Consider the following 461,373-nt stretch of genomic DNA (forward strand, 5'->3'; position numbering starts at 1 on the left):
GCATTTCAAACGATTCTTTACTTAATTGCGATAATTTTAACGTCCATTTCTCCACCTGGAGTTTGAACTTTTACTTCTTCGCCAACTTTTCTACCGAGCAAGCTTTTTGCTATTGGTGAGTCATTTGAAATTTTCCCTTCAAATGGATCGGCTTCTGCACTTCCTACAATTGTATATGTTTCTTCATCACCATCTGGAAGTTCAATAAATGTAACTGAGCTACCTAATGAAACAGTATCTCCGCTCAATTCAGCATCAGAAATAATCTTTGCATTGCGAACCATGTTTTCAATCGTTGTTATTCTTCCCTCAACGAAAGCTTGCTCCTCTTTGGCTGAATCATATTCAGAGTTTTCTGATAGGTCTCCAAAGCTACGTGCAATTTTAATGCGCTCTACTACTTCTTTACGCTTAACTGATTTTAAATATTCTAATTCTTGTTCAAGCTTCTCTTTTCCAGCTTGTGTCATCGGGAAAACCTTTTCAATTGCCAAAACCTTCACTCCTTCAAATTTCACAATTCTATACAAAACGAATAGGTTATCCTATTTCCCCTTATACTTAATTGTGTTCTGTCTGTTTTTTATGTACTTCAATTTTTTCATAAATGCATAGGAGCGCGTCCTTTGATAAAAAGGGCGCGCATAGATTTGTCCAATCTTGGACTTTTATATATTATATTTTCTATGCTATTGTGTCACAAAAAAGACTTTTGTTCAAGAATAGTTTGAATCTTTGTGACCATTAAATCGATTGCTACATGATTATGTCCGCCTTCAGGAATAATTATATCTGCATATCGCTTCGTTGGTTCGATAAACTGATTATGCATCGGGCGAACAACATTCACATATTGATCAATGACGGAATCTATTGAACGTCCACGCTCTTTAATATCTCTAATTAAACGACGAATAATGCGTAAATCTGCATCTGTATCAACAAAAAGTTTAATATCCATTAAGTCGCGCAGACGTTTATCCTCAAGAATAAGAATTCCTTCTAAAATAATGACATCCTTTGGCTCAACATGAATTACTTCACTCGAACGAGTATGAAGTGCATAATCATATACTGGCTTCCTAATTGTTTCATATTTTAGCAAGGCCTCAATGTGCTCAATTAATAAATCTGTGTCAAATGCTAATGGGTGATCATAGTTTGTTTTTAATCGTTCTTCAAAAGGTAAATTTGATTGATCTTTGTAGTAATAGTCCTGTTCAAGCATCAAAATGGAGTGACCTTTAAAACAATTACAAATTGATTTTGTCACACTTGTTTTTCCTGAACCAGAGCCACCTGCTACTCCTATAACAACAGGTTTGCGATTCATTTCACTTAAATCTCCTTTCGCATCATGTTGTTTGGAAATACAGGTCTATCCATTTTAAATTGAACGATTTGCATTGGGTGACGAGCAGCATCAAGCTCATTTCCCTTTTCATCCCAAATTTGTTCAATCCGGAAAGTGAAATTCTCAATTTCTGGTCCAAAAAATTCAACCTCTTGACCTGGTTTAAAATGATTACGCTGCTGCAATGTGACCATTTTCGTATCAGCATTATAATCTAATACTAATCCAACAAAATCGAAATTTGTCTTTTTGCTATGATTTCCAAACATCTGCTCTTTAACACCTGGAACTCCTTCAAAAAATGCAGGAGCTGTTTCACGATTGGCACATTTCGCTAATTCATCAATCCATTCCTGTTTAATTTTGAAGTTTTCCGGCTCTGCACAATAAGCGTCAATCACTTTGCGATATACACTTACAACAGTAGCCACATAATGAATTGATTTCATTCGGCCTTCAATTTTCAAACTGTCAATGCCAAGCTCAATCATTTTCGGGATGGATTGGATTAAATTTAAATCCTTTGGGCTCATGGCAAAAGGAGAGTCGCCTTCTGTAAAATATGGTGTTTCATTATCTCCTTCTAATTTATATAAATCATAATCCCAACGGCATGATTGGCAGCAACCACCACGGTTTGAATCACGAGCAGTCATATGGTTACTTAAAGTGCAGCGTCCCGAATAAGCAATACACATCGCCCCATGAATAAAGGTTTCAATTTCAATATCAACCTTCTCTTTCATTTCACGAATTTCTTCTGCACTTGTTTCCCGAGCAAGTACAACCCTTTCCATGCCTTCTTCTTTCCAGAACTGAACTGCTTTCCAGTTAGATAATGATTGCTGTGTACTTAAGTGAACTTCAATCTCGGGAGCTACACGGCGACATGTTTCAATAATTAGGGGGTCTGCGACAATAATACCAGCAATCCCTGCTTCCTTAAGTCCAAGAAGGTATTCTTCCAATCCTACGATATTTTCATTATGAGCGTAAATATTTGTTGTTACATAAATTTTCGCGTTGAATTTTTTAGCAAATGCTACGCCTTCTTTCATTTCTTCGAATGAAAAATTATCAGCATTTGAACGCAAACCATATTCTTGGCCACCAATAAATACTGCATCAGCACCATATTGCACAGCAATTTTTAGCTTTTCTAAATTTCCTGCTGGCGCAAGTAATTCAGGTTTTTTAACGATTACTCGCTTACCATCCACGATTTTGGAAATGTTGTCTTTCACCGTTGTCATATTGTATCCCTCCCTTAGAAGTTAATAAACTGTTTCTTTAAAGAAAAATCCTGTATCTAACGGACGATTAGTTGGCTGAATTTCTTCAATTTGACTTAATAGCTCGTCCTTTTCATCCTCATATTGATCTGGATCTTTTATACATAAGTCGATTGCCTTTCGATAAAGCTTTGTGACAGTAAGAATATATTCAGATGTTTTTAATATCCCATCAATTTTGAAAGAATCAACACCTGCTTCAATCATGTCTTGAAGCTCATCAATAATACAAATATCATTTGGACTCATTATATGTGTCCCGTTTTCATCCTCGAAAATAGGATATTTATTCTCACGTTCCTGATCATGTAAAAACATATTGTCTGTTTGCAATCGATTTTGGACTTCCATAACCTTCCCTTGGTATTCATAGTAATTACCAAGAAGAGAACGCTTTGACTGAAACATTGCTGTCATACCATGAACTTGGACTTCAATTTCTACTTCGGCATTTTCTTTCATTTCAATAATGGATTCCATGCTTATTTCACGAGCAAGAACTGCACGTTTAGCCCCTTTGCGACCCCAATAATTACATGTATACCAGTTTGTTGCTGTCGTCTCTGTGTTCCAATGCAGCTTCATCGCAGGTGCTACTTCTCTAGCAGCCATCAATACAGCTGGATCCCCAAAAATAATCGCATCTGCATTCGCCTCATTCATAAATTGAATATAGCTTGGCAAATCCTCAATTTTCTCATTATGAAAAATAGCATTCATTGCAACGTATACTTTTTTTCCTTTTGAATGTGCAAGCTCAATCGCTTTTTTTACATCTTCTTTAGAAAATTCACCTGCTAGTCTTAAGCCATATTTCTGTTCTCCAACAACAAATGCATCTGCTCCAGCTTCTGCTAGAGGCAAAATATCTTCAATATTTCTTGGTGTGACTAATAGTTCTGGTTTTGCCATCATTTTCACCTCTTTTTACTTATTGCTACCCCGTCACCTACTGGTAAAATGACGGTATGATAATCGGGATGGTTCATCAGCCATTGGTTAAAATCATGAATCTTCTTTGCAAGATTCCGTGTCCGTTTATTTTCAATCTCTTTTTCATAAACAAGACCTTTAAACAGAACATTATCAGTGATAATGATCCCATCTTCAGCTAAATAGCGTGAATAAAGTTCAAAAAAACGTTTATACTGTCCTTTAGCCGCATCTATAAAGATCGCATCGAATGGAGCAAAATTCATGATGAATGCTTCACTCTCAAGTGCGTCACCTTCAATAATCGTAATTTGCGCATCCTTTTTTGCTTTTTGAATATTTTGTTTTGCCTGCTCATATCTTGTTGCGTCCCTTTCGATCGTTATAATCCTACATTCAGGGAGGCTGTAAGCCATACGAAGTGCTGAATATCCAATTGCTGCTCCAATTTCCAATATGGTGTGAGGCTTGTGAATGCGCAAGAGCTGTATCATTACTTCAATTCCGGCAATTTCCATTATCGGAACGCTATTTTCCTTCGCATATTGCTCTATTTCATCTAAAAGTTCATGTCTTTTAGGAATCAATTCCTCTAAATATGCATTTAGTTTATCGCTTTGCATACTTTTATCACCTCAAATGGACAAGAAAAAATAGCGTTCACAGAAAAGGATATTAAAATGCTGGTACGTAAATACCGATATCCTTTTTAACTGTTGTACACGCTACATAAATATTATATAAGTCTTTTAAAACACTTGAATTATTTTAACATAAATAGATTAGGAATGCTAATTTTTCTACTTTCCAATATGTTGAGCCTTCTTTATATTATGCTCCTCTAATGTTTTAGAAAAAAGAACTTCACCAGTTGGCGTTGCTAGGAAATATAAATAATCTGTTTCCTCAGGAAATAATGCAGCTTCAATCGACGTAACACCAGCATTAGCAATCGGACCCGGTGTCAATCCTGGATGCTTATACGTATTATATGGTGAATCAATTTCTAAATCTTTATATACGACTCTCGATTTATGCTCACCTTGAGCATATAGAACAGTCGGATCTGTTTGTAGAGGCATACCAATCTTCATGCGATTGTAAAATACACTCGAAATTTGATCACGATCGACTTTTTGTGTTGCCTCTTCTTCAATTAAAGATGCCATCGTTAATAATTGATGGACTGTCATCTCACGTTCCTCTATTTCAGCATGATAGCCACGTACAACACTTACCGTCTTATCCAGCATTGCAGATACAATCTCTTCAATGGTCGGATCTTCTTTATAAAACGGATATGTTGCAGGAAATAGATAGCCTTCTAACGGATATTTAATATTTTTATTAAATATCTCATCTGTCAGAATATCAGGATATTTTGCCATTAAAGATTCAATAAATGCTTTTTCATTTAGCTTCTTGAATACGTCATCAGCATTTTTATTCGTTTTTTCAGCAATAATACTCGCAATTTGCTCAAGCTGCTTTCCTTCTGGTATCGTCATTTTAAATACGAGCTCTTCTTGAATTTTCCCAGTTTTTAAGTTTGAGATAATTTCGGGAATTGTCATCGAAGGCTTTAACGTATAATTACCAGCCATGAAGCCTGTTTCATTCCTTAATTTAACGTAATATTTAAAAACCCGAGCATCTTTAATAATTCCGTTTTCTTCTAAAATTTTCCCGATGCTAGAAGCAGACGAACCAATCGGGATATCTATTTGTTTTTCTTTTTTGCTATCTGGATTCACTGGTTCTAAAGCAGATTTAAGATAAAAATACCCCCCACCTGCAACAACACCTACTGTAATAATTAAAATAATTGCGATGATTAAAACGATTTTCCTCACGATCTTCGCTTCGCTTTGACGCTCAATCATTTTCTTGCGAATTAGTTCTTTCTTTCCTTTTTTGTCATCCACTGACATTGTATCCCCACCATTTCAAAAAAGCTAATCTATCGGAAAAACTTGTGCATTCGAGTATTTGCTGCTTGCTACCTTTCCACTCCGGCTTATTATACTATATTTCTTTTCAAGAAGAAAAGCGGAAGCGTAATCGGTTCAATTACAAATCATGCTATAACAATTCAACTAATCATCTCATTATGAACTTAAATTTTCCTACGAGCTAAAAAAAGCTGACCATAATGGCCAGCTTTTAAATAGTTAAATCATGTTTAAATTTGATGAATAGCTAACCCTACGAATAGAACTTAGGGTTATTTTATTCTTCCTCTTCTTCAAGGAAAGTGTTAAGCATTTCCTCAATTAAATCCCATTCTTCATCTGTTTCAATCGGCATTAATTCGCCATCCTTATTATCTTCGCTCGGAATAAAGGCAGACGCATGAATTTCAATGTCCTCGTCATCGTCCTCATCTGCTCCTGCAGGATAATATAATACATATGACTTGCCGAATTCCTCAGAATCAAATGTGAAAAGAACTTCACATAACTGCTCATTGCCTTCTTCGTCTACTACTGTAATATTGTTTTCTCCATGATCCATTATATTCACCTCATTAATTTTGACTATCTAAATAGCCTTGTAAAATCATAACTGCTGCCATTTTATCAATGACTTTTTTTCTTTTTTTTCGGCTTACATCTGCCTCAATGAGCACTCTTTCTGCAGCCATCGTTGTTAAACGCTCATCCCAAAGAACAACTGGTAAGCCAAATAGTCTTTCTAGCTCTGAAGCAAAAAACTGACTTGCCTCGCCTCTAGGTCCAACCGTCCCATTCATATTTTTTGGCAAACCAACGATAATTTTATTTACTTCATGATCTTTTATTATTTGACCAATCTTCGTAAATCCAAATTCTTGCTTTTCTTCATTAATTTTTATAGTTTCTAAGCCTTGTGCAGTCCAACCAAGTGCATCGCTTATTGCAACGCCAACGGTTTTTGAACCGACATCTAAGCCCATCGTCCGCATACTTTAATCCTTTCGGTGCTGTTTTAAATAAGACTTAACTAACTCTTCAATAATTTCGTCCCGTTCAAGCTTGCGGATGATATTACGGGCATCCTTATGGCGGGGAATGTAAGCAGGATCCCCTGAGAGTAGATAGCCAACTATTTGATTGATTGGGTTATACCCTTTATCTTGCAGAGCTTCATATACTTGAAAAAGCACTTGATTGACGTCGTGTTCAATAGGCTCTTCAGGAAAATTGAATCTCATTGTTTTATCAAATGAGCTCATTTCTTACACCTCGCTTTATTGATAATAGGGACGAAAGCTTTTGTCTTTCCTTCATTTTACACTACTTTGTTCGGATATCAAACGGATTTTACCCATTCTTCTACAAATTTCAATGCACTTTCGAGCTTCTCTGGGTCTTTTCCACCAGCTTGTGCCATGTCTGGACGGCCACCACCGCCTCCACCGCAAATGGACGCAACTTCTTTAATAACCTTTCCTGCTTGATACCCTTTTTCAATTAAATCTTTTGTTACACCAGCAATTAAATTTACTTTTCCTTCATGAACACTGCCAAGAACAACGATTGCGGATCCAAGCTTATTCTTTAAATCATCTGCCATATTACGCAAATTATTCATATCTGTTGCAGCAACTTTTGCTGATAAAACTGTAACGCCGTTAATTTCCTTTGCTTGCGAAACTAGACTCCCAGCTTCAATATTCCCTAATTTTGCTGTCAATGACTCATTTTCACGTTGCAGCTGCTTTACTTCACTAAGTAAGCTGTCAATTCTTGAAGCTAAATCTTTTGGATTTGCTTTTAACTTACTAGCTGCTTCCTTTAGAATCGCAATTTGGTCATTCAATAGCTGATAAGCAGCTTCACCTGTCACTGCCTCAATACGACGTGTGCCTGCTCCAATGCCACTTTCTGATTGGATTTTAAATAATCCAATTACAGAAGTATTCGGAACGTGACATCCTCCGCATAACTCTAAACTATAATGTTCAACTTGAACAACGCGAACGATTTTCCCATACTTTTCACCAAAAAGTGCCATAGCACCCATCGCTTTAGCCTCATCAATATCCTTATAGTCGATTTGAACATTTAAGCTGCGCCAAATTTGTTCATTCACTATAGATTCAATTTTCTCCAGCTCTTCGTCTGTAATTTGGCCAAAATGAGAGAAATCAAATCGTAAACGATCAGGTCCAACTAAGGATCCTGCTTGATTTACATGAGTTCCTAATACATCTTTCAATGCTTGATGAAGCAAATGTGTTGCCGTATGATTTTTTATAATCTTTGCACGAGTAAATTCATTAACAGAAGCAATAACAGACGCATCCATTTTTAATGTACCAGCTTCAATAATGGCTTTGTGGAGATTCTGCCCATTTGGAGCCTTTTGCACATCCTTAATAGACACTTTTACTTGTTCAGCCTCTAATAATCCATTATCTGCAATTTGCCCGCCGCTTTCAGCATAAAATGGTGTCACATCTAACATGATCTGAACTTCATCACCAATTGTTGCCTCTTCAACTGATTGACCATCTTTTATAATAGCTACAATCTTTGCTTCTGTTTTCAATGTGTCATACCCAACGAATTTACTTTCTACTTTAATATCGCCAAGAACTCCACCTTGAACTTGCATAGAGTCAACATCCTGTCTTGCAGCCCGCGCACGTTCACGCTGATGGTTCATTTCGATTTCAAAACCATCATGATCAACCTTCATGCCTTCTTCTTCAGCATATTCTTCCGTTAATTCAACTGGGAAGCCATATGTGTCGTAAAGACGAAATACATCTTCACCTTGAATTACGATCTTTCCTTTTTCCTTTTCCTTTTTTATCACCTCTGATAAAATAGCCAATCCTTCGTGAAGTGTTTCATGGAAGCGTTCTTCTTCGTTTTTAATTACTTTTTGAATAAAAGCTGATTTTTCTTTTACTTGTGGATAGAAATCATGCATGATCTCACCAACTACAGGAACCAACTCATACATAAATGGCTGATTAATATTGATTTGCTTTGCATAACGAACTGCTCTTCTCAATAATCGGCGTAAAACATAGCCTCTACCTTCATTTGATGGAAGAGCTCCATCGCCTACAGCAAATGCAACTGTTCTGATGTGGTCTGCAATGACTTTAAATGCAGTATCCTTTTCTTTATTTTGTCCATAATTCTCACCAGAAATCTTTTCTGTTCCACGAATGATCGGCATGAAAAGATCTGTATCATAGTTTGTTGGTACATTTTGGACAACTGAAGCCATGCGCTCAAGGCCCATACCAGTATCAATATTTTTCTTCGGTAGCGGCGTATACGTTCCGTCTGGATTATGATTGAATTCTGAGAAGACAAGATTCCAAACTTCTAAATATCTTTCATTTTCACCGCCAGGATAAAGTTCTGGATCATTTTCATCATCCCCATATTCTGGACCTCGATCATAGAAAATTTCAGTGTTTGGACCACTTGGGCCTTCACCGATATCCCAGAAGTTCCCTTCTAACCGAATAATTCTTTCCTCTGGAATCCCGATTTGTTTCCGCCAAATCTCGAAAGCCTCTTCATCTTCGGGATGTATCGTTACAGATAGTTTTTCTTGTTCAAACCCAATCCATTTTTCATCCGTTAAAAACTCCCATGCCCACTCGATTGCTTCCTCTTTAAAATAGTCACCAATCGAAAAGTTTCCGAGCATCTCAAAAAACGTATGGTGACGCGCAGTCTTTCCAACATTTTCAATATCATTTGTCCGAATTGATTTTTGTGCGTTCGTAATACGTGGATTTTCAGGAATAACGCGTCCATCAAAATATTTCTTTAATGTTGCGACACCACTATTAATCCACAAAAGAGATGGATCATCATGGGGAACAAGTGACGCACTCGGTTCAATTGCATGCCCTTTTTCTTCAAAGAATTGTAAAAACATTTGGCGAATTTCTGCACCTGATAACTGTTTCATCCTGTTTACCTCCCATTTTTAACACTGAAGCTAAATAAAGAACACAAAAAGCCCTCATCCCTAGACAGGGACGAGAGCATGCTCGTGGTACCACCCTGATTAGAAAGTACACATATAACTTGCTGGAGTTATTTTGAGTCTCCAAGTACTTTCATCTCATTGTTCCTTAACGCGGATAAACGGCAGGGATTAGCTGCACTCTGGAATAGCCTTCTGTTATCCTTCATCTAGGAATTCTCTCAGCCATGGAATTCCATCTCTTTAGATGGCCTATAACATACTCGTTCCTTCTTCATGATTCCATATCAATAATGTTATAGTCGCATTATAGCGATATAAAAACAAGTTTGTCAATCTTTCCTTTGCGAACGTGCAAATTTCATGTTGTTTCTCTTAAAAAAATGGGCACTCGCATGCACGAAGCTAACTTTCAATACTGCTAATAACGGAACAGCAATAATTAATCCAAGCACTCCAGCAGCTTCTCCTCCAGCCAATAATGCAAATATAATAACAAGTGGATGCATATCAAGACTTTTCCCAACAATATATGGTGATAATATATTCCCTTCTAAAAACTGAAGAACGAGAACAATTACAGCTGATATAATAACCATTTTTATTGACATGGTAGCTGCGATTACAATGGCTGGAACCGCTCCAAAAAGGGGCCCAAAATAAGGAATAACATTTGTTAAGCCAATGAAAAAGCCTAATAATAGTGGATATTTCATCCCAAAAATCCAAAAAAGCAAAGCGGAAATAGCACCAATGGCAGCACAAACTAATAACTGTCCCCGAATATAGCTGCCAAGCGATTTATCTACATCTTTTAGAAATAATATTCCTTCCTGCCTCCACTTTCTTGGTGTTAAATACCATGTCGTCCTTTTTAATAAATCAATATCTTTCAGCATGTAAAAAGAAATAAATGGGATGAGTGCAATAATTAACGAATAATTTAAAACATTAATTAAGATATTTACACTTTTCGAAAGCAAACGATCTAAAGATGCCTCCAATGTTAAAATACTTTCATCAACTCTCATTTGCAATCCTTCTGGCCATTTAGCTGTTTTTTGCTGGATAAGATCAATCCAACTTCGATATTGATTAGCAAATTGAGGGGCATTTTCTGTTAAATCTTCAAGCTGATTAATAAAGGCTGGAATTCCTTTATAAAGTGCATAGCCTGCTCCACCAAAAAAAAGCAAGTAGATAATAAAGACAGCTACCCCTTTATGAATTCCTCCTTCATAAAGCTTCTGTACGAAAGGATGCAGCAAATAAGTAATAAATGCTGAAACAATAAATGGTATAAAGACAGCACTGATGACTTTTAATATTGGAAACCAAAGATCTTGAAGTTTTAAAAAAACAAATAAAACGATAAAAAGGAGAAGTAGAAAACCTAGCCGATAAAACCATTTTAATTGAACATCCACATTCCACCCTCCTTTACATTTAACTCTAAATAGACAAAAGGGCCGACACCAGCTTCGGGTCAGCCCTGTTTATTTATCACTACGAGAGATAACGTCGTTCTTCATCCCCAAAAAGATCATCAAGAGAACTTAACGTTCCATCTTCTTCAACTTGATGGGTGAAAATTTCGCCGTTTAATAAAGTTAGTTCGATAAAACAGCCCCAGCAATAATATTGATTAATGCCAATTTTACCAATATCTTTGCTTTGGCAGTTCGGACATTTCAGCATAGAAAAGACACCTCACATTTTTACATTTACAATGATGGTGTCCTTTCCGATAGCAGGCGGCATATCTGTTTTTATGACTCGTTTGCCTTCGAGTATGTCTGAAAAGAAACCATCAGATAATTCATACCCTATGATTGTCCCCACTTCTTCTTGAAAATATACATCTTCAAGCAGCCCTAGCTTCTCCCCTTCTCTTGTCATCATAACCTTACCAACTAAACTATTTTCACTTTCAAACGTATAATCATCTGCGTTTTTTTCCGATTTCAAAAATGATTGTTCCTCAATCATGACGCCATCCCAACCAAACGAGGATACATCATCAATATCAATTAAAAAAGTTTTTTTCAAAAGTGCTCCTTTTTTGACTAATAGGCCTTTTACTAGGCCATCAGCGGTAATCCGTAAATCAGAAACTTCACCAAGCTTTGCTCCGCTTTTGATTTCAATAACAGGCAACCCTTTCAGTAATGAAAATGTCCGCAAAATGTGCCCCCTTCCCGGAACATTTTTAGTTTACGGCCTCCTCCATAAAATCATACGGAGTGATATTTTCCATCCCAATAAGCGGATCAATCTGCATAAATAGTTCTTCATAAGTAAGAGCTTCTTCCTCAGTCTCGGCCTTTGACATTTGTATATGTTCACTAGGAATTGCTTCTTTAAGTTTTTCTGTTAGTGTAGTTAATCGGGCTTGCTCATCTGCTCGTTCAACACCAAGCTTTAAAGCCTCTTCCTCCCCACATAAAATCAGAAATTGCTTACTGCGAGTGATAGCTGTATAGAGAAGATTTCTCCGCAGCATACGGTAATAGCTTTTCACAACTGGAAGAATGACGATAGGAAATTCACTTCCTTGCGATTTATGCACAGAGCAGCAATAGGCATGGGTAATTTGATTTAAATCTTGTCGAGTATATGTGACTTCAACACCTTCGAATGAAACGATAACCATATCTTGCTTCTCGGTATTTTCCTTCGCAAAAAAAATCGAAACAATCTCACCCATATCTCCATTAAAAACATGGTTTTCCGGCTGATTTACTAGCTGTAGCACTTTATCCCCGATTCTGTACTTTACATCTCCATACAATAGCTCTTTTCGTTTGCCATCGTGATTAGGATTATAAATCTCTTGTACAATTTCATTTAGCTTATCAATACCAGCAGGACCTCGATACATCGGCGCTAGCACTTGAACATCCATCGCCGAATACCCTTTCTTTTTTGCATTAGTAATGACTTTTTCGACAACCATTGCTATTTGGCTCGTGTTGCATTTGAAAAACGACCGATCAGCCTGCTGATCTGTTATATTGGCTGGAAGCTTCCCTTTTTTCATTTCATGAGCTAATTCAATAATAGATGAACCCTCTGCCTGGCGATAAATATTTGTTAAACGAACGATCGGAATCCTGTCTGAGCGGAGCAGGTCTTTAAGAACTTGTCCTGGTCCAACAGAAGGAAGCTGATCCTCATCACCTACTAGAATAACCTGAATTGTATCAGGAAGTGCTTTAAATAATTGATTTGCCAGCCAAATATCAACCATGGACGTTTCATCTATAATTAAAATTTTCCCCTCAAGTGGGTTCTCTTCATGATGATCAAAACCTTCTGCTCCATTCCAGCCGAGTAGTCTGTGAATGGTAACAGCTGGCAGGCCTGTTGACTCTGCCATTCTCTTTGCAGCCCTTCCAGTAGGTGCAGCTAGTAGAAATGGAAAAGGTTCATCTTTTTTATAATCTTTCGGATTTAAAGAACAGCCGTGCAATTCGGCAAATAACTCAACTATCCCTTTTATAACAGTCGTCTTTCCAGTTCCCGGTCCACCAGTTAAAATAAGCATGGGGGACATTAATGCGGTTTGAATGGCTTCCTTTTGTGATGGTGCATATTGTACCTTTATGCGTTCTTCCAAGTTTCCAAGTGCTAATAAAAATTCTGATTCAGGAAATTGTTGTTCATATTCAGTCTGTTTTAAGATTCGCTTTATATTCGTAACAAAACCTTTTTCTGAAAAATAAAGAGAAGGCAAATACACGTTTTGTTCTTCGACAAAGATTTTGCCTTCTTCACCTAGCTTAATAATTTCATTCGAGATATCATGAAAATCAATTTCATCACGTTTATTTTCTTCAAGCAGTCTTTTCGTTTGTTGCAGCAACATTTTGGCTTCCATAAAGACATGTCCTGCCTGCATTGACTCTGTCTCTAGAATGTATAAGCATGCAGCCCTTATTCGATCTGGGTGGCTTCCTGAAATTCCGAGCTGAAAGCCTAGCTCGTCTGCTCTACCGAAACCGATGCCTTCAATATCTTCAACAAGCTTATATGGATTTGTCTGAATAATAGTTAATGTTAATTCTTTATATGTTTGATAAATTCTCATGGATAGCTGCGGTCCAAAGCCATATTGATTTAACGCGATTAACACTTGCTCAAGCCCTTGATGCTCCATAAGTGTATCGTATAAATCTTTTGCTTTATCAGGAGGGAGCTTAGGAATTTGGTCAAGCAAAGATGGTTCATTTAAAATGCGAGAAATAGCATTTTCCCCCAAAGTGGCTACAATGCTTTCTGCTGTCTTAATCCCAATCCCTTTAAAAAGTTCACCTGATAAATAATTGATAACACCTTGCTTTGTTTGAGGAATATCTTTACGGAAGTGTTCAGCATGAAATTGAACACCAAATCGCGGATGCTCCTTTAGCTCCCCATAAAAAATATACGTTTCTTGCTCATGAATTTTCGGTAAATAGCCAGTAATAACTGCTTCTTTATCTTCATATTGCTCATTCGTCTCTTCAACGCGAATCCGTAATACTGTATATAAATTTTGCTCATTATGAAAAATAGTGACGAGATGCCTTCCCTTTATGTATTTCTTTTCTTGCTCCGGAAACAGATTGAAAGAAGCTTGAGAATTCTCAATATCCATATGTATTTCCCTCCTCTCTCTACTTATTTATTCAGGATTTAATGCAATTCTGAATTTCCTTTTACGATCATCTTTTTTCCATAACCAGCCAACATATGGTCTGATTGAATTTCAAGTGCTTTTTCAAAATGTTCAAGGGCTTTATCTCCATCTTCCTTGAAGCCGAAAGCAACACCTAAATTATAGTGGGCATCTGCATGGTCTGGATCAATATCCAAACATCTTTCAAATTGTTTAATTGCTTCATCAATTAGCTCAAGCTTAGCTAGACATAAGCCATAGTGAAAAAATGCCTCTGCATCAAATTGATTTAACTCAGTACTGCGCTGTAAATATGGTAATGCCAATTTAACTTGTTCTAATGCCACTAATGATAGACCAAGCATGAAATAATTATCGCCAGATTCTATTCCTTTTCTCATCGCAGTTTCGAACATATTTTTCGCTTGTTCATATTGTTCAAGCTGGTAATATAAATTTCCTGCACTATAATAAGCAGAAGCAGCATTATGATCTAATTCAATTGCTTTTTCAAAAAACTTTAATGCCCGTTCATGATCACCAAGTACAGTTAAGACATTTCCAAAGTTAATATATGAAATCGGGTCATTTGGGTTTTCTTCAATCGCTTCAACGAAAACCTTCGCTGCTTCCTCCCACTTTCCTTCTTGCATATATTGAATTCCTACCTTATTTCTATCCATAATTCTCAACTCCAATCAAATTCATATTATAAAAGCGGAAGCGCCTTGCTTAGCGACGTATAAACTGGATTAACCCCGACTCTATGATAGAATCGGGGTGTATTTTTAGCCAACAAAATCTAATCGCTGTCCGTCCTTATAAACCTCATCGATTGTTCCACCGCCAAGGCATTCTTCTCCATCATAGAAAACAACAGCTTGACCTGGAGTAACCGCTCGGATTGGCTCATGAAAAATAACTCTTGCTTTATTATCTTCCATTAGTTCAACAGTCACTTTATTATCTGGCTGACGATATCTGAATTTTGCTGTACACTCGAATGTTGATTGTTTTTCTTTGTTTGAAACCCAACTAATATTAACTGCAACGATTGAATGAGAGTAAAGTTTATCATTGTGAAAGCCTTGGCCAACATAAAGTACATTACGTTTCAAGTCTTTTCCAATAGCAAACCACGGTTCTCCCGCTCCTCCAATTCCTAACCCGTGCCGCTGTCCAATCGTGTAATACATAAGTCCATCATGCTTGCCGACAATTTTCCCATCAAATGTTTCCATATTTCCTGGTTGTGCAGGTAAATAGCTGCTGAGAAATTGTTTGAAATTCTTCTCACCAATAAAGCAAATTCCTGTACTATCTTTTTTAGTTGCTGTCGCAAGCTCAGCTTCTCTCGCTAATTCACGCACTTTTGATTTCTCAATATTTCCAATTGGAAACAACACTTTTTCCAGTTGATCTTGACTAAGCTGATTGAGGAAATATGTTTGGTCTTTATTATCATCCATTCCACGGAGCATCTTATATTCTCCATCACGGGATTCTACTCGTGCATAATGGCCAGTCGCCAAATAATCAGCACCAAGATTCATCGCATGTTCTAAAAAGGCTTTAAACTTGATCTCTTTGTTACACATGACATCAGGATTTGGTGTTCTTCCCGCTTTATATTCATCTAAGAAATAAGTAAATACCTTATCCCAATATTGCTTTTCAAAATTGACTGCATAATAAGGAATGCCAATTTGATTACAAACGCGAATGACATCATTGTAGTCCTCTGTGGCAGTACAAACCCCAAATTCATCTGTATCATCCCAGTTTTTCATAAAAATACCGATTACATCATACCCTTGTTCCTTCAATAAAAGGGCAGCAACGGAGGAATCGACTCCTCCTGACATCCCGATAACAACTCGGGTATCTTTCGGTGCTTTTTTCATTTATGTTCACCTTGCTTCTTATTAAAATTATATATTGAGAAAGACGATTGTCTAGCAATTGTGACTAATAGAATGCCAATTTTCTAATTCGTCAGGCGTTTAATAATTTTTACTGTTTCTTTAGCTGCTGTCACAATTTCTTCTTCCGTATTGTGAAGGCCAAAGCTAAAGCGGATGGAATTTTGCAAGCGTTCCGATCCTTTTCCAAACATAGCAACAAGAACATGTGACGGGTCAATCGTACCTGCAGTGCAAGCTGAGCCACTTGAAGCAGCAATCCCAGCTAAGTCTAAATTGACTAAAGTGGCTTCAAGATTTGTTCCAGGAAAGCTTAAGTTTAAAACATGAGGAAGAGAATGATCAAGTGATCCGTTTTGCAAAAATTCTATTTCATTATCTTGAAGAATTTGAAGAAAAATACATTTAAACTCTTGGTAAGTCTCTCTCTTCTTCTCCCGCTCTTGTTGAACAATCCGAACAGCTTCCCCAAATCCAGCAATATATGGAACATTTTCTGTCCCAGCACGCCTTTTTCTTTCCTGATCCCCACCGATGACTCTTGATGATAATTTTAAATCCTTTTGAGCATATAAAAAACCGATTCCCTTCGGACCGTTAATTTTATGTGCAGCAACTGAAAGAAGATCAATTCTCATTTCTTTTACATCAATTTTTTCAAGTCCGAATGCCTGAACTGCATCTGTATGAAATTTAGCTTGATGTTCATGAAGTAAAGCGCCGATTTCTTTAATAGGCTGGATCGTGCCGACCTCATTGTTCCCGAACATAATTGTGACTAAAATGGTGTCATCTCTTAACGCTTTCTTCACATCATTAACATGAATTAGCCCTGTCTCATCAACAGGTAAATAGGTTACTTCATACCCTTGCTTTTCAAGATGCTGACATGCATGAAGAACAGCATGGTGTTCAATTTGAGTCGTAATAATATGTTTGCCTAACTGTTTATAAGTTTCAGCTATTCCGAAAATAGCAAGATTATCTGCTTCAGTACCGCTTCCTGTAAAGATAATTTCATTTGCATCGGCATGAATACTTTCTGCGATTTTTTCTCTTACTCCATCAATAACTTGTCTAGCTTGTCGACCAAAATAATGAGTACTTGATGGATTTCCATACGTATTATTCATAACATCCATCATTTTTTCAATTACTTTCGGATGAATTGGCGATGATGCAGCATGATCCACGTATATTCTAGTCATTTTTTCACCTTCTTGAATGTAGATGTCTATTTCTCTTATTATTTAGAGTATTTTACCATGTTAAACAAGGCTATTGATTTCCGTTCCAGGTTGCTCGCTTTCCGCGGGCGGTCCGGGAGCTTCCTCGGTTCTGTCGCACCTGCGGGGTCTCCCTTGTCCCTTCCTCCCGCAGGACATTGAATAAACATCCTTGAAATAACACCGTACGAAGAAAATGCGTATGCATTTTCGAGGAGTCTCGCACCTTCCACTACAATCAACAGGTGCATAAATCAACATTATTTTTTAACACGGCCTAAATATAAAACATATATGCTTCAGTTTCACCGTCATCTGTATAGTTTGCCAAATCTTCAAGTGTTGTATTATCTAATACTTCTTTAACGGCATCACGTATTTGCATCCAAAGATGTTTTTTCGCAGGTTCTTCATCTTCAAGTGCTTCAACAGGACTAATCGGCCCTTCCAAAACTCGAATAATATCCCCTGCAGTTATTTTTACTGGATCATTTCCTAAAATATATCCTCCATAAGCTCCGCGAATACTTTTCACGAGACCAGCATTTCTTAATGGGGCAATAAGCTGCTCAAGATAATGCTCTGAAAGATCGTTCGCAAGAGCAATCGTCTTTAAAGAAATCGGTCCCTCCCCGTGCTTCTTTGCTAATTCCATCATAATTGTTAAACCATAACGGCCCTTAGTTGATATTTTCATATGCTTGCACCTCTATCCTTTTCTCTACTTGTTGTGACAACTTTTGCTAAAGTCTGCTTCATTCGTTTTTCTAAAAATTTGTTCGTTAAAAACTGGCATTGTGGCAATGCAAAGCCAGCGATGGGACCAATTGTTAAACCAATAGCTATGGTTCCCCAGAAGATAGGCCCACCAAGCTGCCAGCCGATTAATAGCACAATGATCTCCATACAAGCTCTTACATGACCTATTTTCCAGCCTGTTTTTGAAGTTAACGCAATCATTAAACTATCTCTAGGTCCTGCTCCAAGTTGAGCTGATATATAAATCCCCATCCCATAGCAATAAATAAACATTCCAAAAACAAACATGATAATTTTACCACTTAATGAAATAGGGGTCTGCATAAACGGCAATAACAAATACAAATCGATAAAAACTCCAACTAGAACCATATTTAAAAAAGCCCCCATTTTCGGAAACTCTTTAGAAATGATGGCTGCAACTGCTAATATGACTACCCCAACGATAATTGACCAAGATCCGATTGTGAGGCCTAACTGGTAATATAAGCCGACATGAAGTACATCCCAAGGACTCGCTCCTAAATCAGCGACAATTAACAAAACGATCCCGAGACTCATTACTAATAATCCTAGTAAATAAACAAAAAATCTCGACCCGATTTGACCCCTTTTTTTCCCATTCATTCGCCATATTCTCCTCGCTCTGAGAAAAAACGTTAATCTTAGTAATTAGATAGACTTTTGTTATTATAGCATATTTAAACGTGTTGATCATTTTGCCAAACATAATATTATGGTATGTTTAATTTATTATAAAATTTGTCTTGCGGAATCAAGTAAGTGCTGTTCATGTTTTGAGGTGACAATGATGAGTATTAAACCATTAGCTTATAAAATGAGGCCAAGAACCATCGAAGAAATTATCGGTCAGGAGCATCTTGTAGCAGAGGGGAAGATTATTAATCGAATGGTAAAAGCAAAACAGCTTTCTTCGATGATTCTATATGGACCTCCTGGAATTGGAAAAACGTCGATTGCTAGTGCCATTGCTGGAAGTACACGTTATGCTTTTCGAAATTTAAATGCTGTGACAAATAATAAAAAAGATATGGAGATCGTCGCTTCTGAAGCAAAAATGTCGGGTAAAGTCATCTTGCTTCTAGATGAAGTCCATAGACTTGATAAAGGAAAACAAGACTTTCTTCTTCCTTACTTAGAAAATGGCATGATTACATTAATTGGGGCAACGACAAGTAATCCATACCACGCAATTAATCCTGCCATTCGAAGCCGCTGCCAAATATTCGAATTAAAGCCATTATCAATAGAAAATATTAAAGAAGCTTTATTACGAGCAATTAAGGATACGGATCGAGGATTAGGCGATAAAAATATTCAGATAAGTGAAGAAGCGCTTATCCATTTTGCCACAGCTTCGAATGGAGATGTCAGAAGTTCATTAAACGCTTTAGAATTAGCCGTTCTATCCACACCGCCAGATGAAACAAATATTATTCAGATCGATTTGCAAACGGCAGAAGAATGTATGCAAAGAAAAAGCTTAGCACATGACAAAGATGGAGATGCTCATTATGATGTTCTTTCCGGTTTCCAAAAATCAATCCGGGGGAGTGATGTAAATGCAGCCCTCCACTATTTAGGCAGATTAATTGAAGCAGGGGATCTTCCGAGCATTAGCAGAAGGCTGCTTGTCATTGCCTACGAAGATATTGGACTTGCTTCACCACAAGCTGGGGCAAGAACGTTAGCAGCGATTGAAACGGCAGAGCGAATTGGCTTTCCCGAGGCAAGAATTCCGCTCTCAAATGCCGTTATTGAGCTATGCTTATCACCGAAATCGAATTCAGCTATTGTTGCAATTGACAATGCCCTTGCAGATATTAGGGCGGGAATAAGCGGTGAAGTTCCTGACCACTTAAAGGACGCTCATTATAAAGGGGCAGAAGAGCTCGGTCGAGGAATCGATTATCAATATCCCCATAATTTTGAATCAGGCTGGGTCAAACAACAATACTTACCTGATAAACTAAAAAATAAAATTTATTATCATCCAAAAAAGACTGGTAAGTTTGAACAGGCATTGTCTGTTATCTATCAAAATCTTCAAAAATAAAAATATGGTGCCTATGTTGGGCACCATATTTTTTAGTAAAATGCTTAAGCTGCGACATCTCGCTTTTTAAATACGTAGAAGGCTACTACTTGAAACAATACAAAATAAACAAGCAACATGATAATCGAGAATGAAATGGTCATTCCATCAACGATTGGAGAACCTTCAAAATACTGTAGCAGATTCGTATTAGCAAACAAAATGTATTTTGCCCATTCATACTTCACGGCAATTAACTGTGTTACTTGTCCTCCCATAAAGTAAAGGAATAATGACAAACCAATAGCTAATGAACTATTGCGGAATGCTGCAGAAATCATGAACGCCATCGTTGCAAGCATTAACATATTAATTGATTTTAAACCGTAATAACTAATCAGATGAACAAACATGCTTTGTTCGGTAACCTTCCCATTATAATAGTTTAAATACGGAACAGCGTTTTCTGGCAATCCGAAAAGTGCCGCCCCTAAACCTGAAGAAAAAGCAAATAAGAGTGTTAGCATGAATAAACCGAACAACAAAACAGTCAAATATTTTGATAGCAAAATTCTCCATCTTTTTATTGGCCGGATCAAGAGCAATTTGATCGTTCCCCAATTGAATTCACTTGCTACTATTCCTGCAGCGATAATGATCGTAAACAATCCTACAAAATCAACCATTTGAGAAATATCATTAACAAATCCCCAAACTGAGTACTCCTCATTAGGTGAAATATTGTGTTCAATTCGATATTCATTTAAGGCCAATTGTCTTTCCGCATATTGTGTCACGTTTATTGGTGCGGAATCCCCCATCTCATCAAGTTCCTTTTTGAGACTTTCATTTTGAACCTGTAATCCTTGTTTCCAATTATCATTATCCGGAATTGTTCCTTTAGAATCTTGGTATTTAATGAAGCCTCCAACCAAGATTGTGAACAATAATAAAATCCCAATCATTACGTATGTGCCTGGCCGCTTAAATATTTTCATCCATTCGTTTTGAATAAGATTAAGCATTTATCTTTTCCTCCTTATGAGAAGTCACTTCGAGGAATCTATCTTCAAGTGTTTTCGTTACTTCCTTAATTCCATAAATTTGAATATCATGATGAACTAGCTGTTTTATCATCGAAGGAATACTTTCTTTCTTTAGTTGCAATGCAATTCCATTATTCGTTTGCTGTATTTCAATAGATGGTTGTATTTCCTTAAGCAGATTGAAAGCTTTCATTGGTTCTGCTACTTCAAACTCATATATATTTTCTTCTCCATTTACAAAATCATGAATTTGCTGAACATCAACTAGCTTACCACTTTGGATAATCCCAATTCGATCACACATCATTTCCATTTCTGAAAGCATATGGCTCGAGACAATGACAGCCATGTTCTTCTCTCTCGTTAACATTTTAAGGTGATCTCTAATTTCACGAATTCCCGCAGGGTCTAGTCCATTTGTCGGTTCATCTAGTATTAATATTTTGGGATCATGGAGAAGACATTGAGCCAACCCTAATCTTTGCCTCATCCCAAGTGAATATGTTTTCACCTTGTCATGAATTCGATCAGTGAGCCCAACTAACTCAACTGTTTCATCAATTTTCTTTTTCGATATTCCATTCGACATTCTCGAAAAATGTTGCAGATTTTGATAGCCACTCATAAACTTGTACATTTCTGGGTTTTCAACAATTGCTCCTATATGGGAAATGGCTTGCTCAAAGTCTGTTTTAATACTATGACCCATAATTTTTATATCACCAGAAGTCATTCCAATTAATCCGACGATCATTCGAATTGTCGTTGTTTTTCCTGCACCATTCGGTCCGAGGAAGCCAAACACTTCACCTTGATTCACATTGAAACTAAGTGAATCAATAATCGTTCTTCCTTTAATGACCTTTGTTACATTTTGGATTTCCATTAAGGGTTTCATCTACTTTTCTCTCCCTGTAATAAAAGTTAAAATTCTTCCTTCGCAATAATCTTTATCCCATTGACTAAATTCCAAATGACGACAACGAAATTTATAATGAAGAATACGGAAATACTGACAATAAAAAACGGTGATAGCGTATCCGTAGCTGCTCCTTCAAAAATGCCGTAAATCACAAATGGCATAGGAATAAAGACAGTAAGATGGGAAAACAATGCTCTTTTTGCATGAGTTTTCACTTTTTTATCCTCACTAACAAAATAGACGATAATCGGAAGGATAAACCCTGCAAAAAAGACACTAAAATAATTTAGTGATGATAGTAGCTTATTTGTATTCATTTTCTCCTCCTTTTTGTGAAAATGTTTGCTTCATCCATCCAATGACAGACATGCCTTTCGACGCTCTTAGCTCCTCCACATTTTGACGGTCGATGATTTTCCCATTTTGTAATGCTAATACTTCATCAAGAAGAGGCTCAATTTCATCAATTTCATGTGTGGCAATGACAACGGTCTGGTTTTCAAAATCTAAATAAGAGAGCAAGCCCTTCACAATCGATTCTCTTACCATCGGATCAAGCCCAGAAAATGGCTCATCCAATAATAAAACTTTAGCCTCCCTAGCTAGTGAAAGCACGAGCTTCAATCGGCCACGATTTCCTTTAGATAATTGTTTGATTTTTTTTGTCTCTTCTAGATTCATAAATTGTAACAATTCATTTGCACGATCACGGCGAAAATCAGGAAATTGAGAGTCATAAAATTCAATCATATCTTTCACTTTAAATGGGTCATAAAACATATCAAGTTCAGTTAAATAGGCAACATCTCGAGCAATTTTTCGATCTGCTATCTTTCCATCGACAATAACTTTACCTGATGATGGATGCGCCAAGCCTGCAATCAGCTTTAATGTCGTTGACTTCCCGCTTCCATTTGGACCCAGCAAACCATAGATCTTTCCTTTTTCAAGTGTGAAGGAAACATCATTTAGGCCAAATTCACCACCATATTTTTTTGTTACTTGCTGAAACTCAATCATGCCAATCCCCCCGTTTTCCTTTAATGAACTCGTGTAAGCCGGAGAGCATTTCCTCTTCTGTAAAACCAAGCTCTTTCATATTGATAACAAATGCTTCAATAATATCCATTTGCAATCGAATTTTTAATTCCTTAATCAAATTTATATTCTCGGTAACGAATGTTCCTTGCCCACGCCTTGTTTCCACGATTTCCATCCTCTCCAATTCACTGTAAGTTCGCTGAATCGTATTTGGATTGACACCCATTTGCACGGCCATTTCACGTACTGACGGAAGTTTATTTCCTGGTGAAATTTTGCCGCGAATAATTTGTTGATTAATTTTATCAATAATTTGCATATAAATCGGCTTCGAATTTTCAAATTCTTCACCCATAGCTTACACCTCGACTTTCCGCTCTAAAAGCCAAACTGCACAAATAAAAACGATGACAATAATGACTAGATAAATAATACAGTTCATAATGGATAAACCAGCTGCATCATGAACCCCAGCTGTGAAGGAATGTGCTCCCGTTTCAAAACGAATAAAAGGAATTGAATCAATCTTAATCGTACCAATCCTTATCATCTTTTGGTATATCGGGAGATTTGTTACATAGTTTTCAACAAATGATAGGAGAAGCCAAATACCAATCATAATTGGCCAACGTAAGTTCCTAATAATTGGGATGTTTTTTAATGCATGATAGAAGGTCCAAAAAAATAAAACCCAAATTCCTAAAAAGACCGACATAAAAAAGATGATAAATCCAGAGAACAATAAATTTGACATCGGCTGTGCGAGCGGTGAATCAGTAGCCAGGACCTCAGGTAAAATGGCTTGATTAATTCCCCATACTGCTAATATTAATGCGATAACAATTGAAAATAAAAAATAGAATGCACATGATGACAATTTAGCCAAAAACAGCTTTGAACCGCTGTTGGGATTATGCATCCACAATTGTGTCTGAGCTTCTGTTTTTAGGGAATTGAATAAGAAAGCCGGCATGAAAAATACATGCATAAAAAAGATCGTTAATGTTATAACAGCGAAAATTTGAGGTTCATGAAAATACCTTTGTAAACCTACTGCGAGTAAAACAATTATGAACATCGCCAATAGACTAAGTAAAAATAAGTTTTTCGAAAGCTTTAGTTCTTTTATAAATAAACCAGTAAAGGCCCTCATGGAATCTCCTCCTGTATTAGCATTTCAGTGTTCTAGTTAGATAGTACACTGTTACATTAAGTAAAGTCAACTCTTTTCACAAAAAAAGACCTAGCCCTTTTTAAGAGCTAGATCTTTGTAAAACTCTAGTTATCGTTCTTTACACGATTAATTTTTACATCACCCAATAATTGTCTTACAACATAGCTAGCCATAACAAGCCCAGCAACGGAAGGCACAAATGCATTAGATGAAGGAGGCATTTTAGCTTTGCGGATGTCTGCGTCATCCTTTCCAACCACTTTCCGAACATCTTCCCGAATGACAATAGGACTTTCATCTGAGAATACAACAGGAACTCCCTTCTTAATTCCCTCTTTTCGTAAACGTGTTCGAATCACCTTTGCAATTGGATCAGTATGAGTTTTCGAAATATCAGCAATTTGAAAACGAGTCGGGTCCATTTTATTAGCTGCACCCATACTTGAAATCATCGGGATATTTCTTTTTAAGCATTCTTTAATCAAATGAATTTTATACGAAATTGTGTCAGAGGCATCGACGACGAAGTCTAATCCCTGCTCAAAAAACTGCTCATATGTTTCTTCAGTATAGAACATCTTCAATGCAATGACTTCACAGTCAGGATTAATATCTTTAATTCTTTCCTTCATTAAATCAACCTTTGGTTGCCCAACTGTTGAAAGCAAAGCAATGATTTGTCTGTTTACATTTGTAATATCAACATCATCTTTATCAACAAGCACGAGCCGTCCAACACCCGATCTTGCTAAAGCTTCAGCAGCAAATGTTCCGACACCGCCAACACCTAGAACAGCAACCGTGCTGTTCTTCATCTTTTCAAGCCCTTCCTTCCCTATAGCAAGCTCATTTCTCGAAAACTGATGTAACATGTATCTCAACTCCATACAACTTAAATATTGTCTATTTTGGTTTACCCGTTTAAGAATATAACATACTTTCCAATAAAAATAAGTACTTCAATAGGAGTTTACGCCTTAACAAATTTAAGTTATTCATATTAATTGTCACAAAATTGTCACCAGTAAATTATAGCAACTATTATTACCTGATGACAAGTGTCACTATTTTTTTCTAAAACAGGATGATACGATTAAGCAATTAATAAATGAAATGGGGGTATTTATATTGAATTTACCACAATTAAAAATTGGCCACATGACTCCAAAGTTTCCGATTCTCCAAGGTGGGATGGGCGTTGGGATCTCACTGAGCAGTCTCGCTTCGGCTGTTGCGAACGCAGGAGGAATCGGCATTATTTCTGGTACTGGAATTTCAACTGAAGAATTACGAGCCCATATTCAAAAAGCTAAAAAGCTAACAAATGGAAAAGGCTATATTGGAGTGAATGTATTATTCGCAATGAATGATTTTGCTGAGAAAATGAAAGCAGCGATGGAGGAAAAAGTTGATTTTATTATTTCAGGAGCTGGAATTTCTCGGGATATGTATGCTTGGGGCAGAGAGTATGGGATTCCTGTCATTTCTATCGTTTCCTCTGCAAAGCTAGCAAAAATTTCTGAAAGACTCGGTGCTGCAGCAATAGTGGTTGAGGGCTGTGAAGCAGGTGGGCATCTCGGAACAGATCAACCTTTATTTGAAATCCTTCCTGAAGTAGTAGAGGCTGTTAGCATTCCAGTTATTGCGGCAGGTGGAATTATGACAGGAGAAGATTTGGCGAAGGCCGTTCAGTTAGGAGCTTCTGGTGTACAAATGGGAACGAGATTCGTAGCGAGTGAGGAATGTGATGCACCCCTTTCTTTTAAAGAAAAGTATGTGAACGCAAGAAAAGAGGATACAATCCTTGTAAAAACAACTGTCGGCTTACAAGGCCGTGCCATCAAAAATAAATTTACCGATTTAATTAGTGGAGCTGCAAAAGTAAAAATCACGAAATGTCATGATTGCTTAAAAAATTGTTCTTACCGTTTTTGCACATTAGATTCTCTGTTAAAATCCGTCGGCGGGGATGTTGAGAACGGCCTTGTATTTGCTGGGGCAAGAGTAGCTGAAATAAAGAGCATATTACCTGTACAGAAAATCATTCAAAATATTGCTGCTGAATATACATTAGCGACTTCATAAATGACTTTTATAAGAAAAGCGAAGCTAAGTGCTTTCGCTTTTTTATTTTAATTGAAAAAGAGTTCGATAATACTATATATTTCTTAATTTTAAACAGCTATAACCATAGATAACCGCCTTTTTTTCAAGGATAACAGCAACTTTCTCATGATATCGGTCTTTTTCCAAGTATATCGGTCTCTTTCCGATTTTATCGGTCTTTTTCCAAGTATATCGGGCTCTTTCCGATTATATCGGCCTTTTTCCGATTATATCGGTCTCTTTCCAAGTATATCGGCCTTTTTCCGAGTATATCGGTCTTTTTCCGATTTTATCGGGCTCTTTCCGATTATATCGGTTTTTTTCCGAGTATATCGGCCTTTTTCCGTTTATATCGGCCTTTTTCCGTTTATATCGGCCTTTTTCCGTTTATATCGGCCTTTTCCGAGTATATCGGCCTTTTTCCGAGTATATCGGTCTTTTTCCGATTTTATCAGCGACTTTCCAATCAATGAAAAAAAGCCATGCTATATGAATAGCATGGCTTTTCAATTCAGTATGTAAAAGAGCCCCAATCGTGCCGTCGCTTGAGTGCCTTCATTTTGAACCCGCATATAGCAGGTGGGTGTCCTGCTTTCAGTATTCTGTAAGTCCTCTTGTTAGAGGCATTTACGCAACTGAAAAACTCCAGACTCCCGAAGGAAAGATGTTCGGTCAAAATTTAGGTTGTACAACGAACACATCAGGACTCTTTTTTGATTACCTGTATTTTATCATATCCACTATCCTCTTTCAAGCAAGCTTACGGAAAACTGCTAAAGAGGAGGAATGACCTATTCCTTCTCTGTCTTTTGAATATTTAATGCTAAATGCAAATCATCTAATTGAGCTATATCTACTTCACTAGGTGCTTCAGTCATTAAACAGCTTGCACTTGCTGTTTTCGGGAATGCGATTGTGTCACGAAGATTCGTTCTTCCGGAAAGAAGCATAACAAGTCGATCAAGGCCGAGTGCAATTCCACCATGTGGCGGAGTTCCATAATTGAATGCTTCCAATAAAAATCCAAACTGAGCGTATGCTTCCTCCTTTGTAAAACCAAGGACATGAAACATTTTTTCTTGGATCTCTCGTTCAAAAATACGGAGAGAGCCTCCGCCAAGCTCATAGCCATTTAAGACAAGGTCATATGCTTGCGCCCTTACTTGACTTGGATCTTTATCAAGAAGATCTAAATCTTCTCTAAATGGCATTGTGAATGGATGATGGGCAGCATAATATCTGCCTTCCACTTCTTCATATTCAAGCAACGGCCAATCTGTAACCCACAGGAAGTTAAACTTGCTTTCGTCAATAAGTCCGAGGTCTTTACCAAGCTTTGAACGTAAAGCACCAAGCGCGTCTGCTACGACATTTTTCTTATCTGCAACAAATAGGAGAAGGTCACCATTCTCAACAGACAATGAAGCTTTTATGGCAGCTTGCTCTTCATCTATTACAAACTTCGAGATTGGCCCTTTCAAGCTATCCTCTTCTGCCTTTAGCCAAGCAAGCCCTTTCGCACCATAACGTGAAACAAATTCTGTTAAAGCATCAATATCTTTTCTGGAATATTGTGTTGCTCCACCCTTCACATTAATTGCTTTTACTTGCCCACCTGAACTTATTGCACTCGCAAAAACTTTAAAGCCTGACTCCTTCAGAATTTCGGATAAATCGACTAATTCCATTGCAAAGCGTGTATCCGGCTTATCAGAGCCGTAACGATCCATCGCTTCTTGATAAATCATGCGAGGAAATGGAGTTTGGATATCAAGGCCTTTTACTTCCTTCATGATTTGTTTCATCATGTTCTCCATTAAATCCATAATATCATTCTGGCTCATAAAGCTCATTTCAATATCAAGCTGCGTAAATTCTGGCTGACGGTCAGCACGTAAATCTTCATCACGGAAACAGCGGGCAATTTGATAATAACGTTCAAATCCACCTACCATTAACAATTGCTTAAAAATTTGTGGAGATTGTGGCAATGCATAAAATTCTCCTGGATGAACCCGGCTTGGTACTAAATAATCACGTGCACCTTCAGGGGTGCTCTTCGTTAAAATCGGGGTTTCCACATCAAGGAATCCCGCTTCATCAAGGAAAGTTCTCATTACTTTTGTTACTTGATGGCGCATTTTAAAGGTTTCAAACATAACAGGTCTTCTTAAGTCAAGATAGCGATATTTAAGACGTATATCTTCGGACACTTCGGTCTTACTATCGACAGAAAAAGGAGGTGTTTTCGATTCATTTAAAATCGTTATTTTCTCAGCTTTTATTTCAATTTGTCCTGTTTTTAAATTCTCGTTTACTGTACCTTCTTGTCGAGGGATAACCGTCCCTTCAATATCAAGAACAAACTCGTTTCTTACCTTTTCTGCGATAGAAAGAGCTTCTTCAGAAACCTCAGGATTAAACACAACCTGAACAAGACCTGTACGGTCACGCAAGTCAATAAAAATCAAACCACCGAGGTCGCGGCGCTTCTGTACCCATCCTTTTAATATAACCTTTTCTCCAATTGCGGCTTCAGTTACTTCTCCGCAGTAAAATGTTCTCCCAAACATGATTATTCCTCCTATAATTCAAGCTTTAGCCATTCCTTAATGAAGTGCCATAAATTTTTCGATAAATAAATCAAGCTCGATTTCAGTCTGTTCACCAGTCTCCATCGACTTTAAATTTATTTTGTTCGCTTTTAGTTCATCTTCACCTAAAATTGCCACATACTTTGCATTGATTCGGTCTGCTGCTTTAAATTGAGCTTTTATTTTTCGATCTAAGTAATCCCTTTCAGCAGAAAAGCCTGCTTGACGCAGCTTGTAAAGTAAACCTACTGTATAATCTTTTGCTTCCTCACCAAGTGCTACAAGGTAACAATCAATCCCTTCGCGAGTTGGCAGAGTAATTTTCTCAGCAGCCAAGGCGGCGATACAACGTTCAATACTCATTGCAAAGCCAATTCCCGGTGCTTCTGGTCCCCCAATTTCTTCCGTTAACCCGTTATATCGTCCGCCTCCACAAAGAGTTGTAATTGCGCCGAAGCCTTCAGCCTCACTCATCACTTCAAAAGCGGTATGATTATAATAATCGAGCCCTCTTACAAGATTTGGGTCAACCTCAAATGGAATATTTAAAGCTGTTAAATATTGCTGTACTTTTCCAAAATAGCTTTTTGATTCATCATTCAAGTAATCAATAATCGATGGTGCTGTCTTCATTAATTCATGATCACGGTCTTGCTTACAATCCAAAATTCGCATTGGGTTTTTCTCTAGTCTGCTTTGACAGTCAGAGCAAAACTCATCAATCCTAGGGCTAAAATGATTGATTAAAGCCTCTCTATGCGCAGCTCTGCTTGATTTATCTCCTAAACTGTTAATGACAAGCTTCAGCTTCTTTAAGCCTAATGATTGATAGAGAGTCATCGCTAGAGCAATAATTTCAACGTCTATTGCTGGGTCAGCACTTCCGATGGCTTCAGCGCCAAACTGAACAAATTGGCGATAACGCCCGGCTTGCGGCCGTTCATAACGGAACATTTGTCCCATATAGTAGAGCTTAATCGGCTGACTCGCATCCCCATACATTTTATTTTCCACATATGAGCGTACAACTGGAGCGGTGCCTTCAGGTCTTAGTGTAACACTTCGATCTCCACGATCTTTAAATGTATACATCTCCTTTTGAACGATATCTGTTGTATCTCCAACACTGCGTAAAAATAATTCTGTATGTTCAAATATAGGAGTTCGAATTTCTTGATATTGAAATTTTTCACAAAGTTCTCTTGCTTTTTTTTCAATAAGCTGCCATTTCTCTACTTCTCCAGGGAGAATATCTTGTGTCCCCCTTGGTATGTTTATAGACATTCCTTCATTCCTCCAATAAATCAATTTATGTACACATGAAAAAGCTCTCGTCCCTTGTATATAATACAAGGGACGAGAGCTTTAATATTCCCGTGGTGCCACCCTAATTGAAGCTCTTATAAACTTAAGCTTCCACTTTTACAGTTAACGCCTGCCTACGTTCATCTCCTACTAAAGCTAAATGCTCTTTCAGAGAGAAGCCTACGAAGTGTTCATTCGTTAAATCATCATGTAGAAATGCTTTCAGCCTATGACATTTCTTCTCTTTTCATGTGGGGTTTAACTACTATTCTCCATCAACGGTCTACTCATAATGTTTATATAATAATACGGATGATAAAGAGCATTGTCAATAGTGATCCTTTAAGAACGCTCTAAATATTTTTTTAATTTCTTTACATCTTTAACTGATAATCCAAATTCAGAAGCTAATTCAACCATATTCGAACCTTGCTCCTTCTGGATAAAATCATGGAAATCCACGCCAAAAAGCTGATTTTCTCCTAATTGTGCTGACATTCCTTTATCACCAAATCTCATTTTGATCCCCCTCTGTTTTTTCACTCCCTTCTATTCTTCCCAAAAAAGAGAAATTGCTTCCAAATGATTTATTATTTCATTTTGATATTTTTGCAGGAAAATGATTTGCCAAAAGAGAAATATTACCTAGGCATGAAGTTAGAAAGTATGAAGGAGGCTAAATATGCAAAATAAGAAAAAGTTCATCAAGATATTGTGCCTAATTCTAATTGTCAGTTTTGGGTTGGTTCCATCTGTCCCAACAATTAGTGCAGCAGGTCAATCTGTAAAAGTTGGAACCGATAGCATTAATATTCGAAAGGGTCCAGGACTTAGTTATCCAATCGTAGCGAAAGCAAAAAGAGGTGAACAATACTCCTTACTTGCTGAGAAAGGGGATTGGATTGAAATTCAATTGCCAAGTGGGGAAAAGGGATGGGTTGCAAATTGGCTGGTCTCGAAAGGGAGCGGTCAACAAACGCCAACTACACCTGCTGTAAATAATTCTAATAAAAAAGCTATTGTAACAGCTGATGGTTTAAGAGTTAGAAAAGGCCCTGATACGAGCAATCAAGTTATTGGCACCATACATAAGGGGAGTTCATACAACGTCATTTCAACTAGAGGAGATTGGATACAGTTAAATACACCTTATGGAAATGGCTGGGTTTCTAAAGATTTTATTAATCTACAAGACAGTTCAACTAATAACGAACAGACGGCAAGCTTAAGTGGAAGGATAACCGTTAACATCTTAAATGTCCGAAGTGCTCCATCCATTAATAGTACGATTATCGGAAAATTAGGTGAGGGAGATTCCGTCAAAATTATCTCTCAACAAGGAGACTGGACTGAAATCTCTTATTCTGGGACAAATGCTTGGATTAGTAGCGAATTTGTGCAAATTGGAAATGATTCCGCTACTAATTCGAGTAATGATAAGAAGCAAGATCCCGTTTCTTCGTCAGCGATCGGGAAAATTGGAACGGTTACAGCTACATCATTAACCGTTAGAAAAACGGGCTCCTTAGATGGAAAACCCATCTCTACTGTTTCTAAAGGACAAAGCTTTAACATAATTGAGGAAGTAAATAACTGGGCAAAAATTGAATACAAAAAAGGGGCTTACGGATGGATTGCTAGCTGGTACTTAGATAAGGCTGGGAAAAATGATTCTCCATCAACAGGAGAAAAAGTGAAAAATAGTACTGTCACGATCATGCACGATGGATCAAACATTAGAAAAAATGCTAGTACTCAATCTGAAGTAATCAAAAGAGCGAATCAGGGAGACACTTTTACAATTAAAAGCATTCAAAAAGATTGGTATGAGCTTAAACTTTCTGATGGAAGCAGCGGTTTTATTGCTGGATGGATTGTTTCTGTAAATGGTTCAGCACCGCAAGTTGAAAAATTAGGCTCTGATAAGTATTTACAAAATAAAAAAATTATTATCGATCCTGGACATGGTGGAAGAGATAATGGTACTACTGGAACAAGCGGTACCATTGAAAAAACTTTAACATTAAAAACAGCCCAGCTTTTATATAGCAAACTTAAAGCAGCTGGAGCAAATGTCGTACTTACTCGCAATAGTGATACATATATTCCCTTAGCTTCTAGAGTTTATTCTGCACATTATAATAACGCCGATGCTTTTATTAGTATCCACTATGATAGTGCAGATGATCGCAGTGTCAGAGGAATGACGACTTACTATTACTATTCCTATCAAAAAAAGCTAGCCGCAAATATTCATGAGTCCGTTGTGCCTATCGCAAATATTAAGGATCGCAATTATCGATATGGAGATTATTATGTTCTCAGAGAAAACAAACGAAGTGCTATCCTCATGGAACTTGGGTATTTAAGCAATCCTGCAGAAGAAATGCTTGTCACATCTAGTCAATTTCAAGAAGCAGTCGCATCAGGAATCACCCAAGGGTTAGCAAAATACTTTAAAAATTAATCATTTATCAATAAGAAAAGCTAAGACATTCTCCTTTAACGATTGTCTTAGCTTTCTTTTATGCAAAACTATTAGCTGTAAAATTTTTTAGATTCCTATTTACTTTCCAAAATTAGCGTAACAGGTCCATCATTCGTAAGCTGTACATCCATCATCGCACCAAATTCACCTGTTTCAACTTTCAAGCCTTTTTCACGAAGATAATGATTAAATCGCTCATACATTTTCAATGCATACTCAGGCTTGGCCGCATCCATAAAATTCGGTCTCCGCCCTTTTCGGCAATCACCATATAGAGTGAACTGGGAGACGGATAATATTTCTCCACCTTTATCAAGAACGGAATAATTCATTTTTCCTTCTTCATCTTCAAACACACGAAGATTCGCAATTTTCTCCGCTAAAAATGCTGCATCTTCTTCTTTATCTTCATGTGTAACACCAACGAGTAGGACAAAACCTTTCGTAATGCTTCCAACGACCTTGTCATTAACCGTTACACTTGCTTCCTTACTTCGCTGTACTACAACTCGCATCAAAAATACCCCTTAATTCATAATCCTTCGAACAGCATATACATCAGGAATTTGCTTTATCCGATCAACAACTTTTTGTAAATGGCTGACATTATTAATGGCGATCGTCATATTAATCGTAGCTGCTTTATTCCGATCAGACCGTCCCGTAACAGCAGATATATTCGTTTTCGTCTCATTTACTGCTTGTAATACTTCATTTAATAATCCTCGTCTGTCATAGCCAGTAATTTCAATTTCAACGTTGTATTCCTTACGATCATTGAATCCTGTTTCCCATTCGACTTGGATTAATCTTGTTTTTACATCATCCGTTACAATATTCGTACAATCAGCTCGATGTACTGAAACACCTCTACCTTTCGTAATAAATCCTACTATTTCATCCCCAGGTATTGGATTACAGCATCTTGAGAGACGAATGAGCAAATTATCAATTCCAGAAACTCGAACACCTGAACCGTGCTTTTTAGAGGATGGGAAAGTTCGTAATTCAGAAACAGCATTTTTAATATCTGAACTCTGTTCTAAATCGCGCTTTTTCCGCCATTTTTCTGTTAAACGATTCGCAACTTGCAGGCCTGTTACGCCATTATAGCCAACAGCAGCATACATGTCCTCAATATTAGAGAAATTAAACTTCTCAGCCACTTTTTTCAGGTTTTCATTTGTTAAAATTTCTTTCAAATCGAAATCCATATTACGAATTTCTTTTTCAATCTGCTCTTTTCCCTTAATAATATTTTCATCTCTTCTTTGTTTCTTAAAGAATTGTCTAATCTTATTTTTCGCTTGCGATGTTTGGGCAAGCTTCAGCCAATCTTGGCTTGGACCATATGAATGCTTAGATGTTAATATTTCAATAATATCGCCAGTTTTTAACTTATAATCAAGTGTAACCATCTTTCCATTTACTTTTGCACCTATCGTTTTATTGCCTATTTCCGAATGAATCCGGTAGGCAAAATCTATTGGCACCGACCCAGAAGCAAGTTCAATCACTGCTCCTTTCGGAGTAAAGACATATACCATGTCTGAGAATAAGTCTATTTTGAGTGATTCCATAAATTCTTCGGCATTGACTGTATTATCCTGGAACTCCAAAATTTCGCGGAACCATGATAATTTATTCTCGATTGAAGAGCTTTCATCTACTTTTTTGCCTTCCTTGTATGCCCAGTGGGCCGCAATCCCGAATTCTGCAATACGGTGCATTTCAAACGTCCGAATTTGTACTTCTAGTGGGTCACCTTTCGGTCCAATAACAGTTGTGTGAAGAGATTGATACATATTTTGTTTAGGCATAGCAATATAATCTTTAAATCGTCCAGGCATCGGTTTCCAGCAAGTATGAATGATCCCCAACACAGCATAGCAATCTTTAATGCTATTGACGACGATTCTAACAGCAAGGAGGTCATATATTTCACTAAACTGTTTATTTTGCAAAACCATTTTTCGATAAATGCTATAAATATGCTTCGGTCGCCCGGAAATCTCTGATTTAATCGAAACATCATTCATCCGCTCACGCATAATCGCAATGACATCATCTAAATATTGCTCCCGTTCAGCGCGCTTCTTTTTCATTAAATTAACGATGCGATAATATTGCTGAGGGTTTAAATATCTTAAAGCTGTGTCTTCTAGCTCCCATTTGATTTTGGAAATTCCTAATCTGTGTGCAAGAGGGGCAAATATTTCCAGTGTTTCATTCGCGATTCGACGCTGTTTTTCAACTGGTAAATGCTTTAATGTGCGCATATTATGCAGTCTATCTGCCAGCTTTATAAGAATAACTCTTATATCCTGTGCCATTGCAACAAACATTTTTCGATGATTTTCCGCCTGCTGCTCCTCTTGTGATTTATATTTAATTTTTCCTAGCTTAGTCACGCCATCAACTAGCATTGCAACTTCCTCGTTGAAGGCTTCCTTAATATCTAACAATGTAACAGTTGTGTCTTCAACTACATCATGAAGAAAACCTGCTGCAACAGTAGATGGGTCCATTTCTAAATCGGCTAAAATACCTGCCACCTGAATAGGGTGGATGATATAAGGCTCACCCGATTTTCGATATTGTTCACGATGTGCATGTTTTGCAAACTCATAAGCTTTTTGTACAAGTGCCGCATGCTCATCATTTAAATATTCTTTTGTCCTGTCGATGACTTGTTCAGCGGTCAGAACATGATCGTTCGCCATGGGATCACCTTATCTAATAATTTTTTCATCTATTAACATTTTCCGTTTAAAATCCCTTTAACAAATTCGCTTCTAAGCATTTTCTTTCACCCAAAAATATATCGAGATTTGCTCATTATATTTCTCCTAAGCATCGTCAAAGGCATTTTAACTTTATTCAACAAGGAGTTAGCTAAAAAGTTAAAATTATATGCTTATATACTTCTCAATACATAAGAATAAAAACACATTGCTGAATGAAGTTAAAATTTAAATGATTGCTACTATTATCGAAAAAAAAAACGAAGATGTAAAGGGATTGAAGCGATTTTTGCGAAAAATTAAAAAGAATGTCGAAAAAAAGAGCGCTTTAGCGCCCCTTTCATAAATTAAAACTCCATTAATGTAAGAATATCATATTTTCCAAGCTTTTTGCGACCTTCTAAATATGATAGTTCAATTAAGAACGCAATTCCTGCAACAACTCCACCAAGTTCCTCCACTAATTTAATGGTCGCCTCGATGGTTCCTCCGGTTGCTAATAGATCATCCGTTATAAGAACTCGCTGTCCAGGCTTGATAGCGTCTTTGTGAATCGTAAGGACATCCTTCCCATACTCAAGTCCATAACTCACTTTAATTGTCTCACGTGGAAGCTTGCCTTCTTTGCGCACTGGTGCGAAGCCTACTCCAAGCGAATAAGCAACAGGACACCCAATTATAAAGCCGCGTGCTTCAGGCCCTACAATAAGCTCAATCTGCTTTTCACGCGCATATTCGACGATTTGGTCAGTAGCATATTTATATGCATCACCATTATCCATTAATGTTGTAATATCTTTAAATTGAATACCAGGCTTAGGCCAGTCATTCACAATCGTAATATATTGTTTTAAATCCATTATTTCATTGCCTCCTCATATTTCCCCAAACCTTGCATGACCTCATCAAACCAATGCTTTAATTCATGATAGGAAGAATAAAGCAAATCACTTTCTACAATATTTTGTGCGTTCCTTTCCATATATGTGAGTGAATCTGTTAAATCACGTTTTATTACCCCATTATTAACAGAAATGAATCCATTGTTTATTTTAACAAAATCTAATTCAAAAAACACCTGTGACATAAAGTCAATTGATTCCCTGCTCCATCCCTTATACTTTGCAATATCATCTCTGTATTGTCTTAAATCGAGAGGCCCTTTTTTTACAATTAATGCATAAAACCATTTAAAATGCTCTCGAGTCGGGAGCGTGCTGAAATAGGCACTATCTTTTTGATAAAAATAGGCATAGATTCTTGCCGGACTTTTCTTTGCAAACAATTTTTCGAGCAAGTCTTTTGATGGGGGCAGATCTAATAAAATCACATTATTATTTTCAATATCAACCGTTTCTGCTTCTTCAAACGAGCTAACGATCGTTAAGTCCCCGCCCAAATATTCTTGAAATATTTTCGCATTTTCTTCATGAAAGATAATCCATTTTTGACGATCTTTCGGAATTACCCCTACAATATTTTCAAAACGTTTTACCCCTCGAATATCGAAAAGCTGCCATGAATCGATAGCTAAATCCTGTAGGAATATTTGTGGCTTGCGAATATTATTCCACTCATTTATTGATAATTCACCAATTACGGATATTTTTGAACTAGGAGAAATTTGTTCATAAAGATCCCCTATTCCAAAACCAACTCCATCTAAAGAGAAACCATTATCCTCAATCGTCATTTTTAAATGATTTTGATTTGCACCAATCTTTCGCATACTAGCAATTTTTGCTGCTTTAATTAATATTTTCGGTTTTGGATTGTCCATCCCAAAAGGGGCGAGTCTTTGTATTTCCTCTATTGCGGACAGACTTATTTCTTGTAAAATAAACTCTCCATCAACAGGTGAAACAGGAATAAAATCGGCTTCTGTTAATTGTTGCTTTGCTGCCAAATTTAATCTCTTTCGAAGATCATCAACATCTTCTATTTTCAAAGTCATTCCGGCTGCCATCGGATGGCCGCCAAAATGAGGCAATATATCCCTGCAATTGGACAGATTTTGAAATAAGTCAAAGCCTGCTATACTACGAGCAGAGCCTTTCGCTAAGCCAGTCTCTTTATCATAGCTAAGAACGATTGTAGGACGATAATATTTTTCAACGAGCCTAGACGCAACAATTCCAATAACGCCTGCATTCCAGCCTTCCTGACAAATGACAAGGACTGCATGATCACTGCTAGAGTATTTTTCTTCCACTTCTTTCATAGCCTGTGCCGTAATTTCACTAACAATGGTTTGCCTTTCTTTATTTAACAGTTCAATTTCTTCGGCAATTGATTCTGCTTCAGCAAGATCATTTGTAAGAAGTAAATGTACAGCTGGATCAGCACTATCGAGTCTGCCAACAGCATTAAGCCGTGGTGCAATAAAAAAACCTATCGATTCCTCGTCAATAGCGCTTCGTTCTATACCAGCACGTTTAAACAACGATTGCAACCCGATATTTTTCGTATTCTTTAGATTTTTGAGGCCACGTTTGACAATTAAACGATTCTCCCCTTTTAAAGATACTAAATCAGCAATTGTGCCAATCGCAGCAATTTCAAGTAAATGGTTGGGCATTTCTCCATAAAGGGCATGTGCTAGTTTTAACGCAACCCCTACACCAGCCAATTCCTTAAAAGGATATGGACTATTATGTAGCTTCGGATGAATAATCGCCAATGCTGTAGGCAGTTCAGGTCCTGGCTCGTGATGATCGGTGATGATTAAATCTAGTCCAAGCTCATTGGCTGCTTTTGCTTCATTAATGGCCGCAATTCCTGTATCGACTGTAATGATTAGCTTCATGCCAATATCTTTCGCATACTGAAATGCAGGTATATTTGGTCCATATCCTTCTGTAAATCGGTTAGGAATATAGAATTGAACGTTTGCCCCTAAATCACGGAGAGTCATCATCATGACTGATGTACTTGTCACACCATCTGCATCATAATCACCAAATATTAAGATTGGCTCTTGCTTATCGATCGCGAGTTTGATCCTTGAAACCGCTATATCCATACTCGTTAATAAAAATGGATCATGGAAATCCAGCTCATCATCAAATAAAAAAGACCGTGCTAATTCAACAGTATCCATTCCACGATTTACTAGTAATGAAGCGACAAGAGGAGCAATCTTTAATTCCTTAACAAGTAAAGCTTCCTTTTCTTTATTCGAATCACGAACAATCCATCGTGTTTTTGACTGTAACATCTATTCACCCCTCAACCTATTAATTATACTAGAGGGTTTTATTCGTTTCAATGATTGAAGTTAAACATCTTGTTCTCCTTCATTGTATGGATTTATATGAACAAATACATTATGGACATTATTCATAGTTAACAATTTATTCTTCACCTTTTTTCCAACTCGATGCCCTTCTTCAACTGTCATATTCGGATCAACAGAAACTTTTATATCGATGATGACGTAACTTCCATGTTCTCTTGCATGCAATTCATCGATATTTTTTATTTCTTCAATCGTCTCAACCGCTTTTCTTAATTCAACTGTATCCTCTTCATGTAGAACGTGATCAAGTGTATTGTGGATCGATTCCTTCCCTAATGACCATGCCATTTTCAATACCATAAGTGATACGATGATACCTGCAACTGGATCTGCATATTCTAACCAGTCATAACCAAGTTTTCCGCCAATAATAGCACTCCCAATCCCTATTAATGCAGCGATGGAAGAGTATACATCCGATCGATGCTCATACGCATTCACAATTAGCGCCTCACTGTTTAACTCACGTCCTAATTTGTATTTATAGCGAAATAGGATTTCCTTCACAATGATTGAAATAATCACAGCGATAACAGCTATTGCTTTTGGTGCCTCTATGGGCTTAAAAAAGGCGATGAATGATGATTTTCCAATTTCAAAGCCTACTAGTAGTAATAGTACGGATACGATAATGGCAGCGATCGATTCAGCCTTCCCATGACCATATGGATGATCCTCATCAGGCGGTTGTTTGGCAGCTTTTAGCCCTAAATAAACAGCTAAAGACCCAGCAATGTCTGATGCTGAGTGGACAGCATCAGCAATTAATGCTCGACTTCCTGCATATATACCGATTGCCCATTTAAGAATTGCAAGGATAATGTTTATGACAATGCCAAGCATTGCCGCAAATTCTGCTTTTTTAAAACGGTCATGTTGTTCCAAAACTACACGCCCTTCCTAAGAGTCACTGTTTCTAGTTTAAATGTTTTTAATCTATATATACTTCAGAGCATAGCTGAATTTTCATGTGTAACCATAAAAAAACCTCAAGCATAGCTTGAGGCTTCATTTCTATAAAATTAAACTTGAGGTTCATCACTTGACTTACGCACAACTTTTTCTGTTTTAATAACGCCTTTTTCTTTTAGTTCTTTTCCTTTCCAGTCAACCCATATTTGTGCAGCTAAGAAAATAGAAGAGTATACACCGATTAATGTACCGACAAGTAAGGCGATAGAGAAATTACGGATCGATTCACTTCCAAAAATCAGAATACCTAATATGGCAATAATCACTGTTAAAACCGTGTTGATCGAACGAACCATTACTTGACGTAAGGCAGAATTGACAACATCAGCAATATCATCGAAAGATTTCAGGCGTTTTTTCTTTTGCATATTTTCCCGCATTCGGTCAAACGTAACAATCGTATCATTTAAAGAGTACCCAATGACCGTTAAGATAGCGGCAATGAATGTTACATCTACTTCCAATCTTGTAATACTAAAGAATACAATAATCAGGAAGGCATCATGTAACAATGCTAAAACAGCTGGAACGGCCATCTTCATTTCAAAACGAATGGAAACGTAGATAATAATTCCAATTGAAGCAATCCCTACTGCTTTCAGGGCATTAATCGCTAACTCTTTTCCTACAGTTGGTGAAACAGTACTAACAGTTGGGTCAAAGCCAAACTTCTTATGGAAATGAGCTTTAAGATTTGCAATTTCTTCCTTATTCAAGACATCTTTAAACCTTGCTACTCCGATTTCTTGATTATTGCCAGAAATAACGATATCGTCTGTTTCAATATTAAGTGTAGCAAGTTCAGATTTCATTTCTTCCTTCGTCAAAGCGTCGTTTGTGTGTATTTCAACACGCGTACCACTTGAAAAATCAATTCCTAAATTCAAGCCAAACACTGATACAATGATAATTCCTGCTGCCATTAATATCCCAGAGATATAATAATAAATTTTACGTGTCTTAACAAAGTCAAACCGATCGAATTTTGATGCTAATTCATGTGTATCAATATTTTCGGCAATATCGTGAATATCGCTTTTCTTAACACCAAACCAGCTCGGTCTCTTATTAAATAAATTACTATTCACCCATAGTCCGAGCAATAATCTCGAACCGTAAACAGCAGTCAAAAAGCTGACTAAAATACTGATAATCAGCATTGTCGCGAAACCCTTTACAGAGCTTGTACCGTAAAAGAATAAAACACCAGCAACCAAAATTGTCGTAATATTAGCATCGAAAATGGAAGTAAATGAATTACGACTTCCAGCTTGAAATGCAGATTTAATCGTTCTACCCACTCTTATTTCTTCTTTAATTCGTTCATAGGTGATGATGTTAGCATCTACCGCCATTCCGACCCCGAGAATTAAGGCAGCAATACCTGGTAAGGTCAGGACACCATTCATCCAGTCAAAAATGAGGAGAATTAAGAATATATAAATAGATAATGTCACAGTTGCAATAAATCCAGGGAAACGGTAATACACAATCATAAATAAGAAAATGATTGCAATTCCAACAATTCCACCAAGAATGGTTTTATTTAGTGCTTGTTCACCGAATTGAGCACCAACAGATGTCGAATATACTTCTGTTAATTTTACAGGTAACGAACCAGCATTTAGTAAATCAGATAATCTCTGTGCTTCCTCAACCGTGAAGCTACCTTCAATGGAAACAGTATCTTGGTTAAAAACTTGACTTACTCGTGGTGCTGAAATCAAATGTTCATTTTCGACACCGTTTAAAGCCTTGAATGAGTCCTTCCCTTCTTCAAAGTCAAGCCAAATAGCAAGAATATTGTTTGGCTCTCCCATCTTAACGATACGCTGTGTGACTTCTTTAAATTTATTAGCGTCTTTTAATTTGAGGGAAACACTTGGTCTTCCATTTTGGTCAAAGCTCGGCTTTGCCCCTTTTGGAGCAAGATCGGCCCCACCCATTAATTGCACGTCATTAACATCACGGAAAGACAAAGTAGCTTCTGTAGACAATAGTTCCCGCGCTTCATTTTGATCGGTTACTCCAGCAAGTTGTACACGAATTCGATTTTCGCCTTCAATTTGAATATTAGGCTCACTTACACCTAAAACATTAATCCGCTCATTTAAAGCACTTACAGTACTTTTTAATGCCTCATTATCAATCTTCTGCCCATTTTTTTCAATTGGTTCTACATCATAAAGAACTTCAAAGCCACCTTGAAGATCCAATCCAAGCTTAATATCATTTAATATGCCTTTTGTTGTTGTCCCCGCTAAACTTCCAAATAAAATTAAAATGAGAAAAAAGGCAACAATACGACTGCGCTTTACCATTACGAAAAAATCCTCCTTAATTACGAGCCTACTTACGACCTACGAACATAACCGGCATGCTAATTTCCAAACGAGCACAGCAATAAGAAATCATGTTGCGACCGGAATTTCCATTATTCATTATGAAACAGTTTAGAAAAGCTGTCAATTTTTCTATGTATCATACAAAAAATTCGTTATTTTAAAAGTTCTTGAAGCTCTTCCTCATTATCGAAAGCAAATTCAGCTTCTTTAATAGCTTCAACGGTCGCAAAGTTGAAAAATTCACCAACTTTTACAGATAAAATATCTTCAACAATTTCATGAATTAATTTTGGTTCACTTAATTTTCTCCACTTTTTTCTAATCAAAAAGTTCCAAATCTCTTGTTCAGACACTTGCCCATATCCTAACAGTGAAAATTCCTCTAGCTTACTTTGTAAAACGACCTGAACATCTTTTCGAAGAGAATCATTTAAATGGCTAGTATTCATTACAAAAGCCTCCCTGTAGTGGAAATTAAGTAAACGCAAATAATAATCAAATGCTTGTCATTCTTTGTCCACCTATTTGCATATAGTTAATTGTATATGATCACACCTATTTTGAGAAGGCAGGGAGCCAAATGTCTAAGTTTTTAAAAGGAACAATGATCTTATTAGCTGCCGGGCTTGTCACACGGGTCCTTGGTTTTATAAATCGGATTGTCATTGCAAGGTTTATTGGAGAAGAAGGTGTCGGACTTTATATGATGGCCTATCCAACATTAATTCTTGTTGTTACCATTACACAGCTAGGATTACCAGTAGCGATATCGAAAAATGTAGCTGAAGCTGAAGCGAAAGGTGATATGGCAAAAATAAAAAAAATATTAGTTGTGTCTCTTACAATCACAATATCACTTTCAGTCATCTTTACTCCAGCATTGCTTATTCTTGCTCCTTATTTATCAGAGACATTATTCACTGATTCACGTACACACTTGCCTTTGCTTGCCATTGCCCCAATTGTGCCTATTATTGCGATATCTTCAGTTATTCGGGGTTATTTCCAAGGACGGCAAAATATGAAACCTTCCGCTTATTCTCAAGTGATCGAGCAAGTCGTGAGAATATCATTAATCGCTGTAATGACAAAAGCATTTCTTCCATTCGGGATTGAATATGCCGCTGCAGGAGCGATGCTTGCATCTGTTATTGGAGAACTTGCTTCTTTATTATTTTTACTAACAACTTTTAAGCTAAAAAAGAAATTCAAAGTTCGAAAACAATTTTTCCATTATGTAAAGTCTGGTAAGTCAACGTTTAATGAACTAATGAGCATTGCTATTCCGACAACTGGAAGTCGAATGATCGGGTCATTGGCATGGTTTTTTGAACCGATCGTTGTTTCACATGCTTTAGCAATTGCTGGTTTCGCTGCCATTACAGCTACAAAGCAGTATGGGGCCCTTACTGGCTTCGCCTTGCCTCTATTAATGCTGCCATCCTTTATTACCTACTCTTTGGCAACATCATTAGTACCAGCCATAAGTGAAGCTAATTCAAGAAATCATAAGCGGTTAATTGAATATAGGTTACAGCAGGCACTCCGCTTTACATTAATTACTGGTGGACTAGCAGTGATCATTCTATATGTGTTATCAGATGAATTAATGGCATTTATGTATGGCTCGACTAGCGGTGCTCCGTTTATTAAATTAATGGCTCCCTTTTTTATCTTTTATTACTATCAAGTTCCTTTACAGGCGGTTCTTCAAGCAATGAACTTAGCAAGAGCAGCGATGATTAATAGTTTGATTGGGGCAATCGTCAAAACGGCAGTCATCTTCATCCTAGCTAGTAATCCTACTTTCGGCATAAACGGGGTAGCGATGGGGATGCTTGTCGGGTTTGTCCTCGTGACATTGCTTCATTTTGCAACTGTTCTCAAAACGATTTCTTTCACTTTCCATGTTCGAGAATATATAAAAATTTTTTTAGTCATGGGGATAGCTGGTATTAGCGGTTACTCTCTTCTGCAAAAAATGCATGATGGTATCCACATAATCGTTCAAATATTAATCATCTCTTGTATAATTACACTCATATATTCTAGTCTTATTATTATTTTGGGTTTAGTAACAAAAGATGAATTAAAGCGAATTCCGATCATAGGTAGACCATTATCAAAATTTGCTTTTCGTTAGAAAAGCGCAGGTGCCAGGCGCTGGAGCTAGACGCTCATCTAACTTCAAAGATATAAACTCTGATATTATTGAAAACGAAGGCATTCGCATCTTCTTTATGCAAATGCCTTAGAAAATAGTAGTTCTCACAAAGACACTTCTACTTTTTTTCATCAATTAAATCGATAAAAAATTGACCATTTTCAAAGCTGCAAAATGAAATTTTTTGAATGTCATGGTATCCTCTTTTTCTCAATTGTTGCCTTAGCCAAAAATTCGTTTGATTTATTTTAATAAGATTAGGTTCCTGGATTATACCATCGAGAATAAGGGGTATTGTCATATGACCTTTTTTCTTTTTCTCTTTTTTCAATACAGATAATTCCCCAGTCGTTTCTAGAATGGCAAACTCCACATCCGTTATATTCCGAATGTCTTTCCCTCTTAATTGCATGAGTAAGTCATCTAAATTATAACGGTGCCTCCTCATCGCTTCCTCATCAATCTTTCCTTTATTAATAATGATTGTTGGTTTTCCATCGACTAAATCACGAAATTTTTTGCTTTTTAATGCAGCAAAAGCTAAAATAATTTGAATGATCATCAACAACAGCATTGGAAGAACATTAGAAAGTATTGGTGAATTTGGCTTTTCAATCGATAATACAGCTAGTTCCGCCATCATAATGGAAACTACGAAATCAATTACACTAAGCTGTCCAAGTTCCTTTTTTCCCATGATTCTTAAAATAAGTAAAATCAAAATATATAAAAAAACTGTTCGAAAAACGATCGTTCCATAATGCTCCATATACTCTTCCCCATTTAAATAATATTTGCCTCTTATTATGCGCGTTGAAATTAAAATCATGTATTCTAAACATTTATTCTCAGAATCCCTGACAAAATTTATATTCTATTTTTCCAATTCATGAATATGCTTGTACTAAGGAATAGCCGGTCTAAAAAGACTGGTTAGATAACCGTAGATAAGTGAAAGGAGTGGAGTAAAATCGAAGAATCAAGAAATGTCAGCGGCGTCCTATACGGAATTATTACCGTATTTGTGCTTGCCATTGTGAGCAGTTTAATTTTTTCACTATTACTTAAGTTCACATCTCTCCAGGAATCATCGTTACGTCATATCATCACCGCAATTTCCTTTATATCACTCTTTATTGGGGGCTTTATTTCCGGAGGAAAAGGAAAACAAAAGGGCTGGCTCCTTGGAGGATTAACCGGGGTTATTTATTCTGTCATTATATTTTTGTTTCAGTATTTAGGATTTGATCGATTATTCGATATAGAACAAATCATTTATCATACTTGTTACATACTCATCGCCATGATGGGTGGGATTCTAGGCGTGAATATGTCTAACAACAAATCAAGAACTGCATAAAAAAAGAAGCGGAATCCTCTGATCCCGCTTCTTTCTCAATTTAATCCTTGATTTTTTAGACTTACTTTGAAAGCATATCGCCTGCTGTAGCTTCTGTTACTTCGCGAATGGCACCACGATCGTATGTAAGACGGCTTCCATCTCCACATTTAATGACAACTTTACCTTCGTCAATCGCATCAATAAAGCCGTGAAGACCTCCAATTGTAACCACTTTATCTCCCTTTTTTAAATCGCTCTGCATTTGCTGAACCGCCTTCTGACGCTTCTGCTGAGGACGAATAAGCAAGAAGTAAAATAACACAAACATTAATAAAAGTGGTCCTAATGTTCCAAGCATTTCCATACTTTCCCCTCCTTTCATATTTTTTTATTTTGTTGAAAAACGAGTGATTGTTTTTGTAGTTGAACAATCATGAATCATAGTCCCTTGGCGTATTTAGCCTAAAGGCTTTAAAAGTTCTTCGCATCTGGTTTATTAAAACCATATTGTTCGAAAAACTCTTCTCTAAAGTCACCTAAACGATCTTCTCTAATCGCTTGTCTGACCTCTTCCATTAATTTTAGCAGAAAATAAAGATTATGGTAAGTTGTAAGTCGAATTCCGAAAGTTTCGTCACAGCGAATTAAGTGACGGATGTAGGCACGACTGTAATTTCTACATGTATAGCAATCACAATTCTTATCAATCGGACCAAAATCTCTTGCATATTTCGCATTTTTGACAACTAATCGACCTTCGCTCGTCATCAAAGTACCATTTCTTGCAATTCTTGATGGAAGAACACAATCAAACATATCGACTCCGCGAATGGCACCATCGATTAATGAATCAGGTGAGCCTACTCCCATTAAATATCTAGGTTTGTTTGAAGGTAATAATGGCGTAGTAAAATCAAGCACACGGTTCATCACGTCCTTCGGTTCTCCTACAGATAAGCCACCAATCGCATAGCCTGGGAAATCAAGTGAAACTAAGTCTTTTGCACTTAGCCTGCGAAGTTCTTCAAACTCTCCACCTTGGACGATTCCGAATAAACCTTGATCATTTGGACGTTTATGGGCTGTTAAACAGCGCTCCGCCCAACGTGATGTTCTTTCAACTGACTTCTTCATATATTCAAATGTAGCAGGATATGGTGGACATTCATCAAAAGCCATCATAATATCTGAACCGAGAGAATTTTGAATTTCCATCGCTTTTTCCGGTGATAAAAATAGTTTATCCCCATTCAAATGATTTCGAAAATGTACGCCTTCTTCTTCAATTTTGCGAAATTCACTTAAACTAAATACTTGGAAACCACCAGAATCTGTTAAAATGGCGCGATCCCAGTTCATAAATTTATGGAGGCCACCTGCTTCTTCGATAATATCGTGGCCAGGACGTAACCAAAGATGGTATGTATTACTTAATATTATTCCTGCTCCCATTTCTTTTAAATCTTCCGGTGACATCGTTTTCACTGTTGCTAATGTTCCGACTGGCATAAAGACAGGTGTTTCAAAAGAGCCATGTGGAGTATGTACACGGCCAAGACGAGCGCCAGTTTGCTTACATGTTTTAATTAGTTCATAACGAATAGCTGTCAATTTGACTGTTCTCCTTCCAATGAGACAGGGGGATATACCCCTTTATCCCTTATATGATTAGCATCGCGTCGCCAAAGCTAAAGAAACGATAATGTTCCTTAACGGCCTCGTTGTATGCATTTAGGACGTTTTCTCTACCTGCTAATGCACTGACAAGCATAATGAGTGTTGATTTCGGTAAATGAAAATTCGTTACCATCCCATTAATCGCCTTAAACTCATAGCCTGGATAAATAAAGATGTCTGTCCATCCACTTGCCTCAATAAATTTTCCATTATTTGAAGTCGCAATCGTCTCTAATGTTCTCGTTGATGTCGTCCCAACAGAAATAATTCTGCCTCCATTTGCTTTCACATCATTTAATAATTTGGCTGTTTGTGCTGTCATATGATAATATTCAGCATGCATTTCATGCTCATGAATATCGTCAACACTAACAGGACGGAACGTACCTAAACCAACATGAAGTGTGATAAAGGCAATATGAACACCTAATGCACGAATTTCATCTAACAATTTTTCAGTAAAATGAAGTCCTGCAGTCGGTGCTGCAGCAGAGCCAATTTCACGAGCAAAAACAGTTTGATAACGATCCTTATCATCTAACTGTTCTTTTATATAGGGAGGTAAAGGCATTTCGCCTAACATATTAAGAACTTCATAAAAAATCCCATCATATTGAAACTCAAGAACTCTTCCACCATGTTCAGCAGTTTCTAAACAAATGGCCGTTAATTTTCCATCGCCAAAAATAATTTTCGTTCCCTCTTGCACTCTTTTTGCTAGCTTAACTAATGTTTCCCACTTATCGCCTTCAAGCTGTTTTAAAAGAAGAACTTCTATTTTCGCTCCGGTATTTTCTTTTTCTCCAAATAGCCTAGCTGGCATCACTTTCGTATCGTTTAATACGAGACAATCCCCTGGCTGCAAATAATCCGTAATATGAATAAATGTTTCATTTTTAATCGAACCAGTGGATTTATTTAATACCATTAATCTACTGCTTGTCCGATCAGGCAGGGGCGTTTGGGCAATTAATTCCTCTGGTAAATGAAAATCAAATATATCTACTTTCATAATGGCACCAACTTTAATAAATATGTCTTGCTAAAAACGAATGATCATCACTATTCAAATGGAACTTCCAATTGAAAATGACGATACACCATTTCGGTTACTACTCTTCCTCTAGGTGTTCTTTGTAAAAATCCTATTTGTAATAAATATGGTTCGTAAACATCTTCAATTGTATGTGCTTCTTCTCCAATGGTTGCCGCTATTGTTTCCAAACCAACTGGACCGCCTCTGAACTTCTCAATGATCCCTCTTAATAATTTATGGTCAATATGATCCAACCCTAAACGGTCTACTTGAAGAAGCTCTAATGCTTCATTAGCTTGAATACAATTAATGACCCCATCACCTTTAACTTGAGCAAAATCCCTTACTCTTCTCAATAGACGATTGGCAATCCTAGGGGTTCCTCTCGACCTTTTCGCAATTTCATTAGCGGCAGGACGGTCAATTTCGGTTTCTAGTACATCTGCTGTTCTCTCGACAATTTCTTGCAATTGAGCTTCATTATAATATTCAAGTCTGCTAACAACTCCGAAACGATCCCTTAATGGTGCAGAAAGTGCACCAGCTCTTGTCGTAGCTCCAACTAATGTAAAAGGAGGAAGATCAAGTCGAACCGATCTTGCACTTGGACCTTTTCCAATAATAATATCAAGACAGAAGTCCTCCATAGCTGGATAAAGCACCTCTTCGATTGTTCGAGGTAATCGATGGATTTCATCAATAAACAGCACATCACCCGGTTCTAATGCAGTTAAGATCGCAGCTAAGTCACCAGGTCTCTCAATAGCAGGACCAGCAGTTGTACGAAGATTGACGCCCATTTCATTCGCAATAATGGCTGCAAGCGTTGTTTTTCCTAACCCAGGCGGACCGTAAAGCAAGACGTGATCAAGTGTTTCCTGTCTTAACTTCGCTGCTTTAATAAATATTTCGAGATTTTCCTTCACTTTATTTTGTCCAATATATTGTTTTAATGTTTGCGGGCGCAGACTAGTCTCAAAAGATATTTCTTGAATATCTGCCTCACTTCTAATAATCCGCTCTTCCATTCACGATCACCACGCAACTAGCTATTATTTTAAAAGCATATGTAAGGCTTTTTTTATGTATTGGTCAGTTGTAAGCTTTTCTTTACGTAAAACTGGAGATATCTTTTTAATTTCTTTTTCTGAGTAGCCAAGTGCTTGTAAGGCGAGAACCGCTTCATCAAATTCAATTTCTCGATTATGATCATTCGACTGTAATTTATCGGGTGAAAACAAATCGGGAAAATAGTCGGGAACAAAGTTTTGTAGTTTTCCTTTTAAATCCAGAATCATCTGTCTAGCTGTTTTCTTTCCTACCCCAGGAAATTTAACAAGAAAAGCCTCATCCTCATTTTCAATTGCCTGAACAACATGTTCTGGCTCTCCAAAAGCTAAAATGGCTAAGGCGCCTTTCGGTCCGATTCCGGTAACATCTAATAGTTTCATAAACAATGTTTTCTCTTCACGCGATTGAAACCCATATAATGCTAAAATATCCTGTCTTACATGCTGATAAGTAAATACTTTTACTACTTCTCCGAATTCCTTCTGAAAGCTAAATGGATTTGGTGTGAACATTTGATAGCCAATTCCATTATTTTCAATAACGACATATTCAGGTCCAATATAATCGATGCGACCTTTAATAAATTCAAACAATGCCTTCCGCTCCTCTAATTTGCTGTACTCCATTGTATCATAAAATGTTTATTCCATCATTGGAAGTTTTGAGTGTTACACAAGTACAAGGATAGATGCTCGAAAAATAAAAGTCTTCTTTTCCGTCATAATTGACAAAAAGAAAAAGCTTGCAAAATTGACAATCACGATTATAATATATAATGTTTTGAAACAACATAGGAGGTTTTCAACTTGAAAAAATTATTAGCATTCTTAACTATTTTCTCTCTAGTTTTTGCAGTTGCAGGCTGCTCTACTTCTGCTGAGAAAAAAGAGGTAGAAAATAAGTCTGAAGAAAAAACAGCGACAGAATTGACAGATTCTATTAAAACAAAAATGTATAATTCCGTTCGAATTGCTGAATTGAAGGTAAATGAAGTTTTTCATAAAGAAACTGCTGCTGACGGTGAAACACCGATCATGAATCAAAACTTCGCAGAGAATGATAAGGCTGTACAATTTCTCTCCAACTATTACAGTGAAGATGTTGCCAAGTCTATTTACGAACATTATGCCACAGAAAATAAAACAGCTGAAGGTCAAATGATAACGAATGTAGAGCCTTATTTCGCACCTTCCTTCCTTGATACAACTATTGAAAACGTAGAATTTGAAGGAAACGATGATAAAGCAACCATCAAAACAGCTGAAAATACAACATACCATTTACAATTAAAAGATAATCAATATATGATTACACAAATCGAAAAATAAACTTACAAATAAAAAAACATCGATTGCCGTGAATCGATGTTTTTTTATTCATTGATTAACTTCCATCTTCCTTTATTTTCGAATAAACTTTAAACGTCTCAATTACCTCAACATATTGCTCTTTTGTTTTAATGGGTATTCCTTTTTTCAGTTCCTCCCATTTTTTACTTTCAAGTTTTCCTAAATCAATTTGAAAAAATGATTGGATAATATTTGTTTGCCTCGGCCTCCCATTGAAGATAGTAAACACGCCTTCATTTGTAATCCCAAAGTAGCCATTTGCTTTTAATAATGGGGAAATATCATCGATATTTTTGCGAAATACGAGCTGAGCTTTCTTCATTTCAATAAGCTGCCAGTCATCATATTTTGCCCAAAAATCTTCTAATGACCAAATTTTTTCGACAACGGATTCTTGACTTAATTCCCCATCCACATACATTCTTTCTAATATGACGGTCAATTCAATTGGTTCCTCATCACTTTTTGTTGCCTTTACAATATTGTTTTTATCATTTCCTATCCAAGGATAAAAAATAGTAATTGGAATTATCATCAAAATTGTCAATATGAAAGTAGCAATGCGCTTTTTCATATTTATTCACCTCTTTTATTGAGTACACACATATAATGAGTCCTTACCTTATGTAGTGTAACCATTTTTGTAAACCTTATCCTGCTATTTTCTGAATTTACTCCATTATTGAATCGATGGCTAAATGAAAGTAAAAAATTGTTTGTTATCATCTTTGATGTAAGACTATAATTATCATCATATAAGATTACTTACTATTTTTTTATCTAAACGGGTTTGTGTATTGGAGGGGGTACCTTTGAAGAAAACGATTAAAATTAAAAATATTGTCATTGGTGAGGGCGCACCAAAAATCTGTGTGCCAATGGTCGGTAGAACATTAGCTGAACTTTTAGAAGAAGCAGCTTATTTACAAACAATTGACTTAGATATGGTTGAATGGCGAGTGGATTTTTTTGAACATGTTGAAGATATTGAAAAGGTAAAGGTGACATTAAAGGAAATTCGTAAACGGTTAAGAGATGTGCCACTGATCTTCACATTGCGGAGTGCAAAAGAAGGTGGAGAAATAAATGTAAGCTCACAATATTATGTGGCATTAAACAAAGCCATTGCCGAAACTGGCGAGGTGGATGTGATAGATGTTGAGTTGTTTAATGATGAACAAGATATTAAAGTATTAGTAGAAATAGCTCATATTCATAATCTGTTTGTTATTATTTCCAATCATGACTTTGAAAAGACTCCTGCTAAAGAAGAAATCATTTCTCGCTTAAGAAAAGCTCAGGAATTAGGGAGTGATCTCCCTAAAATGGCTGTTATGCCTACAACTACCACTGATCTATTAACATTGCTGGATGCGACTGCTACCATGGCGGAGAAATTTGCTGATAGACCAATTATTACAATGTCAATGGCAAGTAAAGGCATCGTCAGCCGGATTGCCGGAGAAGTGTTTGGCTCAAGCATCACTTTCGGAGCTGCAAAAAAAGCCTCAGCACCAGGACAAGTAGATGTACAAGAGTTGAGGGAGATCTTAAATATTTTGCATAAGCATCTTTAATCTCAGCAAATGGACAAAAATCCGTCCTAGTTTTTAAAGATAGGAACGGATTTTTGTTGTTATTTTGAAGCCTATCTAAATATAAACCTAAAAATCCTTTTCTTTATAAATCTTTATTGATAACAGCCAAGAACTTGCAAAAAATAGGAGCGTTAAAATAATTCCAAACATTATTAGTTGTTCACTTGAATATTGGCTAAGAATCTGGAGAATATTTTCAACATATTGACTCACTAAGTGCCAAACCATATTTCCAAGAATAACCGTCCCAAATACCGCTATCATCATAAGGATCCTTGCATATTTCTCACCAAATTTATAATAAATCGGATAATAAACGGATGCGACTATTAAAACAATTAAAAATCCAATAATAAGTTGATTTGCCTCTGGAAAAGGCTGTTCATACATATTAAGAACAGAATAGAGCAACCCTTGTAAAACGGTTACTAGTCCTTTAATAAATAACCCAAAAATAATAATGCTAACATATTTCGCCGAAACAATTTTAGCGCGGCTAATCGGCAAGCTGTTCCACATTAAATTTGAATGGCTCCTGTCATCAAAGCTTCCGGAATTCGAAATATAGATAAAACCCGCTATAGCAACAGCAAATGCCGGAGGATTCTCAAGTATAAAAAAGAAAACAATAAATCCTAAAATTAATAATAAGATTTTTTTTAATAGGAGAACATCTTTTAAGATTAATTGATACATTTAATACTCCCCCTTATTCGTAAAATACATAATATCTTCAAGAGTTGGTTTTTCTATTAACACATCATGACCAAAAACAGCTTTCGTTTGCATAATATTGCTTGTCAGAGCTTCAAAGCCTACATTTGTTCTACGAATGCTAACAAACTCCTTTTCTGTATCTCTATCTAATAAATCGTTTCGCCCCTTCACCATTCCGTACTCAGAGAGCAGGTCATCCCTTTCTTTTGAAAACAAGATTTTTCCTTGATGTATATAGGTGATATAATCTGCAATTCGGTCTAAATCAGTAGTGATATGGGTCGAAAAAAAGATTGTCTTTTGCTCATCTAACATGATGTCATGCAAAAGTTCTAAAATTTCTCTACGAAAAACGGGATCAAGCCCTGAAGTTGGTTCATCCATAATAATAAATTCTGGATCATGACTAATGGCAAATGCGATGGCCATCTTCATTTTCATTCCTTTAGAAAAGCTTTTAATTAGTTGCTTCTCTGGTAGTTGAAACTGATCTAAATATTTCTTAAATTGTTTGTCATTCCATTTCTTATACATCGGTGCAATGATTTTTCTCATTTCTCGAATCGTTAAAGTGTCGTAAAAGCAATTTTCATCATAAACAAAGCCTATTCTTTCCTTTATTGCTTCATTGTGCTTATCTTGTTCTAAACCAAAAACTGAAATATCTCCGCTATCTTTTTTTATTAAATTCATTAATAATTTTATCGTTGTACTTTTCCCAGCTCCATTCGCCCCGATAAACCCTGTCACATACCCTTTTTTAATTGAAAAGGAAACGTTTTTTATTGAGAAATTTTTAAATGCTTTTGTGACATTTCTGAATTCAACTACATTTGTCATTTATCATCATCTCCATAAAGAATTAACAACAATTCTAATAATTCATCTTTAGAAAGATTGATTAGCTTACTTTCTTCAATAACCTCTGCTAATTTATCTTCAATAATTTTCAATCGTCTTTCTTTTAACAGCTCTTGATTTTGACTAGCAATAAATGAACCTTTTCCAACAATGGAAACGACAAATCCATCATTCTCCAATTCTTCATAAGCACGTTTCGTTGTAATCACACTTATTTGCAAATCTTTTGCAAGTTGTCTGATTGAAGGAAGAGAGTCTCCTTCTTGCAGTTCCCCTTTTAAAACTAACTCTTTTATCTGCTTAATAATTTGTTGATAAATCGGATCCTTCGATGTATTCGAAATAATAATATTCATTTATTCACCCACAGCTTATATAGTGTATATATATAATATATACACTATATACAAAACAGTCAACTAATTTTTGTTACATAAGAGAGAAAAATAAAAAAAGAGACTGACTCAAAAGGTCCTGTCCGTTGATTTCCGTTCCAGACGCTTCGCTTTCCGCGGGGCAAACGGTAAGCCTCCTCGCCGCTCACGCTCCTGCGGGGTCTCACCTGTCCGCTTTTCCCGCAGGAGTCTTCGCGTCTTCCACTCCAATCAACTCAGCGCAAAAATCAGGATGAACTTTGATAAAAAATCGTTATTAACGTTTAATAAGAACAAAAAAAAGAGAGTGCACCTAAAAGTAATACTTTTGGGACACCCTCCGCTGGTAAAAGAATTTACCTATTATTATTCGTTCGAAATAAATTGTTTAAGTCTAAATAAATTTGATCCTTCGGTCCCCAATCACGTAAGCCATTGTCAATATTTCTTAGACGGCTAAACGTGCTTGCATCGGTAACAATCCTACTTGTCTTTCCTTGCAAAAGGGGCCGAATTGCTCGCCTAATCTCAGCTTTTGTTTCATTTACATGATTTGTGCTTGCAAGATTGACAGCAATGATCGCATTGTTCCCATGAATAACTGTTTGAACATCCTGTACATTATTAATTTTAGCTACTGTATCGTTAATTTTTTCTACTAAATGCCCTTCGTAAGCCTCATAGTAGTAGGAGCTTTCAACTTTCCTTATGTTATCGCCTAAATGCCCATGGTAGTTCATGTCTTCACGACTAAAAAGTTGAGCTGAATTTCTTGCATTATTTCTAACTGGACGGTTTCTCTGATTATTACGATAATTTTCTCCTTTAAGACCGAAGGAATAATCCATCAATTCGGTTGCTGGCCCATCATTATCGGTGCCATCCAGTATTCGAGCATTCCCTCCACGGTTCTGAGCATGATTTTCGTTCGAATAATAGCCTACAGGCTGAGTCATATTCCGATCGCGATTTTGAAGAGCCGATTTATCGTTCATTCCACATCCAACTATTCCGAAGGACAATGCAGCTATTATGGGAAATTGTATGAGCTTTTTATTCAAACTTTAAACCTCCTTGCCAAAGTACGAACGAGAGCAAAAACTTATTGCTCCTTTATATAGTGGCAAGAATCAGAAGCTTTCATTCATTGGCATATACTAATTGCTTGAAAAACTCCTGTCTTTCTGCAAATTGACCTTCAGTCATTTCTAATAATTGTTCCAGCTTTTCATGCTGTAAATAAGTACCTTCTTTTATCGCCCGATTCCATTCTCGAAAAATATCTGTCGGAAATGCAAGTGCATAAATAAATCCTTTTTCATTAAGAAATGGTTTAAGCTTTTCATAATGGAATAACTTCTCAAAAGACCAATTGAGATGTGGCAAAATACGGTTAGCGTACTGTAAATAATCGATATGAGGAATTCCAATACTAATTAAATCAAAATCGATTAAGAATAATTTATTATTTTTTGCTCTGAGAAAATTATGATGTGCAACATCACCATGTAAAATAACTTTTTCGTCATTCATGAATAAATGCGACTCACTTATCATTCCTTTTAGTGACCAATCTGCCCAAACAATAATTTCAGCTAACATCTTCTCTTGAATGAAATATTTTACAATCGGCAGATTATTGAAAAATATTGCAAATCTTTCTTGCCATTTTTCAATCTGCCAAAAGGTAGGTATAAGCATCTGAAATATATTCGTTAACCATTTTGTAGACAAATGAAATTGATTTAACAGATGGGTTCCATCTAATCGATCTTTATTTAGTTTATAACTAAATTCTTTTTCTGAAGGCTCTATATATTGCAAGCAACCATAATAAGTATGTTCAAAAAATAATGGAAATTTCGTTAGAGGATAAAAAGAATACGTGTTTTCAAATCCACTTTGACTTAAAGCGGTTGTGAAATTTTCTTGAAGCCTTAAACGATCATAACTGGAAAACCCTTTCAAAATAAAGTTTAAATGGTCTGACTCAACTAGGTAAACCTTATTTTTAATTGGTTTAATCTTATCGATAGAAAAAGGAAGCTGCTTCTGTAAATAAGAGAAGAGACGATCATGGAACAAATCGTCTCCTCTATGGTCATACGTCAAATCCACTGCTCTCTTCAGAACTGCGAGGCATTCCAAATGCAGTCCCTCCCATTGGTCCATAACCATACGGATTCATATATGGAGAAGGTGGGAAGCCCATCTGTTGACCGTATGGAACGTTATACATTGGATCTCCTCCCATTCCAAAGGCTGGAGAACCATAGTGCGGCATTCCTCCATCACACCCACAACCCGCCTCTACACCTTTAACTCCGTGTGTTGGCATTAAGTGCTGTTGACTTTCCATCGGCATAAGAGGCATTTGAGCTTGCGTTGGGCTTATTGGCATTTGCGCCATTTGTGGATACTCCTCCATTACACCTTGTACTTGTGGCATAACGCCCATCTCCGGAAACCCATAAGTCACTGGTGTCGGACCACAGAAACCTGAACCAGGCATAACTGGAGAGATCGGCACTAATTGATATGGTTGACAAGGTACTTCTGGATAACCATATATTGGCTGTTGCATAGCTGGTGCTGTATATGAGGGCTGAAGTGGAAACTGTGACTCTTCAATACCCATTACTGGTGCAGGCATTTGCGCTTGAGTTGGTTGTGTGAATGCTGGGTTTATATGCGGCATTTGATGATGCATTGGCATGTGTTGATGCATTGGCATGTGTTGATGCATTGGCATGTGATGATGCATTGGCATGTGATGATGCATTGGCACGTGCATGGAAGAAGACTCGACATAACCATGACTTTCAACACCTGCCATCCCATGATGTGGCATTTGATGCATTGGCATTGTAGCACTTGGATACATTGGCACACTCGCTACACCTTGTACGTGAGGATATGGCATTTGTTGCGGATATCCTCCTTGAAAACCAGAGCCTGGCATTACTGGAGAAATAGGAAAAAGGCAATTCGGTTGATATGGATACATTGGTTGAGTATACCCTCCTTTATGTGTATGAGAGTATGATTCACTCTCATATATCTCTGGACTATATTCAGAAATGGGCTTCACTTGCGGAAGAACATTTACTGGCTTTGGTGGAAGCTGTGGAAGCGGATGTTCAACTGGTTTCATGATTGGTTGTTGAATCTGTTTATGCTCAATTGGCTTCATGATTGGCTTTTGAATCGGTTTATGCTCGATTGGTTTCATGATTGGCTTTTGAATCGGTTTATGCTCAATTGGTTTCATGATTGGTTGTTGAATCGGTTTTGGCGGTAGTTGAGCAGGTTGTTGTGGAGCTATATTGGCCATATTCATCATATAGTAATTATTTATATCAATTTCCGGCATAACGGGCTTAGGCATCTTCGGAACAAAGGGTTTTTTCGGGAGTTCTACTTGTTTTAATGGTAATTGTTGTTGTGGTTTTTCAACAACGGGCATCTCTTTTTTTGGCACTTCCTTAGGTGCTTCAACAATAGGCTTGGTGATTGGCTTTTCTTTCTTAACAGGGTGTTCGATTGGCATTTCTTTTTTCGTACCCATCTTAATATTTGTGCCTGGTTTGCTTCCAACAGGAGTCTCTTTTTTTATCGTTCCTCCAGCTCCTGGAACTTTTATTTTCATACCAGGCATAATCATATCAGGGTTACTGAGCTGTGTATTCATTTTCTTTAGCTCTTCAAAGTTCACGCCGTACTTTTTGGCGATCTTCCAAAGAGTATCCCCTTTTTGTACGATATGGATCTTCACTCTGATTTCCCTCCTAGTCTTAAAAAGCTAAAGCACCTTCGAAATAATGAATCCATCATTATTTCTGTAGTAAAATCGCAGGAGACTCATAGGCCTATTGCAATATTGAACGGATTCTCTATGAGTTTTAAGACTCTGCATGGCTAGCGCATCCTTGGGCATCGAGGCTAGGTGCTGAAGCTAAGTAAATCTTTCTTTTTTGGTTGTATTTGCAAGCCTTTACGTGCTGTGACCTCTCACTATCTCGATTTCTATATAGTGTGGGGTTCCAACTCGATCATCTGTGATAAGTCCATATAGTGTATGACAAAATGGGCAAATTGCTATTAATCTTCACAAAAACTTATGCATTTATTTTTGAAAATATGATAAGAATGCTTTAGTTTCAAGCAATAATGATTTTACTTATGATAAAATTAATTAATATTAGCGCGTAAGGGAGAATAATCTTATGAAGGATCAGAAAAAAATATTCGGTGATGAGAGACGAGATTTCTTGCTTCAGCTATTAAAAGATTCATCTGAACCGATTACAGGAAGTGAACTTGCTGCAAAAGCCAATGTGAGTAGACAAGTTATTGTAGGTGATATTACTTTGCTTAAGGCGAAAGGTGACCCTATTATCGCGACAAGCCAAGGCTATATATATTTAAAACAGGCTTCCCTTACTCCTTCTTTTGAACGAGTAATTGCCTGCTACCATCCTCCAGAAAACACAGAAGAGGAATTAAATATTCTTGTTGATTGTGGTGTAACCGTCAAAGATGTGAAAATCGAGCATCCTGTCTATGGGGATTTAACTGCTTCCGTCATGGTTTCGAATAGAAAAGAAACGAAACAATTTATGGAAAAAATAAAATCGACAAATGCTTCCTATTTATCGGAACTAACGGAAGGGTTTCATCTTCATACGCTTTCAGCACCCTCCGAGAAAAACTTAGACGATGCAGAGCAAGCATTAAGAAAAGCAAAGTTTCTAGTTGAATAGATTTCACTGAAAAATAAAGAGTGAGACATGCAAAACAAGATGTTTTGCATGTCTCACTCCTATTTTTAAAGCTTGACATTGCCTAGGTTAGACTGAGCATTTTTTCATTCCGAGCTGATAATAAGGATAACTGCCAAGAATTTTTACTTTACAATCAAGTGCCTCTAATTCAGCAACGACACCTGGAATTAATACATCATCTTTTTTCATATCAACATCTATTATAAAGAAATAATTACCTAAGCCTGTCTTCATCGGTCTAGACTCAATTTTTGATAGGTTTAGTTTTCTCCATGCAAAAGCTGACAACACTTGATGGAGTGCCCCAGCACGATCAGATGGCAACATAATCATGATAGTTGTTTTATAACCACCAAACATTCCAACTTCTTCACTTAATGGCACTTGTCTTTTTGAAAGGATGATAAATCGAGTGTGATTATAACTAACATCGTGAATATCCTCACGAACAATCGCAAGCCCATACACCTCAGCAGCTAATTCATTTGCAATAGCTCCCCCTTTTATTCGGGGATTTTCCTTTAGAAATTGAGCTGCCGCAGCTGTAGATGTAGTATTTTCACATGGAATGCCCATCAATTCTTTATGAAGAAATTTATGACATTGTGCAATTGCATGTGAATGGCTATAAACCATTTCCGTTTCAAGCCATTTTTCTCGATTGTTTGGATGAACCATAAAATGCTGCCGAATTGGAGCAGTAATCTCACCTATTATTGGCATATCCACTTCATGAACTAAATAATCAAGAGTAATGTTTACAGAACCTTCGAGTGCATTCTCAAGAGGAACGACCGCGATTTCGATTTTATCCTCTGATAAGGCATCAAAACAAGCTGGAATTGTTAAATAAGGAACAGCCTGATTTCCAGGAAACATCGCCCGAACTGCAATATCCGTAAATGTTGCAATCGGACCTAAGTAGCCGATTTTCACGGTGTTTTCCCCCCTCTTGTCTTAAGCTTGTCGCCTCTGGGCAAGCAGCCTCAGCTTTTCATATTAGCTTTGTTAAACAAAGTGGTTGATTTCCGCTCCAGGTTGCTCGCTTTCCGCGGGCGGTCCGAGAGCCTCCTCGGCGCTATCGCACCTGCGGGGTCTCTCTTGTCCCTTCCTCCCGCAGGAGTCTCGCACCTTCCGCTCCAATCAACAGATGAATAAATCAAAATTTCCCATTAACACAGAGAATTCTATTAAGCGCCTGAACCGAGTACCTCTACTTTTTCAACGAACTCTAATCTTCTAAGCATCGTTAGTAATTCATCAATTTCTATTTCTATCTCAGTAGTGTTTAAAGATAAAGTAACATTGGCTCTTCCCATCAATGGAATGGTTTGGTGTATCGTCATCACATTACAGCCTGAACCCGCAACAACACTTAATAAATGTGATAGCGTCCCTGAGCGATCCTCTAAATAGAAAAATAATGTGATTAAACGCTCCTTTACAACAGTATGAAAAGGAAAAACGGTATCACGATATTTATAAAATGCACTTCTACTTAAATCAACCTTTTGAGCAGCGTCCCATACAGATTCAGCTTTTCCACGTTCCATTAATTCTTTTGCTTCTAACGTTTTCTTCATCGCTTCAGGCAAAACATCTTCACGAACTAAATAAAATTTTTTGTCTAGTTTGTCCTGTTTCATATATTCACCCCGTCAACAAATGAGGTTAATCAATAAACTCGAATTCATAATCGAGCAGCTTAACCGTATCTCCGTCTTTTGCACCTTTTTCTCTCAATGCAGCATCAACACCCATTCCTCGAAGCTGTCTAGCAAACCTACGAACAGACTCGTCTCTTGAAAAGTCAGTCATCTTAAAGAGCTTGTCAATCGCATCACCAGAAACGATAAAGGTACCAGCTGAATCCCTTGTAACCATAAATTCTGTTTGCTCTGCTTCATGTTTATAGACAACACGATGAATTCCAGTTTCTTGTTCCTCTTGAATAAGCGGGAACTCAGGTGTTTCATCTATTTTGTCAGCAATTGCAAACAATAAATCCCTTAAACCTTGACGCGTAATGGCTGATATAGGGAAGATAGGATAATCTTCTTGCAATTGTTCTTTAAATGTTTGAAGATTCTCCTCTGCCCCAGGCATTTCCATTTTGTTTGCGACAATGATTTGTGGTCTTTCTGTTAGACGTAAATTATATTCCTTTAATTCATTATTGATCGTTATATAATCCTCGAAAGGATCTCTTCCTTCTGTCGCTGCCATGTCAATAACATGAACGATGACACGGGTCCGTTCAATATGTCGTAAAAACTGATGTCCAAGTCCAACTCCTGAATGAGCTCCTTCGATTAATCCTGGAAGATCGGCTAGCACAAAGCTTCTGTTATCCTCCGTTTCAACCATCCCTAAATTCGGGGCAATCGTCGTAAAATGATATTCAGCAATTTTCGGCTTTGCCGAAGAAATTACCGATAATAGCGTTGATTTTCCGACACTAGGAAATCCGACTAATCCTGCATCAGCCAATAGCTTTAATTCAAGAATTACTTCTCTTTCAATTCCAGGCTCCCCATGCTCAGACAGTTCAGGTGCAGGATTTGAAGGTGTGGCAAATCGTGTATTTCCTCTGCCTCCACGTCCACCTCTAGCAATGACAGCTCTTTGTCCATGCTCCGTTAAATCAGCAATTACCTCACCAGTTTCCACGTCAGTAACGACTGTTCCTGGTGGAACCTTCACAACCATGTCCTTTGCATTTTTACCATGCTGATTTTTTGACATCCCATGTTCTCCACGCAAAGCTTTAAAATGACGCTGATAGCGAAAATCCATTAACGTACGCAAACCTTCATTAACTTCAAAAACAACGTCTGCACCATTACCGCCATCTCCACCAGCAGGTCCACCTTTTGGAACATATTTTTCGCGACGGAAAGCAACCATCCCATTGCCCCCGTCACCACCTTTTACATAAATTTTAACTTGATCGACAAACATTTAATTCCTCCAGTCTAAGCTGTTCATAACATCTTTTCGAGATAGAAAATCTTCGGCAGTGATGGGTTCCACTGACGGTTAAATCAAATTATCCACTTTACTTGCTATATTGAAAAAATAGCTCCAGTGAAAGCTCTTGTTCAGTGAATATTAGAACATTTAATGTTGGAACAGTCGTTTCTTTATTTAATAATTGTTCGAGTGGCTCTTTTTCAGTTATTATTCCTCTAAAATCAAAAAAGAATCGGACACCCTCTTTTTGCGGTGCAATTGTCACAGATAGATGGTTTTCATTAAACTTCTTAACAGTTGCATTTAGACAGCTAAAAAAAGAACAAGTCCATTTTACAAGCAATTCATCATCTAAATAATCGCATATCGTATAATCTAAAACATCATATTCCACTTGAAAAGGGTGATTTTCCCAATTATATGTAAGAAGCAGTGAGGCGAACTGGGGAATTTTCATGTTTGAAAGTTTAGCTTCCTGCTGGGTCTCTACGATGATTTCGTCAATAATCTCCTTTACTCGATCCACTTTATTTAATGAGAGATTTCCTTTAATAAGTTGAATTTTGTTTAACCAATCATGGCGCGCATGACGCAGCACCTCAATCGTATTCCAGTTCTTATTCATATATCCACTCCTACACATTCATAAGTGCTAGAGACTGCTTGTAAGTTAGTATATCAAAAAAAAGTGCAAAACAGTAAGCAACTTTAAGGAAATAACGAAGTTTTCAAAACAGTTTATTTTTTAGCAACGCATCCATTTTAAAAACAATCTTAGCGCCCAATCTTTCTTTTTCGAACTACTCATTCCCGATTTCTTATATGGTTCTTATATAGGGAGACAAAAAGTTGATTCATCAGCAAAAAGAAAACTCTAACCTCTTAAGGTTAGAGTTTTCATCTCAATTGCTTATGCTTCTTGAGCTACAGGATATACGCTCACTTGCTTACGGTCACGGCCTAAACGTTCGAACTTAACAACGCCATCAACTGTTGCGAAAAGTGTATCGTCTTTTCCTTTACCAACGTTTACACCAGGGTAAATCTTTGTTCCGCGTTGACGGTAAAGAATAGAGCCGCCAGTTACGAATTGACCATCTGCACGCTTAGCACCAAGACGCTTAGCGATAGAGTCACGACCGTTCTTAGTAGAACCTACTCCTTTTTTAGATGCAAATAACTGAAGATCTAATTTTAGTAACATGTATTCCACCTCCTATTTTTTGAAGGTAATTTTTATATGCTGTCCGTATTCTTCTTCAATCGTCTGCAAAGAGACAACCATTCCTTCTAAAAGAAGTTGAATCTTTCCATTCGTTTCATCCGATAAATGATCGGGAACTACACAATGGAGAAATCCATCAGCGTTCTGTTCAATCTCTGGAGTGATGCCAGTTAAAGCATATACTGCATTAATTGTCCCAACTGAAACAGCTGATACACCTGCACAGACAATATCATTTCCCTTTTCAGCGAAAAAAGCGTGGCCGCTAATTGAAAATGATTGAATCATACCGGAATTTTTACGATTAATCGTAACTTCAATCATCGAGCTTCACCTTAAGCGTTGATTTTTTCAATCACAACTTTAGTGTATGGCTGACGATGACCTTGCTTCTTGTGATAGTTTTTCTTTGCTTTATACTTGAAAACAATGATTTTCTTCGCACGGCCTTGCTTTTCAACTTTAGCCGTAACAGTAGCACCTTCAACAACAGGGCTTCCTACTTTTACACTATCTCCGCCAACGAAAAGAACTTTATCAAAAGTAACTGTTTCGCCTGCTTCAACGTTAAGCTTTTCGATGTAGATAGCTTGACCTTCTTCTACACGTACTTGCTTTCCACCAGTTTCAATAATCGCGTACATGAACTGCACCTCCTCTTTAACTAAGACTCGCCATCCTCAGGTGTATTGCACAATAAAAAAATAAAAAGTACCTCTGGTTTATCATAGAACCAATGGCACATCAATCTATGTGCAATAGCTTAAACCTGCTCTGAGCGGTTGTAGCACAGGTGCGCTACAAACATAACATAAAAATATTATCATATGTTTGCTTGAAGTGTCAATTGTATTTATTTATTCATTAATTCTGCTTCTTTACCGAATTGACGAATTTCATAAAAAGGTTTATGAGCATTGACCATCACAAAAATAATTTTCAAGCCAATTAATTTTTCAAAATTGTGTTTGAATATATTTTGTTCACCAGCGAAAATGGCTTGAACATCAGCTGTCAATTCAATTAATACCGCCTCATAATCGCTGTTTCGATACTCGAACAGCTCTCGTTCTAGCTTGAATGCCATTGTTCCTGCACTAGCGATTCTTCCCATGCCCTCACATGTCGGACATTTAACCGTGAGCACTTCAGAAATAGCTGGTTTCGTTTTTTTTCGAGTCAATTGGAGTATACCAAGTGGTGTAAAACCAATTAAATTGGTTCTTCTTTCATCCTTTTTTAATTCACCCTGAAATATATGGAGTATATGCTTCCTTTCCTTATCATCTTTCATATCAATAAAGTCGATTAAGATCATCCCGCCAATATCACGCAGGCGAATTTGTCTTGCGACTTCCTTAGCTGCCCATTCATTTGTTTTCATCACCGTATCACGTAAATCTGTTTTTCCAGAGAATTTACCAGTATTCACATCTATAATCGTTAATGCCTCTGCTTCATCAAAAATCAAATAGGCGCCGTTCTCAAGCCAAACAATTTTCTTTAACGCTTTTTCAACCTCTTGCTCTAGATGATAAGCTGCAAAGATGTTTTCTTTTCCATTATAAAGTTGAACAGGGAGCTCACTATTTTTTTGTAATTCAGCTTTAACCGTTACATCATCTACTATCACTTCCCCTATTTCGATCTTCTTCATTTCTTCTTGCAGCTCTTCTATAAATGAATTCCGCTCATATAATTTTCCAGGTTTCTTTAATATCTCTGCCTTATGAAACACTTCCGAATACTCTTTCCGCAGCCGTTCCAATTCCTCTTGTAGAGCTGTCTTAGAATGCTCCACACTTGATGTACGAAAGATGACTCCTTCATCCTTGTCTTTTATTTGATAGCCAAATTGCCGTAAATTCTCTCTTTGCTGATGATCTTCAATTTTTTTGGAGATTGCCACATAGCGGCCTTTGGGCATGTAAACTAAATGATCGCCTTGAAATTCGAGCACACCAGTGAGACGCGGTCCTTTTGTTCCCATTGCATCCTTTTCAACCTGAACTAGGAGCTTTTCTCCTTGATGTACGAAAGATGAAATGCCCCTCGATTGTTTAACGGAAATATCTTCATCTGCCAAAATAAATGCAGCAAGCTTATCACGATGTAAATAGCCATTTTTTCCTTCGCCAATTTGGATGAATGCTGCGTTCATACCAGGCAGAACTTTTTCTACGACTCCTAAATAAATATTGCCTACAGACGATTGGTTTCTAGGTTGGATAATCTCAATCTTATCAACGGTGTTCTCTTTTATGACAGCATATCGCTTTTCTCTAGCCGCATAATTAATAATCATTTTATTCAAGCTTTATTCCTCACTTATTTTGAACGTAATAGGTCTATGTATTATTTTCGCAATTTAGTACGTATAGAGCAAGTCCCCGATTCGAGTTGTAGCAATTTTCTCAGAAAAAAAAGCATGCAAAAGCTCATTTTCATCCATTGATCCAGTCTCTAATCCGTCTTTTTCTATGATAATAGGATGCTTATATCCTCTTTGAAACTTTTCAAGAACATGAATGACAAGTTCATCATCTTTCACAGTAATCGGCTTTAATGTACGAAAATCACTATTTTTTCCGTAATATCTTTCTAGAAGAAAGCGAATAAAAACATATCTTTCTTGCTTCCACTCATAATAGAGAGAAAATAGTAAAAATGCGATTACGACCCAAATGTTTAAATTTATCGGTGAGGTAAATAAAATATAGATGCAAAATATGATCGTACAACAAATTGAAATGAATAAGGCTTTTTGATGAGCTTTCGGGAATGCAAAGAAATGTGACATTAAAAGAAATACTAATTTTCCACCATCAAGGGGCCATATTGGCAGAAAGTTAAAAAGTAAAATCATTAAGTTATACTGGATGAATAAATAATAGAGCCCTTCTGAAACAACCGAAAACTGAAAAAGGATAAAGGCAAGTCCCATCATCCAGAGATGCTGCAATGGCCCCGACAGTATCACAATTACTTCTTCTTTAATCGGCCGATTCCCATGCTCATCCATTTCAGCAACTCCACCAAAAGGCAAAAGAGCTATCCTTTTTATGCGCCATGAAAAAAACGTTGCTGCAGCTGCATGACCCATTTCATGGACAAAGATAATCAACAAAAAAAGAGATAATTCAATGAAATGTGCGGTCATAATTGCTAGCCCCATCACAATCCATAATAACGGGTGAATATGAATATATTTAAATAAGCCTAGCCATTTATTCAAATGGGATCACCTGGCTCGGATCGACAAAATCATCACCTTTTTTGATAGCAAAATAGAATGAGCCCTTCAAGCCATCTTCCAATACAGTTGAAGTCCCGATCTTTGTACCAGTTTCTATATATTCCATAAGATTCACATTAATTTCAGCTAAATTGCCGTACCATGATTCACTATTATCCGCATGTTTAATAATAACGGTTTTTCCAAAATCCTCTTTTTTTCCAGCAAAACGAACGAGACCTTCTCCCATTGCCTCCACAGCTTCATCTTTATCTGTTTCGATCGTAATTCTCTTCCCATTTTCTTGAAAATCTTCAAGAATTCTTGCTGAAGCTGGTAAAGCATATTCTAGTTTTGGAGTTGTATTATTTTTCTCATCCTTCTTTTCATCCGTTAACGGCGGCAATAATGCTAGCGGCTTGCCAAATTTCTCTTCATACCAATTCGATACCACGATAAATTGAAAATCCTTCTCCATTGTGGTTTTTACAAAATTCCGTGCAGATTCGAAACTAGCCGTTTCATTTTTGAACAAAATGGCTATTGCTAGAAATAAACAGGCAGATGCTAAAACTTTAAATAATATCCAGTCTTTGTTAAATAATGGGTGACTCCCTTCCTCTGCTCCACCTTCATAAGAAGAGATTTTTTCGAATCCGTATCTTTCCTCATCCTCCACCCAAAAAACATCCTCTTCATTCGTTTTCTTTATCCGATTGCTTACTTTTTTTCGTTGATTAATTCTCTTTCGAATCTCGTCTGCTCTATTTTTCATGCTCTCCCCACCAATCCATTAACCCGTTTGTACAAGTTTATGAGTTGTCCAAATGGAGTATGACTAAGAAAATGTATTGGATTGTTTAAGTGGTCGGGAGCGCTTATACACTCCTTATTAAGAAATATTTTTGGATTTCATTTCACTAGGGAAAGTAGTTTCTTTTGGGCTATTGGACGGGTTCTGCGGTTTTTATATCAAGATTTGTCATTAGGAACGAACTATCGGACTGTTCTCGCGATTTTTACATTAAGTTTTGTCATTAGAACAGGGCTATCGGGATGTTCCTACGATTTTCACATTAAGCTTTGTCATTAGAATCGAGCTAATGACAAATTTCTAACAGTCACCATTAAATTTGGTCAAAAGTGGTAATGAATTTTGTTTTATATACTAAAAAAAGCCAAGGATTTTTTCCTCGACTTTGCTTAAGCTTGAATCTTATTTCACACCAAAGAATTTCTTTAGTTTTGAAAAGACACCTTGATTTTCTTCCTCTAAAGGTTGTAGAGGAATTGATTCACCTAATATTCGACGGGCAATATTTCGATAGGATACAGCCGCCTTACTGTTCGGATTCATCGCAATTGGTTCACCATGATTAGAAGCTCGAATAACCTCATCATCATCTGCAACTATTCCAATTAGATCAATGGAAAGATGGGCAGCAATTTCATCTACGTCCAACATATCTCCATTTTTCATCATTTGATTACGAATACGATTGATTACAAGCTTTGGTGGCTCCATATTTTCTTCTTTTTCAAGTAAACCAATGATCCGATCTGCGTCTCTAACGGCTGAAACTTCTGGTGTTGTCACGACAATCGCTTTATCCGCACCTGCAACAGCATTCCGATAACCATGTTCAATTCCAGCAGGACAGTCTATAATGACGTAATCATACTCTTGCTTCAATTCATTCACGAGCTCTTTCATTTGTTCAGGGGTCACGGCTGTTTTATCACTTGTCTGTGCAGCAGGCAATAAATAAAGCAAGTCCTCAAATCGCTTATCTTTAACAAGTGCCTGGTGGGTTTTACAACGACCTTCCAACACATCCACAAGATCATAAATAATTCGATTTTCAAGACCCATCACAACATCTAAATTTCGGAGGCCAATGTCTGTATCAACGAGACATACCCTTTTACCTTGAAGAGCTAAAGCAGTTCCTACATTCGCGGAAGTCGTCGTTTTCCCGACACCGCCTTTACCTGATGTAATCACTATTGCTTCTCCCATATTATAGTCCCCCTTCCAATCTTGTAATATTCGGCCTTACATGCATTAAAACTTGTAATCTATCAACCGTAATTTGATGGTCCTCATTTATGTACGCACATTCCATTTCTCTTGTTTCATCATCTTGATAATGGTCAGGTGCTCTTGTAATACAATCACTTATCCGTAATTGTGATGGCTTCATCACAGAGGCGGCCACAATAGCCTTATGGTCGCCATAAAAACCTGCATGGGCAATTCCTTTTAAAGTGCCCAGAATATAAATATTTCCGCCTGCAATCACGGTCCCACCAGGATTTACATCCCCGATGAGAAGTAAGTCACCTGTCGTCTGCAGAACCTGTCCAGAGCGAATGATTTTAGCAACAGAGGTAATTTCAGTTTCTTTTCTTAATTGTTCTGCCTCATCTTTCAAAATAACATTGGAACTAATGGTGTCTACCACAAGATTTTTCTTTTGACGAATTAATCCTTTTAGCTCCTCTTCTTGCTCTTCTGTTAAATACCTATTTCCAATTTGGACTTTTACCGTAATTAGCCGATCTTCCCGGGATCTAGAACTTTCAGCCAGCTTGAAATCAAGTTCTTTCTTAAGTTCATCATAGGAACATGTATCATCTAAATGTAGAATGAGCCCATCCTTCGTCCCTTTAATTGTTACATTTTGAAATTTCTTCATATCAAGATGTTCACCTCTCGTAAGAACAGTGCAAGCGCTTAAAGCACTGGGGCTAGACAATAGAAAAGCTTTCTTCTAAATGAAAAGAATTCGACAAAAATAATGCAAAATCCTTTTTTACGAGAAACTTCTCCTTAACGTGCAATCATTCACGTACTTTTATCGATTTATCCTCAATTAATTATACTAAAATTAAACTTCTAAACTTTCTACAATCTTTTCAAAATACTTTTTGAAGGGATAAGCAACTATTGCGATGAAAATGAAATTTAACATTAATGTTGGCAAAAGTCTTATTGATAGGAAACTTGAGAAGTCCATATCTGTCCTATGGATTAGAAAATTAAATTCATAAGAACCAAGTTCTACTAGCAGGACACCTAATAATGTTGCTAGTGAAACAATAACAATATTCGTCTGCAAAATTTTCATTAGCTTAGCAATTAAATAAGCAATGACAGGAAACAGAAACAAATAGATACCGATAATTTCAGTATAAACGACATCAAACAAAAGTCCGAATATAAAAGCATAATAAAGCCAATATTTTTTCGGTCCGTACACTGTTAAAAACAAGATAGCGACAATTAAAAAACGTGGAACAATGATGTAGTTACCGCCAAAAACCTTTGCAGGGAGCAGCTCAACAAAGGTGCTCTCAGCAATAAATAGGAAGATGATTAACAAAGGAAGAAGGACTCTTTTCACAGTTCCTCCCCCTTATCATCCATCATATCTTCTAATTCCGGTTTTAGGGCGCTTCTTTTCACTACCATTACATGTTCAATATCATAGAAATTAGCCCCAGGCTTAATATATGCCGTTTGAGTTAATCCATACTCAGCGGGAGCCACTTCGACTACCTTGCCAATTGGAAGATTTTTTGGAAAGACGCCGCCTTTTCCAGAGCTAATGACGTTTTGTCCTTTTTCCACTTTTGCTTCAGCAGGGATTCTCTTTAGCATGAGAAGCCCTTTATCTTTGTCATAACCTTCTATTAGTCCGAAATAGCTCTCTTCCTTGCCTTGAATTTCTGCCGAAATTCTGTTAGTAGGATCCATCGAACTTAATAGTTGGACAGTGGATGTAAAAGGCTGAGCACTTTTTACCTTCCCAATTAATCCATTCGCAGTAATGACGGCCATATCTGACACAATTCCATCTTTTGTTCCTTTATTAATCGTAAGCAATTCATTCCATCTATCAGGATTTCTCCCGATAACAGTTGCCTGCTTCGGTTCGAACTCACTTAATGAATCCTTTTTACCAAGGATTTCTTTTAATTCTTTATTGTCTTTCTTTAGCATCTGTACTTCAGATTCGAGTCTCGCAAGCTCATCAAGTCTTTTCTTTAATTCTTTATTCTCAGTATATGTATTTTGCAAATCTTGTAGATTTTCAAAAAAACCTGCAACATAATGAGTTGGACGAGATACGGCTGATTGTACCCAGCCAGTTGTATCTTTAATAAATTGTTCTGGCCAGCTTAACTGATCGCGCTCCTTTAAAGAAAACCCAATCAATGCCACGAGAATAATAATACTGACAAGCAATATTATCAGGCGCTTATTCATAAAAAACTGTGGCATACGAAAACACCTCTTCCTCAAAAACAACCTAATTTATATACATAGAGCGTGAGTAAAGCCTAAATCCAACGAAGTTGAAAATAGGCTTCATCTATTTCTAAATCCTAAAACATTAGCGGGAGTCTTTCGATTTATTTTTAAATAAGTCGATATGATCAAGTGCCTTACCAGTTCCAATAGCAACGCAATCAAGTGGATCTTCGGCAATCAATACAGGCATTTTTGTTTCTTCGCTTATTACTTTATCTAAATTTCGAAGCAATGCACCACCACCAGTTAAAACAATACCTCGATCCATAATATCGGCAGCAAGTTCTGGAGGCGTTTTCTCTAATGTCACCTTTACCGCATCAACAATCGCATATACAGTATCATGCAACGCTTTCGCGATTTCCCCAGCTGTAATTTCAATTGTTTTCGGAAGTCCTGTCAAAAGATCACGACCTCGAATTTCCATATTTTCAATTCCTTCCGGATCACCAGCTGAACCTACTTCAACTTTAATGATTTCCGCTGTCCGTTCCCCAATCAAAAGATTATAGTTTTTGCGGATGTAATTAATAATCGAATCATCCATTTCATTTCCAGCAACACGAACAGATTGACTCGTTACGATCCCACCTAAAGAAATAATGGCTACTTCTGTTGTTCCTCCGCCAATATCCACAACCATACTTCCTGTTGGTTCCCAAACTGGCAAATTCGCACCGATTGCCGCTGCAAATGGCTCCTCAATTGGAAAAGCATCACTAGCACCAGCTTGACGAGTCGCGTCAATAACAGCACGTTGTTCAACAGCTGTAATTCCTGACGGAACACAAACCATCACATGCGGCTTACCTGAAAATAGACCTTTATTTTTATTTGCTTGTTTAATATAGTATTTCATCATGACAGCGGTCGTTTCATAGTCAGCGATGACACCGTCTTTCATCGGGCGAAGTGCAACAATATTTCCTGGTGTACGACCGATCATATTTTTGGCATCATTTCCAACCGCAACGATGCTCTTCGTGTCAGTTTGTAAAGCAACAACTGAAGGCTCTCTTACAACAATGCCTTTTCCCTTCACATAAACGAGCGTATTTGCTGTTCCTAAATCAATTCCTAAGTCCTTTGTTCCAAACATAGCTGTATCTCCCTTTCTGATACGAAATGCAAATAAGGTTATATTTAAAAATTTTAATTTTTCGGTCAAAATAACAATTTTTATTTATTATCGCGAAAAAAACATAACTAATATTATAGCCTATCTTCCATTAAAAACAAAGTGCTATAAATATCCTTTTTCCTTTAGACTTACAAATTTATTCTCCCCAATTATTAGATGATCGAGCACTTCAATCCCAATAATCTTTCCACATTCAGAAAGGCGTTTTGTAACCTCAATATCTTCCCTGCTAGGAGTGGGGTCTCCAGATGGATGATTATGAGCACAAATGATTGAAGCGGCAGATCTTCTAAATGCTTCTTTAAACACTTCACGCGGGTGAACAATCGAAGCATTTAGGCTCCCGATAAAAATCGTTTGTTTGTGGAGCACTTGGTTTTTAGTATTAAGGTAGAGGCATACGAAATGTTCTTGTGAGAGAAATTTCATATCATTCATTACATATTTCGCACCATCTTCTGGCGAACGTATGGTATACCGATCATCAAAAGATAAGTTAGAAATCCGTCTGCCTATTTCAACGGCAGCGAGCAATTGAATGGCCTTTGCCTTTCCAATCCCCTTGATGGAAGTAATCTCATCTAGTGAAGCATCTTTTAACAGCTTCAAGCCTTCAAAATGAGAAAGAAGTCTGTTCGATAATTGCAGTACAGATTCATCCTTCGTCCCGGTACGAAGCAAAATGGCGATTAATTCATGGGTGGACAAACTTTGAGGGCCATTCAGGATAAATCGTTCACGCGGCCTCTCATCCTGTGGATAATCCTTAATGAGCAAGGATTCCATTTCCATACAATCATTCCTCCCTTTTCATATGGCGCAAGGGAGTGTAAAGATGAAAAAGATTAAGAAATACGATAGCCTGCATTCCTTAATTCTCGAATCGTTCTCGAAACAGGTAGACCAACGACAGCAAAATAATCACCATAGATTTCTTTAACAAACATACTTCCATAGCCTTGAATGCCATAAGCCCCTGCTTTATCAAACGGTTCACCGGTGTCAATGTAAGCTTTAATTTCATCATCTGAAAGCTCCCAAAACACCACATCTGTTTGAACATAAAATTGAGTTTCTGTATCCGGAGCAATAATGGTAACTCCTGTGTAAACAGAATGGGTTTTTCCTGACAATGTTTGAAGCATCGAAAAAGCTTCTTGCGAATTTTTCGGTTTTCCTAATACAGCACCTTCTAATACAACAACTGTATCCGCACCGATAATAAAAGAATCAGGATTTTGCTCACGAACTGCTTTTGCCTTTCTACTGCCAAGCTCCATCACAATTTCACTAGGAGTTAATGCAGGATCGAAGCTTTCATCAACATTACAGCTAAAAACTTCGAATGTTAAATGAAGATTTTCAAGAAGTTCTTTTCGTCGTGGAGAAGAAGAGGCTAAAATGAGGTTTTGCATAGTATGAAATCACCTAACCTTTTTATTCAAATCAAAATTGGGAGATACAACATAATCGTACCAAAATTCATCATGACAAACAAATAATAATCGACAAATATCGAAATAATTAATTTAGGTATTAACATGAGGAATAGAGCCTGTTAATTTCTAACAGGCTTTATTTTTAATTATTTCCTAGAAAATAATCAGATATTGTCGAAGAAATTTAGTCAAGCTGCTCATAAGCTGCCAAAAAGGCAAGCAAATGCTGCTGAATTTTATTCAATGCCTCTGGAGTTGCTGTTTGCTTATAACTATTTAATTGCTCCATTGCTTTCTCCAGTTCATCCTTCATGACGATTATGCCCTCATTTTTTAGTTGACTCGCTTCGATCCCCTTAACTGTAGAAAATTGTTTCTCAGCACTCTCAATTAATGATTCCGGAATCTTCGCTGTAATCGCTCCTTCCGAGACACTCGTTGCTAAAATCTCATAGAAGGTATGAACACCTTCAAGTAATTTTTTCTCTTCCGGTTGTAGTTCCTCAAATGATTTTTCATTAATAATGAGCGATTTAGCAAAAACTTCAACTCCTTTATTTGATAATTGAGTCCCGATTTCTTTCGCATGCTCGAGACTATCAGCAACACTTAGAAAAAGAAACGCTTGTCCATCCTTTTTAACTATTTGTGATGGAACTCCTTTCTTTGTATTTTCTGTCTGCAACTGTTTTGCTGCTTCTATATTTGAAAATACACCACCTTGGATGACAAATGTAGATAGTGGTTCCAATTGTAGTTTTTCAACTATTGCTTGCTTACCATCGCTATTCTTCGGTTGGGCGTTTACTGGCTCTGCCGCCGTTTCAACTATCTTTTCCGTCGTGACGAGCTTTAAAAAAATTAATCCAAAACTAGTTCCCACAATAATAGCAAACAAGACGACAATGACGAGTGGACTCAAAAGGAGATTACGTTTATTTTTGATAAGTACATCACTAATTAATGTCGAATTCGACTTTTTCCTTTTTTTAGGTTGTTCAACAATTTTATATTCCGATATGATGTCCGTATCCGCAGTTTCCTCATGTAAAAACCAATCGAAGCTATCATCTTCTTCTGATTCCTTCGTAGCAGCAGCTTCAAGTTCGGAGCTATAATCGACCTGTTTTATTTTTATAGGCTTTTCTTTGCTTATTTCATCTATTTGAACTTTTTCTTCATTCTGAGCCTTTGTTTCTAAATATGAACGATTTTCCCCATTTATTTTTATCGTAATCGTTTTCTCTTTTTTGGGCTTGTCCACAAAATGTCCTCCCTCCACGTACAATGCTAAGTTTGTTTCATCCTATCACAACAACAAAAAAAAATAACAAGACTTTTGTCGTCTTGTTATCGAAGAATTTCGGCATATATTTGTTAAAAACTAGAATTTTTGACAAGCTTCGTTTCTATTATTGATTGAGTGAAATAACTTCATAAAAATTTGATATAAATTATTGCCATGTTAAACGATATACGTTGAAATGCTTTGTCCAGAATTTGTTATATCACTATTCGAAGACATATTATTCTCTTCTGGCTATTCATCTTCATTGAGCTCTGTATCGCTTTCTTGTTGTATGGTGATGTTTCCAGAACTAATAAAAGGATTTTTCTTATTGCTAGGCTTTGGCACTTCCATTTTAGGAAGCTGTCCAATAAGATCGGTTAAATTAGGCATATAAAAGGCTGAGACGATTATTTTATATTCAATAAGCTGTTTTTCTTGAGCCGTCGAAACAAGCTCATCCTGACCAGTAATATCTAATTCTTCAACAATAATAATTCTATCTTGAGATTCGAGAGATTGAATGAATTTTTCCATTTCAAAATAGGTAGGTGATTGAGCAGTTATTGTGACCGTCACTTTTTTCATTCCATTAGGAAGCGAAAAGGATGCTTTTTGTTCACCAGCCTCTTCAGGCTGAGTTCCATCATTATTCGAGTCGCTTTGTTCACCTGTCGTGTATTCTGTTATTTCTTCATCAGAAAACTTCATATCGGAAACAAAGCTTCCCGATAGGACCTCTGCTTTCTCAATATTAAGCAGCAATTGTTCAACTAACGGCTTTACAGGAATTTGTTGTTGTAATACTTCCGTACTCTCAAACATACTTGTTTGACTACCATCTAATCGATTTTCAATAACTACTAGTAGCTTCTTTTTAGAATCTAATTCCTGTTGCTTTTGAGCTGCACTTGTTTTTAATGGCTGAAGGTAGAAAAAATAGAGACTAACAAATAACAACAATATAAAGGCAATTATGGCTATGACAATGAATTTCTCTTTTTTTGAAAATCGAAGGGTCATGAATCCTTCCCTCCTTGCGCTTCAGCCTGAATAGCTTCTTTTATTAGCGATTTATTTAAAGTCACTTCAAATTCTGCGAGGTAACGCGGAATGAAATGAGAATTTTTAAGTTCAACTTGACGATCTTCGTCAGATTCTTCCTTTTCCAATTCATTTGCAACAACTGAATGTAATTGCACATCTTTAACCCAATCTGAATCAAGCATTGATTTTAAGTAGTAAGATGCTTCTCGACTCGTATCAAACTGGACAATTAACTGAATTGTTCCCGCCTCATTATAAATAAATGACTGAATAAACCCTCTTTCTGGAAGCAAAGCAGTGAATTTTCTTAAAACAGGCACAGTCTTAATTGGATACTCGTCAGCCCATTTAATTGCTTTCTCAAGCTCAACTAATGAGTTAGTCGCTTCAGAAAGATTACTTTTCTCTTGGATAGCTGAAATTAATTGTTCCGTTGCAACTAATTGCTGGTTAACTCTTTCTGCTTGCCCCTTGTACAGCTGTCCAATCCAAATCGTCATTCCAATGCCAACTAAAAAAATGAAGAGTAAAATGCCAAGTAAGATAAAGAGAGCTTTATTCCCCGACTCCTTTTTTGGTAATAGGTTTATCTCGACAAGCATCTCTTACACCTCTTTTAACGCAAGCCCCAATGCAAGATAATGCGTCATAGGAAGCCTATCTTCGGTTGCTTGAGCAATTGAATTTACATTTAAGGTTTGCACAGGAATTTGAAAGCGGCGTTCCATTTCTTTCGTTATGTGATCAAGTAATGGATGATCCCCATTAAGTAAAATTTTGGTTATTTTCTGTTTGCCATGATTAATTGAATAACGGTAGAAATCCATGAATTTATTTATTTCCTTATAAATATCCTCTATTTGGTAAATCAACTCATCTCTTTCCCCAATATACACCAATTCTTTATGTCCAGATTTATTCATGTTCGCACTCCATTTTTCCTCCTCAAAATCTAGCATAGAATGGTGAAGAAAGAAGGGGAGGTGCTCTTCAAAAATACAAACATTTACCATATTAATATCAAATTGGACCATTAACAGACGCTCATTTTCTTGTGGCATCTGTAAATGATGATATAGCCGATATAGTGAGAGAGGCGCAATATCTGCCGCTTCAGGACGTAGCTTTGTCTCTGAAAATAATCCAGCGTATTCCATAACAGTTTCTTGCTGAGCAGCAAAAATCAAAACTTCACGACTATCCTTTCCTTTTGACAACGGGTATGTCGTGAAAACAGGCTCATCAAATGGCAGATGGATGCTAGAGCCGAGCTCCAAATATAAATAGCCCTCGACCTCATCATCCTTTATATCCCCTGGAATCGCAACTTTACGAATGATGACATAAGAATCTGGAACAATAAAGCGAATCGGACGTTTTTGAATTTTCCAATCCATCACACATTCTTCTAGTATCGTTGCTAATGTGTCATGATCAATTATTTTTCCATCTCGGACAATCCCAAATGGAATAAACCGCTCACCAAAGCGTTGGATGGTAGGCGGATTCATTTGCTTCAACTCGATAAAACGAATCGAATAATCATTGATGATGATATTAATTATACGGGTTTTTCGTGAAAAGAGAGAAAGAGCCATTTCGTAAACTCCTCACTTATAATCTTAGAAGTTAAAAAAATGATAAATACGCTTCAATAATAGAATCACCGTAAAAATAAGCAGTGAGCGTACCGGCAGCTATAAATGGGCCAAATGGAATTGGATTCTTCCGTTTTAGCTTCCCGATTAACATGCCGATCACACCGAAGAGCGCACCAAATAAGGCTGACAGAAAGAAGGATAATAACACCATTTTCATCCCTACAGCAAGTCCGATAAGAGCAAACAGTTTAATATCGCCGCCGCCCATGCCTCCTCTACTAACTACGGCAATTAATAAGAGTAAAGTAAACCCGACAACTGCACCTAATAAAGGATCCCACCATAGATTCAAAGGAATGAAAATTCGTTCTAACAAAAAAATCCCCGTAAACACGAGCAGTACTTTATCAGGGATCAGCATATATGTAAGATCGGTAACAAAAATAATCATAAATAATGAGATTAAGGTCCAAGCAACAAAAAGCTCGCTCGTCCAACCGACAATGAATGGTGCTGCAAGAAATAACAACCCTGTCATAAGCTCCACGATTGGATAAAGGGGGGAAACCGGAGCTTTGCAGCTCCGGCACTTTCCACCTTGAATGAGATAGGATAAAACCGGAATCAGCTCGAATGCAGAGAGCTGATGTCCACATTTCGGACAAGCCGAACGCGGGGAAACAATTGATTGCTTTTGCGGAACTCGCAAACCGACGACATTATAGAAAGAGCCAAGGATAAGTCCGTAAATGAAAACCAAAAAATAAAGAGCCTCCATTATTCTACCTTTTTAACGCTCTCTCTTTTCAAGTCTTCTTCTGGTGTCAAATCTATACCTCTTTTACTATTTAAAAGTTTAACTTTATAAATTAAATTATTATTAGTTGACCCTGTAATTTCTACATGTGACTCAGTGCTATCAGTTTTGGAGTCACCAGGTTTATACTCATCTTTGTCAGGATCTTTCAATTTTTCAATATATCCTTGTTCTTGTAAATATTGAAGTGAGAGAATAACCGGTGTAGCCCCATCAGGCACAAGTGAACTATCCCCCGAAATCGCAATCTTCGCTGAATTGATCATTTGCTGAGCGTTCCCAACATGTGCATCCTTTTTAGCATTATCAATAAGTCCACCAATACTCGGAATCGCAATCGCTGAAATAATTCCTAGAATAACAACTACTGCTAATAATTCTACAAGTGTCAACCCACGTTGATCTTTTAATCTTTTACCCATTTTCTTTAACATATGAATCTTCCTTTCTTTTCTTTTTTTCTCAAAACAGTGACATAAGTCCTAGTTATATTATACTGGATTACCGTTATAATGAAAGGTAAACTTGTTAATTTTTTGTAAACAATTACCCTATTTGGTTAAAAATCTCAAACATTGGAACCATAATGGATATAACGATTGTTCCTACTATCACTGCCAACATAACAATCATCAACGGTTCAATCAGTGATTTAATTCGATCGGTACTATACTCGACCTCTTTTTCATAGAAATCTGCCACTTTTCCTAGCATTGAATCTAGTGAGCCTGTTTCCTCACCGATTGTAATCATTTGTGTCACCATTGGTGGAAAAGCCCAATGACTTTTCATCGGACCTGTTAACGATTGTCCCTTTTCCAAAGCATTTCTAGAGTCACGAATCACTGTTGCAATCACTTCATTTTCGACTACCTTTTCGACAATGGACATTGCTTGTAAAATAGGCACAGAGCTTGAAAATAGCGAGCTCAATGTTCTTGTCATTCTTGCTAATACTGCTTTTTGCAGCATTTTCCCAAAAATCGGGATTCGGAGAATAAATAAATCCAAATAATATTTTGTTCGGATGTTTTTCCTTAATAGAATAATAGTGATGACGAAAGCAATAAATAATAGTATGATTAACCACCAATATATTTGCATAAATTCACTAGAATTCATCACAAATTTCGTAATTGCCGGCAATTCTCCGCCAAAATCCTCAAACATCGTAACAAATGTTGGAACGACCGATACTAGTAAGAAAATGACAACCCCGATGGCAATGAGACCAACAACGACTGGGTAAGCAAGTGCAGATATAATCTTCTGTTTTGTATTATGCTGTTTTTCATAATGTTCTGCAAGCCTGTCTAATGTCTCATCCATATTACCGCCTGCTTCACCTGCACGAACCATATTAATAAACATCGGTGAGAAGACTTTCTTATGCTTTGCGGCAGCTTCTGACAACGGATTTCCCTCGCGAAGGTCTTGTTCAATATCGAGCAGTACTTTAGTAAGATGTTTGCTTTCTGTTTGTGAGGCTAATATTTTTGTAGAATCTACTACAGAGACACCTGCTTTTAAAAGCGTCGAAAACTGTCTTAAGTAAACAACAAAATGTTGAAGCTTAACGGGATTGCCAATTGAAATGTCCTTTGTTAATAAGGTTTCAGGCACTTCAGCAATTTCTAATACTCGTATACCTTCTTCCCTCAGCTTAAGCATGGCTTCGCGCTTTGAAGTTGACGTTATAACTCCTTCTTTTTTCCCTTTTCGGTCTCTACCGGAATATTTGAATTTTGCCATTTTACATCAGCTGCTCCTGTAGAAATGGCTCTGCTGCTTCTTTCGAAATGATGCCAGCTTGTACAAGTTCCTTTATGCTCGTTTCAAGCGTATGCATGCCTTGAGCGCGCGATGTCTGCATAATACTGACAATTTGATGGACCTTTTCGTTGCGAATTAAATTCGCTACGGCAGAATTATTAATTAATATTTCGGTTGCCGCTTTCCTTCCTTGTAAATCCTTCCGTCTAAAAAGCCGCTGAGAAATGACTGAAACTAGGACAGAAGCGAGCTGAATTCTAATTTGCGGCTGCTGCTCAGGGGAGAAAACATCGATAATACGGTTAATGGTTGCCGGAGCACTTGATGTATGCAAAGTCCCTAGCACAAGATGGCCTGTTTCCGCAGCAGTAATCGCCGTCTGAATCGTTTCTAAATCTCGCATTTCTCCTACAAGAATTACATCTGGATCTTGCCGCAATGCTGCTCTTAAGCCATTCGCAAAATTCCTCGTATCAAACCCAACCTCACGCTGATCAATGATAGAATGACCATGCTTATGAAGGTATTCAATCGGATCCTCAAGTGTAATAATATGCTTCCTCATCGTTTCATTCATGTATTGAATCATCGCAGCTAAAGTAGTTGATTTACCACTTCCTGTCGGTCCTGTAACTAGGACAAGGCCTTGTGGCTTTTCACAAATCTTTTTTAATGAGTCAGGCAAATCAAGTTCTTCGATGGTAGGGATTTTCGTTGGAACAACTCGAATAGCCATCGAAATACAAGAACGCTGATGATATGTGTTCACACGAAACCTGGATACCCCTGGAATTCCGTAGGAAAAATCAAGCTCGCCTTTTTCCTTAAAGGATTCCCACATATGTTCTGGAATTAAAGCTCTTGCCATTCCCTCTGTATCATCTGGCTTTAATATATCTTTTCCGTATTTTTTCAAGTCGCCATTTATCCGCAGGATCGGTTGGACACCGACTGTTAAATGAAGATCTGACGCTTTTAATTCAAATGCGGCGCGCAATAAATAATCTATTCTCTCTTTCAATTTCCGCACCCCTATTCAAGTATTGCTACTCTTAATACTTCTTCTGTCGAAGTCAAACCTTGCTTCACCTTTAATAAACCATCATCAATTAGAAAAATCGTCTTATTTCTAATCGCCATTTCTCTTAATTTTGCGATTGATTCTCCATTCATAATCGCTCGTCTTATATCATCATTAATAACGAGCACTTCATGAATCGCAATTCGCCCTTTGTATCCAGTCATATTACAAGAAGAACACCCGCGACCTTTCATGACCTTTTCGATGCTCATTCCTCTTTTAGCAAAAATCTCCATTTCCCGTTTGGAAGGTTCATGTTCAGTTTTACAATCACGACAAACCCGTCTTACTAGACGCTGAGCAACAACTCCACTTAATGAGGAAGCAACAAGAAAAGGTTCAACCCCCATATCCATAAGTCTTGTTATCGTTCCAATGGAGTCATTTGTATGTAATGTACTTAATACAAGATGTCCTGTTAAAGAAGCACGAATGGCGACTTCCACTGTTTCTTTATCTCGAATTTCTCCAACCATAATTATATTAGGATCTTGCCTGAGGATAGAACGAAGTCCTGCCGCAAAAGTCATCCCTACATTCGAATTAACTTGAATTTGATTAATCCCTTCAAGCTGGTACTCAACCGGGTCTTCAATTGTAATAACATTTACTTCTTCACTATTCAACCTATTTAATGCTGCGTATAGGGTAGAGGATTTCCCTGAGCCCGTAGGACCCGTTAATAAAACAATCCCAGTTGGTTTTTCAATCATTTCGATAAATCGTTCTAAATTTAACTTATTGAATCCTAGCTTGTCTATATCATTTAATGAACTGCCTAAATCAAGAATCCGCATAACGATTTTCTCACCATAGACAGTTGGCAATGTAGAGACACGCAAATCTACTGGGTGAAATTCAAGATTTACTTTAATTCTTCCATCTTGAGGAATGCGATGCTCGGTTATATCTAAATTAGCCATAATTTTTATCCGCGCAATTAACACACCTTGCATATGCTTCGGAAGGATTCGTTCTACACGCAGAACACCATCAATGCGATAGCGAATGATCACTTTCGTTTCTTGCGGATCAAGATGAATATCACTCGCTTTCATTGCTACTGCATTCGATAAAATTTGATTCACTAACCGTACGACTGGTGAGTCTTGATCCGTAATCGTTTCTTCCTGAACTCGTTCTGTTTGTTGATTATCCCCAATTAATTCTTCGAAGCCTTCGTCAATATTATAGTACTTGTTAATCGCTCTTAAAATATCATCCTTTGTTGCAATGGCTGTCTCAATTTGAAATCCTGTCGATAGGCGCAAATCGTCGATCGCGAAAAAATCCATCGGATCTGCCATCGCTACAAACAGCTTGTCTCCTTCTTTTTTCAAAGGAATTAATAACTGACGTTTAGCCGTTTCTTTCGGAATGATCGTAAGTATTTTCGTATCAAATGGATAGCGGTATAAGCTTATATGTGGAATTCCGAGCTGAAATTCAAGCACTTCGATAAGCTGCTGCTCCGTTATATACCCTCGTTGAAGCAAGGCATCGCCAAGCTTTTGTCCGTCACTTTTTTCATCTAATGTCGTTAATAGCTGTTTCTCTGAAATTAGTCCAGATTCGACTAATAGATCCCCAAGCCGCTTACGAATTTGCTTCATTTCTCATCCCTACTTTATTCGGTGATTATTTCATTTGTTCTTTTTGTTTTCCCCATAGAGCGTTTTTTGAATCGATCACACCGTCATTTTCTTCCTCTACTAGTGTACTTTCATCTCGATCACTACTTGCATCTGAATTTTCCGTATCATCTTGTTGATTGTTCGGTTCAGATTGAGAATCGGATTTTCTTTCCGCTTCTTTGTTTATTAACCCATGAACTTCAATTTGTGGAATGGGTGGGTAAAAGTCTTCAGACATTATCTCTTTTTTTAATAAAGCTCCTTTTTCATCATAAATCTCGCGAACAATTTTAATAAGCATGCCATCTTTTCCTGTTTTTTCAACCGTCTTTTCTCCCGATTTCAGGAGCGGATTAAATTGTTTAATTGTTTTTGGTGTAAAGGATTGTTCATCCTTCGTCGAAATAACATATTTATTCGAAAAAGCTGGTCCGATTAACTTAAAATGCAAATTATCTTCATTTTGCTGTAGTTCAATCATATAGCTTGTCTCATTTGGATTTGTAAAGACAAAGTCGAGCTTATGATCGAAATCTATTTTTGCCTCATAGCCTAATTGAACATTTTCTGGTTTTTCATGGCTAATATGCCTTTCGATAATTGAAAAATTCGTCGGTAATATGAGCTCATATATCCCATTTGCAATCCCATTCAGGATAAATGAAGATTCATTTTTCAAACCGTTTTCTTCTATAGATGTTAGCAGAGAAAATGAAGAGCCTGAAGGAATTTCAATTTGATTCACTTTGCTAATAATCCCTGTCATTGAAGGATCTGCATGATCTAACTGAATCGTTGCTTCACTTATAACTTCTTTCGTAAAATTGGCTGTAGACAAATAATTTTCTAGCTTTATATCAACCTTACTAGAATCAAGCATTTTGGCATTTTCACTTAAATCTTTGTTGAGCTTTTTGAAATCAATGCTATTAAGATGTAGGGAAGGGAATTGTAACTGAAGGATGTCATTAAATGATGCTTGATCAATATGTACGAGCAGCTTATTCTTCTGATTATTAATAGCTGCTTCTACGGATTCGCCAATTTCAAAGCGAAACATAGAATTGTCTAGTAATATCGTATTCTCTTTATAATGCAAATACGTTTCCGTATAATTCAACCATTCTGTAAGTTGCTCATCAGCTGTTTCCATCGCTTCATATTCAGTTTTCCCAGAAAGATCAATATGTCCAAGCATGGTTCCTTCTGAAAAAACAGGCTCATTTTTTATCATCGAATCGAAGGCAGAGGCACCAAAATGCGAGAAACTAAAAATAAAAAAGGTACAAAGAAAAAGAATGATAAATAATTGAATTCCTCGTTTATTTCTCAAAGCTTCCGACTCTCCTTCAAAATTACGTGCATATTATTTATGAAAAACAAGTTCTTCAATTTCAACCTCATTTTCGGTTTGAGTATATCCTGTTTCGCTCTCATTTTTTATACCAGTTTCTTCTAATATTTTTTCGATTTCAGACATATAACTAACGGCATAGGCAGTTTCACTATTTTCCTCCAATAAATCCGTTTCAATCGAGTCCTCACGATTGAAAGCTTCTTCCCGATTCATTAAGAATGACACATCTTCATCTATTTCAGAAAGAGGCTCTCCCTTGATAGATTCAATGACAGGAACATCATCCTCGGTTTCTTCCATTTCGACTTGAGTTTCTTCGATGTCCTCAAAGTTTTCACTATTGCTATAGTTATCATGTATTTCAACGTCTAGAAAATCATCTTTAAAGTCAACTAGCTCATCTTCATCATGAATATTTTCAATTGACTCATTTATATTTTCCAATGCCTGATTTTCTTTAGCAAGAATGATTGTTTCGTTTTGGATAGGAGAAACAAGTTCTGCATTATTATTTATTTGGATATCTTCATTCATTTCTGAAAACGCAGCTACATGATTTTCTATCTTAGAATCTGTTTCGCTATGCGTTTTAGGTAGTAATACTGCTCCAAACCTTCTTTCTAGGATAAATGAACATAAGATTATTAGTAAAAGTAGAATAAGGTAAGATTGCCATAGGCCCAATATCCCCCTAGACAGAAGACCTACATTAGCAATTAAGAATGCAATTCCAATTAGACTTAGCTTCCCTTTAATTGATATTCTAATAGGTAAAAAAGAAACGACTGGAACAAGAATAAGCAAAGAAACGACTGCAAATGTGATATAATCCACACTATCACCCCTATTAGATTATAAACTCTTCTTACTATGATTATTGTAGGTAATTTGTTACAAATTTTCAAATACTGTGAATAAAGTCCTATAAAGACTCTATAATTACAGCTAAATAATATATAATGATAGGTGAGTTCATGGTTTAGTATCATTATATGTTACTCTGAAATATCTATAATAATTGTCTTATCTCCTCTTACTGAGTTTTTTTCTGAAAAATTGTCATAATTCACTGATGGGAAAATTGTATAATAAACTGTTAATTTATTATTTTCTAACGCTATTGAATCTATTTGTTTTTTAAATTGAAACTTCTCATCACTCATTTTAGTAGTTACCATCCGACTTGGAATATATTCTTCGAGTTTTTCATTAGAAAATATCTGATAATACTTTTCTACTATTTCGGATTGTGTAGGAGCTTTAATTTTTGGATCCAATTCCATTTTCTCTTTTATTTTATTTAACCAATCTAATACTTCTTGATATGCATTTTCACTTGCTTTATCAATGGCACTTTCAACATAGATTATACCCATATCTGATAACTTTCTTAACTGCAACTGTTCTTCTGTTTTCTTAAACTGTTGTGTATTGTTTATTAATTTACTAAAGATCATTGGTGTGAATATCCCTATAATTGTAATGGTAAGTAATACAAGAATTAAAGCGTAGCCTTTTTGTTCATTGATCTTTTTCATCACTACTTACCTCCTGTTTCAATATATCCATAAATTTCAGAGTCTGGCTTAGAATTTGAATTGTTACTTGAAAAAACTTGCACATGGACTCTCTTTATACCTAGTTCAGTTTCTTTACCTTGTTGAGTGATATTTACATTAGAATAATAAGTTTTTCCATTTACATTGTCTTCATAACGATGTTCACCTAGAGGAATACTATTCTCTTCATTTGTTCTACGCAACGTATTAAGTACTTTCTCAGCGACATTTGTTGAAGTTAGTTTTTCTTCTGTTTTTTGAGATAGTGATAATGAATTTGAAAAGATATTAAAAAAAATGATGATGACAATGCTAAGTAGAGTTATAGAAGCAAGCAATTCAATTAACGTAAAACCGTTACTGCTTAAATAATTCTTATATTTATTCATTAATCGTTCCTCCCTTTATAAAAGTAATTCAAGAAAAATAATTGTAAAGTGCGGTGAATAACATGGAAGAAAAGAAACTATTTAAGGAATCTGGATTTACTCTAATAGAGTTATTGGCAACACTAGCTATTTCAATGCTTGTTCTAGGTGTAATCTATAGCGCATTAACTTCTTCTGACAACTTTAATAAAAAAACACAATCACATATAAATCTTAGACAAGAGGCTAACATCATTATTACCCAATTAAGACAACAACATCGAGGAGAGACCTATGATATATGTTACGACCAATTAGTTCCATTCGACAAGGTTATTTTTGAAAAGTTAAATTTAAATCGCTCAATTGTAAGTAAAGGAGATTGTATATCCATTGATCCAACAAAAGATTTGGAGGTTAAATTTACATTAGCAGATTTAAAAAATAATACATTTGACATTGATACAATAATAGAGTCGAAGAAAGGGAACGCCCCAGTTGAAATTGTCATTGAAAATCCAAAAGATCAAGATTCGGACTTTTATAACTACTTAAAAAACAACAATATTTTTGTATTTAGTTCAAATTTATCTGCTTTTGGTTCAACATTAATTAATGGACCAGGAAATATGCAATCCACTTTAGTCGTAAATAATAGCGGAAATTCATCCATACAATTCCCTGGGAACAATACGATAAATGTAAAAGATATATATATTGATAAAAAAGGAGGAACCATTAAGTTTAGTTCGAGTACAAAATTAGGAGTTATTGACAAAACGAATACGGTGTTCTTGCGTGGTGAAGTTGACTTAAATAATGGTGGAGCTGAGATTAATGGTGACACTATAATCATAGATGGAAAAGTGAATTTTAGTAATAGTGGGAAAATAAAAGGGAAAAAAGTGTATATCAATGGCGATGTAACATTTCGAAATTGGAGTGCCCAAATTGAAGCAGATGAAATATATATTAGCGGGGAAATAAATTATATTACATCTAAAAATTTATTAGGCACATTAAAAACATTTACGAATGAAATGATTTCTACTATCAAAGAATCTACTACTCACGCTCGAGAAATACCTTCCTTTAGGGATAATGATTGGTACGAAAAAAATGGGTATATTATAGATAGAAATGCTGAACTAGCAAATAACGTAAAAGTTTTTTCGGAAACTAACTATCAAAAATCAGATATATCAAAAGATTTACAGAATATTATTATTGTTAGTAAGGGTGACATTATTCTTCACAACCAATGGAAATCAATAAGCGGAGTATTAATTGCACCAAATGGACTAGTAAAGTTCGAGGGTAACTCCTTTAAAGGTATAATAATTTCCAAAAATGGCTTTGAGGTTGTAAACGGTGGCAGTAAAGTGGAGTTCAGTAATGTAAATAACTTTATTCCTAGTGCAGACTTATTTCCTTTAAAATAAATGTTTCTCGAAAAATACTATCTTAAAATGACTGGTTGTAAAAAAGATTTGGTTGTAGTAAGTTTTCTTAACACTTATTATTCTTAAACTTATTGCTACATTGTTATATAAAAAAAGTTCTTCATTACTGAGATGAAGGACATTTTTCTGCGCCGTTTCTAGAATTTTGTCCTTCATCATCACTATGATGGACATTTTAATGTTATTCCCCTTGGGAATTGTCCTTCATCACCATGATGGACATTTTAACACTATTCCCCTTGGGAATTGTCCTTCATAACCATCATGATGGACATTTTAACGCTATTCCCCCTGGGAATTGTCCTTCATAACCACCATGATGGACATTTTAACGCTATTCCCCTTGGGAATTGTCCTTCATAACCACCATGATGGACATTTTAACGCTATTCCTCTGGGAATTGTCCTTCACTTTCTACATGAAGAATATTTCACATCAATTCCTCTAGGATCCGGAGTTGTCTAATGAGTCTCTTCTTGAATTGGTAGTAGAAGTAAGTTCTTCGATGGTATAATTTTCTTCAGTATTCATTTGTTCGCTCATAAAAAATCGTCTTTCTTAAAAACGTTGTGTGGTAACTTCATTTTATAATAAAGGACGATTTTTTTATTTATTTTGGAAATGAGAAAGGCTGTCCTCAAAAGTCAGATTCCAATGACTTTTGGGACAGCCTCTTTGTTTCTTTTTTGCTATTTCACATACTCCCCTACCCGATTTCGTCCAGCTCTCTTCGCACCGACATAAAGTGCTCGGTCTGCATGACGAATAAGAGAAAGCGGATCATCAGCATCTTGAGGGGCAGTCGCAACGCCGATTGAAGCAGTGATGTTTATATTAATAGTGCCACTTTCATTATCCAAATGCTGTTTAAGTGTGAATGGGTGGTTTGCAATAAAAGCTCTAATTTGTTCTGCCATTTTCAATGCAGTCGCTTTTTCAACATCTGAAAGGAGAATGACAAATTCCTCTCCACCATAACGGGCAACAATTCCTAAACCAGCTATTAGCTTTTTTAATTCATAAGCAAGTTCACAGAGGATTTCATTGCCGCTTTGGTGGCCATATGTATCGTTTACTTGTTTAAAATGATCGATATCAAGGATAATCAATGATATTCTCGATATTTCTTGCTTTTGTAATTTCATAAATTCATTGCTTAATATATTTTCGAAATACTGATGGTTATACAGCTTTGTTAATGCGCAGTGCTCACTTTTTGCCTTAGCTTCTTCATAATGTTTTGCATTCTCTACTGCGATGGCAAAATAGGAGCAAAGAATTTCAACGATCATGAGCTGAGATTTCTCATAGGCTCCTTTTTGGGTTGAACCTAATGTAAGGATTGCAACTACATCATTATTTCGAATCATCGGGATGCTTAAAACACTTTCAGCATGTTCAGGCATATAGCCTTTCGCAATATGGTGCCACTCCTTACGAGAGTTGTATAAGGCAGGCTTTTCTGTTCCCCAAACAGTTCCACTAATTCCTTCATTTTTTTTGAGCGGCCATATTTCATTCGATTCAACAATTCCATTTTCTACACGCCGAATTAATTGCAATTCTTTATGATCGACAACATCAAGAATAAAAGCAAAATCGACCGTCAGCATCTCAGTGATTTTATTAATAAATAGATCAATAACATTATTCACATTTAATCTCTCTGCAAGCTGATGACCGATCTCGGTAGCTTTTTGTAAGTTCTTATTTATTTTACTGCTCGTATAATAGAGATTTAAGATGATTGATAAGCTGGCAAATGGAATACTGACGAATAATATCGCTAACAACCCAACTTCCCGGTACAAAATATAAAGAACAAATCCAATGGGGAACGTTATTAAAGTTGTCACTGTCTCCCAAACAAAATCTTTTCCAAAATGCTGCTTTTTATTTTCATAGATTACAATATTAAAAATGATAAGGATTAAATGATTAAAAAAATAATATAAAACAGGATAGATTGCAATGATCCAAAAGGATAGCTGACTAGGACTTAAGTTAACCCCTGTTTCTCCACCTAACTGATAATAAATGAGGCCACTGCACAAGGAAACGAAAAAAAACATCAACGAATTAAGTGGTATTCGGAAAAACTGCTCTTTTGGTAATTTCACACTTATAAATAGAACAAGCAGTGCTAACTGGGCCATGACCATTTCCGCAAACAACCCAAATATTAAAAACACAGCCCAAGACACCCATTGAATCAAAAAAATGGGAGTCCCATTTATCACCATAGGTACTGCAGCAACAAGTGACATGAGCATAAAAAAGATAAAAATATCAATTTCAAGTCCGTTAATATGAGGTGGATGCATTTCATAGGTGAACCATAAACTTACCGGAACGACAGCAAGCCAAATAATCCAGATTCCTATCTTTTTCTTCGAACTTACCATCATTCCACCCCTCCTCACATTAACTTATCGTTAAAAAATGCGATAAATTTCTAAAAAATAGTACTATAGTCACGTGATTATCTTACCAAATTTTCTAATAATTGTCACACATCATTTTCCAAAGTTTTCAATAAATAAGGTTTAACTGCAGATAAAAAGTAAAGAGAACCTGTTACGATTAAAACCTCCTCTTCCTTTAATAAAGAAATTTCTTCCTTTATTGTGCATTTCCAGTCTTTATTAACATGCTTGTTTACATTTTGGCTCAGCTTAAATAAATCCTCTGCATTTGCTGCCCTAGGATAATCAAAATCAACAAATGTAATTTTGCTTGCTACGCGATCTAAACTCATAATCATCGAGTCAAGTTTTTTATCTGCTAAAGCTGCAAAAATAATATTAATTTTCTTATGTTGAAATCTTGTTTCCAGCTCACTTACTAAAGCGGTAACCCCTTCCTCATTATGCGCTCCATCAATGACCACTACAGGATCATTCGAAAGCATTTCAAAACGCCCTGGCCAATACGCTTTCGTAAGACCTTTCTGAATGTGCTCTTCATCAATTAAAAATGAAAAATACCATTTTAATAGTTGAGCTCCCATTACTGCTAATGAAGCATTTTCTGTCTGATGTTTACCCGCCATCGAAATTTCAAGATTTACTAGTTCACTAAATGGCGTTTTTTGTGTGAAAACTTCACCTGTTGCTGTTGATCTATGGTTGCTAATCGAGAAATGATTGCCTAATAAATAAAGGGGAGCTTTCACCTCCAATGCTCTATTCGTAATTACTTCGATCGCTTCCGTTTGCTTCACAGCAGATACGATTGCTGTGCCTGCTTTAATAATGCCTGCTTTTTCAGTAGCAATTTTTTCATATGTATCACCTAGGATTGCTGTATGGTCTAATCCAATATTTGTAATAATCGATAAGATCGGATGGATAATGTTGGTCGAATCAAATCGTCCACCAAGGCCGACTTCAAAAAGAACAATGTCGGCTGGATGAACATGTCCAAAATATTGCATGGCCATTGCTGTAATGATTTCAAATTCAGTTGGACCACCAAGCTCGCTATTTTCCAATTCAAGCGCCAATGGAAAAATATCATTCGCCAGTTGAACAATTTCTTCATCCTTAATTGGAACACCGTTAAGGGAAATTCTTTCATTAAATTGTTCAAAATAAGGGGATGTAAACGTTCCAACTAAATAACCTGCTTCTTGGAGAATGGACCTCAGATAAGTAACAGTTGAGCCCTTCCCATTTGTTCCTCCGATATGGACTGACTTAATTCTTCTTTCTGGATGGTCAAGCTTGTCCATCATCCATTCCATTCTTTTAAGTCCAGGCTTTATGCCCAGTCTTAATCGAGAATGTATCCAGGAAATAGCCTCTTCATATGTAGTAAACATGCCAATACCTCCTATGATTTCTACTTATTGCATTCAAACAAACGATTTAAAGAAGGCGAACCCATGAGGTGGATCCGCCTTCAACTGTTATTGTAATAAGAAAAGCGCAAGCGCCTTGGTCAGCGACGTACGAACTGGACTGACCCCGACGAGATAAAGGAAACACGACGAGTGAAACGAGTCGATGTTGACTTATCGTAGAGAGGGGAAAGGAAGTTCGCTAGGCGCTAGCGCTGGAGTTAGACAGTGATCTTCCTTCAAAATTTCCCCACTTTCTTATCATTTTCGAATTCACAAGCGCTAGATAGTCATCTAACTCAGGAATATAAACTTGTTGTTATTCACCTTTTAATTCTTTAATACGTGCTTCAACTACAGCTCTTTTCTCACTGTAATCTCGTTCTTTTGCCTTTTCTTCCTCAATAACTTTTTCTGGAGCTTTCTTAACAAATCCTTCATTGCTCAGTTTCTTCTGAACACGTTCGACTTCTTTGTTTAATTTATCGAGTTCTTTTTCAAGTCGAGCAATTTCTTCATCAATATTAATTAAACCCGCTAATGGAAGAATAATTTCTGCTCCTGTTACAACTGCACTCATAGCTTTTTCTGGGATATCCACTTCAGTTCCAATTGTTAATTCTTCTGGATTACAGAAGCGCTCGAGATATCCGCGGTTTTTCTCTAAAGTTTTTAGGATAGCACCATCTTTAGCTTTTAAAATCATTTTGATTTTTTTGCTCATTGGTGTATTTACTTCTGCACGGCTATTGCGAACAGAACGAATGATTTCAACTAACAGCTTCATTTCATTAGCTGCTTCGTGATCTGTGTATTCTGCGACCGGAATTGGCCATTTTGCAATCGTAATCGATTCGCCATTGTGAGGGAGATTTTGCCAAATTTCCTCAGTAATAAATGGCATGAACGGATGCAACAGACGCATTGTATGATCAAGAACGTAAGCTAGTATCGATCTTGTTGTTTTCTTCGCTGCTTCATCTTCACTATAAAGTGGCAGCTTCGCCATTTCAATATACCAATCACAGAAATCATCCCAAATAAAGTTATAAAGCACACGGCCAACTTCACCGAACTCGTACTTATCTGATAATCTTGTAACGGTTTCAATTGTTTCATTTAGGCGTGTTAATATCCATTTATCTGCTACCGATTTCTCACCTGATAAATCAATTTCAGCAAAGGTTAATCCATTCATATTCATTAATGCGAAACGGGAAGCATTCCAAATTTTATTCGCAAAATTCCATGTTGCCTCAACCTTTTCCATGCTGAAACGTAAATCCTGACCAGGAGAGCTGCCAGTAGAAAGGAAATAGCGTAGTGAATCTGCACCGTATTGATCAATAACATCCATTGGATCAACACCATTTCCGAGCGATTTACTCATCTTTCTTCCTTGCTCATCACGAACTAACCCATGAATTAATACATTTTTAAATGGACGATTATCAGTAAACTCAAGTCCTTGGAAAATCATTCTCGATACCCAGAAGAAAATGATATCATAACCTGTTACTAGAGCATCTGTTGGATAATACCGTTTAAAATCAGCTGCCTCTACATTTGGCCAGCCCATCGTTGAAAATGGCCATAATGCTGAACTAAACCACGTATCTAAAACATCTTTGTCCTGCTCCCAGTTTTCAATATCTGCTGGTGGTTCATGTTCAACATATACTTTTCCTGTTTCTTTATGATACCAAGCAGGAATACGATGACCCCACCATAGCTGACGGGAAATACACCAATCGCGAATATTCTCCATCCAGCGTAGATATGTTCCTTCGAAGCGATTTGGAACGAAATGAACCTTTTCCTCCTTCTGTTGAAGTGTGATTGCTTCATTAGCTAAAGGCTGCATTTTTACAAACCATTGTGTGGATAGATATGGCTCAACGACAGCACCGCTCCGCTCAGAATGACCCACTGAATGTAAATGCTCTTCAATTTTGAATAATACACCTAGCTCTTTGAGGTCTTTTACAATTTGCTTACGGCATTCAAAACGATCCATATCTTTGTATTTGCCAGCTTTTTCATTCATCGTTCCGTCTTCATTCATCACAAGCACACGTTCAAGATTGTGGCGGTTGCCAATTTCAAAGTCATTCGGGTCATGGGCAGGAGTAATTTTTACTGCTCCTGAACCAAATTCCATATCAACATAATCATCAGCAACAATTGGTATTTCACGGCCAACAATCGGAAGCTTAACTGTTTTCCCAATAAGGTGCTGATAGCGCTCATCCTCTGGGTGAACGGCAACTGCTGTATCACCAAGCATTGTTTCTGGACGGGTTGTCGCAATTTCAATATGACCTGAACCATCTGATAACGGATATTTCATATGATAGAAGGCGCCTTGAACATCTTTATGGATAACCTCAATATCTGAAAGAGCTGTTTTTGTTGACGGATCCCAGTTAATAATGTATTCGCCACGATAAATGAGTCCTTTTTTATAAAGAGAAACGAATACTTCACGAACTGCTTGAGAAAGGCCTTCATCTAGTGTAAAACGCTCACGGCTGTAGTCTAAGCCTAACCCTAGCTTTGACCATTGTTCGCGTATATGACTTGCATATTCCTCTTTCCATTTCCATGTTTCTTCAACAAATTTATCTCTGCCTAAATCATAACGAGATTTTCCTTCATTGCGAAGTTTTTCTTCAACCTTTGCTTGTGTAGCAATTCCGGCATGATCCATACCAGGCAGCCAAAGAACATCATAACCCTGCATTCTTTTCATGCGTGTTAGAATATCTTGAAGAGTTGTATCCCATGCATGACCAAGATGAAGCCTCCCAGTTACATTTGGAGGTGGAATAACGATCGTATACGGCTTTTTATTCTCATCATCCTTCGCCTCAAAAAACTTACCTTCTAGCCACCAATTGTAACGCCCCTTTTCAATCGATTGAGGGTTATATTTTGTTGGCATCGTAATTTCTTTTGTTTCCATCCGATTTCATCCTTTCTTAAATCAAATTCGCCTTGGCGAAATTGCACCCAGTTTTTATCGAGCGAGCTCGATAAATTCCCATTAAAAACAAAAAACTCCATTCGCCATAAAAGGACGAATGGAGTATGCTTCGCGGTACCACCTTTTTTTTAATCAAAAGCCAAAAAAATGCGAAGGGGGCTTAATTAGGATCGAAAACATAAGACAAGTTGAATTATCTTATAACCTCGAGTCCCAAAACACCGAAGCCAGACAGGATCTTGCTTATCCTTGCGTTCTAGTTTTGATTAACTCTTAAACAGATAACGGATTTCCCGTCTTTTGCTACTTCGGCTTGTTGCCTTTCACAAAAGAAGCTCAAGGGCGACCTTCCAACGGTTTTGCTTAGAAAACCTTTCAGCTACTGGTTTTCCTCTCTTAAAGCAAATTGCCATCGTACTCTTCCCTATCCTCGCTGATAATATATATGATTATATTACTAATAGTAAGGTTTTACGTCAATCATTATGACCGATTTAATTGTATTATATGCATTTTAGCGTAATTTGAAACATACTGTAAATTAATAGGCACATAAAAGGATGTTTACACATAGTATAGTGAATGAAAGGAAATTCGGAAAGGAGCGTAATGAATGAGAAGAAGATATAATCCCAATACACTTCCACCTTGGTTACGGACAATAAGAGGAGCATGCTCACAATTTATCATTCCATTTTGCTGTTTTCAAGGGATACGAGTCATTATTTTTCCTACGACGTTTGATGTTCTATTTCTTGCCGCTTTAATCTTAATTGCTGTAGCTTTGCATTTACAACTGCTTTAAAGGAGCCCAAAATTTAAGATTGACTTTGGGCTCCTTTTTGTGTTTGTGTTTGTGCTTCTGCTTCTTTTGCTTGCTTTTTTTGCTGCTCAATTTCCTCTATTCTCATGACAACATACTCTGTATTTTTGAACAGCCAGTATTGTCTATGAAGATGGTAAGTAGCTTTTCGTTCACTTAAACGTTTTGGACTTTTGTAATATTTTTCCGCTGAGCGAATGATAGAACCAGGATGGGCAAAATAACTTAAAAAAAGCAAAAACTCATCTTCTTTAAAAGGAAAATGATTCAAATACGTATAAATCCATTCAATACATTCCTCTGAGCGTTTAGGATGTGTTTTTAATGTCCGTGATAAAAAAGGCAATAAATCATGAAGAGGTGATCCTTGTTTAGCATTTTCAAAGTTAATAAAATATCCGTAGCCCCTATCATCATACAGGAAGTGTTCGGTCGAGACTTTTCCATGAACAATTACAGTACGAGCTTTATCATTATCCTTCGTTTTTTCATACCATTCCTTTAATTTATTACTTGAATATCTCAATGCTTGATTGACTTCATTATAATAAAGGGCAAATGATAATTCGAATGGGGACATGTATACCCTCTGTTCACACGCCTCAATAAAACCTTCGAGAAATTCTGTTTCTTTTTCCCACTCCTGTATAGTATTTTCATAATGTTCCTTTCTCTCATCCTTCTCTATTTTCACTTCACGAACAGATAATGTATGCAGCCTTGCTAATTCTCGAAATAACTGCTGATGACGAGCAAAACGATTTTCCTTCTCTTCATTTGCTAACCAAGGCATTAAATAATAAAGTTCATTATTATGGAGAACTGCATACCTACCATCAACAGTTGGGAAAATTGGCACAATCCGATTATATCCATTTTGAAATAAGGTTTGGACATGACGAATAAAGTCGGCGCCTTGTTTTGGGTTAATTTTTTTTAAAGCAAATATACCTTTATTCGTATAGATTCGTTGAACATTGCCTATTTCCTCCACAAAATGAGGCTCAAGGGCATAATGCTTTACGATCGGCATAACTTTCATTAATCGATTCTTTTCATACATAAGAATCACTCACCTTTATAGAAAAACGAAAATGATTGTAAAACAAAAGAAAACAGTCAAGCAGGTTTTTTCAACCTGCTTAGCCTGTTTTTGTCATCGAGTTAACGAGCTACAGCAGCGGGAATATAGAGAACTTGCCCTTCCTGGATATCATGATTTATCTCCAAATGATTCACTTTTAGTAACTGTAGAACAGGTATATCATATCTTTCCGCAATCATATCAACTGTATCTCCGCTTTGGACGATGCACACTTTTAATTTTGCAACTTCAGCTTCTTCCTTTCTAGCAAAAAACTCGGTTAAAGACATGCTTTTCTTTTTTGATTTCGTTTTCTTTTTTTCTACCTGCTTAATGATTTCCTCTTCTGACTCAAAAACTTCTTCAACCTTTACACTGCTGCTAGAGCTTTCTTCTTTATGTTTCATATCTGAACTCTCAGCTTCTTGCATGGAACTGGATTCTGTCTTTGGCATTTTGAAAATATCAATTGGTGAAGAGGCTTCTTCCCGCATTACTAATACCGGAATCTCTACAGCTTCAGCTTGATTTTCCTCTTTAGCCTGCTTTACTTCCTTTGGTTCTACCCTTTCATCAGGTTTAAGAGACTCTTTTTTTGCTTCCGCTTGATTTGGTTCTACTCTTTCATTAGGTTTAGGAGGCTCCTTTTTTGCTTCCGCTTGAAATGGAAGATAAATTTCCTCTTTTTCCTCATTTTCCTCTTCAGTCGCTTTCAATTCAACTCTAACCTCATGATAATCTTCTTCAACTACTCTTTCTTCCTCTACTTCTATTTCTTCTACTTCCTCTTCTACCTCTACCTCTTCCTCTTCATATTCATATTCATAGGTTTGTGGACGCTGCTGCTCCCCATATAAACCAGTAATCATTAAATTAGCTGTCAGCTTCATGCAGCTTCTTTCAGGAAAAATATAATCAAATGATTCAACTTTTACATCGATATTTTCAATTTGGTCAATTCGATTCGTAGGAATTGAAATATCTACAGGGAAAAAATGGTGGAATTCACAAATTCCTTCTTCTCGTTCTTCAACAACTTGTATAAACTTAGGAGCAGAGAATGTATCCTCTTCATCTTCTTTTTCTATCTCATTCCGCTTATATTCACCTGATAGTTCTAATGCCCCTTGAATGGTTACATACTGCTCATTCTCCTGAATGAGGATATCAGGATCAAGGGAAATCGAAATTAATTCCAATACTTCCTGTCCTCTTTGAAACCAGACAGATTCCTCTAAAGAAAATCGTAAACACGATGAATTCTCTTGGGACAAAGCGACTCCTCCTTTCATTACTTTCCCGTAAATCACTATGTCAATTAAAATCTATGATTTAGAAGGTTTTTTTATGATAAAAAACCTAGTGTAATGAAATATATTTATGAATTGAAAAAGAGACTGACCATAAAGGGCGTTTAAAACGATTTTTTGCCAAATCCATACTAATTTTTGCGCAGAGTTGATTGGAGTGGAAGACGCGAAGACTCCTCGAAAATGCACGCATTTTCTCGTGCAGAGTTAATTCGGAGATGATTACTCAACATCCTGCGGGAAAAGCGGACAGGTGAGACCCCGCAGGAGCGCTCTTCGACGAGGAGGCTTACCGCTTGCTCCAAGGAAAGCGAAGCGTCTGGAACGGAAATCAACGGACAAATTAATTTGTTCATACAAAAAAGAGAGTCCCCTAAATGTAATACTTTTGGGACACCCTCTCAAATTATTATCCTTTAAGTTTTGAAAATGCAATTTCCACTGCTTGAATAGTTTTTTCGATATCTTCATCACTATGTGCAGTTGATAAAAATAAACCTTCGAATTGGGATGGTGGTAAGAATACTCCTTGGTTAGCCATTTCACGATAATATGCTGCGAAATAATCTAAGTTTGAAGCTTTGGCAACATCATAATTAATTACATGTTCATTTGTAAAGAAGAAACCAATCATTGAACCAGCCCGATTAAATGTATTCGGGATATCATATTTTTTTGCTGCCGCTTTTATTCCAGCCTCTAATCTATCACCTTGGCGCTCAAATTTCTTGTAGCTCTCTGGTGTTAACTGACTTAATGTTTCGTAACCTGCTGTCATCGCTAATGGATTGCCGGATAAAGTTCCCGCTTGATAAATTGGACCGCTCGGGGCGATCTGCTCCATAATATCTGCTCTGCCACCGTAAGCTCCTACTGGAAGCCCGCCGCCAATAACTTTTCCTAAGCATGTTATATCTGGAGTTACATTGAAATAGCTTTGAGCACAATTGTAGGCAACGCGGAAGCCAGTCATTACCTCATCAAAAACTAATAATGCTCCATATTGAGTTGTGACCTCTCTTAAACCTTCTAAAAACCCTGGAAGCGGAGGAACAACACCCATATTTCCAGCCACTGGCTCTACAATGATACAGGCAATATCTTCGCCAAATTGTTCAAATGCATATTTCACGCTATCAAGATCATTGTAAGGAACTGTAATGGTATTTTTGGCTACTCCTTCAGGCACTCCTGGACTATCAGGTAAACCTAAAGTCGCAACACCTGAACCTGCTTTTATAAGCAAGGAATCACCATGCCCATGATAACAGCCTTCAAATTTCAAAATTTTATTGCGTTTCGTATATCCACGTGCAAGACGTAAGGCACTCATCGTTGCTTCAGTACCAGAAGAGACCATACGGATTACCTCTATTGATGGTACTCTTTCAATGACCAACTTAGCTAATTCATTTTCTGTTACTGTTGGGGCACCGAAGCTTGTCCCATATTCTGCAACTTTCTTAAGTGCTTCAACTACACGATCATTCGTATGACCTAAAATTAATGGCCCCCATGATAGTACATAGTCAATATACTCATTGCCATCAATATCATATATTTTGGATCCTTTTCCTCTCTCCATGAAAATCGGGTCCATCTTAACTGATTTAAAGGCACGGACAGGAGAGTTTACTCCTCCAGGCATTAATGTTTTTGCTTCTTGAAAAGCAGCAATTGATTTTTCGTACGAACGCATTTCATCCCTCTTCTCTAATTATTGTTCTTTAACCATTTAGCCGCATCTTTGGCATGGTAAGTAATAATTAAATCACAGCCTGCTCGCTTCATTCCCGTAAGCATTTCCATGACAATTCTCTCTTCATCAATCCAACCGTTTTGTGCCGCAGCCTTTACCATTGAATATTCACCGCTAACATTATAAATAACGAGTGGAAGATTAATATTATTTTTTACATCACGAACAATATCAAGATATGGCATACCAGGTTTGACAATTAAAAAGTCTGCACCTTCCATTAAATCAGATTCTGCTTCCCGAATTGCTTCCATCCGATTAGCTGGATCCATTTGATAAGCTTTCCGATCACCGAATTGTGGTGTGCTGTCTGCTGCGTCACGGAATGGTCCGTAAAACGCAGATGCATATTTTACAGCATAGGACATAATCGGTGTATTTTCAAAACCAGCTTCATCTAATCCAGTACGAATTGCCGCAACAAATCCGTCCATCATATTAGAAGGGGCAATAATATCTGCTCCTGCTTTAGCCTGGCTAACAGCTGTCTGAACGAGTAATTCAAGGGACGGATCATTTAATACTTGATCACCTTCTATTACACCACAATGGCCATGGCTTGTATATTCACAAAGGCAGGTATCTGCGATGACAATGATTTCAGGATATTTCGATTTAATGAATCGGGTTGCTTCTTGAACGATTCCATGGTCATGATACGCTTGCTGACCACATTCATCCTTTTCTAAAGGAATTCCAAATAATAAGACAGATTTAATTCCTAAAGAAATAACTTCATTCATTTCTTCTTCAAGATGGTCTAAAGATAAATTGTATATCCCAGGCATTGAAGTAATTTCTCTCTTAATATCATTTCCTTCTGCCACAAAGATCGGATAGATGAGATCATCAATCCTCAAGTGATTCTCCCGAACTAAAGCTCTCATGTTTGCACTTTGGCGAAGCCTTCTATGACGAGTAAATTGTATATTCATTGTTGGTTTCCTCCTATTTTTGTTATTTTACAAAGTCCTCTAAATAAACAATAATGCTTTGCAACATATGATGAACCGTGTATACGTCTGGGGAGCTATGTACTGTAAGTTTGTAATGTTTCGCTCTTTCTGTTGTGATCGGTCCAATGCAGCCGATTAAACAATCGGCTACTTCATTGTAAAGATTATATTCCTTGACGACATCCATTAAATGGTCAACTGTTGATGGACTTGTGAAAGTAAGAATATCAAGTTTTTTGGCAATCAAATTTTCCACTAACAGCTGTTTACTTTCTATTGGAAAATAGGTGCTGTATATGACGACTTCATCGACAAGAGCTCCTTTTGCCGTTAAAGCGGAGCAAATATAATCACGTGCTAAGTTTCCTTTTGGAATCAACACTTTAGAACCGGGTTCAATAAGTGGCAAAAACTCTTCAACAAAACCTTCCGCAACATATTCTTGGGGTGTAAAATCGACTTGAATTCCTTTGCTGAGTAAGCAGTTTTCTGTTCTTTTACCAATAGAAGCAACTTTCGGAAGTTCCTTTTTCTTTAGACCATTAAAAATCGCAACAAATGTTTCCACTGTCACATTGCTTGTAAAAATAATCCAGTCATACGTATATAAACGACTCATAATCGTTCGTAATTCATCTGTCACTTCAACAGGCTTAAAAGCGATAAGAGGAATTTCAACTGCTTTTCCTCCGTAGCTTCTGATAAGATCGGAAAAGGGTTGCGCCTGATCTTTTCCTCTTGGAACTAGAATAGATTTTCCGTTTAAAGGAAGAGAGGGGGCGGTCATTCCGCGTCCAGCTCCTCTTTAACCTTATCAATTAATTCCTTTGCACCTTGCTCTATTAAACTATTGGCTGCTTCAATCCCAACTTCTTCGGGATTTTTCCCTTTTGTTTGCTCTGTATAAATAATTTTTCCATCAGGAGAGCCTACAAGAGTTGTTAAAACAATTTCCCCATCATTATTTAGTTGAGCATAGCCTGCGATTGGCACTTGGCAGCCACCTTCCATTTTATGAAGAAATGATCGCTCTGCTCTAACAGCCAAATCGGTTTGTTCACTTGAGAATTTTTTCAACAAACTAAGAAGTTTCTCATCATCCCCACGGCATTCAATAGATAGTGCCCCTTGCCCGATTGCAGGTAAACAAATATCTGGATCTAAATGCTCTGTAATGACATCCTCTGCCCAGCCTAATCTTTTTAAACCAGCAGCAGCTAGAAGGATCGCATCGTATTCTTCCGTTTCAAGTTTTGCTAGTCGCGTATCAATATTTCCTCGAATCCATTTTATTTCAATATCAGGACGACGTGCTAAAAGCTGTGCAGCTCTTCGTAAGCTAGATGTTCCGACAATAGCCCCTGGTTTTAGTTCATCGAATTTAATATGTCCTTTAGAAATAAGGACATCTCGATGATCCTCTCGCTCTGGGATACAACCGATTACAAGTCCTTCAGGTAGAATAGCTGGCATATCCTTCATACTATGTACAGCCATATCAATTTCTTTATCTAGCATCGCCTGCTCAATTTCCTTAACGAACAAGCCCTTCCCGCCTACTTTAGAAAGAGTTACATCTAAAATTCGATCTCCTTTTGTCACGATTTCCTTTACTTCAAAATCAATCGAAGGATCAATGGCCTTTAATTGATTAATCACCCAATTCGTTTGTGTTAAAGCAAGCTTACTTCTACGTGAACCAACGATAATTTTTCTCATGAAATTGCCCTCCTATGAATACCAAAAATGAAAATTGGATAGTTTCCCAAATAAAAAGAAGTTAATTAATACAAATAAAAATGAGGCAATATTCCAAAGTGCTAAGTTTTTACCAGTCATTCCTTTGCCTACTTTTAAATATAAATAAATGCTATAAATAGCAAGAACAATAAATGAACCAATTACTTTTGAATCATACCAAATCATTTCAGGGACAGTTAATATAGCTTTCTGAGTCCCTAAAATTAAGCTTATCATTAGCATCGGTACACCTATTATATTTAAAACATATGACATTTTTTCGAGGCTTGACAAATCCGCGAGTCGGATTAACGTTTTCCCCCACTTCTTCCTTTTCAATAAGTCATACTGTATTAAATAAAGAAGCGAAAACACGAATGATAATGAAAAGGCACCATAGGATAGAATCCCTATTGTAATGTGAATAAGCACTAATTCTGAAATAAGCTGCTGTACCATTACTTCTGATTCGAAATGAATGGGGGCGAATGTATGAATAGCGATAATACTAAACCCTAGTACATTTGTAAAAAAGATAATAAAATCCATCTTAAGAAAACGGTTAATCACCAAAGATAAGGTAACAAGAACCCATGCATAAAAATATAGTCCTTCAAAAATGGTCAGGACAGGGAATCTACCAGTTTTCAGCATAAATAATAAAAAAAATATTGTTTGCAAAATCCATACAAATGCAAGTAACCAGAAGGCAGTGCGGTTTGCCTTCCGGTTAGACGTCAAAAAATCTACAAAATATAATAAAATACAAAAGGCATACAAGACGACTGTTACTTCATGTAGCCTTGTCATGTATATATCAAACATAAAACAGTACTCCTTCTATGATTGAAAGGAAGCCTGTGGCGAATACGCGTTAGAGTGCCCTCGCTCGGCTGCTGGCACTTCCTGCCGCTCAGAAATATATTCTTCAATATTAAAGATTTTCACAAATAAATCTAAAGACTTGTCAGCATCTTTACTTCCAGCCAATTCTTTAGCCTGTAATATAGGATCCTTCAATAATTGATTGATAATACTTTTTGTATGCTTGTTTAAGACCTTTTTTTCTCTTTCACTCAAATTCGGCATTTTTCTTTCGATACTAATCATCGTTTCAGCTTGAATAGCTTGTGCCTTTTCACGTAATGCAGAAATGACTGGCACTACACCAAGCATATTTACCCATTGTTTAAACTCAACGATATCCTTCTCAATCATAATCTGAATTAAGCTTGCTGCTTTCTTACGTTCTTGAAGATTAGCTTCAACAATTCCTTCTAGATCATCAATATCATATAAGAAAACGCTATCTAATTCAGCAAGGGCAGGATCTAAATCACGAGGAACAGCTATATCTACCATAAATAATGGTTTTCCTTTCCGCATTTTCTGCACATACACCATCATTTCCTTCGTTACAACATATTCCTTTGCACCTGTTGAACTAATTAATATATCAGCATCAATAAGCGCACATTGTAGTTCCTTTAAAGTTTTGGCATTGCCTTCATACCGGCTCGCTAAATCTTGAGCCTTTTCAAAAGTCCGGTTAATCACCGTTACTTTACTTGCACCGTTCGCATGAAGATTTTGAATGGCTAGCTCTCCCATTTTACCGGCACCAAGAATGAGAACATGCTTGTTTTCTAATGAACCAAAGATTTTTTTCGCTAATTCAACAGCTGCATAGCTAACTGAAACGGCGTTAGCTCCAATATCTGTTTCTGAATGAGCCCTCTTTGCAAGCGTGATTGCTTGTTTAAACAGCTGATTAAAAATCGTTCCTGTTGTATTTCCTTCCTGTGCCTGTAGGAAGCTTGAACGGACTTGTCCTAAAATTTGAGTTTCTCCAAGTATCATCGAATTCAATCCACAAGCAACATTAAATAAATGCTCAGTTGCTCCGTCTTGTTCATAAATAAATAAGTACGGGGAGAACTCTTCTTTCTCTATATTAAACCACTCGGATAAAAATTCTTTAATATAATATCGGCCCGTATGAATCTGATCGACAACCGCAAAAATTTCAGTTCGATTACAAGTAGACAAAATTACATTCTCAAGAATGCTTTTTTTCTCTTTCAATGCTTTCATCGCTTCTGGCAACTGAGAAGGATTAAATGTCACCTGCTCACGAATTTCAACAGGGGCTGTTTTATAATTAAGACCGACAACTAATATATGCATTTTAAATTGACACCCCCAACTAAATTGCACACTAAACTAATATAATTGTAGCACTTCTATACATTTCATAAAATGCGGAAATGTGAACAGATGGTGAATTAATGTGGCAAACAACACAAGATTCTGCTTTAATAAAATTGAAACTTGTTAATCTTTTATGTTCACTTCACATGCATTATACAAAATGCTCCCTTTAGTACAGTAACAAAAAATAACATTAGATTCAAGTAAACCTTATTGGAAGCGGTGTATATATGAAAAACCAACGTATTTTCCCAGGAATCATTCTTATCGGCTTTGGTGCATATTTCTTTTTGCAACAAGCAAACATTACTTGGCTCCAGCCTTATTTCATATGGCCAACTTTATTCATCATTATTGGTGTTGCATTTTTATTGCAAGGTTACGTTGCTAAGGATTATCATGCAATCCTCCCAGGAGTCATTCTAACGGGTTTCGGTCTTCATTTCCATGTTGTGAATCGCCTCGAAATTTGGCCTGATCATATCGGTATTTTTATTTTAATCATTGCGCTCGGATTTATACTTCAACATCAAAAAACGGGTACTGGCTTCATTCAAGGAATGCTTTTTTTAATCTTAGCGATTCTGCTCTTATTTTATGACCGAATAAATGGATGGTTAGGGTTGTTAGAAAATGGCGTTTCGTCTATTTGGAAGTATTGGCCAGCTCTATTGATAGCTGTTGGCGCCTATTTTCTTATTATTAAAAAGAAATAGAAGAAGAGAGTGTCCCAAAAGTATAATATTTAGGAGCACTCTCTTTCTTGTATGATCTTATTAACCTGTCCGTTGATTTGTCTTTATTTATTCAAGTCACTTTAATCATGAACTTTTATAACACCGAATCTAAAAAATTTTTTGTGCGTTCTTCCTTCGGATTGGAAAATAACTGTTTTGGATGTCCAACTTCAACAATTCTCCCTTCATGAAGATAAACCGCCCAATCGGCCACCTCTCTTGCAAATCCCATTTCATGGGTTACCACGATCATCGTCATTCCTTCATCAGCTAATTCCTTCATCGTAGTTAGCACTTCTCCTACTAATTCAGGATCAAGTGCCGAAGTTGGCTCATCAAACAGCATAATGTCCGGCTTCATTGCAAGTGCTCTTGCGATGGCAACGCGCTGCTTTTGTCCTCCCGAAAGCTTTGATGGATATACATTTTCTTTATCTGATAAACCTACTTTTTTTAGAAGCTCTTTCGCCTCTTTTCTCACTTGCTCCTTCGGAAGTTTTTTCACATATAATGGTGCTTCCATCACATTTTCTAAAACGGTTTTGTGAGGAAATAAATTAAAATGCTGAAACACCATTCCAACTCTCCCTCTCACTTCATTGAGATTATGTGTTTCTTTTTCAATCTGCTCCCCTGCAATTTTGATGATTCCGCTATTTTTGAATTCCAAAAAATTCAAACAGCGTAAAAGAGTACTTTTTCCTGAACCACTCGCCCCTATTAGACAAACAACTTCACTTTGTTTCACAGTCATATCAATATCTTTTAGCACATGTAAGTTACCAAATGATTTGTTTAATTTCTCTACTTCTATCATTACGTCACTCATTATTTATCACCTCTTAATCACTCGTTGCCATTCTTTTTTCGATAAAGCTTACAATTGTTGAAAATACAAGAACTAGAATTAAATAATATACGGCAACAATGAGCAAGTAGCTCATGTAATCATATTTAATGGATCCTTGTGTTGTCGCTACATTAAAGAGCTCATACATACCGATAAATGAAGCAAGTGAGGAGTCTTTTAAAGCAATAATGAATTGATTTCCTAGTGGAGGAAGTGCCCTTTTGACAGCTTGCGGAAGAATAATTCTTCTCATCGCTAAGTTCCTTGTCATTCCGAGCGAGCGACCAGCTTCCATTTGCCCTCGATCGATTGATTGAATCGCTCCCCTAAATATTTCAGCAATATATGCTCCATTATGAAATGCTAACCCTAATACGACAGACCAAAAATCTGAAATATTCAAGGCAGTTAAGCCAAAAAAGAAAATAAAAATTTGTACGACTAAAGGTGTCCCACGAACGATAAAAATATAAAAGTTCGCAATCATTTCTAATATTTTTATATTTGAGATCTTTAAAAAGGCAAAAAACAAACCAATCACTATGGCTATTAAAATAGATACGATTGTTAGTTGAAAGGTTAGCAGCATTCCTTTTAAAAAAATTGGGTACGTATCTATAAATTTAGTCAATAAATCCACGTGCACCATCCCTTACCATTTTTTAGTAAAAAAGGGCGAATGCTCTTATCTACATTCACCCCTTGTTTATTCCTTCTCAGGATCAATCGTTATATCTTCACCGATGTATTTTTGGCTTATTTCTGTTAGCGTACCATTCTCATGTAGTGTTTCCAGCGCTTTATTTACTTGTTTAAGCAACTCATCATTGCCTTTTGCAATGGCTATCGCCTGTTCACTTCGACCGAGCAGCTCTTTTCCTTCAATTTGCATACCTGCTCCAATCGCTTCTTTCCCAGTAACAAAATCTGTAATAACGGCATCATGCTTTCCTTTGCTTAATGCCTCTAATGCGACAACATCACTATCATAAAATTTAATATTCGCTGTAACTGGCTCTGCCATTTCTGAATATGTTGTGCCTTTCGCAACAGCTACTTCTAAATCTTTTAAATTTTCGAGTGTTTGGATTGTACTATCGGGACGCACATAGATTTGGGGACCTGAATAATAATAGGGGATTGAAAAATTAACAGCTTCTAAACGTTCATCTGTAATCGTATGACTTGCAACCGCTGCATCAAATCGACCAGACTTTACTCCTTCAACAATTCCTCCAAATTTGAATTTATGCTGGACTGGTTCTAGACCAAGTTCCTTTGCTACTGCTTCTGCCACATCAATATCAAAGCCACTCATTGCGCCGTCATCATTCGTAACACTAAATGGATTGAATTCACCTGAAGCAGCAAATGTAAATTTTCCTTCATCAACAAGCTTCATGCCTTCTTTGGCTGATTCTTTTGATCCACATGCTGCTAAAAGCAATACTACAAATATGATAAAAAATTGTTTTCTTATATGTCGCAAAAATCTTTTTCCCCTTTCTTTCTCTCTTATTTTTTATCTTTAACTACCTTAACATATGTTTTTATTTTTCCCAAAATTCATATTATGTGATAATTAGTGATATTATAGGAAATTTTTAGCTGCCATTCACTGAAGTATCTGATGCCCTTAATTGTTCAATTATTCTAGCAAATCCTCGCAATTCCTTATCTTTTGACAAAAAACGAAATGAACTAGGAATTTTACTAGATGAAATGAGTAACAGAGCTAATCAAAAAAATGAACCTAGCTGCCTTTCGCAACTAGGTTCATTCCAATTTCTATATATAGCTTTGAAGAACAGACCATGCCTCATCTTTTCCATGACCTGTTTCAGATGAAAAAAGTATGAGATGATCGTTTTTGTTCAGGTTCAATGTTTCTTTCGTAATTTTAATATGCTTCTGCCATTTGGATTTAGAGATTTTATCAGCTTTAGTCGCAATAATGACACAAGGAATCTCGTAATGCTTTAAAAAGTCATACATCATTATGTCATCATTTGTTGGGGGATGACGCAAATCTACAATTAGAACGACAGCTTTGAGCTGCTCTCTATTCGTTAAATATGTTTCAATCATTTTCCCCCATACTTCACGTTCCTTTTTCGAAACTTTCGCATAGCCATATCCAGGGACATCAACAAAATATAAAATTTCATTTATTAAGAAAAAGTTTAACGTTTGAGTCTTACCAGGTTTTGATGACGTTCTTGCTAAGCTTTTCCGATTTAACATTTTATTAATAAAAGAAGATTTTCCAACATTTGATCTACCAGCCAAGGCAAACTCTGGCAATCCCCCTTCTGGGTATTGATCAGGCTTTACCGCACTTATTACAATGTCTGCAGTATTTACTTTCAATTGTCGGCACCGCCTGTCAATGCATGTTCGAGCACTTCATCAACATGAGACACAAGCACAAACTTCAAATCTTCACGAACACTTTCAGGAATATCATCTATATCTTTTTCATTGTCTTTCGGAAGAATGATTTTAGTCAATCCTGCACGATGGGCGCTTAATGACTTTTCTTTCAATCCGCCAATCGGAAGCACACGTCCCCTCAATGTAATCTCACCTGTCATTCCAATTTCCTTACGAATTGGTTTACCCGTAAGTGCTGAAACAAGTGCCGTTGCAATGGTTATCCCGGCTGATGGTCCATCCTTCGGAACGGCTCCTTCTGGGACGTGAATATGAATATCATATTTCTCATAGAAGTCTTCTTCAATCCCTAATTCATTTGCTTTAGAACGAACATAGCTGAAAGCAGCTTGAGCTGATTCCTTCATCACATCTCCAAGCTTTCCAGTAAGGACAAGCTTTCCTTTTCCCGGGGAAAGAGAAACTTCTATCTGTAATGTGTCCCCTCCAACTGTCGTGTAAGCAAGACCTGTAGCAACTCCGATTTGATCTTCAAGCTCTGCTTGACCATAGCGGAATATCGGTTTTCCTAGAAACTCTTCTACATTTTTTTCAGTAATGATAACTCTTTTCTTCTCACCAGAAACAATGATCTTTGCCGTTTTGCGGCAAACGGATGCTAACTGACGCTCTAATCCTCGAACACCAGCTTCTCTCGTGTAGTAACGAACGATTTTTTGAATGCCTTCTTCACGAATTTGCAGCTGTGATTTTGTCAAACCATGCTCTTTCACTTGCTTCGGTAATAGATGATCAATCGCTATATGAATTTTCTCAAGCTCTGTGTACCCTGCAATGGTGATGATTTCCATCCGATCCCTTAATGGTCCAGGAATCGTCGCCAAATCATTTGCTGTTGCAATAAACATCACTTTCGAAAGATCATAAGTTTCTTCAATATAATGGTCGCTGAAACTATTATTTTGTTCTGGATCTAAAACTTCGAGCATTGCTGAAGAAGGATCACCTCGGAAATCATTTGACATTTTGTCAATTTCATCTAGAAGAAAGACAGGATTAATCGTGCCAGCCTTCTTCATTCCTTGAATAATTCTTCCAGGCATGGCTCCAACATATGTTCTCCGATGACCGCGAATTTCTGATTCATCACGGACACCACCTAAAGATATACGCACAAAATTTCGATTAAGAGACGTAGCGATCGAGCGTGCTAAACTTGTTTTTCCAACTCCAGGAGGGCCAGCAAGACAAAGGATTGGGCCTTTAAGTGAATTTGTTAGCTTTTGAACAGCTAAATATTCAAGCACCCGTTCCTTTACCTTTTCAAGTCCATAATGATCATCATTTAAAATTTTTTCGGCTTTATTGATATTAATGTCATCTTCAGTCGCCTTATTCCATGGCAATGAAATAAGCCATTCAATATAATTGCGGATAACTCCACTTTCTGCTGAGCTCGAAGGCACCTTTTCATACCGTTCTAATTCTTTCATTGCAGTCGAATAAACATGCTCAGGCATGCCAGCCTCTTCTATTTTTTCAGTCAGATCAGCAATTTCACCTGTTTTTCCTTCTTTGTCTCCAAGCTCTTTTTGGATTGCTTTCATTTGCTCACGCAAATAAAATTCCTTCTGAGTACGCTCCATAGACTTTTTGACACGTTGACCAATTTTCTTTTCTAAATTCAATACTTCTTTTTCATTATGAATGATATCGATGACCCGATTCATCCGCTCTTTGACATCTAATATTTCTAAAATATCCTGCTTTTCCTTAAGCTTTAAAGGCAAGTGAGAGGATATGATGTCAGCCATCCGGCCTGGCTCTTCAATATCGGCTACTGCTGAGTATGTTTCAGCAGATATTTTTTTCGAAATTTTTATGTATTGTTCAAAGTATTCAAGCATAGTCCTCATTAATGCTTGAGCTTCTACATCCTTCGTTGTTGATTCATCAAATGCAACAACACTAACAGAATAATAGGAAGTTTCATCCTTGAATTCAACAATATCGGCTCTCTGCAATCCTTCTACTAATACACGAATCGTACCGTTAGGAAGTTTAAGCATTTGTTTAACACGTGTTAATGTTCCTCTTTTGTACAAATCTTCTTCCATTGGATCATCTATTGATACTTCTTTTTGCGAAGTTAGGAAAATTAAATGTTCATCAACCATTGCTCTTTCAAGAGCCTGTACCGATTTCTCACGCCCAACATCTAAATGAAGGACCATTGTCGGAAAAACAAGCAAACCCCGAAGAGGCAGGAGGGGGACGATGATTTCTTTCTTTTTCGCCAAACTAACGCACCTCCAATTTCATCTTTTATTACTAATATTTTCTTTGTACAATTCTATCGTATTTAACCATCAGTGTCTAATTAGAAATGCTAAAGTAACAAGCTAACTAAAGAAAAGGAAGCTTGAGGATGGTTATCCCCCTATTTGAAGGAAGGGCCTATGACCATCAAATCGGAAAAATTCGGCATTCGTCTATTTCTCTCGACGAATGCCCTGGCTTTTTCTTACATGATATAGTTGGCGACACCCAATCAAAATTTTATACTTACTTATTACCTTAATAAAACTTCAGCCTGTCCTATCATTCAAGCCGAAGTTTTATCCATTTATATGCTTTCTTTTTTTGCTAATTCAATAGAAGCAGGAATGATTTGCTCCCGATAAAATTTTTTTAATAATGCAAGTTCAAAAACTTCATTTAAATGGTTTACAGGAACAATTCGAATGCCTTGTATGTCATTAAGGATGGATTGCATGTTTTCTTGGGGGATTATAACCGTTTTTGCCCCAGCCTTTTTTGCAGCTTTTACTTTTGGATAGACACCGCCAATTGGCTTCACAAATCCATGAATACTTATCTCCCCTGTCATCGCAACTGTATGATCAATTGGTAAATTGTATATAGCGGAATATATTCCCGTTGCCATTGCTATGCCTGCTGAAGGTCCATCGATAGGGATGCCTCCAGGAAAATTAACGTGAATATCAAAATCATTCGCTGGAACTCCCATTGAACGAAGGACCGTTATCACATTTTCAATCGAGCCTTTAGCCATGCTCTTTCTACGAATTGATTTCCCCTGACCCCCAATACTTTCTTCCTCTACGATTCCGGTAATGTTTATACTTCCTTTTTCATCATTAGCAGAAATCGCTGTTACTTCTATTTCAAGAAGAGCACCTGAATTCGGGCCATAGACAGCAAGACCATTTACAACTCCAACCGCTGAATCTGTGCTAATTTTCCGTTCCATTCTTGGAGAAAGCTGGCTCGATTGAATGACCCATTCAATATCTTCATCTTTAATCCATGCTCTCTCTTCCGTTATTGCAAGTCCTGCGGCAATTTGAATCATATTCACCGCTTCTCGTCCATTTCTAGCATATGTAGCCAAAATAGTTAGTGCATTTTCACTTATGGAAAGCTTAACCTTTTCAGCAGCCTTTCTCGCAACTTCAATAATTTCTTCCTCTGCCAGCTCTCTGAAAAAAACCTCCATACATCTCGAGCGAATGGCCGGTGGAATTTCGTTTGGTGTTCTTGTTGTGGCACCAATTAATCTAAAATCTGCTGGCAATCCATTTTTGAAAATATCATGAATATGATTAGGGATTTGCGTGTTTTCTTCATTATAGTAAGCACTTTCTAGAAACACTTTCCTATCTTCTAATACTTTCAATAGTTTATTCATTTGGATTGGATGCAGCTCACCGATCTCATCAATAAAAAGGACACCACCGTGAGCATTTGTGACCGCCCCTTGTTTCGGCTGAGGAATTCCTGCCTGCCCCATCGCTCCAGCACCTTGGTATATCGGATCATGAACAGAGCCAATGAGTGGATCGGCAATACCACGCTCATCAAAACGAGCTGTTGTTGCATCTAATTCGATAAATACTGAAGATGGTTTAAAAGGTGACTTTGATGTTTTCTTTGCTTCTTCGAGCACAAGTCTAGCGGCTGCGGTTTTTCCTACACCAGGTGGACCATAAATAATTACATGCTGGGGATTTGGGCTGCATAATGCTGCTTTCAACGATTTAATTCCATCCTCTTGCCCAACTATGTCAGAGAAGCTCGCTGGTCTAACTTTTTCAGCTAAAGGCTCTGTTAAAGAGATAGCTCTCATTTTTTTCAATTGATCCATTTCTTTTTTTGATTCGCGGTCAATTGAAACTTTTTGAGTTCGCTGGTTTTTGAGCAAATTCCAAAAATAGAGCCCAATAACGATTCCAAAAAACAATTGTATAAATAGGGCAATCCCCGTCCAACTCATACTTTTCCCTCCTGCACTTTGTCTAGCTCTAGCACTCAATTAGAGTGCTTCTGCTTTTCTTAGTCTCGCTGATATATGCTAGTATCTCCCTCACCTGATTGGAATAAACAAGATTTATCTTGTAAAAAGCTGGACAAAAAAAAGCTAAACCTATTAAGGTTTAGCTTTTTTACTTCATTCACACTTCTAGTATTATGCTGATGTTTTACGCTCTTCATCAATAATTGTTCCATCTTCTAATAAAAGCTTAGGTAATGTATTATCAATGACCGTTTCTTTCGTTATAATACATTTCTTTATATCATCACGGGAAGGCAGTTCAAACATGACATCAAGCATGATCCCTTCAATAATAGAACGGAGACCACGAGCACCTGTTTTTCGTTCGATAGCCCTTTTGGCAATTTCTACTAAAGCTTCTGCTTCAAAGTCAAGCTCTACATTATCAAGCTCAAGCATTTTTTGATATTGTTTGACAAGGGCATTTTTTGGTTTCGTAAGAATTTCAATTAAGGCATCTTCATCAAGTGGCAATAGGCTCGCAATAACTGGAAGACGACCAATAAATTCTGGAATGAGACCGAATTTCAATAAATCCTCTGGAAGAATTTTTGATAAAAGATTCTTATGTTCAACTTCATCCTGCTTCACATCAGGACCAAATCCAATTACTTTTTGACCTAAGCGACGTTTAATAATTTGTTCAATCCCGTCAAATGCTCCGCCACAAATAAACAAAATATTTGTTGTATCAATTTGGATAAATTCTTGATGTGGATGCTTTCGTCCACCTTGAGGAGGAACACTTGCAACTGTGCCTTCTAATATTTTCAACAAGGCTTGTTGAACACCTTCACCTGAAACATCCCTTGTAATAGATGGATTTTCAGACTTACGTGCCACTTTATCGATTTCATCAATATAGATAATTCCTTTTTCCGCTTTTTCAACATCATAATCAGCAGATTGAATCAGCTTTAAAAGAATATTTTCAACATCTTCTCCCACATACCCTGCTTCCGTTAATGATGTTGCATCTGCGATTGCAAATGGAACATTCAATATACGAGCTAACGTTTGAGCGAGTAGTGTTTTTCCGCTCCCTGTCGGTCCGATCATGACGATATTACTTTTCGATAGTTCTACATCATCAATTTTGCTATTGGAATTTATGCGTTTGTAATGATTATAAACAGCTACAGATAAAGACTTTTTTGCTTGTTCCTGTCCAATAACATACTCATCAAGAATATCGCGGATTTCAGCTGGCTTCGGAACATCCTTGAATTCAACTTCCTCTTCAGTACCCAGCTCTTCTTCTACAATCTCTGTACAAAGCTCGATACATTCGTCACATATATATACACCTGGTCCGGCAACAAGTTTGCGCACTTGATCCTGTGTTTTGCCACAAAAAGAACATTTCAGCTGCCCTTTTTCATCATTAAATTTAAACAAAATATTCACCCCTTAAAAAACTTCATATCAGATTAAGCATGCAAAACGTATGCAAAATATCCTGATTTTTAACTATCACCATTTTAGTCATGTACTGCATTGTACCATATATCTATTATGGACAGGAAATAATAACTCTTGCAAAGCCAGTTCTCTTATGTATTGTTACATATTTACCCATTTTCTCTATGTTTAATCAAAAAGTTATTCTCAATAAGCTTAACCATTTTTGGTTAAGTTAAGTCGATTGTTTTTAACCAATTAATTCATATGTATTTACTGGAAATTATCTTTATTCTAAAAAAACATTTTCTATTTTATAAAACAAGGCACGATAAAATCGCGCCTTGTTTATTATGTTATTTTTATTAAATAGTTTTGCTATTTTCTACAAGGAAGTCAACTGCTTTTTTGAATTGAAGATCTGATTTTATTCCATCAAGGCTTCCTAAAGCTTTTTGAATATTTTCTGCAGTCATATTATACATCTCAGCCATTTTGCTTAGCTCAGCTGTAACTTCTTCATCAGTAACTTCAATATTCTCAGTTTTTACAATTGCTTCAAGAGTTAAATTTACACGAACGCGCTTCTCAGCTTCTTCTTTCATTTGTTCGCGTAATGCACTTTCATCTTGACCAGAGAATTGGAAGTAAAGTTCAAGATTCATTCCTTGCATTTGCAGACGCTGTTCAAATTCTTTTACCATACGGTCTAATTCAGTGTCAACCATAACCTCTGGCAGATCGATTTCTGCATTTTCAGTAGCCTTTTCAACTACTGTATCTTGTACAAAATGCTCTGCCTCATGTTTTTTGCTATCTTCTAAACGAGTTTTTACTTTTTCTTTAAGAGCAGCTAATGTCTCAACCTCTTCATCAATATCTTTAGCAAACTCATCATCTAATTCAGGAAGCTCTTTCCCTTTAATTTCATGAACAGTAACTTTGAATACAGCAGGCTTGCCAGCTAATTCAGCAGCATGATACTCTTCTGGGAAAGTTACTTCAACATCTTTTGACTCTCCTGAAGCAACACCTACTAACTTCTCCTCAAATCCAGGGATAAATTGACCAGATCCAAGCTCAAGAGAGAAATTGTCCGCTTTTCCACCTTCGAATGCTTCTCCATCTACAAAACCTTCAAAATCAATGACGACAGTGTCGCCATTTTCAGCTTTGCCTTCTTCTTTAACAACAAGCTCAGCTTGTTTCTCCTGCATGCTCTTTAATTCATTATTTACATCTTCTTCTGTTACTTCTGTATCGAACTTTTCAACTTCAAGGCCTTTATATTCGCCAAGTTTTACTTCAGGCTTTACCGTAACTTTAGCTGTAAAAATAAAACTTTTGCCCTTTTCAATTTGCTCAACATCAATTTCTGGGCGGTCAACTGGCTCAATACCAGTTTCCTCGATCGCATTTGCATAAGCCTCTGGTAGAAGAAAATCTACAGCATCTTGATATAGAGATTCAACTCCGAAACGTTTTTCGAACATGCCACGAGGCATTTTGCCTTTACGGAAACCTGGAACATTGATTTGTTTAACGACTTTTTTGAATGCAGCCTCTAAACCTTCAGTTACTTTTTCTGCATCTACTTCAACTGTAAGAACTCCATGGTTCCCTTCTAATTTTTCAAATTTTGCAGACATACGATTATTTCCCTCCAACGATCTATTGTCATTTCATTCATAACGAATGGATATGGATATAGCTTTCTTACACTGTAAAAAATCCCATTTACATATACAACCATTATATTATAACATACGCACCCATTCTTTCAACAATGAAGCTAAAAAATGGTGGATGAAATTTCTTCTATTTTCTTTAATACTAGTTCAGCTTCTACTATATCCTCTTTTTTCACATCATATCTCTCAGCTAATTCCTCTGCTTCATTTGAAATCCCCTGATAAGCTGCCGCTAATAAATGGTAGGCTGCTGCCCAAACTTCATCCTTGTATTGCTCGAGCTCGAAAGGATAGAGGATAAAGAAATGACGTCTAATTAAACTGTTAAGATTATTTAAGAGAACAGGATTAACATGTTCTAATTGCTCATTCAAGATATGGAGCAGCCTATTTTGTTGTGGCTGTATTTTGTTATTTTGTAAATTAGCAGGATTTACAGCTAGTTGTTTGTCCAACTTCTCGATCATAATTTCTTGATCATATTCTTGATTTATTAATACATTTAACAAGATCGTTTTAAAGAAAAGATCCCCTTCTTTTGCCTGAAGATAAAATTTTATTTGTTGTATATAAGGCGTAATGTTTCTCTCTGCTAATTGAGCACCTAGTTGTATTTGCGCTTCTTGATTTTTATAAGAGAAAAGATCGAGCTTTCGACCGATGAGTTCATCCGTAATATCACTTTCTTTTTCCTGTAAAGGTTTTGCATCTGCCATTTTTCTACTAAAATGCAGCATACTTGTAAAGTGCTCGAATTTCTCTTTCGGAATTTCTCTTTCTTCTAATAGGATTTCAATCGTTGCAACGATTTCATCATATTGATGAAGCTGCACAAGAATCATAATGTATAGTTCAATAATATGAATATAATCACCGATCCCCATTTGCAGCATCCGATTTGCAAATTCCTTAGCTTTCAGTAATAAACCTAATTCCAAATTAGCAAGGACAAGGCCAAAGAGAATATCATGATTATCTGGATCAAGCGCCAGCGCTTCTTCAAGATAATCAATAGCATCACGAAAATTCTTTTGTTGTAGGCTTTCCAACCCTTTCTCAAGGAGTCTTTTTTCGAGGTCGGGAAATAGGATAACTTTATCATTTAGTTTTTTCCTAGCTCGCTTTTTCATTGTTGTACGCCTCAAATCTTATTATTTTGAATTAGTTTAGCATCCAATTCATAATTAGAAAAGGAGAGACGGCTAAATTCATATTATAAAAAAATAGATAGATCCACAGCAACTACTGTGAATCTATCTATTTTTAGTTAAGATACATTTGATCGTTCGTATTCACTAATTTTATTTTCAAGCTGAAGGGTAATTTCAATTTCATCCCAACCATTCATAAGCATTTTTTTCCAATACCCATTAATTTCAAACTTCATTATAAAACTATTATTATCAGAAATTGTTTCATTTTCTAGATCAATTTTTAAGTTATAAGGCTGATTTTTTGCTTCTTCCAATAAATATTTCACATGTTCAGAAGATAATTGAATAGGAAGCATCCCATTTTTCAAACAGTTCTGATGGAATATATCTGCAAATGACGGAGCAATTATTACTTTAAATCCATAATCAGCTAAAGCCCATGGGGCATGCTCTCTAGAAGATCCGCAGCCGAAATTTTCATTCGCAATCAAAATTTCCGCGCCTTGATTTTCTGGAAGATTTAATTCAAATTCTGGATTTACCTCACCGTTCTTCAAATACCGCCAATCATAAAATAAATATTTCCCAAAGCCTGTTTTTTCGATTCTTTTTAAAAATTGCTTTGGAATAATTTGATCTGTATCTACATTCGCTCGGTCTAAAGCAATTGCTTTTCCATGTAAAACTTTAAATTCAGTCAATTTCGGTTCCTCCTCTATGAGATTCGAGTTGTTTTATATACTTTTATCGACATTAAATCAATTCACTCACATTAACGAAACGGCCATTAATGGCTGCTGCTGCTGCCATAAGAGGACTGACTAAATGTGTTCTCGCACCAGAGCCTTGGCGACCTTCAAAATTTCGATTAGAGGTAGAAGCACAATGTTCTCCACTTGGAACGATATCATTATTCATGCTCAAACACATACTGCAGCCTGAATCACGCCATTCAAAACCTGCTTGCTTAAAGATGGTATCCAGCCCCTCAGTCTCAGCTTGTTTCTTTACTTGCTGAGAACCAGGGACAACAAGTGCCCTCACATTAGGGTGTACATTTCTCCCCCTAGCAATATGTGCCGCTTGACGTAGATCCTCAATTCTCGAATTTGTGCAGGATCCGATAAACACATGCTGAATCTTAATTTCTTCGATTTTCTGTCCTTCTTGTAACCCCATATATTCAAGTGCTCTTTCAAGAGACCTTTTCTCAATCTCTGTTTTACATTTTTTAAATGTAGGAATTCGATCATTGATTTTGGCTGTCATTGCAGGATTTGTTCCCCAACTAACCATCGGCGCAATATCATTTGCATCTATTGAAATAACCTTATCGTAAACGGCATCATAATCTGAAGCTAGCTGCTTCCACTCTTCTATAGCACTTAAGAAATTTTCACCTTCTGGAATATGTTTTCTTCCCTTCATATAAGTAAAAGTCGTTTCATCTGGACTAACTAGTCCAGCCCTTGCTCCACCCTCAATTGACATATTGCAAATGGTCATTCTTTCTTCCATCGTCATCTTTCTAATCGTTTCACCACAATATTCAATTACATGACCTGTTCCGAAATCAATCCCATAAGATGCGATAATATACAAAATGACGTCTTTGGCCGTAACGCCCTTTCTTAATTCTCCGTTAATTTCAAGCTTTAACGTTTTTGGTTTTTCTCTCCATATCGTTTGTGTTGCCATTACATGTTCAACTTCACTCGTCCCAATTCCAAATGCGATGGAGCCGAAAGCCCCATGTGTTGAAGTATGACTATCCCCACAAACAATTGTCATTCCTGGCTGTGTTAAACCTAGCTCAGGTCCAATAACATGAACAATCCCTTGGTTTGGGCTATCTATTCCAGCTAATTCAATACCAAACTCTACACAATTCTTTTCTAATGTAGTCATTTGATTTAAGGCAACTGCATCTTTAATATCATAGCGATTGTCTGTCGGAATATTATGGTCAACAGTAGCAAAAGTTTTATCTGGCCTTCTTACTTTTCTATTTTTCATCCTTAATCCTGAAAATGCCTGGGGGGAAGTAACCTCATGAACGAGGTGTAAGTCTATATACATTAAGTCAGGCTTTCCTTCTTCTTTGTGAACGATATGCTTTTCCCATATTTTATCAATAATCGATTTACCCATTTTTTTCAAACTCCTTATCAAATTCGCTTTACATTCAAGATTTAGAAACTTAAAAGAAAAACGACCACTTGGAGGTCGTATAAGAAATATATTGCTTTAAATAGTCGCCTTTCTTTGGCAAGCCGCCTCCGCTTTTCTTTGGCTAGCTGCGGCTCCTAGCCCCTCGAGGTCATAAGCCAATCCAGCATGAAGGTCAAAAGCTACCTCCACGCTGGCTCGTCTTATGCTTGTCGGGGCTAATCAGTCGCCTTCGCTTTTCTATGCATATGCGCCCATGATGTTCATGATGGCTTCGTTGTCTAGGAAGGTGGCTTTAATTTCTTCTACCATTTCAGTCGTTGATGCTGGCTTTTTGCCAAATGCCATAATATCTTTCGTTCTATAGCCCATATCGAGTACTTGATTGACAGCATTTTCAATCGCTTTCGCTTCCTCTTTCAATCCAAATGATAATCGAAGCATCATAGCAGCAGAAAGAATAGTTGCAATCGGGTTCGCAATATTTTTCCCTTCAATATCAGGTGCGGAACCATGGATTGGTTCATATAAATAAGGGCCGTTTTCAGAAAGACTTGCTGAAGGCAGCATTCCTAAAGATCCTGTTAAAACTGAGGCTTCATCACTTAAAATATCACCAAATAAATTTTCTGTTACGACGACATCAAATTGTTTTGGCTTTTTAATTAATTGCATTGCTGCATTATCAACAAGCATATGTTCCAATGTGACATGAGGATAATCCTTTGCTACCTCTTCTGCAACCTCCCTCCACATTCGACTCGATTCCAACACATTTGCTTTATCTACTGAAGTGACCTTCCCACGTCGTTCAGCTGCAAGCTGGAAAGCGAGTTTCATGACGCGCAGCATTTCATCTTTTTGATAAAATAACGTATCCACGACAGCCTCTTCACCATTTTTCTGCGTCCGCTCGCTAGGTTTTCCAAAATACAAACCACCTGTTAATTCACGAACCATGAGCATATCGACGTCCTCGATGACCTCTTGCCGAAGAGGGGATGAATCAACAAGGCTTGAATAATAAGAAGTCGGTCTTAAATTTGCATATAAGTTTAATTCTTTCCGTATTTTTAGCAAACCACGTTCAGGACGAAGGTGAACTGGTTGGCTTTCCCATTTCGGTCCACCAACTGCTCCAAGTAAAACCGCATCGCTTTGTTTGCACAACTCAATTGTTTCATCAGGCAGTGGGTTTCCAACCGTATCAATGGCCTCGCCACCAATCTTTCCATAGCGGAATTCAAATTGATGACCGAAGCGCTCCCCAACAACCTGCAAAATTTCAATTGCACCTTTGACCACTTCTTTACCGATTCCATCACCAGGAAGAACAGCGATACGTTTTTTCATTTTTACCCCTCCGTCATTTTTTAATAAATCCATTATGTTATTCCGCTATTCATCTATTAGTTCACTACATTAAGTACTGGTACTTTATTTTTCATATAAATGACACGATTAATAGCATTTAAATACGCTTTCGCTGAAGCTTCTAATACGTCTTGAGCAAGTCCTCGTCCACTTGTTTCCGTATCCATATATTTCAAGCTCACATAAACTTGTGCTAGTGCATCCCTACCGGCGCCAACGGATTGAATACGATAATCCAGCAAATGAATTTCTCCGTCCACACATTTTTCAAGTGTATTATAAAGTGCTTCGATACTGCCTGCGCCTGTACCCGCTTCCTGAATTATTTCTTTATCAAGTCCAGTTAATGTCACTGTAGCAGTTGGGACTTGATTCGTACCGTATTGCACTTGAATCTGAATTAATTCGTAAAAACGTTCTTCAGCAGATAGTCGATCTCCAAGTACGAGTGCAACAATATCTTCATCTGTTATTTCTTTTTTACGATCTGCTAAATCTTTAAAAGCAGTAAATAATGTTTTAATTTCCTCCTCTGGAACAGAAAGACCTAGTTCATTTAAGCGATTTTTAAATGCATGTCTTCCAGAATGCTTTCCGAGAACTAATGAATTCGTTTGGACGCCTACTAATTCAGGTGATATGATTTCATATGTTGTTTTTTCCTTTAATACACCATCTTGATGAATTCCTGATTCATGAGCAAAAGCATTTCGCCCAACAACTGCCTTATTCGCAGGAACGATCATACCAGTAAGTTTACTGACGAGACTGCTCGTACGGCTAATCTCTTGTAAATGAAGTCTTGTTGCAGCTTTGTAATAATCATTGCGAATATGCAAGGCGAGCGCGATTTCTTCGAGAGCAGCATTCCCCGCCCTTTCTCCAATTCCATTTATCGTTCCTTCAACTTGTGTTGCCCCATTTTCAATGGCCGCAAGCGAGTTGGCAATCGCCATTCCTAGATCATCATGACAGTGAGTAGATAAAGATACTTTATTAATAGAAGGAACACGCTCTTTTAAGTATTTAAAAATCTGTCCATATTCTTGAGGAGTCCCATACCCAACAGTATCTGGGATATTAATAACATGGGCTCCTGCTTGAATAACCTTTTCAACAATCTCAGCTAAAAACGGAAGCTCTGTTCTTGAAGCATCTTCGGCTGACCATTGAATAATTGGAAATTTCTTCGCTGCGTATCTTACTGTATTTACAGCTGTTTCAATGACTTCTTCCTTCGACATCTTTAATTTGTACTGACGATGTATTGGTGATGTGGCAAGAAATGTATGAAGACGTGGCTCTGCCCCATCCTTAAGTGCTTCCCAAGCAGCATCAATATCTGAAATCACTCCACGAGCAAGTCCTGTAACTGAACAATTTTTTATCGTTTGGGCAATTTTTTGGACAGATGTAAAATCTCCTTTTGAAGCGGCAGGGAAGCCAGCTTCAATTATATCGACATTCAATTTTTCAAGTTGCTTAGCGATTTCTAATTTTTCAGAAAGATTCAAATTGACACCGGCTGACTGTTCACCATCACGTAGTGTTGTATCGAATATTTTAACCTTTTGCACTTACAACAACTTCTTTCTTTTTCCCACTATTGACAAATGGCATCATTTTTCGAAGCTCTCTACCAACTTGCTCAATTAAGTGTTCATTTTCTTTATTATTAACTGCATTAAAGACTGGGCGGTTTGCTTGATTTTCTAAAATCCATCCTTTGGCAAATTCCCCATCTTGAATGTCTTTTAAGATTGCTTTCATTTCTTCCTTCACTCTTTCATCAACAACACGTGGACCACTTACAAAGTCTCCCCATTGTGCTGTATCAGAAATCGAATATCTCATTCCAGCAAGACCGCCTTCATACATTAAGTCAACAATTAGTTTCAGCTCATGCAAACATTCAAAGTATGCTAATTCAGGCTGGTATCCTGCCTCAACTAATGTTTCAAATCCAGCTTTCACAAGGGATGTTAATCCTCCGCAAAGGACCGCTTGTTCTCCGAATAAATCCGTCTCAGTCTCCTCTTTAAATGTTGTTTCTAATGCTCCTGCTCGTAAAGAACCGATCGCTTTAGCATAAGCTAATGCAAGTTCTTTCGCTTCACCTGTCACATTCTGATAGATTGCGAATAGTGCTGGAACTCCCGCATCCTGTTCATATGTTCTACGTACAAGATGTCCCGGTCCTTTCGGAGCAACAAGTAAAACATCACACTCTTTCGGTGGTACAATTTGGCTAAAGTGAATATTAAATCCGTGCGCAAACATAAGGGCTTGATTCGTTAAATTTGGTGCAATTTCATCATGATATACTTTCGGTTGCAGTTCATCTGGTAAAAGAATCATGACGACATCCGCTTGTGCAGTCGCTTCTCCAACTGAATAAACTTGGAAGCCATCTTCTGCTGCTTTATCCCAAGACTTCCCTTTACGAAGTCCAATAACAACTTCTACACCGCTGTCTCTCATATTTTGTGCATGTGCATGACCTTGCGATCCATAGCCAATTACCGCTACTTTTTTCCCATTTAAATATGCTGAATTTGCATCACCGTTATAATACATTTTTGCCATTTTTATTTCTTCCTCTCTATTTAAAAATATGATAGTTTACGTATTACTTACACAATTGAAAAAGGTTTGTGTTGGTAAGCTGTTCGTTGCGTTCCTCTTGGAAAGGCAGTCGTTCCTGTTCTTGCTAATTCTTTAATACCGTAAGGCTTAATCAATTCGATAAACGCCTCTATTTTCTCCGACTCCCCTGTTATTTGAATAACTAAACTGTCTTTACTTACATCTATAACAGTTGCTCGAAACGGTTCAATTAGCGAGTAGATTTCACTTCTCGTCTGAGGGGTCGAGAGAACTTTAATTAACGCTAGTTCTCTGGCAACGATCGCTTGATCACTAATATCTACTACTTTTAGAACGTCTATTTGTTTATTTAACTGTTTCGTAATTTGCTCGCTATCCTGCTCACTTTTAACATGTGCGATACAAGTAATTCTTGAAACTCCTTCTTGATCCGTTAAACCAACTGAAATACTTTCAATGTTATAATTGCGCTTTGAAAATAGATTCGTAATTCTATTTAAAACGCCAGGACTATTTATAACTGTCATACAGATGATTCTTTTCAAGGCTTAGCACCTACCATTTCGTGTAATCCTTTACCAGGCGCAATCATTGGATAGACATTTTCATCTGGATCAATTCTAAAATCTAATAATACAGGTTCACGGCTATTCATTACTTCAGTTAAAATCGTCTCAGCTTCCTCTTCATTTTGAATGATATATCCTTTGATGCCATATGCCTCAGCGAGTTTCACAAAAGATGGTTGAACGGATATTTTGCTGTGAGAGAATCGAGACTCGTAAAAAATCTCCTGCCACTGCCGAACCATTCCAAGTGATTGATTATTAAAAATCGCAATTTTAATTGGAAGATTATATTCTTGAATGATTGATAACTCTTGCGTTGACATTTGAAAACCAGCATCTCCCAAAATAGCTATCACACATGCGTCACGGTCAGCAAACTGAGCACCAATACTTGCTGGAAGGCCAAAGCCCATTGTTCCTAAGCCCCCAGAGGTCACCCATTTATCAGCTTTTTTAAATTGATAGTATTGTGCAGCCCACATTTGGTGCTGACCTACATCAGTGACAACAATTGCTTCGCCGTTAGACTTTTTATAAAGTAGCTCCATCACTTTCTGAGGTTTTAACATGGAAGATTCACCATAGTAATATGGAAATTCTTCCTGCCATTGCTGAATAGTCTCTAGCCATTCCCTATTAGCTGGCGGCAAGGCATTTTGATGTAAAAGTTCTTTCAAAGCCTCTTTTGCATCAGCGACAATCGGAATTTCAGTTGGAACGTTTTTACCAATCTCAGCAGGATCAATATCAATATGGGCGACAGTTGCGTGAGGAGCAAAATGCTGTAAATTTCCAGTTAAGCGATCATCAAATCTTGCCCCAATATTAATTAGTAAGTCACATTCACTTAATCCCATATTTGCTGCGTAGCAGCCATGCATCCCTGCAAGACCAACGAAAAGTTTATGATTTGCAGGAAAACCTCCTAATCCAAGAAGTGTATGAATGACAGGAAGCTGCTGCTGTTCCGCATATGCCTTGAGTTCTTCCGCTGCTTTAGCATGGAGTACACCTGCTCCTGCTAGAATTACTGGCTTTTTCGCTCTGCTCACAGCCTCTGTTAATTTTCGTATTTGCAAATAATTTGGCTGTAAAGTAGGTTGGTAGCCTGGTAAATTGATTTCTTGCTCCTTCGGAATTTCAGTTACAGTGGCTGCAGCAATATCCTTTGGAACATCAATTAACACTGGACCAGGCCGTCCGCTCGTCGCAATATAAAATGCCTCTTTTACAATTCTGGGAATATCCTCAATATTGCGAATTTGATAGTTATATTTTGTAATTGGCGTTGTAATTCCGAGAATATCAGCTTCTTGAAAAGCATCCGTTCCAATTACTCCTGTTGCAACTTGGCCAGTGAATACAACGAGTGGTAGAGAATCCATCATTGCGTCTGTGAGACCTGTCACAATGTTCGTCGCACCTGGGCCAGATGTAGCGATAACAACTCCAGGCTTTCCTGAGATTCTTGCATAACCTTCAGCAGCGTGAATTCCACCTTGCTCATGTCTTGGCAAAACGTGAAGAATTTTTGAATCATATAATTTGTCATAAATCGGTAGAACAGCACCACCTGGATACCCAAAAATCACTTCAACATTTTCCCTCTTCAAGGCTTCTAATAACAGATCAGCACCAGTGAGCATATCTGGCACAGCCTTCGATTCTGTTACGGCAGCTTCCTGCAACATTTGTAATAAACCTCCTCTTTTTTCCTTTTTTGCAAAATAAAAAGCCCTTTCATCCCTTATAAACCTATTACTAGGCTAAAGGGATGAAAAGGCCAAATCACCTGTTCCACGGTACCACCCTAAATTCACGCAATATTGCATGCACTTATGAACAGTATCAATACTGTTCGTTTTGATAACGAGTGTATGTACACCCGACCAGCTCTATTCGATGATATTCTTTCAAGCTGGCACTCTGAGGTGAGTTCATTTTATGTGGAATTGCCGGTTCCCAGCCCCACCGGCTCTCTGAAAATTCCTAACCATAAAACTACTTATCCTCTTCTTCGTTTTTAAGTTATTTTTTATTGTACTTTTAGACTTTAAACCAATAAACTTTTAGAATAAAAAAATAAGTTCCATTATTAAGTTGAATATTGATAATAGGAAAATTATTTATTACAGAATTATTAACTTCTTATATTGAGGACTATCTTACGCTCATTTTTCGTAATCGTCAACACCCTTTTGTAAATTATTTGATTATTTAAAGTAATCTGATTTAATGTATCCGCTTACATTGTTGGTCTATTCATATTTAGGAATGATAAATTTTTTTCTCTTTTAGATGAACGAAAGTGCTCTTTTTAACAACAAAAAAACTCACCAACAAAATGGTGAGTTTCAAAATTAACGTCCCAGGAGAGATTCGAACTCCCGACCGTACGCTTAGAAGGCGTATGCTCTATCCGGCTGAGCTACTGGGACATGTTAATATTTTCAACGACAAGTTTTATTATATTAGGCTAATGATGAAATGTCAACATAAAAATATAACCTATTTTTTGAGGGAAGCAACTTACTTCCCTCCATAGTTTATTCTGTTCACATCATTTTGTGAAGAATAAGTTTTGTTTTAAATGTTCTAGCTCTCCTTGATGTAAATCAAACACATGCAGCGTTATTTCTTTTTCCTCAACATCTATTATCACATATGTTTTTTCTTGCCTTCCTCTTGGTAGCCGAATACTGCCTGGATTAATGTATAATATATCATCGATCATTTCAGCACCAAGAATATGTGAATGGCCAAAACAGACAATATTTGCCTTCAGCTCTTTCGCACGATAGGCTAGATTTAATAATGTTGATTTAACCGAATAACGATGACCATGTGCAATAAATAATCGTAATCCATTTGCATTCTCTACTAGCTCCTCAGGAAAATTCTTTTCAAAATCACAATTTCCACGGACAACTAAGTAACGAGAAAGACTTTTTTCAATTGCCGAAAGCTCTGAATCTCCACAATGAATGAACAGGTCTATTTCATCACTATGCTTCTCCTTTATTTCCGTTAATTCAGTTGTAAGTCCATGACTATCACTGACTATTAATATTTTCATTATTTCGCCGCTCCTGATAGGATAACAGGGAGCTGGTTTGCCAATTTTTTAAGTGCATGTCCACGGTGGCTTATTAGCGATTTTTCCTCCGGAAGCAATTCTGCCATTGCTTTATTTTTTTCTAGCACAAAAAATATTGGATCATAGCCAAATCCAAAAGACCCTTTTTTATCTTGTAAAATTTTGCCCTCACATGTCCCTGAAACTGTAAAGGTTTTCTGATTTGGGGCAGCAACAGCTATTGCACAGTAAAAACGGGCTTGCCTTTCATTGTCTGGTACGTCTTGTAGCTCATCAAGCACTTTTAAAAGGTTAGCTTCATCATTTTTTTCTTCTCCAGCGTAGCGTGCTGAATAAATGCCTGGTCGACCATTTAATGCATCAACAACTAATCCAGAATCGTCTGCAAGAACGATTCGATTTAAGGCTTTTGAAAGTGATTCAGCTTTAATGATCGCATTTTCTTCAAAGGTAGATCCTGTTTCTTCTGCCTCCTCTATGTCAGGAAAATCTAATAAAGTCTTTACTTGAAATCCATACTTTTTAAAAAGCTCCACGAATTCATTTGCTTTTCCACGATTTTTCGTAGCAATAATCACTTCCTGCATATTTAAACATTCCCCTTTAATTATTTACTTTATTAATTTTATTTGTAATTGTTTCACCAAGAGCTTCTTTTTGCAGTTCAAAAATATCTGCTAGCCCATCTTGCGCAGATTTTAGTAGTTTTTGAAGCTCTGAATATGAAAATGTTGCCTCTTCACCAGTTCCTTGTAATTCAACAAATTCTCCAGACCCTGTCATAACAATATTCATATCAACAAGCGCTTTTGAGTCCTCAACATAATTTAAATCGACCACAACTTCTTTGTTTTCTAAAATTCCTACACTCGTAGCGGCTAAAAAATCGATAAGAGGATATTTGGGCAGCTTTTTCGTTCCAGTTAATTTTTCTATCGCAAGAGCCATCGCAACGAAAGCTCCAGTAATAGAAGCAGTACGTGTCCCACCATCAGCTTGAATCACATCACAATCAATCCAGATCGTTCTTTCTCCAAGTGCTTCTAGATCAACAACCGCTCTAAGAGCACGTCCAATTAAACGCTGAATTTCCATCGTTCTTCCTGAAACTTTTCCTTTTGAGGATTCACGGATCGTTCTTTGTTCAGTTGCCCTTGGTAACATGGAATATTCTGCTGTAATCCAGCCCTTTCCTTCTCCCCGCATAAAAGGAGGCACACGTTCTTCAATGCTTGCTGTACAAATCACTCTCGTATCACCGACACTTATTAGCACGGAACCTTCTGGATGTTTTAAAAAATTCGTTTCGATATGTATTGGCCTTATTTGTTGTTCGTTACGTCCATCTGCACGCATAAGCTGATTCCTCCTCTAGAAAAGCACAAGCCTCCTGCTGAAGCCAGTCACTCATCTAATTAAAGTTTTAAACTTCCTTGTATTTCAAATAAATAAGAGGGGCAAGTATTTGCCTCCTCTTTCACTGTCATTATATAGTATATCAAAAACAAAGCTTTTAAAAACTACCTGTATTTACTTTTTGCGGACGAGTTACAGGCTCCGTTACTTTCTCACCGTTCTCGTTAACAAGTTCGGTCTCACCGTTAACTGTTATCGCTACACTTTCAATTCCTGTTTGCTCTGTTAGGGAAAGTACGAGAGCATTCAACATATATTGAGAAACGATTTTCTCGTCAGTATTGCTAAAAACAGCCTCATTAAAATTCAAGGTGACTTTTCCGTTCTCAACTTCCGGTTTATTAAGCAATTCAACATTAGCTAAGAAATCACTTTCTAAATTTGCGGAATAACTTGGTCCCTTCACAAGCTCCTCCACAACCGCAGCAATAGTATCTGTAAGTTTATCAGAAACTCGCTTCGTAACAGGAACATAGTAGTAAGAGCCTTTTTCTCCACCTAAATAATATACGGTAACAGGCTTCGTATTGTTCATATCCATAACATCTGTCGTATCAATATTTATCCCATTTGAGCGGCTGAAAGTCTCACCAATTGGTGTGCCACCAACAGGCATTTTCGTTAAAGCATGGCCATTCAACTGAAGCTTCACTTTTTCAACTGAATCAAATTGTGTTAAAGTCCATGTGATTGCTTCCAAAATTTTCATTTCTTCACTTGCTTCATATTCTTTAAATTCCTTCGAAAAATTAACAGTCGCTACCTTATCTTTAATATTAACGGATATTTTCGTATCTGCAGGTAGAATAGCCCGAAAACCATTTGGAAGCAGATCGGTTACTGGACCATCCTTTACTAAATATTCAAGCGCCTGTGTCGCAACTGACTCTGTTGCAGGCAACGCTATCGTTTGTGGGACGACAAAGCCATCTTTATTTACTAAATAGAGTTCCGTTTGAATCGTACGAACAGTAGCGTCATCTCCGGTCGTTTCGACATCAGCACCTTCTGCTCCTTCAGTAGCAGTTGTTTCCTCATCTGTGTAGGTTACAGATTTCGGTGGATCTATTTTTTCCTTCCCGTCTGTACCAAATAATCCACAGCCAGATAATAATACAGATGACAATAGGACAGCAGAAATAATCGTTGTTTTTTTATTTATGGTCATATAATCCCTCCAAAGACAGTTTGTACTACATGTATACGAGCCTAATTGTAATTTAGACCGTCTGAAGGGAAAAAAATTTTAACTTATGCTAAATGTAGAGGCGATTGATCAATTCACAATTTCATCCTTCATTAACACAGCTTTTATCATAAAATAATCTATTTCTGGAGGAAGCTCCTCTTTTATTGGCTTTAGCTTGTTTTTTCCAACCTTTTTTACTGCCTCTAAAACAAAGGCTTCTATATGTTCATCAAATATTTTCGTCCAATCTAGTTCGAAACCTTCTTTTGCTGCACGTAAAATATGATCTTGGATTGTAACGGGAGAAAATTTCCGTTTTTGAGCAATTTCATTCACTGTAAGACCATCAAGATAATATTGATAAGACATTAAATAACTTGGAGTCTCATTAACAGCGTTTTGATCTTCAGCTTCTAACTGTAAAGCGGAATTTTCCACTTGAATATTTTGTTCACTAACAAAGCTCTTAATCTCTTCCATAAAAGCCTCACCATATTTTTCGTATTTCACTTGTCCAACACCTTTTATTCTTAGCATTGACGTCTCATCCAGTGGATAATATTGGCTCATTTCCCTTAACGTTGTATCAGGAAAAACAACATATGGTGGCACTTTTTCATCTTCAGCAATTTTTTTCCGTAAAGTGCGAAGAGCATTGAAAAGATCACTATTTTCTTCAGCTTCTATAGATGGAGCTTGAATCGTTGTTTTCATAAAAAGCATTTCCTGTTGTTTTAAAACAGGTAAAGCTCTTTCAGCAAGTTTGACAATCGGATACTTGCTATCGGTTAAAGATAAATATCCTTCTGCAAGCAAATAATTAATAATATCTACAATTCCCTTTTCCTTATAAGCCTTTAGCAAACCATATGTTGATAGCTTATCAAAATTAAACTCACGAATTCGCTTATTTTGCGAACCCTTTAACACCTGTGCCGTTAACGTAACACCGAAGCGCTCTCCCATTCTTTTAATACAAGAGAATATCATTAGCGACTCCTTCGTAATATCAACTTGCTCTCGCTCATCTAAGCAATTGCTGCATTTCCCGCAGTTATCAAGCTGACTAGTTGGAGCAAAATACTCAATGATATACGTTTGCAAACATTTTTCCGTATGGCAATAACTGACCATTTGCTTTAATTTATTGTATTCTTGCTCTCTTTTTTGAGAATCAAGATTCGATTCTTCAATCAAAAATTTCTGCAGCTGTACATCCTGTGGAGAAAATAATAAGATACATTCACTGTTATCTCCATCTCGCCCCGCACGCCCTGCTTCTTGATAATAAGCCTCGATATTCCGAGGGAGATTATAGTGGATAACAAATCTAACATTTGATTTATCGATACCCATCCCAAATGCATTCGTCGCAATCATAATGTCAGCTTTATCATAAACAAAATCATTTTGAGCATTTATCCGCTCCTTCTCATTCATTCCAGCATGATATTTGGCGACTGAATAATTTTGTGTTTTTAAATGATTAAATAGCTGATCAGCTTCCTTGCGGCTTGATGTATAGATAATGCCAGATTCATCTCGATGCTTTTTTATATATTGATTAATAAACTCTCTTTTATTAATACCTTTTTTAATATGAAAAGCGAGGTTTTCTCGAGCAAAACCCGTAATAAAACTATCCGATTCATGAATATGTAGTAAATCTCTAATATCATCTGCAACATCTTTTGTTGCAGTTGCCGTTAAAGCAGCTATTATTGGCCTTTCATGTAAACTGCCTAAATTTGTAACAATCGAGCGATAGCTTGGTCTGAAATCATGCCCCCATTGAGAGATGCAATGTGCTTCATCGAATACAATCATGGATACTTGAATACGATTTAGCAAATTTACAAAGCTATCAGATTCAAAGCGTTCAGGTGCTGCATAGACGAGTTTAAATTCTCCATTTCTTATCCCAGCCATTCTTTCGTTGTATTCCTGCTGGGTGAGCGAGCTATTAATAAACGTAGCGGGTATGTCAGCAGTTGTCAGAGCGTCTACCTGATCTTTCATGAGAGAAATTAATGGGGAGATAACAATTGCAGTACCTGGGAGCATAAGAGCGGGAATTTGGAAGCAAAGTGATTTTCCGCCTCCGGTCGGAAGAATTCCAAGGGTATTATGGCTTTCTAATAAATTTTGGATAATCTCTTTCTGTCCTGACCGAAAGGAGGTGTAGCCAAAATATTGCCTTAAATATTGTTCAGCCTGTGCTAACAAATATATCACCTCATTTTATGTATTTTGTTCTATTTTATCATGGATAATCTATAAAGCGGAAGTGCCATACCCATATATTCCCTTTTGTGTTCTTATTAACCTGTCCGCTTTTCCCACAGGACGTTGAGTAATCATCTCAGAATTAACCCCGCACGAGAAAAATGCGTATGCATTTTCGAGGAGTCTTCTCGTCTTCCTCTCCAATCAACTCAGTGCAAAAATTAGGATGAACATTGATTAGAATAACTCGGCATTCGCCAAGTCTTTCGGCGAATGCCCTAGCTTTTGAGTCATCTTCTTAAAGGTGAATTTTATTCACATTTTCAATCGGAATTTTTAGCCAGTCTGAGGCAATTTTCTTAAAAATAATTTCTGAACCCGTTGTATAAAACTGATGTTGTGGTTGTTCATGAGAATTGTTTAACATTTTTTGGTGATAAAGAATCGTGCTTGCTTCCCTTGCTGTTTCCTCACCAGAACTAATAACACTTACTTGCCAACCCATTTCATATTTAATTAATGACTCAAGTAGTGGGTAATGTGTACAACCTAAAATGAGTGTATCCATCTCTACGTCTTTTAGCGGTGCTAGCGTTTCAGCAATGATTTTCTCAGCTAACGGTCCAGTATATTCGCCGCTTTCAACGAGCGGAACAAATTTAGGACAGGCAAGGCTATGTACATTCACACGTCTGTTTAATTGCTTCAATGCTCTTTCATATGCTCCGCTTTTTATCGTACCCTCCGTACCGATAACACCAATAATCTGATTCCCTGTCTTTTTAAGTGCCGTTCTAGCTCCAGGTGAAATAACGCCAATGACGGGAATATGAAGCTCGTTTTGAATCTCATCTAATGAGACAGCAGTTGCTGTATTACATGCAATGATAAGCATCTTAATATCTTGTGTTAATAAATACTTTGTCAATTCCCATGTAAATGCTTTTACTTCCTCTCCAGGTCTTGGTCCATATGGACAGCGTGCAGTATCACCTAAGTAAACAATATTTTCATGTGGAAGCTGACGCATAATTTCCTTTGCTACAGTCAGACCACCAACACCTGAATCTATGATGCCTATTGGTTGTTTCAAAGTAACCGCCTCATTCTACTCGCATATCTTGATGTAATCTAATTAAATTTTTTTCAAGTCTTTGTATTTCTTCACTTGAGTATTCATTTAAAACTTCTTTTAAATATAATTGTCGTTTTTGAATGCATTCATCAATGATTCTTTCACCCTCATCTAATAGGTGAATCCGAACAACTCGTCTATCATTCGGGTCTTTAACTCGTTTCACTAGACTGTTTTTTTCCATCCGATCAACAAGATCAGTGGTTGTACTAAAAGCAAGATACATTTTATTAGAAAGTTCCCCAATCGTCATATCACCCTCCTCAAAAAGCCATTGAAGAGCAACAAATTGTGGTGGAGTAATCTTATAATTACTTAATATTTCTCGACCTTTTTGCTTAATAATTGCGGATATGTAGCGTAATTCCTTTTCAATAACAGCAAAAACATCCCTTTCCCTCACTTCTTCCAAATCCAATGAATCCAACTCCCATTTTTTATTTACGCTTATTCAGCTCCCCGAAAGGAAAAGTACGTATACATACATCCTTTTTCCATTCATTTTCACCTTTTTCCGCGCAAATTTCAAGGTTGAAATGTAGTTTAATAAAAAAAGTGATTAAAATAGTTTAAACCGGCATCCCCAAGAAGGATTGCCGGTCTTAGTTAAAGTTCTAGCTCTCCCATTCGAAGGAGCTCTACAACAGCTTGTGATCGCCCCTTTACACCAAGCTTTTGCATGGCATTTGAAATGTGGTTCCGAACTGTTTTTTCGCTTATAAACAATTCACCAGCGATTTCTCTTGTTGTTTTGTCTTGTACTAACAGTTCAAATACTTCTCTTTCTCGTTTGGTGAGTAACGGCTTATGAGTAAATTCGTTCTCCTTCAAGTATTATAACCCTCCTTGCCTTTCGCCAGCTATGAACCGCGGGGTGGGTATATATTTAGTCACCATATCATATGTCAAGTTAATATCCGAAGTGACAGCATTTCCTTTATGGAGAAAGAAATAGTTGCGATATCCATTATGATCATTAAACTCTTTTTGGCCTTTCATCTTCTGTTTGGAAAAAAATGTATCAAATCTACATTCTCCTCTATCCTGTTGTCATAAATTTCCTTGATTTTTTTGCTAATATTCAATCAAAGGGGATCCTTTGTCCACCGATATTATAAATGAAACATCTTACAAACAAAAATATTACATCAGGGATGGAGAGAGTGCTTAATGAGGATATCAATTTCCAAGAAGCTTTCATTTTTTGTTACGTTATTACTTATCTTTATGATTGTCGTAGGTTTTTTGGGTATAAATGGAATGCAGAAAATTAATAAAGAAAATAAACAATTAGGGGATAAATGGATTCCTGCCATTCAGGAAATCGCAGGTATTAATTTTTACATACAGAGGATAAATTCATTACAGGCTCACTATTTACTTGCGCAAAATAGTAAAGATAAAGATTCCTTTAAAACAGAAATTACCAATATAGAGAGTGGGCTTAATGAGCAACTAAAACTTTATGAAAATAACATTTCGAATGAAAAACAAAAAGCAGTATTTATTGAAATGAAAAATGCATTATCATCTTATTTGGACATGCATACAGACTTTATGAAAGCTGCTTCGCTAAACGATCAAGAGCAAGCTCTAGTCCTATTAGAAAAAAGCAGAGAATTGTATAAGAACTTAGATGGAAAACTATACAATGTTGTTTTAGAAAATAATAAAAATGCTGATGATTCAATTGAACAGAGTTTGTTTATCTTTTCTCAAGGTAGGACCATATCACTTGTCGTGATGGCATTTTCAGTCCTTATTAGTGCACTTTGTGTCTTTTACTTGTTTAGACTAATTGCACAGCCGCTAAAAAAATTAAGCAATGTTGCCAAAGAGGTCGCTGAGGGAAATTTAGTACAAACGATTACAGTTAAATCTAATGATGAAATTGGAGAACTAGCCTCTTCCTTACAAACGATGTGTAATAATTTACGCTCTTTAATTACAAATATTAATAAAGAATCTGAGGAAATTGTTTCCTTCGCAAATCATTTTACAATAACGGCAGAGGAGTCGAGTGATGGTCAAAAACAAGTTGCGATCACAATGAATGAATTAGCAAAAGGGGCAGAGGAGCAAGCACACAGCACCACCTCCCTTTCTGAAATGATCAGGGACTTTACTCATGCCATTACGATTTCAAATAAAAATGGTGAAGTATTAAGCGATGAGGCTAAAGGAATTCGTAAATTAACGGAAAGCGGCTTTAATCAAATGATGGAAACAACTGTCCAAATGGACACGATCTATTCCGTCGTCCAAAAATCAGTCGAAAGAGTAGAAAGCTTAAATGAAAGCTATCAAGAAGTATCCAAATTAGTTCTCTCCATTCAATCGATATCAGAGCAAACAAATTTACTTGCTCTAAATGCTGCAATCGAAGCTGCAAGAGCTGGTGAACATGGCAAAGGTTTTTCAGTTGTTGCTAGTGAAGTACGGAAGCTTTCTGAGCAAGTTGCCCAATCAGTTTTAGAGATCAATGAGATAACACAGGAAATTCAGTCAAGCTCATTAGAAGTAACGAAATTACTCGAGAATAGCTACAATAAAGTAGAAAATGGCAATGAAAAGATTAAAGAAACGAGTAATACATTCCAACATATTAATCAATCGATTGCGAATATTCAAGAGAAAATTAATGAAAGTGCAGGAGAGTTATCACTTATTTCTCAATCAGCAGCACAAATTAATACGTCAATTGAAAGCATCGCAGCCATATCAGAGGAATCCTCCGCTGGAATTGAAGAAACTGCAGCCATTACAGAGCAATCATCAACAGCGATGGGACGCATTAACAATGATTCACGTAATCTAGTCGCTTTAGCAGAGCGATTAATGACAACCATCTCGAAATTTAGATTATAATACAGAAAAGCGCAAGCGCCTTGGTCAGCGACGTACGAACTAGAGACAGTTCCCTAACAATAAAGGCCTATTCTGATAAATTATAAGAACGAATGGATGAAGTTTGTTAGTTCCCACTTCATCCATTCGTTTTTTATTCAGTCTTTAATGATGACTACGCATTTATGATTTCCCCATTTTGAAGCAATGCTCTCATTTCTTCCGTCCATGGCACCCCTTTTCCAGTCTTTTTGGACATTTGTACAATCGTTCCTCTTCCTGTAAAACAAACGGTCCCATCCTTTTTCTTACCTAAATAATGAAGATCAACTGATGTTGTTCCAATTGAATTTGCCTTAACATAAATATCAATTTTTTCATCAAAAAAAGCTTGTTGCATAAAATCACATTGGAGATCTGCAACAACTGGGATGGTCTCACTTTCCTTTTCTAACCATGTTTGAATGAATCCCTTATGTTTAAAAAATTCAATTCTGGCAAGCTCAAAATAAGTAAACGGAACCGTATTATTTAAATGCCCAAACATATCTGTTTCAGAAAAACGCACGGTAATGCTATAACAAAATTGAAACTCATTCTCCCAAGCTGAAAAATTATCTATATAATTTATTTTCGCCATGTTTTTTCCTCCTTACTTTAAAATGAATGATTATTCATTCAAGTTTAAATTATAAATTATTTCAGAATAAATGAAAAGCCTATATACATAAGATTGCTTCTGCACGTTTTTCTCGCCTCCTAAATATAAAAAAACCCTTCTCCAATTTTTGAAGTGACCCCTAAAAGTTAGACACGGTTATTTCATCAGGCAGCTTGAGTAAAATGAGTTCGGTATTGCACCGGACTCATTTTTAATTTTGCCTTTATTCGTTTCGTATTATAGTAATTGATATATTTTTCTAATTCTAATTTAAAATGTTCTACACTTTCAAATTCCTTTAAGTAGAGGAATTCCGACTTCATAATACCAAAGAAATTCTCTATTACCGAGTTGTCGTAACAGTTGCCTTTACGAGACATGCTTTGCACAATGCCCCTGGACTTAAGCGCATGCCGGTATTGATTCATTTGATAATGCCAGCCTTGATCTGAATGCATTAGTAGCTGATGATCCTCTGGTAAGCGCTCTAAAGCTTTCACCAACATATCTGATACAAGTGAATACGTTGGTCTAGAGCCAATTGTATAAGTAATAATTTCTCTATTAAATAAGTCTAAAATAGGAGATAAATAGAGTTTCTCGCCGAATAATTTAAATTCCGTAATGTCTGTTACCCACTTTTCATTTGGGACATTTGCGGTAAAATTACGGTCTAAAATATTAGGCGCAATTTTACCAACTGTACCTTTGTATGATTTATATTTTTTCATACGCACTAAACACTTTAAACCTAACTCTTTCATGATACGTTGAACCTTCTTATGATTTACTTTTTGTCCACGATTCGCTAGCTCATCACGAATACGACGGTACCCATAACGACCTTCATGTTCTTCATAAATCGCTTTGATTTCCACTTTCAAATCGGCATCTGGGTCTGGTTGATTCATTCGCTTCACTAAATCATAATACGTGCTACGTGGAATGCCAGCGAGTTTTACAAGTGCTTTCACCGAATATTTATGCCTTAATTCATAGACTACTTGTGCTTTGTCTTGTTTGGTGATTTTCCCTTGTTTTGAACTAAGGCATTCAACTTTTTTAAATACTCATTTTCCATTTCTAGCTGTTTAATACGTGCTTCAAGTGCTTCGGTAGACCCTTTGACCGGTGCTGGTTTAGGTTGTTGATTGGATTCCTTTTTCATGGATGGACGCCCCTTTTTCTTTGATTGAAGGGCATCTAATCCTTGTGTTTCAAATAGATTTCTCCAAACAACAATGGTTGAAGGGGCAGGGATCTTAAAAATCGCTGCTGTTTCATTTAAGGACGTACCATGTTCAATCATGTAATTTAGTACGTCTAGTTTATACTGTTGTGTGTAATTTGTACAAGGTTTAATAAAGGCTTCAACACCATTGTATTCGTATTGTTTGACCCATTTAAGGATAGCTTTATGATCAGTCCCGAACGATTTCGCTAGTTCATTTGAACTCTCATTTCCATTTAAATATCGCTCAACTGCTTGTAATTTATCTTCTGCAGTAAATTTAGCCATAGAAAAACTGCACCTCCAATTGTTAGATGGTGTCTAACAATTGGGGTGCAGTTCATTTTTGAAAAAAGGGTTTTTACTATTAATTACACATTGTCGCTTCCAAAAAAGTTTTTGAAAGATTGCAGTGTTGCAGCACGGTTAACTGCAGCAATGGATGTGGTAATCGGAATTCCTTTCGGACATGATTGCACACAGTTTTGTGAGTTCCCACAGCCTGTTAAGCCACCATCTTCCATAAATGCATTTAATCGCTCAGCTTTATTCATTTCACCTGTTGGATGAGCATTGAATAGGCGAACCTGGTTAAAGACAGCAGGTCCCATAAAGTTTGTTTTACTATTAACGTTTGGACATGCTTCTAAACATACACCACATGTCATACATTTTGATAATTCGTAAGCCCATTGGCGCTTAGGCTCAGGCATGCGTGGACCTGGTCCAAGGTCATATGTTCCATCAATCGGAATCCATGCTTTTACCTTTTTCAAGGAATCAAACATTCTGCTTCGATCAATCTGAAGGTCACGAATTACTGGAAATGTAGTCATTGGTGCTAAACGAATTGGCTGCTCTAATTGATCAACAAGTGCTGAACATGATTGACGTGGTTTTCCATTAATAACCATCGAACATGCTCCACATACTTCCTCTAGACAGTTCATATCCCACGCAACTGGAGTCGTTTTCTCACCTTTAACATTAACTGGATTACGGCGAATTTCCATTAACGCTGAAATAACGTTAAGGTTCGGACGATACTCTACATCGAACTCTTCATGATAGGGCGCAGAATCTGGATTGTCTTGACGAGTTATAATAAAGCGAATTGATTTTTTGTCACTCATCACTTACTCTCCCCTTCTCTTAATGTTTTTTTGTATAGTCACGTTCACGTGGTTTTAATAAAGAAATATCTACATCTTCATAATGGAATGCAGGAGCAGTATCTTCCCCAGTGAATTTTGCCATTGTTGTTTTTAAGAACTCTTCATCATTACGCTTAGGAAAATCTGGCTTGTAATGAGCACCGCGGCTTTCATTACGGTTGTAAGCACCAATCGTAATAACACGTGCTAAATGAAGCATGTTTTTCAATTGACGTGTAAAGGCAGCACCTTGATTGCTCCATTTCGCCGTATCGTTAATATTAATGTTTTTAAAGCGTTCCATTAATTCAACAATTTTTTCATCTGTTTTTAATAATCTATCATTGTAACGAACGACCGTTACGTTATCTGTCATCCATTCACCAAGCTCTTTATGAAGAACATACGCATTTTCTGTTCCATCTAAAGACATAATTTCATTCCATTTTCCTTCTTGCTCTTGAATAGCACGCTCAAATACAGAGGAAGAAATCGCATCAGAGCTCTTTTCTAATCCATCGATATAATTAACTGCATTTGGTCCAGCAACCATACCACCATAAATGGCGGATAATAATGAGTTAGCACCTAAACGGTTTGCCCCGTGCTGTGAATAATCACATTCTCCAGCTGCGAACAATCCTGGAATGCTAGTTTGTTGATTAAAGTCAACCCAAAGCCCACCCATTGAATAGTGAACAGCTGGGAAAATTTTCATCGGAACTTTATGAGGATCCTCACCCATAAATTTCTCATAAATTTCAATAATTCCACCAAGTTTAACATCAAGTTCATGTGGATCTTTATGGGATAGATCCAAGTAGACCATGTTCTCACCGTTAATGCCTAGCTTCATATCTACACAAACATTAAAAATCTCACGTGTAGCAATATCACGTGGCACTAAGTTTCCATATGCAGGGTATCTTTCCTCAAGGAAGTACCATGGTTTACCATCTTTATAAGTCCAAACACGACCACCTTCACCGCGAGCTGATTCACTCATTAGACGAAGCTTGTCATCACCAGGAATCGCTGTTGGGTGAATTTGAATAAACTCACCATTTGCATAATGTGCACCTTGCTGATACACGATGGAAGCAGCTGAACCAGTATTAATAACAGAGTTTGTTGATTTCCCGAAAATAATTCCAGGTCCACCTGTTGCCATAATAACAGCATCTGCAGCAAATGATTGAATTTCCATTGATGTTAAGTTCTGGGCAACAATCCCTCGGCAAATCCCATCATCATCTGTAATAACGCCTAAGAATTCCCAGCCTTCATATTTCGTTACTAATCCTGCCACTTCATGTCTGCGAACTTGCTCGTCCAACGCATAAAGAAGCTGCTGACCAGTAGTAGCACCAGCAAACGCAGTACGGTGATGTTGTGTGCCACCGAAGCGACGGAAATCAAGTAAGCCTTCTGGTGTACGGTTAAACATGACACCCATACGGTCAAACAAATGAATAATTCCTGGTGCAGCTTCACACATCGCTTTAACTGGAGGTTGGTTCGCTAAAAAGTCTCCTCCATAAATCGTATCATCAAAATGGATCCAAGGAGAATCTCCTTCACCCTTTGTATTTACAGCTCCGTTAATACCACCTTGGGCACAAACAGAGTGAGAACGCTTAACAGGTACTAATGAAAACAGCTCTACCGGAACGTTAGCTTCAGCCGCTTTAATGGTTGCCATTAGGCCCGCAAGACCGCCGCCGACAACGATAATTTTACCTTTACTCAATGTGACTCACTCCCTTTAATCCTAAGTACAACATTCATAATAAACACGTCGATAATGATCTAGAGCTTATATTAATAACGACTTATACAAAAGCAAAAATGGCACGAAGACCAACGATTGAAAGTAGAACAAAGATTCCCATCGTTACATACGTTGAAATAACTTGTGAACGAGGAGATAATGTAATTCCCCAAGTTACACAGAAAGACCATAAACCATTCGAAAAATGGAATATTGTTGAGATTACACCGACAATATAAAATACAAGCATAAATGGACTTGAAAGAATATCACTCATCATTTGATAACTTACATCTGCTCCCATTGCTGCCTGAATTCGAGTTTGCCAAACATGCCATGAAACAAAAATAAGCGTAATTACGCCAGTAAAACGTTGAAGAAAAAACATCCAGTTGCGGTAAAAACTGAACTTACTTACATTGTTTTTTGCTGTGAAAGCAATGTACAGACCATAAATAGCATGAAATAATAAAGGCAAAAAAATGATAAATATTTCTAAGATAATTTTGAATGGAAGATTTTCCATAAAGCCTACCGCTTTATTAAATGACTCTTCTCCCCCTGTTGCAAAATGATTGATTACAAGGTGTTGAATTAAAAAAATCCCTACCGGAATAACACCAAGCAATGAATGCAATTTGCGATTGAAAAACTCTCGATTACCCGCCATGATTTACCCCCCTATTTTTTGAAAAAGGCATTAAGGATTAGCTGTCCATTAATGAAGAACAAATATGTATGCGAACAGTCAACCTTAACTTAGCAAAAAAGTTGATCACTTTCTTACAATTATGTGACATGTTCATTTTACCCCCAACATGTTGGAGCGTCAAGGAAACGATTACATTAAATAATCTTCATAAAAAATTTTTTCATAGTATATTACTATTACATTTTTTCGAAGCAAAGTAATAACAACACGAAATTATTCTAAAGCAATGAATATATTAAAATAACATTTTTTTCATGTTACGAAAACACTTCTTTTTCATTATCACATAACTAATTCTTCTCAAAATTGTATATAATAGAAGAACAATAGAAAGAGGGGAATAAAGGTTGAGCGAAACGACAGCAGAAATCATTTTAACAGATAACAAGGACGAAACCATTTCAACTTTCGGCTATGAACTAATTCGTGAAGTTTTATTACTTGAATTACTTGGAGATGATGCACCTGAGATTTTATATTGGGCTGGAAAAAAACTTGCCCGTAAATTTCCTCAAGATACGATAGAAATGACAATTGATTTTTTTCAGCAAGCATCTTGGGGAAGTCTTACCTTAAATAAACAAACAAAAAATGAAATGGAATTAGAGTTATTTAGCCCTTTAATAAAGGAGCGTTGTGAACAAAATAAAAATTGCACCTTTCAGCTAGAAGCAGGCTTTATTGCACAACAAATCGAAAATCAAAAAGGTGTGATTTGTGAAGCCTTTGAGCATCCGAAAAAGAAAAAAGGAAAAGTGCAGTTCACTGTAAAATGGGATAATAAAGATACGATAACGTCTGAGTAATGTTCTATTATCCGAATAAAAAGCTTTCAAAATTCTTCTTTTGAAAGCTTTTCTTCATTTCTATATAAGGAAGCGATAAAGTGTCACGCTTCCACTTGTAGCTTTGCTAGTTCAAAAGCATCATGTAGCGATTTAACTGCCTGAATCATTTTTTCTTGTTCAATTACAGTAGAAACTTTAATTTCGGAAGTACTTACCATCTTTACGGAAATATGATGGGCAGCTAATACGGCGAACATTTCAGCTGCAACCCCTGGATTCGAAACCATTCCCGAACCAACAATCGAAACTTTCGCAAGCTTTGATTCAGTTTCAATTTGTTCATAGTTTAATTTATGCTTGCTGTTTTCCAATACTTTCACTGTTGCATCAAGATCTTCATTTTTGATTGAAAAAGAAAGATTCGTTGTTTGTTCGGCTGTAGTACTTTGAATGATAATGTCTACATTAATTTGATTTTTCGCAAGCTCTGAAAAGATAACCGAAAGGCCTGTTAATGAATCAGGCAGGCCTAGAACAGTCACTCTCGTTATATCGCTTTCGAAAGCTACTCCACGCACAACTAAATTTTGTTCCACCTTTACTTCCTCCTCAATTATCGTTCCAGACTCTTTTTCTATACTGGAACGAACCTCTAACTGGATATGATAGTTTTTAGCAAACTCAACAGCTCTCGGATGAAGAACTCCTGCACCTAAATGAGCAAGCTCAAGCATTTCATCATATGAAACTGCCAAAAGTTTTCTAGCATCCTTTACATATCGTGGGTCAGTCGTGTATACGCCAGTAACATCTGTATAAATTTCACATTTCTCAGCTTTTAAGGCTGCTGCTAAAGCAACGGCTGTTGTATCAGAGCCGCCGCGTCCTAATGTGGAGATGGAACCGTCCTCAGTAATTCCTTGAAAACCGGCAACAACAACAATTTTTCCATCATTCAATTCTCTTGTTACTCTGTTTGTATCAACAGCAATAATTCTTGCGTTACCGTGGACTGGTTCTGTCTTGATTCCTGCCTGCCAGCCAGTTAGAGAAACAGCCGGATAGCCTTTTTCAGTTAACGCCATCGCTAATAAGGAAATGGTTATTTGTTCACCTGTAGTTAATAGCATGTCCATTTCACGTTTGCTCGGATTTGCAGAAATTCCTTTTGCTAAATCAACAAGTTGATCTGTCGATTTTCCCATTGCTGAGACAACAACAATTACATCATTTCCTTTATCTTTCTCCTCCATAATTCGCTTTGCAACATTTTGAATTTTTTCTGCATTTCCTACAGAGGTTCCCCCATATTTCTGAACAATTAATGCCACAGTTTCCCTTCTTTCTAAATGATTTATCAATGAGGAAAGATTCCTGTACAACAAAAAAACAGCAATGAGGCTATCTCATTGCTGTGCTTAAAAACGTATTAAAAATACGCACACAGTGAGATAGCTCTCCAAGACAGTGTTTTGTCTTGACAATCCTACATTTATTAAATGCAAGACCAGCAAAGAAAGTGATGAGACTTTCCCCACTTCGGCAAACTTTCCCTTTCAAAGCTTTTCATTGAAGCTCATTCTTCTCCAAGCTTTTACTATTGAAGTTTGCACCTCTACCTTCACTTTTAGATCGGAAGTCCAAAATAGGATGGACAACACTTTATTTCTCTAAAGTGTATTTAATTTTCAGCAATTATAGCATATTGTTATTTTTCCAACAATACTATTCTTGCAATTTTTTAATTAATGCATCCGCAACTCTTTCAGGCAGTCCAATATCCCTAAACTCCTGAAGCGTGGCCTCTTTCATTTTCTTGACGGAGCCAAAAGTTTTTAGCAATTGTTTTTTCCGCTTTTCACCAATCCCAGAGATATCATCAAGAACAGACTGAAAAGCATTTTTTCCACGCAGCTCACGGTGGAAAGTAATGGCAAAGCGGTGAACCTCATCTTGAATTCTTTGTAGTAGATAGAACTCTTGGCTATTCCGGGCAAGCTGAATGATTTCTAAAGGGTTTCCATATAATAGCTGTGATGTGCGGTGCTTTTCATCCTTAACGAGTCCAGAAATGGGGATATCGAGATTTAATTCATTTTCAAGCACATCTCGGACCGCCTCTACATGTCCCTTTCCGCCATCAATAATAATGAGATCAGCAAGTGGCAAATCTTCTTTAAGAACACGTGTATATCTTCTTCGCACAACTTCCCTCATTGAATCATAATCATCAGGACCTTGAACAGACTTAATTTTATACTTCCGGTACTCTTTTCTTTCGGCCTTTCCATCAATAAAGACAACCATTGCTGATACTGGATCTGTTCCTTGTATATTAGAATTATCGAAAGCTTCAATCCGGTGAGGGGTATAAATTCCCATCTGTTTCCCTAAATTTTCAACTGCCTTAATCGTTCGCTCCTCATCTCGTTCAATAAGAGAAAACTTCTCTTGCAAAGCAATTTTCGCATTTTTCGTTGCAAGCTGAACGAGATCCTTTTTCTGACCACGCTGAGGCTTTAACACTTTTACTTTTAAAAGCTCCTCTGCCATTTCAGCACTTATTGAATTTGGCACGAGGATTTCGCGTGGCTTAAAATGGTTTGTTTTCGTATAGAATTGACCTAAGAACGTTAGCATTTCCTCATCCGGTTCATTATAGATTGGAAAAATAGATACATCCCGTTCAATTAGTTTACCTTGCCTAATAAAGAAAACTTGAACACACATCCATCCTTTATCAAACGCAAACCCGAACACATCTCGATCTGTAAAGTCGGTTGTCGTAATTTTTTGTTTTTCCATTGTCGTTTCTATATGGGCTATTTTATCGCGGTATTCTTTTGCTCTTTCAAAATCAAGTTCCTCAGCTGCTGCTGTCATTTTTTCTACTAGTTCTTTTTTTATATCTTTATATCCACCATTAAGAAAGTGAATGATCTCATCGATATTTTTTTTATATACATCTTCACTTACATCTTGAATACAAGGTCCAAGACATTGACCTAAATGATAATATAGACATGCTCGACTTGGTAAATTTGTACATTTCCTTAATGGGTACATACGGTCTAGTAGTTTTTTTGTTTCATTTGCTGCTTGTACATTTGGATACGGACCGAAATATTTTCCTTTATCTTTCTTTACTTTTCTTGTTGTAATAAGACGCGGATGTCTTTCAGCTGTTATTTTAATAAACGGGTAACTTTTATCATCCTTCAGCATGACATTATATTTCGGATCGTGCTTTTTAATTAAATTCATTTCAAGAATCAATGCTTCCATATTGGAGGAAGTGACAATATATTCAAAGTCTTCAATTTCATTTACTAGCCTTAATGTTTTTCCATCATGTGAGCCGGTAAAATAAGACCTAACCCTATTTTTTAAAATTTTTGCCTTCCCAACATAAATAATGGTTCCTTGTCGATCCTTCATTAAATAACAGCCAGGTTGGTCCGGCAAAAGAAGAAGTTTATTTTTAATTATATCGTTCATTAATCGTTCACCTCCGTGCCTCAGCCTTTTGTTGTCTAGTTAAGCCCGAGCTTAAAATCTTACTATATTCCATCTTTAAAGGAAAGCACAACCAGCTCGCCTTATGCTTGAGGCCCACAAGATGTGGGTCATGCAGACGTTGCCACAGGACGTGGTGATTTTAGTCTGCGTTCCTTTCTGAGCGAGCCGCCTCAGCATTTATTTATCCAGCTGCAGCGCCTAGGGGCTCGAGGTCTTAAGTCAATCTGTCAAGAAGGCTAAAGTACAGCCTTCTCGCCAGCTCGCCTTAAGCTTGTCGCCCCTGAGCGAGCCGCCTCAGCATTTAATATGATCATACAAAAATCCTCGGCCTAAATAAAGCCGAGGATTTAATAAATGAAAAAAAATTATTTATACATGTTTTGATAGCAATTCCATAAGGGCTTCTTTAGGTTGGAAGCCAACAGTTTTGTCAACAACCTCACCATCTTTAAGTACGAGTAAAGTAGGAATGCTCATAACTCCAAATTTGCCTGCTGATTCTTGGTTTTCATCGACATCAACTTTAACGATTTTCACTTTCTCTCCAAGTTCAACATCTAAATCCTCTAGTACGGGAGCGATCATTTTACAAGGACCACACCATGGAGCCCAAAAATCTACAAGAACAACCCCTGAATCAGTTTCAGTTGCAAATGTTTGATCTGTAGCGTGTGTTATAGCCATAATATATGCCTCCTAATAGTTCACTAAAATATATAACGACAGTATAGCATCGTTTATTTATTGTTGCTATTATTTTGCTTCATTTGTAATTTCCCCCGTAAACCCTACAACTATTCTTTTGCAACCTTATAAAATGAGCGGCTATACTCAGCCGCTCACATGTTATTATGCATTTACTTTCAATTTTTTAAATTCTTCTATTAGTAAAGGTACTACTTCAAATAAGTCGCCAACAATTCCGTAATCAGCCACATTGAAAATATTAGCTTCTGGATCTTTATTAATTGCCACAATTACTTTAGAATTCGACATTCCGGCAAGATGCTGAATTGCACCTGAAATGCCACATGCAATATAAAGATCTGGTGTAACGACCTTACCAGTTTGACCAATCTGCAATGAATAATCGCAATAATCTGCGTCACAAGCACCACGCGAAGCACCTACTGCTCCATTTAATACTTTCGCAAGCTCTTTCAACGGTTCAAAGCCTTCTTCACTCTTTACTCCACGACCACCTGCAATGACAACCTTCGCTTCAGAAAGGTCTACCCCTTCACTTGCCTTGCGAACAACTTCTTTAATAATTGTTCGCAAATCTTTAATCTCCACAGATAAAGCGGAGACTTCTCCCGTTCTTGACTCATCTTTTTCTAATGGGCTAATATTATTCGGACGAATAGTCGCAAAGATTAAGCCGTCTGTCACAATTTTCTTTTCAAAGGCTTTGCCAGAATAAATGGGTCTAGTAAAAACTAAATTTCCCCCAGCTTCTTCTATGCTAGTAACATCAGAAATTAAACCAGAATTTAATTTCGCAGCTATTTTTGGAGCTAAATCCTTGCCTAAAGCTGTATGTCCAATAATAAGACCATCTGGACTTTCAGTATTAATGACTGCCATCAGTGCCTGTGTATAGCCGTCAGTTGTATACTGGTTTAGTGTGTCATGTTCTACAGTAATGACACGATCCGCTCCATAATGGATTAATTCATTACTTAAGGCATTTACAGAATCACCTACTAAAACACCTACAACTTCTCCACCTTCAGCAGCTGTCTTTGCAGCTGAAATTGCTTCAAAGGAAACATTACGTAATAATCCGTCACGAATTTCTCCTAGCACTACAATTTTTTTAGCCATTTTCGGTACCCCCCGCATTATTTAAACTCTTCATTAAGATTATGCACTTAGACAACTTTTGCTTCTGTGTGAAGAAGATGAACTAATTCTTTTACTTGTGCTGCTATATCGCCTTCAAGTACTTTTCCAGCTTCTTTTTTAGGAGGAAGATATATTTCAATTGTTTTCGTTTTCGCTTCAACATCGTCCTCATCAAGGTCTAAATCATCAAGTTCTAATTCATCTAGCGGTTTCTTCTTCGCCTTCATAATCCCTGGCAATGAAGGATAACGCGGCTCATTTAATCCTTGTTGCGCTGTTACTAGCAAAGGTAATGTTGTTTCAATTACTTCGGAATCCCCTTCTACGTCACGAACAACCGTCACATTGCTTCCATCAATATCAAGCTTTGTTATCGTCGTGACGTAAGGAATATTTAAAAGCTCGGCAACACGCGGCCCAACTTGACCAGAGCCACCGTCAATCGCTACATTTCCGCCAATAATTAAATCTGCATCTTTGTCTTTTAAAAATTCAGCAAGAATTTTTGCCGTTGTAAATTGATCACCATAATCTAAATCATCTTCAGTATTAATAAGGACTGCTTTATCTGCACCCATCGCAAGTGCTGTACGTAGCTGTTTTTCTGTTTCTTCATTTCCAACAGAAACAACCGTAATTTCCCCATCATGCGCATCACGTACTTGAATGGCTTCTTCAATCGCATATTCATCATAAGGGTTTATAATAAATTCAGCACCGTCTTCACTAATTTTTCCGCCTGAAATCGAAATTTTTTCTTCCGTATCAAAGGTTCTTTTCATCAAAACAAAAATGTTCATGATTTCCCTCCTAATTTAAAAGCGATTTCGTCTTGCCAAGCCCCGACAAGCATAAGACGAGCTGACTAGAAGGTTGCTTTTTACCTTCTTGACAGATTGGCTTATGACCTCGAGGGGCTAGACGCAATCGCTGGATAATAAAAGCGATTATGTCCTATTTAGTTTCCTGTAAATTTTGGTTCTCTTTTTTCGATAAATGCTGAGATGCCTTCTTTGCCATCTTTAGAAACAAATACTTCTCCAAACAACTTAGCTTCTTTTTTCACACCGTCATAATATTTTTCTGTTTTCGCATAGTTTAATAGTTCAATAGTTGCTTTAATTGAAACAGGGCTTTTCTTTGCAATTTTTTTGGCGATTTTATAGGCATTCTCTAAAAGCTCAGTCTCGAGGTATGCGTGATTTGCTAGTCCAAATTGAACAGCTTCTAATCCTGTAATCGGTTCACTCGTAAAGAGCATTTCGGCTGCTCGTGCTGTTCCAACTAAACGCGGAAGGCGCTGTGTACCAGCAAATCCTGGAATTAATCCTAATTGCAATTCAGGTAACCCTAGTTTCGCATTTTCAGCTACTAATCTAAAATGACAAGCCATTGCAAGCTCTAATCCTCCGCCTAAAGCAGCACCGTGAATGGCAGCAATAATTGGTTTCGGAAATAACTCCATTCTTTCGAATAGATTTTGCCCATATGTTGAAAGATTCGTAAATTCACTCCCCGTATCAATGGTCGTAAATTCTTTAATATCAGCTCCAGCTGAAAAGAAGCGGCCTTCGCCATGAATTAAGATGACTCTGATTTCGTCATTTGCTTCAATTTCATTGAGCACTATCGTTAGCTCTTTCAACAGTCCTGAAGAAAGAGCATTTGCTGGAGGTCTGTCAATTGTTATTGTGGCAACCATTTCATTATATGACCATTTTAAATATTCCAAATTCCATCCCCCTTTTGCTTTTGCCTACTTTTGAGACGAACACCCTTTTAGAAGCAATTGATGAACGGGACTAGCTAATGCAGTTAAATCATACTTTTGATCATTCATTACCCACGATGTAACCGTTTCATCCATCGTGCCGAAAATCATTTGTCTTGCTAATCGAATATCAAGGGTCGGTGAAAACTCACCATTTTCTTTCCCTTCTAATAATATTTTATCAACAACAGAAAGATAGCCTTTAAGAATATCGTTAATTTTATGACGAAGTTCCTTATTCGATTGTCTAAGTTCTAACTGCGTAACAATTGCTAAGTACCGATCTTCTGACAGCATAGTAAAGTGTGTTTCTACCATCATTAATAGTTTCTCTGCGGCTGTTTCTTTTCCTGCAATCTTTTCTTCAATTTTCTCAACAAAATAACCCATTTTTTCTTGAAAGAGGGAGATGAGAATATCTTCTTTGTTTTTGAAGTATAAATAAATGGTGCCATCTGCAACTCCAGCTTGCTTTGCAATCTTTGATACTTGCGCTTGATGATAGCCATTCTCAGCAATAGCTATTACTGCAGCATCAATGATTTGACGATATTTTGGTCTGTTTCTTTTCAATCTGTTCCCTCCTTTCAAGAGCATACCTTTACTAATATAAGAAACAAAAATGAAAATGAACATGTAAATTCATTTTCATTTTCAAGCAATGAATGAATCATCATTCATATTTTTATAATAGTATCACAACTCTTTTCTGTCAAGAAAGGCTATGCAATATTTTTTGAATTTAACAACATTATGCCATTTGCCACTATATTGAGACAAGCTTTCTTTTTCAAAAATAAAGAACCCAATGAAATAGGTCTTTAAAATTAAGCCTGTTTTTCTTTTTCATCATCATTTATTTTTTTTTTGTCTTCATCAATGAGGACTCTGCGCAAAATTTTTCCGACTGCTGTTTTTGGAAGTTCATCTCTTACTTCATATACTCTTGGCACTTTAAATGCAGCCAAATGTTTTCTAGCAAATTCATTTAATTCTTGCTCTGTTACAGTCATTCCTTCTTTAAAGACGATATAGGCTTTAACTGTTTCTCCACGATAAGGATCAGGTATTCCAGCAGCAACGACTTCTTGAACGGCAGGATGCTCATACAATACTTCTTCAATTTCTCGAGGATAAATATTAAATCCACCAGCAATGATCATATCCTTTTTTCGGTCTACTACATAAAAATAACCATCTTCATCCATATAACCGAGATCCCCTGTTAATAGCCATCCATCCTTAAGTGTTTCGGACGTATCCTCAGGGCGATTCCAATATCCTTTCATTACTTGTGGACCTTTCACACCTATTTCACCAATCTCACCTGGTGGCAAAGGGTTTCCCGTTTCCATTGAGAAGATAGCTGCGTCTGTATCTGGCCATGGAACACCTATACTTCCTTTTACAGGAGGAAGATGCCAAAGAAAATTAGCATGTGTTACAGGCGATGTTTCCGTTAATCCATAACCCTCAACTAACTTTCCACCTGTTACGTTCTCAAATTTTTGTTGAACCTCAACAGGTAGAGCAGCAGATCCACTAATACATGAATCAATTGAGGATAAGTCATATTTTTTCAAATCAGGATGATTCAACAACCCAATATAAATGGATGGAGCCCCTGGAAATAAGGTTGGCCTCTGCTTTTGGATTGTTTTTAACGTTGTTTCCACATCAAATTTCGGAAGCAACACCATTTTATTTCCCTGCATAACAGATAGAATAAGTACAGTTGTCATCCCATAAACATGGAAGAATGGCAGAATTCCTAATACAACCTCTTCGCCTGGTTTCGCCTTATAAAGCCATGCGCCACACATGGTCGCGTTTGCGATAAGATTTCGATGGGTCAGCATGACTCCTTTTGGAAACCCAGTCGTACCACCCGTATATTGAAGCAATGCAAGATCCTCTTCAAAATCAAACTCAAACTCTTTTAGGTTTCTCATCGGCTGTTTCAAAATTTCAGTTAATAAATGATTATTTCCTTCATGTTTTACATTTACAACAATCCCATATTGCTTCTTCTGAATAAATGGATATACTAGGTTTTTCGGAAATGGAAGAAAATCCTTGATAGCGGTTACAATAATATGTTGCAATTCAGTCTGAGGCATCACTTTTGTTACCCGCGGAAAAAGAATATCCATCACAATAATGGCTTTTGCTCCAGAATCCTTCATCTGGAATTCAAGTTCCCTTTCCATATAAAGTGGATTCGTCTGTACGACAATCCCTCCAGCATATAAAATCCCATAGTAACTAATGACCGACTGTGGTGTGTTAGGAAGCATAATTGCAACCCTATCACCTTTTTGAATGCCTATTTCTTGTAAGTACCCCGCAAGCTTTTTGGCTGAATCATACACTTCTTTATAAGTGAATTCCTTTCCCATAAAATGAATAGCAATTTTATTAGGGTTTTCTTTTGCTACTTTTGTTAAATAATTCTGAACTGGTTGATTTTCATAATTCAAAGTTGAGGGGATTTCTTCTGGATATTTTTCGAGCCATGGCTTATTTTCTAACAATGGTTTCCCTCCTTCTTGTAAATAATATTCAGAACATTATAATTGTTCATTTTTATTATAATATAGTGACCATTTTATGACAATTAGAATAGTACTTTTCAATCAGAAAAGCGCAAGCGCCTTGGTCAGCACTCAATCAACTTCAATGATAATAATTCTGATTTCAAAAAAAATCGCCATAAAAATGGCGATTTTCTTGAAATATTTTATGTGAAAAACAGTAAATAAATTGCACCGATTAGAATAAATACCCCACAAAGAGTAAACAATACTTTCGCTAGTTTTTCCAATTCGAAAAATCACTCCTTAAGATAACCCAGCTCCAATAATAAAAGATAAGCCAATCGAAATTATCATTGAAATTAAGCCAACAGCCTTATTATTTTTTTCGATTTCCTCATCAACTTTAAATTTTGGCGTAAGAAATTCGAATATAAAATAAGCAACAAGCAATAAAATAAAGCCATATACTCCCCAGCTTATCATCGTTAACAATGTATCATTATGCATGATAGAGTGTCTAAAAATATTGGCAATTCCAAAGATCTTCCCACCAGTAGCCATTGCTACTGCCAAATTCCCCTTTTTTATTTCTTCCCAATTTTTATATTTTGTTACCAACTCAAAAACAGCGAGGAATACAACCATACAAAGAATAACAACACTAAAATAACCCGCTGTTTTCACAAATTCATTCTCCCAAAATACATTCATTTATTGCCCACCACCTATATCCCAAAATTACCCAAGAACAAATTACTACATAAAATTAAAACTCGACAATGGTCACACCTGTACCACCTTCACCTGCATCCCCATAACGAATTTTCTTTACTGAACGATGATTACGTAAATATTCCTGTACACCTTGCCTTAATGCCCCTGTACCTTTCCCATGAATAATTGAAACACGTGGATAAGCCGCAAGAAGTGCATCATCAATATATTTTTCGACCCGAAGTAATGCATTTTCATAACGCTCTCCTCGAAGGTCTAATTCAAGATTAACATGGAAGTCTTTCCCTTTAACAGTGGCAATCGGCCTTGTTTCCTTAGGTTTTGGACTCTTTATAAATTCTAAATCCTTTTCAGCGACTTTCATTTTCATGATACCTATTTGAACATGCCATTCGTGTTCAGAAGCTTTTTCAATGAGATGCCCTTTCTGATCAAAGGTAATAACTTTCACTTCATCCCCTTTTTTGAAAACATGCTTTGCTTTCATAAGGTTTGCCTTTTTCGATTTTTTCACTTTTGGTGTCGCATCTTCTAAACGTCTCTTAGCCTCAATAATTTCATGCTCTTTAATCTCGGCTGCCTTTTCAACTTGCATTTTTCTTAAATCACGGATAATTTCTTCTGCTTCCGCCTTCGCTTTTTCGATAATAACCTTAGCCTTCTCAGCTGCTTTTTCTTCTAAAGTCTCTTTTTTCTCATAATATTCGATCATTTGCTTTTGTAAATCTTTATGAAGCCTTTCAGCATTTTTTAAAAAATCATTTGCTTCCTCAAGTTCGGCTTCAGCTAATCGTTTACTTTCTTCTAACGATGCAATCATATTTTCAACCTGATTGTTATCCGCACTTATATAAGTACGGGCTGTAGAAATAACATTTTCATTCAATCCGAGTCGTTTTGATATTTCAAAAGCATTACTTCTTCCTGGAACACCTATTAAAAGCTTATAAGTTGGACTCAATGTTTCAATATTAAATTCGACACTCGCATTTACGACTCCTTCTCGATTATATCCATAGGCCTTTAATTCAGGGTAGTGGGTTGTAGCAATAACTCGTGCACCACGTTTATTAACCTCATCAAGGATTGAGATCGCTAAAGCTGCACCTTCTTGTGGATCTGTCCCAGCACCGAGCTCATCAAAAAGTACAAGACTATTAAAATCAACCTTATTAAGAATTTCTACAATATTAACCATATGTGAAGAAAATGTACTTAAGCTCTGCTCAATCGATTGTTCATCCCCGATATCTGCATATACGGCATCAAAAACGGCCACTTCAGAACCATCAAGTGCAGGAATTTGTAAACCAGCCTGTGCCATTAACGTACATAAACCAACTGTTTTTAATGTAACCGTTTTTCCACCTGTATTTGGGCCAGTAATGACTATCGTTCGAAAATCCTTGCCTAATGCAACATCATTCGCGACAACTTCATGAGCTGGAATAAGAGGATGTCTTGCTTTGAATAAAGCGATTCTTCCCTCGTTATTTACTTTCGGTTTTGAGGCTTTTATTCGCTTACTGTAGCGTGCCTTCGCAAACATGAAATCAATTTCCGCCAAAATGGCGACAATGATTTCGAGTACTTCACTCTCTTCAGCAACTCGCTCCGTTAACGCAATTAAAATTCTTTCAACTTCCTGCTGCTCTTTCACACGAATATCTTGAAGTTCATTATTTAATTGGACAATCGACTGTGGTTCAATAAATAATGTTTGACCTGATGAACTCTGATCATGGATAATTCCTCCGTAATGTCCTTTATATTCTTGTTTAACAGGAATGACAAAACGTTCATTACGAATTGTTATAATGGCATCAGAAAGCATTTTTTGTGCATTTGATGAACGAATCATACTTTCTAGTCGTTCTCTTACACGTGATTCCTTTGTCCTTAACTGATTGCGCAAAGACCGAAGTGTATCACTTGCACTATCAAGTATTTCACCATTATCATCAACAGCATTTTTTATTACTGTTTCTAAATCTGCCAATACGACAATTCGTCCCGCATAATCTACTAAAATGGGAAGATGGCTCTCTTCAACATTAAACTCTTCAATGAATCTTTTTATTTGTCTGCTTACATGGATTGTGCTTGAGATTTCATTTAGCTCATGTGGACTTAACATTCCACCTATCGTTGCCCTTTTTACATTAGGACGAATATCAAAAATTCCCCCTAATGGTACATTACCTTTTATCCGCAGTACTTTCGCTGCTTCATCTGTTTCCTCCTGCAATCGCTCAACTTCTGCAAAGTCGACAGATGGCAAAAGCGCTTCTGCTTTTCTTTTTCCTAATGAGGAAGAAACATGCTCAAGTAATTGTTCCTTCACTTTATTGAATTCAAGAACTTTAAAAATTCGTTCCTGCATGAGGATAGACCTCCTTTTCAAAATACATAAAGCCTCATAACGAAGTATTTGAAGCTTATTTTTTATGTTGTAAAAAATCGAATAATTCTTCTGTATTCAGTGCATTTATAACAGTGTCTTTCTTAATCCATCCTTTTTTAGCAACTGAAACACCAATGGACATATGATGAAGTGTCGATCTTTTATGAGCATCTGTATTAATAACGATCTTTACACCTGCCTCTTGTGCTTGGCGAATATGTTGGGCGCTTAAGTCAAGACGATTGGGATTTGCATTTAACTCCAATGCTGTATTTGTTTCCTTTGCTAGCTCAATTAACATATTGATATCCACTTCATACCCATCTCGAATGCCAATTTTTCTTCCAGTTGGATGGGCTATAATATCTACATGAGGGTTCTGTAACGCTGTTTTCAATCTTGACATTATTTTTTCTTTTGGTTGTGAAAAAGCAGAGTGAATGGAGGCAATGACGATATCCATTTCAGCAAGTAATTCATCCTCATAATCTAAAGTCCCATCAGGTAAAATATCCATTTCGACACCTGATAATATCGTAATATCATCATATCGCTCATTCAAACGTCTAATTTCTTCTTTTTGTTGCCTTAGTCTCTCTGGAGTCAGCCCATTCGCAACAGTTAAATATTGGGAGTGATCTGTTATCGCCATATACTTATATCCTTTTTCTCTACAGGCTTCAACCATGTCCTCAATTGAAGATGCACCATCACTCCATGTTGTATGCATGTGTAAGTCTCCTTGAATATCTTCAAGCGAGATTAAATCCATTTCAGGAGTGAATTCCTCCACTTCTTTCCCGTCTTCCCTCATTTCAGGAGGAATCAATGGAAGACCAAAATGAGCATAAAATGGCGCTTCAGATTCAAAGGTTATAACTTTGCCTGTTTCGATGTTTTCTACACCGTATTCACTAATTTTTTCTCCACGTTCTTTTGCTAACTGTCGCATTTTTACATTATGCTCTTTAGAACCTGTGAAATGGTGAAGTGTTGTAGCAAACTCCTGAGGCCTCACAAGGCGAAAATCTACAGATATATCATAGTTATGTTCAAGGACGATAGAAACCTTTGTTTCACCGGCAGCGATAACTTCTTTAATCCTAGGTAATTTTAGAAGCTTTTCTTTTACATGAGCAGGATTCTTTGTTGCGATAATAAAGTCAAGATCCTTTATCGTCTCACGCATTCTTCTTAAGCTCCCTGCACGGGAAAACTTCTCAATTTCCGCAATTTTTGCAAGTGCTGATTCAATCTCTTTAGCTATTGGAAGCATAAAGCTGAGTGGAAGGCGCTCTGGTCGCATTCTCGCATTTTCAAGTGCACCAAGAATTTTCTCTTCACTCTTTTTGCCAAACCCAGCAAGAGCTTGTACATTCCCCTTCAAACAAGCCTCTTTCAAATCCTTAGCATTTTCAATGCCGAGCTCTTTATACAGCTTGGCAATTTTTTTGCCACCCAGTCCTGGTAATTGAAGGAGGGGAATTAATCCTTTCGGTACTTCAACTTTCAGTTCATTCAGAACATCAGAGCTTCCTTCTTTCATAAATTCCTCAATAACTGCTGCAGTACCCTTCCCGATTCCTTGTAGCTTTGTTAAATCGGAGAGCTCAACTAATTGATCTTCAGTCGCTTCTAATGCGGCTGCTGCTTTGCGATATGCCGCTATTTTAAAAGGATTTTCTCCTTTTAACTCCATATAAATTGCGATTGTTTCCAAATGTCGAACGATATCCTTTTTACTCATATCTATCGGTAACACCGCCTAATTTTTTACTTTTGTCCATTAAATCATACCTTTTGTTAAAAAGAAAACTTCTCCATAATAGAGAAGTTATGAAGCTACATATGCGAACCACATCTCTTTTATTTTCTCAGAAAGAATTGGCGTATTATTTATTATCCCTTTTGCCATAAATGAATCATTCATTAATGATTGGAGCGAATCTATTGGTACTAGAGCAGCTATATATAATAGAATAAAAATGATAAGATAGATTTCGATAAATCCTAAAATACCACCAGCCCAAATATTTAGCTGCTTTAAAATCGGCAGGTTTGCGACAAAGTCAAGCATACTACCAATAATTTGGAGAACAATTTTTACAGCAAAAAAAATCACGACAAAGGCGATGGCGCGATAGTAGGCATCTTCAAGATTTGCATGATCAAAAATCATTTGAATAGTTGAATCATTCCCGAAATTTGGATACGGAATCCATAATGTAAGCTTTGGAGCGAGCTTTTGATAATACATATTTGCAATAATAAACGAAATAATAAATCCAGTTAAATGGATTAATTGGAGAATGAAACCTCTTTTTAAACCTACAAAAAAACCTAAAACTAAAATAAATAGTATTGCAAGATCCAGCATGACTTGTTCAGTCCTTTACTCTTTTTAATTCGTTTTCAAGCCGTTCAACTTCATCTAAAGCCTTAAGATAATCATTAACGACATTAACTGCTGTTAATACAGCTAATTTACCACTATCGAGATATGGATTCTTTGAGCTAATCTCACGCATTTTTTCATCAACCATTGAGGCTACTAGGCGAATTTGGCTTTGGCTTTCAGTGCCAATTATGATATATTGCTGTCCATAAATATCAACAGTTGTTCGTTTTTTTTGTGTATTTGCCAACATCTGTGCCCCCATTCTTCTAGAATCCTAATCAATATCATAACACGAACATTCTCGTGCGTCTAAACTTAATAAAAATAAAATCGAAGAAATAAAAGAGGAGTAGGATATAAATGAGCAATGTAGTACTTGTGAAATCACAAACTGAAATCGAAGAAATGAAAATGTATTATCATCCTTATCTTTCTGAAAAGATTCCTCCCGGGGGAGTTTTTACGGCAAAAACACCAACATGCCAAATCACGGCCTATAAATCTGGAAAAGTTCTATTCCAAGGGAGCGATTGTTCGGGTGAAGCAAGTAAATGGGGAGATACTAAAGAGCATTCTAATAAAATAATTCAAAAACAGACAAACGCATCCTTGCCAGAAAATATTAGCTCGCTTTCCATCATCGGGTCTGATGAAGTTGGAACTGGAGATTATTTCGGCCCGATTACTGTTGTTGCTGCTTATGTTAAAAGCAATCAAATTCCATTATTAAAAGAGCTTGGCGTTCAAGATTCAAAAAATTTAAAAGATGACAAAATTACAAAAATTGCCAAACAAATTAAAAACATAATTCCTTATAGTCTATTAACTTTACATAATGATAAATACAATATGCTTCAAAAAAAGGGAATGTCACAAGGAAAAATGAAGGCATTATTACACAATCAAGCAATCGGTCATGTTCTAAACAAAATTGCCCCGGAAATACCTGAAGGCATATTAATTGATGAATTTACTAAGAAGGAGACATACTTCCAGCATTTAAAAAATGAAGCTGTCGTACAGCAAAACAATGTTTTTTTCAGTACGAAGGCTGAAAGCATCCACTTAGCCGTAGCAGCAGCTTCAATCCTAGCGCGTTATGCATTTATCCAACATTTTGAGCATTTAAACAAGGAAGCAGGGTTTACGATAACGAAAGGTGCTGGCCCTAAAGTCGATGAAAATGCGGCTCGCCTTATCCATGAAAAAGGACTGGAAGTTCTTCCTTCCTTTGTAAAACTGCATTTTGCTAATACTGAAAAAGCTAAGCAACTGTATAAAAAGAAATACATGAATAATAAATAAAAATGAAAATGAAAAAATGCGCAATCAAACCGCATTTTTTCATTTTTAATTCAAGAAAAATCTTTGCCGCTTTTTTGCAGGATAAAAGACGATCGAAGGCTCTGTTAAACGAATATCTGGAAAACCTGCAATCGTATCAACTGCTTCCTTATTAAAAAAGTCATTTAAGTTTTCCAGTTCTAACGCCTCAGTTGAACAAGCTTCAACACAAGCAGGAAGCAACCCCTTATCTTGACGCGGATAACACATTTGGCATTTGCTAACCTTGTGTAGTTCAGGATCGAACTGTGGCACATCAAATGGACAAGCCGTTATACATAAACCACAGCCTGTACAAAGGTCAGAATTGATTTGTACAATCCCATCTCCCCTTTTTGTAAAAGCATTTTCTGGACACACTCGAAAGCACTCTGGACTGCTGCAATGATTACATGAAATGGAAAGAAATGTTTCATCCGTTAAATGTGAAACCCTGCGCCATCTAACCGCTGTTTGATTTTCATTTCGACAAGCTATTTCACATGCTTTACAGCCAATACAAAGATCGATATTGAAAACAAATCCCATCTGTTTAACCATTTCAGTCACCCCCATTTCCGGATATTCACACTACTATCATAAAAATTTGTACTTGATTTTCCTTTCATTGTTTTCTCATTATGAACGATTACTTGATTAATTGGATTTTTACCAACTTGATTAACTATAATGACCTTTTTCGGGAGATGGAAATTTATTTTCGCTTTAGCAGCTATCTCACCATTTTGATTATAAATTTGTACTCTTTCCCCTTCAGAAATTGCATACTTTGAAGCTGCATATTCTGACATCTCTACGATTACCTCATCCTTATCTGAGGAAAGCCAAGATACAGCCTCATATTGTGAATGAATTCTTAGTAAAGACTGGGGGGTTATTAGCTTAAAAGGATAGGCACTTTCTTCTTCTATCTCATGATTAGCATGATCAAAACTTAATGACATATTTTTAGGAAAAGCATGCTTGAATTTCACTGATTCGATATCGCACTCATCCTTTTCTTTATTCCGCAAATGAGGTCCATCACGGAGCTGCCTATAACCCTCTATAGAATAAAGTTCTTTAACAGATGGAGTTAGTTCTTTTTCAATCCAATCAATTGGTTCTAATTCATATGGGAAATTCGAAAAATCAGGCGAACGTTCATTTAGCTTTTTCGTTAACTCCCTAGCAATTTGCAAATCACTTTTCGCCTCATAATAGGGAGAAATCGCTTTTTCGTTTAATGACAGCCAGTGATGCCAGTAGCTAATATTTATATCTGTTTCTTCAAATTGAGTCGTTGCTGGCAAAACAATATCTGATAACTCCGCTGTTTTCGTCATAAACAGATCGACCGTTACGATTAACTCAAGCTTTTGCAATAGTAATTCCCATGCCTTCATGTCATGGTCTTGTGATAATGGATTTCTTGAAGCAATCCATAACAACTTAAGTGGAGGTTTAGAAAGATTAATGGCATTTTCAGCAAATTTATTTATATCAATTTCTCTTATAGAATGTATATTAGGGTGAGAAGGACCTTGGTGATTCAATAAATTTATAGGAAAATCTTCTAGACCATTATGCGCATAATACACTCCGCCGTTTCCGTTTTGAAGTGTTCCTGCCAATGCTGCTAGTGAATTGATGGCACTAATATTTTTTCCACCATTTTTATTTCGTTGAATTCCAAAACCAATCCATGTTGCACAAGGTTTCGTGTTGGAATATAAATGTGCAAGCTCATTTATGACATCAAGGGAAACCCCTATTTCATGGCAAACATCTTCCAAAACAACTTGGGTTTTTACATATTGATAGAATTCATGCCAGTTTGTCGTATGATTTTCGATAAATTCATGATCATATAAAGATGAATCAATAAGAATCTTTGCTACAGCAAGTGCAAGCAATCCATCTGTACCAGGATTCATTTGAATATAATAATCTGCTTTCGCTGCTGTTTGAGTAAAAATAGGATCGATAACTACAACTTTTGCTCCTCTTTTCCTCGCTTGAAAAATAAACTTCATTTGATGGACATTTGTTACGGCGGGATTTGCTCCCCAGATAACAATTAATTTAGCGTCAGCCATTTTTTCAGGCATCAAACTAACAGCTTGTCCAAACGAGCTTTTTATTGCGAGCTTTCCAGACATTAAACAAGGATTTCCCACCGGTCTTGTATGAGGACCAAAACTATTAAACATTCCCTCGACCGCATAATGAAGGAGTCCGAGATTTCCAGAAAATTTATTATAGCCACAGGCAAGATTAGATCCATATCTTTCATTCAATTCCAAGATTTTATCAATAATAATTGAATATGCCTCATCCCATGTAATCCTTTTCCAATTACCAGATCCTCTAGGAGATTGTTTGATAGGATGCTTTAAGCGATATGGATTATACACATATTGGGTAAATGCATAGCCTTTTGCACATAAACGCCCCTGATTAAATCCGTGCTTCGGATCGCCAGAAACTTTAATGATCTTACCTTTATCCACGTATGACAGCATACTACATGAGGCGAAACAATTTCTAGGACAAGCATTACGATAAATTTCCATTTCCAACACCTACATTTTGTATTATCACACAATAATGACTAAAATTTCCTTAACTGTTTTATTTTTAATGCAGCCGCAATATCTAATTTCACATTCATATCATCGAGCTTTTTATCCAAAATTTCTTCGATTTTCTTAAAACGATACCGCAATGTATTCCGATGTAAAAACATCGCATCAGCTGTTTTTGAAAGATCATATTGATTAACTGAAAAGGCTTCCAGCGTGTTCATAAGCTCCCCACCATGAACGCGATCAAACTCTTCAATTTCCCCTAATATATGAAAATAATATTCTTTTAAATCTTGAAGATCATGTTTATACAAAATTCGTTCAATCCCCAAATCATTAAAATACGGAGTTGAAATATTTAATAATAGACCGAGCTCAAAAGCAACCTTTGATTCTTGATAGCTTCGAAAAAGCATTTCTGGATTTGTACATTCCCTCCCCACTCCGGTAACAATCCTTACAGATAAATTCGTTTTTTCAACCTGATTGATGATGTGTGATACAAACGAATTCACTTCTTCGCGTTTCTTGATTCTTACACTTTCTTGCAATGGGTAAATGACAATGATCTCACCACGTTTTTTCATTGCAATTGGCTTCAAATTCTTTTCAACTAGTGATTTCTCAATTGTATAGAATAAAAGTTCTAATAAATGCTGGTCTTCAGAATAATATTCAAAATCCTTCAAAGAAAAAACAATCACAGTATGTGGATGATTAAAATCCCATCCCCAAACTTGTCCATAAGAAATGATCTCTTCTTTTTGCTTAATATTTCCATAAAGCAAATCATATATAAATGCTTCTTTTAAATGCTGTCTTTCCTGCTTAATTAGGATTTTTTTTTGAAACTCGAACGAACATAATGTAGTAGCATAAGTAATAATTGAATTCAATTGTCCCAACTTTTCATCTGAAATTTCTCCGCAGGCAATAATGATATAACCTCTTAATCTTCCATCTGAAATGATGGCTGAACAAATGCCTGATAGCGGGTTTTGGTTACATGCTAATTGACATTTGTATATATTCGATTGATCGACTACTAATTCACTTCCTACATGATCTATATATTCAACCACCATACTATTTTCGAGTGGGGTGGAAGCTAACTGATTATACAATGGATCAATCACAATAATGGGAAAAGCTAATAGATTCGATAGCTGATCACAAATACCCTGCAAACCATTTTCCAGCCCGGTTAGCAAATGCTGCAAATAATCTGGGACGAAAAAATTCCTTTTCACTAGCCTCAAATCCTTTCTCCACATGTAAAAACTACTCTCTTCCATACTATAATATGCGTTTACTAGGTTCAATGGATGTCACAAGTCCGTAATAACTCGTTGTTACACCGTACAAAAATTGATGTTCAATTTTGTGCATCCGTTATATATCTTCTCTAAATTGGTTTTTCTATAATAAAGATAGATACAATACGTGAATCATTTCACAAACTTTATTATAAAGCAAATAAAAAATCATTTTTTTCATCTCTTTAGAGTCCAGTATCGCAGATTTTTATAAAGGAAGTGAGGAAATGTTAAAGAAAATTACAAAGGACAGCCTCTACATCATTAGAAATCAATCACTTTTACGATATGCTCAGCTATTTACAAATATTGAGAGTGACACACGAATCAATATTAAAGCATTTGGGCTGCCTCTAGAACAAGCACAAATCAACAATGAAAAAACGAAATTACGAGCAATATTAAATGAGAATGGTGCCCATTTTCGTAATAACAATAAAAGCATCTATATAAATAGTATTTCAAGTGCTTGTGAAGCATGTCAAACAGGTTCAGAAAGCTACACAACCTTTCTTTCTATGAAATGCCATCGAAATTGTTATTTTTGCTTTAATGAAAATGAAGATAGCTATACGCACTATTTAAATAATCAGAGAAAGGCTACGGAAGAATTAGCATCATTAATTGAAAATGGCTACCAACTTAAACATATTGCCTTAACTGGAGGTGAACCCCTTCTGTTTCCTGAAGAAGCAATTCAATTCTTTCGATTTGCTAAAGAAAAAACACCCGAATCATACACTCGCATGTATACAGCTGGCGACCTTTTAACAGAAGACATCCTTCGGCAGTTAATGGCAGCTTCCTTAAAGGAGATCCGATTTAGTATTAAAATGGAGGATTCACCTCAGAAAATTAAACATATTCTAGGGAAAATAAAATTGGCGAAAGACTATATTCCAAATGTTTTAGTAGAAATGCCTGTCATCCCTGGAACATTAGAAGACATGAAAAAGCTCCTTCTAGAGCTCGATGAAATTGATATTTTTGGGATAAATTTATTGGAATTTTGTTTTCCACTAAAAAACCCTAAACCGTTTATTGATCGTGGGTTTGAATTAAAAAATCCTCCATATGAAATGTATTACAACTATTGGTATGCTGGTGGATTAGCTATAGCAAAAAGTGAAGAGCATTGCCTTGAGTTATTAAATTTCGCTAAGGAACAAAATTTGAAAATGGGTGTTCATTATTGCTCGTTAGAAAATAAATTCACTGGTCAAGTCTATCAACAAAACTATGATCAAAAGCTAGATCCACAATATACCTTTTCAAATCAAGATTATTTCTTTAAGACAGCAAAGGTTTTTGGCAAGGACAGAAGAAAGGCTGTTAGCATTCTCGAAAAAAATCAAATTCCTTACAAAGTGAATCAACAATATGATTACATCCAATTTTCTGTAGAAGCCATTCAATATTTGCATGATGTTAAAGTCGAAGTTGCGATTGTTTCATGTATTGTCGAATTTGAAAACAAGGAAAAATTAATTAAGGAAGTAAGTGTTGATTGGACTACACCTGCATTATTTCAGCTTGAGGATGTTAGCTAAGAAAAGCTGAGGCGACTGTTCAGCGACGTATGGACTGGACTTACCCTGTATGAGATATAGGAAACACGAAAAGCGATAGCGATTCGATGTTGACTTATCGTAAGGAGGGGGAGGGCAGACTAAGTGCGCCACGTCCTGTGGCAACGTCTGCATAAGTGTTTTCTTTGGGCTTCAGCCCTTAGAAAACACAATCAGGCTATGCGTGACTAGCATGTCCTATGCGTCGGAAGTCCACTAGTCGCTAGGAGCCAAAGCTAGACATGAGGAGGGAAAGAAAGAATGACTTTATCAAATGTAAGTAACGTATTTTATGCAAGACAATATGCTTACGATATTTTGCGAAGATTTTTTGTTGAAGAGCCGAGAAAGGAATATATTACGCAATTCGTTCAGAAAAATATGATCGACTTTTTCCCTTTTAGGGAAGACTCTCCTGAGTTGCAAGAAGGAATTAACGATATTAAAGATTACTTGGCTGCACATGATGTGATTCATATTGAGCGTCATTTTGATGAATTACATTGGGATTATACAAGAATGTTTATTGGTCCTTTTACATTACCGGCACCACCATGGGAATCATCTTATGTTAGAAAAGACAAGCTTCTATTTCAAGGGACAACGATGAATGTACGAAAATATTACGAAAAATACGGAATGGTCGTTACTGATTTTAATATTGAAGCAGATGATCATATCGGTTTAGAGCTCGATTTTATCTTCAATCTTAATGAACTTTGTATCCAAGAAATAGAATCGGACTCACAAATGAGTGTGTCACACTTAAAGTACTTAATTAAAGAACAACAAGTATTTTTAAAAGAGCATTTGCTCAAGTTTTCACAAGATTTCAGCAAAGCCGTTGTGAGTGAAGCAAATACACAATTCTATCAAGGCTTAGCAAAGCTGCTTCATCACTATTTACTTATTGATTCAATGGTTCTTAAAGAACTAATGAATATAGAATTCTCTATGAGGGGGCAAGAAGAATGTTTGATTTAGTTAAGAAAATAAATGACTTTAAAATGTCACGTAGATCATTTATTGGATGGACATCTGCCATTGCAGCGACAACTGCGATACCAGTTGGACGCGGACTAATTGCTAAAGCCGAAACCAATATTGGAACAGAAGCTGCAGGTGATGAAGGTATATGGAAAACAGCTGCATGCTGGCATAACTGTGGAAGCCGTTGTCTAAATAAAGTGCTTGTCAAAGATGGTGTTGTTATTCGCCAAAAAACAGATGACACACATGAAGACAGCCCAGACTTTCCTCAGCAGCGTGGTTGCTTACGAGGACGTTCCCAACGTCATCAAGTTTTTAATGCGGACCGTTTGAAATATCCAATGAAACGAAAGCATTGGGAGCCAGGTGGAGGAAACAAAGAGCTACGCGGGAAAGATGAATGGGTTCGAATTTCATGGGATGAGGCACTCGAGCATATTGCCTCAGAAACAAAGAGAATTAAGAACAAATACGGAAATGAATCCATCTATGTATCTGGTGGTGCTGACATTGGCAAGGTCATGGCAACACAAGGCGGTTACACTGCAAGTACTGGAACGATTTCTTGGGGTGCATGGCTTTACACATATGACATGCTTGGCGTTGGTGAGGGCTTATATGTCAACGGTATTAATGACCGTCTTGATTTAAGAAACTCACAATTAATCGTTCTCTGGGGAGCGAATCCTGCTTGGAGCACAATGGGTAGTGTCACTTACAACTATTTACAAGCGAAAAAAGCTGGAGCGCGTTTTATTACAATCGACCCTCTTTATACAGATTCTGCAAACGTATTTGGGGCTGATTGGGTGCCGATTCGACCTGGTACTGACGATGCGCTCGCTTTAGGAATCATGTATACACTACTAGATGAAGACGACCCAATGACAAACCCATTAGTAAAATGGGATTTCTTAAATAAATATACAATTGGCTTTGATAAAGATCATATGCCTGAAGGTGCAGATCCAAAGGATAACTTTAAGGATTACTTATTAGGTACATATGATGGACAGCCGAAAACACCAGAATGGGCGGCAGAAATTTGCGGAGTTGAGCCAAGCAGAATCCGCTCCCTTGCTAGGGAAATTGGGGGAACAGATAGAGTTGCATTATTAACTGGTTGGGCGCCTGCACGAATTAATCATGGTGAAGGCTGGGTACAAGCGTTTTCCACACTCGGAATGATGACAGGCCATATGGGTAGCTCGGGAAATATGACAGGTGTTAGTTGCTGGGAATATGCAGGTAACATGGGACCAATGCTGTTAAAAGGCGGCGGTGGTGGACTCCCATCAATAGATAATCCGGTGACAAATATGATTAATGAAAATGAAGTATGGGATGCCATTTTAAACGGAAAATTCCTGCAAAAAGGTGAAGGAGAAAGAAAGGTAAATATTCAATTCATTTACCATAACTATAATGCTCACCTTCAAACAAGAAGTAGTATTCCAAGAGGAATTGAAGCCCACCGTAAAGTAGAATTTGTCGTTACAAATGCTTACGCATTAACAACAAATGCGAAATACTCCGATATCGTCCTTCCTGTTGCCACTCAATGGGAAACAGAAGGAGCAGTAAAAGGTGGAAACAGAGAAATATTAATTAACTGGTCAAAAATTGTTGAACCACTCTATGAATCTAAATCAGATCAGCAAATTGCGAAGGAACTTTTGAAAAAGCTTGGAGAGGACCCAGCGAAGGTTTTCCCAATCTCCGAAAAACAACAATATTTTAATCAATTAGCTGGCAGCACAGTCGTGATGGATAACGGTGTTGACTATGAGCCTTTATGTACAATTACAGCAGCTGATATTAAAGAATGGGGTGTAGAAGGAACTCCGCAGCAAGGACGAATTCCACTTAAAGAATTTGTTGACAAAGGCATTTATCAAGTACCGAGAAAGAAAGGCGATAATTTCAGCTTTATCGCTTATAAAGACTTTATTGATGATCCAGTGGCAAACCCTGTTTCAAGTGAAAGTGGCAAATTCGAAATTTATTGTAAGGCACTAAATGAGGCTTCCAAAACAGCCTTTACCGAAATACCGCCTATTCCGAAATATATTCCAAAGGCAGAGGGCTATGAATCTACTTTCGAAGACTGGAACACTAAGAAAAAAGGAAAATATCCATTCCAAGTCTTTAATCCACATTATTTAAGACGTTCACACAGTACGTTTGATAATGTGCCACAATTGCGTGAAGCATGGCCTAACCCTGTATTTATTAGTGGCAAAGATGCTAAGAAACTTAATATTAAAGATGGGGACACTGTTTTAATGTCTAATGAACATGGAAAAACATTACGTCCTGCGAAAATTGTTGAAACGATTATGCCTGGAACAATTGGCCTTCCTCACGGTTCATGGGTGGATATTGATGAAAAGACTGGGGTCGACAAAGCAGGAGCTGATAATATGCTTGTTGGTTATGTCCCAACTGGTCTCGGTACCTCTGGCTATAATACTGCACGATGTAATGTAGAGAAATGGGACGGAGAGCCACTTGAAGAAGATGTAAATTGGGAACAACGAATTATTAAATTTAAATAAAGGAGGGCGTAGATTATGGTCCAAATGGGTTTTTATATAGATGTTGCCAAATGTGTTGGCTGTAAAACATGTACCATTGCTTGCAAAGATAAAAATGATTTAGAAGTAGGAAGGAATTTTCGAAGGGTCTATGATTTTGAAGAAGGAAGTTTTCCTAAACCATCTATTTACCATCTATCAATCTCTTGTAACCATTGTGAAGACCCGAAATGTGTGAAAAATTGTCCGACAACCGCCATTCATAAACGATCAGAAGATGGTGTTGTTGTTATTGACCATAATAAATGTGTTGGATGCCGCTATTGCGAATGGAACTGCCCTTACGGTGCACCACAATTTAGTGAAGAGATTGGCAAGATGACGAAATGCGATACTTGCCTTGATTTACGAGCAAATGGAGAAGATCCAGTCTGTGTAAGCTCTTGTATTATGAGAGCCATTGAATTTGGTCCTATCGATGAACTCCGAGCTAAGTATGGATCTGTAAATGAAGTAAAAGGAATGCCAAGCGCTTCCATTACAAAGCCAAACATTGTCATTCAAATGTAATGAAATTCCTATGTGGGGGATCCTCCCCCACTACAAAACAATATCTAGCTTTAGCTTTTAATTAAGGAGGGAAATCCCATGGATGAGTGGGCATTATTAATTTTTTCAATATGTGTACAAACCGCGATTGGCGGAATGTTCATGCTATGGTTGTTTCAACGTAATATGAGCAAAAATGGTGAAGAGACTACATTTTCCGTTTTAAAATTACCTCTTATCATTATTGCTGCACTATCCATAGTCGGTCTTGGAGCTTCTTTTGCACATTTAGGTGCACCAAGTAATGCATTTAACGCAATAAGAAATATCGGTTCTTCTTGGATGAGCCGTGAAATTGTCGTAACAAGTGCCTTTATTGGTGCTGCTTGTATAACAGCTGGACTTGCAATTGTCCAGAAAAAAATAAATCATCTGTTTATACTCATTACAGCCATTATCGGGTTTATCGATATTTATTGTATGGCAGCAATTTACGCTAACTCTTTAATAAGCGGCTGGAATTCAATCAACACATTTACATCTTTTTATGGAACGGCCTTTATTTTAGGAGCAGTACTTATTGCTAGCTTTACAATCCCAGCACTACGTGCGAAAAATATGGATGAGACAGCTAAAAATCTTTTGAAACTATCATTTTACACTGCTTTATTCGGAATTGCCATTCAGCTTGTAGGTGTTGCTTTGTTCCCTGCTGATATGACAGACGTTAATATGATGGCGGCTACTGCTGCTACTACTTCTCTAGATGCCTATCAAGGGATGATTGCTATTAGGTGGGTAATCGAAGTAATTGGATTAGCATTATTAGGTTATCTCGCCCTATCCCCTACGAAGAGAGCACCAATTGCTATTGCGTTTGTCGCCTTAATCATAATTGGCTTTGCCGAAGGTTTAAGCAGATATGTGTTCTATGTTCTAGGTTCATAATGAATTAGACATTTGCTAGACAAAAGACAATTATTATTTTATAAAAGGAGTGGCTTTGATGGGATTACTAAATGCATGGATGGAAAGTTTAGATTATGATTTTACAGTATTGGATTTATGTACTCACCACCAGAGCCCCCACTCCTCTTATATGAAATGTTTGGATGTCTGTACATATGAGGCGATTACCTTTGTTGATGAAAAACCGTATATTTCTAATGAAAAATGCAAAGAATGTGGATATTGTATAACTGAATGAGAAATGTGTAATGTGTAAAAAGCGAGAAGAATTCGGTCAATTTTTATCTTAAGGAGGAATTGAACTTCATGCTATCAAATATAGGAATCCCTGGTTTAATCTTAATTCTAGTTCTTGCATTGATTATTTTTGGCCCGAAAAAACTACCTGAAATTGGTCGGGCGATGGGACAATCTTTAAAGGAATTCAAAAATTCAACTAAAGGAATAATGGATGACGTAGACGAAGCAGAAGTAAAAAATAAAATTGAAGAGAAAAAAGGAATTTAATTAGAATAACTTGGTGTTCGCCAAAAAGACTGTCTCTTAGTCAAAAATGACTTTGAGACAGTCTTTTTGTTTACCCTCTTAATACAGCCCCAGCTTTTTCCTTCACTGCAAGCAATACTTTATCATGAGCTTTTACAACTTCTTCGTCTGTTAAAGTGCGTTCTGGATCGAAATATTTAAGCGAGAATGCAATTGATTTTTTCCCTGCCTCCATACGCTCTCCTTCGTAAAGGTCAAATACATGAACCTCTTTCAATAAAGTTCCACCTGCACCTTTAATAATCATTTCAAGTTCTCCTGCCGCCTTTTCTGTATCAACTACAAGCGCAATATCTCTCGTAATCGATGGATAGCGTGGGATCGTACGATAATGCAGTGGTTCTACTTCAAAATCTAATACTGCCTTCAAGGATAGTTCAAATACATATGTTTCTTTTAAATCATATTCCTTTTCAACTGATGGATGTGTTTGACCGACAAAACCAATCGATTTATCAGATAAATAAATTTCCGCTGTCCTTCCTGGGTGTAGACCGTCTTTTTCTGCCTGACGATACTCTACTGCATCTGAAAGTCCGAGACTTGCAAAAATGGCATCAAGAATTCCTTTTACAACAAAGAAATCAACTGGCTTCTTCTCCCCTTGCCATAAATGACTTTGCCATAAACCAGTGACGGCGCCAGCGAGATGTTCCCTTTCTTCTGGTAACTTATCAGAATCATTCGCAAGGAACACGTCTCCAATCTCATAGATCGCTAAACTATCGTGCTGTCGTGCTGCATTATATTTTAAGACACTTAGCAATTGGGGAACGAGGCTTAATCTAAGTGTACTATGGTCTTCACTCATCGGCATCGCTAAGCGAATTGGCTCACGTTCTTCCAAAGCAAATTGTGTTGCCTTTTCACCACTCGTTAGTGAATACGTAATGGCTTGGTATAAGCCCGCTCCTTCAAGTACCTTTCGCACAATTCTACGCTTGCTTTGATATGTTGTAAGATGTCCTGGCGTAGCTGAGCCAATTGGAAGTGTTGATCCTAAATTATCATATCCATAAAGTCTTGCAACTTCTTCGATCAAATCCTCTGGAATGGTAATATCGCCACGTCGTGTAGGAACCGTCACGATAATCGTATCGCCCTCAACATTTGTATCGAACTGAAGTCGATCAAAAATTTGTTCAACTTCCTTCATGATTAAGTTTGTTCCAAGAACTTGGTTTATCTTATTCAATGTTACAGATACAACTGCTTGCTCAACTTGAAGAGTATTGGCTTCAACGGTGCCTTCAAGTACTTCTCCACCCGCATATTTAGCAAGTAAATATGCTGCTCGTTCTGCAGCAGCCCGGACTCTATTCGGATCGACTCCTTTTTCAAAGCGAGCACTTGCTTCACTTCGCAAACCGTGCTCTTTTGAGGCTTTTCTTACAGTTGCCCCTTTAAAATAAGCAGATTCAAGCAGGACTGTCTTTGTATCTGACTGAACTTCTGAATTTAGCCCTCCCATCACTCCAGCTAGTGCAACTGGCTCTTCACCATTTGTAATAAGTAAATGTTCTGACGTTAATTCACGTTTAGCTTCATCAAGTGTTTGAATAACTTCTCTTTCTTTCGCACGGCGAACAAGAATTTGCTTTGATCCTAAACGATCATAATCAAAAGCATGGAGAGGCTGGCCATATTCAAGCAATACATAATTTGTAATATCGACTACATTATTATGTGGGCGAATCCCTGCAGCCATTAATCTTCCTTGCATCCATAATGGAGAAGGCTTAATTTCGACGTTTTTAATGACTTTCGCAACATAGAGCGGGTTATCTTCTTTTGCTTCGACATCGACTCGAATATAGTCAGAAGCCTTTTCACCCGATTCTATATGTCCCGTTTCCGGAAGCAATACCTCTCTCTCTAAAACGGCGGCAACTTCATATGCGACACCAAGCATACTAAGGCAATCCGAACGATTAGGTGTTAAACCTAGCTCTAAAACAATATCATCTCGATGTAGAAGAGCAATCGCATCTGTTCCTACTTCCGCCTCATTGTGGAAAACATAAATGCCTTCTGAGAATTCCTTTGCAATCAGCTTGCTTTCAATGCCAAGCTCTTGCAAAGAACAAATCATCCCATTCGATTCTTCACCGCGTAGCTTTGCCTTTTTGATTTTGAAATTCCCTGGTAGAACTGCACCGACAGTCGCTACAGCAACTTTTTGTCCTTTATCAACATTAGCAGCGCCGCAAATAATTTGTACAGGTTCAGCTTCGCCAATATCGACTAAGCATTTATTTAATTTATCAGCATTTGGGTGCTGTTCTCTTTCTAATACATGCCCAACAACAACACCTTGAATCCCTTCATTTAATACTTCAACACCCTCTACTTCTATCCCACTCTTCGTAATTCTTTCAGCAAGATCAGCAGGCTCAATGCCTGATAAATCAACATAATCCTGCAGCCATTTATATGAAACAAACATATTTTATCCTCCTATTTCAGCTTTTCTATTGAATTGAAAATTGTTTTAAGAAGCGGACATCATTTGTATAGAAGTGGCGGATGTCATCAATGCCGTATTTTAACATTGCAATCCGTTCAACTCCCATTCCGAACGCAAAACCAGTATATTTTTTTGAATCAAAGCCTGACATCTCAAGCACATTTGGATGAACCATTCCTGCACCTAAAATTTCAATCCAGCCTGTTTTTTTACATATATTACAACCCTTGCCTCCACATTTAAAACAAGAAACATCGACTTCTACAGAAGGTTCAGTGAAAGGGAAAAAACTTGGGCGTAAACGGATTTCACGGTCTTCACCAAAAAGTTTTTTCGCAAAAACTTCCAACGTACCTTTTAGATCACTCATACGAATATTTTCATCAACTACAAGACCTTCAATTTGCATAAATTGATGTGAATGAGTTGCATCATCATTGTCACGACGGAAAACTTTCCCAGGGCAAATGATTTTTACTGGACCCTTTCCCTTATGCTTTTCCATCGTACGCGCTTGTACTGGTGATGTTTGTGTGCGAAGTAAAATTTCCTCTGTTATATAGAAAGAATCTTGCATATCACGTGCTGGGTGATCTTTCGGTAAGTTTAATGCTTCAAAATTGTAATAGTCCTTCTCTACTTCTGGTCCTTCCGCAACAGTGTAACCCATCCCAATAAACAAATCTTCAATTTCTTCAACAATACTAGTTAATGGATGATGGTTGCCCATTTTAACCGGACGACCAGGTAAAGTAACATCAATTTTCTCAGATGCTAGTTTTTCTTGAACAAGCGCTTCTTCTAACTGGTGCTGTTTCTCCTCAATACGTACTGCAATGGCATCTCTTACTTCGTTAGCTAGTGCACCCATTATCGGACGCTCATCCGCTGATAATTTTCCCATTCCTTTTAATACTTCTGTAATAGGTCCTTTTTTTCCTAAGTAGGAGACGCGGATATCGTTAAGTTCTTTTAAATTAGACGATTGACTAATTTTTTCTAATGCTTCTGTTTGTAATTCCTTTAAACGCTCTTGCATCTTATAAATTCCTCCTTTAAATACTGTTTTTTTCCAAAATAAAAAACCTCAATCCCAATAAAGGGACGAGGTTTTGGATTCGCGGTACCACCCTTTTTAACACAAAAAGCCAAAATAAGCTCTATGTATTCGCTTCATTCGGATAACGGCAATAAGCCGGTCCATCTTTACAATGAAATGAATAAAATTTTGTTCAAAGAACATCGAAGTTAACATATCCTCTACTAAGCAGATACACCAAACTTCTCATTTCATTGGTCCCGACGACAACTCAGGAGGTGAAATTTTCGTTTGTAATCCCTTGAAAATGCTCTCAATCTAAGGCAATTTCTCCCTGGAAAGTTCTCACAAATTACTTTTCTCCGTCATTGTTTTATTTCATATAATTTTGATGTTAATTATAGTATATTCTTTACATAGTTTCAAATCGTTTTCTCAAATGGAGCGCCCATTTTCATTTCTTAAGTAATAAAGCAAGATTCCGGTTGCAATGCCAACATTCAATGATTCGCTTCTCCCATAAATTGGAATGTATAAATTTTCGGTCGTTTCCTCTAAAATAGATTTTTGAACACCGCTTCCTTCATTGCCAACAATTAAAGCAAATTTGCCAGTTGTTTCAATTTCTCCATATTCCTTCGCATTTTCCAAAGCAGTACCGTAGATAGGGATATTTGCTTGTTTAAGCTTACCAATCCAATCAATTAATTTTCCTCTTACGATTGAAAGATGAAAATGGCTCCCTTGAGCCGAGCGAAGAACTTTCGGATTATATACATCGACACTTCCTTCTCCTACAATAACCGTATCAACACCCGCTGCTTCTGCAGTTCTAATCATCGTTCCTAAATTGCCTGGATCTTGCACGGCATCAATAAGTAAGTACTTTGTTCCACCTACTTTTTCTAAAGCAACATGTTTTTGAGAACAGACTGCCATGATTCCTTGCGGTGTTTCCGTATCTGACAAACTTTTGATAATCTCATGGGTTACTAATGTTACAGGAATATCACCATAATTCCATGAAGGGGGAAGTCCTGTTTTTTCACTAACAATGATTTCTAAAATATGCTCACTTACTAATGCTTCTTCGACTAGATGAAAGCCTTCAACTAAATATGTCCCTGTCTTATCTCGTTCTTTTTTGGTCAAAAGCTTTTTCCATTGCTTTACTTGTTGATTATTGGCAGAGTGAATATACTTCACACTCTCACTCCTCTTTTATTTTTCTTTCTTATTCTTATATCAATTTCCTAATTATAACGTAAATAAAATACATAATAAATCCAAAATTAGAAAACATATTATTAGAAGAATAATACTTAAGGAGTGCTGAGCATGGATTTAAACCTTCGCAATGCAGTGATACACAATGTTTCTGGAAATACCCAAGATGAGCTGAAAGATACGATCGTCGACGCAATCCAAAATGGAGAGGAGAAAATGCTGCCTGGACTTGGCGTTTTATTTGAAGTCATCTGGAATCATTCCTCTGAGCAAGAAAAACAGGAAATGCTTCAAACATTGGAAAGCGGATTAAAATAATGAAAGAGGGCGGCTATAACCGCCCTCTTTCATTATTATGAGTAAAATCATCCAATTGAGAGATGCTCGACAGGCGCCTATTCCTTAACCCGAGCAATGAGCTCTTCTTCAGTTAAGATGGTTTCTGAAAATCCAAGCTGTCTGCCAAGCTGTGTAATGTGGGGTTGTTCCAATTTCGCAGCTTTTACGATCTCTTGATTTGAAAAAACCTCTCTCGTCGGCCCATCCATTAATACTTTTCCTTGATTAAAAATGATGGTTCTCTCAAACACGTCTGCCACAAAATCCATATCATGTAATATACATATAACTAGTTTTTCTTCGCGTCTTAGATCGCGGATAATCGTTTTTAAAATTTCCCTGCCTTCATAATCCTGTCCCATCGTCGGTTCATCAAAAATAATAATATCCGTCTTCATCGCTAATACAGAAGCAACGGTAATCATCTTCCGCTGAGAAAGACTTAAATCATAAGGGTTTCGTTCAACTGTATGTGTTAGTCGGACAGTCTCTAATGCCTGCAACGCATTTAGCCTTGCCTCTTGTTCTGTTTGCCCAATATTAAGAGGACCAAACATCACTTCATCGATTACTTTATTTTTAAAAATTTGCTCATTCGGATTTTGAAAAATTAGACCGATATACTTTGCTAATTTTGCCGGTGTCATTTCCCGTGTAAGCATATTATGAATAAAAATTCTCCCTGAACTCGGCTTTAATAAACCTTTTAATAATTTTACAAATGTTGTTTTTCCAGCACCATTTTGTCCGATGATTGCTGTTGATTGCTTCGTAAATTCTAGATTAATATCGTGCAAGATCGTTATATCCTCTTGATATGAAAAGTTCAGATGTTCAACTTTAAGATGAGTCATTTGAAACCACTCCTTTACCATTTACGAATGATTCTATTTAAATTGCCCAATCTTTGGACTTCACTAAGTGTTACAGGATATAAACCTGTCTTCTCATCTTTCATCTGTAATGCTTTACATATCTTTGTAAATGCTGGTGGAGCAACCCCGTATTGTAATAGATCCTCGCGAGAGAATACTTTTTGAGGAGTGTCAAAATCAACTAATTTACCACTATGTAGAAGCATAATTTTATCTGCATATTGAGCTAGCTTCTCAACTTTATGCTCCACCATAATGATCGTTATGCCTTCCTTTGCTAGATTCTCAACCACCTTAAACACTTCCTCAGACCCTTCTGGATCAAGCTGAGACGTTGGCTCATCAAGAATCAGCACATCTGGTCGCATCGCAATCACACTAGCAATCGCTACACGCTGCATTTGCCCCCCAGACAAATTAAACGGATTCATATCTTTAATATGTTCAATTTGTAATAGCCGAAGACTTTCTTCAATTCGAGCAAGCATCTCTCTGCGTTCAACTCCCATATTTTCAAGACCAAAGGCGATTTCTTCAAATACGGTATATTTTGAACCTGTCATTTGTGAGAAAGGGTTTTCAAAAACAAGTCCAACTTTCATCGTAATCTCGCTTATTTCCTTCTCCATAATTTCTAAATCATCAATAAATACATATCCTCCATATGCTCCTTTAAAAAAATGAGGAACTAAACCTGTTAATGCGAAACATAATGTTGATTTCCCTGCTGTATTTTTTCCTACAATCCCAATAAATTCACCTTGATTAATTTCAAATGAAAGTTCGTCCAATGCTAATTTATCAGCGTTTGGATATTTATATTTCAATCCTTCTACCTTTATTTTACTCATAGCCATATCCTCCAAACGATTGCGGCAATAAACAGACTACTTAAGAATAGTTTTATTAACTGTGGGGATGGGTATTTTTTATCCTCATTTAAAAATGTTTTCTTTTTTCTAGCATTAAAGCCTCTAACTTCAAGTGCAATGGCTCGTTCTCTCGTGTCATTCAAAGAGTTTAGTACAACTGGACCAATTAGAGGGATAAATGCTTTCATTCGAATCCATAAGCTCCCTTCCGTTTCCATTCCTCGCGACCGCTGAGCATCGGCAATTTTCCCCATTGTCGCTTTCATTTGAGGAATGATTTGAAGTACAGATAAGAAAACATAGCCTATTTTTGGAGACATTCCTTTTTTTATTAAAGACTCGATTAACTCATCTGGTTTTGTTGTCAAAATTAATACGCCAAACACAGAAATCATATTAATCACTCTCATAGCTAAAATGAATGCATATGCTAAACCTTCTTGATAAAAGACTATCATTCCAATTTCAAATAATGGGGTTTTGCTTTCTGGATGAAATAGTCCTTGAACAATAATAATAGAAATAATTAATAAAAAACTTATTCCGATAATCGGTATAATTTCGCGAAAAACCTTACCGATCATGAGTATTAAAATACTCAATAAGGATACTGCTGTCACGACTTCATAGTTAGGAAATATATATGTGATGGTTATTGAAATAAAAATAAACAATAGTTTAGAAAGTGGATCAATTTTATGAATAACTGAATTTTTTTCCACATATAAGGTCATTGACTTCATATTCAATCTCCCTCTGACATCATTTATTGAATGGGAAAATAAAAATGAGGGTGTCCCAAAAGTATAACTTTTAGGGCCACTCTCTTTTTTTTATGTTCTTATTAACTTGTCCGTTGATTTCTGTTCCAGACGCTTCCTTATTTTCTTAGCTCCTAATTATTACTTATAATCTTTCAATTTTATTTTCGCTATTATACATATTCGTTAGATTATTAGGAAGTCCTCTGTATAGGAAAAAGCTAATCATAACAGTTGCAATTTTATCTGGAACATCTACAACAATACTGTCACAAAAAGATGCTAGCCATTGTGGGAATTGGTTTGCAATTAGCGTAGCATATAAAGCATCCCCCCACACATTTCCTGTCTGTCCTCCCCAAAATATAATATTTAATGGAGTTGAGACTGTAGCAGCTACTAAACCGACAACAAGCCCAATCACAAATGCCTTCTTTACATTCGCAATCCAGCCCTTATATGCCATAACCCCGACAACAAGACCTATGACACCGCTCGTAATGGCATAAACAAATGAAATAGGGTCCATCGTAAATCCGTAAATAACATTATTAATAATTCCTGAAATTGCTCCAATTATTGGACCTGCCAGCATGCTCGCTAATACTGTTCCTATGGAATCTATCCATAGAGGTAACTTCAGTAATCCTGCAAAAAGCTTTCCCAAATAGTTAATCCCTATCGCAGCTGGTATAAGCACTAAAGCAGCTGTAGAAAAACGAAAAGACCAAATACTTTTTTGACTCATGTGACACCTTCCATTTCAAATAAATTTTTCCATTTGTCGTTCACGATACTAACTTGATAGAATACTAGAATGATCAATACTTTACACCTATCTTTTCACCTGTCTACTATTGTAAGCTTAGGAAACAAACTTTTCAATTTATTTATTGAATTCTATGCAGTTCTTATAAAAAAAAGAGCTCATTCCTTTTATGGAATAAGCTCGCTTTTCTCAAATATCATTATTCAAATGTAATTCGGTCAATTGTTTCTCTATCTAAACGTTTAATCACTTCAGTAATTAGCTTTACAGCATTTTCATAATCATCGCGATGAAGCATTGCTGCATGAGAATGGATGTAACGAGTTGCAATCGTAATAGACAGAGCAGGAACTCCATTGTGAGTTAAATGAATCGAGCCTGAATCAGTTCCACCACCTGGAACGGCATCGAATTGGTATGGAATCTTTAATTCATCTGCTGTATCTGTTACAAGGTCGCGCAAACCTTTATGAGAAACCATGGAAGCATCATAAAGAATGATTTGTGGTCCTTTCCCCATTTTACTAAGGGCTTCTTTTTCCGTTATTCCAGGAGTATCACCCGCAATCCCTACGTCAACACCGAAAGCGATATCTGGCTCGATTTTTTGTGCTGATGTTTTCGCCCCGCGAAGACCTACTTCCTCCTGTACTGTACCAACTCCATAAACGATGTTAGGATGATCCGTATTTTTTAATTCTTTTAACACATCAATAGCAATCGCACAGCCAATGCGGTTGTCCCAAGCTTTTGCAAGAAGCATTTTTTCATTGTTCATGACAGTGAATTCGAAATATGGAACGACCATATCACCTGGTTTCACGCCCCATTCCTTCGCTTCTTCTCGACTTGAAGCACCAATATCAATAAACATATCTTTAATCTCTACCGGCTTTTTGCGTGCTTCAGCAGGAAGAATATGAGGAGGCTTAGAGCCGATGATGCCCGTTACATCTCCTTTGCTCGTCACAATCGTTACACGTTGCGCTAACATAACTTGTGACCACCAGCCACCTACAGTTTGAAAGCGAAGGAAGCCTTTTTCATCCATACTCGTAATCATGAAGCCGACTTCATCTAAGTGACCAGCAACCATGATTTTCGGTCCATCTTCCTTGCCAACCTTTTTAGCAATTAAGCTGCCTAAACCGTCTGTCGTCACTTCATCAGTATATGGAGCAATATATTTTTTCATTACTTCTCGAACTTCACGTTCATTGCCCGGAATTCCTTTCGCATCTGTTAAATCCTTCAGCATCGTTAATGTCTCATCTAATTTCGGCATTATTTCGACTCCCTTAATATGTATTCATCATTATTATACAAAAGACTTTGCACATTATAAAGTGAAACTCAAATTGTAGTTTTCTTCTATAAATCTTAATCCTTTAACTTATTAATGATTGTGATGAATTTATGATAATTAGTTGAAAGTTCTTTATCCCATTTTCGGGTACAAATATGAACTGGTCTGCTTATTTCTACTCCATTTACCTTTACTCTGCCTATTTTCTTTCGTTCTATATCCTTTTTGACTGCTATGGATGGAGCTAGCATTATTCCATAGCCAGCAATTACTGACCGAAGTGATTCATTTAGTCCATGAAATTGCAATCCCACTTTCGGTTGTGGCGTCTGATGAATTTTACATAAGGCTAGTAATAATTCTCTAGTGGAGCTACCTTCTTCTCTTAATAAAAATGGCTCCGCAAATAATTCCTTTAATGTAACCTCCTTCCCATCAAACTTATGGCCATGCGGTACGATAAACCAATAGTCAATATTCATTAAATGGTGAGATTCAATATCCGGTTCAGACAAATCTTCTTTTACGACAAAAGCGATATCTGCCTCGAAATGAAGCAGTTTTTCCAATACTTGATCAGAATTTCCAATATGAAGATTTACGTTTATCGACGGATATTCATTCTTAAACTTTGCTAACCAATTAGGTAATAAAAAATTAGCTGGAACATTTGTAGAGGCAATTTTCAATTCATCTAGTTCTCCATTTTTTAATTGCAGCAATTTATTTTCAATATCCTTTTCCATATCAAAAAAGCGTACAGCTCGACCATATAAATATTCCCCCTCCACTGTAAGCCTTATCCCTCTTCCTTTCGTTTCTACGAGCTTTAATCCTATTTCTTTTTCTAGATTCCTTAATTGAATCGTTACAGCGGGCTGACTTATCGCCAGTGCCTCTGATGCCTTTGTTACACTTTTCATTGAAGCAACTTTCGAAAAAATACGTAAAGCATGTAAATTCATATGAGATCCCATCCATAAATTTTTTTTATAGATAATAAAAAAACATATATTAGTTTTATTAATAAACATTATATATTCTTTAAGTAATAAGAGATAGCCATTCTCATGTTACTTAAAGGGGTTTTTTACTTGAATAAGCGTAAATACATTTTATTATTTGTCCTGATTATTTTATCGCTATGGATGTGGGAGGTCTTCACTACAACTATTCATATCAACAAAAATTTTATACTAATTGCTTCAATCGGGGTCGTTTCTTCTTTTATTGGCACTTTAGCTGGGGGAGGCGGCCTTATAACATTGCCAGCCATGATGCTGGCTGGGATTCCCATTCAAACAAGTATTGCCACAAATAAATTTGCTACTGGGGTAGCCACACTATCAAGTATCTTCTATCTCGTGTACCATAAACAGTTGAAATTAAGGACGATCATCCTTCATTTATCCATAGCCGTAAGCGGAGGAATCGTTGGAGCACTTATAACAGCTCATGTTTCTGAAAAAGCCATGACTGTGGCAGCAATTATTTTGCTGTTATTTTCATTAATTATTACGTTAAAAAATAATAGCTTGTTTCAAGCTATTCAAATAAGTGAGGCTAGTTCTCAGCATAAAATTAGCCGACATATTATTCCATTTTGTATTGCCGTTTACGATGGTGGGTTCGGTCCAGCTTCTTCAACATTTAGCATTGTCTATTATATGAAACAGCAGTTTGCTTATGTAAAGGCAGTGCAATTAACACGGGTATTAATTTTTGGAAGCTGTTTAGGTGCTTTTACTGTATTTTATCAAACTGGCTTTTTTCAATGGCCTATCGCTATCTCAATGGCAGCTGGTTCCATTATTGGAGCCCAGATTGGGATGATTGTTTTACCGAAAATTCCGATAAAAACAGCTAGAATATTACTCATTTCAGTTATTTTCTTATTAATCACACAAATGTTTTATCAAGTTTTTCATTGAAAAATGGCAGGTACAAATAGAATTTCACAAAGTTTGTTATCACACGACCAAAAGCTTCGACCTTCAACCGTGTGATAACCACTTTAATTAATAACCTTGCTTTTGTCTCTCATAATTAACTTCATTTTTATCCACATATGCCTTTTCCGTTTCCCTTTCATTGAAGCCTAATAGCTTTCCTAGATGGATATACGCCTGAAATAACTGGTTGTAATCAGCTATAGATTTGCTAGCTCTGAATTTTCTAATCAGTTCAAAAACGACTAAAAACTGCTCATTAAGAGATTCTTTATTTTTTACAACTATGGATTCATTTAATTCCTGTTCAAATCCACACTCAATCCCTAGAGATAAAATAAAATGAATACCATCTACATATTCTTCTAGTACTACTTGCTGTGGTGAAGATGGCTTTAAACTCCAAAATTTGAAGCATCTCGTTTCATTTGCTAATTCCCCCAATTCAACAAGCAGTGCCAGCACTTTACGTTCGAATAAGTCTTCCTCCAGTAATCTATGTTTTGTTTCAATATGCTCATCCAAACCTTTTTGCATGGCAAATAATTTTTGAACATTCATTTTCATTCTCCTCACATATTCCCTACCGTTTTTTAAAAAAAGTTATAAAAAAATTATATCAAAATGAAAAAAAGTTGAAACTTTTTTATTTTTCATCCGTATGTTAAGGAAAATACATTGGAGGGCTTTTTTATGATGTGGTTAATACGCTTTCTGCTATTTGCACTCATTATCTTTCTCATATACAGTGTTATTAAATACTTATTGAATCCAAAGCGCAAGCTTGAGCTTGCCCATGAGCAGAAGCGATACTTTTTTTTAGATGACCAAAATAATGTCCGCAAAAATTTTATGATCACCTATAAAGGGGTTTTATTCGAAGGGGAAAAATATTTAGGAACAACCCAAAATGCCTTTGAGGTTATCTCCATCTTTGTTTGGCCTCACGACATTGCTTCATTAAAGGGAATGGTACGAGAAGATTTACAGTTTATCGAAAGAAAAATACAAGAAAGCTATCCAAATGCAAAAATTGATTGGAAAAGTCCAATTAAGGAGTTTATGGAAAAAAGCAATAAACCAGAAACTCCGTTTAGTGAAGGGGACTTCAAAAAATAAAGGCTTGCTCTCCCCCTATTTAAATGAAATGTCGCTCAACAGATTCGAACTGTTGAGCGACTATTTTTTATACTTCCTTAAAGAATTCTCTCCATTTTATAACAATTACTTTTTCTCTTAGTATGAAAGCAAGAATTGAAAATGAAAATAATATGAGGATTATCATAGATGGTGTGAATCTACTAATATATTCCCCAAATACTGTATAAAAAATAGCCAATGGTAAATTGGTTAACCATGAATTTTTAACATATTGTTGGAAATTTTCATTCCGCTCCATTAAACAAAAATTCAATAAATGATAATGAATAAAGGGAATTAATCGAAGTACAGCCACTTGCCCTACACTAAAGTTCCGATACTCTCCAAATAAACGCTTTCTTAAATTCGAAAGCTTTATATGCGTTTTGGGCATTCTTTTAATGAGAAAATAAAAAAGAATACTGCTGAGCATTAATCCAATAATCGAAAAAAGACTCCCAAAGAAACTGCCAAAAAGAATTCCTCCTGTAAAACAAACGAGTGAAACCGGAATAAACATAAATTGTCTTAAAATATGAAAGAAAATAAAGGCTATTGGGGCTAAAATTCCAGCTGTTTCAACCATCACAAACAATAATGATAATTCGTCTTTCATGGCCCACCTCTCTAGCTGAATTTCCTTGTTGTCTTTTACAGCTTATTGGCATATGTGAAAGGTTATGACAAAAGATTTATAGCATAAAGCAAAAGACCAACTTCAAGTAGCGAAAGAAATGGAAGACCGATTTTGAATTGAAGATGTTTTGTTTTGTGCCTAAACACTTTCATCCCAAATGTCATTCCAACTGCACCAAATAATACTGCTACAAGCCAAAGAGTACCTTCACTTATACGATATTGGTGCTTAACCGCTTTCTTCTTATCCACTTTCATGATATAAAATCCTACAAGGTTCATCACAATGAACAAAGTCATAAGCGCTGTGAGCATATTTGTATCCTTTCGTGATCTTTATTTTTAATTTGTTCGTTAAGATATATTAATAATCTACTAGTATTTAATTTAAAAGTACTAAATAGTAAAAAACAAATCAATTATTTCAAAAAAAAGCGCTGTTAAACATGTTTGTTGATTTCCGCTCCAGGCTGCTCGCTTTCCGCGGGCGGTCCGGGAGCCTCCTCGGCGCTATCGCACCTGCGGGGTTTCCCTTGTCCCTTCCTCCCGCAGGAGTCTCGCACCTTCCGCTCCAATCAACATATGCAAGAATCAATATTTTTCTTTAACAGAGCCAAAATAACAGAAAGCCATCCTCAAAAATGAGAATGGCTTCAGCTTTTCTTATTACTTGCTTAAGTTTTGTTTTGCAACTGATGCTAATTCTGCGAATGCTTTTTCGTCAGCAATAGCTAATTCAGAAAGCATTTTGCGGTTTACTTCGATACCAGCAAGCTTTAATCCGTGCATTAAACGGCTGTAAGAAAGACCGTTCATACGAGCTGCTGCGTTAATACGAGTAACCCAAAGTTTGCGGAAGTCGCGTTTTTTCTGGCGACGGTCGCGGTAAGCATACATTAATGATTTCATTACTTGTTGGTTAGCAACTTTATATAATGTATGTTTTGAACCGAAATAACCTTTAGCTAATTTAAGAACTTTTTTACGACGTTTGCGAGTAACTGTACCGCCTTTTACACGTGGCATATGATTTCCCTCCTAATATCGGATATTACTTAACATTTACTAATAAGAAACGGATACGTTTGTAATCGCCTGAAGAAACAAGAGTTCCTTTGCGAAGTTTACGCTTTTGCTTTTGAGTTTTATTTGCGAACATATGACTTCTATATGCGTGTGAACGCTTAAGTTTTCCAGAACCTGTTCTTTTGAAACGCTTAGCAGCGCCGCGGTGAGTTTTCATTTTTGGCATTTGGAAATCCTCCTCTTACTTTTCATTTTTTGGTGCTAGCACCATAAACATGCTTCGACCATCCATTTTTGGATAAGATTCTACAGTCGCTACTTCATTACAAGCCTCGGCAAAACGAACTAAAACACGTTGACCGATTTCTTTATGAGTAATGGCACGTCCTTTGAATCGGATGGATGCTTTTACTTTATCCCCTTTTTCAAGGAATTTAAGAGCATTGCGAAGTTTTGTATTAAAATCATGCTCATCAATTGTTGGACTAAGACGAACTTCTTTAATACTAATAATCTTCTGGTTTTTACGAGCTTCTTTTTCTTTTTTCTGCTGCTCAAACTTAAACTTTCCATAATCCATTATCCGGGCTACAGGCGGTTTTGCATTTGGTGCGACTAGAACAACATCAAGATTTACTCGTGAAGCAATTTCCAATGCTTCATTTTTGGATTTAATTCCTAATTGCTCGCCATTTTGGTCAATAAGACGAAGTTCTCGAGCGCGGATACCCTCGTTTAACAACATATCTTTGCTAATAGTTAGACACCTCCAAGGTTTAAAATGCGAACACAATATTTGGTTGCACCAGATTAAAAGCTGTTCGCAAGTATACATAACATTTCTGCACAACTAGACAAGATGTGAGCAGACATTTTAACCATATAAAAAAGTGTGGATGATAAACACCCACACTTTACGGACAAAATTAAACAGAAAATGTTCACGTAAAACCTGCCAACTGCTTATGCGTCAATCAGGTGAGAAGCGGGTGCTTCTTCTTTCCTCAATTTGTATTCAATTACCTTAGCTACTATACCACAAAAGATGTTTTCATGTCAAACGAACTTTTTTTATTCAACGAAAAAAATTGTAACAAAAGAATCGGAATTATGCAAGTAATTTTCGCCAAAGCTTGTCTCTCTTTAAAATTTCACTTCATCCTTCAATGACTCAATAAATTGGTCAAAAGATACAGTTTCTGATTTTTGTTCACCATATTTACGAACGTTGACTGCTTTTTCTGCTACTTCATTATCCCCGACTACAAGCATATAAGGGATTTTTTGCATTTGAGCTTCTCGAATTTTGTAGCCGATTTTTTCATTGCGGGAATCAAGCTCCACTCGAAAACCTGCTGCTTTTAGCATATCTTGCACTTGTTCTGCATAATCATAATGCACATCTGGTGAAACTGGAATGACTTGAACTTGAACAGGTGCAAGCCAAGTTGGGAACGCCCCCTTATATTCTTCAACTAAGAAAGCAACGAAGCGTTCCATTGTTGAAACAACGCCACGGTGAATAACAACAGGACGATGTGGCTTGCCATCTTCACCAACATAGGATAAATCAAAGCGCTCAGGCAATAAGAAGTCGAGCTGAACAGTTGATAATGTCTCATCTTTTCCTAAAGCTGTTTTTACTTGTACATCTAACTTTGGACCGTAGAATGCTGCTTCCCCTTCTGCTTCGAAATAGTCAAGACCAAGTTCATCCATTGCTTCTTTTAACATGGATTGAGCCTTTTCCCACATTACATCATCATCATAATATTTCTCCGTATCAGCGGGATCACGATAAGAAAGACGGAAAGTATAATCATTAAGATCAAAATCTTTGTATACAGCAAGAACTAAATTAACGACACGTTTAAATTCTTCTTTAATTTGATCTGGGCGAACAAATATATGTGCGTCATTCAAAGTCATCCCCCGAACACGCTGTAATCCTGATAGCGCACCTGACATTTCATATCTATGCATCGTTCCAAGCTCAGCAATACGAATTGGCAGCTCTCGATAGCTATGCATACTGCTTTTATACACCATCATATGGTGAGGACAGTTCATTGGACGTAAGACAAGCTGTTCGTTATCCATATCCATTACTGGGAACATATCCTCTTGGTAGTGCGCCCAGTGTCCTGAAGTTTTATAAAGGTCAACACTCCCCATAACAGGAGTATATACATGATCATAGCCTAAGCTTACTTCTTTATCGATAATGTAACGCTCAATAATTCGACGGATTGTCGCACCTTTTGGAAGCCATAAAGGCAAGCCTTGTCCAACTAATTGAGAGCTTGTGAATAGGCTTAACTCTTTCCCAATTTTACGATGATCACGCTCTTTTGCTTCCTCTAATAACCGAAGATGCTCTTCTAAATCTTCTTTCTTGAAGAAGGCGGTACCATAAATACGTTGAAGCATTTTATTGTCGCTATTGCCACGCCAGTATGCACCAGCAATGCTTAATAGCTTAAATTCTTTCAGCTTACCTGTTGATGGAACATGAACGCCACGGCAAAGATCAACAAAATCCCCTTGCTCATATAGAGTGACTGTCTCATCTGCTGGAATTGCTTCAATTAGCTCAAGCTTGTATTCATCGTCTATTTTCTTAAAAAGCTGAACAGCTTCTTCTCGGCTGACTTCCTTACGAACAATCTCAATGTTTTCATTTATTATTTTCTTCATTTCTTTTTCAATAAGCGGTAAATCCTCTGGAGTTAAGGACTCTTCTAGATCGATGTCATAGTAAAATCCACCTTCAATGACAGGTCCGACGCCAAGCTTAACATTTTTATATAAGCGTTTAATCGCTTGAGCCATTAAATGTGCACTGCTATGACGTAATATTTCTAATGCTTCAGCACTATCCTGTGTGATAATTTCAATCGCACCATCTTCTTCAATTGGACGGCGCAGATCATACATTTGACCATTTAATTTACCTGCAATTGCCTTTTTCTTTAATCCAGGACTGATCGACCCTGCAACTTCCTCTGTTGTCGTTCCTTTAGGAAACTCCTTAACAGCACCATCTGGAAACGAAACTTTAATTAATTCTGACATGCTCTTTCCTCCTTAATTTATAAAGACAAATAAAAAAACCCGTCCCTAAAAAAGGGACGAGTTATCATTAACACGTGGTTCCACCCTACTTCTCATTTTTCTTCATATGAAAAATGACTTGTAGCATTTTAACGGCTTGTAACCGTCAACTCATACTCTTTGACGAATGATAAGCGGCGAATCTCTTCGTCTGCTCTCTCGGATTATCGGCGAATCTCATTCACATCATTCATGTTCAAATTTTAGAGTTGAAGTTCAGAGGTGGTAAGCATTCAATCGTGTTAGGAAGTTTCCAGCCTTGCCTTCCCTCTCTATAAACCGTTTTAGAATACTGTTATCCTCATCATAACTTTTTACTAGTGATCGCAAAATAATATTATGTACTGTATTATAGTTCGTTATTTTCGGAATTGCAAGAGCCCCTTTATATTTTCTCATCGGCTGGGAATGAAACTAATTGTTTATTGCCATAGAAGCAAGAAATAGGGACCATCATCAGCCTCTCTTCAAAAATATTGCGAATCGTTCTGACAAGCGGCTGTTCCATATCATCTGTATAAAGATGAATAACTTTTGGTGCAATAGAAAGCAAGGGAGCGATTGTAACGGAATCTATATACACTGGGTGATTAAACAAAAGCTTCCGATCAATCATACGTAATAATTCAGGTCGCTTTATTTCGTAAAATAACTCATCAAAAAAATGAATGCCTTCATCAATCAGTAAATGAATCACATTTAATTTTGCAGATCGTCCCTTTAAAAACTCTCGTAATGTTTGAATAAATATTTGATATTCCTGTTCCATCTTATACTCATCGATAGAAATCTCCACATATTTTGCCATCTGCTCAAAAAGCGGTCGCATCCGAAATTTCACAAAGGAATCGAAGGAAAAGGCAATGTTTTCTTGAAAAATTTGACTGATGGCATTTTTCATATTTTTTTCAAATTCAAGATCACTTACAAATGAAGCTAGTTCAACCCGACTTCCCTCTAAAATCGAGTGGATGATTTCTAAAATTTGCTGCTGCTCTTCTTCATCGTGATAATAATACTCAGCCATAATCCTCCGAAACCAATCATCTTGTTTATGCTTGACAATAAATTGAAAAAAGACTTTTTTTACTTGCTCAAACAAATTTTTCATCTTCGGCTCGATCATGATTTTCACTATATGATGATCTTCAATTTGAAGAATTTTTTGATTGGATACTACGGAAGAAGCTAAATAAAATTGAAGATGGCGATACAAATCTTGAGCATCTTCACTTTTTCGGAAAATGATTTCGATCAACCAAATCCCCCCTTTTAAAAGATCTTTACTTTTAATATATATGGGGAATTTGGACAAAGTAGACTAAGAAAAGCAGAAGCACCTGCTTAGCGACGTATGGACTGGACTGACCTCGACTGAGATAAAGGAAACACGACGAGTATGCGAGTCGATGTTGACTTATCGTAGGGAGAGGGAGGGAAGTCCACTAGGCGCTAGGTGCTGGAGCTAGACATTCATCTAAATTCAAAGATGTAAACTCAATTATTATTAGAAAAGCAGAAGCACCTGCATAGCAATTCTTGGACTAAACGATCGTTAATTTCTGCGATTAGGCCCTTCCACAAGTACTGGCTCTGCTAAATATTTTATTCTTTCCATAATCCTGCGTGCCTTTACTTTTTCTTCTTCGCCACGCTGACTATAGGATAAATGATGTTCTAATTCTTTAAAATCAAAATTGGAAGTAAAAAACGTCGGAAGACTTTCAAGCATTCGGAATTGAAGAATTGGACCTAATACCTCATCTCTCGTCCAACTAGACATCGTTTCCGCTCCGATATCATCAAACATTAAGACAGGAACTTTTTTTATCTTCTCAATTTTTTCATTTAAAGTTGAATCAGCTATTGAGCTCTTTAATTCTCTTAATAGTTCTGGGACATAAACAATCATTGATGAAACTTGTTTACTAGCTAATTCATTCGCAATTGCTCCTAAAAAATACGATTTACCAACGCCAAATTTTCCATGAAAATAAATGCCCTTCTGCCTTGAACCTTGTTCATAGTTCATAATAAAGGAAGCAGCCTTTTTCGTTGCATCTATTCGTTCGCCATCTGTGTAAATTGAGTTAAAGGATGCCTCAAGAATGTCCCTTGGGACATACATGCTTTGAATAAGCTTTTCATTTTTTCTTTTTTCATCGTATATGATCTTCCGCGGGCATTTATCATAATGAATATTAATCGTACCACGCTGAATCACCAACTCAGGATGATATCCTTTCATAAAATTAACACAGCCTTCTAAGCTCGAACATTTATTACATTCTTTACTTTGATTAGAAAACTCATATAGCTTCATCAAACCTTTATCGATCATATCTTGTGTTAATTCATCCTCGTGGCTTTTTAAGAATGTCAATACATCTGGATGACTCAATGTTTCTCTTTTCTGTTCTTCATATCTTTTTCGGAAGCTTTCATTTCCTGAAAGTCGTTTTAATGTTTCATTAATTTTTTCCATCTGTCAGTCACCCCCCTGAACGCATTTTCTTCAAAATTTCCTCTAGCTCACGTTGTTTTAATTCTTGTTCTTCTTTACTTTCATTTTGCTTTTGTAAATGGCTTTCGTCATCTGTTTTATCAAACCAATCTGGAAGCATTTCCGTACGGATGACTTTCTTTTTGCCAGAATTAGCAGTCGTTTTTTTCTTCCCATCAGCCCATTCCGTATATTGCCTATGCTCACTTTTCGCTAATTCAAATGCTTCCTTAGCTGTTTTTATTTTTTTTCTTGCCCAATGGCTTGCAATCTTTTCTACATAGCTTTTCGTCAGCTTCATATCAGATTTAAGCATAACATATTGCAAAAGAACATTTATAACGCCAGGTAGTAGCTTTTGCTGGAACATGACATCCTCAACAATTTGTAAATCTGCTTTCGAAGGTTCTGCCCCCCCAGATATATCTTTAAGAAATTGACGAGGGGATGTCGTTTCAACATATCGAAGTAGTTCTTCCTCTTTGGTCTTTGGTTCATCCTTTTGTGTCTGATGAATCATTGGTTGTGTGTGGTCAACAAGTGATGGCAGCTTGTCATTGTATTGAAACTGATACCAATCCCTTGCCGACTTTCTTAAATCTTCAACGTTAATTTCACTTTCTTCCGTAATGGCGCTTATGACAATGTTTTTCATTTGAATAACGTCAATTCCATATAAAAACGCTAAATTACTAATGGCATTTTTCACTTTTTTCGTTAATGCCTTTTTCGGAACGAGTGATTCATTCAAGCCCGCTTCCAAAAGGTCAAAATTAAAATGCTCATTCGTAATTTGAATGCTCTCAGGTTCTTGCCTTCCAATAAATACTTGCTCATCATCTAATTGCAGCATTTCGCTCGTTTCAGCGTTATATGTAAGTGACTCTAAATGACTTGACGAAAATACATCTTGGAATTGTTTTGTCACTTCTTGATAGTCTTCCTTACACTCAACTTTTTCTTCACTGAAAAACCGTTTTAATCGTAAATATTGATTTTTGCCGATTTTTCGATATAAGTAAATATTAAGCATACCGTCTAAAAAAAACTGCTCTGGTGTTAAAGGTGGAATTAATTCATATATAAAGGTCCGGGAATGTTCTGTTTTTTTTTCGTAAACTTTTAATAATCCTATCCCTTCCAACTTCATCCGCGCATCATAAACTTTATTTAATCCCATCTCCATAAAGTTCATTAAACTATGATGGGAGTTAGCTGTTGACCATAAGCGATTCTCCTCTAATTCAGCCCATAATGTCATATACAAACTGAAACAAGCAGAGCCAATTAAAGGCTGATATAAAAAAGTTAACACCTTCCGATCATAATCATGCAGAAGCCCACTGGCGTTCACAACATATTGATCAATTGGTAGTATCTCTTGCCAATGCTGGGCCATTTAACCAAGCCTCCTGTTTTTTAGTTAGAAAAACTTGGCGTTCGCCATGTCTTTTCGGCGAATGCCTTAGCTTTTCTTATGCGGTATTATAAAGTGAAACTAATCGGGCAATTACGGGCTGTTGATCCCCCACTTAAAATTTTGGGATTTGCTCAACTTCTTGATATGGGGGTCTTACAGCCCGTTAATGCGGGACAAACGCTAATATTATTTGAACTTTATCACACTTTAATCTTAAACTTTCCTACTAGCTAAAAAAAGAGCTAAAGAAATTCTTCAGCTCAAATATCATGCATTCAACACGACTGGTCATTGTTTATTTACTTTCGTACTAGCTATCTTTCTTAATTAATTCTTTTAATTCATCAATGAATACATTAATATCTTTAAATTGTCGATAAACGGAAGCAAATCTCACATATGCAACATCATCGATTTTGGCCAATCTTTCCATGACCATTTCACCGACAGATTCACTTTTTATTTCTGATACTCCATTACTGCGAAGTTCCTTTTCGATACTTGCTGTAATTTCCTCAAGTTCTTTTAGTGGAACAGGCCGCTTTTCACAAGCTCTTAATAGTCCACGGAGAATCTTTTCTCGGCTAAATTCTTCTCTTGTGCCCTCTTTTTTTACAACAATAAGCGGAATTTCCTCAACCTTCTCGAATGTTGTGAAGCGATAACTACATTCCTCACATTCTCTACGTCGACGAATTGAACGATAATCATCTACAGGACGGGAATCAAGAACACGCGTATTATTATTTTGACATGAAGGACATTTCATTCAATCAGCTCCGATTCCTTTTCACTCAAAGTATAGATACTTATATTGTACTATTTTTTTATGAAAAACCCTAACAATTTCATATAAAAAGAGGTGTATAATAAATATACACCTCTGAATCTCGAACATTATCGTACATTTGCTTGTTGATTAATTTGAACTGGTCCCATTCCACGTGGAATCTCGATATTCTCACTTGTTTTGGCTCCTAATGCAGCAGCGATATAATTTGCAGCGATGCTAGGATCAAGATCACCACAAGTATACACATCAATGCTTGCATAGCCATGCTCTGGAAAGCTGTGAATTGTTAAATGCGATTCAGAAATAATAACGACACCACTTACACCTTGAGGTGCAAATTTGTGAAATGCGACTTCTCGCACTTCAGCTCCAGATTTTAATGCTGCATCTACAAATGTTCTCTCAATAAAATCTAAATCATTAATTTTTTCAAAATCGCATCCCCATAATTCAGAGATGACATGACGACCCATTGTTTCCATATTCAAATTTCCCCCTTTAACAATAATAATGAAGTTCCATACTTACAATGGTCTATAACTACCACGGGGGAAAGTTAGTCCAAAGAGGTCCTAACCCTTTAAGTAGCTAATAATTAACCAAAATTCAAGAAGTTCACGAGGACTAGTATACTTTGTTTGATTTCTTTTTGCAACATATGTTTATAAAAAATTGTTAAAGGATCGCAGGTTCCATCTTTTATACCATTGCCAAAACGGAGTTACCTATTCAGAATAATGGAAAATTGCACTATAATAATAAAGCAAAAAAGATCTGCCGCTTTTTGGCAGATCTTTATAAATTCCAATTACCCGATATTTACTGTTGACGTTTTGTAAAGCTCTTGAGCAACATATTTTGTCAAGTCTACTACACGGCAGGAATAGCCCCATTCGTTATCATACCACGCTAAGACTTTCACTTTATTTTCACCAATCACCATCGTGGATAATCCATCAATGATAGCAGAAAATTCATTTGTGTTATAATCCACCGATACTAATGGCTCATCAGAAACATCTAAAATTCCTTGTAATGATGTTTTTGATGCTGCCACAAATGCATCATTAATTTGTTCAATTGTAACAGCTGATTTAAGATCAACAACTAAATCAACAAGTGATACGTTTGAAGTCGGCACACGTAAAGACATCCCGTGTAATTTCCCTTTTAATTGTGGAAGTACTAAAGATAGCGCTTTTGCTGCACCTGTTGATGTTGGGATAATCGATTGGGCACAAGCACGAGCACGACGCAAATCCTTATGTGGATTGTCGATGTTTTTTTGATCATTTGTATAAGCGTGGACTGTCGTCATTAAGCCATTTTCAATGCCAAATTGTTCATCAAGAACTTTGGCAACTGGAGCAAGACAGTTTGTTGTACAAGATGCATTAGAAATAACATCATGCTCATTAATATTTAATACATTCTCGTTTACACCCATTACGATTGTGACATCTTCATTCTTTCCAGGCGCTGATAAAATCACTTTTTTCGCTCCAGCTTCAAGGTGCATTGCTGCTTTATCGCGCTCATTAAATTTTCCTGTAGCTTCTATAACGATATCTATATTTAAGTCTTTCCATGGAAGCTCAAGTGGGTTGCGATTGCTAAGTAATTGTACACGTTTGCCATTCACAATAATAGCATCATCAGCAGGAACTACTTCCCCCTCAAATTTCCCGTGATTCGTGTCATACTTAATTAAGTGGGCCAAAGTTTCAGCAGGATAGCTTGCATTTACAGCGACCACATCAAGTTTATCTTCAAGAATGGCTTTTCTAAATACCATTCTTCCAATTCTCCCAAAACCATTAATCGCAATTCTCGCCTTCATTTTCCGGCTCCTTCCACAATATGTTATACTTTTTGAACCTTATTATGATAATTAGTATAACATAATCCAACCTATTTGTGATGAGTTAAAATTCAAAAAACAAATATCTAATTATTCAGAAATGAATCCAATTTTGACTGTATGTATTTAGTATTTAGCAACAACATTAAAATATAAGCTAACATTCGTCTAACTTCAGAGAAATAAATTCATTAAAAAAGAGCATATCCCAAAAGTATAACTTTTAGGTGCACTCTCTTTGTTAATGTTCTTATTAACTTGTCTGTTGATTCTTCGCGTCTTCCACTCCATTCAACTCAGTTTTGGGTCAGCCTCTTGATTTTCTATTTTCCATATATTAAATATCTCGTTTAATTGGGCTTCTGTTGCTTCAATCGTCCCGTTATTATTAATAATGGCATCCGCCAATTTCATTTTTTCCTTTAAAGCCATTTGCGAATGAATTCTTGCGAGAGCTTCCTCTTTTGAAAGCTGATTTCGCTCCATTAACCGTTGAATTTGAATCTCTTCGTCTACATAAATTAATAATGTTTTATCAACCATATATGTTAAGTTGCTTTCAAACAATAATGGTATGTCTAAAATGATGATGGTTTCACCATTTTTGATCGCTTCTTCTTTTTTAGCTATCATTCTTTTTCTGACAGCCGGATGAACAATGCTATTTAACTTTAGACGTTCAGCTTCATCATGAAAAATAATTGAACCTAACTTCCCTCTGTCGATTGAATGGTCCTCTAAAAGAATCTCTCTCCCGAAGTGTGCAACAATTTCATCATAAGCTTCCTCGCCTTTTTCAACAGCTAAACGAGCTTCTACATCTGCATCAATGACTGTGACATCTTTTTTCATTAGCATGGAAGAGACAGTGCTTTTTCCACTGGCAATTCCACCTGTTAAGCCGATAACTAAAGACATGTACATGTTCCTTTCAAATTTTCCATAATCCAATTAAAATTAACAGTACTCCAGGAATAAAAGAGAATCGATGTGCCCAGCTACTCTTGGAGAAAATCGCTCCAACCTTTAATCCCATATATATAAATAGGGAGCTCATCACAGCAACAGCAATCGCTAAATAATATGGTGAATAGCCAAGCAGCGCTGCTCCAATTCCTGCTCCAAAAGCGTCAAGCGATAGGGCAATTCCAAGCATAAGTGCTTCAATGCCATTGATCGTTCCTGATTTATCAAAATCCGCCGTCATCGGCTTATGCAAAATATTAATGACAATCCCCAATGACTTAATTTCAAAATTAATAATCGTTTTTTCTTGTGGAAGAGCTTCTTTCGCTTTTTCAGGACGGAAAAATTGATAAAGTATCCATATCCCAAGAATTATAAGGATGATCCCTCCAACACTTTCTGCTATTCTAGCTGATAAAAACTTAATAGTGAGGTGCCCGATTGCCATTGCAATGATCAAAGTAAATGCTGAACAACTTGCAATTACTGCAATCGATTTTACGGGGATGCGCATTTTCCTTAAACCGTAAGTTAATCCAACGCTAAAACTGTCAAGACTGACAGCAAGTGCCAGTATGAGAAGTGAGATTACTTGCATCATTTGGATAGTACTCCTCCCTATCAATCGCTAAGATAGTATATGGAAGAAGCCTATCCGTTGTTATTATTTGAACAAAGTTAATTTTTTTGACAGGATGGACAAAAAACAGTTCCCCGTCCACCAGAAATAATTCGTTCTAAAGGACCTCCACAAACTTTACAATCTTCCCCTTTTCTGCCGTATACAAAAAGCTCGAGCTGAAACATACCGATTTGTCCCTGAGAATTAACATACGAACGAATCGTACTGCCGCCTTTTTGTACCGCTTCAGATAGTGTAGCCACTATTTCTTTATGAAGTCTCATTAATTCTGATTTTGTAAGACTATCTGTTGAACGTTCCGGATGAATGGAAGACCGAAATAATGCTTCATCAACATAAATATTTCCGAGGCCAACGACAACTTTTTGATCAAGTAAAGCTGCTTTAATATTTCGCTTTGTCTTTGCAAGCCTTTCAGTTAACAACTCGCTTGTAAACTCAATGCTTAAAGGCTCAGGGCCTAATTGGGAAAGAGGAAGCACTTTAAATTCCTGTCCCTTTAAATAAAGGTGCATCGTTCCAAATTTTCGAACATCCTTATAACGGAGCTCTGTACCATCAGTGAAGTGAAAAATAACATGTGTATGCTTTTCAACAGGCTCTTTTTCTTGAAAAAGTCCGTATTTACCTTCCATACGTAAATGAGAAATGAGAGAAAAATCCTCTGTATAAAAAATAAGAAATTTCCCGCGTCTGCCAACATCATAAATAGTTTGACCGACTAAAGCGTCTGTAAATTGAGTAACATCGTCAGGATGTTTAATCATTTTCGGCCAATTGACAGAAACACGTGCAATTTTTTTATTCAAAACCAATTCTTGCAATGTCCTGCGGATTGTTTCTACCTCTGGCAATTCTGGCATAAGCTCCCCCTCATTTCATCCTTATTTTGCATCGAACCATGTTGGTCCAAAGGAAAAATCGACTTTCAGTGGAACTTTTAGCTCAATCGCATTTTCCATTACTTCTGGAACAATCTTTTTCAATATTTCAATTTCATCCTTTGGTGCTTCAAAGATCAATTCATCATGTACTTGAAGCAAAAGTCGTGTTTTTAGCTTTTCCTTTTGCAGGCGTGAAGCCATATCAATCATTGCTTTTTTAATAATATCTGCAGCACTTCCTTGAATAGGCGTATTCATGGCTGTTCTCTCTGCAAAGCTGCGAAGATTAAAGTTTCGACTTGTTATTTCAGGAAGATATCTTCTACGGTGAAGTAAAGTTGAAACATATCCTGTTTGTTTTGCCTCCATTACGATATCATCCATATATTGTTTAACACCTGGATAGCTTTCTAAATACCGCTCAATAAATTTAGCAGCTTCCTTTCTTGTGATCCCTAAACTTTGTGAAAGCCCATAATCACTAATTCCGTAAACAATCCCAAAGTTTACTGCCTTAGCTTGGCGGCGCATATTAGAGGTAACGTCATCTGCTGCAACATGAAATACTTCCATAGCTGTTTTTGTATGAATATCCATATCTTCCTTAAATGCCGTAATGAGCTTTTCATCAGACGCAATATGGGCAAGTACTCTTAATTCGATTTGTGAGTAGTCCGCAGCAAAAATAACCCAATCTTTCTCAGACGGAATGAATGCTTGTCTAATCTTTCTCCCTTCCTCTAGACGGATCGGGATGTTTTGCAAGTTCGGATCAGTCGAGCTTAAACGCCCAGTTTGTGTTAATGCCTGATTATAAATGGTATGGACCTTCTCTGTCTCTTTATTCACAATTTTAAGTAAGCCTTCAATATAAGTGGACTGAAGCTTGCCAAGCTGGCGATAATTAAGAATTTCGCGAATGATTTCATGATCATGCTCAAGCTTTTCAAGGACATCAGCTGAAGTCGAGTAACCTGTCTTTGTTTTCTTAATTGCTGGAAGTCCTAATTTATCAAATAAAATAACACCTAGCTGTTTCGGTGAATTAATATTAAACTTTTCTCCAGCTAATTCATATATACGGATTTCAATAGCTGCTAATTTAGTTTGAATTTCTTCTCCCATCGTTTTTAAACGAGTGAGATCCATTTTTACACCAGTTGATTCCATGTCAGCCAAAATAAGAGATAATGGCAATTCCAAATCGTAAAATAATTCAGCTTGCTGATTTTCTGTTAGCTCACGATCAAGCTTAACTTGCAATGAATTGAGGGCATTCGCTTTCCTTGCCAAATGCTCAGCAAGCACATTCTCTTCTGGTACTTTTCTTTTTGCCCCTTTTCCATAAAAAACTTCATCCATTTGGATTGAAGAATATCCATGACTTTTGGCAACTGAAGTCAGATCCTCAATTTTTTCTGATGGATTAATTAAATAAGAAGCTAGCAGCATATCAAAGGTAATCCCTGCTAAATGAATGCCATGGTGCCGAAGGGATACCTCTGATCTTTTTGCATCGTAAACGATCTTGCTTTTACTTTCGTCCTCTGCCCATTGTTTAAAAGCTTCAGAAGCTAGTGCCTTTTCGGTAGAAAGGAAGAATGTCCCCTTTTCATTCGCAACAGAAAAGCCAATAATATCCGCATAATGGTAATTATCGTCTAATACTTCAACATAGAAAGCATTTTCATCTGTAAAAATTTCATCCGTTATATGGTCTACAATCTTATACTCGATTTCAGCTAAACCTTCTTGTTCTACTTCATCGTTATCGTTGCTTAGTTTATCAAGCAATGAATTAAAGCCAAGTTCCTTATAGAGCCTAATAACTTTATCTGTCTCGAACCCTTCATACTTAATTTCACTCAAGGAGATTTCGATTGGAGCTTCTCTCATAATCGTAGCAAGCTCCTTGCTCATCAAAGCTTGCTCCTTAAATTCGATTAGCTTTTCCTGAAGTTTTTTCCCGCTTACTTTGTCTGCTGATTCAAGAACTGACTCGATTGTTCCAAACTCCTTCAGCAATTTGAGCGCAGTTTTCTCGCCAACCCCTGGGACACCCGGAATATTGTCTGAGCTGTCACCCATTAAACCCTTCATATCAATAATTCGATCTGCTGTAATGCCGTACTTTTCTTGAATATAGGATGGAGTATATTCCTCAATTTCAGAGATTCCTTTTCGTGTAATCGCCACAGTCGTTTTTTCAGAGCTTAATTGTGTTAAATCTTTATCACCAGAAATAATCTTCACTTCGTAGCCGTTATTTTCTGCTTGAAGAGATATTGTTCCGATAATATCATCAGCCTCATAATTTTCAAGCTCATAGCGGGAGATTCCATACGCATCTAGCAATTCTCGAATGAAAGGAAATTGTTCCGATAATTCAGGTGGCGTCTTTTGTCTTCCACCTTTATATTCGCTAAACGTATTGTGGCGGAATGTTGTTTTTCCAGCATCAAATGCAACAAGTAGATGTGTAGGCTTCTCCTCCTGAAGAATTCTCGTTAACATCGTCGTAAATCCAAATACAGCATTCGTATAGATCCCTTTATCATTATTTAGCAGCGGCAAGGCAAAGAAAGCCCTGTAAGCAACACTATTGCCATCAATTAAAACAAGTTTCTTTTCCAAAAAAATACCTCCTAAAATGAATTGCTGAAGGCGCCTTCTTATCAACGACAAGCAGAAGACAAGCCTTACCGAAAGGCTTTCTTTGCCTTTCTGGAAGGAATGGATGTGAAGCTAGACAATAAAACATATAAAAAAACGTTATTTTCTTTCTTCATTTTACCATGAGAAAATGAAGAAAGGAAAATAACGATTCTAAATCAAATACGCCTAGGTTATTCTTTATAGCCCATTAACAATCTGGCATATGGTGAATTGGAAGGAAGGACAATAACGGTTTCGTCATTAATCGTCTTTTTATACGATTCTAATGTACGGAAAAGAGAATAAAAGTTCGGATCCTTTGAAAAGGAATCATTGTATATTTTCGCTGCTCCAGCTTCTCCTTCTGCACGAATTTCTTCTGCATCAGCTTGAGCCTTTGCGAGAATTTCCCTTACTTGTTTATCCGTATCTGCTATGATTCTATTTTTTTCAGCATCGCCTTGTGACAAATATTCTTGGGCTTTTGATTGACGCTCAGAAATCATTCTTGTGAACACAGATTGTTCGTTTTCTGGAGGCAAATCCGTCCGTTTAATGCGGACATCTGTCACAACAATTCCATAATTATCATTTTTTAATAATTCATTTACCTTCTCAGTAATCTGATCATTTAGTGATCCTCTTGATGATTTCTCATCATTAATAATATCGTTATAAATTACCCGACCAAGTTCTGCACGCGTAACGGAATAAATGAATTCTTCCATCCTTGCTTCAGCACTTTCTAATGTTCTCGCATTCGCAATCATCTTCTTCGGATCTTCGATTCGCCAAACAGCATAATTATCAATAATCATTCGTTTCTTATCTTTTGTGTTTATTTCAGCCTCTGAAACATCAGATGTTAATTGATACTTCGGTAATGTTGTCACACTTTGAACAAATGGGATTTTATAGTTCAACCCTGGTTCGTCAATGATTTTTACAACTTCACCGAACTGGCGAATCACTTTATACTCCCCTTCTTTTACGATAAAAAGATTACTCAAAAGAAGACCAAGCAAGACAAGAAGGATGACAATAAAAAATCCGCCTTTTATATATTTTTGCCATTGTAAATTTCCTCTCGTATGCTCATTCATGTTTACTACGTTTTGATCACTCATTTTTTTGTGTCACTTCCTTCCTCTTTTTCATTTGGAAGCTCTTTGTCAAGAGGACGGATCGGGAAATATTTTAACGTATTACCGTCATCATTCATAATATAAATTTCAGCACCTGGGAGAACTTGTTCAAGTGTTTCGATGACAAGTCGTTCCCTTGTTATGTCAGGATTTTTGCTATATTCCTCGTATAGCTTATTGAAAACTGCCACATCTCCACGAGCTTTTTCTGTACGTGCTGCCTTTTCACCTTCTGCTTTTGATTTAATCGCAGCTTCTTCCCCTTTTACTTCATTCATGCGCTGATTAACATATTTCTTTGCTTCATTCTTTTTCGTATCTGCTGTTTCACGAGCATCTGTTACATCTGTAAATGCTTTGCGAACTTCCTCGTTTGGTAACTCGACATCTTGAAGCTTTACGGCAAGTATTGAAATTCCAACATCATATTTCTCAATTAAGGATGACAATAAGTCTCTCACATCTGCTTCAATTTCTGCTTTTCCAGATGTTAAGGCATCATCAATTAATGAGCTTCCGATAATACTTCTTAATGAAGCTGAGGTAGCATCATATAGAATTTCTTTCGGGTTTTGCGCATTATATAAGTACTTTTCAGGGTTTGTAATTTTCCATTGAACAACTAGATCAGCAAGGACAATAAATTCATCCCCGGTAATCATTTTCGTTTCTTCAGGAAAATCCTTCATATTACCTTCTTTATCTTCACTACCGAATTGAAGACTAAATGTTTCCTTCGATAATTTTTCGACTTCCTGAATTGGCCATGGCATTTTGAAGTGAAGACCAGGTTCAGTAACAGCCTCATCTACCTTTCCAAACGTTAGAATAACTGCCTGATCTGATTCATCTACAGTATACCATGTCGTTAATGCTGTAATACCTAACACAATAATTAGCAGCACAAGGCCAGTAACCGTATATATTCTCTTTAAACTGACCATCTTCTCTCCCCTTTCTGTAAAGTGAAACTTCACGATAACTTTTCACACCTATAAATACGGATAAATGGTTTAAAGGTTTCATAATTTCCCATATCATCCAATAAAAAATGAACTCTAGTAGTGAACATCGTGAGCAAAATCTACAAGTACAGGCGAACAACGATGTGCAAAACATTACAGTTAGTTTCTAGGAAAGGATTTATTCAGTTCGATAATAAACATCGTTCCACATCCTACTTCACTCTCAACACTAATAGTTCCTTTATGTGCTTCAACAATATGCTTTACAATGGCTAGACCTAAGCCTGTACCGCCAGAGTTTCGACTGCGAGCTTTATCCACCCGATAAAAACGCTCAAAAATTCGTGGAATTTCTTCCTTCTCAATACCAATTCCAGTATCTTTTATTTTAATAACTACTTTCGAAGCTTTCTCATATAGAGAAAGTGAAATATCTCCACCTTTAGGCGTATATGTAATCGCATTTGTAATTAAATTTAAAAAAACTTGTTTCAAACGGTCCGCATCTGCCTCGATCATTATAGGAGCGCCCTCATTCTTGAATACAAGCTTAATTTCTTTTTCTGAAACTTTTCCTTGAACAATCGCCAGTACCTCTTCGATCGTAGCTGTAAGATTATATTGCTGAATAGATAAATGAAAGCCTTGCTGCTCAATTTTTGATAAATCCAATAAATCTTGAATAAGTGATTGCAGTCTATCACTCTCTTGTAAAATAATTTTTAAAAAGGCTTCAAGCGCTTTCCTATCATCCATCGCCCCATCAAGCAAGGTTTCTGAAAAACCTTTAATCGAGGTTACAGGTGTTTTTAATTCATGTGAAACATTTGCTACAAAATCCTTCCGCATTTGTTCTAACTTCTTCATATCAGTAATATCATGGAAAACTAACAAAATCCCTTTCCAAACCGCATTCGAACCGATAATTGGAACACCATACACTTCAAAATGGCGTCTTTCAATCCCTAAAGGGATAAGCATCTGTTTGCGAATTTTTTGCTCCGTCATAAAAATCTCTTCGATTAATCCATTAATATCTGGATGTTTAATGACCTCGTAATAAATATTATTTAGATAGTTAGACGTATTAATATTAAAAATCTCTTTATATGTTCGGTTTATTAAACTGATGTATCCTCTACTATCAATTAATAAAATACCGCTCCCCATATTTTCTATCAGAACTGCAAGCCGATCACGATGCATTTCCTGAGATTTTACCATTTCCTGCAGATTTCTTGCCAAAATATTAATAGAGGCGCTTAACTTACCGGTTTCATCAATATGATCCTCATATGTTCGAGCACGATAATTTCCTTTTGCAAGCTCAATAGCCGTTTTCGTTGCAGCTTCAATTGGCTTCGTATAGCGTGTCGTTATCCTCGTACCTAAAATAAGGATGACGATAAAGGAAAAGCTTAAACTAATAATTAAAATCCACCAGATTTGTCGATAGGCTTTATTGATTTCATTCATTTTCGTACTAATAAATATAAAGCCTTCGAGTTTACCTGAGTTATTAATTGGTTTCCAGTAATAATGCAAATCGAAGCCTTCACTTACTTCGATAAGATTCTGTCCATCTGTTTTTTGATTAATCATTTGCTTTACTAGTTTTTGATGCTTTTCTTTATAGGTATCTCCGAATTGTCCGCTATCATAAATTATTAGTCCAGTCTGATCAACTATCGTTATTCGTGCTTCAAGCATTTTACTAAAATTATTAATCGTTTCATTTTGTAAAGACTGAATACCTCCCTCCTCGATAATATAGCTCGAAATTAATTCACTTTCTTTTTTTAATCGTTCATCAAATGCATTTATATAGTAATTTTTGAATAGCTGGCCGAGTAATAATCCTAACCCAATTAACACAGCTAGTATAAGTGTAATTAACCCAAAAAGAAGCCGAAATTGGAATTTAATCATCCTTCTTTCGGCCCCTCAAGCTTATAGCCTAAGCCGCGTATCGTTTTAATATAGGCTGGCTTTTTCGTATTTTCTTCGATCTTCTCTCTTAAATGGCTAATATGTACGTCAACGATTCGTGTATCCCCTACAAAATCATAGTTCCATACTGCACTTAGGAGTTGATCCCTTGTTAATACACGTCCTTTATGTTTCGTTAAATATAGTAAAAGTTCAAATTCTTTTGGTGTTAATTCTAAAAGGCGATCTTCAAAATAAGCTTCATATAATTCAGGATAAATTTTCAAACCACCAATGTGCAGATAATCTGATTCTTCTTCAATATTACTTGTTTCCTCAAGCAAAAGTTGTGTTCTTCTGAAAATAGCTTTAATCCTAGCCACAACTTCACGTGGACTAAAAGGCTTAGTCATATAATCATCTGCACCTAGCTCTAGCCCAAGTACTTTATCGAATTCATCATCTTTTGCCGTTAACATTAAGATTGGTGTCAAAACTCTTTGTTGTCGAAGCTGTTTACATACCTCAATCCCATCAAGTCTCGGTAACATTAAATCAAGTACAATTAAATCTGGTTTTTCCGAGATGGCTAAATGCATTCCTTCTTCACCATCCATCGCTGTCATTACTTTAAATCCAGCTTGTTCCAAATTATACTTTAGTAACGTTAATATTGATTGTTCATCATCGACAACTAGAATTCTCTTCTCCATATGAGCCTCCATCATATATATTCGCTTAACAACAATTTTACCTACCCTATTTATTATAGTATATATTTATCCCAACTGAATACAAGTGAGCCAGTTCTAGATAAAGCTAATCCATTTAGGAGAATATTCAATTGTGTCTAAAGCAAGAGAAAATCATTCCTATTCATTATTGATCTCGTTCCTTATTTATTCCAATATGATCGGTTTCCTCATATGCAATTTCGTGTTTAGTATCTTGAAAAGGCATATCATGTTTTATGTTCATTATCCTTCCTTCACTAATATGATCAATTGGCGTGTACTTATTTGATGGAACTGTTCCCCATTTAAACAGGCGATAAATGATAATTCCAATAATCGAAATAATGGATAATAGATACACAAAAGCCATTTTAGCATATCTCCTTCCATACAAAATAAGAATAAGATAATTTAAGTAAATATTGGGTGAATAACGAGAATACATGATATGAAGCACCAAATGAGGGTAACAAAGAGACAATACTGACACCTACTAGAGGTTTAATATTGATGGCCTATTCCATGGAAGAAAAAAAGGGGCATAAAGTGAAACTTCATTCAGTGGGGGTTTCTTCACCCTCACTGAATGCCAGCATTTTAGAAATTTTCGAGTGCTTCGCCTTCCATTGTATGTATTTTATGTGGTGGGCAAACAAGTAACGTACCAATAATAACCGCTTCATTTTCTTCGTTTGTGCCTGTCACTTGAATCTGAATAGTATGATTACTGTTACTTACTTCTGTTACTTCAAAAAGAAACTGTATAGTAGCATAATGATAAACCGGTTTTACATATTCGATTTCCTGTTTCAAAACATGGCTTCCAGGTCCAGGCAAATATTTTGAAACAGCAGAGTTTATAATGCCATTTATCATAATACTAGGAACAATTGGTTTTTTATACGGCGTTTGTGAAGCGTAATCATGCTGAATATACAGTGGACTCGCATCATTTGTAAGTCCAAGATATAAAAGTAAGTCTTTATCTTCGATTTTTTCGGTTAATGTTAATTTTTCTCCGACAGAAATTTCTTCAATTTTTCTTCCTAATTTTCGCTTTCTGCCAAGCAGCATTTTCTGCACCTCCAAAAATAATGAAGCAAATATAAAGATTCACAAGTAGTAAAACAATTCAGTTTTATTAAGATATTATAACATTTATTTGCGCTAAAAACGAATAAGTACAATTATCAACTAAACGAATAAATAAAAAAATTCGGGATACCCCGAATTTTTTATAAGAAAACTAGGCTAAAACAGCCATTACACCGCGAACAGCTTCTGCAGATTTATCCAATGCTGCTTTTTCATCAGCCGTTAATTCAAGCTCAATTACTTTTTCAATTCCGTTCGCACCTAAAATTGTTGGTACACCTAAGTAAATTCCTTCATAACCATATTCGCCCTCAAGATAAGCGATAGATGGAAGAACACGGCGTTGGTCTTTCAAAATTGCTTCACACATTTCTACTAAAGATGCGGCAGGAGCATAATATGCACTACCGTTGCCAAGTAGATTGACAATTTCTCCGCCGCCTTTACGTGTACGTTCAACAATCGCATCAAGACGATCCTTTGAAATTAATGTTTCTAGTGGAATGCCACCTGCGTAAGAGTAACGAACTAGAGGCACCATGTCATCTCCGTGCCCACCAAGAACAAAACCAGTAATATCTTTAACAGATAGATTTAATTCTTGAGCAATAAATGTACGGAAACGTGCGGTGTCTAGTACACCAGATTGACCGATAACACGATTTTTTGGGAAGCCAGATTCTTTAAAGATTGTATATGTCATGGCATCAACTGGGTTTGTCAATACAACGATAAAGCAGTTAGGAGAGTTTTTAGCAATTTCTTGTGCAACACTTTTCATAATCTTTTGGTTTGTTTGGACTAAGTCATCACGGCTCATACCAGGCTTACGAGCGATTCCAGCTGTAACGACAACGATATCAGAATCCTTCGTATCTTCATAATTTGAAGTTCCGATGATATTTGCATCGAAGCCTTGAACAGGACTAGCTTCAAGCATGTCTAACGCTTTACCCTTTGTTGGATTTTCCATTTGAGGAATATCAACTAATACAACATCCCCTAGCTCCTTTTGAGCAAGTAAAAAAGCAGTCGTTGCTCCAGTAAAACCGCTACCAATTACAGAAATCTTTTTTCGTTTTAATGACATAGTTCTTCTCCCCTTTATTTAGAAAAATGTTGAAACTTTTTATTCCAAAAGCTCTGTTAAACTTGGCTATAGATTTTCGCTCCAGGTTGCTCGCTTTCCGCCGGGCGGTCCGGAAGCCTCCTCAGCGCTATCGCACCTGCGGGGTCTTCCCTGTCCCTTACTCCCGCAGGAGTCTCGCACCTTCCGCTCTAATCAACAGGTGCATAAATTAGCAATTCCCTTTAACAGAGCAATTCCAAAAAATATGTAAGGAGAGCTGCAGTCATGCAGCTCCTCTCAAAGTATATCGTAATTAATCCATATTTTTAATTAATTCATCAGCAAATTCGGAGCATTTCACTTCTGTTGCACCGTCCATAAGTCGTGCGAAGTCATATGTGACTACTTTAGAAGCAATTGATTTTTCCATAGATTTTACAATTAGGTTAGCAGCTTCATTCCAGCCTAAATGTTCAAGCATTAATACGCCAGATAGGATGACAGATGAAGGGTTAACTTTATCTAAACCAGCATATTTTGGAGCAGTACCGTGAGTAGCTTCAAAGATAGCATGCCCTGTAACATAGTTAATATTTGCTCCAGGAGCAATTCCAATTCCACCAACTTGAGCTGCTAGTGCATCAGAAATATAGTCTCCATTTAAGTTCATTGTTGCGACAACATCAAATTCTTTTGGACGTGTTAAAATTTGTTGCAAGAAAATATCAGCAATCGCATCTTTCACGATAATCTTACCAGCTGCTTCCGCATCTGCCTGAGCCTTGTTTGCTGCATCAGTACCTTGTTCATCTTTGATGCGGTCATATTGTGCCCAAGTGAATACTTTATCACCATATTCTTGTTCAGCAAGCTCATAACCCCAGTTTTTAAATGCGCCTTCTGTGAACTTCATAATATTTCCTTTGTGTACAATCGTTACAGATTTACGTCCTTCTTTAATTGCATAGTCAATAGCTGCGCGAACTAATCGCTTCGTTCCTTCCTCTGAAACAGGCTTAATGCCAATTCCAGATGTTTCTGGGAAGCGAATTTTGTTTACTCCAAGTTCATTTTGAAGAAAAGAAATGACTTTTTTCACTTCGTCAGAGCCTTTCGCATACTCAATCCCAGCATAAATATCTTCAGTATTTTCACGGAAGATTACCATGTCAGTATCTTGAGGGCGTTTAACTGGTGAAGGTACACCTTCAAACCAGCGAACTGGACGCAAGCATACATAAAGATCCAACTCTTGGCGCAGGGCCACATTTAATGAGCGAATTCCACCGCCGATTGGCGTTGTTAATGGACCTTTAATCGCAATTAAATATTCGTTAATGACATCTAAAGTTTCAGATGGAAGCCATTCACCCGTTTGATTAAACGCCTTTTCTCCTGCTAAAACTTCTTTCCAAACAATTTTGCGCTCACCATTGTACGCTTTTTCAACAGAAGCGTCTAAAACTTTTGAAGCAGCTGCCCAAATATCAGGACCTGTTCCATCTCCTTCAATGAATGGAACGACTGGATTGTTTGGAACGTTTAATACCCCATTACTTACCGTGATTTTTTCACCTTGCATATTATTTCCCTCCATTTTTATAATGCATAAACAACTAGCCCATCCCTTTTTATGTATGACAAAAGGCAATTGTTTTTCTATCAGAATCAAAGGTTAGAAGGCAACGCCCCTAACCTTTATCTGCTCTCTCTATATTACAGCAATTTAATAATAAAAAGTAAACTACTGAGCTTAATGATTAGCGCTCTTGAATTGGAATGTATTTTTGCATTCCTGGTCCAGAATACTCTGCACGAGGGCGAATTAAACGATTATTCTCATATTGTTCAAGAATATGTGCTAGCCAACCTGATACGCGGCTCACAGCAAAGATCGGTGTAAATAAATCATGATCAATTCCTAAACTATGATAAACAGACGCTGAATAGAAGTCTACATTTGGTGGTAAATTCTTCTCTCCTGTAACAATGCTTTCAATTTTCTCTGACATTTGATACCAATGAGATTCGCCAGTTAAATCAGTCAACTTTTTTGACATTTCTCTTAAATGCTTTGCACGTGGATCACCTTTGCGATAGACGCGATGACCAAAACCCATAATCTTTTCCTTTTTCTCTAACTTTTCACGTACGTAAGGCTCCACATTTTCAACAGTGCCGATTTCTGATAACATTTTCATTACCGCTTCATTGGCACCACCATGTAATGGGCCTTTTAAAGCGCCGATAGCGGCTGTTATTCCAGAATAAACGTCTGACAATGTTGCTACACATACACGGGCAGTAAAAGTTGATGCATTTAATTCGTGATCTGCATGAAGAACAAGAGCTTTATCAAATGCTTCAATCGCAATTGGCTCTGGTTCTTTTCCTGTTAACATATATAAGAAATTAGCCGCAAACCCAAGATCTTTTCTTGGTCCAATCGGCTCTAAGCCTTTCCGTACTCTTGCAAATGCTGTCACAAGTGCTGGCATCTTCGCTTGTAAACGCATCGCTTTTTTATAGTTGGATTCAGTATCCATTAAGTCGGCTTCTTCATCATATAATCCTAAAAGAGAAACAGCTGTTCTAAGAGCAGCCATTGGGTGAACTTTATCAATCGGATACATCTTAAAATGTTCTATTACTTCCTTCGGTAATTCAGCATTATCAGCTAATTGATTTTTTAACTCCTCCAACTGAGATAAAGTAGGAAGCTCTCTGTGCCATAGAAGATAAATTACTTCTTCAAAGCTTGCATTTACAGCTAAATCATCAATATCGTAGCCTACATACGTTAAAGTGTCGTCAATGATAGAGCTGATAGACGAAGTAGTCGCGACTACCCCTTCAAGACCGCGTGTTACTGTCATCCTGAATCTCTCCTTTTCATAATCAAATTCGCCAAGGCGAATTTGCGCCCAGATTTTTATCGAGCTTGCTCGATAAACTTCATCTAAAAAATCTGAGGCATCCGCCGGAGGCTTTAACTTTAAAAATTTCCCCATACCCTTTTGTCTGTTTCATTTTTTAAAGTTGAATCCCATTTATTCAACTATTGAAAAAACCCATTTGTTATATAGGCTTAAATTGCCTTTAAAGCCGACTAATAAAGTCAAGCTACAGGGACCGAAAATAATTTAAAAAATCGAAAACAAATCGAGCGATTGCTCGACAGTATTTCAAAAAAGAAAATGCTTACATTTCTGTTTTTTCAAAAAAGTGACTCTTGTTAATTTTCATTTATTTTATATAAAGCTTGAACTTTCAAGTCCTATTATAAACAAAAATCTGACATTTGGGAATGAAAAGTGACGAAAATGTGAAAAATTTATTATTTTATTAGAAAAGCTTAGAATTTGTTTTGAATTTAGTTCATAGGACTTTTTTGAAACATAAATTAATGAAAGAATATTTTGCATAGTATAGTCATTTAAGAAACTCAAATAGCTTCATTACTAAGTAAGCAATACCAGCACCGATAAGTGGACCGACCGCAACCCCTCTAAAAAATGAAACTGCAATAATCGTACCGACAACTAGAGCTGTCGTAATATGTGGTTCTTCAGCAAGCAAGCCTACCCCACCTTTAGCAAGAAGTGCAACTGCGATGCCGGACACGAGAGCAATCCACGCATTTGGTGATTTAAAGGCGTCTATCAATTCCTTGAAACCAATATCACCACTAGCAATAGGAGCAAGGACTGCGATAGTAATGATTGTAATGCCCCAATTAATTCCTTTCGACTGTAAAAACCCAAAACCCTTTGAATCTAAACCAATTAACTTAAGCGCAATAAGTATAATAGCTGCAATCATTAAAGATTGGTTTTTTGCGATGAAACTAATGACTAGCAAAAGCAATAAAAATACGAGCGGTTGGTTAAACAAGTTTTTCACCCTTCCAATCCTTGTTATTATTCTAACATAGTTTTATTTTATTAATAATTTTTCTGCTCTGAAGATGAATCTTTTTCTTTTTCAGATGCGTAGTAAAATAGTGTATGATATTAGTAAGGGAGGTTATTTGTTGAATTACCAATACATATTTCGAACGTTAAGATTCCTATTAGTTATCGGTTGTATCTTTCTCTTTTTTATTAGCTTTTTCTTTTTAGCAAAAGTAGCTTACCCTTTTCTAATTGGATTTGCCATTGCTTTTCTAATCAATCCACTTGTCAATTTCCTAGAGAAAAAAGGGCGAATGCCTAGGGCGCTTTCTGTTCTCATTAGTATCGTTTTACTTATTGGGTTGTTTGCGGGATTAATTACCCTATTGATTGTAGAGATTGTTTCTGGTGCAGATTATTTAGCCAAAGTCGTTCCAGAACATTTAGATACATTAATTAATTATATTGAACAGTTTTTTGCTGCTCAAATTATCCCGTTATATAATCAGTTGACAAGCTTATTAAGCAATTTAGATACTGGGCAGCAAGATGCCATTTTAGCTAATATCGAAAGTGTGGGTAAGAAAATTGGAACAACTTTAGGTTCGTTTATCCAAAATCTTTTCGGTAAAATCCCAAATATTATTTCTTGGTTCCCTAATGCAGCCACTGTTCTCATTTTCTCACTATTAGGAACATTTTTTATAAGCAAGGACTGGTATCGCCTTTCAGCTTTAGGCGGCAAATTGATTCCGAATAAAGCTAAATCGAGCAGTAAAACAGTATTTGCTGATTTAAAGAAGGCGCTTTTTGGTTTTATTAAAGCGCAAGCTACATTAATATCAATTTCAACTGTCATTATCTTGATTGGACTTCTTATTATGCGAGTTGATTATGCCATTACTATCGCATTAATCGCTGGTATCGTTGACATCATTCCTTATTTAGGCACAGGTTTAATCTTTGTTCCTTGGGTAATATATGCAGCCATTACTGGTGATATGGGAATGGCAATCGGAATTGGGGTTTTGTATACCATTGTTCTCGTTCAGCGGCAAATAATGGAACCGAAAATTCTTTCTTCAAACATCGGACTCGATCCTTTAGCAACATTAGTTGCCTTGTTTGTCGGCTTTAAATTAATTGGATTCCTTGGATTAATTGTTGGACCTGTAACGCTAGTTATCATAACAACTCTTCATCGAGCAAATGTCTTTCGTGATTTATGGGCATATATTAAAGGAAACGGAAATGGTAGTAAGGCGTAAAGTGAAACTTCAATCAGTTGGGGTCTTACAGCCCGTTAATCTGTGATAAAGAAAAGGTCACTCTTGCGATAAGAGTGACCTTTAGCTTTTTGATTATCTTATTATCGTAATCGTATTTCGATCTATCCATTTACGGAAACCTTTCAAAATCAACCTTTTAAAAATAGGTTTTGTTGGAGGCATAAGCATCAATAAACCGATTATATCCGAAATAAACCCAGGAGTTAGCAGCAAAATCCCACCAAATAGAATACATATCCCGTCTAAAATAGCCTCTCTCGGCATTTGACCATATCGCATTTGCTCCTGTGCCTTTCTGAGTGTTTCCAGCCCCTGCTTCTTCGCTAAATAAGCACCGATAATTCCGGTAAGAAGAATGATGGCAATCGTTGGCCATACCCCAATAATATTTCCCGATAAAAGAAAAACACTTATTTCCGCAACTGGAATGATGATGATTAATAAAAGAATATAGCGCACGATGCCACCTCAATATATAAAGTTTAATTTAGCATCATTCTTGCAGAATGCTTGAATTACATCAGAATGATAGAACTATTTATTAAAGAACACTTGCATGTCCGTTATAAATTACACCCCGATTGGAATCAACCGTAATTTCTTGACCATCTTTTAATTCCTTTGTTGCATTTTCTGCACCAACGATAACTGGAATTCCAATATTAAGCCCTACAACGGCAGCATGACTTGTTAGGCCACCCTCTTCTGTAATTAATGCGCTACATTTCTCAATAGCAGGCATCATCTCACGGTCGGAACCGAGGGTTACTAAAATGGAACCCATTGTTACTTTAGCTATTGCCTCTTCTGCATTTCTAGCGATAACCACTTTTCCGAAAGCTGATTTTCGACCAATTCCTTGAGCTTTTATAAGAATATCACCGATTACATGTATTTTCATTAAATTCGTTGTCCCAGCTTCTCCAACCGGAACACCAGCTGTAATCACAACTAAATCACCAGATGAAACTATCCCGCTATTTAAACTTTCCTCTACGGCTGTATCTAGCATATCATCTGTTGTTGCCGCTTTTTTCCCCATTTGTGGGTAAACCCCCCATGCTAATGCTAATCGTCGAGATACATGGTCATTCGAAGTTACCGCAACAATTGGAGCTTTTGGCCGAAACTTTGAAATCATTCTTGCTGTATGTCCACTCTCAGTTGGAGTGATAATCGCAGCTACATCTAAATTTAGAGCCGTATGGGCAACAGATTGGCCGATGGCATCTGTAATATTATGCTTATTATCTTTGCTACGTGATGAGAGAATTTCCTTATGTGCTAAGGCGGTCTCAGCACGTGAGGCTATATTGTGCATCGTTTGAACAGCTTCTATCGGATAAGAGCCTGCAGCAGTCTCACCAGACAGCATAATCGCATCTGTTCCATCGAAAATAGCATTCGCAACATCACTCGCTTCCGCTCTAGTCGGACGAGGATTGCGCTGCATTGAATCCAGCATTTGAGTTGCCGTAATAACAGGCTTTCCTTGAGCATTACATTTTTTTATTAACTGTTTCTGCACTAATGGTACTTCTTCAGCAGGGATTTCAACGCCAAGATCTCCCCTTGCAACCATCAAACCGTCAGAAACCTCAAGAATTTCATCGATTTTATCGACTCCTTCTTGATTTTCGATTTTAGGGATAATATTAATATATGTCGCTTGATTTTCTTCTAAAAGCTGTCGAATTTCAAGAACATCTGATGCTCTTCGAACAAAAGAAGCTGCAATGAAATCAACTCCTTGTTCAATCCCAAATAAAATATCATTCGCATCTTTTTCCGTAATTCCCGGAAGATTGACGGAAACACCGGGTACATTAACACCTTTTTTATTTTTTAAAGTTCCGCTATTTAAGATTTTTGTGCGAATTTCATTTGCTGAATGATCAATATGTACGACTTCAAGACCAATTAAACCATCATCTAACAAAATCTTTGAACCCATTTCAATATCATCGATAAGTCCAGAATATGTAACGGAGAATTTTTCATTTGTTCCTTCTATTTCATTCATTGAGATTATGATTTCATTACCTGCGGATAATTCAATGGAACCATTTTCCATATTATGTGTCCGAATTTCAGGACCCTTTGTATCTAATAATATCGCAATCGTTTTCCCCGTTCTCTTTGCAGCTTCACGGATATTCCGAATTCTTTCCCCATGCTCTTCATAATTTCCATGTGAAAAGTTTAAGCGAGCTACATTCATTCCAGCATTAATAAGTTGAATTAATTTTTCCAAGCTTTCACTAGCAGGGCCGATCGTACAAACGATTTTCGTTTTACGCATCTTCATTTCCTCCAATTAACAATTATTAAAAACACTTTTTAATTTAGCTACGTTCAGCAAAGCATTACCTAGATAGAAAGTTCCTTTGATAAGTTATATAAACTAAGATCTACTGTATGCTTCTTACTAAGAACCTCATTAATATCGTGGTCAACAATTTGATTGTTCACTATCCCGACCGCACGTCCTCCCTTTCCTTCAAGAAGGAGTTCTACTGCTCTTGAAGCAAGTCTGCTTGCAAGGACCCGATCAAATGCAGTCGGTGAACCACCACGCTGCATATGGCCCAGCACTGAGACGCGTGTATCAAAACTTGTTGTCTCTTTCACCTGCTTAGCAAATTCAATACCACTAATAACACCTTCAGCAACAATGATAATACTATGCTTTTTACCGCGTTCATGGCCTTTAACTAGGCGAGCAGCTATTTCATCCATATTATAGCCTTCTTCAGGAATAATAATGGTCTCTGCCCCACCTGCAAGTCCTGCCCATAGGGCAATGTCACCTGCATTTCTTCCCATTACTTCAATAATAAATGTTCTTTCATGGCTCGTTGCTGTATCACGAATTTTATCAATTGCATCAATAACTGTATTTAATGCAGTGTCAAACCCAATCGTAAACTGTGTACCAGCAATATCATTATCAATTGTTCCTGGAACACCGATACAAGGAAACCCATATTCAAACAAAGCTTTCCCACCATGATATGAGCCGTCGCCACCAATGACGACAAGCCCTTCAATTTCGTGTTTTTTTAGTTGTTCAATTCCTTTTTGTTGACCTTCTTTTGTTTTAAATTCTTCGCATCTTGCAGAATATAAAATCGTTCCACCTCGATGAATAATATCCCCTACAGAACCAAGCTCAAGTTTCTTAATATTTCCGCTGATTAATCCAGAATATCCCCCATAAATGCCAAAAACCTCAACATTATGATAAATGGCTTTACGTACGACGGCTCGAACTGCCGCATTCATACCTGGTGAATCTCCTCCGCTCGTAAGCACTCCGATTCGCTTCAAAGTAATCTCCCTCCACCTGGAAAATAATATCTTTAGAAAAGTGCACTTTCATAGTGGTTTCATTAATAAAATAACATGAAGGGACATCTATCACAACTCAATCACGGTAGATGTAATAAAAAAAACGTGCTTGTTGCACGTTTTAATTTACTCCAATAACTTCATTTACATTTGAAACCTTGCCGATTGCTTTATATTTTTCATAGCGATGATTGATGAGCTGAGCTTCACTAAGGGCTTTAAGCTCCTTTAAAGATTTATATAAAATGATTTCAATCTCTTCGGCTTGCCTTTTCATATCTTTATGAGCTCCGCCTTTTACTTCAGGAATAATCTCATCAATAATTCCTAATTCCTTTAAGTCAGGTGCTGTGATTCTCATGCTTTCAGCAGCTTTTTTCGCTAAAGAGGCATCTCTCCATAAAATGGAAGCAGCACCTTCAGGTGAAATAACGGAGTATGTAGAGTTTTCTAACATATGAATATGATTTCCAACCCCTAACGCTAAAGCACCACCACTGCCACCTTCACCGATGACTATACAAATAACAGGTACTTTTAAACTAGCCATTTCAAATAGATTTCGGGCAATCGCTTCACTTTGCCCACGTTCTTCAGCTGCTTTTCCCGGATATGCCCCTTTTGTATCAATGAAACAAATAATCGGGCGTCTAAACTTTTCTGCCTGCTTCATCAATCTTAGTGCTTTGCGATATCCTTCAGGATGCGGCATGCCAAAGTTCCTGCGAATATTTTCCTTCGTATCTTTTCCACGCTGATGGCCGATTACCGTCACTGGAAGTCCTTTAAACTTCGCAATCCCGCCAACAATCGCCTCATCATCACCAAATACTCGATCTCCATGACATTCGAAAAAGTCTTCAAATAGAAATTGAATATAATCCAAAGTTGTCGGACGCCCCGGATGGCGTGCAACTTGAACACGATCCCATGGCTTCATATTATCATAAATATCTTTTTCTAGTTTCTCTAGTCTCGCTTCCAGTTTGTCAATTTCAGAAGATAAATCTACATCTGCACTTTTCGTAAATTCCTTTAGCTCAGCAATTTTTTTTCTAAGCTCAATAACTGGACGTTCAAATTCTAATTCTCCTACCATTCGAGGTCACCTCCTTGTTCATGCATCGATACAATACTTGAAATTTTATCTTTAAGTTCTAATCTTGAAATGACAGCATCAAGTTGTCCATGTTTTAAAAGAAATTCAGCTGTCTGAAAATCCTCAGGCAACTCTTCGCGAATGGTTTGTTCGATAATTCTTCTGCCGGCAAAACCAATTAAAGCTCCAGGCTCTGCAAAATTAAAATCTCCGAGTGAAGCAAAGCTTGCTGAAACACCGCCAGTTGTTGGGTGTGTCATAATAGAGATAATTAATCCGCCATTATCACTGAATCTTTTAAGTGCAACACTTGTTTTTGCCATTTGCATTAAACTAAGAACACCTTCTTGCATACGTGCACCACCAGAAGCAGTGAAAATAAGAAATGGAACGGATAACTCATCAGCCTTTTCGATGGCAAGCGTGATTTTTTCCCCAACGACAGACCCCATGCTGCCCATTCGAAATGTTGAATCCATAACAGCAATAACGATTGATTGCCCATCAATTTTACCGATGCCAGTAACTACTGCTTCATTTATATTCGTCTTTTTTCTATCCTTTTCTATCTTTTCTAGATAATCCGGAAAATTCAAAGGATTTTCTGAAATCATACCAGCATTCAATTCCTCAAAACTATTAGGATCTAAAAAGCTCTCAAGACGTTCTTTTGAATTCATTGAATGATGGTATTGGCAATGAAGGCATACTTTTAAATTTTTCATGATTTCTTTCGTATACATAATTTTTTTGCAGTTCGGACATTTTGTCATTATTCCTTCAGGTACGTCTTGTTTTGCTGCCTCTGAAGGGATTGTTGCATATTTCTTTTTCTTTGGTTTTGTAAAAATATTTAACAAGATGAAACCTCCTCATGTCTAGCTTTAGCTCCTATTAGCAATTGGACTTTCGAATGGCAATCTTGTCCAGATTCGCTAAACAGTCGACTTTCGCTTTCCTCTATACAATTTAGGCTATTTTCGAATTTTTTGACGAGCAACATTTTGTAAATCATCATAAATATTGCAGATGACCTCGAAGTGGTCAGACCACTTGCCCCTAAAAAATAAAATAGGCAAACAAACATTGTCCGTTATCCTATTTACTATAGAGTAATAATATTACAAAATGTGTAAAAAGCTGTCATAAACCTTTCGACAATTTTCTTAAATCTTGATAGGCCTGTCTTAATACAGCTTCTTGCCTCAATAATAGTGCATTCGTCAATTGCACATAATCTTGTTTCGGTGGCTCCTCTTTGTCAAGCTTTAAAGCATTGTAATAATCTTTTAATATTGTCCATATTCTCATGAATAAATGATTATCAGCGAATTGGACAACTTGTAAGAAAAATTCATCATCTGTAAAATGAGAAGATTTTGTCCACTCATTTAAAGAAAGTATTTGTTCATCTGTTGCTTTATATAAAACTAACCATAAACAATCCATTTCAATCAAATATTTTGTTTCAATAATATCTCTTTTTGCTTTTCCATCCTGCAAAATAAAAGTGGCAAGCAACTGAACAAACTGATGTCCTTCAAAATCACGGATAAAAGTTCCTTCTCCTCTTCTTGTTTCAATGAGGCCAAGAAGCTCTAAAGCTCTTAATGCTTCACGAACGGAAGAGCGCCCGACATTCAGGCGCTCACATAACTCACGTTCAGAAGGTATTTTATCACCCGCTTTTAGACCATCCTTTTCGATCATGGTTCGAAGCCGATTAACAATTGAAATATATATCTTTGTCCCTTTTTCAGGCTGATTCACGTCAAGAACTCACTCACTTTTCCCGATAATGGCAAGTCGTCTTGTTTTTTCCTTTATTTCCTCTAAGTCAACCTTAATCCGCGCAACTCCTGTTTCCATTGCTGCTTTTGCCACACCTGCCGCTACTTCAGGGGCAACTCTTGGATCAAAAGGACCAGGGATAACATAATCCGCATTTAATTCATCTTCTTTAATTAAACTGGCAATTGCTTCAACAGCGGCTATTTTCATTTTTTCATTAATATGAGTAGCCCTTACATCTAAAGCTCCACGGAAAATCCCTGGAAAAGCGAGAACATTATTAACTTGGTTCGGGAAATCTGATCTTCCTGTCCCTATGACAGCAGCTCCAGCAGCTTTTGCTTCTTCAGGCATGATTTCAGGAGTTGGATTTGCCATAGCAAAGATGATTGGATCTTGATTCATAGAGCTAACCATTTCTGATGTTAACGATCCAGCAGCTGAAACTCCGATAAAAACGTCTGCTCCTTTAATTACATCTGCTAAACTACCGCTTAATTTATCACGATTTGTATATTTCGCCACAGCGCTTTTGATATCATTCATTCCTTGTGGACGGCCTTCATATATCGCGCCTTTCGTATCACACATAATAATATCCCTAACTCCATATGTGTAAAGAAGCTTAATGATTGCAATTCCTGCTGCTCCAGCACCATTTGCAACAACACGAATTTCATTTAATTTTTTATTCGTAAGCTTTAATGCATTCACAAGACCTGCAACTGTAACGATTGCTGTCCCATGTTGATCATCATGAAACACAGGAATATTTGCTTCTTTCTTTAAGCGCTCTTCGACAGCAAAACAATGTGGGGCTGCAATATCTTCTAAATTTACCCCACCAAATGTCGGTTCAAGCAATTTAACAGTTTCTACTATTTTATCAACATCTGTCGTATTTAAACAAATTGGAAAAGCATCAACGCCAGCAAAGCTTTTAAATAGAACAGCTTTCCCTTCCATAACAGGTAAGGCAGCTTCAGGGCCGATGTTGCCTAATCCAAGAACGGCGGTTCCATCAGAAACAACGGCAACCATATTGCCTTTCATTGTGTATTCATAAACGGTTTCGGGTTTATCATAAATTTCTTTGCAAGGCTCAGCAACCCCAGGAGAATAGGCTAAGCTCAAATCTCGAGCATTTTTCACTGGAACTTTAGATTTGGATTCTAATTTTCCTTTATTTACTCTATGCATATGTAAAGCTTCTTCGCGTAAAGTCAAGCAACATCACTCCTATAAAATAATTCTAATCTTATTTGTTTTGACGTAATCTTGTCCAATTTCATATCAAGCTTGCTCTAAATCAAAAGCACGATGGAGGCTTAAACTTTATACAACTAGTAACACATTTATTTCTCCCAATCAAACTGCTAAACTTAACTGTTATAATAGGTGGTCAGACCAGTTACCTCTTTAGAATATAACATATTTATTGTTGATGTAAAGTGTCATCGTTTTAGGATTACGTTGTTTTCACCAAGAATTTCTTTTAGTTCATCCATTACATTTTTCGATGAATTTATCCGATCTTCATCACCTAAACGCTTTCTTTTTTGAGTACTTTCATAGTAAATAACAACTTGGATATTCCCACTATTCCGTTTAAAAATATTTTTTAAAGCATAAAGCAGATCAGCATTTTCTTTTTCTTTCATTATTTTCAAATATAAAATTGGTTCTTTATCTTCTACTTTTTCAATAGCAGAATTTACATGTTCTATTTCCTGAATAATGAGCTGCCGTTTCCCTTCTCTTTCTTCCATTTTTCCTTCAATCACAAGTATGGCACCTTGTATTAAAAAAGCAGAAAAACGGCTGTAAACTGTCGGAAAAACAACTGCTTCCATATCATCTGACTCATCACTTAATGATAGAAACGCCATCGGTACGCCTTTTTTTGTACGAATTTTTTTCACTTCTGCTATATATGCAATTGTTTTTACCTTTTTTGCAGATGGTTTTAAATCTATGAGTGGCAAGGCGCCTAATCGCGGTACATATTGTTCAAAAACTGATACAGGATGATTTGATAAATATAAGCCAAGAACCTCTTTTTCCCGAGCAAGCTTATCTTCGGCTAACATTGATTCAACTTCTGTATATATCGGTTTTGGAAAAAACTGATCATCGCTAAAAAATTCATACTGTTCATCATCTGTTTTTAATAAAAGAGCATGGTCAAGCGCTGCATCTAACGTCGCAAGTAAAACTGCACGATCTTTCCCAAACTCATCGAAGCTGCCAGAATGTATTAACGCTTCCAACACTTTACGATTTACGGCTTTTTGTGACACTCTAATACAAAAATCAAATAAATCTGTAAAGCGATTATTTTTCCGTGCATGAAAAATTTCCTTCAATGCCGCTAGCCCAACCCCTTTAATGGCTGCCAAGCTGAATCTTATTGATTCTTTTTCAACGATGAAGGAATAGCCGCTATGATTGATAGATGGTGGAAGAATCGACAAATTCATTTGCTTCAATTCTCTAATATACTGTGCAACCTTCTCATCATTTCCCTTTACTGACGTAAGCAATGCCGCCATAAAATGTAATGGATAATGCGCCTTTAAATATGCGAGCTGATAAGAAATAAAGCTATAGGCAACTGCATGGCTGCGATTAAAACCATAATTTGCGAAACGGACGATCAAATCATAAATCTCCTCAGCTTTCTTTTCATCATAGCCATTTTTTAATGAGCCTTGAACAAAACGTCCGCGCTCTCTATCAAGTGCTTCCCGTTGTTTTTTACTTACCGCTCGCCTCAATAAATCGGCTTCCCCGAGTGAAAAGCCAGCCATTTTTGCAGCAATTTGCATAATCTGCTCCTGATAAACGATAACACCGTACGTGCTTTCAAGAATTGGAATTAAATCAGGGTGAGGGTATTCAATCTCTTGCTTTCCATGTTTTCTATCGATAAAAAGCGGAATATTCTCCATCGGACCTGGTCTGTTTAAAGCATTCACTGCAACAATATCCTCAAAACTAGTTGGCTGCAGCTTTTTCAGCACTCTTTGGACATATTCTGCTTCAAGCTGGAATATGCCTGACGTATTTCCACTTCCTAATAATGCAAAGGTTGCCTGATCATTTAGTGGAATCTCTTTTATTTGCAATGCTTTTCCTGTTTTTCTTTGAATGGAAGTTAAAACATTTTCAATTAAGGATAAATTCCTTAATCCTAAAAAATCCATTTTAAGCAAACCAACAGCTTCTAGATGTTCCATCGAATATTGTGTTAAATATACATCATCATGGCCAGTTTGAATCGGAATGACCTCCACTAGTGGGGTTTCGCTAATCACAACCCCAGCTGCATGGGTAGATGTATGTCTCGGCAATCCTTCGAGTTTAAGTGCTGTTTCAAACAGCTTATGATTCGAGGAAGACTCATGAATAAACATTCTTAATGAGTTCGATTCTTTATATGCAGCCTTTAAAGTTATTCCTAGCTTCGACGGGATTTTACGTGAAAGAATGTCCAGTTCTTGTGGAGTCAACCCAAACGCCCTGCCGACATCTCGAAGTGCAGATTTGGCTGCAAGTGTTCCAAATGTAATAATTTGTGCTACATGAAGTTCTCCATATTTTTGTGAAACATATTTAATGACTTCATCACGTCTATTATCAGGAAAATCAATATCGATATCTGGCATAGATATTCTTTCTGGATTCAAAAACCGCTCAAATAAAAGATGGTGCTCGATCGGATCAACATCGATTATATATAAAACATATGCAACCATTGAACCAGCCGCTGAACCTCTTCCAGGTCCAGTCAAAATCCCGTTTTCTTTAGAAAAACGCATGAAATCCCACACGATTAAGAAATAATCACTGAATTTCATTTTCTGAATAATATGAAGCTCATATTGAAGACGTTTTATATGCTCCTCCGAAGGGTTTTTATACCTTTCATGAAATCCTTTCCAACAAACTTCCTCAAGTAGGGCAGCAGCAGAGCGATTATTTTCGACAGGATACTTCGGTAAATTTTGCTGATGAAGCTCCAGCATAACATTACATTGCTCAGAAATTTCAATCGTATTTTGCAATGCTTCTGGGTGTGTAGAAAATAACTGAATCATCTCATCAGCTGTTTTTAAATAATATTCCTCACTATCAAGTCGAACGAATCCTTCATCAGCTAATTTCACACCTTCTTTAATCGCTAATAAGCATTCATGTGCAAAAGAATCCTCTTTTTCTAAATAATAAACTTGATTAGAAATGGTTAATGGGATACCAGTTTCTGAACTGATTTTCTTAATACCGGCTTGAACCTTTGCTTCCCGCTCTGTTTGATGATTTTGAAGGGTAAGATAAAACTGTCCCTTTTCGAAAATATGTTGATATTGCTCGGCGACACTTTTCGCCTGCTCATATTCATCGCCTTCCAATTCATGCTCGATTTCCCCATCTAACCCTGGACTAATGGCAATTAATCCTTTTGAATAAGCTCTCAGCCACTTTACAGGAATTCCATCTGGAGATTTTGTTTGAACGACACTTGTAATTTTTAAGAGATTTTGAAAACCAGTATTGTTTTTGGCTAAAAGGACGAGAGGGTAAGACTCTGAAGCCGTCTTGGCACTTAAGACATCAACCGTTAAGCCGAGAATTGGTTTGATTTTATGTTTTAAACACTCCTTATAAAAAGCGATCGCCCCATACATCACATTGCGATCGGTTAACGCAAGAGCTGAAAACCCTTTTTGTTTTGCGTTCGCAACTAATTGTTCAACCGTAGCTGTGCTAGAAAGTAAACTATATGCACTATATACATGAAGGTGAATAAATGACACACTCGTTCACACCCTTACTCTTCTATATATATCTATTATAGGACGGTCATTTGAAAAAAGAAAATATGTTCTCGTTTTAATGACAAATAATGTTTTTAGTAAATATCATAATTTTAAAGGATTGTCCATATGATTTATAAAGCAAGCTTCCCGCAATTGAGCCTTTAGAAAATTCGTATAGTTAGGAAGGATGAGTATGAAAATCCAACCTTTTTTTGCTTCTTTACTTGATAGTTACTTTATTGCTTTCGGTGTCCTCATAGGTGGATCGATTATTGGCAGTCTAGCAGCTTTTTTAACTGGAAAGCCACCTTTAACTGAAGCCTATCGCATTTCTAATATCATTCGAATTTGGGCCATTATTGCAGCGATTGGCGGAACATTTGATACGGTATACAGCTTTGAAAGAGGCGTTCTAGATGGTCAAACGAAGGATATTTTCAAGCAATTTTTATTAATTTTAGCTGCGCTAGGTGGGGCTCAAACTGGTGCAATGCTCATAAACTGGCTAACAGGCGAGCATGTTTCATGAGAATCCCTCCCTATTATCGCCAATCATCTTGGCAGCGTTTCTTAGCAGGTGCAGCGATTGGCGGGATCATTAGCTGGTTTATTTTTTTATTTATATTTGGGGAGTGGCATGAAAAATATAGTATGCTTATAAAAAAACAAAGAGAGGAGATCGATAAGCTTAAAGATGATATAAAAATATGGCAAGAGGACTTTAAAGAATTAAATAAAATAAATCGTGAACAGCTAACCATTCAAGAAATAAAAATCAAAATAAAAAATAGTGAAAAATATAAGATGGATTCGTACAGTGTCTTTGAAATTGAAGAGCAACTAAAAGAAGATATTAATATGATGTTAGCTAAGGATATTGATACCGTCTATAAAAGTAGAGAGTTAATTAGAAAGATTATCGAGAATAAAGTTTTTAAAGTGAATGAAAAACGTTATCGTGTTGAAGTAAAAGAGATCGTTATTTATACAACCTTATCCATCCAATTAGATATAAGATTGGATTGACCATTAAATCGCCCGGCATTACGCCGGGCTTTTCATTAGTTTTTACACACTTCTTCTAAATCTTTGATGACAGCATACATATCATCCCAGGAATAAATGGAAGCACCTGCTGCGAGAGGATGCCCACCGCCATTATAGTTTCTTGCTATGCCATTAATGATCGGACCTTTTGAACGCAAGCGAACACGAATTTGATCCTCTTCCTCAATAAAGAACACCCATGCCTTAATACCGGCAATATTTCCAAGGGTGCCAACAAGCAGTGAAGCTTCTGAAGGTTTAACATGAAATTCCTTTAATAATTCCTTCTTTAAAATCATGACACAGACACCATTTTGTTTTAGCTCAAAATTTTGGAGCACATAGCCGTTTAATTTTACAACATTCGGTGATAGTTCATACATTTTGTCAAATAGCTCATGTCTAGAAAAGTTGTAATGAATTAATTCACCCGCATAAGCGAATGTTTTCTTTGAAGTACTTGGAAAAAGAAATCTCCCAGTATCGCCAACAATTCCTGCAAACAATAATCTTGCAGCTTCATCAGACATTTTTAAGCCCTTATCTTTTCCAGCTAAATAAAACTCATAAATCATCTCACTGACAGAACTAGCATCCGTATCCACCCACATCAAATCCCCATAGGGGTCTTCATTCGGATGATGATCGATTTTTATAAGTTTATCTCCTAAATCATATCGATGGTCACAAATTCTTTCAGCATTTGCTGTATCACATACGATGACCAATGCACCTTCATAAGTACTATTTGGAATTTGATCAAGTCTGCGGAGATAGTGGAGTGTTTCCTCCTCTTTTCCTACTGTATAAATATTTTTATCAGGGAATGATGCCTTCAAAATCTCGGCTAGCCCACCCTGTGAACCGTACGCATCTGGATCAGGACGAACATGTCGATGAATGATAATTGTTTCATATTGTTTAATCAAATCCAATATTTTATTTTTCATTTGAATCTCCTTTTAAAAAATAGTAATGAAACACAACTTATAGCATTTTTTTCGGTTTCCCGTTAAAATGGAAGCAGATTGATGAAACTCGGAGGTTATGAAATGCCTATTTTAGTCATTTTAATTACAATTTCCCTTTCATTTTATATATTTTATAAAGTGAAGTATGTAAGAAGCAAGCGGCCTGTAGAAAGAAAATGGATTTCGTCAAAGTCATCTGTTGCTCTTGGTTTGTTTGTCACTCTTTTTGGAGTAAACCAACTGTTTTTAAACGGGAACACTGTTACCTATATTATTGCCGTCATCTTCATCCTCTTAGGTGGCTATAATATATTTGGGGGTGTGAAAGCCTATCAATATTATTTTCCCCTCGCTGTCGAGGAAGCCAAAAATAATTAATTTGGGAAAGCCGTTCCATAATAGGAACGGCTTGTTTTATCTCTCAATTAGTTGGCACATCATCATTGCTTTACCGACAAGTACCCCTTCATTGAAAACTTCTACATCAACTTTTCCGAATTTCCGCCCAACTTCTAATACTTTCGGATAAATTTCAAGCGTGCTTTCAATTTGCACAGGCTTTAAAAAGTAAATGGTCATGTTTTCGACGACAAGATCCCCTTTTTTATAATTTCTTAGCACTCTGTTCGCTGCTTCAGAAACAATCGTTGTAAACACTCCATAAGAGATTGTCCCAAGATGATTCGTCATTTGCGGAGTTACTTCACACCTGTATGTATCTTCACCTTTTGGTTTTTCCCTTGTTAAAACAAGTTGATTTGTGACTATATCATCAATTGTCTCCCCAACTTGCGGCTGTCGTTGTATCATTTGTAAGGCCTTTAACACATCTTGTCTACTAATAATTCCAGCAAGCTTATTAGAATCATCAACAACGGGAAGAACTTCTATCCCTTCCCAAACCATCATATGAGACGATGAAGCTACACTTGTCTTGCCTCTTACGGTCATAGGGTTTTTCGTCATGATTTTTTCAACTGGGGTATCAGGTTCATGTCCCATAATATCTTTAGATGTTACCATCCCCTGCACCTTCATGTTTTGATCAACAACAGGAAAACGGCCGTGTCTAGTTTCGCGATTATAATGTAGCCAATCTGCAACGGTATCCGTCGTTTTTATATATACCGTCTCCTTGAGCGGTGTTAAAATATCTTCGACAAGCACGATTTCCTTCTTAATTAATTGGTCATAAATCGCTCGGTTAATCATCGTCGCAACAGTAAAAGTGTCATAGCTACTAGAAATAATCGGGAGTTGCAACTCATCTGCTAGCTTTTTTACATGTTCTTCTGTATCAAATCCTCCCGTGACAAGCACAGCTGCACCAGCCTTTAAGGCCAATTCATGTGCACGCGTTCGATTCCCGACAATGAGTAAGCTTCCTGCATCTGTATAACGCATCATCGCATCAAGCTGCATTGCACCAATTAGAAACTTATTCAGTGTTTTATGCAGGCCGTCTCTTCCTCCCAATACTTGCCCATCAACAATATTGACTACTTCAGCAAAAGTAAGTTTTTCAATATTTTCCTTCTTCTTTCGTTCAATTCGGATTGTGCCCACACGTTCTATCGTACTGACATACCCTTTGTTTTCTGCATCTTTTATCGCTCTGTATGCAGTTCCCTCACTCACTGTTAGAGCCTTGGCAATCTGTCTGACAGATATTTTTTCTCCAACTGGTAATTCATCAATATAACGTAATATTTGTTCATGCTTCGTAGCCAAGACGTTCACCCTTTATCATTTCAAATTCGCCAAGGCGAATTTGCGCACAGACTCTTTTATCGAACTAGTTCGATAATCCCCCCTAAAAATCTAATGCATCCGCCAAAGGCTCTAACTTTATTCAGCTAATATTTAGATCATTTCTGATAAATGTTATAAAATCAACTCATTATTTTTGGGATTAACAAATTGCCCTGAATAAAGTTAAATTTCCTATAATTTCATTATACGGTTAATAACGTCTTGATTTCAATTCGGTATGGATTAAGTTAACTCATTTCAATTGTTATCGATAAAAGGAACGTGCTCTTTTTCTATCATTTAGCACTTGAATTTCTCTCTTGCTAACTTTCTTTGGAACGTATAGCAAAGCTGTTAAATTGCCAGCTATAACGATAAGTGCAAAAGCTAGCCACGAAATAGCAAAAATCCCTTGCAACCCTTCACTAAAAATATTTAGCCTAGGAACTGCAATATAAAGAAGTGCTCCACATACTAGCAAACAAAGTAAATAACGGTTTTTCATGTATTTCCCTCCCTGAAAAAGCATTCTTCTATATATTTATGCAGACAGGCTAGAAAAATGTATTTATCCTTTCACACCGCTATTTTCCGCTCTATGAAAGTTTTCAAAGAAAGAGTGCTTTCGAGAGTGCAATTTTTGCAAAATGATTTTCACAACAATCGGACTTCTGTTTAAAACGATGAGTAGTATAATTGAAATAGAGGGAATTTTCTTATATTTATAATTGATTTTTTCAGCTTGGAAGGAAGGAGCGCTCCAAGTGATATTAGACCAACGCTGCATTGCCGTACTAACCAAGATTGCTTACGCACCATCATTTGTTTCCCCCCTTGAACTAATGGAAGAGTTGAATGTTTCCAAACGTACAGTCTACTATGATGTCGGAAAAATTAATGATTGGTTAAAGGATAATCATTTAGAAAAACTTATTTATATTAGAACAGCTGGATTTTATCTTGATGATAAATCTAAGAAAAAGATTAGAACGAAGCTTTCACAATTTAATCAAGAAAAGGATTATGAGTTTTCTCCTGAAGAACGAGTGGCATGGGCTGCCATCTTCATTTTGACAAGGGAATCTAATCTTTTTCTGCAAGAACTTATCGATCGATTGAAAGTAAGTCGAAGTACATTACTAGCTGACATTCGAGAGCTCAAATTGCTTCTAAAGCACTTTCAAGTTGATTTAAAATTTCATAAAACTTCTGGATATTATGTAGAAGGTGAAGAATTACAAAAACGAAAAGTAATCATTTATTTTTTATCACAAGTGATGACATATAAAAGTGGATTTGACTTATTATCAGAAATTCAATCGACTATTCAGCATGAGAAGCAAACGAACCATGATTTTTTAAATCATTTTTATTTAGATACAATTTATCAAATTTTAACGAAATCTGAGCCCATATCAGGGGTTTTTTATACTGATGAAGTCATCCAAACATTATGTGTTCATTTATTTTTACTTATTAAACGCTTTAGTCAAGGAAAACATATCTATATGGATCCAGTTGAAAAGAACGTAATTAAAAATACGTGTGAGCATAAGGCTGCCCAATATATTTGTAGAGAAATTGAAAACGCCTTCAAGATAATTGTTCCGGAGGATGAAACATATTACATTACTACCCATCTATTAGGAGCAAAAATTAGTAATTATCATCCGACAAAAGTGGATAACCAAAATTCTGCGAGCTTGAAACAAATCATTTCCAATATGGTAGATGATTTTCAAAAGTATTCTTGTGTTTTTTTCGAAAACCGGACGGAACTGGAACGCAATTTATTCTTTCATTTAAAACCCGCTTATTTCCGAATTAAATATGGGGTGAAATTAGATAATTCGTTAGCAAAATCGCTGCAAGATTCATATCATGATCTTTTTATACTAACAAAGAAAGTCGTCCACCATTTTGAATATGTTTTAGATAAAACCATTTCAAATGATGAAGTTGCTTATATTGCTATGCATTTTGGAGGTTGGATTGATAAAGAAGGTGTACAAGTAGAAAAGAGACAAAAAGCTGTTATCGTTTGTGCAAGTGGAATTGGTACATCGCGAATTCTTCAGAAGCAAATTGAAGAATTAATGCCAACAGTAGATGTTGTTCATATTATGACCGTTCGTGAGTACGAAAAAAGAGAACTACACGGAATTCATTTTATTATTTCTACTATTCCAATTACAGAAAAACAGCTGCCAGTATATATTGTCAATCCCATTTTAACGAATACAGAAAAGGAATTATTATTAAAGCAGCTTCAGCCTGAACAAACCGTTTCTCAACTTGCAAATATTGATGCACTAATGAATATTATCCGCAGCCATGCAAGCATTACAGACGAAGAAAAGCTATACAATGAATTAAAAAAATATTACAAGCACAAGATGGAATTCAACATGGAGGTGCTATATAAACCGATGTTAAATGAATTGCTTACCGAAGATAAAATTCAATTTATAGATAAAGCAGAGAACTGGGAGAGTGCCTTACAATATGCCGCACAGCCGTTGCTAAATGATCATTCGATTACACAAGGCTACATTGATACGATGATTCATAATGTTCATTCCATGGGCCCTTATATCGTTATTGCTCCAGAAATTGCCCTTCCACATGCTCGGCCAGAAGCTGGTGTAAACAAGCTTAGTATGAGTTTCCTACAACTAAAGCAAAGCTGCTCTTTCTCAGATAAGCCAGAGCATCAAGTTCGCCTAATATTTGTATTAGCGGCAATTGATAATGAATCACATTTAAAGGCGCTGTCTCAATTATCTAGTATGTTATCAGATCAAAGCAATTTAGAAAAATTGCTTTTAGCGAAAACAGCTGATGATGTGGTGAAAATAATAAATCGATATTCGCATGAATAAGGAGGAATTTTCAATGAAAAAAATTTTAGTTGTTTGCGGTAATGGTTTAGGGAGTAGCTTTATCGTTGAAATGAATGCCAAAAACGTCTTAACTGAGCTAGGTATAGAAGCTGAAGTTTCTCATACTGACTTAACAACTGCCAAAACAGAAAAAGCAGATATATACCTTGGTCCAAAAGATATTATCACGACATTAGATGATGGAACAAGAACGATTGTGGGACTGACAAACATATTAGATCAAAATGAATTAAAAACTGCCCTTCAAGCACATTTAAGCTAATTTACTTTCTTGACTCATAAAAAAAAATTAGAGGGAGGGGAAATAAGTGTTTGATTTTATTATGAATGATATTTTAGGGACTCCTGCCATTTTAGTTGGTTTATTTGCACTTTTAGGTCTTACTCTTCAGAAAAAAGGGATAACAGATATTATTTCCGGGACACTGAAAACCATTATGGGTTTCTTAATTCTTGGCGGTGGAGCTTCAATATTAATCGGCTCACTTGATATCTTTGGAAAAATGTTTGAGGAAGCCTTTCATATTAAAGGTGTAATTCCTAATAATGAGGCGATTGTAGCCATTGCTCAACAAACATTTGGGAAAGAAACAGCCATGATTATGTTGTTTGGGATGCTTATGAATATTATTATCGCTCGAATAACACCGTTTAAATATATTTTCCTGACAGGGCATCATACATTATTTATGGCCTGCTTAATTTCAGCCGTTTTTGCTACGGGTGGAGTAACGGGGTTGCCATTAATTATAATCGGTTCGATTCTTCTGGGCTTATTAATGGTCTTTATGCCTGCATTGCTTCAGCCTTATGTTCGCCAAATAACGGGGAATGATACGATTGCTGTTGGGCATTTTGGATCATTAGGCTATTTCACAGCTGGCTTTATTGGCAAGCTTGTTGGTGATAAGTCAAAATCGACAGAAGATATTAATGTACCGAAGTCACTAGGCTTTTTACGCGACACATCAGTTGCAATGTCATTAGCTATGGCGATTTTATTCTTAATCATTGCACCTATCGCAGGAAAAACCTATGTCGAAACAGAATTAAGTGGTGGAGTCAATTTCCTTGTGTTCTCCCTTATACAAGCCATCACATTTGCAGCTGGAGTATATGTTGTGCTTGCAGGTGTCCGTATGCTAATTGCTGAAATTGTCCCAGCATTTAAAGGAATTGCTGATAAAATTGTCAAAGACGCAAAGCCAGCCCTTGATTGTCCAGCTGTATTCCCATTTGCGCCAAATGCTGTCATTATCGGTTTTATCTTTAGCTTTATGGCTGGATTAATCTCTATGTTCTTACTGCCTATCATTGGATTAAAAGTGATTGTTCCTGGACTTATCCCTCATTTCTTTACAGGTGCAGCGGCAGGAGTATTCGGCAATGCTACAGGTGGTAGACGCGGAGCCATGATTGGTGCTTTTGCTAATGGTCTATTAATCTCTTTCCTTCCAGCATTTTTACTGCCAGTTTTAGGATCATTAGGATTTGAAGGAACAACTTTCGGGGATTCTGACTTTGGACTTGTTGGAATTTTATTAAGCTTTTTAATCAAATTATTTTCTTAATTAAAAAACAGGATAATCATACTGAGTCAGAGCATAAAAACAGAGAGTCCAATCGACTCTCTGTTTTTATTTGTACGTAAGATGTATATGTTTGAATCGTTTTATAATTCGATCGCTTCTCCAGCTTCAAGAACTACCCCAATACCTTCATCTAGCATTTCAATAAAGTTATAAGGATCCTGCTTAATAGGCGGGAATGTGTTATAGTGCACAGGTACAACTTGCTTCGCTTCGAGTAGTTTGGCGGCATAGGCTGCATCTTCCGGACCCATTGTGAAGTTGTCGCCTATCGGCAAGAAAGCAAGGTCAATTGGATGCCGCTCACCAATTAATTTCATATCAGAGAAGAGCGCAGTATCACCAGCATGGAAAATGGTTTTTCCTTCCACTGTTATGAGAACACCAGCAGGCATACCTAAATAAATAATTTCTTTATTTTCCGTCACAAGTCCTGTTCCATGAAATGCCGGTGTCAGCTTTACTTTACCGAACTCGAACTGGTATGCACCACCAATACTCATACCATGTGTCTTTAAGCCTTGCCAGCTTAAATAGGTAGCTAATTCAAAATTCGCAATAACGAGTGAATTATGTTTTTTCGCCAGTTCTACTGTATCGCCAAGATGATCGCCATGTCCATGAGTAACGATAATAACATCAGGCTTTACATCGCTCACTTTTACATCTGTTAAATCATTCCCTGTAATGAACGGGTCAATTACGATTGTCTTGCCTTGTGACTCAATCTTCACAAATGAATGTCCATGAAATGATACCTTCATCCTTATTCCCCTTTCAATTCTTAGAATTATGTAGACTATTTCAACGAAAATTCAATTTATCCTGCTTTCTTCGTGTAATGATAAGTTTATCTTACTTCATATTTCAAAAAAAGCTGAACGATGTTTATTAAAGGTATTTTGTTATTTCAGCGATTAAAGTTTGGACACGCTTTAGATAATGCTCCCTTTTCTTTACATCATCAATGAACGAAGTGAACAGAATAGACAACATGAATACCGTATCTAAACGATAAATTAATTGAATGGGTCTATCCGTTTTTTCAAGAATGGTATGATTATTATAACCTAGTAAAAAGGCTTCCTCCTGCAATTCCTGTGTTTCTGATATTCTCATCAGCTCCATAATTGGATTGCCAATAAAGGAATTATCCCAATCGATAATAGCCTTAATACTGCCTTTTTCACCTATTAAGTTGGGGCGTCTAACATCAAGATGCAATAGACAGTCATCTGTTCGCGCTGTATTTAGAACCGCTTCCAGCTCTTCACTAGATGGTAAGATCATGTTGAAGTTTGTTCGTTCACTTAGTGTTTGTGCACGGTTTATGATTCTATTCGCGATGACGTTACTTAATGATTGCTGATTTTGATCAATAATGGATAAACCATCTAAAGGGATTTTATGTATATGAGCAACAAGCTGACCGATATCAAAGGAAGAAAGAGGACTATCATCTCCTGCAACGAAATCAGAAACGAGAAAATTGATTTCCTTGCTTAAATAAAGCTTCTGTACTTTAGGAACTGGGAGTTTGTATTTATCACAATGCTCGGCTATCATAGCTTCCTTTTTTAATGAAATAACTCCACTTGAATGCTTATCCATCATATTCTCTTCTGGTCGCCAAGGCGTTCTGACTGCAAGTAATCCTAAGTTCTTTTCTTTTATTTGAAAAACAGCATTTATGACCCCACTGCCAATTAGTTTTATATCTTCTATCTGCCATCTTAAATTATGAGTGCATACATTTGAAATGCTAGACTTTAATTGTTCAATCGTTTTGTTTGTCAAATCCATTTATTCTTTTCCTTTCTGTTTTCTTCCTATTATCATAACATCTCGTAACAAACCTTTCATGTTCATCATTTTTTAGAAAGGATTTTCGATTACTCTCATTTTCACCTCGGGGATAGAAATCTCCTCCTGAAAAAGATCGATAGGAAACAGTTGTTCCACATGATATACTCCTTTTGAATAGGTAGAATGATAAATTTCCTCTGCTACTTTGGCAGCAATTTGAGCGGTAATCGTTGATTCATGTTTACTATGAAAGAAACATTCAGCTAAGACTTGTTTTCCGTTCGCTTCGCCCCATACATCTACTTTTACTGTACATATTTCTTTTCCCCATTTGATTTTACTTAGTAATGAAACAATTCCGTTTTGTATTATTAGATATTTTAATAGTTTAAAGAATTGTAGTTTTTTTAAAATCGCAATAAACTCTGTGATCATTTTTGAATCAAAGCATAATCTCGTTGAAACCGTTGGAACAGATAATGTATTAGGGAGAACATGCTGATCAGAGAAGTTAAATCTAAATCCCCTTCTCTTACCTAAATGTCCAAATGTCGTTGTTTTTCCATCATTAAAGCTATCAACGATCATTATCCCCCCACCACTTATTTTCTTCAGTTTTCCATCACACCGAATGTAATAATCGTAACCCCGTTTCAGAATAATGCTTTCTAGATTATGTACACACCAAAAATAATACGCTTTGACTTTACTTCTTCTCTCTAGAGTCTTACAACCCGCAAATCAATAAATTGTTTAGTAACTAAACTAATTAATTAAAAAATAGACTGCTGCACGATGGAAAATGTGATACAGTCCATTATCCTTTATTCAATAGTGTTAGCCATTAATTCTTCCGTAAATAGCTTCAGTCCTTTTTCAAAAACAGCGATTTCATGAGCTTCTAATTGTTGACTTAGTTTTCGATAAAATTGCTGGTGCATAGCTTGGTGCTCTTGAAAAGCAATTTCTCCTTTCTTCGTTAATGTTAAAAGAATAGCCCGTGAATCTGTCGGATGAGCTTTTCTTAATACAAGTTCTTTTTTTTCTAACTTGCTAACTAGCTGTGTCACAGCCCCTTTCGTAATACTCAGTTTATTGGCTAATTGGCTCATCAACACATCACCATTTAACCCGATAGCATCAATTGTATGAATTTCACTTGGGGTTAACATTCCGGCTTCTCCAAATGTTCTTGGACTTCGCTCTAAACGTTGTAACTGCATAATTAATCTACCAATTCGTTCACTCTGGTCTGTCAAAGTAATATTATTATTATTCATATAATTAGTATAGCAACTAAACTTTTTAGAAGCAACTTACAATAACAAAAAAACATTTTATTCTTTTCTTCTTGTTGAAAAGTTTACTTTTGCTCAATTAGTTGCTACTCTTTTTATATTACATACTTAGGAGGTCATTTCATGAATACAAGGTTACAAAAATTATCCGAATGGATGAAGGAAAATAATATTCAAGTTAGCTTTATAACAGCACCAGATAACGTCTTTTATTTTAGCGGCTTTTTAAGCAACCCTCATGAACGCCTTCTAGCGTTAGCCGTTTTTCAAGATGAGGAGCCTTTCCTCGTTTGCCCTGCTTTAGATAAAGCGGATGCAAAAAATGCAGGTTGGAGCAATGAAATCATTAGCTATTCAGATATTGAAAACCCATGGGAATTAATCAATAAGTCGATCAATCATCGTCTCAAGAAGGTAGAAAAGGTTGCCATCGAAAAAGAGAATTTGAATGTTGAGCGCTATGAGGTACTTACCCAAATTTTCAATGGTGCACAATTTGTTTCTGCAGAAGAAAAACTAAGAAAGCTTCGTATGGTTAAAGATGAAAAGGAGCTTAAAATTATTCGTGAAGCATGTGCCCTTGCTGATTATGCTATTGAGGTAGGCTGTGACGAAATTAAAGAAGGCAAAACTGAACTTGATGTTCTAGCAGCTGTCGAATTTGCACTTAAGAAAAAAGGCGTAAGAGAAATGTCTTTTTCCACAATGGTGTTAACTGGAGCTAATGGTGCATCTCCTCATGGAAACCCAGGATTAACCAAAATTAAAAAAGGCGATTTTGTCCTTTTTGACTTAGGTGTTATTGTTGATGGCTATTGCTCAGACATCACGAGAACAGTTGCATATGGTGATATAAATGAGAAGCAAAGCGAAATTTACGAAACCGTCTTGAAGGCTCAGCTCGCAGCAGTTGAGGCAAGCAAACCTGGGGTATCTTGTGCTCGTGTTGATTTAACAGCGAGAAATATCATTGCTGCAGCAGGCTATGGCGACTACTTCCCACACCGTCTCGGTCATGGATTAGGAATTAGTGTACATGAATACCCTTCCTTAACGGAAACAAACGAACTTTTACTTGAAGAAGGAATGGTGTTCACAATCGAACCAGGCATTTACGTACCAGGGGTGGCAGGAGTTCGAATTGAAGATGATCTAGCAGTCACAAAAAATGGAGTTGAAATATTAACGAAGTTCCCGAAACAGTTGCAAATCATTAAATAAAGCGAAAAACCAGGCCAAAATGGTCTGGTTTTGGTACATTTTAAAGCTTTTAATCAATCTTATTGCAAATTCCTGATAGAATTCAGCAAATCCCATTTTTCCGATATATCGGTCATTTTCCGGATTTATCGGCCTCTTTCGAGATATTTCGGCCATTTTCCGGATATTTCGGTCACTTTCCGGATATTTCGGCTATTTTCCGGATTTATCGGCCCTTTTCCGGATTTATCGGTCACTTTCCGGATATTTCGGCCACTTTCCAGATATATCGGCCATTTTCCGGATATTTCGGCCACTTTCAAGATATATCGGCCACTTTCCGGATATATCGGCCACTTTCGAGATATATCGGACATTTTCCGGATATATCGGACATTTTCGAGATATATCAGCTTCTTTCACTTTTTATGGTTTATATCATTTAAAATCTCATCTTTATTTAACTCTTCATTATTATCTTCAGATTGTACAACTACCCCACTATTATAAACAGCCATAATTTGCTCGCTCACTTCGTTTGTTCCCTCTTCATTGAACCCGTTTGTCTCATATCTCTCCTTCATTTTTATCCTTCCTTTTTATAAAAATAATCTGGTAATAAGTATTATTTGATTAATTGTCACTGTTATTCACGACTTGGTATTGTATAATTAAGGTAAAGGAGGAGATAAATATGGGGTTGAAATATACTAATATTTTAGTTGCAGTTGATGGTTCAACAGAGGCTGAGTGGGCTTTTAAAAAAGCGATTGAAATTGCAAAACGAAACGATGCACAAATTACTTTAGCACATGTTATTGATACTCGTACATTCGCTACAGTGGAAGCGTATGATCGAACAATTTCGGAAAGAGCCGATATGTTTGCCAGAGAATTAATGGAAAAATATAAAAGCCAAGCAATTAAGGCAGGGGTTCCCCAAGTTGAATATATCATTGACTATGGATCTCCAAAAATTATTATTCCAAAAGAGATCGCTAAGAAAAATAAAGTTGATTTAATCATCTGCGGTGCAACTGGATTGAATGCTGTTGAACGCTTCTTAATCGGCAGTGTATCTGAAAATATTACCCGCTATGCTCCTTGTGATGTTTTAGTCATCCGAACAAATAAAGAAGAGTAAATTTTTCACTCATATTTGTTAAGTAAAAAATTGTTAAACCAATCTTTATATAAAAATGTAGTGAGAGCGTCACATTTGTTGAATATCCAACTTATGTGACGCTCTTTGTAGTATAGAATATTATTAGCCTTTATTAGTGTATCAGTTAAGTAAATTTACTCTTCTCATAAGAAAGCCTGCAGTTCATCGTAAATAGTTGATAGACATTATAAAAGTGATAAGCTTATTATGATGATGTATATGAAAATTGGAAAAATCGGAGGATAACAGCATGTCTCGCGCATTTATTTTTGATATGGATGGTACTTTATTTCAAACCGATAAAGTTCTAGCCTTATCTTTAGAAGAAACATTTAACGATTTAAGCGCACAACATTTATGGGAAAAAGAAACACCACTTGATCAATTCCGCGAAATTATGGGAGCGACTTTACCGGTCGTCTGGAAAACATTATTGCCAAACCATTCTAATGATATTAGAGAAAAAGCGAATGAATATTTCCATAAAAAATTAATTGAACAAATTAACAATGGGAAAGGTTCTTTATATCCGAATGTTGAAGAGCTCTTTACTTATCTCAAAAATAATCATTATGCAATATTCATCGCAAGTAATGGCCAAATCGAATACTTAAGCACCATTGTAAAATATTATGGGCTCCACAATTGGGTGACAGAAGTTTTTAGCATCCAACAAATTGATTCTCAAAATAAAGCTGATCTCGTTCAGACCATTATGGAGAAATATAAAATAGTTAAAGGTGCGGTTGTTGGAGATAGATTATCCGATATAAAAGCCGCCAAAAGCAATGGGCTTGCCGCAATCGGCTGTCGCTTTGACTTTGCACAAGAAGATGAGCTATTACACGCTGATCTTATTATTGATGATTTACTTGAGGTAAAAAATCATATGAGTCTTTTTTAAGTTTTTAGTTTTATTGCCATAAAAAATGTGTGCCAGAACTCTGACACACATTTTTTTAAGCTTATGTTTAATTATTTATATATTTTATTACAGCCATTTCCTTCCCAAATCTATCACCATTATCAATAAATCCTAAGCTTGCATATAAATAATGGGCACCTACATTCTCAGGTCGATAACCGACAATCACCTTTTTAGCCTTTGGTAACTTGGCAATTTCTGAAATCATCAGACTAGTAGCTTCTTTGCCAATCCCTTTACCTTGATAATTCTTATCGATCATGATTCGATAGATCCAATACCCATTAAGTTCTTCTAGAACAGTATTGTACATTAAAAAACCAACTACTTTTTCTTTAAAATAAATTGCATATGGCCTTAATGTAGGCTCGTATTTTGATTGGACAATGGATATGGCATTTGATTCAATAAATTCTTTTTGATTTTCTGAAACCTCTAACACGCAGCAATCATACCAATTTTCAGCATTCAATTCTACTAATTTAACATCTTCAATACTCATATTACTTCCCCTTTCTAAATTTCGGGGAAATGCTGAAGCAATTCGTTAACTAGGCATTATCCCCTTAAAAATATGAACAAAAACAAATTTGCTGTTTAACATAATGAACGCCCCCTTAACTAAATTGATCAGAAATCAAATCTTCATTTCTGAATTACTTTATTATACCAAATAATATGAATGGTTCTCCTCGTTTTTTAATATTTGTATAGTCGTAGAGTTTTTCGTACCGGGCAAAGGACAGCCTATTTAGTTGTCAAACTCTCAATAATAAAATCTAGCTGCTTGTCTAATGATACCGGGTCATTAAAAAATGCGGCATTTGTATCTAATTCAAATACTTTGCCCTCTTTAACTGCAGGGAGTTCCTTCCACAAGGAACTTCCATAAAAATCTTCGGGGTCTCCATTATTTTCTTGCCAAGGACATGTAAAAATATAGTCTCCCGCAAACTCAGGTAGCGTTTCCAGAGAAAACTCAGTCCATCCTTTGCCACTATCAATTGCGTCCTTTTGGACTAATTCTGGAGCCTTTAATTCAAATTCGCCATAGATAATTTCGCCACCTCTAGCATAGTTATGACCATACGCATAGATTCCCTTCGAAAACGGTGACAAAATGGATATTGTTTTATCGCCAACGACTTCTTGTACTTTTGCTTTGCTTTCATTTATTTTACGATTCCAATTAGTTAGCCAAGCATCTGCTTCCTTTTCTTTTCCGATTATTTTACCAAATTCCTTTAACTGTTCCTTATAATCCTTCTCTCCATAATTAACCGCTATTGTTGGCGCTATTTTCTCGAGCTTTTCATTCAGTTCAGCCCCATTGAATGTAATAATCAAATCAGGGTTCATCTCTAATATTTTCTCGACAGAAGGGTTTGACGCGTCACCTATACTTTCTATGCCATCAAGCTCACCTTCAAAATATTTGTTCCCCATAGCATAATCCGAAATTCCAACTGGTTTTACACCTAAAGCGATAAAATGTCCGACATAGCTATCTGCAACAACAACAATTTTTTCTGGATTTTTAGCATACTCAATTTCACCATTTGCCGCTTGATAAGTAACTGTTTCGTTCTTTTGACTAGATTCATCGACATTTTGGTTCGCTTCAATACTCTTTTTATCGGTAGTTTCTCCACAAGCAGCCAATACTCCAATAAATAATATTACTAAAACCATTTTTGAAAATTGTTTAATATTCCACATTATATGTATCATCCTTTTCTTTATTATATGATATTGATAATCATTATCATTTAATATTATATGATAACGTGGAAATAAAGTCTATCCTTTCCAAAACCTTTAGGTAAATAAAAAAGATGCTTGGATAAATTCCAACGCATCTTTTTTGAGTCAAAATAGGATCCTTACTCATTACTAAACATATATTTCTTTGATCTTATATTCACACTTATCACTAAGCCTAAAGCAATCATATTCGTTAAAAGCGAGCTCCCCCCATAACTAATAAATGGGAGAGGAATCCCTGTAATCGGCATCAGCCCGATTGTCATCGCGATATTTTGAAAAGCTTGAAAGGAGATTAATCCGATTGTTCCTGCACATAAATAACTCCCAAAAACATTATTGGCATTCAGGGCAATGATGACGATTCTAAAGATCAAAATAAAATACAAACCTATCAATATCGATGCACCAATAAACCCAAATTCCTCTCCCACTACAGAAAAAATAAAATCCGTATGTACTTCAGGAATTCTTCCACTTTGCACTTGTGTACCAAGGTTAAAGCCGCTGCCCCTCAATTGGCCAGCACCGATCCCACGAATGGCTTGTGTTAATTGATATCCATAGGAGGAGGCAAATTCATTCGGGCTAAGCCAGCCATAGATTCTTTCTAGCTGATGGGGTTTAATCACTTTTATAAAAATATCGAAAAAGTGATTGTGCAAATAAACAAGGAGTGCCAGTAAAGCTGCAAATCCAGCAGTTAATAAACCAATCATTTTAAATGAAATACCTGAAACGATAATAATTGTTACCGTAATCGCCATAATGACTAGTGCTGAACCTAAATCAGGCTGAACTAAAATTAAATAAAATGGAACTAATGTTGCGATAACGATCCTGATAGTAATGGGAATACTATCTTTAAAGGATAAAGTTTGCCGACCATATTTATTCATTAAAACTGCTACGTAAATAATAATAAAGATTTTCATAAATTCTGAAGGCTGTAATTCAAAGAAACCAAGATTAATCCATCTTTGCGAACCATTTTTAAAGGTTCCGTAAAAATGAACAAGGATTAATAATCCAATTCCAGCAAAATACAAGGGAAGGGCTATCCTATCAAGTAGCTCATAATCAAAATACGCCACCCCAGTCATAACACCAATTCCAATAACATACCAAATCATTTGCCTTTTTACAAAATAATAGGGATCATAAGAAACATATTGTCCTGAACCACTATAGACCATTATTAAACTAAATATTAAAAAACATAATATCGTAAGAATTAATATTGTATCAACTCGAGATTCCCTTTTATTCAATACATCATCGCCTCTTATCTTCTCTATTTACTAAGGCTCTACTCAAAAAGAAAAACACCTTAACATAATTGAAGGTGTTTAAGAACCTAAAATATGCGAGTAAAAAAGACTTTTACTTATTTCCTATTCCGTTTATTTATTCGCAATATGTGTAACCTTGAAGGTTGTGATCGTTCAGAATAAATCAAATTTGTTTAATACTTTTAGATTTAAGAACAAGCTGCACCGCAATCGCATCATCTAAATAACCAATCGGAAATAGATAATCAGGAAGCACATCAACAGGCAAAATGAAATAGATTAATGCTCCACCGATAATTGCAAGTTGAGCACAAGTGCCCCTTTTAGCGCAAAAATCTTCGTACATTTGTTTTAAATGACGAATAAATGGACCAATACTGCCAACTTTCTTAAGCTTTTCATCAAACTGTTGAAGAATCATTTCTTTTCCTTCTTCGGTTTGTGTGTATTGTTCATACTTCGCTAATTGTAGCTCAACACTTTCTAAAGTGAATTTTTTATCATACATATTAGAAGCAGCAAGGAAATTTTGAATGCTTTCGACAGAGGCATGCAAATCTGTATCTTCTTGTTTTTTTTCATATGCATAGCCTGCAGAAACTAACAATTCTGAAAGAGGAACTTCCAAACAACTAGCAAATTTTTGTAAATGATGTATATTAGCTTTACGCTTCCCACTCATAATTCGCGAAATCGTTGCTTTATCAATTTCAGTTAGTTCACTTAGTTTTCGCATAGACAATGAACGTTCATCTAATCTCTTTTTTAGTAATGAACCGAGATTATTATTATATAAGTCTTTAATCATCAGCTATTTTCCTTTCGAGCTAATTCTAAGGAGTTGGTTACTGTTTATTCAAAAAGAATGCTCATATCGCATAAAATTTTCATAGGTAATTCGACAAAAACAGTTTGGTATTACCATAAAACATCGTTGACATTTTGTCAACGCTAAACAGCTATTTAGACAACGCTGTTTTTGATAGTGTGATATATATTTATTTTTTTTGGAAAGATGACTGGAAATATTTAGATATTTGAAATAAAATCATTATATAAAAAGTATTAAGAATGCTTCAAAAATCTGATGCAGCTGCTATTACAAACATTGTAATAATTTGCATTTGAAGAAAAGCATACCATAAAGTACTGGCTCGTTACTTTAAATCGAAACTAGCTTCTGGTAAAGTTTTGCAAAAATTAGGAATGGAACAGGAGGGAATATTAATTGATCATGTGGGGTAATAAAATCGCTACGAAGATTTGATCTATTATGGAATGATTAACTCACAAGATTGATAATCGTAGATTATGGACAATTTATTTACAATAGACTGTGGAGAAATATTACTAAGAGAGTTTAGAATTGAAGATGTAGACGCTATTTATAACCTTACTTCGCAACCAGAGGTTTATGAATTTTTGCCAGACTGGCATTCAACAAGAGAACAACGATTAAACTGGGTTACAAATTATGAGATACCATCCAATAAAGAGTTTTTGTCAGCAGTGCCTAATATCGCTGGGCATAACTATTTGAAGCTAGGTATAATCTTAAAAGAAACAGATGAATTTATTGGTTTCTGCAATACAGGAATTAAAGAAGAACTAAATGAACCAAATCGAGAAATTGCTTTTGCTATTTCAAAACATTACAGAAATCGAGGCTATACAACAATAGCAGTAAAAGCATTGATGAAATATTTGTTTGAGAAAACAGATGTTGAACTTCTAAATACGATTGTTCTTCCACACAATGTAAGCTCAAATAGAGTCATTCAAAAATGTGGATTTCGTTATAATGGAGATATTAAAATAGAGGACCAACAGTTTTATCATTACACTCTTACGAAAGAAGAGTGGGAAAGTAAAATATTGTTATAAAAAAATTAATTAAAGACTTTAAGTTAGTGAGAAAGGGAGCTACGGCCAAAACGGAGCTCCCTCTTCTATTTATCCATAATTTTAACAAGACTCTTTGTTGTCGTCGCCTATAAGTTCATCTTTATCATTTCTATAACACTTTTATAATATGAGGAATCGTGAGGGACAAAATCGCTTTTGTTTACTTTTTTATTAATGATAGATTTGCTTCCAGAATGATTAATTTCAAAACCTTCAACATGAATTTCATCTATTTCACCAAACCAAAGCTGAGTAAAATCATTGAATTTTGCTTTTACAATTCCCGATACTTCTTCTTTTTGTAAAATAAAGTCATGGAAGTCATTTTTACTTTTATATAAAAAAACACTCGCAAATTCTTTATCAATAAAATTATTTAGTAAGACGCAATATTTAATCTGTCCCAATGGCACTAAATCACGAATGGTCACTTCAATGCCTAATTCTTCTTTTATTTCCCTTACCCCATCATCAATGGTTTCATTAGCTAACAAATGCCCAGCCGCCGTAATATCGTATAAATTGGGATAATCTTTTTTGTTTTCACTTCTAATTTGCAAATAAACATAATCAGTCCTATTTTCTATACTTACAAACCAGCAATGAAAGGCTTCATGCCAATGTCCAAGTCTATGTACTTCTTCTCGTGTTGCGATCCCTATTTGATTTTTGTGTTCATCAAATATTTTTAGTAATTCACTTTCCATCAAAAACGCCTCAACTTTATCTTGATTAGATGCTCTTTAATAGTCGTTTTATTTTAGCAGTTTCTCCATTATATTCTTCCAATCATTTTCTCGCAAACTCAATTAACTTCTCGTATGGATCTCCTTCTAAACCTAATGCTATACAAAATGCTGGCTCCGTTTTATACCCTTGTTGCTTTAATCCTATTACCTTTTCCCTTAATTGAGGGATTTCCTTCATAAGATGATATTCAATTAACATATGAATATATGCGTATTGCTTAAAAACTGGTTGGGGCTGAGCAAATAACTCAAACTCAAAATCGCCAAACATAAAGTTAGCCTTCAAAACTGGCAAATTTCTAATCTTTGTCTCCTTTATCCTAAAGTCCTGTTTATCGTGGTAGAGTGATTCAACTTTTGCTCTAAACGGTGGAAAATCATTCACTTCGAAGATAATATCTAAATCTGAGCCTTCAACATCAATCCCGATCGGAATGGTTCCACATAGTACAGGTTGAAAATCTGCTAAATCCTTCATGACCCCTAAAGTTTTTATAACTGAGTAGGCTTTCTGCTGCCTTTCATTTCCGCCATTTAAATATTCAATCGTTTGAAACATCATAACTCCTTATCTGTTTATAATGGATGATTTACCCAATAATCTTTGCAATCTGTACTTCTTTCAAGCAGCTTGTAATCAACTAAATATCTTCGTAATATAGCAAAATCAGGATAGAATGCTTTAATGATTTCATTCACTTCCTTCTCGCTATACACTGTTCCTTTCGAGAATTTATTCATTAGCTCTAATAAAATAATGACCTTTCGCTTTTCTTTACTTGGCAATTCTTTAAGGACCCCATCTTTAATAAAGGCCGCTATTGTTTTCTCCCGCTCTTCTTCTGTAAAATGAAACTTATCAATATACATTCTGCAACATCCTTTTCCAAGAAAAATGGTTCTGCATATTTAACTATTTCTAATAAGCAAGTTCCCTATTTCTAGTTGTTTAGAGGTGTATTCACTATGATGACAATCAAGCGATACTTCAACTTTATATGTATTGGATTCAATAAATGAAATCGTTTGCGTTCCAAGTTCTACTGTAATGGTTCCTTCGGTTTCATAATAATTTGCGAATAATGCTGAAATTATGCTCTTATCGTTTTCTGTTAAAGCCCCATATATTTTTACTTGAGAAATCCCTTGGATATTATTTTCTCTGCTGTTAGGTACCATATACTGCTGCATGAACTCCTTACTTTTTTCATCATTGAGCTGTTGTAGGAAGAATTGAAATGGAACTCCTTCAAATTTCGGCAAATATGAGTTTTTCCATGGCATAGTCCTTGTGAATAGATTAAAAAACCATCGAAATCTCAATGGTTCAGGCTGGGAAACTTCCGTTATTCTCCCTTTAAGTTCCTTGTAAGTCGCTTCAATATCATCTACTTCTAAAGCAAAACCCATTAGACCTCTATGCCCCTGATGATACTGCTCTGTCCAACTTTCAACCCAGCCTCCGCCATCTTTGCTTTTAATGCGAACAAACTCAAAATATTCGTTTCCAATCCATAAATTAGAAACTTTAAATCCTTTTGTTCCTTTCCCCCATTTTGGTTTATATGGCAAACCCATAGAATGAACCATATTAATAAATTCTTTATCTTCCTGTACATAACTATCAATATTTACGACTAAATGATCAATTTTCATTTTTTAACTTCCCCTTGTTTATAAACATACAAATTTTAGTAATATTTTACACTATATTTCTTTTAAAAAGGGAGATATACAATTAATTACACAAATATTCTTAAATAAGCCAGGCTTTTGCTAGCAATTGGATCCCACTATGTATTTCTAATTCAGACAACCCGCCAAACCCCAATAAAATTTTCGGTTTTCGATTATCTATTGAATTAGCAAAATAGATCGATAATGGATATACCTTTACACCAATTGCCATTGCCGAACTTGTTAATTCTGCCTCAGTCATGCCATTATTTACTTCTAAAACTAGATGAAGTCCTGATTTTTCCCCGATTATGTTTACATGCTCTCCTAAATGGACTTTAATAGCCTCAATGAATGTATGCTGTTTTTTACGATAAAGGGTTCTCATTTTGTTTAAATGATTATACCAATGGCCTTCATTCATAAAGCGAAATAATGTTTCTTGATGAAGTCGAGAGGCTGTTTGCTTATAGATGGAGAAATGTTCTTCATATTTCTGGCTTAGTTCTGGTGGTAACACGAGATAACTAATACGAATGGAAGGAATAAGTGACTTTGAAAATGTACCTAAATAAATGACATTTCCATTTGAATCTAGTCCTTGCAAGGAAGGGATCGGCTTTCCTTTATAACGAAATTCGCTATCATAATCATCTTCAATAATATAGCCACCAACTTCAGTAGCCCATTTCAGCAGCTCGATTCTTCGTGATATTGGCATAACCATTCCGAGTGGGAACTGGTGGGAAGGGGTCACATAAGCAACGGTTGCTTCACTATTTTTTAGTTGATTTATTTCCATCCCATCCTCATCTAAGGAAATTGAGTGCAACATGACCCCTAAATCTTGAAAAGCAGCTCTCGTTCTATGAAAGCCCGGTTCCTCCATTGCGTATACATGTTCTTTCCCAATTAATAGACATAATAAATGTATTAATATTTGAGTGCCTGCTCCAATCACAATTTGGTCAGCAGAACATTTCACACCTCTAGAGAAAAATAAGTATTTAGCTATTTCTTCGCGAAGGGACAACTCCCCTTTTGAATCACCAATATTAAAGTACTCGCTTTGATCCTCATAAAGCGACTGAATCGTCAATTTTCTCCAAATCACATACGGAAAATGCTCCAAATCAACCTTTCCAGAATTGAAATCAATGTTAATATTTATCCATTTTTGTTCCTTTTTTGTTGGTGCTGTTTGAGGTGATAATTGGTTCGGAAGTACCTCTTCTTCTAGTCTCACTACAAATATACCTTTACGCAGCTTACTTTCCACATATCCTTCTGCACGAAGCTGATCATATGCAGCTTGAATTGTATTTAAGCTCAACTCAAGATATTTAGCGAGCTTACGTTTTGACGGTAATTTTTCATTTGGCTGTATTCTTCCTGCTCCAATTTCCTGCTTAATATAATTTGAAAGCTGGATATATAAGGGGATACTACTTTTATTATCTAAAATTGGCGTTATTTCAACCATGAACCACTGCTCCCTCACCTTTATCTGGTACCAATAAATTCATTAAATCTGATACTTTTGATTATACCAGTTTGTGGTTTAATAATGGATAAATCCGTTTAAGGAGGAAAAAGCGTGATGAACAATCCGGCAATGATTATAAAAGAATTAAAAACCGAGAATGAATGGCGAGACGCATTTCCAATTATGCAGCAATTGCGAACACATTTAGATAAAGCCAGTTTTCTTAAATTAGTGAAAGAAGCAAAAGAGATGGAAAATTATCAATTAGTTTCATTATATGATGATGGAAAAATGGTAGCCGTTGTTGGATTTATGCCGATGTTAACTTTATATCATGGGAAATTTGTATGGGTGTGTGATTTAGTAACAGATTCTACTGTGCGTTCAAAAGGATATGGAAAAATTCTGCTTTCTTATGTCCATGATTGGGCGAAAGAACATGACTTTAGGATTGTTTCGCTCTCATCCAATTTACAACGAGTTGATGCTCATCGTTTTTATGAGCATAAGATGGAGTATGACAAAGTGAGTTATGTATTTTTAAAGAGGGTTTAATTTTAAGACTAGAATATTTCACAGTTTTAGCGCAAAAAAAGGGTGTGTATGCCAAAAGGATAACTTTTAGGGGCACCTTCTTTTTGTATGATCTTATTAACTTGTCCGTTGATTTCCGTTTCAGACGCTTCGCTTTCCACGGGACAAACGGTGAGTCTCCTCATCGCTCAATCTCCTGCGGAGTCTCACCTGTTCGCTTTCCCGCAGGAGATTATGTATGTATTTTTGAAAAATCATTCTTCTTTAATGAGCACCTAAAAACTCTGGTTGAAGCTCTATCTCTTTTACTCCATTATCAAAATATACTTTATATGCTTTACTATTTGGTCTTGAACTTACGATTTTACTAATATCTTGATTAATATAATGAATAGCCACTCCATCATCTGCTGCAACTCCAGCTTGAATCTTTTTTGTTTCAATTAATTTTTGATAGACCGGTCTTCTCTCCACTTCTCCATCATAATGTGGACAATTACTTCCTTTTAAAAAGCCCAAACATGTGATTGGCTCAAGTCCATCTCCATATGAATCAGTTACCCCTTCATCGAACCAGCATATCGATCCAGCACTAATTCCTGCCAATACGATCCCTTTATCCCACGCTTTTCTAAGTATTAAATGTAACCCCCATTCTTTCCATAGGGCTATTAAGTTTTTTGTATTCCCTCCACCTACATAAAGAATATCTTTTTCCAATAAAAATCCTTCGATATCTCTCGTTATTGGTTTAAATAAAGATAAATGTGAAGGAATGCAATTTTGTTTTTCAAAGAAATTGTAAAACCTTGAAATATAATGTTCTGAATCTCCACTTGCAGTCGGGATAAAACATATTTTCGGAATTTTCCCAGAAACCTGGTTCAATATATATAAATCTAACAAAGGATTTTCAGGCTCCATTGAAAATCCCCCGCCACCTAAAGCAATGATTTGTTTCATGCTCTTATTTCCTTTCTTTTAACGAAATCTATATAATTTCAATTATCTATATTTCTAGCATATTTTCACTTTTTATAACCATCATAGATCGCCTCCCAATTAAAAGGTCTAGCCATTCTCTTTTCAATGTTATCTAATGGCTTAAAACCATATTGTGCATATAGAGAATGAGCATCCCTAGTAGCAAGATGAAAATTAGTTCCTTTTAAATTGGGATGTTCGGTAATGACAGCCATTAACCATTTACTTAGTCCTTTCCCTCTATATTCAGGAAGAATAAAAACATCACCAAGCCAAGAAAATCGAACGAGATCAGATACAACTCGGGCAAAACCAACTTGATTTGGAGAACCGCTCATTGGGTTCCCTTTATAAATACCGTAGCAAAGAATTGAATTTTCAATTGAAGCAATAACTAATTCTTTTGAAATACCCTTTAACCAATAAGATTCCTCACTTAAATATTTATATATAACTTCTACATCTAAAAGATTTTTGTCCGTACTTATATAAAAGCCATGATTACTTATCAATTCTGTATTCTGCTTATTCATCAGCCTGTTACCCCCGTGAAATGTTTCGAATCTTTGTCAGTTTTTTATAGCTCAAGAGATTTATAGATTTCACCAATTAGCCCATTCATTTGATGGGTTCCTAGATCAGTATTCGTCATCATAACAGCACCAGAACCTAAATATGGATAAGCGACCATCATACATTGAAATCCTTTGCCCCAGCCAAGTGATGATATTTCAAGACTCTGCCCCGAACCTTCTAAAAAAACGCCAAGCCCAGCCCATTGTTTACACCCTTGTGAAGTTATTAGATCCTTTGCTCTATTTTTTGAAAGGCCAATAGTACTGTTTCCGTTTAAAGAGCTTATTAATTCAAGCACTAATTTAGCAAAGTCAGTCGGTGTTGTCCAAAGTCCTGCGGCAGCTAAATAAGGATAGATGGGATATTTCGCTTCAGCTATACTTCCATTTTTATTATGGCCACATGAAAAATCTTTGTCCTTAATATCAGATAAACTTCGAACGAGAAAACTATTATCCATATTTAACGGCTTGAATATATATTCCTGCATTATACTCTTGAAAGGCTTGCCAATACTATCTTCAACTACTTGCTGAATAACACAATAACCTGCATCTGAGTATCGAAAATCACTTTCAGGCTCATAAGAAATTTTAATCGCCTCTTTACAATATGGTGTTTTTCCTTCTAGTAAGTCTGCAATCGTAAATAGACGATAAGATGAATCGAGTTCACCAAAACTTCCCTCTGGATCAATAATCCCTGATTGATGGCTGAGCAAAGAACGTAATGTTACTTTACTCGAAATAGTAAAGTCACTCTCATGAATCTTCCATGATACAAGTTTCTTATTAACGTCTTCATCTAAATCAAGAATACCTTGATCTACTAACGTCATAACTAGCATAGAAGTAAGAAATTTACTCATTGAACAAGCATTAAAAATAGTCTGTTCGCTTACTCCTCTTAAAGTGCCTTCTTCAAGAATTCCAAAGCCTTCCGCCATCTTCATTTGGCCTTGATTAATCAATGCCATACTTAAACCAGTTACATGATAGTGGTTCATCCGTTCTTGTAAATTAATATTCATTATCTTCAACTTAAACACCTTCTGCCTATTATTTGCATCACTAAAATTGGATATCTATTTCCTTTACAAATACGGCAGTGCCTGTTATCTCAATATCATAATTATTTTCACTTTTTGCAACAGTAACGATTACCCTTCCATCTTTTTCAATTTCATGACCTTGCTCAACAATCAGTGTAATGGATTTTTCAAAGTTAGGTTTTATATATTTGGCATAATAGGCTCCCATTACTCCTGAGGCAGTACCAGTCACTGCATCCTCAATTGTGCCCGAAAAAGGTGATGAGAAATGTCTTGCATGCATTTGAGTATTCGGATCATAAGTTTCCAAACAAAATGGATGAATGGATGCTTTCGGCATTTCTTTTAGAATAGATGGAAATATTTCGTTTTTCGGCTCCATTTCTTTAAATGCAGCTACATTTTTTATGGGCACTAATAAAGTCCAAATCCCTGTGCTTCCATATAAAATCGGGAAGTCTTCATGAAGGTCGCCTATTTGTAATCCGATCGAGTTAGCTAATGCCTCCTTGGAACCATTAAACTCTACGAACTGTGGTTGAGCTTGTTTCATTGTTATTTGCATTTCATTATTTGAAGACATACTCATATTTATAGGTAAATTCCCAGCCCTTGTTTCAATGATGATTGAATTCTTTTCATTTAATAATCCCTTTGTTTTTAGGGCGTAAATCATTGCCATTGTTCCATGACCACATAAATTCATCTCGTGTCCTGGAGTGAAATAGCGAATTCGTAAATCAGCCACTTCAGACTTTACGGCAAAAGCAGTCTCATTAAAACCTACTTTATACGCTATTTCTTGCATTTCCTCGTCAGTTAAATCATCTCCGTTCAACACAACACCTGCTGGATTTCCCTTATCAGGTTTATCGCTGAAGGCATCATAATGTAAAACCGTTATTTTTTTCATCTAATTTACCACTCCAATAATTTTATTTTTCATTTCAGCAATTTCATGTTTGACGTATATATCTGTTAGTTTGGTGAAGTTAATATATTTATAGAAAGAAAAAAGCAAAAACCTAATCGTATAAGTTATCCTTTATTCTAAATGATTACTTACAATTTTTCCTAATTCTAATTATTATACAAAATTCTGCATTTTACTAGTTAAGTATCTTTTTTTCTTTTTATATGTAAAAGATATTTGACAGGTACATTCTGGTGTAAAAGGTTATCCTTAATACCTTTATGACAGAAAATTGACTTATGACCTCGAGTTCCTTGCAGCTGAAGCTAGACAAAAGGTGGATAAGGAATGAGTATTCGTAAAATAGGAGGTATCATTTGTGGAATTGCAACATTAATCGTCATTGGTTTTACAATTTATATTAATTGCAGGCGAAAATGTTGGTTTCAATGAAATTATCTCCATTAGTCTATTACTTATGATGTATTTTTCTGCAATCACATGGGGGACGAAGGAAAGTAAAGACGGCATCATGCAGGAAGAGGAATTAGGAAGACGAATTAATGAAAAAAGTTCGCTTATTAGCTATTACGTTCTTCCTGTGCTCATTCTTCTCGCAATGGTAGTCGATCAATGGATGAATGGCACAGTAAATATTTTTCTCACTGCTATTTTAGGTATCGGGGTCATTACACAGCCATTTGTAGCGTATCTAATTGCTAGGAAATATCAATGAAAAGATAAGTAATTCTTTTTCTAAAACTATACTAGTCTGTCTGATTAAAAATTCACTATCAGACAGACTAACACTTTTGCAATTATACTAAACTTAAAAATTCTTCTTACTGTCAGTTATCTAGTTCGTTTATTTCTTTCTTTTTTTCTGGATATCTATTAAGGTATTGTTTCAGAGGGTTTGAAGCAAGATGTGTTATTTCATTTAAAATAGTGGGGTTTATATATAGGAATAGGTCATTATCATTATTTAGAATATGATTCTGAAAAAGTTCTGTAATAGTTGTATGATAAGCATTATATTTATTGTAATATCCAAGTATTATACTTGTATCAAGCAAAATATCTTCTTCTTTCTGAAACCCTGAAAAAGAAGGAGTATTAAAATCAATTATTTTCATATTTCCACCATTCACGAACCTTATTTAAATCAATGCTTTGTGATGCACTACCCATATGCTTTTTTAATAAATCTTTTTTCATTTTAGATAATCCGTTTACTTTAGTTTTATCAATTCGTTTGACTACCGTCGCACCCAATTCTTTTTCCTCCTCTTTGCACATACCATCACCCCCTAAATAATAATTTTAGTATTTAGTAGACATTTTTGTTCGGTATAAAATGCCAATTATAATAAGCACGCTGACTCCTGCAAATATAAAAAAGAAAGTACTAGTAAATATATTCATTATGTGAAAAGGAGCTTTATGAATAAATTCAGCCTTTACATACACATTTTCATCTTTCACTGCAATCGCCGAAGAAATCGATAAACCCACTATTTCATAATACTCCGTTCCTTTTGGAAAATAATTTGAAGCATTCCCATAGTATCTTCCAGTCATATCGTTAGGCTTCGTTCTAACTTCTCCGATTCTCTTACCAATTTCACTATCAGCAATCATTACTTCTTGTTTAACTTCGTATACCTTTCCTTTCCAAACAACAAATGGGTATGCCCAGGATAGAGCATGAATTGAGGAAGCAAATATAAATATAAAAAATATGAATAACATCGATAATTTTTTCATACATTCCACCGTCCTTTTGCTCTCATAATCATTTACTCATCATAAGCAATCCTTATTTTCTTCCAATATACAAGAAATACTGGCTTGTTCTCATGTCAGAACTACTGAGATACTATCTTAATTCTTTTTCACTTTAAAAACGATAAAATCAGCACATCTGAAATCTTCTTCAAAGGAAGGATACTTTTCCAACATTTCCTTTGATGGCTTAGGTTCTTCAACGCTAACGATAGAAAAGCCTGTTTTAATTAACGTATTTATATAGGTAGAAAGGGTTCTATGATAAAATAGAATTTTTTCTTTATCGCTAAGCCTTTGTTCATATTCCCCTTCATAAAAATATTTATCTACGTTCCAATGGAGCTTTTCTCCATTCGTTGTTCTCTCCCAGCCACTTTCGGGAGTAATGAAACATGGATGTAAAATTGAAAAAACATAAGAGCCACCATTTACTAATAATCGATACATTTCTTGAAAAGCTTTATTATAATTTGGAAGATCTTGTATGACCATATTAGACACGATCAAATCGAAGCTTTTATCGTCAAAAGAACTTAAATTTTCACAATTGCCATGCCTATAATCTATTTGTAAATCATTTGACGTTCTCGCTTTTGCAATTTCTATCATTCTTAATGAATAATCTACTGCCGTTACGACAGCTCCAGACTTAGCTAATAATCTACTTAAATAGCCTTCCCCACAACCAGCATCTAAAATTTGTTTGTTTTTTACATTGCCCATTAAAGAAAATAAGACTGGATTCAAAAGGACCTCTTTATGAATATCTCCTTGCTCACCATGATTTGCGGAATATTCATCAGCAAAATTGTCCCATCTTTTAATTGCTTCATCTGCTTCAGAACGATGTTTCACAATATCAACTCCTTAAAAATAGCCAAATGACTTATTCTCCTACACCAATTTCTTCTCATAACAATAGCAGTCATGTACTCTCTTATATTTTTCTTTTATGATTTCTTTTCCATCACCGACATAGTGTGCAAATGCTTGAACTGGAGGGATTTTCATAGTTTTCTTTTTCCTTCAGTACGTTTTCAAAATAGGCTGTATCCAAAAATCTATTCGTGAAGTGTTTAAACATTCTCTTTTCATATAAAAGTCTTTTGTCACTGATTAAAAACAGGAATTAGGAAAAATATATTAAAAATACACATTAATTACACTTTAACATATTATCCATTTTTTAATTACCTATCTTTAAAATGGAAAATCATCTTTAATGGATGTAACCTTCTCCTCTTCCCAATCTTTTCGTACTATCGCATATCCGATAGAGTCATATACATTTGAACCTTGAGGCCAAGCACTTCGATGATAGGCTTCTTTCACATATCCACTTTTGTGTAATGTTTTACGCATGGCAAAATTATCGTTTCTTGTGTGAGCTTCTATGCGAATAATATGAGGATAGGTAGTAAATATGTAATTGGTTAACCATCGTACACATGACAAACCTAATCCTCTTCCACGTTCTTTTTCCTTCAAACGAAGATCGAATAAGCAAGTAGGATCTTCTAAATCAAAAATTCTTATGAGCCCTAATTTTTTATGCTCATTCATAATCCAAAATGTTTTATTCCCATTCTCTGTATAAAATCCTTTATTTAACGCTTTTTTTATGGAGTCTGCCGAAGGTTTTTCCTGACCATGGAAAGGCCAAGTTTCAGATGTTAACAATTCAACTAATTGCTCATCCATTTCTCGGGAAAATTCTTTAAATTGAGGAATTTTTGCAATCTTGTTGTCTACAATTAAAGGATTTTCTACTTTATTGGCTCGATTAAGCATTTCTTGCAAGTATTGTTCTGATTCCCCTTTAGGAATACTTAGACATTCCCATTCTTTGTTTTTTAGCATTTTTCCAACATACATAATTTGCCCGATATGTGAGGCATAATGAGCAACCTGTCTCTCAATTGCTTCTATAACAGAATGACTTTCACCCCGAATGAATACAGTCTTTAATAAATCGGTTTCCTCTAAATCATTCAATGTCTTAAAGAGCACACTCCATCCTTCATCCCAAGTTTCCAATAATTCTTTTATAGAAGAAATATCGTCGATAAATTCCTTGTCTCGATTTCTATTAGGCTTCTCACCATCTGAATTCAAAAAATCAGTCCATCTTGATACCATATTTCCACTTACATGCTTTACTATGATTGCGATACTATTTGATTCTTCATTATATGTCCAATGAATATCTGCTTCAGATAGTTGTTTTAATGTTTGATCACCTTGACTTTTCATACTCTTAAACCGCTCTTTTACAATTTTTAAATACGCTGTTTCAATCATCATATTGATTCTCCTTTCTAGATTGATTGTAAATAGAACAACGATGGAATTAAGACTATAATAAAGAATGACGTTAGCGAATAACCACCAACGTCAAAATTGCAGCTACCACAACTTAATTTTTTTGATAATAATCTTGAGCATGATAGGCTTTAAATCCACAAGACTCATAAAGCTTTAAAGCATGTGCATTTTTGGCTTCTACTTCAAGAAAGATCGAGTAACCATTCTCATGTTCTTTTTTGATCACATTTGTTAACGCCTTACGTCCGATTCCTTTTCCTTGAAACTGTGGGAAAACAGCAAATCCGTATATCCATGCTTCTCCATCTGAATGGTCAACCCGCATTTTTCCTACTGGCATCCCCTCTGACTCAATGATGAAAAATTGTTCTCTGTTTTCCTGTTTGATTCTGGCATTATAATCATGAGCATCTTGCTCCTCAAATCCAAAACATTGCACATCTAATTGAATTTCAGTTGCCAAATCTTGCGGTGTTGCCAGCCTTAATGTAACATCATGATTTTCAGTTAAACTCTTTTCTGCCCATTTCATCTGGTATTCTGTGAATAAATAAGTGGAAGAGATTGTTTGTATAAATGCCTTCCCTGATTCAGAATTTGATGGCGCATTTAAAAGAATTTGCTTAACCTTACGTTCTTGCAATCCTTTTTCAGCGTTATGGAACAGCTGGGTGAATATCCCTTTTCTCCGATAATTCGGAGAAACCATCCCACAAACCTCAACCTTATTTCCGAAGCCGTATAGACCTAGAAATCCAACAAGCTTCCCATCCTCATAATGGAGAAAATCATCGCATTCGTCTTCCTTGCGTGTTTGCAGCATATCCCAATTTAACTTTAACTGGAAGTTTCCCCCTTCCTCACACTTACATTGCAATTCTTTAATATCAGCTAATTGTTTAGTAGATAACAAATATATTCCTCCAAATGAATTCGTTTAAATAAACCATTCGATATTTCTTTTTCAATTCCTGCTTTGAAAAAATCTTCTATATTCTATTCCATAGTCTTGCGACATTTATTAATTCTCTATCCTCAAACGTTAATTTATAAATATCTGGCATATGGAGGTCTTTCCAAAATTCAAAATCATATTTTTGATGGAAATAATTCATAATTAAAACCATTATATTTCCATGCGTGCCAATAACAATATTCTTCCCCTTATATTTTTCTACTATTTGCAAGGTTGCCTTGACTCCCCGTTGCTGAGCGACCACATTTGATTCTCCACCCCCCCAAGCAAAATGAGGTTCCTCCCAAACCTTCGTGATGGCTGTTGGAAAATCTTCAACAGATGTGGAAGATAAAATGCGTTCTTTAAACTCATCCACGATTTCTATCTCTTTTTCAATAAAATTTGCAATCCCTTGAACTGTTTGAACTGCTCTCTTATATGGACTTGAAATAACGAGATTAATTTTTTCTGATTTTAATATTTCCGTAACCAGTTCTGCATCAATGAAGCCTTCGTTCGATAAAGGCCTGCCTAATTCATCAGGGGTGTATATAGAATGGGCGTGCCTTACGAAATACAAATTAGTCAACGATAAACTCCCCCATTTTCAAAAATTCAACTGTCTTTTCCAATAAATATGGCTGAATTTCTGCATGTGTCAGATTCTCTGGAAGGGCATCGAATAAGCTTAATTCACCTATTTCTGAATGAGGCAATGGCCCAAGCTCACTTACCTTCGCCAAAAACAATCTTCCAAATTGTTTATTTACGAGGTTATCTACCGAATAATCACATATTGGAGTAAGCTTATATTTAGTCGCGCCAGTTTCTTCAAATAGCTCACGTTCTGCCGTAGCCACGATACTTTCCCCTTGCTCTCTATGTCCTCCTGGAATTTCCCAACTATTTCGTTCCTTATGTCTTACATAAATCCATTTGCCTTGATAAATGGCACAAATAACAGCAAATGTAAGTTCATCCTCTTTTATAGTACCGATCGGATAGAATTCAATTTGCATACACTATTCACCTGCTTCCGGATTCGCAATCTCGCCAATAAATAATATTGCGCCAGTTGTGTCATCTGAAATCATCAAGAAAAATGGACGGTTTACTTCCATATGGAATGGCTGATCGAGAGGTGCAGATTCTGTTTTCATTTCTACCGATGTTGCTGCTGCAGCCTCTGTTCCTTCTTCATTCACATCAATAAATGTTTTTTGTTTCACGATATTAATCCAAATCGGATCATTCTCTTCAATCATTTTTGCGAAATTTGCACCTTTGTCAAAGGCAGTTGTCATTCCAAGCTTCTTTAATGCATCATTCAACAAAACTTCATATTCCATTTGAAATTTTGGCAAGAGAAGGGTTCCTTCTTTTTGTTGGAATTGTGAGCTCCATTCCTTCCAATTGTCATTTGTAAGCTTATTTTTGAATGTTTCTACACTTGCATTTTCTTTTGGAAGAAATACTTTCATACTCATTTCTCCATCACCATATGGGAGAGAAACCGCTTGGAAGCTTTCGTTTTCCATGTGAGACATTTTTTTATGAAGACGCATGAGTGGTGTTTCTTTCGTAGCTCCATTCCCTAAATAAAAGGTTCGTTTTTCAGTCTCTTTTTTCTTAAATTCATCCTGCCAGCTACCCTTAAAATAAATCGCATTTATTAAAATAGCGACTAAATCGGGATCCAATGGGGCATCAACAATTTCTTCAATTTTATGATTCGTTGATTTCTTTACCCAATCATTGATTAGTTGAGGAGATTGGCTATCAAGAATATCAATTTCCTGTATGTTTGCATGAAAGTAGTCTTTATTATTTTGGGCAAAATCAGTTTGAAAATGGAATTTTTGATTTAACCAAATAGAGTTTGCAACATTTAATTGAATTTGTTTTGAATCGTGATAGAGCATGGACAATAAGGAAGCATTGGCCTTGTTCAAATCAAGTACGTCCATACCGTCAGCATGCAAAACTTTTGCGATTTCTTCCTTCGTCACCCCATCAGCTCCGTTATAAACCATTGATAATGCCATTAATAAGCTTGTTGGGGAAATAAAGATATTCCCATCTTCATTTCCCTTAACCTGTGACAAAAGCTCAAATCCTAATTGATTATTACTAGAAATCATTTTCTTATAGTCATTTTTGCCAAAATCTATGTTGCTACTGAATTGTAGGCTTCCTTGCTGATTTCCTAGACCACACCCTGTAACGTAAACAAGCAAACTAGCTAGTAGAATGAGCAAGATTGTTTTCTTCATCCGAGTCACCGTCCTTTACCAAATTAGACTATATTTATTGGAAAAGGTTACTCTAATTCGCTGCCTGATTACATACTCCGCTCTTTCATTTGATGAATAACCGTCTTTTTAAAATCTTCAAATAAAACACTTTCTGTATTTATACTACCATATTTCCTTATATTTACCTTTTTCTCTTCAATTTCATTATCTCCGATAACAAGCATGTATGGAATCTTCTTCATTTGTGTCTCTCTAATTTTGTAGCCTAGCTTTTCATTACTATTATCCATTTTGACCCTCACGCCTGCCTGCTTGAGCTCCGACTGAATTTGCAAACAGTAATCAACATGTACTTGTGAAACTGGAATGATTTGTACCTGTGTCGGCGCAAGCCAAACAGGAAAGGCACCAGCAAAATGCTCGATTAATATACCGAAGAAGCGATCAATCGATCCAAAAATAGCTCGATGGATAACTACAGGACGAACCTTTTCATTATGTTGATTAATATAAGTTAAATCAAATTTCTCCGGCATTTGAAAATCAAGCTGGATTGTTCCACATTGATGGCTGCGTTTTAATGCATCTTTAATGTGAAAGTCAATTTTCGGTCCATAAAATGCTCCATCCCCCTCATTTAACCGGTAGTTAACATGCAAATCCTCTAGGACATTTTTTAATGCCTCTTCAGAGATTGCCCAAAGAGCATCATCACCTAATGCTTTTTCTGGCCGAGTGGAAAGCTCTACTGAATATTCAAAACCAAAAGTTTGATATACTTTGTCAATTAAATTGAATGCCCGTTTAATTTCATCACCAATTTGATCCCGGCGAGCAAAAATATGGGCGTCATCCTGACAAAATGTGCGAACCCGAAGCATCCCATTTAAAGCACCGCTATATTCATGACGATGAACTTGACCAAACTCTGCGAGTCGAATGGGCAAATCTCGATAAGAGTATAAATTGTTTTTATACATCAACATATGGCCAGGACAATTCATTGGCTTCAAGGCAAAACTAACTTGATCAACTTCGGAAAAATACATATTTTCATGATAATGATCCCAATGTCCTGATCTTTCCCATAATTGTTGATTCATCATTAATGGAGTGCGTACCTCATCATACTCTGCTTTTTTTTGCAGCTCACGTGAGAATTGTTCTAGCTCATTTCTAATTGTTTGTCCATTTGGCAAGTAAAACGGCATTCCCGGCGCTTCCTCAGAAAACATGAATAACTCAAGCTGTTTTCCTAGCTTACGGTGATCGCGTTTAGCTGCTTCTTCCAAAAATATTTCATATTCCATTAAATCTTGTTTGTTTTTATAAGCTACTCCATAAACACGTTGAAGCACCTCGTTTTGACTATCCCCTCTCCAGTAAGCACCAGACACACGTGTTAGTTTAAATGCTTTTACATAGCCTGTTGAGGGAAGATGTGGACCACGACAAAGATCCATAAATTCTCCTTGCTGATATAGCGTTATTTTTTCACCTTTTGGAATGTCCTTTAATATTTCAAGCTTAAACGGCTCAGCTTTTTCCTCTAGCAGCTTTTTCGCCTCTTCATATGAAACCTCTTCACGTTTAATCATTAAATTCTCGCTAATGATGTTGTTCATTTCTTTTTCGATCATACGTAAATCTTCAATAGTCAAACTATGCTCTAATTTAAAATCATAGTAAAATCCTTCGTCAATAATCGGCCCAATTCCTAATTTCACATGGCCATACAATCTTTTTACAGCTTGTGCCAATATATGTGCTGCTGAATGTCTGGCAATTTGCACCCCTTCTTCATCATCTAATGTTAAAATAGTAAGCTTCACATCCCTATTTAGCCTAAAGCTTATATCAACAAGCTCGTCATTTATTTTCGCTGCCACCGCTTTTTTTCTGAGACTTGGGCTAATTGTTTCTGCGACCTCTGCCACTGTCATTCCTTTTGAAAACTCTTTGATTTTTCCGTCTTGAAATTCGATGTTCATACATTTTTTGTTCATAACCATACACACTCCTTTTCAAAATAAAAAAAACGCACCCATCCCTATGTAAGGGACGAGTGCGTAATCTCGTGGTTCCACCCAAATTCCCATAAACAAAAATACGATTTGCTTACGGCTTTGGTGCTGTAACGTAGCATGGACGATATCAAATACTTATAGTTCTTTGATATAGCTCAAAGGTGGTAAATTATTTTCCTAAGCTAGGAAGTTCGCAGCTTTTCTTCCCTCTCTGTTAACCGTAAAAATAATTATTGTCCTTATCAGTGCTTATTCTCATTTAATTTTTAAAAATAAAAAAACGTACTCATCCCTAAAGTAAGGGACGAGTGCGTTATTCTCGTGGTTCCACCCAATTTCCCATAAGCAAAAATACGATTTGCTTACGGCTTTGGTGCTGTAACGTAGCATGGACGATATCAAATACTTATAGTTCCTTGATATAGCTCAAAGGTGGTAAATTATTTTCCTAAGCTAGGAAGTTCGCAGCTTTTCTTCCCTCTCTGTTAACCGTAAAAATAATTATTGTCCTTATCAGTGCTTTGTATGAAGTAATTTTTTTACATATTACAATATATAAACAAAAATAGCAACAGCTTTTTTCAAAGCAAAATTGTCGTCGGATTTATTGAACAAGCCTCGACGTGCACGGAGTAGTCGCCAAGCGCAGTGAGATGAAGCTGACAACATTTTAAAATAATTTGCTTATGCAGCATATACTCATTGGCAACGTCCCTTATAGGCCATTTCATCATTTTAAAAGGCTTTATTTTATTCACTCCATATGCGCTCTAGATGTATTTCATCATTTAGACAGCTTAATAGAAAAACATCGGGATTGCTAAGATTCTTCCAGCCCTCAAAACCAAAGTCATGATTATATTTTTTTAGTAATAAGGACATCACATTCCCATGCGTTACAATTAATGTATGAGGAGCCCCATCATTAAAAGCTTCTTCCACAACCTCTACGATTCGATTCATGGCTTCCTGACTTGATTCTCCACCCTCATATTTCAGTTCTAAATCTGTAAAGGTTGCTTTTAATTTTTCAAACCAGTCCGGAAGGTTGGCTTTACTCAATACTCGTTCTGAAAGACGGTCATCTATTTCTATATTCAAAGCAAACTTTTTACTTAGTGGCTCGACAGATTGCTTCGCCCGTAGAAAAGGGCTTGAAATAATCCGATCCAATTTTTTATCTGAGAAAAATTCTGCTAATGCATTCGCTTGAACACATCCTTGATCGGTTAAAGGAGATTCAGGCGGCTGACCACTTGCTTCACAATGTCTCACAATATAAATTTTTTTCATGACAGGATTCCTCTCCTTCACTCATAGATTCTTCTCAAACATAATCATATCGATTGCCTGAATCCCATCCTCGTATATGGGATTAGGGTATTTATTAAAAAAATTCTTCCTTATCCCAACGATACGAAAACCTGCTTTTTGATAAAAGGCTAAATTAGCTATACTAGAATTAGCAGTTCCAACGATCATTTTTTGAAAAGATTTTCTTCTATATTGTTCAAATGCCAGATTCATAATGTCTTTACCGAAACCTCTTCCTCTATATTCAGGCAATAAAGCAATATTTTTTAATTCCACAATAGAAGGGGATTCCTGTATAAATAATGCCACCCCAATCACTAAATTCTCTAACAAAATAGAAAACATATCTCCTTCATGGATATATTCATTGATAATCTCTTCACTTTCATCAGCTAGCAATAAATACTCCATAAAGTTCTTTCTTTCATCTAAACGAATTTCTTCTAATTTTAGAACATCTTTCATCAAACTAAACTCCTTTAATCTATTATCATTATTGAAATTCATAAAAAGTCGTTCCCATTGGAGAGACACTTTTGATAAATGCAATTTCCTTATGTGTGACAGCTGGTACAAAAAATTCTGTGCCCCAATGTCCTGAATGAAACATTAACGTTAATTCATTTAATAAATTTACTGTAAACCATTTGAACTCACCTTTTTTATTCAAATGATGAAATAGAATATAATCAGTGAGAGCAGGTGTTTTCATTCCTTTAAAAATGGAGAGGTCTCCATCAAAACGAATCGTTAAGGCATCACTAAGTAGAGAGCTAAGTTCTTCAATTGTATTCACTTCTTCATTCCAGCAATGAATTTCAATAGAATCAGCTTTTTCTAAAAAAAAGGTTAACAACGGAAGCCAATAATCATAGTTTCCTGAAATGGGCTTTGGTAATACTGAATTAGCGACCGTATAAATTGGGATCTCGAATGATAAATTATTTTTCACCAATCCATCCCTTCCTCTCTATTTCTTACATCAACTATACTTCAACCTTGCTAATCCGCAAATTTTTTTTGTATAAGCGACTATCCATTTAGAAATATGCGGAAGTTTTAATGGGACATTCTATGTTTTTCTAACCATTACTTTTCCTTCTGAATTTGTTTCATTATCCCATTCAACATGAATTTCGAAAGTGCCCTCTTCAAAAAACAGCGGGAATCTACGTCGAATTGATTTTTGCATCGGTAAGTTTTTTACATCTTCAATATTTACCCAAACAGCTTTTCCTTCAGGCGATTCCTGGAGTAACTCCCCAGTGAAACTAGTAGTGATATAATTAAAAATGATGTATCGATCATTTTTTTCCTGATTGACATATTCATACAGTCCTTTATAAATGAGATTACTAACCTCTAGTCCTGTTTCTTCCTTCACTTCTCTAATTGCAGCCTCTATAAAACTTTCAGGAAATTCTACCTTCCCACCAGGAGGAATGAACCCTTTAAAATCATCATGTTGTCTATCTAGTAAAAGTACCTTATTTTGATTTTGAATCATACATACCGTCCAAAACTGATAATTAATCTTATTGCTCATTATATCCTCCTGCTTTTTTCCGATCACTTATTTTCTTCTTTTCTCCAAATAATCTTTTGCCATAAAATAAGCACTCACAGTAAATAATTGTGTTTTTATTTCATTCGTCCAAATTAAATTTGCCATTTCCTCAAAGTCTATCAATCTAACATTTATCTGTTCAGTATCATCTAATTGTTGTTCATATTTTCTAAATGCATTTACAATTAAATATGTTTTAACTCTATTATTTTGAGTAGCAGGATTAACCATAAATTCTCCTAATAGGATCGGATTTGTTAAGGAAATATAGCCTGTTTCCTCTCTAACCTCTCTAATTAATCCTTCCTCATGTGATTCATTTCCTTCTCTTTTTCCAGCAGGAATTTCTAAATAAAAATCGTTACCTGCGTAACGATATTGTTCAACAAGGACGATTTGATTTTCCTTCGTAATGACTATAGCATTGACCCAATCTGCATATTCATTCACATAATATTCGTCTATGACCAATCCATTTGGCAATTTACATTTATCTTTTCTAATATTCCCAAATGGACTATTATGCAAATATTCCGACTTCAGAGTGTTCCATTTTTGCATTTTTAAACTCCATTTCATGATAATTAATCTTCTTTCTTTTTACAAAGCGAATTTTTCTTTAATAAGTTTCGCAACTTCTTCCGCACATAAATTGGTATTATTAATTTTGATATAGTTTTCCTTTTTTATTTCACCCTCTACCGAATTTAACCGATACTTTACCATTGTATTTTTTAAATCAGCTTCGGACTTGTCTATATTTCGCTTGCTTGGTTTATGTTCAAGCCTATTAACACTTCTGTTTCGTTCAAGTCTTTCTTCAAGTTCAGCCTCCAATTCAACAAAATAAACTTCTCCCCCGTTCGATTCGAATAGAGTACTAACTTTTTCTACATAATCCCAATCTGCTTGAAGATCAAATGCCCAAACATAAGTAAAAATTAAACCATACATGTTACTTTTCGCAACTTCGGCAAATATTTCTTGGCGAATTAAATTTACTAACCTATTTCCTTCTTTTGTTCCGTACTCAAAAAATGGATTAATTAATTCGATCGTCATATGGTTATGAAACAGCTTTAATTCAGTGATTTTTTCTAGTTCCTGCCCTACCGTCATTTTACCAACAGCTTGGGGACCAACTATTATAATGAGTTTCATTTAGGTCTCCTTTCAAAGTTTACACTGATTTATTTAGCCCTCTTTATATATTTCTCCATACGTAATCTTCATACTTGGCGCATACATGAGAGAAGTATTTATATTAAAAATTTCCGAAAAGTGTAACTCAGCTTCAAACTGTTTAATTGCCTCCACTTCTGTCAGTCCCCGAGCTATTAAACGTTCAATAAATTCTTTTTTCTTAATAGGTTCGTTCCCTATCCCTTCCTCTTTAAAAGAATGATATAAATGCTGCTTATCTTTTTGATTCATATTAGGATGAAGAAAATTCACTTTATCACTAACTCTACACTCAATATTTTTCACATTTAATTCTGTTAAATATATTGGTATTTTAATTCCGATATTGCCATCTATCCGATTTTGTTTCGCATCGTTTTCAAATAATTTTTGCAGAATACCGAGCTGAATAATATGTGATTGTTCCTGTTCATTTATGTAATAGGACGACATATTCGAAATCCAATTAGGTTCAAAGCAGATAATTTTACCTTCATGAACAACAGAATCGACCATTTTTTCCAGCATGCTTTTCGGGTCAGCCATATGCAATAAAAATGCATGGCAAACTGCGACATCATACTTACTTTCTAATTCCAGTTCAGTCATATCGGCAATCATGAATTCCGTTTCATATGGGAGATCCCGAAAAAGCTCCCTTGCCTCTTTAATTAATTTTCCCCCTTTATCGATTCCCGTATATGTTGAGCCTTTTGGCAATAGAGGCAATAGTTTCAGTCCTAAATAGCCATACCCACACCCGAAATCAATCAGATTCACAGGTTTAGTCAGCTTCCAAACAAAATTAACTAAAAACGCCAAATAGTCATCATTATAGTATAAATCCCTCGTATTCTTTAAATATTCCAGCTTGTTATCCCAATAATAATCCTCCATCTTCACACCTACCACTACAAACATCTCCTTATTAAATATACGAATTAATCAGAAAATAGTTTCAAAAACAAAGCGTAGTTACTTTATCTACTAATTGCAAATCTATCATGTCCTAAACCAAAAAACGTCCCTTATTGAGAGACGCCCTACCATTATAATAATTTTGCCATATAATACTCATCATAATATTCATTATCGATCGATAGCGAATTTCGTTTCGTTCCTTCAATTTCAAATCCGCTTTTTTTATAAAGAGCAACTGCGATTTCATTTTTAGTGACAACCGTTAACTCTAAACGTGAAATATGATGAGTTTTTGCCCATTCGTCTAATCGTTGAAACAGTTTGGAACCAATTCCTTGACCACGGTATTCTTTTAAAATGCCAATGACAAGATAACCTCTATGTAAAATTCGCTTTCCACTCCCACCAACTACTATTAAATAACCTACTAAGTTTCCATCTTGTTCAGCAAGGAGAACTGTCGAATTTGGTTCATTTTTCATCTGTTCAATTCTTTTTCGCTGGACGTCTGCAGACAGCATTCGTTCCCCAGGCTCCATCATCATAAACTGCGCTTCTTCCTCTACTTGCTTTACTAAATTTACAAATTTCTCAGCATCTTCAAGTTGAATTTCTCTAATTAACATAATAATCCCTCTTTACTCGATTTCATTCAAATGAAAAATAATAACCTTTATAGTTCAAAGCATTGGTCAAGCCAATATTTTCTGCAATTGCAATGGAAGGTTTATTTTCTTCCATACAGTCCCAATAGGGAATTAATTCATTTTTTAAACACCCTTGTACAAAACAATGGGCTAACTTCTGGGCTAATTTTTTCATGCGATGTTCCTTTAAAGTTTCTATATTTACACTTTGTGTATGGTCGACAGCGAACCCCGAAAAACAAATACTCACTATTTTATTTTGATGAACGATACAATAACCAAGCCCATTATTGAAAAAACTTTCAGGTGAGGACCAACATTCTTCTATTTTTGCAAGTAAAAATTCGGTATTATCGATGGTACTTTCAAATAATTCCTTATTTATTTTTAAAACTCGATAGTCTTCTTCAATTATTGGTTCGGAGTTTTCCTGATATTGACCTTTTTCGAGCTTATAAACTTTTTGATTCCAGCTTTCCAACTGACGATGGTTAAATAATTTTTCAATCGTTTCGTTCCATTTTGGATGATTTCCAATGGCTTCGAAGCAATTTAAATGTACTTTTTTTGCTTCAGGTATAATAAAGTGATCAATAAAATCGTTGATTTCATCATTAAATTTCTCATTCTTTTCATTGCCAATAAAGAAAAAGCCATCATTGTTCCCGAGCCAGATGAGTCCAGAATTAGGTGAATCCGCATCATCTACAAAAATACGGCCAGGATTTACACCGTCGACAATTGCTTTCACTTCTAATTGGCCATCCCTATTTATTAAATCATTGCATTTATAAAAGTTTCGGCATTCTAATTCAATAATCAAAATGGTTCTTCCTTTCGTTTTATCATCCACTTACAGTTAAATAGACTTGCAGATTTAAATAGTGATATTAATAAGTTAATTTGCACATTTTGAAAACAGGAAAAATCCAATTATAATGGCGACAATCAACAATAGATTGGTCAGACAGCCATTCCCCTTTAAGGCCGTTGGATCCCCTACCATAGCTCGATTTATGGAATCAGCCAAATGAATATCGGATTACGTTCCTGTTTTTGCTTTTTATCTAGCTCATCCTTCTTCATTTACATGCCTCTCAGCTATTATTAATTTCATCTACTAGTGTTTGTAATGCATTTCCTTTAAAAGACGCTCTCATCTTGTTTCGAAATTCTTCTTTATTTTTATGAATAGTCTCAACGTATTCTAATAATGTATGACTATTTAGCTTATCTTCTTCCAATGTAAGTGAATATCCTTTATTTTCAAATGCCTTTGCATTCAAAATTTGGTCTCCTCTACTTTGATGCAAGCTTAAAGGAATAATAATCATTGGAATCGTAAGAGCCAAAAACTCAAAGATGGCGTTAGAACCTCCACGAGTAATAACGATACTTGTAGCTGCTAAAATATCTGGTAGATCTTCATGAACGTATTCAAACTGCCGATAACTTGAAGCTGAAGATAAATGATGATCAAGATTATTTTTTCCACAAATATGGACAATTTGATAATTAGCTGTTAGCTGTTTTAAGGATTCTCTCACTGTCTCATTAATTGTTTTCGCCCCTAAGCTCCCACCCATAATTGTGATAATGGGCCTTGTATGATCAAAACCGAGAAGCTTTCTTCCTTTACTCATTGAGCCTTGGAGAATTTCTTTTCTAATCGGTGACCCTATCACTTTTGTTTTATGCTCTGGGAAATATGTTTTCGTTTCATCAAACGAAGTAAATATTTTTGTGGCAAAACGATAAGAAATTTTATTGGCCAAGCCCGGTGTAATATCACTTTCATGAATATAAATCGGAATCTTTAATGATTTCGCAGCTAAAATTACAGGGACAGTCACAAATCCACCTTTTGAAAAAATTAAATCCGGTTTTATTTTTTTCAAAAGGCTCCTTGCCTCCATACATCCTTTCAATACGCGAAAAATATCTTTCACATTTTCAAAGTCTATATATCTTCTCAATTTCCCAGAGCTTATTCCAAAATAAGGGGTATTTATTTTTTCAATTAATTCCTTTTCAATCCCTGTTTTTGACCCAATATAATGGATATTCCACTCATTTCTTATTTCATGAATGACAGCAATATTTGGAGTCACATGACCAGCAGAACCGCCACCAGTAAAAACAATCGTCTTTTTAGACATACATCCTCCTAGTTGCTTCGTTACGATTTTGTATCATTATATGTAGAGCAAGCACCTAATTGCTTTTTAAATAAAGCGAGTGGATAATGCTCTTCCTTTAACACAGCTTCCGTCATTTGCTTTAGTACACCCGCATCACGCAGTTCTTCATGATTCATTTTCACAAGGTCATGTAAAGCAATCCACTGACTATCAATAATTTCCGCTCCATCAATTGCTAATGAACCACCAATAATTTCTCCGATAAAGTGGAATAAAATAACATGATGATTCGTATTACTTATAAAATTGTATACTCCAGTTGCTTTTGAAAGCTTCACATCATATCCTGTCTCTTCCTTTACCTCCCTACAAGCGGCCACACATATATCCTCACCATCTTCAATACGCCCAGAAGGAAAATTCCATTTATTTCGAGCAGAAGCTTTATTTTCTTTTATGAGCAAAACTTCATTATTTTTCATCAACGATACACTTACAACTAAAACAATCCCATTTTGAGTCATGTTGATTCTCCTGAAATTTTATTTTGTTAATTGTGCCAGAGCTACTTCTTTAGATTACTTCTACAAAGCTTTGTTGATTACCTTCTTGGTCATTTTAAGGAACACCTTATTATTTTCTTAAAAGAGATTTTCCAAGATTATATAGAGATTGTTTGTTGAAATAATGAGGGTAGGTTTTCGATGCATTTATGTTTAGGAAAGGACTAGTGAAAATAAAGAGGGGGAGGTTGAAAATAGTAATGTGTTGAGGGTGGAGGCAATAAAAAATTATTGATTATAAATCTTCCACTTATTTCAAATGTTAAATTATACGTTTAATTGCTTAAATGAAGGGGAAAAAACACCTATCCATCAAGGATAGCACTATCAAACGGAACTAGATTAACTCTAATAAATGAACGAAGGAATATTTAAAATTTAACTCGATAAGAAAATTATACAGATGAAGAATTTTTAAGGATTAGATAAGATAGTTTTCTTTATAGGCTGAAGTGAACTTTTTAATATTTAGATCCTTAAAATTAAACAACTTAATTCAACACTGAAAGTATAAAATTCCCCACCTATATTCATTACTTATAGGTGGGAAATAATCTTCTATTATCTTCAATCGCACTTTACTAGATTATGTCGCATTATATTCCTATAGTGACATTACGCAACAGTTAAAGTGTCTGTTAACTCTGTATACTCATCTTGGTTGATACGATTTCCCACAAGAAAAATATCAAGTTTCTGCTGCATATCTTCTTTGCTAATATAAGACTTTCTTTCAATTTGGGATTTACAAGCACGGTAAGTTAGGTTGTTCATTTTACATTCCTCCAATTATTTAATTTAGTCCAAGTTCAATCATTGTTACTCGATAATCCACGTCCACCACATAATCATTTAATAGCTCAACTTCTGAAGGTTCTTTTGGCGGTTCTTCAATTACTTTTTCATCACCAAAAACAATCTGTCCATTTACTATCGTAAATTCATGTGTCGATGTTTTCGCAACTTCTTCTACTGTTAATTCGATTGATGCATAATCGTCTATTTTCCCACCGAAGTTACGAATTGCATCTTTTTCTATAACCTCTTCAATGGTTTCGTTACTGGCAACAGTACTCACTATTTTTAGCTTGGCTTTATTATAAATGATGATCATGTAAACACCTCCAAGAATACTTCGATCCCTAATGTGTTAATTCCGCCGCTATTCGTTATGTGAAACTCTATCCAACCTTGAGTTATGTCTACTTTTACATATGTGATAAAGAGATGTCCATTAGCACTAAAACCAGCGCCAAAAGGGTTTCCCATTGTAGGATAAGCCGTTGAATTATTAATAGTGACCTCTTTTTGTCCAGGAAAAACATTTGCGTTTCCCGAAACCACGATATAAGCGTTATTGCTGTTTTTTGTTAAAAGTTCTTTATTAAACTTGAACATCATATTATTTGCTGTTGGGCTATATAGCCTTGTTGCACCAACAACATATAGATTAGCGTTTTTTGGCATGGTGATACGTTTGATATACGTTGCTCCTGGCGCTATTTCTGTAACCGAATCCCGCCAAACGATATATTCAACGTTTTCACTTGACCCATCTGCGTTTAACACCTTACCATTTGCATCTAGCTTTGCTACACCATTCGGCTGCCCTTTTTCACTCGCTGGGATTTGCTTCACATTATCCACGTTTCCTAATCCAACTTGGCTCGGTGTGTGTGTGTGTGATCCTGCCGCTTTACTGTTCCAGTTTGTGCGTTCAGCAGCCGTAATATGTTTTACCTCATCAGCCAAATGCGATACAAGCTCTTGCTGTAAATCAGAGATATCCTTACCTGTTAATTGCAAATAATCCCAATTGCCACTTTCATTTTTTCTTTTTAAAGTTGCCATAAACTTTCACCTCATCTGACAAAAAAATACACCTCAAAAGGTGTTTATTTTTTGTCGTATTATATTCCTGTCGTTTACTAGGCTGCGTATGTGTCACCCGTAATTTGACGGTATTCATCTTCTGTAATGTAGCCTTTTGCCACAGCATTTTTTAATGTGTCTTTTGTGGTAACAGGGCTTGTGCCAATTGCGTAAGCTGTTTTAAAATAAAAGAATAATGGACTATTCATCTGTTATACCCCCAAGATCATATTAATGGCTGATTGTTGTGCAATTACTTGCTGTTTAAGCTGAGCTAATTCTTCTTCTGGTGACACTGGCGTTTCTTCCTCGATTTGGAGTTTTACAGTCTCATAAGCTTCGGGTGTTACTGTTTCAACATCTCCACCTATGTTAACTTCCCCTTGGTATTCAAAATAAGCGGCGTTTTCGTTTAATGGATAAAGCTGTGAGCCTCCTACAATTTTTTTAGTATCCAAACCCTTGTAATCTGCGTATCCGTCTTTTTGTATTAAGTTATTAACCTTTATTAACATATCGTTTCCCTCCTATATGTCTGTTACGTTTAACGACCACGACATGTATCCAATTCCACTGTACGTGGTTATATCATTGCTTGGAGATATAATATGGTATTCAGTCGTAGCCCCTAATGCTGCACCAGTTCCATTTACCGCCACGAAGGAATCCTTTTTATTTAAAAATCTGCTTTTTACGCTTGTAAAACCTGATTTCGATAAAACAAGAATATCATTCATATCATAAAGATCGATGATATAGCTAGTACCACTGCCATTTAATCTGCTGGTTAATAGATTTCCGTTTCCTTTCTGTCGATATGATGCTCCTACTTTCCTAAAAGTAGTTGAAGCGGTCAATGTTCCACCAAAATTATATATTCTTAGACCGCTAGTGCTATTGTGTACATAGCCATCTTTAGTTATTGTTTTATCTGTACTTGAATCACTCCACAAAAGAGTACCATCAGGAGCATACTTCCTGATCTGATTGCTTTGCGTACCATACAGATTATCATCACTGTCAATACTAGTAGCACTGAAATCATTGAAGCTTCTAGCGATTATTTTAGTTGGACCAGATAAATCGTTTATACCATTAGCTAATTCTTGGAAGGTAGGATACCCATCACCATCTGAGTCCGCTACCGTACCACCTTTGCCAGTAATCGCGTCTCGGACTACGACTTTCCCGTTACTGGCTGATGTAAAAGCCGCATCTGCTCGATCATATGCCACCTTAACAGCTTTTGGCGTTGCGGCTGTGGTTTCATCATTGCTATTTGTTGCACTATTTAACTGCACATGCCCATCTTTTGTCAAAGAAGCTTTTTCAGCCAAATGCGAATCAATTCCATTCTTTATTTCTTCAAATACAGTACCTTGATATGTGTTGTCGCTCGTGTCCAACCATAAGTCACCTACATTTGCGTTAGCCGGTGGAGTATCTTGCTGGATAATGCCATCTCCTTGTTTGCTAATTTCTTCTAATGCTTTATCGATTTTATCCATATTTTTATTTTGGACGGCGACATTATAAAATTCGTCTGGAGCTGGCTTTTGCAAGTTATAATTTGGTGTATTGGTAGCCATTAAATCACCTCATTCCTTAGTTGTTCATGGGTAAATGCTGCTAAATGAGCATGTGTATAGTTTGCTAATTTTGAATGTTGATTGTATCGGATTTCAACTGTCAGGACCATGTTTTGTGGTGCTATTCTTTCTAGCATGATAACTACCGCATCAAATTGGCCTTTAACAGTGAGTTCAATTTTGACAGTTAATGTTTTATTCACTACATCCCGAGTCATTTCGTACTGCCCTTCACCAAGTAAATTATCGAGCAGCTGCTTTAAAACTCGATTTGTGTATGGTGGTTGTTCTTGGTAGCGTGTAAGAATGCGAAATTTGCGGGTTTCTAGCACATCTGTACCGGGAACATTGAGTTTTAGCATTTGTTCATAGCGGGCAGCACCCTGTTCATTGGCCGTTAGGATGAATTGATTATTAAGTGTATTTTCGATTTCCTGCCATACGTTTTCTAGGATTGGATTTTCCATATTTGCAATTTCAATTAATTCTTTTATTTCCTGTAAAACTGGCGGTAAGTAGTTTAAGATATTAACTTCTCTAGCCATTTACAACACCTCGCTTTGGTATTGCTTCTTTCGTAAGCGCAATATTCATCTCAGCACCATTTAATAGTGTGTTCGCAATATCTAGCACACCTGGTATCCCAAGTAGACGTGTTTCAATCTGGGAAATCCTTACGACCACACCAGCTTGATCATCATCGGATTCAGCCCATTCTTTCGCTAATTCTTTAAAATACTCGTCAATTACCAAGTGCACCTTTGCTTCTATGTCAGCCCAGCTCCAACTGTTTTGATAGGTGATAGTAAGATTTACGTCTATCATTTTTTCGTCTACTGGAAATACCGACACAATATGGTCGATTGGTGCTATTCCTAATCCATCCCCTTGTCCATCCAACGGGTCAACAGCTTCTTGGATATCATCTACCAATGCTGAAGAAGGTTTTTCATATTGTGAATTAATAATGACGAGCTTGACTGTACCGCCGCCATTCCAAGCCCGGTACACTCGAACACCGCCAACACCTTGCAAGGAGCTCACTTTATCTTTGTAATCTTTTCGATTCCCACCGAATAAAGTTGATTCAAAGCTATTAAAATAGCGTGTTCGGAAGGCTTCTGTTTCTTCTTCATTTTCTCCAGGTACAAGCACTTCCGTTAATTCTGCAGAAGTTAATCCATCAATATAATCAATCGGAATTAATGCCCCGAGGAATAGGTTTCCAGCCTCTCCATATGTTTCACACTCCATTACATACTCATTGCCTTTTAACTTGTCTATGACTATATAATTCAACTCATCTAATGAGAAACGAGCACCGATAGGAACGTTTTTGTTGAAAACGCCTTTAAGCCTTGCCTTCGTCGCTTCAAAAGGCTTCAAGCCACGCTCCACTGCACGTCTAATTAAATATTCGCGAGGCGCTGTATCAGCAAAAACTAAATCAACTGTATTTTTTAAAGCAATAAGCATCTGAATCGTTTCAGCACTATTAGCAGCAACTGCGTTATAAATCATTGATGTTCCTTCGCGTGTATCGAGTGATGGATCAACTTTAGCAAGCTTTTGTGCTAATAAATCCTCATACGTTACATCTATATCCATTGCCATTTAGTAAATCACCTCCTTTTCGCCTTCGATTTCTCCATAAATGCTATGAACCGTAAATGTGACTTGAATTTTCGCCTTTTTTACGTCAAAGGAAAACTGATCAACTCCAGTAATGCGCTCGTCTTGAGTCAGGCATTCGCTAATTCGCCGTTTAATTTCAGGTAAAACATATGCGAGAGGCTTGCCAAACAAATCCTTCAGCTCTATCCCAAAATTCCATGAATAGATGAAGTGATCATATCGCTCAATTTGAAGCATTAAAAAAATCGCCTGTTTCAATGCTTCTACTTCATCAGTGAAGCCAACACAGCGATTTCTTTCTGGATAGAGTTTATAGTTTTTTGTTGGCAGTGGGGAAGCCTCTTCAAAGTCCGCTACTAAACCATCATTCACTTGGGGAATCATCTACTCACCTCTTTATCCCACACAATATATTTTTGCCCACCTTGGATTTTTAGCAACATTACGTGATCACCGACTTTCAAAGCATTATGCACGAGAAATTTTTTCCGTCCCTTATAGTCATGAGTATGGGCATCGGTGACTTCTGTTACATGCTCGACTGTCATTTCTGTCTCATAATCTTTCACATTTCTCGTTAAAATTAATTGAGCAATCGTTAATTCCTTCTTTTGCTCAACGACTATTTTTAATGGAGAAGTGCTAGTTACTTTACCGAATTGAATGGCAGTTGGATCAGCTGCTTCTATCGCTTCTTTGGCAGCTTTCTTAATAGCGATAACAATATCATTCATATCAATCATGCTACAAACTCACCACCAATTAAACGAAGATCCATAAAGTGTTCACTTTCCTTAAAGGTATGTTTTACGCTGTCCACGATCATATAGTTCATTACTTTAACGTCGTCTAAATTAAGCTTCACAACTAACATGCTGCCGCCACGCACATAAATGTTGCCGAACACATTTTTCATGCTTAAATTTCGAGTTTTCCGATTATAGAGAGACAATAGAGCGTCTGCTTTAGCTTTGCCATTCGTAGATTCCTGTATGGTTTCAAAATACTGTAGCAAGCCCCAATTTTTAATATTGTTGCTGTCATGAACAATATAGATTTCACGTTTGCTTGTTTTATCATTGTCATATGAGAGCTTAACTTGGTTATACGTGTTTGAATCGATGGATGAAGTATATTCAAAATTTTCTCCCGTTTCTTCATCCAGTAGTATATTCAGCTTCATCGATTCAATATTTTTTAGCGTCAATTTGCCAAAGTTATCATAAAAGACATACATTTTCTTTTTATTTTCTAAGGTTAAATCTAACGCATTCTGAAACATATCGAATAATGTTTTATTATCTTCAGTTCTACTAGCGATTTTATAGCCAGTGTCTTCGATAGTTCCGGTATTTAAACGAAAGTCCGCGGCAACCATCTTTATAAATTCAGAAGCTGTTTTATTCTCATAAACATACGTATCTTTATTCTTTAAATAGCGTAATTGATCATAAGCAGTGACATTAATAAGGCCCTCTTTAGAACGCTTCTTGATAAATACATAACCACAGAAAACATTCTGACCACCAACTTTCAAACGAACTTCATTTCCTTCTTGAAAATCTAATATTTCATCTTTAATAACAGTAAAGGTTAATTTGCCTGGTACTCCCCTTCTAGCCGTTTCCCAAACAATCCCTTCTTCCACAACAGGTATCATTATGTTTGAAGCATTTTGAATAGTAAGTTCAATATTGCTCAAAATTTGATCACCTTACTTTCTACAACTATCACTCAAAACTTTATAATTTGTCCAGGATAGATAAGATTTGGATTTTTTATATTGTTTTTCTTTGCGATTTCCGGATATTTAGTCGGATCTCCTAAATACTTTTTGCATATAGCCCACAACGTATCACCCTTCACTACCTTGTGAGACTTAGGTGCAGATGGAGCATTTACAGTTGACCTAGTCTTGGAAGTTTTAGCAACAGCTTTTGTATCATTCTTAGGCTTTACAAATTCAACTACTTTCGTGCCATACTCACGATATTGCTTTAACTGGACTTGTACGACCATATCAAAGCCATATGCATGGTCATCCTTTATTTCATATTCTTCTAACGATACTATCATTTCTGTATCGGAAAATAAGTTACCGTCGGGCTTCATACGGGTCATTAAAAATTGAAAGGGCTTTTTATCCACTTTAAGACTTTTTAGTTTTTTTAGATAGTATGTTGCTGGTTTAAAACCATCTGGATAAACAGCGAATGGATACTTTATATTGGGTAGCAGCAGTTCAAATGAAAGCTCAGTTAATCCCGCTTGTTTAAGCAAGTTAACCTCACCTTCATTGATGAGTGTAATCGTCGTATTCTGATTCTTTATTTTTGTACTAAACTTTGAAGGAGCAACAGGAAATTGTACTTTGTCAATGAAAAAACTATAAGCCATCATTACACCCCTTCCGCAACAGAATCCAATGTTTCCACTAGCTTTTCTCCGAAACGGTCAATAATGCCATCGATATCCAAATTAGTATTAACATTATTGTTATTCGTCATATCAACCTTAACCTCGGCTGTAGTAAATCGATTAATCACATCACGCTCTGCCACATCACGAAGATATTTTAAATCTTCTTCAGTCGCTACCATCGAATTTGCCATTTTTTCTGTGTTTGCTGCTGTTTTGTTTCCAGTCTCATTAAGTGGTTCAAAGGCTCCTTGTGTTTGTTTTAAAATATCTTCAAATTTATCTTCTTTTTTCCTGTCGTCTTTTGCAAATAAATTAGAGCCCCAGCTGTAGCCAGTATCCCAAGCATCCCCTAGTGATTTCATATTCATTTTAGGCGCTTCCCAGTAATTAGCCGGTGTCTCACCGATCAGTTTATTTAACCCTGTTTTCAAATTCTCAAGATCACTAGTGATAGAAGTTCTATAGGTGAATTCTGTTCCTTTGCCAACTCCAAGTAAATCTGTAACACTATCTGGTAGTAAATCAACAAACCAATTCCATGCTCTTATTGCCCCATTAACTGCAGAAATAATTGCGTTGACAAAGCTTGTTGCAAAACCATCCCAGCCCTTCGTTAATGCGATCGCCATATCAAGACCAACATTTGCAACATTAACAAATGCTCTTTTTACGTTATATTCGAGATCTACATTAAATAGATTTACAATAAATTCGATAAATGAAGCAAAAATATTCCACCAAAAGGCCACAATATTATAAATAAAGGCGCCTAATGTAGAGAAAACACCTGCTATTATCCCTGTTGCTGAATATGAAGTCCCGGCAAATTTATTTATAGCAGCAACGACTAAGTAAATGACTGAAATTAATAAAATAACCCCCAAAACAACTAACATGATCGGATTAGCCATTAATGCAGCATTTAATCCCCATTGGGCTGCAGTTGCAGATATCGTCGCCTGTACGCCTCCCCATGTTGTAGCTGTTAACAAGCCAGTCGCTAAAGTTCGAATGCCTAGCCATACAGCTTCAGCTACTTCAGCCATTTTTTTTATTTCTAATGCGGCAGTATATGCAAGGATTGCTGCGGTAATACCGAAAATCACAGGGGCAATTAATGACCAGTTATCTAAAATAAATGTTGCGACATGACTTGCTATGTTAAATAGGCCGCTTATTAATTCAATGACAATGCTTACCGCATGCGCAAAATTCAGCATTAAAACTTCAACTTGGGGCATATTCGAATTTAATATATTTAAAAATTGAAGCACTGCAGGATATAAGGCATTGCCAACATTTTGCTTAATCTCCTCAAAGTTATTTTTCAATTGCGCAATTTGTCCTTGTGGCGTATTTGCCATTGCTTCGGCCATCCCGTCCCATGATTGACCGATAATATCTGAAATAACAGCCACTTTTTCCATCTCTGTTCCATTTTCGATGATTTTCTTTTGGGCTTCAGATACTTGAAAGCCATTTCTTTGCAGATCGAGATATTGTCCATTTAGTGCATTCCCTAGCTGTCCCGCAAAATCTACCATTTGTCCATCATCGACATTGATACCTCCCATCCCGGCAGCATAGTCAGCCAATGTATCCATCATCGTCTCTATCGCTTCACCTGACTGCAAATACGTACCAAGCTCTCCTGCACCTGCTAATAATGCTGTATTTCCAAATGTACTTTTGCTTCCAACTTCACTAGCCTTTGCATGAAGAGATTCATATTCCGCTCGGGTGGCACCTATATTGCTCATGACATTTGCAAGTCTTGTTTCAACTGTATTTAAGGCATCTGCAGAACCTAGAAAATCACTTACAAAACCAACACCTTTTTTTAGCCCTTCAATGCTTAAATATTTCCCAATTACATTCTTGACCTTGTTTGCTAGGCCATCTGCAGCAGTTTGACCATTTATAAGATTATTATTTAGTTGGCTTTGGGCATTATTTGCTTGGTTAATTTCATTTTCAATTGCATTAAAAGCACTTTCAGCACGAGAAAGTTCATGAAGTGCAGCCTGAATACTAGATGTATCTATAGCATTGCTTGAGGCCCTTTGCATGACTTCAAAGCTATTTAGAACAATGGTCATTGCTCTATTCATACTGTTTAATGCTGAATTCATCCCTCCTAATAGTTGAATAGATGAACTAATCGTAGCCAATTGCTTCACCTCTTTTCAAAACAAAAAGCACCCGATAAAATGAGTGCTTTTAAAATGTTTATCATTCAATTTGAAAAAGTAAATTTTTATAAAAAGGATTTTTCATCTACATTATCTTCTTTTCCTCTTTGAACTTATCTTTTTCTCTTCACGCTTTTCCTGTTCCAATTTTATTTGGATGGCTGCAATGACGAAAGCTTTTTCATACTTTGATAAGGCTTCATATTCATGAGGCCATTTATGAAATTTATGAAGGCAATAATAAGCGATGTTTGCTTCATAATCGCCTTCATTTATTAGTTTTTTGCTTCGTCAACTGCATCCTCTAAAGATACTTCAAAACCGTTAACCTCTTGAACCTTCGATAAATAATCAGCGTATTCCCCCGGTGTGAGCATAACCTTTAGAAGAGAATCAGCTCCCATTACACCGTAGCTATTTTGTAGTTCAGCATCATCTAAATTAGGATAAACCGTACATCTCGCACCAAGTTTTCCTAAATAGGCGTTGTAATTTGTTTCTGGGACAAACTGGTTTCTTTTTCCTGGAATCGGAACTCTGGTCGTACATTTTTTTCTTAGCACTTCATCCTCCTCAGGTGTAATCGAGCAAATTTCCCATTCAATTGGTCGTCCATCTTCAACAAAACGTTTAGAAGCGACATATTTTACGTTCTCTACTTTAATTGCGTTTTGTGCTAAAAACGCTGATAAATGACTCATCTTTAAACCTCCAATTAATTAATAAAATGAAAAAACTATCTATATTCAAACGTCATCAATGTAAGGGTCATGGTATAATATTCCTTATACAATAATATCGGCTCACTCAAGGGTGGTCTGGCTCACTCCCATTTTGAAAGGGGGTGATGCGAATGACAGTTTATGAAGCCTTATCTCTTATGATAGCTTTTGGCGCTTTAATCGTCCTACTGTCGCAAGACAAAAAGAAATAGACCTCCCTTGAGCCTCGAAAACTTGTAGGGATTGGTCTATTCATTTGACTAAGTCGAGCCGGCCGCTCTTAGAGAGGCGACTATTGTATGTGACAGTCGGTGTTACCAGCACCTTCTGTCTTTTTTTATTATATACAATATGCAATCATGCTATTATTGTCTTCATTATAACTCACAATGAGAGTAAAATAAACATTCAATCAATTCATCCCTGGTAAAAGATTGAATTTTTCCGGAATCTCAAAATCATCAAAGGTAAATTCCAAGTCCTCTTCTAAATATTCTGCATCTGCATCGAACTTCGTAAGTATTCCGCCATCCATATTACAATCTTTCAAAATGACGGTTTGACGGCCGACACCAGATGTCGGATCTTCGTTCGTTACTTGAATATCGAAATAAATATCCTCACCCGTTTCCTTAAAGCGATAAAGCAGTTCACGAAAAATTGATGTATTATAGTGAAATGTCGCGGAACCACTTCCCGACCATCCTGTTGATTTATTGCCTTTCCCTGTCTTACCTAGAATCGGGACCTCACTTTTTGTCTTTTCGATCGAGGCTTCTAAATTGATCGCCTGCATAAAATTATAACGATTTCCCTCGATTGTGACGAAACACTCCGCAAGCGAAGCACTTAACGCATCTTTTGCATTCATTGTTTGAGCCAAGATTCATCTCTCCTTCCTTAAGCTACTGTTACTGTCATATACAATTGACTCATTGCATTCACAACGGTTATGGAATCACTGACAACAACAGATTTTTTTCCCGTTCCTTTTTCGACAACAACATCCTCAGGCGTGAAATTCTCAATCGCCTGCAATGTCTCAAGTTCTTGATGATGTTTAACAATATCGTTCCATAATGAAATTCTTCCCGACTCATTGTTCGGAATATTACCGAGATATTTGTTATTAAATAGCACGGCAATGTCGTTAGCGATTTGGTCAAGAACTCTAATCGTCTGGTTGCTGTTAAAATCATCGTTCTTTTCTTCTGTGAAGCTAACTAATGTATTGATATCCTCTAACACTCGAACTTCATCACCGACTTTATGGAAAATGAATTTTCCAGCCTTCAAGGCATCCTCTAATGCTGTTTGAGTATAATCAACATCAACAGTAAACTCGCCATCATACCGTTTATTTGTATTAGATTTGTTCACTGCACAGCCTGCCGAAGCTCCAGTTACCCAATATACTAGTGACTGTGGATCAGCATTGACGACTTTATTTTCTACAGAAATCACACCTTCATAATTGGCTGCAGATCGATAGACAACTGTTTGAAATTTTGCTCCAACTTTTTCACGCATACGTTTAGTAAAAGCGACAAACAGGGCAGAAATAACAGGATCGATGGCTAAACAACCAAGCGTATTAAAATGATACGATTCAATCTTATCTAAGAACTCTTGATACTCTAGACCTGTAGGCTGCTCACCATTCGTACCACCAGTTAAAGGCGTTCCTGCAGTTGGTGCTAAAATCGCATCCGCTTTCCAAGTGACGAAAACATTCGCTTTCAATTCACCCATTTCCGTAACTGTTTGGGAATCAATCACTTCAGTGCCTAGCAATGTCATGACATCAAACTTCTTAGTGTCATCGACATTTGTGGCAATCACAATTTTTAAATCATTTCCTCTTGCACCACTATACAAAGCGGTCGCAAAAGTATTTGAAGCCTTTACTCCTTTATTCAGCTTGTATAAGTAAGCAGTATGGATATTTTTGAATAAATCCCTTAATCCTGTTAATTTTTCATGATCAAAAGAATAGCCAAATAGTTTAAGAGAGTGCTTTTCGAAATCCTCTACCTTAACGGTAAAGACCTCCCCTTCAATCCCCCAATCAAGTTCTAACGCCAATGCTGCTGTGCCTCTTTCTGAAAGCGCAGATGACGCACGCTTCGCACTGATAAAATTAATATAGGCACCTGGTAATACTTTGTTCTGTGATGTAAATGTTCCGCCTCCTAATGCCATTTTACTTCACCTTCCTTTTCATAAAGTCTGCTACTAGTTGACTAACTTCTTTTAAGCTGTAGTCCTTATCTTCTTTTAATAATGCGTTGAGCAAATCTCTCTGATTACGGTAATTTTCCGAGGAAAGAATTTGCTGTTTAGAAAAAGCTTCATCAGTGCTTTTCTTTTTATTTGCCATTTTATTCACCTCTACTAGCGCCATTAATTGATAAATCTACCATTTCATCTACTGGCTCTGTTTCTTTCATCAAAAACATAGTGTAGTTAACATTGAAATGAAGCATCCCGTCCTTGATTTCGTGCTTCATTTTTGTCCCCCTGAACAAATCTTCTTGTATACTCACAAATTCCAGTAAGCTATACAATTGTTCAGCCATCTTATGCATATCATCATGAGGAATTTCAGAATCAGAATAATAGTGAATCATGAACGAATGATTCCGCCTATACCGATTACCCATGATTTGGTCTTGCTCAACAGAAAATAATTTTACAAAAAGACTAGGTTTTAGAAAGTCTTGTGCCAATTCATCGCCATAAATGGGCAGCGACGGAAAATGAGCTTTAAGCTTTGTTATAACAGCTTCCCTAATCGTATTAATGCTTACAACTGCCACAACGTATCATCTCCCTCCATTTTTCTACTGGAGAAATCTTCTTTCTAGTAAATAATAAACGGTCGTGAAATAACAACTTTAATGAGGAGGTGCCTTTCCTCCTTCGATCACATTCTTCGTGCCGCTATGAAATCCAACTGCTGCGGCTGCGAGCAATATGCCCACTAAAACCCCCTCTAGAGACTGCCCAATAAATACAAGACCAGCTAATATCCCCAAACATAAAGCGATAAGAGGAAATAGCTTTTTTGGAACGCCAGTTTGAGCAATCACCCATAAAATAAACATGATTGCTGGGATAATAGAAGTCTCATAGATGGTTAAATCAACATTCATTGTTATCACCTCCTTTAAGGCACAAAAAAAGACCTTCTTTCATGAAAGGTCTCTTTTTATTTTTTGTTGCCTACAGAAGTACATCATCATCTTGTATGCTGCCCTCGATAAGTTTAATACCTGCTTTGGTAATATAGAGCCTATCGTCATCCAAAAGCTCCTTCATAAAACTATCTTCTCGTCGAACATAAGGAGGATTCTTTTTATCAGAATCGTCAGCTAAATAATGAATATGTTTATCAATGTCAGCCGTATGAAGCAATCCATATTCCTGAAGTGCCAGCTTTAATTGCTTAACCGTAACAGGGCTAGGATAAAACATCGCCACTATTCGCATAATTTGACCACGATATTGTCGATTCTTCAATACTTCTTTTTGTTCCATCACGATTTATCCCCCATACTTATTTTGTTAAGCTTCATAAGTTCATCATAAATTTTATCAAGTTTTCGGTCTGTTACGGCTGTAGCACGGATAAAATCATCCTTTTGGACAAAACGTTCAGTAGCTTCTAGCTTATATTTACCTAAATCTGCTTTTACAGCTTCAACTTGAATTTGCAGCTGCTCATCGTTTTTATCTAGCTGTGTTTTAAAGGATTTTAAGAAGAATGAAATAATCCCTATCATTGCTCCTAGCACTAGCTGAACAATCCATTCCGCCACAAATTTACCTCCTTTATCTCCTAAAATTAACGCGTGCGGGTGAAAAGTGTGCGTACAAAATATGAAGAATACTATTTATCTATTTCGAAAGAAAAGCAAACATTCGCCGTATCCATCGTCGCCAACTAGTGCGTAAGCTCCAAACCTATCACCTACGCCCGCTAATCACTTCGTAGATACTAATAGATTCTTCATCACCCGTTTGATGTATACCACTGTGCTTGATATGGGAAGCTCCCCGAAAAACAAAAAACCAGTGTGGCTCATTTGCCTTCACTAGTAATTGTAAAATGGATCAGGTGGAGTTTCTTTTCAAGTAGTTTAGGAATCTAGTTCTGCGAAATAGAATCATATCGGAAACCTATATATCCTCCGAGCTCAAACTCGGAATAAAATGGAAAAAAGTCAGCTATATTTCTCTGTGCCGACTTTGTTCATCTGATTTTATTTCGATTCTTATGGCTTATTGGAAAAAATCAACTTTGTTTCTGCTTTAGGATCGATTCTTGCCGCTCGCATAAGAGAATCGACTTCATTCATCTGCTTTGAGGTCGATTCTTGGCGCTCACATGAGAGAATCGACTTCATTCATCTGCTTTGAGGTCGATTCTTGGCACTCACACGGGAGAATCGACTTCATTCATCTGCTTTGGGGTCGATTCTTGACGCTCGCACGGGAGAATCGACTTCATTCATCTGCTTTGAGGTCGATTCTTAGGGCTCGCATGAGAAAATCGACTTCGTTCATTCTCTTTGAGGTCGATTCTTGACGCCCGCACGGGAGAATCAACTTCATTCATCTACTTTAAGTCGATTCTTATGGATCTTACAGATAGATCAAGGAACTACTTTGTTACGCTACACTTTATTCAACGACTCCAACTACTTTTACAGAAAATGAGTTGTTATTTCCAAAATCAATTAAGAAATTCCTCCGATAATTTTACGTACATAGCTCTCACTGAGCTTGTATTTAACACTGAGCTCTTTATAATTGCCTCCATTAAACTCCTGTTTTATTTTTATATCACGAAAATGCCTCATTACGCGATCACGTTTCGGGATATAAAGGTTTGTTCCACCATAATAATGACAAAGCTTTAAAAATGAATCGATACCAATTATTTCCGCAGCGTCTTGATATTCCTCTGGAAGCATAGATAGTTCAATACTGGTATTAGTCAACTTGAACACCCCTTTCAAAATTATTGCCTATCGTATTTAATTTTTTGCTGATATATTTGATATAATTAAAGGTGAGGTGATAGCAGATAGTTTTTGTTTGAGGAAAACATCTTTTTCGCAACTCGCGTCAGTTATAAAAACTCTACTAAAAATCACCTTTTCAATTTCTCACACCTCCGATTTGATAGTTATTGGCTGTCAATCTCTTCGTTAGTTGTTATAATTTGCGTTTTAATGTCATATTGTTTACGCTATTATTACTTAAATTCTAAAGATTATTTTCAGCGAAGTCAATATAAATACAGATTATTTTCTGTAATCCTGGATTTTTACTGCCATATTTTTAACAATGAGGTGTTTTTTATGGATACGATAGGTTCTCGCATTAAAGGATTAAGGGAAAAAATAGGCTATTCAATGGGGAAACTAGAAGAAGCGATAGACGCCTCAAGAGGCAGTGTGAACCAATGGGAAAAGGATAGAAGCATACCTGGGGGAAAAGCGGTTATTGCTTTAGCGGAATTCTTTCATGTTTCGACTGATTATATTTTATTAGGTGCAGAAATAAATCATCAAAAATCAACGAGCTTTTTCACTGAAAATGGAGAATTAAATCTGCATTTACTTAACTTAGCGGAAGAAGAAAAACTAGAATTGCACAGTTTTATTCATTATTTAATGTACAAAAGAATCAGAACGGATAAATTCAAAAGCGTTTCGAATATCCGAGAAAAAGAGGATACTTATCTACCGAGCGATAAATTTATTAAATTACCTATTTTAGGGAACGTCGCAGCAGGGAATCCGATCCTTGCGATAGAGAATTTAGATGGCTACCTTGAAGTTCCATATTCAATCGGCAAGGGTGGAGATTTTATCCTTCGTGTAAAAGGGGACTCCATGGTTGATCTCAATATTAATGATGGTGATTACGTAATCGTAAAAAAACAATCATATGCTGAAAGTGGCCAAATTGTCGTAGCTGCTATTGAACATGAAGCAACAGTCAAAACTTTAAAATTCGATAATGACAGCTATGTATTGGAGCCAGCTAATTCAAGTTATTCGCCAATCAAAGCAGCTAATGCGATTATTTATGGAGTAGTGGTTGGCGTTTATCACAGCAGTTGATCACTCTATGTTGCTCAAGAAAAACTTGGTATTTGTCGGCCAAAGCCCAAGCTTTTCATATGTAACAATATATCAGCATCTCATTTTTACTTTAGTACGTGAGTTAACTTCCCTACTAGCTAAAAAAAATCGTCCACGTTTTGTGCCATACATAAAGCGGATGATTTTTTTTATTTTCGTCTCTAACTTGCTAAATAGTCATTCCAAAACCATTGTCATAAATTCGACTTGCCCGCTATTAAATTCGATCTGCTTTTCAAACCCGAGCTTTTCATAAAGATGAATGGCTCTTTTATTAAAGGTCGCCACCGTTAAACGAATACACTTCTGTGGAAAGCTCGTTTGAATATGCTGAAGAATAAAAGAAAAGAAGTTAGAGCCATTTCCTTTGCCTGTTAAATGAGGATTCATTCCAATGCCAATATCAATGAAATCTTCTTCATAAGCACCGAATTGTGAACCGCTCGGTACTTGTGCAGATGTTCCATAACAATAAAACCCGACTAATTCGCCCTTTTGATCGGCGACAATATGATAGGGGGTGTCCAGCATTTCTTTTATTGCTTCTGCATTTACTTCATTATTATAAAAGTCATATGGTGGTTCGTATTTCCATGTTAAAATGTCTATTGCAAGTTTTTCGTTTATTTCTTTAATATGTAACTTCATTGTGCTGCTCCTTCAATTAATTTACCTATTCTTTTTTTGCCAATCTACATATCTTTCATCAATAATTACTTTAAGTTTTCGATAATTCTCCCAATTATCGATCACATGATACAACGTTTCTACGTCAGGGAATGTATCCTGATAATCATCTAAGTAGTGGCCTGTATCAAAATCAAAATAAGCTTGAGCAAACTGATTTCCTTCATCATTTAACATATCACTAGCTAAGACACCGTCCCAATTCATATATATTTGGGTCCCTGTCAGCTCTCTTCGATAAAACTTTTGTATTTCTGTTTGTGCTTCCTCTTCAAAATCTTGACTAAATAACTGATGGTCAATGATCCAGCCAAGGAACATACCAGTATGTACAAATGCTTGCTCTATTTTGATATCTTCTGGAAAATCACCATCATAATGGTATTTTGCTTTATCATATACGCTTACCAATAGACTCAGCTCCTTAAGATTTTTGAAGGTATTGAATTAGGAATTCCTCATCCTCTGGAAATGATAAATTTAAACTACTTATTTCCTCGATAGATTTCCATGCAATTTCGTATATTAAATGATCCGGATCTTGAATTTCTGCTTTGCCACCAATAATAGCAATTTCAAAATATTGTACTTCTATGTATTCTGTCTCTTTCTTAAAAAGTGGACGACTAATTTTAATATCATAGCCTGTTTCTTCTTTAAGCTCTCTAATACAGCACGCTTCAAAGCTTTCTCCTTCTAATAAACCACCAGAGGGTACAGACCATCTCTTTGGCTCATCTATTTTTCCTTGTAATACCATTAAAAGCCTTTGTTCCTTCACACATATTCCTGCTGAACCTGACCACTTTTTCATATAAGCTCCTTTTTCCATTTCATCATCATAATAAAGAGAGTTCGATTTTCTAGTTAAACCTACCTTACCTCCAAACCTGATCCAGTTGATCCTTATAGAAATGAATCGCCTTCTTATAGCTTAAAATTTCCTTATCATTTGTTGTCTCAATTAAGCAATTAAGCAACAAAGCCATAGCGCTTTTATGATCATTTAAATTATATAGTGTCATCGAATAAAATACTTGCAAGGCCCGATTGTTCGGAAACAACTTAATTCCTTTTATAAAAACATTTTTTGATTTTTCATATTCTCCTAGTGTTCGATAGGTGCTTCCAAGTCCAAGGATCGCTCCTTCCAAATCCTTTCCGGATAGTCCTAACGAAATAGCAGCTTCATAATATGATACCGCTTTAGATTCTAAACCTAATACATCATAGCTCCATCCACATTGATAATGGATGAATGCATCATCTGGATGTTCAGCTACTAATTTTAAGAGAAGCTCGTTTGATTCCTTTAGTTTACCTTCACTTCGTAAATTAATCGCTTTCTTTACTTCTTTCTTCATCATAATTCACACCCAGCATTCATTTTTTTGAAAAATTTTCTTACAACAGGAATTTGATTTTGCTCTAGTGAAAGACTTTATTCATTCAACAGCGGCATCATCTTAATAATCGGTTCCTCATAAGGATGAATCTTTTTAATAATCGTCCTTACTTCAGCCATTTTTTCGTACAAGCACTTAAATTCTAATTTACATTCAGCACCAAAACAGCTTTCACCTGCAGTACCTTTGAAAAAAGTGAGCACCAACCTATGTTATTTACTTTTGATTTTCTCTACTACAATTATAAAAAAATTATGAAACTTTTTAAAGCGAAAGAAAAAGTCATTACTTAAAGTGAAGAACATTCATAAGTGCCAGCTAGAAAAATAAGACCTTACCTTTTTTTGAGTACAAAGTAAGGTCTATTTTTTTTACCGTACAATATGATCACAGTTACGAAAAAATTGTCGCAAAGAATTAATCCTGTCATCTTAATCTATATATATTGTAAAATACTACTAAAATAGGGTAAAAATTTAATATTAACCATTAATAGTAATAATATTCTATTAAAAATAGGTCATGTGTAATATAATTAAGAAAAATGAACGATGAAGGGGGTCTGTCCAAATGAGTTTGAAATATTTGAATCTAGGAGAAGTTCTTAATTCATTAAGAGTTTACAAGAAATTAACCATCGATGAGATAGCAAACGATATTTGTTCAGTAGAAGATTTTACCCTTTATGAGAAAGGAGAGAAATACCCAACACTAGAGGAACTTGAAGAAATATCTAATAAGTTGAATGTGCATTTAAGTTACTTCTTTGATTTTTCTAATTCTGGTCGATTTAATTATGTCATTTGTATTATGAAGCTCATTGAAAAATACAAAAGAAAAAGAGATTACAAAACTATCTATCAAATTATTCAAAAGGAATGGAAAAATCCCGATTTTGCCTTAAAAACTAATAAACAATATTTATTATGGCATGAAGGAATTTGTGTGTATTACCTATTTAAAGATAAAAAAAGAGCAGTTACTTTATTAAATAAAGCAATTGAGCTTACTAATCCTTCAAAAAACAACCTATCTGAAAGAGAACTTGAAATATTAACAAGCATTGCTATTATTGAAAAGGACGACAAAAATTACCATAATGCTCTAAAAATATTTTTAGAAGCTTATCATTTCTTGGAAAATTTACCTCACCTTAAAGATTCGAAAGTAAAGTTAAGAGTCCTGTATGCTTTAGCTCAGTTATTAACAAAATTGGGGAAATACGATAATTCACTTAAATACAGCATTGAGGGAATAAAGTTTTGTATTAGTAATGAAAGTCTTTATCTATTCGGAGAATTATACTATCAAACAGGAGAAAATTATATAAGAATTGGAGAATATGAAAAAGGGAATGAGTATCTGAAAAAATCAATATCTGTTTTTGAATTACAAGGGAATTCAAAGTTTGTTCAATTAGTAAAAATAGAAATTGAAAAATTAGTAGCTCGTTGTTGTTAACTATAAATATACCATTAGGAGGATATTAAATGAAAAAGATGTTTGCTATTGCAGTATTAAGTCTTGGTTTATCGGTCATAATAGGACCAAGTAACGAGGAAACAAAGCTTGCTGATCTACCTTCACAACACAGCATTGAAAAGCCTGTTCAACTTGCTGATTTACCTTCACAGCACAGCATTCAAAAACCTGTTCAACTTGCCGATTTACCTTCACAGCACAGCATTAAAAAGCCTGTTCAACTTGCTGATCTGCCTTCACAGCACAGCATTCAAAAACCTGTTCAACTTGCCGATTTACCTTCACAGCACAGCATTAAAAAGCCTGTTCAACTTGCTGATCTGCCTTCACAGCACAGCATTCAAAAACCTGTTCAACTTGCTGATCTACCTTCACAGCACAGCATTAAACTGCCATCAGAAATAGTTTGATCGTTAAATATAAAAAAAGAGAAAAGCTGATTTCATTAACTGAAAATTCAGCTTTCTCTTTTTTGTAAATATTGCTGGATATTATTCTACTAAAATTCCTAAATTATTTTTCCATCACTATTCAGAACCCTATATATCCAACCTCTTCTATAAATTCTTCTGGTATTAAAACTTCAAACTTAACATGTGTAAAAACCACTGAATTTCCCTCGCTTTTCTTTCTAGCCACTTAGATCGTTTTTCCTAAAAATATAAGTAATCGCATTCGTTTTTAGCCTTATCGATTGTTCGTTTCGTGTAATGCTATATTCCAATGGCTTGATCGTTTTCTTTAATACTTTCCAACCATAATAATGATTCTCCATTTTGCTTAACATTTCTTCTGTAGAAAGGTTTACTTCCATAAAGGTTTCTAGCTTCTCACCAGTTTGCATATCTATTTCTTCGATTTCTGTATTTATGATTATACAATTAATTCCATTATATTTCGTTCCCTTTATCATTCGTCTAACAACCGCTTCTAACATTGATTCTGATTGAACATGTTCTAAGCTTGATACAGCAACAATGAAATCATATTCTTCAGACTCTATTTGAAAGCTACCAATATCAGATTTTACTGGCGAAATTACATCTTCAACTCCATGCTCTTTGCTATACTGTGCTAATTTATTCAATGCCGAATCGAGTAAATCAACACATACAACCTCACCACCATCACTCTTTATAGCTTTTGCTATTGGGATACTATTTCTTCCAACTCCACAGCCTAAATCAAGGACCTTTACACTTTCTTGATAATGAAAAAAAGGCAATAACTCGATTACACTTTGCACAGGTTTATGCAGCCACGACCCCTTTTCAAATAGTTTATACTTTTTATAACATTCATCATGATACTTCTTTTCTTCTCTGCGAATATGTTCAAGCCTATTCAATATTCTCCCTCATTTGCGAAGTCCATCTTTAATCCTCCATTTTCCCTAACGAAAAACCAGCAAATAACCGCCCCCCGTATGGAAGTAAGATATTATCTACTAATTGAATAATTTCGCTCTTCTCATCTGTTTTATAAAAAGTGTCAAAAGCTGTTACAAATCGTTCAGCAAAATCATGATCATAATGTCTTAATGAACGAAACAGCCACTTTGATGTACCAATCCACTGTCGGTTTGTTCTTAAGACAAATTCACTTACTAGTTCTGCTAACGAATTAGCAATAAAAATCGCTTCTTCTCTTTTTGTACAGCCGATGAAATCGTCCAAAGCGTCCGTAATAAAATATCGCTTAACTTCTATCGTTTCTCTCGACCATTTCTCTGGACCTTTCCTCATTATCTCACTAGCTTCTTTTTTAATTGCTTTCAATATCCCTTCATCTTTTAAGATCAATCCCTCTACAACCATTCTTGGCATGGATGGCCTGGCTTGTTCATAGTCTTCCTGAAAAAACTCATGATAGGATGCTAAATTATGTACAAATACCTCAATATTCCAGCCTAAATAAACAAGTGATTCTCTGTAAGAAGCACGAATGCTATTATCGAATATGACAATATCAAGATCAGATGTTTCTGTTGCTTCACCCCTCACGACACTTCCAGCTAAAAGGGCTCCTTGGCAATTTGAAAATTGCTCCTGAATCAATTGCTTTGCAGCTTCCAACGGCTGTACTTTAACGTTCTCGCTCATTGTTACACCTCCCAAAGATATTTTAATGAAGTAATGATTTTACATGCATAATCCCTTTTTCTACAGAAGTTTCTACATAACCAATTATTTGCTCAAATGTGAATACGTCTAAAGGTTGGGCAAGACTATTCTGTTCGAAACTCACATCATCTAAGACAAAAGAAATAAATTTGTTAATTTGTTCGAATGTGACTTCTTGCAGTTCAATAATCTCACCATTTTTTTGCAATTCTTGTTGCAGCTCTGTTTTAAGCCCGTAATAGTTTAGTAGCTTCCCATTCAATAAACGAAAATCATTATGGTATAGATTAAAAATATTTTTGTCCGTTTCCAGCCTATTTTTTAACCATGGCAAATAAAAGCCTTTTAACCATATATCATCAGCAATTAAATGTGTGTAATAACCTAAAATAAATGGCGTATTGCTTTCTTTTCGATATTTATGTAGGAACTTTTCAAAATCGATGCTTCTTGAATAATTACTTACATCTCCTACAAAAAAATGAGAGCGATCTTTCGGTGTAACGGCATCTGGTGCTATTCCACCTAATAGAAATGAAGCTTTATCTATAATTGAAAAATGATTAGCAATTTGATTGGCAATAATAATATGCATGATTCTTGAGCCCAAAAGCTTCACCCTTCCTTCATAAACTTCTCCCATTTTTCTAGGCTTATTCTTTAATCTTCAATCCAAGCATCGCTGCAAATCCAATCGCTTGTTCTGAAGAAACGATACAGCCATTTACATCTTCCAATGCAACAATGATTCTTTGAAATGTTGAACTGCTAATATCTATGTCTTTTAGTGGTGTTCGGGAAAAATTCACTTCATTTAGATCACACTGATAAAAATGAACTTTATTAAGCGCACACTCGAACAAGTCTGCATTTCGCAGTGAACAGTTATCAAATATCACCTGCTTTATACTTCCATATCCGAAGGCACTTAAATTTAGATTACAATTTTCGAATACAACATTCCCTACCGTAGCCTCCGCAAGATTGACACCTAGTAATTTTGAATCTTTGAATTCAATTCTATGAAGAACCCCTTCCATGAAATCAGCATTTGATAAATCACAATGTTCAAAAACAACATCGGTTAGTTCAACATTTCGAAACGTGACATGACTAAAAGTGACATTGCGAAAAATCACTTGAGATAATTCCAGTTTATCTATCTTTTCCCTATCTATTGAACAATTAGCAATTATACATTTGTGAAGATATGGCTCTTCTTTATAATAGATTTCTTGGAAATTAGCTTGCGGTAAATTCTGTTGGATTTTTGGTTTTACAATTTTTATTTTTTGCGGCATATTACATTCACCCTTATTAACCCTCTCACTCATTCAATGATTTAGCCAAAATAGCATCAAGAACTACTTGGTTTCTATGTCCAACTTCAATAGTTGGTAAATCTCTGTCAACTTTATTATAGACAATATATTCATACAATTTTTCTAATAATGGATAAAATGCTGAATAATAGCTAATTGCTACCGCAGACAAATTTGGAGGGATTTTTCTTTCATTTTGAATGGTTATATCTATTAATTGTTCATCCATTTTTCCTAAACAAAGTTGTTGATCGTTTGTTAAAGTAATGGTACCTTCTTTACCAAATATTCTTAAACTCGAGCCAAACCCATGATGAATTCCTGAAATAAGTTGAATGGAGAATGTACAATTGTTCTTCATTTTCCCGTGAATAAAAAATGCATCATCTGCATCTCTTTGTTCCCCTGCACCAATGGGAATATGAGTATGTACTAATCCATTAATCATTTCAATTTCATCATTAACAAGCCAGTTCAAACAGTCGATCATATGTGTACCTAATGCACCAAGCATTCCCCCAAATTTTTGTTTCTCCCCCATCCAACCCCTTTTGTTAAAAATAAGGTTATTGTATTGGACACTAGAAGTATGATATTCAAAATGGAGGATGTCACCAATAGTATGATTCATGATTAGTTCTTTTACTTTCTGACGAGCTGGCAAGTATCTCCATTCAAAATCTATTAAAACATTCGCTTTATACTGTTTGGAAAGCTTTAATAATTCTTTAGATTCATTGCTATTCATCGTGAATGGTTTTTCACATACTATATTCTTTATTCCTTTTTCCAAGGCGTATTTAACTATTTTAAAATGATAGAAAGGTATGGAGCTGACAAATACTAAATCAAGTTCCTCTCTGTTCACCATATCAGTCCAGTCTTTATAATGAGCAGGAGTGTTTTTTTCGCCTTTCAATTCCCCTGGTAATTGATGTCGTTTCATTGTGCTTATAGCTGTTACTTTCATCTTTGGATGCGTATTAATAATTGGAGCTTGAACAGTTAATCCAAATCCTCCTCCGATTATACCGACCTTCATATTGAAAAAACCTCCCTGATTTATTTACTATCATTAAATACAGGCGATGTTAAAATGAACCGAATTTTTTATAATGTGATATTATTATCTAATAATTCTAACATATGTACGAATAAAATGATTCCAAGACTCTCCTGTCATTATTATTTTAAGAATTCCTGCATAAATTAGTACCATCTAGCCCTTCGTTGCATTACTTCCATAAAACAAATCATATGAAAATGAACATTTTTATAGTATTATGAAAAAATTATAGTTAGGAGGAATAATGATTGCGTAAAGGGTTAAAAATTTTACTTGGCATTGTGTTTACTATTGCTGTTTTATTAGGTGCTTTTTTAATCTACATAAGCTTAACCGATTATAAACCAGCAGACATGATTACTTTAAAAACAGAGCGAAATCAAGATTTATCGTTACCAGTTGATAAGGTGTTTTCCATTACAACCTTTAATCTTGGCTATGGCGGCCTAGATAACAATGAACATTTCTTTATGGATGGTGGTAGCAATTCACGTGCAAGCAGCAAAGAAAAAGTAGAAGAGAATATGCAAGCAATTGCAGACTTTTTAAAGGAAACATCATCTGATTTTTATTTTTTACAGGAAGTCGATCGTGATTCCACGAGAAGCTTTCACATGAATGAGGAAGCTTATTTAATGGAAAAGCTGCCTCATTACAGTTCAACATTTGCACAAAATTATCTTGTTAAATGGGTGCCTGTTCCTGTTAAAAAGCCTCATGGCTCAGTAAGCAGCGGGCTTGTGACTCTAGCAAAATATCAAATCGGTGAGAGTAAGCGCTTCGCTTTAAAAGGACAGGAAAGTTGGCCGCGTCAATTATTTGAATTAGATCGCTGTATGCTTGAGCAACGAATTCCGCTTTCAAATGGGAAGGAGCTTTTCATCATCAATGTACATTTATCTGCCTATGATAAAGGTGGCAAAGTTCGAAAACAGCAGCTTGAATTTATCAGCAATTATGTAACAAAGGAATACGAAAAAGGAAACTATATTATTTTGGGTGGTGATTGGAATCATTCCATTCCCACTACAGACCCTAGCATCTTTCCGACTACGGAGGCTTGGCCAGATTGGCTGCAAATGATTCCCGAGGAATTTCTGTCTGAAGGATTTCAATGGGTAGCTGATAAAACAATCCCTACATCAAGAACGATTGCAAAACCGTATGTTGAAGGTGAAAATTTCTTATCTAATATTGATGGCTTCTTAATCTCTGAAAATATTGAATTGATTTCTGTTAAAGGACATTCATTAAATTTTAAACATAGTGATCATAATCCTGTGACAGCAGAATTCAAGTTAAAATAAGAGAACATATTTTGAAATTACTGTGAATAATGAGCAGAAGAATTGTATTCATCACTATTTTCTCGATATGCTAGATTTGTAATATTAATTAACTAGCGAAGGAGTCCTTTAAATGCCAAAGCAAACTGTTTTTGTAAACGAATTCACGAACGGTATTTTAGACCCAAAAGAAGAAATGCTAGGTCCCGTTAAAGACGGAGGTTTTATAATTGCAAATACAACTCCAGGATGTTGGGGACCCATGATTACACCTTGCTTAAAGGGTGGGCATGAAGTAACAAAGCCGGTATTCGTAGAAGGAGCAGAAGTGGGTGACGCCATTGCGATTAAAATTCACTCAATTAAGGTTACTTCCCTTGTCACGTCATCAGGGAATGATGCACCAGTAGAAGGTCGTTTTAATGGTGATCCTTTTGTCGCTGGAAAATGTCCTGAATGTGGAGAATTAAATCCTGAAACAAAGATTGTTGGTATTGGACAAGAAGCAATCCGTTGTGCTAATTGTGGTGCAGATGTGACACCATTCGTTTTTACAAATGGCTATACAATCGCATTCGACCATGATAATAAGATTGGTGTAACCCTTCATAAGGAAGCAGCCGAAAAAGTTGCAAAAGATGGGAAAGCATATATGGCAACACCTGAAAATTCGATTCAAAATCCGATCGTCACATTTGCTCCAAATGATTTAGTTGGCACAATCGCAAGAGTTAGACCATTCCTTGGACAACTTGGCACTACACCAACTCGTCCATTCCCTGACTCTCATAATGCTGGCGACTTCGGACAATTTCTTATTGATGCTCCACATGACTATGGCTTAACAACTGAACAGCTTGAAGAAAGAACAGATGGTCATATGGATATTAATCGTGTCCGTGAAGGAGCGGTATTAATTTGTCCTGTTAAGGTTGAAGGCGGCGGTGTTTATTTAGGCGATATGCATGCCATGCAAGGGAATGGAGAAATTGCTGGACATACAGCAGATGTCGCTGGACTCGTCACATTACAAGTACAAGTAATAAAAAATGCTCATCTTGAAGGACCTATGCTTTTACCAGTCGTGGAGGACTTGCCTTACTTGGCTAAACCAATTACTAGTGCTGAAAAGACAGCTGCAGAGGGGCTAGCTAAAAAATGGGGAGTACAAGAACTTGAGGATTCTTTGCCTGTATCCTTTATTGGAACTGGGGCTAATTTAAATGAAGCAACAGATAATGGTTTACAAAGAGCTGCCAATGCTTTCAGCATTACCGTTCCAGAAGTATTAAACCGTGCAACCATTACAGGTTCAATCGACATTGGCCGCCACCCTGGCGTCGTCACGGTCACATTTCTAGCACCGACGAAATATCTTGAAAAAATAAATATTGTTGAACTTGTTCAGAAACAATATCAATCATAATAAATAATCCGGCTCCCTTTTGTTTTTGGGGCCGGATACTTAGTTTTCTCCTAAAATAATTCTCTCCTAAGCTTTTCGGGAATCGGTTGACTGAACTAATTCCCGTTCGCTGGCTTCTTCCTGCTTTTCGGGAATCGGTTGACCGAACTAATTCCCGTTTGCTACCTTCTTCTTACTTTTCGGGAATCGGTCGACTGAACTATTTCCCGTTTGCCGGCTTCTTCCTGATTTTCGGGAATCGGTTGGAGGAACTAATTCCCGTTTGCTGGCTTCTTCTTACTTTTCGGGAATCGGTTGTCTGAACTAATTCCCGTTTGCCGGCTTCTACCTGCTTTTCGGGAATCGGTTGACCGAACTAATTACCGTTCACTACATTCTTCCTGCTTTTCGGGAAACGGTCGACCGAACTATTTCCCGTTTGCTGGCTTCTTCTTACTTTTCGGGAATCGGTCGACTGAACTAATTCCCGTTTGCTACCTTCTTCTTACTTTTCGGGAATCGGTTGACCGAACTAATTCCCGTTCACTACATTCTTCTTGCTTTTCGGGGATCGGTCGACCGAACTAATTCCCGTTCGCTGACTTCTTCTTGCTTTTCGGGAAACGGTCGACCGAACTAATTCCCGTTTGCTACCTTCTTCTTACTTTTCGGGAATCGGTTGACCGAACTATTTCCCGTTTGCCGGCTTCTTCTTGCTTTTCGGGAATCGGTCGACCGAACTAATTCCCGTTTGCTACCTTCTGCTTACTTTTCGGGAAACGGTCGACTAAACTAATTCCCGTTCGCTGTATTCTTCCTATTATTCGGGAATCGGTCGACTGTATGTACTTATTCCCATTTGCCAGTTTAATAGATATGCATGATGCATGTAATAGAATAATAGAATATAAATTTAATTTTCAGCTATTTGTTTTTCTTTCAAATTGCTTCTTGACCATAGTACAACAGGTATTAGTAACAATGACAGAAATCCACCGACAAATGATAAGGTCGTATAACCAAATTGAGCTACGATAAAACCTGAGATTATTCCACCTGTTGCACCAGCTAAAGCAATAAAGACATCTACAGAGCCTTGTACTTTTGCACGATTAGACAGAGAAGTACCGTCTACAATAAGAGCGGTGCCACTAATTAAGCCAAAGTTCCAGCCTAAGCCGAGCAGTGTTAGAGCTAAAACTAGTAATACCATTGAATCAGACGGTGCTAAAGCTGCTATGATTCCTGCAAGAAGTAAAGTAACACCTGTAGCAATAACCATCGCAGTTCGTCCAATTTTATCAACAAGAATCCCCGTGACAAGTGACGGTAAATACATGGCAGCTACATGAATCCCTATTACAAGCCCGACAGCATGTAATCCATGCCCATGATGTCCCATATGCACTGGTGTCATTGTCATAATGGCGACCATGACAATTTGGGAAACAATCATAACCGTTGCTCCTACTATAACTCCTTGTTTATTAACAGAAAGATCGCTTGGCTTCTTCACTGCACCATTAGCTTCTGCTACTTTCCCTTTGTTTACAATGACTTTGGCAACGATAAGGGGATCAGGACGCAGGAAAATCAAAAATACTAAACCAGCTAAGATATAAGCAACAGCTGCTAATATAAACGGACCTGCGAGTGAGGGAACACCAATGGAAACTGCAAATCTGCCCATCACTTCAACTAGGTTAGGTCCCGCCACTGCCCCAAATGTAGTCGACACCATGGCAATGCTTACTGCCGTTGCACGCTGAGTTGTATTAGCTAAGTCTGTACCTGCATAACGCGCCTGTAAGTTTGTCGCAGTTCCAGCACCATATACGAGAAGGGAAGCAAAGAGGAAGGGGACATTGTTCATGACAGCTGCCAGCACCACTCCAATTGCACCGATCCCCCCAAAAATAAATCCAGTACTTAGTCCAAATCGGCGTCCGGATCGTTGGGAGAGATTCCCTACAAGTAATGCTGCAATGGCAGAACCAAGTGTAAACAGCGCTGTTGGAACTCCAGCCAAACTTTCAGTTCCTAGCATGTCTTGAGCAAGAAGTGCACCTACTGTAATTCCTGCTGCAAGTCCCGCTCCACCAAAAATTTGCGACAACACAACGATAACTAACGTCCGTTTATATAAACGCTGTTGTTGTTCAGGATTGTCAATATAATTTTGGATCCAAGCAGGCTCACTTTCTAAAGTGTGTGAAACATCTCGTTTTTGTGACATCGGTTGAACCACCTATTCTTAAAAAAGTTTTATGATTCCTGCCTAAACTTCTGCCAATCATGAACACTATTTTCTAAACGGAAAGCGTTAAAACCTTTCGCTGTTAACAATTCGACTGCCTTCACAGACATAACGCAATAAGGACCTCGACAATAAGCTACTACGTCATAATGACTAGGAAATGCAGACAAATTTTCTTCTAACTCTTGCAACGGTATTGAAATGGCTCCTGGAATATGTGCCACCTCATACTCTTCCTTAGGTCTGACATCAATTAATAATATTTCGCCAATTTCCATTCTTTTATTAAGTTCAGCTAGAGAGATTCCCTCGATTCCATCTTGATGATTTAAAAACTCCTCTTTTATTTGTTGAACTTTAACTAGTTGTTTTTCAGACAAACTTCGCAAGCAATTCATGAAATCCACAACAGCTTCATCAGCTAACTCATATATGACGTAATTTCCCTTTTTCTTAAACGTTACAAGCTTTGCATGATAAAGAGTTTGTAAATGCTTCGACACGTTTGCAACAGTCATTTCCGTATCATTCGCTAAAGTTTCCACCGATTTAGGACTTTGAGATAACAAGTCTAGAATTTCTAATCGTTTCGGACTTGAAAGACTTTTCCCAATCCTAGCGAATTCTCCATATAGTACATCCTTTAAAACACTATTATCTAACATATTTCCCACCTCACCTATTCAACTAATTGGTTGAATAGGTGTAGTATAGATGGATGCACTAGTTATAGTCAACCAAATTGCTTCTTGCTAATTGTTTTATAAAAATTAAATAACTCCTTCTAAAAACATTCTATTAGAAGTAAGTATTGCTTATTAATATTTCAGATAAAGAAATATATGTTAAATTACAATTAACATGCATGAGGATAAATATTTGCTAATTAGTTAAGGGGGATTTTTAATGGTAGTCATTATTTCATTCACCTCATTATTCTCTCTATTTCTCATTTATTATTAAGAAAATTTTGGATTGGAACCGAAAAGAAAGAGATATCAGAGGATGGAAAAAAGATTAATTTGTGGGGGAAAGCTATCCTCGCATTCATCGCAATAATTACGAACTTTGTAATCCTGACCTATTACTCAGAAAGCAGTGTGATGAAATGTTTTTTTATCATTCTGATTATCGTTGCATTAGGATTTCAGTCATGGATTGATTGGAAATATGTGAAGGATTCGAAGCAGTATAAAGTTTCAATTATGGTACTTATTCTTGGGGTAATTTTAGTTCTTTTTCTTATGTAGCTTGTTTTTCTCTTAATAAAAATATGACGGTCCTGATGGAGCAGTTATCAACTAGATATTGAATCATCACTAATGATGAGGAAGCATAAAATGTTTAATATAAAAAGTTAAAGCTTCATTTATCCATATTGTACCATATTAAAAATAAACTAGTTTTCTATTCAGCATGTTTACATCTATCTCACTTTCCTGATGTAAAAAAACAGCCATATTAATTTTTGCATTGTCAAGTTTCCCATTTTCATCTAAAACTTGAAAGGATAATGCAACACGAGATGAATCTGCCATTATCTCTCCAATTTTAAAAATAATTCCTTTATTCTCTACTTCATAGTCAACCTTGTTAATTAAACCTGCATCCGCTGCTAGTCTCAAACCATCATCTACTTGTCCTGTTCCAAATAACCCTCCTATCCACTCAGCAAAGCTTTGGTTCATTGTTGCTGTCAAACCGAAAGCTAATATAAGACCTGCTGCTGTAAGCAAGATTCTCTTTCTACGAGAAGTCCATTTTTTATGCGACGACTTTTGCTCAAAAGGCTGGATCTTTTCTAAAACAGTCGCTGCAAAATGATCAGGCAATGTCGGTGTTTGTAATGTTTCTTCTATAAATTGTTGTTATTGCCAGCTAATACATCTTGGATCCATTGCAGCTCCTCTTCCATTTTGACCTCCTACTTTAACGAACATGCGCATGTCACGTTTTTAACTTTCACTTATAATAACGTGTCTATCGAGCAATTCATTTCATTTTTTATCATTAATTTTTACGAAATTAATATTTTGGGATATTTCATAAAAGATTTGCTTTACAACCACAACCCATATTATCCCTTAACTTACAAAATCAGCAATCTATGATACACTTATGAATATGAAGAAAATTCAGTTATATTAAAATAAGAAGGCAGGTAATTGAATGGACGTAATCACCCATGCAAAAACAGACATTAAAAAAGTAATTTTTTGTGAAGATGAAGTACTAGATTTATTGTTTATTGCTTTACTTGCACAAGGGCATCTCTTACTTGAAAGCGTCCCAGGTACGGGAAAAACAAAAATAGCAAAAAGCTTTGCTAAAGTATTGAACGGAGAATTTAGTAGAATTCAATTCACTCCAGATGTTTTACCAAGTGATATAACTGGAATTCGTTTTTTTAATCCGAAAACACAGGATTTCGAGTTGCGTGTTGGTCCAATTAAAACAAATGTCTTGCTTGCAGATGAAATCAATCGGGCAACACCGAAAACACAATCAAGTCTTTTAGAAGTAATGGAAGAATTTCAAGCAACAATTGATGGAGAAACAATGAAAATTGACAGACCATTTATTGTAATTGCCACCCAAAATCCTGTGGAAAATAATTACGGCACATTTCCACTGCCAGAAGCCCAGCTAGATCGATTCCTTTTTAAAATAGATTTAGGTTACCCATCTAAAGAAGAGGATAAGTTGATTTTGCAATCATATTGTCAAAAGGATCCTTTTGACAAATTATCTCCATCCCTTACATTAGACACAATTCAATCATTACAAGACAAAATACAGCAAGTAACGATTTCAGACATTGTGTTCGAATATATTATTGATCTCATTCATAGTTCAAGGGAACATGAAGATGTTGAACTTGGCATTAGCCCACGGGGAATGCTTGCATTAATGCGTGCTGCCCAAGCTCGAGCATACATAAAAAGCCGCGAATATGTCACACCAGAAGATGTCAAAGCATTAGTACCATATGTTTTTGAACATCGACTAATCTTAACGATGGAAGGCTCAATGAAAAAAACACCACAACAAATTATCAATGAGATCATGAGGGAAGCGATCGTGCCTGTTGAGTACGGGGTTAATCAAACATGATTTGGAAAAAAATGTATGGGATAAATCATGCAAAAAATGTTGATTTTATCATCATTGTCATGCTAGTTCTCTCCTTATTAGGAGCTATCGCACGGAGTCCACTTTTTTTTCTTCTAACTGGTATTTTTGCTACTCATTTATTTATAAGCAAATATTATGTAAAGAAGATTGAAAAGCAATTAATTTTAGAAAACCCAAAAGTAAAAATAAAGTTGTTTCCAGGTGAAGTATCAACCGTAGCATTCCATTTTCAAAATCAATCATTGTTTCCGCTGCTTAACGGGGAACTTCAGTTTAGAACTGGTCCAGCTATTAAAACGATTGAACAACATAATTATCATAAAAATTATTGGAAAGTGATTAAAATATTCGCTTCATTATATAGTCATCGAAAAATGTCGATTGACATCCCCATTATGGCTGAACAACGGGGGACAACTAGATTACATGAGATTATGTATTCCTTTCCACATTTGTTTATGTTTGATACAGTCTCATTGTTATATTCAAAAAACTTTCAAACGGAAATAATTGTTTTTCCAAAGCCATTGCCAGTACATGGGATGGAAACAGTCTTTTATCAAAATTCTGGAGAACAAAGAGTAAAGTTTTCTCCAATAGAAGATATCCAAAGTCCGTTAGGAACAAGGGATTATCAATTTAGTGACCCATTTCATCGCATTAATTGGAAAGCATCTGCTAAAACACAAAAATTACAAACAAATGTTTATGAAAAAACAGCTGATATGAGCTTTGTTTTTATCGTGAATCTAACCGTTGAAAATAAATTAAATTTAAGCCATTTTAATGAAAATTTAGAGACTCTATTATCTTACACATCATTTTTATGTCAATATGCGCTTGAAAATGGCTTTCCATACGAGGTATATATCAATGCCCGTAAATCAGGGAAAGTCCCCTATTTCCATATACCAGAAGGAGAAGGAAAAGGACATTATTTACAATCACAAGAAATGTTAGCTAGAATTGAGCGGCAAACAGCGATTGTTTCATTTAATGAAATGCTCCATCGAGTTGGACAGCAATTATCAAAGCCAAAGACGCTTGTAATAATCGGAGAAACCCCTGCTGAATTTAGTGAAACAATCCGTCATTGGAAGCGAAGACAAGGGGCCATTTTCCATCTGAAAAATACCGGTGACGGGGCAACAATTAGGCCTTGGATTGAGGGAGTGAAGCAGCTTGCACAATAAGCACCCAATCCTCACATTAGCTTATCATTATTATAGTGAGGCTATTATCATTTTTATCATTTCCTTTCCTTACTTCTATTTTTATTTATTTACCATTCCATTTTGGAGTTATTTAAGCATCGCTTTTTGTTTAAGTATCGTTTTTTCCTTTTATTCAAAATTTACATTAGGTTATAAATGGTACTTCTTAATCGCACCGTTTCTTTTAGCCCTTTTCCACATTTTAAATTATCCTGGCTTAATTAATATGTTCTTTACATTTATCTTAATTTGGCGCTATCTCATGCTGAAACAGAAAAAACTAGTGAATCGTGAACGAAGTTATCTTGTCATTACAACGATATTAGCCAGCATATTTTTCATTTTATCTCATGATTATCGTTTATTCGTCTGTTTACTATTGCAATTTTTTATTTTAATAGTAGGAAATATATTTAGTCATTTCACTATTCTTACGCATGAAAAAAATAAGCTATCACAGCTTAAACTATTGTTCTATTATTTTAGCTTCCTCGTTTTAGGTGGAATCATCACCTACTTTATTTGGTTCATTTTGAAAAAGGCTTGGGAAATGCTATTATTAATGCTTTCATTTGATCCGAGCCTATTAAAATTTTTAGATTTTGAATTTAAATTTAAGGAACCAGAAGTTGAACCAGATTTTTCAGATGAGAACATACTGGCTGAATCAGAACTTGGAAATTCGATCTTTGGCTTTATTAATGAATCAGTAGCAAATGTTATTGGGATTACTTTTTTAATCATACTAGGCTTAACCATATTCGTGTTTGTTTTTATTAAACTAAAAAACCAGCTTAAGCCTATCCTTAGTGAAGATTCTATTGAAATTTCATCAAATGCGAGAATTAACGAGAAAATTAGTCCTAAAATGAATTTAAGACGACTATTCAAAAGAAATACGTCTAAGCTCGATCACCCAGTCCGTAAGCTGATGTATCATTTCGAGAAAGAAGCAGTTAAAAAGAAAATGGGAAGAAAGCATTTTGAGACATTGGAAGATTGGTTTACACGAATGGGCATAAAAATGAATGTACAAACTTATCAGGAAGTAAGATATGGTCAAGCTAATGTTACGGATGATGAAGTAAATGAATTAAAGGAACAATTGAATAAAATCAAAGCTCAACTGAAAAGATAAAAAGCTCAGTGAAAACGATTCACCGAGCTTTTCGTCTGTAATCATTTCATATAAAACATCTGAATCCTTTTCAGATAGTTTCGTTTATTTATTTTGACCTTGGATAAACACTTCAAGCATATCTTTTTGAGGAGTAAGCCAAATTAAGTATTTATTGTTAATCCTAAAATCAGGTGGGAAAGCCATCTTAATTTTAGCATTTTCCCAATCCACTTTTTTAAGTATATTTAATGCTTTTTCTACCTTTTCCTTGTCTGTTATTTCTTTCAATTTTTCATATTGATTTTCTGTGCCAACACGTTTTTCAATGAACAACTTTTCTTCTTCAATATTATATTTGTTTCATTTATTTGATTATTTATCTGGCTTTAAATTACATCCAACTAATGAAATGGCTGCAATTGACATAATAATTAAAATAACAAATTTTCTCATTAGACACCTACTCAAATTTTCTTTACATATAGATGAGTAATTCGCCAAAGAAATTTCATTTCCTTGCATGATAACAATAAAAATTTCTTATCATTTTACTCATTTGATTCCCTCTTTCTAGATGTTTCCTGTTTTTCGGGAATCGGTTGACTGTTTTGATTCCCGTTTAATGGCTCTATCTTGATTTTCGGGAAAAGGTCGGCTGCTTTGATTCCCGTTTAATGGCTCTATCTTGATTTTCGGGAAAAGGTCGACTGTTTTGATTCCCGTTTGCTGGCTCCATCTTGATTTTCGGGAATCGGTTGACTACTTTGATTCCCGTTTGCTGGCTCCATCTTGATTTTCAGGAATCGGTCGACTGTTTTGATTCCCGTTTGCTGGCTCCATCTTGATTTTCGGGAATCGGTTGACTGCTTTGATTCCCGTTTAATGGCTCTATCTTCATTTTCGGGAAAAGGTCGGCTGCTTTGATTCCCGTTTGCTGGCTCCATCTTGATTTTCAGGAATCGGTCGACTGCTTTGATTCCCGTTTGCTGGCTCCATCTTGATTTTCGGGAATCAGTTGACTACTTTGATTCCCGTTTGCTGACTTCTTCTTGATTTTCAGGAATCGGTTGACTGCTTTGATTCCCGTCCATCTTGATTTTCGGGAATCGGTCGACTACTTTGATTCCCGTTTGCTGACTTCTTCTTGATTTTCGGGAATCGGTCGACTGCTTTGATTCCCGTTTGCTGGCTCCATCTTGATTTTCGGGAATCGGTTGACTGCTTTGATTCCCGTTTGCTGACTCCATCTTGATTTTCGGGAATCAGTTGACTGCTTTGATTCCTGTTTACTGGCTCTATCTTCATTTTCGGGAATTGGTTGGCTGCTTCGATTCCCGTTTACTGGCTCTATCTTCATTTTCGGGAATCGGTCAACTGTTTTGATTCCCGTTTGCCTGCTTATCACTACATCGCTTCGGACTGGAAAGACTTTTCCCGATCCTTGCGAATTCTCCATATAATAAATCCTTTAAAACATTGTTATCCAAACCTATCACCCCATCTATTCAACTATTCAGTTGAATAGATACATTATAAATGGATGAACTAATAAATTTTCAACTAATTTGTTTTTACTTTTCGAAGAATACCTAGAATTATTTCACATTAATTATTAATCACTTGATAAAAACAAAAACGACTGCTCTGAATGGGCAATCGCTAAAAAAATCATCTTCTTTCCATTTCAAGAAGATGTGCTATTTGATTGTAATCCTTTATCTTCCATCCTTCTTGGATAAAATGAATATTGCTTATACAAGTATTTAATAATATTGTTTTTCCCGAACCTATCTCACCATTTGATAGAATAGCCAAAATTGCATTAATAACTGCTCCATGTGCCACAAGCAATACTTTCTTTCCTTTAAAACTTTCATTTATTTTTTCAATTCCTGACATTACGCGTCTATGAAAATCTTCTGTTTCCTCTTGATTTGGATAGATTTTATTGGGAAACTTTTGAATGCATTCCTGTTTTGTCATACCTTCTGCATCACCAAAACCCCGTTCCACGAATTCATCCATTTCCAAGAGTAGTATTTTTATATTTTCATTGATAAGTTCAGCTGTTTGTTTTGCTCTTTTAAGTGGGCTTGTAACAATAATATCCCATTCAGAGGCCTGCAAATACTCACCACATTTATGTGATTGCCATATGCCATTCTTATTTAGTGGAATATCTGTTTTTCCTTGAAGCCTCTTCGCTACATTCCAATCTGTTTCTCCATGTCTTACTAAGCAAATTGAGGTAATGTTGATCACTCCTTGTAAAAAAATACCTACCCTAAAGATTGATAATTTTATTAAGTTTTTCAAATGAAACAAGTATTTCTTTCCAGTTCAGATATTTATCCACTTCTTCTTTTTTACACCATTTAAACATTGAATGCTCTTCTGATAAGATAACGAGTTCAATCTTATCTAATTCTACACCATAACAAATATCTTTCATTCTCATCTTAACATTGTTCTTCATACACTCATAATCATAAGATAAATCCAGGTCTATATTTTAATAATATCTTATATTCCTGTTTCTTCAAAAATTTCTCTTTTAACAGATTGAATTGGTGGTTCAAATTTTTCTACGCCTCCACTTACTGGCTGCCAAAAACCCCCTCTCTTTTGACTTCTTTTTAATAGTAAGAAATATAGTTCAGGATTTAATGTATATAAAAATGCAACAATATTTATTCGAATCACTATTTTCACCTACCCTGAGTATTTTAAATTAATCATGCAAATTTCTATTTTGTTCTACCTCATCCTTACTAGCTTAATTTTGATTATTCTCGAATTTGCGTACATTATGATAATATTCTCCAGTAATGCTCAGAAACTCTATAAAACAAAATTCTAGCACAAGAAGAAGCAATGTTTTCTATCCACTAGTTTTTTGTAGTCGTCCTTAATAGCTACACTTTATCTACCAATAGATTCCAAGTAGAAAAAAAGCCACCTCAAAAGCATTAGCCTTCAAAATGACTGTTTTCATTAATATAGTGGTACCTTCCATTTATTTTTAAGCTCTGTATAGCGAGTTACAGAGACAAGATGCAATGTTAATTCTTCTGGAACCTCATCCATTTCTTCAACTCTTATCTCTATTGTCGTTTTATAACGACCATGTTTATCCTTTTCATCTAGGATAGACCCTCCACCACCAGTGTGATAAATTTCACCGTTATTATCCACAAGAATCCACGTTCCTAGCTCAGTTGCTGTGGCCTCTCTACCGCCTTCCATTTCAATGGTAAATGCTGTTTCTTGTTCAACTTTGGGACCTTGTGATTTTCCCAGCGAATATTCTTTAGTCATTTCCGCTTTATTAATCGTGAAATAATTGCCTTCAAATTCAAATGAAATGGTCTTCTTCTTTAATTCCTTTGGTTTAATTGTAATGGAAAAATCGGATGGGACTGTTTTGAAAACCCCGTTTAATACAAATGAAAGCTTCTGTTCAGTTTTACTAGGAATGTAGGAGTCAGTATACGTATAGCGACCAAGTTGGTCCATAATCTGACCAAAACCTCCCAAACCTCCGCCTTCACTAGTTGGGTGTCCTTTCCCTTCAATAAATATATTTTGCTGAGCAAGCGGTTTTCCGTTTACTTGCTCAATTGAATAACCGATGCTCGTTCCATAATGCATGAACCTGTCTATTTTCTCGTGACCAAATCTCTTAGTAAGCTCCTTCATTTCATTTTCAATTTTCTCTAGTTCTTCTTTTGTAAAACCTGATTCATACACAATTTCATTCGTCGATGGATTAAACCTCGCTTCCTTCATTATTAGTTCTACACCATTCACACTCGTCTGCTTATCCTTTAATGAAAGAACAGTTGTTAATTTATTACTTTCATTTAAATCAATAGGAATTTCCATACTCCAATTCCCTTGAATCCCATCTAACTCTGATAGCATTAATTGTATCGTTACCTTTTCCTGTACTAGGTGTTCTCTCATGGATAATTCAATAGAGCCATAGCCATCATCACCTGATCCTGTCCAGCCCATACTGGCAATCTCAAGCGTATTTCCATATTGATCAATCACAGTTACTTCATTGTTCGGATCTCCAAAATAGACTTGAATATCCTCTAATTTTCCTGTACTATTAAAAACTTGATAAGATAGTGCTATTCGAGAGGAATCTGCCACAACATCTTCCACTTTAAATGTTAATCCTTTATCGGTTGCTTCTTTATCCACACGTTGAGCAAGACCCGCATCCGCTGCCATTCTTAAACCTTCGTCGACTTGATCGGTTCCAAATAATCCACTAATCCAGTTTGCGAAGCTAGCATTGAAAGTCGCTGTTAGGCCAAAAGCTAATACAATGCCTGCAGCTGCAACCATAATACGTTTCCAAGTCTTCCGTTTTCGACTGACAGATCTTTGTTCGTAAGGCTCAAGCTTATCAAGAACAAGCGAGGCAAAATCATCAGGCAGCGTTGGTGTTTGTAATGTTTCCTTTAGAAATTGCTGTTCGGTCTTAAATGTCTCTACTAATTGTTTACAATCAATACAGCTTGAAATATGTTCTTCTATTTCAATATGCTCCATCTCTACTAAAAGGTCATCAACATATTGCGATAGTTTATCTGTCGTTGGACACTTCATAAAAATAGCCTCCTTCTCGTTTTACCGTTTCTCTCATTTTCTTCTTCGCTCGATGAAGCTTATTGCGAACAGTCGAAACGGGAACTTCTACAAGCTCACTAATTTCGTCATAGCAAAGCTCATTAACATAGCGTAAGAGAATAATCATCCGCTCATCATCTGGTAATGTTGAAATGAGCCGTTCTAATTGGCGGCTTTTCTCTTTTTTTAGAAAAATAACCTCTGGATGCTTCGAATCCTCCATTAACTCCTCATTGATTTCTACTCGCCTCATTTGATAGCTTTTCTTACGGAACTCATCCATGCAATGATTAAACGCCACTCGATATAGCCAACTAGAAAACGAGCCTTTGCCATCGTACTTTCCTAATTGTTCATATATTTTAATAAAAGCTTCCTGTACTAAATCTTGGGCATCTTGTGGATTTTTTGTCATCCTCAAAATGGTTGCATATAGTTGATTTTTATATTTGTTAATGATGTAAGCATAGCCTTGTTTATTGCCAGCTAACACTTCTTGGATCCATTGCTGTTCCTCTTCCATTTTGACCTCCTACCCTAACGAGCATGCGCATGTCGCGTTTTTTTACTTTCATTAATTATAACGAGTTTTGTAGATGGAAAATTTCACTCTTTTTTAAAATGTTTTTTATACCCTCGGTAAATATCCAACACTTTATCTTAAATATCGGTCTAAATTCTTTCATATCGCTTACTTTTTCAAACATATCCGTCTGTTCGTGTAACATCAGCTTTTATCAAAAAATGATTAGATATTATTATCTTTTAGAAAAGAAAACGAGGGAAGAAAACAAAATTGTTCTCTTCCCTCGTATCTATTTTATGAAAATTTTTCAAAGCCCTTTTCAAACAGCAACTTGCTTTATAAGCGAAATTTATTTATTCCCAAGCTTTTCCTTCGCCTTTTCAATCGCAATAATAATTTGCTCAAAGCCAGTCCCACCTGCACTATTACGTCTCTTAACTGCTGTAACAGGATCTAGTACTTCATAAATATCCTCTTCAAACAGCGGATGTGCTTCGACAAATTCTTCTAACGGCAAATCTGCTAAGAAGCAGCTTTTATTCACACATGTTAAGACAAGCTTTCCGACAATTTCATGAGCTTCTCTAAATGGGATTCCTTTATTCGATAAATAATCTGCGAGCTCTGTCGCATTAGAAAAGTCTGTTTTTGTTGCCTTTTCCATATAAGATGTATTCACGGTCATTGTCCGAATCATGCCAGCAAAGATTTTTAGGGAGCCTGTTACTGTTTTAACTGTATCAAACATGCCTTCTTTATCTTCCTGCATATCTTTATTATAGGCGAGCGGCAATCCTTTCAAAACAGTGAGGAGTCCCATTAAGTTCCCATACACTCGACCTGTTTTCCCTCGAATCAACTCTGCCATATCTGGATTTTTCTTTTGCGGCATGATACTGCTTCCTGTTGCAAAACTATCATCCAGTTCAATGAAACGGAATTCTTGGCTAGACCAAAGAATAAATTCTTCGCTTAATCGAGATAGGTGCATCATTAATAGCGAACTATTTGATAAGAATTCAATAATAAAGTCCCGATCACTAACAGCATCAAGACTGTTTTCATAAATCCCTTCAAACCCAAGTAATTCTGCGCTAAAATATCGATCAATTGGAAATGTTGTACCTGCTAATGCACCAGCACCTAACGGGGAAAGATTAATTCTTTTTATACTTTCAGAATAACGCTCTTTATCCCGCTCAAGCATCCAGAAGTAAGCCATTAAATGATGAGCAAATGAGATCGGCTGAGCCCGCTGAAGATGAGTATAGCCTGGCATAACCGTTTCAATATTTGCTTCCGCCTGCTCGATAAGTGCGTCTTGCATTTCTTCAATTAAATGGATAATGACTTGGACTTGCTTACGCAAAAATAAGTGCATATCAGTCGCAACTTGATCATTTCTACTTCTGGCTGTGTGAAGCTTACCACCAACAGGTCCAACAATGTCGGTCAAAAGGCTTTCTAAGTTTAAATGAATATCTTCTAATTTTACAGAGAAGGATAATTCCTCATTTTCAGCTTTTTCTTTCAGCTGTTCAAGCCCTTGTTTAATGTTATGTCCTTCCTCTTCGGTAATAATTCCACACTTCGCAAGCATCGTCACATGAGCGATGCTTCCTTCAATATCCTCCATCACTAATTCTTGATCAAAAGAAATGGAGGCGCCGAATTCATCTACCCATTCTTCTGCTGATTTCGTAAATCTGCCGCCCCATAGCTTTTTCAATTTGTCACCTTCTTGCCTTTTTGGACAATGCTTTGTACCTTTGTAGGTAAGCCCCACAGTTTAATAAAACCAACGGCTGCATTGTGATCAAACTCATCATCTGAAGTATAGGTTGCTAGTTTTTCGTCATATAAAGAATACGGAGATTTTCTACCTTCAATAATGGCATGTCCTTTGAAAAGCTTAACTCTTACTGTTCCTGTGACAAAAGTTTGTGTTTCTTGAAGGAATGCTGCTAATGCTTTTTGCAAAGGAGAGAACCAAAGTCCCTCATAGATCAGCTCAGCCATTTTCTTCTCAATAACCGGTTTAAAATGAGCAACTTCTTTCACTAAAGTTAAATCCTCAAGCTCTTTATGGGCTTTAATTAATGTCATTGCCCCTGGACATTCATATACTTCACGAGATTTAATTCCTACTAATCGGTTTTCAACATGATCAATACGGCCAACTCCATGCTTTCCAGCAAGTGCATTTAATTCTAAAATAAGCTCAGATAATGGATATTTCTTTCCATCAAGGCTCACTGGTACCCCTTTTTCAAAGTCAATTTCAACAATATCAGGTGTATTTGGTGCTTCTTCAAGACTAGCAGTCAACTCATAAGCCTCAGCAGGTGGCGCTGCCCAAGGATCTTCAAGAATTCCACATTCATTGCTTCTTCCCCATAAATTTTGATCAATGGAAAATGGTGAATCTAAATTAATTGGAATCGGAATATTCTTTTCCTTTGCATATTCGATTTCTTCTTCACGAGACCATTTCCATTCACGAACTGGAGCTAATACTTCAAGTTCCGGATTTAATGCTTGAATCGCGACTTCAAAGCGAACTTGGTCATTTCCCTTTCCTGTGCAACCATGAGCAACAGCAACTGCCCCTTCTTTTTCGGCAACTTCAACAAGTTTTTTGGCAATTAAAGGACGTGAAAGTGCCGAAACAAGTGGATAGACGCCTTCATATAATGTGTGAGCTTGTAAGGCAACTAATGCATAATCATTAGCAAACTCGTTCTTAGCATCTATGACATATGATTGAACTGCGCCAACAGACAAAGCTTTTTCCTGGATAAAATTCAAATCTTTTCCTTCTCCAACATCTAAACAGCAAGCTACTACTGCATAGCCTTGCTCCTCTAACCATTTAATAGCAACTGATGTATCTAAACCACCTGAATAGGCGAGAACTACTTTTGGTTTTGACATTTTAATATTTCCTCCTTAATTTACGAATAATTATTCATTAATGTTTGTTTTTATTCAATGATATTGTATAAGAATATCATATTTTTTATAGAAATCAATACTTTATTAGAAAAATGTAAAAAGAAAAAACGATTTATTCATGGAAGGAAGAGTCATATTCATGTAGAATAGAAGTAACATTTGCTATGGGGGATTTCATAAATGGTAGAACATTTTTCACATAATGATCGTCTCGGCATTTCCCTCCCAGCCTTTGATAAGGACTGGGATGATTATCCACAAAATATTCAACAAACCATTTTATTTCATTGGGAAAAAATTAGAGGTAGAATTCCTGATCGTATTGAGGAATTAGAAAATATGATTAATATGAAACAAGCACTGCTCAATAATGAAGCGAACTTTATTAAATCTTGTGAGCTAAACAGTGAAATTTCAGAGCTTGCTTCAATCATTAATGATCTATGGCTTTGGTATCGTACACATCAGGATGTTACGGAGAAAGTTCATTTATAATAAGAAAAGCGTAAGCGCCTTGGTCAGCGACGTATAAACTGGACTGACCTCGACTGAGATAAGGAAACACGACAAGTGAAACGAGTCGATGTTGACTTATCGTAGGGAGAGGGAGGGCAGGCTAAATCCGCCACGTCCTGTGGCAACGCCTGCACTAGCACGTCCTATGCGTTGGAAGTTTACTAGTCGCTAGGCGCTGGAGCTAGACACTCATCCAACTTCAAAGATTTTAATTCTGATATTATAAGAAAGACCGTTCCTCTCCTTTTTTTCGGAGAAACGGTCTTTTAAGCTACATAATTTATAAATCTTTCTTTAACTCTCCTACGATATGACCAAGCTCAGGTAGGATTAATTTATTCATCGCTAATTTGACTGCACCAGAAGAGCCCGGTGTAGAAAACACAGCTTTATTCTTAACAACTCCAGCAATCGCACGTGATAGAATGGCAGATGAGCCGATATCCTCTTGATAACTAAGCATGCGGAATAATTCTCCGAATCCACTAATTTCTTTGTCAAATAAATCTTTTACTGTTTCAATCGTAATATCGCGTAATGCAATTCCTGTTCCGCCATTTGTTAGTACGGCATCAATATTCGGATCATGGCATCCTTTTAATACTTCTAAACGAAGTGCCTCAGCTTCATCTTTGACAATTGTATAATCAACAATTAAGTGCCCTGCTGCTTCTAAAAGCTCAATCACAAGCTTTCCACTTTTATCCGTTTCTTTATCTCTCGTATCACTTACAGTAATAACCTTGCATGCTACTTGTCTAGGTGCCTGCTGTTTATGCTCCTTTACACTCACCCATAAAAGCCTCCTTTCTTATGCAAATATCTCATTTGATAATAGTGATGGGCAAACTCTGTTACTTTTCTTGTTAGCTGATAATTTGCCCCTGCACCGATCGCCATGCTAATGAAGGGAATGCCTTGAATTGATTTTTTTCGAAAAATAAAAATCGCCATCGCTTTAAATAGCTGTTTAATTGGTTGTTCCATCCAAGTAACATCCGCTAATTCTTCATTTCCTTCATAAAAATAATGCTCATTCACATCTTGAAGCTCATCCAACAAATCACTCCAAGCTTTGCCTTGCAAGCGAGGTGGGAGTGTTGCTGCATGAAATACTTTAAGTGAGCTCATCATCTCATAAGGTGTGTTAACCTCAATTCCATATGTCATGGCGATTAGCTGGACAGCTCTTAAATTAATCACTGCCATTGCTGGAAGATCAGCTCCGAGCATAAGTGTATGGCCAGTACCTGCCATTCCACCTTGAGCAAACGAGTATAATCGATGACGAGCAATTTGTTGCTGGGCTATGTATTGTAGCTGATCAATTGATAAGTTATGTAAATCCTCAATGCTGTCAATTTGAGTGGAAAATACTCGCCCTGCTGTTAAAATCCGTTCTTTCGCATCAAGCTGCAATTGGGAGCCTTGAATTAAGGCATGAAGATGGAATAACCAACTATCGAACGCTGCAAAGAATTGCTGTTGAATACGTTCAGGCAAAAGTGAAAATGAGTGTTCTAAATATTTTTCACATGTTAACTCAAGATCATTTGGCTCGTAACCGAATAGCTTACTTTCCCATTCCTGTATCTCGGCTAAAACTCTTTTTTCCCGTTCGGTCAATGCCATCCAATACTCCTCCATTCAATAACTGTTTATATTTTTAGGATGATTTAGTGTCCAGAAGACAATCGTACTACATCTCGTGCAATCATAACTTCCTCATTCGTTGGAATGATCATGATTTTCACAGGTGAGTGAGGGTAGTTAATAAAAATCTCTTTTCCGCTAATCTTATTGAGATCATGGTCAAAGTATACCCCCATGAACTGAAGACCTTTTAGGATGCGTTCACGCACGACCCTGCTGTTCTCTCCAATTCCGGCAGTAAATATAATTGCATCTACCCCATGCATTCTTGCTGCATAGGAGCCAATATATTTATGAATTTTGTTCGCAAACACTTCAAGCGCTAATTCTGCCCGCTCATTCCCTCTAGCAGCCTCCGTTTTTATATCACGCAGGTCACTTGAAAAGCCGGAGATCGCAAGCAGTCCGCTCTTTTTATTCAGAACATCCAATACTTCCTCAGCTGTTTTATTCGTTTTTTCCATGATGAATGGAATTAAGGCTGGGTCAATATTTCCCGAACGAGTCCCCATTGTAACACCTGCTAAAGGAGTAAATCCCATTGACGTATCAATCGATTTCCCACCTTTTATTGCCGCAATACTTGCTCCATTTCCAAGATGACATGTAATAAGCCTTAATTGCTCAATGGGACGACCAAGCATCTCAGCAGCGCGTTGTGAAACATATTTATGAGATGTACCGTGGAATCCATATTTACGAATCCCGTATTTTTTATAATATTCATACGGTAAACTGTACAAAAATGAGCTTTCTGGCATTGTCTGATGGAATGCAGTATCAAAAACAGCTACAGCAGGAACATTAGGCAATACTCGTTGGAAAGCCTTAATCCCTGTCATATTCGGTGGATTATGAAGTGGCGCCAATTCTGATAGCTCATCAATTTTTTTCAAAACATCATCTGTAATTAACACAGATTCATAAAAATATTCTCCTCCATGAACAACACGGTGGCCAGTCCCTTCTATTTCACGTAATGATTGAATAATTTCTAGTGATATAAGCTTTTCTAATAAAAGCGTAACGGCAATATCATGATTCGGGATATCAATGATTTCCTTAATTCTTTCACCATTTGCTTCTATATTGAATACCCCATCATTTAAACCTATACGTTCAATTAAACCTTTTGAAATAACTCTCTCACTTGGCATATCAAATAATTGAAATTTTAAAGAAGAACTGCCAGCATTAATTGCAATGATTTTTGCCATACACTGCTACCGCTCCTTTCCCTATCAATTTCAATTAAAACATTGTCTACAAAACTGTTCAAGAGGAGTTTCAATAGAAATATTGACATTACTGCAAATGTTGAAAAAGTAGACATTCCAAATGAGCACCGACAACTAACTGACAGACAAGCTAAGCTTTATTTTCACTTATTTTCTTTATACCATTCATCAATTTTTCGAAGAATCTTTTCTACTTCTGTCGTTTTTGATAGGCTCGGCATATTAACAAGCAGCACTTGCTTCGGCTGTTTTACACCTTCACCTTTCTTCTGAAGAATAAAAATACTTTTTGCTGCTTGTTCATTTTTGAATAAAGATAGTGGAAGCTGTAATACACCTTGGATATTCGCATATTTCATAATAAATTCATGAAGCTTCGAAGCTTGTTCACTTTCAAACAATCGATTCGGAATAATAAAAAACAAATAACCACCTGATTTTATATGTCTTATACTCTGCTCAATAAAAAGATGATGGGCATAAGTATGTTCCTTTTCAGCCTTAACCTCATAATCGGCTGCACGAACATCATTTGGATAATAGCCGACAGGCAAGTCTCCAATGACAACATCTACCTCATTGATAAACAACTGTTCAAGACTATCTTGATTGAAAAGTTGAATCGGATGCTGTTGTAAGTTGGCATTGACATAGCTAAGTTTTATTAAAATATCATCAATATCTATCCCAATTGCCTCAACAATTTTATTTTTTTGCTGATTAATCACAGTTGTTAAAAGATTTCCAGTTCCAACTGCTGGGTCAAGCAATCGAATGGTTTTCTCCTGAACAAATTTATCAACTAAATAACCAACAAGCATTCCTACTGCGTCTGGAGTCATTTGGTGGTTTGGCTGAACGATCTCTTTCATCCCTTTAAGGATGGAAAGCTGAAAGGATTTTCGGATATCTTCCTTTGAATAGTTGCCAATATGGATGGATTCATAGCTTTTTTTTATTCTTTTGACCGTTAATTCACTTAGCTCTTCTTGAAGAATTGTTTCCTGAAAAATATTCTCTCCCGTTTCAGCTAACGCTTCTAAGTATGTGCATAATAATTCTTCTTGAATAATAAGTGCCGTTTCATTAAAAACAGTAAATAACTCCTCGACTGGAGTAGTTTTCATTCACAATACTCCCCTTTCATTTCTATTGTCTCATTTTAACACTTTGATAAACTTTCTGTTAGCCAAGAAAAACCCCAGACAATCATCTGGGGTAAGTATCGTATAATTTTCTGTTCAGTCTTTTTCCGCTTCAGCTTTTTTTTGCCCAGCTTCAGCATTACTTTGTCCAGCTTCAGCATTACTTTTTACTTTGCTTGTTTTGCTGCTTCTACTGCTGCTTCGTAGTTTGGATGGTCTGTAGCTTCACTTACATATTCTACATATGTAACTGTATCGTTTGAATCAACAACAAAAACTGCACGTGCCAGTAAACGAAGTTCTTTAATCGCAACACCAAATGCTTCACCGAATGAAAGATCACGATGGTCTGAAACAGTTTGTACATTTTCAATGCCAGCTGCTGCACACCAGCGCTTCTGAGCAAAAGGAAGATCCACACTCACTGTAAGAATTTTTACATTATCTAATTTAGATGCTTCTTCATTAAAACGACGAGTTTGAGCATCACAAACACCTGTATCAATTGAAGGAACAACACTAATTAAGCGTACTTGACCTTTAGAATCAGCTAGCGTAACTTCTGATAAATCATTCGCTAAAACTTTAAAGTCAGGAGCTTTATCCCCAACCTTTACTTCATTTCCTAATAATGTCACTGCATTCCCTTTAAAAGTAATTTCCGCCATTTTTTCTTCCTCCTTAAACAATATATGTATAATGTAAATCATATCTTTTTAGCATTCTATTTGCAATTAATTACACTTCAGATTCTCATCCTAATTCATTCGTTCTAAACGTAAACTACCAACCAAGAAAAAAGTTAACCTCTCCTAATTAGGAAAAGTTAACTACTTTTAATCAAATATTTAAATCTGATTTTGGTCCATTATACTCGCCTTTGTTTTGATTTTGCTCATGATTCTTTTTATTAAACATATGCTGAATTTTGTCAACAGCTTGTGGTGCAAGATCCAGAATACGTTCATATAAATGGGTGCTTTCGTCAAGATGAATCATTTTAACTTCCTTAGAATTCACAATTAAAAATGCAAGAGGGGTAATCGAAACACCACCTCCACTTCCTCCACCAAACGGAAGACTGTTTGATTGTTGACTATTGCCTCCACCACCTCCGCCTCCACTTGATTGGCTATCAAGGTTGAATTCACTACCACCTGCAGCAAACCCGAAGCCGACTTTGGAAACTGTTAATATGACACTGCCATCTGGAGTTTCTACCGGATCTCCAATAATTGTGTTTACATCAATCATTTCTTTCAAATTTTCCATGGCTGTTGTCATTAGCCCTTGAATTGGATGATCTGACATTGGTTAAAGCCTCCACTTCTTATACTGATTTAGTTTTACTATTAGATAAGGTAGAAAGCGGTTTATTCCTAAACTTAGGCTTACCACCCTTCCAATATTTAATTATTTTTATTCCTGCTAACATAGCATGTCCGATTCGAAATTGAATCATACATGAAATGAACGTTTGTGAAATAGCTAACTGAAATTGAGGGGTAATCGTTATATTCGGAACGGTTTGCAATTTAAGAAAATGACTAATCATCCCTATAATTCCTCCCTTTATCGCCCAAAATGCTCCTGCAATCATTCCAGTATAAGCAGCATCATTCACCCCTACCGTCGTATGCCATTCTATTTTTTTTATGGCTACTTTTTTGAGAAACTTACGAACGATCAAATTAAAGGATATGATATGCACCAAAAGCTCCCCCATATCCCTAAAGCTATTAAGCAAGTCATCATAAGAAAATTGCTTCGTTTCTTTATTCATTGAACTTTCTTGATCTCTATCTGATTTTTTTTGTTTAACAACAATCGTAGGTGAATCATCATCAATTTTAATCAAGGGGAGTTCTATTTTGTATTTAATTAAGCCAAACCAAATTTTAAACTGTATTTTCAAATGATCGTCATCGTTATGATGTTGATATTGCAAATAGACTTTTACTTTCGTTATCAACAGAAGTAGAAAAAGCGCGAAAATGACTATGATAACAATGAACAACCATTTCAATTTCAGTCACAACCTTTCAGCCACAGTATTTCCCCGTAAAAAAAAAATAAACGTGTCAGACAATGAATTGCCTAACACGTTTTGTAAATTATTTCTCATGCACAACGGTTGTATCTGTAAACAGATCGTGTAATCCTTGTTTCTTCGGTAAAAATGCAACAACTATATATCCAACCCAAATAAATTTTGAAATAAATCGACCGATCCATTCTCTAAAAATTACAGTACCCCAAGATAGTGGCTTTCCTTCCAAATCGACAACCTTTAACCCAAATACCATCTTTCCTATTGTTTGTTTAAAAAATTTAGTCATCAAAATAAAATAAGCATAAAATGTGATGGCTGTTACAATTGAAATTGGAGCAAACATATGAGCTTCTATTAACGGAATTTTCAATAGCCGGAAAATCGGATTGATAATTAACCGATCCATACTTCCAATCACAATTAAATCGAGCAAATATGCCCAAAAGCGCATCCAAAAACCCGCGAATCTAACGGGAATATGATAACCGATCATTTCCTTTTCATTTGCTTCATTTATAGTCATTATCGCCCCTCCTATTCAGCATATAAATACATTAGACGTGGAGAATTAGGCTGTGATAATAACTTCATTAAACCAGCCATTTCAACATCAGGACTCAGCACCTTTTGAGCGCTCAACTTGAACATTGAGCCAAAGCCAAGGCTTTCAGTATACTTGACAACTTTAGCCCCTTCTAGCTTTTGGTCTTTTTTCAATGCTTTAATGACATCTTCCGTATAACCAAATCCATCAATTAAATTTAATTCCTTCGCTTGACGACCATCATACACCCTTCCGTCCGCAATTTCCTTTACTTTCGCTGCAGGAATTTTGCGTCCCTCTGATATGATTTTGACAAATCCTTCATAAGAATTATCAATCATCGATTGAAGAATTTTTCTTTCATCTTCTGTCATTTCACGAGTTGGACTCATAATATCTTTATAAGGTCCACTTTTAATTGTCACGAAATCCACGCCATATTTCTCAGCAAGACCAGCATAATTCATACTTTGCATGATGACACCAAGTGAACCTGTTAAAGTTTCCGGGCTGGCATAAATTTTGTCAGCAGGTGCGGAAATATAATAACCGCCTGAAGCAGCCATTGACCCCATTGAAATATAAACAGGCTTTTTCGTTTCTGATTGAATTTGTTTAATTTTGTCATGAATTTGAGCACTTTCTACAACCCCTCCACCTGGAGAGTTGACTTTAATAATTAATGCTTTTACAGTACTATCCTCTTTTACTTGTTCAAGCATTTGCATGAATTTTTGGTGATTATAGCCATCAGAGGAAAAGAGCGAGGTCGTTCCTCCAGTATCTTGAATGACTCCGTTGACATCAAGAACAGCGATTTTCTTCATTTCACTACCTGCTTCAATCACTTCTTCAGTAAAGCCCGAACTGCTTGCAAAAATATCTGTGAATGATGATTCTACATTTTTGAAAGCAAATGATGAAAGTAAATTCGTAATAACTGAAAAACCAAATAAAAATACCGCAATCGCTAATGCAGCCCAGCGTTTTCCGTTCATTGTGTTTCATCCTCCAAACAATCGTTTTTGACATAATTAAGTCATTTCTACTTAATCCCTCATTTTCTTTACGAGTTCATCTTTAAAAATGTTTCAAATACAAGTAAACTAAATTTGATAACATTATCATATCATACCAAATTATCAACTTTATGGAGATAGAATTTATTTCTTACTATCAAATGGGGGAATGTAAATGCCTGCTCGACGCAATATTTATTTTTATCATAAAAATGATGAGGAAATGATCGAAAAGGTTAAGCATCTTTATGAATTAGCAAGGCTTCATCAATTCACCATTGTTTCAGATTATAAAATGGCGAATGTGATTGTTAGTATTGGCGGAGATGGTACTTTTTTGCAAGCTGTTCGCAAGACAGGCTTCCGAGAGGATTGTCTATATGCAGGAATTTCAACAACGGGAAGTCTAAATCTTTACTGTGATTTTCATTTAGACGAAACAGATAAAATGGTTACCGCAATGACAAATGAACAAATTGAAGTAAGAAGATATCCAACGATCGAAGTGACGATTGATGATCAATCCTCCTTCCATTGTTTAAATGAATTCAGCATTCGCTCTGCCATTATCAAAACATTTTTACTTGATGTGTATATTGATGATCTCCACTTTGAAACATTCCGAGGAGATGGAATGGTTGTTGCAACACCAACTGGAAGTACAGCATATAATAAATCATTAAAAGGATCGATAGTTGACCCGCTTCTTCCTTGCTTACAAGTAAGTGAGATGGCTTCTTTAAATAATAATCGCTACCGTACACTAGGTTCTTCCTTTATTTTGAGCGGTGATAGAAAGCTAACTTTAGGTGTTGTTCAAGACGGAAATGATCACCCAACAATGGGAATGGATAATGAAGCTTTAAGCATTCAGCACGTAGAGAAAATTGATATTAAATTAAGTGAACGAAAAATCAAGACAGTTAAGCTTAAGGATAATTCCTTCTGGGAAAAAGTAAAAAGAACATTTTTATAACGAATCATTTTTACTGGAACATTTATGAAATGAAATTCGAGGGGCTGTCATCTTGGACAGCCCCTTTGCTCTTCCTCTATACGCCAATCCCCTTCTCTTTCTTCCGCTTCATCTCTAGACGATTAAACAGTTTTGTTTTCGAAATAGAATAAAGTGTAATTGCTGTCCAAATAAATAAAAAAGATAGTAAGTGAATGTTAGAGAAATGCTCATGATAAAGAAATACACCAAGAATTAATGTTAAAGTAGGCGCAATAAATTGCAAAAATCCAAGTGTTGCCATCGGTATTTTTTGTGCTCCTTTAGCAAAAAACAGAAGCGGAAGAGCAGTTGCCGCTCCAGAGCCAATTAAAAGTAAATCTGTTCCGATAGATAAGGATAAAAAGGCCAGGGTTCCTTTAGAAGCTAAAAATATCATATAAGCGAATGCTATTGGAGTTACAACAAGTGTTTCTAAAGTTAATCCAATAGTCGAATCAACCTTTACGAGTTTTTTCATTAATCCATACAATCCAAAAGAAAAAGCTAGTAAAAAAGCTATCCAAGGAAATTTCCCATATGAAACCGTAATAATCAATACACCGATTATTGCTAAAGCAAAGGAATAATATTGTGCAAGTGATAGTTTTTCCCGAAAGACAATCATGCCAAGTAAAACACTCACAAGTGGATTTATATAGTATCCTAAACTTGCTTCAATCAAATGGTTTGAATTAACAGCCCAAATATATAGAAACCAATTACCGCTAATTAATAGGGAAGCAATCAAGAGAGCAAATAGCTGTTTTTTATTCGTTCGAAAGCCTCTTAATGTTTGAGCAAACTCTCTCCATTTCCTAGAAAGAAGTAAGAGCATGATCATGAAAACAAAAGACCAAACAATCCTATTTGCTAATATTTCATCAGAACTTACATTTTGAAGCAACTTCCAATATATTGGCAATATCCCCCATATTAAATACGAAAAAGCCGCATAAAAAATCCCCATTTGATTTTCATTTTTTATCATGGTTAGCCTCGATTCTTTCTAGTCTAATGATTATTCGACCTGAAAGATTATCATACCATTTATTTTACGAAATATAATCATTGTTTGCCTGATAAAGTGAAACTTCAATCAGTGGGGGTTTTCCGACGCACATGACATGCCAGTGCAAACGTTGCAACAGGACGTTGCGTTCTTAGTCTGCCTTCATCCCCACTGATTGTTAATTGAACCAATCGGACCTTTACTGGCAGTTGCTCTCCCACTTATGCTGCTTTGTTCATCGAACCTTGAAGTGGGAGTCTTACTGCCAGTTAAGAGTGGGATAAACCATTTTTCCACCAATGACGGTTTTTGCGACCGTTATATTCGGAATCTCTTTTGGATGTACTTTAAAAATATCTGTTTGCAAAATTGTAAAATCCGCCAAATATCCTTCTTTTATAACCCCTCTATTCATTTCATGACAAGCAGCAAAGGCACTTCCCTTTGTAAATAAGCTAACTGCTTCATAAACCGTTAAGCATTCCTGTGCATTATATACTGTATGATTCGGATCATCTATATTCGTTCTCGTAACAGCAGCATGAATGCCGAGTAAAGGGTTTAATGGCTCAATCGGTGCATCAGAGCCTCCAGCACATGGCAATCCGTTCTGTAATAACGTTTTCCATGCGTAATAATGTCCATTACGTTCAGCACCGATTCGATCGATAACCCACGGGAAATCAGAAGCAAGAAATCTTGGCTGGATATCAACAATGAGTGGTAATGTTTTGGCTCGTTCAATTAAATCCTCACGAAGAATTTGCGCATGAATGAGTCTGTCTCTTCCTTTCCCTTGTAATGGGTACTTTTCAATCGCACATAATACCATCTCAAATGCTAAATCCCCAATAGCGTGGACAGCAACTGGCAACTCATATTCTCTCGCTTTTTTCACAAGATTATTTAATTGACTTTGTGTGAAAATGGCGACTCCTGACGTTGAAGGATCGTCTGCATAAGGGTGACTAAGCAGTGCTGTTCGTCCCCCTAAAGCTCCATCAGCAAAAATCTTCATCGCTCCAAATTCAATCCATTCACTGCCACTATGAAAATGCTCCCCTGCATTTATCATTTCATCAACAACCTCATGATGAACGAGAAGATGAGCTCGAAAAGAAAGACCTTCCTCCTCAATAACCCGCTTAAAAGTTTCATACGTCCGAGTATAACCGCCATAATAATTTAAATCCTCCGTATGTGCACCAGTTAAGCCTAAGCGATATGCGTCTTTAATCGCTTCAGTAAGAGCCTTTTGCAAATATGCCTCAGAAACGGTTGGAATAACATTAAATAGCTGTTCATATGCTTTGTCTTTTAATATCCCATTGGGCTTTCCATGCTCATCTTTCTCAATTACCCCACCTGGAGGATTTTCTGTATGCTCATCAATTGAAGCCGCCTTTAAAGCCCGTGTATTAGCTACAAGTGCATGACGACAAACTCTTTTCAGAAGTACAGGATGATTCGGAACTATCTCATCTAATTCATGTGCGTAGATGAACTCGTTCGTTTCCCAAAGATTTTCATTCCATCCTTCCCCAATAATCCACTCACCTTCAGATGTTGATTTTGCATACTCTTTAACAGCTGCTAGCACTTCTTCTTTCGATTTATACGAAGAAAGGTCAAGTCTTATCAACTTTTCTCCATGACCAATTAAATGCATATGACTATCAACAAAGCCAGGTAGCATAGTATCGCCATTCATATTTATCCTGTCATTGATTTCAGCATGATATTTCTCTTCTAAATCTGCAAGCTTTCCGAGTGCCATAATCTTATTTCCATTTGTCAAAACAGCCTCAACTTGATGATTTTCATCTTGCAGCGTGTAAATATTGCCACCATACCAAAGTGTACTCATTCTTCAATACTCCTTTGCAACAAAAATGCAGGCAGTTCATGCCTGCATTCGTCAATAATATTTTAATCGCAAACGCCCTGTTCGAGACGCCTCAGCTTTTCGATCTGTCTAGCTTCGACGTCTAGGGGCTCGAGGTCATAACCCAATCCAGCATGAAGGTAAAGTACAACCTTCCTGCTGGCTTGTCTTATGCTTGTCGCCCCTGTTCGAGACGCCTCAGCTTTTCATCTCGCTTCCATTTCTTGTTTTCTTAGTTCCACTCTTCTTATTTTACCAGATGTTGTTTTCGGAAGTTCGTGTAAAAACTCTATTTTTCGCGGATATTTATATGGTGCAGTCAACTCTTTCACATGCTCTTGTAGGTTTTTCACAAGATTACCATCTGAACTGTCAACACCATCTTGTAAGACGACAAATGCCTTTACAATATGCCCACGAATTTCATCAGGGCTTGCGACAACTGCACATTCTTTAACAAATGGATGTTTGACTAATGCATCTTCAACTTCAAACGGTCCAATCGTATAACCAGAGCTGATAATGATGTCATCTCCTCGGCCTTCAAACCAAAAATAGCCATCCTCATCCTTTTTCGCTTTATCCCCTGTTACATAATAATTGCCACGATATTGCATAGCCGTTCTTTCTGGATCTTTGTAATAGGTTTTAAATAAGGCAGGCGTTTCAATATGAACAGCAATATCCCCAACTTCATTGACTGCACATACTTCACCACGCTCATTAATAATGTCTACTCTATTACCTGGTGTAGGCTTGCCCATTGAGCCTTCCCTTAATTCCATCCCTTTCGTTATCCCGACTAATAATGTATTCTCCGTTTGTCCATATCCATCTCTAACATCAATATTAAAATACTTGCGAAATGTATGAATAACCTCCCGATTTAACGGCTCCCCAGCGGAAACGGCACTGCGAAGATTCGGAAGCTTATATTCTTGAATCTTGTCTGCTTTGGCCATAATTCGATATTCAGTTGGTGTACAACAAAGAACATTTACCTCATAGTTTTGTAAAAGCTGCAAATATTTTGTTGGTTCAAATTTTCCATTGTAAACAAAACCCGTTGCACCCGAACCAAGTACAGATAAAAACGGGCTCCAAATCCACTTTTGCCATCCTGGTCCTGCTGTTGCCCAAACAACATCACCTTCTTCAATACATAGCCAATTTGGGGCTGCCGTTCGCAAATGTGCAAATGCCCAGCCATGCGAATGCACGACACCTTTAGGGTTGCCAGTTGTTCCTGATGTGTAGGAAAGAAAAGCCATATCTTCGCGAGAAGTATCTGCCATTTGAAAATCATCTGAAGAAGATTTCATCTCTTCATCTAAATAAATCCATTCATCAGCTGCAGCACCTACAACAAATTTAGGCAAGGCTTTAGCTTCATTAATATGTGAAAATTGCTCTACATAAGGGAAATAACTTACAATTCCTTTTACATCACCATGATTAAGTCTGTACTGGAGATCTTTAGAACGGAGCATTTCAGAACTAGGAATCACAACTAAACCAGCCTTTAATGCTGCAAGATATACTTGATATGCGTCAATGAGTCGAGGAATCATAATAAGCAATGTATCGCCCTTTTTTAATCCATTTTTATAGAAGACATTGCCTATTTTGTTTGCATTTAATAGCAATTGATCATATGTAATTTCTTTTTTCTCTCCGTGTTCATCCTCCCAAATAATGGCTAATCTATCTTTATCTTTTGCAAAACGCTCCATTTCTGAAACTAGATTATATGTTTCCGGTGCCAATAAATCTTCTCGTCTCATTCAATCTCCCCCTACACTAAACTAAATGCATTTTAATTAGACTCTGTTAAATTTGGTTGTTGATTTCCGCTTCAATCAATAATAGGTTACCAATAACAGAGTTTTTCAATTAAAGACATTATACTAAATTATCCTAAAATTTAAAATTATTTATTTTAGGAATAAATTTACACTGTTAGGAGAGCATGAATAAGGAGCAGGATTCAATCCTGCTCCTTGTAGCCATATTATTTATTTAATTATATTATCTTCCGTAGCCACCCAATTGTTGTTGAGCTGTTTGCACTAAACGTTTTGTAATTTCTCCACCCACTGAACCGTTAGCACGAGAAGTTGTATCTGGGCCAAGATTTACACCGAATTCAGTAGCAATTTCCATTTTCATTTGGTCTAATGCTTGTTGTGCACCAGGAACTAAGAGTTGATTTGAATTTGAATTTGAATTAGCCATGTGATATCACCTCCTTGTGAGTATAGAATGTGTAAAATCACATAGCCATATTCAATTAATTACTGGTAATTCATAGAAATATGAAGGTAGCTTGTTTAAAATAAATCTCCAAATTCTTCAGTCTTCGAAGCATTTGGTTTAATCTGGATCGTTTCTATATTTTCGACCGCTTTACCTATGAGAGGTTCGAAATCAATATAACTTTCATAATGTAGAACTTTCTCTTTTTTTGGTTTTGTTTTTGGTGATGAAGGAACAAATACAGTACAGCAATCCTCATATGGTCGTTTTGAAATATCAAAAGTATCTATTTTCATCGAGATTTCAATAATTTCTGTTTTATCCATCGTAATTAACGGTCTTATGATTGGTGTATTTGTCACATCATTAATCGCATACATACTTTCAAGTGTTTGACTCGCTACTTGTCCAAGGCTGTCTCCTGTTACAATAGCTAATCCATCATTTCGTTTTCTGATTTCATCTGTAATTCGGAGCATGATTCTTCTTGTTGTCGTCATTGAATAATTTGCGGGTATTTGCTTCCCGATCAGTTGTTGAATTTCTGTAAAAGGAACGATGTGCAGCTTTATTACACCACTAATAGTTGCAAGTTTTTCGGACAAATCAATGACCTTTTGCTTCGAACGTTCACTTGTAAAGGGTGGACTGTAAAAATGAACAGCCTCAACGCCAAGACCTCTTTTCATAGCTAAAAAACCGGCAACTGGACTATCTATTCCTCCTGAAAGCATGAGCATTGCCTTCCCACTTGTTCCTACTGGAAGCCCGCCTGCGCCTTTGATAATTTGACAAGATAAATAAGCTGCATCCTCGCGAATTTCAACTAAAACATTAATATCCGGCTTTTTTACATTTACTTTTAAGCCTGGGACATTGATTAATAAATGTCCTCCAAGTGCATGATTTATTTCATTTGTATCGAGTGGGAAATTTTTATCTGCTCTTTTTGTTGTAATTTTGAAGGTGTTTCCTTCTTTATACTCATTGTGAAAAAGTTCTAACGCGTCCTTTTTGATTACATCCATTTCTTTAACTGTTTTGATCGCAGGGCTAAATGTTTGAATCCCAAAGACACCTTTTAACAGTTCAATGATTTTAGCACCATCTTCGCCATTTAAAAGAACATACATTCTTTCACGTTTTAACTCTATTTTTATATTCGGAAAATCCCGAAGAACCATTTTTATATTTCTTCTAAGCTTATCAATAAATCCTTTGCGGTTTTTCCCTTTTGTTGAAAGTTCACCGTATCGGATAAGAATGCGATCATAATTCATATTATTTCATAACCTTTCTAAGCTTTATTATCGTATTGTGAACAACCCCAATAAATTGCTTAGCCTCATCAATTGTATTTTCATAAGAAAGACTAATCCTTATTGCGCTCATCGCTTCTTCATCAGGAATACCCATCGCTAATAAAGTATTACTTGCTTGTTGTTTTTTAGATGAACAGGCACTCGTCGTTGATACATAAATACCATGCTCTTCAAGAGCATGAACAAATACTTCAGCTTTAAACCCTTTAATAGAGAAATTTAGGATATGGGGGGCCGATTCATGAATCGGTGTATGAATTGTAATTCCCTCTATTTTCTCCAACTGTTCTCTTAAATAATGCTTAATAGCTGTCATCGTCTCTTTATGTTTTACTTGTTTAATAAGAGTTATCCGCAAAGCCTTTGCCATCGCGACGATTCCTGCTACATTTTCCGTTCCACTTCTTTTCTTTCCTTCTTGTCCCCCACCTGAAAGCAAGGGTGATATCCCAACCCCATTGCGAATAAATAGCACACCTGTCCCTTTTAGTCCATGAAACTTATGGCCAGATATTGAGAGAAGGTCAACATGGCAATCATTGATCGAAAGAGGGACTTTGCCAATTCCTTGGATATGATCGACATGAAAAAGGATTTTTGAGTATTTCTTTAAAAGTTGACCTATTTCTTTTATAGGCTGTATAGATCCAATTTCATTATTAACGTGCATAACTGAAACGAGAATTGTCTCATCTGTAATCGCTTTTTGCATTTCTTCCATTTTAACGACTCCATTGCTATCAACAGGAAGATAAGTTACACGAAAACCGGACTCTTTTAACTGAGAAAAAGCTTCTTTTACAGAAGGATGTTCGATTTCAGTCGTAATAAGATGGTTACCTCTATTTTTATATTTAAGAGCTGCACCTTTAATTGCTAAGTTATTACTTTCTGTGCCCCCTGATGTAAAAAAGATCTCATTTGTTTGTACATTTAGAAGCTGAGCTATTTGATCTCTAGCTTGTAAAAGAAGTTTCTCTGATTGACCTCCCATTCGATGAAGTGAAGAAGGATTACCAAAATATTCAACCGATACTTTCGTAAATGAATCTAACACTTCCTGAAATGGCTTTGTCGTTGAACTATTATCAAAATAAATCATCGTACCATCCTTCCACATCCGAAAACCTATTAGCAACTTTAAATCATACCATATTTTATTGTCTTTTAAAATGGCTGTTTCAATCATTATCATAATATAATAAAAAATTAAGCCTATAGTTATTATATTAAATCTCACTATAGATATAAACAAAACGAAGTCTTCAACGAAAATAAAGAATTAAATTTAAATTATTTAAATTCAAGTATATAAGATAATTATCTTAACATACTTAAAATTCTGACTTTAATATTATTTCACAATTATACTTATTCATATGATACTATGTTAGTGTTCTTAATATTTTATATTAAATTTTCAAAACATTCCGTCTAGGTATATTGATTTAAAGTGTTAAAAATGTAACATGAAAGGAGAAAACATGAACGCTAAATTTACTTCAAAACAAATCATTCCCGTCGGACTAATGCTGTTCGCCCTCTTTTTTGGAGCAGGGAATATGATTTTCCCACCATTTCTTGCTCAACAAGCGGGCAGTAATATATGGCCAGCTGTTATCGGCTTTTTAGTTACAGGAGTTGGGCTTCCGTTATTAGGGGTTATCGCTATTTCAAGAGTTGGCGATCTCCAAATATTGGCTAGTAGAGTTCATCCTATTTTTGCAGTCGTATTTACTGTCGTCTTATATTTAGTCATTGGTCCACTTTTTGCCATACCTCGTACAGGAACAGTTTCTTTTGAAATTGGAGTTGTTCCTTTTTTACCTGATGGATCAGCAAAATTGGGATTAGCCTTATTAATCTTTACCATTCTTTATTTTGTTCTTACATTATGGCTATCATTAAATCCTTCTAAATTAGTAGACAGAATTGGAAAGATATTAACTCCTGCTCTTTTAATCGTTTTAGCTATTTTCGCCATTAAAAGCTTTATTACACCTTTAGGTAACTTTAGCACCCCTAATGAAGCTTATGCGAACGGACCTTTTTTCAAAGGATTTCTTGAAGGTTATTTAACGATGGATGCCATTGCTTCACTCGTATTTGGAAGTATTGTTGTTGCGTCGATTCGAGAATTTGGTGTAACCGATAAAAATACAGTTACAAAACTTTGCATAAGTGCAGGTGTGATTGCAGCCGCTGCCCTTGCTCTCGTTTATGTTTCACTTGCATGGATAGGTGCTACAAGTACCGATACGATTGGCGCACAAGAAAATGGAGCAGCTATTCTTGCAGCAGCTGCACACCATCTATTTGGTGAATTCGGTGCAATTATTTTGGCATTGGCTATTTTATTTGCTTGTTTAACAACTGCTATCGGTTTGATCTCATCTTGTGCCCAATATTTTTCTAAATTAATCCCTAGTATTTCATATAAGAAATTTGCTGTTATTTTCTCAGTGTTTAGCGCCGTTATAGCAAATGTTGGTTTATCACAGCTTATTAGTTTCTCAGTACCAGTTTTAGTCTTTATTTACCCAATTGCTATTATGTTAATTTTCTTATCATTTGCTCATAACCTTTTTAGAGGCTATACTTCCGTATATATATTTTCCATGATTCCAACAGGATTAATTGGAATTGTGGATGGCTTAAATGCTGCCGGATTGAAAATTCCTGGTATTACAGAAGCACTACATGTTTTACCACTATTTGACAATGGAATTGGTTGGCTTATACCTGCCATTATTGGAGCATTAATTGGATATGTATTGGCTATCCTCTTTGGAGCTACTAAGAGAATTGTAACAACAAACTAAATTTTGCTTTAAAAGTGATTTTACTGAGGTCGGCAATAAGCAATAAGCCGACCTCTTTTTTAATTTAAAGGTTCTGTTAAACAAAGCTGTTGATTTCCGCTCCAATCAACAGGTGCAAAAATCAACATTTTCCTTTAACAGCACCAATTTAACAAATCATTCACAGGTAGCGAATCTTTAATTTCCTAATAACAAAAAAGGAGAGCCACATGAATGGCTTACTCCTCTGATTGATTTATTAAATTTTCTATTTTCTTCATAGCACCCGGTTCAATTTCCTCAATTGATGTTGCGGCATGCTCTAATGCTGCTTTATAGTCAAACCCCCGGAATGATGCTTCAGCTTCTAATAAACCAACTTCAACAGAAGGATATCTGCTGCGATAACGATTGCCATATTGAATTACTTTCTCAACGAGCATAATCGTCTCAATCATTTCCTTCGCATTATTCACAACTTTGTCCACTGTAAGCTCAGCTACTTCTAAATATTGCTGCACAGTTTGAATATTCAATGGTTTCTCACCAAGCTTAATGAGCACATTATCAATACTTTCTTTCGCATCCTCCATTATATAGAGGTAATCTTGAGGGAGCCCAGGAACATTGCTTTTTGAAACTAGCCTAATTGTGTCTGCGATATTCTTCTTTAGTTCTGTAATCCGTTCACGAGCAGCAATTTCATCTTTTCTTAAAGCTTGTAGCTTCTCTGAAAAAGCTTTATGTGCCTCAACAATTTCTTCTAATTGTTGTTTAATTGACTCTAGCTCTTCCTTTAGAAGTGAATGAGCTGTTGCTTTATCAGCAATCTTATGGTCGAGTACTTCAAATTGCTTACTTAATTGAGTCAACTTCTTATCAAGCTGAGCTTGTATATTGATATCTTGCTCAGATAGATGGTAGCTTTCTCGAACAAGCTCTAATTCGTTTCTTAGCTGATTATTTACTTCTCTATTAGAAAATAACAGATTTTTCGTTGCTTCATCATGATTTGTGACAAAATGCTTCGAATGAACTTCATTTTCAAGTAAGTCATATAATACATCAATGCTTTCATGTATCTCATCAATCCCGGATTTAACATCACTAATCTCTGCCTGATCAATTTTCTTTATAAATGCAGAAATCTCCTTTTCAATCTTTGCTGTTTCCTTTTCCAGCTGGACGTGATCAAGAATAAACCCTTGCTCGACCATTTCTTTATATCCCTCTTTTAATTCCTTAATTTGGGCAGGGATTTTAGAATGGCATTCAACGAGTAAAGTCGGGATCGCTTCCATCTTTGATTGGATTTCCTCTAATCTCGATTGAATCGTAAAGACCACTTCTCTAGCTTCTAAATAATTGCCATTTCCTGTACTTTCATCAAAATCGTCAAACTTTGAAAATGTTTCATCTAGTTGCTGTTCAAGTTGTGCTGCAGAAGCTCCGTATGTATGATGATGAGCCAATAATGTTTTCTTACTTTCGCGATACACATCCTTTAGCTCTTCAATTTCTTTTCTATTTTTCTCTTCACTTCCGACAAGCTCATTCAATTCCTCTAACATTACTTTAATATTATCTTCAATCTCAGATAAATACTTTTCTATTTCCTGCTGAACACCCTTTGCTTTCTTGAAACGATATTTATCTATGTATTCCTCTGCATCAAATAAATATTCCTCGACATTCGGTAAGCGTACTGCTACAATTTCATCCCAGTCATTTCTCCAACGCTCAAATAATTGTTCGGTTTGTCCTGTCATATTTAATTGTTTTACTTTCGACATTTCGTCAAGAACAGGGCGATTCGTAATATCCATCTTCCATGTTTCTAACCTGTCAACTTCTCGATAATACTTTTTCTTTAAAAAATAGCCTGTTAAAAATAACCCTATCAAAATGACGAGACCGCCAATAACAAATTTCATTTTTATTAAAGCCCCCTGTTCTGTTCCTCGAGCCAATATATGGATTTACAAAAATTAAATTCATGTTAAGTTCAATGTTTTTATGATACCATGTAAACGACAATTTTTGACTATTTATTTCACTTTTTTATCTAAATTATTGTGAAAAAGTATCAATTTTATAATTGTTTTCATATTTTTCCATCTTTTCTTATAATTTTAAAAGGAAGGAGATGTTTCAAATGAAAAAAGACGGACATATTCATACCCCATTTTGTCCACATGGCACAATGGATGCGTTAACGGGATATGTGGAAAAGGCCATTTTATTAGGTTATGAAGAAATAACCTTTACAGAGCATGCTCCATTGCCAAAGGGATTCATCGATCCTACTCCAAAAAAAGACAGTGCGATGAAGCTGGAGGATTTAGACATATACATGGAGGAAATTGAAAGGGTAAAAGCAATTTATCGTCATGACATCATAATAAACACTGGATTGGAAATTGATTATATCGAAGGCTATGAGCGAGAGACAACATACTTTCTCAATCAATATGGTCCGTTTTTAGATGATGCCATTTTATCCGTACATTTTTTGAAAAATGGTGATGAATATGATTGTTTGGACTACAGCCCTGAAAACTTCGCTAATATGGTGATGAAATATGGATCTATCGAACATCTTTATCGAGTCTATTACCAAACCGTCCTACGCTCAGTTCAAGAAGATTTAGGTGCATATAAACCGAAACGAATTGGGCATATGACTTTAGTGAAAAAATTCAAAAAAAAATTTCCAATTGCCAATGAAAATAAAGAGGACATATTAACTATTTTGTCTGCTATTCAATTACAAGGCTATGAACTTGATTACAATAGTGCCGGCTTTCAAAAACCGCTTTGCAGGGAATCCTACCCGCCGAATTGGGTCGTGAAAGAAGCCTTAGAAATGGGCATACCGCTAATTTATGGTTCAGATGCACACCGAATTAAAGACCTCGGTCAAAACAGAGAGCAAATGCTTATTTAAAATAGGTGAATGAAGAAATCGTGCGAATGAGCCGATTTCTATTTTAAGCTAGTAGGAAAATGTAAATAATATTAGCGCTAATATTATCGCATAAGAAAAGCTAAGCCATTTGCAAAACGCTCTTTAGCGAATGTCAAGTTTTTCTAATTTACAGCTAACAACGCATTTTCACTTTTATGGTCGCAAAGGACTCCTTCGATCCAGTAATATAGTTCTTCGATATATTTATCAGCAAAATATTTTTCATTTGGAAGGACATGAAGAACTTCAGTCATATATTGCGTATTTAAAAAGGGCATGCTCAAAAGACCTTTTAGCTGAAGAATGATATACTCAGATGTAAATGGACGAAATTCCTTCGCCATCATCCCTCTTTCAAACACTTTATTAAAATAATACCTTTCTTTCATTAAATAAGTAGTCATTATTTCCCGAATAACTTGTGAATCAATCGAAACTTCTCTCAAAATTAATCTAGTCAAATGAATGTTTTTATATTGATAGTTCATAATATTTTTCGCAATATTCTTTAGGCAAAAGGCAGCACCTTGCTCTAGAAGAGAAAATCCCCTTTCTACCTCTTTTATATAACCTTCAAAAAAATCAGTAAGGCAATACTCAAGCAATCCATGCTTACTTTCAAAATAATAGGAGATGTTAGAGGAGTTCACCTTAGCTTTTTCTCCGATGTCCCGTATGGAAGTACCGCTGAACCCTTTTGCATTAAACAACATAATTGCAGCTGAAACGATTTTCTCTTTCGAATTTTTTCTCAATTTTCTTCACCCCTTATTAGAAAAGCGGAAGCGCCTTGTTTAGCGACGTACGAACTGGACTCACCCCGACGAGATAAAGGAAACACGACGAGTGAAACGAGTCGATGTTGACTTATCGTAGGGAGGGGAAAGGAAGTTCGATAGGCGCTAGGCACTGGAGCTAGACAGTTCTCTATCTTCAAAAACTTTATACTTTCTTAGCCTTCTAGCTTAGAAAAGCGGAAGCGCCTTGTCGACGATAATTTACACGAATTCCTTGTTATACATAAACATTCTTGTTAAAATCACCATATCCTTTATAAACATCTCGACAAAATTTCGGTTGTTTCTTCTAATTTTGCAAAAAGGAAAATAATTGCTAAAGAAAGCAAGGTGAATGATTGTGTTCCATGTCGAATCTTACCGCGGAGCCCGCGAAGAAAATTATCTTTTAGTTAAGAAGCAGCTAGCCGCATTGCTAGATGGCGAGCCAAACCGCATTGCAAATTTAAGCAATGCTTCTGCACTATTAAATCAGTTTCTTGATCGAATTAATTGGGTCGGCTTTTATTTACTTGAGGATGACGAACTTGTACTGGGCCCATTTCAAGGCCTACCTGCCTGTGTGAGAATTCCACTTGGAAGAGGAGTATGTGGTACAGCAGCAAGGCAAATGAAAACGATTCGTGTAGAAGATGTCCATAAGTTTCCAGGTCATATTGCTTGTGACGCAGCTTCACAATCTGAAATTGTCATTCCACTAATAAAGGACGGCAGCCTTATTGGTGTATTAGATATTGATTCACCAGAAAAAAATCGCTTTGATCAATTGGATGAAAAGGAATTAGAGGATTTTGCCAACATACTCATTTCTTCTCTTTCATAAAGGATCTTCTTCGCATATATTGATGTTTTGCCTTCTAATTTTGCCCGTTGATTTCCGCTGCGGGCACGCAGCGATCGCGGGGAGGGACGTGAGCCTCCTCGGCGCTAGCGCCTGTGGGGTCTCACGCTTCCTCCATTCCCGCAGGAGTCAAGTACCCTCCGCTCCAATCAACTCTGTTAACTAAATAAAAATTGCACTAAAAAAAGACAAACTTTACGAAAACAGTATTCATATAAAAGTAAATGGGACTGTCTAGTAGTCTATAGACTAAACTAACAGTCCCTATGATTAAAAATGATATTAAACGTTTTCCAATGCCTGTGCTAAATCATCACGGAGATCTTCCCATGATTCTAGCCCAACTGATAGTCGAAGCAGTGTATCTTCTATCCCCATTTTTTCGCGTGATACCTTTGGCACTACTGCATGAGTCATTGTTGCTGGATGTTGAATGAGTGTCTCAGCATCGCCTAGACTAACGGCAATTTTTATGAGTTTAAGCTCATTCATTAACTTTTGGGCTGTTTCTTTATCCCCTGTAATTGAAAAAGAAATAAGTCCACCTGGTTTTCTCATTTGCTTATTGGCGATTTCATAATCTGGGTTCCGCTTATCTCCTGGAAAGTAAACATGCTCAACTTTCGGATGATTTAATAAGAAATCTGCTAGCTTTTCAGCATTATCACAATGACGATCCATCCTGACTGCTAGTGTTTTTAGGCCGCGTAATAGTAACCATGCATCAAACGGCGAGATGATGCCTCCAATATCCTTTTGTGTCGTCATAGCGACTTCCCTCATAAATTCATGACTGCCGATCGCAATTCCCGCAATTACATCTCCATGGCCACAAATATACTTTGTTGCACTATGAATGACGACATCGCAGCCAAGTGAAAGTGGGTTTTGTAAATAAGGCGAGCTAAAAGTATTATCCACAACAACCGGTATCCCTTTTTCTTTTCCTACTTCGGCAACCATTTGCAAGTCAACAAGCTTCATTGTCGGATTGATTGGTGTTTCAATATAAATACAAGTTGTTTCAGGACGAATTTCATTTAACAGCTGCTCTTTCGTTGCCATCGTCGAAAAATCATGATGTACTTGATACTTTTCTTCCATCATTTCCAATAAACCAAACGTGCAACCATAAATCCCTTGAGAGCATAAAACATGATCCCCTGTTTTCGTTAAAGCTAAAAGAATAGCAGAAACTGCAGCCATTCCTGAACTGAAAGCAAGAGCTGCTTCTCCTTTTTCAAGGGCAGCCATCCTATCTTCCAACATTTTTACTGTCGGATTGCCTAACCGCGTATAAATAAATCCATCCTCCTTACCAGCAAACCGCCTTTCCCCCTGTTGGGCGGTTTCGAAGGTAAAAGTCGATGTCTGAAAAATAGGTGGTGTAAGACTACCCTGATATTGTTCTGGATCATATCCCTCATGGATAATTTTTGTTTCAAACCTAGTAGATTCTTTTTCTGCCATAATTAATCTCCCCTTTATCATTGCAAACGCTTTCATTATGTTTTGATAAAAACTCGACGTTCACCAAGTCTTTACGGAGAGTGCCCTAGCTTTTCTTATGCGATGTTCTAAGCAGTATTATTATTTGAATTTCTTATCTAGCTAAAAAAAGACCTCTCTTTTAGCATAAATTAAAGCGCGCTTTTTTGAAAGTACTTTATGATCTGAAAAACAAAAAGGACCAATCACAAATATTAGCGACTTAGTCCTTCGTTATTAATAATCTCGTTTTCTTGTATGACAACCTTATTTTTTCCCGTGTGTTTAGCCACATAGAGGGCTTTATCTGCACGTTTAAATAATGTAGCATAAGATTCTTTTTGTCCACGGTTCCAATGTGAAACACCGCATGACACTGTTACTTGTGGTTCTGTATTAGTGTATACTTTTTTAACGAGTCGTTCTGCAATGACAACTCCTGCGGAAAGCGATACACCTGGCAAATAAATCGCAAGCTCTTCTCCGCCCCATCTTGCACCGATATCTGTACCCCTAATATTAGCATTTATCAAATCTGCCACTTGAATAATGACATCGTCTCCAACCTGATGACCAAATGTGTCATTTATCGATTTAAAATTATCAATATCAACCATAATAAAGGTTCCTTCATGATCTTCATTCATCGATTGATGGATTTTTTCATCAAGATAACTGCGTGAAAATAACTTTGTTAAATGATCGGTTACAACCATTTTTTCAAGTTCTTCTCTTAGCATTGCATTCGTAAATGCAAGTGTGGAATGATGCACAAGTGATTGGAGTAATTTAAATGCTTCAAAAGAAAAATGGTATGGCATATGATGCATAACTAGTGCAAACCCTTTCTGAATGCCAGATTGGGTCATTGGGACAGCCATAATGGACCTATACTCGATGCCATCTAAGCTCATTGATTGATTTAAGTCACCAATGAAAAGAGCATCATCTTCAGCCTCTAATCTATCTTTAATATGCTCTATATAGATAGTAGCGTCCTTTTTATGAAAAAATTCAGTGCTGCCATTTAATACTTTTGTTTCCCCATCTGTAAACAAAATGAATCCGACGACTTCCGCATCAAAGGAGTTGATAATCTTCTCAGTTATAAAGGTTATCGTTTCGGTCAATCGTAAATTCGAATTCAAACGATGTGACGTTTCATTAATTAACTTAAGATCTGTAATTAACTGTTTTGATTGCTGATAAAGCTGTGCGTTTTCCAATGCGCTCCCTGCAGTATTAGCAAGAAGTGAAATAAATTCTACTTCATTTATTGGAAACATTAATGTGTTTGGGGCAATAACTTGTAAAACACCATATACCCCTTGCTTTCCTTTCAATGGAGCATACATAATGGATCTTTTCTCCTGCAAAGAATCTTCAAATTGAAAAGTTCCAGTGACATATGCCTGCATAGCCGCAATATTTTCACTATCATACTCTAAATCCTTTATCGGCAAATCCTCTAATTGATTATTATCATGTGAAAGTAAAAGATAATACGTAAATGCAGGGTAAACCTCCTGAAGCGTATAAATAATTTCTCCTAGTACATCATCTGTATGCATAGTGGAATGAAATTTCTCTGTCACACGAAAAAGCTGTTTATATTTATTTTCTTCTGAAAGTATTTTTAAAAAGCTTTGCGACTTATATAAAAACTGAGCTGTTTCCATACTGATCATATCCATCCACTCATCAGGAAGCTCGTCTAAATAGGCATTTTTTCCCATAATTCCAATAAATCCAAGATGTTGATTATGTAAATGAAGATTGAGTAATACATCATATGCTTCAAAGCCGGGGAGCTTATGACGAATCGTCCGTGCTGTTTTTATTCTGTTATTCATTTCATCCAAAGTAAGTTTCAACGAAGATGAATGATGTATTTGTTCCTCTGTAGAAGCTTCAATCGTTGCTTTATGCCCAAATTCATTATAGCTAAACAGAGTCACTTCAAGTGCATTTGTCAATTCTTTAATGGTTAGAAGCATCTTTCTAAATATTTCATCATAATTCAGGGGATCATTCCCTGTACCGAAAATATCATAAAAAGAGCTTTTTAATCTATAAATAATTTGCTGTCCGAGCAGGATCATTTCTATCATCACCTATTACTATTACTGATTTAAAAACAATGGACATATAATGTTTTCACTCATTAGCATAATAAAGTTTGCACTACAATCAGTATAAAACATACAAGTGTGAATAATCATTCATTTTTTTATTAATTACGGAATTATTGTCGCAATTTTTACATTCTTCTCGGTGACAATAAGCCAAAGCTGCTGGTCATTTGATAAAGCATGAAGCTCAACAGGAGTTTCTTCCTTACTTAAAGAAATGGACTGCTTTTCGTTCAAAGCAATCGTCGCTTCATCTTTCCGAAAGATAAACGGAGTTATGTATGGATTATTCTTATTGAGTGTATTTATGTTTCTCTTCTCTTCTTGTAAGCTTGGATTGAAATATAGCCACTTTTCATGACTCTTAGCCCAGAAACCGTCCGTACTTATATCTAATGATAATTGTTCTATTGGAAAACTAAGTTTAACGGCATGCTTTGTAGTAAACTTATAATGATCGTCTTTATTAATTTCATAGATGCCCAAAGTATGCTGATCGTTTTTATGCTCATAAAGAACGATGACAGGATTGTCTTTCTCGTATATACTTGCATGCAGAACAATAGCTTGAGGTGGATGAGTTGACTCGCTAATCGGTAGCTGCTCTTGCCGATAGGAAAAGCCAAATAGGACGAGCATAATAAAAAAAACAATTAACAAATAGCGGATCATCTTCTCTTTTTTTGTTTCGTTCACTTTCATCACTCTTATTGGCAATGTCATCTTTATTGCATAATTATATCATATCTAATGACAAAATTAGTATAAAATACTTATTTTTCTAGTATCTTAAGTGAAAAAGTCCCTTGACTTTATTGATTAAAAAATAATATAATATTCTTTGTGTAAAATATTGCAGCCTATGTGAACTCATTTATGCACGCATTTTGTTCCTCAATAGATTTTTGGTGCGGCTTTCTGCAGACACCAACAGCTTTTTCAAGGAGACAGCCTCCGCTTTTATCTATTGATTGGGTATCGCGTAACTCCCTGCTGCTGGGGCGAAGGTACAAAGAAAACAAAATGGTCATAATTGTTGTACACATCTGTTTTTATTTTACCTAAATAAAAACATTAAAGGAGGAGTCTTAAATGGCTCGTTATACTGGTCCAAGCTGGAAACTATCTCGCCGTCTAGGAATTTCCCTAAGCGGTACAGGTAAAGAATTAGATAAGCGTCCTTACGCTCCTGGACAACATGGTCCAAACCAACGCAAAAAATTATCTGAATACGGATTGCAATTACAAGAAAAGCAAAAGCTTCGTCATATGTACGGAGTAAATGAGCGTCAATTCCGCAACCTATTCGATAAAGCTGGTAAAATGACTGGTAAACACGGTGAAAACTTCATGATTCTTTTAGAATCACGTCTTGACAACGTTGTTTATCGTTTAGGCTTAGCTCGTACTCGTCGTCAAGCACGTCAAATTGTTAACCATGGTCATATCCTTGTTGATGGTAAGCGCGTTGATATTCCATCATACCGCGTTACTGCTGGTCAAACAATTAGCATTCGCGAAAAATCTCGCAACCTTGACATCATTAAAGAAGCAATCGAAGTTAACAATTTCGTTCCTGATTTCGTAACTTTCGATGCAGACAAATTAGAAGGAACTTTCACTCGCTTACCTGAGCGTTCTGAACTTCCAGCTGAAATTAACGAATCTCTAATCGTTGAGTTCTACTCTCGTTAAGCTGAGTAGTCTGCAAAGTGTAGTATTAAAAGCCTTAGAAACCCGTTACATTGCGGTTTCTAGGCTTTTTCTATTTTATGGATAATGCAGGAAAATGCACTAAAATGTATGTATTTGGGGCTAATTTTGGGGCTAAATGTGGCCAAAAAAAAAGCATGAATGGCGGCGTATGTAGAGGAATAAGTATTTGTAAATTGGAGCTATTCACTCACCCGAAAATTCGGGTCAATAGAAATAACCTTGATATTTCCATCAGTTTTGTAGCTACTATCAATGAAAAAATCCTGAGAACGCAAAGTTGCGTTTTCTAAAATTTGTTTACATCCTTGTTATTTCGTAAATACCGTCCTCGATAAATATTTGTGTTTTATATTCTTTTCCGTCAGGTGGTTGCAAATTGCAAGTAGCTGAAAATTCTCCTTTTTTGATATATTTGTATACCTAACTATATTTTCCTTTCGACTAGCGCAAAACCATATTTTTCATTTACATATTCTATAAATAATTCACAAAGGAGATTTTCAGCGTTTATTCTAAATGCTTCTTCATCAAATTCAATTATTGTATCTTCGGTAATAATGCTTTTCCGATCTTTCATACTGCATCCCCTTCGAAAATGCATTATGAGAAGAATGTGCTTATCAACGAACTTTGGGAACAGAGAGGAAACAGCTGCTTCACCTTCCTGAGGCAGATTATCCTGCCTGTTTCTTACCTCCAGTCAATAGTTTTTTTATAAAATTCTTTGTTCGAAGAGATTATTTTTTGTAGAGGATGGGGTACCCCTATCCTCTACAAAAAATTGCACATGTCAAAAAGACCTAACGAGTTTTCTTTTTTTCGCAAGGTCAGTGTGCTATAGTAAGATTAAATGATTACGATTTTTGAGCTGGTAGTGCGGACTCATAATCGTACAATATGCCGTGTGTAATAAGGTGAAATGCGACTTTCAAGAACTTATTCATACACGCCACGATCGCAACCTTATGGGGCTTACCTTGAGGTTGCGTTTTTAATTTGTAGTAATAGTCGACGAAATGATTTTGAACGCCTTTTCTCATAAGCATGGTTCGAATCATAAAGAATAGAATTTTTCGTAGTTTATTATTTCCACGCTTATTGATTTTGTCTTTATAAAACGTATTTCCCGACTGATACCTCATGATATCGATCCCTACATACGCATTCAATTGTTTATGATTTTTAAAGCGCCTTATATCACCTACTTCACCAATAATTCGAACAGCTGTTGCTTCACCTATACCAGGAAATGAAAGTAGTATTTGATACTCGGAACAATCTTTTGACAAGTCAATCATTTGTTTCACTACCAGTTCTTTTTTCTCTTTTAAATCAGTGATTCGACTTGCATAATCCTTTGCTTGTACACATCGTATGTCATCTTTTGAAACGGCTGGATAAGAGATTTTTGCAGCTTCAAGGAGAGCGATTCCTTTCTCTTCTGCTCGTTTCAATGACAAATTCTTTCGTGTATTCGCTTTTAATCGATTGCGAATGACCGTTTTCGAATGGCCTAATACTTCATCTGGGTGTGAATACAATTGCACGATATTCAAAAAAAGAGCAGAACGTTTCGTAAATAGCTGTTCTAATTCTGGAAAACTTAATTGTAGAATGGCATGTAAACGGCTATATAAATGCGTCATTTCACTATCTAGCTCATCATAATAACGTGTCAACCCACGCATCTGCTGGTAGTAATCTTCTTCTTTATACGTCTGTTCACGTTCTACTCGAAAATGTGATTTCGCTAACTCATGTGCATCGCCTTTATCCGTTTTTTGGCGTCGCATCGAAGCCATTTGTAAGTTTGCTTCAAGTGGATTAATTCGACAATATGTATATTGATAGTCTTGAAAAAAGCACTCCAATGGTTTGGAATAGACACCAGTGGCTTCAAAAACAACTTCAGGAGCTTGTCCATCTTGAGAAGTGAGTGCTTGAAGTGTTTCGTGTAACTGTTCAAAAGAAGGGCGATTATGCTCAACGTCTTTTTCTACTTCGCATTGACGGTATTGGTTGTAAATAACCATCGTACTTTTTCCTATACTGACATCAAATGCTACAACATGTTTCATGATTTCATTTTCTCCTTTTTGACCAATCATAGAAGTCTTCACATTACCTTATCGATTCCATTTTCTTATACATGATCTCGAGGATCCAACATACTAAACTGATTCACATAAGGGCGTGAAGTTAGTCGGTTTTTAATACGGACTCATACTTGGTCCCAGAGGCTGTTCGACTTTTCTTCACTTCTACTATAAAAAAATAGTAGCACAAACCATGGCCTTGGTCTGTGCTACTAATGTTAGTATGTTTTTGATTACTTAAAATATGTTCACATGTAGTTAAGTTTTTCATCTTTTATACTATAACCAATCACTTAGCATTTCCCTAGTAACTTCTCCCTCGTGAACTTTTTCAATAATTCCATTCGAATTTATTAAAAAAGTAGTGGGAAGATTAATAACTTTATATGAACTTTGAATTGAAGTATCCTTATCACCTAATATCGGGAAACTTAAGTTATATTTCTTAGTGAATTGATTTACTACAAAATCTGAATCACCGACATTAACTGCAATAATATTGAAGTTTTTGTCCTTATTATTAGAATATGCCTCCTCAAATGCGGGCATTTCTCGTCTGCATGGTTGACACCAGGATGCCCAAAAGTTCACTATTATTTTTTTATCAGCTAATTTATTTAATTCTATTTCTTCATTGTTTATGGTTTTTGATTTGAAATTAATTGCAGGTTTTCCTTGTAGAGAATATACAGTATCTTTTTTATTATCTTTATTATACAAAGTAAAAATGACAATAAAAGCCAATATACATAAAATGGCTATCCGATATATTAATCTTTTTCTTTTTATAAACATAATATTCTCCTTTAAAAATATTATTATAAGTACCTTGACATTTTACAGCTTTAATTTTAGAGAACTAAAAACTAATATTCATGTTCATTTCCAATATATTTCATTTCCAAAGTTTTTACAACAAATAAGATATAATAATCATTGATGTATGTAATATATGGTAGCATTACCATAAGGAGTGATAATTTTGGAAAATGTAACATTATTATTAGCTTTTGCTGGAGGTTTTTTGGCTTTTATTTCTCCATGTTGTTTACCGTTGTATCCATCATTTATTTCTTATATAACTGGGGTTTCTGTAAAGGAATTAAAAGAGAATAAAAATGTCTCTTTTAAAAAGAAAGTTTTAGTTCATTCAATATTTTTTTCACTTGGGTTTTCAATTGTTTATTATATTTTAGGGTTTTCTTTCAGTAAAATAGGAGACCTCTTTGCTTCAAGTAAAGAGTTATTAAACACTTTTGGCGGTATTTTTTTAGTAGCTATAGGATTATTTTTATTAGGGATTATCAAACCACAATTTCTTTTTAAAGAAATAAGGTTTAATTATAAAAAGAAATCTTCTACATATTTAAGTTCATTTTTAGTTGGTTTTGTTTTTTCTGCTGGTTGGACTCCTTGTATAGGGCCAATTTTTGGTGCGATAGTTTATGCTAGTGTAATAAATCCTGCTGAAACATTTGCGAATGTTACTGCTTATTCGTTAGGATTTTGTATACCATTTATAATAATGGCTTTTTTCATAGGGAAAATAAAATTTATTTCTAAATATTCCTCAATTTTAATGAAAATAGGAGGAGTTATTATTATTATTCTTGGAATAATGATTTTCTTTAATAAGATGACTTATTTAAATATGTGGACATCAACCCTTACATATTACATTGAATCTTTATTTGAAAAATAAATATTGTCTGATAGGGGAGAAGTCAGGAAAATGTTGGCGGTACCCAAAAGGATTGTAGGTGTGTTCAGCACCTGCCAGTCTTTTTTAGTAAATTCAGTGGGGGTGTACCAGCGAATCTATTACCACCCGTAATAAGAAAATGACGAGATTACAATAATACTACAAACACGTATACCCCCAGCCTGTTAAAAAATGGGGTGAATAATTCTGAAATTGCAATTTTTAATGGAGTATTAATACTCGTTGTAAAAATTAATGAAGAAAGTAATTATGTACTCAAGCTTAATTATATTTCATTTATTTTAGCTTGTTTAAATAGAAGTAACCTAAAACTCCCGACTTATCAATCGCTATCTGAGCCGGGAAAAGTCGTTAAAACCATTTTCTTGTGATTATTTAGGCTCGGAAGAAATTAGAAAAAAATGGCTGGATATGATGAAACGAATTCTAATAGTGGAAAGGGTATCGGAGATAGAGAATTCTTTGCGTTTCTAATTCTATTCCTTATTGTGGGTAGAAACAGCTTCGCTGTTACTACTCGTATATTAATTTCATTTTTTATAATATCCTATGCTTAAAGTATCTGTGTGGCTATACTCACCTTTACACGGTAAAATCCCTCTGGTGTGTCATTACATAGCAACTAGAGGGATTCATTTAAAACGGTTATACAAATAATGCTCCATTAATTCATGTACCTTGTTACGTATCCTCGGATTAAAGTAATTATGTTGCTCTTCAAATCCTTTATATAAAAATGAATACATCGTAAATGCTTCGTCATGACCTATTTGCTGAACCTTCATATTCCCCTGCCGCATCTTATCTTTAACAACTTTTAAATCCTTTTGTACAGCTCTTATTGTTTCCTCCACAAATTTAGATAAGGCTCCTTTAATTTAAATGGTGCTTTATCTATAATAATTCGATCTTTTTCCAACACGGTAAGAACCATAGGCAAATACATAGCTTGCTCGATTATATCATAAGCCCCCTATCAAACAACGCATATAAACACGCAGCACCTCCTGGTACTAGAATGTATCAATTTAAGGGAGGTGCTTTTCAAAATGCCGCAACAAAAACTTACAATTGTCCCCGTTACATTACATTCCGAAAACAAAGTTTCATATACATCCTCTTCATTAACAGCCTCTGCTAATAACGCTTGCACGCTCAAAACGGCAAACGTAGAAATCTCTTTCTCAAACGGCGTAGATGAGCACATCATCCAAACGGTTATGAGGGAGTTGAAACATCTGTGAAATACGACTATACAAGCGTAAAAAATATTTACATCATTTGTGGAAGGACCGATATGCGAAAAGGCATCGATGGTCTGGCAACACTGATTCAAGATTCTTTCGAACTTGATCCATATGGTGATTCCATTTTCTTATTTGCAGGATGGAGTAAAGATCGCTATAAATGTTTATATTTCGATGGTGATGGCTTCGCCATGCTTTATAAACGTTTGGATAACGGAAAACTCCAATGGCCAAAAGATGAAAATGAAGTACGCAATCTTTCACAAAAGTAGCTTCGCTGGTTGCTCGAAGGGTTATCGATCCAGCAGCCAAAGGCGATTCGGCCATCATCAAAAGGTGTCTTCTAAATTCATTAAAGCCCTTCATTTTATCTTTATTCCACTGTGCGAACTCGTTATAATAAGAGGAGTGAATCCGAACGAAGAGTGGTGAATGATGTGAAAAACGTTTCTTCTATGAGTGAAAATCAATTCGAGAGATTAATTCGATTGCTTGAAGAGCAATTGGCTCATTCGAATCAACAAAACCAAGAACTATCAAAAAAATTGGATCAATCGTTGAAACAGAACGAAGCGTTAACGCAACAACTTCGCCATTTAACCAAGCTTTTATATGGATCAAAAACAGAGAAATCGAAATATAACGTACCAGACGGGCAAGGATCATTATTTGATGAGGACCCGTCTTTTAGCGAGTCTGAGCACACAGAAGAACAAAGCCAACAGACCATTTCTTATACTGTTGTTCGAACTATTCAAAAGAAAAAACGAAATGATTCATTACGTGATGATATCGAAGTAGAAGCAGTTCATTATCATCCAGAAAATACGCAATGTGACTGTTGCCAAGGACAAATGATTGAAATTGGCAGTACAATCGTACGCGAAGAAGCAGAATTTATTCCGGCAAAAATGATAAAAATTCAACACATTGAACACGCGTATGAATGTAAAAATTGCAAAGGCGATGCATTTCAAAAGGCGCAAATTAAACGTGGTAAAGCACCACAGCCTCCTATTCAACGTAGCATCGCAAGTCCCAGTGTACTAGCCAAAGTAATATATGATAAATTTTCACAATACTTACCCCTTTACCGTCAGGTAAAGGAATGGGATCGTTATGGCCTGAATACCAATATAAGAACCTTTCAAATTGGGTCATTCGTGTATCGCAAGATTGGCTATTGCCCATTTACGAACGAATGAAGCAACTGATGATCGCTAAATCGCTTTTACATGTCGATGAAACATATGGACAAATTATCAATCGATCCGATGGGAAATCTTGCCTATAATTGGGTGTATCGAAGTGTGCCAAGCCAAGGGCCAATAATGACTCTGTTTCAAAGCTCATTATCACGGGCTCGATCTGTCCTTGAAAGTTTCATAGGAGGATTTTCAGGAACGATTGTTTGTGACGGTTATTCTGCCTATGATAAGATTGTAGAAAAATTTCTTGATTGGGTTGAATCGTCACCATTCTACGGGAAAAATGCCCTTGCGAAAGCAGCTGAATACACTTTGAATAGGGCAAATGGACTCAAATCATTCTTGAATGATGGCCGCATTGAAATTGATAATAATCCTGCCGAAAATGCCATCCGTCCTAACGTTTTGGGTAGGAAAAACTGGCTTTTTTCGGTCAGCGAAGCCGGTGCAAAAGCGAATGCCATTTGTTTGAGTATCGCAGAAACAGCCAAAAGTAACGGCGTTGATTTCTACGAATACATAAAGAAACTTTTCAAGGAACTTCCGAATCTCGGCACCCATCAAAACCTTGAAATTTTAGATCAATACATGCCCTGGTCAAAAATGATCTAGGAAGAATGTAGCAAATAAATTAAATCAGCCGTATATTCGATTGAAAAAAATCGTGGTAAACGGCTTTTTGTGATGCGTGCCGGTAAAGTGCACTTATTTTTTATAATTCGGGCTTACAATACTGCAGCACAGTTTGGACAATTTAAAGCTTTAACCATGCTTCATCGCTCCTAATATTTACTATTATTAGTATACTTTTAATTACCAAATATACCAGTAATACAAAAGAAAAAAGACCATACTCACATGAGCGCATGGTCTTTTTAATTCTAATTAAGTTCATTCTTAATCTGTAATGCAAAATCTTCAATCGTTTTTCTATCCTTATAAATTGTGATTCCAATTCCAGAACGAGTAGATCTACTTGAAATATATTCACCAGCATCTATCCAAAATTGAAATTGGTAAATTTGTTCTTCAATCAACTCACTTTTGTTTGCTAAAATAGAAAATGAAAATGAAGGATCAGTAGAATCCCATACTTCTGCTTCTAATAATTCATCCCAATTTCTTAGAATTAACGTATGTAACATCATAATGTCACTTCGCAAAACTAAAAATTTAAAATCCAAATGATTGTTACCACAATTAAAATTAATACAAATAGTGCTAGAAACAGAATCTGTTTCCAATATATTCAATTTCAAACTTGTTTTTGATGCACTAAATGATCTATCTTTTATTATTGCCACCCATTACCACTTCCAATTACTATTAACGAATTTTGAAGCAATCTCTCCAGCATCAGGTTTGTAGATAGTTGCTACTTCTTTTGAATTTCCTACAAAAACGACATTTATATTTTGTCTTTTATCATATACTGCCCTTGCACGTGTATACTTGTCGAAGAGCTCTTAAAAAGTTAAGGTAAAATAATAATTAAGGAATAATCAAATTAATTGTATTATAATCATCTTCTTTGCCTTCTTCAACACTTACTCTTTCAAGAAACATCAAATCCTGAAGTCGATTTTCGAAATTGGTAGAATCTACAGAATCTCCATTTATGAAATGTTTATATTGTACCCCAGGCATCTCATAATAAATTTCTTTAAAAGTGTTATCATCTTTATTAATAATAAAGTATTTATAAAAACCGCTATTAAATTTTCCAAAAAACGAACCTTCTGTGACCTCAACAGTTGGCGGTGTTGGATTATCATCCGTCGGTGGTGTTGAATTATCATCCGTTGGCGGTGTTGAATTATCATCCGTTGGTGGTGTTGAATTATCATCTGTCGGCGGTGTTGAATTATCATCTGTCGGCGGTGTTGAATTATCATCTGTCGGCGGTGTTGAATTATCATCTGTCGGCGGTGTTGAATTATCATCCGTTGGTGGTGTTGGATCATTGCTTTCTCTGCCATAAATACCTTCTTCATCAAATCTATGACTAGAGTGTTCATAGTTGGTAATAATATCTGTCCTTTTCACACCTACTGGAATGACTAACTTCGAAATCTTTGAACCTTCTTTTACTACTAATCTAGCATCCTTATTAGTAATTTCAAGTTTGTGAATGTCCCCAGTAGTATTTACAACCACTTCTGTACCTGTGGAGATAATAAGATCTGTAATATTACCATTGCCAATTAGTTCCACTTTATTCTGAGCTGTAACTTCAAGAATTTGAACATTAGCATTAATTTCAACAATCGTTGCACCATTAGTTATGATCAATTTTGGAATTAATACTCCTTCTTCAGCATTTATGATTGAATCCTCAGAAATTATTAATTCCTCAATATCATCATCTTTTTCGATAGGAACTACTAATAAATCTTTAGCTGATGCAAACGAAGATTGAAAAACAAGCAGAAAAATCGTAAAGCTAACTAGACCTAGTACTTTAGTAATATATTTCGCCATATGTCACCCCTATTTTTTTACTATTATGAAAGGAAGTTTAACACCATTTTTACCTTTTGTATACAGTTTATTGTTAAATATTAATCAATAAACGACATAAAAAAGCCAACAAACTAATGTTGACTTCAATAATTCTTATAAAACAACCGTACCAGGTACTTGAATAATTCATTTATAATTTCTTTTCAAAAAAGGTTAAAGATAAAGTCTCATTTACTGTGACTTCTCTAATTTTTTTAAAGCCATTCTTTTCATAAAAACGAACTGCTGGCATATTTTTAGAACCTGTCGCAACGATTATTTTTTCAGACTCGAAATTACTTGAAACATAATTTAATAGTTTTTGAGCAACACCTTTTCTAAAATGAGTTGGATGTACAATTAACCTGTGTATATCAACAACATTATCTTCTATTTTTAATGATATGGCTCCACATAGTTCTTTATCTTCATAATAACCAAAGAAAGTTTCTTTACATACTTGCAATGTTTCAACTGTATCTTTCAATGGAGGTATTTCATCCGTACCGATTATTTCTGCCTCTACTTTATAGGATGGTATTTGAATATTTAATACATCCCTGGCGATATCTTTTAAACTAATATCAATTATTTTAATCAATGTAACCCCTCATCTTTTTTAATAAACTTACTCCGTCGTATCATCCATATCAATAATACCATAATTACCCATTTGGTATATAACAATAAAACTACCTACAAAGTGTTGTTACTACGTGTTAAAAAAAGAATCGATATAACGTGCAAAGTCTGCCCCGACTTCGTGAAGACCTCCGTCTTTTACAATATAGGCTTTATTCTTCACGGTATTGTAGTAAAGTACACAGCTATATCCGCCAATGTCATTAGACAATTTTATCGTATATTGATTTGTATAATTGTTGTCCAAGTCCTCCTCTTTCGCAGGTGTCAGATTCGTTCGTAGTGTTGAATCAATAAATGCAACTACTTTGAAATCAGTTGTCTCAAATTCGTTTACTGACTTAAAGCCACTCATATCGGAGAGAACCTCGATTTCTACTCTGTTATACTCAGTATGATATACTGCTTCCGGTTTACTTGGAGGATTTTCCACCATCGTATCTTCTAGTTGATTTGTATCCCCCTGCTTAGGATTTGTAACTAGTGCAATTCCTACAATCATTACAGTTATCATGGATACAGCAATCACCCAAATAGAAGATTTTCTGTAATTCAACACATTTTTAATCCGCACTTTTACATTGCCCTCACCAAATGCAAGCGGGCTTCCATTGAAAATATGCTTGCTGGTGGCAAGTGACAATAACGAATTAGCGTAAGGCTTTTTAATATTTTCATTCATATCTTTAAATACCCGTTCATCACAGGAAAGCTCCATATCCAAACTCATTAACATAAACGCAATCCACACAAGAGGATTAAACCAATGTATGGATAATATGAAGAAGGCTAATATTTTTATAATATGATCTTTTCGATGAATATGGGTCTGTTCATGTAGCAAAATATAGCCTCTTTCTTCAACATTAAGATCAGTCGGTAAATATATCTTTGGTCTTATTAAGCCAAGCACAAATGCTGTTTTCAAATTCTTCGCTTCGAAGATATTCTTCTCTATTAATTGTGCACTTTTAAGCTGTCTTTTTAAGTTCAAAACAGATACAAGGCTATACACAAGCAATGCTATTATTCCTAAGACCCAGATGTATGCCCCTATTTCAGTATAAATCTGCAATGGATTTACACTAGCTCCAATACTCGGTGCAGGAAGTAATTCGTTTACAAAAGAATCAACTACTTCTATCCCGCTATTAATCTGTGGAATTTCCTGATAGATAATATTATGGGGGATAGGAACAGTATTCGTATTCCAAGGCATTAGACTAAACATACCTTCAAAAGAGAATGGAATGATAAGACGAAATGCCACTACACTCCATAGTGCATACGAGATGAATGTTGGAGCTTTTTTGAGTGGAATCCTAATAAGCAGCACAAAAAGGATAACATAGCTTGCAGTAAGGCTCATATTTAAAGTAGTTAGAAATAGCTCACTCATTGCTAGGCCTCCTCATGCTCGTCAATCAATTTTTTCAACTCTTCCACTTGATGCTTACTTAATTTTTTTGCTCCAATAAAAGTAGTGAGGAATTTAGGCAAGGATCCACCAAATGTATCCTCAACAAAACGTATACTTTGCTTAGCGTAATATCCATCCTCTGTAATTAGAGACGAAACGACAGCATTTTCATTCTGAAAAATGCCCTTTTCACATAACTTTTTCAATACTGTATAGGTTGTAGACTTTTTCCAATTCATTTCTTTTTCACATAGCTTTACTAGATCACCAGAGCCAATCGGTTCATTCTGCCAAATTAAATATGCAAACTTTGCTTCACTTTCTGTTAGTTTATAATCTTTCATCCTAAACCTCCTTGGTCTATACAATATAGACTTATTCTTAGTCTATACTGTATAGACTGTGATGTCATTAATTTATAAAATTAATTTTCTGGTTGAAATTAAAGTTCTACTATCTGATGCCGTTCATTTTTTTATTATTCGTGCAAAATAAAAAAGGACTGTAGTTGTTCACAGTCCCTTCCATCTATTTATATAATTCCTTATACGCAATGACCTTTAAAGCCATGATTTCCTCTTCTGTTAATTTCCCTTGTATTTCTTGAAGAACCTCCTCTTTAGAAATCGTTCCCTCTTGTACTTGTACACGTATATCATTAAGCTCTGAAATACCAACTTTTTGGATTAATACTCTTGTTGCCTCTTCTTTTGTACTGAACGGTAATTTGCTGCTATCTGCTGTTTTGGCTTCTTCAATAAATGATTTTAATTCAGGATCACTTTCAATCGTTTTCTTAATTTCATCCATTTCCCCACTATTTTCTAACTCAGTAGAAATCGCTTCTACTAACTTATTAGAGGCAAACTTAGTACCATAGTGATAAACGCCAAAACCAATGGCACCTAACAAAATAACCGTAATAATTAAAAATTTTATAAACTTCATCTCTCACACTCCTTATGACTCATGTTAAATGATACTACAAATTAAATAAAAAGAAGAGGTTATAATTTCATATTCTCCTTGTAAAAATGAGCCAATTTTAACCAGCAATATTTTTTAACCAGTTGGCTTTTTGCACGGGGTCATTCAACTCGTATTACTGTCATCGCATACCTCTTAACAAATGGAAGGTTGTTGGATGTATGATTGCTCTCCACAAAGCGAGGAAATTTCTTAATATTGAATTAATGGGTAATTTGGTTTATATTGGGAGTGATTGACTATTAGAAAGGAAGAACATAATTATGAAAAAACTTACTAGTTTATTATTATCATTCACACTATTACTAGGTTTTTCCATAACTTCAGATGTTAATGCAAAAACAGAAGTGAAAAAATATAAAAACTGTAAAGATTTAAACGCAGACTATAAAGGTGGAGTTGCACGTTCTGCTTCAGCAAAGAATAAAGGCGGTAAAACAAAGTACAAACCTTTTGTCTCTAAAGAATTATATGAGGCAAATGCAGGGCTTGACAGAGATAAAGATGATATTGCCTGTGAGAGATAATGAAATTTTAATTACAGATATCCTCAGCTAAAATCGTTTTTTTAGTAGGTGATTTTTCGAATGAACAAAAGAGCAGAATTTTTAATCGTCATTGTTAGTGTAGGTTTATTTGCTTTGTTATTTCAATATTTAAAAGATACTTCAACCACTTTATCTGTCATAACATTGTCTCTCATATACATAGTCGGAATAGTTTATATTTTTTTGAGGAAAGCTAAGAGACACACTTTATTTAGTCTTGTCATTACCTTTTTATTTGTAGGTGCTTTATTCAATCTTTTATAGTATCTCTTGTATAAAAATAGGTTGCCATAAGGGCAACCTATTTTTATGTGAATAATATTTAAATCGCACTTAATTGATTTCTCAATTTCTTTAGTTCATTTTCTAGTTCATTGAGCTGTTTCTCCAAAGGAGATGTATTGCCATTAACAGATTCGAGCTTTTCTAAATCATTTTGCAATCGAATGTAATCAAGCTTTAGTTCCAGAATATTATTCTCAATTTGTGCTTTGTTCATTTCTATCCCTGCTTTTTAAATCCTTATTTGTAATTGATTAAGAAATACTTCTTTTTCCCACGGCGAATGATCGTAAATTGATTTTCAATTTTATCTTTTTCTGTTAGAACATAATCTGTCTCAGCTACACGGTCGCCATTTAATGAGACTGCACCGTTTGCCACATCTTCACGAGCTTGACGCTTTGATGGAGAAATCTTTGCAGCCACAAGTAGATCAACTAATCCGATTTCTTCTTCAGTTTTGTGGTCATATGATGGAACATCCTTAAAACCTTGCTTAATTTCTGCTGCTGTCAGGTTTTTAACATCGCCACTAAAAAGAGCTGCCGTAATTTTTAGTGCTTGATTTAATGCATCTTCGCCATGAATAAGTCGCGTCATTTCTTCAGCAAGTGCCTTTTGAGCTTTACGGAGATGTGCTTCAGTTTCAATAGATTGCTCAAGTGCTTCAATTTCTTCACGAGATAGGAATGTAAAGAATTTCAAGTATTTCACAACGTCTGCATCAGCTGTATTTATCCAGAATTGGTAAAACTCATATGGAGATGTTTTTTCTGGATCAAGCCAAACCGCTCCACTTTCAGTTTTGCCAAACTTCGTTCCATCTGCCTTCGTTACAAGAGGGATTGTTAAGCCATATGCTTTGGCTCCTTCTCCTGTCATTTTGCGAATCAGCTCTAACCCAGTAGTGATATTCCCCCATTGATCACTTCCACCAATTTGCAATTTACATTGATGATTCTCATATAAATGCTTAAAGTCCATTCCTTGCAAAATCGTATAAGTGAACTCTGTAAAGGATATCCCCGTTTCTAAACGTGACGCAATTGTATCCTTTGCAAGCATGTAATTAATGCCGATATGCTTTCCAAAATCTCTTAAAAAGGTAATGATATTTAATGGTGCTGTCCAATCATAGTTATTGACCATCGTTGCACCATTCTCACCATCAAATGAAAAAATTCTCTTTAACTGTCCTGTTAAACATTCAACATTATGCTGAACCGTTTCAATTGTTTGAAGTGTTCTTTCTTCAGTTGCTTTTGGGTCTCCAATTAATCCAGTTGCTCCCCCAACAAGAACAATAGGACGGTGTCCATGGTTTTGAAATCGTCTAAGTGTTAAAAATGGCAGTAAATGACCAATATGCATACTGTCACCAGTAGGATCCATTCCACAATATAAAGAAATCTTCTCTTTATTTAACGTATCTTTTAAACCTTCTTCATCTGTTTGCTGGTAGATAATCCCTCTCCACTGTAAATCCTCTAACAAATTCATTCCATTTTCCTCCTTTTAAAAATAAAAAAGCGCCCCTGCAAAATTGCAGGGACGCATAATTGAATTGCGCGGTACCACCCAAATTGAGGACAAAAAGCTCCTCCACTCAAACACGATAACGGATAATCCGTTCACTGCTATAACTAAAATTTTAGGTTGACAGCGAAAGCTCAAGGAGGTAATTCATCTTTCTACATGTACCGACTCACAGCAACCGCCGGCTTTCTGAAACAGAGATAAAAAGACTACTCATTCCCATCAAGGCTTATATAAATTTTTTAAGTTAAAGTATTTTTAACATAACAAACTAAAATTGTCAAACTAGCTTTTAAATATTCTTTGATCTTTTTAAGATCTATTGCTCAGTTAGGTTCCTATTTGAGCGGCGGGCTATCGGTTCGGGAATCGGTTAGCTCTCTTGATTCCCGTTTTAAGTAACACGCTTACTTTTCGGGAATCGGTCGGCTCTTTTGATTCCCGTTTTTAGCAAAGCGCTACATTTTCGGGAATCGGTTGACTCTCTTGATTCCCGTTTTTAGCAAAGCGCTGCATTTTCGGGAATCGGTTGACTCTCTTGATTCCCGGTTTGAGCAACTCGCTTACTTTTCGGGAATCGGTTAGCTCTCTTGATTCCCGTTTTAAGTAACACGCTTACTTTTCGGGAATCGGTCGGCTCTTTTGATTCCCGGTTTCAATGACACGCTTGCTTTTGGGAATCGGTTTGCCCTCTTGATTCCCGTTTTAAGTAACACGCTTACTTTTCGGGAATCAGTTGGCTCTTTTGATTCCCGGTTTTAGCAACGCGCTGCCTTTTCGGGAACCGGTTGGCTCTTTTGATTCCCGGTTTCAATGACGCGCTTGCTTTTCGGGAATCGGTTGGCGCTCTTGATTCCCGGTTTAAGTAACACGCTTACTTTTCGGGAATCAGTTGGCTCTTTTGATTCCCGGTTTTAGCAACGCGCTGCATTTTCGGGAATCGGTTGGCCCTCTTGATTCCCGTTTTAAGTAACACGCTTGCTTTTCGGGAATCGGTTGACCCTCTTGATTCTCGGTTTCAGCGACGTGCTACCTTTTGAGGAATTGGTTGGCTCTTTTGATTCCCGGTTTCAATGACACGCTTGCTTTTCGGGAATCGGTTGGCCCTCTTGATTCCCGGTTTAAGTAACACGCTTACTTTTCGGGAATCGGTTGACCCTCTTGATTCCCGGTTTCAGCGACGTGCTACCTTTTCGGGAATTGGTTGGCGCTCTTGATTCCCGGTTTTAGAAACTCGCTTACTTTTCAGGAATTAGTTCACTCACTTGATTCCCGGTTTGAGCAACTCGCTTACTTTTCGGGAATCGGTTGACTCTCTTGATTTCCGTTTTTAGCAAAGCGCTGCATTTTCGGGAATCGGTTGACTCTCTTGATTCCCATTTTGAGCAACGCACTAACTTTTCGGGAATCGGTCAACTCATTTAATTCCCGTTTTAAACAACACTTTACCTTTTCAGGAATCAGTCCACTCACTTGGTTCACAATGTACATTTTAATCAAAAATGAAAAAGAGCCTTTTAGACTATATGAATTTTACGAATACTTGAATCGTATTCTTATAAATAGACGTCTAAGTTAAAGAGAGAAATTTCAGAAAAAACTTTGTTGTTTTTATCGAAACTCAAACTGATAGAAATTTCATTTTATGCTATAATGTATCTGTTTTAGGGGGAATGATACGGATGAAAGAAAACCAAAATTTTATCGATAAATTGAAATCATTTTTTATGAATAAAAAAGCAGCAAAAGGGGCTAGAATCACTTATCAAGTCGCATGGAATTTAGTCCTGTTGTTTATTATCCTAGTTGTTCTAGGAGGTTCTTTCGCAGGTGGTGTAGGAGCAGGTTATTTTGCTGCACTTGTGAAAGATGAGCAAATACGTCCTTATGAAAATATGAAAAAAGATATTTATAATTATGAGGAAACATCTGAATTGTATTTTGCCGATAATGTTTATCTTGGCAAGCTAAGGACTGATTTAGAACGTGAAGAAATCAAGCTTGAAGATGTGTCTCAACATTTAATTGACGCTGTTGTCTCAACAGAGGATGAATATTTTTATGAGCATGATGGAGTCGTTCCGAAAGCGATTATGCGCGCTGTCTTCCAGGAAGTAACAAATTCATCTGTCCAATCAGGAGGAAGTACGCTTACACAACAATTAATTAAAAACCAGCTACTTACGAATGAAGTAAGCTTTGAGCGTAAAGCAAAAGAAATATTGCTTGCTCTCCGTTTAGAAAAGTTTTTTGATAAGAAGGAAATACTTGAAGCCTATTTAAATGTATCTACCTTAGGAAGAAATTCTTCAGGACGGAATATTGCGGGTGTACAATCAGCAGCAAAAGGGATTTTTGGTGTGAATGCAAAAGAACTTAATCTACCGCAAGCTGCATTTATTGCGGGACTTCCACAAAGTCCGTTCGGATACACCCCTTATACACAAAAGGGAGAGTTGAAAAAGCCGGAAGGAATTGAGCCTGGCTTAACTCGAATGAAAACCGTGCTAAAGAGAATGTATGAAGGCGGAAAAATCGATAAAAAACAATATGAAGACGCTTTAGGCTATGACATTACAAAAGATTTTATCCCCCGCTCTGAGAGCACAATTGAAACATATCCATACTTAACGATTGAAATAGAAAAACGTGCAGTTGAAATTTTGACAAAGATTTTAGCCGAAAAAGATGGCTATGACGAGCAGGATTTAAAAGAAAATGACGAGCTCCGAAATGAATACAAAATTCTTGCTGATCGTAATTTAAGACAAAATGGCTATGAAATTCACACGACGGTTCGCAAAGATATGTATGATGCTATGCAAGTGGCAAAGGATAATTTCACTTACTATGGAAGCGATAAAATTGAAGTTGTCAAAGATCCTGAGACTGGAGAGCGCACAGAAGTTGTTGAGCCTGTTCAAGTTGGAGCTATTTTAATTGAAAATAGTACAGGAAAAATACTTTCTTTTGTCGGTGGTCGTGATTATCAAATTGAAGCAACGAACCATGCAACAAGTTCTCAGCGTTCTAACGGTTCTACTATGAAGCCACTAGCCGTTTATGCACCTGCCTTAGAGCTAGGTAAAGTTGCACCTGGAACAGTAATTCCTGACATAGAGGTTTATCTCGATCCGAGTCGTCCAGGTGTTCCGTATCCAACAAACTATGACAAAACATATAGTGGCTTAGTGTCTGCACGTTATGCATTGGCAATGTCATATAACGTTCCAGCGATGTTAACATATAGAACGATTTTAAAGGACCGACCTGCTCAGTACCTAGAAAAAATGGGAATTACGACAGTAACTGAAAATGATTACACGACTAATTCATTAGCACTTGGCGGAATTACAAAAGGTGTTACGGTAGAAGAAAACGTAAATGCATATGGCACATTTGCCAATGGTGGAAACTTCGTTGATGCTTATATGATCGAAAAAATTCTTGATAAATCCGGCAAGGTTGTCTACGAGCATGAAGTAAAACCTGTTGAAGTGTTTAGCCCACAAACTGCCTTTTTAACGATCGACATGATGAGAGACGTTATTAAATATGGTACAGCTAACTCAATGAAAAATTATTTAAAATTCAACTCAGATTGGGCAGGAAAAACCGGAACTAGCCAAAATTTACAGGATTCATGGTTTGTTGCAGTTAATCCGAACATAAGCTTTGGTGTTTGGAATGGCTATGATACACCGAAACCATTAGAACTGCGCTATAAAGGCCTACACCACGGTCCACGAGGCGTCTATTTATGGTCAACATTATTAAATGCTGCTTACGATATTGATCCTGAATTAATCGGTGCGCCTAATAAACAATTCCAAATGCCTGGTGGAATCGTGAAAAGATCATATTGTGCAGCCTCTGGTCTACTTTCAACAGAAGCATGCGCAAAAGCAGGTCTAGTTGAATCAGATTGGTTTAATGCAAAGTTTCTCCCTAAAAATGCTGGTGACAGCTTTACTGATGGCAAATACGTCCATATCGGGGATAAGCGCTATCTAGCATTAGAAAGCACACCTGAGGAATTCACTACGAGTGGTGTGATGATAAGTCCGAAATACTTTGAAGATTTCTACGGGATTAAGATCAAAAATGCAGCACAGCTCATTCCAACTCGTGATCGATGGGCAAGCATATTTGCAGCTGACGCAACATTAGAGGAAAACGGAAAAGTACCGAGTGCGCCGAGTATTAGCGAAGCAAATTCTACCATTACTTGGGGAAAACATCCGGAAGGTGACGTAATCGGTTATCGAATATATCATAAAACCGCGAATGGAAATGTAAAAGTTGATAGTATTTTAGCAGGTGATGTCTTATCTTATAAGGCAGCAAATGGAGAATACTATATTACAGCTGTTGATATAGCCGGAAAAGAGTCAGCTCCTTCCAATATTATTAAAATTGGAGAGACAGAAGAGACTCCACCAGCAAAAGAGGATCCTGTTAAACCGCCTCAACAAGAAAAACCGACCAATCCTCCTGGGGAAGATAATACAAATCCTGGTAGTGGTAATGGTAACGGAAATGGAAGTGGAAGTGGTAACGGAAATGGCAATGGAAGTGGAAATGGAAGTGGAACGGGCGGCGGAGATGGAGAAGATGATGGCGGGGGAGATGGAGCACCTCCAGCCAATGGAGAATAATTGCCGATAAACTGAAACTTCAATCAATGGGGCTTACTACCCGTTAAAAACTAAAAGCCTGAGAAGTTAAGAATAAACACTCTTAATTTCTCAGGCTTTTTTTAATCTTCCATTGTTGAAAGGTCACCAGTTGGTAAGTCTAGCTCCCACGCTTTTAAGACGCGGCGCATAATTTTACCACTTCTTGTTTTCGGCAATTTATCCCTAAATTCAATTTCACGTGGGGCTGCATGGGCGGCAAGTCCCTTTTTCACAAATTGACGAATATCCTCTATTAACTCTTCAGACGGTTCATATCCATCTAATAAAGCAATAAACGCCTTAATGATTTCCCCGCGCACAGGGTCTGGCTTCCCTATTACGCCCGCTTCTGCTACTGCAGGATGCTCTAATAGTTTGCTTTCAACCTCGAACGGGCCGACACGCTCACCTGAAGTCATAATGACATCATCGACACGGCCTTGGAACCAGAAGTAGCCATCTTCATCCATGTAAGCAGAATCGCCTGAAACATACCAGTCCCCAGGCATAAAATAAGACTCATACTTCTGCCTATTATTCCAAATTGTGTGCATCATTGCTGGCCATCCTTTTTTAATCGCTAAATTGCCCATGCGATTAGGCGGGAGCTCTCTTCCTTGGTCATCAACAATTGCACCAATCACACCTGGAATTGGCTTGCCCATTGACCCTGGTCTTATTTCTAAGCAAGGATAATTACAGATTAATAGTGCACCTGTTTCCGTCATCCACCATGTATCATGAATCCGCAATTGAAAGACTTTCATGCCCCATTTTACGACCTCTGGATTTAATGGCTCACCCACACTAATAATGTGACGAAGACTGCTAAGATCAAATTTCTTGACGACTTCATCTCCTGCCCCCATCAGCATTCTAAATGCTGTTGGCGCACTATACCAAACGGTGACACCATACTCTTCAATCATCTTATACCATGACTCAGGATTAAATCTTCCACCGACAATTAAATTAGAAGTTCCCGTTAACCAAGGACCAAAAATTCCATATGACGTCCCTGTCACCCAACCTGGGTCGGCTGTACACCAATAAACATCCTCTTCTTTAAGATCAAGAACCCACTTTGCTGTTTGATATTGTTGAATCATGGCATTGTGAACATGTAGAACCCCTTTAGGTTTTCCTGTGGAGCCAGAAGTATAGTGCAGAATTAAGCCATCTGTCCTTTCCACCCATTCGATCGACAGTTTATTGCTAGCTTCTGTCATTCTCTTATTAAAATCATAATACACACCTTCCTCAACAACATCTTCACCAACTAAAAATATTGTTTTCAATGCAGGAAGGTCTTCGACTGGAACACGGTTTAATAGTTCTGGTGTTGTTATAAGCGTAGTTGCCTCACTATCAGCTAGTCGATCAAAAACGGCCCCCTCCATAAATGCTTCAAATAGCGGACCGACGATAGCTCCAAGTTTAATAGCACCTAAGGCAGCAAAATATAACTCAGGCGATCTTGGCATGAAAATGAACACCCTGTCGCCTTTTTCAACATTCCCATATGCTTTCAGAACATTCCCAGCTTTATTTGAAAGTTCTTTCATTTCCTTAAAAGTATATTTTTCGTTACGCAATCCTTCACGAAAATAAAGCGCAACTTTATTTTTCCTAAATGAATCTGCATGACGATCAATTGCTTCATAAGCCATGTTTACCCGTCCTGTTGCATGCCAAGAAAATTCCTTTTCCGTCTCTGACCATTCAAATGTACGATACGTTTCATCATAGTTTTTTAAGTTATAATCTCCTTGAATGGCTGATAATGCTTCAACTTTCATGTATCAATATCCCCCTTTTTAAAATGAACCTTATTTGCTTCTTCTAAAATCTCTGCCCCATCTATTTTTCAGAGTCTATTAGCTTCAGCCGTTAGTAAGTTTCCTAATATTATATTATAAGTTCAATTATTTCTCAATTTTAAAAATATTTCAATTTTACATTTGTCACAGAATGTTTTGGAATATACAGAAAATTAACAGAAAATTGCTCTTCATTAGTAGATTTTATGTATAATATAGTTACATTGAATATTGTGTTTAAGGCGGTGAACGAATGGAACATCGTAAAACGTATAATGCAAAAGAAATAAACACCCCGAATGGTTCCTTATTTATTGAAGGGCCTATTTCACCTGAAAAATTAGCTGAGTTAGAGTTCCATAAGGATTTAGTGGCGTTCCGTCCACCAGAACAACAAAAGAATGCATTAATTGAAATTGCGGGGCTGCCAGAAGGTAGAATCATTATTGCTAGAAATCGGGAAACTATTGTTGGATATGTAACATATGTCTACCCTGACCCACTTGAAAGATGGTCAGAAGGAAAGATGGATAATTTAATTGAGCTTGGCGCAATTGAAGTCATCCCTGAATTTAGAGGATGTGGAACAGGAAAAAATTTATTAAAAGTTTCGATGATGGATGATGCAATGGAAGATTATATTATCATTACAACCGAATATTATTGGCATTGGGACTTAAAAGGCACTGGCTTAAACGTATGGGAATATCGAAAGGTAATGGAAAAAATGATGAATGCTGGTGGCCTTGAATGGTATGCAACCGATGATCCGGAAATCAGCTCACATCCAGCTAACTGTTTAATGGCCAAAATTGGGAAAAGAATTGACATGGATTCTATTGAACGATTTGATCGCCTCCGATTTAAAAATCGCTTTATGTATTAAATGAAAATGTCTGACTAAGGGGGAAGTTTAGTGATTGTTGAAGAAATTATGCGGACGAATGTTGCGACATTAACAGAAGAGAACACCATTGCAGAAGCAGTTAAACTAATGGGTGAAAAGAAAATCCGACATCTTCCTATTATAAATAGTAAGCGACAATTAGTGGGACTTGTTACGGACAGAGATATTCGCGATGCTTCACCATCGATTTTCGATACTGAAAAATTTAAAGAAGAGCTGCAGAATCCTCTCAAAGTCATTATGAAAACAGATGTTATTACTGGACATCCGCTTGATTTTGTAGAAGAAACCTCAGCTATTTTATATGAGCACCGTATCGGCTGCCTGCCAATCTTAAAGGATGACAAATTAGTTGGAATCGTAACAGAAACCGATCTTCTCCGAACTTTAGTTGAATTGACAGGTGCACACCAGCCTGGTTCGCAAATTGAAGTAAAGGTTGAAAATAAAGCAGGGATGTTATGTGATATTGCCACGGTTATTAGAAATCGCAATGCCAATATACAAAGTGTATTAGTTTATCCGGACAAAATGGATGAAAAATATAAAATTCTTGTCATTCGAGTTCAAACGATGAACCCTCTTCTCTTAATAGATGAGTTAGAAAAGGCAGGACATCAAGTTCTTTGGCCAAATCACCCGGGGAAATCATCATGAGCTATGATTCAGTATTTATTTATTCTGATGACCTGCTTAATTATAAATTTAATTCCGATCATCCTTTTAATCAAATAAGGGTAAAGCTTACACTTGATTTACTTCGGCACTTGTCAGCTATCAATGATCATCAACTCGTACCTCCGCGTACTGCTACAGATGAAGAGCTTGAACTAATACATGACCCGAATTATGTGAACGCTGTCAAGCTAGCAGGAAGTGGTCAGCTTTCAGCAAGTATAGGAGAAAATTATGGACTTGGCACAGAAGACGTCCCGATGTTTCAAAATATGCATGAGGCAAGCTCTTTATTAGTTGGTGGAACATTAACGGCTGTTGATTATGTTATGACTGGCCAAGCGAAACATGCTCTTCATCTTGGAGGGGGCTTGCATCACGGATTTAGAGGAAAAGCTTCAGGTTTTTGCATTTATAACGATAGCTCAGTCGCAATTAAATATCTTCAAGAAAAATACAAAGTACGGGTATTGTATGTAGACACTGATGCACATCATGGGGATGGGGTGCAATGGTCTTTTTATGATGATCCAAATGTTTGCACACTCTCAATTCATGAAACAGGACGTTATCTTTTTCCTGGTACAGGAAATGTTAATGAACGTGGACAAGGAAAAGGTTATGGCTTTTCTTTTAATATTCCTGTCGACGCATTCACCGAGGATGATTCTTGGCTTGAAATGTATAGAACATCTATAAAAGAAGTTGCTGAATTTTTCAAACCGGATGTTATTTTGACACAAAATGGTGCAGACTCCCATTATTTAGATCCTCTCACACATTTATCTTCAACGATAAAAATATATCGGGAAATTCCAAAGCTTGCTCATGAAATTGCCCATCAATATTGTGATGGAAAGTGGATTGCTGTCGGAGGAGGCGGATATGATATTTGGCGTGTCGTGCCACGGGCATGGGCATTAATCTGGTTAGCTATGACTGAAAACTCAAATTGTTTCGGAAGTTTACCACATGAGTGGGTAAAGACTTGGGAAAATCACTCCCCGGTTCCATTGCCTACTCAATGGGATGATCCTATCGATTTGTACAAGCCCATTCCAAGAAAAGCTGAAATTACTGAAAAAAATATCCAAACATTAGAAAAAGCATTGTACCCGATTCGCAATAACAAAAAAACTGAGTCCTTATAAGATATTATATTCCGATTCATGAAGAAGCTGGCTCAAAAGGTCGTTAATAACGATTATTTTGGCTAGTAGGTGAGAAAAGCGAAGCGTCTGGAACGGAAATCAACGGACGGAATAATAGAAACATAAACAAAGAGTGTGCCCCTAAAAGTTATACTTTGAACTGCACCCCAAAAGTCAGATTTTACTCTAACTTTTGGGGTGCAGTTCAATTTTGGGACACACTCTGGAAATATGTGAATCTAATTTGTAATATCATCTTGTTTATATTTTGGATCAGAAATGATTATTTCTACTCGGCGATTTTTTTTCCTGTTTTCAGCGTCACTATTTGAAACAATAGGTCTTGTGTCTGCATAACCAACTGCAATGAATCTACTACTATCAATCTTATGATTTTCAATAAAATATTTTATTACACTGCTTGCACGTGCAGCAGACAGCTCCCAATTGGATGGATAGCGGTATGAATTCATCGGAACATCATCTGTATGACCTTCGACCTTTACCATATTAGGAAGATTTGTAAGTAGTTCTCCTACTTTATTTAAAAATTCATGTGAGCCTCCAATCAAATTTGCTTCCCCTGGATCAAATAAAACCTGTTCTTGTAAAACAAGAACGACACCACGCTCTGTACGATTTGCAATAATAACATCCTCTAATCCGTTTTTATCTAAAAAGCTCTGAACCTCAACTAATAGATTCTTCAATGAATCTTCTGAAGCTTTATCTTTGTCAGGCTGTTCTGTATCAACCCCAGCTGGGTTTTCTAACGGGATAATGGATGGATAAAAATCTAAAAAATGTTCACGGTACGATTGTGTAATTGCTTTAAACTTAATAATGTCTATTTGCGACATTGAGAATAATAAAATAAAAAAAACTAAGATTAATGTAACTAAATCAGAGTATGTAACCATCCAGCCAGGAGCACCATTTTTAGCTTCTTGTGTTCTCCTCCTAAGCTTCATCTTTCAAGGCCTCCCCTGAAGTTATCATTTTAGCAGCTTTTCGTTCACTTGCGGATAAAAATGCGCTTAGTTTTTCTTCGAGCAGCTTCGGATTCTGACCTGATTGGACTCCAATTACCCCTTCTATGACAATTTGCTTTAAAAAAACCTCTTCCTCTGTTTTCAAAGCTAGCTTAGAAGCAAGAGGTAAAAACACTAGATTCGCTAACAATACGCCATAAAACGTAGTAATTAAAGCGATTGCCATATTTGGTCCAAGACCAGAAGGATCATCTAAATTATAGAGCATGAGGACAAGCCCAATTAATGTTCCGATCATCCCCCATGCTGGCGCGTATTCTCCCGCCTTTTCAAGCAGACTTCGTCCTTTGCGATGTCTCTCTTCCATCGCTGTGATTTCCGCATTCATAATATCATTAATGACATCTGGCTCAATACCATCTACAGCTAGTAAAATCCCTTTACGAATGAAAGGATCTTCTACTTTTTCGATATCAACTTCTAATGATAGAAGTCCCTCTCGACGAGCTCGTTCTGAAAGTGTTACAAATGTCCTAATTAGCTCGCTTAGATTTTGTTCGTTATGTGAAAAACCTTGGCGAATGACTGTGAATAAATGTTTCATTTCCTTCAATGGAAAACTTACAAGTAAGGCTGCTACTAAACCACCGAAAACAACTAGCATGGAGGAAGGATCAATAAAGCGAAAGAAGCCATTTATTCCTCCATTGGTTATGATTCCAAAAATAAGCATAGCAAATCCAAAAAGTAATCCAATTGGTGTTAATACATCAAACCTTCTCATATTACCTCTCCCGATTCTACAGAAATAATAATTGTTCCACTTTCTATATTATCGGCATTTCCATTATTTTGTTGAATTTCGCTGTTCAATCCTGTGTGGGAGAACAACAATATGATCATGTACCTCTTCTTTGTTCATCAGTTTTGTCAACAGTCTCATTGAAACTGCGCCAACATCATATAGTGGATGAACAATTGTAGTCAGTCTTGGACGCACCATTACAGATAAACGAGTATTATCAGAGCTAATTACTTCGAAATCATCTGGGACATTATAGCCTTTGTCTTCGACTCCATGAATAATCCCTAGTGCCATTTCATCTGAACCGGATAAAATAGCAGTTGGTCTTGTCTCGGCTTCAAGCAGCTTTTCAAATGCCTCAAGTCCTGAATCGTACGAATAATCCCCTTCAACGATCAATTCCTCTTTATAAGGTAGACCAGCATCTGATAGTGCACGTTTATAGCCATTCAATTTCTTTTCGCTATTTATTGGCTCGATTAGCGGACCAATAATATAGGCAATATGTTTATGTCCTTTTTCGATAAATGCGTTTACCGCATCATAGGTAGCTTGTTCATAATCAATATTTACAGATGGTATTTTTTCTGACTCTTCAATAGTTCCTGCTAATACAATGGGAACAGAAGATTTTTTAAACTCATCAACAAGTTCTTCCGTAATATTTCCACCCATAAACACGATTCCATCTACTTGTTTTCCGAGCATCGTATTAAATAAATGTAACTCTTTTTCTAGATTCTGGTCAGAGTTGCTCAAAATAATATTATATTTATACATTGTCGCAATATCTTCTATACCCCTAGCTACTTCGGCAAAAACAGTTATCGAAATATCAGGAATAATCACCCCAACAGTAGTTGTTTTTTTACTCGCCAATCCTCGTGCTACTGCATTTGGTCGATACCCTAATCTCTCAATAACCTCTGTTACCTTTTTTCTAGTTGCAGGCTTTACATTCGGATTTCCATTAACAACTCGAGAAACTGTAGCCATTGAAACATTCGCTTCCCTCGCTACATCATAAATTGTTATGTTCATTTTTCTTCACTTCTCCTTCTTTTATTAACGACCTTTAATTTACTCTTTAGTTTATAGCAAGCTTCACATATCTAATCATAAAAAATCGTATGTTTATTTACGCCTTATAAACAGTGTAAATATGTGACTAGTTACACATACATATTTATTATTAATGATACGATAGACAATTACATGCTGCAATAAAAAAAGCGTAAGCACCCAGTGGGTTTCCTATGTACTAGATAAACATCAAAAGTAAAATGGATATGCTTTCTTACTATGAAATTAAGAAGCCTCCTGCAAAAATGCAGAAGGCTTGCTTGCCATTAATTTCTGAATGAATCAAGTTAAACTCTAACAAAGGCAGATGACTGGAGTTCGTGCATGAAATCGTCAAACTGTTTTAAATTCATTTGCTGAGCACTATCAGAAAGCGCAACGGCTGGATCTGGATGAACTTCAGCCATCACACCATCCGCACCAATTGCTAAGGCAGCTTTTGCAGCTGGAAGTAATAAATCTCTTCTTCCTGTTGAATGGGTCACATCGACTAATACTGGAAGATGTGTTTCCTGCTTCAATATCGGAACTGCTGTAATATCAAGTGTGTTACGAGTTGCACGTTCATACGTACGAATACCACGTTCACAAAGGATGATTTGACCATTGCCTTGAGCCATAATATATTCTGCAGCATTGATAAATTCTTCAATTGTTGCGGATATTCCTCGTTTTAATAAAATTGGTTTATTTACCGCTCCTGCTGCTTTCAATAATTCGAAGTTTTGCATATTTCTAGCACCAATTTGGATGACATCAAGATAATCAACTGCGATTTCGATATCTCCTGGGCTGACAATTTCACTAATAACAGCTAAATCGTATTCATCTGCAATTTGTTTTAAAATTTTGAGTCCTTCTAAGCCAAGGCCTTGGAAATCATATGGAGAAGTTCTAGGTTTGAAAGCTCCCCCTCTTAGAAGCTTAAGGCCTTTATCTCTAACTGCAGCCGCAACGGTAGCAACTTGTTCATAAGACTCAACCGCACATGGTCCAAAAACAAAATGTGGGTTTCCATCCCCAATTTTTTCACCTTTTAAATGAACGATCGTATTTTCAGGCTTTTTCTTTCTGGAAACTAAAAGTGCTTTACGATGGTCATCCTTTTGAAGTTCTAATCCAGCCTTAAAAATTTCTTTAAATACATGCTCGATCGTAGAATTTTCGAATGGACCATCATTATGCTCCTTAATTAAATTCAACATGTCGCGTTCACGGACAGGATCATATCGATAAACGCCTTGTGTTTCCTTTGCTTTTCCAATTTCTTGAACTAACTTTGCTCTCTCATTAATTAAGGATAATAGCTGCAAATTTAGTTCATCAACACGATTTCGCAATTGATCTAATTCATTACTCAATTCCTGTCCCATCCCTTCAATAAATAATAATTATATGGTACATTTTTAATAATTAGAATTTATTATATATGAATTTTTCCAACATGTCACGAAAAATTTCTTTAATAATTAGACGCTTTTAAGCAGTAAAGTATTTTGGATTAATACATAAAGAAGGTGTATCTCTTGCAAGAACAAAAAAAATTATTTGCTTTAGACATTGGAACCCGTTCAGTTATTGGAATTATTTTGGAAGAACAAAACGGACAATATCAAGTAATTGATGCCCTTATGAAAGAGCATTCCGAAAGAGCAATGCTCGATGGACAAATTCATGATGTATTATCCGTATCAAAAATTATTACTGAAATTAAAGAAACACTTGAAGTAAAATATGGTCCTTTGAAAAAAGTATGTGTCGCTGCAGCTGGAAGAGCCCTTAAGACAGAACGAGCAAAAATTACAATTGATATTAACGGAAAACCGCTCATTCAAAAACAAGATATTCTTCATCTAGAACTAAGTGCTGTCCAACAAGCACAAGCATCTGTTGCCGAAAAGCATCAAGCTGAAAAATCTTATTACTATTATTGTGTCGGCTATTCTGTGCTCTATTACCGGCTTGATGGAGAGGAAATGGGTAGCTTAATCGACCAACAGGGCAACGAAGCATCTGTGGAAATTATTGCGACTTTCCTGCCTAAAGTAGTCGTTGAATCTCTCCTCTCAGCCCTACATCGCGCTGATCTTGAGATGGAGGCATTAACATTAGAGCCGATTGCCGCTATTAATGTATTAATACCACCTTCAATGAGACGGTTAAATGTTGCTTTAGTTGACATCGGTGCAGGAACATCAGATATCGCCATTACAGATCTTGGTACAATTATCGCTTATGGAATGGTCCCCATTGCTGGAGATGAAATAACGGAAGCGATTAGTGACCAGTTGCTTCTTGATTTTCCATTAGCTGAAAAAGCAAAAAGAGATTTACATGAAAATGATACAATAACGGTCACAGATATACTAGGATTTGAAACTGAAATCCAAAAAGAGGAAATTATTAAACAAATTTCTCCGGCATTAGAGAGACTTACTTCATCGATTTGCAATGAAATATTGAATTTAAATAATAACCATTCCCCAAAAGCGGTTATGCTCGTTGGAGGTGGTAGTCTTACACCTGAATTACCGAAAAAAGTAGCCGAAAGATTAGGTTTACCCGAAAATAGAGTAGCTATTCGCGGCATTGATGCCATTAGCTCTTTAACGATAGCAGAGCATATTAGGAAAGGTCCTGACCTTGTAACCCCGATTGGGATTGCGATCGCCGCTCATAAATCACCTGTTCAGTACAAAACAGTTTATGTAAATGAGCAGCCTGTCCGTTTATTTGAAGTAAAAAAACTAACAGTTGGAGATTGTCTACTTGCTGCAGGGATTAAAATGAATAAACTTTATGGAAAACCCGGGTTAGCCAATATCATTACGCTAAACGGACAAAGCATTACTGTACCAGGAAGTCATGGAGAACCACCAATTATATTACGAAATGGAGAGCATTGTTCCTTAGATGATGCAATTGAGAGTGGTGATCAGCTTTTTGTGACAAAAGGAGCTGACGGACAAAAAGCAGAAATCCAATTGAAAGATCTCATCGATGAGATTCCATCAAAGGATATAAAAATAAATGGTGTTCACTATACGATTTCTGCTTCTTTAAATCGAAATGGCAAAATAGCAGCACCCGAAGAATATATTAATGACAATGATGAAATAGAAGTGAAGATCCCAGAAACGGTTGAGGATATGCTGAGAGCTCTTAGCCTGCACGAGCTGCTGGCTGAGATCAGGCCATTTAGAGTGAAAATAAACGGAAAAGAAACATTCATTTCTGCTTTTTCAGGAATTCTTTATCGGAATGGGAAGGAAATTAAACCGTTCAGCAGCTATGAACATTGTGATGAGATTATTATCGAGAAAAAAGAACTGCCGACATTGAGAGAACTCGCGCATCTAAAACAGATCATGTTATCCCAAAACATTCCCGTTTCTTTTAACGGAAAAGAAATCCATCTTACGAAGCCAGTTACCATCATTACAAGAGATGGGCAACCTTTATCTGAAAGTGACGAGATTTACGACGGGGATAGCCTATTGACTGAACAGAAAAAAATTGAGCCTTTTATTTTTCAAGATTTGTTCAGCCATGTAGATATTGAAGTTCCTTCGCAAACAAATGGAAGATTCATATTATTAAAGAATGGGGAACAAACTACTTTCGATTGCAAGCTTGACCCTGGAGATGAATTAAAAATTGTTTGGCCGCTTGAGAAAAATACAAAACTTACTTTCAAAAATTAAAGCTATCACGCTCAGAGATCATTCTCTGAGCGTGATAGCTTTTTCATTATTTATTCTCTGATATCGCGCTAGTTAAAGAGTCATATGTAATTTTCCAATGTGAAGCATGCCAAACAACTTCCCCATTTCTGAAAAGAATCGCTTGTGGAGATTCATGTTTAAGCTGGAATTTTTCAGCGATATGATTAGATAGTGGGCGATCATTCTGAACAACGAGATAGTATGTATTTTCATTTTCAGTTGAGAATTTTTCATACTCTTCATAAGCAGCCTGGCTAATTGGACATGTAGAACTATGCTTCAATATGAAAATTTCATCTCCTGTTTGCACAGCTTGATCAAAGTCTTCATTTCCATTAAATTTCTTCATGAACTTATTTCCTCCTTTAGAAAAACTCGGCATTTGCCAAGTCCTTTCGGCGAATGCCCTAGCTTTTCTTATGCGGTATTATAAACGCTAATATAATTTGAAATTTATTTTACTTTCATACATTAATAAACGTAAACTTTCCTGCTAGCTAAAAATAAACGGTGAAGTCATTTTATCACTTCACCGTTTCCAACACAATTTTATTACGAATGAATATCCGTTTAAAGTTATTTATTATAAATAACTTCAGTCTCATCGAATGCACGCTTCGTTTCTTCTAGCTTTTTTTGAACATTATCTTTATTAACTGCTGTGTCTGAATCCACTTCTTTTGTTTCTTCAGCTTGATCTTCCGCATTTCCATTTGTTCTTAAGTTTTTAACTTTATTCACTAATTCTGTTGATTGTTTTGATACAGTTTGTGTAATAGCATTTGTTTTTTCCTTTGCAACAGCTGCTAATTCAGTACCTTTTGTCTTAGCTGTTTCACGCAATTGCTCTGTTTTTTCTTTAAGGACAATGGCTTGCTCATTAATATCACTTCTTAGTTCTTTACCGGATTTTGGTGCAAGGAAAAGTGCTGTCGTTGCCCCTACAATCCCTCCAATTAAAGCTCCAATTAAAAAATCCTTTGTATTAATACTCTCTTCTGATTTTCCTTGAGTTTGCTCGTTACGATCTTGATTTGCCATTATTCAATCTCCTCCTTTAGTTTCTTCCTCGTTCCCGTCTTATACGCGGAACTTTCTTGTCCTCTAATTTATTTTGAGCGGCGGCCTGTTTTCTCATCTCCCAATTTTCTTTCATTTCGAGAAAAACTTGCCCCCACTGGACAACCTGGGAAATTTTATCTTGATTTTTCTCAATTTGATTATTAACTGAGGATGTAACATTTTGAATAGAACGGTTAAAGCCGCGAACAGAATCGCCTATTTCTTTAACAGCGAAAACAACACTATTGAGGCTTTCAGATTTCTTTCCAATATCCTCAGCTAAGCCATTTGTTTTATGAAGGAGTTCTGTCGTTTCTCTTGTAACACCGTCCAGTTGCTTTTCAAGACCAACTAATGTTTTCGATACACTATCTAATGTTATTTGCAAAGATTTAAGCGTTTTTGATAAATAAATGACAAGAATCAAAAAAGCAATTGCAATAAGTGCGATACTTAAATATAAGATGATTTGCAAAAAAGACGCCTCCATTAACCTTAATCTATGTCGAAAAAATTGACGAAAAATCTGTACTACTATAACAGTTCAAGATGAATTGTTTATTTTCCTGCTTTTATTTTTCGTCTTTTTATAGACACTTAAAATTATACTACATGTAAGGATGTTTTTAAAAATGAACAAAAAAAGGATTTTAGGTTACAATATAAATGTGTTATATGAATCTAGTTTTTCGGAGGGAAAAAACGAATGAAAGACCCACGTATTGAAACACTTGCCAAAAATTTAATTAATTACTCCGTTCGTCTGCAAAAGGGGGAAAAAGTTCTTATCGAAAACTTCGGTTTACAGAAGGAGCTCGTTACTGCACTTGTTAAAGAAGCGTATGCAGCAGGTGGCTATCCTTTTGTTCTATTAAAAAATCATGAAGTTGATCGTGCCTTATTATTAGGCGCACAAGAAGAACAATTTAATATGATGGCTGACTTTGAAGCAAATGTAATGAGCCAGATGGATGCTTACATAGGACTTCGCTCAGGAAATAACATTAATGAGCATTCAGATGTTCCAGATGACAAAATGAAAATTCATGGTGCAACTGTCGGAAAGAAAGTCCATCGAGACATTCGTGTTCCAAAAACAAAATGGGTGGTTCTAAGATATCCTACAGCATCAATGGCTCAATTAGCAAAAATGAGTACAGAGGCATTCGAAGATTTCTATTTTGATGTTTGTAATCTTGATTATGGAAAAATGGACAAAGCAATGGATAGTCTTGCTGAATTAATGAACAAAACCGATAAGGTTAGACTTACTGGACCTGGGACAGATTTAACATTCTCAATTAAAGATATTCCTGCCATTAAATGCTCTGGTCAAATGAATATTCCTGATGGAGAGGTTTATACAGCACCTGTAAGAGACTCTGTCAATGGAGTGATCACTTATAATACCCCATCACCTTATAACGGATTTACATTTGAAAATGTTAAATTAACGTTTAAGGATGGAAAAATTGTTGAAGCTGAAGCAAATGATACAGAGAGAATTAATAAAATTTTTGATACTGATGAAGGAGCACGCTATGTTGGTGAATTTGCAATTGGTGTAAACCCTTATATTCTTCATCCGATGCAAGATATTTTATTTGATGAAAAAATTGACGGCAGCTTCCATTTCACACCTGGTCAATGCTATGATGAAGCCTATAATGGCAACCATTCAAATATCCATTGGGATATGGTTAACATTCAGCGTCCAGATTACGGTGGCGGAGAGATATATTTCGATGATGTCCTAATTAGGAAAGATGGTCGCTTCGTGCTTCCTGAACTTGAAGCACTTAATCCTGAAAATTTAAAATAAGCCCGTTTGCTTTAAAGAAAAGCCAAAAGGGCAAGACCACAAAAAGAATAAAATTGTTTTCGGGAAACGGCATAGCTTCGGCTATGCCGTTTCTCCATTCTATCATATCCATCTTGACAGATTGCATGAATACCGTTACGATTATATCATGAACTAAAACATAAAAATATTCATAATATAATTGGAGGTGATCATATGGCTAAAGGACCAAAAGGCTTTTCAGATAACGATAAAGAAGAATTGAGAAATAAACTTTGTATAGAATGTGAGCGAAGTTGGGCACTACACGGATATAAAAAAACAAGTATTGGTGAATTAACAACAAAAATCGGTATATCCACTGGATCATTTTACCTATTATATGGATCAAAAGAAGATTTATTTTGTGAAACGTTAGAACGTGTACAAAGTCGATTAAAAACAGGGTTGAGGGATATTATTTTCCATAATGGTGGTAAAGATGGATTTATGAAATCTCTCATATGGCATTTTCGAGAATATGACAAATTCCCCTTTTTATACGATTTGGGTACTCCTGATTTCTTAGCTTTTTTGAATAAGCTGCCTAAAGACCGCATAGAAAAATTAGAATTTGATAGTGTATCATTTTTCTACGATATGATTGAGCTTGCTAAGCTTACTCTAAAAGTTGATAGGGAGAAAGCCTACGCAGTAATAGGCACCTTGTTATTTACAGTGACTCTAGAAGAAAGATTTACTTATGACCGTTTTGAGGTGTTTGAATTTCTCTTAAATAGTGTCATTGATGAATTGTTTGAATAAGAGAGGAAATGGTTCATACATATTTGGGCAAGATTATCTATTAGTATAAAAGCAATCTTCAAGCAAAATGTGAGATAGAGAAATGAGGTAAGTAAAAATGATAGATGAAATATTCGGGAGCATCATAGACAATTTGAAAAACATAGCACCCATAGCCATTGTTTTTAATATCGGATTTGGTATTGCTCTGCTTTTCGTAGGTGTCATCTTTTTGCGAAAGCAACAGCAAACTAAAAGGCAAAAAATTGGCGGGTGGATATGCGTATCCTTTTCTGTTTTGGCGTTTTTAGGAGCCGTATCTAACTGGTTTTTCTCTTATATTGTATTTTAGGGGTGGTTGGACATGATGATTGATAAAATGCACACTGCGATGAATAAGGCATGTGAAAAAGCAAATGAGATTACAGGAGTAACTATTATGCTTCCAAAACCGAGTAAACGGTCTTTAAAAATTAGTGTGTTTACGAATGGGTTGGTTGGAGTGGGTTTTATACTCTTTGGAGTCATGACACCATATAAATGGATAATACTATTAGGAGCTTTAGGCCTAACAAGCAGTATATTAGTATACCCAAAAGCTAAATAGGATTGAAAAATTTGTATTATTAGATTTGCTACCATGCGGTAAAGAAAAAAAGTTGTTACACTGTTGCACTGAAATTTCATAGATAGTAGTCACCCTGTAACAGGAAATTTCGGCAATCAAGATGAGCTATTGACTCCTATTACGATTTTTAATATATCCTATGGTAAAACCGCCTGTTCAGTATTGTGCTTGAACAGGCGGTTTTTGATATATCCTCTATTCCAAATGGAAGGGTTGTTGTTGTTCTTATCTCAACTGTTTCTCATATGCCTCTTGAAACTTTTGAATATCACCTGCACCCATAAAGATAATGACACTATGTTCATGGGATTTTAAAATTGAAGTCTTATCCTCTGCTAAAATTTCTGCCCCAGGAATTTTTGCTTGAAGGTCTTCAATTGATAGTTTTCCGTGATTTTCACGTGCAGAACCAAAAATTTCACATAAGTATACTTTATCGGCTAAATTTAAGCTAACCGCAAAATCATCTAAGAAAGTTTGTGTTCTTGTAAAAGTATGTGGCTGAAAAACTGCGATGATTTCATAATCTGGGTATTTTTGACGAGCTGCATCAATCGTAACCTTAATTTCAGTTGGATGATGTGCATAGTCGTCAATAATCACTTGTGTATCAATTTTTTTCTCAGAAAATCTTCGTTTTACTCCTTTAAACGTTTGTAAACGTTCTTGAATAATATCCGAAGGAATTTCTTCATAATGACAAATGGATATAACAGCTAATGCATTTAAAATATTATGGTTTCCGAACGTAGGGATTGAAAAAGTTTCATAAAACGTATTTCTAACAAATACGTCAAATGTTGTTCCCGTAGTCGTTTTAATAATATTTCGTGCTTGAAAATCATTTTCTTCGCCAAATCCATAAAAAACAACAGGTACCTTTGCTTGAATTCTTTGCAGCTGTTCATCATCACCGCATGCAAAAATCCCCTTCTTTACTTGCCATGCTAATTCTTGAAATGCTGCAAATACATCTTCAATGTTCGCAAAGTAATCAGGGTGGTCAAAATCAATATTCGTCATGATTGCATAATCAGGGGAATAAGATAGAAAATGTCTGCGATATTCACATGCTTCAAAAACGAAATATTCCGCATTTTCATCTCCACTTCCAGTTCCATCTCCTATAAGGAAAGATGTAGGTCTAGCACCTTTCATCACATAAGCAAGCAAACCTGTAGTTGACGTTTTTCCATGAGCACCCGTTATAGCGATGCTAGTAAAGTTTGTCAAAAAATCACCTAGAAAGCGGTGATAGCGAACAATTGGCAAGTCAAGTTCCATTGCTTCTTGAATCTCTTCATGAGAATCGGGAAAAGCATTGCCAGCAATAATCGTCATCCCGGGCTTTATATTTTCCTTTTGAAAGGGAAGGATCTTTATTCCAGATTCCTCTAGGGCTAGTTGAGTAAAAAAGGTTTTCTCATAGTCTGAGCCTTGAACTTGGTAATTCTTATCATGGAGAACTTGAGCCAAGGCACTCATTCCAGTCCCCTTAATACCGACGAAATGGTAAATAGTCATATAAAGAACCTCCAACCATCGTATATCTGTAAAACAGTATATGACATATATCTAGTTTTGCGCATTTAAACATTATAACATTAATCATATACAAAAACTATTCAACTTTTTCAAGTCGTGGATTTGGACGATAGCGGCGTCCTGCTTTCGCCTCATGCTTACCATTAATTAACACATTATCACCAGTAAAACCGATGTTAATTTTTAATAAGCTGCTACCAATTCCATATGTATCTACAGGAGCGCCCTGCCTTTCAAATTCAAGAATGCGAGATTCATTAAAACCGCCGCTGACAACAATTTTCACATGCTGAAAGCCTTCATCATCCAGTGCCTGTCTCAGAGCAAAAATCAACTCTGTATTCACTCCACGTGGATCAAATGTACCGAGCAAATGCTGATTACGTAAAAAATATTGATCAATTAACGTACGAGATGTATCAACTCGAACACCTTTCAAATCATTACCAAATACTCTCGCTACCTTTAAGGCATCCGTAATCGCGTCATTATTATAGTCGACTAGTGTGACAAGGTCATCTTCAGGAAAGGTTTCTTTATATGCCTTTGAAGCAGCAACAATATCTCCATTGAACAGTTGGATAAGGGCATGTGGCATCGTGCCCATTCCCTTTTTCCCCCACCATTCATTCATTGCATGTGTGGCTTGTGCTGTAGCTCCCCCAATAAAAGCAGCATAGCCGTCACCCGCTTGGGTTGTATAATGATCATCTCTATCACCCATGAAAATAACTTGCTTCTTCTTCCCTGATATACCTGCTGCTTTCACAACATTATAAACATTCGTTGCAACCGCTGTCCGTCTAGAAAGAATTCCATCAATCACGCCCTCTAGATAACCAAATGTTTCGTATTTTCCGGTAATCGTTAATACAGTTTCAAATGGCGATATTTTATCGCCATCCTTTAATGAATATATTTCAAGTTCATCCGAATTATCAGCAAAAGTTTTAAGTAAGGCGATGACTTCATCTGTTCCACATAAAACTGCATCACTTTTTTGAAAAAACTGCATGGTAACAATTTTATCATGATGATATTTTTTTACGATCTCTCTCGTTTTCAAAAAATAAACAGCAGAAAACCAACCATCCTTCACACGTTCATCGAATTTAAATGTTTTATTCGTTAAACGCTTTATTTCCCCTTTTACTTTAAGTTCGATTTCCTTCATCCTTAAACTCCTCACGAAATGTTCATATATAAAGGCTACTTATTTGTATCTGTTAATCACAATACCACTAATTAATTTAATGTACTAGTGTCTTGTAAAGATTCAAGCTCATCTTCAGTTAAATGAACCTCGCGTGGCTTACTTCCTCGTCCCTCTGAAATAAAACCTTGCTGTTCCATCATGTCGATTAACCTTGCAGCACGATTATAGCCAATTTTGAATCTTCTTTGTAGACTTGACGTAGAGGCAGCCCCTTGCTCAACTACAAATTCGCAAGCCTCGTAAAAGAGCTCGTCTTCCTCTTCAATGACTTGCGCTTTTTTTAATAACTCTTCTTGCTCGAATAAATATTCAGGTTCTCTCTCCCGTTTAACATGAGCGACGACATCATCAATCTCGTCATCTGAAACAAACGTACCCTGCAAGCGAACTGGCTTGGACGACCCATTTTCTAAAAACAGCATATCCCCACGTCCAAGCAGCTTTTCAGCTCCACTAATATCAATAATGGTCCGTGAATCAATTTGTGATGACACAGAGAAGGCGATTCTTGTTGGAACATTCGCCTTAATTAATCCTGTAATAACATCAACAGATGGTCTTTGAGTTGCAATAATTAAATGAATTCCACACGCTCTTGCCTTTTGCGCAATTCGGCAAATCGCTTCCTCAACATCAGCTGGTGACATCATCATCAAATCAGCTAGCTCATCAATTATTATCACAATATACGGTAATTTCTCTGAATAGCGTTTATGCTCTTCTGCAAGGTCGTTAAAACGTCTAATCTCCCTAACGCCTGTATGCGCAAACAACTCGTAGCGCCGCTCCATTTCATCAACTGCCCACTTTAAAGCAGCTGTTGCCGCCTTCACATCTGTAATGACAGGACTAACTAAATGGGGAATTCCATTATATGGAGCTAATTCAACCATTTTTGGATCAATTAATATGAGCTTAAGCTCATCAGGATTTGCTTTATACAAAAGACTGACAAGTATGGAATTTATACAAACACTCTTACCTGAACCCGTTGCACCTGCAATTAATCCATGGGGCATTTTTCTCAAATCTGTTACAATTGGGTTGCCTGCAATATCTAATCCAAGAATCGCTGTCAAAGGTGAAGAACTCGTAATAAATTCATCACTCTCTACAATTTCACGAATAAAAACTGGTCTGCTCGTCTTATTTGGCACTTCAATCCCAATCGTATGCTTCCCTGGAATAGGTGCTTCAATTCGAATATCTCTCGCTGCTAAGCTTAATTTAATATCATCTGAAAGATTCGTTATTTTATTTACCTTCACTCCTGGATCAGGCTGAACCTCATATCTTGTCACTGATGGTCCTTGTGTAACATTTACTACCTTTGCACCAACATTAAAGTTTAGCAACGTAGAATTTAATAGCTGTTCTTGCTCAATAAGCCAATCAGACGTATCTTCTTGCATTGCAGCTAGAGTCAGTAAATCACTCGAAGGAAACTGATAGTAGGAAATAGGCTCAACTTCTTCTATTTCCTCCTCTTCCTCTGTCTGCTTATTTAACTCGATTTCCTGAATTGGTTGCGAATTATTTATGCTCCTTTCTGAAGCAGGAGATAAACCTTTGTATAGCTTTTGTTTATCTTGATTAAGCATTAGAACATTAAAAGGAATATGCTTTCTTGGTGCTGGATCTGGGTTCTGTACTGATTCCTCTATTTCATCTACATTTGTATATTCTTCATGTTCTGGCTCGAGATTACTCTCTTCTAGCTCTTTCTCTTGGACATATACTTCTTCTAGTTCTTTCTCTTGAAGATATATTTCTTCTAGCTCATCTTCTTGAACATATACTTCTTCTAGCTCTTCTTCTTGAATATATACCTCTGCTAGCTCTTTTTCCTGAACATATACCTCTGCTAGCTCTTCTTCTTGAACATATATTTCTTCTAGCTCTTCTTCTTGAACGAATTGCTCTCCTGCATGCTCATCGTATTCTTTTTCAATTGGCTCTAATTCCTTGGACACATCTTGGGCAACTTCGACTTCATCCATTTCATCGCAGCTTGATAGTTGTTCCAGATGAACTTCTGTTGAATCCATATGTGAATCCTCTAGAATAATGTGACGAAACTCGCTATCATTTCGATACTCCTCATTTATCGGAGTTGGTGATAGTTCTAATAAACTGTCCTCTATTTCTTCACTTGCATGACTATTTAGTTCGTATTCAATTGGGATTATTTGTTCCTTTTTAGTCGATTCCGCTACTTTCGGGCTCGGCCGTTTAAAGCCGTATATTGGAGAAGGAATTTCTGTTGGTCGAAATGGTCCATGCTTTCTAACTGGTTCTACTTTTGTTCGTATTTGTGAAGTATTTGATTTACTTCTTTGCTGCTGCTTATGTATTTGTTTTTGCTCTTCTACCTTTTTCTTAACTTCACGAGCCTGAGGATCCATTTTTTTTGCTTGATAAGGACGTTCTTTCCTCATTTTTGGCTCAGAATTATCATCAGGGATTAATGGAAAACGGAATTGTCCTTTTGGGTATTGATAAAATACTCTAGCATTTACATCCTTTGAGGCTTTTGCTTGATTTTCCTGTGAATCTTTCCATTCAGGCTGTATCGTTTCTTTATATTCTTCATTATTCTCTTCATCATTTTTAAAAATCCGTACGATCTTTTTTATCCAACTCAATTTATACCAACTCTTTCTTACGTACTTTCCTTTTTATTTTATCAGTATTTCGAGAAATTTGTAGAAAAATATGAAGGACCACTAAATTGTGATCCTTTCGAAAATAGCCATTTTCTATTTGTTTCGGTTTTTTCCGAGAATAAAAATCGGTTCGAACTCACCATTTTCATACAGAAAAGATAGAGCTGTTATCGGTACTCGACCACTAGCAAAAAAGCTCATCGTCATCTCAGCTAGAATGTCAAAACCCGTTTCATTCCTAATATCAGCAATGATCAATACATCTTGATGAGGAACTGCCACCGCCATCGTTCCTTCTATTTGTTTAACCATTCGTTTAAGAAAAGCTTCATTTAAAATTCTACTCGCATCATACCCGTCATTTTTATTCAAAAAATAGAAAATATTCCCTGCAACGGTATCAATTTTCACATCTGTAGGTAATGAGCGCACATTAAATAAAGCCGTCTCCCTTATTCTTTCCGGAATCCAGCCTTCTTTTTCCATCACTTTTGCATCAATTAGTCGATACGTTTTTCCTAAATCTAATGCATAGTAAATTCGTGTTTCAGCTGTATGTTTATCCATTAAAAAAGCAATTCCTTCTTCAGATTCAGTTGGAAATGAGGTTGAACGAATGACGGGAAAAATATTTTTTTCAGAACCTGAAAGCTGAATATCTCCCTCCATTGCTTGAAGACCTTCCTCAACATAATAGACAACTTCATCGATTGCCTTTTCCTTTTGTTGCTCCCATCTAGCAATAATTCCTGGCAATGATATCGTAATCCCTTTATTTGTCAATTTATTTTCTATTCGAAGTTCATCCTTTTTTTTATCAAATATAAAGATTCGATTCGAATTTGTTAATCGTTTCTCTAGTTCATTCTTCATCTTAATACTGTTCATTTTCATCTAAATCCCTCCTTAGGCCATTAGGATGTAAATGTTGTTTATCTTATTTTCCTTTTGCTGGCTTTTGTATTAATTAGCTCTTCTTTAAACATGGCTGTTGATTTCCGTTCCAGGTTGGCTCGCTTCAATCAACAGGTGCAAGAATCAACCTATTCCTTTAACAGAGTTAATTAAATATCATTGTACATGAAAAAACCTCCATCAGAAAGGATGGAGGTTTGGCCTGTTCTTTATTTAGTTAATGTTTCAATGAAATTCTCGATTTCTTCCTGCGTTTTTCGGTCCTTACTTACGAAGCGGCCTAATTCTTGGCCATCTTGAAAGCCGATAAAGCTTGGAATTCCAAATACATCAAGCTGAATACAAAGATCGATAAAATCATCACGATCTACATAAATAAAAGTATAGTCATTATATTTTGCTTCAACATCTGGTAAGATCGGTTCAATTACACGGCAATCTGGACACCAATCAGCTGAAAACATAAAAATATGCTTCCCATTGTCTCTAAGTTGTTCAAATTGTTCCATTGATTCAAGCTTTTTCATTGCGATCTCCTCCTGCGTGAATTCTCATGTTATTTAATAGAATTCACCCTATTCTCATCATCTATTCAGATAATACCAAGCTAATGATTGCCCGTCCAATAATATGCATGCAATAATAAAACCTTCATGAAACACGCATATTCCAAGATCACCTATTAATCTAACTATGGTAAAACACTTTTAATCTATTATTCAAATTAAAAAGCGAAAGGCTTACCCTTCGCTTTATTCTTCCATCATTTTTATAGAATTCACAATTTCCATCATCGCAGCCACTTCAGTTGACAAACCTTTTGTTTTCGCTTGCGTAGTAATTTTTACCCCACCGACACCGACTGTCAGTTCATTTATGTTTTTATCAGTATTGTTTATTAGTAAGTATCCTAAATACCCTTCTTTTGTAAATGTTTCGTTTATTTCATAATCATCTTGTTTTAAAGTTGCTTCATATACAACCTTACTAGTAGAACCTTCATGTTGATTATAAAAAAGGATATATGTTTTGGCACCATTCTTTAAAATAATATTATTTGGTGTTTCTTCTTTTACTTCAAATCCAAAAGGTAGATAGAACTTTATATCTTGATTTTTATTATTTGTCTCTTTAGGCTCTTTTTTGAATGTTTCACGCGCTGTTTCTAATGCTGCATTTTGCTCTTCCTTTAAAGAAGCAGAACATGCACTCAACATTAATACAGCAAACAAAAAGAGTAAAACCGCTTTCGTATGGTTTCTCATACTTTTTTCCTCCTAACCAGGAACTCTTTCCTCCTTTTCTATCATACATTTCTTCATAATCATCTGACAACCCTTCATGAATAAATTCCTTTTGATGAATTTGTGCCTAGATTTTTATAAATTATTTCCAGTGAAATTTAGGGAAACTATAGGCTCTATCATCATCTCACTTCAATGATTTTTTCGATACATATATTGACCGAATAAAAGCTGTGTTACATGTGTAAACATGGTAATGCGACTAATTTCGCCATTAGTAAATATACCAATGGCCCCTTCACTTTTTCGAACATTTTCTATATGGCTGAAGTCATCCATGACGGGTCCAAGTTCTTCGCCAGCTTTTAAACGCTTTGCAACAACTTCTGGCAGGAGAATTCTTGCACCACCTGCAATAATCATAGGCATGTCCTTCTCTGCAAGTGCTCCCCAATTACATAGAAATAAGCCATATTCCGTTTCCTGAACTCCACCTTCGAGCCCAATCCCGATATCGCCATTCCCTTCCATTCGTGCAGCATTCGCTCTATTTATTGCTCCTTTAATCGTTTCTTCATCTGAAAACGGCTGTTCACTAACACCTGATGGAACATTAACAGAAAAAAAATCAGCCTGATAGCTTTGAAAAGCTGATTTTACAGCATTAATTTTTGCAGGATTTTTTGATCCGATCATAATTTTTGCATTTGCTAAGTTGCTTATCTCCACTACTGGAAAACCTCCAAATCAAAGGACTTTTTAAACATTTCCAATTTAACTTTCTTACTAGTAAAAAAAGGCAACAAAATTTGTTGCCTTTTTTTATTTTTAGCTATTTTGGCGAATCGTTTCAACTGTTGTTTTATCACAAGCTTTCACAAGCTTCACTAACAATTCTTTTGCAGCTGCATAGTCGTCCACATGTACGATCGATGCATGTGTATGAATGTAGCGTGAGCATACTCCGATAACTGCACTTGGTACACCTTCATTTGAAAGATGGACTTGGCCGGCATCCGTTCCACCTTGTGAAACGAAATATTGATAAGGAATCTTATTTGTTTCTGCAGTATCGAGAATAAACTCTCTCATTCCTCGATGTGTAACCATTGAGCGGTCTAAAATTCGAAGAAGGGTTCCTTTTCCTAGTTGACCAAATTCGTTTTTATCACCTGACATATCATTTGCTGGACTTGCATCTAATGCAAAGAATAGATCTGGGTTAATCATATTTGCTGCTGTCCGCGCCCCTCTTAACCCAACCTCTTCCTGTACTGTTGCTCCAGAGTAAAGAATATTTGGTAACTTTTCATCCTTTACCTCATCTAATAGCTCAATTGCTAATCCACAGCCGTAGCGGTTATCCCAAGCTTTAGCCAAAATTTTCTTCTCATTCGCCATCGGTGTGAACGGACAAATCGGAACAATTTGCTGACCTGGCTTAATCCCGATCTTTTTCGCATCCTCACGATTATCGGCGCCAATATCAATTAGCATATTGCTAATTTCCATTGGCTTGCTGCGTTTTGCTTCATCTAATAAATGTGGAGGAATGGAACCAATAACACCAATAACAGGTCCATTGTCAGTCATAATTTGGACTCTTTGTGCTAATAACACTTGGCTCCACCAGCCGCCAAGCGTTTGAAAGCGAATCATCCCATTTTCCGTAATTGACGTAACCATAAAGCCAACTTCATCCATATGACCCGCAACCATAATCGTTGGTCCATTTTCGTCTCCGCGTTTTACACCAAAAATACTGCCGAGTTTATCTTGAACAATCTCATCTGTAAACTGACTTAGCTGTTCACGCATAAATTTCCGTACTAAATGTTCATTACCTGCTGCACCCGGTAATTCAGTTAATGTTTTAAAAAGCTGTAATGTTTTTTCATTCATAAAAATACTCCCTCTTTTATCATTAATTTATGTATACATTTATATTATAGATCTTTTATTCTACTTACCACTATTTCTGTTTATCAAGTTGTTTGATAAAATAAGATGAAACTTTATAATAATACATATTGTCACTTCAAGAAGCCTGTTAAATTAAGATAATTTGTTAGAATGAACGGAGGATGACACATGAATTGGAAATCATTTTTACTTGGTGCTGCTGTAGGAATTGTGGGTGGATATGCCGCTAGAGAAATCCTTTCTCAAAAATCAAAGATTTCCCCTGATAAAGCATTAATAATGGCAAAAGAAGTCTTTAAGAAACATGGACCGATAAGTGGCTCTTGGATTCTTATGAATGCTGAGAAGTATGAAAAGAATGAAATACAATATGTCGTGTATCGTGGTGGAATTTCAAGACTAACAGGAGAAAATATGGTGCAATATGAATTTATTTCTGATGCTAGTACTGGTACCATTATAGAAGCATATCAGCTTTAAGAAAACAACTTCCAAAAATATAAATTCTAATAATAAAAAGAAGCTCATAAAGGAATATTTTTCTTTACGAGCTTCTTTTTGAACTATTATATTGTTTTCGATGTAGTGAGGAGTTTATTAATATTTTCAGTTATATCATCTAGCCCATCTGTCGGCTCGAATCTTTTGATCACATTACCTTCTTGATCAATCAAAAACTTCGTAAAATTCCATTTAATATGCTTGCCAACTAACCATTCAGGACCTTTAGCACTAATCATCATTTTTAATAATCTCTCTGAGACATTATCTTCATTAAAACCTCTGAACGGAATTCTCTCCTTCAAAAATTTAAAAATTGGGTTAGCTTCTTCCCCGTTTACATCCGATTTAGCAAAAATCGGAAAAGTTACACCATAATTCATCTTACAAAATCCAGCAGCTTCCTCATTTGTTCCTGGCTCCTGCTCAGCAAATTGATTACAAGGGAAACCAAGAATTTCAAAGCCTTGATCACGATATTGCAAGTATAGCTTCTGTAAATCTTCAAACTGTGGAGTAAAATGACATTTGCTTGCTGTATTGACAATTAGCATGACCTTTCCTTTATAATCAGCCAATGGTACCTTCATCCCATTTGTTTTCTCTGCATGAAACGAATATATAGTCATAGCGCACCTCGTTATAATTTATAATTATTATTATTTTATAGTAACTATTGACTAAATCATCTCATAAATTCAATTGTATAGCAAATAATCGATTCAGAAGAACTAGGATAAATGACTTATTTACGTTCTCTACTTAATTGGTTGATTACATTTCCTTCGTTATCCCATTTAATTGCCCGGTAAAAAGCATCATGATAAAATGTAAACCATGCCTTGTGCTGTAAGCCATATTCAATCCATTTTTGTTTTGCAAATATTGAATCCATCGGATAATCATCATAAGCAAGCACCCAAAGTTCATTTTGATGTGCATGTGTTGGCATAATGTCTGCCATATGAATAATGATTTCTTCTTCCTCTTGGATGAGGATAATGGAATGTCCGTCACTATGGCCGCCAGTGCGGAGCATTTTTATAAATCCCCATTCCCATTTCTCTTCAAATGTTTCAACTTGCTCTTGAATCGCTTCCCAATTTTCTTTCCAATATGTATTTCTTGAGCGTATATTCGGGTTTCTCATTTCATCCCATTCTGTCTGCGATACAATAATTTTGGCATTTGGAAAAAATGAGACATATTTATTATTAGTGAATTTTGTCAAACCACATGCATGATCAAAATGCAAATGGGTCATTAAAATATAATCAATCTTCAATGGAGTAAGACCAAGAATTTCGAGATCCTGCTCCACTTGAGATTCCTCTAATGCACCAAAATTCCGTTTTTGTTTTTCAGTTAGTTTCCCGTAGCCTAAGCCAGATTCGACTAGAATATTTTTTCCTTCTACTTGAATCAAGAGCGGATCTGTGCGAAGTTCTATTTGATTTTTCTCATTACAAGGATACTTTTTTGACCAAAGTGCTTTTGGTACAACTCCAAACATTGCCCCTCCGTCAAGATTCGTAACACCTCCACGAAGCCAAGTAAGTTTTATATTTTTTAATTGTAATGTCTCCATAAATTCCTCCTAAGCATTACTTTTTTTGAATATTATTAATAGCAACTCTATTTTAGCATGAGTAAACCAATTAGAGGGGAATAGAAAAGTACTTTGAGGAATGAACTTGAAGTCGAGAAGCCGATAGGGGAGTAAAGTCCGTTCATTTTAATTCATTCAAATGGGGTGTCCTGATTTAACCATTCTGGGGACACCCTTTATTCTTACTTGTATTGAGCTTCACAGCGATAAATACGATTTCCTTTTCGAGAAAACTTTTCTTCATACTCAGTCATAATATTGCCTTCAAAATGACTGTTATGAAGATCTAAGCTAACATCATTTAGCAATAAACCATACTCTGAAAAACTCATTAGTGAAAATTCAAATAGTCCTTGATTATCTGTCTTAAAATGAATTTCACCTTTATCTACAAGTATGTTCTCATATATTTTCAAGAAGGTTTTATACGTAAGTCGTCTTTTCGCATGTCGAGCTTTCGGCCAAGGATCAGAAAAGTTCAAATAAATCCTGTCTACTTCGCCACTTGCAAAATACGTCTGTAAGTCGGCTGCATTTACATTCATTAGTTTAATATTTGGTAATTCTTCTTCAATAATTTTCTCTAATGCTGTGACGATGACACTGTCTTGTAATTCAATGCCAATATAATTAATAGTAGGATTAGCCTTTGCCATCCCAGTAATAAATCTACCTTTGCCTGTTCCAATTTCAATATGAAGCGGTCCAGTTTTATCAAACATTTCATGCCAATTTCCTAAATGCTTTTCAGGCGATTGAATGACATATTGAGGATACTCGGCAAGCTTTTCCTTCGCCCATGGTTTATTTCTTTGTCGCATGCTGACACTCCTAATCAAATTTCGTTTCGCTAAAAACCTTATCACGCAAATGATTTCGTTGCAAGTACTATTAAAATACATGCATAAATAAAAAAGGAATTCACATCATAATGGTAAATTCCTTTTTTAACCTTATTATATTGAGATTTTGTAATAAGAAAAACTAGTGCATTCGCTAAACGGATTTTACCAATGTAAAAAAAGTGATGTGAAGAAAGGGTGTGAAAAATGCCAATAAGTCAACAAGATAAACTAAGTTTACTAAAAGATATATTAAGCAACCATCAAATCGATTGTTGCGGTTCGGTTTCAGAATGTGAACAATTATCAAGATTAGTTAAATCTTTAATGATTCATCCTAACTTAGATCAAAACGCAATAGTAGTATTAGAAGAAATTTATAATTACAGTCAAAATGGTGTTCGTTCCATACACTTGGATCAGCATATTGAAGCTCATCAGCAACAGTTATCTCAATGGATGAATGATCTCAATCAATTCTCTTAATTTTCTAGAAGCTCTTCTAAAAATTGAAGCCATTTATTCATTTCCTGAAAACGAAACTTACTTTTGTGCCATTGAACTGCCATCAATGTTTGGGCAATAACGTACCATTTCATTCTTAAGTGCAGATCACTCGTAAGCTTACGCCCATAGCGTCCGACCCAGTTTTCCCACTCCTCCCTTGGAATGTATAAATACAAAAGCATTCCAAGATCAATGGCTGGATCTGCAATCATCGCCCCATCCCAATCAATCAAATACAACTGGTTGCTTTCCGTAAGCAGCCAGTTATTATGATTCACATCACAATGGCATACAGTCTTTTCTTCACAATGTATAACGTTTATTTCACTCTTAAGATACTCAATCGAATTCATTATAGAGCTTTTCTGTAAGAGCTCAAAGTCTAATTCTTCCTCAATCGTATGCAGGAGCATTTCAGGAGAAAGTGGAGACTTTCCCAATCTTTTCAGCATAACTAGCAAAGGCTTTGAACTATGAATCTTTTTCAATAGTTTAGCCACTCGCTCATTGTTCATCTCTGTTTGTTTAAGTTCTCTTCCGTTTAGCCATTGTTGGGCAGTAATGACATCGCCATTTTCAAGTCTTTTTGTCCATACAAGCTTAGGGACAATTCCTTCTGCTGATAAAACAGCAAGAAATGGCGAAGAATTCCGTTTTAGGAATAGCCTTTGACCCTCGATCCTGGCAAAAAAAGCTTCCCCAGTTGCACCACCCGCAGGAGAAATTTCCCACTCTTGTCCAAATAAATCTTCCAAAATGTTCACCTGCAATTTACTAGCTATTTAGCTGAATAGCTATATTATGAAAAGCGCTACGAAAAATTTCTAACAGCTTTTCAAAACAGAAGGCGGACTTTTTAATAAAAAGCCCACCAAATCATTCATCATAAAAGTACGAAAGCTCAAGCACAAAGGTATACATAACTTTCGAATCTATCGGTTTCTATAGAAATAAAAAAAGCTATTGATGCAATATCTCACAATAGCTATCTTTTTAAATTTTATCTCTTAATAGCTTTTTTCGTCAAGTCCATTTATGAACGTTTCTAAAACAAAAATAGGAATTAAGGGATAACAGTAAATTGAAACACGCAGTTTAACTGCTTATTAGTACATATGTACTAATAGGCGAAAGTAATATAGAGCGATTAGATACTTCTCTTACTACCTCCGTTCCGGAACACAGATCATCTGCAATCATTTTCCAATTTCCAAGCGGTAAATCGACTGACTGCTGATTCTTTGTAGGATTAAAGTAAACAGTAATCCGATTCCATCTTCCATATTGTCCAACTTGATCTAACATGTAGCCGATAATCGGTTTTTCCACTGAAAGAAATTTCATATGTGTATGGATCAAATCTGAATCGTGAAATCTGAATGCTCGATGTGCCTTGCGAATTGCAATGATGCCTTTTATATATTCAACATTGTCTAAAAACTGGATTTTCCGCTCCCAGTCTAATTGATTAATATGATCTGGTGAACGATAACTGTCACCAATCCCACCTTTTGTTCTAAAAAATTCTTGCCCGCTATGCAAAAATGGAATTCCTTGTGCTAATAGAACCATAACAGTCGCTAGTCGATGATAGCGTCGCTTTATATCCTCTTCTTTTATTGGGATACAAACAGATATCTTATCCCATAAAGTATGATTATCATGTGACTCAACATAGTTAACCGACTGAATAGGAGAGTTAAAAAGGGCCCACTCTTTCTTCTTAATCCCAATACTGCCAAAGAGAACCTGTTTAGCATATTCATAATAATGTTCATTGCCAAGCGCATATCCTTTATCATATAGATTAAACGTACTTCCTTTAATCGTATCCCTAAATAAATCATTAAATTGGGCAATTCTCGGTAGCTTTACTTGATTGCGGATATTCGCTTTTTGCTCTTTATTGAGAGGTGTATTTAAATCCCAGCCTTCGCCAATAATGATGGCTGTTGGATGAACCGCATCAACCTCTTCACGGATCATGTTCATCGTTTCAATATCAAGAATGCCCATTAAATCAAAGCGAAACCCATCGACATGATACTCTTTTAACCAATACATAACAGAATCCTGGATAAATTTTCTTGCCATCAACCGTTCTGAAGCGAAATCATTGCCAACCCCTGTTCCATTTGACGGCATGCCAAAATCATCATATCGAAAAAAATAGCCAGGAACAACTTTTTCAAAAGTAGATTGCTCATGTACATACACATGATTATAAACAACATCGATCATGACTCTTAACCCTGCAGAATGAATCGCTTGGATCATTGTTTTCAATTCATTAATTCGTATATATGGATCAGTTGGATCGGTGGAAAAACTTCCTTCTGGAGCATTAAAATGCAAAGGATTGTAGCCCCAATTATATTCCTTCCATGTACTATTTTCATCCACACCTTCAAAGTCATGGACGGGAAGAAATTCGATGTGAGTTATGCCGAGCTCTTTTACATATGATAATCCTGTATGTGTGCCATCTATTCCAACGGTATTTAATTCCCCTGCACCGACGTATGTTCCTTTTCTCTTAATGCCGCTCTTAGGGTGGATGGAAAAATCACGAATATGGGTTTCGTATATGATAGCATCAGTTGGATGGTCTAATGGAGGAAGTTGGGGTTTCATCGTTTTTGTTTTATTCAAATCTACAATAATGCCTAATCCACCGTTTACGCTTACAGATTCAGCATATGGATCAACGGCTTCTCTCCATTCTAAATTTACACAAACGAGAAATGTATAGTAGAATCTTTCTAAATCTTTCTGAATAGTTAATTGCCAAACTCCTTGCTTTTCTCTAATCATTTGATGAATTTCTGTTTTGCTTTTTTGACTATCAATTAATTTTAACTGTACTTTTGTAGCTGTTGGAGCCCATAGTCTAAAGGTCGTTTTCAAATGGCTATAAGTATAACCGAGTACCCCGTTATAATAAAAAGCTTTGTCAAAAGCTTCTGTCCGAATGACTGCACCAATTTGCAAATCTGTTTTGCCATTATGCTCATCGATTATCCAATGCTGATGACCAATAATATCTTCTTTATTCGTGTGGCAAATGTACTTTACCGCATTCTTTAGTAGAATACGGTCTATTATGGAAAGCTTACTTTTTTCGAGATTATTTGTTAAAAAGAAACAAGAGGAATTTCCTTTATGATATGTAAAAGGAAGCAGAATCGTAATGATCGTCATTTCGTCTAAATAGGCATCATAATCACGCTTAATTGGTAATATGTTAGCCGACCTCCTCTTTTTCCTCTATAACGGCATTGATTAATATCGGAAGTGCTTTCGGAATGACATTCATCATTAAAGGGGTTGAACCAATATCTTCACCATCCGCATGTGCGTACACTGGGACATCTGATTTGATTTTAATCGACTTCCCTCTGAACATTTCAACCTCTTTAAAGGAAACATGCCCTCCCCAAAAAACTGTAATAAATACAAATAACAGCTTTATTCTTGATAAATTATGCACAACCGTAATATTTAGTTCACCATCGAACGGGGAAGCCTCAGGGGAAATCTTCATTCCACCCCCATAATAAGGCTGATTAGAAACCGTAACAAACCAAGCAGAATCATATGTATATGTCTTGCCATCAACAAGAATTTCAATGGCTTTACATTTATATGTGAATAGATTTTTCAGCAAAAAATAAACATACACGAATTTACCGAGTGATATTCGATTCAATATTCTTTTTATCTTTGATTTATTCACATCACGGGAAATTAAAGCATCTAACCCTGCCCCCATATTATTAATAAAATAAAGCTCTTGACTATTTTCAAAGGTAATCTTTCCAATATCAACGATAGTTGGTTCTCCTTGATAATCTTGTAACAATGACAAAAGGGCTTGTTCCGGATTTTTAGGCACACCAAATCCACGGGAAAAATCATTGCCTGACCCACAAGGAATATAAGAAACTTTCACATTACGAAAATGTACGGCCCCATTAACAACCTCATGCATCGTCCCGTCACCACCAACAGCGACAATTAAAATAGGCTTCTCTCCGGATTTTTCAGCTAAGCTCTCTGTTAATTCTTTCGCATGCCCACGAAATTCAGTAAAAAAAGCCAAATACGTAATATTTAGTTCACTAAGAATCTTCTCTAATTTCCGCCAAATTTTTTGACAGTAGCCATTTTTCGCTTGTGGATTCACAATAAAATAAATATTATTCATTCTCGTCAGGAAGCTCCCACTCTAATCTTCTGATTGATGTTGTTTGGCAATATTGAAGTAAAGCCTGTGCACCTTTAAGCTGCATATGTTTAAGAGGTGTGCGAAGATTTCTCATGCTCGCAAACCATTCATCATGATTTCTTTTTTCAATAAGCTTTATATCGAATGGCTGTGCAGGATAATCCACATAGCCATTCCTGCATAAAACAGCTTTGTGAATGGGCAAATCAATATTATGCATATTAAAGACCTGTTGCACAATTTTCCCTGTTCGATTTAATGATAGAATTGGATTTAAGACTTTTTTCTCTACACCTTTGCTGCGCTTCACCCAAAATCTTTCCTTTGAACCAATGAAAACAGCAAGATCATCTTCTTCAAGAAAGCTAATACACCATGCCCCCGTTGGTGTGAGAATGATCGTATCAACTTCAACCGGTGCTTTTTTCAATAAAAACAATGGCGCATATAAAACTAAGAAGGTATCTGGAAATCGCTGAAGGAAATACTTTAATTTTTCATCATAGTAAAATGATTTATCGATGAAGGATTTTTCTGTTAATGTAGCACTTGCCCATTTCATTTGAAAACGAAATATTTGATCGAGAAATTGCTGCTTTAACTCTTCTTCCTGTTCAGGGCGATACGAAAAACTCGGCTCAAAATCAAGTACTTCTTCCTCTTTAGAACCCTCTTCATCAGAGGCTGCTTCTTCATTATCTATGAATCCATCATCCTCATTTTCTTTTTTTCCCCGCTTTAATAAACCTTTCAGCTTATCCATGAATGGCTGCTTTTCTTCTTCAAGCCAATCAAAATTTTCCTGCTGTGTTTGGAAATGCTGTGAAAAGTGAATCTCATCATCATTTTCCCAAGCCTCTTTCAATTTAACCCATTGCTGTTTTTTAAGCCTCACATAACGGGAAGGATATAAATAAATATTTTGTTCGTAGCGTGAAACATAATCTTGTAATTTAATTAACTGTCCCATTTTCTATTGCCTACCTTATATATTCACTCCATGATGAAATAGAGTGACCGATATTTTTGAAAAACTGCTAGATATTACTAGTGAAATGTAAAAATATCAACAAGAATGATATATTGGAAAGTAGCCGATATTTGCAGAATGTCGCTGATATATTTTTAAATAATAACGACTTTCCCGCAAATAGCAGCAGTAAAAATATAAAGTATGTGTCGAGTGTTAGCCAGTCTATCTTAATATCGGCTCAAAAATATGATGATTGTATATGTAATAATAAGTTTATTCTGTTAAAAGTGGAAAGATAGCAATTTTTTCGTATTTAGGTAGTTGATCCAAATGGGTTTCGTATAAAACAACCTCACTTGCTTCAAAAGAGAGAGGGTGTTTATCAAATGGATGATTGATTTTTAGTAAGGTTTCATGGAATGGATGATTTCCGCTCCATTTTCTCGCTAACGTAATATGAGGTTTAAAGGCTCGTGTGTCCAATTCGAAACCAGCTTGCACACAAGCAGAATAGACTTTATCTCTAATCGAAGATAAGCGATTTTCTTGAATCGTGTCCGCCCAAAAAATTCTCGGTTCATCCTCTTTGCCAAAGACTCCGAGTTGGTTAATATGAAGTGAAAAACTTTTTTCTCCTTTTAAAGCCGACTGAACGAGTTTTTTGGCAGTCATGAGTTTCTCAGATGATGCAGAACCAAGAAAAGCTAATGTAATGTGGTAATCTTCATGATAAACCCATCTGTTAAATGGAAGCTTTGCCTTTAACTCCCTGCATGACTCGTTTAAATCACGTTTCGTTTCATTTGGTAAACTAACCGCAAAGAAAAAATGCGTTCTTTTCTCCATTTAAACCTCCATTAGTACACATGATATTTCATTTTATTTTATCAAATGTTCGTTTTAAATGCACTTAATACTCTACGATGCATGGAGCACACAAATAGGATCATTCGGTTGACCGAATGATCCTATGAGAAAGGAGCGATATTTACGTTATCATTCATTATTTAAATTTATTAGCCATGCCCGCAGTTTATGTTTATGGTAATAAATGTTGCCATTTATTTTGATATGAGGAATATTTGGATACATCGTTACATGCTTGAACTTAATTTCATCCTTTCCGCCATTTCCATTATCTTTTCTTTTGATAAATCACCAGCTTCAACGAATAACACATAACGCAGCCCATTTTCATCCCACATTAGTGTGTTAAATTCTTTCATATGCTCGGCATTTTGCCCACGTACTTTCAATCCCGTATCTGAAATGGCTAAATCCTTTTCATCCGGCGTTGGGAAAATAGTTAAATTAAGCTGCGTGAGTTCTTCAATATTTGTATAAGTGATTGAAATTTCCGTTCTATTCAGTATACCTTTCATTTCATCGATTTTAACATCACCTTGTACAAGTTTTTCTTCATTTAGAACGAAGAATGGTGAACCTAATTTCTCTTCCGCTTCCTCAATCGTTCCTATATTATTCCCTAGTTCACCCATCTCATTATCAAGATTAATAATCTCTACACCATCAGGCAATGTTAGCATAAAGGTATCGTCAGTAAATTTTGGTGATGTATCAAGCTTAGAATAAGTCATTTCTGAACGATTACTTCCAAGAATACTAACTGTTTTTACGAGGAACCACGTTTTTTGGTCAACCCAAAACTCCATTTCCCCAATTAAAGAATTTTTTTCTTTCGGTTTTAATTTCATATGGTGAGTTTGAAATCCATTTACCTTTTCTTCACCAATGAACTCATAATCATGGCTATCCTTTAAATTATCTAATAATGCTAGAAGCTGCTCACGATGATTCAAGTCTGGCATATCGATTGAAGCTGTGTCCATTGTGAATGCTTTATTTTCCTTTTCATCATAGGAAATCATTTTTTGTCCATCATTTACGGAGATCGCTTCAGCTTTTGTATTCTTATCAATCATAACTATTCTTATTTTCCCATCTTCACTGCGATATTCCTTCATCATACTACTTTCCTTCAGCTCATCATCCTCATAAAAGCTCATTTCAGCTTCAGCATAATAAGATTTAAGTTCCTTTTCTGCCTCCAATACATTTGAAATAATTTCATCTGCAGAGACACGCATCGCTTCAGAGCAGCCTGTTAACAATCCAATCGCTAATAAAGAACTAGCTAATACACCTTTTAATTTCATTCTCTCTTCATCCTTCCTCAAGCCAGCAAGCTATTAACGTTCCATATCCCGCTTGTGACCATAGTTTTATTTTTCCACCGTGCTGTTCAATCGCTATTTTCGCAATGCTTAATCCAAGTCCTGAAGTGCCTCCTTGTCCTCTTGCTCCCTCTAATTGCACAAATGGCTCAAATACATTTTCTAATCCTTCCACAGGTATCGCTATTCCTTCATTTTGGATAAGTAATACTACACCATTCTTGCGCCAAGCTTCAAGTTCCTTCACAAAAGGTGGAAATATCCATTCAGGGAGCACATTACTTTTCGAAATAGCTGCAAGCCATACTTTATTCCCTTCACCCGTATAACGAATGGCATTGGCCATTAAATTATCAACGACACGAATCATTTGCCTTGCATTGAGAAGATAATTACCTGAAACTGATTGCTCAACTGTTAAGCAGATGTTCTTCTTTGTACAAGGCTCCTGATAACCCCCTAACAGCATCTCAAAAAACTCGTCACCTTCAACTTGAACAAATTCGATTTTTTCCTTTGCAGACTTTAAAGAGGTATATAATGTTAAATCGTCAATCATAGCCTTCATATAATCTAATTTTTCAAAAATAATCGTCCGATACTCAAACTTCTCTTTCTCCGTTAAATCCGCATTCCCATTTATCGCTTCAGAATACGCTCGAATGGCGGTTAATGGTGTTTTTAAATCATGTGAAAGAGCAGCAACGATATACTCCTTTTCTTTTTGTTGTCTTTGCACCTCTTCATTCGTCTTTTCAATTTGGGCTTTCATTTTCTCAAAATGTTTGATTAACTCACCAAGTTCATCATTTGAATGAATAAGATTTTTCCGGCCTTTTTCACCATTAGCAAATGCCATCATGTCTTCTCTTAACATATTAAGAGGACGATTTAATTTTCGGTTTAACAAAATTACAGCTGCACCATAGATCATGATAAAAGAAACGCCTAAAAATCCCCCGATCAATAATGTTCGATCATTTACACCTTGAAGCCAATCATTGCGCACAACTGTAATTTCGTAAATACCAATGAGCTCACTTCCATTAAACACTGTTTTTTTGTATGAATTCGTACGATGCTTTTTTTTAATCGTATTTAAATCTTTGTACAGCTCAATCAGATCACGTTGTTTAGTTGCTGAAATGTCTAAACCAGTATTTTCTATAGTGGAATATAGTTTTAAGCCATCTTTGCGGTATAAATTAATATTCATAGATTTATCTGTTATTTTCCGCAGTTCTTGATAATTTTCCACTGGTTGCACTTTGTATAAAGACGGCTCTGCAAGCTGCTGCTCAATGGAGTCAACTTTCTCTCTCATTTCCATAAATTCCGAGAAGTCACGCCGTTCATCATAATGTGCTAAACTTACATAGAAAAAATAGAGGGATACAATCGGAAGAATCATGACAATAAAATAACTGCTCATTAACCAAGATTTTATTTTCATGAAATAATTTCTCCGATAAAACGGTAGCCAACTCCCCAAACCGTTTGAATGTATTTTGCTGTTTTCGCTTCATCTTGTATCTTTGAACGCAAGCCTTTAATATGAACGGTGATAGTGTTATTTCCATTTAAATCCTCTTGTTGCCAAACATGCTCATACAACTCTGACTTCGAAAATGTTTTAAAAGGATTTTTCGCTAAAAGAAATAATAGTTCCAGCTCCTTTGAGGTTAAAAGCAATGGTTCTCCCATTAGATAAACAACCTCTTTCTGAAAATCTATTACTAATCCGTCATGATATTGAAGTGCTTTAGATTCATCCATATTCATGTAACGGCGAAATCTTCGTAAATGTGAGCTAATTCGCGCACTTAATTCCTCTAAGCTAAATGGTTTCGTAATATAATCATCTGCTCCTAAATCAAGACCGTTAATTTTGCTGTCACTCTCTGTTTTCGCACTGACAATTAGAATCGGAATATCGCTCTCCAGTCTAATAGTTTTGCAAAGTGTAAAGCCATCCATTTCGGGAAGCATAATATCAATTAGAGCAAGATCGTATTCGTCTGCTTTAAAATCTTCCCATCCCTCTTTTCCTGTTGAGGCCCAAGTAACAGAATACCCCTCCTTTCGTAGATGGTCACAAAGAATGCGAGCTATTGAAGCGTCATCTTCAACAATTAATATCTTTTCTGTTTTCATCATTTGTGTATCCCTCTTTCACTTTTGATTATAAGTAATAAAAAGTGCCCATTAGATAATCTTTATAATTGCTTAATAAGTTGAAAATTGCCTATTACTCTAGCAAATAAACAAATTTCGTAAATATAATAAAAAAGCAAGCCATCCTGTAAAAGATCGACTTGCTCCTAACCAGTATTTTTGAGCTTTACTTTAAGCTTCCACACTCTGTTTCGATTTCTTGTTCAAAAAGTAGTTGAAGCTTTTTTGTAATCATTCCAGGTGTGCCATCACTAACTTTCTTTCCTTCTATTTCAATGACAGGTGTAATTTCTGTCGTTGTTCCAGATACGAATACCTCATCAGCTTCACCTAGTTCATCAAGTGTAAACGTTCTTTCTTCAAAAGGAATATCATTTTTTGCACAAATCTTCAAAATCACTTGTCGCGTAATCCCGTTTAATATTAAATGATCTGCAGGATGTGTAATGACTTTTCCGTCTTTTATCATGACGACGTTTGAAGCGCTGCCTTCTGTAACAATGCCATTACGATGTTGAATCACCTCGTAGCAGCCTGCCTCAACTGCCTTTTGCTTCGCTAATAGGTTGCCGATCAAGTTTAAACTTTTTATATCACAAAGAAGCCAACGAATATCATCATTCAATACCGTTTTAACACCAGACTTCATATTTCCCTCTGGTCTTTTCACTTCATTCGTATAAGCCGTTAAAATTGGGCGTACATCTGCACTTGGAAAAGCATGATTTCTTGGTGAAACGCCTCTTGTTATTTGCATATAGATCGTACCGCAAACTAGATTGTTTTTTTCGATAAGTTTGAGTAGCATTTCTTTCATTCCATCAACAGTGTAAGGAGTATTCATCTTAATTTTCTTACTACTTTCAAGCAGTCTCTCTAAATGTTCTGTTGCTGTAAACATTTTTCCGTTGTACACTCTGATGACTTCATAAACGCCGTCCCCAAATTGATAACCTCGATCTTCGATATCAATTTTTGCATTTGAACGATTTACCATTTCCCCATTCATCATTACGAAAACCATTCTGTTGCCACTCCCTAAAGTATGTATTCAATCATAAAGTAAAACTCAATTAGCGGGAATTTCACTGCCCGTTAACCTACGATAAAAATATATGGGCAATTCTAACGCACATTAACGGGCTGTACAACCCTTTCTGGAAATTTTTTTCAAAATATCAATGCTGCTTTTTAGGGTTTACAGCCCGTAAGTATCCGAATTGTATGATCTTCAGTTAGCAAGTTCGAAAATAGCTTGTGCGTAAATGGCAGTTGCTTTTAACATATCTTCAATATACATATATTCATCTTTCTGATGAGCAATATCTTCTCTACCTGGGAAAAGAGGACCGAATGCTACACCAGACTTTAAGGAACGCGCATATGTTCCTCCACCAATTGAAATTAATTCTGCTTTCTCACCAGTTTGTTCTTCATATACTTTTTTTAGTGTTTGAATGAGTTTATCATTTTCATCAACATGATGTGGTTTAGAATCAGAGAAGTTTTCAATTGTAAAACTTTCTTTCTTCATCAATGCCTCAAGCCTTTTTCTCGTTTCGTCCATATTATTTGTTACAGGGTAACGAACATTTAATCCAAGACGGCCTCCTTCTTCTTTTGTATATGAAAGCTTTCCTATGTTGATCGTTAACTCACCTGTTATATCATCTTGATAGGCAATCCCTAAGTTCCTGCCTCTAGAATCGCCTGTAAAATAGCGGGTTACGAATTGAAAATATTGATTTGCTTTCGTATTCGTAGAGGCACTGGCTAAAAATTCAGCTAAATAAAGACCCGCATTTCTTCCATTATCGGGTTCCATCCCATGTGCAGATACCCCTTCAATTTCAAGGATTAAATCACCGTTCACAATATAGTATTTGCCTTTTAATTCATGCTGCTTTAAAAATTCATTGTATTGATAAATGAATTCTGTCGGATCTATATTTACTGCGAGCTTTGCACTTGCAAAATCTGGTACCATATTGTATCGTCTTCCTGATTGGAAAGAGAGCACCTCAACTTGTGAGTTCACATTACTTTCCTCAATTACTGGCATTTGTACAAGGTCAAAGTCAGAAATACCTTTTTCTGCATAAATAATTGGAAAATCCGCATCAGGTGCAAATCCCATTGCAGGCATTTCTTCGTGTGCAAAATAATGCTCAACACAGCGCCAATCGCTTTCCTCATCTGTACCAATAATCATTCTGACCCGCTTATTAACGGGAAGTCCAAGCTCTTTAACAATTTTCATTGCATAATAAGCAGCCATTGTTGGACCTTTATCATCAATGGCACCTCTCGCAAATATTTTCCCATCGCGAATCTCAGCGCCAAAAGGGTCGCTTGTCCAGCCATCACCTTCAGGTACAACATCAACATGGCAAAGGATCCCAACAATTTCCTTACCTTGTCCAAACTCCAAATGACCCGCTAGATTACCGACATTTTTCGCCGTAAATCCATCGGAATCTCCAAGCTTGAGCATAAAATCCAATGCTTCCTTTACGCCTCTCCCAAGTGGAGCATCCGCACTCACATTTTCCTCGTCCAATACACTTTTAATTTGTAATAGTTTTTTCGTATCCTCGATCAATGCTTCTTTTCTTCGTTCAACTTCTTGTTGCCAATCAATCGTACTCATGATAATTCCTCCTTTTGACTAACTTCCGCGATTAAGTGCAAGTGAAGTATCGTTTACCCTGCTCCACTTTTCTATATACTTTTTCCGATAAAAATTTCTACTCAATTATATCAATTAATGATTTCATATGGAAATTGCAGTCCGAATCTCGTTTTAAAATAAGATAAAATGAAAAACCAACATGTGATGAATAGACAAAGAATAATGATCGCTAAAAGAAATAACATGGTGATAGTCCTTTTTCTTGCAGTAAAATAAGAATTTGACTCATTATACTTTTTGTTCATTGGATTTGAAGTAAGAATCTTATCCCAAATGAGTGAAAGCCAAGATTTCATCATGATAAGATAACCGATAAAAATGATCGCTTTAATCCAAAGCGGCGGAATAATAACCATTGCCGCAGTCGTAACAGTTATTATTTGAAAGTAACTCCTTACATAGGAATGGTTTCTAATAAAAACTTTAAAAAACAACTCCATAAAACCTGTTACCATCGTTCGCTTTTTAAAAATACGTTTGGAGCGCCGAAATAAGATTGGCTTCGTTCTTTTTGATACGACAGACTTTTCAATTTCAAAAGAGAGGTTAAAAATCATTTCAGTATTTTTGCTTTTCAGTTCCTGCTCCATCTCTATATCATGATCGATTGACGAGATTCTTTTAATAGTCTTTAAGCTTAGCCTGATTGATACAGCCAGCATAATAAATGCCAACATATATATTAAAAATAATTGCCCCTTTTCCCACAATATATAAATTAACTGATTAACTAGACCAAATGCTAAAAATAAGAATACATTCGCTATTATTTTTTTAAACTTCATTTCTATTTTTCTCAGATAAAACTTCACAAGCATAAGTGTTACGTTTAACCCAATAAAGTAGAACCATATCGAAAAAATTTGCTGCCAATCAAGTAAAAAATGATTTCTTAAAAACGGTAAAAGAACTACAATTGTAAAACTAACATGCACTACTTGCACAAAAAGTGAATAAGCATACCCCCACTTCCTCATTCCCATGAAAACGTCCGAGTTTTTTACAAGAAAAATTTTGTCCGCTTCCTGTACATAAGTTCGAATATTCCCGCTCCATGACAAAAGATAAATCACGAAAAATACGAACAACATCGGGATAAATGCAAGCCAGCTAGGCGTCTCCAGCCACCAAGAGCGATAAAAATAAATAAAAAGCATGCTCGCTGGGATAATTAAGTAAAGGATGATTGTCCAATCTGCTATCGTGCGGATTACTTTATATTGATATTTCCATCCTCTTATTAAACGATCCAAAAATATTTTTCTACTCATCCTTTGCATTACCTTCTGCTATTAGGTGGAAACAGTCATACAACGATCCGTTTGGCAAATTACATTGTTCCCTAATTTCACTTAGCGTACCAGCTGCATGAAGCTGTCCCTTATGAACAATTAAAAAACGATCACATACCTTTTCAGCTGTATCTAATACATGGGTTGACATCAGGATACCTGCCCCACGTTGGCGCTCAGCCTGAATTGATTCAAGAAAAAGCTTCATCGCATTTGGATCTAATCCAATAAATGGCTCGTCAATAATATAAACATCGGGATTTACAATCATTGACATAATAAGCATCGCTTTCTGCTGCATTCCTTTTGAATACTTTCCTGGAAACTCATGAGCATGCTCAGCAAGATTATATTTTTCTAGCAGATTTTCTGCTTGCTGAACATATGTTTTATCGTCTAATCCTTCAACTGCTGCAATAAAATCTAGATGCTCCCATAATGTCAGCTCATCATAAAAAATAGGTCTTTCTGGGATGTAAGAATATTTTGCATCTTGCTGAAATATTACATCCCCCTTCATATTTTCAAGCAATCCAAGTATTGTTTTAATTGTCGTACTTTTTCCCGCTCCATTTGGTCCGATCAGTCCGATTAGCTCTCCCTTTGGAACCTTAAAGTGAATATTATGTATGATTGGTTTCTCACGTTCATAGCCAGCTTCTGTAATATTTACGTTAAGTAATGTCATTTGTTCTCCTCCTAGCTCTAATACGGATAAATAGATAAAAAGTTTTGTTTTTTTCGTATTAGAAGTCCTCAATATCCTTATTTGAACTTTCCTCATAAACAAGCCGTGTTGTTAATATTAAATAAAGAATTTAATAAAAAAACGGTATATAAAGGTTTTGTAAATTTTGCAATAAAGTAGAAATTATCAAAAAATAGGGGTACAATGTATGTAGAAGATGTTATTTTGAAAGAATAACCGTATATGTGTAAAGGGGATGGCCGCGGAAAAGAAAACTACAAATGCTTGAAGAACTTGTTTCTTCACGAATCTGTCAGTTGCAGGAATTTGCCATTGGTTTGAAAAAAGGATAGGGAGTGGTTTTTTGAAACCTTCAACTAACCGGATGTTAAACCGTATCAAATCCGTCTACATTTTTATTAATAATCGTGGAACTGTAACAACGGGAGAGCTTGTAGAGGAATTTGGTATTACTCCTCGCACCATCCAAAGAGATTTAAATGTTCTTGTTTATAACGATTTAGTGAAAAGTCCGAGTCGTGGAAAATGGACAACGACAAAGAAAAAAGTAAAAATCTCATCTTAAAAACTTGACATTCGCCAAGCCCTTTAGTCGAATGTCTTAGCCTTTTTATACAATAGAAAACTCCAAATCAAAAAAATCGCCATTAAGAGGCGATTTTTTATTTCACTTCATATTCAAGTAGCTCGGTTACTTCCTCATCCGTTAATTCTCGATACTCGCCAAGCTCAAGTGATTCATCAAGCATAAGCGGTCCCATTGATATTCTTTGTAAATACATGACTCGTTTACCGACTGCTTCAAACATTCTTTTTACTTGGTGAAATTTCCCCTCTGTAATGGTCAACTCAATATCGGAAGTCATTCCTGATTTGATAATCTTCAAGTCACCTGGCTTTGTTTCATATCCATCGTCTAATATGACACCCTTTTTAAAAGCTACAACATCTTCTTCCGTCACTTCACTATTAATGACAGCAAAGTATGTTTTCGGGACATGCTTTTTTGGTGCCAACAACCTGTGGGCTAGCTGACCATCATTCGTCAACAACAATAGCCCTTCCGTATCTTTATCGAGACGTCCAACCGGGAATGGCGAAAATATGAGATCATCAACATCCAATAAATCCAACACGGTTTCATGCTCTGAATCCTCTGTAGCTGATATAACACCTTGTGGCTTATTGAGCATTAAATAAATAAACTCCTTATATTCTACTCTTTCACCATTTATCGTAACGATGTCTTTTTCAGGATTAACATGCTGCTTTGGATCTTTTACTTTTTGTTCATTAACCTCAATGATTCCATCCTTAAGCAGCTTTTTAACTTCCTTTCTGCTTCCATAACCTAGATTGGCTAGCATTTTATCAATTCTCATATTATCACATCCGTTTTGAATTACGTCTTATCCTTTTATCCTTAATTTTCTTAAAGCACGGTCAACCTTTTCTCCCATTAGGAAATAAATGAGTCTCGATTTAAAGCTTAAGAAAAAGTAAATTCCTCCTCCGACCGCTGCACAAATGATGACAATTAATAAGCTTGAGAACTTCGCTTCAGTCGATAAGAAAAGCGTTAAAAGTTTATAAATAATCCCCGTTCCAATAAACATGGAAAATGTAAACAATACAATTAATAAACTCCTTCTTATTACAAGTTTGAAAGGGTAATGAGCAAATGTTTTAATGACGAACAAATTAATTAGGATGGCCGCAATATAGCCAATTGCAGTTGCGATAATGGCGCCTTCTGTTTCAAATAACTTAATAAGTGGAATGTTCAAACTCAATTTTATTAATAGTCCAACAAGCAAACTTAGTACAGTAAAGCGCTGTTCATTAATCCCTTGTAAAATCGCAGCTGTTACTAAGAAATAAGCAAATAAGACCGCCACAGGCGCATATGTTCTTAAAACTTCTGTTCCTAGCTCACTATGCTGGTAAAATAATGTAAAAATTGGCTCTGCTAACATTGAAAGACCAACAACTGCAGGAAGGGTTAGAAATAAGACGACTTGAAAGGCCTGATTCAACTGGTGATTTAAACTAGCACGATCATCGTCTACAAACGCTTTCGTAATGGAAGGAACTAATGTTAATGAAAAAGCGGTAGCTAATGATACTGGAATAATGACAAGCTTATGGGTTTGCATTGTAATAACAGCATAAGCAGATTCAGCCTGTTCGTAACTATTGCCAACTGAGCGCATCGTGTCAATAAATGTAAACTGATCAACTAATTGAAAAAGCGGATTCGCGATCCCTACGAAAACGAAAGGCGCAGCGTAAATGATGATTTCCTTGTACATTTCCTTCAAGGAAATATCCATCGTTCCCTTGTCATGCAAAAGCAATTCATTTAAATTTGATTTTCGCTTATACCAATACCATAGAAGACTTAATAATCCACCAATTGCACCGATAAAAGCTGCAAATGTTGCGACACTGACAGCTTGAGTAATCGTGCCCTTCATAAAGTTCAAAACGACATAGGCTCCTGCAAGCACAAATGTAATTCGAACGATCTGTTCGATTACTTGTGAGACAGCCGAAGGCCCCATTGATTGATGTCCTTGAAAAAAACCACGAATTAAACTCATAACCGGTACAACAATAAGTGCAAAGCTAACCGCTCGAATGACCGTCGTTACATCTTTTAAATTTGCCTCTACATCAGAAGAAGTACTCATTTCAGCAATGAATGGAGCTGTAAAATATAAGGCAAGGAATGACACAATTCCCGTACACATCATAATCACTAGCCCTGATTTAAATAGCTTTCTCCCGACCGCATACTCTTCTAATGCATTATATTTTGAAATAAACTTCGAAACGGCAAGTGGAACCCCTGCTGTCGCAATGCTTATAAAAATGGTATATGGAACATAGGCAAAAGAATAAAGAGCATTCCCTTTATCTCCGACAATATGATAAAAAGGAATTACATAAAGTAACCCAAGAATTTTTGATATAATCGTTCCCAACGTTAATATGAATGTACCTCTTAAAAGCTTTGATGACATAGATCCACGTCCTAAAATTAAACTTAAAAACCCCAAGAGTATATTTTATCATAAAAAAATTTAATTTCATGTACTTAAAATCATAAGATTTTTGACACTATAAGTAGTGTACTCCTCTTCACTAAATTTTTCCACTTAAGGCATTAGAAAAAGCCAGTAGTGTTACACTGGCTTTCTTCTCGAGTATCGTTATTCTATTTTCGTCCATATGTTTTCTATTGAAATCCCTGCATCCTTCATCGTACGGAAAATAGGACATCTTTGCTCCACTTTATTGCATAGCTCTTGAACTTGCTCCTCAGAAGCAGTCGTTTTAACAAATGCTTTCACATTTACCTTCTCAAAATATGGTTTTACTTCCAAGTTTCCCATTAATCCACTAAGATCAAGCTGGCCTTCAACCTGGAACGATAGATCATCAATGATGATCTTCATTTCTTTTGAAATAATTTGTGCCATTACATTTTCACATGCTACAAGTGCAGCAAGCAATGTAGACATTGGATCAGCTGCCGAATCTTTTCCACCTAATGATTCTGGCTCATCAATTATTATTTTGTGTTTCCCCGCAATTGCATCGGTTCTCATTCCATTGCTAGTTGATTCAACATTAAATATTAGTTTTTGGCCCACTACGATTCACTCCTAATCAATATTATAAGAAAGCTTTATGCTCTTTCTTAATTCCTCAGCTGCTTCACCCATCACTTTTAGCTTTTGGAATGCAATTTCATCACTGTTCATTGGTCTTTGAGCGAATGTTCCAAAACCACAATCTGGATTTAAATAAATTTTTTCTGCTGGAAGTATTTTTAATAATTGATTAACCTTGTCAATAATGTCTTCCTTTGTCTCGACTTCCTCCGTTCTTGGGTTCACAACCCCTAAGCCAATTTCAACATGAGAAAACTCTTTAATTGCCTCTATTTCTCCAGCTCTTGGAGTTGCATATTCGAGCACTAATTGATCAATATCCACTCTTGACAAATAGGCAATCAACGGAAAATAAGCGCCTCTTAATAGAATACTATCATCTCTGCTCCAGTTTCCTCGACATACATGAATGCCAAATTTTGTCCCTCTGCCACGCATTCCTTCCATCGTGCTATTCATCAAATCTAGGGCAAATTCTATTTCTTCTTCTGCATCTGCTTTCGCTGTTAATGCACCACACATGAACGTTCGATTAGCATTCTTTTTCGTGAAAACGAGCTCCGTCAAAACAGGTTCATCAAACTGGACAAAATCAACTCCCTCAGCAATTAACTCCTCCATTTCTTCTCGTAAAACGCTTACAATATCAAGAGCTAAATCTTCTTTCGTTGGATAAGCATCCTGTGATAAACCTTCAACCCACATTGATCTCGTTAATAAATAAGGACCTGGAAGGGTTACCTTAACTTTTTTATCCGTATGCTCCTTTAAAAAACGATAATCATTTAATGCGAGCGGTTTTTTTCGACTAATTTTCCCTGCTGCAGCAGGGTTTGATAATGAAAATGCTGGAACATCAAGCGTTCCAAGAATTTCTTCAAAGCTCGCTTTATCTTCAATATAATCAAGAAGTTCTGAAACAGTTAGCATTTTTACATTGTGCAAATGCTCCGCAACAAAGGAGATGTAGTTATCCCGTCTTTGCTCACCATCAGAAACGATATCCATCCCTGCCTCTTCTTGCAGGCGTAGACATTTGATAACAGCTTCGTCAGCCACAGCTTGAAATTCCTCTTCCGTTATTCTACCAGCACGTTTCTCCCGCATCGCTTTTTGCACTTCAACCGCTCTTGGCCAGCTGCCAATAACAGTCGTAGGAAATAAATTTGCTTTCATTTGTTTTTCCTCCTAATAAACAATTGAAAATGTCAGGTTAATCTCAACTGCTTTTTTCAATGTTTGATAGATTGGTGAACGGTCTAAGTTGTTTTGCCAGATGTTCTCTAACAGACTTTCGTCTGCAGAGGATGATACATAACATGTACCAGTAATTGTCTTCAAACTTGGATTTCCCGTATCTTCCATTTCCATATGGTATAAAATATTGTCAATTTCACCCTTGAGTGAAATTTCTATTTGATCGACAATCACCTTTTTTCTTGAAGCATGTGCTTTAAATCCTACGGTCAGGCAAGATGCTAATGAAGAAAGTAAGTAATCAATCGCACTCGGAGCGTCTACATTTGCTCCGAAATCAGCAGGCTGGCCTGAATAAAAGCTATGGTTTCGCGCATAAATTCGTGCCTTTAAATCCTTTTCTCCCTGTACACGAACATTCCATTTATAGCCTTTTGCAGCTTCAAGATCCTTTTCTAAATTAGATTCGGTTTGACCTTTACGGACGAAATATCGAACGGTATTATCACCCGGCTCAGAGCCTAGAAATTCATGTTTGACCATTCTACACCAAGCAGGTAAGTCATCTGCAACCGTTCTCTCCCTACTTCTGATTTCCAAAATCTGTCCCGACTCTAGCGGATTCATATTTTTATTAATAATTAAAAGGAGACCTGAACCACAGTCCAGATCTCCCCCATCACAAACTGCATGAGGATTAAACATGATCATTGCCTCCTTATGTAAAACCTCTTACGTAAATTAGTACGTAATAGACGCTGATCCTTGTGAAAGGAATTCTACTAATCTAGCTCCCCCAACAATGGTTGCTCCTTCTATTAAATTATCTTCTGATAAACCCCGTTTTTTGTAGCATGGACTGCACACCCAGATAATTCCTCCAGCTTCAACAAATTGCTCCATTAACTGCTTGATTGGTGCAAATCCTTCTTCATGAATATCATCTGCATAACCTTTTTCAGCTAAGTAAGCGCCTTCAACATTTAGAAATACAACTGTTTCCTGTCCTGAAGCAACCGCTGCATTCGCAACGACAAAACCAACTGTTGCTTTATCCGGATCATTTTTTGCACTTGTAATACTTACTGTGAATTTACCTGCCATTATTCATTCCCCCAAATAGATTATGATTAAACCTCACTCATGCTATGAAATTGATGAGGAGTTAATTCCCTTTTTGAATAAAATATTGACTAATCTTTCCTTCATCAAGCCGTTTCAGCAACGTATGATTTTGCATTCGACACCATGCTGGCAGATCTTCCCTTGCACCAGGATCATATGAAATCACTTTTATGATTTCCCCTTCCTGCAACTTCTTCATCTGCAAAAATAAATTCATAATGAGCTCGCCACACCCTGTTGGACCAGCATCATATGTTGATTTAACCTCTATGAGATTCTCCATTCGACAGCTCCTTTATAAAGTGAAACTCAATCAGTGAGCCCCCACTTAGAATTTTTGGTTTTGCTCAACTTTTTGAAGTGGGGGTCTTACAGCCCATTAATGCGGGAAAAAGGTTCTTATCCCCATTATAATGAATTAGCTACTGAAAATATATTCATGCTATCTATAAGAAGAATGATATTCTATCGTTTTTTTCAATATATGAAATGAAAATGATAACTAGTGTGTTTATTTAATAAGCTTATTAGGAAACCTGTGACAAATCGTTTATAATGGATTGGATAAAAGATAGAGTTAAGTTGGTGATTTAATGAAATATGATGTAATTGTCATTGGTGGAGGTCCTTCTGGCTTAATGGCAGCAATTGGTGCGGCTGAGCAACAAGCAAACGTGCTGTTAATTGATAAAGGAGACAAGCTCGGCAGGAAGCTTGCTATTTCGGGTGGTGGCAGATGCAATGTGACAAATCGGCTGCCTATCGATGAAATAATTAAGCATATACCAGGAAATGGGCGTTTTTTATATAGTGCTTTTTCTTTATTTGGCAACGAAGATATTATTACCTTTTTTGAGGACTTAGGAATTCAGTTGAAAGAGGAAGACCATGGTAGAATGTTTCCTGTCACAGATAAAGCGCAATCTGTTGTCGAAGCATTGTTAGCTAGACTTAAACAGTTGCACGTTACCATTAGGACGAATAGTGCGATTGATCAGATCTATTATGAAAATGACAAAGTTGCATCAGTGAAACTAAAAAATGGCGAAATCTATGAAGCAAATTCTGTTGTTGTTGCTGTCGGTGGCAAGTCTGTACCCCATACAGGCTCCACAGGTGACGGATATGCATGGGCTGAAAAGGCTGGACACACGATAACCGAATTGTTTCCAACCGAAGTTCCTATTACCTCAAATGAAACTTTTATTAAGAAAAAAACATTGCAAGGACTTTCATTAAAAGATGTGGCTCTTAGCGTATTAAATCCTAAAGGAAAGGCTGTTATTACGCATCAAATGGATATGATCTTTACCCATTTTGGTGTAAGCGGCCCAGCCGTTTTACGTTGCAGTCAATTTGTTGTCAAGGCAATGAAAAAATGGAATCTAAAAGAAGTGACAATGAGCCTTGATGTGATTCCAACGAAAAAAGAAGAATCATTATTCCAAGAAATAATTCAGCAAATTAAACAAGAGCCGAAAAAAAGCATCAAAAATCTATTAAAAGGATTATTACCAGAAAGGTATCTCCTATTTTTACTTGAAGAAAGTGAAATAGATCCAAATACACAAGGAGCCAATCTTTCAAACGAAAAAATTCGGGGCTTTGTGAAAAAATGTAAAATGTATCAGTTCAAAGTGAATGGCACGTTGCCACTTGAAAAAGCTTTTGTAACGGGGGGCGGTGTTGCTGTCAAAGAAATCGAACCAAAAACAATGGCTTCCAAAATAATGTATGGGCTTTATTTCTGTGGTGAGATCCTTGACATCCACGGTTATACAGGTGGCTATAATATTACATCCGCTCTTGTAACAGGAAGACTTGCTGGAATTAATGCTGGCTTAGCAGCAAAACTGTAAGCTAATTAAAGGGGTATTCGGATAATCGTGTGGAAACTTCAAAAATAAATATATGTATTCTTTCAAAAAACCAGTATAATGTAAAAAGTATTTGACATTTTTACTGGTTCATTTATAATTGTAAATGTCAAAAGTATTTTACATTTACAGGAGGGGTTAAAATGAATTGGATTTTGATTTTGTTAGCTGGCATATTTTTATTAACCGTCACACTTATCACTTTTCTCCTTTACTCATTATCAAAACAAGGAGATGAAAGGAAAAATCACATTAAACAAAAAGCAATGTCTCAAACGTTTGTAATTATAGTCGGTGTATTAATAATAGAAATAGGTGTATCTATATATGCATCTATGACTAATAATTCAGGAACAAACGGATTAAATCCGTTTACTTTTCTTGTCACATTAACAATAGTTTACTTTATAGCCCTTTTAATTAATAAAAAGAGATTCGGTGGATAATTATTATGAAAAATAATATTCGGCAATTAAGAAAAGCAAAGAGGCTTTCCCAAGAGGATTTAGCTAAGCTATGCCAAGTTACCAGACAGACTATCAATGCCATAGAAAATAATAAATATGATCCAACTTTGAAATTAGCCTTTGATATGGCTTTGGTTTTAGATACCACAGTTGACGAGTTATTTTTTGTATGAAAACGAAAAAAATCAGAGTAAAATTGTTACCTGATCAATTCCCTAATTGGGCACAAACTGGCTATGAATGGGTGTTTGAAGAAATTTACGGTGTTGATTTTCCACATTGACCAAGGCTATGGAAGAGTACCTTTTAACCCTCTTTCCACACTATTTTCCGATTACCCATTAAATGTAAAGTGAAGAATGATTGAGTAGGCATCTGAATACATTATTGGGACCACTACTATGGCTTTTTTCCATTAGGAGTGGTCTCATTACTGCTCTTTGGGACCACTACTACGGCTTTTTTCCATTGGGAGTGGTCTCATTACTGCTCTTTGGGACCACTACTATGACTTTTTTCCATTAGGAGTGGTCTCATTACTGCTCTTTGGGACCACTACTATGACTTTTTTCCATTAGGAGTGGTCTCATTACTGCTCTTTGGGACCAATGCTCCTGCAACTTTTCTAATATAGCAACTTGAATGCAAACGTATTTACGCACGATATATAATCATCGCGGAAAAACAATAAATTTGTTCATCCTCTTCATCCTCATTTATTGCGGCTACGTTGTATTTAATATCTAGTAATTTTCTCTCTTCGATTTTCGATAAAAATATATTCATTTCCTTTTCAAGGTCTTTTTCATGCTCATGATCAAATAGCTTTACTTTAATCAATTTCCTCACCCTAACGTTTTTAAGTATTATTGACAGAATAGTCAAATTTAAACCAAATATGCATTTACTCGATATAATTTATGGTAAACAAATCGTGTGGAGGTAATTATTTTGATCAAAGTTATATATGATTGTGACAATACAATGGGATTGCCTGAAAAGGATGTCGATGATGGTTTAACTTTAATGTATCTTCTTGGAAACAAAAAGATTTACTTGCTTGGAGTGACGAATACATTTGGTAACAGCAATATTGAAGATGTCTATACAGCGACAACGAAATTATTCAAGGATTTACAAATAACAGATATCCCCTTGATAAAAGGTGCTGCGGAAAATACAGATCGTAAAAGTGAGGCAGCAACATTTCTAGTAGAAATGGTTAATAAGTACCCGAATGAAATTACAATTTTAGCAACAGGTTCCCTTACTAATTTATATGGTGCTAATCAAATTGACCCAAGTTTTTACCAAAAGGTTAAAGAAATAGTTTTAATGGGAGGCGTAACAGAACCATTAATCATTAACGGAAAACAATTAAATGAACTTAACTTTTCGGTTGACAATGAAGCAAGTCATAATGTTCTACACTCGGGTGCAAAAGTAACTGTAATGACCGGCCACATTTGCTTACAAGCTGAATTCAAAAAAGAAGAATACGATAGATTAATGGAAAATAAGACGATTTCATCCTATAAATATATAAAAAAACAATCCTATGCTTGGTTTGAGTATTTTAAAGAGCTTTTCTCTACGGAAGGTTTCTTCAATTGGGACATCGTTTCTGGAGTATATGTAACAAATCCTGAATTATTTGATGACAATTTTCAATACATCGTCTCGACTGAAGAAGATTTAAAGACCGGCTATTTAAAAATAGAAGAAAACTACTCAGGAACAAAGATCAACATTCCAATGATAATAAGCGATATTCAACGATTTAATGAAATCATCTTTGAATCATGGAAGAATGTCACGGTAAAATAAAGACCTTTCTGGTAGAAATCCGATGAAAGATCTCTACCAGAAAGGCGTATATAAATCCTGCATAAAGTCGATTTGCAAGTACTGTTTTATTTTTTCAAATGTGTCCATATTTTTGATTGTCTTATTCGGGTCATGATACTCAACATATGCATAGGCACACCATGCTAAAGCTCTTAAATAGAGATAAGGAGTATATAAATGCACCCGCTCTCTAATATTCTTATCCTTCCCATTTAATCCATTTACATATAAATGTAAGAACTCTTCTTTTTCATTAGTGCTAAGGATATCGTTTGTTTTCCACAATGTCGTAGTTGGTGCCATAAATTGCGTTAAATCTTGCGCAGGATCACTAATTACTGGCTTTTCCCAATCAATTAAATAAGAATGTTCCTTCCCGATAATAAAATTGTGGGAATTTACCTCTGTATTATTCACAACATGCCATGGTTCAATAAGAAAATATTTCTCTCTCGTTTTATTAAGCTTAGTCCAATCTATTATTTTTTCAAGAAACAGTTTAATCTCCGTATGTACAATCGGGCTATCCCAAACATTTGTTAACAGTCTTTCGCCTTCTCGAATTCTATCACTAAAGAGATTTTCCTCCACAATAAAATGATGGGGCTCATCAATATGTAATGAATGAATGTTAGCAAATATATTCGCAGCCGCAGGTAAGTCCACTCCATAGTTAAGTGGATTTCCTTCTAAAAATTCCATAATTAAAATTCCACAATCAAAAAAAGTTCGTGTATCATCAGCATAATAAACTTTCGGTGTTACACCCGACCGCTCCAATCGCTTAATGGAATGATACTCATACATAATTTGATTATCAATTTCTAATTGGCTACCTGTATTTACTCGAAATACATATTTATGCCCAGCGGAATCTAGTGTGAAATTAATATTATATTCGCCTTGAGCGAGGAAATTCACTTTTGTATCTTTATGTAGCTGAAGATGCGCTAATTCGGGATTGTCATAAATATACCGTTGTATCTTACAAGCTAATTTGTCTTTTTCCACTGCTTGCCTATCCTCCATGCCTTCAAATACTTCACTGTATTTATCGCTTCTGAACTATGCTCATACTTTTTCATAAAATCAAACAAATCCTCTTTCGTATCAATATCTTGATACTTTTTGGCTAATCCGATTGATAAGCCTTGATTATTTCCTTTATCGATTGTCGACTCTAAGACCGATTTCCCACCCCATTTTTTATTAATAGCAAAAAGCGAATCATTTCGTTTCTTCATACCAACCAAATAATAGCCGCCATCATAAGATGGTCCTAATACGATATCGTGAACATCCATTATGTTAAAAGCATTTCTAATATCCTCTGCTTTAATATCCGGTATATCAGACCCCATTAATATGACCTTTTTATATCCTTTTAATAGGACAGACCCGATAGCATTTTTCATTTTATCACCTAAATCTTCGCCGCTTTGCGGAAAAGTATTAATATAACTAGGGATAATTGGGGCGAGTATTTGAAGAGAATCTTCTGGAGTAAACGTTAAATAAATATCAACATCATCCTTTAGTTGTTCAAATGTGATGACTATATCACGCAAAAAGGCATTATGTAAATCCGCACATTCCGATCCTGACATGATGTCCATCAACCTTGTTTTTGTTTGCCCAGGTATCGGTACTCTCGTCATCATTATTAGTGCTTTCATTATTGTCACTTCGCTATACTAATTTTGTTTTATCGCTTATCTCACTTCTCTATACATCCGACTTAATTTATCGACTGGTGCCCCAAGTATATATAGTAATTTTATTTTATGCATTTTAAGGAGGGTTTTTAATTGTCCATCCTTTTTAAATCGTCTGGCTGAAGTACCGATTTTTTCATTTAACAGCTTCATTTTTCCTAGCTTATGGATTCTTCGGGATAAATCCCAATCCTCCATTAATTCCATATTTTTGTATCCATCTAACTTCTCAAAGATTTCCTTTCTCATAAATATCCCTTGGTCCCCAAAGATGAGCTGCAAATATTTTGCTCTTCTATTTGAAGCGTCTGCCACATACTTCATAAACCTTGTCTCCCAATCATAGAAATAAAGCTGAAAGCAGCCGCCAATATAACCTTGCTCGATCGCCTCTTCGATTGCATTAATACTATTATGATCTAGCTTTGAATCTGAATGAACAAACCATAGGATCGTTCCGTTTGCAGCCATGGCTCCAGCATTCATCTGCTTTGCTCTTCCTTGAGAACTGTGGATGACCGATACCGCATTCTCTTTTGCTATTTCTACTGTCCGATCTTTACTACCGCCATCAACAACAATAATTTCTTTCGCACCCTGTAATGTTTGAATGTTCGTTAAAGTTTCTAGTATCGTTTTTTCTTCATTCAACACAGGAATAATGATAGATATCATAGCTACTCCCTCATTCAAAAAGTATCACACGTTCGAGTTTTATATTAATCGAGACATCTTCTCCCACTTTGTAGACCGTATGCGATTGAGAAATAACCTTTAATTCGTACCCTTTAACAGAAACTGAATAATAGATTCTTTCACCCGCATATTTACTTGAAATAATTTGTCCAGTTAAATCCGTTGTTCCAAATGGAAAAATCTCAATATCATCTTGCTTCACCATTAGCTTCGCTTCTTCAGTATTCTCCTTTTCAGTTTGAACATGGATGATTTTTGATTTAAAAAATCCATTCTCTATTCTTCCATCTATATAATTTTTCGCCCCGAAGAAATTAGCGATCTCGATAGATTTAGGATTTTTATATAGTTCTTCTGGTGTGTCAAATTGTTTAATTTGTCCACTTAGCATGACCGCAATTTTATCCGAACACATTAAGGCTTCCTCACGATCATGTGTAACAAGAATGGTCGTTATCTTTAACTTCTTTTGTATTTCTAGTGTCAGTTCTCTCATTTCTTCTCGCAGCTTTGTATCTAAGCTGGAAAAAGGTTCGTCTAGCAGCAGAACTTTAGGTTCGATTGCTAGTGCTCTTGCTAAGGCCACTCTCTGCTGCTGACCCCCTGAAAGCTCATGAGGATACTTTTTGTTATTGCCTTTAAGCTTCACGAGCTCTAGCATTTTTTCTACCTGTACCTTTATTTCTTCCTTTGGTCGCTTCGCCATTTTTAAACCAAAACCAATATTTTCCTCAATGTTTAAATGGGGAAATAATAAATGCTCCTGAAAGACAATTACTGTTCCCCGTTTTTCCACAGGTAAGTTTATAATCGATTGTTCACCTAGTAAAATATCCCCTTTATCAGGCTTGATTAAACCAGCAATCATCTTTAATGTCGTCGTCTTGCCACAGCCTGATGAGCCAAGTAGTGAGACTACTTGCCCTTCCTCCACTTCAAAATGAATATTATCTAGAACCTTCGTTTTGCCGAAAGATTTATTCAGATTTTTGATCGTAATTTTAGACATATTTATATTCCTTTAGTTTCTCTTGATAGAAACGATTTGTTAATTTTTCGATAATAATTAAAAATAGTAATGTCGTTAAAATAAAAACAATACTATAAACTGAGCCCATCATTCGATCACCACTCTGTACGAAAGGAAACATGAGCATCGAGAAAGTAATAACTCTTCCCCCACCAATTAAAAACGTAAGAAAATATTGGCTAAATGAGACGATAAATGCCATACTGCCTGCCGAAATGATTCCAGGTAAAATCATTGGAAATGTAACATGAAGAAATGCCTGATAGGGACGAGCACCTAGAACCTTAGCTTGAATCTCCATTTTTTCCCCAACGATTTCAAAAACAGATTGAAGAATTCTTATCGTATAAGGAATACAAGGAATTAGATGAATTAGCACAACTCCGATAAAGGTATTGGCTAATCCCATCTTAATAAATTGAATATGAATCCCCATCGCCACTGTAACGGTAGGGACGATCACTGGTGCGAATACGAGTATTTCGATTAGCTTCTTTCCTTTAAATTGATAAAAAGCAAGCGCTTTGGCAGCTGGAATTGTCATTGCTAGCGTAACAAGCGTCACAACAAAGGAGAGCCATATACTAAATAATAAAGTACTTATACTTTTAGATGAAGGCTCAAAAAAATATGCCCAACCTCGAATTCCAAAACTAGAAGGAAGAATCTCTGGCCATGGCCAAATTTTTGTAAAGCTCCATATGACGATTACGATCAGCGGTATTAATAAAAAGCTTAGAAATAAACCGATGATAAATTTATATTTAATGCTTGTCTTACTTTCCATTGCATCACCTAGTATATTTATATACCCTTTCGAACGCTTTAAAATAGAGCCATGTAAGAATAATCGCGATTAAAGTAATCAACATATTGATAACCATTGCGTAAGGCCGATTTTGTAGGACAGGATTATTGTATTCAATAAAAGCTTGTACTGGCAGTGCCTTCGGCTGCGTAGGTCCTAATAATAGTGGTACCTCATATGCTCCAAAAGAAAATGCAAAGATAATAATAAAGGAGGAAAAAACAGAAGGCATAATAAGAGGTAACAGTACATGGAAGAATACTTGTCTTTTTTTAGCACCAAGGTTATAAGCGACATCTGATAGCTTATTGCTTACTCCACTAAGGATCGTATACGTTGTCAGCGCAACAAAAGGGATCTCCTTCCATAAATAAGCGATCATAATTCCAATCCCGTTTTTTTCATACAGAATAGAAGGGAACTGGCTCGGATCCGAAATCAAGCCAGCTCCATATAAAATTCTAGGTAATATCCCAGATTGGGATAAAATATTATACATAAGAAGAACAGAAACGATATGTGGGACTGCAATCGGTACCCGATAAAGGGATTCCACGATATCTTTCCTTCCTTTTATCTGCAAGATTGAATAGGAAAGTAAAACACCAAAAATAATTGCTAGCACTGATGATACGATTGAAGTATAAAGGCTGAAACGAAGGGATGATAAAAACCCTTTATCCAATAAAATCTCCCGATAGTATTTCAGCGTAAATTCAGTTAAACCTGCTGCCTTAAAATACCCCAAGCTCTGGATAAGTCCCATTATGATGCCCGTGAGAAATATACCAACTAATATCAAAAGTATTGGAGATAGCAATACATATGGCTTTAGCTTCTCATTCAAATTATTCACCTTCACCTGGTATCGTTTCCATCCAGATTTTCTCAATAATTGGCACTAAGTCTGCCGGCATTTCTGGGATTCTCTTTTCTAGTAAATCATCCTGTGGAAGAGTTGCTATTCCTAAAGGAATGGAGCTAAATCTCTCTTGCTCTTCCTTCGTTAGCTTATTATTATCTAGCACTGGGAGATCTCCCCATGTAGCTGGCTCATACTTAGTCGCTTGTGATTCTACATTCAATATATAGTTAATTAAAGCCATTGCTCCTGCTTTATTCGGAGCATTGAATGGAATTGCCACGAAATGAGTATTTCCAATCGTACCTTTGTCAAACACGAACGTTCTAGTAGACTCAGGAAATTCCCCTGTTTCAATTTTACCTGAAGCAGAATTTGGATTATAGCTCATCGACATCCAAACTTCACCATCTGCATACATATTATCTAGCAGCGGTGACTCGGCAGGATAAGTTTTTCCTTCCTTCCATAAATATGGTTTCAATTCTTTGAAATATTCGATAGCAGGAGCAATCGCTGCTCTCACTGTTTCTTCATCTGCTTCCATATCCATAAATTGCTCATATCCTACGATATCACAAATAATATTTCGAACAAATGCTGAACCTGTAAAATCTGGCGGGGCAGGATAGGTAAATTTCCCTGGATTTACTTTCGCAAATTCAAATAGCTCCTTATGATCTATCGGAGTCTTATCCATCTTTTCACTATTATAAACCATAACAAATTGGGCTTTTCCATAAGGGGCCTCATAGCCTTCTACTGGATAGCCAAAATCAAATTTCACATCAGCAGAATCCTTGTCAATGTATTGATTGAAATTCGGTAATTTCTCTGTAAAAGGACCAAATAGTAAATCATTTTCTTTAGCCGTGAAGAAATTTTCTCCATTGATCCATACGACGTCTATGTTGCCTTTCTCAACATTAAGCTGCTTCTCATTAAGTAGGGAGTTTAAGATTTCATCTATATTCATCCCTACTCTTTTTACCGTAATATCATAATCTTTTTTTACATTTTCGGTTAAATATCCGTCAATCCAAGAATTTGTTTGTTGACTACCACCCCAGCCATAGAAAGTAACCGTTGTTCCTCTTGCAGCTTCAAGCAGCTCTTCGAAATTCTTATCTAATACATTCTTCTCCGTTCCCTGTTCTTCAGATTTTCCTGAACATGCGGCTAATAATAAAATACAAGCAGTCAATAAGAGGAAAAATTTATTTTTCAATTTTGTCATTTACACTTCTCCTACTATTACATTGTGATTTACATTCAAAATAACCTTCTATTTGTTTGCAAATTAAATAAATAGCAAACAAGCAACCATTTGCCAGCAAAATTTTTTCTATTTTAATTGGACGTATTAAGCCAAATCTATCATAAACCATGATTCCAACTACAACATCCAGCGTATATGCCAAAGCCATTTTTGTAATAATGCAGCTCTATTCATTCGCAATTATTTCTTTCTCCCTTTCCATTTATAAGGAAGCTTGACGATCGTTTCTGGCTCATTGATTTCTGATAAATAGCGTATAGTATCAAGAAGAATCTCTTTTTGCAAATCTGTTTCAAATGCTCTACCAAAGCTTCGCCCCAACGGAAAGCGTAAATGAACAGCTCTTGGAACCCGCACTTTTTCAGTTAAGTCCCGTAAATGCGCGATCGAAATAGTTGGAATCCCAATCTTTTCTATCCCATATTGAATCAATCCCACGGATTGATGGCATATGTATCAGCCAGGGTTTAAAATAACCGCATCTACGTTATCCGCTTTTAATTGGTTAATAATTAGTGGAATCGTTTCCTCAATTAATGGCTCTGTATTCGGAATAAATCCCATTAACCCATAATGAGTATTTGCTACTCCGCCAATTAAACCTTCTTCTGCAAGCTCCTTTAGCCTAGTAAGTGGAAAAACACAGTTAATATCTTGGTCAGCGTCTTCTCGATCAAAATGAGTATGACTAATCATTAAATCTTCTTCACTGCAATGATAGGGAATTAACCTTACAGTCGGGTCACCATCTTCAACTTCAAAAACAGTTTGTGTTTTTAAATGAACGCCAGCAGTCGTAATGAGAGCGAACTTTGCTTCCTCAGGCTTTTTTGTAAATTTCACTAACGGAATATCCCCTTCTATAGGAGAGACCATGTACTTAGCTCGCTGTGTCATGATTGTTTCAATTACTCGATTACCCGATAGCTTCATCCTGCCTTCCTCCTTTCTGCTTTTCCATTAGCCAAAATAATCCTCCTGCTAAACTTGAGACAGCAACAAGCACAAAGAATAGCAATGAAACAGAGACAGCCACTCCGTCAGGTACACCAAGCTCCTTAAAAAAAAGTAAATAGCTTGCTTCGCGAACGCCCAATCCGTTAATACTAATCGGCAGCATTGTTATGATAGAAATAAGTGTAATATAGACTAAAAGCTCGTAAAAAGGAACATCAAAGCCAAAAGCTGAAAATAGCAGGTCATTAATCCATGCCATTCCAAATTGAAATAGTAAGGATAGAATAGCAACAGCTCCCAACCATCTCCAATTTTCATGGCGATAATCTACTGTAGCCCCACCGATTTTTCTGATTATATTTTTGCCCTTATTTAATATTTCTTTTACTTTTCCTTGATTTTGATGAGCAATAACTCCTTTATGCTGTTCTCCCTTACGCAGCCAATAAATAAATAGAAAGCCGATTACAATGAGGAGAGCTGTAACAGCATAGATCGTGATTAGGAAAGGTCTAATACTCTCCATAAACAAAGAAGCAACTAGAACAATTACAATCATAGCTGCTCCACTCGTTAAACGTTCAAATGCAACGGAAGCGGCAGCAATTGGCATTCCGGTCGTCTTCCCTAAATAGAGAACCCTTACAAAATCACCGCCAACACTACTCGGTAAAAAATTATTAAAAAACAAACCAACATAATATAATCTTCCTAGCTTGAAAATGTTAGCACCTTGTTTATTTTCTTTTTTAACAGACGATTGAACAAGCATCTTCCATTTCCACACACTAGAAAAAACCGTAAGCTGGATCGCGATAAAAGCAGCTATCATATAAAAAAGGGAGCCCTCCCGAATAATATGAAGGGCTTCTTCCCATTGAATTGTATAGACAAGCCATGCAATCAATCCCACACTAACGATGATTCTAACCATTAGCTGAAATTTAGAGTTTCTATCTTTTTTCCCTATTTGTTCCATTTATTCATTTACACTCTTTTCTATGTAAAAAAAATTGTCGTCGGATTTATTGAACAAGCCTTGATGTACAAAGTAATCACCAGAGCAGTGAAATGAAGCCGACGACATTTTACATATTTAGTAAGGAGCAGAAGCTCATGATAGCTTTTTGTACTTAATAAGCTGATTTAATTTTGGTCGTAAAATCATACCAATTACAGCTAAGGCAATCACGATCGTGAAAAGGAAGAATAGGATTTTCACTGTATCAGTAGCTGTTTGCCCTAAATAGGAGTATAAAATGGTAGCTGGTAACTGCCCTAATCCTGTTGCCCAGAAAAATTGCCAAAAGGAGATAGACGTAACCCCTGCAGCATAGCTGACTAAGTCAAATGAGACAATTGGGACAAGTCTTGCAATGAATACTGAATGCTTTCCGTATTTAGCAAAAAATTGATCCCACCAGTTTAACGCCTTCTTCGTAACGATTTTTTCTACAACTGGTCGTCCAAGAAATTTTGCCAAATAAAAACAGACAATCGCTCCCAGCATTGCACTGCTCCATGATAAAATAGCTCCAAAAAACCAACCAAATAAAAGACCATTTGCAAACGTAATGACAAAAGCAGGGAGAGGTGCCATGACAGATTGAAATACCATTAGCAATCCAGAAACAACTGCGGCACGGGAACCAAATGATAATAAATAATCACGAAAGCCTTCCACATCTGCATTCTTTAAATAGCTAATTGCTAGATTAACAAACTCTCGAATACCTCCCTGTCCTAAGTACAGAAGAAGAAAGATGGCTAACAATCCGAATAAAGCCATCATTCCAAAGCGATTAAAGGAAGATAATTTATCCCACTGCATTTTTGTTTCTTTTTTTAAGATTAGCGGCATTTTTAGTACTGCAAAAAGTGCTACAGCACCAATGATAAAACCAATTATTAATAAAATATTCATCATTTCTAAGCTTACTAGATTTTCAAGAAAAAATGCTTTACTTACCATGTACGCTGGTAAAATGGTTAGGCTGTTACTTAATAAAACAAGACTGACGATAAAACTAATTAATGCTGTTATTATACTAATTTTCCTTTTTTCCCATATTCCTAAATTATTCGCATTCATAAATACACGAGCAAAGAAAAACCATATCCCAGTTAAAATCGTTACCGTAATGATATATTCACTATCGAACATCATATCAAGTAATTTAATTTTCAACAGAATAGAAGCTAATGCCATTCCAATTAAAAAAAACAAAAAAAACGCTGCAATAAAATGCAATATCCCCCGTAGGAAAGTTTTCATTTCGTTAACTCCTATTCAATAGCAATTGAGTGAGTAATCCCACGGCACCAGCTATCAAAGTACATAAAACAAATAATCATATGTTGGGAATGAATACGAATGTAATTATTTATTTTTCAAACTTAATATGATGACAATACTGATTTGGATTACTAAGACGATTTGAAATACCATTATGAAATAAGGATAGGCCAACATATTAATGAAAAAGTCACTATTCATAACAAAACAAACGGCAAAGCTTATGATTGCTGTTAAAGCTATTTGTAGCTGATAAAATCTACTCTTGCTTTTTTTTAGTGCAAAAACGAGAAGCAGCAAAAATAGTAGACCGATTAAAGCGGCAATAATGCTTTGCCACATTAAACTATCGATTGAGTAAATACTTTGCTCATATTGGTGCCTTTTGTAATAAACATGATGATTAACCCCAGCTTTTTTTCTTGTTAAATCATTAATGACAAATACGGCTGTTATTAATGCTATTTGAAAAAACACAGATAAAAGATAGGCGGCTTTCCCGATTATTTTTTTCATCGTTTCAATTATTTACTAGGTTCTCCAGTTTCAGTAGGATTATCTGGGATATTGCTCCAACCAATCCAACCGTCACTGTATAGAGACGTATTTTCAAGACCCATAACATTTGCATAGTATAAAACCTCAGCTGCCCGCCAACCGCTTCCACACATAAATGAAAGATGCTTATCCGTATTGATTCCGCACTCATCCCATAATAATTGTATTTCTTCAGCGTTGCGCATCGTATTATCAATATTACGGTAATAATCTAATGAATTTGCGTCCGTTTTTCCAGCAAAGGCAAATACGGAACCAGGAATTCTACCTTTTTGATCATGATAGCTATAGCCGGATGTCTTTCCAATATGTTCATCCCAAGTACGATTATCTACTAAAGTAAATTCTTCCGTTTTAGCTAATTCTCCTTTTACTTCATCTATTGTATCAATTAAATCAGGATTAGCGGGAATTATAGCTCCAAAATCAGTACCAGGTACAGGCTTATTGCTCTTCTTTTCAAGCTCATAGCCAGCTGATTTCCAAGCATCTAAACCACCATTTAATACTCTAACATCCTCAACTCCGATATAACGAAGCACAGTAGCAACACGGTATGAAGCCATTGAAGCTTCCCCAGTTACAATGATCGTATCATCTTTCGTAAATCCGTAATCTAATGCAAATTGGGCTAATTCATTATCACTTGCGATCATCCAGGTAGGAGGTGGTTCGATCGTATCCGTATTTATATGTACACTTGTCGGAATGTGGCCATTTGCATAAGATGTTTCTTCTTCTCCCCAACTTGCTTCAACGATTTTTACATTTTTAGCATTTTCAAATGTTTCTGGTGTGTTTCCATCTATAATATCTTTAATGATACTAGCAGGTACGATCATATGATAGTTCTGATATTGTTTCATAGGGAGGCTTTCATCTTCTGCCCATTGTTTTACATCATAAGTATATATGTTTTTAAATCCTTTTTTACTTAAGTAATCCTTAACTTCTAAAGCATCTTTTCCATTTGCATCATATAGAACGATATTTTTATCAGAAATGATGTTCTTTGTCTTAAGAGCTTCATCTAACGTCTTCTCTTTATCATCTGCTTCTACCTTTAGCCAATTAGCTGAAAAGTCAACGGCACCTTCTATATGACCGCCACGTTTAACTCCATCTAATTTCCAGCCATTGTATGCATCATTAATTCGAGTATCAACAATTACCCATGAATCGTCATTTAGTTTATCTTTTAGATCTTCGGTAGTAATAACCTCAGTTGATTTTTCTGTTTTACCAGCTTGTTCAGTTTGTTCTTGATTTTTTGTGCAAGCCGACAAGATAATCATGGTTAAAATTGAAGCAATAACTATTAGCAAGCTTGATTTGTTACGCACTTCCCTCTCTCCTCCTAAAATAAATAAAATAGTTTAATAAGAATTAAAAATTTGTTGAAATATTGAAAGTCTTATTAAATGATTTAATGTCATAATTTGTAGAATAAAAATTACGAAATTCGACAAAACCAACATCTTTTCTATTATATAAAAATGTTATCCTTATAATAAATATATAAAATCGTTATTATATGTGAATACTGATTGATTTTTTCGATAGATTTGAGGTGAAAAACTTGGATATACATCAATTAATTGTTTTTACAAAGGTTGTTGAACATAAAAGTTTCTCAAAAGCAGCCGAAAACATTTTTTTAAGTCAATCAACCGTCAGCTCACATATCCAAGCGCTTGAAAAGAACTTAAATCTCCAATTATTCGACCGAGATGGAAGAGAAACATTGCTTACGCCTCACGGTGAACGATTATATGTTTGGGCACAAAAAATTCTATTGTTACGAGATAAAGCGATTCTCGATCTAAAAGAAGGAATGATGGATTTTCGTGGGGTCGTGAGAATAGCTGCAAGCTCTGTTCCAAGTTCCTATATCATTCCAACAATAATTAGGCATTTTAACCAAAAATACCCTAAAATTACTTTTCATGTAAGTGAATCATCATCAAAGAATGTTGCAGATAAAGTGCTAAAAAGAACAGTAGATTTAGGTATATTAGGAGAAAAATATGAAAATGACAAGCTATGCTATATTCCTTTTAAAAAAGAAAAGCTTGTATTGATTACTTCTAGTCAAGTAAAAATGGAAAATCAAATAGTTAGCTTTGAGGACATTATAAAACAGCCTCTTATTATGAGGCATTCTGATTCGGGTACACAATCATGGTTGAATAAACTTTTGAAAAAGAATGGCGTATCGAAGGAACAGTTAAATATTACTGCGTATACAGACTCAGGTAATAGTTTAATTCAGTTTGTAAAAGAAGGTATCGGCGTTTCAATTATTTCCGAATTGGCAGCACAAGAATGTGTAGAAGATAATAAAATTCGTATGTATAACATTCAGGATTTCGATGATGAAAGGTACTTCTATCTCGTTTATCACAAAAACAAAACTTTGTCGTTACCCGCAAAGCTATTTATTGATAATGTGAAAGAACAAGTAAGTTGTCCAGATTTAACTAAAACACCTCAGCATTAAAAGACATGAATCAAGGTGAAATAATACAAGTTATCGCTAAATGTGTAGCCACTTTAATAGTTTATGATATAAAGGGAAGTCTCATAAAAACGCCTTAAGGACATCCCTCTCTTCTAGAGAAAGTTAATTTATTTTAATATCCACTTCTTATTCAACTTCGCCCGTCCAATTCATCATTCCACCAACCATGTTGCGGACCTTATATCCTTGCTCTTGCAAATAATAGCATACATTTGCACTACGGCTTCCAGAACGGCAAATAAAGATATATTCTTTTTCCTTATCAAAATAATCGAGGTTTTCAGGAATTGTCATCATGCGAATATGCTTAGCACCTATAATCATGCCCAACTCTACTTCTTCATCTTCTCTTACATCTACAAGCTCTAACTTTTCTCCTGCCTCAAGCTTCTCAGCTAGTTCATCTGGTGTAATAATTTCAATAGATTCCATAACGAATTTCCTTTCACAGTTCAATCAATAGGTTTTCCCTATACACATAATAAAAAACATCCTCTGAAAATGCAATCAGAGGATGTTTTTTTAAAATTACGCTTTTCTTTTCTAGCTGCGGCGCCTAGGGGCTCACCGACTAAGTACGCAACGTCCTGTTGCAACGTCGGCACTAGCACGTCCTGTGCGTCGGAGGTCATAAGTCAAGCCATCAAGTAGGTTAAAGAACAACCTTCTCGCTGGCTTGCCTTATGCTTGTCGCCCCTGGGCGAGGCGCCTCCGCTTTTCTAGTTCGCTACGATATTAACTAGTTTTCCAGGAACTGCAATGACTTTACGGATTGTTTTTCCGTCAATTTGCTCTTTTACTTTGTCATCTTCCATCGCAATTTTTTCAAGGACATCCTTTTTAGCATCTGATGGAACACGAAGTTTTGCTTTTACCTTCCCGTTAATTTGGATGACAATTTCTACTTCATCATCGACTAATTTCGCTTCATCATAGGCAGGCCATGATTCATACGTAATCGTATCATTAAAGCCAAGCTTTTCCCAAAGCTCCTCTGCGATATGAGGTGTTATGGGTGATAATAATTTTACGAATCCTGCCATAAAGTGCTTAGGAAGGACTGTCGCTTTATAAGCTTCATTAATAAACACCATCATTTGTGAAATAGCTGTATTGAAGCGTAGTCCCTCATAGTCTTCTGTAACCTTTTTCACTGTTTGGTGATAAACTTTTTCTAGACTGCTTACATCTTCTGTTTCTTGAATTTTTGGGTTGATTTCCCCATTTTCTTCAATAAATAGTCTCCAAATTCGGTCTAGGAATCTTCTTGAGCCATCTAAGCCATTTGTTGACCATGCAATAGATGCGTCTAACGGTCCCATGAACATTTCATAAAGACGTAAAGTATCAGCACCATGACTATGAATAATATCATCAGGGTTCACAACATTCCCTTTAGATTTACTCATTTTTTCGTTTCCTTCTCCAAGAATCATTCCTTGATTAAACAGCTTTTGGAATGGTTCCTTCGTATGAACAACCCCAATATCATATAAAACCTTATGCCAGAAACGAGCATATAGAAGATGTAGAACTGCATGCTCAGCACCACCGATATAAATATCGACTGGAAGCCATTCTCTTAATTTTTCGGCATCTGCCAATGCCTCAGAATTATGTGGATCAATATAGCGTAAATAGTACCAGCAGCTTCCTGCCCATTGTGGCATTGTATTCGTTTCCCGACGGCCTTTTTTACCTGTCACAGGATCCACAACATTGACCCACTTCTCAATATTCGCAAGTGGAGATTCTCCTGTACCAGATGGTTTAATTTCTGTTGTTTTAGGCAATAGAAGTGGAAGTTCTTCTATAGGTAAAGCTGACATTGTTCCATCTTCCCAATGAATGATAGGAATTGGTTCACCCCAATAACGTTGGCGGCTAAATAGCCAGTCGCGTAAACGGTAAGTAACTTTCTTCGTTCCTACGCCCTTTTCTTCCAACCAAGAAATCATTTTTCCAATTGCTTCTTCTTTATTTAAGCCGTTTAGGAATCCTGAGTTTACGTGCTCTCCGTCACCAGTGTATGCTTCCTTTTCTATATTTCCTCCAGCAACCACTTCAACAATTGGAAGTTCAAATTTCTTTGCAAAATCATAATCTCGTTCATCATGGCCTGGAACTGCCATAATGGCACCAGTTCCATAGCTAGCTAACACATAATCGGCAATCCATATTGGCATACGTTCGTTATTTGCAGGGTTTATTGCATAGGCACCCGTAAAAACGCCTGTTTTTTCTTTTGCTAAGTCTGTTCTTTCAAGATCACTTTTACTTTTAATTTTATCAATATAAGCAGTAACTGCTTCCTTTTGCTCAGCTGTTGTAATTTTATCAACTAAATCATGCTCAGGGGCTAACACAGCATATGTTGCTCCAAATAGAGTATCCGGACGAGTTGTAAAAACAGTAAACGTATCATCATGTCCTTCAATTTGGAAGGCTACTTCTGCCCCTTCTGAACGACCGATCCAATTACGCTGCATTTCTTTAAGGCTGTCTGGCCAATCGAGTAAATCTAGATCCTCTAGTAGACGGTCGGCATATTTAGTAATCTTTAATACCCACTGTCTCATTGGGCGACGTTCAACTGGATGGCCGCCACGCTCACTCTTCCCATCAATAACTTCCTCATTTGCTAAAACGGTTCCAAGAGCGGGACACCAGTTCACAGCGACTTCATCAATATAAGCAAGCCCCATTTCATAAAGCTTAATAAAAATCCACTGTGTCCATTTGTAATACTCAGGAGCCGTTGTATCCACTTCTCGGTCCCAATCATATGAAAAGCCAAGTTCCTTAATTTGACGACGGAATGTATTAATGTTCTTCTCGGTAAATTCAGCTGGGTCATTTCCTGTATCAAGCGCATATTGCTCAGCTGGAAGTCCGAATGCATCCCAGCCCATAGGATGGAGGACATTATACCCTTGCATCCGTTTCATCCGGGAAACAATATCGGTAGCTGTCATGCCTTCTGGGTGACCAACATGAAGACCTGCACCTGATGGATATGGAAACATATCTAACGCGTAAAATTTACGCTTACCCTTCTCCTCACTCGTTTTAAATGTTTTATTTTCTTCCCAAACATTTTGCCACTTCTTTTCAATCTCTTGATGATTGAAATTCATTTCATTTTCCTCCTAATCCTAATCAAAAATAAAAAAACTCTCATCCCCAAAAGGGACGAGAGGATTATGTATGAATCTCCCGCGGTACCACCCACATTAGTGACAATGTCACTCGCTTCATTATCCTTAACGCGGAAAACGGCAAGTATTACTCATTGTTCACACTTGCAGCTCAAAGGCGAGTTCATGACGTGCCCGACTGACTTGCACCATCCGTCAGCTCTCTAAAAACGGGCTTAACAATCACTACTACTCCTTTTCGTAGCACATCGTATTTATATTCCAAAGTTAAAACTTTGTACATTTTTTTGCAGTTATTTAAGAAAATGAGAAAACAGATGAATCGCTTTATTACATCACTATTTCGCAAACATTATCAAGCCTTTATTGATTAGTGCTATTGTATAAAATTTCCCACAAAGATGCAAGTGACCCTTCAGACTGAAAATTTTATCTCTATACTATGCATTTTAGTCATAAATGTGAACTAAGATGCTGACGCTAATTCTTTCTTTTTCTTTATTTTTTTGTCATAGAAAATGGTCGTAAATATAGAAATGAGAAGTAATCCAATAATAATGATAAAAAGGATTGACATCCCATATAGATCAACTAAAATTCCTCCAAGCAATGGCCCAACCATGCGTCCACCTGTTGCTGTACTGTTCACGATTCCTTGATAAAAACCTTCTTTTCCTTTAGGGGCTAGATCATTGGCAATAGTTGGAATAGCAGGCCATACGAGCATTTCGCCGATCGTTAAAATGATCATTGCAGCCAGAAAAGCAGTGAAATGTTCCGCCTTCGCAATAACAGCAAACGAAACAATAAAAATAATGATTCCGACATTAATCTGAGTCTTCAAAGATTTAATACCGCGTACAAAGAAGCTTACGAGAGGCTGTCCAAGTACAATTAATGCTCCGTTAACTGTCCAAAGTAGACTATATTGTCTTAAAGAAATATTAATCTCTTGGGTAAATGCTGCAATGGTCGTCTGCCATTGAACATACCCCACCCAACATAATAAATAACCTGTACATACTATTAATAAAGCATATAGCTTAGTATGGTCTTTAACTGCTCGTTTCTCTTGTAAAACGGAAGAATGTGATATTGAATCAGCTTCAATTCCTCTGTACCCCCAAAATGCAATGAGGAGAAAAATGATAAACATGAACGTATTAGCAATAAAGATAAGCTGAAAAGAATAAGAGGCAACAAAGCCGCCAAGTGCTGAGCCGATAGCTACACCAAGATTTTGCGCAACATACATTGCGTTAAATGGCTTTCTTCCGCCTTCCTTCCATACGGACCCAGCCATTGCATACATAGAGGGAAAAATAATGCCTGAGCCAAAACCGATAATTGTCAAAAAGATAACATAGGTTGGCCAGCCATGCCAAAAAGTTAAGCAAATTAATGCAGAAACCGTAATGCCAATTCCAAGCAGAACTGATTTATATCCTCCGATCTTATCGAAAAGGATACCCCCATATAAATTTCCGATAACTGTTGCCCCAGAATTCAACATGAGAACAATCCCAGCAACTGATAAAGATTTTCCTAAATGATCGTGAATATAGATTGTATTTAAAGGCCATAAAAAAGAAGAGCCTGTTACATTCACTGCCATCCCTATAATTAAAAGCCATAAGGCACGTGGCATGAAAAACGCTCCTTTACTATTAAGCTAAATGGACTTATTTCGTGCACTAAATATCAGAATAAGTCACAGTAGCTCGTATAATTTAAAGCAGGAGTTAGCTGCTTATTTCGAGTTCCCAAATAATTTTATGTCTTTTTTATCGAGCTTGCAATAGATAAAAACCTAAAATAATATATACAGAAAATACATAATACTTCTATAATATTAATCACAAAAAAAAATTATCATAATATGAATTTTAAAGATGGATAGGAAGAATTCCTTTCAAAATATGAAGCTGATTCATTGACAGACATTCATAATCTTGTCACAATATAAAAGAAAACACCATACAAATGATTATTTGTACAGTGTTTTCGTCTGTTGGTTTATTTTTTTGGAGCAGGCTGTTGAGCAGGGAAATATGAATTTAAAGCGTGTTCACGCTTCTTCGTATTTTCTTTCTCATCATAAACAGCCTTCTTCGCTTTTTCTATTTCTGCTTTTAATTCTTCTAAATTTACACCGTTTTTAACAAGTTCCTCTGTAGCAATTTGAATTGCTTTATTAGACTCATCACTAGATGTTTTCAGTGAATCGAGTGCACCTTGAGGGTTGTGGAAACCAGCAGCACTTTCTGCAGCAATAATATCCCAGAACCATTGACCTTTACGGACATGCTCTTGTGCTTCTTTAATCTTCTCTTCACTAATTCCAGAAGTAATCATTTTATTTACATAATAGTGTGCTGAGATGGAGATATCTTCGGCTGAATGCAATGCTCTCATATGAGTATCTTGAATGCCAGTAACACGCTCTTTTAATTCATCTAAATCACGATTGCTATGGCAAGTTCCACAAGATTTTTCCATTGTCTTAAGTGGTGATTGCCACCAGTGTGAGCTAATTTTCTTTTTGCCATCTGCACGCTCATATGGCATATGACAGTCTGCACATGTTACGCCTGCTTTCCCGTGAGGGCCTTCAATATGTGTTTCGAAGTCAGGGTGTTGTGCTTTTAACATTGGTGTACCTGAAACATTATGAACCCAGTCTTGATTAAAGCCTGTTTCTTTACCAGTTGTTTCATAGTATTCGTACATATTTTCTGGTTTAAAACCTTCTGCCCAAGGGAATGTAACTTCACCGTTTGATGGTGCAAAATAATATTCCACGTGACATTGTGCACATACATAGTTTCTCATATCATTTTTTGTTGCATTTGCAACGTCAATACCTTGAGATGCCAAACCTTTTACTAAGCTTGGACGTGTAATGCGAAGATCCATTGTTTCTGGATCATGACAGTCTGAACAGCCAATTGGGGAATGTCCCATTGCTTCTGCTTTTGGCCATACGAGATCATTAAAGCTTCCACCCCAATAATCATCGCCTAATTCTTCTATTAGTTGTGGAACCGCAGTTGATTTACATGTTAAACAAGAACCAATTGATTTATCTGTAATTCGTAATGTTGTACGAATATCTTCGTTTGCATAAACGTGTCCACGGTCCTCATTGTAGTCTAAAGCAAATCCATATCCATTAAATAAAATCGGTAAATATGGTTCTTTATCATGGTCGTATTTTGACCTTTTTACTGAACCACTATATTTTGTATCTACTGTATCATCTGCATTTTTCATGTAGCTGTCATAATGAAGCGGGAATAAATCTTTAAACGCTTCATTGCTAATTTCGTCTTTGGACAGGCCTGTTTTTCCAGCATCAGCTGAAGTAGCATTATCCTTGCTTGAACAGCCTGAAACAATTAACATGACAGCAGCCAGGAGAAAAAATGCCCATCGATAATTCCTAGCCATTGTTCATCGAACCTCCCTTAGTTTCTAAAAGCTCACCAGATTTTGGTGGTTTAAAGTAATCTTCTGTTTTAAATCCTTTGCCATGTGGGATTGCCTGATGGCAGCTTGAACAGCTGTCTTTCGCATCATGTGACACATTTTTCAATGTAGATTCATGGCAATCAATACAGTTTTGGTTGATAACCTCTTGTGAATTGGTTGTCGCATGTAATACTTCAGGAATTTTGTCTGAACCTAACGTATTATAGTAAACGTGACCAATTCCCGCCTTTGCCTTATTCGTATACTTATTTACAATTGTGTCATGAGGCAAGTGACAATCACTACAAGCTAATTTCGCATGCGTAGAATCGGCGAATGAGTCATGAACCTGTGTCATAATATGACAGCTGCTACAGAAATCAGCAGAATCTGTATATGCCAGTGTTTTCACCGAAACAACAGAAATAATAATTCCAACAAACACACCTACTACAAGTAAAAGTTTTTTGTCTATGGAGAAAATCTTTTTTAACATTTTTTTCACCTCCCCCTATTGAAAAAATCGCTAGTTCCAAAAATATTTTTTAAGAAATAGCCATATATATTAAAATGCTGATAACAGCACTTTAATCCTGGGAATTGTGAATATTTTCTATCAGTTCTATTAAGTTTTTCTTTGTAGTTGGACCCGTAAACCTCTCAACAATAACACCGTTTTCATCGATGATGATTGTTTCAGGCTGGCCAATTACACTGTAATCCTTTGAAACTTCCTCTTTCGTATCAAGCAAATAGTGAAGTTTAGAATTTGATTCTGCAATATATTTTTCCATTCGCTTTGTTGTCTCACCTTTTGCAATTATGAGAAGCTCTGCATTTTTGTAGTCTGCTCCAAATGCCTCTAACTCTGGTGCTTCATCAATACAAGGCTGACACCAAGTAGCGAAGAAATTCAATACAACCATTTTCCCTCGATAATCAGATAACTTTATCTGTTTACCTTCCATATCCTTTAAGGTAAATTCAATTGCTTCATCACCTGGATTTGCAGATACTTTACCACCTAGTCCATTGACAAGAAGAGCTAGTATTCCAACAACAAAAACGATGACGATAATTGGGACGAGTTTTTTTCTCATATACTCTCACCTGCTTTTTATTGTTCTGACTTCCAATCTTCAAGAATTTGAATTTCCTTTTTCAGATCCTTTTGACGTTTTCCAAGAACAAAAATGTATCCAGCTAATAAACCCCAAATCACTGTGTAAGCTGCAAATAAATAGGTCATTGCTTTCTCCTCCTCGTTTATATCTAGCTTCGGCAGCAGCTGCCGAAGCTTTTCGATTTAGCTTGCTAATTTTTCGATTACTTTCGCTTTTGCTTTTTTTACTACTAAACGCATTTTTTCAATTTCTCCACCTTTTCGCAGTAAGAAAACATAGAGCAAGGTGATGGTTGCAATGCTGAATAATAGTGTAATGAGCATTTCAGGCTCAATTCCGCCGCCCTTCTGATTCTTTCCATCGCCAAACACGACCGGATGAAGCTTCGTATTCCACCAACGGATAGCCATAAACACAATTGGTACGTTAATACAGCCGATTATGCCAAAAACTGCAGATAGTCTAGCAATCTTTTCCCATGAGCCTTCCATTTTCCTAACGAATAAATAAGCAACATAGATAAACCACAGGATTAACGTAGTAACTAATCTTGGTTCCCAAGTCCACCAAGTATTCCATGCTGATTTTCCCCAAATCATTCCAGAGATTAGTGCAACTGTTGTAAATAAGACCCCAATTTCTGCAGAGACGCCTGCATAAATAAAACGCGATTCAGTTGGTTTTTTTAATATCATCACACTATAAACCCCAACTACGAAGAAGGCTAAAAACGAGACCCACGCACATCCGACATGAAAGTAGAAAATCTTTTGGCTTACGCCCATTGTTTTTTCAATTGGCGACCAAATAAACACAAGATATAAAGCAATGAAAAATGCAGGTACAAGCAGTGCAAATAATATGCGGTCGATTATTGCAGACTGTTGTTTCATCAGGATCCCTCCATTAAATATTCGAATAAAAAGAAGCACGCTGCAAAGAATAGCAAATCATAACCAACCATTAGCTGGAACCAAGAAATCGCATCCTCAATTCCATCTTGACCAAGGACAACCTTTGTCGCTTGAACAGCTGCAATCATTAAAGGACTAAGTAAAGGCAATAATAAAACCGGAAGCAGCATTTCACTATTTTTTGCATTTGCTGCTAATGCAGCTAAAAACGTACCGACAATAATAAATCCGAGAGTTGCAACAAAGACAATCAGTAGAAACCAAATCATTTTGCCATTAAATCGATAGTCAAATAAAATGAATAATACCGGAATGCTAATTACTTGGACGATTGCAACAAGAATAAAGTTAGCCATTACCTTCCCAAGATAAATACTAGCAGAATCAATTGGCGCAACTCTTAAACCAGTTAAGCTATCATTTTCGTTTTCTGCCAAAAATGAACGATTAAGCCCAAGCAATCCTGAAAAAATCGTAATCACCCAAATTAATCCAGGGATAATGGCTCTTACTGTATTATTAGTCGGATCAAAGGCAAAGCTGAAGATAAGAATGACAAGGCTGGAAAAGATGATCATCATCCCAATCATTTGCTTTGATTTCAACTCATTCCGTAAATCTTTCCCTGCAATAATCAGTGCGTCAGACAGGACTGTGATCATTTTCCACTCACCGCCTCGTCATACCATTCCTTTAGTGCTACTAATCCCTTTTCTCTTTCAATATTTTGATAATCAACGATTTTGCCTTTATTTAAAACAAGTGCTTTATCACTAATACTTATCACTTGTTCAAAATCATGAGAGATTAAGAGGATGGCAATTCCATTATTTTGCTTTTCTTTAATTAGATGGTTTAAAAGACTAATTGCTTCTTGATCTAATCCCGTATGTGGTTCATCAAGCAAGAGAACATCAGGTTCAGCAAGCAAGACCCTTGCAATTGCCAGCCTTTGCATCATTCCTCTTGAAAAGGAACGAATTGGGATATCTTTAAAATAGTGAAGCCCAACTGCTTTAAGCAGTTCTAATACTTTTTCTTCTCTATTTTTTACTTTGTATAGCTTTGCATAAAAACGTAGATTCTCTACTGGAGTAAGAGAATTATATAAGAAGGACTCATGTCCTAAATAACCAATCTTTTTTCTTAAAAGGAGCGATTTTTTCTTTACTAATTCCCCATTCAAGTAGATTTCTCCACTTGTTGGCTGCATTAATCCTGCCGCAACCTTAAAGAATGTGCTTTTCCCCGCACCATTCGGCCCGATAATGGCTACACTTTCTCCACGCTCAAGTGCTAATGAAAAGTTTCTAAGGATAATTTTATCGCCAATAATTTTTGTAATATTTTTTAATTCAAGCATAGTATCCAACTCTTTCTTAAGTGAATCGAAGCAGTTCTTTTTTTACACTATCAAGATGCTGCTTATATTCCTCAATATTTTTGGAATATTGCTCTATAGAAACTTCTCCTCGCTTCTTTAACATCTCTAGCTTCGTCATTTGTTCTTCAATGACAGCCTTCTTTTTTAAAAGCAATTGAAACTGCTTTTCATCATCATCTGGTTGCTGCTGTTGGATCTGCTTTTTTTTTCTAAAAATAACGATTATGACAATGGCTAACAAAATGAGCAAGACGATATGTGGATTAAGCTTATTTAATATTGGCGTGCCTAACCAAAAAGATATAAGCCATTCTGGATGGAATGGTGGTAAACTACTCATCATTCCACCCTCCCTTTTTGCTTCCGTAATTTACTAAGTTCTTTTAGAATTTCTCTTTCTGTTTCATCATCTATCGTTTCTTTTCTAGGATGATTCGCTTTTACTTGATTGTCATGCGTTAAATAGCCTGCTGCAAGAGCTTGATAGCGTTTCTTCATCGATTCAAAATCGTCCTTGGAAATTTTCTTCATAAGATAGTCCATTTCCAGTTCATTTACAGCCTCATAAATCATTTCTAATGGCAGCTCACCATCGTTTCCATCAGCATAGGCTAACGCTTTCCCTCCACTGTTAAAAAAGGGAGCAATGATAAAATAAAAGCAGCTAATGACAATAATGGCGCCTAATATTAAGTATAAATAATCCACTTTGATCGCTCCTTTTTACTTAGAAAAGCGAAGCTACAAGATTACAAGCTCCAAATATTTTCTAACCGTTAATGAAAATCAAATGCCATCCATTTTTCAAATCTAGAACAAACTCAATGTTTACGATTAGCTTAAAAATGCTTACGCCTTTCTTCCTCAAAGGTTTGTTCAACGATTTCCTTCTCTATTTCAGGTAGCTCTTTTACTGCAATCGTTTCTGATTCAGCATTTCTATTCGTTAATTTCTTAATACCAAAACCAACACCGATAGCACCTAAGAGAAAACCTACTGCTGGCATGATCCATGCAACGATTCCACTTCCATCTGTTGCTGGGGTTCTTAGTGCAGCCTGCCCATATTCGTCAACGTAAGACTGTAAAATTTCTTCTTCTGTTTTTCCTTCATTTAATGCCTCTAACACTTCTTCATAGTAAACTTTTTTTATCGTACAAGTTGATATATCATGGTCTGCATGTCCTTGCATATCGAGTTTACTAATCGTAGATTGGAATTCTTTAGAATTATAGGTGAACTGTTCATTTGCTTTTACACGAATCAAGTTAAAAGTAAGATCAAGCATTGTAAAAGACGCTAACAAGGCAATTGTTCCCTTAATGAAATCCCTTCTAGTTAAGTCCTTCATTTTCGTTCACCCGCCTGCTTACTGCCGAGTCGATAGGTTGCACGAGTTTTCCCACCAATAAGCGCTATGCCAGTTCCAATTAACATGAAGAATCCTCCAACCCATATCCAGCTGACAAAAGGATTTATTTTTACAAGCACCGTTATTTTTTCTGTATTTTCCCATGAACTTAGCACAACATAGAGATCCTCTTTCCAGTTAGTTTTGATTGCAATTTCTGTTGAAGGCTCTGGCCAAGTGCTATAAAATATCTTCTCAGGTTTAATGGTTCCAATATTTTTTCCTTTATATGAAACTGCTAAATTAGCATAGACAATCCCATTGCCATTTTTAGTCTTTTCCGCCAAGCTTTCGAACGTTAATTCATAGCTTCCGACCTTAAAGCTTTCATCTTTATTTACTGTTTTCATAACCTCTTCAGAATAAGCATTTGACGCGATAACACCGACTGCAATTAAGGCGATACCAATATGAACGATGTAGCCGCCATATCGACGTTGATTTTTTCTTGTTAATTGGACAGCAGCTTTTACAAAGCCTTCCTTCGTTGCCTTTCTTCGGGCTAATATGCCTCGCCAAAATTCAGCAATATGAACAGCTAACATAAAGACCGTAACAGTTAAGCCGATGATGGCATAAATGCCTTTAACACCCATTGCGACAAGAACGATGGCAAATACAATCGCTACTAAAAGTGGGGCTATCGTATTTTTTAAAAATCTTTCAAATACAGCTTTTTGCCATGAAATGAGTGGACAAATTGCCATTAGCAATATAAGAGCTAACATAATTGGAGCCATTACTTTATTAAAATATGGGGCGCCAACATTTACTTTTGTTCCTGTTATTGCTTCTGAAACTAGTGGATACATCGTCCCCCAGAATACTGCAAATGCAGCTCCAACAAGGATAAAGTTATTTAGTAGAAAACTACTTTCCTTAGAAAAATAAGCTTCAATCGGCTTACTTTCTTTTTTAATAAGCTGGTAGCGAGTCGCTACAACATAAATGGCAAATAACATCATAAATGCCATAAACACTAAGAAATACGTTCCAAGATCACTATCTCCGAAAGCGTGGACACTCGTTAAAATTCCACTTCTAACAAGGAATGTTCCGAATAGAGATAGAATATAAGATAAAATAATTAAGCTTAAATTCCATGTTCTCAACATCCCTTTTCTCTCTTGAATCATCATCGAATGTAGAAAGGCCGAAACGGTTAACCATGGTAGAAACGAAGCATTCTCAACCGGGTCCCAAGCCCAGTAGCCACCCCAGCCTAGCTCTAGGTATGCCCACCAGCCACCAACTATATTTCCAATTGTCAAGAACAACCAAGCTGTCAGAGTCCAACGCCTCGTTAATTTTATCCACTCTGCATCCATATTCTTCTTTAATAATGCTGCTATTGCATAAGCAAATGGTACAGCTAAACCAACATAACCCATATAAAGAGTTACTGGATGAATAATCATTCCTGGATTTTGGAGCATCGGATTGAGCCCCTTGCCATCTGTTGGAATTGTATCAGTCATTTCAAATGGATTCGCATTCAATACCATGACAATGTAGAAAAATAACATATTCAACAACAAAATAATAGAAACATAAGGGATCATATTATTCTGCTTTTTCTTATTTAATACGACTATGGCTGCATAAATACTTAATAGAAAGGTCCAAAGTAATAAAGAACCTGCGTTACCTGCCCAAAATGCAGCCAATTTATAAATTAATGGCAAATCTACGTTTGAATATTGTGCCACATATTTATACTGAAACTGACTTGTTCCGAGAATATATAGTAAAAGAAAGGTTGAAATACTCGTAACAAATGCAAGTGATAAAATTCCTCCTCTTGCACTTTCAAGCCATTTTTGCTCTTTTCTTTTCAGCCCTATCATATTTGCAACTAATGAGTACAAGGAAATGACGATGCCAAGTATGAGTGCGATATTTCCAATTAAATACATAATGTCACCAGCCTGTCTAATTAGTTTTGCTTATTTTTATTTATCTCTTTGTGCATCTCCACATCATAATTCTCTGGATCTTCTCCCTTATATTTTGAAGGACATTTAGTCTGAACCTTCTCAGCTTCAAACACACCATTTTCTTTCAGAAATCCTTCAACGATGACAATAACATCATCAGAGAAATTATCTGGCTTTACCCCCATGTAAACCACTGGTAAGCTGACCTCTTTTCCATCCTCATAAATTTCAAATTTCAATTCAATTTTGTCGGCATTCCATTCAACGGAATCTTTGTTTAGAAGCCCCTGAGTCAAAACGTATTCATTTTTGTAGGAGTTTTTGTTTTTCAGTAATTCCTCTATTGAAACTTCTTTGCTTCCGGCGCTCGGCATTGTAGTAAAAAACAAAACAATAAATGCAGCTGCAACAAGAGTTAAACCAAACATAATTTTTTTGTTCTTTGACATTCTTTTTTAACCCCCTAATTTCTTTATTAATTCGTTATACTCATTTTCAGTAATGCTTCCTTCAAGAAGCATAGCTCTAAGTCGAGATTTCTTAGCTTCAAAATCGACTGTTTTCTTTTCCCCTCTTTTATGAGCAACAGGATTGCGTTTTTTGGCTTTTTTCATAAAAATGATAAGCAGAATAGCTGCTAAAACACTTATTCCACCAACTACTGAAATAATAATCCAAATTGAGAGGGTTTCGTTTTTCTTTACAGCCCCTTCAGTATGAGCAGGGTTTCCTGCCATTGCATCCATTATTTCCATCGTTGTTCTTGTTTCTGAACGCTTATATTCGAGCTTGAATTCCTTCATCTCATCTGCTTTCATACCTTGAAACTGATACAAAAACAAGTTCATACCGTATCCATTTTCTTGATGTGAATCTGCATCAGGAGTTAACTTAAAGCTTTCAGTTTTTAAAGGTTCTACAAAAATAACACTTACAAGTCCAATATTAGAAAAGCTTTTAAATTGATAAGTAAGAGATTTATTATCTTTATCTGCTTTTAACTGGCCTGTATAATATTCAATAACAAATTTATACGGTTCATTCGGTTGGATTTCTTCTTTTGTTTCCCATAAAATCGTGCTTGTTTTTTCATCAATGGAGTATTCAATTTCGTTTAACTCGGTTAAATCTCGACTATATTCTGCGGCAAATCCGATACGAAAATTTTCCTCATTCATTGGAAGCGGGATAGCAATTTGTCCTTTCTGAGGCTTATCAGTTGTATTCATAAGTGTTCCATGATAACCAATAAGCAAAGGTGTCTGTTTTGAATCCTTTTCCTTTGGATGCTTTGCATATTCAGGCAATACTTGTATATTTAATTCCTCCAATTTTAAAACTGGCTTTTCTGTTTCAGCATAGGAGTACCCAGGAATATTTAAGAGCAGAATAGCCACTCCTATCCAAGAGAGGATGAGCTTTTTCATCATTTGACGTCCTTTCTAATAATCAATAGTTTGTATTATTCAATGAAGCCAATTTTTAACAGAAAGTTTGACTTTTTTGTGAACAAGTTCACATGTGTTGTTTTTAAATTACTTTAGGAAGTTTTTTTGGATGGGGTATTTTGTAACAGCTAATTATTCTCAAAAAAACAACTTATTTTCTGAGAACCATTTTTGTAACTTTTTTCATTTCCCTCTATCTTATTTAAACCATTTTATGGGGAGTTGATTCTGTGACATATTTCACAGTTGTTCTGTATGTTCTTTACCACTTTGTGAACTTCAATTAGATAAATGGATGTAAATGCACGCGTAGCAATACATAACAGCTGATGTCGACATAGCTCAAATATTAAGACACTTTTGTGAACATGAAAGGCTCTAATGCCATTCGCATTAGAGCCTTTTCTTTTTCCGCTATTCTGGACGGAACTTAGATTTTACAGGTTGTCCTTTATTTTCATATTTCCGTTTTGCCTGTTTCACAAGATCATAGTCTGTTCCCACTTCTATATCTTGATTATTAATTCCATTTCGAGTTTTCTGTTCTGGATTGTTTTGCTTTGATCGCTGCTTTACCATACTTTCACTCCACTTCTTAATGAGGACTCGTGATCATTTCGTTTTGAAGTTGCTGCAGCTGAAGCCTCATTCTATGAAGCTGTTCACGCTGCTCAGAATTTGCACTTAAAGCAAGCTTTGCCAGATCATTATATGCATTTTCAAGAGATTGAAGTGCTTCGGTATAACTTACATCGTTATAATGTTCTTGCGTTCTTCCTTCTTGTAATTGATCATTAGCAAATTGGATTGCATCCTCACATTGTTGAATAAGCGCATTAACAGAATCGCGAGTTGCCATTCATTCCACTCCTTTTTTAGGATGGGTCAGAAGCATATAGCTTCAACATATAGTTTGCTCCATTTTTCATTCCTTAACTAAAATAAATTGCTGACAATTTTTTTGCAGCCAATACATTTTGCAACCTTTACTGTTCATGGTAAGATTATTTTTATGCAAATGAAACTTGACCACTTATAAGAGGAACGGCAAACATTGTTAGAAGCACGTTCTGAATTATATTATGCATAAAAAGAACAAGTATAAAAGTTTTTCATATTCCGTTAAATTAGGAGGTATCTAGGATGAATCAAACGAATCCTTTTCCGTTTGCGACTGATGACAAACGTTACCATACATGGAATTACCATTTGCGAAATGAATTTGGACATAAAGTTTTTAAAATTGCGCTTGATGGCGGCTTTGATTGCCCTAATCGTGATGGGACTGTGGCCCATGGTGGCTGTACTTTTTGCAGTGCGGCCGGCTCCGGTGACTTTGCTGGTAACCGGGCCGATGATTTAGAAACACAATTCAATGAAATTAAAGAAAAAATGCATTATAAATGGAAAGACGGCAAGTATATGGCTTATTTTCAAGCCTTTACAAATACACATGCTCCTGTAGAAGTTTTAAGGGAGATGTACGAAAAAGTACTGAGCCAGGAAGGAGTAGTCGGACTTTCCATCGCGACAAGACCAGATTGTCTTCCTGATGATGTTGTTGAGTATTTAGCTGAGCTTAATGAAAGAACCTATTTATGGGTAGAACTTGGCTTGCAAACAGTCCATGAACGAACAGCACTTCTTATTAATCGAGCACATGATTTTAAATGCTATGTTGAAGGGGTTGAAAAGCTAAGAAAGCATGGAATCCGTGTTTGCACTCATATTATTAACGGACTTCCCCTTGAAACACCCGAAATGATGATGGAAACAGCCCGTGAAGTAGCAAAACTGGATGTACAAGGAATAAAAATTCATCTTCTTCACCTTTTAAAAGGAACACCAATGGTAAAACAATACGAAAAGGGGATGCTTGAGTTTTTATCATTTGATAACTATGTAAGCTTAGTATGTGATCAATTAGAAATTTTACCACCTGAAATGATTATTCACAGAATTACTGGTGATGGCCCCATCGAATTAATGATCGGTCCAATGTGGAGTGTAAATAAATGGGAAGTCTTAAATGCCATTGATGCGGAGATGAAAAGAAGAAATAGCTGGCAAGGAAAATTTTATGACCAGAGCCAAATGAGGACACAAATATGAGGCTAGATGGAATTCTCCCATTTGCTAGACAATTATTAAAAAAAGCAGTCTCACATGGGGATGTTGTTGTCGATGGAACATTAGGAAATGGTCATGATACGGTGTTTCTCGCTGAATTAGTTGGCGAGACTGGTTATGTCTATGGTTTTGATATTCAAATACAGGCCCTAATGAAGACAAAAATCCGCTTAGAAGAACATCAACTCTCAAAACAGGTCATGTTATTCGAGAAAGGACATGAACATGTTCATGCTAGTATACCTGTAACCCATCATGGTTCGGTGAAAGCGGCCATTTTTAATTTAGGCTACTTACCTGGCGGTGATAAAACGATTGTGACCACGCCTAACACAACCATCACTGCCATTGAACAGCTACTTGACATCATGGCTCCAGAAGGAATGATCGTCCTTGTTGTTTATCACGGTCATGAAGAAGGGGCAATCGAAAGAGATGCTCTTCTTGAATATGTCACTCAATTAGATCAGAAGATAGCTCATGTCCTGCAATATCAATTTATAAATCAGCAGAACCATCCTCCGTTCATTATAGCGATTGAAAAAAGGTAATTGGCAGCCCTAAATTGGGCTGCCTTATTTATGGCTGTTTGCTTCTTTTTTCAATTAAAATGAAAAGACTTGCCTCTTCTGCAAGCCTTTCGTTAATTATTAAATCGCCACTTTTGCATCATTCGGTAAGCTCTCCCATTCAAATAAAAGAAAAGACTTGTGAGTCCACCTTTTTTAATGATACTCTTTGCAAACTTCTTTACTTTTTTCTGTTTTCTTACCTTTTCATCTGAAAGGTAAATCCCTAGCAGCCCCCGATTAATTAATTGATGAAAACGTTTATGTGGCAGCTGCTCTGTATGCTTATCAGCTTCATCAACAAAATGCTTTAACCGCTCAAATAATCTTTGTTCATTCTCATAATAAAAACAAAAATTTAAATCTCCACCAGCCCGATCCTCATCTTGGTCAATAAAGTAATCCAATAATATATGTAAACCTTGAATGTATGGAAAATATCCATTACGAATTTTTTCGGCATAATGTTGTTCAAAATCATCTCTCATTGCATAAGAAACAAGGCAAAAAATGCCTAAAGTTGAACCAGAACAGGCTGAGAACTCATACCATTCCATCTCAGGAATCTGTTCTTTATTTTCATCAAACCAGTCTTGCAGACGAGGGACACGCTCTTCCGCTTTCACATGCTTATGAATTTGTAAGTCACAATAATAACTACATAATTCAAGTAAATAATCTTTAATTTTTTCATAATTTTTTAGCTCAGACAGTACCTCTCGACAAGTAGCGGCTAAATCCGCTAAATAGTCTCCATCATTTTGTTCACTTCGGAATCGGTAATACTTTTTCGGGATCGCATCAATCGTTAACGCATCCATCATTGACTCATGGAGAGCAGCAAAATCCTCAGGATCTAAAGAAGTGCTGCGATCACATAAATTATCCAAATAGTCACTAATTGTTTGATAAGCAACGATGAATTTGATGGCAAGTGGATATTTTTCAATGGCGGTTAAAGCCATAATGGAGCCGCCTTCACAATGAAAGGTTTTATGTTCAATGCTTGCTAAAGCTTGTTTTCGCAGCTCCGGATCAGGTATGGCTTCCGCTCTTTTTTTCCAATAGGATAATTCCTTATGAACAATCGGAAGTATTTTCGTATACACTTTTGACATTAAACTAATAGGCATTGAAGGTACACCCATAAAAACTCACTCCTACTATATTAGGTAACCCCTAATTACCATCCACCAAGAGAAACTAATCTCGAATTTTCTCCACAGAATAGCTCTATTTCATTACAAAATCAGATAATATAACCAATCGCCTTTAATTGGCTGTTCACAAAGTCCTTTGTATATTCAAACACTTCTTCTCTTTCAGGCTCATTATAGATTTCATGATAGCAATTTGGCCATTCTTTAAATCGTTTTTCAGAAAATGGAGCAAGATTAAACCAGTCATTTACTGCTCTTTTATCAACAATTAAATCTTCTCCTCCCTGCATAACAAGCAATGGCACATCTTGAATATGATCAAGCTGTTCAAACCCAAGCTTGATGGCATGCGTAAGTTCACAATACCACCTCACTGATACTCTCGTTACATATAATGTATCATTTGAGTCTGCATCCCGAACATCTTTATTGCGAGTTGCCAAATCTACAGAAATCCCTGAATCCAATCGTAAGCTTGGTGTAATGACATTTAAGCCTCGAGAAATGATCTCAAGTATTTTGGATGGTTTTTTCATTAATCCTAGACATGGCGATGAAAGGATTACCCCAGCTAAATTCAGCCTTTCTTCTTGTAGAAGGCGAATGGCGACTAAACCTCCCATACTATGCCCGATTAAAAATACCGGCAGTTCAAATTGATAAGCTGCTTGAATCCAATCCTTTACCTCGAAAATATACTCATCAAAAGAATCAATATGACCCCTTCTTGATCTTGTTGTCATTCCTTGGCCTGGGAGATCGCCCATGATGACATGAAATCCTGCCAATCGCCACATTTCAATGAGCCAACCGTACCTTCGGTGATGCTCCATCGCGCCATGCACGATGACAATGACTGCTTTAGCCTCTCCTTCAGCTTCCCATTTCCACATAGTTTTCCTCCTAAACCTTATGCCTAAGCCATATTGTTTAAATTATAGCCTAGAAACATCTATTCTTCACAATATTTCGACCTAATATTTACGTAAATATTATCTCTCAACTATTTTATGGTAAAATTTATTTATTATTTTAAATGAAGGGATGTTTTTTAAAAAGTGATTTATCCATATAAAGGGGAACTTCCAAAAATATCGAAATCTGCCTTTATTGCTGATTATGCAACCATTACAGGCAATGTGGAAATTGGGGATGAGTCTAGCGTTTGGTTCAATACAGTCATTAGAGGAGATGTTGCGCCAACAATCATCGGAAAAAAGGTAAATATCCAAGACAACTCTGTTCTTCACCAAAGCCCAAACAATCCACTCATTCTCGAAGACGAAGTAACTGTCGGTCATCAAGTCATTTTACATAGCTGCATCATCCGAAAAAAAGCACTAATTGGCATGGGCTCCATTATACTTGATCAAGCCGAAATTGGAGAGGGCGCATTTATTGGTGCTGGCAGTCTTGTGCCACAAGGGAAAAAAATCCCTCCCAATACGCTTGCATTTGGCAGACCAGCTAAAGTCATTCGAGAATTAACTGCTGAAGATATTGAAGACATGAAAAGGATCAGCAGAGAATACGCCGAAAAAGCACAATATTACAAATCATTGCAGATTGAGAAATGATTGTGAGTATTGATACTTTCGGGAATAAGTCTGGTAGCTTGTTTCCCGATTTTCATGATCCTCCTGATTTTTGGGAATTAGTCTAGCTTTCTGATTCCCAATTTTCGCGGTGCTCCTGTTTTTCGGGAATTAGTTTGGCTTCTTGATTCCCGATTTTCATGATCCTCCAAATTTTCGGGAATTAGTCCTGCTTTCTGATTCCCGGTTTTCGCGGTGCTACTGATTTTTGGGAATTAGTTTGGCTTCTTGATTCCCGATCTTCACGTTGCTCCTGATTTTCGGGAATTAATTTGGCTTCTTGATTCCCGAAATTAGCGGTGCTACTGATTTTCGGGAATTAGTTTGGCTTTTTGATTCCCGATCTTCACGGTGCTACTGATTTTTGGGAATTAGTTTGGGTTCTTGATTCTCGAAATTAGCGGTGCTGCTGATTTTCGGGAATTAGTCTGGCTTACTGATTCCCGATCTTTGCGGTGCTACTGATTTTTGGGAATTAGTTTGGCTTCTTGATTCCCGATCTTCACGGTACTACTGATTTTTGGGAATTAGTTTGGCTTCTTGATTCTCGAAATTAGCGGTGCTACTGATTTTTGGGAATTAGTTTGGCTTCTTGATTCCCGGTTTTCACGGTGCTACTGATTTTCGGGAATTAGTTCGGCTTTCTGATTCCTGGTTTACGCGACACTCCTTCTTTTTGAGAATTATTCTGGCAACCTAGTTACCTTTATCTTCGCAAGTACTCCTTTTTCCAAGAACTTCGCTTCGCTTCAACATAAAAAATAAGAGCCTCATAAAAATGAAGCCCCCACTTTTTTATTAATCTTATTTTTGTAAAGCAGCCGCCTTCAATGCATCTGCTTTATCAATTTTTTCCCAAGGCAGTTCAATATCCGTGCGGCCAAAGTGACCATAAGCAGCTGTTTGCCTATAAATCGGACGGCGCAAGTTAAGCATATTGATGATGCCTGCTGGACGAAGATCAAAGTTTTTACGAACGACATCAACTAGAATATCTTCTCTCACGACACCTGTTCCAAATGTATCAACAGAAATGGATACTGGTTGAGCAACACCAATTGCATAAGCAAGCTGAACTTCTACTTTATCTGCTAAGCCTGCAGCAACGATGTTTTTCGCCACATAGCGAGCAGCATAGGCAGCAGAACGGTCAACTTTTGTTGGATCTTTCCCAGAGAATGCACCACCGCCATGGCGAGCATATCCACCATACGTATCAACGATGATTTTGCGGCCTGTTAAACCTGCATCTCCTTGTGGTCCACCGATTACGAAACGACCAGTTGGGTTAATAAAATACTTTGTATTTTCATCAATTAGTTCTTGTGGAACAACTGGAGTAATGACATGTTCCTTCAAGTCTCTTTGAATTTGTTCTAAAGTAATTTCTGGATGATGTTGAGTTGAGATAACAATTGTGTCAATGCGAACTGGCTTATTGTTTTCATCATATTCAACGGTAACTTGAGTTTTTCCGTCTGGGCGAAGATATGGAATGATCTCTTCTTTACGCACTTCTGTCAGACGGCGAGCTAACTTATGTGCCATTGAAATGGGAAGAGGCATAAGCTCTTTCGTTTCGTTACAAGCAAAACCAAACATTAATCCTTGGTCTCCTGCACCGATTGCTTCAATTTCCTCATCACTCATTTGACCTTCACGAGATTCTAGTGCTTGGTCAACCCCCATAGCGATATCTACTGATTGCTCATCAATAGATGTTAACACTGCACAAGTTTCAGCATCAAAGCCGTATTTTGCTCGATCATAGCCAATTTCTTTCACTGTTTCACGAACAATTTTTGGAATATCTACATACGTAGATGTAGTGATTTCTCCTGCAACTAGGACAAGACCCGTTGTTACTGACGTTTCTGCAGCTACTCGAGCATTGGCATCCTTAGCTAAAATCGCATCTAAAATTGCATCAGAAATTTGGTCACAAATTTTATCTGGATGACCTTCAGTAACAGATTCAGAAGTAAACAAACGTACGTTTCTTGACATCTGATTTCCTCCTTAGATAGAAATTGAGTAAGATTCCTTTTTAACAAAGCAATCTTGGTTTGATACGGAACTCATTCCCTAAATAATATGAAATAAACATGGAGTTTTTATTATCATATCCGTCAATCTCCTCTTCAGATATCGTAATAAGCAACCCCATAAATTGTGCATTTCAAAAGCCGTCCATCTTTTTTGCAACAAAAAAACCCTTCCATCAATGTGAAAAGGTTGAAAGCAAATCGATTCGCGCCTTTCACTCTTATCGTTCAAGGATCAAAGTCCTTGCGTCAGGTTTAGCACCTTTGCTCTATAAAAATCGTAAAGCAGGTTGCTGGGCTTCATAGGGCCTGTCCCTCCGCCAGCTCGGGATAAGAGAGTATCCGTTCAAGAAATGATCATAACGTATAGTATGAAAGGATGTCAATAAGTTTCTTAAATTAATCGTGTATTTTCTTGTTACTTGCGCATTATAATGAACAACTTCCATCATCGCATTTTTTTCTTAAAAATCGGTGTCTATTTTTAGCAATTCGTTTGTAAATTGGATTCCCAAGTAAATGAGTAAAAGGAAGAAACAAAATCACTCCTCCAATTGCTGTAGCTGGAAAAAGTACGAATAAATACCGGATTGCGTTATAACCTTTCAATACTTTTCCTCTGGAAGTGATAATGTGAAGCTCTCTTCGCAAATCCACCTTATTAAAGGATTCTCCCTCTTCCATTTGTTCATACTCCTGTAGGGAAACCCACTTCACTTGATGAAGCCAATCTAACTTTTGAAAAACTCGTTTTGATTGCTTGCATAATGAGCATGTATTGTCGTATAATGCGAGCGTTTTCATAGAATCAGTCCCGTTCATATGCGATAATATATTTTAACATATTTTCCATCGTGATTATGATATTATATACAAGAAAAAGAAATCCATTTTCTTGATAAAAAAAATCACCATTAGTATAGATTAATCACCTGAATGTGTTATACTATTCACGAGATTATTCATTAGAAAATAAACTGGATAAAGGAAGGTTTTCATCAGATGAATTCTGTAGGGATTTCCAATAAACTAACCGAACTATTAATAGGAAATAATATTCATATTCAATTATCTGTTCCACAGCTAGTTGAAAAAGTTTTGAATCGTAATGAAGGCTCTATCACTTCAACCGGTGCTGTTTGTGCAACCACTGGAAAATATACTGGTCGCTCACCTAAGGATAAATACATCGTAGAAGAAGCCTCTTCAAAGGATAGAATTGATTGGGGCAATGTCAACCAACCAATTTCTGAGGAAATTTTTTCGAACTTATATGATAAAGTTTTAAATTATTTAAAAGAAAAAGAGGAAGTTTTTGTTTTTAAAGGATTTGCAGGTGCTGATAAAAAATACCGCTTGCCAATTCAAGTCATTAATGAGTATGCATGGCATAACCTGTTTGCTCATCAACTATTCATTCGTCCAACTGATGAAGAATTATTAGAGCATGAGGCACAATTCACAGTTATTTCTGCCCCTAATTTTAAAGCTGATCCTGCTGTAGATGGAACTGCTTCAGAAACATTTATTATCGTTTCGTTTGAGCGTCGTACAGTGCTTATCGGTGGTACAGAATATGCTGGAGAAATTAAAAAATCAATATTCTCCATTATGAACTATTTACTTCCAGAAAAAGGCGTTTTATCTATGCATTGCTCTTCTAACGTAGGTGTAGAAGGAGATGTTGCTTTATTCTTTGGTCTTTCTGGAACAGGAAAAACTACTTTATCAGCAGATCCGAACCGCCGCTTAATTGGTGATGATGAGCATGGCTGGTCACCAAATGGTGTATTTAACATCGAAGGTGGCTGCTATGCAAAATGCATTAATTTATCACGCGAGAAAGAACCACAAATTTTCGATGCGATCCGCTTCGGTTCTGTTCTCGAAAATGTAGTCATTAATAATGAGTCACGTATTGCTGACTATGATGATAGCACCTATACGGAAAACACTCGAGCAGCTTATCCGTTACAAGCCATTGACAATATTGTTGACCCAAGTGTTGCTGGTCATCCAAATACAATTATATTTTTAACTGCTGACGCATTTGGAGTATTACCTCCAATTGCAAAATTAACGAAAGAGCAAGCTATGTACCATTTCTTAAGTGGTTACACTTCTAAGCTAGCTGGTACAGAACGTGGAATTACTTCACCACAAGCAACATTTTCAACATGCTTTGGTTCACCATTCTTACCGCTTGCAGCGACAGAATATGCGGAAATGCTCGGCAAAAAAATCGACGAACACAATTCAAGAGTTTTTCTAGTAAACACGGGCTGGACTGGTGGCGAATATGGAGTTGGAAATCGTATGAAACTTCCTTACACTCGTGCAATGGTACAATCAGCTCTAGAAGGCGAGCTAAATAATATCGAAACTGTAAAGGACGAAATTTTCGGTCTTGATATACCATTACACGTTCCAGGTGTACCTGATGAAGTACTGCAGCCGAACAAAACTTGGGCTAGCCAAGAAGCTTATGAAGTCAAAGCAAAAGAATTAGCTTCTAAATTCCGGGAAAACTTTAAGAAATTCACGGATGTTTCTCCTGCTATTGTCGAAAAAGGCGGTCCGATTGCATAATCGGCTATGAAATTTCTTAAATAGCTAGTGCGTCTCTTTGTCGAGAGACGCACTTTTTTTATTTATATTTTATGCATCCATGCGGTTAAGTCTTTTACGATTCTTCGATTGATCCCGGGTGGAAAATAATGTGTGTAGCTTTGAAAATACCAGCTCTCCACTTTCTTCTCAAGTGACCTCAATCTGTTTTCAAGGCGATAGGCATGTTCGACAGATACATTGTCATCTCTGACCCCATGAATGATTAAGGTTGGAACTTGCAGCTTTTCTATTTGAAAAAGCGGTGTCCGGTATTCGTATTGTTCACGTACTTTTGTTGGTGTTCCTCCAATCACTCTCTTCATCATCCTCCGTAAATCCTTCCGCTCCTCATATGTAAGAAACATATCACTCACCCCACCCCACGTAACGAGAGATTTTGCTTCTGGAAACTCAAGCGCCGTTAGCAATGCCATGACTCCTCCTCTTGAAAAACCAAAAATATGGATGTTTTTTACTCTCGGATGTAATTTTAAAAGCTCAAAAGCCGAAAACGCATCATGCCGATCCTCCCCAGCAAAATCTTCATTTCCTTCTCCACCCTGATTCCCGCGATAAAATGGGGCAAATACAATAAATCCTTCTGAAGCAAATTGAACAATGCGACCAGGTCTAACTTTACCGACATTTTTAATCCCACCACGCAAATATAGAAAGCCATCAACAATGTTGTCACCCTTCGGTTCAGCGAGAAGCCCCTTTACTTTTAAACCGCTAGACCAATACGTAACGATTGATAATTCTATATTTGGATTTGGCGAAGGAAACCTTTGTTTATGTATGATCAAATTCATTTTAGATTATCTCCTTTTGTGAGAGTTGCTTATATATCTGGAATTCGGCTGTTATATTCTGAGTTCGGCCGATATTTTCTGCATTTGGCGGATTTATTACGAGTTCGGCCGATATATCTCAAACTCGGCCGATTTATCTCAAACTTGGCCGATATATCTTAAACTTGGCCGATATATCTTAAACTTGGCCGATATATCTCAAACTTGGCCGATATATCTTAAACTTGGCCGATTAATTACGAGTTTGGCCGATATATCCTTAAAATATCTTATATTTCCTATTTTATCGGCCAAAATCATCTTACCATTTCGATTCTAAAAATTATTCATATAGGCATTCACACATTTTTCGCCCATTCATACGATAATGTAGAATTTAAAGCTAAATCTAGGAGGGCTTTGCTTTGAAAAATTGGCTAAAAGTTAGTTTTTCCCTACTTCTAATTGCCATTCTTATTATACCCTTAGCAGCTTGTAATAAGGGAGAAGTTCAAAAGGTTCGCATTGGTGAGGTAACACGCTCTATTTTTTATGCACCGCAATATGTTGCTCTTGAAAAAGGCTTCTTTGAAGAGGAAGGCCTTCAAGTTGAGCTTACAACAACTGCTGGTGGTGACAAAACGATGACGGCTCTATTATCAGACAGCATCGACATTGCCCTAGTAGGTTCTGAAACGTCTATTTACGTTTATGCGCAAGGCTCCAATGATCCGGTTCTAAACTTCGCCCAACTGACACAAACAGATGGTACTTTTCTCGTCTCCCGCCATAAAATTGAGAACTTCTCATGGGATCAATTGAAGGGAACAACCTTCCTTGGGCAACGTAAAGGCGGAATGCCACAAATGGCTGGGGAATTCGTCTTGAAAAAGCACGGTATTGACCCACACACTGATTTAAATTTAATTCAAAACGTTGATTTCGCTAATATAGCTCCCGCATTTGCATCAGGTACTGGGGAATTTGTTCAGCTATTTGAACCGACAGCCAGTGTTTTTGAAAAAGAAGGAAAAGGTTATATCGTTGCCTCATTTGGAACAGAATCTGGGCACATTCCATACACAAGTTTTATGACGAAAGAAAGCTATATAAAGGAAAACAATGAAACGGTCCAAAAATTCACGAAAGCAATTTATAAAGCTCAGCAATGGGTCGATTCCCACAGTGCCAAGGAAACGGCAGAGTTAATTAAAGGATATTTTGATAATACCGAATTAGAGATTATTGAAATGGTGGTAGAGCGCTATAAAAGTCAAGGCTCGTTCGCAACGGATCCAATTTTAGATAGGGAGGAATGGGAGAATTTACAAAATATTATGGATGAGGCTGGTGAGCTGCCGAAGCGAATTGACTATACTACTCTCGTAAATACAGAGATTGCAGAAAGTATTATGAAGAAATAATCTTTCCTAACATTATGTATTCGAAATAAATTTCAGCTTATGATAAGGAGGGCATCTATGAATTTCTTAACGATTAACGATGTTCAGCACACCTATTTCACGAAAAGCTCTGCGACAACGGCCCTCTCCGATGTCTCACTTGAGATTCAGGAAGGAGAATTTGTCTCCTTTCTCGGTCCAAGCGGGTGCGGAAAAACAACCTTGCTATCCATCATTGCCGGTCTGTTTAAGCCGACATTTGGAACGGTTACTTTAGAAGGAAAACAAGTTGAGAAAGCTCGTGAAAATATTGGGTATATGCTTCAGCAAGACTATCTTTTTCCATGGAAAACGATTGAGGAAAATATTTTATTAGGATTAAAAATGAGTAAGAATTTAGATGGTCCAAGAAAACGGTATGCTCTCGATTTGTTAAAAAAAATGGGATTAAAAGGAGTCGAATCTCAATTTCCGAAGCAGCTATCAGGCGGGATGAGGCAAAGAGTTGCTCTCGTCAGAACGTTAGCAACTGAACCGAAGCTTCTATTGCTTGACGAACCATTTTCTGCCCTTGATTACCAAACGAAATTAAAGCTCGAGGATCTTGTTTCGACAACATTGAAAGCTTTCGATAAAACAGCCATACTTGTCACTCATGATATCGGTGAAGCCATTGCCATGAGTGATCGCGTTTTTCTTTTTTCTTCTCATCCAGGTAGGGTTTACAAAACCTTTCACATCCCAAAAGAATTGAGAGAAGAAACGCCGTTCAATGCGAGGAGCCATAAAGATTATTCTCGTATTTTTCAAATGGTTTGGAAGGAGCTGGAGTCTCTTGAATCAGTCGCCAAACATTAAATTTCTTCATGAACAATACCTCCAAACATTAAAACGCGAAAAAAAGTGGGTGCTTTTTTATCAGCTCATTATCTTCCTTTTCTTTTTTTCCAGTTGGGAGCTTGCCAGTCGAAAGCAATGGATTGATCCGTTAATATTTAGTTCACCGTCTAAAGTTTGGTCATTACTAATGGTTAAAATTCAAGACGGAACTCTCATGGTCGATTTGAGCTATACGCTATCAGAGACCGTTTTCGGTTTTATTCTCGGAACTGTTATTGGTACACTTCTCGCCGCCATGTTATGGTGGTCACCCATGCTCTCAAAAATTTTAGATCCGTATTTAGTCGTACTTAATTCAATGCCTAAAGTAACGCTCGGACCGATTTTAATCGTAGCCTTAGGACCTAGTTTCACTTCTATTGTTGTGATGGGTGCGATTATTTCAATCATCATTACAACCATTGTTGTGTATACGTCTTTTAAAGAAGTCGATCAAAATTATATAAAGGTTTTGCAAACATTTGGATCTACACGCTGGCAAATTTTTAAAGAGGCGATCTTACCTGCGTCATTTCCAGTTATTATTTCGACATTGAAAGTAAATGTCGGCTTATCATGGGTCGGTGTCATTGTGGGTGAATTCCTCGTTTCTTCTAAAGGGCTTGGCTACATGATTATTTACGGATTCCAAGTATTTAATTTCACACTCGTCATGCTTTCCCTACTTGTCATTGCCGTTTTTGCTACAATTATGTATCAGCTTGTTGAACTATTAGAGAAAAAACTAATAAGAAATGGTTCATAATGAAAAACGGCACTTCTCAATGCCGTTTTTCCTGTATTTTCAAAATACTTTTTTCTATTACTTCATCTTTCATAATAAAACTGTATTCCTCGCCCCATCTTAAGGTCAATAAATCTCCTCTGACTAACTCTGGTCCCGCCGTCTCAAGATAATCATCCTTCTCTTCTACTTTATCTACAACTCCATAATAAATCCTCTTTACAAATGTTGCATCAAGGTGCGAAACTTCGTATTCTCCAATAAATTGAAGCTCCTTCACAACAGCTCCCGTTTCTTCCTTGACCTCTCGTCTTGCGGCTTCCTCAATCGATTCCCCTTGCTCCACTTTTCCTCCTGGAAACTCTAAACCTCTTTTCTTATGCTTCGTCAAAAGCCATTGATCCTCCAATTGACAAATAACGAGAACATGATTGGGCTGTTTCGAAAAGGCATTTCGCTCAAAAGCAAGCTTAACAATACAACCATTTGCATCGATAAATATCTCCACCATCCATCCCTCATTTCATAATTAAACATATTATAGCGCTAATTATATCTATCCGCATTTAGAAGGATTTATTTACGATGTTTCTATGAAAAAAGGATGATTTGATAAATTTTTGAAACTTTTCCAGTTAAATTATCGTACAATAGGTGAATACGATAAAAAAAGGAGTGTTATCTTTGAAGAAAAACCTATCATACTTAATAGGTTTACTATTAGTTTTTATGCTTGCAGCCTGTGGACAAACAGCCAAGCCTGTTAATGAAAGTGCAAATAATAATGGAGAATCTAATAGTAAATCAGAATCAAAATTAACATTAGAGGAAGTATTAGAAAAATCAACTGCTGCCTCTGAAAATTTAAAAAGTTTTTCTGTTAAAATGGAAATGACTCAAAATATTAGCTCTAGCGAAGATGAAATGAATATGGATACTCATTCTAGCATCGATATGGATGTAGTCATGGATCCGATGGCATTTTATCAAAAAATGTCTATGACAATGGGTGAAGAAAAAGTAGATATGGAAAGTTATTTTACTGAAGATGGAATGTACCTTTATGAGCCTTCAGGTGGGGAGTGGATAAAATTCCCACAAGAAATGACGGACATGTTCTTACAAATGGCTGGCCAACAACAAAATCCTGGTGAAGAATTAAAGAAATTGCAAAAATTTGTAGATGATTTTACTTTTGAACAGGATGATAAAAACTTTATCCTTAAATTAAAAGCTTCAGGAGACAAATTTAACGATTTCATTAAAGAAACTGCGATGGAATCTATGCCAGCTGAAATGGCTGATGAAGATTTATTTAGTAATATGAAAATTAATTCAGTAGATTACGAGATTCTTGTTGATAAAGAAACCTTTAATCCCGTTGCTTTAAAGATGGATATGGATATGGAGATGACGGTTGAAGAAGTAACGATTTCACTGAAACAAGCAGTAGATGCGAAATATTTAAACTTGAACAAAGTTGATGTGATTACAGTTCCACAGGAAGTTCTTGATTCCGCAGTTGAAATGGATATGTAATTCATAACAGCTTAGATGCAAGAACTGCGGAAAATGATTTCCGCAGTTTTTTTATTGGCTAATAGGAAAGTTTAAGTTTATTAACATTACTAAAGTAAAATGAAATTCAAATAATTGTAGCGTTTGAAATACCGCATAAGAAAAGCTAGGGCATTCTCCGAAAGGACTTGGCGAATGCCCAGTTTTTCTAATAAAATCCCATGTCTTCAATATGTTTTCTTGTCTCATCGTCCCCTAGCTTATAAAGCAACTCATAAACTTTTGACATTGTTTCATCATATTCATCATTTTCCTTATCATTATGGTATTCTAGAAATGGAATATGTGCCCGTACAAAGCTTTGCCATTCTGTTGAATAGTTTTGTTTAAAGTATGAACGCAGCTCGTTAATTTCTTCATTTGTAGCTGTTATTTTATAATCCCAGCGTGAAGCTGTGGCACTTTGTGAAATTTCTCCTGTTCCAACAGTAATATAATATGTATTTTTATTTTCTGTCATTGACGCTACTCCTTTTGTTTACATCCATAATTTTTTGTCTAGATTCATTTTCACAACAATTTGTCTTATTTATCCTTACCCGAACAGTGAAAAATTTATGCAAATTTGCTATCATTATCGAGAAACATACATATACTAACTAAAATCAATGGAAGAAAATATATCCTAATTGGAGGTGACATCATGAAAATAATTGACGAACTTTATGAACTTTATCGTCACAAGCTTACTGGGGATGAAGAAGATATCGACATGCTTGCATTTGCCTTTTTAGAGGAAATGAATCGTGATGATTTATTAACGATTATTCATGAATTAAATAATCAAGAATTGTATGATCTTATGGGGCTTTATTTAATTGAAAGCTTAAAGGGAAAATTCGCAAGTGAGAACTTTACTCGAAGTAGAAACACAAATGTCACTCAGCGTAATATTCATTAATTACATACAAAGGTACTCCTTACATAGAAGCTTATGCACATGGGTTCCTATTTTCGTTTGCAGAAATGTGTAAAAAGAAGGGAGATATAAGATTGATTGCCGTAATTGCGATTTCAGTAATTATTGTTGCGATCGTTATTGTTTTGGCTGTTGTCACAACATCAAAGGCTTATACATACAAACATACAGTTGATCCTGCTGATGAGCAGCTTCACTTTGATAATAATCAAGTCGAACAAAAGAACGATTCGGAAAAAATAAGTTAAACCGGACTGGGATTTGACCCAGTCCGGCTTCTTTTTATCGCAGATTAACGGGCTGTAAGACCCCCACTGATTGAAGTTTCACTTTATGCAAAAACCTGCTTTAACTCTTCTTTCGATTGTTCTAGCCAGAAACGCATTAAGCGCTTTGCTCCTTCTAAATCATGAAGTTTTGCTTGGCCACATTGCTTTTCATTGGCAGCTGGAATTTCCGTCACTTCAACCGCTGATTTCAACGTATCTTCGAGCAAATCAATAATTTCTTCCACTGTCGGTTCACCGCTCACAACTAAGTAATAGCCTGTTTGACAGCCCATAGGAGAAATATCGATAATATCAAAATGATCGTATTTTTCACAATAAGTACGGATATTAAAAGCGAGTAAATGCTCTAACGTGTGGATCACATCTGGCTTCATTGCCTGCTTATTCGGCTGGCAAAATCGAATATCAAACTTATTAACGACTCCATCTGTTCCTACTTTATGCACTCCACAATGTCTAACATATGGGGCCTTGACGGCGTTATGATCTAATTCAAAACTCTCCACTGATGGCATATTTAACACTCCTCTCGTTTCTCTCCTTATTGTACAGTAAAATCCGAGTATCTTCATCAACAATATATGAACTTTCTATTTCGACTAATAAAAGATTATATGTTATCTTTTTATCATTAGAATATATTGCTGATTTGTAAGCGATATTCTCGCATTAGGGACGATTCACTTCAAATCTAGAATGGAATGGTAAATATGTTGAAAAAAATCATGATTGGGATTATCCGCTTTTATCAAGTTGTCATCTCGCCTTTAAAACCACCAACTTGCCGCTTTTACCCTACATGCTCACATTATGGACTTGAATCTGTAAAACGATTTGGAGCGATAAAAGGGGGTTGGTTAGCTATGAAACGCATCTTAAAATGTCATCCTTTTCATCCAGGCGGAATTGATCCCGTTCCTGAAAAATGGCCTAAGAAGAATAAAAATTAAGCCTTATAGCCATCGACGATAATTTTCAATTCCCCTGTTGCTGGGTCTATGACTAGGCCATGAACAGGAACATCAGTCGGCATTAATGGATGTTTTTTCACCATTCGCACACTATGTGAGACACTTTCCTCCACATCATCGAACCCTTTAAGCCAATCTCTTACATCCACACCTGAATAGGTGATTGTATCAAGTGCTTCTTCCGATTTTCCGCGTTTTCTCATGCTTTCCATCACGCCATCTGGCTTCATCCCGCTCATTCCACAATCATAATGACCGATAATTAATACTTCCTCAGCTTGAAGCTCATATACAGCAATCAGTAAGCTCCTCATAATACTACCGAAAGGATGTGCAACAAGTGCTCCTGCCGTTTTAATAATTTTTACATCCCCATTTTTCACATTTATCGCTCTTGGCAGTAATTCAACTAATCGGGTATCCATACAAGTAAGGATGACCATACCTTTATTTGGATATTTTGTTGTAGAATATTCTTCATATTTTTTTTCAGCTACAAAATGCTGGTTATAATCTAAGATTTCGTCTAATAATGTCATCTTAAAATCTCCTTACAAATTATTTTACATCTTTAAGAATACAAAAACATGCTTCAACAAACAAATATTACACTTGATTTTTATGTTTTTTTTATGTAAGATAGGAAATGGTAATCGGAATGGTTCCGAATTGTATTCGTTTTACATGAATAATGAAGAACAGAATAAATGATTTTTATTCTATTTTTTTCTTCACCAAATCGTAATGACTTCGATTTATGAAAGCAAGAGAGGAGAAAACATGAAAAAGCTATTCGTATTTTTTTTAACGATTGGCCTACTACTAACAGGCTGTACAAATGCTGCGAAAAATACTATGAAAGATGGTGACGAAAAGCTAGAAGTTTATACCACTGTCTATCCTTTACAGTATTTCGCAGAACAAATTGGCGGAGATTATGTAAATGTAAACACCATTTATCCAACAGGGGCAGATGAGCACACCTTTGAACCAACTCAAAAGGATATGATTAAGTTAGCTGATGCTGATATGTTTATTTATATTGGTCTAGGATTAGAAGGTTTTGTGGAAAAGGCGAAAACCACTTTAAAAAATGAAAATGTGAAGATGGTTGGTGCTGGGGAAAACATTCATATTGAAGCTACAGAGCATGAAGAAGAAGATGGTGAGCATGATGAACATGGCGACCATGATGAGCACGGTGATCATGAAGATGATGGACATCATCACCATGGAGACATTGATCCGCATGTTTGGATTGATCCGATTTACGCTAAAGACTTAGCTCAAGCGATCTCAACGGCTTTTGCTGAAAAAATGCCTGAGTATAAAGAGCAATTCGAGGAAAACTATGCGACATTATCAAAGGAATTAGATCAATTAAACAGTGATTTTGAAAAAGTTATTGCTGAATCCAAGCATAAGGAAATCATTGTTTCACATGCCGCTTTCGGGTACTGGGAAAAACGCTATGGATTAAAACAAATTAGTGTTGCCGGTTTAAATACATCAAATGAACCAACTCAAAAGCAGCTTGAAAAAATTATTACAACGGCAAAGCAATATGATCTAAAGTATGTATTCTTCGAGCAAAATGTGAACTCAAAGCTTACCGAAATTATTCAAAAAGAAATTGGAGCTGAACCATTAGTTCTTCATAATTTATCGGTATTAACTGATAATGATTTGAAAAATGATCCATCTTATTTTTCACTAATGGAAATGAATCTTAAAGCTCTCGAAAAGGCTCTTAATAATTAAAACCTCCTCCTAATGGAGGTTTTTTGCTTATCATAATTCCTTCAAATAACAGGAATTAAAAAGTTTCTATTGCCACAATCTAAAATAGGGATGTGGAGAGACATTTCCTCTCATTCATCCATTTTTTCGTAAATCATTTCAAATATATTTGAAGGAGACGATCAATTTGGCCAAAGATGTTTTATGTGAAGTTAATAATTGCACCTTCTGGGGAAGAGGAAATAAATGCAATGCTTCTCAAATTTATGTAGTTAGCCATAAAGGTGAAACAGCTGCCAATAGTAAGGAAACCGACTGTAAAACTTTTGAACCTTCAATCTAACTTACCGATTGTTTAACAAAGAGAAAGACGGTGTCCTGAGTGATGCCGTCTTTCTCTTTGATTAGTATGAAATTACAAGCTTTCAAGTCGTTTTCTAAGCTCTCTCCGCAAAATTTTCTTCGAAGCATTTCTGGGGATTGATTCAATTGGATAAATTTTTTTCGGCACCTTATATTTTGCGACTTTTTGTCGGCAGTATTGCACAATCTCATCCTCGGATAATGTCTTTTTCAAAACAACAAAAGCGACTGGAACTTCACCCCATCTTTCGTCCTTTAATCCGATTACACCTGCATCAGTTATGTCAGGATGTGCAACAAGAACACCTTCAATTTCAGCAGGATAAATATTTTCCCCACCAGAGATAATTAAATCTGAACGTCGATCTAATACATATAAGAAGCCTTCATTATCGAGATAACCAATATCCCCTGTGGAAAGCCAGCCATTCACAAGTTTATTGGTCGTTTCCTCGTTGCGGTTTAAATACCCTCTCGTGACATTTGGACCTTTTACGATGATTTCTCCTGCTTCATTTGCATTTGCTTCTTCACCATCAGAGGTTACGATCTTTAATTGTGAAGGAAAAAGTACTTTCCCTGCAGAGCCTAACTTATTTAAGGAATATTCAGGTGAGAGTGTGACAATTTGTGAAGATGTTTCCGTCATCCCATATGTTTGGTAGACTGGAATGTTTTTAGCTAAACATTTTTCCAGTAATGATTTCGAAGCTGGTCCCCCTCCGAGCAGCATACAACGAAACTCTGTTGGAAGTTTTGACTTATCTAATGCCTCTTCAATTCGACTTAGCATTGTACTAACAACAGACATAATCGTTACATGCTCATTCTGAATAGACTCAATTGTTTTCTCTTCATAAAAAGACTCATGAATAACGATCTTCATTCCATAAATAATGTTTCGCATAATAATCGAATAGCCACTAATATGAAATAATGGGACGGTACAAAGCCAACAATCCTTTTCATTTAAGCCAAGATTCAAGGCAGAGCCAACAGCACTCCACCAATGATTTCCGTAAGTTTGTATAACACCTTTCGGATGACCAGTTGTTCCCGATGTATACATCACTGTACAAATTTCATCTAAGGAGATCTCTTCAACTACATCTGGTTTTGTAAAATTAGCTTCAAACAACTCTTCTTTCGAAATAAATGTTATTTTTGGACATGCATTCTTTATTTCCTGATACTTCGTTGAAAATGCTCTCTCTGTTATAAGAAAAGTTGATTTTGAATCCTTTAACTGCCATGCAAGCTCTTCAGCAGATAATCGATTATTCAAGATGACAGCACGGATACCAAGTAAGTGAAGGGATAAATAAATAAAGGCTGTATCCGCATGATTTTTTAGCAGAACACCGATATATTGCTGCTTTCTCAAACCTAAAGCTGTTAATTGACCGGCAATTTGATATGCTCTGTCATAAAGCTCAGAAAATGTATAATTTCTCCCTTCAAAATGGAGGGCTTCTCTTTCTGGGGTTAAAAGTGCTCTTTTTTTAATAAAATTCGGCATAATTTGTTCAGCCATTAGACCACCTCTTATAATATCAATCGTTCATCTTATTATATATTAGTCTACATATTAGTCGACACATTACTAGACAATAGAAGCTTTTTATTGACAAAACCATTTTAAAGTAAAAACAGCCTGATGGCGACACCATCAAGCTGTTTAGCTATTCTAAATTGAGACTGCACCTAAATCAAGGGAAACGTGGAAACTTACCAAAATCAGGCTTGCGCTTCTCCTTAAAGCTGTCGCGTCCTTCCTTCGCTTCATCAGTTGTATAGTAAAGCAATGTTGCATCACCAGCAAACTGTTGAATTCCAGCAAGTCCGTCTGTATCTGCATTAAATGCTGCTTTTAAGAAACGTAGAGCTGTTGGACTCTTTTCAAGCATTTCTTCACACCATTTAATGGTTTCTTCTTCAACCTTATCTAAAGGTACAACCGTATTTACTAGCCCCATATCTAATGCTTCCTGAGCATTATATTGACGGCATAAATACCAAATTTCTCTTGCTTTTTTATGGCCAACGATTCTTGCTAAGTAGCCAGAGCCATACCCCGCATCAAAGCTTCCTACTTTCGGACCTGTTTGTCCAAACACAGCATTGTCTGCAGCAATTGTTAAATCACAAACGATGTGAAGAACATGGCCTCCACCAATCGCATATCCTTTAACCATTGCAACAACCGGCTTTGGTATGACACGAATTAAGCGTTGTAGATCAAGGACATTTAGACGAGGAATTTGATCGTCACCTACATATCCTCCATGTCCACGAACTTTTTGGTCTCCACCTGAACAAAATGCCTTATCTCCAGCACCTGTTAAAACAATTACGCCAATATTCGAATCATCGCGTGCATAGGCAAATGCATCGATTAACTCCATGACAGTCTTTGGTGTGAACGCATTATGTACATGTGGACGGTTAATCGTAATTTTTGCAATTCCGTTGTACGTTTCATACATTATTTCCTCATACTGACGTCCTGCAATCCATTCTACTGCTGACATAAACGGAATCCTCCTTTATCGTATATATTCATAAGTTTCATTCAAAAACCCACTTACTATTGTACCAAAAATTTCTGGATTCTCCACATGAATTGCATGGCCGCAATCTTCTATCGTTTGCCATTGACTATTTTTTAGGCTTTTTGTCATTTCGTTTGCAATATGGCAAAATTTATTATCCAAACTGCCTGTCATAATCAAAGTAGGGATTGTTAATTGTTCAAGCGATCCCCACCAAGAAGGTTGGCTCCCTGTCCCCATACCATACAAACTATTGATTAATCCTATTTCATTATTGCTCATTCGTTGCTTTCGAATAAGATTACGAGTCGTTTCTGGCAGTCTTTGCTGACTGCGAAAAAGCGGAATGTTTTCCCAATAATGAATGAATGTTTCTAAGCCATTCATTCGAATTTGCTCAGCAAGCTTTTCGTCTTGTAATCTCCGTTTTTTTCTTTCCTCTTCATTGTCAAGACCTGGTGAAGAGCTTTCTAAAATTAGCTTTCTCACCTTCTCAGGATACTTCATTGCAAAGGTGAGTGCTAATCGTCCACCCATTGAGTAACCGAGAATATCTGTTTGTTCTATTTCAAGTTTCTCAAGTATTTCGTTTAAATCATCTGCTGCTGCCTCAATATCATATTTTGCCTTATCAATCGGGCTGTCTGTTTTTCCATGCCCGATAATATCAATGGCAAAAGCTTTCGAATGTTCACTCCAAACAGGAGTGAACTCTTTCCAAGTCGAACTATTACCTGTAAAACCATGGAGCAATAGAAAAGGAAAACCGTTTCCCCATATGTCCGCATAGTAGCGAATACCTTGAATGTCAAAATACATCAGCATTCGCCTTCTAATATTCGACTTATTTCCTGGGAAACTGCATTCCACAAATCACGATGCTCACTTAAATTCTTTTCTCTGTTTGTCGTGATTTCCATAACTTTTAAACCTTGAGTTGTGGCAAACTTCTTCATTACGGTATTAAAATGATCCCAATCCGTTATTAGTTCATAATGACCACCATACATTTTCACAACATGCTCAAATTGTAAATCTAACGGTGTTCCGAAAAGCTGTTCGAAGTTCTTCGGATGATTTGCTTGAGGAAGGAATGAGAAAATTCCGCCGCCATTATTATTTATTAA

464 protein-coding genes, 1 tRNA gene, 1 other RNA gene, 6 pseudogenes, 2 riboswitches and 10 other annotated features (1 of these 484 running past the window's edge) are annotated in these 461,373 nt (G+C 36.3%); of the genes and pseudogenes, 89 read left to right on the forward strand and 383 right to left on the reverse strand.

Going from position 1 to position 461,373, the window contains the following annotated elements; genetic code table 11:
- Window positions 1–17 precede the first annotated feature (17 nt).
- The 19 genes from greA to KDN24_RS18140 form a co-directional block, all read right to left on the reverse strand.
- Window positions 18–494, reverse strand: coding sequence for a transcription elongation factor GreA (gene greA / locus KDN24_RS18050; RefSeq protein ID WP_409971880.1), 477 nt, complete (start codon window positions 492–494; stop codon window positions 18–20).
- A 203-nt stretch (window positions 495–697) separates the two neighbouring features.
- Window positions 698–1,333 carry a uridine kinase gene (gene udk, locus KDN24_RS18055; protein WP_409971881.1) on the reverse strand — a complete coding sequence of 212 codons (636 nt, stop codon included), beginning with the start codon at window positions 1,331–1,333 and terminating at the stop codon, window positions 698–700.
- A 5-nt stretch (window positions 1,334–1,338) separates the two neighbouring features.
- Window positions 1,339–2,607, reverse strand: a complete 1,269-nt coding sequence (locus KDN24_RS18060) for a peptidase U32 family protein (RefSeq protein ID WP_409971882.1) — start codon at window positions 2,605–2,607, stop codon at window positions 1,339–1,341.
- A 21-nt stretch (window positions 2,608–2,628) separates the two neighbouring features.
- The gene (locus KDN24_RS18065; protein WP_409971883.1) at window positions 2,629–3,558 is read right to left on the reverse strand and encodes a peptidase U32 family protein; all 930 of its coding nucleotides are present in this window, start codon (window positions 3,556–3,558) and stop codon (window positions 2,629–2,631) included.
- Window positions 3,559–3,563: 5 nt separating this feature from the next.
- Window positions 3,564–4,202 (reverse strand): O-methyltransferase, encoded by a 639-nt coding sequence (locus KDN24_RS18070; protein WP_409971884.1) that lies wholly within the window; start codon window positions 4,200–4,202, stop codon window positions 3,564–3,566.
- Window positions 4,203–4,379: 177 nt separating this feature from the next.
- Window positions 4,380–5,510 carry an endolytic transglycosylase MltG gene (gene mltG, locus KDN24_RS18075; RefSeq protein ID WP_409971885.1) on the reverse strand — a complete coding sequence of 377 codons (1,131 nt, stop codon included), beginning with the start codon at window positions 5,508–5,510 and terminating at the stop codon, window positions 4,380–4,382.
- Between the two features lie 298 nt (window positions 5,511–5,808).
- Window positions 5,809–6,093 carry a DUF1292 domain-containing protein gene (locus KDN24_RS18080; RefSeq protein WP_409971886.1) on the reverse strand — a complete coding sequence of 95 codons (285 nt, stop codon included), beginning with the start codon at window positions 6,091–6,093 and terminating at the stop codon, window positions 5,809–5,811.
- A 13-nt stretch (window positions 6,094–6,106) separates the two neighbouring features.
- Window positions 6,107–6,523, reverse strand: a complete 417-nt coding sequence (gene ruvX / locus KDN24_RS18085; protein WP_409971887.1) for a Holliday junction resolvase RuvX — start codon at window positions 6,521–6,523, stop codon at window positions 6,107–6,109.
- Between the two features lie 3 nt (window positions 6,524–6,526).
- Window positions 6,527–6,793, reverse strand: a complete 267-nt coding sequence (locus KDN24_RS18090; RefSeq protein WP_409971888.1) for an IreB family regulatory phosphoprotein — start codon at window positions 6,791–6,793, stop codon at window positions 6,527–6,529.
- Between the two features lie 77 nt (window positions 6,794–6,870).
- Window positions 6,871–9,504, reverse strand: a complete 2,634-nt coding sequence (gene alaS, locus KDN24_RS18095) for an alanine--tRNA ligase (RefSeq protein ID WP_409971889.1) — start codon at window positions 9,502–9,504, stop codon at window positions 6,871–6,873.
- 350 nt (window positions 9,505–9,854) lie between these two features.
- On the reverse strand, window positions 9,855–10,949 hold the full coding sequence (locus KDN24_RS18100; RefSeq protein WP_409971890.1) for an AI-2E family transporter: 1,095 nt from the start codon (window positions 10,947–10,949) through the stop codon (window positions 9,855–9,857).
- Between the two features lie 79 nt (window positions 10,950–11,028).
- The gene (locus tag KDN24_RS18105; protein ID WP_491348101.1) at window positions 11,029–11,220 is read right to left on the reverse strand and encodes a YrzR-like zinc ribbon domain; all 192 of its coding nucleotides are present in this window, start codon (window positions 11,218–11,220) and stop codon (window positions 11,029–11,031) included.
- 12 nt (window positions 11,221–11,232) lie between these two features.
- On the reverse strand, window positions 11,233–11,706 hold the full coding sequence (locus tag KDN24_RS18110; protein ID WP_409971892.1) for a PRC-barrel domain-containing protein: 474 nt from the start codon (window positions 11,704–11,706) through the stop codon (window positions 11,233–11,235).
- 25 nt (window positions 11,707–11,731) lie between these two features.
- Window positions 11,732–14,161 (reverse strand): SF1B family DNA helicase RecD2, encoded by a 2,430-nt coding sequence (gene recD2 / locus KDN24_RS18115; RefSeq protein WP_409971893.1) that lies wholly within the window; start codon window positions 14,159–14,161, stop codon window positions 11,732–11,734.
- Window positions 14,162–14,199: 38 nt separating this feature from the next.
- Window positions 14,200–14,865 (reverse strand): tetratricopeptide repeat protein, encoded by a 666-nt coding sequence (locus tag KDN24_RS18120; RefSeq protein ID WP_409971894.1) that lies wholly within the window; start codon window positions 14,863–14,865, stop codon window positions 14,200–14,202.
- A 105-nt stretch (window positions 14,866–14,970) separates the two neighbouring features.
- A complete protein-coding gene (gene mnmA / locus KDN24_RS18125) occupies window positions 14,971–16,086 on the reverse strand; it encodes a tRNA 2-thiouridine(34) synthase MnmA (RefSeq protein ID WP_409971895.1) in 1,116 nt (371 codons plus the stop codon).
- 83 nt (window positions 16,087–16,169) lie between these two features.
- Window positions 16,170–17,312 carry a cysteine desulfurase family protein gene (locus KDN24_RS18130; protein WP_409971896.1) on the reverse strand — a complete coding sequence of 381 codons (1,143 nt, stop codon included), beginning with the start codon at window positions 17,310–17,312 and terminating at the stop codon, window positions 16,170–16,172.
- A 295-nt stretch (window positions 17,313–17,607) separates the two neighbouring features.
- Window positions 17,608–18,027 carry a cysteine metabolism transcriptional regulator CymR gene (gene cymR, locus KDN24_RS18135; protein WP_409971897.1) on the reverse strand — a complete coding sequence of 140 codons (420 nt, stop codon included), beginning with the start codon at window positions 18,025–18,027 and terminating at the stop codon, window positions 17,608–17,610.
- Complete coding sequence (locus KDN24_RS18140) at window positions 18,024–18,716, reverse strand: YczE/YyaS/YitT family protein (RefSeq protein ID WP_409971898.1); 693 nt, start codon at window positions 18,714–18,716, stop codon at window positions 18,024–18,026. The genes cymR and KDN24_RS18140 overlap by 4 nt, the downstream gene beginning before the upstream one ends.
- A gap of 184 nt (window positions 18,717–18,900) precedes the next feature.
- On the opposite strand from KDN24_RS18140, the gene KDN24_RS18145 reads away from it, so the two are divergent.
- A complete protein-coding gene (locus tag KDN24_RS18145; RefSeq protein ID WP_525931250.1) occupies window positions 18,901–20,166 on the forward strand; it encodes a replication-associated recombination protein A in 1,266 nt (421 codons plus the stop codon).
- 44 nt (window positions 20,167–20,210) lie between these two features.
- On the opposite strand, the gene KDN24_RS18150 is transcribed toward KDN24_RS18145, so the two are convergent.
- The 7 genes from KDN24_RS18150 to KDN24_RS18180 all read right to left on the reverse strand — a co-directional run bounded on the left by KDN24_RS18150 (window position 20,211) and on the right by KDN24_RS18180 (window position 25,200).
- The gene (locus tag KDN24_RS18150) at window positions 20,211–21,170 is read right to left on the reverse strand and encodes an ABC transporter permease (protein ID WP_409971899.1); all 960 of its coding nucleotides are present in this window, start codon (window positions 21,168–21,170) and stop codon (window positions 20,211–20,213) included.
- Entirely contained in the window at window positions 21,163–22,089 is a 927-nt protein-coding gene (locus KDN24_RS18155) for an ABC transporter ATP-binding protein (RefSeq protein WP_409971900.1), read from the reverse strand. Before KDN24_RS18155 ends, KDN24_RS18150 begins: the two co-directional genes overlap by 8 nt.
- A gap of 26 nt (window positions 22,090–22,115) precedes the next feature.
- Window positions 22,116–22,430, reverse strand: coding sequence for a magnetosome magnetite crystal formation protein family (locus KDN24_RS18160; RefSeq protein WP_409971901.1), 315 nt, complete (start codon window positions 22,428–22,430; stop codon window positions 22,116–22,118).
- The gene (locus tag KDN24_RS18165; RefSeq protein WP_409971902.1) at window positions 22,417–23,133 is read right to left on the reverse strand and encodes an ABC transporter ATP-binding protein; all 717 of its coding nucleotides are present in this window, start codon (window positions 23,131–23,133) and stop codon (window positions 22,417–22,419) included. The genes KDN24_RS18160 and KDN24_RS18165 overlap by 14 nt, the downstream gene beginning before the upstream one ends.
- Entirely contained in the window at window positions 23,126–23,509 is a 384-nt protein-coding gene (locus KDN24_RS18170; RefSeq protein WP_409971903.1) for a GntR family transcriptional regulator, read from the reverse strand. Before KDN24_RS18170 ends, KDN24_RS18165 begins: the two co-directional genes overlap by 8 nt.
- A gap of 3 nt (window positions 23,510–23,512) precedes the next feature.
- The gene (locus tag KDN24_RS18175; protein WP_409971904.1) at window positions 23,513–24,307 is read right to left on the reverse strand and encodes a hypothetical protein; all 795 of its coding nucleotides are present in this window, start codon (window positions 24,305–24,307) and stop codon (window positions 23,513–23,515) included.
- 125 nt (window positions 24,308–24,432) lie between these two features.
- Window positions 24,433–25,200 (reverse strand): tRNA threonylcarbamoyladenosine dehydratase, encoded by a 768-nt coding sequence (locus KDN24_RS18180; protein ID WP_409971905.1) that lies wholly within the window; start codon window positions 25,198–25,200, stop codon window positions 24,433–24,435.
- 256 nt (window positions 25,201–25,456) lie between these two features.
- On the opposite strand from KDN24_RS18180, the gene KDN24_RS18185 reads away from it, so the two are divergent.
- Window positions 25,457–26,413, forward strand: coding sequence for an NAD(P)H-dependent flavin oxidoreductase (locus KDN24_RS18185; RefSeq protein ID WP_409971906.1), 957 nt, complete (start codon window positions 25,457–25,459; stop codon window positions 26,411–26,413).
- Between the two features lie 543 nt (window positions 26,414–26,956).
- Here KDN24_RS18185 and ssrS read toward each other — a convergent pair.
- The 4 genes from ssrS to KDN24_RS18205 form a co-directional block, all read right to left on the reverse strand.
- Window positions 26,957–27,144, reverse strand: a non-coding RNA gene (ssrS, locus tag KDN24_RS18190) — 6S RNA.
- Window positions 27,145–27,225: 81 nt separating this feature from the next.
- The gene (aspS, locus tag KDN24_RS18195; protein ID WP_409971907.1) at window positions 27,226–29,007 is read right to left on the reverse strand and encodes an aspartate--tRNA ligase; all 1,782 of its coding nucleotides are present in this window, start codon (window positions 29,005–29,007) and stop codon (window positions 27,226–27,228) included.
- Window positions 29,008–29,043: 36 nt separating this feature from the next.
- The gene (gene hisS, locus KDN24_RS18200) at window positions 29,044–30,312 is read right to left on the reverse strand and encodes a histidine--tRNA ligase (RefSeq protein ID WP_409971908.1); all 1,269 of its coding nucleotides are present in this window, start codon (window positions 30,310–30,312) and stop codon (window positions 29,044–29,046) included.
- Window positions 30,313–30,377: 65 nt separating this feature from the next.
- Window positions 30,378–30,621: a binding site (T-box leader), on the reverse strand.
- Between the two features lie 54 nt (window positions 30,622–30,675).
- A complete protein-coding gene (locus tag KDN24_RS18205; protein WP_409971909.1) occupies window positions 30,676–30,852 on the reverse strand; it encodes a hypothetical protein in 177 nt (58 codons plus the stop codon).
- A 163-nt stretch (window positions 30,853–31,015) separates the two neighbouring features.
- On the opposite strand from KDN24_RS18205, the gene KDN24_RS18210 reads away from it, so the two are divergent.
- Window positions 31,016–32,800 carry an N-acetylmuramoyl-L-alanine amidase family protein gene (locus KDN24_RS18210; RefSeq protein WP_409971910.1) on the forward strand — a complete coding sequence of 595 codons (1,785 nt, stop codon included), beginning with the start codon at window positions 31,016–31,018 and terminating at the stop codon, window positions 32,798–32,800.
- A 95-nt stretch (window positions 32,801–32,895) separates the two neighbouring features.
- On the opposite strand, the gene dtd is transcribed toward KDN24_RS18210, so the two are convergent.
- The 7 genes from dtd to KDN24_RS18245 all read right to left on the reverse strand — a co-directional run bounded on the left by dtd (window position 32,896) and on the right by KDN24_RS18245 (window position 42,629).
- Entirely contained in the window at window positions 32,896–33,336 is a 441-nt protein-coding gene (dtd, locus tag KDN24_RS18215; protein ID WP_409971911.1) for a D-aminoacyl-tRNA deacylase, read from the reverse strand.
- A gap of 12 nt (window positions 33,337–33,348) precedes the next feature.
- Window positions 33,349–35,544: a RelA/SpoT family protein gene (locus KDN24_RS18220; protein WP_409971912.1), complete on the reverse strand. Its 2,196-nt coding sequence runs from the start codon at window positions 35,542–35,544 to the stop codon at window positions 33,349–33,351.
- Between the two features lie 368 nt (window positions 35,545–35,912).
- Window positions 35,913–36,425: an adenine phosphoribosyltransferase gene (locus tag KDN24_RS18225; protein WP_409971913.1), complete on the reverse strand. Its 513-nt coding sequence runs from the start codon at window positions 36,423–36,425 to the stop codon at window positions 35,913–35,915.
- On the reverse strand, window positions 36,425–38,782 hold the full coding sequence (gene recJ / locus KDN24_RS18230; protein WP_409971914.1) for a single-stranded-DNA-specific exonuclease RecJ: 2,358 nt from the start codon (window positions 38,780–38,782) through the stop codon (window positions 36,425–36,427). Before recJ ends, KDN24_RS18225 begins: the two co-directional genes overlap by 1 nt.
- 60 nt (window positions 38,783–38,842) lie before the next feature.
- The gene (locus KDN24_RS18235; protein ID WP_409971915.1) at window positions 38,843–39,748 is read right to left on the reverse strand and encodes a cation diffusion facilitator family transporter; all 906 of its coding nucleotides are present in this window, start codon (window positions 39,746–39,748) and stop codon (window positions 38,843–38,845) included.
- A gap of 137 nt (window positions 39,749–39,885) precedes the next feature.
- Complete coding sequence (gene secDF / locus KDN24_RS18240) at window positions 39,886–42,156, reverse strand: protein translocase subunit SecDF (RefSeq protein ID WP_409971916.1); 2,271 nt, start codon at window positions 42,154–42,156, stop codon at window positions 39,886–39,888.
- Window positions 42,157–42,332: 176 nt separating this feature from the next.
- A complete protein-coding gene (locus KDN24_RS18245; RefSeq protein WP_409971917.1) occupies window positions 42,333–42,629 on the reverse strand; it encodes a post-transcriptional regulator in 297 nt (98 codons plus the stop codon).
- Between the two features lie 131 nt (window positions 42,630–42,760).
- On the opposite strand from KDN24_RS18245, the gene spoVB reads away from it, so the two are divergent.
- Window positions 42,761–44,323 carry a stage V sporulation protein B gene (gene spoVB / locus KDN24_RS18250; protein WP_409971918.1) on the forward strand — a complete coding sequence of 521 codons (1,563 nt, stop codon included), beginning with the start codon at window positions 42,761–42,763 and terminating at the stop codon, window positions 44,321–44,323.
- Between the two features lie 139 nt (window positions 44,324–44,462).
- On the opposite strand, the gene KDN24_RS18255 is transcribed toward spoVB, so the two are convergent.
- Window positions 44,463–45,113 (reverse strand): DUF421 domain-containing protein, encoded by a 651-nt coding sequence (locus tag KDN24_RS18255; RefSeq protein WP_409971919.1) that lies wholly within the window; start codon window positions 45,111–45,113, stop codon window positions 44,463–44,465.
- 201 nt (window positions 45,114–45,314) lie between these two features.
- On the opposite strand from KDN24_RS18255, the gene KDN24_RS18260 reads away from it, so the two are divergent.
- Window positions 45,315–45,704, forward strand: coding sequence for a TIGR04086 family membrane protein (locus KDN24_RS18260; protein WP_409972001.1), 390 nt, complete (start codon window positions 45,315–45,317; stop codon window positions 45,702–45,704).
- Between the two features lie 61 nt (window positions 45,705–45,765).
- On the opposite strand, the gene yajC is transcribed toward KDN24_RS18260, so the two are convergent.
- The 5 genes from yajC to ruvA all read right to left on the reverse strand — a co-directional run bounded on the left by yajC (window position 45,766) and on the right by ruvA (window position 50,063).
- Window positions 45,766–46,050 (reverse strand): preprotein translocase subunit YajC, encoded by a 285-nt coding sequence (gene yajC / locus KDN24_RS18265; protein WP_409971920.1) that lies wholly within the window; start codon window positions 46,048–46,050, stop codon window positions 45,766–45,768.
- A 107-nt stretch (window positions 46,051–46,157) separates the two neighbouring features.
- Complete coding sequence (tgt, locus tag KDN24_RS18270) at window positions 46,158–47,297, reverse strand: tRNA guanosine(34) transglycosylase Tgt (protein WP_409971921.1); 1,140 nt, start codon at window positions 47,295–47,297, stop codon at window positions 46,158–46,160.
- A 49-nt stretch (window positions 47,298–47,346) separates the two neighbouring features.
- Window positions 47,347–48,375, reverse strand: coding sequence for a tRNA preQ1(34) S-adenosylmethionine ribosyltransferase-isomerase QueA (gene queA, locus KDN24_RS18275; protein WP_409971922.1), 1,029 nt, complete (start codon window positions 48,373–48,375; stop codon window positions 47,347–47,349).
- Window positions 48,376–48,425: 50 nt separating this feature from the next.
- On the reverse strand, window positions 48,426–49,427 hold the full coding sequence (ruvB, locus tag KDN24_RS18280; RefSeq protein WP_409971923.1) for a Holliday junction branch migration DNA helicase RuvB: 1,002 nt from the start codon (window positions 49,425–49,427) through the stop codon (window positions 48,426–48,428).
- Window positions 49,428–49,451: 24 nt separating this feature from the next.
- Window positions 49,452–50,063: a Holliday junction branch migration protein RuvA gene (ruvA, locus tag KDN24_RS18285; RefSeq protein WP_409971924.1), complete on the reverse strand. Its 612-nt coding sequence runs from the start codon at window positions 50,061–50,063 to the stop codon at window positions 49,452–49,454.
- Window positions 50,064–50,276: 213 nt separating this feature from the next.
- On the opposite strand from ruvA, the gene KDN24_RS18290 reads away from it, so the two are divergent.
- On the forward strand, window positions 50,277–50,798 hold the full coding sequence (locus tag KDN24_RS18290; protein WP_409971925.1) for an endonuclease: 522 nt from the start codon (window positions 50,277–50,279) through the stop codon (window positions 50,796–50,798).
- Between the two features lie 55 nt (window positions 50,799–50,853).
- On the opposite strand, the gene KDN24_RS18295 is transcribed toward KDN24_RS18290, so the two are convergent.
- Window positions 50,854–51,393, reverse strand: a complete 540-nt coding sequence (locus tag KDN24_RS18295) for a BofC C-terminal domain-containing protein (protein ID WP_409971926.1) — start codon at window positions 51,391–51,393, stop codon at window positions 50,854–50,856.
- Window positions 51,394–51,631: 238 nt separating this feature from the next.
- Between KDN24_RS18295 and aroD the strand changes: the two genes are divergently transcribed.
- A complete protein-coding gene (gene aroD, locus KDN24_RS18300) occupies window positions 51,632–52,396 on the forward strand; it encodes a type I 3-dehydroquinate dehydratase (protein ID WP_409971927.1) in 765 nt (254 codons plus the stop codon).
- Between the two features lie 87 nt (window positions 52,397–52,483).
- Here the strand turns inward: aroD and KDN24_RS18305 are convergent, their stop codons facing one another.
- From KDN24_RS18305 to safA, 6 genes and pseudogenes are all read right to left on the reverse strand, one after another.
- A complete protein-coding gene (locus KDN24_RS18305) occupies window positions 52,484–53,113 on the reverse strand; it encodes an ABC-2 transporter permease (RefSeq protein ID WP_409971928.1) in 630 nt (209 codons plus the stop codon).
- Window positions 53,114–53,974, reverse strand: a complete 861-nt coding sequence (locus KDN24_RS18310) for an ABC transporter ATP-binding protein (RefSeq protein ID WP_409971929.1) — start codon at window positions 53,972–53,974, stop codon at window positions 53,114–53,116.
- On the reverse strand, window positions 53,971–54,351 hold the full coding sequence (locus KDN24_RS18315; protein ID WP_409971930.1) for a GntR family transcriptional regulator: 381 nt from the start codon (window positions 54,349–54,351) through the stop codon (window positions 53,971–53,973). The genes KDN24_RS18310 and KDN24_RS18315 overlap by 4 nt, the downstream gene beginning before the upstream one ends.
- Before the next feature lie 374 nt (window positions 54,352–54,725).
- On the reverse strand, window positions 54,726–55,430 hold the full coding sequence (locus KDN24_RS18320) for a YhcN/YlaJ family sporulation lipoprotein (protein WP_409971931.1): 705 nt from the start codon (window positions 55,428–55,430) through the stop codon (window positions 54,726–54,728).
- 79 nt (window positions 55,431–55,509) lie between these two features.
- Window positions 55,510–56,517 carry a phosphotransferase gene (locus KDN24_RS18325; RefSeq protein WP_409971932.1) on the reverse strand — a complete coding sequence of 336 codons (1,008 nt, stop codon included), beginning with the start codon at window positions 56,515–56,517 and terminating at the stop codon, window positions 55,510–55,512.
- A 1,444-nt stretch (window positions 56,518–57,961) separates the two neighbouring features.
- Window positions 57,962–58,144: pseudogene (safA, locus tag KDN24_RS18330) on the reverse strand (SafA/ExsA family spore coat assembly protein); the annotation flags it as partial.
- Window positions 58,145–58,595: 451 nt separating this feature from the next.
- Between safA and KDN24_RS18335 the strand changes: the two are divergent.
- Window positions 58,596–59,132 carry a transcription repressor NadR gene (locus KDN24_RS18335; protein ID WP_409971934.1) on the forward strand — a complete coding sequence of 179 codons (537 nt, stop codon included), beginning with the start codon at window positions 58,596–58,598 and terminating at the stop codon, window positions 59,130–59,132.
- An 87-nt stretch (window positions 59,133–59,219) separates the two neighbouring features.
- On the opposite strand, the gene pheA is transcribed toward KDN24_RS18335, so the two are convergent.
- The 30 genes from pheA to KDN24_RS18485 form a co-directional block, all read right to left on the reverse strand.
- Window positions 59,220–60,089 carry a prephenate dehydratase gene (gene pheA / locus KDN24_RS18340; protein WP_409971935.1) on the reverse strand — a complete coding sequence of 290 codons (870 nt, stop codon included), beginning with the start codon at window positions 60,087–60,089 and terminating at the stop codon, window positions 59,220–59,222.
- Between the two features lie 254 nt (window positions 60,090–60,343).
- A complete protein-coding gene (thrR, locus tag KDN24_RS18345; protein ID WP_409971936.1) occupies window positions 60,344–60,799 on the reverse strand; it encodes a transcriptional regulator ThrR in 456 nt (151 codons plus the stop codon).
- Window positions 60,800–60,824: 25 nt separating this feature from the next.
- Window positions 60,825–62,114: a GTPase ObgE gene (gene obgE, locus KDN24_RS18350; protein WP_409971937.1), complete on the reverse strand. Its 1,290-nt coding sequence runs from the start codon at window positions 62,112–62,114 to the stop codon at window positions 60,825–60,827.
- 97 nt (window positions 62,115–62,211) lie between these two features.
- Window positions 62,212–62,751, reverse strand: coding sequence for a Spo0B C-terminal domain-containing protein (locus KDN24_RS18355; protein ID WP_409971938.1), 540 nt, complete (start codon window positions 62,749–62,751; stop codon window positions 62,212–62,214).
- Window positions 62,752–63,036: 285 nt separating this feature from the next.
- Entirely contained in the window at window positions 63,037–63,330 is a 294-nt protein-coding gene (gene rpmA / locus KDN24_RS18360; protein WP_409971939.1) for a 50S ribosomal protein L27, read from the reverse strand.
- A 12-nt stretch (window positions 63,331–63,342) separates the two neighbouring features.
- Window positions 63,343–63,675, reverse strand: a complete 333-nt coding sequence (locus KDN24_RS18365; protein ID WP_409971940.1) for a ribosomal-processing cysteine protease Prp — start codon at window positions 63,673–63,675, stop codon at window positions 63,343–63,345.
- A gap of 11 nt (window positions 63,676–63,686) precedes the next feature.
- Window positions 63,687–63,995, reverse strand: a complete 309-nt coding sequence (rplU, locus tag KDN24_RS18370; protein WP_409971941.1) for a 50S ribosomal protein L21 — start codon at window positions 63,993–63,995, stop codon at window positions 63,687–63,689.
- A 13-nt stretch (window positions 63,996–64,008) separates the two neighbouring features.
- Window positions 64,009–64,145: a sequence feature (ribosomal protein L21 leader region), on the reverse strand.
- 59 nt (window positions 64,146–64,204) lie between these two features.
- A complete protein-coding gene (locus KDN24_RS18375; RefSeq protein ID WP_409972002.1) occupies window positions 64,205–65,656 on the reverse strand; it encodes an Rne/Rng family ribonuclease in 1,452 nt (483 codons plus the stop codon).
- A 63-nt stretch (window positions 65,657–65,719) separates the two neighbouring features.
- Window positions 65,720–66,586, reverse strand: a complete 867-nt coding sequence (locus tag KDN24_RS18380; protein ID WP_409971942.1) for a M50 family metallopeptidase — start codon at window positions 66,584–66,586, stop codon at window positions 65,720–65,722.
- Window positions 66,579–67,361, reverse strand: a complete 783-nt coding sequence (locus KDN24_RS18385; protein WP_409971943.1) for a peptidoglycan DD-metalloendopeptidase family protein — start codon at window positions 67,359–67,361, stop codon at window positions 66,579–66,581. The genes KDN24_RS18380 and KDN24_RS18385 overlap by 8 nt, the downstream gene beginning before the upstream one ends.
- A gap of 441 nt (window positions 67,362–67,802) precedes the next feature.
- Complete coding sequence (gene minD / locus KDN24_RS18390) at window positions 67,803–68,606, reverse strand: septum site-determining protein MinD (protein WP_409971944.1); 804 nt, start codon at window positions 68,604–68,606, stop codon at window positions 67,803–67,805.
- Between the two features lies 1 nt (window position 68,607).
- Window positions 68,608–69,285, reverse strand: a complete 678-nt coding sequence (gene minC, locus KDN24_RS18395; protein WP_409971945.1) for a septum site-determining protein MinC — start codon at window positions 69,283–69,285, stop codon at window positions 68,608–68,610.
- Window positions 69,286–69,477: 192 nt separating this feature from the next.
- Complete coding sequence (gene mreD / locus KDN24_RS18400) at window positions 69,478–69,993, reverse strand: rod shape-determining protein MreD (protein ID WP_409971946.1); 516 nt, start codon at window positions 69,991–69,993, stop codon at window positions 69,478–69,480.
- Window positions 69,990–70,874 (reverse strand): rod shape-determining protein MreC, encoded by an 885-nt coding sequence (gene mreC / locus KDN24_RS18405; protein WP_409971947.1) that lies wholly within the window; start codon window positions 70,872–70,874, stop codon window positions 69,990–69,992. The genes mreD and mreC overlap by 4 nt, the downstream gene beginning before the upstream one ends.
- A gap of 112 nt (window positions 70,875–70,986) precedes the next feature.
- Entirely contained in the window at window positions 70,987–72,003 is a 1,017-nt protein-coding gene (locus tag KDN24_RS18410; protein WP_409971948.1) for a rod shape-determining protein, read from the reverse strand.
- Between the two features lie 144 nt (window positions 72,004–72,147).
- A complete protein-coding gene (radC, locus tag KDN24_RS18415) occupies window positions 72,148–72,837 on the reverse strand; it encodes a RadC family protein (RefSeq protein ID WP_409971949.1) in 690 nt (229 codons plus the stop codon).
- Between the two features lie 53 nt (window positions 72,838–72,890).
- Window positions 72,891–73,460 carry a Maf family protein gene (locus KDN24_RS18420; protein ID WP_409971950.1) on the reverse strand — a complete coding sequence of 190 codons (570 nt, stop codon included), beginning with the start codon at window positions 73,458–73,460 and terminating at the stop codon, window positions 72,891–72,893.
- 208 nt (window positions 73,461–73,668) lie between these two features.
- Complete coding sequence (locus KDN24_RS18425) at window positions 73,669–74,748, reverse strand: hypothetical protein (protein ID WP_409971951.1); 1,080 nt, start codon at window positions 74,746–74,748, stop codon at window positions 73,669–73,671.
- Window positions 74,749–75,024: 276 nt separating this feature from the next.
- A complete protein-coding gene (locus tag KDN24_RS18430) occupies window positions 75,025–75,795 on the reverse strand; it encodes a pilus assembly protein PilO (RefSeq protein ID WP_409971952.1) in 771 nt (256 codons plus the stop codon).
- The gene (locus KDN24_RS18435) at window positions 75,792–76,421 is read right to left on the reverse strand and encodes a PilN family protein (RefSeq protein ID WP_409971953.1); all 630 of its coding nucleotides are present in this window, start codon (window positions 76,419–76,421) and stop codon (window positions 75,792–75,794) included. Before KDN24_RS18435 ends, KDN24_RS18430 begins: the two co-directional genes overlap by 4 nt.
- A 3-nt stretch (window positions 76,422–76,424) precedes the next feature.
- Window positions 76,425–77,417: a type IV pilus biogenesis protein PilM gene (gene pilM / locus KDN24_RS18440; RefSeq protein ID WP_409971954.1), complete on the reverse strand. Its 993-nt coding sequence runs from the start codon at window positions 77,415–77,417 to the stop codon at window positions 76,425–76,427.
- Between the two features lie 31 nt (window positions 77,418–77,448).
- The gene (locus KDN24_RS18445; RefSeq protein ID WP_409971955.1) at window positions 77,449–78,198 is read right to left on the reverse strand and encodes a prepilin peptidase; all 750 of its coding nucleotides are present in this window, start codon (window positions 78,196–78,198) and stop codon (window positions 77,449–77,451) included.
- Complete coding sequence (locus KDN24_RS18450) at window positions 78,198–78,671, reverse strand: type II secretion system protein (RefSeq protein ID WP_409971956.1); 474 nt, start codon at window positions 78,669–78,671, stop codon at window positions 78,198–78,200. The genes KDN24_RS18445 and KDN24_RS18450 overlap by 1 nt, the downstream gene beginning before the upstream one ends.
- Before the next feature lie 112 nt (window positions 78,672–78,783).
- The gene (locus KDN24_RS18455; protein ID WP_409971957.1) at window positions 78,784–79,989 is read right to left on the reverse strand and encodes a type II secretion system F family protein; all 1,206 of its coding nucleotides are present in this window, start codon (window positions 79,987–79,989) and stop codon (window positions 78,784–78,786) included.
- A 1-nt stretch (window position 79,990) separates the two neighbouring features.
- Window positions 79,991–81,031, reverse strand: coding sequence for a type IV pilus twitching motility protein PilT (locus tag KDN24_RS18460; protein WP_409971958.1), 1,041 nt, complete (start codon window positions 81,029–81,031; stop codon window positions 79,991–79,993).
- 11 nt (window positions 81,032–81,042) lie between these two features.
- Complete coding sequence (locus KDN24_RS18465) at window positions 81,043–82,704, reverse strand: GspE/PulE family protein (protein WP_409971959.1); 1,662 nt, start codon at window positions 82,702–82,704, stop codon at window positions 81,043–81,045.
- Window positions 82,705–82,729: 25 nt separating this feature from the next.
- The gene (locus KDN24_RS18470) at window positions 82,730–84,058 is read right to left on the reverse strand and encodes a VanW family protein (protein WP_409971960.1); all 1,329 of its coding nucleotides are present in this window, start codon (window positions 84,056–84,058) and stop codon (window positions 82,730–82,732) included.
- 33 nt (window positions 84,059–84,091) lie between these two features.
- On the reverse strand, window positions 84,092–84,916 hold the full coding sequence (locus KDN24_RS18475) for a hypothetical protein (protein ID WP_491348102.1): 825 nt from the start codon (window positions 84,914–84,916) through the stop codon (window positions 84,092–84,094).
- Between the two features lie 161 nt (window positions 84,917–85,077).
- Window positions 85,078–85,620: a type II secretion system protein gene (locus KDN24_RS18480; protein WP_409971962.1), complete on the reverse strand. Its 543-nt coding sequence runs from the start codon at window positions 85,618–85,620 to the stop codon at window positions 85,078–85,080.
- Between the two features lie 2 nt (window positions 85,621–85,622).
- The gene (locus KDN24_RS18485; RefSeq protein WP_409971963.1) at window positions 85,623–86,030 is read right to left on the reverse strand and encodes a type II secretion system protein; all 408 of its coding nucleotides are present in this window, start codon (window positions 86,028–86,030) and stop codon (window positions 85,623–85,625) included.
- Between the two features lie 62 nt (window positions 86,031–86,092).
- On the opposite strand from KDN24_RS18485, the gene KDN24_RS18490 reads away from it, so the two are divergent.
- A complete protein-coding gene (locus KDN24_RS18490; protein WP_409971964.1) occupies window positions 86,093–87,451 on the forward strand; it encodes a PilW family protein in 1,359 nt (452 codons plus the stop codon).
- A 711-nt stretch (window positions 87,452–88,162) separates the two neighbouring features.
- On the opposite strand, the gene KDN24_RS18495 is transcribed toward KDN24_RS18490, so the two are convergent.
- The 3 genes from KDN24_RS18495 to KDN24_RS18505 all read right to left on the reverse strand — a co-directional run bounded on the left by KDN24_RS18495 (window position 88,163) and on the right by KDN24_RS18505 (window position 94,279).
- A complete protein-coding gene (locus KDN24_RS18495) occupies window positions 88,163–89,881 on the reverse strand; it encodes a sensor domain-containing diguanylate cyclase (RefSeq protein WP_409971965.1) in 1,719 nt (572 codons plus the stop codon).
- Between the two features lie 101 nt (window positions 89,882–89,982).
- Window positions 89,983–91,296, reverse strand: coding sequence for a bifunctional folylpolyglutamate synthase/dihydrofolate synthase (locus KDN24_RS18500; RefSeq protein WP_409971966.1), 1,314 nt, complete (start codon window positions 91,294–91,296; stop codon window positions 89,983–89,985).
- A gap of 337 nt (window positions 91,297–91,633) precedes the next feature.
- Entirely contained in the window at window positions 91,634–94,279 is a 2,646-nt protein-coding gene (locus KDN24_RS18505) for a valine--tRNA ligase (protein ID WP_409971967.1), read from the reverse strand.
- Between the two features lie 107 nt (window positions 94,280–94,386).
- Window positions 94,387–94,740 (reverse strand) — a binding site (T-box leader).
- Window positions 94,741–94,913: 173 nt separating this feature from the next.
- Here KDN24_RS18505 and KDN24_RS18510 point away from each other — a divergent pair.
- A complete protein-coding gene (locus KDN24_RS18510) occupies window positions 94,914–95,105 on the forward strand; it encodes a YszA family small membrane protein (RefSeq protein WP_409971968.1) in 192 nt (63 codons plus the stop codon).
- 13 nt (window positions 95,106–95,118) lie between these two features.
- On the opposite strand, the gene ysxE is transcribed toward KDN24_RS18510, so the two are convergent.
- From ysxE to hemA, 8 genes are all read right to left on the reverse strand, one after another.
- A complete protein-coding gene (gene ysxE / locus KDN24_RS18515) occupies window positions 95,119–96,186 on the reverse strand; it encodes a spore coat protein YsxE (protein ID WP_409971969.1) in 1,068 nt (355 codons plus the stop codon).
- Window positions 96,187–96,287: 101 nt separating this feature from the next.
- Window positions 96,288–97,481 (reverse strand): stage VI sporulation protein D, encoded by a 1,194-nt coding sequence (spoVID, locus tag KDN24_RS18520; protein WP_491348103.1) that lies wholly within the window; start codon window positions 97,479–97,481, stop codon window positions 96,288–96,290.
- 445 nt (window positions 97,482–97,926) lie between these two features.
- A complete protein-coding gene (gene hemL, locus KDN24_RS18525; RefSeq protein ID WP_491348104.1) occupies window positions 97,927–99,216 on the reverse strand; it encodes a glutamate-1-semialdehyde 2,1-aminomutase in 1,290 nt (429 codons plus the stop codon).
- Window positions 99,217–99,230: 14 nt separating this feature from the next.
- On the reverse strand, window positions 99,231–100,211 hold the full coding sequence (gene hemB / locus KDN24_RS18530; RefSeq protein WP_409971972.1) for a porphobilinogen synthase: 981 nt from the start codon (window positions 100,209–100,211) through the stop codon (window positions 99,231–99,233).
- Between the two features lie 22 nt (window positions 100,212–100,233).
- Window positions 100,234–101,019 carry a uroporphyrinogen-III synthase gene (locus KDN24_RS18535; protein WP_409971973.1) on the reverse strand — a complete coding sequence of 262 codons (786 nt, stop codon included), beginning with the start codon at window positions 101,017–101,019 and terminating at the stop codon, window positions 100,234–100,236.
- Window positions 101,016–101,951, reverse strand: coding sequence for a hydroxymethylbilane synthase (gene hemC / locus KDN24_RS18540; protein WP_409971974.1), 936 nt, complete (start codon window positions 101,949–101,951; stop codon window positions 101,016–101,018). Before hemC ends, KDN24_RS18535 begins: the two co-directional genes overlap by 4 nt.
- Before the next feature lie 12 nt (window positions 101,952–101,963).
- A complete protein-coding gene (locus tag KDN24_RS18545; protein ID WP_491348105.1) occupies window positions 101,964–102,797 on the reverse strand; it encodes a cytochrome C assembly family protein in 834 nt (277 codons plus the stop codon).
- Between the two features lie 15 nt (window positions 102,798–102,812).
- Window positions 102,813–104,159: a glutamyl-tRNA reductase gene (hemA, locus tag KDN24_RS18550; protein ID WP_409971976.1), complete on the reverse strand. Its 1,347-nt coding sequence runs from the start codon at window positions 104,157–104,159 to the stop codon at window positions 102,813–102,815.
- A gap of 254 nt (window positions 104,160–104,413) precedes the next feature.
- On the opposite strand from hemA, the gene KDN24_RS18555 reads away from it, so the two are divergent.
- Window positions 104,414–104,899, forward strand: a complete 486-nt coding sequence (locus KDN24_RS18555) for a LiaI-LiaF-like domain-containing protein (protein ID WP_409971977.1) — start codon at window positions 104,414–104,416, stop codon at window positions 104,897–104,899.
- Window positions 104,900–105,014: 115 nt separating this feature from the next.
- Here KDN24_RS18555 and KDN24_RS18560 read toward each other — a convergent pair whose 3' ends face one another.
- The 25 genes from KDN24_RS18560 to KDN24_RS18680 form a co-directional block, all read right to left on the reverse strand.
- Window positions 105,015–105,749: an amino acid ABC transporter ATP-binding protein gene (locus tag KDN24_RS18560; RefSeq protein ID WP_525931251.1), complete on the reverse strand. Its 735-nt coding sequence runs from the start codon at window positions 105,747–105,749 to the stop codon at window positions 105,015–105,017.
- A 13-nt stretch (window positions 105,750–105,762) separates the two neighbouring features.
- Window positions 105,763–106,419, reverse strand: coding sequence for an amino acid ABC transporter permease (locus KDN24_RS18565; protein WP_409971978.1), 657 nt, complete (start codon window positions 106,417–106,419; stop codon window positions 105,763–105,765).
- A 57-nt stretch (window positions 106,420–106,476) separates the two neighbouring features.
- The gene (locus KDN24_RS18570; protein ID WP_409972004.1) at window positions 106,477–107,250 is read right to left on the reverse strand and encodes a transporter substrate-binding domain-containing protein; all 774 of its coding nucleotides are present in this window, start codon (window positions 107,248–107,250) and stop codon (window positions 106,477–106,479) included.
- A gap of 308 nt (window positions 107,251–107,558) precedes the next feature.
- Complete coding sequence (yihA, locus tag KDN24_RS18575; protein WP_409971979.1) at window positions 107,559–108,140, reverse strand: ribosome biogenesis GTP-binding protein YihA/YsxC; 582 nt, start codon at window positions 108,138–108,140, stop codon at window positions 107,559–107,561.
- Window positions 108,137–110,464: an endopeptidase La gene (gene lon, locus KDN24_RS18580; RefSeq protein WP_409971980.1), complete on the reverse strand. Its 2,328-nt coding sequence runs from the start codon at window positions 110,462–110,464 to the stop codon at window positions 108,137–108,139. Before lon ends, yihA begins: the two co-directional genes overlap by 4 nt.
- A gap of 326 nt (window positions 110,465–110,790) precedes the next feature.
- Window positions 110,791–112,461 carry an ATP-dependent protease LonB gene (gene lonB / locus KDN24_RS18585; RefSeq protein WP_491348106.1) on the reverse strand — a complete coding sequence of 557 codons (1,671 nt, stop codon included), beginning with the start codon at window positions 112,459–112,461 and terminating at the stop codon, window positions 110,791–110,793.
- Between the two features lie 192 nt (window positions 112,462–112,653).
- Window positions 112,654–113,919: an ATP-dependent protease ATP-binding subunit ClpX gene (gene clpX / locus KDN24_RS18590; protein WP_409971981.1), complete on the reverse strand. Its 1,266-nt coding sequence runs from the start codon at window positions 113,917–113,919 to the stop codon at window positions 112,654–112,656.
- A gap of 368 nt (window positions 113,920–114,287) precedes the next feature.
- Complete coding sequence (tig, locus tag KDN24_RS18595) at window positions 114,288–115,571, reverse strand: trigger factor (RefSeq protein ID WP_409971982.1); 1,284 nt, start codon at window positions 115,569–115,571, stop codon at window positions 114,288–114,290.
- 143 nt (window positions 115,572–115,714) lie between these two features.
- Window positions 115,715–116,743, reverse strand: a complete 1,029-nt coding sequence (locus KDN24_RS18600) for a tetratricopeptide repeat protein (RefSeq protein WP_409971983.1) — start codon at window positions 116,741–116,743, stop codon at window positions 115,715–115,717.
- 137 nt (window positions 116,744–116,880) lie between these two features.
- Window positions 116,881–117,468 carry a 3-isopropylmalate dehydratase small subunit gene (gene leuD, locus KDN24_RS18605; protein ID WP_491348107.1) on the reverse strand — a complete coding sequence of 196 codons (588 nt, stop codon included), beginning with the start codon at window positions 117,466–117,468 and terminating at the stop codon, window positions 116,881–116,883.
- A 52-nt stretch (window positions 117,469–117,520) separates the two neighbouring features.
- Window positions 117,521–118,918, reverse strand: a complete 1,398-nt coding sequence (gene leuC, locus KDN24_RS18610; protein ID WP_409971984.1) for a 3-isopropylmalate dehydratase large subunit — start codon at window positions 118,916–118,918, stop codon at window positions 117,521–117,523.
- A 258-nt stretch (window positions 118,919–119,176) separates the two neighbouring features.
- A complete protein-coding gene (gene leuB / locus KDN24_RS18615) occupies window positions 119,177–120,289 on the reverse strand; it encodes a 3-isopropylmalate dehydrogenase (protein ID WP_409971985.1) in 1,113 nt (370 codons plus the stop codon).
- A gap of 56 nt (window positions 120,290–120,345) precedes the next feature.
- A complete protein-coding gene (locus tag KDN24_RS18620) occupies window positions 120,346–121,887 on the reverse strand; it encodes a 2-isopropylmalate synthase (RefSeq protein ID WP_409971986.1) in 1,542 nt (513 codons plus the stop codon).
- A complete protein-coding gene (gene ilvC / locus KDN24_RS18625) occupies window positions 121,874–122,896 on the reverse strand; it encodes a ketol-acid reductoisomerase (RefSeq protein ID WP_409971987.1) in 1,023 nt (340 codons plus the stop codon). The genes KDN24_RS18620 and ilvC overlap by 14 nt, the downstream gene beginning before the upstream one ends.
- A gap of 47 nt (window positions 122,897–122,943) precedes the next feature.
- On the reverse strand, window positions 122,944–123,462 hold the full coding sequence (ilvN, locus tag KDN24_RS18630) for an acetolactate synthase small subunit (protein ID WP_409971988.1): 519 nt from the start codon (window positions 123,460–123,462) through the stop codon (window positions 122,944–122,946).
- Window positions 123,459–125,177, reverse strand: coding sequence for an acetolactate synthase large subunit (ilvB, locus tag KDN24_RS18635; RefSeq protein WP_409971989.1), 1,719 nt, complete (start codon window positions 125,175–125,177; stop codon window positions 123,459–123,461). Before ilvB ends, ilvN begins: the two co-directional genes overlap by 4 nt.
- Window positions 125,178–125,253: 76 nt before the next feature.
- Window positions 125,254–125,513: a binding site (T-box leader), on the reverse strand.
- Window positions 125,514–125,850: 337 nt separating this feature from the next.
- Window positions 125,851–125,924 (reverse strand) — tRNA-Arg (locus KDN24_RS18640).
- Between the two features lie 122 nt (window positions 125,925–126,046).
- Window positions 126,047–126,562 carry a metallophosphoesterase family protein gene (locus KDN24_RS18645; protein WP_409971990.1) on the reverse strand — a complete coding sequence of 172 codons (516 nt, stop codon included), beginning with the start codon at window positions 126,560–126,562 and terminating at the stop codon, window positions 126,047–126,049.
- A complete protein-coding gene (locus tag KDN24_RS18650; protein WP_409971991.1) occupies window positions 126,562–127,170 on the reverse strand; it encodes an XTP/dITP diphosphatase in 609 nt (202 codons plus the stop codon). The genes KDN24_RS18645 and KDN24_RS18650 overlap by 1 nt, the downstream gene beginning before the upstream one ends.
- A 16-nt stretch (window positions 127,171–127,186) precedes the next feature.
- Complete coding sequence (rph, locus tag KDN24_RS18655; RefSeq protein ID WP_409971992.1) at window positions 127,187–127,939, reverse strand: ribonuclease PH; 753 nt, start codon at window positions 127,937–127,939, stop codon at window positions 127,187–127,189.
- A gap of 157 nt (window positions 127,940–128,096) precedes the next feature.
- Window positions 128,097–129,167, reverse strand: a complete 1,071-nt coding sequence (locus tag KDN24_RS18660; RefSeq protein WP_409971993.1) for a GerMN domain-containing protein — start codon at window positions 129,165–129,167, stop codon at window positions 128,097–128,099.
- 108 nt (window positions 129,168–129,275) lie between these two features.
- Window positions 129,276–131,414 carry a DNA helicase RecQ gene (gene recQ / locus KDN24_RS18665; RefSeq protein WP_409971994.1) on the reverse strand — a complete coding sequence of 713 codons (2,139 nt, stop codon included), beginning with the start codon at window positions 131,412–131,414 and terminating at the stop codon, window positions 129,276–129,278.
- A 298-nt stretch (window positions 131,415–131,712) separates the two neighbouring features.
- Entirely contained in the window at window positions 131,713–132,507 is a 795-nt protein-coding gene (racE, locus tag KDN24_RS18670; RefSeq protein ID WP_409971995.1) for a glutamate racemase, read from the reverse strand.
- A 10-nt stretch (window positions 132,508–132,517) separates the two neighbouring features.
- Window positions 132,518–132,967 carry a MarR family winged helix-turn-helix transcriptional regulator gene (locus KDN24_RS18675; RefSeq protein WP_409971996.1) on the reverse strand — a complete coding sequence of 150 codons (450 nt, stop codon included), beginning with the start codon at window positions 132,965–132,967 and terminating at the stop codon, window positions 132,518–132,520.
- 188 nt (window positions 132,968–133,155) lie between these two features.
- The gene (locus tag KDN24_RS18680; RefSeq protein WP_057771856.1) at window positions 133,156–133,380 is read right to left on the reverse strand and encodes a helix-turn-helix domain-containing protein; all 225 of its coding nucleotides are present in this window, start codon (window positions 133,378–133,380) and stop codon (window positions 133,156–133,158) included.
- Window positions 133,381–133,719: 339 nt separating this feature from the next.
- Between KDN24_RS18680 and KDN24_RS18685 the strand changes: the two genes are divergently transcribed.
- On the forward strand, window positions 133,720–135,417 hold the full coding sequence (locus tag KDN24_RS18685) for a methyl-accepting chemotaxis protein (protein WP_409971997.1): 1,698 nt from the start codon (window positions 133,720–133,722) through the stop codon (window positions 135,415–135,417).
- Between the two features lie 154 nt (window positions 135,418–135,571).
- Here KDN24_RS18685 and KDN24_RS18690 read toward each other — a convergent pair whose 3' ends face one another.
- From KDN24_RS18690 to KDN24_RS18710, 5 genes are all read right to left on the reverse strand, one after another.
- Window positions 135,572–136,036, reverse strand: a complete 465-nt coding sequence (locus tag KDN24_RS18690; RefSeq protein ID WP_409971998.1) for an acyl-CoA thioesterase — start codon at window positions 136,034–136,036, stop codon at window positions 135,572–135,574.
- A 185-nt stretch (window positions 136,037–136,221) separates the two neighbouring features.
- Window positions 136,222–137,576, reverse strand: a protein-coding gene (locus KDN24_RS18695) for an IS3 family transposase (protein ID WP_491348108.1) whose coding sequence is annotated in 2 segments (ribosomal slippage) — window positions 136,222–137,123 and window positions 137,123–137,576 — 1,356 coding nt in all. Because the reading frame shifts where the segments join, the coding sequence is not laid out codon by codon here.
- An 83-nt stretch (window positions 137,577–137,659) separates the two neighbouring features.
- Window positions 137,660–138,421, reverse strand: a complete 762-nt coding sequence (sdhB, locus tag KDN24_RS18700; RefSeq protein ID WP_409972812.1) for a succinate dehydrogenase iron-sulfur subunit — start codon at window positions 138,419–138,421, stop codon at window positions 137,660–137,662.
- A gap of 19 nt (window positions 138,422–138,440) precedes the next feature.
- Window positions 138,441–140,192, reverse strand: coding sequence for a succinate dehydrogenase flavoprotein subunit (sdhA, locus tag KDN24_RS18705; RefSeq protein WP_409972813.1), 1,752 nt, complete (start codon window positions 140,190–140,192; stop codon window positions 138,441–138,443).
- An 82-nt stretch (window positions 140,193–140,274) separates the two neighbouring features.
- Window positions 140,275–140,883, reverse strand: coding sequence for a succinate dehydrogenase cytochrome b558 subunit (locus KDN24_RS18710; RefSeq protein WP_409972814.1), 609 nt, complete (start codon window positions 140,881–140,883; stop codon window positions 140,275–140,277).
- A gap of 389 nt (window positions 140,884–141,272) precedes the next feature.
- Here KDN24_RS18710 and KDN24_RS18715 point away from each other — a divergent pair, with 389 nt between their 5' ends.
- Window positions 141,273–141,731 (forward strand): YslB family protein, encoded by a 459-nt coding sequence (locus tag KDN24_RS18715; protein ID WP_409972815.1) that lies wholly within the window; start codon window positions 141,273–141,275, stop codon window positions 141,729–141,731.
- 83 nt (window positions 141,732–141,814) lie between these two features.
- Here the strand turns inward: KDN24_RS18715 and KDN24_RS18720 are convergent, their stop codons facing one another.
- The 13 genes from KDN24_RS18720 to zapA all read right to left on the reverse strand — a co-directional run bounded on the left by KDN24_RS18720 (window position 141,815) and on the right by zapA (window position 157,175).
- Window positions 141,815–143,044, reverse strand: coding sequence for an aspartate kinase (locus KDN24_RS18720; protein WP_409972816.1), 1,230 nt, complete (start codon window positions 143,042–143,044; stop codon window positions 141,815–141,817).
- Window positions 143,045–143,157: 113 nt separating this feature from the next.
- Window positions 143,158–143,339: riboswitch (Lysine riboswitch) on the reverse strand.
- A gap of 99 nt (window positions 143,340–143,438) precedes the next feature.
- Complete coding sequence (uvrC, locus tag KDN24_RS18725; RefSeq protein ID WP_409972817.1) at window positions 143,439–145,211, reverse strand: excinuclease ABC subunit UvrC; 1,773 nt, start codon at window positions 145,209–145,211, stop codon at window positions 143,439–143,441.
- 390 nt (window positions 145,212–145,601) lie between these two features.
- A complete protein-coding gene (gene trxA, locus KDN24_RS18730) occupies window positions 145,602–145,916 on the reverse strand; it encodes a thioredoxin (protein ID WP_409972818.1) in 315 nt (104 codons plus the stop codon).
- 165 nt (window positions 145,917–146,081) lie between these two features.
- Window positions 146,082–147,059, reverse strand: coding sequence for an electron transfer flavoprotein subunit alpha/FixB family protein (locus KDN24_RS18735; RefSeq protein WP_409972819.1), 978 nt, complete (start codon window positions 147,057–147,059; stop codon window positions 146,082–146,084).
- A gap of 47 nt (window positions 147,060–147,106) precedes the next feature.
- Window positions 147,107–147,880, reverse strand: coding sequence for an electron transfer flavoprotein subunit beta/FixA family protein (locus KDN24_RS18740; protein ID WP_409972820.1), 774 nt, complete (start codon window positions 147,878–147,880; stop codon window positions 147,107–147,109).
- Window positions 147,881–148,038: 158 nt separating this feature from the next.
- Entirely contained in the window at window positions 148,039–148,812 is a 774-nt protein-coding gene (locus tag KDN24_RS18745) for an enoyl-CoA hydratase (protein ID WP_409972821.1), read from the reverse strand.
- Between the two features lie 24 nt (window positions 148,813–148,836).
- The gene (gene fadR / locus KDN24_RS18750; RefSeq protein WP_409972822.1) at window positions 148,837–149,424 is read right to left on the reverse strand and encodes a fatty acid metabolism transcriptional regulator FadR; all 588 of its coding nucleotides are present in this window, start codon (window positions 149,422–149,424) and stop codon (window positions 148,837–148,839) included.
- A 254-nt stretch (window positions 149,425–149,678) separates the two neighbouring features.
- Complete coding sequence (locus tag KDN24_RS18755) at window positions 149,679–151,385, reverse strand: long-chain-fatty-acid--CoA ligase (RefSeq protein ID WP_409972823.1); 1,707 nt, start codon at window positions 151,383–151,385, stop codon at window positions 149,679–149,681.
- Window positions 151,386–151,691: 306 nt separating this feature from the next.
- Window positions 151,692–152,099, reverse strand: a complete 408-nt coding sequence (locus KDN24_RS18760; protein ID WP_409972824.1) for a DUF350 domain-containing protein — start codon at window positions 152,097–152,099, stop codon at window positions 151,692–151,694.
- Window positions 152,100–152,154: 55 nt separating this feature from the next.
- A complete protein-coding gene (locus KDN24_RS18765; protein WP_491348109.1) occupies window positions 152,155–154,506 on the reverse strand; it encodes an endonuclease MutS2 in 2,352 nt (783 codons plus the stop codon).
- Window positions 154,507–154,561: 55 nt separating this feature from the next.
- Entirely contained in the window at window positions 154,562–156,274 is a 1,713-nt protein-coding gene (gene polX, locus KDN24_RS18770) for a DNA polymerase/3'-5' exonuclease PolX (protein WP_409972825.1), read from the reverse strand.
- Between the two features lie 87 nt (window positions 156,275–156,361).
- Window positions 156,362–156,904 carry a CvpA family protein gene (locus tag KDN24_RS18775; protein WP_409972826.1) on the reverse strand — a complete coding sequence of 181 codons (543 nt, stop codon included), beginning with the start codon at window positions 156,902–156,904 and terminating at the stop codon, window positions 156,362–156,364.
- Between the two features lie 7 nt (window positions 156,905–156,911).
- Complete coding sequence (gene zapA / locus KDN24_RS18780) at window positions 156,912–157,175, reverse strand: cell division protein ZapA (protein ID WP_409972827.1); 264 nt, start codon at window positions 157,173–157,175, stop codon at window positions 156,912–156,914.
- Between the two features lie 110 nt (window positions 157,176–157,285).
- Between zapA and rnhC the strand changes: the two genes are divergently transcribed.
- Window positions 157,286–158,230, forward strand: coding sequence for a ribonuclease HIII (gene rnhC, locus KDN24_RS18785; protein ID WP_491348110.1), 945 nt, complete (start codon window positions 157,286–157,288; stop codon window positions 158,228–158,230).
- A gap of 45 nt (window positions 158,231–158,275) precedes the next feature.
- Here the strand turns inward: rnhC and KDN24_RS18790 are convergent, their stop codons facing one another.
- From KDN24_RS18790 to KDN24_RS18800, 3 genes are read right to left on the reverse strand one after another with little or no spacing between them, the layout of a single operon-like run.
- Complete coding sequence (locus tag KDN24_RS18790; RefSeq protein ID WP_409972828.1) at window positions 158,276–158,809, reverse strand: 4Fe-4S dicluster domain-containing protein; 534 nt, start codon at window positions 158,807–158,809, stop codon at window positions 158,276–158,278.
- Window positions 158,810–158,814: 5 nt separating this feature from the next.
- Entirely contained in the window at window positions 158,815–160,824 is a 2,010-nt protein-coding gene (locus KDN24_RS18795) for a molybdopterin-dependent oxidoreductase (protein ID WP_409972829.1), read from the reverse strand.
- 38 nt (window positions 160,825–160,862) lie between these two features.
- Window positions 160,863–162,086 (reverse strand): PucR family transcriptional regulator, encoded by a 1,224-nt coding sequence (locus tag KDN24_RS18800; RefSeq protein WP_409972830.1) that lies wholly within the window; start codon window positions 162,084–162,086, stop codon window positions 160,863–160,865.
- A 293-nt stretch (window positions 162,087–162,379) separates the two neighbouring features.
- On the opposite strand from KDN24_RS18800, the gene KDN24_RS18805 reads away from it, so the two are divergent.
- The 7 genes from KDN24_RS18805 to tatA all read left to right on the forward strand — a co-directional run bounded on the left by KDN24_RS18805 (window position 162,380) and on the right by tatA (window position 169,272).
- Window positions 162,380–163,702 carry a radical SAM protein gene (locus KDN24_RS18805; RefSeq protein ID WP_409972831.1) on the forward strand — a complete coding sequence of 441 codons (1,323 nt, stop codon included), beginning with the start codon at window positions 162,380–162,382 and terminating at the stop codon, window positions 163,700–163,702.
- 279 nt (window positions 163,703–163,981) lie between these two features.
- The gene (locus KDN24_RS18810; RefSeq protein WP_491348111.1) at window positions 163,982–164,704 is read left to right on the forward strand and encodes a TorD/DmsD family molecular chaperone; all 723 of its coding nucleotides are present in this window, start codon (window positions 163,982–163,984) and stop codon (window positions 164,702–164,704) included.
- Window positions 164,692–167,268 (forward strand): molybdopterin-dependent oxidoreductase, encoded by a 2,577-nt coding sequence (locus KDN24_RS18815; RefSeq protein WP_409972833.1) that lies wholly within the window; start codon window positions 164,692–164,694, stop codon window positions 167,266–167,268. The genes KDN24_RS18810 and KDN24_RS18815 overlap by 13 nt, the downstream gene beginning before the upstream one ends.
- Window positions 167,269–167,283: 15 nt before the next feature.
- Window positions 167,284–167,817 carry a DMSO/selenate family reductase complex B subunit gene (locus KDN24_RS18820; RefSeq protein ID WP_409972834.1) on the forward strand — a complete coding sequence of 178 codons (534 nt, stop codon included), beginning with the start codon at window positions 167,284–167,286 and terminating at the stop codon, window positions 167,815–167,817.
- Window positions 167,818–167,895: 78 nt separating this feature from the next.
- Window positions 167,896–168,744, forward strand: a complete 849-nt coding sequence (locus KDN24_RS18825; protein ID WP_409972835.1) for a dimethyl sulfoxide reductase anchor subunit family protein — start codon at window positions 167,896–167,898, stop codon at window positions 168,742–168,744.
- Window positions 168,745–168,802: 58 nt separating this feature from the next.
- Entirely contained in the window at window positions 168,803–169,003 is a 201-nt protein-coding gene (locus KDN24_RS18830) for a hypothetical protein (RefSeq protein WP_409972836.1), read from the forward strand.
- A 68-nt stretch (window positions 169,004–169,071) separates the two neighbouring features.
- A complete protein-coding gene (gene tatA, locus KDN24_RS18835) occupies window positions 169,072–169,272 on the forward strand; it encodes a twin-arginine translocase TatA/TatE family subunit (RefSeq protein ID WP_409972837.1) in 201 nt (66 codons plus the stop codon).
- Between the two features lie 70 nt (window positions 169,273–169,342).
- On the opposite strand, the gene pheT is transcribed toward tatA, so the two are convergent.
- From pheT to KDN24_RS18850, 3 genes are all read right to left on the reverse strand, one after another.
- A complete protein-coding gene (gene pheT, locus KDN24_RS18840) occupies window positions 169,343–171,757 on the reverse strand; it encodes a phenylalanine--tRNA ligase subunit beta (RefSeq protein ID WP_409972838.1) in 2,415 nt (804 codons plus the stop codon).
- Window positions 171,758–171,782: 25 nt separating this feature from the next.
- Window positions 171,783–172,817, reverse strand: coding sequence for a phenylalanine--tRNA ligase subunit alpha (gene pheS / locus KDN24_RS18845; RefSeq protein WP_409972839.1), 1,035 nt, complete (start codon window positions 172,815–172,817; stop codon window positions 171,783–171,785).
- Between the two features lie 435 nt (window positions 172,818–173,252).
- On the reverse strand, window positions 173,253–174,023 hold the full coding sequence (locus tag KDN24_RS18850) for a TrmH family RNA methyltransferase (protein ID WP_409972840.1): 771 nt from the start codon (window positions 174,021–174,023) through the stop codon (window positions 173,253–173,255).
- Window positions 174,024–174,155: 132 nt separating this feature from the next.
- Here KDN24_RS18850 and sspI point away from each other — a divergent pair, with 132 nt between their 5' ends.
- The gene (gene sspI, locus KDN24_RS18855; protein WP_409972841.1) at window positions 174,156–174,362 is read left to right on the forward strand and encodes a small acid-soluble spore protein SspI; all 207 of its coding nucleotides are present in this window, start codon (window positions 174,156–174,158) and stop codon (window positions 174,360–174,362) included.
- A gap of 77 nt (window positions 174,363–174,439) precedes the next feature.
- Here sspI and KDN24_RS18860 read toward each other — a convergent pair whose 3' ends face one another.
- From KDN24_RS18860 to KDN24_RS18885, 6 genes are all read right to left on the reverse strand, one after another.
- Window positions 174,440–175,237, reverse strand: a complete 798-nt coding sequence (locus tag KDN24_RS18860; protein ID WP_409972842.1) for an energy-coupling factor ABC transporter ATP-binding protein — start codon at window positions 175,235–175,237, stop codon at window positions 174,440–174,442.
- Window positions 175,238–175,251: 14 nt separating this feature from the next.
- Window positions 175,252–176,109: an energy-coupling factor ABC transporter ATP-binding protein gene (locus KDN24_RS18865; protein ID WP_409972843.1), complete on the reverse strand. Its 858-nt coding sequence runs from the start codon at window positions 176,107–176,109 to the stop codon at window positions 175,252–175,254.
- Window positions 176,106–176,873: an energy-coupling factor transporter transmembrane component T family protein gene (locus KDN24_RS18870; protein WP_409972844.1), complete on the reverse strand. Its 768-nt coding sequence runs from the start codon at window positions 176,871–176,873 to the stop codon at window positions 176,106–176,108. Before KDN24_RS18870 ends, KDN24_RS18865 begins: the two co-directional genes overlap by 4 nt.
- Before the next feature lie 163 nt (window positions 176,874–177,036).
- The gene (locus KDN24_RS18875; protein ID WP_409972845.1) at window positions 177,037–177,639 is read right to left on the reverse strand and encodes an ECF transporter S component; all 603 of its coding nucleotides are present in this window, start codon (window positions 177,637–177,639) and stop codon (window positions 177,037–177,039) included.
- A 220-nt stretch (window positions 177,640–177,859) separates the two neighbouring features.
- Window positions 177,860–178,945: a M42 family metallopeptidase gene (locus KDN24_RS18880; protein ID WP_409972846.1), complete on the reverse strand. Its 1,086-nt coding sequence runs from the start codon at window positions 178,943–178,945 to the stop codon at window positions 177,860–177,862.
- Window positions 178,946–179,040: 95 nt separating this feature from the next.
- Window positions 179,041–179,931, reverse strand: coding sequence for a LysR family transcriptional regulator (locus KDN24_RS18885; RefSeq protein ID WP_409972847.1), 891 nt, complete (start codon window positions 179,929–179,931; stop codon window positions 179,041–179,043).
- Window positions 179,932–180,060: 129 nt separating this feature from the next.
- On the opposite strand from KDN24_RS18885, the gene KDN24_RS18890 reads away from it, so the two are divergent.
- A complete protein-coding gene (locus tag KDN24_RS18890; RefSeq protein WP_409972848.1) occupies window positions 180,061–180,897 on the forward strand; it encodes a sulfite exporter TauE/SafE family protein in 837 nt (278 codons plus the stop codon).
- An 87-nt stretch (window positions 180,898–180,984) separates the two neighbouring features.
- On the opposite strand, the gene KDN24_RS18895 is transcribed toward KDN24_RS18890, so the two are convergent.
- Complete coding sequence (locus tag KDN24_RS18895) at window positions 180,985–181,476, reverse strand: dUTP diphosphatase (protein WP_409972849.1); 492 nt, start codon at window positions 181,474–181,476, stop codon at window positions 180,985–180,987.
- Window positions 181,477–181,608: 132 nt separating this feature from the next.
- Between KDN24_RS18895 and KDN24_RS18900 the strand changes: the two genes are divergently transcribed.
- The gene (locus KDN24_RS18900; RefSeq protein WP_409972850.1) at window positions 181,609–182,034 is read left to right on the forward strand and encodes a sigma-w pathway protein ysdB; all 426 of its coding nucleotides are present in this window, start codon (window positions 181,609–181,611) and stop codon (window positions 182,032–182,034) included.
- A 67-nt stretch (window positions 182,035–182,101) separates the two neighbouring features.
- On the opposite strand, the gene KDN24_RS18905 is transcribed toward KDN24_RS18900, so the two are convergent.
- The 26 genes from KDN24_RS18905 to KDN24_RS19030 form a co-directional block, all read right to left on the reverse strand.
- Window positions 182,102–182,671, reverse strand: coding sequence for a TVP38/TMEM64 family protein (locus tag KDN24_RS18905; protein ID WP_409972851.1), 570 nt, complete (start codon window positions 182,669–182,671; stop codon window positions 182,102–182,104).
- Window positions 182,672–182,733: 62 nt separating this feature from the next.
- Complete coding sequence (locus KDN24_RS18910) at window positions 182,734–182,949, reverse strand: DUF1294 domain-containing protein (protein ID WP_491348112.1); 216 nt, start codon at window positions 182,947–182,949, stop codon at window positions 182,734–182,736.
- A gap of 408 nt (window positions 182,950–183,357) precedes the next feature.
- Window positions 183,358–183,717, reverse strand: coding sequence for a 50S ribosomal protein L20 (gene rplT, locus KDN24_RS18915; RefSeq protein ID WP_057771931.1), 360 nt, complete (start codon window positions 183,715–183,717; stop codon window positions 183,358–183,360).
- Between the two features lie 25 nt (window positions 183,718–183,742).
- Window positions 183,743–183,943: a 50S ribosomal protein L35 gene (rpmI, locus tag KDN24_RS18920; protein ID WP_409972853.1), complete on the reverse strand. Its 201-nt coding sequence runs from the start codon at window positions 183,941–183,943 to the stop codon at window positions 183,743–183,745.
- 15 nt (window positions 183,944–183,958) lie between these two features.
- Complete coding sequence (gene infC / locus KDN24_RS18925; RefSeq protein WP_409972854.1) at window positions 183,959–184,462, reverse strand: translation initiation factor IF-3; 504 nt, start codon at window positions 184,460–184,462, stop codon at window positions 183,959–183,961.
- A gap of 133 nt (window positions 184,463–184,595) precedes the next feature.
- Window positions 184,596–184,724: a sequence feature (ribosomal protein L20 leader region), on the reverse strand.
- 136 nt (window positions 184,725–184,860) lie between these two features.
- Entirely contained in the window at window positions 184,861–186,792 is a 1,932-nt protein-coding gene (thrS, locus tag KDN24_RS18930) for a threonine--tRNA ligase (protein WP_409972855.1), read from the reverse strand.
- Window positions 186,793–186,841: 49 nt separating this feature from the next.
- Window positions 186,842–187,148 (reverse strand) — a binding site (T-box leader).
- Window positions 187,149–187,216: 68 nt separating this feature from the next.
- A complete protein-coding gene (gene ytxC / locus KDN24_RS18935) occupies window positions 187,217–188,089 on the reverse strand; it encodes a putative sporulation protein YtxC (protein ID WP_409972856.1) in 873 nt (290 codons plus the stop codon).
- 297 nt (window positions 188,090–188,386) lie between these two features.
- Window positions 188,387–189,316, reverse strand: a complete 930-nt coding sequence (dnaI, locus tag KDN24_RS18940) for a primosomal protein DnaI (protein ID WP_409972857.1) — start codon at window positions 189,314–189,316, stop codon at window positions 188,387–188,389.
- A 7-nt stretch (window positions 189,317–189,323) separates the two neighbouring features.
- Window positions 189,324–190,733, reverse strand: coding sequence for a replication initiation and membrane attachment family protein (locus KDN24_RS18945; protein ID WP_491348113.1), 1,410 nt, complete (start codon window positions 190,731–190,733; stop codon window positions 189,324–189,326).
- 331 nt (window positions 190,734–191,064) lie between these two features.
- Window positions 191,065–191,523 (reverse strand): transcriptional regulator NrdR, encoded by a 459-nt coding sequence (gene nrdR / locus KDN24_RS18950; protein WP_409972858.1) that lies wholly within the window; start codon window positions 191,521–191,523, stop codon window positions 191,065–191,067.
- Between the two features lie 128 nt (window positions 191,524–191,651).
- Window positions 191,652–192,029 (reverse strand): adenosylmethionine decarboxylase, encoded by a 378-nt coding sequence (gene speD / locus KDN24_RS18955; RefSeq protein ID WP_409972859.1) that lies wholly within the window; start codon window positions 192,027–192,029, stop codon window positions 191,652–191,654.
- A gap of 326 nt (window positions 192,030–192,355) precedes the next feature.
- A complete protein-coding gene (locus KDN24_RS18960; protein ID WP_409972860.1) occupies window positions 192,356–193,387 on the reverse strand; it encodes a glyceraldehyde-3-phosphate dehydrogenase in 1,032 nt (343 codons plus the stop codon).
- A 312-nt stretch (window positions 193,388–193,699) separates the two neighbouring features.
- Window positions 193,700–194,326: a dephospho-CoA kinase gene (gene coaE / locus KDN24_RS18965; protein ID WP_409972861.1), complete on the reverse strand. Its 627-nt coding sequence runs from the start codon at window positions 194,324–194,326 to the stop codon at window positions 193,700–193,702.
- 13 nt (window positions 194,327–194,339) lie between these two features.
- Complete coding sequence (gene ytaF, locus KDN24_RS18970) at window positions 194,340–194,975, reverse strand: sporulation membrane protein YtaF (protein ID WP_525931252.1); 636 nt, start codon at window positions 194,973–194,975, stop codon at window positions 194,340–194,342.
- A gap of 77 nt (window positions 194,976–195,052) precedes the next feature.
- Window positions 195,053–195,880: a DNA-formamidopyrimidine glycosylase gene (gene mutM, locus KDN24_RS18975; protein ID WP_409972862.1), complete on the reverse strand. Its 828-nt coding sequence runs from the start codon at window positions 195,878–195,880 to the stop codon at window positions 195,053–195,055.
- A gap of 21 nt (window positions 195,881–195,901) precedes the next feature.
- Window positions 195,902–198,535, reverse strand: a complete 2,634-nt coding sequence (polA, locus tag KDN24_RS18980) for a DNA polymerase I (RefSeq protein ID WP_491348114.1) — start codon at window positions 198,533–198,535, stop codon at window positions 195,902–195,904.
- A 212-nt stretch (window positions 198,536–198,747) separates the two neighbouring features.
- Window positions 198,748–199,683 (reverse strand): protease modulator HflC, encoded by a 936-nt coding sequence (hflC, locus tag KDN24_RS18985; protein ID WP_409972864.1) that lies wholly within the window; start codon window positions 199,681–199,683, stop codon window positions 198,748–198,750.
- Window positions 199,680–200,645 carry an FtsH protease activity modulator HflK gene (hflK, locus tag KDN24_RS18990; protein WP_409972865.1) on the reverse strand — a complete coding sequence of 322 codons (966 nt, stop codon included), beginning with the start codon at window positions 200,643–200,645 and terminating at the stop codon, window positions 199,680–199,682. The genes hflC and hflK overlap by 4 nt, the downstream gene beginning before the upstream one ends.
- 180 nt (window positions 200,646–200,825) lie before the next feature.
- Window positions 200,826–202,595: a two-component system histidine kinase PnpS gene (gene pnpS / locus KDN24_RS18995; RefSeq protein ID WP_409972866.1), complete on the reverse strand. Its 1,770-nt coding sequence runs from the start codon at window positions 202,593–202,595 to the stop codon at window positions 200,826–200,828.
- A complete protein-coding gene (locus tag KDN24_RS19000) occupies window positions 202,592–203,308 on the reverse strand; it encodes a response regulator (protein ID WP_409972867.1) in 717 nt (238 codons plus the stop codon). Before KDN24_RS19000 ends, pnpS begins: the two co-directional genes overlap by 4 nt.
- A 166-nt stretch (window positions 203,309–203,474) precedes the next feature.
- Window positions 203,475–203,699, reverse strand: coding sequence for a DUF3951 domain-containing protein (locus KDN24_RS19005; RefSeq protein WP_409972868.1), 225 nt, complete (start codon window positions 203,697–203,699; stop codon window positions 203,475–203,477).
- A gap of 227 nt (window positions 203,700–203,926) precedes the next feature.
- Window positions 203,927–204,403: a MaoC family dehydratase gene (locus KDN24_RS19010; protein WP_409972869.1), complete on the reverse strand. Its 477-nt coding sequence runs from the start codon at window positions 204,401–204,403 to the stop codon at window positions 203,927–203,929.
- 172 nt (window positions 204,404–204,575) lie between these two features.
- Entirely contained in the window at window positions 204,576–205,514 is a 939-nt protein-coding gene (gene mdh, locus KDN24_RS19015) for a malate dehydrogenase (protein WP_409972870.1), read from the reverse strand.
- A gap of 292 nt (window positions 205,515–205,806) precedes the next feature.
- Window positions 205,807–207,075, reverse strand: a complete 1,269-nt coding sequence (icd, locus tag KDN24_RS19020; RefSeq protein ID WP_409972871.1) for an NADP-dependent isocitrate dehydrogenase — start codon at window positions 207,073–207,075, stop codon at window positions 205,807–205,809.
- Between the two features lie 178 nt (window positions 207,076–207,253).
- Window positions 207,254–208,369 carry a citrate synthase gene (gene citZ / locus KDN24_RS19025; RefSeq protein ID WP_409972872.1) on the reverse strand — a complete coding sequence of 372 codons (1,116 nt, stop codon included), beginning with the start codon at window positions 208,367–208,369 and terminating at the stop codon, window positions 207,254–207,256.
- A gap of 556 nt (window positions 208,370–208,925) precedes the next feature.
- Window positions 208,926–209,387, reverse strand: coding sequence for a DUF441 domain-containing protein (locus KDN24_RS19030; RefSeq protein WP_409972873.1), 462 nt, complete (start codon window positions 209,385–209,387; stop codon window positions 208,926–208,928).
- A gap of 139 nt (window positions 209,388–209,526) precedes the next feature.
- Here KDN24_RS19030 and ytvI point away from each other — a divergent pair, with 139 nt between their 5' ends.
- On the forward strand, window positions 209,527–210,654 hold the full coding sequence (ytvI, locus tag KDN24_RS19035; protein WP_409972874.1) for a sporulation integral membrane protein YtvI: 1,128 nt from the start codon (window positions 209,527–209,529) through the stop codon (window positions 210,652–210,654).
- A 93-nt stretch (window positions 210,655–210,747) separates the two neighbouring features.
- On the opposite strand, the gene KDN24_RS19040 is transcribed toward ytvI, so the two are convergent.
- From KDN24_RS19040 to dnaE, 8 genes are all read right to left on the reverse strand, one after another.
- Entirely contained in the window at window positions 210,748–211,134 is a 387-nt protein-coding gene (locus tag KDN24_RS19040) for an FxsA family protein (protein WP_409972875.1), read from the reverse strand.
- A gap of 82 nt (window positions 211,135–211,216) precedes the next feature.
- Complete coding sequence (gene pyk, locus KDN24_RS19045; protein WP_409972876.1) at window positions 211,217–212,977, reverse strand: pyruvate kinase; 1,761 nt, start codon at window positions 212,975–212,977, stop codon at window positions 211,217–211,219.
- A 68-nt stretch (window positions 212,978–213,045) separates the two neighbouring features.
- On the reverse strand, window positions 213,046–214,005 hold the full coding sequence (gene pfkA / locus KDN24_RS19050; RefSeq protein ID WP_409972877.1) for a 6-phosphofructokinase: 960 nt from the start codon (window positions 214,003–214,005) through the stop codon (window positions 213,046–213,048).
- Window positions 214,006–214,147: 142 nt separating this feature from the next.
- Complete coding sequence (gene accA / locus KDN24_RS19055; protein ID WP_409972878.1) at window positions 214,148–215,125, reverse strand: acetyl-CoA carboxylase carboxyl transferase subunit alpha; 978 nt, start codon at window positions 215,123–215,125, stop codon at window positions 214,148–214,150.
- Window positions 215,119–215,988, reverse strand: a complete 870-nt coding sequence (gene accD / locus KDN24_RS19060; RefSeq protein ID WP_409973140.1) for an acetyl-CoA carboxylase, carboxyltransferase subunit beta — start codon at window positions 215,986–215,988, stop codon at window positions 215,119–215,121. The genes accA and accD overlap by 7 nt, the downstream gene beginning before the upstream one ends.
- Before the next feature lie 280 nt (window positions 215,989–216,268).
- Entirely contained in the window at window positions 216,269–216,835 is a 567-nt protein-coding gene (locus KDN24_RS19065) for a FadR/GntR family transcriptional regulator (RefSeq protein ID WP_409973141.1), read from the reverse strand.
- 69 nt (window positions 216,836–216,904) lie between these two features.
- The gene (gene ystJ / locus KDN24_RS19070; RefSeq protein ID WP_409972879.1) at window positions 216,905–218,143 is read right to left on the reverse strand and encodes an NADP-dependent malic enzyme; all 1,239 of its coding nucleotides are present in this window, start codon (window positions 218,141–218,143) and stop codon (window positions 216,905–216,907) included.
- A gap of 227 nt (window positions 218,144–218,370) precedes the next feature.
- Complete coding sequence (dnaE, locus tag KDN24_RS19075; RefSeq protein ID WP_409972880.1) at window positions 218,371–221,733, reverse strand: DNA polymerase III subunit alpha; 3,363 nt, start codon at window positions 221,731–221,733, stop codon at window positions 218,371–218,373.
- A 196-nt stretch (window positions 221,734–221,929) separates the two neighbouring features.
- On the opposite strand from dnaE, the gene ytrH reads away from it, so the two are divergent.
- Window positions 221,930–222,265: a sporulation membrane protein YtrH gene (ytrH, locus tag KDN24_RS19080; protein ID WP_409972881.1), complete on the forward strand. Its 336-nt coding sequence runs from the start codon at window positions 221,930–221,932 to the stop codon at window positions 222,263–222,265.
- Window positions 222,262–222,762, forward strand: coding sequence for a sporulation membrane protein YtrI (ytrI, locus tag KDN24_RS19085; protein ID WP_409972882.1), 501 nt, complete (start codon window positions 222,262–222,264; stop codon window positions 222,760–222,762). Before ytrH ends, ytrI begins: the two co-directional genes overlap by 4 nt.
- Before the next feature lie 35 nt (window positions 222,763–222,797).
- Here ytrI and KDN24_RS19090 read toward each other — a convergent pair whose 3' ends face one another.
- Complete coding sequence (locus tag KDN24_RS19090) at window positions 222,798–223,733, reverse strand: DHH family phosphoesterase (RefSeq protein WP_409972883.1); 936 nt, start codon at window positions 223,731–223,733, stop codon at window positions 222,798–222,800.
- A 102-nt stretch (window positions 223,734–223,835) separates the two neighbouring features.
- Here KDN24_RS19090 and KDN24_RS19095 point away from each other — a divergent pair, with 102 nt between their 5' ends.
- On the forward strand, window positions 223,836–224,132 hold the full coding sequence (locus KDN24_RS19095; RefSeq protein WP_409972884.1) for a YtpI family protein: 297 nt from the start codon (window positions 223,836–223,838) through the stop codon (window positions 224,130–224,132).
- A 36-nt stretch (window positions 224,133–224,168) separates the two neighbouring features.
- Here KDN24_RS19095 and KDN24_RS19100 read toward each other — a convergent pair whose 3' ends face one another.
- Together KDN24_RS19100 and KDN24_RS19105 are read right to left on the reverse strand one after the other, a co-directional pair.
- Window positions 224,169–225,485 carry a DRTGG domain-containing protein gene (locus tag KDN24_RS19100; RefSeq protein WP_409972885.1) on the reverse strand — a complete coding sequence of 439 codons (1,317 nt, stop codon included), beginning with the start codon at window positions 225,483–225,485 and terminating at the stop codon, window positions 224,169–224,171.
- 286 nt (window positions 225,486–225,771) lie between these two features.
- Entirely contained in the window at window positions 225,772–226,011 is a 240-nt protein-coding gene (locus tag KDN24_RS19105; RefSeq protein WP_409972886.1) for a hypothetical protein, read from the reverse strand.
- Window positions 226,012–226,270: 259 nt separating this feature from the next.
- On the opposite strand from KDN24_RS19105, the gene KDN24_RS19110 reads away from it, so the two are divergent.
- The 3 genes from KDN24_RS19110 to ulaA are packed head-to-tail and all read left to right on the forward strand — an operon-like array spanning window position 226,271 to window position 229,980.
- A complete protein-coding gene (locus KDN24_RS19110; protein ID WP_409972887.1) occupies window positions 226,271–228,388 on the forward strand; it encodes a BglG family transcription antiterminator in 2,118 nt (705 codons plus the stop codon).
- A gap of 13 nt (window positions 228,389–228,401) precedes the next feature.
- Window positions 228,402–228,671 (forward strand): PTS sugar transporter subunit IIB, encoded by a 270-nt coding sequence (locus tag KDN24_RS19115; protein WP_409972888.1) that lies wholly within the window; start codon window positions 228,402–228,404, stop codon window positions 228,669–228,671.
- Between the two features lie 46 nt (window positions 228,672–228,717).
- Window positions 228,718–229,980: a PTS ascorbate transporter subunit IIC gene (gene ulaA / locus KDN24_RS19120; RefSeq protein WP_491348115.1), complete on the forward strand. Its 1,263-nt coding sequence runs from the start codon at window positions 228,718–228,720 to the stop codon at window positions 229,978–229,980.
- A gap of 101 nt (window positions 229,981–230,081) precedes the next feature.
- Here the strand turns inward: ulaA and KDN24_RS19125 are convergent, their stop codons facing one another.
- From KDN24_RS19125 to KDN24_RS19140, 4 genes are all read right to left on the reverse strand, one after another.
- On the reverse strand, window positions 230,082–230,762 hold the full coding sequence (locus KDN24_RS19125; protein ID WP_409972889.1) for a metal-dependent hydrolase: 681 nt from the start codon (window positions 230,760–230,762) through the stop codon (window positions 230,082–230,084).
- 127 nt (window positions 230,763–230,889) lie between these two features.
- On the reverse strand, window positions 230,890–231,801 hold the full coding sequence (locus KDN24_RS19130; protein WP_409972890.1) for a phosphotransferase family protein: 912 nt from the start codon (window positions 231,799–231,801) through the stop codon (window positions 230,890–230,892).
- A gap of 72 nt (window positions 231,802–231,873) precedes the next feature.
- Window positions 231,874–232,392 (reverse strand): saccharopine dehydrogenase family protein, encoded by a 519-nt coding sequence (locus KDN24_RS19135; protein ID WP_409972891.1) that lies wholly within the window; start codon window positions 232,390–232,392, stop codon window positions 231,874–231,876.
- A 236-nt stretch (window positions 232,393–232,628) separates the two neighbouring features.
- Complete coding sequence (locus KDN24_RS19140) at window positions 232,629–233,027, reverse strand: MarR family winged helix-turn-helix transcriptional regulator (protein WP_409972892.1); 399 nt, start codon at window positions 233,025–233,027, stop codon at window positions 232,629–232,631.
- Window positions 233,028–233,225: 198 nt separating this feature from the next.
- Between KDN24_RS19140 and KDN24_RS19145 the strand changes: the two genes are divergently transcribed.
- The gene (locus tag KDN24_RS19145) at window positions 233,226–234,323 is read left to right on the forward strand and encodes a M24 family metallopeptidase (protein ID WP_409972893.1); all 1,098 of its coding nucleotides are present in this window, start codon (window positions 233,226–233,228) and stop codon (window positions 234,321–234,323) included.
- A gap of 398 nt (window positions 234,324–234,721) precedes the next feature.
- Here KDN24_RS19145 and KDN24_RS19150 read toward each other — a convergent pair whose 3' ends face one another.
- Window positions 234,722–234,886, reverse strand: a complete 165-nt coding sequence (locus KDN24_RS19150; protein ID WP_409972894.1) for a hypothetical protein — start codon at window positions 234,884–234,886, stop codon at window positions 234,722–234,724.
- A gap of 110 nt (window positions 234,887–234,996) precedes the next feature.
- On the opposite strand from KDN24_RS19150, the gene KDN24_RS19155 reads away from it, so the two are divergent.
- Window positions 234,997–235,446 carry a universal stress protein gene (locus KDN24_RS19155; protein ID WP_409972895.1) on the forward strand — a complete coding sequence of 150 codons (450 nt, stop codon included), beginning with the start codon at window positions 234,997–234,999 and terminating at the stop codon, window positions 235,444–235,446.
- Between the two features lie 262 nt (window positions 235,447–235,708).
- Window positions 235,709–236,371: pseudogene (locus tag KDN24_RS19160) on the forward strand (HAD family hydrolase); the annotation flags it as partial.
- Between the two features lie 67 nt (window positions 236,372–236,438).
- On the opposite strand, the gene KDN24_RS19165 reads toward KDN24_RS19160, so the two are convergent.
- The 4 genes from KDN24_RS19165 to KDN24_RS19180 form a co-directional block, all read right to left on the reverse strand.
- On the reverse strand, window positions 236,439–236,894 hold the full coding sequence (locus KDN24_RS19165; RefSeq protein ID WP_409972896.1) for a GNAT family N-acetyltransferase: 456 nt from the start codon (window positions 236,892–236,894) through the stop codon (window positions 236,439–236,441).
- 245 nt (window positions 236,895–237,139) lie between these two features.
- Window positions 237,140–238,111, reverse strand: a complete 972-nt coding sequence (locus tag KDN24_RS19170; RefSeq protein ID WP_409972897.1) for an ABC transporter substrate-binding protein — start codon at window positions 238,109–238,111, stop codon at window positions 237,140–237,142.
- 164 nt (window positions 238,112–238,275) lie between these two features.
- Window positions 238,276–239,427, reverse strand: a complete 1,152-nt coding sequence (rodA, locus tag KDN24_RS19175) for a rod shape-determining protein RodA (protein WP_409972898.1) — start codon at window positions 239,425–239,427, stop codon at window positions 238,276–238,278.
- Window positions 239,428–239,611: 184 nt separating this feature from the next.
- Window positions 239,612–240,256 carry a DUF1232 domain-containing protein gene (locus tag KDN24_RS19180; RefSeq protein WP_409972899.1) on the reverse strand — a complete coding sequence of 215 codons (645 nt, stop codon included), beginning with the start codon at window positions 240,254–240,256 and terminating at the stop codon, window positions 239,612–239,614.
- Between the two features lie 503 nt (window positions 240,257–240,759).
- On the opposite strand from KDN24_RS19180, the gene KDN24_RS19185 reads away from it, so the two are divergent.
- Window positions 240,760–241,332 (forward strand): GNAT family N-acetyltransferase, encoded by a 573-nt coding sequence (locus KDN24_RS19185; protein ID WP_409972900.1) that lies wholly within the window; start codon window positions 240,760–240,762, stop codon window positions 241,330–241,332.
- Window positions 241,333–241,439: 107 nt separating this feature from the next.
- On the opposite strand, the gene KDN24_RS19190 is transcribed toward KDN24_RS19185, so the two are convergent.
- The 5 genes from KDN24_RS19190 to pdxR form a co-directional block, all read right to left on the reverse strand.
- Window positions 241,440–242,060 (reverse strand): NUDIX hydrolase, encoded by a 621-nt coding sequence (locus tag KDN24_RS19190; protein ID WP_409972901.1) that lies wholly within the window; start codon window positions 242,058–242,060, stop codon window positions 241,440–241,442.
- A gap of 82 nt (window positions 242,061–242,142) precedes the next feature.
- On the reverse strand, window positions 242,143–242,661 hold the full coding sequence (locus KDN24_RS19195) for a DUF4269 domain-containing protein (protein WP_409972902.1): 519 nt from the start codon (window positions 242,659–242,661) through the stop codon (window positions 242,143–242,145).
- Between the two features lie 17 nt (window positions 242,662–242,678).
- Window positions 242,679–242,972 carry a DUF2087 domain-containing protein gene (locus tag KDN24_RS19200; protein ID WP_409972903.1) on the reverse strand — a complete coding sequence of 98 codons (294 nt, stop codon included), beginning with the start codon at window positions 242,970–242,972 and terminating at the stop codon, window positions 242,679–242,681.
- A 39-nt stretch (window positions 242,973–243,011) separates the two neighbouring features.
- Window positions 243,012–243,758: a VOC family protein gene (locus KDN24_RS19205; protein ID WP_409972904.1), complete on the reverse strand. Its 747-nt coding sequence runs from the start codon at window positions 243,756–243,758 to the stop codon at window positions 243,012–243,014.
- A gap of 100 nt (window positions 243,759–243,858) precedes the next feature.
- Window positions 243,859–245,262: a MocR-like pyridoxine biosynthesis transcription factor PdxR gene (pdxR, locus tag KDN24_RS19210; protein ID WP_409972905.1), complete on the reverse strand. Its 1,404-nt coding sequence runs from the start codon at window positions 245,260–245,262 to the stop codon at window positions 243,859–243,861.
- A gap of 117 nt (window positions 245,263–245,379) precedes the next feature.
- On the opposite strand from pdxR, the gene KDN24_RS19215 reads away from it, so the two are divergent.
- Entirely contained in the window at window positions 245,380–245,820 is a 441-nt protein-coding gene (locus KDN24_RS19215; protein WP_409973142.1) for a GNAT family N-acetyltransferase, read from the forward strand.
- 243 nt (window positions 245,821–246,063) lie between these two features.
- Here KDN24_RS19215 and KDN24_RS19220 read toward each other — a convergent pair whose 3' ends face one another.
- From KDN24_RS19220 to KDN24_RS19235, 4 genes are all read right to left on the reverse strand, one after another.
- Window positions 246,064–246,762 carry a Type 1 glutamine amidotransferase-like domain-containing protein gene (locus tag KDN24_RS19220; protein ID WP_409972906.1) on the reverse strand — a complete coding sequence of 233 codons (699 nt, stop codon included), beginning with the start codon at window positions 246,760–246,762 and terminating at the stop codon, window positions 246,064–246,066.
- 65 nt (window positions 246,763–246,827) lie between these two features.
- On the reverse strand, window positions 246,828–247,316 hold the full coding sequence (locus KDN24_RS19225; RefSeq protein ID WP_409972907.1) for a GNAT family N-acetyltransferase: 489 nt from the start codon (window positions 247,314–247,316) through the stop codon (window positions 246,828–246,830).
- A 44-nt stretch (window positions 247,317–247,360) separates the two neighbouring features.
- A complete protein-coding gene (locus KDN24_RS19230) occupies window positions 247,361–248,398 on the reverse strand; it encodes a serine hydrolase domain-containing protein (protein WP_409972908.1) in 1,038 nt (345 codons plus the stop codon).
- A gap of 31 nt (window positions 248,399–248,429) precedes the next feature.
- Entirely contained in the window at window positions 248,430–249,323 is an 894-nt protein-coding gene (locus tag KDN24_RS19235) for a PhzF family phenazine biosynthesis isomerase (RefSeq protein WP_409972909.1), read from the reverse strand.
- A gap of 403 nt (window positions 249,324–249,726) precedes the next feature.
- Here KDN24_RS19235 and KDN24_RS19240 point away from each other — a divergent pair, with 403 nt between their 5' ends.
- On the forward strand, window positions 249,727–250,059 hold the full coding sequence (locus KDN24_RS19240) for a hypothetical protein (RefSeq protein ID WP_409972910.1): 333 nt from the start codon (window positions 249,727–249,729) through the stop codon (window positions 250,057–250,059).
- A gap of 112 nt (window positions 250,060–250,171) precedes the next feature.
- Here KDN24_RS19240 and KDN24_RS19245 read toward each other — a convergent pair whose 3' ends face one another.
- The 37 genes and pseudogenes from KDN24_RS19245 to KDN24_RS19425 form a co-directional block, all read right to left on the reverse strand.
- Window positions 250,172–250,459, reverse strand: coding sequence for a hypothetical protein (locus tag KDN24_RS19245; protein WP_409972911.1), 288 nt, complete (start codon window positions 250,457–250,459; stop codon window positions 250,172–250,174).
- Window positions 250,446–250,622: a hypothetical protein gene (locus KDN24_RS19250; protein WP_409972912.1), complete on the reverse strand. Its 177-nt coding sequence runs from the start codon at window positions 250,620–250,622 to the stop codon at window positions 250,446–250,448. The genes KDN24_RS19245 and KDN24_RS19250 overlap by 14 nt, the downstream gene beginning before the upstream one ends.
- A 24-nt stretch (window positions 250,623–250,646) precedes the next feature.
- Window positions 250,647–251,090: a hypothetical protein gene (locus KDN24_RS19255; RefSeq protein WP_409972913.1), complete on the reverse strand. Its 444-nt coding sequence runs from the start codon at window positions 251,088–251,090 to the stop codon at window positions 250,647–250,649.
- Window positions 251,091–251,207: 117 nt separating this feature from the next.
- Window positions 251,208–251,966 (reverse strand): class I SAM-dependent methyltransferase, encoded by a 759-nt coding sequence (locus KDN24_RS19260; RefSeq protein WP_409972914.1) that lies wholly within the window; start codon window positions 251,964–251,966, stop codon window positions 251,208–251,210.
- 39 nt (window positions 251,967–252,005) lie between these two features.
- Window positions 252,006–252,113, reverse strand: a pseudogene (locus tag KDN24_RS19265) (GNAT family N-acetyltransferase); the annotation flags it as partial.
- Between the two features lie 198 nt (window positions 252,114–252,311).
- A complete protein-coding gene (locus KDN24_RS19270; RefSeq protein ID WP_409973143.1) occupies window positions 252,312–252,902 on the reverse strand; it encodes a GNAT family N-acetyltransferase in 591 nt (196 codons plus the stop codon).
- A pseudogene (locus KDN24_RS19275) lies at window positions 252,891–253,415 on the reverse strand (DUF1572 family protein); the annotation flags it as partial. The pseudogene KDN24_RS19275 and the gene KDN24_RS19270, both read right to left, overlap by 12 nt.
- Before the next feature lie 112 nt (window positions 253,416–253,527).
- Window positions 253,528–254,349 carry a GNAT family N-acetyltransferase gene (locus KDN24_RS19280; protein WP_409972915.1) on the reverse strand — a complete coding sequence of 274 codons (822 nt, stop codon included), beginning with the start codon at window positions 254,347–254,349 and terminating at the stop codon, window positions 253,528–253,530.
- Window positions 254,350–254,425: 76 nt separating this feature from the next.
- A complete protein-coding gene (locus KDN24_RS19285) occupies window positions 254,426–254,983 on the reverse strand; it encodes a histidine phosphatase family protein (protein ID WP_491348116.1) in 558 nt (185 codons plus the stop codon).
- Window positions 254,976–255,413: an NUDIX hydrolase gene (locus tag KDN24_RS19290; RefSeq protein WP_409972916.1), complete on the reverse strand. Its 438-nt coding sequence runs from the start codon at window positions 255,411–255,413 to the stop codon at window positions 254,976–254,978. Before KDN24_RS19290 ends, KDN24_RS19285 begins: the two co-directional genes overlap by 8 nt.
- Before the next feature lie 3 nt (window positions 255,414–255,416).
- Window positions 255,417–256,667: a serpin family protein gene (locus KDN24_RS19295; protein WP_409972917.1), complete on the reverse strand. Its 1,251-nt coding sequence runs from the start codon at window positions 256,665–256,667 to the stop codon at window positions 255,417–255,419.
- 68 nt (window positions 256,668–256,735) lie between these two features.
- The gene (gene thrS, locus KDN24_RS19300; protein WP_409972918.1) at window positions 256,736–258,655 is read right to left on the reverse strand and encodes a threonine--tRNA ligase; all 1,920 of its coding nucleotides are present in this window, start codon (window positions 258,653–258,655) and stop codon (window positions 256,736–256,738) included.
- Between the two features lie 48 nt (window positions 258,656–258,703).
- Window positions 258,704–258,931, reverse strand: a binding site (T-box leader).
- Window positions 258,932–258,973: 42 nt separating this feature from the next.
- Window positions 258,974–259,202: a binding site (T-box leader), on the reverse strand.
- Window positions 259,203–259,426: 224 nt separating this feature from the next.
- Entirely contained in the window at window positions 259,427–259,969 is a 543-nt protein-coding gene (locus KDN24_RS19305) for a histidine phosphatase family protein (protein WP_409972919.1), read from the reverse strand.
- A 21-nt stretch (window positions 259,970–259,990) separates the two neighbouring features.
- Entirely contained in the window at window positions 259,991–260,455 is a 465-nt protein-coding gene (locus KDN24_RS19310; protein ID WP_409972920.1) for a GNAT family N-acetyltransferase, read from the reverse strand.
- A 28-nt stretch (window positions 260,456–260,483) separates the two neighbouring features.
- Complete coding sequence (locus tag KDN24_RS19315) at window positions 260,484–260,945, reverse strand: hypothetical protein (RefSeq protein WP_409972921.1); 462 nt, start codon at window positions 260,943–260,945, stop codon at window positions 260,484–260,486.
- A gap of 117 nt (window positions 260,946–261,062) precedes the next feature.
- Window positions 261,063–261,536, reverse strand: coding sequence for an 8-oxo-dGTP diphosphatase (locus tag KDN24_RS19320; RefSeq protein WP_409972922.1), 474 nt, complete (start codon window positions 261,534–261,536; stop codon window positions 261,063–261,065).
- Window positions 261,537–261,563: 27 nt separating this feature from the next.
- Entirely contained in the window at window positions 261,564–262,118 is a 555-nt protein-coding gene (locus tag KDN24_RS19325) for an NUDIX hydrolase (protein WP_409972923.1), read from the reverse strand.
- Between the two features lie 39 nt (window positions 262,119–262,157).
- Window positions 262,158–262,718 (reverse strand): DEAD/DEAH box helicase family protein, encoded by a 561-nt coding sequence (locus KDN24_RS19330; protein WP_409972924.1) that lies wholly within the window; start codon window positions 262,716–262,718, stop codon window positions 262,158–262,160.
- 33 nt (window positions 262,719–262,751) lie between these two features.
- Window positions 262,752–263,636: a methyltransferase domain-containing protein gene (locus tag KDN24_RS19335; RefSeq protein ID WP_409973144.1), complete on the reverse strand. Its 885-nt coding sequence runs from the start codon at window positions 263,634–263,636 to the stop codon at window positions 262,752–262,754.
- Window positions 263,637–263,788: 152 nt separating this feature from the next.
- Window positions 263,789–264,286 carry a GNAT family N-acetyltransferase gene (locus KDN24_RS19340; protein WP_409972925.1) on the reverse strand — a complete coding sequence of 166 codons (498 nt, stop codon included), beginning with the start codon at window positions 264,284–264,286 and terminating at the stop codon, window positions 263,789–263,791.
- A 22-nt stretch (window positions 264,287–264,308) separates the two neighbouring features.
- Complete coding sequence (locus KDN24_RS19345) at window positions 264,309–265,130, reverse strand: GNAT family N-acetyltransferase (protein WP_409972926.1); 822 nt, start codon at window positions 265,128–265,130, stop codon at window positions 264,309–264,311.
- A gap of 274 nt (window positions 265,131–265,404) precedes the next feature.
- On the reverse strand, window positions 265,405–266,466 hold the full coding sequence (gene murG / locus KDN24_RS19350; RefSeq protein WP_409972927.1) for an undecaprenyldiphospho-muramoylpentapeptide beta-N-acetylglucosaminyltransferase: 1,062 nt from the start codon (window positions 266,464–266,466) through the stop codon (window positions 265,405–265,407).
- 20 nt (window positions 266,467–266,486) lie between these two features.
- On the reverse strand, window positions 266,487–266,972 hold the full coding sequence (locus KDN24_RS19355) for an NUDIX hydrolase (protein WP_409972928.1): 486 nt from the start codon (window positions 266,970–266,972) through the stop codon (window positions 266,487–266,489).
- Window positions 266,973–267,626: 654 nt separating this feature from the next.
- A complete protein-coding gene (locus KDN24_RS19360; protein ID WP_491348117.1) occupies window positions 267,627–267,785 on the reverse strand; it encodes a hypothetical protein in 159 nt (52 codons plus the stop codon).
- Window positions 267,786–267,804: 19 nt separating this feature from the next.
- On the reverse strand, window positions 267,805–268,125 hold the full coding sequence (locus tag KDN24_RS19365) for a hypothetical protein (protein WP_409972930.1): 321 nt from the start codon (window positions 268,123–268,125) through the stop codon (window positions 267,805–267,807).
- The gene (locus KDN24_RS19370; protein ID WP_409972931.1) at window positions 268,122–268,862 is read right to left on the reverse strand and encodes a hypothetical protein; all 741 of its coding nucleotides are present in this window, start codon (window positions 268,860–268,862) and stop codon (window positions 268,122–268,124) included. The genes KDN24_RS19365 and KDN24_RS19370 overlap by 4 nt, the downstream gene beginning before the upstream one ends.
- A 77-nt stretch (window positions 268,863–268,939) precedes the next feature.
- The gene (locus tag KDN24_RS19375; RefSeq protein WP_409972932.1) at window positions 268,940–269,092 is read right to left on the reverse strand and encodes an XkdX family protein; all 153 of its coding nucleotides are present in this window, start codon (window positions 269,090–269,092) and stop codon (window positions 268,940–268,942) included.
- A gap of 3 nt (window positions 269,093–269,095) precedes the next feature.
- The gene (locus KDN24_RS19380; RefSeq protein ID WP_409972933.1) at window positions 269,096–269,398 is read right to left on the reverse strand and encodes a hypothetical protein; all 303 of its coding nucleotides are present in this window, start codon (window positions 269,396–269,398) and stop codon (window positions 269,096–269,098) included.
- Window positions 269,399–269,410: 12 nt separating this feature from the next.
- On the reverse strand, window positions 269,411–270,472 hold the full coding sequence (locus KDN24_RS19385; protein WP_409972934.1) for a tail fiber protein: 1,062 nt from the start codon (window positions 270,470–270,472) through the stop codon (window positions 269,411–269,413).
- The gene (locus KDN24_RS19390; RefSeq protein WP_409972935.1) at window positions 270,472–271,017 is read right to left on the reverse strand and encodes a putative phage tail protein; all 546 of its coding nucleotides are present in this window, start codon (window positions 271,015–271,017) and stop codon (window positions 270,472–270,474) included. The genes KDN24_RS19385 and KDN24_RS19390 overlap by 1 nt, the downstream gene beginning before the upstream one ends.
- The gene (locus KDN24_RS19395) at window positions 271,010–272,086 is read right to left on the reverse strand and encodes a baseplate J/gp47 family protein (RefSeq protein ID WP_491348118.1); all 1,077 of its coding nucleotides are present in this window, start codon (window positions 272,084–272,086) and stop codon (window positions 271,010–271,012) included. The genes KDN24_RS19390 and KDN24_RS19395 overlap by 8 nt, the downstream gene beginning before the upstream one ends.
- Window positions 272,087–272,491 carry a DUF2634 domain-containing protein gene (locus tag KDN24_RS19400; protein WP_409972937.1) on the reverse strand — a complete coding sequence of 135 codons (405 nt, stop codon included), beginning with the start codon at window positions 272,489–272,491 and terminating at the stop codon, window positions 272,087–272,089.
- Complete coding sequence (locus KDN24_RS19405) at window positions 272,488–272,850, reverse strand: DUF2577 domain-containing protein (protein WP_409972938.1); 363 nt, start codon at window positions 272,848–272,850, stop codon at window positions 272,488–272,490. Before KDN24_RS19405 ends, KDN24_RS19400 begins: the two co-directional genes overlap by 4 nt.
- Window positions 272,847–273,809, reverse strand: coding sequence for an XkdQ/YqbQ family protein (locus KDN24_RS19410; protein ID WP_409972939.1), 963 nt, complete (start codon window positions 273,807–273,809; stop codon window positions 272,847–272,849). Before KDN24_RS19410 ends, KDN24_RS19405 begins: the two co-directional genes overlap by 4 nt.
- Before the next feature lie 32 nt (window positions 273,810–273,841).
- Window positions 273,842–274,504, reverse strand: a complete 663-nt coding sequence (locus tag KDN24_RS19415; protein WP_409972940.1) for a LysM peptidoglycan-binding domain-containing protein — start codon at window positions 274,502–274,504, stop codon at window positions 273,842–273,844.
- A gap of 2 nt (window positions 274,505–274,506) precedes the next feature.
- Window positions 274,507–276,699, reverse strand: coding sequence for a tape measure protein (locus KDN24_RS19420; protein ID WP_409972941.1), 2,193 nt, complete (start codon window positions 276,697–276,699; stop codon window positions 274,507–274,509).
- Between the two features lie 296 nt (window positions 276,700–276,995).
- Window positions 276,996–277,421 (reverse strand): phage tail assembly chaperone, encoded by a 426-nt coding sequence (locus KDN24_RS19425; RefSeq protein ID WP_409972942.1) that lies wholly within the window; start codon window positions 277,419–277,421, stop codon window positions 276,996–276,998.
- A 179-nt stretch (window positions 277,422–277,600) separates the two neighbouring features.
- Here KDN24_RS19425 and KDN24_RS19430 point away from each other — a divergent pair, with 179 nt between their 5' ends.
- Window positions 277,601–277,654: a hypothetical protein gene (locus tag KDN24_RS19430; protein WP_491348495.1), complete on the forward strand. Its 54-nt coding sequence runs from the start codon at window positions 277,601–277,603 to the stop codon at window positions 277,652–277,654.
- Between the two features lie 200 nt (window positions 277,655–277,854).
- Here the strand turns inward: KDN24_RS19430 and KDN24_RS19435 are convergent, their stop codons facing one another.
- The 8 genes from KDN24_RS19435 to KDN24_RS19470 all read right to left on the reverse strand — a co-directional run bounded on the left by KDN24_RS19435 (window position 277,855) and on the right by KDN24_RS19470 (window position 282,448).
- A complete protein-coding gene (locus KDN24_RS19435) occupies window positions 277,855–278,325 on the reverse strand; it encodes a phage tail tube protein (protein WP_409972943.1) in 471 nt (156 codons plus the stop codon).
- 17 nt (window positions 278,326–278,342) lie between these two features.
- Complete coding sequence (locus tag KDN24_RS19440) at window positions 278,343–279,644, reverse strand: phage tail sheath family protein (RefSeq protein WP_491348119.1); 1,302 nt, start codon at window positions 279,642–279,644, stop codon at window positions 278,343–278,345.
- 1 nt (window position 279,645) lies between these two features.
- Window positions 279,646–279,822, reverse strand: coding sequence for a hypothetical protein (locus KDN24_RS19445; protein WP_409972945.1), 177 nt, complete (start codon window positions 279,820–279,822; stop codon window positions 279,646–279,648).
- A gap of 1 nt (window position 279,823) precedes the next feature.
- Window positions 279,824–280,261: a phage tail terminator family protein gene (locus KDN24_RS19450; protein ID WP_409972946.1), complete on the reverse strand. Its 438-nt coding sequence runs from the start codon at window positions 280,259–280,261 to the stop codon at window positions 279,824–279,826.
- A gap of 78 nt (window positions 280,262–280,339) precedes the next feature.
- Window positions 280,340–280,597 carry a phage holin family protein gene (locus tag KDN24_RS19455; protein WP_409972947.1) on the reverse strand — a complete coding sequence of 86 codons (258 nt, stop codon included), beginning with the start codon at window positions 280,595–280,597 and terminating at the stop codon, window positions 280,340–280,342.
- A 70-nt stretch (window positions 280,598–280,667) separates the two neighbouring features.
- Window positions 280,668–280,985 (reverse strand): hypothetical protein, encoded by a 318-nt coding sequence (locus tag KDN24_RS19460; RefSeq protein ID WP_409972948.1) that lies wholly within the window; start codon window positions 280,983–280,985, stop codon window positions 280,668–280,670.
- Complete coding sequence (locus tag KDN24_RS19465; protein WP_409972949.1) at window positions 280,982–281,263, reverse strand: hypothetical protein; 282 nt, start codon at window positions 281,261–281,263, stop codon at window positions 280,982–280,984. Before KDN24_RS19465 ends, KDN24_RS19460 begins: the two co-directional genes overlap by 4 nt.
- A 921-nt stretch (window positions 281,264–282,184) precedes the next feature.
- Window positions 282,185–282,448: a Mor transcription activator family protein gene (locus KDN24_RS19470; protein WP_409972950.1), complete on the reverse strand. Its 264-nt coding sequence runs from the start codon at window positions 282,446–282,448 to the stop codon at window positions 282,185–282,187.
- Between the two features lie 363 nt (window positions 282,449–282,811).
- Here KDN24_RS19470 and lexA point away from each other — a divergent pair, with 363 nt between their 5' ends.
- Window positions 282,812–283,579, forward strand: coding sequence for a transcriptional repressor LexA (gene lexA, locus KDN24_RS19475; RefSeq protein ID WP_409972951.1), 768 nt, complete (start codon window positions 282,812–282,814; stop codon window positions 283,577–283,579).
- A gap of 198 nt (window positions 283,580–283,777) precedes the next feature.
- Here the strand turns inward: lexA and KDN24_RS19480 are convergent, their stop codons facing one another.
- From KDN24_RS19480 to cutA, 5 genes are all read right to left on the reverse strand, one after another.
- Window positions 283,778–284,248 carry a GNAT family N-acetyltransferase gene (locus tag KDN24_RS19480; protein WP_409972952.1) on the reverse strand — a complete coding sequence of 157 codons (471 nt, stop codon included), beginning with the start codon at window positions 284,246–284,248 and terminating at the stop codon, window positions 283,778–283,780.
- Window positions 284,249–284,269: 21 nt separating this feature from the next.
- Window positions 284,270–284,698 (reverse strand): DUF7832 domain-containing protein, encoded by a 429-nt coding sequence (locus tag KDN24_RS19485; RefSeq protein ID WP_409972953.1) that lies wholly within the window; start codon window positions 284,696–284,698, stop codon window positions 284,270–284,272.
- 13 nt (window positions 284,699–284,711) lie between these two features.
- On the reverse strand, window positions 284,712–285,101 hold the full coding sequence (locus KDN24_RS19490) for an NUDIX hydrolase (RefSeq protein WP_409972954.1): 390 nt from the start codon (window positions 285,099–285,101) through the stop codon (window positions 284,712–284,714).
- Between the two features lie 64 nt (window positions 285,102–285,165).
- On the reverse strand, window positions 285,166–285,651 hold the full coding sequence (locus KDN24_RS19495; protein ID WP_409972955.1) for a tetratricopeptide repeat protein: 486 nt from the start codon (window positions 285,649–285,651) through the stop codon (window positions 285,166–285,168).
- Window positions 285,652–285,728: 77 nt separating this feature from the next.
- Window positions 285,729–285,896, reverse strand: coding sequence for a divalent cation tolerance protein CutA (gene cutA, locus KDN24_RS19500; RefSeq protein WP_409972956.1), 168 nt, complete (start codon window positions 285,894–285,896; stop codon window positions 285,729–285,731).
- 367 nt (window positions 285,897–286,263) lie between these two features.
- Between cutA and KDN24_RS19505 the strand changes: the two genes are divergently transcribed.
- Together KDN24_RS19505 and KDN24_RS19510 are read left to right on the forward strand one after the other, a co-directional pair.
- Window positions 286,264–287,154, forward strand: coding sequence for a helix-turn-helix domain-containing protein (locus tag KDN24_RS19505; RefSeq protein ID WP_409972957.1), 891 nt, complete (start codon window positions 286,264–286,266; stop codon window positions 287,152–287,154).
- Between the two features lie 29 nt (window positions 287,155–287,183).
- Window positions 287,184–287,585 carry a hypothetical protein gene (locus KDN24_RS19510; RefSeq protein ID WP_491348120.1) on the forward strand — a complete coding sequence of 134 codons (402 nt, stop codon included), beginning with the start codon at window positions 287,184–287,186 and terminating at the stop codon, window positions 287,583–287,585.
- Between the two features lie 221 nt (window positions 287,586–287,806).
- Here the strand turns inward: KDN24_RS19510 and KDN24_RS19515 are convergent, their stop codons facing one another.
- From KDN24_RS19515 to KDN24_RS19535, 5 genes are read right to left on the reverse strand one after another with little or no spacing between them, the layout of a single operon-like run.
- Window positions 287,807–288,523 carry a class I SAM-dependent methyltransferase gene (locus tag KDN24_RS19515; protein WP_409972959.1) on the reverse strand — a complete coding sequence of 239 codons (717 nt, stop codon included), beginning with the start codon at window positions 288,521–288,523 and terminating at the stop codon, window positions 287,807–287,809.
- A gap of 28 nt (window positions 288,524–288,551) precedes the next feature.
- Window positions 288,552–289,277, reverse strand: a complete 726-nt coding sequence (locus KDN24_RS19520) for a nucleotidyltransferase domain-containing protein (RefSeq protein WP_409972960.1) — start codon at window positions 289,275–289,277, stop codon at window positions 288,552–288,554.
- 22 nt (window positions 289,278–289,299) lie between these two features.
- The gene (locus tag KDN24_RS19525; RefSeq protein ID WP_409972961.1) at window positions 289,300–289,908 is read right to left on the reverse strand and encodes a zinc dependent phospholipase C family protein; all 609 of its coding nucleotides are present in this window, start codon (window positions 289,906–289,908) and stop codon (window positions 289,300–289,302) included.
- Window positions 289,909–289,951: 43 nt separating this feature from the next.
- Window positions 289,952–290,599: a pentapeptide repeat-containing protein gene (locus KDN24_RS19530; protein ID WP_409972962.1), complete on the reverse strand. Its 648-nt coding sequence runs from the start codon at window positions 290,597–290,599 to the stop codon at window positions 289,952–289,954.
- 25 nt (window positions 290,600–290,624) lie between these two features.
- A complete protein-coding gene (locus KDN24_RS19535; protein WP_409972963.1) occupies window positions 290,625–291,662 on the reverse strand; it encodes a Gfo/Idh/MocA family protein in 1,038 nt (345 codons plus the stop codon).
- A 272-nt stretch (window positions 291,663–291,934) separates the two neighbouring features.
- Here KDN24_RS19535 and KDN24_RS19540 point away from each other — a divergent pair, with 272 nt between their 5' ends.
- Both KDN24_RS19540 and KDN24_RS19545 read left to right on the forward strand, forming a co-directional pair.
- Window positions 291,935–292,993 carry an endonuclease/exonuclease/phosphatase family protein gene (locus KDN24_RS19540; RefSeq protein WP_409972964.1) on the forward strand — a complete coding sequence of 353 codons (1,059 nt, stop codon included), beginning with the start codon at window positions 291,935–291,937 and terminating at the stop codon, window positions 292,991–292,993.
- Window positions 292,994–293,105: 112 nt separating this feature from the next.
- Window positions 293,106–294,398 (forward strand): acetamidase/formamidase family protein, encoded by a 1,293-nt coding sequence (locus tag KDN24_RS19545; protein ID WP_409972965.1) that lies wholly within the window; start codon window positions 293,106–293,108, stop codon window positions 294,396–294,398.
- 892 nt (window positions 294,399–295,290) lie between these two features.
- Here the strand turns inward: KDN24_RS19545 and KDN24_RS19550 are convergent.
- Together KDN24_RS19550 and KDN24_RS19555 are read right to left on the reverse strand one after the other, a co-directional pair.
- Window positions 295,291–296,613 (reverse strand): MFS transporter, encoded by a 1,323-nt coding sequence (locus KDN24_RS19550; protein WP_409972966.1) that lies wholly within the window; start codon window positions 296,611–296,613, stop codon window positions 295,291–295,293.
- 29 nt (window positions 296,614–296,642) lie between these two features.
- A complete protein-coding gene (locus KDN24_RS19555) occupies window positions 296,643–297,299 on the reverse strand; it encodes an ArsR/SmtB family transcription factor (protein ID WP_409972967.1) in 657 nt (218 codons plus the stop codon).
- A 330-nt stretch (window positions 297,300–297,629) separates the two neighbouring features.
- Here KDN24_RS19555 and KDN24_RS19560 point away from each other — a divergent pair, with 330 nt between their 5' ends.
- Window positions 297,630–297,884, forward strand: coding sequence for a DUF4181 domain-containing protein (locus KDN24_RS19560; protein WP_491348496.1), 255 nt, complete (start codon window positions 297,630–297,632; stop codon window positions 297,882–297,884).
- 138 nt (window positions 297,885–298,022) lie between these two features.
- Here KDN24_RS19560 and KDN24_RS19565 read toward each other — a convergent pair whose 3' ends face one another.
- Entirely contained in the window at window positions 298,023–298,370 is a 348-nt protein-coding gene (locus KDN24_RS19565) for a DUF4179 domain-containing protein (RefSeq protein WP_491348121.1), read from the reverse strand.
- A gap of 433 nt (window positions 298,371–298,803) precedes the next feature.
- Here KDN24_RS19565 and KDN24_RS19570 point away from each other — a divergent pair, with 433 nt between their 5' ends.
- The 3 genes from KDN24_RS19570 to KDN24_RS19580 are packed head-to-tail and all read left to right on the forward strand — an operon-like array spanning window position 298,804 to window position 302,121.
- Window positions 298,804–299,748 carry an AAA family ATPase gene (locus KDN24_RS19570; protein ID WP_409972969.1) on the forward strand — a complete coding sequence of 315 codons (945 nt, stop codon included), beginning with the start codon at window positions 298,804–298,806 and terminating at the stop codon, window positions 299,746–299,748.
- Window positions 299,745–300,962 carry a DUF58 domain-containing protein gene (locus tag KDN24_RS19575; RefSeq protein WP_409972970.1) on the forward strand — a complete coding sequence of 406 codons (1,218 nt, stop codon included), beginning with the start codon at window positions 299,745–299,747 and terminating at the stop codon, window positions 300,960–300,962. The genes KDN24_RS19570 and KDN24_RS19575 overlap by 4 nt, the downstream gene beginning before the upstream one ends.
- Entirely contained in the window at window positions 300,952–302,121 is a 1,170-nt protein-coding gene (locus KDN24_RS19580; RefSeq protein WP_409972971.1) for a hypothetical protein, read from the forward strand. Before KDN24_RS19575 ends, KDN24_RS19580 begins: the two co-directional genes overlap by 11 nt.
- 84 nt (window positions 302,122–302,205) lie before the next feature.
- On the opposite strand, the gene KDN24_RS19585 is transcribed toward KDN24_RS19580, so the two are convergent.
- The 9 genes from KDN24_RS19585 to KDN24_RS19625 all read right to left on the reverse strand — a co-directional run bounded on the left by KDN24_RS19585 (window position 302,206) and on the right by KDN24_RS19625 (window position 310,207).
- Window positions 302,206–302,436, reverse strand: a complete 231-nt coding sequence (locus KDN24_RS19585) for a hypothetical protein (RefSeq protein ID WP_409972972.1) — start codon at window positions 302,434–302,436, stop codon at window positions 302,206–302,208.
- Between the two features lie 347 nt (window positions 302,437–302,783).
- A complete protein-coding gene (locus KDN24_RS19590) occupies window positions 302,784–303,047 on the reverse strand; it encodes a hypothetical protein (RefSeq protein WP_491348122.1) in 264 nt (87 codons plus the stop codon).
- Window positions 303,048–303,217: 170 nt separating this feature from the next.
- The gene (locus tag KDN24_RS19595) at window positions 303,218–303,559 is read right to left on the reverse strand and encodes a hypothetical protein (protein WP_491348123.1); all 342 of its coding nucleotides are present in this window, start codon (window positions 303,557–303,559) and stop codon (window positions 303,218–303,220) included.
- Window positions 303,560–303,771: 212 nt separating this feature from the next.
- Complete coding sequence (locus KDN24_RS19600) at window positions 303,772–304,428, reverse strand: histidine phosphatase family protein (protein WP_525931253.1); 657 nt, start codon at window positions 304,426–304,428, stop codon at window positions 303,772–303,774.
- A gap of 198 nt (window positions 304,429–304,626) precedes the next feature.
- The gene (locus KDN24_RS19605) at window positions 304,627–304,806 is read right to left on the reverse strand and encodes an NUDIX domain-containing protein (RefSeq protein ID WP_409972974.1); all 180 of its coding nucleotides are present in this window, start codon (window positions 304,804–304,806) and stop codon (window positions 304,627–304,629) included.
- A gap of 291 nt (window positions 304,807–305,097) precedes the next feature.
- Window positions 305,098–306,726: a DUF4179 domain-containing protein gene (locus KDN24_RS19610; protein WP_409972975.1), complete on the reverse strand. Its 1,629-nt coding sequence runs from the start codon at window positions 306,724–306,726 to the stop codon at window positions 305,098–305,100.
- Entirely contained in the window at window positions 306,704–307,270 is a 567-nt protein-coding gene (locus KDN24_RS19615; protein ID WP_409972976.1) for an RNA polymerase sigma factor, read from the reverse strand. Before KDN24_RS19615 ends, KDN24_RS19610 begins: the two co-directional genes overlap by 23 nt.
- A 352-nt stretch (window positions 307,271–307,622) precedes the next feature.
- Window positions 307,623–309,002 (reverse strand): argininosuccinate lyase, encoded by a 1,380-nt coding sequence (gene argH, locus KDN24_RS19620; RefSeq protein WP_409972977.1) that lies wholly within the window; start codon window positions 309,000–309,002, stop codon window positions 307,623–307,625.
- Window positions 308,999–310,207, reverse strand: a complete 1,209-nt coding sequence (locus tag KDN24_RS19625; protein ID WP_409972978.1) for an argininosuccinate synthase — start codon at window positions 310,205–310,207, stop codon at window positions 308,999–309,001. The genes argH and KDN24_RS19625 overlap by 4 nt, the downstream gene beginning before the upstream one ends.
- Window positions 310,208–310,408: 201 nt before the next feature.
- On the opposite strand from KDN24_RS19625, the gene KDN24_RS19630 reads away from it, so the two are divergent.
- Window positions 310,409–310,723 carry a hypothetical protein gene (locus tag KDN24_RS19630; protein WP_409972979.1) on the forward strand — a complete coding sequence of 105 codons (315 nt, stop codon included), beginning with the start codon at window positions 310,409–310,411 and terminating at the stop codon, window positions 310,721–310,723.
- A 301-nt stretch (window positions 310,724–311,024) separates the two neighbouring features.
- Here KDN24_RS19630 and KDN24_RS19635 read toward each other — a convergent pair whose 3' ends face one another.
- From KDN24_RS19635 to sppA, 9 genes are all read right to left on the reverse strand, one after another.
- Entirely contained in the window at window positions 311,025–311,537 is a 513-nt protein-coding gene (locus KDN24_RS19635) for a MogA/MoaB family molybdenum cofactor biosynthesis protein (RefSeq protein WP_409972980.1), read from the reverse strand.
- Window positions 311,534–312,376: an EcsC family protein gene (locus KDN24_RS19640; RefSeq protein ID WP_409972981.1), complete on the reverse strand. Its 843-nt coding sequence runs from the start codon at window positions 312,374–312,376 to the stop codon at window positions 311,534–311,536. The genes KDN24_RS19635 and KDN24_RS19640 overlap by 4 nt, the downstream gene beginning before the upstream one ends.
- Window positions 312,377–312,420: 44 nt before the next feature.
- Window positions 312,421–313,614 (reverse strand): acetate kinase, encoded by a 1,194-nt coding sequence (locus tag KDN24_RS19645; protein ID WP_409972982.1) that lies wholly within the window; start codon window positions 313,612–313,614, stop codon window positions 312,421–312,423.
- Window positions 313,615–313,778: 164 nt separating this feature from the next.
- Complete coding sequence (locus KDN24_RS19650; RefSeq protein ID WP_409972983.1) at window positions 313,779–314,762, reverse strand: class I SAM-dependent methyltransferase; 984 nt, start codon at window positions 314,760–314,762, stop codon at window positions 313,779–313,781.
- Between the two features lie 185 nt (window positions 314,763–314,947).
- A complete protein-coding gene (tpx, locus tag KDN24_RS19655) occupies window positions 314,948–315,448 on the reverse strand; it encodes a thiol peroxidase (RefSeq protein WP_409972984.1) in 501 nt (166 codons plus the stop codon).
- Window positions 315,449–315,620: 172 nt separating this feature from the next.
- Window positions 315,621–316,091, reverse strand: a complete 471-nt coding sequence (ytfJ, locus tag KDN24_RS19660; RefSeq protein ID WP_409972985.1) for a GerW family sporulation protein — start codon at window positions 316,089–316,091, stop codon at window positions 315,621–315,623.
- A 19-nt stretch (window positions 316,092–316,110) separates the two neighbouring features.
- A complete protein-coding gene (locus tag KDN24_RS19665) occupies window positions 316,111–316,806 on the reverse strand; it encodes a DUF2953 domain-containing protein (protein ID WP_491348124.1) in 696 nt (231 codons plus the stop codon).
- 88 nt (window positions 316,807–316,894) lie between these two features.
- On the reverse strand, window positions 316,895–317,356 hold the full coding sequence (locus KDN24_RS19670; RefSeq protein ID WP_409972987.1) for an RDD family protein: 462 nt from the start codon (window positions 317,354–317,356) through the stop codon (window positions 316,895–316,897).
- Window positions 317,357–317,367: 11 nt separating this feature from the next.
- A complete protein-coding gene (gene sppA / locus KDN24_RS19675) occupies window positions 317,368–318,375 on the reverse strand; it encodes a signal peptide peptidase SppA (protein WP_409972988.1) in 1,008 nt (335 codons plus the stop codon).
- Between the two features lie 196 nt (window positions 318,376–318,571).
- Here sppA and KDN24_RS19680 point away from each other — a divergent pair, with 196 nt between their 5' ends.
- Window positions 318,572–319,372, forward strand: coding sequence for an NAD kinase (locus tag KDN24_RS19680; protein ID WP_409972989.1), 801 nt, complete (start codon window positions 318,572–318,574; stop codon window positions 319,370–319,372).
- 76 nt (window positions 319,373–319,448) lie between these two features.
- On the opposite strand, the gene rarD is transcribed toward KDN24_RS19680, so the two are convergent.
- From rarD to KDN24_RS19710, 6 genes are all read right to left on the reverse strand, one after another.
- A complete protein-coding gene (gene rarD / locus KDN24_RS19685) occupies window positions 319,449–320,381 on the reverse strand; it encodes an EamA family transporter RarD (protein ID WP_409972990.1) in 933 nt (310 codons plus the stop codon).
- Window positions 320,382–320,661: 280 nt separating this feature from the next.
- The gene (locus KDN24_RS19690; protein WP_491348125.1) at window positions 320,662–322,269 is read right to left on the reverse strand and encodes an amidohydrolase; all 1,608 of its coding nucleotides are present in this window, start codon (window positions 322,267–322,269) and stop codon (window positions 320,662–320,664) included.
- Window positions 322,270–322,493: 224 nt separating this feature from the next.
- Window positions 322,494–324,071: an acyl-CoA synthetase MbcS gene (gene mbcS, locus KDN24_RS19695; protein ID WP_409972992.1), complete on the reverse strand. Its 1,578-nt coding sequence runs from the start codon at window positions 324,069–324,071 to the stop codon at window positions 322,494–322,496.
- A 244-nt stretch (window positions 324,072–324,315) separates the two neighbouring features.
- Complete coding sequence (locus KDN24_RS19700) at window positions 324,316–324,522, reverse strand: alpha/beta-type small acid-soluble spore protein (RefSeq protein WP_409972993.1); 207 nt, start codon at window positions 324,520–324,522, stop codon at window positions 324,316–324,318.
- 95 nt (window positions 324,523–324,617) lie between these two features.
- On the reverse strand, window positions 324,618–325,823 hold the full coding sequence (thiI, locus tag KDN24_RS19705; protein WP_409972994.1) for a tRNA uracil 4-sulfurtransferase ThiI: 1,206 nt from the start codon (window positions 325,821–325,823) through the stop codon (window positions 324,618–324,620).
- Window position 325,824: 1 nt separating this feature from the next.
- Window positions 325,825–326,967, reverse strand: coding sequence for a cysteine desulfurase family protein (locus KDN24_RS19710; protein ID WP_409972995.1), 1,143 nt, complete (start codon window positions 326,965–326,967; stop codon window positions 325,825–325,827).
- Window positions 326,968–327,349: 382 nt separating this feature from the next.
- On the opposite strand from KDN24_RS19710, the gene brnQ reads away from it, so the two are divergent.
- On the forward strand, window positions 327,350–328,687 hold the full coding sequence (brnQ, locus tag KDN24_RS19715) for a branched-chain amino acid transport system II carrier protein (RefSeq protein WP_409972996.1): 1,338 nt from the start codon (window positions 327,350–327,352) through the stop codon (window positions 328,685–328,687).
- 218 nt (window positions 328,688–328,905) lie between these two features.
- On the opposite strand, the gene ezrA is transcribed toward brnQ, so the two are convergent.
- Window positions 328,906–330,600: a septation ring formation regulator EzrA gene (ezrA, locus tag KDN24_RS19720; protein WP_409972997.1), complete on the reverse strand. Its 1,695-nt coding sequence runs from the start codon at window positions 330,598–330,600 to the stop codon at window positions 328,906–328,908.
- A 221-nt stretch (window positions 330,601–330,821) separates the two neighbouring features.
- Here ezrA and hisJ point away from each other — a divergent pair, with 221 nt between their 5' ends.
- A complete protein-coding gene (gene hisJ / locus KDN24_RS19725) occupies window positions 330,822–331,613 on the forward strand; it encodes a histidinol-phosphatase HisJ (RefSeq protein ID WP_409972998.1) in 792 nt (263 codons plus the stop codon).
- A 143-nt stretch (window positions 331,614–331,756) separates the two neighbouring features.
- Here the strand turns inward: hisJ and refZ are convergent, their stop codons facing one another.
- On the reverse strand, window positions 331,757–332,389 hold the full coding sequence (gene refZ / locus KDN24_RS19730) for a forespore capture DNA-binding protein RefZ (protein WP_409972999.1): 633 nt from the start codon (window positions 332,387–332,389) through the stop codon (window positions 331,757–331,759).
- Window positions 332,390–332,771: 382 nt separating this feature from the next.
- On the opposite strand from refZ, the gene msrC reads away from it, so the two are divergent.
- Window positions 332,772–333,254 carry a free L-methionine (R)-S-oxide reductase MsrC gene (gene msrC / locus KDN24_RS19735; protein ID WP_409973000.1) on the forward strand — a complete coding sequence of 161 codons (483 nt, stop codon included), beginning with the start codon at window positions 332,772–332,774 and terminating at the stop codon, window positions 333,252–333,254.
- Window positions 333,255–333,554: 300 nt separating this feature from the next.
- On the opposite strand, the gene megL is transcribed toward msrC, so the two are convergent.
- The 3 genes from megL to KDN24_RS19750 all read right to left on the reverse strand — a co-directional run bounded on the left by megL (window position 333,555) and on the right by KDN24_RS19750 (window position 337,588).
- Window positions 333,555–334,742, reverse strand: a complete 1,188-nt coding sequence (gene megL, locus KDN24_RS19740; RefSeq protein ID WP_491348126.1) for a methionine gamma-lyase — start codon at window positions 334,740–334,742, stop codon at window positions 333,555–333,557.
- A 233-nt stretch (window positions 334,743–334,975) separates the two neighbouring features.
- On the reverse strand, window positions 334,976–336,862 hold the full coding sequence (locus KDN24_RS19745; protein WP_409973001.1) for a sensor domain-containing diguanylate cyclase: 1,887 nt from the start codon (window positions 336,860–336,862) through the stop codon (window positions 334,976–334,978).
- A 135-nt stretch (window positions 336,863–336,997) separates the two neighbouring features.
- The gene (locus tag KDN24_RS19750) at window positions 336,998–337,588 is read right to left on the reverse strand and encodes a hypothetical protein (protein ID WP_409973002.1); all 591 of its coding nucleotides are present in this window, start codon (window positions 337,586–337,588) and stop codon (window positions 336,998–337,000) included.
- A 396-nt stretch (window positions 337,589–337,984) separates the two neighbouring features.
- Between KDN24_RS19750 and rpsD the strand changes: the two genes are divergently transcribed.
- Window positions 337,985–338,587: a 30S ribosomal protein S4 gene (rpsD, locus tag KDN24_RS19755; RefSeq protein ID WP_409973003.1), complete on the forward strand. Its 603-nt coding sequence runs from the start codon at window positions 337,985–337,987 to the stop codon at window positions 338,585–338,587.
- Between the two features lie 445 nt (window positions 338,588–339,032).
- Here rpsD and KDN24_RS19760 read toward each other — a convergent pair whose 3' ends face one another.
- The 3 genes from KDN24_RS19760 to KDN24_RS19770 all read right to left on the reverse strand — a co-directional run bounded on the left by KDN24_RS19760 (window position 339,033) and on the right by KDN24_RS19770 (window position 341,499).
- Window positions 339,033–339,185, reverse strand: coding sequence for a hypothetical protein (locus KDN24_RS19760; protein WP_409973004.1), 153 nt, complete (start codon window positions 339,183–339,185; stop codon window positions 339,033–339,035).
- Window positions 339,186–339,462: 277 nt separating this feature from the next.
- Window positions 339,463–340,686, reverse strand: coding sequence for an IS110 family RNA-guided transposase (locus tag KDN24_RS19765; RefSeq protein ID WP_409973005.1), 1,224 nt, complete (start codon window positions 340,684–340,686; stop codon window positions 339,463–339,465).
- 297 nt (window positions 340,687–340,983) lie between these two features.
- On the reverse strand, window positions 340,984–341,499 hold the full coding sequence (locus tag KDN24_RS19770; RefSeq protein ID WP_409973006.1) for a thiol-disulfide oxidoreductase ResA: 516 nt from the start codon (window positions 341,497–341,499) through the stop codon (window positions 340,984–340,986).
- Between the two features lie 187 nt (window positions 341,500–341,686).
- Here KDN24_RS19770 and KDN24_RS19775 point away from each other — a divergent pair, with 187 nt between their 5' ends.
- Window positions 341,687–342,406, forward strand: a complete 720-nt coding sequence (locus tag KDN24_RS19775) for a cytochrome c biogenesis CcdA family protein (protein ID WP_409973007.1) — start codon at window positions 341,687–341,689, stop codon at window positions 342,404–342,406.
- Window positions 342,407–343,059: 653 nt separating this feature from the next.
- On the opposite strand, the pseudogene KDN24_RS19780 reads toward KDN24_RS19775, so the two are convergent.
- Window positions 343,060–343,373, reverse strand: a pseudogene (locus tag KDN24_RS19780) (YhjD family protein).
- Between the two features lie 103 nt (window positions 343,374–343,476).
- Here KDN24_RS19780 and KDN24_RS19785 point away from each other — a divergent pair.
- The 3 genes and pseudogenes from KDN24_RS19785 to KDN24_RS19795 all read left to right on the forward strand — a co-directional run bounded on the left by KDN24_RS19785 (window position 343,477) and on the right by KDN24_RS19795 (window position 345,494).
- The gene (locus KDN24_RS19785; RefSeq protein WP_409973008.1) at window positions 343,477–343,671 is read left to right on the forward strand and encodes a hypothetical protein; all 195 of its coding nucleotides are present in this window, start codon (window positions 343,477–343,479) and stop codon (window positions 343,669–343,671) included.
- Window positions 343,672–343,724: 53 nt separating this feature from the next.
- On the forward strand, window positions 343,725–343,946 hold the full coding sequence (tnpB, locus tag KDN24_RS19790; protein WP_491348127.1) for an IS66 family insertion sequence element accessory protein TnpB: 222 nt from the start codon (window positions 343,725–343,727) through the stop codon (window positions 343,944–343,946).
- Window positions 343,947–344,111: 165 nt separating this feature from the next.
- A pseudogene (locus KDN24_RS19795) lies at window positions 344,112–345,494 on the forward strand (IS66 family transposase).
- Between the two features lie 269 nt (window positions 345,495–345,763).
- Here the strand turns inward: KDN24_RS19795 and KDN24_RS19800 are convergent.
- The 6 genes from KDN24_RS19800 to KDN24_RS19825 all read right to left on the reverse strand — a co-directional run bounded on the left by KDN24_RS19800 (window position 345,764) and on the right by KDN24_RS19825 (window position 350,394).
- Window positions 345,764–346,027 (reverse strand): hypothetical protein, encoded by a 264-nt coding sequence (locus KDN24_RS19800; RefSeq protein ID WP_491348128.1) that lies wholly within the window; start codon window positions 346,025–346,027, stop codon window positions 345,764–345,766.
- Between the two features lie 346 nt (window positions 346,028–346,373).
- On the reverse strand, window positions 346,374–347,363 hold the full coding sequence (locus KDN24_RS19805; protein WP_491348129.1) for a hypothetical protein: 990 nt from the start codon (window positions 347,361–347,363) through the stop codon (window positions 346,374–346,376).
- A gap of 172 nt (window positions 347,364–347,535) precedes the next feature.
- Window positions 347,536–347,985 carry a GNAT family N-acetyltransferase gene (locus tag KDN24_RS19810; RefSeq protein WP_409973013.1) on the reverse strand — a complete coding sequence of 150 codons (450 nt, stop codon included), beginning with the start codon at window positions 347,983–347,985 and terminating at the stop codon, window positions 347,536–347,538.
- A 111-nt stretch (window positions 347,986–348,096) separates the two neighbouring features.
- Complete coding sequence (locus KDN24_RS19815; protein WP_409973014.1) at window positions 348,097–349,425, reverse strand: M56 family metallopeptidase; 1,329 nt, start codon at window positions 349,423–349,425, stop codon at window positions 348,097–348,099.
- Between the two features lie 2 nt (window positions 349,426–349,427).
- The gene (locus KDN24_RS19820; protein ID WP_409973015.1) at window positions 349,428–349,790 is read right to left on the reverse strand and encodes a BlaI/MecI/CopY family transcriptional regulator; all 363 of its coding nucleotides are present in this window, start codon (window positions 349,788–349,790) and stop codon (window positions 349,428–349,430) included.
- A gap of 184 nt (window positions 349,791–349,974) precedes the next feature.
- A complete protein-coding gene (locus KDN24_RS19825) occupies window positions 349,975–350,394 on the reverse strand; it encodes a hypothetical protein (protein ID WP_409973016.1) in 420 nt (139 codons plus the stop codon).
- A 302-nt stretch (window positions 350,395–350,696) separates the two neighbouring features.
- Here KDN24_RS19825 and KDN24_RS19830 point away from each other — a divergent pair, with 302 nt between their 5' ends.
- Window positions 350,697–350,960 carry an excalibur calcium-binding domain-containing protein gene (locus tag KDN24_RS19830; protein WP_409973017.1) on the forward strand — a complete coding sequence of 88 codons (264 nt, stop codon included), beginning with the start codon at window positions 350,697–350,699 and terminating at the stop codon, window positions 350,958–350,960.
- Window positions 350,961–351,020: 60 nt separating this feature from the next.
- Window positions 351,021–351,245, forward strand: coding sequence for a hypothetical protein (locus KDN24_RS19835; protein WP_409973018.1), 225 nt, complete (start codon window positions 351,021–351,023; stop codon window positions 351,243–351,245).
- Window positions 351,246–351,303: 58 nt separating this feature from the next.
- Here the strand turns inward: KDN24_RS19835 and KDN24_RS19840 are convergent, their stop codons facing one another.
- Window positions 351,304–351,480 carry an SE1832 family protein gene (locus KDN24_RS19840; protein WP_409973019.1) on the reverse strand — a complete coding sequence of 59 codons (177 nt, stop codon included), beginning with the start codon at window positions 351,478–351,480 and terminating at the stop codon, window positions 351,304–351,306.
- Window positions 351,481–351,503: 23 nt separating this feature from the next.
- Complete coding sequence (gene tyrS / locus KDN24_RS19845; protein ID WP_409973020.1) at window positions 351,504–352,763, reverse strand: tyrosine--tRNA ligase; 1,260 nt, start codon at window positions 352,761–352,763, stop codon at window positions 351,504–351,506.
- Between the two features lie 44 nt (window positions 352,764–352,807).
- Window positions 352,808–353,034: a binding site (T-box leader), on the reverse strand.
- 1,447 nt (window positions 353,035–354,481) lie between these two features.
- Here tyrS and KDN24_RS19850 point away from each other — a divergent pair.
- Window positions 354,482–357,457 (forward strand): transglycosylase domain-containing protein, encoded by a 2,976-nt coding sequence (locus KDN24_RS19850; protein WP_409973021.1) that lies wholly within the window; start codon window positions 354,482–354,484, stop codon window positions 357,455–357,457.
- 101 nt (window positions 357,458–357,558) lie between these two features.
- Here the strand turns inward: KDN24_RS19850 and acsA are convergent, their stop codons facing one another.
- Window positions 357,559–359,277: an acetate--CoA ligase gene (acsA, locus tag KDN24_RS19855; RefSeq protein ID WP_409973022.1), complete on the reverse strand. Its 1,719-nt coding sequence runs from the start codon at window positions 359,275–359,277 to the stop codon at window positions 357,559–357,561.
- Window positions 359,278–359,551: 274 nt separating this feature from the next.
- Between acsA and KDN24_RS19860 the strand changes: the two genes are divergently transcribed.
- Genes KDN24_RS19860 through KDN24_RS19870 form a run of 3 tightly spaced genes read left to right on the forward strand, consistent with a single transcriptional unit; the run spans window position 359,552 to window position 362,031 of the window.
- Window positions 359,552–360,184 carry a GNAT family N-acetyltransferase gene (locus KDN24_RS19860; RefSeq protein WP_409973023.1) on the forward strand — a complete coding sequence of 211 codons (633 nt, stop codon included), beginning with the start codon at window positions 359,552–359,554 and terminating at the stop codon, window positions 360,182–360,184.
- Between the two features lie 30 nt (window positions 360,185–360,214).
- Window positions 360,215–360,862: an acetoin utilization AcuB family protein gene (locus tag KDN24_RS19865; RefSeq protein ID WP_409973024.1), complete on the forward strand. Its 648-nt coding sequence runs from the start codon at window positions 360,215–360,217 to the stop codon at window positions 360,860–360,862.
- The gene (locus KDN24_RS19870) at window positions 360,859–362,031 is read left to right on the forward strand and encodes an acetoin utilization protein AcuC (RefSeq protein ID WP_409973025.1); all 1,173 of its coding nucleotides are present in this window, start codon (window positions 360,859–360,861) and stop codon (window positions 362,029–362,031) included. Before KDN24_RS19865 ends, KDN24_RS19870 begins: the two co-directional genes overlap by 4 nt.
- Before the next feature lie 239 nt (window positions 362,032–362,270).
- On the opposite strand, the gene motS is transcribed toward KDN24_RS19870, so the two are convergent.
- The 4 genes from motS to KDN24_RS19890 form a co-directional block, all read right to left on the reverse strand.
- Complete coding sequence (gene motS, locus KDN24_RS19875; protein WP_409973026.1) at window positions 362,271–363,002, reverse strand: flagellar motor protein MotS; 732 nt, start codon at window positions 363,000–363,002, stop codon at window positions 362,271–362,273.
- Complete coding sequence (motP, locus tag KDN24_RS19880) at window positions 362,992–363,807, reverse strand: flagellar motor protein MotP (protein ID WP_409973027.1); 816 nt, start codon at window positions 363,805–363,807, stop codon at window positions 362,992–362,994. Before motP ends, motS begins: the two co-directional genes overlap by 11 nt.
- Before the next feature lie 63 nt (window positions 363,808–363,870).
- On the reverse strand, window positions 363,871–364,869 hold the full coding sequence (gene ccpA, locus KDN24_RS19885) for a catabolite control protein A (RefSeq protein WP_491348130.1): 999 nt from the start codon (window positions 364,867–364,869) through the stop codon (window positions 363,871–363,873).
- 329 nt (window positions 364,870–365,198) lie between these two features.
- Window positions 365,199–366,272, reverse strand: coding sequence for a bifunctional 3-deoxy-7-phosphoheptulonate synthase/chorismate mutase (locus tag KDN24_RS19890; protein WP_409973028.1), 1,074 nt, complete (start codon window positions 366,270–366,272; stop codon window positions 365,199–365,201).
- Between the two features lie 165 nt (window positions 366,273–366,437).
- On the opposite strand from KDN24_RS19890, the gene pilM (KDN24_RS19895) reads away from it, so the two are divergent.
- Entirely contained in the window at window positions 366,438–368,615 is a 2,178-nt protein-coding gene (gene pilM / locus KDN24_RS19895) for a pilus assembly protein PilM (RefSeq protein ID WP_409973029.1), read from the forward strand.
- Window positions 368,616–368,661: 46 nt separating this feature from the next.
- Here pilM (KDN24_RS19895) and ytxJ read toward each other — a convergent pair whose 3' ends face one another.
- From ytxJ to KDN24_RS19910, 3 genes are all read right to left on the reverse strand, one after another.
- A complete protein-coding gene (ytxJ, locus tag KDN24_RS19900; protein ID WP_409973030.1) occupies window positions 368,662–368,985 on the reverse strand; it encodes a bacillithiol system redox-active protein YtxJ in 324 nt (107 codons plus the stop codon).
- A 227-nt stretch (window positions 368,986–369,212) separates the two neighbouring features.
- On the reverse strand, window positions 369,213–369,677 hold the full coding sequence (locus KDN24_RS19905) for a YtxH domain-containing protein (protein ID WP_409973031.1): 465 nt from the start codon (window positions 369,675–369,677) through the stop codon (window positions 369,213–369,215).
- A 16-nt stretch (window positions 369,678–369,693) separates the two neighbouring features.
- Entirely contained in the window at window positions 369,694–370,173 is a 480-nt protein-coding gene (locus KDN24_RS19910) for a DUF948 domain-containing protein (RefSeq protein ID WP_409973032.1), read from the reverse strand.
- A gap of 231 nt (window positions 370,174–370,404) precedes the next feature.
- Here KDN24_RS19910 and KDN24_RS19915 point away from each other — a divergent pair, with 231 nt between their 5' ends.
- The 4 genes from KDN24_RS19915 (at window position 370,405) to KDN24_RS19930 (ending at window position 372,889) form a co-directional block, all read left to right on the forward strand.
- Window positions 370,405–371,520: an aminopeptidase gene (locus KDN24_RS19915; protein WP_409973033.1), complete on the forward strand. Its 1,116-nt coding sequence runs from the start codon at window positions 370,405–370,407 to the stop codon at window positions 371,518–371,520.
- A gap of 195 nt (window positions 371,521–371,715) precedes the next feature.
- Entirely contained in the window at window positions 371,716–372,303 is a 588-nt protein-coding gene (locus tag KDN24_RS19920; RefSeq protein ID WP_491348131.1) for a TetR/AcrR family transcriptional regulator, read from the forward strand.
- Window positions 372,304–372,400: 97 nt separating this feature from the next.
- Window positions 372,401–372,634 (forward strand): hypothetical protein, encoded by a 234-nt coding sequence (locus tag KDN24_RS19925; protein WP_409973035.1) that lies wholly within the window; start codon window positions 372,401–372,403, stop codon window positions 372,632–372,634.
- Window positions 372,635–372,646: 12 nt separating this feature from the next.
- Window positions 372,647–372,889, forward strand: coding sequence for a hypothetical protein (locus KDN24_RS19930; protein WP_409973036.1), 243 nt, complete (start codon window positions 372,647–372,649; stop codon window positions 372,887–372,889).
- A gap of 246 nt (window positions 372,890–373,135) precedes the next feature.
- Here KDN24_RS19930 and murC read toward each other — a convergent pair whose 3' ends face one another.
- From murC to KDN24_RS19970, 8 genes are all read right to left on the reverse strand, one after another.
- Complete coding sequence (murC, locus tag KDN24_RS19935; protein ID WP_491348132.1) at window positions 373,136–374,434, reverse strand: UDP-N-acetylmuramate--L-alanine ligase; 1,299 nt, start codon at window positions 374,432–374,434, stop codon at window positions 373,136–373,138.
- Window positions 374,435–374,531: 97 nt separating this feature from the next.
- Window positions 374,532–375,629, reverse strand: a complete 1,098-nt coding sequence (locus KDN24_RS19940; RefSeq protein WP_409973038.1) for a nicotinate phosphoribosyltransferase — start codon at window positions 375,627–375,629, stop codon at window positions 374,532–374,534.
- A gap of 71 nt (window positions 375,630–375,700) precedes the next feature.
- The gene (locus tag KDN24_RS19945; protein ID WP_409973039.1) at window positions 375,701–378,316 is read right to left on the reverse strand and encodes a DNA translocase FtsK; all 2,616 of its coding nucleotides are present in this window, start codon (window positions 378,314–378,316) and stop codon (window positions 375,701–375,703) included.
- Between the two features lie 114 nt (window positions 378,317–378,430).
- Window positions 378,431–379,231, reverse strand: coding sequence for a DUF1444 domain-containing protein (locus tag KDN24_RS19950; protein ID WP_409973040.1), 801 nt, complete (start codon window positions 379,229–379,231; stop codon window positions 378,431–378,433).
- 230 nt (window positions 379,232–379,461) lie between these two features.
- Window positions 379,462–379,779, reverse strand: coding sequence for a thioredoxin family protein (locus KDN24_RS19955; protein ID WP_409973041.1), 318 nt, complete (start codon window positions 379,777–379,779; stop codon window positions 379,462–379,464).
- Window positions 379,780–380,004: 225 nt separating this feature from the next.
- Window positions 380,005–380,517, reverse strand: a complete 513-nt coding sequence (locus tag KDN24_RS19960; RefSeq protein ID WP_409973042.1) for a hypothetical protein — start codon at window positions 380,515–380,517, stop codon at window positions 380,005–380,007.
- 171 nt (window positions 380,518–380,688) lie between these two features.
- Window positions 380,689–381,192: a DUF84 family protein gene (locus tag KDN24_RS19965; protein ID WP_409973149.1), complete on the reverse strand. Its 504-nt coding sequence runs from the start codon at window positions 381,190–381,192 to the stop codon at window positions 380,689–380,691.
- Window positions 381,193–381,324: 132 nt separating this feature from the next.
- Window positions 381,325–382,398 (reverse strand): M42 family metallopeptidase, encoded by a 1,074-nt coding sequence (locus KDN24_RS19970; protein ID WP_409973043.1) that lies wholly within the window; start codon window positions 382,396–382,398, stop codon window positions 381,325–381,327.
- A 189-nt stretch (window positions 382,399–382,587) separates the two neighbouring features.
- On the opposite strand from KDN24_RS19970, the gene KDN24_RS19975 reads away from it, so the two are divergent.
- On the forward strand, window positions 382,588–382,899 hold the full coding sequence (locus tag KDN24_RS19975; RefSeq protein WP_409973044.1) for a hypothetical protein: 312 nt from the start codon (window positions 382,588–382,590) through the stop codon (window positions 382,897–382,899).
- An 86-nt stretch (window positions 382,900–382,985) separates the two neighbouring features.
- Here the strand turns inward: KDN24_RS19975 and KDN24_RS19980 are convergent, their stop codons facing one another.
- From KDN24_RS19980 to trmB, 3 genes are all read right to left on the reverse strand, one after another.
- Entirely contained in the window at window positions 382,986–383,549 is a 564-nt protein-coding gene (locus tag KDN24_RS19980) for a glutathione peroxidase (RefSeq protein ID WP_409973045.1), read from the reverse strand.
- 116 nt (window positions 383,550–383,665) lie between these two features.
- Window positions 383,666–384,508 carry a YtnP family quorum-quenching lactonase gene (locus tag KDN24_RS19985; protein ID WP_409973046.1) on the reverse strand — a complete coding sequence of 281 codons (843 nt, stop codon included), beginning with the start codon at window positions 384,506–384,508 and terminating at the stop codon, window positions 383,666–383,668.
- 203 nt (window positions 384,509–384,711) lie between these two features.
- Window positions 384,712–385,350 carry a tRNA (guanosine(46)-N7)-methyltransferase TrmB gene (gene trmB / locus KDN24_RS19990; RefSeq protein ID WP_409973047.1) on the reverse strand — a complete coding sequence of 213 codons (639 nt, stop codon included), beginning with the start codon at window positions 385,348–385,350 and terminating at the stop codon, window positions 384,712–384,714.
- A gap of 228 nt (window positions 385,351–385,578) precedes the next feature.
- On the opposite strand from trmB, the gene KDN24_RS19995 reads away from it, so the two are divergent.
- Window positions 385,579–385,857 (forward strand): YtzH-like family protein, encoded by a 279-nt coding sequence (locus tag KDN24_RS19995; protein WP_409973048.1) that lies wholly within the window; start codon window positions 385,579–385,581, stop codon window positions 385,855–385,857.
- On the opposite strand, the gene KDN24_RS20000 is transcribed toward KDN24_RS19995, so the two are convergent.
- From KDN24_RS20000 to KDN24_RS20055, 12 genes are all read right to left on the reverse strand, one after another.
- The gene (locus KDN24_RS20000; RefSeq protein WP_409973049.1) at window positions 385,854–386,633 is read right to left on the reverse strand and encodes a phosphotransferase; all 780 of its coding nucleotides are present in this window, start codon (window positions 386,631–386,633) and stop codon (window positions 385,854–385,856) included. The genes KDN24_RS19995 and KDN24_RS20000 overlap by 4 nt on opposite strands.
- A gap of 340 nt (window positions 386,634–386,973) precedes the next feature.
- Entirely contained in the window at window positions 386,974–389,121 is a 2,148-nt protein-coding gene (gene pulA / locus KDN24_RS20005; protein WP_409973150.1) for a type I pullulanase, read from the reverse strand.
- A 1-nt stretch (window position 389,122) separates the two neighbouring features.
- Entirely contained in the window at window positions 389,123–390,085 is a 963-nt protein-coding gene (locus KDN24_RS20010; protein ID WP_409973050.1) for a diacylglycerol/lipid kinase family protein, read from the reverse strand.
- The gene (locus tag KDN24_RS20015) at window positions 390,078–391,076 is read right to left on the reverse strand and encodes a nuclease-related domain-containing protein (protein ID WP_409973051.1); all 999 of its coding nucleotides are present in this window, start codon (window positions 391,074–391,076) and stop codon (window positions 390,078–390,080) included. Before KDN24_RS20015 ends, KDN24_RS20010 begins: the two co-directional genes overlap by 8 nt.
- A 276-nt stretch (window positions 391,077–391,352) precedes the next feature.
- Entirely contained in the window at window positions 391,353–391,925 is a 573-nt protein-coding gene (gene thpR / locus KDN24_RS20020; protein WP_409973052.1) for an RNA 2',3'-cyclic phosphodiesterase, read from the reverse strand.
- Between the two features lie 248 nt (window positions 391,926–392,173).
- Window positions 392,174–393,256, reverse strand: coding sequence for a LolA family protein (locus KDN24_RS20025; RefSeq protein ID WP_409973053.1), 1,083 nt, complete (start codon window positions 393,254–393,256; stop codon window positions 392,174–392,176).
- Window positions 393,257–393,263: 7 nt separating this feature from the next.
- The gene (locus tag KDN24_RS20030) at window positions 393,264–394,727 is read right to left on the reverse strand and encodes a sensor histidine kinase (RefSeq protein ID WP_409973054.1); all 1,464 of its coding nucleotides are present in this window, start codon (window positions 394,725–394,727) and stop codon (window positions 393,264–393,266) included.
- Complete coding sequence (locus KDN24_RS20035) at window positions 394,724–395,431, reverse strand: response regulator transcription factor (RefSeq protein WP_409973055.1); 708 nt, start codon at window positions 395,429–395,431, stop codon at window positions 394,724–394,726. The genes KDN24_RS20030 and KDN24_RS20035 overlap by 4 nt, the downstream gene beginning before the upstream one ends.
- 184 nt (window positions 395,432–395,615) lie before the next feature.
- Window positions 395,616–396,473, reverse strand: coding sequence for a D-amino-acid transaminase (gene dat, locus KDN24_RS20040; protein ID WP_409973056.1), 858 nt, complete (start codon window positions 396,471–396,473; stop codon window positions 395,616–395,618).
- 207 nt (window positions 396,474–396,680) lie between these two features.
- The gene (gene pepV, locus KDN24_RS20045) at window positions 396,681–398,099 is read right to left on the reverse strand and encodes a dipeptidase PepV (protein WP_409973057.1); all 1,419 of its coding nucleotides are present in this window, start codon (window positions 398,097–398,099) and stop codon (window positions 396,681–396,683) included.
- A gap of 110 nt (window positions 398,100–398,209) precedes the next feature.
- Window positions 398,210–399,412 (reverse strand): ABC transporter permease, encoded by a 1,203-nt coding sequence (locus tag KDN24_RS20050; RefSeq protein WP_409973058.1) that lies wholly within the window; start codon window positions 399,410–399,412, stop codon window positions 398,210–398,212.
- A complete protein-coding gene (locus KDN24_RS20055; RefSeq protein ID WP_409973059.1) occupies window positions 399,405–400,121 on the reverse strand; it encodes an ABC transporter ATP-binding protein in 717 nt (238 codons plus the stop codon). The genes KDN24_RS20050 and KDN24_RS20055 overlap by 8 nt, the downstream gene beginning before the upstream one ends.
- A gap of 364 nt (window positions 400,122–400,485) precedes the next feature.
- Between KDN24_RS20055 and KDN24_RS20060 the strand changes: the two genes are divergently transcribed.
- Window positions 400,486–400,707 carry a DeoR family transcriptional regulator gene (locus KDN24_RS20060; protein ID WP_409973060.1) on the forward strand — a complete coding sequence of 74 codons (222 nt, stop codon included), beginning with the start codon at window positions 400,486–400,488 and terminating at the stop codon, window positions 400,705–400,707.
- Between the two features lie 97 nt (window positions 400,708–400,804).
- Here the strand turns inward: KDN24_RS20060 and KDN24_RS20065 are convergent, their stop codons facing one another.
- The 7 genes from KDN24_RS20065 to KDN24_RS20095 form a co-directional block, all read right to left on the reverse strand.
- Window positions 400,805–401,524 (reverse strand): pseudouridine synthase, encoded by a 720-nt coding sequence (locus KDN24_RS20065; RefSeq protein WP_409973061.1) that lies wholly within the window; start codon window positions 401,522–401,524, stop codon window positions 400,805–400,807.
- A gap of 27 nt (window positions 401,525–401,551) precedes the next feature.
- Window positions 401,552–403,168 carry a putative polysaccharide biosynthesis protein gene (locus tag KDN24_RS20070; protein ID WP_409973062.1) on the reverse strand — a complete coding sequence of 539 codons (1,617 nt, stop codon included), beginning with the start codon at window positions 403,166–403,168 and terminating at the stop codon, window positions 401,552–401,554.
- 189 nt (window positions 403,169–403,357) lie between these two features.
- Complete coding sequence (locus KDN24_RS20075; protein ID WP_409973063.1) at window positions 403,358–403,801, reverse strand: OsmC family protein; 444 nt, start codon at window positions 403,799–403,801, stop codon at window positions 403,358–403,360.
- Between the two features lie 12 nt (window positions 403,802–403,813).
- Window positions 403,814–404,998 (reverse strand): vitamin-B12 independent methionine synthase, encoded by a 1,185-nt coding sequence (locus KDN24_RS20080; RefSeq protein WP_409973064.1) that lies wholly within the window; start codon window positions 404,996–404,998, stop codon window positions 403,814–403,816.
- 12 nt (window positions 404,999–405,010) lie between these two features.
- Window positions 405,011–405,724: a sulfurtransferase TusA family protein gene (locus tag KDN24_RS20085; protein WP_409973065.1), complete on the reverse strand. Its 714-nt coding sequence runs from the start codon at window positions 405,722–405,724 to the stop codon at window positions 405,011–405,013.
- A 36-nt stretch (window positions 405,725–405,760) separates the two neighbouring features.
- Window positions 405,761–406,123, reverse strand: a complete 363-nt coding sequence (locus tag KDN24_RS20090; protein WP_409973066.1) for a DsrE family protein — start codon at window positions 406,121–406,123, stop codon at window positions 405,761–405,763.
- 61 nt (window positions 406,124–406,184) lie between these two features.
- Complete coding sequence (locus KDN24_RS20095; protein ID WP_409973067.1) at window positions 406,185–406,427, reverse strand: sulfurtransferase TusA family protein; 243 nt, start codon at window positions 406,425–406,427, stop codon at window positions 406,185–406,187.
- 310 nt (window positions 406,428–406,737) lie between these two features.
- On the opposite strand from KDN24_RS20095, the gene KDN24_RS20100 reads away from it, so the two are divergent.
- From KDN24_RS20100 to relB, 3 genes are all read left to right on the forward strand, one after another.
- Window positions 406,738–408,003 (forward strand): BaiN/RdsA family NAD(P)/FAD-dependent oxidoreductase, encoded by a 1,266-nt coding sequence (locus KDN24_RS20100; protein ID WP_409973068.1) that lies wholly within the window; start codon window positions 406,738–406,740, stop codon window positions 408,001–408,003.
- Between the two features lie 161 nt (window positions 408,004–408,164).
- The gene (locus KDN24_RS20105) at window positions 408,165–408,467 is read left to right on the forward strand and encodes a hypothetical protein (protein ID WP_409973069.1); all 303 of its coding nucleotides are present in this window, start codon (window positions 408,165–408,167) and stop codon (window positions 408,465–408,467) included.
- Between the two features lie 5 nt (window positions 408,468–408,472).
- Entirely contained in the window at window positions 408,473–408,661 is a 189-nt protein-coding gene (relB, locus tag KDN24_RS20110; RefSeq protein WP_409973070.1) for a type II toxin-antitoxin system RelB family anti-toxin, read from the forward strand.
- A gap of 481 nt (window positions 408,662–409,142) precedes the next feature.
- Here relB and KDN24_RS20115 read toward each other — a convergent pair whose 3' ends face one another.
- Window positions 409,143–409,328 (reverse strand): sporulation protein Cse60, encoded by a 186-nt coding sequence (locus tag KDN24_RS20115; RefSeq protein ID WP_409973071.1) that lies wholly within the window; start codon window positions 409,326–409,328, stop codon window positions 409,143–409,145.
- 111 nt (window positions 409,329–409,439) lie between these two features.
- On the opposite strand from KDN24_RS20115, the gene KDN24_RS20120 reads away from it, so the two are divergent.
- A complete protein-coding gene (locus KDN24_RS20120) occupies window positions 409,440–410,315 on the forward strand; it encodes a nucleoside hydrolase (RefSeq protein ID WP_409973072.1) in 876 nt (291 codons plus the stop codon).
- A gap of 33 nt (window positions 410,316–410,348) precedes the next feature.
- Here the strand turns inward: KDN24_RS20120 and KDN24_RS20125 are convergent, their stop codons facing one another.
- The 12 genes from KDN24_RS20125 to KDN24_RS20180 form a co-directional block, all read right to left on the reverse strand.
- Window positions 410,349–411,347 (reverse strand): phosphotransferase, encoded by a 999-nt coding sequence (locus KDN24_RS20125; RefSeq protein ID WP_409973073.1) that lies wholly within the window; start codon window positions 411,345–411,347, stop codon window positions 410,349–410,351.
- Complete coding sequence (locus KDN24_RS20130; RefSeq protein ID WP_409973074.1) at window positions 411,329–412,012, reverse strand: TIGR04282 family arsenosugar biosynthesis glycosyltransferase; 684 nt, start codon at window positions 412,010–412,012, stop codon at window positions 411,329–411,331. Before KDN24_RS20130 ends, KDN24_RS20125 begins: the two co-directional genes overlap by 19 nt.
- Window positions 412,013–412,048: 36 nt before the next feature.
- Window positions 412,049–412,726, reverse strand: a complete 678-nt coding sequence (locus tag KDN24_RS20135) for a TIGR04283 family arsenosugar biosynthesis glycosyltransferase (RefSeq protein ID WP_409973075.1) — start codon at window positions 412,724–412,726, stop codon at window positions 412,049–412,051.
- Window positions 412,727–412,736: 10 nt separating this feature from the next.
- Window positions 412,737–413,756 (reverse strand): ABC transporter ATP-binding protein, encoded by a 1,020-nt coding sequence (locus KDN24_RS20140; RefSeq protein ID WP_409973076.1) that lies wholly within the window; start codon window positions 413,754–413,756, stop codon window positions 412,737–412,739.
- Window positions 413,749–414,564 (reverse strand): ABC transporter permease, encoded by an 816-nt coding sequence (locus tag KDN24_RS20145; protein WP_409973077.1) that lies wholly within the window; start codon window positions 414,562–414,564, stop codon window positions 413,749–413,751. Before KDN24_RS20145 ends, KDN24_RS20140 begins: the two co-directional genes overlap by 8 nt.
- 4 nt (window positions 414,565–414,568) lie before the next feature.
- Complete coding sequence (locus tag KDN24_RS20150; protein ID WP_409973078.1) at window positions 414,569–415,432, reverse strand: ABC transporter permease; 864 nt, start codon at window positions 415,430–415,432, stop codon at window positions 414,569–414,571.
- Between the two features lies 1 nt (window position 415,433).
- Entirely contained in the window at window positions 415,434–416,684 is a 1,251-nt protein-coding gene (locus KDN24_RS20155) for an ABC transporter substrate-binding protein (protein WP_409973079.1), read from the reverse strand.
- Between the two features lie 222 nt (window positions 416,685–416,906).
- On the reverse strand, window positions 416,907–417,659 hold the full coding sequence (locus tag KDN24_RS20160; protein ID WP_409973080.1) for a glycine/sarcosine/betaine reductase selenoprotein B family protein: 753 nt from the start codon (window positions 417,657–417,659) through the stop codon (window positions 416,907–416,909).
- Window positions 417,643–418,662: a lysylphosphatidylglycerol synthase transmembrane domain-containing protein gene (locus KDN24_RS20165; RefSeq protein WP_409973081.1), complete on the reverse strand. Its 1,020-nt coding sequence runs from the start codon at window positions 418,660–418,662 to the stop codon at window positions 417,643–417,645. The genes KDN24_RS20160 and KDN24_RS20165 overlap by 17 nt, the downstream gene beginning before the upstream one ends.
- A gap of 135 nt (window positions 418,663–418,797) precedes the next feature.
- Window positions 418,798–419,958 carry a TVP38/TMEM64 family protein gene (locus tag KDN24_RS20170; RefSeq protein WP_409973082.1) on the reverse strand — a complete coding sequence of 387 codons (1,161 nt, stop codon included), beginning with the start codon at window positions 419,956–419,958 and terminating at the stop codon, window positions 418,798–418,800.
- A 105-nt stretch (window positions 419,959–420,063) separates the two neighbouring features.
- Complete coding sequence (locus KDN24_RS20175) at window positions 420,064–420,495, reverse strand: hypothetical protein (RefSeq protein ID WP_409973083.1); 432 nt, start codon at window positions 420,493–420,495, stop codon at window positions 420,064–420,066.
- Window positions 420,496–420,503: 8 nt separating this feature from the next.
- Window positions 420,504–421,880 (reverse strand): sulfurtransferase, encoded by a 1,377-nt coding sequence (locus tag KDN24_RS20180; protein ID WP_409973084.1) that lies wholly within the window; start codon window positions 421,878–421,880, stop codon window positions 420,504–420,506.
- A 236-nt stretch (window positions 421,881–422,116) separates the two neighbouring features.
- Here KDN24_RS20180 and KDN24_RS20185 point away from each other — a divergent pair, with 236 nt between their 5' ends.
- Window positions 422,117–423,037 carry a selenium metabolism-associated LysR family transcriptional regulator gene (locus tag KDN24_RS20185; RefSeq protein ID WP_491348133.1) on the forward strand — a complete coding sequence of 307 codons (921 nt, stop codon included), beginning with the start codon at window positions 422,117–422,119 and terminating at the stop codon, window positions 423,035–423,037.
- Window positions 423,038–423,184: 147 nt separating this feature from the next.
- Here the strand turns inward: KDN24_RS20185 and KDN24_RS20190 are convergent, their stop codons facing one another.
- From KDN24_RS20190 to KDN24_RS20275, 18 genes are all read right to left on the reverse strand, one after another.
- Window positions 423,185–423,490, reverse strand: a complete 306-nt coding sequence (locus KDN24_RS20190) for a rhodanese-like domain-containing protein (RefSeq protein WP_409973086.1) — start codon at window positions 423,488–423,490, stop codon at window positions 423,185–423,187.
- Window positions 423,491–423,777: 287 nt separating this feature from the next.
- Window positions 423,778–426,195, reverse strand: coding sequence for a leucine--tRNA ligase (leuS, locus tag KDN24_RS20195; protein WP_409973087.1), 2,418 nt, complete (start codon window positions 426,193–426,195; stop codon window positions 423,778–423,780).
- Between the two features lie 48 nt (window positions 426,196–426,243).
- Window positions 426,244–426,467 (reverse strand) — a binding site (T-box leader).
- 215 nt (window positions 426,468–426,682) lie between these two features.
- Window positions 426,683–427,864, reverse strand: a complete 1,182-nt coding sequence (locus KDN24_RS20200) for an MDR family MFS transporter (RefSeq protein WP_409973088.1) — start codon at window positions 427,862–427,864, stop codon at window positions 426,683–426,685.
- 368 nt (window positions 427,865–428,232) lie between these two features.
- Entirely contained in the window at window positions 428,233–429,666 is a 1,434-nt protein-coding gene (locus KDN24_RS20205) for an ammonia-forming cytochrome c nitrite reductase subunit c552 (protein ID WP_409973089.1), read from the reverse strand.
- On the reverse strand, window positions 429,659–430,183 hold the full coding sequence (locus KDN24_RS20210) for a cytochrome c3 family protein (protein ID WP_491348134.1): 525 nt from the start codon (window positions 430,181–430,183) through the stop codon (window positions 429,659–429,661). The genes KDN24_RS20205 and KDN24_RS20210 overlap by 8 nt, the downstream gene beginning before the upstream one ends.
- 91 nt (window positions 430,184–430,274) lie before the next feature.
- Entirely contained in the window at window positions 430,275–430,787 is a 513-nt protein-coding gene (locus KDN24_RS20215; RefSeq protein WP_409973091.1) for a TlpA family protein disulfide reductase, read from the reverse strand.
- A gap of 17 nt (window positions 430,788–430,804) precedes the next feature.
- The gene (locus tag KDN24_RS20220) at window positions 430,805–430,936 is read right to left on the reverse strand and encodes a CcmD family protein (protein ID WP_409973092.1); all 132 of its coding nucleotides are present in this window, start codon (window positions 430,934–430,936) and stop codon (window positions 430,805–430,807) included.
- A gap of 57 nt (window positions 430,937–430,993) precedes the next feature.
- On the reverse strand, window positions 430,994–431,704 hold the full coding sequence (locus tag KDN24_RS20225) for a cytochrome c biogenesis protein (RefSeq protein WP_409973093.1): 711 nt from the start codon (window positions 431,702–431,704) through the stop codon (window positions 430,994–430,996).
- Window positions 431,704–432,387 (reverse strand): heme exporter protein CcmB, encoded by a 684-nt coding sequence (locus KDN24_RS20230; RefSeq protein WP_409973094.1) that lies wholly within the window; start codon window positions 432,385–432,387, stop codon window positions 431,704–431,706. Before KDN24_RS20230 ends, KDN24_RS20225 begins: the two co-directional genes overlap by 1 nt.
- Complete coding sequence (ccmA, locus tag KDN24_RS20235; RefSeq protein ID WP_409973095.1) at window positions 432,384–433,088, reverse strand: heme ABC exporter ATP-binding protein CcmA; 705 nt, start codon at window positions 433,086–433,088, stop codon at window positions 432,384–432,386. Before ccmA ends, KDN24_RS20230 begins: the two co-directional genes overlap by 4 nt.
- Window positions 433,089–433,104: 16 nt before the next feature.
- Window positions 433,105–433,449 (reverse strand): hypothetical protein, encoded by a 345-nt coding sequence (locus KDN24_RS20240; RefSeq protein ID WP_409973096.1) that lies wholly within the window; start codon window positions 433,447–433,449, stop codon window positions 433,105–433,107.
- Window positions 433,449–433,817 (reverse strand): hypothetical protein, encoded by a 369-nt coding sequence (locus KDN24_RS20245; protein WP_409973097.1) that lies wholly within the window; start codon window positions 433,815–433,817, stop codon window positions 433,449–433,451. Before KDN24_RS20245 ends, KDN24_RS20240 begins: the two co-directional genes overlap by 1 nt.
- A gap of 131 nt (window positions 433,818–433,948) precedes the next feature.
- Window positions 433,949–434,461: a cytochrome c-type biogenesis protein CcmH gene (locus KDN24_RS20250; protein ID WP_409973098.1), complete on the reverse strand. Its 513-nt coding sequence runs from the start codon at window positions 434,459–434,461 to the stop codon at window positions 433,949–433,951.
- Window positions 434,458–436,437: a heme lyase CcmF/NrfE family subunit gene (locus tag KDN24_RS20255; RefSeq protein ID WP_409973099.1), complete on the reverse strand. Its 1,980-nt coding sequence runs from the start codon at window positions 436,435–436,437 to the stop codon at window positions 434,458–434,460. The genes KDN24_RS20250 and KDN24_RS20255 overlap by 4 nt, the downstream gene beginning before the upstream one ends.
- Before the next feature lie 20 nt (window positions 436,438–436,457).
- Window positions 436,458–436,907 carry a cytochrome c maturation protein CcmE gene (locus tag KDN24_RS20260; protein WP_409973100.1) on the reverse strand — a complete coding sequence of 150 codons (450 nt, stop codon included), beginning with the start codon at window positions 436,905–436,907 and terminating at the stop codon, window positions 436,458–436,460.
- A 6-nt stretch (window positions 436,908–436,913) separates the two neighbouring features.
- Window positions 436,914–437,885 carry a hypothetical protein gene (locus tag KDN24_RS20265; protein WP_409973101.1) on the reverse strand — a complete coding sequence of 324 codons (972 nt, stop codon included), beginning with the start codon at window positions 437,883–437,885 and terminating at the stop codon, window positions 436,914–436,916.
- Between the two features lie 435 nt (window positions 437,886–438,320).
- Entirely contained in the window at window positions 438,321–438,485 is a 165-nt protein-coding gene (locus KDN24_RS20270; protein ID WP_409973102.1) for a glycogen biosynthesis protein GlgD, read from the reverse strand.
- A 16-nt stretch (window positions 438,486–438,501) separates the two neighbouring features.
- The gene (locus tag KDN24_RS20275; protein WP_409973103.1) at window positions 438,502–438,765 is read right to left on the reverse strand and encodes a YtzC family protein; all 264 of its coding nucleotides are present in this window, start codon (window positions 438,763–438,765) and stop codon (window positions 438,502–438,504) included.
- A 284-nt stretch (window positions 438,766–439,049) separates the two neighbouring features.
- On the opposite strand from KDN24_RS20275, the gene mnmL reads away from it, so the two are divergent.
- A complete protein-coding gene (gene mnmL / locus KDN24_RS20280) occupies window positions 439,050–440,018 on the forward strand; it encodes a tRNA modification radical SAM protein MnmL/YtqA (RefSeq protein WP_409973104.1) in 969 nt (322 codons plus the stop codon).
- Complete coding sequence (gene mnmM, locus KDN24_RS20285; RefSeq protein WP_409973105.1) at window positions 440,015–440,587, forward strand: tRNA 5-(aminomethyl)-2-thiouridylate-methyltransferase MnmM; 573 nt, start codon at window positions 440,015–440,017, stop codon at window positions 440,585–440,587. The genes mnmL and mnmM overlap by 4 nt, the downstream gene beginning before the upstream one ends.
- Window positions 440,588–440,679: 92 nt before the next feature.
- Here the strand turns inward: mnmM and tbcS are convergent, their stop codons facing one another.
- Both tbcS and KDN24_RS20295 read right to left on the reverse strand, forming a co-directional pair.
- Complete coding sequence (gene tbcS, locus KDN24_RS20290; protein WP_409973106.1) at window positions 440,680–441,753, reverse strand: tetraprenyl-beta-curcumene synthase; 1,074 nt, start codon at window positions 441,751–441,753, stop codon at window positions 440,680–440,682.
- Between the two features lie 101 nt (window positions 441,754–441,854).
- The gene (locus KDN24_RS20295; protein ID WP_491348135.1) at window positions 441,855–442,658 is read right to left on the reverse strand and encodes an alpha/beta hydrolase; all 804 of its coding nucleotides are present in this window, start codon (window positions 442,656–442,658) and stop codon (window positions 441,855–441,857) included.
- Between the two features lie 165 nt (window positions 442,659–442,823).
- On the opposite strand from KDN24_RS20295, the gene KDN24_RS20300 reads away from it, so the two are divergent.
- Entirely contained in the window at window positions 442,824–443,342 is a 519-nt protein-coding gene (locus KDN24_RS20300) for a gamma carbonic anhydrase (RefSeq protein ID WP_409973107.1), read from the forward strand.
- An 822-nt stretch (window positions 443,343–444,164) separates the two neighbouring features.
- Here KDN24_RS20300 and metK read toward each other — a convergent pair.
- Window positions 444,165–445,367 carry a methionine adenosyltransferase gene (gene metK / locus KDN24_RS20305; RefSeq protein WP_409973108.1) on the reverse strand — a complete coding sequence of 401 codons (1,203 nt, stop codon included), beginning with the start codon at window positions 445,365–445,367 and terminating at the stop codon, window positions 444,165–444,167.
- A 256-nt stretch (window positions 445,368–445,623) separates the two neighbouring features.
- Window positions 445,624–445,742, reverse strand: a riboswitch (SAM riboswitch).
- A gap of 92 nt (window positions 445,743–445,834) precedes the next feature.
- Complete coding sequence (locus tag KDN24_RS20310; protein ID WP_409973109.1) at window positions 445,835–446,209, reverse strand: thiol-disulfide oxidoreductase DCC family protein; 375 nt, start codon at window positions 446,207–446,209, stop codon at window positions 445,835–445,837.
- 198 nt (window positions 446,210–446,407) lie between these two features.
- On the opposite strand from KDN24_RS20310, the gene pckA reads away from it, so the two are divergent.
- Complete coding sequence (gene pckA, locus KDN24_RS20315) at window positions 446,408–447,994, forward strand: phosphoenolpyruvate carboxykinase (ATP) (protein ID WP_409973110.1); 1,587 nt, start codon at window positions 446,408–446,410, stop codon at window positions 447,992–447,994.
- 62 nt (window positions 447,995–448,056) lie between these two features.
- Here the strand turns inward: pckA and KDN24_RS20320 are convergent, their stop codons facing one another.
- The gene (locus tag KDN24_RS20320; protein WP_409973111.1) at window positions 448,057–448,827 is read right to left on the reverse strand and encodes an alpha/beta hydrolase family protein; all 771 of its coding nucleotides are present in this window, start codon (window positions 448,825–448,827) and stop codon (window positions 448,057–448,059) included.
- Window positions 448,828–449,231: 404 nt separating this feature from the next.
- On the opposite strand from KDN24_RS20320, the gene KDN24_RS20325 reads away from it, so the two are divergent.
- The 3 genes from KDN24_RS20325 to KDN24_RS20335 are packed head-to-tail and all read left to right on the forward strand — an operon-like array spanning window position 449,232 to window position 451,854.
- Window positions 449,232–450,230 (forward strand): ABC transporter substrate-binding protein, encoded by a 999-nt coding sequence (locus KDN24_RS20325; RefSeq protein WP_409973112.1) that lies wholly within the window; start codon window positions 449,232–449,234, stop codon window positions 450,228–450,230.
- A gap of 57 nt (window positions 450,231–450,287) precedes the next feature.
- Window positions 450,288–451,067 (forward strand): ABC transporter ATP-binding protein, encoded by a 780-nt coding sequence (locus KDN24_RS20330; protein ID WP_409973113.1) that lies wholly within the window; start codon window positions 450,288–450,290, stop codon window positions 451,065–451,067.
- A complete protein-coding gene (locus KDN24_RS20335) occupies window positions 451,045–451,854 on the forward strand; it encodes an ABC transporter permease (RefSeq protein ID WP_409973114.1) in 810 nt (269 codons plus the stop codon). The genes KDN24_RS20330 and KDN24_RS20335 overlap by 23 nt, the downstream gene beginning before the upstream one ends.
- Window positions 451,855–451,870: 16 nt before the next feature.
- On the opposite strand, the gene ytkD is transcribed toward KDN24_RS20335, so the two are convergent.
- A complete protein-coding gene (gene ytkD / locus KDN24_RS20340; RefSeq protein ID WP_409973115.1) occupies window positions 451,871–452,344 on the reverse strand; it encodes an RNA deprotection pyrophosphohydrolase in 474 nt (157 codons plus the stop codon).
- 164 nt (window positions 452,345–452,508) lie between these two features.
- Between ytkD and KDN24_RS20345 the strand changes: the two genes are divergently transcribed.
- Window positions 452,509–453,372, forward strand: a complete 864-nt coding sequence (locus tag KDN24_RS20345) for a DUF6612 family protein (RefSeq protein WP_409973116.1) — start codon at window positions 452,509–452,511, stop codon at window positions 453,370–453,372.
- A gap of 187 nt (window positions 453,373–453,559) precedes the next feature.
- Here the strand turns inward: KDN24_RS20345 and KDN24_RS20350 are convergent, their stop codons facing one another.
- Window positions 453,560–453,871: a hydrolase gene (locus KDN24_RS20350; RefSeq protein WP_409973117.1), complete on the reverse strand. Its 312-nt coding sequence runs from the start codon at window positions 453,869–453,871 to the stop codon at window positions 453,560–453,562.
- Between the two features lie 183 nt (window positions 453,872–454,054).
- Between KDN24_RS20350 and KDN24_RS20355 the strand changes: the two genes are divergently transcribed.
- Both KDN24_RS20355 and ytzI read left to right on the forward strand, forming a co-directional pair.
- The gene (locus KDN24_RS20355; RefSeq protein WP_409973118.1) at window positions 454,055–454,312 is read left to right on the forward strand and encodes a DUF6154 family protein; all 258 of its coding nucleotides are present in this window, start codon (window positions 454,055–454,057) and stop codon (window positions 454,310–454,312) included.
- 92 nt (window positions 454,313–454,404) lie between these two features.
- Complete coding sequence (gene ytzI, locus KDN24_RS20360; protein WP_409973119.1) at window positions 454,405–454,578, forward strand: YtzI protein; 174 nt, start codon at window positions 454,405–454,407, stop codon at window positions 454,576–454,578.
- An 83-nt stretch (window positions 454,579–454,661) separates the two neighbouring features.
- Here ytzI and KDN24_RS20365 read toward each other — a convergent pair whose 3' ends face one another.
- Window positions 454,662–455,135 carry an S-ribosylhomocysteine lyase gene (locus tag KDN24_RS20365; protein ID WP_409973120.1) on the reverse strand — a complete coding sequence of 158 codons (474 nt, stop codon included), beginning with the start codon at window positions 455,133–455,135 and terminating at the stop codon, window positions 454,662–454,664.
- A 195-nt stretch (window positions 455,136–455,330) separates the two neighbouring features.
- Between KDN24_RS20365 and yidD the strand changes: the two genes are divergently transcribed.
- Window positions 455,331–455,570 carry a membrane protein insertion efficiency factor YidD gene (gene yidD, locus KDN24_RS20370; protein ID WP_409973121.1) on the forward strand — a complete coding sequence of 80 codons (240 nt, stop codon included), beginning with the start codon at window positions 455,331–455,333 and terminating at the stop codon, window positions 455,568–455,570.
- Here the strand turns inward: yidD and KDN24_RS20375 are convergent.
- Window positions 455,567–456,130 carry a beta-class carbonic anhydrase gene (locus KDN24_RS20375; protein WP_409973122.1) on the reverse strand — a complete coding sequence of 188 codons (564 nt, stop codon included), beginning with the start codon at window positions 456,128–456,130 and terminating at the stop codon, window positions 455,567–455,569. The two genes, yidD and KDN24_RS20375, sit on opposite strands and share 4 nt — an antisense overlap.
- A gap of 241 nt (window positions 456,131–456,371) precedes the next feature.
- On the opposite strand from KDN24_RS20375, the gene KDN24_RS20380 reads away from it, so the two are divergent.
- Complete coding sequence (locus tag KDN24_RS20380) at window positions 456,372–457,352, forward strand: metal ABC transporter solute-binding protein, Zn/Mn family (protein ID WP_491348136.1); 981 nt, start codon at window positions 456,372–456,374, stop codon at window positions 457,350–457,352.
- A gap of 166 nt (window positions 457,353–457,518) precedes the next feature.
- Complete coding sequence (locus KDN24_RS20385; RefSeq protein WP_409973124.1) at window positions 457,519–457,674, forward strand: DUF1540 domain-containing protein; 156 nt, start codon at window positions 457,519–457,521, stop codon at window positions 457,672–457,674.
- A gap of 72 nt (window positions 457,675–457,746) precedes the next feature.
- Here the strand turns inward: KDN24_RS20385 and KDN24_RS20390 are convergent, their stop codons facing one another.
- The 4 genes from KDN24_RS20390 to menD all read right to left on the reverse strand — a co-directional run.
- Window positions 457,747–459,228 (reverse strand): o-succinylbenzoate--CoA ligase, encoded by a 1,482-nt coding sequence (locus KDN24_RS20390; protein ID WP_409973125.1) that lies wholly within the window; start codon window positions 459,226–459,228, stop codon window positions 457,747–457,749.
- A gap of 175 nt (window positions 459,229–459,403) precedes the next feature.
- On the reverse strand, window positions 459,404–460,225 hold the full coding sequence (menB, locus tag KDN24_RS20395) for a 1,4-dihydroxy-2-naphthoyl-CoA synthase (protein WP_409973126.1): 822 nt from the start codon (window positions 460,223–460,225) through the stop codon (window positions 459,404–459,406).
- A 15-nt stretch (window positions 460,226–460,240) separates the two neighbouring features.
- Window positions 460,241–461,065: a 2-succinyl-6-hydroxy-2,4-cyclohexadiene-1-carboxylate synthase gene (gene menH, locus KDN24_RS20400; protein WP_409973127.1), complete on the reverse strand. Its 825-nt coding sequence runs from the start codon at window positions 461,063–461,065 to the stop codon at window positions 460,241–460,243.
- Window positions 461,065–461,373, reverse strand: partial view of a 2-succinyl-5-enolpyruvyl-6-hydroxy-3-cyclohexene-1-carboxylic-acid synthase gene (gene menD / locus KDN24_RS20405; protein WP_491348137.1) — the end only. It continues 1,443 nt past the right edge of the window; the window shows 309 of its 1,752 coding nt (coding positions 1,444–1,752); its start codon lies beyond the right edge, outside the window; its stop codon occupies window positions 461,065–461,067. Before menD ends, menH begins: the two co-directional genes overlap by 1 nt.

The organism is Cytobacillus sp. Bva_UNVM-123 (assembly GCF_046351715.2).
In the GTDB taxonomy this organism is placed as follows: Bacteria; Bacillota; Bacilli; order Bacillales; family Cytobacillaceae; genus Cytobacillus.

Excerpts from the sequence above, each read along its gene's own strand:
- udk (WP_409971881.1), bottom strand. The coding sequence starts at position 1,333 with ATGAATCGCAAACCTGTTGTTATAGGAGTAGCAGGTGGCTCTGGTTCA.
- KDN24_RS18060 (WP_409971882.1), bottom strand. The coding sequence starts at position 2,607 with ATGACAACGGTGAAAGACAACATTTCCAAAATCGTGGATGGTAAGCGA.
- KDN24_RS18065 (WP_409971883.1), bottom strand. The coding sequence starts at position 3,558 with ATGGCAAAACCAGAACTATTAGTCACACCAAGAAATATTGAAGATATT.
- KDN24_RS18070 (WP_409971884.1), bottom strand. The coding sequence starts at position 4,202 with ATGCAAAGCGATAAACTAAATGCATATTTAGAGGAATTGATTCCTAAA.
- mltG (WP_409971885.1), bottom strand. The coding sequence starts at position 5,510 with ATGTCAGTGGATGACAAAAAAGGAAAGAAAGAACTAATTCGCAAGAAA.
- KDN24_RS18080 (WP_409971886.1), bottom strand. The coding sequence starts at position 6,093 with ATGGATCATGGAGAAAACAATATTACAGTAGTAGACGAAGAAGGCAAT.
- ruvX (WP_409971887.1), bottom strand. The coding sequence starts at position 6,523 with ATGCGGACGATGGGCTTAGATGTCGGTTCAAAAACCGTTGGCGTTGCA.
- KDN24_RS18090 (WP_409971888.1), bottom strand. The coding sequence starts at position 6,793 with ATGAGCTCATTTGATAAAACAATGAGATTCAATTTTCCTGAAGAGCCT.
- alaS (WP_409971889.1), bottom strand. The coding sequence starts at position 9,504 with ATGAAACAGTTATCAGGTGCAGAAATTCGCCAAATGTTTTTACAATTC.
- KDN24_RS18105 (WP_491348101.1), bottom strand. The coding sequence starts at position 11,220 with ATGCTGAAATGTCCGAACTGCCAAAGCAAAGATATTGGTAAAATTGGC.
- recD2 (WP_409971893.1), bottom strand. The coding sequence starts at position 14,161 with ATGGATATTGAGAATTCTCAAGCTTCTTTCAATCTGTTTCCGGAGCAA.
- KDN24_RS18120 (WP_409971894.1), bottom strand. The coding sequence starts at position 14,865 with ATGGATAGAAATAAGGTAGGAATTCAATATATGCAAGAAGGAAAGTGG.
- mnmA (WP_409971895.1), bottom strand. The coding sequence starts at position 16,086 with ATGAAAAAAGCACCGAAAGATACCCGAGTTGTTATCGGGATGTCAGGA.
- KDN24_RS18130 (WP_409971896.1), bottom strand. The coding sequence starts at position 17,312 with ATGACTAGAATATACGTGGATCATGCTGCATCATCGCCAATTCATCCG.
- cymR (WP_409971897.1), bottom strand. The coding sequence starts at position 18,027 with ATGAAAATATCAACTAAGGGCCGTTATGGTTTAACAATTATGATGGAA.
- KDN24_RS18140 (WP_409971898.1), bottom strand. The coding sequence starts at position 18,716 with ATGAATGGGAAAAAAAGGGGTCAAATCGGGTCGAGATTTTTTGTTTAT.
- KDN24_RS18145 (WP_525931250.1), top strand. The coding sequence starts at position 18,901 with ATGAGTATTAAACCATTAGCTTATAAAATGAGGCCAAGAACCATCGAA.
- KDN24_RS18150 (WP_409971899.1), bottom strand. The coding sequence starts at position 21,170 with ATGCTTAATCTTATTCAAAACGAATGGATGAAAATATTTAAGCGGCCA.
- KDN24_RS18155 (WP_409971900.1), bottom strand. The coding sequence starts at position 22,089 with ATGAAACCCTTAATGGAAATCCAAAATGTAACAAAGGTCATTAAAGGA.
- KDN24_RS18160 (WP_409971901.1), bottom strand. The coding sequence starts at position 22,430 with ATGAATACAAATAAGCTACTATCATCACTAAATTATTTTAGTGTCTTT.
- KDN24_RS18165 (WP_409971902.1), bottom strand. The coding sequence starts at position 23,133 with ATGATTGAGTTTCAGCAAGTAACAAAAAAATATGGTGGTGAATTTGGC.
- KDN24_RS18170 (WP_409971903.1), bottom strand. The coding sequence starts at position 23,509 with ATGGGTGAAGAATTTGAAAATTCGAAGCCGATTTATATGCAAATTATT.
- KDN24_RS18175 (WP_409971904.1), bottom strand. The coding sequence starts at position 24,307 with ATGAGGGCCTTTACTGGTTTATTTATAAAAGAACTAAAGCTTTCGAAA.
- KDN24_RS18180 (WP_409971905.1), bottom strand. The coding sequence starts at position 25,200 with ATGTTACATCAGTTTTCGAGAAATGAGCTTGCTATAGGGAAGGAAGGG.
- aspS (WP_409971907.1), bottom strand. The coding sequence starts at position 29,007 with ATGTTTGGGAGAACATTTTACTGCGGAGAAGTAACTGAAGCCGCAATT.
- hisS (WP_409971908.1), bottom strand. The coding sequence starts at position 30,312 with ATGTCTATAAACATACCAAGGGGGACACAAGATATTCTCCCTGGAGAA.
- KDN24_RS18205 (WP_409971909.1), bottom strand. The coding sequence starts at position 30,852 with ATGAGATTTGGTGATAAAGGAATGTCAGCACAATTAGGAGAAAATCAG.
- KDN24_RS18210 (WP_409971910.1), top strand. The coding sequence starts at position 31,016 with ATGCAAAATAAGAAAAAGTTCATCAAGATATTGTGCCTAATTCTAATT.
- dtd (WP_409971911.1), bottom strand. The coding sequence starts at position 33,336 with ATGCGAGTTGTAGTACAGCGAAGTAAGGAAGCAAGTGTAACGGTTAAT.
- KDN24_RS18220 (WP_409971912.1), bottom strand. The coding sequence starts at position 35,544 with ATGGCGAACGATCATGTTCTGACCGCTGAACAAGTCATCGACAGGACA.
- KDN24_RS18225 (WP_409971913.1), bottom strand. The coding sequence starts at position 36,425 with ATGGATTTAAAACAATATATTACGATTGTGAATGACTGGCCTAAGCCT.
- recJ (WP_409971914.1), bottom strand. The coding sequence starts at position 38,782 with ATGTTACAGTCAAAAACACGATGGATTGTTCGTGATTCGAATAAAGAA.
- secDF (WP_409971916.1), bottom strand. The coding sequence starts at position 42,156 with ATGGTAAAGCGCAGTCGTATTGTTGCCTTTTTTCTCATTTTAATTTTA.
- KDN24_RS18245 (WP_409971917.1), bottom strand. The coding sequence starts at position 42,629 with ATGAATACTAGCCATTTAAATGATTCTCTTCGAAAAGATGTTCAGGTC.
- spoVB (WP_409971918.1), top strand. The coding sequence starts at position 42,761 with ATGTCTAAGTTTTTAAAAGGAACAATGATCTTATTAGCTGCCGGGCTT.
- KDN24_RS18255 (WP_409971919.1), bottom strand. The coding sequence starts at position 45,113 with ATGGAGCATTATGGAACGATCGTTTTTCGAACAGTTTTTTTATATATT.
- yajC (WP_409971920.1), bottom strand. The coding sequence starts at position 46,050 with ATGGAAATGCTTGGAACATTAGGACCACTTTTATTAATGTTTGTGTTA.
- queA (WP_409971922.1), bottom strand. The coding sequence starts at position 48,375 with ATGAAAGTAGATATATTTGATTTTCATTTACCAGAGGAATTAATTGCC.
- ruvB (WP_409971923.1), bottom strand. The coding sequence starts at position 49,427 with ATGGAAGAGCGGATTATTAGAAGTGAGGCAGATATTCAAGAAATATCT.
- KDN24_RS18295 (WP_409971926.1), bottom strand. The coding sequence starts at position 51,393 with ATGAAAAAGCGCATTGCTACTTTCATATTGACAATTTTGATGATAATT.
- KDN24_RS18305 (WP_409971928.1), bottom strand. The coding sequence starts at position 53,113 with ATGTATCAATTAATCTTAAAAGATGTTCTCCTATTAAAAAAAATCTTA.
- KDN24_RS18310 (WP_409971929.1), bottom strand. The coding sequence starts at position 53,974 with ATGACAAATGTAGTTGAATTCAGAAATGTCACAAAAGCATTTAAAAAT.
- KDN24_RS18315 (WP_409971930.1), bottom strand. The coding sequence starts at position 54,351 with ATGAATATTATTATTTCGAATACATCGAAGGATCCGATTTATCAACAA.
- KDN24_RS18335 (WP_409971934.1), top strand. The coding sequence starts at position 58,596 with ATGAAGGATCAGAAAAAAATATTCGGTGATGAGAGACGAGATTTCTTG.
- thrR (WP_409971936.1), bottom strand. The coding sequence starts at position 60,799 with ATGAAACAGGACAAACTAGACAAAAAATTTTATTTAGTTCGTGAAGAT.
- obgE (WP_409971937.1), bottom strand. The coding sequence starts at position 62,114 with ATGTTTGTCGATCAAGTTAAAATTTATGTAAAAGGTGGTGACGGGGGC.
- KDN24_RS18355 (WP_409971938.1), bottom strand. The coding sequence starts at position 62,751 with ATGAATAAGAACTGGAATACGATTGAGGTGCTGCGTCATGCGCGCCAT.
- rpmA (WP_409971939.1), bottom strand. The coding sequence starts at position 63,330 with ATGTTACTAAAATTAGATCTTCAGTTATTTGCATCTAAAAAAGGAGTA.
- KDN24_RS18365 (WP_409971940.1), bottom strand. The coding sequence starts at position 63,675 with ATGATTGAAGTTACGATTAATCGTAAAAATTCCGGTATGATTCAATCA.
- rplU (WP_409971941.1), bottom strand. The coding sequence starts at position 63,995 with ATGTACGCGATTATTGAAACTGGTGGAAAGCAAGTACGTGTAGAAGAA.
- KDN24_RS18375 (WP_409972002.1), bottom strand. The coding sequence starts at position 65,656 with ATGATTATTAATTATGCGGCTAGAGAAAAGCGATATGCTGTCATAAAA.
- KDN24_RS18385 (WP_409971943.1), bottom strand. The coding sequence starts at position 67,361 with ATGAAAAATAGAGCAGACGAGATTCGAAAGAGAATTAATCAACGAAAA.
- minD (WP_409971944.1), bottom strand. The coding sequence starts at position 68,606 with ATGGGAGAAGCAATAGTGATTACATCAGGTAAAGGCGGTGTCGGGAAA.
- minC (WP_409971945.1), bottom strand. The coding sequence starts at position 69,285 with ATGAAGAAATTTCAAAATGTAACAATTAAAGGGACGAAGGATGGGCTC.
- mreC (WP_409971947.1), bottom strand. The coding sequence starts at position 70,874 with ATGCCACAGTTTTTTATGAATAAGCGCCTGATAATATTGCTTGTCAGT.
- KDN24_RS18410 (WP_409971948.1), bottom strand. The coding sequence starts at position 72,003 with ATGTTTGGAACAAAGGACTTAGGAATTGATTTAGGAACAGCAAATACG.
- radC (WP_409971949.1), bottom strand. The coding sequence starts at position 72,837 with ATGGAAATGGAATCCTTGCTCATTAAGGATTATCCACAGGATGAGAGG.
- KDN24_RS18420 (WP_409971950.1), bottom strand. The coding sequence starts at position 73,460 with ATGCAAAACCTCATTTTAGCCTCTTCTTCTCCACGACGAAAAGAACTT.
- KDN24_RS18430 (WP_409971952.1), bottom strand. The coding sequence starts at position 75,795 with ATGACCCTTCGATTTTCAAAAAAAGAGAAATTCATTGTCATAGCCATA.
- KDN24_RS18435 (WP_409971953.1), bottom strand. The coding sequence starts at position 76,421 with ATGCTTGTCGAGATAAACCTATTACCAAAAAAGGAGTCGGGGAATAAA.
- pilM (WP_409971954.1), bottom strand. The coding sequence starts at position 77,417 with ATGGCTCTTTCTCTCTTTTCACGAAAAACCCGTATAATTAATATCATC.
- KDN24_RS18445 (WP_409971955.1), bottom strand. The coding sequence starts at position 78,198 with ATGGAGGCTCTTTATTTTTTGGTTTTCATTTACGGACTTATCCTTGGC.
- KDN24_RS18450 (WP_409971956.1), bottom strand. The coding sequence starts at position 78,671 with ATGTTAAAGAAAATGGGTAAAAGATTAAAAGATCAACGTGGGTTGACA.
- KDN24_RS18455 (WP_409971957.1), bottom strand. The coding sequence starts at position 79,989 with ATGGCAAAATTCAAATATTCCGGTAGAGACCGAAAAGGGAAAAAAGAA.
- KDN24_RS18465 (WP_409971959.1), bottom strand. The coding sequence starts at position 82,704 with ATGAAGCAAATTCGTAAGCGGCTTGGGGATCTATTAGTCGAATCTGGA.
- KDN24_RS18480 (WP_409971962.1), bottom strand. The coding sequence starts at position 85,620 with ATGAAAAAGATCAATGAACAAAAAGGCTACGCTTTAATTCTTGTATTA.
- KDN24_RS18485 (WP_409971963.1), bottom strand. The coding sequence starts at position 86,030 with ATGAATAAATATAAGAATTATTTAAGCAGTAACGGTTTTACGTTAATT.
- KDN24_RS18490 (WP_409971964.1), top strand. The coding sequence starts at position 86,093 with ATGGAAGAAAAGAAACTATTTAAGGAATCTGGATTTACTCTAATAGAG.
- KDN24_RS18495 (WP_409971965.1), bottom strand. The coding sequence starts at position 89,881 with ATGATGGTAAGTTCGAAGAAAAAGATAGGAATCTGGATTATTTGGCTT.
- KDN24_RS18500 (WP_409971966.1), bottom strand. The coding sequence starts at position 91,296 with ATGTTTACTACATATGAAGAGGCTATTTCCTGGATACATTCTCGATTA.
- KDN24_RS18505 (WP_409971967.1), bottom strand. The coding sequence starts at position 94,279 with ATGGAAACAAAAGAAATTACGATGCCAACAAAATATAACCCTCAATCG.
- KDN24_RS18510 (WP_409971968.1), top strand. The coding sequence starts at position 94,914 with ATGAGAAGAAGATATAATCCCAATACACTTCCACCTTGGTTACGGACA.
- ysxE (WP_409971969.1), bottom strand. The coding sequence starts at position 96,186 with ATGTATGAAAAGAATCGATTAATGAAAGTTATGCCGATCGTAAAGCAT.
- hemL (WP_491348104.1), bottom strand. The coding sequence starts at position 99,216 with ATGCGTTCGTACGAAAAATCAATTGCTGCTTTTCAAGAAGCAAAAACA.
- hemB (WP_409971972.1), bottom strand. The coding sequence starts at position 100,211 with ATGAATATACAATTTACTCGTCATAGAAGGCTTCGCCAAAGTGCAAAC.
- KDN24_RS18535 (WP_409971973.1), bottom strand. The coding sequence starts at position 101,019 with ATGACCGCCCCCTCTCTTCCTTTAAACGGAAAATCTATTCTAGTTCCA.
- hemC (WP_409971974.1), bottom strand. The coding sequence starts at position 101,951 with ATGAGAAAAATTATCGTTGGTTCACGTAGAAGTAAGCTTGCTTTAACA.
- KDN24_RS18545 (WP_491348105.1), bottom strand. The coding sequence starts at position 102,797 with ATGTTTGATATATACATGACAAGGCTACATGAAGTAACAGTCGTCTTG.
- hemA (WP_409971976.1), bottom strand. The coding sequence starts at position 104,159 with ATGCATATATTAGTTGTCGGTCTTAATTATAAAACAGCCCCTGTTGAA.
- KDN24_RS18555 (WP_409971977.1), top strand. The coding sequence starts at position 104,414 with ATGAAAAACCAACGTATTTTCCCAGGAATCATTCTTATCGGCTTTGGT.
- KDN24_RS18560 (WP_525931251.1), bottom strand. The coding sequence starts at position 105,749 with ATGAGTGACGTAATGATAGAAGTAGAGAAATTAAACAAATCATTTGGT.
- KDN24_RS18565 (WP_409971978.1), bottom strand. The coding sequence starts at position 106,419 with ATGGTGCACGTGGATTTATTGACTAAATTTATAGATACGTACCCAATT.
- lonB (WP_491348106.1), bottom strand. The coding sequence starts at position 112,461 with ATGAGTTGGACGGGGATTGCCCTATTTATACAATTGTTTTTTGGAATC.
- tig (WP_409971982.1), bottom strand. The coding sequence starts at position 115,571 with ATGTCTGCAAAATTTGAAAAATTAGAAGGGAACCATGGAGTTCTTACA.
- KDN24_RS18600 (WP_409971983.1), bottom strand. The coding sequence starts at position 116,743 with ATGAAAAAGCGAGCTAGGAAAAAACTAAATGATAAAGTTATCCTATTT.
- leuC (WP_409971984.1), bottom strand. The coding sequence starts at position 118,918 with ATGGGTAAATCGATTATTGATAAAATATGGGAAAAGCATATCGTTCAC.
- leuB (WP_409971985.1), bottom strand. The coding sequence starts at position 120,289 with ATGAAAAAACGTATCGCTGTTCTTCCTGGTGATGGAATCGGTAAAGAA.
- ilvC (WP_409971987.1), bottom strand. The coding sequence starts at position 122,896 with ATGGCAAAAATGTATTATAACGGTGATGCAAATTCAGCATATTTAAAT.
- ilvB (WP_409971989.1), bottom strand. The coding sequence starts at position 125,177 with ATGTTGCAGGAAGCTGCCGTAACAGAATCGAAGGCTGTGCCAGATATG.
- KDN24_RS18645 (WP_409971990.1), bottom strand. The coding sequence starts at position 126,562 with ATGAAAATATTAATAGTCAGTGATAGTCATGGACTTACAACTGAATTA.
- KDN24_RS18650 (WP_409971991.1), bottom strand. The coding sequence starts at position 127,170 with ATGCAGGAAGTGATTATTGCTACGAAAAATCGTGGAAAAGCAAATGAA.
- rph (WP_409971992.1), bottom strand. The coding sequence starts at position 127,939 with ATGCGTGCAGATGGACGTAACGAACAACAAATAAGGCCAATACATATC.
- KDN24_RS18660 (WP_409971993.1), bottom strand. The coding sequence starts at position 129,167 with ATGACCATAAATAAAAAAACAACGATTATTTCTGCTGTCCTATTGTCA.
- KDN24_RS18685 (WP_409971997.1), top strand. The coding sequence starts at position 133,720 with ATGAGGATATCAATTTCCAAGAAGCTTTCATTTTTTGTTACGTTATTA.
- KDN24_RS18690 (WP_409971998.1), bottom strand. The coding sequence starts at position 136,036 with ATGGCGAAAATAAATTATATAGATAATTTTTCAGCTTGGGAGAATGAG.
- sdhB (WP_409972812.1), bottom strand. The coding sequence starts at position 138,421 with ATGAGTGACAAAAAATCAATTCGCTTTATTATAACTCGTCAAGACAAT.
- KDN24_RS18710 (WP_409972814.1), bottom strand. The coding sequence starts at position 140,883 with ATGGCGGGTAATCGAGAGTTTTTCAATCGCAAATTGCATTCATTGCTT.
- uvrC (WP_409972817.1), bottom strand. The coding sequence starts at position 145,211 with ATGAACGATATAATTAAAAATAAACTTCTTCTTTTGCCGGACCAACCT.
- trxA (WP_409972818.1), bottom strand. The coding sequence starts at position 145,916 with ATGGCTATAACACACGCTACAGATCAAACATTTGCAACTGAAACTGAT.
- KDN24_RS18735 (WP_409972819.1), bottom strand. The coding sequence starts at position 147,059 with ATGGCTAAAAAAATTGTAGTGCTAGGAGAAATTCGTGACGGATTATTA.
- KDN24_RS18740 (WP_409972820.1), bottom strand. The coding sequence starts at position 147,880 with ATGAACATTTTTGTTTTGATGAAAAGAACCTTTGATACGGAAGAAAAA.
- KDN24_RS18760 (WP_409972824.1), bottom strand. The coding sequence starts at position 152,099 with ATGAATGTATTTTGGGAGAATGAATTTGTGAAAACAGCGGGTTATTTT.
- KDN24_RS18765 (WP_491348109.1), bottom strand. The coding sequence starts at position 154,506 with ATGCAGGAACGAATTTTTAAAGTTCTTGAATTCAATAAAGTGAAGGAA.
- polX (WP_409972825.1), bottom strand. The coding sequence starts at position 156,274 with ATGAGTAAAAAGGATATCGTTCGACATTTGGAAACAATCGCAATTTAT.
- KDN24_RS18775 (WP_409972826.1), bottom strand. The coding sequence starts at position 156,904 with ATGCTGGATCTTGCAATACTATTTATTTTAGTTTTAGGTTTTTTTGTA.
- zapA (WP_409972827.1), bottom strand. The coding sequence starts at position 157,175 with ATGTTGGCAAATACACAAAAAAAACGAACAACTGTTGATATTTATGGA.
- rnhC (WP_491348110.1), top strand. The coding sequence starts at position 157,286 with ATGAGCAATGTAGTACTTGTGAAATCACAAACTGAAATCGAAGAAATG.
- KDN24_RS18790 (WP_409972828.1), bottom strand. The coding sequence starts at position 158,809 with ATGGTTAAACAGATGGGATTTGTTTTCAATATCGATCTTTGTATTGGC.
- KDN24_RS18795 (WP_409972829.1), bottom strand. The coding sequence starts at position 160,824 with ATGGAAATTTATCGTAATGCTTGTCCTAGAAATTGTTTCGCCTCATGT.
- KDN24_RS18805 (WP_409972831.1), top strand. The coding sequence starts at position 162,380 with ATGTTAAAGAAAATTACAAAGGACAGCCTCTACATCATTAGAAATCAA.
- KDN24_RS18810 (WP_491348111.1), top strand. The coding sequence starts at position 163,982 with ATGACTTTATCAAATGTAAGTAACGTATTTTATGCAAGACAATATGCT.
- KDN24_RS18815 (WP_409972833.1), top strand. The coding sequence starts at position 164,692 with ATGTTTGATTTAGTTAAGAAAATAAATGACTTTAAAATGTCACGTAGA.
- KDN24_RS18820 (WP_409972834.1), top strand. The coding sequence starts at position 167,284 with ATGGTCCAAATGGGTTTTTATATAGATGTTGCCAAATGTGTTGGCTGT.
- KDN24_RS18825 (WP_409972835.1), top strand. The coding sequence starts at position 167,896 with ATGGATGAGTGGGCATTATTAATTTTTTCAATATGTGTACAAACCGCG.
- KDN24_RS18830 (WP_409972836.1), top strand. The coding sequence starts at position 168,803 with ATGGGATTACTAAATGCATGGATGGAAAGTTTAGATTATGATTTTACA.
- tatA (WP_409972837.1), top strand. The coding sequence starts at position 169,072 with ATGCTATCAAATATAGGAATCCCTGGTTTAATCTTAATTCTAGTTCTT.
- pheT (WP_409972838.1), bottom strand. The coding sequence starts at position 171,757 with ATGTTTGTTTCATATAAATGGCTGCAGGATTATGTTGATTTATCAGGC.
- pheS (WP_409972839.1), bottom strand. The coding sequence starts at position 172,817 with ATGCAAGAGCGTTTAAAGGAATTACAAACAGAAGCATTAGAAAAAATT.
- sspI (WP_409972841.1), top strand. The coding sequence starts at position 174,156 with ATGGATTTAAACCTTCGCAATGCAGTGATACACAATGTTTCTGGAAAT.
- KDN24_RS18860 (WP_409972842.1), bottom strand. The coding sequence starts at position 175,237 with ATGACTCATCTTAAAGTTGAACATCTGAACTTTTCATATCAAGAGGAT.
- KDN24_RS18865 (WP_409972843.1), bottom strand. The coding sequence starts at position 176,109 with ATGAGTAAAATAAAGGTAGAAGGATTGAAATATAAATATCCAAACGCT.
- KDN24_RS18870 (WP_409972844.1), bottom strand. The coding sequence starts at position 176,873 with ATGAAGTCAATGACCTTATATGTGGAAAAAAATTCAGTTATTCATAAA.
- KDN24_RS18875 (WP_409972845.1), bottom strand. The coding sequence starts at position 177,639 with ATGAGTCAAAAAAGTATTTGGTCTTTTCGTTTTTCTACAGCTGCTTTA.
- KDN24_RS18880 (WP_409972846.1), bottom strand. The coding sequence starts at position 178,945 with ATGCCGAAATTAGATGAGACATTAACGATGCTGAAGGATTTAACAGAT.
- KDN24_RS18885 (WP_409972847.1), bottom strand. The coding sequence starts at position 179,931 with ATGAATTTACATGCTTTACGTATTTTTTCGAAAGTTGCTTCAATGAAA.
- KDN24_RS18895 (WP_409972849.1), bottom strand. The coding sequence starts at position 181,476 with ATGAATGTTCAAAAATTATTTGCCATGCAAAAAGGTTTGGATGAGCAT.
- KDN24_RS18900 (WP_409972850.1), top strand. The coding sequence starts at position 181,609 with ATGATGTGGTTAATACGCTTTCTGCTATTTGCACTCATTATCTTTCTC.
- KDN24_RS18905 (WP_409972851.1), bottom strand. The coding sequence starts at position 182,671 with ATGAAAGACGAATTATCATTATTGTTTGTGATGGTTGAAACAGCTGGA.
- KDN24_RS18910 (WP_491348112.1), bottom strand. The coding sequence starts at position 182,949 with ATGAAAGTGGATAAGAAGAAAGCGGTTAAGCACCAATATCGTATAAGT.
- rplT (WP_057771931.1), bottom strand. The coding sequence starts at position 183,717 with ATGCCACGTGTAAAAGGCGGTACAGTTACTCGCAAACGTCGTAAAAAA.
- rpmI (WP_409972853.1), bottom strand. The coding sequence starts at position 183,943 with ATGCCAAAAATGAAAACTCACCGCGGCGCTGCTAAGCGTTTCAAAAGA.
- infC (WP_409972854.1), bottom strand. The coding sequence starts at position 184,462 with ATGTTGTTAAACGAGGGTATCCGCGCTCGAGAACTTCGTCTTATTGAC.
- thrS (WP_409972855.1), bottom strand. The coding sequence starts at position 186,792 with ATGTCAGAATTAATTAAAGTTTCGTTTCCAGATGGTGCTGTTAAGGAG.
- dnaI (WP_409972857.1), bottom strand. The coding sequence starts at position 189,316 with ATGGAAAAAATTAATGAAACATTAAAACGACTTTCAGGAAATGAAAGC.
- KDN24_RS18945 (WP_491348113.1), bottom strand. The coding sequence starts at position 190,733 with ATGGCCCAGCATTGGCAAGAGATACTACCAATTGATCAATATGTTGTG.
- nrdR (WP_409972858.1), bottom strand. The coding sequence starts at position 191,523 with ATGAAATGTCCTTCATGTCAAAATAATAATACGCGTGTTCTTGATTCC.
- speD (WP_409972859.1), bottom strand. The coding sequence starts at position 192,029 with ATGGAAACAATGGGTCGTCATGTCATCTCTGAATTATGGGGATGCGAT.
- KDN24_RS18960 (WP_409972860.1), bottom strand. The coding sequence starts at position 193,387 with ATGAAGGCGAGAATTGCGATTAATGGTTTTGGGAGAATTGGAAGAATG.
- coaE (WP_409972861.1), bottom strand. The coding sequence starts at position 194,326 with ATGTCTTTAGTTATCGGCTTAACAGGTGGAATTGCCAGTGGAAAAAGC.
- ytaF (WP_525931252.1), bottom strand. The coding sequence starts at position 194,975 with ATGATGCAAGTAATCTCACTTCTCATACTGGCACTTGCTGTCAGTCTT.
- mutM (WP_409972862.1), bottom strand. The coding sequence starts at position 195,880 with ATGCCAGAATTGCCAGAGGTAGAAACAATCCGCAGGACATTGCAAGAA.
- hflC (WP_409972864.1), bottom strand. The coding sequence starts at position 199,683 with ATGAGTGATCAAAACGTAGTAAACATGAATGAGCATACGAGAGGAAAT.
- hflK (WP_409972865.1), bottom strand. The coding sequence starts at position 200,645 with ATGGTCAGTTTAAAGAGAATATATACGGTTACTGGCCTTGTGCTGCTA.
- pnpS (WP_409972866.1), bottom strand. The coding sequence starts at position 202,595 with ATGATTAAATTCCAATTTCGGCTTCTTTTTGGGTTAATTACACTTATA.
- KDN24_RS19000 (WP_409972867.1), bottom strand. The coding sequence starts at position 203,308 with ATGGAGAAGAGAATTCTAGTTGTCGATGATGAACAATCAATATTAACG.
- KDN24_RS19005 (WP_409972868.1), bottom strand. The coding sequence starts at position 203,699 with ATGGCTTTTGTGTATCTATTATCCATTATTTCGATTATTGGAATTATC.
- KDN24_RS19010 (WP_409972869.1), bottom strand. The coding sequence starts at position 204,403 with ATGCTGCTTGGCAGAAAGCGAAAATTAGGAAGAAAAATTGAAGAAATT.
- mdh (WP_409972870.1), bottom strand. The coding sequence starts at position 205,514 with ATGTCATTAAAACGAAAAAAGATTTCTGTAATTGGTAGCGGTTTTACT.
- icd (WP_409972871.1), bottom strand. The coding sequence starts at position 207,075 with ATGCAAGGTGAAAAAATCACGGTAAGTAATGGGGTATTAAACGTTCCA.
- citZ (WP_409972872.1), bottom strand. The coding sequence starts at position 208,369 with ATGACAGTAACACGCGGTCTTGAAGGGGTAGTCGCGACTACTTCGTCT.
- pyk (WP_409972876.1), bottom strand. The coding sequence starts at position 212,977 with ATGCGTAAAACGAAAATCGTTTGTACGATCGGCCCTGCTAGTGAAAGC.
- accA (WP_409972878.1), bottom strand. The coding sequence starts at position 215,125 with ATGGTAGGAGAATTAGAATTTGAACGTCCAGTTATTGAGCTTAGAAAA.
- KDN24_RS19065 (WP_409973141.1), bottom strand. The coding sequence starts at position 216,835 with ATGATCGAAAAGGATGGTCTAAAAGCGGGTGATAAAATACCTTCTGAA.
- ytrH (WP_409972881.1), top strand. The coding sequence starts at position 221,930 with ATGAAAATCCAACCTTTTTTTGCTTCTTTACTTGATAGTTACTTTATT.
- ytrI (WP_409972882.1), top strand. The coding sequence starts at position 222,262 with ATGAGAATCCCTCCCTATTATCGCCAATCATCTTGGCAGCGTTTCTTA.
- KDN24_RS19090 (WP_409972883.1), bottom strand. The coding sequence starts at position 223,733 with ATGAAAAATAAAATATTGGATTTGATTAAACAATATGAAACAATTATC.
- KDN24_RS19095 (WP_409972884.1), top strand. The coding sequence starts at position 223,836 with ATGCCTATTTTAGTCATTTTAATTACAATTTCCCTTTCATTTTATATA.
- KDN24_RS19105 (WP_409972886.1), bottom strand. The coding sequence starts at position 226,011 with ATGAAAAACCGTTATTTACTTTGTTTGCTAGTATGTGGAGCACTTCTT.
- KDN24_RS19115 (WP_409972888.1), top strand. The coding sequence starts at position 228,402 with ATGAAAAAAATTTTAGTTGTTTGCGGTAATGGTTTAGGGAGTAGCTTT.
- KDN24_RS19125 (WP_409972889.1), bottom strand. The coding sequence starts at position 230,762 with ATGAAGGTATCATTTCATGGACATTCATTTGTGAAGATTGAGTCACAA.
- KDN24_RS19130 (WP_409972890.1), bottom strand. The coding sequence starts at position 231,801 with ATGGATTTGACAAACAAAACGATTGAACAATTAAAGTCTAGCATTTCA.
- KDN24_RS19135 (WP_409972891.1), bottom strand. The coding sequence starts at position 232,392 with ATGATCGTTGATAGCTTTAATGATGGAAAAACAACGACATTTGGACAT.
- KDN24_RS19140 (WP_409972892.1), bottom strand. The coding sequence starts at position 233,027 with ATGCAGTTACAACGTTTAGAGCGAAGTCCAAGAACATTTGGAGAAGCC.
- KDN24_RS19145 (WP_409972893.1), top strand. The coding sequence starts at position 233,226 with ATGAATACAAGGTTACAAAAATTATCCGAATGGATGAAGGAAAATAAT.
- KDN24_RS19150 (WP_409972894.1), bottom strand. The coding sequence starts at position 234,886 with ATGAAGGAGAGATATGAGACAAACGGGTTCAATGAAGAGGGAACAAAC.
- KDN24_RS19155 (WP_409972895.1), top strand. The coding sequence starts at position 234,997 with ATGGGGTTGAAATATACTAATATTTTAGTTGCAGTTGATGGTTCAACA.
- KDN24_RS19165 (WP_409972896.1), bottom strand. The coding sequence starts at position 236,894 with ATGAGTATTGAAGATGTTAAATTAGTAGAATTGAATGCTGAAAATTGG.
- KDN24_RS19170 (WP_409972897.1), bottom strand. The coding sequence starts at position 238,111 with ATGTGGAATATTAAACAATTTTCAAAAATGGTTTTAGTAATATTATTT.
- KDN24_RS19180 (WP_409972899.1), bottom strand. The coding sequence starts at position 240,256 with ATGATTAAAGACTTATATAATAATAATCTCGGTTCATTACTAAAAAAG.
- KDN24_RS19185 (WP_409972900.1), top strand. The coding sequence starts at position 240,760 with ATGGACAATTTATTTACAATAGACTGTGGAGAAATATTACTAAGAGAG.
- KDN24_RS19190 (WP_409972901.1), bottom strand. The coding sequence starts at position 242,060 with ATGGAAAGTGAATTACTAAAAATATTTGATGAACACAAAAATCAAATA.
- KDN24_RS19195 (WP_409972902.1), bottom strand. The coding sequence starts at position 242,661 with ATGTTTCAAACGATTGAATATTTAAATGGCGGAAATGAAAGGCAGCAG.
- KDN24_RS19200 (WP_409972903.1), bottom strand. The coding sequence starts at position 242,972 with ATGTATATTGATAAGTTTCATTTTACAGAAGAAGAGCGGGAGAAAACA.
- KDN24_RS19205 (WP_409972904.1), bottom strand. The coding sequence starts at position 243,758 with ATGAAAATTGATCATTTAGTCGTAAATATTGATAGTTATGTACAGGAA.
- pdxR (WP_409972905.1), bottom strand. The coding sequence starts at position 245,262 with ATGGTTGAAATAACGCCAATTTTAGATAATAAAAGTAGTATCCCCTTA.
- KDN24_RS19215 (WP_409973142.1), top strand. The coding sequence starts at position 245,380 with ATGAACAATCCGGCAATGATTATAAAAGAATTAAAAACCGAGAATGAA.
- KDN24_RS19220 (WP_409972906.1), bottom strand. The coding sequence starts at position 246,762 with ATGAAACAAATCATTGCTTTAGGTGGCGGGGGATTTTCAATGGAGCCT.
- KDN24_RS19225 (WP_409972907.1), bottom strand. The coding sequence starts at position 247,316 with ATGAATAAGCAGAATACAGAATTGATAAGTAATCATGGCTTTTATATA.
- KDN24_RS19235 (WP_409972909.1), bottom strand. The coding sequence starts at position 249,323 with ATGAAAAAAATAACGGTTTTACATTATGATGCCTTCAGCGATAAACCT.
- KDN24_RS19245 (WP_409972911.1), bottom strand. The coding sequence starts at position 250,459 with ATGAAAATAATTGATTTTAATACTCCTTCTTTTTCAGGGTTTCAGAAA.
- KDN24_RS19250 (WP_409972912.1), bottom strand. The coding sequence starts at position 250,622 with ATGTGCAAAGAGGAGGAAAAAGAATTGGGTGCGACGGTAGTCAAACGA.
- KDN24_RS19255 (WP_409972913.1), bottom strand. The coding sequence starts at position 251,090 with ATGAAAAAATTATCGATGTTATTCATATTTTTTATATTTATATTTGCT.
- KDN24_RS19270 (WP_409973143.1), bottom strand. The coding sequence starts at position 252,902 with ATGCTTAATCGAGCCAATAAAGTAGAAAATCCTTTAATTGTAGACAAC.
- KDN24_RS19290 (WP_409972916.1), bottom strand. The coding sequence starts at position 255,413 with ATGCAAATTGAATTCTATCCGATCGGTACTATAAAAGAGGATGAACTT.
- KDN24_RS19295 (WP_409972917.1), bottom strand. The coding sequence starts at position 256,667 with ATGAAGAAAACAATCTTGCTCATTCTACTAGCTAGTTTGCTTGTTTAC.
- thrS (WP_409972918.1), bottom strand. The coding sequence starts at position 258,655 with ATGAACAAAAAATGTATGAACATCGAATTTCAAGACGGAAAAATCAAA.
- KDN24_RS19305 (WP_409972919.1), bottom strand. The coding sequence starts at position 259,969 with ATGAAAAAAATTTATATTGTGAGACATTGTGAAGCAAGTGGTCAGCCG.
- KDN24_RS19310 (WP_409972920.1), bottom strand. The coding sequence starts at position 260,455 with ATGAAAGATGTTCTAAAATTAGAAGAAATTCGTTTAGATGAAAGAAAG.
- KDN24_RS19320 (WP_409972922.1), bottom strand. The coding sequence starts at position 261,536 with ATGAGCAATAAGATTAATTATCAGTTTTGGACGGTATGTATGATTCAA.
- KDN24_RS19325 (WP_409972923.1), bottom strand. The coding sequence starts at position 262,118 with ATGCAAAAATGGAACACTCTGAAGTCGGAATATTTGCATAATAGTCCA.
- KDN24_RS19330 (WP_409972924.1), bottom strand. The coding sequence starts at position 262,718 with ATGAAACTCATTATAATAGTTGGTCCCCAAGCTGTTGGTAAAATGACG.
- KDN24_RS19335 (WP_409973144.1), bottom strand. The coding sequence starts at position 263,636 with ATGGAGGATTATTATTGGGATAACAAGCTGGAATATTTAAAGAATACG.
- KDN24_RS19340 (WP_409972925.1), bottom strand. The coding sequence starts at position 264,286 with ATGTTAATTAGAGAAATTCAACTTGAAGATGCTGAGAAATTTGTAAAT.
- murG (WP_409972927.1), bottom strand. The coding sequence starts at position 266,466 with ATGTCTAAAAAGACGATTGTTTTTACTGGTGGCGGTTCTGCTGGTCAT.
- KDN24_RS19355 (WP_409972928.1), bottom strand. The coding sequence starts at position 266,972 with ATGACTCAAAATGGGATTGTTTTAGTTGTAAGTGTATCGTTGATGAAA.
- KDN24_RS19360 (WP_491348117.1), bottom strand. The coding sequence starts at position 267,785 with ATGAACAACCTAACTTACCGTGCTTGTAAATCCCAAATTGAAAGAAAG.
- KDN24_RS19365 (WP_409972930.1), bottom strand. The coding sequence starts at position 268,125 with ATGATCATCATTTATAATAAAGCCAAGCTAAAAATAGTGAGTACTGTT.
- KDN24_RS19370 (WP_409972931.1), bottom strand. The coding sequence starts at position 268,862 with ATGGCAACTTTAAAAAGAAAAAATGAAAGTGGCAATTGGGATTATTTG.
- KDN24_RS19375 (WP_409972932.1), bottom strand. The coding sequence starts at position 269,092 with ATGAATAGTCCATTATTCTTTTATTTTAAAACAGCTTACGCAATTGGC.
- KDN24_RS19380 (WP_409972933.1), bottom strand. The coding sequence starts at position 269,398 with ATGTTAATAAAGGTTAATAACTTAATACAAAAAGACGGATACGCAGAT.
- KDN24_RS19385 (WP_409972934.1), bottom strand. The coding sequence starts at position 270,472 with ATGGCTACCAATACACCAAATTATAACTTGCAAAAGCCAGCTCCAGAC.
- KDN24_RS19390 (WP_409972935.1), bottom strand. The coding sequence starts at position 271,017 with ATGGCTAGAGAAGTTAATATCTTAAACTACTTACCGCCAGTTTTACAG.
- KDN24_RS19395 (WP_491348118.1), bottom strand. The coding sequence starts at position 272,086 with ATGGCAATGGATATAGATGTAACGTATGAGGATTTATTAGCACAAAAG.
- KDN24_RS19400 (WP_409972937.1), bottom strand. The coding sequence starts at position 272,491 with ATGATTCCCCAAGTGAATGATGGTTTAGTAGCGGACTTTGAAGAGGCT.
- KDN24_RS19405 (WP_409972938.1), bottom strand. The coding sequence starts at position 272,850 with ATGATTGATATGAATGATATTGTTATCGCTATTAAGAAAGCTGCCAAA.
- KDN24_RS19415 (WP_409972940.1), bottom strand. The coding sequence starts at position 274,504 with ATGGCTTATAGTTTTTTCATTGACAAAGTACAATTTCCTGTTGCTCCT.
- KDN24_RS19425 (WP_409972942.1), bottom strand. The coding sequence starts at position 277,421 with ATGAGTCATTTATCAGCGTTTTTAGCACAAAACGCAATTAAAGTAGAG.
- KDN24_RS19440 (WP_491348119.1), bottom strand. The coding sequence starts at position 279,644 with ATGGCATTAGGAGGCGGAACATTTACATCACAGAACAAAGTATTACCA.
- KDN24_RS19445 (WP_409972945.1), bottom strand. The coding sequence starts at position 279,822 with ATGGCAAATAAAAAGAAAAGCACTGATGAAGCTTTTTCTAAACAGCAA.
- KDN24_RS19455 (WP_409972947.1), bottom strand. The coding sequence starts at position 280,597 with ATGAATGTTGATTTAACCATCTATGAGACTTCTATTATCCCAGCAATC.
- lexA (WP_409972951.1), top strand. The coding sequence starts at position 282,812 with ATGGATACGATAGGTTCTCGCATTAAAGGATTAAGGGAAAAAATAGGC.
- KDN24_RS19480 (WP_409972952.1), bottom strand. The coding sequence starts at position 284,248 with ATGAAGTTACATATTAAAGAAATAAACGAAAAACTTGCAATAGACATT.
- KDN24_RS19490 (WP_409972954.1), bottom strand. The coding sequence starts at position 285,101 with ATGAAAAAGTGGTCAGGTTCAGCAGGAATATGTGTGAAGGAACAAAGG.
- KDN24_RS19495 (WP_409972955.1), bottom strand. The coding sequence starts at position 285,651 with ATGAAGAAAGAAGTAAAGAAAGCGATTAATTTACGAAGTGAAGGTAAA.
- KDN24_RS19505 (WP_409972957.1), top strand. The coding sequence starts at position 286,264 with ATGAGTTTGAAATATTTGAATCTAGGAGAAGTTCTTAATTCATTAAGA.
- KDN24_RS19510 (WP_491348120.1), top strand. The coding sequence starts at position 287,184 with ATGAAAAAGATGTTTGCTATTGCAGTATTAAGTCTTGGTTTATCGGTC.
- KDN24_RS19520 (WP_409972960.1), bottom strand. The coding sequence starts at position 289,277 with ATGAGCGAGAACGTTAAAGTACAGCCGTTGGAAGCTGCAAAGCAATTG.
- KDN24_RS19530 (WP_409972962.1), bottom strand. The coding sequence starts at position 290,599 with ATGCCGCAAAAAATAAAAATTGTAAAACCAAAAATCCAACAGAATTTA.
- KDN24_RS19535 (WP_409972963.1), bottom strand. The coding sequence starts at position 291,662 with ATGAAGGTCGGTATAATCGGAGGAGGATTTGGATTAACTGTTCAAGCT.
- KDN24_RS19545 (WP_409972965.1), top strand. The coding sequence starts at position 293,106 with ATGCCAAAGCAAACTGTTTTTGTAAACGAATTCACGAACGGTATTTTA.
- KDN24_RS19550 (WP_409972966.1), bottom strand. The coding sequence starts at position 296,613 with ATGTCACAAAAACGAGATGTTTCACACACTTTAGAAAGTGAGCCTGCT.
- KDN24_RS19555 (WP_409972967.1), bottom strand. The coding sequence starts at position 297,299 with ATGTTAGATAATAGTGTTTTAAAGGATGTACTATATGGAGAATTCGCT.
- KDN24_RS19570 (WP_409972969.1), top strand. The coding sequence starts at position 298,804 with ATGGACGTAATCACCCATGCAAAAACAGACATTAAAAAAGTAATTTTT.
- KDN24_RS19575 (WP_409972970.1), top strand. The coding sequence starts at position 299,745 with ATGATTTGGAAAAAAATGTATGGGATAAATCATGCAAAAAATGTTGAT.
- KDN24_RS19590 (WP_491348122.1), bottom strand. The coding sequence starts at position 303,047 with ATGGAGCCAGCAAACGGGAATCAAAGCAGCCGACCTTTTCCCGAAAAT.
- KDN24_RS19595 (WP_491348123.1), bottom strand. The coding sequence starts at position 303,559 with ATGGAGAATTCGCAAGGATCGGGAAAAGTCTTTCCAGTCCGAAGCGAT.
- KDN24_RS19610 (WP_409972975.1), bottom strand. The coding sequence starts at position 306,726 with ATGAAGTGTCCAACGACAGATAAACTATCGCAATATGTTGATGACCTT.
- KDN24_RS19615 (WP_409972976.1), bottom strand. The coding sequence starts at position 307,270 with ATGGAAGAGGAACAGCAATGGATCCAAGAAGTGTTAGCTGGCAATAAA.
- KDN24_RS19625 (WP_409972978.1), bottom strand. The coding sequence starts at position 310,207 with ATGTCAAAACCAAAAGTAGTTCTCGCCTATTCAGGTGGTTTAGATACA.
- KDN24_RS19630 (WP_409972979.1), top strand. The coding sequence starts at position 310,409 with ATGGTAGAACATTTTTCACATAATGATCGTCTCGGCATTTCCCTCCCA.
- KDN24_RS19640 (WP_409972981.1), bottom strand. The coding sequence starts at position 312,376 with ATGGCATTGACCGAACGGGAAAAAAGAGTTTTAGCCGAGATACAGGAA.
- KDN24_RS19645 (WP_409972982.1), bottom strand. The coding sequence starts at position 313,614 with ATGGCAAAAATCATTGCAATTAATGCTGGCAGTTCTTCTTTAAAATTT.
- KDN24_RS19650 (WP_409972983.1), bottom strand. The coding sequence starts at position 314,762 with ATGAAAACTACTCCAGTCGAGGAGTTATTTACTGTTTTTAATGAAACG.
- tpx (WP_409972984.1), bottom strand. The coding sequence starts at position 315,448 with ATGGCGGAAATTACTTTTAAAGGGAATGCAGTGACATTATTAGGAAAT.
- ytfJ (WP_409972985.1), bottom strand. The coding sequence starts at position 316,091 with ATGTCAGATCATCCAATTCAAGGGCTAATGACAACAGCCATGGAAAAT.
- KDN24_RS19670 (WP_409972987.1), bottom strand. The coding sequence starts at position 317,356 with ATGACTATAAATGAAGCAAATGAAAAGGAAATGATCGGTTATCATATT.
- sppA (WP_409972988.1), bottom strand. The coding sequence starts at position 318,375 with ATGAACGGAAAACGCTGGGCTGCATTAGCGATTGCGGTATTTTTATTT.
- KDN24_RS19680 (WP_409972989.1), top strand. The coding sequence starts at position 318,572 with ATGCCTGCTCGACGCAATATTTATTTTTATCATAAAAATGATGAGGAA.
- rarD (WP_409972990.1), bottom strand. The coding sequence starts at position 320,381 with ATGATAAAAAATGAAAATCAAATGGGGATTTTTTATGCGGCTTTTTCG.
- KDN24_RS19690 (WP_491348125.1), bottom strand. The coding sequence starts at position 322,269 with ATGAGTACACTTTGGTATGGTGGCAATATTTACACGCTGCAAGATGAA.
- mbcS (WP_409972992.1), bottom strand. The coding sequence starts at position 324,071 with ATGAGACGAGAAGATTTATTGGCACCGGAAACATATAATCTAGTTTCA.
- KDN24_RS19700 (WP_409972993.1), bottom strand. The coding sequence starts at position 324,522 with ATGGCTAATTCAAATTCAAATTCAAATCAACTCTTAGTTCCTGGTGCA.
- thiI (WP_409972994.1), bottom strand. The coding sequence starts at position 325,823 with ATGAATTATGATCGCATTCTTATCCGATACGGTGAACTTTCAACAAAA.
- KDN24_RS19710 (WP_409972995.1), bottom strand. The coding sequence starts at position 326,967 with ATGATTTATTTTGATAATAGTTCAACGACAAAGCCATTTCAGGAAGTG.
- brnQ (WP_409972996.1), top strand. The coding sequence starts at position 327,350 with ATGAACGCTAAATTTACTTCAAAACAAATCATTCCCGTCGGACTAATG.
- ezrA (WP_409972997.1), bottom strand. The coding sequence starts at position 330,600 with ATGAAATTTGTTATTGGCGGTCTCGTCATTTTGATAGGGTTATTTTTA.
- hisJ (WP_409972998.1), top strand. The coding sequence starts at position 330,822 with ATGAAAAAAGACGGACATATTCATACCCCATTTTGTCCACATGGCACA.
- megL (WP_491348126.1), bottom strand. The coding sequence starts at position 334,742 with ATGGCAGAAAAAGAATCTACTAGGTTTGAAACAAAAATTATCCATGAG.
- KDN24_RS19745 (WP_409973001.1), bottom strand. The coding sequence starts at position 336,862 with ATGATCCTGCTCGGACAGCAAATTATTTATAGATTAAAAAGCTCTTTT.
- rpsD (WP_409973003.1), top strand. The coding sequence starts at position 337,985 with ATGGCTCGTTATACTGGTCCAAGCTGGAAACTATCTCGCCGTCTAGGA.
- KDN24_RS19760 (WP_409973004.1), bottom strand. The coding sequence starts at position 339,185 with ATGAAAGATCGGAAAAGCATTATTACCGAAGATACAATAATTGAATTT.
- KDN24_RS19765 (WP_409973005.1), bottom strand. The coding sequence starts at position 340,686 with ATGAAACATGTTGTAGCATTTGATGTCAGTATAGGAAAAAGTACGATG.
- KDN24_RS19770 (WP_409973006.1), bottom strand. The coding sequence starts at position 341,499 with ATGTTTATAAAAAGAAAAAGATTAATATATCGGATAGCCATTTTATGT.
- KDN24_RS19785 (WP_409973008.1), top strand. The coding sequence starts at position 343,477 with ATGCCGCAACAAAAACTTACAATTGTCCCCGTTACATTACATTCCGAA.
- tnpB (WP_491348127.1), top strand. The coding sequence starts at position 343,725 with ATGCGAAAAGGCATCGATGGTCTGGCAACACTGATTCAAGATTCTTTC.
- KDN24_RS19800 (WP_491348128.1), bottom strand. The coding sequence starts at position 346,027 with ATGTTACATACGTTAATTCTAAGAAATTGGGATGAATTATTAGAAGCA.
- KDN24_RS19805 (WP_491348129.1), bottom strand. The coding sequence starts at position 347,363 with ATGGCGAAATATATTACTAAAGTACTAGGTCTAGTTAGCTTTACGATT.
- KDN24_RS19815 (WP_409973014.1), bottom strand. The coding sequence starts at position 349,425 with ATGAGTGAGCTATTTCTAACTACTTTAAATATGAGCCTTACTGCAAGC.
- KDN24_RS19820 (WP_409973015.1), bottom strand. The coding sequence starts at position 349,790 with ATGAAAGATTATAAACTAACAGAAAGTGAAGCAAAGTTTGCATATTTA.
- KDN24_RS19825 (WP_409973016.1), bottom strand. The coding sequence starts at position 350,394 with ATGAAGTTTATAAAATTTTTAATTATTACGGTTATTTTGTTAGGTGCC.
- KDN24_RS19830 (WP_409973017.1), top strand. The coding sequence starts at position 350,697 with ATGAAAAAACTTACTAGTTTATTATTATCATTCACACTATTACTAGGT.
- KDN24_RS19835 (WP_409973018.1), top strand. The coding sequence starts at position 351,021 with ATGAACAAAAGAGCAGAATTTTTAATCGTCATTGTTAGTGTAGGTTTA.
- KDN24_RS19840 (WP_409973019.1), bottom strand. The coding sequence starts at position 351,480 with ATGAACAAAGCACAAATTGAGAATAATATTCTGGAACTAAAGCTTGAT.
- tyrS (WP_409973020.1), bottom strand. The coding sequence starts at position 352,763 with ATGAATTTGTTAGAGGATTTACAGTGGAGAGGGATTATCTACCAGCAA.
- KDN24_RS19850 (WP_409973021.1), top strand. The coding sequence starts at position 354,482 with ATGAAAGAAAACCAAAATTTTATCGATAAATTGAAATCATTTTTTATG.
- acsA (WP_409973022.1), bottom strand. The coding sequence starts at position 359,277 with ATGAAAGTTGAAGCATTATCAGCCATTCAAGGAGATTATAACTTAAAA.
- KDN24_RS19860 (WP_409973023.1), top strand. The coding sequence starts at position 359,552 with ATGGAACATCGTAAAACGTATAATGCAAAAGAAATAAACACCCCGAAT.
- KDN24_RS19870 (WP_409973025.1), top strand. The coding sequence starts at position 360,859 with ATGAGCTATGATTCAGTATTTATTTATTCTGATGACCTGCTTAATTAT.
- motS (WP_409973026.1), bottom strand. The coding sequence starts at position 363,002 with ATGAAGCTTAGGAGGAGAACACAAGAAGCTAAAAATGGTGCTCCTGGC.
- motP (WP_409973027.1), bottom strand. The coding sequence starts at position 363,807 with ATGAGAAGGTTTGATGTATTAACACCAATTGGATTACTTTTTGGATTT.
- ccpA (WP_491348130.1), bottom strand. The coding sequence starts at position 364,869 with ATGAACATAACAATTTATGATGTAGCGAGGGAAGCGAATGTTTCAATG.
- ytxJ (WP_409973030.1), bottom strand. The coding sequence starts at position 368,985 with ATGAAGAAATTTAATGGAAATGAAGACTTTGATCAAGCTGTGCAAACA.
- KDN24_RS19905 (WP_409973031.1), bottom strand. The coding sequence starts at position 369,677 with ATGGCAAATCAAGATCGTAACGAGCAAACTCAAGGAAAATCAGAAGAG.
- KDN24_RS19915 (WP_409973033.1), top strand. The coding sequence starts at position 370,405 with ATGAAAGACCCACGTATTGAAACACTTGCCAAAAATTTAATTAATTAC.
- KDN24_RS19920 (WP_491348131.1), top strand. The coding sequence starts at position 371,716 with ATGGCTAAAGGACCAAAAGGCTTTTCAGATAACGATAAAGAAGAATTG.
- KDN24_RS19925 (WP_409973035.1), top strand. The coding sequence starts at position 372,401 with ATGATAGATGAAATATTCGGGAGCATCATAGACAATTTGAAAAACATA.
- KDN24_RS19930 (WP_409973036.1), top strand. The coding sequence starts at position 372,647 with ATGATGATTGATAAAATGCACACTGCGATGAATAAGGCATGTGAAAAA.
- murC (WP_491348132.1), bottom strand. The coding sequence starts at position 374,434 with ATGACTATTTACCATTTCGTCGGTATTAAGGGGACTGGAATGAGTGCC.
- KDN24_RS19940 (WP_409973038.1), bottom strand. The coding sequence starts at position 375,629 with ATGAAGGAAATCGAACTTAAAGTAAAAGGGGAAATAAAGCGTTTAACG.
- KDN24_RS19950 (WP_409973040.1), bottom strand. The coding sequence starts at position 379,231 with ATGAAAATGAACAGTATTAAGATGAAGAATGAACTAGAGAAACGATTA.
- KDN24_RS19955 (WP_409973041.1), bottom strand. The coding sequence starts at position 379,779 with ATGAAAAAGCTTGAATCAATGGAACAATTTGAACAACTTAGAGACAAT.
- KDN24_RS19960 (WP_409973042.1), bottom strand. The coding sequence starts at position 380,517 with ATGAGAAACCATACGAAAGCGGTTTTACTCTTTTTGTTTGCTGTATTA.
- KDN24_RS19965 (WP_409973149.1), bottom strand. The coding sequence starts at position 381,192 with ATGATCGGATCAAAAAATCCTGCAAAAATTAATGCTGTAAAATCAGCT.
- KDN24_RS19970 (WP_409973043.1), bottom strand. The coding sequence starts at position 382,398 with ATGAATGAAAAAACATTACAGCTTTTTAAAACATTAACTGAATTACCG.
- KDN24_RS19975 (WP_409973044.1), top strand. The coding sequence starts at position 382,588 with ATGAATTGGAAATCATTTTTACTTGGTGCTGCTGTAGGAATTGTGGGT.
- KDN24_RS19980 (WP_409973045.1), bottom strand. The coding sequence starts at position 383,549 with ATGACTATATATTCGTTTCATGCAGAGAAAACAAATGGGATGAAGGTA.
- KDN24_RS19985 (WP_409973046.1), bottom strand. The coding sequence starts at position 384,508 with ATGGAGACATTACAATTAAAAAATATAAAACTTACTTGGCTTCGTGGA.
- trmB (WP_409973047.1), bottom strand. The coding sequence starts at position 385,350 with ATGCGACAAAGAAATAAACCATGGGCGAAGGAAAAGCTTGCCGAGTAT.
- KDN24_RS19995 (WP_409973048.1), top strand. The coding sequence starts at position 385,579 with ATGCCAATAAGTCAACAAGATAAACTAAGTTTACTAAAAGATATATTA.
- KDN24_RS20010 (WP_409973050.1), bottom strand. The coding sequence starts at position 390,085 with ATGAATAATATTTATTTTATTGTGAATCCACAAGCGAAAAATGGCTAC.
- KDN24_RS20015 (WP_409973051.1), bottom strand. The coding sequence starts at position 391,076 with ATGGGACAGTTAATTAAATTACAAGATTATGTTTCACGCTACGAACAA.
- thpR (WP_409973052.1), bottom strand. The coding sequence starts at position 391,925 with ATGGAGAAAAGAACGCATTTTTTCTTTGCGGTTAGTTTACCAAATGAA.
- KDN24_RS20025 (WP_409973053.1), bottom strand. The coding sequence starts at position 393,256 with ATGAAATTAAAAGGTGTATTAGCTAGTTCTTTATTAGCGATTGGATTG.
- KDN24_RS20030 (WP_409973054.1), bottom strand. The coding sequence starts at position 394,727 with ATGAAAATAAAATCTTGGTTAATGAGCAGTTATTTTATTGTCATGATT.
- KDN24_RS20035 (WP_409973055.1), bottom strand. The coding sequence starts at position 395,431 with ATGATGAAAACAGAAAAGATATTAATTGTTGAAGATGACGCTTCAATA.
- dat (WP_409973056.1), bottom strand. The coding sequence starts at position 396,473 with ATGGTTTTCGTAATGATGAATGGGGAAATGGTAAATCGTTCAAATGCA.
- pepV (WP_409973057.1), bottom strand. The coding sequence starts at position 398,099 with ATGAGTACGATTGATTGGCAACAAGAAGTTGAACGAAGAAAAGAAGCA.
- KDN24_RS20050 (WP_409973058.1), bottom strand. The coding sequence starts at position 399,412 with ATGAGTAGAAAAATATTTTTGGATCGTTTAATAAGAGGATGGAAATAT.
- KDN24_RS20055 (WP_409973059.1), bottom strand. The coding sequence starts at position 400,121 with ATGACATTACTTAACGTAAATATTACAGAAGCTGGCTATGAACGTGAG.
- KDN24_RS20065 (WP_409973061.1), bottom strand. The coding sequence starts at position 401,524 with ATGAGAATTGATAAAATGCTAGCCAATCTAGGTTATGGAAGCAGAAAG.
- KDN24_RS20070 (WP_409973062.1), bottom strand. The coding sequence starts at position 403,168 with ATGTCATCAAAGCTTTTAAGAGGTACATTCATATTAACGTTGGGAACG.
- KDN24_RS20080 (WP_409973064.1), bottom strand. The coding sequence starts at position 404,998 with ATGAAAGCAAATTTATTTCCTACGACTGTTATTGGCAGCTGGCCAAGA.
- KDN24_RS20085 (WP_409973065.1), bottom strand. The coding sequence starts at position 405,724 with ATGTTTAATCCTCATGCAGTTTGTGATGGGGGAGATCTGGACTGTGGT.
- KDN24_RS20090 (WP_409973066.1), bottom strand. The coding sequence starts at position 406,123 with ATGGCAGGTAAATTCACAGTAAGTATTACAAGTGCAAAAAATGATCCG.
- KDN24_RS20095 (WP_409973067.1), bottom strand. The coding sequence starts at position 406,427 with ATGGAGAATCTCATAGAGGTTAAATCAACATATGATGCTGGTCCAACA.
- KDN24_RS20100 (WP_409973068.1), top strand. The coding sequence starts at position 406,738 with ATGAAATATGATGTAATTGTCATTGGTGGAGGTCCTTCTGGCTTAATG.
- KDN24_RS20105 (WP_409973069.1), top strand. The coding sequence starts at position 408,165 with ATGAATTGGATTTTGATTTTGTTAGCTGGCATATTTTTATTAACCGTC.
- relB (WP_409973070.1), top strand. The coding sequence starts at position 408,473 with ATGAAAAATAATATTCGGCAATTAAGAAAAGCAAAGAGGCTTTCCCAA.
- KDN24_RS20130 (WP_409973074.1), bottom strand. The coding sequence starts at position 412,012 with ATGAAAGCACTAATAATGATGACGAGAGTACCGATACCTGGGCAAACA.
- KDN24_RS20135 (WP_409973075.1), bottom strand. The coding sequence starts at position 412,726 with ATGATATCTATCATTATTCCTGTGTTGAATGAAGAAAAAACGATACTA.
- KDN24_RS20140 (WP_409973076.1), bottom strand. The coding sequence starts at position 413,756 with ATGTCTAAAATTACGATCAAAAATCTGAATAAATCTTTCGGCAAAACG.
- KDN24_RS20145 (WP_409973077.1), bottom strand. The coding sequence starts at position 414,564 with ATGGAAAGTAAGACAAGCATTAAATATAAATTTATCATCGGTTTATTT.
- KDN24_RS20155 (WP_409973079.1), bottom strand. The coding sequence starts at position 416,684 with ATGACAAAATTGAAAAATAAATTTTTCCTCTTATTGACTGCTTGTATT.
- KDN24_RS20165 (WP_409973081.1), bottom strand. The coding sequence starts at position 418,662 with ATGGAACAAATAGGGAAAAAAGATAGAAACTCTAAATTTCAGCTAATG.
- KDN24_RS20170 (WP_409973082.1), bottom strand. The coding sequence starts at position 419,958 with ATGAAAACTTTCCTACGGGGGATATTGCATTTTATTGCAGCGTTTTTT.
- KDN24_RS20175 (WP_409973083.1), bottom strand. The coding sequence starts at position 420,495 with ATGAAAAAAATAATCGGGAAAGCCGCCTATCTTTTATCTGTGTTTTTT.
- KDN24_RS20190 (WP_409973086.1), bottom strand. The coding sequence starts at position 423,490 with ATGGAATCTATTGAAATTATTACACCAGATGAACTAGCTGAGAAGCTT.
- leuS (WP_409973087.1), bottom strand. The coding sequence starts at position 426,195 with ATGAATTTCAATCATCAAGAGATTGAAAAGAAGTGGCAAAATGTTTGG.
- KDN24_RS20200 (WP_409973088.1), bottom strand. The coding sequence starts at position 427,864 with ATGCCACGTGCCTTATGGCTTTTAATTATAGGGATGGCAGTGAATGTA.
- KDN24_RS20205 (WP_409973089.1), bottom strand. The coding sequence starts at position 429,666 with ATGGCTAGGAATTATCGATGGGCATTTTTTCTCCTGGCTGCTGTCATG.
- KDN24_RS20210 (WP_491348134.1), bottom strand. The coding sequence starts at position 430,183 with ATGTTAAAAAAGATTTTCTCCATAGACAAAAAACTTTTACTTGTAGTA.
- KDN24_RS20215 (WP_409973091.1), bottom strand. The coding sequence starts at position 430,787 with ATGAGAAAAAAACTCGTCCCAATTATCGTCATCGTTTTTGTTGTTGGA.
- KDN24_RS20220 (WP_409973092.1), bottom strand. The coding sequence starts at position 430,936 with ATGACCTATTTATTTGCAGCTTACACAGTGATTTGGGGTTTATTAGCT.
- KDN24_RS20225 (WP_409973093.1), bottom strand. The coding sequence starts at position 431,704 with ATGAAACAACAGTCTGCAATAATCGACCGCATATTATTTGCACTGCTT.
- KDN24_RS20230 (WP_409973094.1), bottom strand. The coding sequence starts at position 432,387 with ATGATCACAGTCCTGTCTGACGCACTGATTATTGCAGGGAAAGATTTA.
- ccmA (WP_409973095.1), bottom strand. The coding sequence starts at position 433,088 with ATGCTTGAATTAAAAAATATTACAAAAATTATTGGCGATAAAATTATC.
- KDN24_RS20240 (WP_409973096.1), bottom strand. The coding sequence starts at position 433,449 with ATGAGTAGTTTACCACCATTCCATCCAGAATGGCTTATATCTTTTTGG.
- KDN24_RS20250 (WP_409973098.1), bottom strand. The coding sequence starts at position 434,461 with ATGAAGGACTTAACTAGAAGGGATTTCATTAAGGGAACAATTGCCTTG.
- KDN24_RS20255 (WP_409973099.1), bottom strand. The coding sequence starts at position 436,437 with ATGTATTTAATTGGAAATATCGCACTCATACTTGGCATCGTCATTTCC.
- KDN24_RS20260 (WP_409973100.1), bottom strand. The coding sequence starts at position 436,907 with ATGTCAAAGAACAAAAAAATTATGTTTGGTTTAACTCTTGTTGCAGCT.
- KDN24_RS20265 (WP_409973101.1), bottom strand. The coding sequence starts at position 437,885 with ATGAAAAAGCTCATCCTCTCTTGGATAGGAGTGGCTATTCTGCTCTTA.
- KDN24_RS20270 (WP_409973102.1), bottom strand. The coding sequence starts at position 438,485 with ATGGTAAAGCAGCGATCAAAGCAAAACAATCCAGAACAGAAAACTCGA.
- KDN24_RS20275 (WP_409973103.1), bottom strand. The coding sequence starts at position 438,765 with ATGGCAACTCGCGATTCTGTTAATGCGCTTATTCAACAATGTGAGGAT.
- mnmL (WP_409973104.1), top strand. The coding sequence starts at position 439,050 with ATGAATCAAACGAATCCTTTTCCGTTTGCGACTGATGACAAACGTTAC.
- mnmM (WP_409973105.1), top strand. The coding sequence starts at position 440,015 with ATGAGGCTAGATGGAATTCTCCCATTTGCTAGACAATTATTAAAAAAA.
- tbcS (WP_409973106.1), bottom strand. The coding sequence starts at position 441,753 with ATGGGTGTACCTTCAATGCCTATTAGTTTAATGTCAAAAGTGTATACG.
- KDN24_RS20295 (WP_491348135.1), bottom strand. The coding sequence starts at position 442,658 with ATGTGGAAATGGGAAGCTGAAGGAGAGGCTAAAGCAGTCATTGTCATC.
- metK (WP_409973108.1), bottom strand. The coding sequence starts at position 445,367 with ATGTCAAGAAACGTACGTTTGTTTACTTCTGAATCTGTTACTGAAGGT.
- KDN24_RS20310 (WP_409973109.1), bottom strand. The coding sequence starts at position 446,209 with ATGAAAACGCTCGCATTATACGACAATACATGCTCATTATGCAAGCAA.
- pckA (WP_409973110.1), top strand. The coding sequence starts at position 446,408 with ATGAATTCTGTAGGGATTTCCAATAAACTAACCGAACTATTAATAGGA.
- KDN24_RS20320 (WP_409973111.1), bottom strand. The coding sequence starts at position 448,827 with ATGAATTTGATCATACATAAACAAAGGTTTCCTTCGCCAAATCCAAAT.
- KDN24_RS20330 (WP_409973113.1), top strand. The coding sequence starts at position 450,288 with ATGAATTTCTTAACGATTAACGATGTTCAGCACACCTATTTCACGAAA.
- ytkD (WP_409973115.1), bottom strand. The coding sequence starts at position 452,344 with ATGGTGGAGATATTTATCGATGCAAATGGTTGTATTGTTAAGCTTGCT.
- KDN24_RS20350 (WP_409973117.1), bottom strand. The coding sequence starts at position 453,871 with ATGACAGAAAATAAAAATACATATTATATTACTGTTGGAACAGGAGAA.
- KDN24_RS20355 (WP_409973118.1), top strand. The coding sequence starts at position 454,055 with ATGAAAATAATTGACGAACTTTATGAACTTTATCGTCACAAGCTTACT.
- KDN24_RS20365 (WP_409973120.1), bottom strand. The coding sequence starts at position 455,135 with ATGCCATCAGTGGAGAGTTTTGAATTAGATCATAACGCCGTCAAGGCC.
- yidD (WP_409973121.1), top strand. The coding sequence starts at position 455,331 with ATGTTGAAAAAAATCATGATTGGGATTATCCGCTTTTATCAAGTTGTC.
- KDN24_RS20375 (WP_409973122.1), bottom strand. The coding sequence starts at position 456,130 with ATGACATTATTAGACGAAATCTTAGATTATAACCAGCATTTTGTAGCT.
- KDN24_RS20380 (WP_491348136.1), top strand. The coding sequence starts at position 456,372 with ATGAAAAAGCTATTCGTATTTTTTTTAACGATTGGCCTACTACTAACA.
- KDN24_RS20390 (WP_409973125.1), bottom strand. The coding sequence starts at position 459,228 with ATGGCTGAACAAATTATGCCGAATTTTATTAAAAAAAGAGCACTTTTA.
- menB (WP_409973126.1), bottom strand. The coding sequence starts at position 460,225 with ATGTCAGCAGTAGAATGGATTGCAGGACGTCAGTATGAGGAAATAATG.
- menH (WP_409973127.1), bottom strand. The coding sequence starts at position 461,065 with ATGTATTTTGACATTCAAGGTATTCGCTACTATGCGGACATATGGGGA.